The organism is Cellulosilyticum sp. WCF-2, from assembly GCF_003990395.1.
Taxonomy (GTDB): domain Bacteria; phylum Bacillota; class Clostridia; order Lachnospirales; family Cellulosilyticaceae; genus Cellulosilyticum; species Cellulosilyticum lentocellum.
In genome coordinates this window covers 2,289,626-2,750,998 of record NZ_CP034675.1, presented here as the reverse complement: position 1 = coordinate 2,750,998, position 461,373 = coordinate 2,289,626, and the positions used below count along the sequence as shown (strand labels likewise).

Here is a 461,373-nt window from a genome sequence, read left to right as displayed (position 1 = left end):
TTGTTTACCTTCTTTATAACGCTTTTGTGGTTTCTCTGCTAGCTGAATCAATTCTTTGAAGAAGCTCCCTTTTTCTCTAGTGCTATATATACTACATACTTTTTTATAAGTAGCCATATCTCCTGTTTCAGCAATAACTTCCTCTGCTGTTTCAATATCGCCTTCTTTTACTAGATATGCCCCAAATTGATACAGGTAATACGGTATAACTTGACTCAAAGTTTCTTGCTTTTTAACTTTTACTTTTGTATCAAGTAACTGTAAAGGTTCATCGTAGGTAACTAAAAGATTGATTCCCTTTTCACTTAAGCCTTGGATACTTCCTGCAGTTGTATAGTAATGACGTGTCTCACATAAAAAAGAAGTTTTATTTTGAACATTTATTTTGTCTTTAGAAATAGCCTCTACTCTTGCAATTAATAAAGCCATGGCGCCTTCATAATCTGCTATTTGCTCCACATGCAGCAATTCGCTACTACTACTATCTTGAATCAGTGATTTTAAGAACTGGCTATCATAATACGTACCTAATGCAATTAGATTTACAGAAATTTCATCTTCGTAACAACGCCTACATAATTGCATGCAGGTCTCTACTTCTCCTGCTTCCCCTATAGGCGAAGAAGAAAAACCATCCGTAAATAAAGTGATATGCTGTGCATCACAATGCTCTTTTAACCTCTTAGTCAATTCTAGGGCTACTTCTAATGATTGAGAAAGTGGCCCTTGACAAGTCAACTGAGTTGCTTCTTCGATTAGTTGATCTATTTCTGCCATTTTATAAGATGCATGATCACATCTTATACTACTTAAAACACGCACTAGTCCTTCATGTTTTTTATAAGCCAGTAGTGAAACATAATGCTTTCCTCTTTTGCACAGCACATCTAAAGTCTTTATTAAACATTTTTTTAGTTGCTCTTTTTCCTCTTCTTGATTGCCTTGAAAATCTATTATAAGAATATGATGATGAATAGCTGCTGACAATGGCCTTTTACTGGCAACTTCATAAAAAAAACACTCTTTTTGGGTTTCATTGGTAAAAGGAAGTACTGCTTTTCCTTTGTAGGTTATTTGAAATGGAAATGATTTCATAGCCCTACCTCCCCTCCTTTATCCCAGTCTTCTACTTCATAAAGTAAAGAGGTGTTAGCCATTAATTTTCTATTATATGATGTTGATTGAATAAACACTTTATATCTGTCTAAATGTACAGCTTTTAAAGTTTCATTATGTCCCTTTTCTTTAATCTGACTACTTAATCCTAAAATATCTCTCACTTGTGAGCCATTAAAAATTTTTCCTGTTTCTCTTTCTACTAATAGGATTTCTTTTTGCCTGCCTACTTTTTCACTTTTTGTTAATTCATAAAATCCTCTTCCCACTCTAAAACTAGCACCTTGTTCTAAAATAAACGCTTTAATACTCATTTCTTCATCTACAAAAAGCTCTTGAAAACGTCCTTCTGGAACAGGAATAAGAGCATCATTGCTTTGATATTCAGTTAATGTTTCGTTTTGCAGTTTAGCAATACAATTTTTCAGATTATAGTTCAGCTTACCTTTTTCTTTAAGTTGTTCTTCAAAAAGCTTCAACTGTGCTTCTCCTTCTTGCTGATAACAAATCGCCATAAGAAGTGATGTCACATTAGCAAACTGATCTAAAGTCAAATAAAAGCCCCCCGTTTGATATGCTATTTCCTCATAAAAGGCTCTTGAATGCTTACGAATTCCTGGCATTGCATGAACACCATAAACATGAATACCTGCTTCTAGAAGAAGTCCCAATTCATTTCTCCAATTAATCTTTTGCTTATTTTGTTTTTCATTTGGACCATGCGGTACATCATCGCCAATAATAATAAGTGCTTTTCCGCGGCCGGACTCCCAACTTAATGATGTACGTGCCTCACGTAGTACAAGCTCATAGCATTCTGGTGCATCTCCTCCGTAAGTAGGTGCTACTTGAGTTACAAAGTTTTTTATCTTCTCTTCATCCTTAGAAAAATCTAGCATTTGAACCGTATAAGGATTACCTTCGTCACAATAATCCCCATGGGCAATGATAGCTATTCTTAGGTCTGGAATATCTTTAAAAAGTTGCCCCACCATCTCTCCTATGTAACGTCTTACCTGCGTTAAGCAAGGATACATAGAACCTGTTGTATCAAAGCTTACACATACATCAATACTATCACTCATATTAAGCCTCCTCTAAAAACTTACGCTTAATATGTTTATATTCACTTTCTAGACTTTATAGAACAAGTTATCCATTTGTCAGACAAGCTCCTTAATAATAACCAAAAAGGGAGTGTCGCGAAACTATAAAATAGTTTCGTGGCACTCTTTTTTATGTATATAACTGGAATTTTATATCTATGTACATGAATATTTCTTATTTTAGCGCATCTTAATAAACCTACAATTATTACTTCTAAAATTTAGGCTGTTTTTAATGGATATAGATGCTTTTCACATCGTTCATTTTGAATTTTCGAGTGAAGTTTTCTGATGTTATAGGCAAAACATAAGAGCATAAACTCAGTTTTGACGTTATTTTTACCACGTCTTAAAAATCTAGTGAAATTATGATCCCACTTGAGTACACCAAAGGCCCCTTCAACTTGAATAGAACGATTCATTCTTAGTGCAATACCCACATCTGATTTTATATTTTCATATGAAATAGCTCGTTTTTCCACAAACTTTTTAGATACTTGTAACCGTCTATTTCCTTTTGCTTTTGTGCATTTTTCTTTACATCTACAACCAGTGCAGTCTTTACACTCATAAGTTGTTATTTCTGATACATAGCCATTCGTCGAAGTTTTGTGAATAACACCTTGTGCTTTTAACTGTTTGTTTGCAGCACAAATATAATAATCTCCATCTTCAATGTATCTCATGTTTTCTCGTTTACTTATATCATTCTTAAAGCTTTTCTTTTTCCACTTTTCATACATCAAAGGTTTGATATAAGGCTCTTGATGATTTGCTTCAAGATAAAGATAGTTTTCTTCGCTTTCATAACCTGCATCTGCAATAATATTTTTGTAGCGAACATCTAAATGACTGTGGAGATTTTCTAGAAAAGTAATTAATGTTGCAACATCACTACGATCAGCATAAATATCCAGGCCGATAATATACTCACTTTCAACACCAATCTGAACGTTATAACCAGGTTTGAGTTGTGCATTTCTCATATGGTCATCTTTCATATGCATAAAAGTCGCATCTGTATCTGTTTTTGAATAGCTATTTCTGCCTTTAAACAGTGCGTTGCAGCTATCATACTTTTCTTGTCTCTCTAAAAATGATTGAGCTTGTTCGGTAAGTTTTTGTAAAAGGGTTTTTCTTTTGCCTATGCCGTGAACAAAGTTAATGCCTTCATCAGATTGTTTTGTTTTTAGAAATGATAATGCTTTAGATAAGGATGTCGCTACATTTTTAGGATCAAATGCTATATCTACCAAGTAATTAGCATTTATTTGATTAAAAAGGTCTACTATTTTAACATGCATTTTATCTTCGTTTTTGCGAATGACTTTTTTCCATACAAAAGTATATTTATTAGCATTAGCTTCAATCTTTGTGCCATCTATAAAAAGATGTTCAAAATTTATCTCATGAATATCGTGTAAAAGGAGAGTCATTTGATAAAAAAGATCTTCCAAACAATCACTTAAGTAATCTTTGATAAATCTAGCGATGTTAGAATGATCTAATGCAGGATAGCCTTGTAAAAGCCACTTAAAGTTAATATCTCTTTTACATGCTTTTTCAATTTCACGTGTGGAATAAATGCCTTCCATAAAGGCATAAACGATTACTTTAAAGAGAATTCTAGGTTCGACACCGGGTTTTCTCCCTTTGTGAGAGTAAGCCTGATATAGTTTTGTATAATTTAATTCCTCCAGTATGTGGCTAAGGAGTCGAACAGAATCATCTGGTGCAATCGCAGTTTCAAAATCTATAGGGAGGGGGAGTTGATAAGCTCCTCTAAGTTCAGTATACTGTTTGTGTTGTTTTACAATGTTACACATAAACTTAGTATAACAACAGAGGCAGGGGATTATCCCCTGCCTTATAATTTTATATAAAAGTAGGGACTGCCGTGCAACTAATCTAATTGATTAATTGCGCGACAGCCCCTTCTTCAATAGATTTATAAATGTAACACACGACTTTTAATTTCTTGTGTTTTTCCCTTATTCCAGAAATTATCTCCTAGATAACCACAGGTACGTCTAATGACATTCATACGATTTTGATCCTTATTATGGCAATTAGGACATTCCCATTCTAAATCATCATTAATGGTAATTTCACCTTCATAGCCACATATATGACAGTAATCGGATTTCGTATTAAACTCTGCATATTGAATATTGTCGTAAATAAAAGGAATCATCTGTCTTAAGGCTTCTAAATTATGACTCATATTGGGAATTTCAATATAAGAAATACATCCTCCACTAGAAATAGGTTGGAACTTGCTCTCAAATTTAAGCTTACTAAAAGCATCTATCTCTTCTCGCACATCTACATGATAGCTATTAGTATAATAGCCTTTATCGGTTATATCTTCTATTTCACCAAATTTAGCTCGGTCTATTTTAGCAAAACGATAACATAAGGATTCAGCAGGACTACCATACAAACCAAAACCAAGCCCTGTTTCAGCTTTCCATCTATCTGTAGCTGATCTTAACTTATGCATGACCTCTAGAGCAAAAGCTTCACCTTCTGGCTGTGTATGCGAAACACCTGTCATTAATTTGGTTACTTCATAAAGTCCTATATAGCCCAAAGATATGGTTGAATAGCCATTCATAAGTAGTGGATCGATTACCTCACCTTGCCCTAATCTTGCAATAGCGCCATGTTGCCAGTGCACAGGAGATTCATCTGACAATGTTCCTTTTAAAGCTTCATGACGACACATTAATGCTTCAAAGCATAAGTTTAAACGATTGTCTAATAACTCCCAAAAACGTTCTTTATCTTTTTCTGCTACTATTCCAATTTGAGGAAGATTTAAGCTGACAACCCCTTGATTAAAACGTCCTTCAAACTTATATTCTCCATTTTCATCTTTCCAAGGTGATAAAAATGAACGACAGCCCATACATGAAAATACATTACCTTCATAGATCTTTTTCATTTCTTTAGCAGATATGTAATCTGGATAAAGACGCTTAGCACTACATTTAACGGCTAATTCAGTTACTTCATCGTATGGTCCTCCAGCTAAGTGGTTATGCTCATGAAGAACATAAATAAGCTTTGGAAAAGCAGGTGTCGTAAAGACTCCCTTTTCATTTTTAATACCTTGTAAACGTTGTTTAAGAATTTCTTTGACAATCTCAGCTACTTCTTCTACATACTCATCATCTTCTTCTATATTTAAAAACAAGGTTACAAATGGGCTTTGACCATTTGTTGTCATTAACGTATTAATTTGATATTGAATGGTTTGCACCCCTGCTTCTAATTCTTTTTGAAGAAGAACTTTTGCAAGCTCCTCTCGTGTTTTTTCATCCTCTACACTATTAGCCACTAACTTGATGTACTTCTCTTTACTTTTTCTTAAATACTTACCTAAATGTCTAATATCTACAGATTGTCCGCCATACTGATTACTAGCTACTTGTGCAATAATTTGAGTCATAACCGTACAAGCTACTTGAAAACTTTTTGGCGACTCAATCATACGCTTATTTATGACTGTTCCATGATCTAACATATCCCCTATATTAATTAAACAACAGTTAAAAATAGATTGCATAAAATAATCCATATCATGAAAATGCAGAATTCCTTCGTCATGAGCTTGCACAATACGTGCTGGAAGTTTCTTTCTTCTTGAAATATCCTTAGATACTTCTCCTGCAATTAAGTCTCTTTGCGTTGAAGCCATCATGGCGTTTTTATTAGAATTTTCTCTCATAACCTCTTCGTTGCTTAACTCTATAAGACTTAAAATACTGTGATCTGTCGTATTAGTTTCTCGTTTAAAGGCTTGTATAGCACGGTATCCTTCATACGCTTTCGCTGTTAACTCATGTCCATTTTCAATTAGCTTTAAATAAACATAAGTTTCTATTTGAAAAATGGTAGGTTTACTATTAGACTTTTCAAAAATCCCTTTAATTTCGTTGGCAATCTTCTCCGCAATACCTTCATCTACAATCCCACTACCATATTTCATAGCTTTAATAATGGCTTCGTAGATCTTTCTTTCGTTAAATGCAACACTCATCCCATCTCTCTTTACTACTTCCATGCCTATGCCTCCCCATCTTCTCTATATATATTCATTTTACTTATACTTAAGCTTTATTTTCCAGAAGAACCCAAGCGACCTGTGCCTCTTTCAGATTCAAATTTTAATAATTCTTCATAGCTAATTTCTGTAATAGAAAGCTGAGGTACACGTACCATAATACATTGACTAAGCGCTTTCTCATAAGGATAAATAATAGCATCTTTAAAAGCTGCTTGGTCATTATAACCTTCTTTCATAATAACAAGTGACTTACTATTATGATTCGTAATAGGAATAAACCATTCACCACGATATCCTGAATCAACTACACCTGCTCTTTGCCCCATTCCTTTTGTTCCTGTTGAACCTCGTTCTTTTAAAATAGCTACGTAATCAGTGGAAAATGCAGATGCAAGCCCTGTAGGAACAAGCAATGTTTCATGAGGCTCAATCACTTTATAGTCTTCTTCAAAACATGCATAAATATCAAATGCCCCATCTTCTACTCTTTTTGAAGGAATAATAGCATTCTCCTTCACTTTTGCAAAATAAATTTGTTGTTCATTCATTTTTCTGCTCCTTTAACTTCATCTTATTTTCATTTTTATTTATTTTTTATACAAGGCTTTTAGATTTTTATGACTACTTTTAGGATAGTTCATATAATACTACTTTTTCTAAGGCAAGTGAGGCTTTTACATCTATAATACGTTGATTGCTACTTCCTCTAAATCTAAGTGTTAAATCTTTAAGAGACTCTACATAAGGGCCATCTACAAGTACATCGCACCATTTCAAAAGCTCTAAGCGCTTAGAATGCGTTATAATTGCCTCATAAGTATAACCAGAATAAATCCAAATCGAATGATTCGTTTCTCGCTTAATACGTTTAAGTAGGTTTAAGAAGTCCTCATCCTCTATTTGTTCCATAGGTTCTCCTCCAAGAAAAGTAACACCATGTACATTAGGATCGTTTAAATAGTTCATAAAAGTAGCTTCTGCTTTTTCATCCCATGCATGTCCATAATGAAAATCTTGATAGGCCTCATTAAAACATCCTTTACACTGATGACGACATCCAGATACAAAAAGTGTCGACCTGATACCAATGCCGTTGGCTACATCAAATTTTCTCATTTGTGCATAGTACATTTTTATTACGCCTTCTTTCTTAATCTATAAATGTAAGACACGATTTTTAATTTCTTGCGTCTTTCCTTTATTCCAATAATTTCCTCCTAAGTAACCACAAGTACGCCTTATAACATTCATCTTACTCTGGTCTTTATTATGACATTGTGGACACTCCCATTCTAATGCATCGTTCACAATCATTTCCCCTTCATATAGGCATTCGTGACAACAATCTGACTTGGTATTAAACTCTGCATATTGAATGTTATGGTAAATATAATGAATAATTTGTTTAATAGCTTCCAAATTATGTCCCATCGGTGGCATTTCAATATAAGAAATACATCCTCCAGTAGATATCGGTTGAAATTGACTTTCAAATTTAAGCTTGCTGAATGCATCTATTTCTTCTCTGACATCTACATGATAACTATTGGTGTAATAACCTTTATCTGTGACATCTTTAATAGCACCAAATTTTTGATAATCTATTTTTGCAAAACGATAACATAAAGATTCTGCCGGACTACCATATAAGCCAAAGCCAAGTCCTGTTTCTGCTTTCCATCTGTCTGTAGCTTCTCTTAGCTTGTGCATCACTTTTAAAGCAAAAGCTTCGCCCTCTGGCTGTGTATGTGAAACGCCTGTCATTAATAGCGTTGCTTCATAAAGCCCAATGTAGCCTAATGAAATAGTGGAATAGCCATCCATTAAGAGTGGGTCAATGACTTGGCCTTTTTGTAGTCTTGCAATAGCGCCATGTTGCCAGTGAATAGGTGATTCATCCGATAAAGTACCTTTCAGAGCTTCGTGACGGCACATTAACGCTTCAAAACAAAGATTTAAGCGATTATCAAGGAGCTTCCAAAAAATATTTTCATCGCCAGCTGCAACAATCCCTATTTGAGGTAAATTCAAACTGACAACTCCCTGATTGAAACGTCCTTCAAATTGATAGTGCCCCTCTTCATCTTTCCAAGGTGATAAGAAGGATCGACAACCCATACATGAGAATACATTGCCCTCATAAATCTTCTTCATTTCTTTGGCCGAAATATAGTCGGGATATAAACGTTTAGCACTACATGCTGCTGCTAAATTTGTCACATAATCATATTTGCCACCTTCTAGACAATTATGTTCATGAAGCACATAAATCAGTTTAGGGAAAGTGGGCGTTGTATAAATACCTTTTTCATTTTTAATGCCTTCTAAACGCTGCTTGAGGATTTCTTCTACAATCATTGCCACCTCTTTGGCATACTCATCATCTTCTTCTATATTTAAAAACAAGGTTACAAATGGGCTTTGTCCATTAGTAGTCATTAACGTATTAATTTGGTATTGAATCGTTTGCACACCTGATTCTAATTCCTTACGTAAAAGTTTATTAACTGCTATCTGACGCTCATGATTATCTGACACAACCTCTTGCAACATGCTCTCATATTTTTCATAGCTTCTTCTTAAATAGCGTCCTAAGTGCCTAATATCTACAGACTGTCCACCATATTGGCTACTTGCCACTTGAGCAATAATTTGAGTCATTACTGTACAAGCCACTTGAAAACTTTTAGGCGATTCAATCATACGCCCATTAATAACTGTCCCATGATCTAACATATCTTTTATATTAATCAAACAACAGTTAAAGATGGATTGCATAAAATAATCCATATCATGAAAGTGGAGTACCCCTTCATCATGAGCTTGTACAATACGTGCAGGAAGTTTTTTACGCCTAGCAATATCTTTTGATACTTCCCCTGCAATCAGATCTCTTTGTGTAGCTGCCATCATCGCATTTTTATTAGAGTTCTCATTCATAACCTCTTCATTTGTCATTTCAATGAGACCTAATATACTTTGATCAGTTGTATTAGTTTCTCGTTTAAAAGCTTGAATCGCACGATAGCCCTCATAGGCTTTTGCAGTAAGCTCGTGACCATTCTCTATAAGCTTTAAGTAAACATATGTTTCTATTTGAAATATAGTAGGAGACGCTGGCAATTTCGAAACAAGGCTCTTTATTTCCATTGAGATTTTCCTTGCTATGTCTTGATCTACAATACCACTTCCATAAGTCATGGCCTTTATAATAGCACTATAAATTTTACCTTCATCAAAAGCTACCGCTTCCCCATCTCTTTTTATTACTTTCATTTTCTAACCCTACCTTATGCTGTAATTTTCTAGTAAAAGCTTGTTACGACCTATCGCATAAGTCTATCTAACTTTAAAAAATATATCATCTTTAATAGTCTTTGTCTATTGTATACCCTGTCCTAAAATCGTGTACAAATTTTGGGTATTGACAAGATTAATGCCGAGTTTATGAGCCTTGATTCGATTTCTTTTTTCAAAATAAAGCTGAGAAATTTTTTATTATTTATTTCTCATTTTTCTCTTGACACTTCTAACTTTTTGACTTGTGTTAAAACTTCTAGCTTTTACAAAAATATAGTCAACTTTAGGAGAACTTCTATTAAACAAACTCTTATACCAAATGCCTCTAAAAGTTAACTAACAAACAAGGAGTAGCTATCATAGTCATCTCTGACTATTGTAGCTACTCCTTGTTTATAATTTACTTTCAACTTTTACACTAGATACTTCATAGCATTCAAAACGATAAGTTTGTCCTGTAGGATTAATGCGGTCTTTAGGAACTTCTTCACAAAACATACAATAAGGTCTTACAAATAAACCACACTCACCATATAACGCCTTATAAAGCACTAGTATTTCTCCTGTTTCTGAGTGCTTAACTAAATCTACAAATAAATATAAGTCACCTTTAAAATGTCTGAAGATTTTTCCTTTTTGATTTGTTATGTCTCTCATCTGTCATACCTTTCTCACCATATATCTCAGTTTATTTGATAGTATTAGTAAGTACCCCTATTTTTTCAATTTCACAGCTTACGATATCTCCTGGTTTTAAAAAACGTGGCGGTTCAAATCCCATACCCACACCCGCTGGAGTTCCCATGGCAATGATGGTTCCTGCTTTTAAAGTCATTCCTTGAGATAACTCTGCAATAACATGTGCAATATCAAAAATAAGTAATTCTGTGTTAGCATCTTGTCTTAACTCTCCATTAACTCTAGAACAAATCTTAAGTTTAGGTGGCATAGGTATTTCATCTGCTGTCACAATCCAAGGTCCCATGGGTAAAAAGCCATCTAAACTTTTTCCAAAATACCACTGCTTATGTCTTGTTTGCAGGCTTCTAGCACTTACATCATTAATGATAGTATAACCTAAAACATAGTCATAGGCCTGTTCTTTTTGCACATTCTTAGCATCCTTTTTAATAATGACTGCTAATTCCACTTCATAATCTAAGCTGTCTACGATGTCACTATGACTTAAAATATCATTGCCATCTGCTACTGCTTCATTTACTCTCTTAGAGAAATAAACGGCATGATTTCTTTCTCCTCCAAAGGCCTCCTTCTTATAGCGTGCTGACTCTTCTGCATGTGCCATATAGTTAATCCCTAAACAAATCAAATCTTGTTTAGGCTGCGGAATAGGAGGTCTTTTTTCAATTTCACTTAAACGGATTTTTCCTATTTTTTGATTTGTCTTTTCTTTTAGTAACACCCACTCTGTCTCTGTAGCATGGGTAATGAAATCATTCATCGTTTCATAGTTTAATCCTAAATCACTTAAAGCATGAATACTCATACCATCGTATGCCAAAACACCTATTTGTTCTTTTCCCTCATATTTAAAAGTTAAAAGTTTCATTTGCTTCTCCTCTATGTAAAACTTGTCATTATTTTTAATTATTTTATAAATTAACTGAATATAAATCAAGTTTTACTTTTAATGTTTCTGAATAAGTACGGCTAATGGTGGATGATTAGGTTTGTTATACAGTTCACATACAGCTACTGTATAGGCTTTTGCATCCAAACTCTTTAAATAGGTCATTAAAGCTTCTTTTTCCTCAAACCCTGTATCTCCACCATGATAAATACATAAACTCATTACACCATGGCGTTTGAGTAATACAAGTCCCTTCTCAATAGCTAGCTTACTCGTATCAGCTTTCGTACTCATACTATGATCTCCTCCTGGCAAATAACCAAAATTAAATACAATGCCATCTACAGTCTCTGGTTTCACATAGTGATCCATATGAGTATGACTTTCAAGGTATACTTCTGCTTTTAATCCTTTTTCTTTTAAAAGAAACTTTGTACTATTCACGGCTTCTTCTTGAATATCAAAAGCTAGTACTCTACCTGTATCACCTACTAACTCACATAAAAAAACTGTATCATGCCCTCTCCCTGCTGTTGCATCTATACATAAATCTCCTGCTTTAAGATATTGGCACATCCAACCATGAGCAATATTAATTGTATTAAGTTTCATCTATGCTTTCCTCTCCTACCTTTAAATTTCATCTCGTTATTTATTAGTATATCCTATTTTAAAATCTCATAGCTACTTTTCCTATTCTAATGGCCTTATTTAAAGCCTTAGTCCTATTATTTACCTTCATTATAACTAATTCTATAATGGGATAAAATAGAACTTTTAAATATAACCCACTTAGATCATGAACAAATAGAAGTTTTTGGACATTCCACTGAGACATCAGAAGTCTCTGTTAAACAAATAATAGGTGCAGTCTTTGATTGAATTTCTATATCATTTCTTTATGCCTCTTTCTTATAATCAGTTTATAAAAATGATTTTGAAGGAGGCCTTATTCATGGAACATTTTAAGGAACGCTTTACTAAATGGATGCAGGGTAGATATGGTGGTGACCAGCTTTCTTTAGCTTTACTCATACTTTGCCTCATATTAATGGTGTTTACACTGCCTTTTCACTCACCACTTTTAAGACTTTTACCTCTTATTCCTTTAGTTCTATGTTATTTTAGAATTTTTTCTAAAAACAAATACAAACGTCAACAAGAGCTCTTTAAATTTATACGTTTCTATACACCTATTCAAAAACGTATAAACTTAAGCTTTAAACACCTAAAAGAACGTAAAACTCATCGCTTTTTTAAATGTCCTAAGTGTAAACAGACTTTAAGAGTTCCTAAAGGTAAGGGAAATATCTGTATTACTTGCCCTAAATGTCATACAGACTTTCGTAAACATACTTAATATACTTCTTTCTCAGTATGCACATGCTCATGACTATATGCTATTTCTCCATTAATAAACGTATATAGGGTATGGGTTAGGGTCTGCATTGGGTTATCGTTAAAAATAGCAATATCTGCATCTTTACCAGGTTCTAAACTTCCTACCCGATCTGCAACACCACAAATTTCTGCTGCGCTAATCGTAATGGCTTTCAGACCAGCTTCCACCCCTAAACCATCTCTAGCTGCGAACCCAGCACATTTAGCTAAATACTGAATAGGTGTAACTGGATGGTCTGTAGTAATGGCTATTTTAATGCCGGCTTTGTATAAAATACCTGGAGTTTTAAAACTTACATTTTGGACTTCAATTTTATTTCGTGAAGCTAATGCCGGCCCTACAATGGCTGGAAAACCAAAACGTTTGAGTTCTTCTGGTATCAGGTATCCCTCACTACAATGGTCTAAGGTCATTCTCAAACCATATTCCTTTGCAATACGTACTGCCGTTAAAATATCATCTGTACGATGTACATGAGCCTTTAACGGTATTTTCTTGTCTAGCACTGGAAGCCAAGACTCCAGCTTAAAATCTTCTTCAAAGGTCTCTCCTTTTTGTAAGGCCTTTTCTTTCTTTTCTTTATACTGAACTGCTTTAAACAAGGCTTCTCTTAAAAGGCTTGCTATAGCCATACGGGTAGCTGGCATCTTTTTTTGCCCACTATAAACACGTTTTGTGTTTTCTCCAAAAGCTACTTTCATAGCTGCTGGTTCTAATAAAGTCATTTCATCAATGACTCTTCCTTTTGTTTTCATAAAGACAAATTGTCCACCTACTACATTAGCACTTCCAGGCCCAATCATAGCAGAAGTAATGCCCGCACGTACTGCTTCATCAAAAGCCGCATCTAAAGTATTAATCCCATCTATAGCTCTTAAATAAGGGGTAACAGGATCCGTTGTTTCGTTACAATCATCTCCTTCGACACCCTTTTTTTCTTCTGTAATCCCTAAATGGCAGTGTGCCTCTATAATACCAGGCATCACCCATGCACCTTGTACGTCTATAATCTGCATGTCTTCTGTTGGCTTAATATATTCTGCCACCTGGGCAATCTTTCTGCCCTTTATAAGAATACTACCCTTTTCATAAATCTTACCTGTCATAGTTAAAATCTTACCATTAATAATTAAAATCATATGCATCCCTCTTTTTCCCTTTTTCATCAACGGTTTTATTATTTCTCATTTAAAAGCATTTATACAAAATGTCTATCTCAAAGGAAATAGCATAATTTATACTTGACTTTTATGGTTGTTGGGCATGATAATTATATGTTGTACTTATGATTAAAAAAATGAGAAATAAGGATGGTTTTATATGTCATTAGAAAACGTCAATACGACCCCTGAAATACAAAGACGTCGAACCTTTGCTATCATCTCTCACCCAGATGCTGGTAAAACCACTCTAACAGAAAAGTTCCTTCTTTATGGAGGGGCTATACGTGAAGCCGGTTCTGTTAAATCTAGACGTTCTCAAAAACATGCGGTATCTGACTGGATGGAAATTGAAAAACAAAGAGGAATCTCTGTTACCTCCAGCGTCCTTCAATTTAATTATAATAATTTCTGTATTAATATTCTTGATACCCCTGGGCATCAAGACTTTAGTGAAGATACTTATCGTACTTTAGTAGCAGCAGATAGCGCTGTCATGGTTATTGATGCGGCAAAAGGTGTTGAAGAACAAACCAAAAAACTTTTTAAAGTTTGTAAAATGCGTGGTATTCCTATTTTTACTTTTATTAATAAAATGGATGCACATGGTAAAGATCCTTTTGAGCTCATGGAGGAACTTGAAAATGTCCTTGGTATTCGTTCTTATCCAATGGATTGGCCTATTGGTAGTGGTAAAGAATTTAAAGGTGTTTACAACCGCCGTAAAAGTCAGATTGAACTTTTTGATGAAGGCAAGCACGGTGAAGCTATTGTTGACTCCGTTACAGGTGATGTAGCTGATCCAAAGTTTAGGGAATTACTAGGTGAATACCTTCATGATAAACTACTTGAAGATATTGAGCTTTTAGATATGGCCGGAGATGATTATGATCTAGAAAAAATCTTAAATGGTGAATTAACCCCTGTATTCTTTGGTAGTGCGTTAACAAACTTTGGTGTAGAACCTTTCCTTGAGGCTTTCCTAGACATTACAACACCACCTCAACCTCGCCAAAGTAATTTAGGCCCTATTGCTACAACAGCACCTTATTTTTCAGGATTTATCTTTAAAATTCAAGCTAATATGAATCCTGCTCACCGTGACCGTATTGCTTTTCTTCGTATTTGTTCCGGTGTATTCGAAAAAGGAATGATGGTCAATCATGTACAAAAGGGTAAAAAAGTGAAATTAGCACAACCACAGCAATTTTTAGCTCAAGACCGTGCTACAGTTGATGTGGCTTATCCAGGCGATATTATTGGTATTCATGATCCTGGTATCTTTAATATTGGAGATACCTTATGCAGTGATAATATTAAACTTTACTTTGAAGGCATTCCTCAATTTGCTCCAGAACACTTTATGCGCATTTCTACTGTGAATGCCCTTAAGAGAAAGCAATTCTTAAAAGGAATACTACAACTAGCTGAAGAAGGTTCTATTCAGGTCTTTAGACCTCACTTAACTGGAACAGAAGAAGTTATTGTAGGAGTTGTAGGGGTTCTTCAATTTGAAGTATTGGAATATCGTCTTAAAAATGAATATGGTGTAGAGATTCGTATGACACGTTTACCTTATCGCTTTATCCGTTGGATTGAAGCAAACGACTTTAATTATGATACCTTTAAGGGCTCTATGGACTCTACTCTAGTAGAAACACCTGAAGGGGAACCAGTTTTACTTTGTGAATTCGAATGGTCTATTCGCCAAATTCAAGAACGTAATCCTCAAGTTATTTTAAGAGAAACACATTTAAAACCTGTGGAATAAGCAAAAAATGCTAGGTGCTAACTTTATTTTAGCTCCTAGCATTTTTTCATTTAACTTCCAATGGTATTGTTTTTTAAAAGTCATTAATGGGGACAAGCAATGGGTGTTATAGGTATATAGGGCTCTGCTTCTGTTTCTTTGATCAGCCTAATTAATACAAAAGGTGTACACTCATCATCCTGACCAGCCGGATTATCTTGTAGTAGACCTTTTATCCACTCTTCTTTTCCCTTTAAATCAGGAGAAACACCCAATATCTCAATGGCTATATCGTTAGCATCAGCTATTAATGTACTTAAGCTAAAGCGTTCGTAAATCATTTCACATACACCATTAGGATTTTTAGGGCTAAGTACTGCTAAATGGTGATACCTTTCAAAGGTAGAATGCTCATAAAAACCGTCGATTCCCGCTACTTCTTTTCCTAGGATTTGATAGAATATGCCTCGTCTTTTAAAAATCTTGCCAATAGCACTACAAATACTTGCCCATAAAACCAAAGGTAGCCCCTTTAATTGTATAGCAAGTTGCAATTTATAAGGTTCGCTCATCCCTACGCCATTCTTACTTTTTGCAGCAAAGCGTGATAAAAATTTAGCCCAAAAACCTAGTTTTATATTTTCCTTTCTAGCAGTTCTTTTTTGGCACATTGCAATTACTTTCTCGCTAATTGATAAAATATCACCTAACTGATAAAGAGGTAATACATATTTTTCAATTAACGTCAGATAGTCTTCACCTTCTTCAATAAAATGTGTTTGAATACCATAACGCTCATAGCACTGCTCTTCCACTTTAATAGTTCCTCTAATATAGTAAATATGACCTTCTAATTCGCGTCTATTAACAGCTTGATTCAAATTTCCTTTATACCAAATCCCCATATTGTTCCCACCTTATGTATACTATCTAACCAGTTTTTCTACTGGCACACTTTTATACATATTCTAGTGGATGATCATTTATGCTACCTTGTGAAAACCCTCACAAAATAGACCTATAACAAAAAGCCATTTGATAAGTTTTTATACTTACCAAATGGCTTTTTATCTATTAAGCTAAAACCGTTTTTAAATAAGTTGCAATAGCTTCATCTTGACAATTTGCAAAGAAATATTCTTGGAATCTTTCTCCACTTATTGTTTGTTTTAAGAACTCTTGATCAATATTATGAAGAATAGTTAGCATATCTACATGAGTTACTTTTTTTACATCATCTAAAATTCTTTTATTACGTTGTTCTGGTACAGCACGCTCTCTTGGATAACCAAGTCCACGCTCTCCTTCAAATAATTTTTCAAATATGTATTGAAGATTAAGTTCTGCTCCCCAACCAAATCCTTTTGCATAAGGCATGGCAATGGCATTACCATCATTGATTTGCCCAAACATATAGGCATCTGATGGATCTACGATAAGGCCACATAAAACATTTGGGAAAGAGTTAGCAGCAAGCATTGCACCTGAACCTGTTCCACAACCTGTTACAACAAAGTCTGCTGCTTTTGAGTTAATTAAAATAGCTGTTAATAGACCAGCTTGTACATATGTAAGTTGGTGTACATCTTCTGCTGAATACATACCATAGTTAAATACTTCATGTCCCATTGGTTCCACTACTTTTTTAAGTGTCTCACAGATTAAACTATTTTTCGTGGCTTGACTATTTTCATTAATTAATGCAATTTTCATAACGCTACCTCTTTTTCTATATAATCACTTCTTATTTATTATTATAATTTATTTTTTGGTAGTTATCAATAATTTTAAGACATTTAGGATTTTCAAGGTCTTTATCTATCTTTTTTTAAGAAGTTTAATTTTTTACTAATTTATGCTAGAATATTATTTAAGTATCTGAGCTATATTAACATCGTGTTTGAATGTAATCTATTTAGTTATTTATTATTTCAAAAGATAAAGGTGAATATATGCAAGCTATTTTAGATGATTTGAAAAAGAATCAAATTTTATCCTCTTATCAAATCCATCAACTTCAATCAACAATTAAAGCGAAATATCCTATGTACTCGACTGAGGAACGTGCTATTATTTTTGCTAAAAATGTGCATCAAGTCATTGACCATATTCTTTTTCCTTTTAGCGTAGAACAGCAAAAGAATATTAAAATGTCTTTACTTAATGAAGCTGTACAAAAAGAAGAGTTTGCTATTAATGCGTATGATGTCTGCAAAACTTGCATTGACTTAAAACTTACTGAAGGAGAAACACTAACTGTTTTTACGAATTGGCTTAATACACATCAACCTAAACAGCTTACACCTAAGGATGTGTCTTCCTTAAGCCATCTTATCAATCCTTCAGCTGCTATACCTCTAGCCTTAGAACAAGCTGCTTTACCACTCATACCTGATTTCCCTATGTCTACTAAACTTAACTTTATAACTAATGAGTGGCTTTATTATATCCTACTAGGGCTTTTTATAGGCATTATAAGCCTTATAAGCATTACGAGTTATACTCATACCAAAAGCAAAACTGTTTCTTTACCACTGGCTACTCTTGAAACATTTTCTCTAGAAACAACCGAGTTACCTATTTCCATTACCTTAATCGAAAAATCTAATCATTTACAAAAACACCTTCAGTATAAAGAGGTAAATAAAAGTGCGCTGCAAGATTGGTTAAAAGAACGTAATTCCCTATTATCTGAAGAACCTTATTTCAACCAGATTATTGCTACTGCTAAGGACTTTAATATTAATCCACTTTTACTCTTTGCTATTACAGGTCAAGAACAAGGCTTCGTTCCTAAGCATCATACTAATGCTTTAGAAATAGCTAGTAATCCTTTTAATGTCTATGGGAGTTGGAAAACTTACAATACCTCTATCGAAGACTCTTCCCGTATCGCAGCTCGCACCATCATTAATTTAAGTAAGGGCTGTCCTGAGGATGCTGATCCGATTATGTGGCTTAATCAAAATTATGCTGAAGACCCAAATTGGTATAAAGGCGTTACTGCTTTACTTAACCAATTAGAAAAGGTAGCCGTACTAGAACCTATTCATTAAAAATACAATCCACTATAAAAAGCTGATTCTACATCCTTAATTTCTCTGTAGAATCAGCTTTTTTGTTGTTCTATTAATCATCTGCTTTTACTCTAGCGATTGTCGTTTAATAAGATTTCTCCAACACCTTGTTACACATTTGCCACATCTTATACATTGATCCTGATTAATAACATAAGGCAATCCTTTACTAATACAGTGTTTTGGACAAACCACCTTACATGCACCACAAGCTATACATGCTTTATCAATCACATAGCTTATTTGTTGATTTTCTTTCTTCATTAATACACTATGCTCTCCTGATTAATCAAATTGAATTTCATATTTTTGTTTAGGTGTATGAATAATCAGGTAACCTAGATTAAACTCATCCTCCATCACATCAATCTTATATTCAAAGAAGATTTGGTCTTCTTTTTTACACATAAAAATATAACTTCCATCTTCTTTATCTTCTATTTCTTCACAAATATCTTCATAGACTTCTTCTCCACTTATTGGTCCCATGTAACCAGACGCTTTAATACACGATTCAATGTGATTGTATAATGCTTTCATCTTCATTCTCCTTCTACTTGATGCATCATTTACTTCCTAAGAGTAATATAAATTGATATGCTTGACAAGTAGTAGTTAAAATATACCCTTAAAAACCATACCTGCTCCTAATAAACAAAACACTATACCTATTGGTAATGCTATCAACGTTAAACATAAAATAATACCTAATATAAGAATGATACTCCCTAAACTAATAGTGAGAAGTTTTCCTGTTAATTTAAATACGAATCCTAATATTCCCCCAATCAAAATAAATGGTAGTGCTATCAACCAAAATAAAATGCTCATCATCTTCACCCTTCTTTTTTATCTAGATAAATTCATCATAGCATAGTTTATTTTTAGATATGATAAGTACAAGATTATAATAAAATTAAAATTCACTAAGAAAAAGCAAAAATGAGCTATTGCAAAACAAAGTATTTGCAATAGCTCATTTGACTGTCTATTTTTACTTAAAATAATATAAGCTCTCTTTCATTTCTACTCTTTACTTTTAGATAAGCCTTCTCCAATCCAATCTATTAAAGCACTCGAAAACCATAATAGCAACGTAAATGCAACTGAAAATCCTATAAAAGCCATAATACCTAACATTTTATCCCCCTCAATTCCCTTTATGATCTCAAATGAATACATCTTCTACCTAAATCATACCTCTAAACATCATAAAGAAACTGTTAAGAATACCAAAATATTTTTTCTTATTTTAACAAAGGAATAATAGTAACATATATACCTGTTAAAATAGCAGTTGTAATAACACCACAAATATTAGCACCCATAGCATACTGGATAATGAAACTATACTTATTTACTTTACTTACTTCTTTCTGAGCTATTTTGGCGGTTGAAGGTACACATGAAACACCTGCTATTCCTATAGTAGGGTTAAAGTTCTTCTTACTGATCCAATACACAATATAGCCTCCAATAATTCCTCCAATAGCAGAAAGTAACAAGGCAACCATTCCCAAAATAAGTAAAATAAGTACTTTAGGATTAAGAAGTGTACTTGCTTCACACAATACGCCTAGAAGTAAACCTAGAAAAAATGTTCCGCCATATAAAAAGCCATTTTCAATTAATTTCACATATTTATCGAGCCCTACTTCTCTAATAACAACTCCTAAGAAAAAGCTTAAGAATAAAGGTGCTGCTACTGGAAAGAGCAAGCATAAAACAGTATTTGTTACAATAGCAAATGTAAGTTTTTGCTTCTTGGTAATGGTTTTCTTCGGCACCTTAGGTGGCTGAATAGCAATTCCCCTTAATTCTTTAGGAATAAGTAGTCGTACTAAGTACGGATAACCTCCATATGTAAGGCTTAAGTAAAGATAAGCCACTATAGTAATGGGTACAAATAAATCTTTAGCCAAAGTTAGGGAAGTATATAAGACCATGGGACCATCTGCTCCACCTACCATAGCAATAGCAGCTGCTTCTCCATTGGTAAGCCCAAAACATTTAGCAATAGGAAAAGTAGCTACTGTACCTAACTCTGCACACATGGCAATAAACATGCTTGTAAAAGGATTAGCAAGTAAGAAGCCTACATCTGTGATAACGCCTATTCCCATAAAAACTAAACATGCAATTAGCCCATTACTAAACATAAAAGTATAAATAGGTTGTAAGAAATCAATTTGCAAGATTTGCATCAAACCATCTGTATCTGACATAATCGGATCCATAAAAATAGTTCCTGTTTGCCCTGGTGATAAAAAAAGAACTCCTGCATTTACTGCAGACATGCCCAATCCCATTGGTACCATAACCAGTGGTTCTAATGTTCCTTTGGCGCCTAAATAAAAAATAAGCAATCCCACACCAATAAGCACTATCCTCATGATTGCCACTGCAGGGTCTTGTTCCAATAAGGTAGCAATCCCCTGAAACAAATCTAAAATATTCATATTTTGTCAACCTTTCTTTAGTTTGTTTAGTGTTTCTCCTCTTCTACGCTTACCAATTGTGTAATTTTTAACAATCCATTAATCAAAATGGCAATACCTAATGAAATAACAAATCCTAATGCATAAATCCCCATAGGCACAACAACACTTTCAAACATATACAACATCCTCCTTTAAGAATTACCTCTTTCATTATTCACTGAGTTCTTTCTTAATGTTCATCGTATAAATAGCTAGTACGATAATCCCTACCACAACACCACTCGCAATTTGCACTAATGATAGATTCATTTCTCTCACTCCTCTACTTATTACTGTGTATATATTTCGTATAGATTTATTATATTACCTTTAATTTATTTTTCTAATATATATAATTTAACTTAAATATAAATAATTTATATATTAACAATCTGTTAAAGTTTTTAAAGAAAGGATTAGCTATGGACTTACACTACCTTAAACTCTTTAATACAGTAGCTTCTTTAGGAAGCATGACTAAAGCAAGTGAACAAATGCATATTAGCCAACCCGCTTTATCCATTCAAATAAAAAAATTAGAGGATGGCTTAGGACTTAAGCTATTTAACAAAATAGGGACTCGTCTTATTTTAAATGAAAATGGAGAAATTCTTTTTAATTATACAAAACAAATCTTTCAGCTTGTTCAAGAAGCCTCTAATCAACTTACTGATCGTAAACTCACAATTAGTGGTCAAATCACTATTGGGGGAAGTAATACTGCAGGTAGCTATCTTCTCCCTCGTATTATCGGTTCTTTTAAGCAGCTTTATCCTCAAGTCAATATTGAACTTCACATTGGTAATACTTATGAAATCGCCAATCTTATTTACAATGATGTATTAGACTTTGCTATTAATGGTGGTGATGTTGCTTATACCACCCAAACACAAGTTATTCCTTTAAAAGAAGACCCTTTAGTCCTTGTAGCATCTCCTAATAGCGCTTATGTTCGCCCTCACGAATTATTGCCAGAGGATTTAGAGGCTATCACTTTTATTGTGCATCATAATAACTCCCAACTTTATCTTGCTTATAAAAAAGCAATTACCCAGCTTCAATTAGAGGAAAATATTGCTATGACTCTAGGTAGTATTGATGCCATTAAACAAGCGGTTGCTGCTGATTTAGGCCTTGCTTTTATTCCTTATTCAGCTGTTGCCATGGAACTTGAACGTGGGCTACTCACGCAATTAAAAGTTAAGGATATGCAATGGGTTTATCCTTATAATTTAATTTATAATAAAAGTAAATTTATTTCTCCTGCAACTCTAAAACTGATGGAAATGGTTAGAGAACAATTAGGACCATAATATAGCCCTCTATTTTCTTCATGTTTTACAACTTCTCCAGTAGTTTTCTATAAGTATTATCTACTCCTATAGCACCAAAAGGTGCTGTTATAAGTATAGCTAACACGGCTACTGTTAAAACCAACTCTCCACATGGTAGCCCCATTGTTAAAGGAATACCTCCTATAGCAGCTTGTACAGTTGCTTTTGGGGTATAAGCTAACATGCAAAATAACTTTTCCTTTGCCGTAAGCGTTGTTCCTAATAAGCTTATAAAAACACCCAACATACGAATAATTAAAGCTCCGAGTACCACCATAACGGCTACGACTCCTGCCTTCATAACGTAGTTTAAGTCTACTGTAGCACCTACTAGTACAAATAAAATAACCTCTGCTGCTACCCAGAGTTTATTATATTTGATAGCTAAACGTTTGGCTAAAACACCATATTGGCGATTCAATATAATACCCAAAGTCATAATTGCTAACAAACCTGACATCGGCACAATATCTACTAAACGATGTTCCATCTCTATTAGCAAAAATGAAATACTCAAGATAATCAGTATTTTCATTGAATCTCTTAAATGCCACTTTTTGAAAAAAATTACTAAAAGGATACCCACACCTATACCTATTGCTATTCCTACAACAATAGCAATAGGTATCTGCACAAAGCTTCCTATTGAAACTTCTCCTCCCGAAGCTAGAGCTGTAAATGCTGTAAATAGCACAATGACAAATACATCATCTACTGAAGCACCTGCTAAAATTAGCTGCGGTACACTCTTTTTTACGCCATAACCTTCTTCCATCAAGTGTAGCATTCGAGGTACAATAACAGCTGGTGAGACTGCGGCAATAACAGTTCCCATAATAGCTGCTTCTAATATACTAATTCCCAGTAATCGAGGTGTCAGAAGAATAACACCCATTATTTCAAAACAAGCCGGTATAAAGCACATTAAAACAGCAGGTCTTCCTACTTTTTTCAAATCTTCTAGCTCTAAAGACAGTCCTGCCCTTGTTAAAATAATAACCAATGCTAATTGTCTTAAATCCGGGGAAATTCTTAAAATAGATGCATCTAATGCACCTATTGCATAAGGGCCTAAAATCATCCCTGTTATAATCATCCCCAATAGATTGGGTAATTTTAGCTTGTTGAAAATAGAACCTAGTAATAAGCCCATTAAAAAAATAAGTGCTAAACTTGTAAGCATTTACTTCTCCTCCAATTCTACATGCAAAAAAAGCTGATTCTCCTGTGATTATATGTTTCACAGAAGTCATCAGCTTTATAAGCGGTTTAAGTATCAAACTTAGGGAGTACTTCATTCCCCTTATTTATTTGTATTTATTATACTATGCTATTGTCCCTATTTCAACCAATAAATTATATTTCTTATACTCTATTTATCCATTAGTCACATTTATGTGACTATATCACAATCAAATGCGTACTTTACATTTTTTCATTATACAATTATCATAAAATTATAAATATAAACAACTAATTAATAGTCAGTTTTATCAATTACTATTGGTTAGCAAAAAAGAGGGGGTATTTATTATGCTTAAATCAAAAGTCGGTTATTCTACAAACTCAAACGCCTACACTTCAAGCAAAGAAGCTTTACTTATGGCTTCTGAAGGACTCACTAATCCTAAACTCGTGTTTATGTACAGCAGCGTTGTTTATGACCAGCAAGAACTTCTAAAAGCAACTTCTGACTTACTACCCGATGTTCCTATTATTGGCTGTACTTCTTTTACTGGTGTCCTTACACCAGACGGTTACATAAGTGGGGATGATGGCTTTATAGGAATGATGGCTTTAGCAGATGATGCTCTCAGTGTCGGTATTGCAGGTTTACCTAAGACAGGTGATGCCCGTCTGATTGGCCGTGAAGTTGCAAAAAAAGCACTTAAGCATGCGAACCGCTCTGATGCCCCTAAATACTTTTATATGGTTGCTTCTCCTGGGGAAGAAGAAAGCTATCTAAAAGGAATCCAAGATATTATTGGTCGTGTACCTTTCTTTGGTGGTAGTGCCGCTGATAATAGCATTTCTGGAGAATGGTCACTTTTTACTCATGAAGGTGCTTTTGCTGATGGTGTGGCAGTCGCTTTCTTTTATACAGATAAAGCTTTCGCCAATGAATTTACAGGTGCTTATAAAGAAAGCAATCATGTAGGAGTTATTACTAAAGTCGATGGCAAACGTGGTTTAATTGAAATAGACGGTAAGCCTGCTGTCAAAGTTTATGCAGATTGGACAGGTACTGAGGCTGATAGTTTATTAGGCGCCAACTTACTCGCAGCAACTATCACTGCACCACTAGGTGTTAAAGACCGTTTAGGTGATTTAGTAGCTATTAGACATCCTATGAGTGGTAATCCAGATTATTCCATGTCCATTGGCAATAACGTAGCTGAAAATACAGCTGTTATCATGATGGAAGCCACAGTAGATGATCTCATTGATTCACCCTATACAACCTTAGAAAAACTGAAATCAAAACTTGATAAAGAAATTGGCGCTTATCATATTGTACATTGTGGTGGCCGTCGTGCTGGTATAGGCGACCGTATTGATGAAGTGGCAGAAAATCTCAAAAAAGCTGCTGGTGATGTTCCTTTTCTTGGCGTCTTTACATTCGGTGAATATGGCTTTGAAGATGATGGTAATAACACCTGTGGTGGTTTAATGCTATCCTTTAGTGCCTTTGAGAAATAATAGATATCCACTTTATTCATAAGGAGAGTGATTATAGATGAAAATGATCATAGATGGTAAACAAGTAGATGCTTCTAATAGAGCAACCTTAAATGTTATTAATCCTGCAAATGGGAAGCTGGTTAGCACCATCCCTGCAGCTACAGAAAATGATGTAGAACTAGCTGTAGCGTGTGCTGCAAAAGGTCAAAAGATTTGGGCCTCTTATCCGCTTTATAAGAGAGGCACTATTCTTTCCAAATTTATTAATCTGACTCAAGAGCCTGAAATGAAATATAGTCTTGCTTCTCTTCTTTCACAAGAAACAGGCAAACCTATTACAGAAGCTATTGCTGAAATTGGGAATATTCCTTCCCTATTTGGTGGCTTCATTGAAAAAGCGAAACACCTTTATGACACAACGATTCCAGCAGGTATAGAACCTGGAACAGAGCATACACTTCAAATTATTACTAGAGAACCTGTAGGAACCGTTGCTTGTATCATTCCATTTAACTTCCCTGTAGATTTATTTGGACAAAAGATTGCGCCTGCGCTTATTGCAGGTAATGCTGCCATTGTTAAGCCTTCTACTCACAACCCACTTACACTTATGAAACTTTGTGAACTTCTTGTAGCAGCAGGGGTACCAGATGGTGCCATTCAAGTATTAACAGGTGACCCAGCCGATGTGCCTAGATGGCTTGTTAAAAATCCAGGTATTCATCTCATTAGCTTAACAGGTAGCACAAAGGTAGGTATTGAAACTGCTGGGACCGCTGCTAAAAACCTTACACCAGTTGCATTAGAACTAGGTGGCAATGACGCTTTTATCCTCTTAGAAGATGGCAATGTAGACTTAGCCGTAGAAGAAACTATTTTTGGTAGAACCTATAATACCGGTCAGGTATGCTGCGCTAGTAAACGTTTTTTAATTCACGAAAGTCGCAAGCAAGAGTTTACAGACAAACTCATAGCACGTCTTAAAACCCTCAAGGTTGGTGATCCTGCTGACCCTGAAACAAATGTAGGCTGTTTAATTAGTGAGGAAGCTGCTAAAAATGTAGAAACTCAAGTTAATCTTACTATTTATGAAGGTGCCAGCCTTCTTTATGGTGGTGAACGTTCAGGCGCCTTTTATCCTCCTACTGTACTAACAAATGTAACAGCCAATATGGAGGTTGCAAAGGACTTAGAAATCTTCGGACCTGTTATTCCTATTATAGGCTTTAATACACCTGAAGAAGCTATTGCTATTGCCAACCAATCTAGTTTTGGTTTATCTAGTAATGTATTTACTCAAGATATGCAACTTGCTTTAAAAGTAGCTAGCCAACTTCAGGCAGGTGGCGTAGTTATTAATGGATGTAGCTTCTTTAGATCTTGCGAAATGCCTTTTGGAGGCTATAAAATGAGCGGTATCGGTAATGAAGGAATCGCTTGTACTTTAGAAGAAATGACACAAATCAAGACTATTGTTTTAAAAAATATCCTTTAAAAATCTATTCATTTATCAAAACTAAGAAGAGGAATTGGACTTTATTCGTCCAATTCCTCTTCTTGTTCCTGATCAATTAATAATCTTTCTATGTAATAATCCATATTAGTTTTACCCCATTCATAAAGTGCATCAATAATAGGAACTAGAGTATATCCCCTCGTAGTTAAATTATATTCTACCCGTGGTGGTATTTCAGGGTAAACTGTTCGTTCCACAATACCGTCCTGTTCTAATTCTCGCAATTGCTTAGCTAAAATCTGATTGCTAATATTCCCCAAGAACAAGCGCTTTAATGCCCCATAACGATAAGCTCCTTCATGGCCTAAATGATAAATAATAACAACCTTCCACTTACCACTAATAATAGACAAAGTAAGTTCCTTTTCACAATTAAATTCCCCTTTTCTGAATTTACTCTTTAAATCTTCCCTTAGATTTAACGTCATCTCGCATCATCCTTCCCTCAAATCTTATCCTCTTCCTCCTACTCCAATTCTCTTTATAAAGTATTTTACCTTATTATACCATAATCTTATAATAATCCAAATTTTTTAACATATATTATTGAATTTTTCAGTAAATTATTTATTATTGATTTATTTTCTTATGAGTATGTTTTTGTAGTTTTTACCTCACTCTATATAATAAAGACATATCAGATAAAAGGATGATTTTTATGCGTACTGATGAAACAAAAAAAGAACCTTCTTTAAAACGTGAATTAGGACTGGGAGCTGCTACTGCTATTGTAGTAGGAAATATGATAGGGTCTGGTATTTTCACTTCACCTCAAACACTAGCGCTTGTAGGTAATCCAACGACAACCATTTTGGCGTGGATTATTACAGGTATTGGCTCTATTCTTCTTGCGCTATCTTTTGCTAACCTAGGAGCACTTTATCCTAGTACCGGTGGTCCTATTGTTTATACTAACCAAGCCTTTGGCCCTTTTATGGCTTTTTTAGTCGCTTGGACTTTCTGGATTGGTTCTTGGATCGGAAATGCAGCTATTATTACGGCCATTATTCGTTACCTAACCGTATTTTTCCCCTCTATTAGTGATAACAATTTACTTTCTTTTATTATTTCATCAGCTATTTTATGGATCTTTACTGTTATCAATTGCTTAGGTGTTAAACAAGCTGGCTATATTAGTATTATTAGTACTATCTTAAAGCTTGGAGTCATTTTGGTATTTGTTCTTATTGCTTTATGGGGCTTTAATACTAAGTATTTATCAACCTATTCTTCTCCCGATGTGCAAGGCTTGGGGTCTTTACCTGCCGCTATTGCTGTTACTTTATGGTCTTTTATAGGATTAGAAAGTGCTTCTATTTCAGGTGGTGAGATTAAAAACCCTGAGGTTAATATAAAAAGAAGCACCTTTTTGGGTACTTTATTTGTAGCTATTATTTATCTTTTTATTTCTGTTATTGCCATGGGTGCCTTGCCACAGCAAGAACTTGCCATCTCTAGCGCACCACTAGCAAGTATTATTAATCGTATTACTGGAGCAACTTGGGGTGGTGCTTTCATCGCACTAGGTATTATTATCTCGGCTACTGGTGCTCTTTCTGGTTGGGTATTAACCACTGCCAGACTCTCTTTTGCAGCAGGAGAAGACCAGCTTTTCCCTCATTTCTTTGCTAAGGTACACTCTAAATATGAAACGCCATATGTCTCACTTATTATTACAGGCATCTGTACTAACTTAATATTAATCCTTAACTATGTATCTAGCTTAACAGCCGCTTTTGATTTTATGGTTAATTTAGCTACTTTATCTTTTATACCAGCTTATGCGTTAACAGCTTGTGCAGAAATATTACTCACCATCAAAAAAGACCATCATATGAAATTAAGTCGTTTTTTAAGCCACAGCTATTTATCACTAATTGCCTTCCTTTATGCCATTTATATTATTTATGGTTCAGGTGCTGAGGCTGCTATGTGGATATTCCTTTTAATGTTTATAGGTATTCCTTTTTATGTTTATCAAAAATCAATTACATTTTAATACACCCTATAATAGGGTATATGCTTCCTTTAATAATGTATCAGTTAAAGTATTATTCATTTCATACAAAACAAGTGATATGATAACATAATCGAATAGTTCCTTTGAAAAATGAGTATGTGTGGCATCCTCTAAATAGGTATGCATTGATGATAATTTTTGCTTTTGCCTTTTCTTTTTAGCTAAACTTAACATCCCCTCATTTTGATCAATGCAATGGACTTCTGATGCCTTTTTGTATTTAGCTATCATCATACTATTTCAAATTACACCTCTCCTTATTGTTATGATTTATTTTATTAGTGTTACACTAACCAGAGGTATCTTCCTGTTCTTTGGCAATAAACTTCATAAGCTTCTTTAAAAACTAACTTCAGAAATTTTTCTTCTTCTATAATTTGAAGATGCATCATCACCATTACCCATATAGTAACTACTAGTAACACCGGATTATAAAATGCTATCAAAACACCTATGTAGGTTAAATCAAAACCTAGTAAAGCTGGATTTCTACTCCATTTATAAATACCAGTCGTTACAAGTTCTGTTTGATCTGTAGCAGGAATTCCAGCACGCCAACTATCACGCATATGCCACATTGCCATACAGAAAAACACTACACCTAAACCTATTAAAATAAGACCTAAATTCTTGAAAAATAGTTGTTCCTGTGATTGATTATATAAAATACTAATCACTTCTATAGGTACAATAATCATACTGGCTATACGTAATCCTTTTTCTACTCTTATGGTCCTTTGATTCTTATTTCCTATTCCTAATTGATTGGTTTTAATTCCTTTCTTCTTCTGCAATAAAGTTTTTTTATAATATGCACCATAAAAAACAACTAATAATAGTAATGCTAGTAACTGCGTATTATTCATTTTTTTCCTCCTTTATATGAATAAATGTTCATATGTTTTATTATAAGATTGTAACTTCGCTATTGTCAACAAAATTACCATAAATTTTAATCTTCACAGACTAAATCCAACTTTTTTTCTCTTTAAATAATACTACAACAATAAAACTTTAAATAGATGTTAACTATTAGTTTTCGACAGAAAGTCTCCGTTAGTAAATACATTCCTTAAATTACTTATATTTTTTATATATATTTAAAATTTTATCTTTTTGTATTATAATAAAACAAAAACAAAGAGGTGATTATATGCTTAAACCTGAAATTTCAACTTTAATTAATGATCAAATTAATAAGGAATTATTTTCTACTTACTTATATCTACATATCGCTAACTATTATACCTATGAAAATTTATTAGGCTTTGCTAATTGGTTTAATGTCCAAGTCCAAGAAGAATTAGCACATGTTAGATTTTTTATTCAATATCTACAAGATAATGGTGAACCTGTTTCTTTAAAGGCAGTAGAAGCAGATAATACTGTATTTCAAAATTTTATAGACCCCTTGCACCTCGCTTTAAAACATGAACAATCAGTTACTGCATCTATTGAAAACATTTATGCTGTTGCTTTAGAGAAAAAAGATTTTAGAACTACCCAATTTTTAGATTGGTTTATTAAAGAACAAGCTGAAGAAGAAAAAAACACAGAAGATTTAGTAAAAAGATTTCAACTATTTGCTACAGATGGCAAGGGATTATACTTACTAGATACAGAGTTGGCTGCAAGAACTTTTATCCAACCCTCTTTGACTAACTAACAATGCAGAATTTACTGTTTGCTTTTTGCTTAACACTCTTTGCTGGCTTATGTACCGGTATAGGTAGTGCCTTAGCCTTTTTTACTAAAAGAACTAACACTAAATTTCTTTCTATCAGTCTTGGCTTTTCAGCTGGTGTAATGATTTATGTTTCTACTATTGAGATCTTTTTTAAAGCAAAAACCTCTCTTACTAATGAACTTGGTATTAAACTAGGTTCTTGGGTAACGGTGGCTTCCTTTTTTGGTGGTATGTTAGTCATTGCTCTCATCGATAAACTTATCCCAAGTGGTGAAAATCCACATGATATGTATAAAGTAGAGGATATTAAATCAAACTCCTCCAATACTAATACACAACTTTTGCGCATGGGCTTTTTTACAGCTTTAGCTATTGGCATACATAATTTCCCTGAGGGACTTGCAACGTTTATTTCCGCTCTTCAAGAACCTTCTATTGCTATTCCTATAACAGTTGCTATAGCTCTACATAATATTCCTGAAGGAATTGCCGTTTCTGTTCCTGTTTATTATGCTACCGGAGACCGCAAAAAAGCTTTTCTATTCTCTTTCTTATCTGGTCTTTCAGAACCATTAGGAGCTATTATTGGATATCTAGTACTAATGCCTTTTATGAATGACTTAGTTTTTGGCATCATTTTTGCAAGTGTTGCTGGTATTATGGTATTTATATCTCTAGATGAGTTACTACCATCAGCTCAAAAATATGGCCAACATCACTTATCCATCTATGGTTTGGTAAGTGGCATGATGGTAATGGCCATTAGTTTGTTATTATTTATTTAATAACTTATAAATCTATATAAATAAACAGGCTCGAAAATCTAAATAAATAGATCTTCTAGCCTGTTTATTTATACACCCTGTAAATCAAATTCTGGAATAAAGCTCTCTTTTGCTGTTTCACCTTCTTGAATAAAAGCCTGCTCAATTCCCAAATCTAATGCATAATCTATCAAATGATTATATTCTCTTTCTGTGAGCCTGCGGCTAATCTCTGGATAAGCCTGCAAGTCACAAATAGGGGTAAATTGATTCATGATACTCATATAAATAGTATCCCCATAAGTTTGATATAAATAACGTAGTATGGCCTTAGTATCCTTAGCAGCACCCGGAAGACATAAATGCCTCACCATTACACCTTTTTTCATAAGTCCTGTTCCTTCATCAAAAGTAGGCATACCTACCTGGCTTACCATCTCAGCAATAGCCTTACTTGCATATTCAAAATAATCTTTGGCATAAGAATAACGAGTGCTTAATATTTCATCTTTGTATTTTAAATCTGGTAAATAGATGTCCACATAACCTCTTAGCAATTGGAGACTTTCTACTTTTTCATATCCACTGGTATTATAAACAATGGGAAGTTCTAGCCCTTTATCTTTGGCTAATTGTAAGGCTTCTACAATTTGTGGAATAAAGTGTGTTCCAGTTACTAAATTAATATTATGGGCCCCTTGCGCCTTAAGTTCAAAGAAGATTTCTACTAAACGAGTTATAGAAATGACCTTACCTACTTTACTGGTTGCAATCGAACGATTTTGACAATAAACGCAGCCTAAAGTACATCCAGAAAAAAATAGAGTTCCGGAACCATTTTCACCCGTTAAACAAGGTTCTTCCCATAAATGTAAAGCAGCTCTAGCTATCATCACTTCACTAGTTTGTCTACAATAGCCTTTTTCTCCTTTTGTTCTATTCACTCGGCACCCTCTAGGACATAGCTGACATGCTTCTAACATTCCCTGCATTTTTACCTCCTTTTACCATAAAATTCACTCTCTAATCAATTCTTAATCAGATTCTACTTCTTACCCTATGCTCTTTTATGATTGAAAGAAAAACTGAGTAGGATCTTCTATATTAAAGATTTGAGTCAGTAACATCATTTCTGGGTAGGTCCAATCTGTCGTTCCTTTGAACTTCCTTGTCAGAGTCCGTTTACTGACACCTAATCTTACAGCTAGTTCATCAAAAGTCACATAATACTGAGTCATTAATTCATTCATTTTTTCTTCCACCATCTATTCCTCTAACTTTCTTTAATATATTACATAGAATGCATACTTATCTCTCCAGTTCACTCTTCCTATAGTATAAAGGTTAAAAATGAATTTTACAATTTAAGGCTCAAAAAAGAGCTTTCATTTAAGAAAGCTCTCTATAATGATTATTTGCATTTTTAGAGAACCACCAATAAACGACAGCACGTCTTGGGTCCCTTACTTGAAGTTGTTTATACCATAGTATACCCGTTATTCCCCATGATGCTATGGTTAGCCATAAATTTGCCAATCGGAAAAGCATTGTCACTATGTTAAATACCAACATAACTCCCACTACTCTAGAAGCGAAGGGATCAATAATGAGTACAAACGAGAAAAATATAGCCATTGTCACTAATAAAATTCCCAAGCTACTTGCAGGTGTTAATCCCAACATACTTCCTGCTGCTGTTGAAAGAGCTTTACCACCCTTTCCTTTTAAAAATGGTGTAAATGCATGACCCAAAACAGGAGCCAATACCATAAATGTAATCCAAGGTGTTTCGATTCCTTTTATTTTAACAAAAAGATATACTGGAATAAATCCTTTTAGCATATCTAATAAAATACATACAAGCCCTATTCCCTTATGAGCGCTATAAGCATTATAACCACCTGGATTCGCATCTGTTGTATTTTTTCTAATATCTTTTTTTAAAATCCATTTAGGTATGTAATAAGAATACATTACTGCTCCTGATAAAACCCCTATGATAACCATCAATAATTCAACTATCATTTCCCACCTCTATTTTCAACACTATTCTTCACAAAACATCATTTTATCTTATTCATATGATGCTTTTATGAATCTTATTTTTCTCTAAACCTCATTTTTTATAAAATATTATCTTCTTCTCTCTATCCTTTCTTTATTTAATTGAACTTCTTTTCTCCTATTGTAACATCTTCAGTCGAAAAATGTAAAAGTAAATTAGATTGCTGTTATGGTTTAACAAAAAAAGCCTCCGGTCTTCCCAGAAGCTCCTAATTATATGATTTGATAAAACAAGCCATGTTGGTTACAATAATGATATAACTTGCCATGCCCCATTTTAGGTAGTCGTAAATGAATACCCCATTCAGGATATTGCTTCACCAGATACATTTTTTCTCCTGTAACAAATGCAATAAAAGAGATATAATGTGCTTTTGTCATTTCATGAGATGTTTCGATATACCACTCATCTTCAATTGTCTCAAGTTGCAAAACATGTGTTTCATTAGCTTTTTCAGGGACTAATGCTTCTAATTTTCTACCACAACAAGAAAGTTCTGCATTTCCTGTGCTTGTCATGATGTTTCCACACTCAGAGCAAACATAAAACTGTGTCATTCTCATATTACCTCCTAATAATTCATTGGGATTTAAATCTCCCGATAAAATTTTTTCAATGTTAACTTTTAAAAGAATTGAGAGCTCCGGCAGTAAAGAAATATCTGGGCAACCTAACCCTCTTTCCCACTTACTCACTGTCTTATCACTAATGTTCATCGCATCTGCTAATTGTTTTTGTGTTAACCCACACTCAATGCGCAGTGAACGAATTAATTCACCTACCTTTTCACAATCCATATTATCACCTCTTCTTATTAATACTTTAACTATTCATCCAATTTTCTGGATGATTCATTTCTACCTGTAATGCATTAAAAAATGCACTTACCTGATAGCCATCTGCTATAGCATGATGAACCGTCATTGATACTGGCATTAAAAGTTTATTATCTTTTTCATAAAACTTGCCGGCTTCTAATATCGGAAAAAAGTTATTAATCTCTCCAAAACCAAATGGAATCGGTGAATAACTTTTAAAAGATATCCACGGAATGACACCTACCATAAAACTATTGGCTGGTGGCATCTCTGGTTTAGCTAGAATACCATGATTTTTTCCATATTGTTTTTGATCTTCAATATAGTTATTATAAAAAGTATTAAAATCTTCATCATATACCGTCCACATATTAGACATTGTTTGATCATCCTCATGAAAACAGGCATATGAAGGATTGAGTACTTCATAATAACCTAATTGCTCATTTTGATAAGCTATCTTAAAATAAGGTTCTTTATTAATGAGCTTAGTTGTTAAAAATAAATATGCTGGAAAAAATTTTTTGTTTTGTTTTTTTAATGCGTAATACGCAGCTGTTACATCAATTTCAGCATTAAGATTAAACCCTGTTGGAAGCATCTTTGTAAAATAATAAAAATACTGACTTCTAGGCCATGTTTTTATATCTATGCTATGAAAGTTTGAATTCATCTGCCTCACCTCATTTGACTAATTGGATTATAGGCTCATTATAATTCATACCTTCTTTATAAGCTATCTACGAACCGTAGAGTTTGAAAATACTCCTGCTCCTTCAACGATTTCCTGCTCTTTAAATAATTCTGTAACTGCTTCTTCATAATCTCTTAGTCTTTGTGACTTTTTAATTTTCTTAGCATACCTATCAGCATTAGAAAACATATGAATCATGTAAAACCAATTTTCTTTCATTTTAAATAGTACATTCCGTTCCCCAGAAAGAACTTCTTGGTAATCTTCATAAATTTTATCATGAAAAGCCTTTAATAACTGTTTATCAAGGGTGATATTATCCTTAATATCACTGATAAGACCAGGATTAGCAATAAGACCTCTCCCAAGCATGATGGTATCCACACTTGGAAATTGCTTAGCAAATAATTCATAACGTTGAGCTGTAAAAATATCACCATTATAGCCAACTGGATTGTTACTCAACTGAACTCCAGTACTAAAACTCTCCCAATTAGGTGTATTTCTATAATAATCCTTTTGCACTCTTGGATGGATAATTAGTTCTTCTAAAGGATATTTATTAAAGATATGAATAAGCTCTTCAAATTCTTCTGGTCTTTCTTTTCCTATTCTTGTCTTGATTGAAATTTTAGTAATAGCCTTGGAGAAAATCTCTTCTAAGAATTGATCCAATGCCTCTTTTTCAGCCAAAAAACCTGAGCCTTTATTTTTCGAAACAACGGTTCCTGAGGGACATCCTAGATTAAGATTAACTTCTTCATACCCAAATGCCTTTAACTGCGTAACAGTTGTCATAAAATCTTCAGCATTGTTGCTCAAAATCTGAGGTATGACTACTAAACCCTGATTATGCTCCGGCAAAATATCATGTAATTCCCTTGTGGTAAACTTCCCATGCTGTGTAGTCGCAATAAAAGGTGTAAAATATTTATCTACATGATTAAAAAAGGTGGCATGAGCATTCCTATAAATATAACCAGTCAGACCTTCCATAGGTGCACAATAAAATTTCATTTATCTTATAACTCCTTTATTCTAGCTATTTACTTCCTGTTTCCATTCTTAAGCTATTATACAATAGAATATGAGTAGTATCTACTCATATAGCTTTATAGCTATGTGTAGTTGATTATTTTCTTACTATTCAGTCCAAAGGTGCAGCATTTGACAATTTAATTCACCATTAGTCTGAATAATTATAGCTATTATTTTATTGTTTCTCTGATTTATTTACTATTATTTTTTATACCATCCTTGATTTTATAGGCATTTATAATTTAAACACATTTCAAAATCTTTTAATGAAATAAATACCATCTATTTTTTCCTTGCACCTCATTATTAATTATGTTAACTTATAAGTAATCAATCCACTTCATTGTTGACAGAAAATATTGCTAGGAGATTTACATATGAAAAAATTGTCTTTAACCTCTAAAACACTACTTGCACTATTTTTAGGTGCTGTTTTTGGAATTATGCTTTCACATGTACCAGAAAACTGGTTTACTCAGACCATTTTATTGAATGGCTTATTAAAGCTATTGGGCACAGGCTTTTTAAACGCAATTAAACTTATTGTTGTACCTTTAGTTTTTATCTCTATCGTTTATGCAACAGCTTCTTTAGATGACCTTAAGAAAATTGGTCGTATTGGCGGTAAAACATTTTTCTTCTATACCTTAACCACTGCTCTCGCTATTATTTTAGCTTTATTAGTCGGTGGTCTTTTAAAACCGGGTGTTGGTGTTGATCTTGCTCTTCTTCAAGCTAACGAGTTAACAACTACTCCAGTAGCTACTGATGTTCATTTTGTTGATACCCTTTTAAATATGATTCCAACTAACATTTTTACTGCTTTTGTAGAAGGTAACATATTAGGTATTATCTTCTTTGCCATCTTATTAGGTCTTAGCATGACTATGGTAGGTGAAAAAGCAAAACCTCTTATTGTGCTTTTTGAATCAGCTAATGAGGTGCTTTTAAAATTAGTGCAGATTATTATGTGCTTTGCTCCTTACGGTGTATTCGCACTACTTTCAACAACCTTTGCGAACTTTGGTTTTTCAGCACTGATGCCACTTATTAAATATGTTGTCACAGTTGTTATAGGCCTAGGCTTGCAACTTTTAGTTGTTTATATGGGTATGCTTCTTTTCATTGGAAAACTGCGTCCTAGCTTATTTCTTAAAAAGTTCGCACCTATTTTTAACATTTGTTTATCAACTGCTTCCTCCAGTGCTGCATTACCTCTGGCTTTAGAACACTCTGAAACATCCTTTGGGGTTTCTAAACGCGTGAGTTCTTTTACCCTTCCTCTAGGTTCAACCATTAATATGGATGGTACTGCCATTATGCAAGGGATTTCCGTTATGTTCATTGCTCAAATTTATGGCATTTCCTTAGGTTTCAATGATTATATCATGGTCATCTTATCTGCTGTACTAGCTTCTATCGGAACTGCTGGAGTACCTGGTGTAGGTATGGTTATGCTGACTATGGTACTTGCTTCTGTTAATTTACCATTAGAAGGAATTGCTCTCATTATGGGTGTTGATCGTATTATTGATATGCTTCGTACAGCTATTAATGTAGCTGGTGATAATGTTTGTACTATTCTTATTGCTAAAAGCGAAAATGAATTAGACGAAAAGGTTTATAACAAACAAATATAGATACAGAAGTGGTAGTTCCTATTTTTTTCATAGAAACTACCACTTTTTTTACTTTTTATTTATTGAAATCTATGTGCACTACGTATAATATAAGAACTAACGAACTATAATCATTAAGGAGTGATAACTATGTCCCATTTAATAGATCAAATTTATAATGAAGCTAGACAAGCTACAGAAGAATTATGTGAAAAGGCAAATCTTCGAGCTGGTCATATTGTAATTATTGGCTGTTCTTCGAGCGAAGTAATAGGTCAGCAGATTGGTACTCATTCAAGCCTTGAAACTGCTGAAGCTGTGTTCAATGGCATTTACAGCACACTTTCTTCAAAAAATATTTATCTTGCTGCACAGTGTTGTGAACATCTTAATAGAGCCATTATCATAGAGCGTGAAGCCGTTCCCTTTGCCGACATTGTTAATGTCATACCTCAACCTAAAGCTGGTGGGTCTTTTGCAACAACTGCTTATCATACCTTTAAAAACCCAGTTGCTCTTGAGGAAATTCATGCAGATGCTGGTCTAGATATCGGTGGCACCCTTATTGGCATGCATCTAAAAAAGGTAGCTGTACCTCTTCGCTTAAGTATTAGTCACATTGGCAATGCTAATTTATTAGCTGCTAGAACAAGGCCTAAATTTATAGGTGGTATTCGTGCTGGTTATGATGAACATCTATTATAAATTTTCGTTTTTCTATTTTTATCTAAGTCGTTTTTATACCTTGACACATTAAATCCCTATGTTATTACAGCTATTTTCTAGATCCATGCTGTAATAAACATAGGGATTATTTTTTAGTACTTCACACAACAAATTATAAAAGCATATGTAGCTGCTCCTTTTTACAGTGTAGTTTAACGTGGTTCGAATGACCTACAAATTCACCATCTGTATGTAGTAAAAGTGGTTCCTTAGTTTTGATTTCCAAAGATGTACACTCAAACAGCTCCACTTTGTTAAAATGACTATGTCTTCCCAAAAATAAACTTGGTAGCAAAAATAGTACATTTAATTTATTAATATCATAAATAATACAAACAGACAACTTTTGATCACTAGGGTTAGCTTTAGGAGCCATCATTAATCCTCCACCCTCATAAGGTTGAATCATACTTGCTAAAATATATACATTTTTAAACTGCTTTATCTGATGCTCGTCCAAAATAAGTGTAACATCACTAGGGCGATAAGTGATGAGTTGTTTAAGCCCTATGATGGCATAAGTTAACTTTCCTAACTTAATGCTATTAAGCCATTTTTTTATTTTAGAATCTAGTGCCTCATAGCAAATGGAGGCATCAAATCCAATCCCACAACTCACACTAAATTTGCGACTAGTTGTCTTATTTTGTAAATTGACAATGCCATGGTCAAAACAAGGATAGGTTTTTGCATTTAAAATAAGTTCTAGGGCCTTTATAGGATCAGCTGGAATATTTAAACTTCTAGCTAAATCATTACTTGAACCTGAAGGAATATAGCCCAAAAACACATTTTTATAATTTGAAATACCATTAATAACTTCATTAACCGTACCATCTCCACCTATAACGATAAGATAAATAGCTTGAAATTTTCCTTTACAAAGTTTTCGAGCTATTTTTGTAGCGTGAAACGCATACTTAGTAAGATGGTATGTATATGCAATCTTTTGTTCATCCAATTTCTTCTTTACAACTTCCCATACTTTATAGCCATTGCCAGTCTTTGACTTTGGATTAATAATAAAATGATACATTTCATCACCACCTTAATCTATGATTACGATTATTATACGCGATGTCAATTATGTGTTCAATTATTATTTCAAAACATAAAAAATTACTTTTATCGCTTAATCCCGACACTACCAATTAATTGTTTTTAAACATTGCTAAAAACGTGGTCGTCTTTTTAATATAGATACTAAGTAAGTTGGTTTATTATCTTGTATGCCTAATGTACGGCATTATAGATTTTCCCCGCTTGTATACAAACCCCGATTGGTATTACTTCGCATAGCTCTTCGTATGCCTTACTGCTTTCTATATTAGGTCTATATCCCATAGCTAAAAGCACTGTATCACATGCCATATTGACTTCTCGCCCTTCTGATTTTATTTGTCTCAGTCCAAAAAACTATCATTTATGATGTCTAACGAGTAAATATTAAAGGTGAAAAACGCTGATGAATACTTAAAATTAAGTACTCATCAGCAGTTTTTCTATTAATACTACTGATGAAATAATAATCCGTCCACTAGATGCTCTGTTATTAAATAAGCCTTGCTACAGCAGCAGCTTCTGCAACAGAGTTAAGTGCTCTACGTGCTCTTACAGCATCACCAATAATATGATAAGGTATACCTTTTTTATGGCAAGCTGTAGTTATATTCTCAAAGTTTCTAGATTTAGCACCTATTGCTACTACAACCAAATCATAAGGTATTTCTTCTAATTGTCCTTCTTTATCAATCACTACTACTTCGTTTTTAATTTCCACACATTTTGAATGTGTTAGGGTCTTTATTCCTGCTGTTTCAATATTTTCTATAACACTAATTTTACGTATCTCTCCTAGATCTTTGGCTACTTCATTTTGCATTTCTACTACAGTAATTTGTTTTGCTTTTTCTTCGGCATATTCAGCAACCTCTAAGCCAACAAGCCCACCACCTATAATAACAATATTACCTTGTACATTTATCTTTCCTTCAAGAACCTCATGAGAATTCACTACATGAGGCAAGTCATTACCTGCAATATTTAAGGACATAGGTTCGGCTCCAATAGCTATAATAACTTCATCTGGTAATAGCTCATCAATAAGTGCTTCTGTTATTGGTGTTTCTAAGCGTATATCAATGCCTTCCTTTAATGCTTGCTCTCCCATCCATAAAGCTGCTTCTTTCATTTCTTCTTTCCTTGGCGCTGCGCCAGCAAGTACAAACTGGCCACCAAGTGTAGCTGCTGCTTCACATACTATAGGATGATGTCCTCTTCGCTGTAAGGTCATAGCTGCTTCTAAACCTGCTACTCCTCCTCCAGCTATTAGAACTTTCTTAGGTTCTGTTGTTTTTACTAAGGCATACTCTACTTCTCTACCTAAAGCTGGATTTCGCATACAAGTTATGTAAGGGTTTTCGATTGATACAAAACCATCATAGCATCCTTGATTACAGCCTACGCAGCGTACAATTTGATCCTCTTTGCCTTCTTTTGCTTTATTACAAAAATCAGGATCGGCTAATTGCCCACGTCCAATTACCACCATATCTGCTTGATTATTTTCAATAATCATATCTGCTTGTTCAGGCGTATTAATACGCCCAACAGCTATAGTTAGCATACCTGTTTCTTTTTTTATTCTTGCTGCATTCTCAACATTAAAACCTCTAGGAAGGTCTATAGATGGCACTTCATACTTAAGAGCTTTACTTGAGAAATTACCTCTAGATACATCTAATACATCTACACCGGCTTCTTTCGCCATTTTACAAAAAGCAATGACTTCTTCAATGGTTAGGCCATTTTCTAAGTAGTCATCATGTGCATCAATTCTCATAAATAACGGCATATCCTCTGGTATATTACTTCGAATAGCTTTAATACATTCTATTAAAAATCTTGCTCTGTTTTCTAAGGAGCCACCGTATTCATCATTTCTTCTGTTGAAATAAGGACTTAAGAAGGAATGGGGCGTATAATTATGCCCTGCATGAAATTCTACTGTGTCATAACCAGCTTCTACAGCACGTTTAGCTGCCGTGCCAAAAGCATGAGTAGCTTCTTTTATCGTTTCAATACTAGCACCGGGGATGACTAAACCTCCCCCTATAGGCATATCACTAGGAATAACAATTTTTGCTTCTGGATCATAGCGTGCGACCAATCCACCTAACCAAAGTTGAACACCGGTTTTTCCCCCTGCTTTATGAATGGCATCTGCAAATTTCTTCAGTTCAGGAATATACTTATCTTCTGCAATAGATAGGAAATTTTTTACTGAAGCAGGCGCATAAACTGCACACACTTCTGTAAAGTTTAACCCACAGCCACCTAATGCTCTAGCAACATGGTAATCAATATTTTGTTGTGTCATAAACTTATCTTCTGTTACCATTTTAGTTCCCATAGCTGGAAATACTACTCTGTTTTTTAATTCTAATCCTCTAATCTTAATAGGATTAAATAGATGATCAAATGACATAATATTCCTCCTCTATTCTATTAGTTATTTTTTTAACAATAGTAAGCAAAACAAATTAAATTCACTTATATCCGAATTATAAATCATTAAAAATTTTAAATCAATACGTTTAAAACATTTTGTTTTAATTTTGACAAAAAAAGAAGACTGTTATTATTAACAATCTTTCAAGGAAGTATTTTTTAATACTTTAATAATATGCTTTATATAATTTATTCGTTGCTCCTTAGTTGAAAGGATATTAATATCTATACTACTAAGCTCACTATTTTCTATTGGATAAATAATAGAAGACATAAAGATTAATCTGCTATATAGAATACATTCTTTATCCTCATTAATAATACGTGCTAATATACGTTCCATCTTGTGATGTATGATTTGTGTAACCTCAAATATACTTTTTGATAGTTCATCTTGATCCTTTAAGCTTACTGCTTCTTTTAAAATAACTGCTAAGCCTGGATATCTTAAAGTATATTCCATAATTTCATTTGCAAATAAAATGAGTCTTTCTTCTTCAGTATATGCTTCATCATCTAAAATCGAATGCACCCCCGTTGTGTTCGTAATATAAAATTCCTTTACTTGCTGAAGCATCTCATTTTTAGATCGAAAATAATAATTTATAGCACTTACATTTACTTCAGCTTCTTTTGCAATAGCCCTTATAGGAACATTGGTGGTTCCGCTTTTTCCCATTAAATATAATGCTCTATCTAAAATTTTTTCCTCGACACTTTTTAATTCTCTCATTATTTATTAAAAACCCCTTTTCATAGATTCATCAACTTAGAAACTTAAATCCTTATACTTTTTCATTTTTATCTTAAATTTATTTCTTGTCTTTGGATTTCTATCTTACTCTTATTATAGGTCAGTTTATCTTCTCTGTACACCTCATTACTTAATACCGTATCTAATTTTTATTCATTGTTTTGTGTAAAAAATATATAATTATATCAATTTAAGTATGTTTTTTTATTCTTGTATACAAAATATACTATGGCTATCTTATACTTCTTGAAGAGGATTATAAAATCAATTATACTATTAATATAGTATCATGTATAAACTTAACAAAAATCTTTTCCTAACACACATATCAGTACACTAGGAAGACCTCTTAAGCAATTGGCCTATTAACTAGGTCTATATGCCTTTCATATTTTATCCTATAAGCTTTTAAGATTTCTTATACCAAAAATAATAAAAAGATTGTCTCTAATCTTACATTTGTTTTTAATTCTATCATTCCTTTTGGTTTATTACTGTTAAAGATGTATTAAAACGATTATCTCCTTTCTTCAATTCTAATTAATTTAAGAAGTTTTAAACTCTATATTTATCTAAAACATTTTTAGTATTAAGATTTTGGGTTTTAAAAACATATCCTCAACTTATTTTTCAAAAACAAAAATACACTTTTTCGCTAAAGAAATACCCTAGATAAAATAATTCATGTTAATACATCAGCTTTGGAAGGATAAATCTACTACTATTATTACATTACTATTAAAAGTCATTAAGAGGTAAAGACGCTACTATAAATACTGGGTTATATAAAGCTAATACCCATTACAGCGTAGCTAAAAAATGATAATCTTTTTAGGAATAGGTAAAAGTTTATGTCTAAGTTTATTATAATGATTACAATATACTTGATATGTCAAATATAAACAGAGAGGTGATGCATTTGAAAAAAGAAATACTAACTAAATTTAAAGAATCACTAGCTGCAGTTTTGCCTGTTGCAGCTATAGTACTAGCGCTATGTTTTACGGTGGTGGATATCCCCATTAACTCAATCATTTTGTTTCTCATTGGTACTGTAATTTTGATTGCAGGTATGATGTTTTTTACACTTGGTGCAGATATTTCAATGATGGCTATAGGTGAATCCATAGGCTCCCATCTGACTAAATCAAGAAACGTTTGGTTTATTGCTCTTATATGTTTTATTCTAGGTGTCATTGTGACCATAGCTGAACCGGATCTTAGGGTTCTAGCAGACACTGCTCCTATTGTCGATACCACGGTGCTTATTGTTGCCATTTCAGTAGGTGTTGGTGTATTCCTTGTGGTATCATTTTTCCGTGTTTACCTTCAAGTAAAACTGGCATACATTCTTATAATTATGTACATACTTTTGTTTGGTCTTGCACTTTCGCCACTTATTCCTAATAACTTTATTGCTATCGCCTTCGACTCAGGTGGTGTTACAACAGGTCCAATAACTGTTCCTTTCATCATGGCCCTTGGTGTGGGGTTAGCTTCTGTTCGAGGCGACAAGACCTCAGAAGAAGATAGCTTTGGCCTTGTTGCACTATGTTCAATAGGACCTATTCTTACGGTTCTCATCCTTGGTATTTTCAACGATACTTCAAGTGTTACATCATCACACTTCGTTGTTACTGAATATGGAAATATCAAAGAAATACTCTCTGCCTATGGCAATGCTTTTGTAACCTATTTTGAGGAAGTTGCTATTGCAATACTTCCCATCATTATTTTCTTTATTATTTTCCAGTTTGCTACACTAAGGCTTGATAAAAGAAGCTTAATTAAAATTGCAATTGGTATGGTCTATACTTATATAGGACTTGTGCTCTTTCTTACTGGTGTTAATGTAGGATTTATGACTATCGGCTATTTTATTGGTCATCAAATTGCAACAAGTAGCTTTTACTGGATTCTCATTCCTCTAGGAGGAATAATAGGTTACTTTATTGTTGCTGCTGAACCTGCTGTACATGTTTTAAAAACACAAGTAGAAGATATAACCGAAGGCCGTATTAAAGGTAAAGCTATGGGATATAGCCTGGCTATCGGTGTAGCCAGCTCAGTAGCCCTTTCTATGCTTCGTGTCATAACAGGAATATCTATTTGGTATATCCTTATTCCTGGCTATATTTTCTCACTCATTATGACCTTTTTTGTTCCTCCTATTTTTACAGCAATTGCTTTTGATTCAGGCGGTGTAGCTTCAGGACCTATGACTGCAACTTTCTTACTTCCACTGGCCATAGGTGCCTCTGAAGCAATAGGTGGAAATATTCTCACTGATGCTTTTGGTATTGTTGCTTTTGTTGCTATGACTCCCCTTGTAACAATACAAATGCTAGGTCTTATAAGTAAAATTAAAGCTTCAAAAGAAATTACACTTTCTGTAGATCTAGGAAACATTATTTTATCAGATGAAATTATTGAATATGATGTGGAGGAGGATTATTGATGAATAAGCAAATGAGAGCTGTTTTTACGATTGTAGATTATAGTCGAGGAAAACAGATTGCAGATATATACATTAATGAACAGATTCCTATAAGAATCGTTACTCATGGTCATGGTATGGCAGATTCCGTTATTCTTGATTATCTTGGCTTAGGAGAGAATAAAAAAAGTATTATGATTAGTCTTCTGTCACCAGAAAGAACAAAACGCATTTTCTCTATACTTGAAGAAAAAATGTACTTAAAAAAACCAGGAAAAGGAATTGCTTTTTCTGTTCCTGTTTCAAGTATGACTAGTTTTCTTTCAAGTATTGTGGAAGCAGATAGTACAAAAAACACTGAATTAATAAAGGAGGATGAACTCAATATGGCAGATGGGTATCAACACGAACTAATTATTAGCATTATCACAAAAGGACATTTTCCCGAGGTTAAGGCGGCTGCTAGTGCTGCTGGTGCTAAAGGTGGAACACTTATACATGCTCTTGGTCTAGGTGGTGAGGAAGCTCAAAAGTTTCTCGGAATCTCTATTCAGCCTGAGAAGGATGTCATTCTTATTGTGGTTCGAAAGGATGAAAAAAATAAGGTGATGAAGGCGATAGCTGAAGCTGCCGGGATTAATACTGAAGGTCGGGGTATTTCTTTCTCTCTTCCTGTTGACTGTGCTCTCGGTTTAAGCGAAACTGCCATTCCTCAGTTTAACACAGAAGAAACCGTAGAATAGCTTATACTTTTATCATAATAAACGAATACAAAAAAATAGCCAGTGGTTGAAAATGCTTCATCCACTGGCTATTTTTTTGTTTAATATTTATTGTGGCTCATTCATAATACCTAATTTATCAAATAGCATAAATAAAAGACTTAAAATTATAGCCACCATAGTAGCAAGCCCCATACCACTTAAACTTACAGGGCCAATAGCAACGGTTATGCCACTAAGTCCTATAATAAAAATGATTGAAGTAAGAATAAGATTTCTAGATTTAGAAAAATCCACTTGATCTTCAATAAATGTTCTAAGACCTGAAGTTGCTATGGTACCAAATAAAAGTAAACTAATCCCGCCAACAACAGGTGTTGGAATATTTATAATAAGTGCAGAAAGTGTTCCAGAAAATCCTAATAAAATAGAAAGAATACCTGCACCACAAATAACATAAACACTATATACTTTTGTAAGGGCCATAACCCCAATATTTTCACCATAAGTAGTCGTTGGAACAGAACCAAATAATCCAGAAAAAGCAGTTGATAAACCATCTCCTAAAAGTGAACGATGAAGTCCTGGATCTTGAGCTAAGTCTCGTCCCACAATACTACTTGTTACTTTTAAATGACCAATGTGTTCTGCAATAACAACGAAGGTTGCTGGTAAAATGCTCATAATAACAGTTGTATCAAATTTTGCTAATTTAATTGCTGGTACAACAAAAAGATTTGCTTTTTGTACTGCTTCAAAGTTAACCTCACCCATAAAATAAGCCGTTATGTAGCCAACAACAACCCCAATAAGTATAGGTATAATCTTTAAAAATCCTCGTAATAATACATTACATAAAATAACCGTTACAAGTGTTACCATGGAAATAATAACCCATGTCATATTAGTCACCTCAGGATTATTAGAGCCTCCTACAGCAAAACCTGCCATATCAGCGGCAGTAGGTGCCAGTTCTAGACCAATAATTGTTACGATAGCACCCATAGCAGCAGGTGGAAAAAGTTTGTTAATCCATTTGGTTCCTGTAAAGTAAATAATAGTAGCAACAAGAGCAAAAGCAAGACCAGAAACAAAGAACCCACTTTGAATCGTTTGAAAATCATAGCCTTGACTCATAAGTAAAAAACTTGGTGCTAAATAGGCAAAACTAGAACCTAGATAAGCTGGAATTTTTCCTTTTGTAATAAAGGCATAAAACAAAGTACCTATTCCATTAAAAAACAAAACTGTAGTAGGATCAATTTTGAACAAAATAGGAACAAGAACAGAGGCCCCAAACATAGCAAATAAATGTTGAAGGCTTAAGGGAATGGCCTTTAAAAGTGGTACTTTTTCCTGAACATCCACCTTAATAACGGTATTACTTGAAACTTCTAAATCTGACATAGTATCTCCTCCTTTTTTAGCCTCTCTGGACTAAATTAAAACCTAATAGACTATATCATTAATACGGACAATACACAATATATTTTTACATATTTTTTAAACTTTTTTAAAAATAATATGTTTTTATTGTGACCTATTGTCTTTTATCTCAGCAACATCCTTATAGAATGAAATAACAAAACAATTCCTGTTATTATAAATAAGGTAGGTATAATGACTGAAGCCCATTTGGTTACTTTCTTTTTTATCAACTTGTAAAGCTTATCAAACAATACCTGCTTTTTCCTATAAATAAAATATAACATCATCAGCGGGGATGAATAAATGAAATTATAAAGTAACAAAATTGAAATGACTTGTAAAAATGTCAATTTGTAATTCAGTAATACGGCAAGAAAAGCAAAGTAAGGCAAAGCTGTTGCCAACTCTGTAATTGTCGCCAAAACACCTAATACTATTAGTGCAATAGGAGAAACAGATTTGATTTTTTCAGCTATTATTTGCTGATCTTTCATCTCTTGATTGTCTTCGTTTTGAAGTTGTCCCTTGTATATAGCACACTTAATCCTCTGGTCCAAGACGACATAGCATGCTAATATAAGCATCATAATGCCTGCAATCAATTCTAAAATAAGTAGGTTTTGCTGATGTGTCAGCAAAACTGTGGTAAATAATGTGGAAACAATAGCCACTAATCCATAATATACCATTAGCCCACCAGTAAAGTTGGTGACACCTGTAGCTAAGATAAAAAACCATATATGCTTTGGCTTTTTAACCAGGCTTTGCAATACAAATTGCTGAGTAATGGCTACTGGATTTAAACTATCCGCAGCGCTGGTAATGATAGTTGTAAGAATTAAAACTAAGCTCATGCTCTACTTCCTCCTCAAAATAAATTTTTATAAAAAAAGCACCAAGATAATCATATCTAAAGCCTAACGATATGATCATCTTGGTGCTTTTTATATGTTTTACCCGGCGATAAAACATATTCACCCTTATTTAAATATGGTATATATTAGCACGCTTTTTATACATTGTCAATTGATTAGCAAAATGAAACACTCATCCATTTATTATTAAAAATAAATGGCTCAATCTCAAAAGCCTCTTGCTATTTTAAGATATGAATCGTTCCTTTATCATTGAGATTCTTTAATAATGATAAAGTGATAGGAAGTCCAAACAAACCAAGTACACCAAATAATTGAGCCCCCACAAACAATGACATTAAGGTTACTAGTGGATGCAAACCTACTTGACTTCCCACAATCTTAGGTTCTAGTATATTACGAATAATAGTAATGATAATGTATACAATAAGGAGACCTAATGCCAACGAATAATTTCCTTGAAGCGCTGCTATAATGGTCCAGGGAATCATAATACCACCAGTCCCAAGTACTGGTAAAATATCAAAAATAGATATAACAAACGCAATTAATACTGCATTTTCAATTCTAATAATACTCAGACCAACAGATAACTCTGCAAAGGTAATACACATAATTAAAGCATAAGATAAGATACACTTAAATAATGTATTGACTACATAGTCTTTTATTTCAATCATCAATTTTTGATGCTTATCCTTTAACTGATGTAAGAGAAATGCTGTTATTTTCTTATAATCGATTACTAAGAAAAAGGTGGAGATAATGGTAAATAAAATCCTAATAAAAAAACCTGGCAATGAAGATGCATAGTTAGAAATAGCACCTATCATCTTCATAGAGAAACTAGAAATGAGTTCACCTAGTGACTGTACTACATTACTTGAAAATTCGTTCATAGCTGGCAATAAGGAAACATCCATTTTTGAGATATAATGTTCTAGTGAATCAAATAATTGCATCAAAAATGGTTGGATCTCTGTTGCATATAAATTAGGTAAGTAGGAAAAAAGCTCTTTTACAAAAACAAACAACCGAATGCCGAGAAGCGCAAATAAAATACCTATTATACTATAAAATACCAATACTATAGCAATTGCTATCAATGTACGATTCACATGACACTTTTTAGCTAAAAAAGTAATCGGCTTATTTAGCAAGAACGCAATAACAAATGCGCTAACGAACGGGGCAATAAAAGGCAATCCATACTTTAATACGATAAAAACCATTCCAATAATAATAAAATAATAACCAAAATTAATTATAAAACTTTTTCTCTTTTCTGTATCCACAAGCATTCTCCCTCATCTATATAGTTTAAGTATTTTTCCTTAGTTGGATAGTTACTTCATCCCTCTAACCATTTTAAATCTTTAGACAATTATACTATACACTTATACTTTTACAAATATTTAAATGCTATTTTTCTTAAATTTTATACCTATTTTTCTTATTTAGACAAAAAAGAGTAGCAAGCAAATGCTTACTACTCCTATCTATTTTATATTGCATCTACCTAAGCAAGCTAAACTATCCATTTATCTATTTAAATTTTTGAGGAAATTGCTTGATAATGCCATCAGTAAGCATATCAGCAAAATGCATCATATGTGTTTTTCCCTCATCAAAAGCCTTAATATCACCTTTCCAATCTTTACTTAGCCTAGCTACAACTTGATCTGTAACAAACTGTAAATGTTTATGAAGAGAATCTTTTAGTGCTTGGTTAGAATAATTAGGGTTAGCTGCACTTAAAAAGTCTGCTATTTGATCTGCATTATCATACCACAGTTTATTGTATTTCTTTAAATCAGCATTATTTCCACTTTTAGCTGCATCAGTAACTTGTCCTGCAAGCGCTATATGTTCTCTTAGTAAACTTGCAAGTTTATTTCCTGCTTCCTCTCCATAAAAAGATTTAATAGCATTACCAATATCATCTTGATTTTTAAACAGCCTTTCTGCCACAGCTTCCTTATCCTCTAGAGAAGCAAGATCACTAACAATAAAACTTCTTGTCCATAACACATGATCAACCCAAAGGTCTCTTTCTAGCATCCTTAACTCACAAGCAGCTTTATTGCAAGATAAAGCTTTCTCTGAAGCCTCAGCTTTAAGAGGTGTAAAAAATAACGCGATTACACACAGCGACACTAATAACGTATTAAAAAACTTCTTCATCATAGTCTAACTCCTTTAAATAAAAATTTGATTTTAGTTTATTCAAAACGTATTAGTTCTATTCAGTATTTGAAAATAGGCATTGATTTAAAAGTACTTGATAAGCCTATTCTTTATATTTTTCGCAAATAAAAAGCACTCCATTGAATAAACACATCTCTTTCATGATGCTCTATTTAATAGGGTGCTTCTCTTGTTTTATTTTTTATTTCTTCTACCTAATACAGCAAGAATAATACCTAATAATGCAATAGAGCTTCCAAGTGTTAACCACACATTAGCTGTAAACCCTGCTATTAAATAACCTACAAAACAACATGCTGCTACCACTAAAGTATACGGAATTTGTGATGAAACGTGATCAATATGTTTACAGCCAGCTCCCGTCGAAGAAAGAATTGTTGTATCTGAAATAGGGGAACAATGATCTCCAAATACAGCTCCAGCTAGTGTAGCGGCAAGCGCTGCTGTTACAAGCTCTGGTGCAACGGAACCACAAACCATAGTAACAATAGGAATCAGTATACCGAAAGTTCCCCATGATGTTCCCATAGCAAAAGCTAAAGCCCCTGCCACAAGGAAAACAATGGCAGGAATAAGAGCCGCTGGCATATGAGATTGTCTTACCAACTCACCTACAAACTCACCTGTGCCTAATAAGTCTCTACATACCCCACTAATAGTCCACGCCAATGTTAAAATAATAAAGGCTCCTACCATGGATTTAACCCCTATTGTAATCCCTTCCATAAACTCTTTAAAATCTAAAACTTGACGTGGTACAAAAAGAACAAAAGCAACAACAAGGGCACCAAAACCGGCAATAGCAAGTGCAATACCTGCATCTGTATTTCCAAAGCCCTCTGCCAGCGTCATACCACCTTCAAAGTAACCACCAATATAAAGCATTGATAAGATAGCAAATATAATAAGTACTGCAATAGGGATAATAAGGTCAAATACGCTTCCTTTTGAAGAGATTTTCATACGAGCAAACTCATCTCCACCTTCTTGATCCATTCCGACACTTAAGTTACCTTTATTATTTCTAGCTTCTTCTTCAAACTTTGCCATAGGACCAAATTCAATATTAGTAACACAAAGTACAACCACCATGATTAAAGTTAAAATTGCATAAAGGTTATAAGGAATAGTTGCCATAAAAGTTTCCATTCCATTAAGTGCTTGCCCATTCACTTCTAACCCATTCATTTGAGAAATAACTGAAGCTGCCCAAGAAGAAATAGGTGCAATAATACAAATGGGTGCTGCTGTTGCATCAATAATATAAGCTAGCTTTGCTCTAGAAATATGATGTTTATCTATTACTGGTCTCATTACTGTACCAATTGTCAAACAGTTAAAATAATCATCTATAAAAATTAAGGTACCTAAAAGAGAAGTTCCTAACTGTGCCCCTTTTTTAGTTTTAATTTTATTTCCTGCCCATTCTCCGTAAGCCCTAGAACCACCAGCCATAGTAATAACAGCTACTAATGCCCCTAAAAATCCTAAAAATAAAATAATCGATGCATTATCACCTAATTTTTCTCCCATAAGGGTAAGGGTTACATCTGTTGCTTTAACAATACCGCCATCTGTACTAAAGGCATAAATAAGTGTTCCTGAAAAAATACCTACAATTAATGAGGAAATAACCTCTTTTGTTATTAACGCTAATACAATAGCGATAACAGGTGGTAAAATCGATAACCAGCCTACATCAATTGCGTCCATGTGTGAGTCTCCATTCTGTCTTTATAGTCTAATAAAAAAAGTCTTGAGCATATCACTCAAGACTTTTGTCATCTTTCATTTAGAATAAAACTACTTATTCTATATTAACCGTCCGTCATGATAGCTCCCCACGAATAACTCCGTGACAGTGTTATGTATATTCTACATAACCCCAACAAGATAGTCTTAAAGCATCAACTATCCATTTCGGCGGCTTCTCCTTTTAAAATGCTTCATCGTGCTTAGCTCAGCAAATCTACTCTTAAAAACCGCAACCTCTATCTACTCTTTATTTAATTATTAGCTTAGACAAATATAAACGATAGATTAAAAAAAGTAAAGCATCATACAATAAGTTTATATTTTAAAAATATATCAAAGAATTTTTTTATTTACTTTAGGGATTATTTTTTATATATGCTTATCCCTAAAAATGTGTTTCTTTGAAATTTGAGAGGCTCTTCTAAGGACCCATTTTAGATCAAGTGGTATCAGATGGCTATGACACAGTTGGGAGTAACTAAAAAACTAGGCTTATTTAGAAATAGGCCTAGTTCTTATGCTTCTTATCCTACTGTTCCACCCTTGGTAGAACGCTTACCTGTAAATTCTTCTACTACTAATTTTAATCCTAGGATGATTCTTGCATGCTTTGCTTCAAATTCGAAAACTTTATCAGGTGCATATTTTTTCATAACATGTTGAAGCGCTTCTATTCTCTCTTGTTCCTCTGTCAAAATATACATTTTGCCTTGCCCTATAATACTTTCAAATTTCATAGTATATTTACAAGCAATATCACTGTGAACAAGTTCGCAAGAACAGTCCATTTGAAAACAAACATTGTTATTTTGCTTAATCATTTCTAATTTTTTACCCTCTAGCCCACTATGGAAATAAAGTACAAGTTGATCATTTTCATATGTATAACCAAAATTCATAGGCACAATATACGGGATATTATCATAGCAAAAGCCCACTCTACAATACTCACATTTGCTTATAATATTTAAAAGCTCTTCTTTATTGGTAACCTCTCTATCTTTCTTTCTCATTGTAGCCTCCTTATATTGAATTTTTATAAATTTTATTCCACTTTCATATGTTTACTTTTATTAGGATTATTGGGAAACCATCCTTTTTTAACGCGTTCTTCCTGTTCTATGACCTCATGTATACTCCACAGTGAAGAAAAGCCTATTACCCCTACTATTGCTGAAATTGTACTATTCTCAATAAATAAAGATATACCAATACATAATATTCCCACAATCAAAAAAAGTGGCCATATCTTTTTTCCAACGTAATATTCTGATGCGATCACTATGGGATGAAAAACACCTATAATTAAAAAAGCCATTACTCCTATTATTATACCTTGAAAATTCATATTAAATCCTCCTTCATTAAAATGATTATTTTGATTCCTTTTGACAACCATTTTGCTCATGTACTCATTTTACACTTTGATTCAAGAATTTTCAATCAAACTTCTACTATATCCCTTTTCTATGTTGATCAATAATTATTTATTTTCTAGAAGTAAAAAATCAAGCACAACTTCCCCTTTATAAAAAATAAATTATGCTTGATTTATTTTTTTGCCATTTTGCTTATAAAACACTCTTATGTTATTTGTATCTTTTCTTTTTTACGGATGTTTCTCTATCTGCTGCTTGATTTCAGGAGGTAATGCATCCACTAAATAATTACGCTCCACTACTTGTTTTTCCTTATACGCTTGCATCATTTTTTCATTAGCGCTTTCGATTTCTTCCTTCAGCTCTCTAGCAGACAATAAGGCACATCCTTGCCCTCTAATGATAATTTGCTCTAATCCATCTGAGGTTGCTACTGTTACATGATACTTTGTCTTGTGATCATGTACAAACTTTTCAATATAATGGTCTGCAGTTTGTGCTTCCTTGGTATATACCATGTAGATATTATGATACTCAAGCATTTCCACTCGATGTCCTTGAACACGATAAGCATCAAACACAACGATAATCTGACATTTTCGGATGCCTTGATAATTACATAAGCTCTCCAATAATTTTATTCTGGCACCATCCATATTTTCATTGGCTAGCTCCTTTAATTCAGGCCATGCAAAGATAATATTATAACCATCTACAAGTAGATATTCTTCTTTTTTATCTTGGTTTTGTTTCATTGTATAACCAACAGGCTCATAATAGCTTTCACGGGCTGTTTTACGCTTTTTCCAAGCAGATTTTTCTCCTTGATTCGCATAAAAAGTTCTATTCATAATTTGATCAATTTCTTCTAAACCAATCCATTTCTCTTCTGTCAGTAAATCCTGATGCTTCGCTATTTCTTTTGATAGCGTTTCTTTTTCCTGTTGCAGATAACTTTCAAGATGCATGTAGTCTTTTACTTCGTCCCAAGTTACTAAAAATCCGCTGCCTTGAGTACAAAATACAGAACCTGTTGGATTCTCTATATCTCTTTCAGAATCATAACCTATATTTTCTATAACTTCTTCTGCATTATGACATGGCTCATATCCTTTTAGTGTACAAAATAGTCTACCATGGCCTTTAGTGTATGCAACTACTTCCTTCTGATAGTTTCTCATGGTAACAACCGGTGCGCTCCCTACTAAGGTCACCCACTCACCATCTGTTTGTGAAATTTCGCATGTGCCATACATCTTCTCAATATCAGTCATAGCTCGTCCTACCATTTTCTCAGGTACTTCTAACTGAAAAGTATAATACGGCTCTAATAAAACAGATTCTGCTTGCTTTAAACCTTGACGTACTGCACGAAAGGTAGCTTCTCTAAAGTCACCACCCTCTGTATGCTTTTTATGTGCTCGTCCTGAGACTAACGTTATTTTCATATCTGTGATAGCTGAGCCGGTGAGTACACCTTTATGAACTTTTTCCTCTAAATGAGATAAGACAAGTCTCTGCCAATTCTTTTCTAGCACATCTTCGCTGCATCCCAATGCAAATCCAAGACCACTTCCTCGCTGTCCAGGCTCCAGTAATAAGTGAACTTCCGCATAATGTCTTAATGGTTCAAAATGCCCTACACCTTCTACTGTATTTGCAATGGTTTCTTTATAAACGATTCTTCCCGAATCAAATGTTACATGGACACCAAAACGGCTTTCTATAAGCGTTTGTAAAATTTCGATTTGGACTTCTCCCATAATCTGTGCTTGAATTTCCTGTAACTGTTCATCCCAAACAATATGCAGCTGTGGATCCTCTTCTTCAAACTGACGCAATTTAGGCAGCATAAGTCTTGGATCATAGCCTTCTGGAAGCATAATCTGATAAGCTAATACAGGGGCTAACACAGGGGCAGATGAAGCACTTTCTATCCCTAAACCTTCTCCTGGACTAGTTTGAGTAAGTCCTGTTACTGCACATATAGAACCTGCCTCTACCTCATTCACTGCCTCGAACTTTTGTCCTGAATATAAACGAATCTGATTCACTTTTTCTTCCCAAGTATGATTTATTAAAGTGTCTCTCACCTTAAGTCTTCCGCCTGTAAGCTTCATATAAGTCAGGCGATTACCTTGCTCATCCCTAGCTATTTTAAATATCTTTGCTCCAAAAGCTTCTGGATAAGAAGGCATACTAGCATATTTGACAATACTTTGCATAAAGTTTTCTACACCTTCTAATTTTAAAGCTGAACCAAAAAAGCATGGAAATATCTTGCGTTCTTTTATACCCTTCATAATTTTTAAGGTATCAATATGCTCTGTTTCCAAATAAGCTTCCATCAGTGCTTCATCACACATGGCCAACTGGTCGTAAAAAGCTGCTGTACGCTCTTGTCCAAATTCAATACACCTATCATCTAGACACTTTTTTAATTCTTCTATTAATTTCTCCTTATCCGTCCCCTGTTGATCCATTTTATTAACGAATAGAAAAACCGGTATTTGATACGTAGCAAGAAGTCTCCATAATGTTCTGGTATGCCCTTGCACACCATCTGCACCATTAATCACTAAAATGGCATAATCTAATACTTGAAGTGTTCGCTCCATTTCAGCCGAAAAATCTACATGTCCTGGGGTATCTAACAAAGTAATCTGAGCTCCAGCTACTTGAAACATTGCTTGTTTAGAAAAAATGGTAATTCCCCTTGCCCTTTCTAAGTCATAAGTATCTAAATAAGCATCTTGATTATCCACTCTTCCCAGTTTACGAATTTTCCCGCTTAAATAAAGCATACTTTCCGATAAGGTTGTTTTACCCGCATCTACATGTGCTAATATTCCAATGACTAATTTTTTCATACGCTTTTTCAAATCCTTCACTTGTGTTGTCTATTTCTAATGATTATAGTAGCCTAACCCACTATCTCTCTCTTATCTTACTACTATCATACCAGTAAGTTGTTAATCTGACAAAACAAAAATAGCCAGCTAGCATTAATGTAATAGACAACGCAGTGTTCTAATAAATCAATTATTTAAGCAATATCATATTTCGGAGTAAAAGTTCAGACCTTACATCCATTATAAAAAAGACCCTCGAGCGTTGAAATTTATTATTAAACTTCAAACTGTCTCGAAAGTCCTTTTTTTATGGCTCTATACCAGAAATTAAGCTATCGTTATAATAAAGTGTAATTTTATCCCAGGTCTTATAATCAAAACCATTATTATTGAAAGAATAGTCATTTGCTTGATTGTAATTAGTCCAATCTGACTTTGCAAATCTACATTGTAAATCGGTGGTTGTATTTGGCATAATACTTCCAGCCGCTTCTAAAAAGCTAATTTCTAAGTAGCAATCTGCTACTTCTGTTGGATTGTCCATTTTTACAAATGTTCCTTTAACATTGGAATTTCCAACTTGAGACCAGTCACACCAGAAGAAATTTTCTTGATTGCCATCTGTTGTAAAGTAATAACGTAACCTTACATCGGATAAATCAATTGCTTCAGCCCCTGTGTTTGTAACTTTGAATCTTGGCATTAAGGAGTTGGTTTTTTCACTCAAATTGCTATTGCTGAATGTAACTTGTAGACTTGTTGTAGGAGGAACAGTTGAGGTATCTTGAACTTTTATAGAGAGCTTTTGGCTAGAACCACCACTGAATACAAAAGTAAGTAATGATGTACCCGTTTTTAAAGTTGCCAGATAATTTTTACTTAAAGTAATGGTTGTCTCATTAATTGTATAATCCACACCTTTAACTAACGTGTAGCTACCATTTGTTATTTTTTCAAATGTATTTCCATTAAGCATTAATTCAATCATCATATCTTTAGGTACTGCTATATCGAATTCTCCTAAAGTAGGTGTAATAGCAGAGTCAGGCACTGTATTGGTAACTGTAACAGTTAATGTAGCATTTGCACCTGCACTAAAAACAAATGTTAATGTTGTTTGACCTATAGATAATGTCTTAAGATAATCCTTAGAAATGATTGCGGTACTATCATTAACTGTATAATCAGTACCTTCTACTAATGCTACTTCACCATTTAAAATAGATGCTAACGTATTACCATTTAATATCATGGTTGCATTTATATCAGCTTGTGCTGCTTTTTCAAATGCAGCAGTTGTAGCCACTAGTACTGAGCTATCAGATGAATCGGTAACAACAACCATTAAACTTAAATCTGTTCCTTTTTCAAAGTTAAATTTAAGATTTGTCGTACCAAGTGCTAGTGTCGCTAAATATGATTTAGAAATGATAACCGTTTTACCATTTACACTATAATCTATACCTTGTACTAAAGATTGAGTGCCATTAAAAATACCAAACAACGTATTATTGCTATTGTTCAATGTAATGGTAATATCTTTATCTGCACCATTTTTCTTATTGAATTCTACTCTACTTGGACTTAAAGAAGAAATAGGTGATGTATCTCCAATCGCAATATTCATAACAGGATTTACGCCACTATCATAAACTAATGTTAATTGGATTGTACCTTTTTCAAGGTTTGCAAGATACTCTTTTGTAATGGTTAATATCTCTCCAGAAATCACATAATCAGAACCTCTATTTAAAATAGCACTGCCATTTTTAACTGAAACCAATATGTTGGCTTTTGAATCTAATGTAAACACTAAATCCTCTTGATTTGTTACATTCTTATCAAACACTGCAACTGTTGGAGAAACAGAAGCAGCTTCTTTGGATTCTGGCCCGTAAATACCAACTTCATAAATAGAGTACCCCCAGGTATAGCCATACTTTTGCGTACAGTAAATTCTTATATAACGTCCAGAAGCTGAAATGGAGATATCTTCACTACCACCTTTTCCATTATATGTTCTATAAACATCGGTCCAAGTATTTGCATCGTTAGAAACTTGAATTTGGTATTGTGTTGCATAAGCATTTTCCCATTTGATAAGTACTTCATTAATCTCTTTTGTTTCTCCTAAATCGATGCATACCCAATCTGTTTGAGAATTTGCATCAGATGCCCAGCGTGTACTTAGGTCACCATCTGTAATACAATCCCCTTCAAAAGCACTACTTTCTTTTGTAGAATAGGTTACAGTTTTTCCTTGAGCTAGATTACCACTAGGTAGTGGTTCATTAGGCATTCCTGCTGGGAGGCTCGTTAGCATAGAAGCTGGTTTTTCAGCAAGATTTGCAAGGGCATACTGATTCTCAAAAACCATTTCTTTTGCCCAGTCTTGCATTGTATCAAATGTACCATCAGTGGTCATATCAAGGAATGTCTGTGGATTATTACCAGGCCCCCATGACCAAATTAAATAACCGATTTCAAGCTTAGCGCAATATTCCATAATTGTTTTATAAGGAATTTGCCCCTGCGTCGTTTGTTCCCATTGATTAGCAAACTCACCTATAACAAGTGGAAGTCCCATATTTGCAGATTCTGTAAGTTCATCAATTACTTTTTGATCAGAATGACCATACATATAAGGCCACCATAAATGTGCTGAAAACATTAAGTTTGAATCTGGGTCGGCGGCTAAAATGTCTGGGCCACATGCTTGAAGTTTATTAATATCTTGTCCCCAAGTCGAAGCATCTATAATCAACGGAACATGAATACCTGCTGCTCTCATTCTAGTAACAGCTTCAATATATCCATTTGTAAATGTTGTATCAGAAACATTTGCATCACCAACTTCGTTACCAATATTAATTAGAAGGTATTCTTCATGCTTCTTAATGACATTTACAGTATCAGGATCAACCCACCAATCTACTAAGCTTGTTAGCTTACTAAAGTCACCAGTAGCATCATGAAGTTCTACCATAGGAATCATATGCTCTGCACGACAGTTCCTAATGGCAGTATCTAATTCTTCTGCTGTACCGTCTTTCGTTGTCCATACGATTCTCACACAATTAGCACCCGTTTTAGCAATTTCAGAAAAGGATGGTTGTCCATCTTTATCCATCCATACAACCATCTTATTAATGCCATAAAGAATCGTTTTTTCACCCTGGCTATCATAAAGAAACCTGCCCTCTACTCTAAAACCTGGGTGATTCACATCAGTAGCAGCAAAAATAATACTACTGCTTGTAATCATTACAAACATAACTAGTGCTAGGACTAAACCTCGTAAACCATTTTTCTTCATACTATTGCCCCCTTTGAAATTCTTGGTATTTATTTTTATTATGGTTTTTATTTACCAATCATTACAACAAAAGCTCCTAACATGTTACATTTAAGAGCATCTCCTGTGTAATATTTAATTGAACCTATGCTAAAAGTAGCAACATATGTTGTCATTTTTTTTAATATTATTTATATGTACTAGAACAAAGTACATTCTATTTATTACAAAAAGGACTTCAGTGGTTGAGCTTTTATAAAACTCAGCCTATCCGATAGTCCTCTCTTTTGACCTTACTATTCAAGTGTATAAGAAAAGTCAACTGGTGGTTTCCCAACACCTTGGAATCCAAAACTTACAGTACTACCAGCACTAATTGCCATATTCCATGACATAGGTGTTATGATTAAGTAATCTCCTGACTCAATGATTTGTGCACACCATATGTTACTTATATCAAAATCAGCTTTATTTACTGTTAGTTTCCAGTTATTTGCATTTGTATTGGATGTGTTTGTAATATTAACTGTCATTGTATAACCAGTATTCCAGGCACTAACAACCGTATCCAATTTTAAGACATTATCTGTTGGTGTTGGTGTTGGTTCTGGTGTTGGTTCTGGTTCTGGTGTTGGCGTTGGTTCTGGTGTTGGCGTTGGTTCTCCTGTTAATATTGTACTTAAAGTCTCATACCATCTATCACACATTTTCTGACCACCGGAAGCATTTGGATGAACACCATCATATGTATCTATATCTGTGCTAAATCCAGTATATTGATCGCATAATATGATTGGCGATTCACTTGTTGATAAGTTATTAGCCCAACCTACCATTGATGTATTAAGATCTAAAATAATAGACTTATAATCTAATGTGTCATTTGGATGCATTGGTATAATTTGTGCTACTACAATAATCATATTGGGATTGTTCTTTCTCATCTGTGTAACAAGTTTAGTATAGGCATCCAGTATTTTAGTTGTTCCTGTATTACCCCAGCAATCATTTGTTCCAAAGTGCATCATAACAATATCAGGATTTGCCGCATTAAGCCATGTACTGAGTTGATCTGTAGCTGCTAAATTAGTAACACACATACCACTATGGCCTTCATGGTTACCATACTGCGTTCCAACTGATTTAACATCATACCCATTACTTGTCAGCTTATTGAAAAGTAATGTTCTCCAAAAGTCACAGTCTGTAATCGAATCACCTAGTGGCATTATTTTGGTTGTAGTTGTCGTTGATGTAGCATAAGCAGATGGGGCTGAGGACTCAAAAATCATAAACAAAAATAGAAATACAACACTTAACCTAGCAATCAAACGCCTTTTAGATTTTTGCTTCTTACTCATAAAATTTCCTCCTTATGTTCTCCTTTTTATTTAAACATACTTAGCAAATGATGCTAAATATGTTGATTCATTATAATTCTGTATATCCATAAAAACAACAAAAGCTCCTAACATGTTATAATTAGGAGCCTATCATTAATATATTCAATTAAACCCGATATAAAAATATTTATTCAAATAAATAACTCGTCATAGAAAGAGAACCCATTACGCAAGCTTTGTTAAAAACAGTCATCTTATCCTGATCGTTTGATGCTCCTAATACATACAGCAGTGGTGCATAATGCTCCATAGTAGTAAAAGCTAGAGCAGCAGAACTTCCTGCTTTTTGATAATCTATAACGTTTTCATCCTTTCTCGCCAAGATATTATCCCAAATATAATGATCAAATTCTTCGGCCCAAGAGTAACCCTCATTCTCCATGTTCCAATTGATTCTCGCCAGATTATGAACAACATTTCCACTTCCGAATATTAATACACCTTGTTCACGAAGTTGATAAAGTTCTTGTCCCATACGATAATGTTGCTTCGTCGATGCATTTCTATCCACGCTAAGCTGAAATACAGGAATATCTGCTTCTGGATAAATTCTGTGAAGGACAGACCATGTTCCATGATCATATCCCCAAGAATTATCTGTAACAACCTCCCGACTAATCAAAGCTTTTGCTTCCTTGGCAAAATGCGGCGCACCTTTGGCATTATAAACTATTCTATAAAGTGCCTCCGGAAAACCATACATGTCGTAAATTGTTTTTGCAGTCTCAGATGTCATAACTCTAGTACCGTCTGTAAACCAATGTGCAGACACAGACAGTATTGCTTCTGGTTTTGGCATTTTATTTTTAAGAGCTTTCCATTCCTCAATAAACTGATTTTCTTCTATTGCATTCATTGGAGAACCATGTCCAATAAATAATGTCGGCATTCTATTCATACTATTTCCATGTATAATCAAGCATAAAAATGCATTATACATTTTCCTTTCTCTGAATACTTTGACTTCTAAGTCGATTTTATACTACAACAAATTAGCCCAAAAGTCCCCTTTTAAAACTACAAACCTTATCCTAAAGCAACATCAAGTATCATCATTAAGGCAAATCCAAATGCAACACCAATGGTACCTATATTACTATGTTCTCCAGCTTGTGCTTCCGGAATGAGCTCTTCTACTACAACATAAATCATTGCACCTGCTGCAAATGAAAGTATATATGGAAGAATTGGTGTAACCAGTGACGTAAGAAGAATCGTCACCACTGCCCCGACAGGCTCTACGATGCCAGAAAGAAAACCATATTTGAAAGCCTTCTTTTTTGATAAGCCGCTACTAACTAATGGCATGGATATAATGGCACCCTCCGGAAAGTTTTGAATAGCAATACCAATTGCCAGTGCAAATGCACCTGCAACAGAAATAATATCAGATCCACTAAGCATACCTGCTAACACTACACCGACTGCCATTCCTTCTGGAATATTATGTAAAGTCACAGCCAACACCAACATAAAAGATTTTCCAAGTTTGCTAGGTCTACCTTCTGGCGAATCAGAGTCAAGATGAAGATGAGGAATAATGGTATCTAATAAAAGTAAGAAACCAATACCAATCAGAAAACCAACTGCAGCTGGAATCCATGCAATGTTCCCATTTGCCTCTGCCATATCAATTGCAGGTATTAATAGTGACCAGACTGATGCTGCAATCATAACGCCTGATGCAAAGCCCAGAAGAGCTTTTTGTATTTGCAGCTTCATTTCACCTTTCATAAAAAATACCATAGCCGCGCCCATGGTAGTACCAAGTAGTGGAATAAAAATGCCAACTAAAACTTTTGTTATATCGTTCAAAGTTTTCACCTCCTATTTGTGAGCAAATAAAATTTAAAGTGTTTCCATACTTCTTTTAAATTCATCGATTTTCTCCAATAAAGGATATTTTTCCGACGATTTCACTTCTAACCTGATTTTATACCATAGTATAAAACATTTCAATGAACTCTTCGTTTCTTTGACATTATTTTCTCAAATAATCTTTATACATTTTTAATGTTAATTGGTATGTTCTGCTCATCCAAATCATTTTTTATAGGCAATCGCATCAATCTGTACATGAAGCCCATCTGGTCCTCCTATATGAGCGAACTCCGTTTGTATTGTTTTTCTGGCAGGGTATGTACCTTTAAAACGTTCCTTAAACACCTTCTCCATAACCGGAATATTCCATGCGTCTTTTAAAAGAACATCTACCTTAACAACACTTTGTAATGTCAAATTCAGTTTTGCCAAACGATTCTCCATATCATCCAATGCTCCATTAATCTGATTTTCAATAGAGGCCCCTACATTACCCACACAAAAACTTAGAAAAACGAAGTCTCCAGCTTCTACTATCCCTGAATAGGCATATTCTTCATTTACATTGTATCTATTAATACTACTCATCATCTTCCTCCTATTTGTCCGTAATACTATCTCAAATACTATCCTAAAATTATATTATTAGAGAATGCTAAGATTGTCTCCTACCAAAAATGCTCGTTCTCAGGCACGTGAAATTCATAAATGAAGTCTCCATTATGAGATAACCTTTACACTAAAGCACACTCATTAAGGAAAGGGATAACAGCTTTAGCAAAAGCTTCGGGTTGTTCAAACATCGTATAATGTCCAGCGTTTTCAATTAGAACAATCTTCTTTGTAGGTGCTATTATCTTCTCAAAGTAATCAGAAAATGCTTGTTTGGGCGTAATATAATCATCACTTCCAAAAATATAGTATACAGGCATCTTATATTCAATTCCGTAGGTTTCTATTTGAAAACTATTAAGTACATCCAACATTAATGATTCGCTGAGTTTTGTTCCCTTTAGCATTGCTATAAAATCACGATTTCTAAATTGAATGGGACTCTTTCTTACTATTTTGACTAACGGTACCTTCACAGACATAGATAAACCGTATTTGTCTTTTAGTTTTGAAAGCTTGTTATAAATTTTATAGGATTTAGAATCCCATTGTTTGGGTGGATAGTTAGTTATGGCTTGCAGTTTTTTTAAGTCCTTTGAGCTATTTTGACTCATCGCTTTGCTTTTCAGCGCTAAAAAGGATAACTTTTCTGTTAATCGCATATCTCCCACTTGCCCCACACCTATATACACCGATACATTTTCTGGATGCTGTAAGGCATATATTGAGCCGAGTACTGTTCCCCATGAATGTCCTAGAATGATTACCTTTTTTGTGAGGTAACGAGTTTGTAAGTGTTTAATAGTATCATGTAAATCTTCAAGTAAAAAATTAAGTGTTGGATGCGCTTTAAGATTATTCTGTAATGTTCTTCCCGTCCCACGCTGATCGTAAAAAACAAGAGTGCATGTGTCTTTAAACATTTCTTTTAGTTTATATCCAAATGCAGCTTCACTCATCCCTGGGCCTCCATGTAAAAATAAAATAACAGGTTTTCCCTTAGCAGGATAATGTAAAAAATATTGTTTAATTCCATTAATTTCAACAAACTCTTGAAAATAATCTTTCATCCACCCAGCTCCATTCTTGATAGTTTATTTGTAGAGGTGCTATTCATTGATTTAAAATCACCTTTATACTTTTACTCTAATAATTATATTGCATAGTAAAATTATACTGTTAATTATTTTAATATTCAATATTTTAAAATACACCCTTAGTTATTCCTGTTCCCTTCTCTTTAGAAATGTCATCTGTCATTGAATCTCTCAAGCATATTGTATTAAACAGTATCATCCCTAGAAATGTAAAAAGGATTTTCAGGCAATGAAATTTATTATAAAATTTCATTGCCTGAAAATCCTTCATTTTCCATAGACACAAGTGATTTTTCTCTCAATAATGTCATCTATAGCTTTAAATAATATTTCTCTTTCACAAGGTTTATCAAAAGGAACATTTACACAGCCCTTCCCTCTACCAGGTTTGCTTAGTTTTTCTTTCATTTGAGTTATATATTCAAAATCCATTGAGTGTAGTGAAAAATGGTTCTTAGCAACTCCGAAAGAGATGTAGTTTCGTTCTTTACCACTACCTAGTTTATAAGTCGGCATTTGAAAGGACATAACTTCTTCTAAATCAGGATAATTTTTGCGCATGTAATCGATAAAAATTTCTTCCCACTCTTTAGGGCTACCTTCTAGTTGCCTCAAGTATACATCTACCTCATTTAGACTTTCTTTCATAAAACCCTCCAATATTTTTACAATAAACCCTTTATTCTAGCATCACTTTATATTAAATACTATGACTTCTTTTTATTAATGTCTTTATTTATAATCCTAAATAATTTTAACACTAGTGGAATATAGGTACATACAAACACTGAGACAATAATAAATGCTGCTGGCTTATGTGCCTTTTTAGGAAGTGCCATTCCCCACATCATCCCTATAGCGCATAAGCAAAGTTTAATAAGCGCTAAGTCTCTCCAATCAGATTGTTTTACAAACTCATTACCATAATTTAATAGCTTTTTCATACCTATCACTCCTCCTATAAATTTTACGTTCGTTAACTATATAATATCATCTCTCACATTGATTGAATAGATATCACTAAAAAGCATCAAATATATACTTGGATTGTCTGAGTATGTTTATTACCATTCATTACTTGTATCCTAAAGTTTTACTCTAATATTGCTCATGATAAATCCGCTTGCAGGTAATGCTGGAATCTTAGTAAGACTATAGCTTAAATCTTGAGCTGGAATTTTAAATTCAATCTGATTTATCAGAAAATCTAAACCGACTTTCATCAGCTCTATAGTAACACCTTCTCCTGGACATCTATGTCCTTTTGAGGGATCTCCTCCACCTTGAGGTATAAAATCAAATAAGCTATTCTTTTTCTCTTTAAAACGTTCTGGTCTAAATTCATACGGATTTACCCAAATACGTGGATCATGGTTTGTGCCATAAATATCAATGAGAACTAACCTCCCCTGTTTAAACTTACACCCATGCCATATAAAATTTTTCCTTACTATGGCACCTAGAAAAGGGGCAAATGGATAGTAACGTCTCACTTCCTGTATAAACATTTCACGGGTATTCTCATTACCTAATCGTAATTTTTCCATATACTCCTCGTTTTCGTATAATGCTAAAGCTGTGAAAGTAATATATCTTGAAATAGCAACAATTGGACGTAGTATATTAATAAGTTCTATTGCAGCCATTTGAGTATTCAGTGGTTTACCATCCAACTCTTCATAAAAGGATAGCTTATATAGCACTGAACTTTTTTCAACATTTAATTTACCAGATCTAGTATCTGCTATCATACCTCTTATCCACTTTTCGGTTCTAGTCCTTGCTCTTTTTCCTTTCCAGTACATTGGTCCTATTGACGCTAAAGTATTGACCATTGTGCTAAAATCCTTTGCTCGATTTTTTACTTCAGACGCTTGTAATGGTACACCAGCCCACTCACATACTGATTGGCATAAAATATTGTTTACCTTATTAAAGAGTACAATCTGCTGGGTAATTTCCCAGGTGTTAATAGCAGCTTGCCACCTTTTCTTGGTTATTTCTGTCAACTGTTTTTGATATTCTTGATCTAGAAGTGACATAAAAAACATTTTTCTATGGATATGCCTCTCATCATCCATTGTTTGAATGGCATTAACTCCAAACAGTGTTTTTTGTACTCTCTTGGGTAATGCACCTTTGCGCTTAAAAAGGTCTGTATTATAAAACAGCTTTGATGCTTCTTTACCACTCATGCATATGACCTTTTTCCCAAGTAGGCGTGTTTCAAATAAATGACACTGATAACGATTAACTCTATTTTGGATGAATAGATAACCTTCTTGTAAAAGTGCTAGTGTATTATCTATACATTTATCATGTGGAACTTGTTTATTCATTGACATATACTTTTGATTCCTTTCTATTCCTATCAAGAACTATGCTAATGAGTTTTATATTTCCACTCTCTGTATAAATTATTCATCACATCTCTAATCCTTCACCCGTAGTCTTACTATTCCTTTTTGAATCAACCACTCATATATACCTAATAAAATGCAGCCAATCCCATAACACACAATATCTTTCCAGTCAAATGTGGCTCCCATAAGTATGCGTAAAAATGCATTATTTTCTATACCAAGTCTCTCAACCCATTTCAAGTATTGCAAGCACTCAATAAATGCTGCAAAAACAAATATCCAAAAAGGCATTAGTCTATACTTGTCTGGAATAATTACTCTTACTATGCAGTACAGCACAACAACAACCAATAGATCTCCAACATATGGTCTGATAAATGTATCGTGTACACAGATTGCGATTAAAATTTCAATACACAATAGTATTGTGAATGTAATTAAGTATTTGATTCTTTGTTTTTTCATAGCTATCCCCTATCATGAATGAACTTCTAGAAAACCCTTTATCTTATCCATGGCTGACTGATACTTCTTAACTCTAGCATAGTCTGCTTTGTTAGCCTGTGATAATCTTGTTAAATCCATATTATCTCTTAAATCAGCAAGCTTTACTTGGCAAGCTATAGGACTTAGAAGGATACGATTAATAAACTCTTCATAGGTTTCACCAGATCGTTTAGTAAGAGCATCTATAGCAGTTATAATAGTTTCCGAAAAGCCCTCTTTTCTTAAATCATCAAGTGTCACATAAGTATCTTCAATAACATCATGAAGGACACCACATATTTGCTCTTCTTGTGTTTTACAAGAAAACATTACTCTAAGAGGGTGCAATATGTATGGTGCCCCAGCTTTATCTACTTGCCCTTGATGAGCAGTCCCTGCTATGAGTATTGCTTTTTCTAAATTCATTTTTATACCCCTCCTCCCTTAAATAGATTCTTTAAAAAGTTAAATATATTGAATCGACTCTTTTACATCAGTTTCTCTTAAGCACCTAAAATGAGATTTTAATATATAGCATATATGACGATTACTTTCGCTTCTAATCCGATTCTATATCATAATTCAAGAATTTTCAATTAACTGTTGGTCCTTTTCACTATTTGTGTAGCTTTTCTAAAAATAGGTACAGTTTCCTCTTACCCCAAGATTCTCCTTCTATATTCAGTTAAACCCAAGTACTATGTCGTATTAAAAATGTACTTCTTATTATATTTCAATGATAATACTTGCAAAATCGTTGCTTTTTACCTTTCTCCTATACGTTAAACTTTCTTTTAAATATTTGATAATATTTTTCAAATAATAATTATTATTAAAATTGTTGTTATTTGTATTTGTAAATGTTATAATAAGACTAGTTAGAGATAACTAAATAATAAACAAACATATTGATAGAAAGTACGCTTAGCAAACTCTCTATTATCATGAATCAAAATAAAATATATAACTAAAATCGTTAGGAGGATTTAATTATGAATAAAACTTATCCATTTCAATTAGAAGCATTACCATATGAATATGACGCATTGGAACCTTATGTGGATGCACTTACTGTTCAAATTCATCATGGTCGCCATGTTCAAACTTATGTAGATAATTTAAACAAAGTACTAGAAGGTAGTAAAGACCATCAATCTTGGTCCTTAGAAGAGCTTGTCACTAAAGTAAATAAGTTACCAGATTCCATTAAAAATGCAGTTCGTAACAATGGTGGCGGTGTCTATAACCATAATTTATACTTTGCAGGTATGACAGCTGAAAAAAGTGAGCCAACAGGCAAGCTTAAAGATGCAATTGTTAAGAAGTTTGGCTCTTTGGATGAATTTAAAGCTAACTTTAAAGCAGCAGGACTTGGACGTTTTGGTTCTGGTTGGGCTTGGTTAGCCGTAGATGCTAATAAAGAGCTTACAGTTGTATCTACACCCAATCAAGATACAGTTCTAGCAGATGGGCTAAGCCCTGTATTAGCAATGGATGTATGGGAACATGCTTATTACTTAAAGTATCAAAATAAGAGAGCTGATTATATTGACAATTGGTTCCTTGTGGTTGACTGGAATAAAGCAAATGATCTTTACACGAAAGCCATTGGTTAAAAAGAATCGAAAGTATTCTTTCACTTATTGAACTACAATAATTATAATATTTTATCTCCAATCAGATTTCTGGTTGGAGATTTTTTATAAAAAGTATTTTCGTGTTGGCCCTTAAAAAGACTGTATTCTCGTTTTTACATTTATTATGTCCAAGTTAATATTTGCATACACTTTATTAACATCATCATTAAATCATTCATTTTGCTAAGAAAATAGACTTAAAAGCAAATCAAAATCTGCTTCTAAGCCTTTATCTTTTTTACGCTACCTATAATACCACTCTCAAACATCACTTTTATACCATAATGATGCTCAGGTGAATTGGTGAGTATCTTTTTTACTATGCCTTCTGTCAGCTTTATAGTACGCTGATTTATATAGTTAGCTCATAATATGCAGTTACTCAAAGAAGGTAAGAATACTTCCGTCAATAGTAGTAACGGAACAAGTTTTACCACCCCATGGTTGAACAATTACCTCTGAAATTTCATTTCATCCACGACTGCTAAATAGTTTGTACACCTCCCCTAAAGATATGTTCCCACAAGCACCACCTGCCCTAAAACACACAAAGGCTTAAAGCGTATAATCGCTCTAAGCCTTGATATATCTAGGTTTTATTTGTTAAGCTTCACTACAGTCTCAACGTGCCTTTGGACAAAGTGAGGAAACTATTTGGTATAAATAGGAGAGTGCACCCCCGGGGTTCGTTGAGATACCCCCTAATAAATAGGAAGAAACTCATTCAAATTATTAGGAATAGTTTGATTAACACTTATATTATCAGCTCATCTTTGACTTAGAAATTGTTTATTGTACTCACTAAATGATTATGGGACACCCCTTTTAAAAAAACAAGAATTTGAAAAGTATCAATTTACCATTTTTGCAAAAAGGGTCTCTACGTCTTGAAATTCATCATAAACCCTTAGGTTGAACCCAAAACCTTCATTAAAACTTGATTGGTGTACCAGGTTGATAAACTATACTATACTTTACCTAAATAATTTTATGAGTTTCTATCCACACTAATAACTCATTGTATTTCATACTTCCACTTGCTAATTCAATCCCTACTTGAATTAACTCTTTTTGTTCATACTTTATAGCTATATCATTAAGTTTTAATAATAGAAGCATGATTAAAACACCCATCCTTTTATTTCCATCACTAAAACTATGATTAGCAACAATTCCCCACGTTATGCGTGCGATTTTTTGTTCAGTAGTAACATATGCTTCTTTTCCATAAATTGTTTGAAATGGACTATTAATAGCCGAATCTAACAAATTTATATTACTAATTCCCTCAACTCCCCCAGTTTCTTGAATTAGTAAACTGTGCAATTTTATTAATTGTTGTATATCAAATTTTATCATTTTGCTAACTCCTCAAAGGCATCTCTATTTTCCTGTAATATAACTTTCGCTATATTGAAAATATTCTCTTCTCCTCTGTTTTTAATATATTGTTCTACCTCACTCATCCAGCAGCTAGTAAATTTCCAATTCTCTCGTTCCTTAGTTATAGATATATAAAACTGCATAGTTTCCTCAGTCTCTATAGTAAAAACAAATATCACACTTTTCCCGAAATGATCAATACACTGTCGGTTCATACTATAAAATTTTTCTATCAACACATTTATCTCATTATTATCAATCTCTATTTTTTTTTCATTTAATATACTAAAAAGCGTTTTTAAAGGCTCCTCTGTATCAATACTTACTATATCTTGTACATTGTTTTTTGTAATAAATACGATAGAGTACTGATTTTTATCTCGTTCACCATCATATTTTAAAAACAATTTAATATTACTTTCCGCTAAGTATTTCTGCAATTTCTGAAACATCTTTTACACCTCCTGTTGCTATTGAATTAATCAAATCCCATTTTTGATTATCAGACAATGAAGTCGTAACTCCTAAATCATCTAATAACATATTCATTGTATCTAAAGCCGTTCTTTTATTTCCATTCTCAAAAGCATGACTTGCAACACCCTTTGTAACCGCTGCTATTTGTTCATATGGCTCATCATAGTAGGAGGCAGAATTTAATATGCTTTCTATTGAGTTATACGCTTCATTTCCATTTGAATATTTCTTATTAATATTCCTAATATCACCTGCAATTTCATCCATATTATCAATTAAATTCCTACTAGACTTAACCACTCCATTTACACCATCATCTATCTTATTAACTGCATTTTTAACAGCAGCCTTTTCTGATGCTGCTACCTCATCTGAGTATTTTACAGCAGCTTCACTTACTAATGCAAGTTTTTCTGAGCCTTTTTTTCCAGTCTTTATTAATTGAAACACTTCATCCCCGTTCTTTACTACTCCTAATACTGGAACTATCCCTATTCCATCTAACACAGTTTGCCCCACATGTCCCCAAGACCATTCCCATTGATCTATATCTGCTAAAAGGTCTCTAACATCTGCTGGTGCATCTAATCCAAATAACCCCAGTGCCATTTGTCCACCTGTTCCTAACAATGTTACATCATCTGTATAGTTTCCTTTGATTAATTGATTTAGACTTTTTTCCAAATAGCTTCTTTCTGTATTTGATAAGGTTATTTCAACATATGTCATATTAGGATCTTTAGGCCCTATACTTTCTCCTTTATTATCATATCCTTTTATTGCTTCCTGTACTTCTTTGGGCAAATGAGAAATATCTGAACTAGTATCTTTTTGTGTATTTGTGTCTTCTTTTACATTATTAGCTGAAAGTTTTAGTTCGATACCTTTAGATTTAAGTTCTTTATCTATAACCGCTAGTGTAGTTTGTCCTACCATCCCCTCATTACTACCTGTATTATCTATATGATGGTCTTTTTTAAATTGATTTACTGCTGCGAGAGTCTTTTCTCCAAAGTATCCATAAGTTCTATGTGTATCTAAGTACCCTAACTCTTCTAATGCAATTTGAAGTTCCTCTATGCGTTTTCTTTCTTCTATCTTAACTATATTAATTCCTTCTCCTGGAGTATTAAACCCCATACCTATATGTAATAGACTTCTTGTATCCTTTACTTCATTATAACTTCCTTTTTGTTTGTTTGCTATCTCTCTTTCTATGCTTTCTAAAGTACTTATTCCTACTTTTCCATTATTTATCCCTTCATTACCCAGGTTATGATCCTTCTTATACTTATTTACTGCTTCTAACGTAAGGTTTCCAAAATATCCATAGTATCCGTTGGTATTTAAATACCCCAATTCTTCTAATGCTAATTGAAGATTACGTATATCTCCACTTACATCAGTTACTTTCTCATTAGCTGCGATATTCCTACCCATTCCCAGACTTAACAGTTCTCTAGAATCCGATATGATTATATTTTCTTGTTTTTTATTTTCCTCTTTATCAGTAGGGGTACTATTCGGTATACTGACATCTGATACTGGTTTAAAAACACCATTTCCATTTACTTGCCTCGTACCACCGATTTCTTTAGGAATATATTTGTAGTCATCACTGGATACAATTTTCCCATTCTTGATAATCTTACCATCTATATTCTGATAGAAATTATCTCCCTCTATGTAAACATATGATTTTAATTCACTACTATTAATATGGGGCGTACTGCTACTTATAGGTGTACTACTGCTTATAGGTGTACGGCTACTTATAGGTGTACTACTGCTTATAGGTGTGCTACTGCTTATAGGTGTACTACTGCTTATAGGTGTACTACTGCTTATAGGTGTACTGCTACTTATAGGTGTACTGCTACTTATGGGCATACTATTACTTTGAATATATCCACCACCGGATGTACTTTTTATTGTAGTACTGGAAGTATACTGAATCCATGGTGAGTTACTACTACTAATTTGAGTTATAGGATTGTATTTTTCATCTCGTACATCAATACCTTGTATAACAAGAGACTGTATTGTATTATTATCATAATAATAACGTGTACCACGATCACTTTGTCCACGTACAATTATTACATATTGTCCCTCTGTTGAAGTCTCTCTTGTACCTCCTATTTCTTTAGGAATGTATTTATAGTTTTCTTGAAGGACTGCTTCTCCATTTTTATACAATTTCCCTAATATGTTATCATATGTATTATTTCCTTCAGTATATGTATGTATATCTCTATTTATATCGAAGTTAGAACTTTCAACAAACTGCCCATTCCCATCATTAAGTCTATTTCCACCGATTTCCTTTGGTATATATCCCATATTTTCTTGTTCTACTAGATTACCATTTTTATATATTTTCCCATTAACGTTTTCATAAACATTAGTTCCTTCGATATAGATTTTCTTATCTCTGTTTATAACAAATTCTGAAGCATTTACAAATTCACCATTTCCATTTGATTGTCTATTCCCCCCAATTTCTTTTGGTATATACCCCATATTTCCTTGCTCTACTAAACTACCATTTTTATATATTTTCCCATTAACATTTTCGTAAATATTATTTCCTTCGGTATATACTTTCTTTATATCTTGTGAATCATTTGTTGATAAGGAATACCCGTTTCCAGATGTATTTCTAGTACCTCCAATTTCTGAGGGTATATATTTTAAATCATCTTTTGTTACAATTTTACCATTCTTATAAACTTCACCATTTTTATTTTCATATACATTATTACCTTCAATATATATGTCAGGCGTACTATTTTTTAAGTCATTGGTACTAGTGCTACTTGGAGGAATATTAGTGCTACTTGAAGTAGTACTTGTACTAGGTGTATAGCTACTTGTGTAACTATCTGTATTTGCTATGTAGTTTCCGTTCCCTTCATTATTTCTAGTACCACCAATTTCTTTAGGAATATATTTATAATCTTCATTCTTAACTGCTGTACCATTTTTATATATTACCCCATTCTTATTTTCATATATATTGTTCCCTTCTACGTATGAACAAGCACTCATGTTTTTCATCCCCTTATATTTAAAAATCAACGTACTTTAAACGATGGCTCATGTGATAATCTAAAGTAATCTTGCAGTTTATAATAGCCGTTAATAAATACCCTTATTATCCATACGCCCTCAGGATACTCCCGCTGTTTTTGACTCAAGTCTAAACAAAACCATTTAGTTTGAAATTCCTCTTTTCTGTGCGTTTCCCCATAAAAAGTATGCTCGCTTATATGATACAGACTCATACTAGGTTCATACCATAGTACTGTTATTTGATGTAAACCTACTTGCATTTGTAACTTAATCCCTAGGCATACTTTTCTATCAGTCTTTAAATTGATAACTTTTTGTGTAAAATTCTCGCTAATATCATGCCATAATCTATTTGTAATTATATATTTCTGAATATGCATAGTATCTTTTAACACAGGATTACTTATTTGATTATCTCTAATTCTTACAATTGACCACATTTCATTCTGTTCATCCAATGCATATTTTTCACTTGTCGGATCATTTAACTTAATATATTGGTTTACAACATACTTATAAAAATATATCCCATCAGGTAAATGCAAGTTGATGCACCAGGTATCTCCCACTTTAAGTAATATATCCTTATTATGTTGGCAACCATTCAATGACCCTATTATGTAAATTTCTTGAATCTTAATATCCTTTATATCTTTACAAACAAAAAGTGCCATCTTAATCTCCTATCGTCTATCTTAAAAGCAAAGATATTCAACATTATTAACTATGATTCTAATAATTCTCTCCACGTTTCTACATACTTCTCAATCATTTTTTCTACTGTAAAATTTTGCAATTGTACTTCTAAGTATGTAACTTTCTTGTTAATATATTCATCACTATCTTTTTGAAATAACTTTATAATATCAATTAATTCATCCTGTTCATATGCATCATATTGATATTTATAGTCCTGAATAATTTCACTGATACCTCCATTTCTACTAGATATAATAGGTATTCCCCATTTCATACCTTCCACAACCACATAGCCAAACGGTTCATACAATGATGGAATAATAAGTGCATCTAATGAATTTAAGAAACTATCTTTTCTTGCCCCCATGCACCATCCCATAAATCTTACTTTATCATTCATATTTGCTGCTTCAATATATTGAAGTAGTGTACTAAAATAATAAGGGTCATTATTAGCACATGCAATTCTTAGTTCACCATCTATATCCTTAAATGCCTTTATACATTCTAAAATTCCTTTTCTATAATCCATTCTGCCAATATATCCAAATATCTTCTTTTTATGAGCGGTTCGTTTATTTTTTATTTCTTCAAAAGCTAAAGTAATTCCATTATGTATTACTTTTGTTTTGCGATCATATTGTGGATAAATATTAAGTAATCTATTTCTTTCTGCATAAGAAACACAAATTAACTGATGTGCATTTTCACACATATATTCAAAATTCTGTTTTATGTTTAGATTTCCACCAAACGGATCATCTTTAGGTGGTGGTTCGGGTAATGGTACTGAATGAATCACATACACGACTTTTTTACTAGAAATTATTTTTTCTGTAACGCAAAATGCTAATTCATAGAAATGAATAACAACTATATCACACTCTAAATCCTCTATTTTATAACCTTCATCATATGTCATGGATAAAATGTCATAGAATCCAGGGAAACTCCCTATATCAATATCGGTATAAGCATTATTATGTATATGGATAAAACCCGTTTCACCATCTCTATGTTTATATAATTCGTTAATATATGTTCCCATGCCTCCTATCACATAATTACCTATCTCATTAGTAATATGTACTACTTTATATTTTGTTTTAAAATATAAATTAATCAATTAGGTCTTCCCTCTTTCCTAAAACAACATTATATTTAAATATTTGATACCTTTGGTACTTATCGTTACATTCTAGATATATTGCTGGAATACATTCCAAATCTGGATGTTCAAACTGTCTATTTAAATCTAATATAAAATAACCTTCTATATTTACATTTACGTTATACACCTTATCAAGTATAAGTTTTTTATTATTAACAATCACTTCTTGAGGGAGTAGTCTATTTTTCATATTATTTCTCCATTAATCCTTCTTAGATTTTAATAAATATATTGTACAAAATAGTAATTATGTCCCAGGGTATATTATAGGTTATAAAAAATATTTAGATTGCAATCTATGCCTTTATGTAAGTTACAGGCTATTAAAAGATTAGTGTAGACACAAATCAAGTTGTTAAACAGCGTATTTATAGAGTAATAGATATAAGCTGAAATTTAGAAACGTTTCCAAAAAAAGTTTGATAATTTTTAATATTAATAATATTATACTTTGACAAACTTTGTTTTGCAATTATTATAGTTCTTGTTAATTCGTCAATATATTACATTTTGAGGTACTTTATTTTATTAAAGCACAGGAAAATCTACTTTTGGTTCATTAATACTTTATATTGGTACTCTAAGTTAGTATCATCTAATAGTGAAATGTGCAGTTTTCCTTTGCCATCTATCACTTTGATCTGTTCCAGCATTCTAAGACCTAGGTTCTCATTGAATTGTTCCTGTTTTACTCCATGATCTAATATCTCAATAAACTCATTTAACCTATATTGTTTTAATGCATCACTATCCTCTAACGCAGTTCTCCATTTTTCTAAGAAATACTTCTTATTTGCAACTAGTTCATTAAATGCCTCAACAAAGGCTTTCTTCAATATCTCCTCGTTAATGTGTCTACTCTCACAACCTTTTACTCCTTTAACCTTATATCTATTTCTGCACATCTAAACTTTCCTTTTACCCTTACCCTCGGGCTGCATCCACGTTCTCCTATTATAGACAGAGCCACAAATACCACAAATAACTTTGCCACCAAAGGGTATTCTTGTGTCTAGATTCTTGATGCCATGCTCCATACAAAAGTTTTGCGCCTTTCTATCTCTAATTGAACAGCTTCCCAAGTTTCAGGTTCTATGATAGCTGGGTGGCTTTCTTCTACATAATACTTTGGGACTTTACCAGTATTCTTTACACGTTCCTTTGTTAAGAAATCTACTGTGTAAGTCTTCTGCAAGAGTGCATCCCCTTTGTATTTCTCATTTTGTAAGATGCTTTTGATGGTGCTCTCGTACCACTTACTTGTGCCATTCCAGTTTTTAACCTTCTCTTTTTCTAGTTCTCTTGTAATATGGGCTGTACCTTTGCCATCTAAGAAATCCTTATAAATCCTTTTTACAATTACTGCTTGTTTACTATTGATAATAAGATTACCTTCGTTATCTTTGTCATAACCTAAGAACTTTTTCTCATTAATAGTAACTTTACCTTGTTCAAACCTTCTTCTTACACCCCAGGTAGATGCCTTGCTAATCGATAAGCTCTCTTCCTGCGCTATACTAGACATCAAATTTATCAGAAGCTCACCATTTGAGTCTAATGTATTGATGTTCTCTTTTTCAAAAAATATTCCAATACCTAAATCTTTTAACAGTCTTATATTATTTAAGCAGTCCACGGTATTTCTGGCGAAACGGCTTATAGATTTTATGACCACCATGTCTATCTTATGCTCTTTGCAGTCTGCAATCATTTTATTAAATTATTTCCGCTTCTTTGTATTGGTTCCTGATATACCTTCATCGGCATAGATTCCCACTATTTTCCACTCATCATTGTTGTTTATTAAATTTTTAAAATATATTCTTTGTGCCTCAAAACTATTTAATTGTTGGTCCTGGTCTGTAGAAACTCTACAGTATGCAGCTACTCTCTTTTTTATAGGATGGATTATCCCATTGCTTTCTGTTACTTCATTTTTTGGTACTACTGGTATAAGTGTAATGCTTCTGGCCATTTTTTATCCACTCCCTCACAATAGTTTCTTCTTTTATATTAAGTCCCTCTAAAACACTTTCATCTATAACTGTTCCAGAGCAGGTAGCCTTTCCATTTTTAATATAAATACTACATTGCCACACGACTTTTTTACATGGCTTTCCACTGTTCCAAACTCTGCGTTGTAGTTTACTGCCACACTTACTGCAAATGAGTAGTCCTGATAAAGGATATTTTTTACTATTTCCCTTTTTATTTCTACGCCTCATTTTTAATTCTTCTTGGGCCTGCTCCCACATCTCTGTAGATACAATAGGAGAATGATTTTCTCCTACATAAAAGCTTTCTTTTTTATTGATGTTTCTTCTACTCTGCTTGCATAAATGATCTGGTCTATAATATTTCTGTAGCAAAGCATCACCCTTGTATTTCTCGTTTTTCAATATTTCAAGAATAGTAGTATCATGCCATCTGGCCCCTGTTACTGTTGGAATCCCTTCTGCATTTAATTCTTTTGCAATGATAAAGCTTCCTTTACCAGTTAGATAATCTTCGTAAATACGCCTTACTATCTGAGCTTCTTTTTGATTAATAACCAAGTCCCCATATTCATCTTTGTCATAGCCTAAGAAGCGCTTTGTATTAATAATGAGCTCGCCTTTTTCAAACTTCTTTCTAATACGCCATCTGATGTTTTCGCTCACACTTCTACTTTCTTCTTCTGCAAATGCAGAAAGGACAGTAAGAATAAGCTCACCGTCCTACGTTAGTGTTTTGTTATTTTGGTCTTCAAATTATAACAATTAAACCTTTACGCAAAACTACCTACTTGTACTAAACTGCTAGCGCAGTGGCTTTTCAAGGCTTTAGTCCTCGAATCACTTTAGCCATTGGTATAGCAGTTTTTTGTTCTTCTAAGTTTATACTCCTTCTAAAAAGTTAATCATCTAATAGGGCTTAGCCCTAAATAACCTTTTAAGGAGTTGTTATCTTATGAACTATGAACAAACTAAAGAACTACTGGTTTCAGCTATGCAAGACCAAAATTATGCAGCTGATACACAGAAGAAATTTAAAGCTTCTTTGGCTTATATTTCTTCTTTTCTTAACAAAACGACTGATATGGAGAAAATTACACCCGAGGAAATCCAAGGTTTTTTAAATCACTTAGCCTTCGACAAAGATCTTTCTCCTTCTACAGTTAATAACTATCAAGCTGCTCTAAAGTTTATCTTTGAAACTGTTTTTGAAAAAGAATGGTCTGATAAGTTTTCTTATTACACAAGACCTAAATCTAAAATTATTCCTCCTATTCCTTCTATTCCAGATTCTGCAATATCATTACAAGAAGGTATTCTTTCTTTTATTTATCGTATGGAACTCCGTGGCAATGCTGCTGGTACTCAAGCGGGGTATATACGTGCCATTCGTAAATTTGTTGCTTACACCAAAAGCGAATCTAACCTTTGCTGTTTAACTCTTGATGATGTACAAGATTTTCTTCACCATCAACATTACATTGCTAAAATTAATCCTGAAACGGTAAATCTCTATCGCACCGCCATTAAACTCTTTTTTATTACCGTTCTTAATAAAGAATGGCATGAGTTAATGATTCCTAGTTATAAATGTGAAAAAAGAATTCCTGCTGTCCTCTCTCCCCCAGAAGTTATTAATCTTTTAAATGCTATACAGAGTCCAGTTTACAAAATGATTTGTATTCTTATGTATTCTGCCGGCCTCAGACTTAGTGAAGCTATAAAACTTAAGATATCTGATATAGATAGCAAAAATATGCAGATTCTAGTTATCGATACTAAAACTCATAAAGATAGATATGCCCTTCTGTCTCATCAGTGCCTACTCGAGCTGCGCAAATTCTATAAAACTTATCACCCTAGTAATTATCTTTTTCCCAGTCAACGCTATAATCTATATGTTTCAAAAGAAAGTGTACAACAAGCTGTTCGTGTTGCTGCATTAAAGGCAAAGATTACTAAACCGATTTCTACCCATACACTTAGGCACTGTTTTGCCACTCATCTTCTTGAAAATGATACTAACCTATTTTATATTAAAGAGCTCTTGGGCCATTCGTCTTTACGTTCCACAACAACTTACTTGCATACCATGAGTTTTAATAATATAAATGTCAAAAGCCCCCTAGATCTAGTAGGAGGGCTAAAATAATGGAACTGCAAGATATCTTTATTAAATATGAAGAAGCTTATATGGCCAAATATAAGCCTTCATCTGATCAGCTTAAAGCAATTTATGCTATAAAAAATTGTAGAACAGGTACCTATGGCGCTAACGTTAAGGCATGTGATTCATGTGGTCGTATAGAAATCTCTTATAATTCCTGTCGTAATAGACACTGTCCTAAATGTCAAACAATGGCTAAAGAAAAATGGTTATTAGAAAGACAAGATGAGTTCCTACCTATAGGTTATTTTCATGTCGTATTTACTATTCCTTCTGAACTTTATCCCCTCTTTTATAAGCATAAAAAGGAAATGTATACGCTACTTTTTAAGGCGGCTTCTGAAACAGTAAAAGAACTTGCTACTGATAAAAAATATTTAGGTGCACAAATTGGATGCACTGCCATCCTCCATACTTGGGGACAAAATTTATTGTTTCATCCTCATATTCATATGATTATTCCAAGTGGTGGTCTTACAACAACTGGCAAGTGGCAATCTTCTAAGAAAAAGTTTTTTATACCTGTAAAAGTGCTCTCTAGAAAGTTTAGAGGAAAGTTATTATCATTTATAAAAGATAAGTTGGATGAGTCTTTAAGAGATTTACTTTATAAAAAAGAATGGATTGTCTACTGCAAGCCACCATTTAAAAGCTCTAAACATGTCCTGAATTATCTTGGTCGCTACACCCATAGAGTTGCACTTTCTAATAATCGGATTGTAAATGTAACAAATGACCATGTTACCTTTAAATACCGAGACTATAAAGATGGTAATAAACAGAAACTTCTCACCTTATCTGCAGTAGATTTTATGAGAAGATTTTTACTTCATATACTTCCCACAGGTTTTACTAAAATACGGCACTATGGATTTCTTGGTAATCGCAATAAAAATACCAAACTTAGACTTTGTCAGAAGCTTACTCATGGTAAGCTCAAACCCCTTCAACGTAAGAAATATACTGCACTAGAAATTATGTTCAAAGTAACTGGAAAAGACTTTACTAAATGCCCTTGTTGCCAAGAAGGTCATTTTAAACTTATAGCTACTACACATAGAATGGGTTCTCCACCTATCACCCTACTAACAAAATAATAAATTTCTATTTGCCCCTTAAGTGGGGAGGGGGAAGCTATATTCATTATTATCTTATTTACCATAGATTATTCAAAAAATCTTACTTCATATCCCTATATAAGACGATTAATCAGAAGAATTAGACAAAAAATGAGCTCTAGCTATAAATAAATCCCCATAGAGGCAAGCACTGAAAAGGGAAATCATTCTCTCACTTCCGCACTTTAGCACAACAAAATTTATGCGAGTTGGCACCTAGAATTCTACATTTTAGGTGTTTTATTTTAGCCTAACTCGCATAAATCTCTATTCATTACGCGTAATTGTGCCCCCCTACTCATTTGGGAACATATATCCGCTCTAAATCTACCCAAAAACACATCAAGGCTTAGAACACAAAAACGTTCTAAGCCTTGATATTACTAAGGTTTATTGTACCGCTAAAAAAACTCTTTCCCACTTCACCCCCCACAAACCTTAATCCTTCGTTGCCCGCTAAAAAAAGTCATGCCTGATTTCTTCATTTTTGACCTATTTTTTTCTCTCAAATTTAACAAAATCGGGAACAACTTTATTTTCATTAAAACAAAGTCATGGCTGATTTTAAAGGAAAGTGATTAGGGAAAAGGGGTAAGAAAAAAGGATTAAGGGATGTTTTTCCCTCAATCCTTCTATCTTTATTTTTCTTTAAAACCCTTGTCCCTCAATCTCTTAACCCTATTTTAATTCCTGCTTTGATCCCTGGTTTTTTACCCTTGAACCTTACTTCTTATTCCTGCTCTTTCTTCCTGCATTTGCTCTGGTGGAAGAAATTAGTGGGAAAGAGTTTGTTTTATAAGGAAAGAGTTTGTTTTAGGGGGACACTATCCTTGACATCTTAACCACACTCTCGACATGCGTCGTTTGCGGAAACATATCAACTGGTTGTACCTTCTCTACTTGATACCCTTCTACTACAAGATACGCTAAATCTCTTGCTAAAGTAGCTGGATCACAAGAAACATATACTATTTTATTAGGTGACATCTTGATTAAAGTCTCTAATAATTTGCTATCGCAGCCTTTGCGTGGTGGATCTACGACTATAGTATCTGCCACAATGCCTTGTTCATACATTTGTGGGATAACTTCCTCTGCTTTTCCCACATAGAATTCTGCATTGGTAATATGATTGAGAGCTGCATTTTCTTTTGCATTTTCAATAGCTTCTGGTATAATTTCTACGCCATATACTTTCTTTGCTTTTTGTGCAAGAAATAAAGAGATAGAGCCTATCCCACAGTAGGCATCCCAAACGATCTCATCGCCTGTTAGCTCTGCATATTCTAAAGCTTTGGTATATAGTACCTCTGTTTGCTGAGGGTTGACTTGGAAGAAGGATAAAGGTGAGATTTTAAACTGTAAATCTCCAATGTAATCAATAATGGCATTCTCTCCATCTAAAACTGTACAGCTATTGCCTAATATAGTGTTACTTTTTTCTAAATGCTGGTTAAGTATAATACTTGTTACAGGCGCTACTGCTTTAATAGCTTTTACAAACTCATCTGCATGAGGTAGTTTGGGTCCGTTAATCACTAAGCACACCATCATCTCCTCTGTATGATAACCTGTTTTAATCATTAAATGGCGTACCAGTCCTGTATGCTTTTCTTCATCATAAATGCTAATCTTGTACTTTTCTAAAAAAGCTATTACAGCTTTCATAATGGCTTCTTTTTTAGGATCTTGAATGTAACAAGTTTCTAGTGGTATTAGCTGATGACTACGAGGAGCAAAAAAGCCCGTTTGTACTTTGCCATTAATCTGACGAATAGGATATTGGGCTTTATTACGATAATGATAAGGGGTGTCCATTCCTAGGGTTGGTAATACCTCTATGTCTTTTAGACCACCAATACGATTTAAGCAATCTTTTACTTTTTTGGTTTTCCAATCTAATTGTGCCTCATAGCTCAGATGTTGAAGCTGACAGCCTCCACAGGTATCTGCCACTTCACAAATAGGTTCTACCCTAAAAGGTGAAGGTGTAATAAGCTTTACTAATTTGCCATAGCCAAAGCTTTTTTTCACTTTTACAATACGTATTTCTACTACATCTCCAGTAATCGCTCTAGGAATGAAAACGGTAAAGTCATTGATTTTACCAATCCCTTCTCCTTCTGAGCCCATATCTGTAATAGTTAGCTCGTAGTGCTGATTCTTTTCAATTGGTTTATCCATAGTTACTCCTAATTTAAACGTTTATTTTTCTTATTTTCCTCAAAAAGTAAGGTTTTAATAGCTTTTGCTAATACTTCATCATCCACAGCTTGCATACGATCGGTCATGTTTTTTTGCAAAAAGCGCTCTAATAAAGGTGAATAGCCTTGCTCTTCTTTTTTCACCAATGGTTTTGCTGTATTTTCTTTACTTACTTTTCCTTCTGTTTTCTTCATTTCGCTCTCCCCTGCCATTCACATACGGTATCTTTACAAATACAATGTTTACATTTCATAAAGTCTGGTGTTGCTATTGGCTTATACTCCCCTTCTAACATTTCTCTCATTTGCTTCATTGTACGCTTAAGATCTGCTCTTAGCCTAGCCGTGTTACGAATCGTAAAGGTTTTATTGGCATAAACCAGTTTTCCATAAGGTGGCTTTTTTCCATAAACTTCTTCAATGATTAAAAAATAAGCTACCAGTTGATACACATCTCCTAGGTGTGGTTGATCTTCTGTTAGCTTACCACTTTTAATCTCTAACGGAATATAACGTCTTAGCAGCCAGGTTTCAAAGATAAAATCCGGCTTTCCTTGTAAAGCTAGACGTTCTGCTACTAAAAGCTTTGTTCCTTTTTCATCTTTATAAATGGCTGACGCTCTTTTGACACCTATTTCTCTCCGGTCTTTAACACTTATTGTGGGTCTAAAACCTAACCATAAAAGGAGTGTAAAACTAAGGAGTAAGCTTATTTCTATTATTTGGACCATCTCATAAAACTCCCAACTAAAATAGCAATCACTAGGATTAGCCCTAAAATCATTAATAGACGTTTGATGCGGTAGCTTCTATAATAGGCCTTATGAAATTTAATTCCCTTTGTAAAATGCGCTTCTGTTTTACTTTGTTTACTACCTAGTGCTTTATACTGCTCCTTTAAAGCAGTTTGCCCATAATAACGGCCATAATACCACTGATAGGGACAATAAATAAAGCGATTTATTTCATTGGCAGATAACTTTTTATGGGCACTTCCCTTTTCTTTCTTCATAAGGTTACTCGTCTAATATTTCTTCCTAATAATTTATGATAACCTACATAAGGCTCTTCACTACTTGTTTCTAAAAGCTCATCTATCATTTTAAGACGTGAATCTGAGAAGTCTGCTAAATGAACAATCATAGCTTCTATACATTTAGGCCTTTTAGGTGATGCATATTCATATTCACCATGATGAGCGATGACTACATGCTTAAGTAACATTTCAATTTCTGCTGGAAAGCCTTCAATTTGGCTAGCTGCATCATGAATTATTTCAGCTCCAATCACTAAATGGCCAATGAGCTGGCCTTCATCTGAATAATCATTCCTTGGAAAAGTGGTTAATTCTCTAAGCTTGCCAATATCATGCAGTAAACAACCTGCTATTACCAAATCCTTTTGGGCATTTTCATATAAATCTGCCATAGCAAGACCTAGTTTAGTGACTGTGATGGTATGCTCTAATAAACCATTTAAATACCCATGGTGAACACTCTTACCAGCACTATGAACGATAAAATCATCATACGTTTTTTCATCTAAAAAGATGGTCTCTAAAAGCTGCTTAATAGAAGGTTCTTGAACCTTTTCAATGAGCTCTAATAGCTCTGCTTCTAATACATTCACATCTTTTTTGGTATGTGGAATAAAATTCTTTAAGTCATAACCGCCTTCAGCTTTTTGTATTTTAGTCACATTAAGCTGCAAGTTTTCTTGATATAGTAAGGTCTCTCCTTCTACTTCTACAATATCATCTACTTCAAAAGGTAAAATACAACTATGAAAGGACCAAATCTTGGCATCTATAGCACCCGTACGGTCCTGTAATCTAATAGTACAATAGTCTTTTCCATTTTTATTTTTTAAAATTTGTTTAAACTTACATAAGTAATAGCCTTTGATATTGTCTTGAGGCTTCATATCACTAATTTGTGTCATATACTCTCTCCCTTTTCTTTCCTAAAGTAATACTAACAAATCTACCATGAGTTTTCAACGCTTTCTATAGATTTCACTGTTAAATTCTGTTAACAAACAAAAGAAAAGGTATTTATTCTTAGCATCTTGCCCTTGCCAAGATAAATACCTTGTTTTTAAAATAGATTTGCTTTCTTCGGTTGCAAACTAAAATAGAAAATAACCGGCTTATTTTCTTCTGATTCAACGCCGACCACTTCTCCATGTTGTTTGATAATTTCTTTCACAATAACTAACCCTAATCCTACACCGCGCTTATCCATTCCTCTAGAACGATCTCCTTTATAAAAGCGATTCCAAATTTCTGATTGTTGCTCTTTTGGAATAGGTGGTCCTGAATTACAAATAGCTACCCATATTTTATCATCTTTTAATGCTGTTCTTACTTCTATCGTGCCATCTTGCTCTACAAATTTCATAGCATTATCCAAAAGATTTTGGACCACACGGCTGATCCCATCTAAATCTGCTACAACATAAGGTGGATCTGCTTCAAACATCTTAACTAAACTTACACCTTTTTCTAAAGCCCGTTTTTCTAAACTAGCAAAATTACGTTCAATAACACTATTAATATTGAAAGCTGTTTTATGAAGCGCATCTTTAGATTCTTCCATCTTATTTAACTCTAGAATAGTATTAGTCATACCAATCATACGATGCGTTTCACTAAGTACAATCTTTAAATAGCGTTCTTGCTTTTCTGGGGAAATAGTTCCATCTAGCATAGCTGTTACAAAACCTTGGATTGAAGTTAAGGGAGAACGTAAATCATGAGAAACATTGGCAATAAAACTCCGCCTATTCTCCTCAATCTTATCTAATTCTTCAGCCATATGGTTTAACGACAAACCTAGTTCCGCTATTTCATCTTGCCCCTTCACTATAATACGCTCATCAAAATGACCACTTGCTATGGTCTTAGCAACTGTATTCATTTCTTTTAGGGGCTTGGTCATTTGTTTAGAGATAAAATAAATCCATATGAACATGACCGTCCCTACAATCCCCACTACCTTTAAAATTAAATTTCTTACTTCATCAATAGTCTGAAGCACATAAGGCATAGGTGTATGAATAAACAAAGCGTATTGTACCTTTTCACCTACTCCCATGGGATAACCAATGGTTAAAACAGGTGTAGAAAAATAATCTTTAAAACCATTTTCAAGTCCCACTGCACGTCCCTCAAAAACCTCTTGCAAGTTAGCTTCTTTGGGTAACTTTTGTGCCATATTTTGTACACTATCTTTACCAATTACAAGCCCCTCACCCTTTTGATCTACAATCCAGGTAGTCGCTTGCAAATAACTGGACATGACTTGTACACGATATAAAATTTTCTCTAGTGCATCTTCTTTAGAAGTACTATAAGCACCCTCTTTATAAAATTCCGTGGCAATGGTTTGTGCTTGCTTTCTCATAATATCCTGAGTATATTTCACAAAATAGGACTGAAACGAATGGGTAAAGGTGATAAAAAGCATGACTAACATCAGCACTAAAATACTGATATACACAGAAACTAAACGGCTAAATAAACTTGGAAATCTCAGTTTATCCATTATCTCTCGAATTTGTAGCCTACGCCCCAGACGGTTTTTATGCTCCATGTGTGATCACCCTCAAATTTATCTCTTAGCCTCTTAATATGCACATCTACAGTTCTTGTATCTCCTACAAAGTCATATCCCCAAATCTTATCTAAAAGCTGCTCTCTAGTAAAAACTTGTTTAGGATGACTTGCTAGAAAATAAAGTACCTCTAGTTCTTTTGGTGGTAATTCTACTAAAGCCCCTTCATAAGTCACCGAATAATTATCCTTATCAATAATTAAATTATCAAGCACAATACGATTTTTAGGTGCAACTTCCTCTATCGGTTGCGTATTACGTCTAAGGACAGCTTTCACTCTTGCTATAAGTTCTTTAGGATCAAATGGTTTTACCATATAGTCATCAGCCCCTAACTCAAGGCCCAATACCTTATCAAATACCTCTCCTTTAGCAGTGAGCATAATAATCGGCGTGCGATGCTGTTTACGAATTTCTTTACAAACATCATAGCCATCTAGTTCTGGTAACATGACATCTAGCAGTACTAAGTCTGGATGAAAAGATTCAAACACTTCTAAAGCTAAGCGACCTGTAGCCACTTCCTTTGTTTCATATCCTTCTTTATTTAAGTATAAAGCAATTAATTCGGAAATATTGGTGTCATCATCTACTATAAGTATCTTTAACATATCTTCCCTCTTTTCTATAGATTACTGTTTTATTTAATCGTTACTACTGTAACCCCCATTTCTCCTTCTCCATAAAGTCCTGGTCTTTGGTCTTGTACATGAGGGTGTCTTTTTAACTTTTGGGTGATGCCGCTTCTAAGGGCACCTGTTCCTTTACCATGAATAATGGTAACTTGTTTAAGCCCTGATAAGTAGGCGTCATCTAAATATTTATCTACTACCGGCCAAGCTTCATCTACCATCATTCCTCTTACATCTACTTGCGTGGAAATGGTACTTGTTTTATTCATATGATAGCTCACTTGACCTTTTGTTTTTTTCTTTTCCTGCTTTTTAGCTACCTGTATTTCTTCTTCTAATCTTGTAAGCCCACTTAATGGGATGCGCATCGGCATAATACCTACACGTACTTCTACATTACCACTACGGTCTGCTGCTGCCGTTACAACACCTTTTTGCATTAACGAGGTTACCATTACTTCTTCGCCTACTTCTACAGCTTTTAAAGCGACTTTTTCTTGTCTACCTACTACTTTTCCTACACGTTTATGTTGTGCAGAAACAGTATCTGACATGCGCTTTTTTGCATTGTAAAGGCTTTGTTCATCAATGGTTGCTTGCGCTTTTCTAGCTACTGCTCTTACTTCCTTAAGCACCTTGTCCGTTTCAGCTTCAGCCGTTTTAAGTATTTCTTTAGCTTTTAACTCCGCACGTTCTAGTACTTTTTTCTTAGCTTTCTCTAATTTCTTACGTTCGTTTTGAATTTCTTCCTTTAGATGTTCTGCTTCATCACGAAAAGCTTTGGCACGTTCACGTTCCATTTCAGCTAAACGCTTGCTTTGCTCTAAGTCAACTAAGATATCTTCCATTTTGACGTTTTCTTTTTGTAAGTAAACTTTAGCTTCGTCGATGAGATACTCTGGTAATCCTAATTTCATAGAAATAGCAAAGGCATTACTTTTACCTGGTACTCCAATTAAAAGGCGATAAGTTGGTCTTAAGGACTCCACGTCAAATTCACAGCTTGCATTTTCTACGCCATCAGTTGAAAGTGCATATAATTTAAGTTCACTATAGTGAGTCGTTGCAACAGTACGAATTTGTTGTTTTCTAAGATGTTCTAGGATAGCCATGGCTAGGGCAGCTCCTTCTACTGGGTCTGTTCCTGAACCTACTTCATCTAATAATACTAGGGAGTTTAAGCTCATGTCTTTTAAAATGCTTACAATATTAGTCATATGAGCTGAGAAAGTACTTAAACTTTGTTCTATACTCTGCTCATCACCAAGGTCAGCATAAATTCCTTCAAAAATAGCCATTTCACTACCTTCAGCCGCTGGAATCTGTAAGCCTATCGCAGCCATAAGTGAAAAAAGTCCTATTGTCTTTAAGGTAACTGTCTTACCACCTGTATTAGGTCCTGTAATAAGTAAGGTGGTAAAATCCTTTCCTACATAAATGTCAATCGGTACAACACTTTCTTTTGCTAAAAGAGGATGTCTCGCTTTTTTCAGAAAAATGTAACCTTGATTGTTTAAGCGTGGCTCACGACAATCATAACGAAGGGAAAATTCACTACGTGCAAATATACTATCTAAAAGGGTTAAAAGCTCATAGTTTCTTCCAATCTCCTCAGTAATAGGAGCGACTTGATTGGTTAATTCAATGAGCAATTTTTCAATCTCTTCTTGTTCTTTAACCTCTAAACTTTTTAAGGCATTCCCTAACTCTACAACAGCCATAGGTTCAATAAAAACAGTAGCACCTGTAGAGGATTGATCATGTACAATGCCTTTAAATTGACTTTTATACTCAATCTTAATAGGAATACAATAACGATCTTGTCTCAGTGTCACAACAGGATCTTGTATCATATCTTGATAATGGCTAGAATGAATCATATTTTGAAGGACTTCTTTAATTTTAACACCTAAGGATTTCATTTGTTTTCTAATATGTGCCAGTTCAGGTGTTGCATCATCTGCAAACTGATCTGCGGCTATAATACAACGTGAGATTTCTCTTTCTAAGGTTGTAAAAGGTGTTAAGCCTTCAAAATAGCCGCCTATTGAAGGATATACTTCACCTGTAGCAATCGCATCTTGATAGTAGTTCTTGCCTTGTCTTGTTAATCTTAATACATCTCTAATGGCTAACAACTCACCTGCACTCAAAATAGCACCTATATCAATATGTTTTAAAATAGGCTTAACAGCTTTAAGAGTACCAAGAGGCATTTTACCTTGTTTGATACTTATATGAATAGCTTCTGCAGTTTCTTTTTGAAGCGTTTTAACTTCCTCAAGCTCTGTAAGAGGCATTGCATGAGCAACGGCTTCTTTTCCACCTTCTGTTACTGCATAAGCTTTAACTAATTCTTTAACTTTATGAAACTCTAACTTATAAAGTGTTTTTTCATTCATTGTGTTACCTCGTATACAATATTTTACGCTATTTTTATTATGGCACATCTTCTGCTATTTGGAAACACCCTTGCCCGTAATTTCACCAAAACGTAATACAAAAAGAGTCCTCAAAAGGACTCTTCTCATTTTAAAAATAATGTAAGATACGACTTCCCATTACATAATTACGAGTATAGTAATTACTACTTAATCGGCTGAGCATAACACCTCTCGTACTATCTGCATGAAGAAATTGACCATTACCTGCATAAATACCCACATGAGAAATACGGCCGTTATTAACACCCGATGTGTCAAAAAATACTAAGTCTCCTGGCTGAAGCTGTGATTTTGTAACTGGAATACCATCTTTGGCTTGCATATAGGAAACTCTACTAATGTCAATATCAAAACCTGCATAAACCCTTTGGGTTAATCCTGAACAGTCTACTCCGCTTCTTAGATCGTTTCCTCCCCAAACATAAGGGGTTCCAATAAAGAGCTTGCCATAGTCTACAATTTCTTCTCCTAATACTTTACTATATGGAATAAAGCTATCATCAGGTACTTCCACAAAGTCTTTAGATACCCAGCCTTCTTCACCTTTTACACTTACTCTATACCATTTATCATTTTGTCCAAGGATATGGAGTTCTTGCTCATTAGCTAACATAAGCACCTTGCCGTATTTACTTGGATAGTTCCTTACATTGATCTCATTTCCTACTAACTGAGCTGTTACCCCCGTGTAACTTGGAAATATGTTATTTTTAGCTGTAGTAGTAGCATAAACGGGAATTAAAGTTCCCCATAAAATACCAATTAGACATACAGCTTTAATTGTTTTTTTCATTGTTTCCTCCTAAAATGCACACGCTAGGCGTGATTTAAAAATCAACCCTATTTCATTATGAACGGATTTTCTATTTTTTATACATCTTAGTCAGAAAATTGTTTTTATTTACCAGTGATAATGATGTAACTCACCTTGCTTAGTAAGATGCTCAAACTGATGTTGTCTAAGCGCTTCATATATGACAATGGCTACGGAATTAGATAAGTTTAAAGAACGTGCTTCAGAAATCATAGGGATACGAATGCATGTTGCTTTGTTATCTAATAAAATTTCTTCTGGAATACCTGCTGTTTCTTTTCCAAACATAATATAGCATTCTTCTTCATAGCTTACATCTGTATACGTTTGTCTTGATTTTGTTGTTGCCATATAAACTTTAGGGTAATTATTTTTTTCTAGAAATTCCTCATAATTTTTATAAGTTTGAACATTAACAAGATGCCAGTAATCAAGACCTGCTCGTTTAATCTGCTTTTCATCTAAAGAAAAGCCTAAAGGTTCTATTAAATGCAAGGTAGCACCTGTAGCTGCACAGGTTCTTGCAATATTTCCTGTATTTTGCGGTATTTCTGGTTCGTGTAAAACAATATGCATCATTATGTTTCCTTCTTTCTTTATTCATCCATTATTTCTTATTCTAACACGACCTTTCATTTCGTTCAACGATGCCATCTGGCTTATTCATCTATGCGATCATTTAATACTTACCTACTATTCTTTTTACCTGACAATGACGTCTTTTAGGATAAGCTAGGTGATGAAGAAAGTTTAATACCTTTTCTTCATAAGCTTTCTTCTCATGGATATAAGCCCTAATGTGTCCTTGCACAGTAGGTACCCAATAGTCTACTTTTCCTTTTTCTTTAATAGCTTCATAGATAGTAAGGGTATCTTTATAAGGAATGACCTCATCCCCTTCTGCATGAATAAGTAAAAGAGGCCGCTTTCCTAATTGCTTAGCAGCTTCTAAAGGACTTACTTCTTTTATATTCATACGAAGCCAATGCTTAGTTAACCCCACTGTTAAGTAACTAAATGGAAAACTTGGAAGCTTTGTAAAACGGCTCATGTTCTCATATAAATAATGTTTTAAATCCGCATAGGGACTATCTGCTATAATTCCCCTCACTTCTTTTGCCATAGCACCAGCCATAATAGAAACAGCTGCTCCCATTGACCATCCCATTAATACAATATGATGACAATGCTTTTCTTTTTTCACATAACGGATAGCTGCTAATAAATCATAACGTTCTAAATAACCGCCAGTTGACATCCTACCCTCTGAAAAGCCACAGTGTCTAAAGTCATACATAAGTACATGATACCCATCAGCACTCATCTGCTTTACCAAATCAAATAATGCAATTCCTTCTAGTGTTCTTACATTATGATAGCCATGAGATAAAATAACTGTATAACGGCTATCTCTAATCACGCCTTCTTCTTGAGCTGGTATCCACCAACCAGATAACATTAACCTTTTGCCTCCCTTGTTCCTTACTGGTCCATCAAAGCTCACATCTTCATAAAGAAGGCCATAATCTGAAGGCCACTTATTAATGGTTTCAGATGGTGTATACATCATTCGATAACCAATATATAAACAAGTTCCTAATATAGCGCCACCTACTGCGCAAGGCGCTAAAAAAATCCAGTCTTTACTTTTCATTTCTAAGCCACCTCTATTACTTTTTATTAGTTTGTTCATCTACTTGGTTTTCTATAACTATTCTCTGGATACTCATCAAAAAAAGACTTACTTAAGTCCATTGAATAGAATAGGATTGCTTAAGTAAGTCACTACTTTATTTGTTTAGTTTCGCAAAAGCCTCTGCAAAAGCAAAGTTACCTTCTTCCTTTTTAGTTTGCTCCTTAAGGTATTTTTGTACAGACTTCTTGTCTACCTTTTTGCTCTCACTACGGTATTTCTTATTAAAGACACTTAACTTTTCACGGAAAGTACAAGTGGTACAAACATAAATTTGCCCTTCACCTTCTCCTCTTAATTCTAACTTTTTATGGCAGTTAGGGCATCTTGTTTGGGTGAAACGGCTAATATTTTCTCTATAACCACAATTTCTATCTTGACAAACATACAGTTTTCCATGCTTTCCTTTTACTTCTAACATGAGCTTGTTACATTCAGGACAGCGTTTACCTGTTAGATTGTCATGAATATATTTTTCTCCGCTTCCCTTAACAGATTGCACCAGTTCTTCACTATAAACTCTGATTTTTTTCATAAAGGCTTTTGGATCTTGTTTACCTTTACTAATTTGTTCTAATGCCATTTCCCACTCAGCTGTAAGTAGTGGTGATTTTAAATCAACTGGTACTAACTCAATGAGCTGCTTACCTTTAGAAGTAGGAACGATTTCCTTCCCACTTTTCTCGATATAAAACATGTTGTAAAGCTTTTCTATGATATCGGCTCTTGTTGCAACTGTACCAATGCCACCGGTCTCCCCTAATGTCTTAGCTGCCTTTTGATCCACTTCTACATATTGATGAGGTTTTTCCATAGCAGAAAGTAGTGTAGCTTCTGTAAAACGACTAGGTGCTTTTGTCATTTGCTTCGTTTTAAAGAACTGTTCTAAAACAACTGTTTCTCCCTTTTTAACTTCTGGTAAGCTTTGTACCACTTCATCCTCATCTTCATCGGCCTCTATTTCATAAAGCATTTTCCAGCCTGGTTCAATCACTTTTTTGCCCTTTGCTACAAAGCATTCCCCTTCACTGCTTACCTCTAATACGCCTTCATTATAAGCCATAGGTGGTAGTAAAACACTTAGAAAACGCTTGACAACTAAATCATAAATTTTACGTTCATCGCTATTAAGCTTTGATAAATCTGGACTTTCCTCTGTTGGAATGATGGCATGGTGATCTGAAACTTTGCTATTATCTACAAAATGTCTACTTGACTTAATACCATTTTTCAGAACTTCTCTTGCTCCTATTTTATAAGGTCCTATAGCAATAGCATTAATTCTTTCTTTAAGTGTTGGTACGATATCCTCTGACAAGAATCTAGAATCTGTTCTTGGATAAGTAAGCACTTTATAATTTTCATATAAGCGCTGCATCACTGATAGGGTTTCTTTTGGGCTAAAGCCAAAGCGTTTATTGGCATCTCTTTGAAGCTCTGTTAAGTCATATAAAGCTGGTGCATATTGTTTCTTTGATGTTTCCTTATATTCAGTTACTTGTGCCTTGCTCCCTTCTAACTTGCCAATTAAAGTATCTATTTGCTTTTCATCAAAGAAACGGTCACCTTTTTTACCTTTATAAGCAAGTTGAATGCCTTTACACTTGGCTGATAACGTGAAGTAAGGCTTCGGCTGAAAGTTTTTGATAGCTTCTTCTCTAGCTACAATCATTGCTAAAGTGGCTGATTGCACACGGCCTGCTGAAAGCTGCGCATTAAACTTACAAGTCAGTGCTCTAGTAACATTAAGTCCTACTAACCAATCTCCTTCTGCCCTACAGACAGCCGCTTTATATAAGTTTTCATAATCTTTACCTGGCTTAAGATTTTTAAAACCTTCCGAAATTGCTTTATCTGTAACAGATGAAATCCATAAACGTTTAATAGGCTTTTTAACCCCTACTTTATCAATGGTCCACCTTGCTACTAATTCCCCTTCACGTCCTGCATCTGTAGCAATAATGATTTCATCTATGTCTTTTCGTAGCATTAAGCTCTTAACGATTTGAAATTGTTTACCTGTTCCTTTTAATACAGTTAATTTCATGCGTTCTGGTAGCATTGGAAGTGTTTCCATACTCCATGTTTTATATTGATTACCATAAGCTTCTGGGTCAGAAAGACCTACTAAATGTCCCATAGCCCAAGTAACTACATACTTAGGTCCTTCAAAAAAACCATTTTGCTTTTGTGTGCATTTTAAAACACGTGCTATATCTTTTCCCACACTGGGTTTTTCTGCAAATACTAATATTTTTCCCACTTTATTCTCCTTGTCTGCTTACTTTGTCATCTGCTAGCTCGTTTAATAACCTCTTTTATTATAGCATTCTTTTCAAGATATAAACAGCATCAAAAGAACCTCCTATTGTTTATGATAGGAGGTTCTCGTAGAAATAATTTATTTCTTCTTTTTAATAACAATATAGCCTAATAAACCTACGATGACAATAGCACCGATAATACCTATTACTAATGGTACATTAGAGCGTGTTACTGTCTGAGTTGGTGCAGGACTTTCTGTAGGCACTGGTGTTGCTTTTAATGGTGGTTCAGTTGTAGGTGCCTCTGTTTCACTAGATGCTGGTGTTACCTCCGCTACTTGATTAGCCAATGCCTCTATTGCTGTTTGGGCTTCAGCTTCTGTTTTATAAAGCTGCGCCTCACCTGCAGCAACACCTAAATCATTACTTCCTGCTAGAGCTGAAATAACGACCCAATATTCCTGTTGCTGGTCTATAGGAATATCTTTAATATCACTAGATTGTGCTTCTGCTTGGCCATCTCCATTGATATCCACACTAAATACTAAATTTAAATGATGCTCCGCATTAATGGTAGCTGTATACCAATGCTCCGTTTCCTCAGCTGTCATAGTTGTTCCTGGAAATGCACCAAGTATCTCTCCATCATCACCCCAGTTATATATATTCATACTCTCCCATCCACTATTATATGCATGAATGACTACAGAAGTGGCAGCTTTAGTCTCTGCACTTAACCCCCAAATACTTGTTACAATTCCTAATGCCATTAAAAATGACCCTACTCTTTTTAACATCTGATTCATTTTATTCACTCCTTATAGATTAAATTTTTAATTAGCTATTTATTATTTTGATATAATAAGTGTGTCCTGCAGGAATAACCAAGCTGTCTTTTTGATTGATAGGGGTATTATATAATACCTCTTCACATCTACCTCCTTCCTTCTTTCCTCTGTATGCTATTTCATAAGTGAGGGGCACCTGTGTTTGATTGATCACTATATCTATCATTGCTTCCTGATCATATCGTCTCATAACAAAAAGCTTCCCTTGGTAAAACAAGCTCATTTCTCCTGTTTGAAGTACTTTTTCTTGCTTTCTAATCGCTATTAATCGCTTATAATAATGATATACATCTTGATCCCAATGTGCTTCACACCAATCAAATCCTTTTCTGCATCCCGGATCATATTCACCTATCATCCCAATTTCTGTACCATAATAAGTACACGGAATCCCTATATAGCCGAATAAAAAAGCTACTGCATTTTTAAGTGAAGCCTTATCTTCCTGACATAAAGTTAAAAACCTTTCTGTATCATGACTATCTAAAAGATTAAGCATCCCTTCATTAACTTGCTTAGGATAACGCATATATAAACTCGTCAGTTGTTCTTTAAAAGCCTTAGCATCTATAGCCTTTCTAGCAAAATAATCTCCCATTAATTTAGTAAGTGGATAATTCATGACACTATCAAATTGATCACCCATGAGCCACGGATAAGCATTGTGCCAATTCTCTCCAATAATCACCACCTCTTGATTAATGCCTTTTACTAGTTCTCTAAATGCTCTCCAAAAGCCATGTTCGATTTCATCTGATACATCTAAACGCCAGCCATCAATACCATAGGTTTTGGTCCAATAACGAACAACGGAAAAAAGATACTTTCTTACTTCTGGATGAGCTGTATTTAGTTTTGGCATATAAGGCACCTGAGAAAAAGTTAAATAGTTAGGCGGTTCTATAATCACTTTCTCCCCTTTAATAAAAAACCAATCATAATACTTAGATGCTCGCCCTTTTTGAACCACATCTTGAAATGGAGCAAATGCCATACCACAATGATTAAGCACCGCATCTAAAATAATTTTCATCCCTTTTTGATGTGCTTTTAAGACTAGTTCCTCAAAAATTTTTTCATCTCCGAAATAAGTATCAATTCGCATGTAATCTACAGTATCATATTTATGATTAGAAGGAGATTCAAAAATAGGGGTTAAATAAATGGCATTAATACCTAGTTTTTCTAAGTAATCTAACTTTTCTATAATCCCCTTTAAGTCTCCTCCAAAAAAACTCTTAGGCGTAGGATCATCTTCCCAGGGGGTTAAAGGTGTTGGAGAATTTGCTACATCCCCATTAAAAAAACGCTCTACAAAAATCTGATAAAAAATAGCATCTTGAAGCCAAGAAGGCTGCTTATGTACATCTTCTGCATTAATAAAGGGATATTGAAAATAATAACAATATGCCATATCATCATTAAATGTTTCCTCTAATCCCACTTCCGTTAAAAATAAATAGTCCTCTCCTTTTTTTAGTCCAAAGTAATAACCTAGTCTAGTATCCTCTAATTGAAGCCTGTACTCATAATAGTCATAATACTCATCTTGATAAACTTTCTGCATCCGCCCACTCTTTTTATTTTGCCAATTAAACTTATTGCCATAAAATAAAGTGACTTCCTCTAAATCATCTTTGGCGGTCCTTAAACGAATATGTAGTTCATCTAACTTATAAGCATAAGCATAATTACTTTTTGGGATATGGCATAGTGCTTCTTTATTCATATTAGTCTCCTTTATACTGTTATTCAGCTTGAGAAGCAAGTATAGCCTCCCAAGTTTCTATCGTCTTTTTCTGTGCTTCATCAGGCGTAAGTTCTCCATCATATAAAGAAATCAGCGACTTCTCTGTAGCTGTCCAAAAAGCTTTAATATCCTTTACATTAGGCATAGGAAAGGAATTTTCAAATTGCTGTGTAAAAGGTTTCACCAAAGGGTCTTCTCCTAGGCCTCTTACATTGGATACATCCTTTAAGGTTGTAATTTTATTAGCTTTTTCATAAAGTAATGAAGCCCCTTCATCTGACACAAGAAATTCAGCTAGTAATTGGGCTGCTATAGGATACTCTGTCCAAGCTGATACATGAGCTGTTTTCACCCCTGCAAAAGGTGTTAAACTTCTTCCTTCATAAGTAGGTAGCGTCGTTACGCCAAAATGAACCCCACTATCTCTAAAGGTTTTGATATCCCATGGTCCTGTAATCTCATAAGCTACCTTCCCTTCCATGAATAAATTTCTCACAAACTCTGCATTCCTTAAATCTGTAGCACTAACAGGCATAATTTCACGAAGGCTATAAATAAGTTCAAGTCCCTTTTTAAAAGCCTCTGTTTCAAAGCCAGGATGTGCATTATCATCACCATTCTCTCCAAACGCATGATAACCAAAAGCACTTAATAAAGGATAGGCTTTATAGGTATCAGGGGTAGAATAAAGGAAATAAAACTTATTGTTTACCACATCATTATAAATCTTAGACTCTTCTAATATTTCCTCTAGTGTGATAGCTGGTGTTTCACCTACAAGATCTTTGTTATAAAATAAGCAACTGGTTTCAATGGATACTGGTACCCCATATAGTTTGTTATCTACCGTTACCGTTTTAATACCAACATCATTCATCTTTGCTTTAATACGTTCAGCTATTTGTGGATTAATCTCTAAAAACAAACCTGCTGCCATGCCTGTTGGCATATTATCATGTGAACTCATAAATACATCTGCTCCTGTCTGAGTCGGTCCAGTTAAAATCATTTTGTCAATTTCACCCATACCTACTTTTTCTACTGTGACTGGCACACTATATTGAGCTTCAAAAGCAGTAGCAATGGCTTTGCCATACTCCTCATCTACGGTCCAAAATACAAGCTTTGCCCCTTGTTCTGGTACCAATTCCCCCTTTTCATTGACTTCATTACTTTTCACCTCAGTTTCATCCTCTATAGGCAAAGCCTTATGGCAACCCATAGCTCCTAAACTTATTAATAAACTTAATGTAATAATGGCATGTTTTTTAAATTTCATTTATTAATCCCCCTTTGATTTCACTATTCTTTACTTGCTCCTGATGCAATACCTTGTACTAGAAACTTCTGAAATACTAAGAATAAAAGCGTACATGGAACAGCAATAACCACTGAACCTGCTGCAAAAGTTGTAAAATAAGAGTTTTCATTGCCTGTAATCATACTATAAAGGCCAACAGCTACCGTTCTTGTTTTGTCTCCTGTTAACAAAAGATTGGGTAAAATATAATCCATCCATGGGAACATAAATTGTGAAACCATACAGTACACAATGATTGGCTTTGACATAGGTACAATGATTTTAAAAAATGTGGTAAGTTTTGTACTACCATCAATATAAGCAGCTTCATCTAGTGACATAGAAATACCATCTAAGTAACCTTTAACAAGCCAAACATTATATGGAATGGCACCTATCGAATACAGAAGTACTAAAGCTAGTGGTTTTCCTACCAACCCCAAGTTAACAAACAGCGAATAAATAGCTGTCATAGATAAAAAGCTAGGAAACATGGATAAGATAAGTAAAGTGATAAGACCTTGCTTTTTCCCTTTAAATTGAAATCGTGATAATACCCAAGCAGTTATTAAGATGAGAAAAACTGAAATGATTGCATTTAAAGTAGCAATTTGAAATGTATTACTAAACCAAGTGGTAAAATTCGTTTCTTGAAAAAGTCGCCTATAGTTTTCGAAAGTCAATTGCTTTGGAATGAAGGTAGAAGTTGCTAAACTTGTTCCTTTATTAAAAGAAGATAAGACAATCCACGAAACGGGTACAATCACAATGATCGACATGATAATTAATTCTAGATTCACCAAAATGGTCTTAATTCTTGTCTTCATGCTATTCCACCTCCTTAAAAGCTTGTGTTCTTTTAAAGTTATAAAAAGATACCGTTCCTATGACTACAAAAATGATAATACACATAACAGCGGCCATATTATACATTTGATCACTTAAGGTAAGCTTATAGATCCAAGAAATAAGAATATCTGTATGACCTGCTAAATGATAATTCGGATTAGCTGGATTTCCTTCCGTCAAGAAATAAATAATACCAAAGCAGTTAAAATTATTAGCCAGATTCATAATAATGAGTGGTGCCGTTGCCCTAAAAATAAGTGGTAATGTGATATACTTAAAAGACTGAAAAGATGTAGCTCCATCAATGTGGGCTGCTTCATAAAAAGCCTGATCCACATTCCCTAATACCCCCTGAATCATTACCATAAACATCGGAAAACCAAGCCATAAATTAACAACGATAATCGTAACCTTAGCAATAATCGGATCTGATAAAAAGGGAATTCTCTCATTCACCAAGCCTATATCAATAAGTAATTGACCTAAAGGGCCAAACTGACCATTGAGTAAGTTTCTAAATACCAATAGTGTAATCATTTGTGGAATAGCCCAAGGTAAAATAAGAATGCCTCTAAAAAAAGCTTTGCATTTAGCATAGGAGCTACTTAATAAAATGGCTTGAAATAAGCCTAGAAAGTAAGTTGTAAAGGTTGCACTTACAGCCCAAATAATCGTCCAGCCTAAAACTGAAAAAAAAGTTGTGGACCACACTGGTACTTGAAATAACTTGGTAAAGTTAGAAAGTCCTACCCAATCAATTAAATGAGCTGGGGGTAAATGATTTTTATTATAGTTTGTAAATGCCGTTAAAACTGAAAAGATAATAGGCATCACAACAATAAACATAATAGCCACTACAATAGGTGCTAAAATCACATACGGAAAGAACTTAGTACAAGTCAGTTTCAAATACTCTTTTGAAGATATATAAATTCCCTTTTCGTCAATCATCTTGCCAGTTTGATAGCTGTCTCGTAAATTCCATATATAAATGGCTATAAATAATCCTAAAAGCAATAGGACAATAATGCCATTAATTAAAAGTATTGTTGAATGGTCTCCTGTTCTAGCGCCTACCTTCTCTCCCAAGGTAATAAATCCCCAAATACCTTTTGTAAAATAACCACCATGAATTCTTATACTAAACTGCTTAATTTGACCACTTAAATATTCTAACCAATAGCCGCTTTGTAGCTCTATTCCCACGAATAGCATTTGTACAATGAAGAACAATAGCCCCTTTATGTATTGCTCGCCTATGAAAAATTGTCCACTTCCCCATATGAAAGCAGATAATCCTACTGCCTTTGTACTTTTCTTCATTTCACATCCTCCCATCACCTAATACTCAATAACTTAATCGTTTAAGTTGATTTTAATTTATCACGATATTTTTCTATAGTCAATATAATTTTCACAATTTTATTTTTATTTAAACCATTTTTTTGTTGCATTTTACTAATATTTTTACTTAATCATTTTTTGTTAAGTCGTTTTCTTACCTTTCCTCGCTTCTATTTACATACTTTTTACACTATCATTTCTTTTTATTAAGTTAAATAAGTAGCTGAATAAAATAAAAATACGTAAAAAAAGAAGTTGCATTTCTGCAACCTCTTTTTAGTCCTATTAATCTGGTAACATTAAAATTCTCGTTTCTGCTGCTTCATCATATTTCAAAGTTAAAAGCTGCTTTAGAATGTGAACACCCATTTCAGCTTTTCTTTTATTACTTACTTCTATATATCTTGTATATGGTAATAAAGTTTCTCTGGCCGCTCCTGAAGCAATCACTACTATTTGGCTAGAATCTATATAACGCTCTACTTGTACCCCTAGATTTTCACCTATTACAATACCTTTTTTCCCTATATGCCGTTCTAAAAAAGCTTTCATATCAGCATGTCTTTTATGAATGAAAATATCTTCTTGCTTAAAATCACTCATTAAAGTATTTCTTACTTTGCCATTAATCACATCTTCCATTATTAAATAAGGATAGGGTTCACCTAGCATTCGTTTAGCTTGGTTTAACAGAAAAGTATAGTCCGGTAATACTTTATAAAACAGCTGTAATTCAACATCACAATCCATAAAAATAATAGGAACATAATATTGACTTGTAATTTTTTTAAAATGTTTTTCATCTACATCAATAATAAATGCAGCTTCTAAAGAACGCTTAGAGATAATATCTATATTTTCAAGATCATGTGTCATAGAAATCACTGTATCATATCCTATTTGATGCAGCTCACCTTGAAGGTGAGCTGCTAAATCATAATAATATTGCTTTTTAGTGATGGGGTCATCAGGTTTTAAATGAATCATAATCCCTACTAAATTACTTTTCCTATTTACTAAGGATCTAGCAGATAAATTAGGGACATAACCCATTCTTTTAGCAGTTTCTAATACCTTAAGTCTCATATCATGACTAATTTTTTCTTTTTCTGAATGGTTTATGACATAAGAAACCGTAGCTAAAGAAATATTTAATTCTTTAGCTATGTCTTTCATTGTGACTTTCCCCTTAGCCATTAGACATCCCCCCATGACTTATATGATTTCTTCTTATCTTATCTCGTTTCACTACTTATTTGCTTAAATGTGCAATACGTTCTACCACAGCTTCAAGCATTGTTTCGTATTTTTCCTTTTTAGCTTTTTCTTCTTCTAAAAGTTTGGCTGGTGCTTTTGCTACGAAGCCTTCATTTGCTAATTTTTTATTAACACGTTCTACTTCACCTTCAAGTTTTGCTTTTTCTTTAGCAAGACGATCCAGTTCTTTTTCGATATCTACTAAATCAGCAAATGGAATATAAACCGTTGCATTTGGAATCACTACAGATACAGCATCACTATCAATACCTGCATTATCTTTTTGAATCACAACTTCTGAAGCATAACCTAGTACTGCAAAGAATACCTTACCATTTTCAAAGGTGCTAATTACTTTTTCATCTTCTGATACAACAAATACTTTTGCTTTTCTTGATGGTGGTACATTCATTTCACTACGTAAGTTACGAATGTTACGTACAGCTTCTTTGATTAAGTTAATTTCTTCTTCTTCAGCTTTAAAGTTCCACTCTTCTATAAAAGCAGGCCATGTTGAAATCATGATAGAGTCTTCTTGATCTTGTAGACCAAGGAAAATTTCTTCTGTAATAAATGGCATATAGGGATGAAGCATTTTTAAAATCTGGGTCATGACTGTCTTAAGAGTCCAAAGTGCTGCAGGTCTTGTAACGTCTTCTTTGTTATAAAGACGTGGTTTTACCATTTCAATATACCAGTCGCAGAACTCTTCCCATGCAAAGTCATATAATTTTTGAACAGCTACACCAAGGTCATATTTATCCATATTATCGGTTACTTCCTTAGCTAAAGTATTCACTTTTGAAAGAATCCATTTATCAGCAGGAATTAAGTCTTTTAAGTCTACTGTTAAATTAATATCCTCTCCTTCATAGTTCATCATAATGAAACGTGCTGCATTCCATAATTTATTACCAAAGTTACGGTTAGCTTCTACTCTTTCATAGTAGAAACGCATATCATTACCAGGTGCATTACCTGTTACAAGCGTGAGTCTTAAAGCATCTGCACCGTATTTTTCAATCACTTCAAGTGGGTCTACCCCATTACCAAGTGATTTACTCATCTTACGCCCATCAGCTGCACGTACAAGCCCGTGGAATAAAACATCTTTAAATGGAATTTCTCCCATTTGTTCAATACCTGAGAATACCATACGGATAACCCAGAAGAAAATAATATCATAACCTGTTACAAGGACACTTGTAGGATAGAAATGTTTAAGCTCTTCTGTATTTTCTGGCCAACCTAAAGTTGAGAATGGCCATAGCGCTGAGCTAAACCATGTATCAAGGGTATCTTCATCTTGAACAAAGTTTGAACCACTACATTTAGAGCATGTATGAGGTTTTTCTCTAGCAATAATAATTTCACCACAATCTTGACAGTAGTAAGCAGGGATTCTGTGTCCCCACCATAATTGACGAGAAATACACCAATCTCTGATATTTTCAAGCCAGTTGTAATAGGTTTTTTCCATACGTTTTGGTACAAGATTGAGTTCACCGCTTTTAACAGCTTCAATAGCAGGTTTAGCCATTTCTTCCATTTTTACAAACCATTGTGCCTTGATCATTGGTTCAATAACACATTTACAACGGTCATGTGTTCCTACATTATGCGTATGAGGTTCTACTTTTACAAGGAAACCTGCTGCTTCTAAATCAGCTACTAAAGCTTTTCTTGCTTCATAACGATCCATACCTGCATATTTACCACAAAGGTCATTCATACTGCCGTCATCATTCATGACACAGATTTCTGGTAAGTCATGACGTTTACCTACTTCGAAGTCATTAGGGTCATGTGCTGGTGTAATTTTAACAACACCTGTTCCAAATTCTTTATCAACATAAGAATCTGCTACGACTGGAATCTCACGATCCACAAGTGGAATACGAACCATTTTACCTACTAAGTGAGCATAACGTTCATCTTCTGGGTTAACAGCAATGGCAGTATCTCCAAGCATAGTTTCAGGTCTTGTTGTTGCTAATTGTACAAATTCCTCACTACCTACTACAGGATAACGAAGATGCCAGAAATGACCTTCTTTTTCCTCATGTTCTACTTCTGCATCTGAAATAGAAGTCCCACAAACTGGACACCAGTTAATAATGCGTGAGCCTCTGTAAATATAACCTTTTTCATAAAGTCTAATGAAAACCTCTTGTACAGCTTCTGAGCAGCCTTCATCCATGGTAAAGCGTTCTCTATCCCAATCACAAGAAGAACCTAATTTTTTAAGCTGTTCTACAATACGGCCGCCATATTGCTCTTTCCACTCCCATACTTTTTCTAAGAAACCTTCACGGCCTAAATCTTCTTTTGTAAGCCCTTCAGCTGCAATTTTTTCTACCACTTTAACTTCTGTTGCAATACTCGCATGGTCTGTTCCTGGTACCCAAAGGGCATTAAAACCTTGCATACGTTTGTAACGTGTTAAAATATCTTGAAGGGTATTATCAAGAGCATGACCCATGTGAAGTTGCCCTGTGATATTGGGTGGTGGCATCACAATTGTAAAAGGTTTTTTATCTTTTTCTACTTCAGCATGAAAATAACCTTTTTCCATCCATTGATGATAAAGGCGCTCTTCAACGCTACTTGGATCATATACTTTTTCTAACTGCTTCATATTGTTCCTCCTTGTGAATGATCTACTTTGTAATTATTTAGATATATAAGTTTGTAAACATTATTCATGATGCGCCTAGCAAAAGAAAAACAAAGCCGACGCCAACAACAACTAATCCTGCCATCCTTACTGCAATGACGGCACCCGATGTTAATAAATGCATTTCTGCTTCATCCTTAGGATCCATCTTTGTTTTGCCACGTACAATACGTCTAGCAAAAAAACAAATCATGAGTCCAATGCACAAAAGCACAAAACCTATCATCTGCATCGTCTCACCCCTTTATTTTAGGCATTTTTTAAGGTAATAACGTCAAAAAGAGCTTCTTCATCCCAATAAGGACGAAGAAGCTCGCGGTACCACCTTAATTCTTTGCAATGTAAATAAATAAATAAATAAATTACTTTGCAAAACACTTGTTAGCTTTAACGGGCATACCCGCCATTTCCTACTATTTTCAGAAATGGTGCTCCAAAGCTACCTTCTAGTGTTCTTTTCGTAAGAAGACTTTCAGCTTATAATCTTCTCTCTCTATACGCAGTAGCACTATACTCCTCTTTTTCATTGCATCAAATGTTTAATTACTTAACATTTTATGCACCTTTCTCGGTTTTGTCAAGCATCATACTTTCATTATAAGCTTCAATAGCTACTGCTACCTTCTCTTTTAAATGTTCTTCTTGACCCAACGCATAGATCTCTTTCCATAGCTCTTCTTCATAAGCTCTTAACCCATGAATTTGTTCAATCGCTTTCTCTCGTTCTTCTTTTACCTGTTTCATCTCATTAAGCTTTTTAGGCGTTAAAACCCAGTCTGATAGATTATTAATATAATCTATCTTAATTCCCTTGCCACTTAAAATAGCTAACATATCTTCTTCAATCTCATTAAGCGTTTCATTCATCTGCAAATAAATACGTTCATTATTTTTGTTTTTTAAGTAACGGTTATAATAAAGCTCTAGCTTAGCAACGCTGTCTACACCTAACTTATGATATTGAAATTCTAGATACTGTACTTGATTAAACAATCTAATTTTAGCTTTGTTAAGATATTTAACAGCTTTTTGTTGTAAGACTACGTTCCTACTGAGTTCTTTGTCAATGTTTTCTTTCAAAATAACAACACCTATAAATAAAGCTACTACTACAAATCCTATAGTTGTTAGAACTATCCATATCTGTTCTCTTAATGTCTGCAAGACCGCAAAGGAAACAAATAAGCAAATGACAATAGCTGCTATCATGATGCCACTAAACCCTTTCAGAAAACGATATCCTAGTAAAAGAGATTCTCTTTCTTCATAAAGCTCTTCTTTTTCTTCTTCTAAGTAAAAAATATGATTTTCTGTTTCTCTACGTCGTTTTTCTGCTATTTGCATTTCCTTAATGAGGTCAGGTATCTCTTCTTCATACTGACCTACTCTTGCTAAAGCTGAATTATTACTAATGAGTCTGCCTCTTAGATTCATCTTTTTTTCTTCTATGGTCTTAGCACGCCCTGCTAAAATATCTAACTTATGTATATCTTCTTTGTCTAACACTTCATATTGACTAGCTAAAGTTTCTTTACCCTCTAGCTCCTCAAGATAGTGCTGAGTACGACTCATTTTCATCTGAAGTTCATAAAGTTCCTCAAATAAACCCTCCATTGAATGTTCATCTAATTCCGTCCCTTTGCGAAACTTATTTTTTGCAAATAAGGTTGTCCATATTTTCTTTATTTTACTCACGCCTCGTTCCCCTTTGCCCTATCAAATCTTTTTTCTATATTATCACACTTCACTCATAAAAAAAAGAACCCCAAAGGGTTCTTCTTAAAGCTCACTACCAAGTACATCACCAAGTGTTACTTTTTCATCACCTGATGTCATATATTCGCTGATTTCTTCATCCATTTTAGCTGCTTCTAACTCTTTAAGAGAAAGACCAATTTTTTTAGCTTCTTTATCGATTGTAACGATTTTAGCTTGTACTTCTTGACCCATTTCTAAAGCTTCTTCTGGTTTGTTAATACGTTTTTCACTAATTTGAGAAATGTGAATTAAACCTTCTAAACCATCTGCAATAGCAGCAAAAGCACCAAAGCTTGCAAAACGTGTCACTTTGGCTGGCACAACATCACCTACTTCAAAGTTGCTTACTGCAAGTAACCATGGATCTGTTGTCATATCTTTTAAGCTTAATGCAATTTTACCTGTACTTTGATCTACAGAAGAAATAATCACATCTACTTTATCGCCTTCTTTTACCACATCTGAAGGGTGTTTAATACGTACCCATGAAAGATCTGTATTATGCACAAGACCTTCAACACCACCAAGATCTACAAAAGCACCATATGGCATTAATTTTGTTACTGTTCCTGATACTTTTTCACCTTCTACAAGAGCAGCAAGTTTTTGTGCTTTTTCTGCTTGTGCTTTTTCTGTTGCAATACGTTTACCTGATAAAACAAGTTTTTTAGATTTAGGAACAAACTCAATAATTTCAACTTCTATATCTTTACCAACGAAAGCCGCAAGGTCGGCTACATAAGTATTCGTTAATTGGGAACCTGGAATAAATCCACGAAGTCCCTTAATAGGTGCTACAACCCCACCTTTAACAACTTCTTTTACATGTACTGTAAAAGTTGCTTTCTTTTCAAATAATTCTTGAATTTCCTCTATAGCTGTTTCAGCCTCTGCTCTTCTTTTAGATACAAGAACATTGCCTTCACCATCATCTACTTTCATAACATAAACATCAAAAGTATCGTCTTCTTTGATGCTTGTACGATCTATTTCATCATAAGCTACTTCTTGCCAAGGAATAAGGCCATCTGCATGATACCCAATATTCACAATAACACCTTGTTCACCAACAAGTGCTACTTTAGCTGGTAAGATTTGACCTCTATATATACGTGTCATTGATTTATCTACTTCTGCCATTAAGTCCGCCATGGTTAGATTTTCTTCCATTTTCTAATCCTCCTTCGTTTTTTACCTATACCTTTTCTATTATACACATTTCTTCATTAAAAATATAGTGTATTTATAAGTTTATTTGATAATTTATTAAGCTTGAAACCAAATCAAACCCTCTAGAGTTAAATGTAAAATGAAATCTTTCCTTATTATATTACGCTTATAATAAATTATTCTGACTAAATTATATATTTAGAAATAAGATATTCAAATTATAAATCTGTAAAACAATAGCTATAATAAAACAACATCATTACAGATATCAAGATAACTACTTACTAGAGTTATTTATCAGAAATTAAGACTAATCAGACAGAAGGATTGATATGAATAACAGAGAACATTTTAGTTTAAAATTAGGAATTATTGCAGCAGTTACAGGCTCAGCAATCGGTTTAGGTAACATATGGAAATTTTCATATATGGTTGGGAAGCATGGTGGGGGTGCCTTTATTGTTGTATACCTATTAGCTATTATATTAATGGGATTTCCATTATTTTAATAGGTTATCCCATGACTTTACCTAGGCTTAAGGAGTCATTTGCATTTTTATTCAAACCAGACTTTAGTAAAATAGCACCTTCTATTATCATTAGTGCTATAGGGCAAGCTTTCTTCTCTTTAAGCTTAGGTATGGGAGTGCTTATTACATATATTAAATTCGGTGGCAGAACACTTTTTATTGCTTTAGATTATCTTACTAACAATATCAACATTCCTCTAGTAGCTGTACTTGCAGCTATTGTGGCAACTTGGATTTGTAAAACAAAATCCCTTAATAAAGAATTAGAATGTGGGAAATAACCTTTTCTCATACAAAAAGAGTAGACTTGTCATTAGTCTACTCTTTTTGTATGAGAAAACAACACTTTTTTTACAACTCTTATACACTAAAGGTTGTACATAAAATACTAAGATTCCTTTGCAATACGTTCTGCTAACTCGTTTAAATATTCCCAACGTTCCATTTGATACATTAATTTTTCTTCTTTAGCTTGTTTCTCATTAGTAAGTTCTTGCAGGCGTCCATAATGAGAAGCATTCATACTCATTTCTTCTTCTATTTGCTGAATTTCTTTTTCTAAAGTCTCGATTACTTCATCAATCTTTTCATACTCTAATTTTTCTTTATAAGTAAATTTAAGTTTAGTTGTTGACGCTGAACTTTTTTTGTTAGTTACGGGCTTTACTTTTTTAATTTCTTCTTTTATGGCTTCTTGTTGCAATTGGCGTTCTTTATAATCTGAATAATTACCTGGTATATAAACAATATTGCCATCTCCTTCGTAAGCAAAGATTTTCTCTGCAACACGATCTAAGAAATAACGATCATGAGAAATAGCAATAACAGGCCCATTAAAATCATCTATATACTCCTCCAAAATCTGAAGGGTATGAATATCCAAGTCATTAGTAGGCTCATCTAAAAAAAGAACATTAATATCTTCCATTAAAACACCTAACAAATAAAGTCTTCTTCTTTCTCCACCTGAAAGTTTCTCAATAGGCGTATATTGAAGGATAGGAGGGAATAAAAATCGTTCTAACATTTTACTTGCTGAAATCAAACTGCCATCTGCTGTTTTAACATATTCGCCGCGTTCTTTAATGTAATCAATGACACGAAGCGTGGTATCCATCTCCTTATTTTCCTGTGTATAATAGCCAATCTTAACGGTTTCACCAATTTCAATCTTTCCGCTATCTGGTAAGACGCGCTCTGTAATGAGGTTAAGTAAAGTAGATTTTCCCATTCCATTATTTCCAATAATCCCAATGCGGTCATCTCTTACGACAGTATAAGTAAAATTCTTGATCACTTGTTGATCTCCAAAACGCTTGCTTATATTGTCAAGACTAATAATTTTCTTTCCTAATCTGCTTGTGCCTAAGCTCATTTCTAGATTCTGTTTGTAGTTTCCCTCTAAACTTCCTTCTAAGTCATAAAAACGTTCTTTTCTCGCTTTTTGTTTCGTACGCCTTGCTTCTACCCCTTTTCTCATCCACTCTAATTCTTTCTTATATAAGGAGAAGTTTTTCTCGCGCATACGCTCTTCAATACTTTCACGCTCTGCTTTTTGTTCTAGATAAGCTTCATAGTTTCCTTCATATTTATATAGCTTTCCTTGGTCTAATTCCACAATACGGTTAGTAATACGCTCCAAGAAATAACGGTCATGCGTAACCATTACAACTCCACAACGTTTATTTTTAAGAAGTTCTTCTAAATAATCAATCGTATCATTATCTAAATGGTTAGTTGGCTCATCTAAAATAAGTAAATTGCAAGTTCTAATTAAGGCTCCTGCTAAAGCAATTTTTTTGCGTTGCCCCCCTGATAACTCACTCACCTTTTGATTGAAATTCTGAATTCCTAATTTAGTTAATACTGCCTTTGCTTCACTTTCTAATTGCCAAGCACCTTCTGCATCCATCTTTTCGCTTAGCTTTAGTAACTTAAGCTGCAAGACTTCATCTTCTGGTTCCTTCTCTAACTGAGCCATTGCCTTTTCATAATCTCGTAGTACCATCATAAAAGAAGAATTTCCTTTAAAAACTTGTTCTATAACAGTTGATTCTTCATCAAATTCTGGATTTTGAGGAAGATATTCAATCACTAATTCATTAGAGGTAATTACTTCTCCACCATCAGGCGTTTCTAAACCTGCCATAATCTTTAATAAACTACTTTTTCCTGTCCCATTGATTCCAATCATGCCTATTTTTTCTGTATCATCAATACCTAATGAGAGATCATTAAAAATGACCTTCTCCCCATAAGTTTTCTTAATATTATTTAAGGATAATAAAATCATAAACCTTCCTCTTCCTTATTACTTATTCTTGTCTCCATTGATTTGAAGTAGCTGATCAATACAAGACCTTCTTCTAGCTTTCATAACTAACCCAATATAAACGGCAAATGCACCTGAACCCAAGGTCCCACAAATAATGTCTTCCATTGTGTCTTGCAAACTTCCTAGTTGTGCATTAGTTCCTAAAAAAACATCTCCTGAAAATTCAATAATTTCCCAAATACCTGCAGCTGCTATGCCTACTGCTACTACAAAAGTTACAATGACGCCTATCTTATTTTGCTTAAACAAAGTTTGACTCCTATCTAGGCTCACTAATATAATAAGTGCCACATAACCAATAAAAATACCAGAGGTAGCGTGCAAAAGCACATCCCAACAAGGAATATAGCCATAAAAGCCCAAATAAGAACCTAGCCATTGGGCAGCAAAAATAAATAAGGTGTAAAACAACCTTGCACCTATAGGGATATTAACCTTTGTCCACTTTGTATAAAGCTCAGGTACGAAAGTTAACAATAAACTTCCTAATAATAACACAAGCCGGTCAAATTTCAAAATACAAATAAGATAAACACTATTAATCAGAAAAATTAAACGGCATAAATAGATAATGCCTTTGCTCCATTTCATATATGACTCCTTTATGCTATATATTCTTAGTTTATTGTATGCTAAAAAAGTACCCATTAAACTTCTTCTTGCAAAGTTAAGTTTATATGTCATTTTATTATATCATACTCTTTTGTATAAAACATGAAAAATAGGTATATACTATAATTGCATTGATAAGATGCAACTGGCACCTATATAAATGCCCTGTCATACTTCCACCATTTTTAAGAAGTTTTATCACCTATCAATCTATATCATACTATTCCCCGATAGTTAGAAGATTGAGCATATCTTACCCCATCAAAAGCGACCTTTATTTAAGCGTCGCTTTTTTGTTGAATAAAAATAGCTTTACCTATTAGTTTACTTTTTTGTACAAATTGGTAAATTATTGTTCTACTTTGACTCCCCAATTAATTGCATGGACTCTTTATATTTCTTCTTTTATAATAAGGACTAATCACTTGCGAATTAAGAAAGAAGGGAAAACATGCAGTTTCAAAAACTTAAATATATAGTACCTCTTTGTTTACTCACTTTATCAGTAGGTTGTCAGTCAACTTCTTCTACACCCACTATTCACGAGACACCTATAGTTTCTACAACTCAAGCGACATCTACACCATCTCCAACACCTACTCCTACGCCAACACCTACTCCTGCTCCCCCTCTGACATTAAAGGCCACTGCCATTTTAGAAGCTCCTAGCTTCCAAGAAGGAACACCTGTTTTCACACATGGTGCACTGGAGGTTAATGGCATTCATATTATAGATAAGAACAGTGAAGTTTTCCAATTGCGCGGTGTTAGTACCCATGGTATTCAATGGTATAGCCAGTATACAACTGAAGAAACCTTTAAGACACTTCGTGATGATTGGCAAATTAATGCCATTCGTTTAGCACTTTATGCTGATACCGAATCTCGATATCCAGAAAATCAAGAAGCTTATACTACTATCTTAGAAAACGCTATTACAGCTGCCACTAACTTAGGTCTTTATGTCATAGTTGATTGGCATATATTAGCAGATGGTGATCCTCTTTTACATCAAGAAGATGCCAGTACCTTCTTTGATTATTTTGCGACCAAATATCAAAATTATCCTAATCTAATTTTCGAACTCTGTAATGAACCAAATGGTGGCAAAGTCAGTTGGGATGAGTCTATCAAACCTTATGCAGATACACTCTTAAAGGTCATTCGTAAAAATTCTCCTAACACTTTAGTGATTGTAGGTACACCTAAATGGTGCCAAAGTCCTCTATCAGTAGTCAGAAATCGTATTGATGATCCTCAGGTTGTTTATGCCTTTCATTTCTATGCAAACTCCCATAAGGATCCTCTAAGAGAAACTTTAGAAAATGCTATTGTTAAATATGAACTACCTCTATTTGTTAGCGAATTTGGTACTTGTGATGCTTCAGGTACAGGTGACATCAATATAGAACAATCCAATACCTGGTTAGACTTATTAGATCAATATCAAATCAGCTGGATGAATTGGAGCTTATGTGATAAAGATGAGTCTTCTGCACTTTTAGTACCTAATGCTTCATCTGCTAATTGGTCTGATGAAGCATTAACAGAAAATGGACATTTCATTAAGGCAAGACTACAATCCTATACCAAATAGTTAGTCTCTGTCCTTTATATACTCACTCCTATACATGATAAAAAGGTGTTAGCCTATGGCTAACACCTTTTTATTATCCTAGATTAAGCTAAGATTTTATCTCGTACTTAATCTATGTTTCCTATCCCTTTATGCTTTACTTATTACTTTTTTTGAAAGCCAAGAACTCATCATAAGTTCCAAGACGATCAATTGTACCTGTTTCTGTAATTTCAATCACGCGGTTCGCAATTGTTTGAATGAATTGATGGTCATGTGAAGTGAAAAGCACATTGCCTTTGAATTCAATTAAACCATCATTTACCGCTGTAATAGACTCAAGGTCTAAGTGGTTAGTAGGTTGATCAAGCATAATAACATTAGCCCCAGATAGCATCATACGAGAAAGCATACAACGTACTTTTTCTCCCCCTGATAATACTTTTGCAGCTTTAAGTGAATCTTCTCCTGCAAAAAGCATACGACCAAGGAAACCACGAAGATAACTTTCTGTTTGATCTTCTGAATATTGACGTAACCAATCAATAAGGTTAAGGTCACAGCCTTCAAAGAACTCTGTATTATCTTTAGGGAAGTAAGATTGTGAAGTTGTTACACCCCATTTAAATGTTCCTGCATCCGGCTCAATTTCTCCAGCTAAAATCTTAAATAAAGTTGTTTGTGCAATTTCGTTTTCTCCGATAAATACGATTTTATCATCTTTATTAACGCGGAAACTTACATTATCAAGTACTTTTACGCCATCTACTGTTTTTGTAAGACCTTCTACTGTTAAGATTTCATTCCCAACTTCACGATCTGGTGTAAATCTAACGAATGGATATTTTCTTGAAGAAGCAGGCATTTCATCGAAAGTTAACTTATCAAGTAATTTACGACGAGAAGTTGCTTGTTTCGCTTTTGATTTATTGGCTGAGAAACGTGTAATGAAGTTTTGAAGTTCTTTAATTTGATCTTCTTTCTTCTTATTTTGTGCTTTCATTAATTGTTGCATCATTTGACTTGATTCATACCAGAAGTCATAGTTACCTACGTACATTCTAATCTTACCAAAGTCAATATCTACTGTATGTGTACAAACTGTATTTAAGAAGTGACGGTCATGGGATACAACAATAACAGTTCCAGGGAAATCTAATAAGAAGTCTTCAAGCCACTCTACTGAATCAATATCTAAGTGGTTAGTAGGCTCATCTAGAAGCAAGATTCCTGGCTGACCAAATAAAGCTTGCGCAAGAAGAACTTTTACTTTCTCTCCACCTTGAAGATCTTTCATTAAAGCATAGTGTAAATCTGTTCCGATGCCTAACCCTTGAAGTAATTGAGCAGCTTCTGAATCTGCTTCCCAACCATTGAGTTCAGCAAATTCACCTTCTAGTTCTGCTGCTCTTTCACCATCAGCATCTGAGAAATCTTCTTTCGCATATAATGCATCTTTTTCTTGCATGATTTCATAAAGTCTTGCATTACCACGGATAACTGTTTCTAATACTTGACATTCGTCATATTGATAATGATCTTGTTTAAGAACAGACATACGAATGTTCTTAGGAATAGAAACTTCACCTGTCGTACTGTCTAATTCACCTGATAAGATTTTTAAGAAAGTTGATTTTCCAGCACCATTTGCCCCAATAACGCCATAGCAATTTTCAGGTGTAAATTTAAGGTTAACATCTTTAAACAGTGTTTTTCCTGCAAATTGCAGGCTCATGTTGTTTACTGTAATCATTTAATCTATCATCCTTTATATGTGTATTTCACACCTAATTGATAAACTAGGTATGAGCTTTTAATTTTAAACTTATTTTTTACTAACATTTTGTATTATAACATACAAGCTAGTGAGTTGCCATATAAAAATATGGAATATAACTCAGCATGATTTTACCATTGTCCACATATGATAGTATAAATAGAAAATAAAGGAGTTTAATCATGACATTTATCACACAATTTGTTGATTGGCTAATGACTTTCGTTGGCGAATTAGGTTATATCGGTATTTTTATTGTAGTTGGTCTAGAATATGCTTGTTTCCCTATTCCCAGTGAAGTGGTGCTTCCTTTTGTAGGTATGAGCATTCCACAGACTAATCTCAGCTTCTTTCCTGCTTTTCTTATAAGTATACTCGCTGGCTTAGTTGGTTCTTATATTTGCTATTTCATTGGTTATTATGGCGGACAACCTCTTTTAAATAAATTCTCTAGCTCTTCTAAAGGCATCCATAAAGCAATGAATACTTTTAATAGCTGGTTTGGTCGTTATGGCCGTCTAGCTGTTTTCTTTTCTAGAGTTATTCCTCTTACAAGAACATATATTTCTCTTTTTGCTGGTGTTAATGCTATGCCACTTTTAGAATTCTCTCTTTATTCTATTACAGGTATTGCCATCTGGAACCTTATTTTAATGAGTTTAGGCTTTTATCTAGGCAATAATTGGGAAGCTATTGAAGGCATTTTAAATACCTATAGTAATATTGTTTTAGCTCTATTAGCCATAGTCATCATCCTCTTTGCCTTAAAAAAATGGTCTGATGCTAAGAAAATTAGCTGATTTTATTTATAAGCCATGTGTAAAATTGCCTTTATAAGTAAATAATATTATAATAATTTAGAACTTATATATTATTATTCTTATTTTATATTCATTTACAAAGGAGGTCAGATATGACAAATAGTTCACTCGGTCTTATTGTAGAAGGAGGAGGGATGCGTGGTGCCTATGCCGCTGGTATTTTGGAAGCCTTTCTAGATCATGACCTATACTTCCCTTATGCTATTGGTGTCTCTGCTGGGGCCAACACCTTATGCAGTTATTTATCTAGGCAAAAAGGAAGAAACGAGCGTCTTTATACCAAATGGATTACTGATAAACGTTTTATCGGTTGGAAAAATTTCTTTAGGGAAGGTGGTTACTTTGGCATGAATTTTTTATTTGACGACTTGCCTAAGCACCTTGATCCTTTTGATTTTGAAACCTTTAAGCAAACGGATACTATTTTTAAGGTAGGGGTTACCCATTGTGAATCTGGTAACCCTCATTATTTTGAACCTACTAAAGCCAATAACCTTGACGACACAGACCGTATGCTACGTGCTTCTAGTAGCCTTCCCTTTATTTCAAAAGTGGTGGAAATAGAAGGTGAACATTATCTAGACGGTGGGCTTTGCAACTCGATTCCTATTGATAAATCCATAGCAGATGGTAATCAAAAAAATGTCATTGTTTTAACACGTAATGCAGGTTATCGTAAGCACTATTCTAAAAATATGCATCGCTTAGCAAAGGCCTATGGAAAAAAGTATCCCGAAGTCGTTCGTTGTATTGCCACTCGCTATCAACATTATAATCAAACTTTAGAAAGCATTAATCAATTGGAAAAAGAAGGTTCTGTTTTTATTTTAAGACCCGAACTTCCTTTAGAAGTTGATCGCTTTGAAAAGGATGTAGATAAATTAAAAGTTCTTTTTGAACAAGGCTATGAGCAAGCTATTACTGCAATACCTCATTTAAAAAATTGGCTTTAAAATTTTAAAGCAAGAAAAAGATGAACTAATGTCCACTTTTTCTTGCTTTTTTTAGCGATTAATAGCACCCTATTCTAACATCTATATGATATAATATGAAGTATTCAGATATGCTTTTACAACTAGGAGGCTTTATGAAAAAACGATCCATTATCTTTATATTCATTCTTTTTATGATAGGCTTAACTTATATTGTAGGTCTCTCCTCCCCTACCTTGATTGAAACCTATTATTCGCTAGGCTTCAACAAATGGTTTTTACAGTTTTTAAGTCATTGTACTGGCTTTATACCTCTTTCTCTTTTTGAAATTGGCATTTATAGTTTACTGCTTTGTCTAGCTTATCGTTTATTGGTCTGGTTATACATAGCATTTAAAAGAACTACGCCTTTTAAGAGGCATCTTACAAAAGGTCTCTTACATATCTTTTATTTTGGATTAACACTCATTTTCCTTTTCTATTGGGAATGGGGCTTTAATTATAATCGTGTGCCCTTACGCGATACACTTAGTTTAACCCGAACGACTTTTACAACCGAAGAACTTGGACGTTTATATGAGACCCTCATAGAAAAGGCCAATACACTTAGACCTTTTGTTAACGAAGATGAAAATGGTTATATGACGATTCCTGGTGGCTATAAAAGTGTTTTTGCCAGAGCAGATTTAGGTTATCTAGAACTTGCTAAGCTTTACCCCATTTTTTATGGAAGCTATGGTAAACCCAAACCTATTTTAGCCTCTACTTATATGAACTACACTGGCATTACAGGGATTTATTCACCGTTTACAGGTGAAGCCAATGTTAATGTTGCTATCTTACCACAAGCACTACCTTATACAACACTTCATGAAATGGCCCATCAAAGAGGCTTTGCTAGCGAGGATGAATGTAATTTTATCGCTTTTCTAGCTTGCTCAGTTCATCCTGATGTGGATTTTGAATACTCTGGGTATCTTCTTGCATTAGCTTATACTAATAACGCCTTATCTAGCGCTAATCCAGAACTTTTAAAACAGCTAAATACAAAGCTTTCAGATAAAGTTAAAGCAGATATTCACTATAACAATACCTTTTGGAAGCACTATAGCGGCCCTATTGAAAAGGCTTCAAGTAAAGTCAATGACACTTATTTAAAAGCTAATGGCATCAGTGATGGTGAACGTAGCTACGGCCGCATGGTTGACTTATTACTAAGCTACTATCATGATACCCTAGACGTTACGCCTTAATGACATCTTCAAAACTACCTTTAATGTAATCACATAAAGCTTGGGGTGCAAGCGTAACTTGTACCCCTATTTTTCCGCCGCTTACGGTTATTTCTTCTCTATTTTCAGCTGATTGATGAATAAAAGTTTTAAACAGCTTCTTCATACCAATAGGAGAACAACCTCCTCGAATATAACCTGTCGTTTTTTGCAAATCCTTAACATGAAGCATTTCTATACTTTTTTCTCCTGCTATTTTACTTGCCTTTTTTAAATCTAATTCTTCATCTACTGGAACCACAAATACATAGTTATTCTTTGAATGTCCTACTGCTACTAAAGTTTTATAAACCTGCTCTGCTGGTTTATGTATTTTAGCTGCTACTGCTTGTCCATCAATTTTCCCATCTGCCACCTCATAGGTTGTTACCTCATAAGGAATTTTTGCTTGTTCTAAAAGACGCATAACATTTGTTTTTGGATTTCCCATCTTATTACCTCTTTCCTATTTCAATAAAAAGCTATCATAGATGACTTTTAGCCTTCTTATGATAGCTTTTCTTGTAATTCTTTCGTTTGGCTAAAACTGTTATTTCTATTTTCCAGGTGCTGTAGCTGTTTCTAATGTTTCTAAGTAAGCTAAAGCTGCTTCCTTAGACTGGCCACACATCTCTTTGCTCGGCATTAATGCGCCACAGACTTTAGGCCTTCTAGGATCCTCAAAAATTTTACAACGGTTGTTTTCATCTAGTTGAATGCACCTTTCATTGGCCTTTTTCCCCTGAGGCATACCTGGAATAGGTGAACTAATCGAAGGCGCAATACAACATGCACCACAAAAATCTCTACATTTCATTATCTTACCTGATGACCTTCTTTTTATTAGCTATTATAACAAAGTTTTCATCATGTGCAAATAGCAAGTCTACTTCTTTATTTAACAGCTTCCTCAGCAAAGGTTGTATTGACTAACTCCTGATAAGCTGGGCGCTGATTGAGCTCTCCAGCAAGCTCCATAACGTCCATTAATCTATTTAAGCTTTCTTCTTTAAGAATAGGATCTGTGCACCAGGTATCATTATCTTTATAACGCTGCACTACTTTTACTAATTGTTCTTTTTTCATTTCTTTAAACTGTGGTGCAATTAAATCTGCTATTTCTTCTGCTGTATGTGTTTCCACATATTGCTGGCCTTTGTAAATAGCATTAGTAAATTTTTGAATCATATCAGGATTTTTAGCCATATAACTACTTAAAGCTGAATAAGCTGTATAAGGTATTTCTCCTGATAATTGTCCCATAGAAGCTAGAATATAACCTTGACCTTGTTCTTCTAGCTGAGTAGCTGTTGGCTCAAATAAAGTTACGAAATCACCTTCGCCACCAACAAAAGCCCCACCCATGGCTGCAAATTGAATGTCCGTCCTCACCTGAGTATTTCCTTCAGCTAAGTTTTCTCCTAAGGTTAAGCCTTGATTTTTTAGTACATATTCTAACGTCATTTCTGGCATTCCGCCTTTTCTACCGCCAATAATCTGTTTGCCTTTAAGCATGTCAAAATTAAAACTGTCAATCTCAGTACGTCCTACCAGAAAGGTACCATCACGTTTTGTCACTTGCGCAAAATTAATAGCATAGTCTTTACTCCCTTGATTATAAACATAAATAGAAGCTTCTGGTCCCATGAAACCCACCTGTGCTTCATTTGAAAGAAGCGCTGCCATAGTCTTATCGGCTCCTTGTGTTAAAATGAGCTGAACATCTATACCTTCATCTTTAAAATAACCTGCCTCTATAGCCACATACTGTGGCGCATAAAAAATAGAATGCGTTACTTCTGCAATAGTCACCTTCTTTAGGCCTTGCTCGTTGCACCCCGTCATGCCAAAGGTTAGTAATATAAATGATAAGGTTACAATTAAAATAGATTTAATCTTTCTCATACCAATCACCTCATAAAATGGTAATTTTTTACTTTAAGCTACTATAACATACGCATTAGCTTTTTATTTGGTGACTCTTTTCTTAATAATAAGCTTTTCGACAAAACCTACAATACTGTACATCACAAAGGCACATACTGCTAATACAACAACGCCCATCATAACTAAGTCTAGCCTAAATACCTGACCTCCATAAACAATCAAATAACCTAAGCCATAACGAGATACTAAAAATTCTCCGACAATCACCCCCACCCAAGATAAGCCAATATTAATTTTAATAATATTAACGATATTGGCTAGGTTAGCTGGCAAAATAAGCTTCGTTAAAATTTGTACTTTTGTAGCTCCAAAACTGGTTAACATTTTTATCTTTTCTTCATCCATATGAATGAAATAATTATAGGCTGACAAAATAGTCGTCACTATAGAAATCGTTACTGCTGTTAATACAATACCACCAATACCTGCTCCAGCCCATACAATTAAGATGGGGGCTAAAGCTGTTTTAGGTAAAGCATTGAGTACTACAAGTACAGGGTCTAATATTTTAGCAACAGTTTCTGACCACCACAGACCAATGGCTATGATAATGCCTAAAGCAGTGCCTATTGAAAAACCTAAAATCGTTTCCCAAACTGAAATAGCTACATGTTTAAAAAGACTTCCATCTCCTATATAAACTAAAAAAAGTTGATAGACTTCACTAGGGCTACTAAATAAAAAAGTATTTAACCATCCTAATCTAGCAGCTACTTCCCACAACCCAATAAAACCAACTAGCAATATGAGCTGCCATCTTAAGATACGTCTTTTCTTTCGTCTCTTTTCATTTAAATAATGTAAATACCCATCGCTTTTATCATTCATTGGTTTCCAGCTCCTTCCACAGTATATCAAAATAATCTTTAAATTCAGGTGCTTTTCTACTTGAAAGAGGGGTTCTATCTCCTGCAACTGTTAAATGAATTTCATAGGTATGCTTTACATACGCAGGTCTTTTAGAAAGCACACTGATTTCATCTGCCATTGAAATGGCCTCTGAGATGTCATGAGTAACAAGTATGGCTTCCTTATGCTCTTTTTTGATAATGCCATAAATATCATCACTTACTAATAATCTTGTTTGATAGTCTAATGCTGAAAATGGCTCATCTAATAGTAAAATATCTGGATTAGTCGCCAAGGTACGAATAAGAGCTGCCCTTTGCCTCATACCACCTGATAATTCCTTTGGAAAACGATTTTTAAATTCGCCTAGTCCATAATTTTCTAATAAGACCTCTACCCTATGCCGATTTTCCTCACTTAATTTCTTTTGAATCTCTAGACCAATGGTTACATTATCCATAATGGTACGCCATTCTAATAAATGGTCATGCTGAAACATGTACCCTATCTTCCCATTAATCATAACTTTTCCACTGCTCGGCTTTATTAAATCAGTTAGTATATTGAGTACTGTTGACTTCCCGCTCCCTGATGGGCCAAGAAGTGCCAATATCTTCCCAGGTTTTAAATTTAAGCTAAGATCTTTCAGCACTATAATTTCACCTTCGTCTGTATAAAAGCTTTTATCTATATGCTGTAATTCTATACGATTATTCATTTTCTTCAGCTCCATTTCCCTTTTATCGCCATATTTAGTGCTCAATGTCATCTTATTACCATAATATTATTTGCTTGCTATGATAGTGCTTGTTTTAAGGAAATACGTTATACTATAATAAAATCATTACATTAGAAGGGAGCCTTGTATGCGTTATTTAATTTTATCTGATTTACATGGTAGCGAAACTTATTTAAGACCTATGCTTTCTTTATTTGAAGAACAAGGTTTTGATTTTCTCATTTTACTAGGAGATATTCTTTATCACGGTCCTCGTAATCCTCTTCCAGAAGGTCACAATCCTCAAGGTGTTGTAAATCTATTAAATACTTATAGCGATCGTATTATTGCTTGTCGTGGTAACTGTGATGCCGAGGTTGACCAAATGCTTTTAAATTTCCCTTGCTTAAGTGATTATAGCCTTATTGTAGATGAAGGCATTAAGCTCTTTGCAACTCATGGACACCGTTATACAGCTGAGAACTTTCCTAAATCTCCTGGCAAACAAGTTTTCCTCTATGGCCATACACACTTATGGGAACTTCGTGAAGAGGGAGACCTTGTCATTTGTAATCCTGGTTCTATTTCTCTTCCAAAAGAAAATAGACCTTCTACTTATGCCACTTATGAAAATGGTACCCTAAGTGTTTATGACTTTAGTCACTGTTTACTCGGTCGTTTATCTGTTAAATAAGCCATGCGCTCACCATTTACTTTTATACTTATTCATGATACTATCATAAAAGCAGAAGAAGCTACTTATGAGTGCTTTTACACGCTCATAAGTAGCTTCTTTATTTGATAAAAAGGAGATTTAAAATGGAAAATAAAGTACTTGCTGTTGTAGACGGCAGAGCAATCAAACAATCTGATCTTTATGACTTACTTCGTAGCATTGGACAAAATGCTATGCAGTTCCAAAGTGAAGAAGGTCAAAAACAATTAGTAGATGAACTTGTTATGCAAGAATTGCTATACTCAGATGCGATTAAACATGGCTTAGATAAGGAAGAAGAATTCACTGCTGCTCTTGAGCAAATGACTAAATCTTTACTTAAACAATATGCTATGGGTAAACTTCTTGAAAGCGTAACAGCTTCTGATGAAGAAGTAAAAGAATACTATGAAACACATCAAGGCCAATTCAAATCTGATGAAGCAGCTAAAGCTAACCACATTTTAGTAGCAACTTTAGAAGAAGCTGAAAAAGTAGCTGAAGAAATCAAAGCTGGGCTTCCTTTTGCAGAAGCTGCAAAAAAATATTCAACTTGTCCTTCTGCTTCACAAGGCGGTGCTTTAGGAGAATTTACTCGCGGTCGTATGGTACCTGAGTTTGAAACTGCTGCTTTCGCTATGTCACCAGGAGAAATCTCTGCTCCTGTTCAAACACAATTTGGTTATCACATCATCGAATTAGAGGCACTAACACCTGCTGGCCTTTCACCACTTGAAGCAGTGAAAGAACAAGTAAAAGAGCAATGTCTTTTAGCAAAACGTCAAGCACTTTATCTTGCAAAACGTCAAGAATTAGAAAGCCTTTATACTGTAGAAATGCAATAAACCTACTTACTAAAAAAAGCTGTTACAGCCCATCTTTTTGAGGCTTGTAACAGCTTTTTGACTATTTATATTCTCCTAAAATTTGAGTTTTGAGCATATGTGTATCTTTTGCCAAATAAGTAGCTCCAGCTTCTTTTAATTCTTTTTCATCCCTAAAGCCCCAAAGTACGCCAATAGCATCTACACCTGCATTTTCAGCTGTTTTTATATCTACATTAGAATCACCTACATAAATACACTCCGAAGGCGCTACCTTATAAGACTCTAATAATTGTATGACTCCTATAGGATTAGGTTTAGTAGGAATACCCTCTCTTTGTCCAATCACTTCTTGTACTAAATCTCCGAAAAAATGTTTTACAAGTTCCTTGGCATAAGCCTGTGCTTTATTAGTCAATACGCAGCAAGGAATCCCCTCTGCCTTAAGAGCTGTTAAAAGTTCTATAATTCCCTCATAGGGCCTAGTTTGATCTAAACTATGTTCTTTATAATAAGCATCAAAAACAGCCTTTACTTCTTTGACACATTCCTCTCCTCTATCTTCTATAGGAAGCGCACGTTCCACTAACTTATAAATCCCATTCCCTACAAATTGCTTATAATCCTTTTCTTCATGTAAAGGATAGTTAAAATGGGCTAGCGCCACATTGCATGCGCTCATCAAATCACCTATAGAATTAAGTAAGGTGCCATCTAAATCAAATATTGCTAAACGATACATATCCTTTTCTCCTTTTTATACTTCTTCTAGCTGAACTTGTACGCTATGATCAAGTTCTAAAGTATCTGGTGTAACCAGGCAATCATAAGCTAAGAGCCTCACACCTAACTTATCAGCTCTTTTTAGTGCCTCAGCGAAGGCCTTTTGTCTTTCTACATAAGGTTTAAAGTATAACACATCTTTCATTTGAATGACAAACACAACATAACACTCATATCCCTCTTGCTTTGCCTTGATTAGTTCTTCTACATGTCTTAGTCCTCTTTCTGTAGGCGCATCAGGAAACATCACATAACCATCTTGCTCCAAAGTAACGCCCTTGACTTCTACAAACCCTTTTTTCTCATAGGTTTCTACGTAGAAATCAAAACGAGATGCATCATAGGTTACTTCTCTTTTAATAAAGGTCAAACCTTCTTCCATACCAGGTAGCTTTAGCTTGCCACTGGCTAAAGCTTCTTCTACCACCTCATTAGGTGCCTGTGAGTCCATATTAATGAGACGATTGCCTTTTTCTACTGCAATTAATGAGTATTTTGTTTTACGTTTAGGATCCTTACTTTCTTGAAGATAGACGGTCACCCCTTTGATTAATAACTCAGCACATCGCCCTGTATTTTTTACATGTACTTTACATATTTCTTGGTTTACTTTGCATAAGGCAATAAAACGATTAGGACGTTCTATAAAAATGGCCTTGACTATGCCTTCATATTTCATTTCTTTCATTCCTTTACTTTCATTTCGTCATTTTATTTATAATAACACATTACATAAATAAACGGCTACCACACTCGCTAGAGCTACCAAAGTTAAACTTTTTTCAAAATATCCTAAAATAAGAGCCACTAACATCCCCACTGCCGCATGTAGGCTATACTCTGTACTATATAAGATATGCGGAAAAGTCATAGCTCCTAATACTGCATAAGGCACATAATGTAAGAAGGAACGAATATATAATGACTTAATAGGTTTTTGAAATAGCGTTACAGGTAACACACGAATGAAATAAGTAACGCCTGCCATAATTAAGATACTGATGATGATGTACATGAGTCTTCCTCCTCTTGAATGGGATACCAATAGGCGGCAAGTCCCGCTGCAACTAGTGTCACTATAATGACTGCAAAGCCTGGAGAAATACTGTTTAAACCTGGGATGTATTTTAAAATGCAACTACAGGCAACAGCTATTAAAATCGTTATTAAAATCGACTTGGTTCCCTTAGCTGCTGGAATAATTAAAGCAATAAACATCCCATACAAAGCTATACCTAGAGCATCTTGAAGTGCACTTGGTAAAAAACCGCTCATTACTGCACCCATCAACGTTCCTAAGCTCCATCCAACAAATGGCAAAGTAATCAATCCCCATAAAAAACTTGAGCAGATTGGCTCTTTTTCTAAAGCTGCCACTGCAAAAATTTCATCCGTCACCCCAAAACTCACTAGTAGCTTTTCAAATCTCTTGAAGTCTTTAGCAAATTTTTGCGATAAAGATAAGGACATCAAAAAATACCTGGCATTAATCATAAGCATTGTTAATGTCATCTCTATGTAAGAACCTCCAGCTGCTATTAAGCTCACACCAGCAAATTGACCTGCTGAAGTGAGATTGGTCATAGAAATAATAACAGCTGCTAAAGGCGATAAACCGCTCCCTACAGCTAACATCCCAAAGGCAATGGATACAGAAAAATAACCAAGGCCGATAGGCACTCCTAGTTCTAATCCCCTTTTAAATTGTTTTTTATTCATCTATTTCACCCCATTTATGAACTAAGTAAAAAGCACAATGAAGGCTAATTGCCTTATTGTGCTTATCTATCACCTGTTATTAGACACCTTATTTTTCGTAAACAGATCTTTTTAATATGCCTACATAAGGTAAATTACGATAACGCTCTGCATAATCAATACCATAACCTACAATAAATCCATCTGGTACTTCAAAACCTAAATAATCAATATTCACACTTTCCTTACGACGTGCAGGTTTATCTAATAAAGTACAAATCTTAACACTTGCAGGGTTTCTTGTTAATAAAATTTCTTTTAAATATTTTAAAGTTAAACCACTATCTACGATATCTTCGACAATGAGTAAATTTTCGCCTTCTACACTACCATCTAGGTCTTTAATAATTCTTACAACACCTGTTGATTCAGTAGCATTACCATAGCTAGAAACTGCCATAAAATCCATTTTTAATGGTAGGTTAATCTTTCTTACTAAATCACTAGTGAAAATATTAGAACCTTTTAATATGCTAATAACCGTTAGTGGTTTACCTGCATAATCATTTGTAATTTGCTCACCTAACTCTGTTAGTCGTGCATTTAATGCTTCTTCTGAATATAAAATTTCTTCAATATCTGCTCTCATGAGATGACTCCTTTAACGTAAAATCGAACTATATTTTTATTATAACACATAACGTTCAGATTTCAAATTTATAAATACAATTACCTTCATTTTAGGCCATTATTCTTTATAAAACAAGTAAAAAAGCTAAAAGCTTTGATTCACTTTTAGCTTTTGTTATCCTATTATGACTTATTCATTAATGCCAGCATATTTTTGAATAATAGCCTCTGCTACTTGAATGCCATCTACTGCTGCTGAAGTAATACCACCTGCATAGCCTGCTCCTTCTCCCGCTGGATAAAGGCCTTTTACATTACTTTCATAAGCCTCATTTCTTGGTAAACGGACTGGTGATGAACTTCTTGTCTCAAAGCCGGTAAATAATGCTTCTGGATGGTCAAAACCTTTTATTTTTTGTCCAAAGACCTTCATAGCTTCATCTATAGCACTTGTTATAAAGTCAGGTAAAGCAGCTCTCATATTCGTCAGTTTCACACCTGGTGTATACGTCGGTTTCACTATCCCAATTTGTGTACTTGCTTGGTTATTAAGAAAATCTCCAAGAAGCTGCACAGGTGCCTTGTAATCTCCTCCTCCTAGATGAAAAGCCAATTCTTCTAACTCACGCTGTAAGTGCATTCCTGCCAGAGGATCATCACTACCATAATCTTTAGGACCTACATTTACCAAAATAGCACTATTAGCATTCTTACCATCACGGCTATGTTCACTCATGCCATTGGTTACCACTCGGCCTTCTTCTGAAGCTGAAGCAATAACATAACCACCTGGGCACATACAAAAGCTGTAAGCGGTACGTCCATTTTCACAATGATGAACGAGTTTGTATTCAGCTGCTCCCAGTTTTTCATGATTCTTATTTTCTTTTCCAAATTGTGCTTCATTAATCCATTCTTGCAAATGCTCTATGCGCATACCCATAGAGAATGGCTTCTGCTCCATGTGAATTTGACGATTATTGAGCATTGTAAAAGTATCTCTTGCACTATGTCCAATAGCCAAAATACAAATCTGTGTTTCTAGACGTTCTTTATCATTAATAATCACAGCCTTAACTTCACCGTGCTCATATTCAATATCCGTTACTTGACTTTCAAAACGGTATTCACCACCCAGTTCTATAATTGTCTCACGTATATTTTTAACTACATCTCTTAAAATATCGGTTCCAACATGAGGTTTATTCTTATAAAGAATATTATCTGGTGCACCGGCTTTCACCATTTCCTCTAATACTTTATGACAACGCTTATTTTTAATTTGTGTCGTTAATTTACCATCTGAAAAAGTACCTGCGCCACCTTCTCCAAATTGTACATTAGAAGTAGGATCGAAGCTACCTGTCTGCCAAAAGTGCTCTACATCCTCTACACGCGCATCTACAGCTTTACCACGTTCTAACACAATAGGTTTAAACCCTTCTTGCGCTAAAATAAGTGCTGCAAATAATCCACAAGGACCACTTCCTACTATAACAGGTCTATGCTTTAACCATTGATTCCCTTTGATAGGGCAAACATAAGCCATAGACTCCCACTTAAGCTCTGGCATCTTGGCTAATAGCTGCTTATCCTTAGTAGTAGCTACATCTACAGTATACACTAGCTTAATATCCCTTTTTTTCCTAGCATCAATTGCTTCTTTAAAAATACGATACTCTAAAATATCAGATGTTTTTATTTTTAATTTTTTAGCAATCTTCTCTGGAAGTAGCGATAGCTCTTCATTCAAATTTAATTTGATATCTTGTACTCTAATCATGCCTTTACTCCATTTCTACTTACACTTTCTCCTGCAATGAAACCTGTTGACCAAGCCCATTGCAGATTATATCCACCACAATCCCCATCTACATCTAATACTTCTCCAGTAATATATAAATCTTTAGCTTTTAAAGAGCCCATGGTACTTAAATCCACTTCATCTATTTTAACGCCTCCTGCAGTGACTTGAGCATATTTATAACCCCGCGTTCCTTCTACAGGAAAAGTAAAACCCTTTAGAGTAGTAGCAATACGCGCTATCTCATCATATTCTAAGTTCTCACACGGTCTTCCTATTTGTACAATAGTAGCTGCTTTTAGCACAGGTACGATGATGCGTTTATGCAGTAAACCAATAAAAAGCTCTTCTATTGAACGTTCAGGATGCCTTGCAATACGCTCATATAATAAGCTTATCATTTCATCATAACTGATGTCTTTAAAAAGGTCTATGACCACTTTGGCTGATTGCTTCTCTAACTTTGCTCTTGAAGCAATACGACTTAACTGGAAAATAGGAGGCCCTGATAATCCATCCTCTGTAAAAAGAACTTCTCCATAATCTTCTCTCATAACCTTGCCTTCTACTTCTATTTTAACATCTGCTTTTACCTTAGTCCCCATCATCATCTTACAATACGGCGATGATGACAGCATATGAACTAATATAGGAAAGGTAGGTGTAATCTGATGCCCTAGACGTTTTAACAAGTTATATCCTGTGCCGTCACAGCCTAAACTTGCATTTGCCATTCCTCCTGTTGCTACAATAACTTTTTTACTAGCATAAGTTTGTCCTTGTTCACCTACAATCTGCCATCCATCTTTTTTATAAAATAAATCTGTTACCTTTACATCTGTTAAAATCTCTACTTGTAAGCGCTCAGCTTCCATGCGAAGGACATCCAAAACACTTGTTGCTTGCTCAGAGCAAGGATAAACTTTTTGTCCTTCTACTAAAAATGCGATGCCTAATTCTTCAAAAAAAGTCTTTGTTTCTTCATATCCAAAGCGTTCAATAGGTCCCATAATAGGATACACTTCACTACTAGTATGATAGCAGTTTGCTTTTAGCTGGGTATTGGTTATGTTGCATCTCCCATTTCCCGTCACAAGTATTTTTTTACCTACACGACTTAACCTTTCTAATAAGCAAACCTTAGCGCCTCTTCTGGCTGCTACAATAGCAGCCACTAATCCTGACGCCCCCCCTCCAATAATAACGACTTCTTTCACTCTATATCCTCCTTCATACAGCGAATAAGACTGCCCGTAGGCAGCCTTATTCACCAACATAATCTTGTAATATTCTTTGGAGTACACTTGCATCTTTTAAAAGTGCCTCTTTTTGCATGGTTGTAATAGTAATACTTTCTTTTAAAAGTAAGCTATAAAGATAGCTAGAAAAGTCTGTTGCCTTACGTGCAATATGACCCACTACTACTCCTGTTACCACTTCTTTAATACAAATCTCATCGCCTTCTACACCTAACGCATAACTTCTAGCTTCACTTGTTTGCTTGAATGCTAATGAATCCAAATCGGCTGTTTTTAAAAGCTTAACCTCATCCTCGTTAAAAGTTTCAATACTACAATCTTTAAAACGCTCTTTTAACTCCTGTTCGGTAAGTCCTAATAGGCTCGTTGCATTTAACGTCACACTTTCCATCTTTTCTTGATCATTTGTTTGTAAACAAAGAAGTATTTTGGTGCTAGGCAAAATTCTTGTGATTTGCAATTGATTACTTGATAACGTCTTAGAAACATTTTGTTGTTCTAATACTACTTGTCCTGCCATAGGAGCTACTACTTTATTTCTTCCCATTACAATGAAATAAGCAGCTATAAAAAGGATAAAAAACGCTATGGCAGCTACTAATAACGTTATCCAATATTGTTTTTTCTCTAACATAATGGCACTTCCTTTATCTTTGATAAGTATGAACTTATTGAGATTATGTGTAAATTTTTAATTTTTATACATTTAGGAAGTGTTTTTAATATAAATTTTTAATTTTTATGCTCTTTCAAGAAATGCAACTACTTTTTTACCACCCGGGAAAGATAATAGGTCAGACCTTGAAATCGTATGAGTTGCAAGGCCTACAAGGAAGTAAATAATAGCAGCTATAGGTATTACCACTAAAATGCTTAACTTAACTGAAACACCTATGAAGATTAGAAGTGCATAAATAGCATAACTGATGATTCCCATTACCCCTGCACAAATCATAGGTTTAAGTAAAAGTTTTTTCCAATTAAATTTAATATGAAGATGCTTACATAAGTAACGTATATTTAAAATCGCATAAATGACATAACATAAAGTTGTACTATGAATAAAGCCATAAATATTAAGCGCCGGAATAGAGAGTGCGACTAAATTCATAGCCACCTTAATAGCACAAGCTATAACGGCATTAATGGTAGGAATGCTTTGCTTACTCATTCCTTGTAATACACCCGCACTTAATTGTGCTAGTGCCATTCCTAAAATCCCAATAGCCCCTGCTGAAAGTACCTCTGCACCCTTGGCATCGCCTACTACTAATGTGAGAATAGGGTCAGCAAATATGAGAAAGGCTACAGCAGAAGGTGCTGCAATCAGCAAACCTACCTTAAAAATCAGCTTTGTTTTCTTACGAATATCTTTATATAAACCTGCTGCCATAGCTGCTGCTATAGCTGGTACTGTGGCTAATCCTAATTGTAAAATCAAACTCACAGGAATATTCATAAAGGTCATATATTGAAATGAAAGATAACTACTTAAATGATTTACAACTGTATCTGTTTTCAAATTGGCTGCATCCATTACAGGTACTAAGTTTAATAAACCCTGTTCTCTTAGTATATCTATATTTCTTGGCAATACCTTAGAAATCATAGATTGGTCAATAGATGTCATAATAGAGAAAACCGAAGCACTAATAATAACAGGAATCATCATATTTAAAATCTGTTTTAAGATTGTCCCTGTGCTTTGATATTCATATTCAGTACTATGTGCTAGTTCCTTCTTAATTCTAGGTCTTTTGAGAAAATATAAGGTGAGCAGTACAATAAGCCCTGCTATAGCTCCCATTCCCGTTCCTAAAGCACTTCCAGTGGCACCCCATACAAGAGACTGTGTTGTATTTAAAAAACTATAAGCTAAAACAACACTAAAAATAACATTAATGATCTGCTCAATCACTTGTGAACTAGCAGTAGGCACCATATCTCCCATACCTTGAAAATACCCTCTAAGTACCCCCAGACTAGTTGCAATAATAACAGTAGGTGCCAATGCCTTAATAGGTAGTGCTACATCTTGAGTTGGATAAAATGTATTTGAAATAAAGTCTGCACTACACCATAAAACAATTGCCATCACACAGGCTACCCCTAGGGCATAAATCATAGCTAGATGATATACCCTCTGTGCTTCTTTATAAGCGCCTGCTGCACGTCTTTCTGCAATAAGCTTTGACAAAGCTCCCGGAATAGCCATAGCCGTTAAAGTTAAGATAACGACATATATCCCATAAGCCACACCATAAATTGAATTACCTTCATCTGTTAAAATATTTCTAATAGGGATACGATAAACCATACCTATAATACGGCTTACTAATACGCCTATACTTAAAATCATTGCCCCCTTCATGAGGCTTTGTTTGTTTGTTGTACTTTCCATAGTCTTCCTCTGTGTTTTATTTTAAATCATGTCCTTTTTTCGCCTGATTAAACCTATTTTAGCATATTTTTTTACTGAATACATCTTTTCATAGAAAAAAGCCATAGGAAATCCTATAGCTTTTTTTCTCCATTAGGCAAGGGTGGTAATAACGTATGCTTAGGTGTCATTTTTAAAAGAAGTGAAAAACGCTCAGCAATCTCTGGGTATTGCCTATTAAAAATCACAAATTTTTCTATTTGCTCTAAGCTTTCGTAGGATAAATACTGACTCATAGATTCCTTTTCCGTACTAAAATTCTTTTCAATATGCAAGAAACCTAAGAATTCATCGATAAGCGCATCTCTAGCCATTAAATACTCCGCTGTACTCTTCCCTTGCTCTGTTAATTTTAAGGGTTGGTAAGGTGAGTATATGATATGTTTTTGATAGTGCATGCGCTGAAGGGCTTGTATTGTTTTTTGTAAAGGTTGGTTGATTTGCTTAGCAAGATCACTAATCTTTAGTTCCTTATCACTTTCAAGCATTTGATACATGCAAACTAAGCACTTTTCTAAGCTAGATGAAAGCATGGTATCCCTCCATATAAACATCACTACAATAAATATATGCAAGAGTTCACACTCACATGCACTATTTCCTATTATGGTAGAAGTTTCAATTATGAATTGACAGAGTGAGTTAGTGCATATTAGAATTGATAAGAGGTTATCTTAAATAAAGGAGGTGAATTTATGCCTAAAATCGTACTATTAAGTGATACTTCTTGTGATTTACCTGAATCTATACTCAGTAAGTACAACATCGAAACTATTCCTTTTTATGTTTCTTTTGATACAGAAACTTATTTTAAGGAAATAGAAGAATTATCATTAAAAACGTTTTATCAAAGACTAAGAGATGAGAAAATCTTCCCTAAAACTTCTTTGCCATCAATCAATGATTATTATGAACGTTTTAAGCCCCATATTGAGGCTGGAAATAGTGTCATCTGTGTGTGTTTATCAGGCCATTTTAGTGGTTCTTATAACGCCGCAGTTAATGCTCGTGAACTTATTTTAGAAAATTATCCTAATGCGCAAATTGAAATTATTAATTCTCTTAATGCAACTGGTGGCCAAGGTGTTCTTGTTCAAGAAATTGGACGTATGATTGCAGATGGACTTGCTTTTAAGCAAATTGTCCAAGTAGCAACTAAGCTTAGGGAAAGTGCAAGAATCTTTTTCTTTGTTGAGACGCTAGACTATCTTGAAAACGGAGGTCGTATCGGAAAAGCTGCTGCTCTTCTAGGTACGATGCTTAATGTTAAGCCGCTTATTTATTTACAAGATGGCTTACTTTTCCCAGCTGGTAAGGTACGTGGTACTAAAAAAGCTATTGCGAAAGTCCTTGAAATGACTAAAGACTATATTGAAGGACACCCTTCAGATTATCACTATCTTTTTGCTCATGCTGATAATGAGGAGTATGCACAAGTACTACGGGATGAATTAGCAAAATCATTAGACCTATCGTTAAATGAAGACTTTGCTTTTATTGGAACAACTATTGGCGTTAATACAGGTCCTGATGTAGCCGGTATTTGTTTAATAAAAAAATACGAAACGTTACTCGATGCCTAATAAAAAGCAACTTCCATGTTTATGGAAGTTGCTTTTTATTAGGCTCTGTTCTATGCATTACTAATGCCTTTAATATCTTTGATAGGCTTACTCAATATGTAATATACTGCAAAAAATCCAAAAGCCTCACTTAAGGTAAATGGTGGGATAGTCCAAATTCTGTCTACATAGTAACTTAAACCATCAATAGTAAGTGCCAGTTGTGCCAAAATAATAATAGCTAATTGAACCCTCATTTGTACATTCTTATATCTCCAGATACCTATTAAACAAAGTATTAAAATAACGCCTACAAAGCAGCCTTGAACAATACTTAAGTACATTGGAAATTGCCCTGTTAAGATTAGCTCATAACCTATCTTCTCACTCTTTACAATACGTGTAGGTTGTTTGAGTATCATATATAAATAAAATAAAGCACACGGTAAAAAGCCTAGTAAAACATAAGGATACTTTATTCTTTCTCGGTACAAAGGTGTTGCATACCATACAGCTGAAAGTGTCGTTCCTGTAAGTCCTATACTTGTTGCAAAGTAGAAATATCTTAATGCTACTAGTTGATTATAGCTGGGTGTATCCCCATAAACAACTAAAGTTATATACCTTGTTGCTGAATAGATAAATAAAAAGATACACACTAAACGTAGTAACATAAAAGGATTATTTCCTATTACTTTTAAATTTAAAAACAAACTATATAGAGCAATTAAACATAGGATGATCAAAATGGCATAACTACTACTCATCCCCCCACCTCCTCCTTATAATTTATGGAGGTTTTCTCATTTTTAGAACAAGCACTCTCATAAAATAAAAGATGGTGCTCATTTCTTAACACCATCTTTTGCTTTATGCTTTTGCAAGCGTATTTAAATAGCTTACTGCTTGAAGTACCGCAGTACTTCCTTCTCCTACTGCTTTTGCAACTTGAAATGGTTTTCCTGTACAATCTCCTGCTGCATAAACACCTGGTAAATTTGTCTCCATCATACGATTGACACGTATGGATTTATTATCTAGCTCTAAACCGCTTAATAATTTAGTGGTAGGAATATTATCTTTAATAATAAAGACACCGCTGACATCTAAGCTTCCTTCTGCTAGATCAAGTCCCTTTACTACTTGCTCTCCAAAAATACGTTTAGGTCTAGCTTTAAGCACCTCTATACGTCCATCTAAATGACTAATTTCTTTATAAAGTGGAATATAGTAAACTTGCTCACATACTTCTGCTAGATAATTAGCATCCTCTTCTGCATGAATAGAATCACCAATTACAACAACTGCCTTTCCTCTATAAAGTGGGCCATCACAGGTTGCACAATAACTTACACCTCTACCCAGAAATTCATTTTCACCTTCTAAAACAGCTGTCTTCGTTAAACCATTGGCTAAAATAACTGTTTTAGCTTCAATGAATTCATTTTCTACATTTAAAGTATAATAATTACCCATTTGAAAAATCTCAATGACCTTTTTATTTTCAATTTCTACACCTAAGTCTTTTGCATGACTCGTAAATGTTTCCATCATTTCTTTACCAGATACGCCTAGCATCCCTATATAATTATCAACTCGTTCAGCTTTATATATATAGCTAGTAGATGGTGGATTACCAAATACTTTTACTTTTTTATTACGAATAACCCCTGTGATAGCTGCAGAAAGTCCTGCTGGGCCAGCACCAATAATGGCTATATCTAACATGCCTTTACCTCCATTCTTATCTCTGCACACTTGATAGTGCTACTTTAATTATATTATGAATCTCATTACTTTGTCATCCTTTATTCAAATATTCCTTTACAAAGCTGACAAGCTGTTGGTGTGCTGGCTACTCCTCCCAGTGCTGTTTCTCTTAATTCACTGGGCATACTATGACCTACACGATACATAGCTTCTACCGTCTCATCAAAAGGAATCAAATGTGAAATACCACATAATGTCATTTCTGCACTTATTAAAGCATTGGCGACGCCCATAGCATTACGCTTTTGACAAGGTGCTTCTACAAGCCCTGCAATAGGATCACAAACAAGTCCTATAATATTGGTTAAAGCTGTGGAAGCTGCATCTAAACATTGTTTAGGTGTACCACCTCTTAACTCACATACAGCAGAAGCTGCCATAGCTGATGCTGCACCTACTTCAGCTTGGCAACCACCTTCTGCCCCTGATACAGTTGCATTGCGTGTAATTAAATAACCTACTGCCCCTGCATTAAATAATGCTTTTACCACTTGTTCTTCACTTAAATGAAAAGCTTCTTGAATGGCAATTAAAGCACCTGGAATAACACCTGAAGAACCTGCTGTAGGTGCTGCCACAATAAGCCCCATAGAGCTATTGACCTCTAATACACCTACTGCATAGCTAATGGCTTTACGCATTAAATCACCACATACAGAAGACTCCTCTTTGAAAAAGAGCTTTTTACTTTCTCCACCTATTAAGCCACCCATAGAAACAAGTTCTTCTGTCAAGGCACGCTTTACGGCTTTTTTCATGATATCATAAGCATGTGCCATTTGCCCTAATACTTTAGTTTCGTTGTGGTGAAATAGTTCCATTTCTCTTTCTAGCATAGCTTCTGACAAAGTATAATTTTTTTCTTCACATAATGCAAGTAATTCTTTACTATTTATAAAATTCATAAGCTGCTCCTCTATAAGTTAATCTTTTTAGCATATTGTACAGCTGAATTTTCCATAATCGCTGCTAAAACTTCATCACAAATCAGTTGATCTGTTTCAATAATGGTAGAGGCTACTTCTCCTTTTGCTTGACGATAAGACCTCATATAAGCAATATTAATTTGCCATTCACTTAAACACTGTGTAATATGCGCTACAACACCTGCCCTATCTTCATGATTAATAAATAAAGTTTCATATTCTCCATCAAAGAAAACTTCCATACCATTAACCTTATCAATACTAATGGCACCACCACCTATAGAAGATCCTACTATACTAAAAGGGCGCCCCTTTTCATCTTCTACTATAATTTCTACTGTGTTGGGGTGTTTAATATGTTCATCATTACTAGTTTCGAAAATATAATGAAGCCCTGCTTCCTTGGCATAAGAAAAGGCTTCTTTTATACGTTCATCTTCTTGTCCCATTCCTAATAGTCCAGCCACTAAGGCTCTATCTGTCCCATGTCCTCTATAGGTTTTAGCAAAAGAACCATATAAAACGAAGGTTACCTTAGAAATGATTTCAGGTGCTAGCTTATAAGCTACTCTTGCTATTTTAAGAGCGCCGGCCGTATGTGAACTAGATGGACCAATCATATTAGGCCCGATAATGTCAAATACACTTAATTCTTTCATCTGTCATCCTCTTTATTGTAAAATTTTAACTTCTCTATTATACCTAAACAGCTTTTTAAGGTCAAAAAAAAGATGTCTTCTATAGAATCAGTTTCTACATGAAAACATCTTTTTATGAGTTTGTTTTTCATTATGTATTATTTGTTATTTTTACCGAATTTCGCTTCTTTTAGTGCTTTTGGCATTTCTGGTTCAAAGAAAATGAAAACTGATTTAGAACCACTTGCACCTTCTACTGCTTTTTCTGCTGCTTTTGCAATTCCTTTTAACATTGTCTTTCTAATTTCCATTTGAAATACCTCCTTTGAATTTGTGTAATAAGAAGTGAAATCATAACGATGACCTGGCTCCAAACTATTACTAACCATATATCAACTTTCCCTAGATTAAATAAAATACCTACTAGGCTCACGAAACCGTACAATATAAAGAAAAATCTTGCTCTTTTTTTTCTAAGCACCATTTCCTCTTGTGTTTTAGGGTTTTTATCACTATTTAGAGAACCAGTGACCAGATTATACATCATTGCTATTACACCTATTACTGCCAACAACATCGTATCTTGCAAGATTTTATTTGAGACCAAATACATCACTGCGCAATATGACATACATGATAACAAATAACATTGCCAATACCGATTAGCATGATAACCCCCTGTATAATGACGCATACTAGCTAGTATCAGAAGAAATACTATAGTTAAACCTATTTTCCCCAAAAGAAACCCTAAAACTACTATTGTACTTGTTGTGATGATTGTCATTAAGATTAAATAAATGCCATAATCATATATAGGTTGGTCTTCTTTTTTGATAATTTGAGCAAAAACCAACCGATTCGATATATGATGACATACAGTCTGTAGCATTCTCCTCACCTCTGCTTTTATTATAACACTATTTTTCAAAAAATGTATAAATTGGCGCGAATAGTATATTTTTTGGCGCGAATAGTTAAAGTAAAACATTTTTAATCATTATTGATAATAAAAACTGATTATTTTCATACTTCCATTCCAAATTTCCACCATATTTTTCTACAATTGTGCGCATACTCAGCATTCCAATACCATGTCTTGATTTATCTTTTTTTGTTGTTATTAATTGTTTATTATCCATTGCTTCTTTTTTTACACTATTACTTACATCAATTAATAAATACTCTTTATGCATTTTTAAAGATAAGCTTGCTTTTCTTTTTTCTTTATCTTCTATTTGACGACAGGCTTCTATGGCATTATCTAAGCTATTACATAAAAGGGCACACAAATCCATTTGATTAATATTTAACTCCTCATCTAATCCACCACTTACTATCAGGTCTATATTCTGAGCTTTTGCTAGCATGAATTTTTGATTAATAACAACATCTGCCATTTCATTTCCTGTTTTAATTCCCATATAGGTAGTTTGGCAACTAGCATTCATATTTTTAATATAGGCTCTAGCCTTCTCTATATTACCCATTTGCAAAAGCATATCAATGCAGCTCATATGATTATTAAAATCATGCCATATTTTACGTACTTCCTTATTCATTTCGTCCTTTTCTAGGGTAGCTTTTATAAGGACTTCATTTTGATATTGAACGACCTCATATTCTTTTTCTTTATTAATCCAATCACTTAACTTTTGTACTGTATAATAAATAATAATATTATCTAAAAAAATCCCTACTGCAGTTAGTGTAATAAATAAGTTAATGGAACCAGATATACTTCCTAATACCTTAAAAAAAACTACTGATAAAAAGTAAATACTAATTAAAGATATAAAAAAACCACATCCCATTAGTCCTCTTACTTGAGGCGTTAATTGATAAAGTTTATTTTTCTCTAGCTCTATAAATATTTTTACTATTCCAATTAATAGTAGCTTACTTATAAGCCCTAATTGAATATAAAAGTAAGTTGTTTGATAATCCATTAACTGATTAACTATTGGATTATTTCCCCCAAATACAGTAATTACAAGTAAATCTAATAAATAAAGAATAACTAAATAAAATATTGTAAATATAGCTTCTTCTAAAATATCTTTTTTAAAGGCATAGTGTGCAATACAAAGCAAAATTACTATATGAATGATTAGCACTAAAGGCCATGACACCCCTAATGGTTTTGTAATATATACTCCTATACCACCGATTATATACATCATCCATCGTTTATTGACAGGATGATTTTGTGTTTTTCCGAATCTTGCAGACATAAAACCGTAGTACATAACCACCTCAATAAATCCCATCATATAATCTATTAAACTAAAAATAATCTTTTCCATTCTTACTCCCCCTGCCTAATATGGTTTTTATATGCAGAAAAAACCTGTTGCATTCTATATCTACTCATAACTAGTAATTCATTATTATCTAAAATAACCTTCTGTTCCTCTATAGTCTTTATATAACCTAGATTAACCATGCAACCCCTATGAATTTTCGTAAAACCCTTATTTTCAAATTGCTCCTCAACATCCTTCATACGCCGTATCGTTGTTTTATAACACGCTTGAATTGTATGTACTTCAACATGACGGTTGACACACAGAAAATACATGATATCCTTAACTAATAATTTAATCCATCCTTCCTCTGTTTTGATTATATAGCATTCTGTCTGCGCTCTCATCTTTTTTAAAGCACTCTGAATGCACTCTTCGATTTCCTCTTTAAAATGACTTTTACGTACATATCTGAATGCACCAACTTTAAAGCTTTCAAAAACCCGTGTCGTTATCCCTGTTAAAAATACAATTAATAGCTCCTGATTAATCTCTCTTATTAATCTTGCAACTTCTATTCCATCTTTTCCAGGCATATCTATATCTAAAATGACTATATCAAAAAAATAAGGCACTTCATTGAATACCTTTATAAAAGCTTCACTACACGAAAATTGATGAACTTTAATATCTACATTCAATACTGATAGATAATACTCAATATATAGCGTGGCAGATTCTAAGAAATCCTTATTATCATCACATATTATTAAGTTAATCATCTAATCACCCCATTTAATTCTATACAATTTTTGTATTATTTTCAACATTTTTAATTCATATTTTATTCATATTTGACACATTACAACATCGACTATGTTTACATGTGGCTATATAACTATGTTATAATAAAATAAACTGTAACTATTTTTAGGAGTTTAAAATATGACCATCACTTCACTTTATTATGAACGTACCGCTGAAACACTTATAAAGAATTTACAAAAGCGCCATATAGAAGGCCATTATGTATCGTCTAAGGAAGAAGCCATTCAAAAAGCATTTTCTCTTTTAAAAAATAGTGAACTTATTTCTTGGGGTGGCTCTATGACATTGGCTGAAATAGGTCTTATTCCTGCTCTAGAAGCAGCAGGATGTTATACCCTATTAGACCGTTCCAAGGTACCTAATGAGCAAGTAGAAGAACTCTATCATCGTGCTTTTTTTGCTGATACCTATTTTATGAGTACAAATGCCATCACTCTTGAGGGTGAACTTATCAATATTGATGGTACTGGTAATCGTGTTGCCTCACTTATTTATGGACCTAAACAAGTCATTATTATTGCCGGCATGAATAAAGTAGCTAGAAATCAAACAGAAGCTCTTTCTCGTATACATAATGCAGCTTGTCCTCAGAACGCTATTCGCCTTAGTAAAAACACACCTTGTGCTTTAACTGGTGTTTGTCAAGATTGTTTAAGTCCAGATTGTATTTGTATGCAAACGGTTATTACACGTAATAGTAAACCAGCCGGTCGTATTAAAGTCATTCTAGTAGGTGAAAATCTAGGTTATTAAGTAACCCTTAAATAGCCATTTTTTCTAGAGGTAAATGTTGACAAACGTCATCCTACATGCTATTATAATAAAGCGCTTAACAAAGAGCGCTCTGCTCTCATGGCTCAGGCGGTAGAGCGTCACCTTGGTAAGGTGGAGGCCACGGGTTCAAGTCCCGTTGAGAGCTTTACTATTCAAAGGATACAAGTTATTACTTGTATCCTTTTTTGTCAGTCAATAAATATTTATGTTTATCGACGTATAATATCAGTATTTTTTAATAAGAGGTACCATTGACTCTATTTGTTATAAATTCTTACTTTATAAATTTTTCAGACTTATAATTTATTTTTATAAGAAAATACATTTAATATTAAAATGATTCATATTATTATGTATATATATAAGTTATTAAGGAGTATAGCGTAATGATATTAAAAATTTTTAAGAAATACGAATTTCCTCTTATGTACATTGTATTTATAACTACTATATATATTACTTACAGGTTATTAAACGTAGCCATTTAACCAGTTATATACTTAAATGAATGCCCAGTTACTAGCTTTATAAAAAAGGGTATAAACATTAAAAATAAATGTTTATACCCTTTTTTGTGACTCTTTTTAGTTATTGAAGACTTTTATTGAATTCAAAAATGTTTTCTATTTCATTATCTGTCTCGTCATAACATTTCACATCCGCTCCTGCAATGTATCCAATGGAATCACGGTCCAAAACTGTAGCTCTTATTTTAAGTAAGTCCTCCTCACTCATGGGTAAATCAACTACCTTTGTTTCTTGATCTCTAGTACAGACCATCTTAACTTTCATTTTACTCACCTTTCTTCCTTCTATATTAAACTTCCATAATAATTGGCAAAATAGCGGGCCTTCTTTTTGTTTTTTCATATAAAAGTTGCTCTACCACCTTTTTAATGCTCGTTTTTAAAATATGCCATTCTGTCATTTGATAAGCAAGACACATCTCTAATTCTTTATTAGCTACAGCTTTTACTTCTTCTATTAAATCCTCTGAATCCTTGGCATAAACAAAGCCTCTGGTAATAATATCAGGACCACTCATAATAGAGCAAGTTTCTAAATCAATGGCTGCTACTACTATGAGCATCCCCTCTTCTGCTAAATGCTTACGATCCCTGAGTACAATATTACCTACATCTCCTATACCAATACCATCTACTAAAATATTTCCTGCCCTTACTCTTCCGGTCACTCCAGCTGTTACCTTACTTACTTCTAAAACCTCCCCATCTTCTAAAATAAAGATATTATCCTGAGCCATTCCCATTTGCCTTGCTAAATTGCGATGATGAATCAGATGCCTATATTCACCATGAGCTGGCATAAAATACTGCGGATGCGTTAAAGTATGCATGAGCTTAAGCTCTTCTTGATATGCATGACCTGATACATGAACCTCTTCTAAATCCTTATATATGACTTGAGCTCCTTTTTTATAAAGCTCATTAATCACTTTTGAAACTAATTTATCATTTCCTGGAATAGGTGAAGCAGAGATAATAAATAAATCATTGGGTTCTATTTGAATGAATCGATGTTTTCCAAAGGCAATACGTGCCAGCGCTGCCATAGGTTCCCCTTGGCTTCCTGTCGTAATAATAGTCATTTGATCATTAGGGTAGTTCTTCATTTGTTCAACTTCTATTAAAGTAGTCTCTGGCACACTCAAATACCCTAAACTTCTGGCTACTTTCGTTATGTTTTCCATACTTCTGCCACTAAAAGCTACTTTACGTCCATAAAGCACCGCTGCATTAATAATCTGTTGAATACGATGAATATTGGATGCAAAGGTCGCAACAATAATACGTCCTTTCACATTGTCAAATAAACGCTCTAAGGTCTTACCAATAGTTACTTCTGATGGAGAGTGTCCTTTACGTTCTACATTAGTGCTATCTGCTAAAAGGAGTAATATGCCTTCTTTTCCCAATTCACCAATCCGCTGTAAATCCATTCCCTTCTGATCAACAGGTGTATAATCCACTTTAAAGTCCCCTGTATGAAAAATAATTCCTTCAGGTGTATGCACTGCAATACAACACGCACCGGCAATACTATGTGTACTTCTCACAAACTCTACCTTTATTTGTTCTAAAGCAATCACGTCACCAGCTTCCACGCAGTGACATTCACTTTTTGTTAGGAGACCGTGTTCTTGGAGTTTGTTTTCTATAATGCCTAAAGTAAGAGGAGTTCCATACAAGGGAATGTTCATTTGTTTTAATATATAGGGAACTGCACCTATATGATCTTCATGTCCATGAGTGAAAAAGATACCTTTTACTTTATTCTTATTTTGTAATAAGTACGTAATATCAGGAATAACCAAATCTACCCCATACATTTGTTCGTCTGGAAAACCCATGCCACAGTCAATCACTATGATTTCTTCTTCATACTCTATAACGGTTATATTTTTGCCAATACTTCCAAGCCCTCCAAGAGGAATGACTTTCACAGCATTTTTCATCTTTCATCCTCGCTTTATTACTTTTATACTTAGTATAACTTTTTCCTAAAAAAGTATGTAGTGTTATTTTTAAATGAGACAAATGATAAAGTTACTTGCCATTAAGCTTTGATAAAATTTCCATATTGAAATACTTACATTAAGCTCATACTAAATTTGAATTTTTATTCTTAATCATTTATTACTTTTAGGAGGTATTGTCATGTCTTTCCCTAACCATTTTAAAGCGCAACAACAAACAAGGCATCCTGGTTTTGAATACGAAATGCAACCACTCCCCATTTTTGATGATGAAACGACTCTTCCAAATGGTAGTTTACTCCAAGAACAAGTAGCTATTATTACAGGTGGTGATAGTGGTATTGGACGTGCTGTAGCAGTGGCTTATGCCAAGCAAGGAGCTGATGTTGCCATTGTTTACTATAATGAAGATAAAGATGCAGAGGATACACAAAAAGCTGTTGAAGCTTATGGCCAAAGCTGTCTTCTTATTAAAGGTGATCTCACAGAAGAAACTTTCGCTACAGAAGTAGTCACAAAAGTCATGGATACCTATAAGCATATCGATATCCTAGTCAATAATGCTGCTGTCCAATATGAAAACTCAAGTTTACAAGCCATTACTACCGAACAGTTTGATAAAACTTTTAAAACTAATGTATATGGCACTTTTTATATGACTAAGGCCGTCTTACCGCATCTCAAATCAGGTGCATGCATTATTAATACAACTTCTGTCGTCGCTTTTCATGGTCATGAAAAACTCATCGATTACTCCATGACCAAAGGTGCCATTACAGCTTTCACGCGCTCCCTTTCTATGGCTCTTACAAAATCAAAGTCTGGTATACGTGTTAATGCTGTTGCACCAGGTCCTATTTGGACACCTTTTATTCCTTCTAGTTTTGATGTAAGCAGCATTCCTGCTTTTGGTACTACCACGCCACTAGGTCGTGCTGGTCAACCCATAGAATGTGCAGGTGCTTATGTTTTCTTAGCTTCTAAAGCTGCTAGTTATATAACAGGACAAACCATTCATATTAATGGTGGAGAAATTATTAATGGCTAATCCTACTTTTTTATGAAGAAAATTGATAACCTATCTTTAATGTTATAAATAGCGTTTAAAAATATTTTTATTTTCTATTAGGGATTCCACTTGTAGCTAACATATATATAAGTGTAAAAACAAATCAAACAACTTCCTCAGCATAATCACCGCAACATTAACTTGAGGAACTGACCGGGCCTCGTAAGTTTCAATCTGTTGCTACAGATACCTCTGTCTCCAAGGAAAATGTCACTAGTACGCTGACAGGGAGACGCCATTTATAAGTTGCCAAAAACGTTTTTACATCTTGTATGATTCAAATAAAGTTTTAACCAGAGTCTTAAGGCCTTGGCACCTAGCTTAGGGCAGCCCGGCCAAGACTTTAAGGAGCTCCTCACTCATTGGTTTAACTTTTATGATGTTGCTACCTATGCCTTATGAAACTTCATACTGTGCTGAGGAGCCATTGCTGTGTCTTTTTTAAGAAATGGGTAGCATGTTATAGAAGTTAAATAAGAGTCTGGCACAAAAAAGGTAATCCTCACTGTGATACTTCACTGAAAGGATTACCTTTTTTGTTGAATTTTTATTTGCTAAACTTAATAAGCTTTTCTATAATAAATATTTAATATGACTTTAATTTCTTTTTCTATTTGCAATAAGATAAATACCAATAGCAATAAGACCAATAGACCATACTAAAGAACCATTAAACCATCTAAAAAAATTGGTACTCATTTCATCTAAAGCAGAAATTAATAAAATACCTACTGGAATTAATAAGAAATTATTACGAGAACCAAACCAATAGAGCTGAAATAACCCTAATGCTACACCTAGTTCCCCTGCTGGAAAGTGTGTAAAGAATAGACCTCCAAATAAGGCCTCTAAAAAGCTAAACAATCCTACTACTGTAAAAATACCTCCTGGAACAAGAATGCCTGGTGACCTCCTTGTGGTAAAATACTGCCACTCAAAATATAACCCCAGTGCTAAAATACCTAAATCCCAGAAAGAAATATAACCAAATAAATTAATATTAAAAACTTGTTTTAAGATACCACCTATCCCGATGATAATTAAAATAGCCGCTAAAATAATATTTGTTTCTTTTTTTCCCATTACTATTCTCCCCATTTCCTTTATGTTAAGTGTTTGTAAGATTAATATAACTCCTCTTTATGAGAAATTGATATGTCCAAGATTAATATTTCATGAGAAAATGCTTATTCCTCTTATAGATTTTATTTCTCTCTATATACTTATATCTGATTAAATTCGCCGTATGAAGGCAATCAATCATTTTTAAATAAGACAAAAAGCAGAAATCCTTATAGGGTTTCTGCTTTTTTGCTATTAACTATTCCTTATTTGTATATTTTATACTATTTCACGCAATACTCAGCTAAGTAAGCTTCCATTCTTGCTTTCATTGCATCATCAATATATACTTTTCCATCAATCTCTACGTTGTGGATTGTATCAATAATTTCTCTAACAGTTACGATTGGATATGTTTTAATACCAAATTCTGTTTCGATTTCTTGAATGGCTGTTTTATCTCCTTGACCTCTTTCCATTCTATCTACAGAGATAATAAGTCCTTCAATTTGTACATCTGCAGCGCCTCTAAGGATTGGGAAGACTTCTCTTACTGCTGTTCCTGCTGTGATAACGTCTTCAACGATGAGTATTTTGTCACCATCTTGAAGCTTGTATCCCACCATAGAGCCACCTTCACCGTGGTCTTTTTCTTCTTTTCTATTGAAGCAGTAGTTAAGATCTTTATCAAATTCATTTGATAGTGCAATAGCTGTAGCTACTGATAATGGAATCCCTTTGTAAGCTGGTCCAAAAAGAGCATCTACATCTCCTTTACCATTTTCCATAATGCTTTTAGCATAGAATTCACCAAGTCTAGCTGCTTGTGCACCTGTTTTGTAGTTTCCTGTATTGACGAAGTAAGGTGTTTTACGACCGCTTTTTGTGGTGAAATCTCCAAAAGTTAATACCCCTGATCTTACCATAAACTCGATAAACTCTTTTTTGTAGCTCATTTTCTTCATCCCTTCGATTATTGTTTTTTCTTTATATTAAGTTTCATAGTATGACTATAGCACTTAAACCTATAGAATAGCTTTAAAACTATTTTACACTACTACTTATTCTCTTTAAAGCTATTCTCTGTTTAAAAAGAAAGGAGAGTGGCCTCTCCTTATTCAATGTATTCTCATCATATATTTGCCTGGCTCATCAATTACTTTTTATTGTAAGCTCCTAATTACTTTTATTTTCCGCAAAAAAACTTGTGGGTGAGAGAAATGGTCTGTCCGTAGATGTGACTTGGTAGTATTTTCTAGAAGCACTTAGTGAACTTTTTTGATGGTCCTTAGCGAGACTGTTTGAGCGCTAGCGAGTTTCGAGCGTTCATCAAAAAAACGAACTTAGTGCTTCAGAAAATACGAAGCGGAACATCGGAGGATAGACCATTTATCTCATCCCCCACCACACTTTTTTTGTTCTTTTAACCTTGAAAAGCATCTCTAATTTCTTGTAAGTTTTTAAATCCATAACGTTCCATATAGTCAATAAGCTCTCTCTTAATATCAACAGGTGCTGTTGGATTCGCAAAAGCTGCTGTTCCTACTGAAATAGCATCTGCTCCTGCCATAAGGAATTCTACTACGTCTTCTCCTGTCATAATACCACCAAGCCCAATGATTGGAATATTAACTGCTCTTCTTACTTGGTAAACCATTCTTACTGCTACTGGTTTAACAGCTGGACCTGAGAAGCCACCCATTTTATTAGCAATCACTGGACGTTTACGATGAACATCTATTTTCATCCCTAATAAAGTATTAATAAGAGAAACTGCATTTGCTCCTTCTGCTTCTACAGACTGCGCAATAGAGGCAATATCCGTTACATTGGGTGTTAATTTAATAATAATAGGTTTAGTAGTGAGACGTTTCACTTCTCTTGTTACTTTAGATGCCATATCACAAGAAGTTCCAAAACCAATCCCACCTTCTTTCACATTAGGACAAGAAATATTAACCTCTAACATATCTACATCTGTTTCATTTAAGCGTTCTACAACGCTACAGTACTCAGTGATACTATGTCCTGCTACGTTTGCAATAATCTTTGTATCAAACTTTCTTGCAAAAGGTAATTCATGTTCAATGTAATAGTCTACTCCTGGATTTTGAAGACCTACGGCATTAATCATCCCACCATAAGTTTCTGCAATTCTAGGCACTGGATTCCCATCCCAAGGTATACTTGCAATCCCTTTGGTAATCATGGCTCCTAGTTCACTTAAATCATAAAACTCACTACTCTCATGAGGTGAGAAGGTTCCTGAAGCTGTTGTGATAGGATTTTTAAGAGTGATGCCTGCAAGGTTAACACTTAGGTCAATGCCTTTAGCTGCTGCTATTTGATCAATATCTGTTAGCTTACTCATCCCACTTCACCTCGCTTCCTAAGAAAACAGGACCATCTTTACATACTTTTTTATGTTCAAAGCCCTTTTCTGTATTCGCTTTTGTTTTGCAAACACACCCTACGCATGCACCATAACCACAGCCCATACGTTCTTCAAGCGAAACTTGAACAGGCACATCAACTTCAGCACAATAAGCTGCTAATGCCTTAAGCATAACTTTAGGTCCACAGCTATAGAAATAATCGCCTTTAATGCCTTCAGCCTTAATAAGTTCAATCACATTTCCTTTAAAGCCTACTTTTCCACTATCTGTAGCAACATATACTTTTACGCCTAAGTTTTCTAATTCCTTTACTAAGAAAGGGTCATCTCTAAAACCTAACACAGCGATTTTTTCACCTGGAATATGCTTAGCAAGTTCCACTAATGGTGGTACACCAATACCGCCACCCACTAAAACAGAAACCAGTGCTTCTTGTACGTCATAGCCATTTCCAAGTGCACTACTGATACGAATGGTATCTCCTGTTACAAGCTTAGAAAACTCTTTTGTCCCTTCTCCTACCACACCATATACTAGTGTAATAGTCGTTTCACCTACTTCACAAATACTGATTGGTCTAGGCAATAATGTACTTTTAGATTCTGGATACACATTAACGAATTGTCCATATTTTGCATTTTCAGCTACTTCTGGTGCTTCTATAATCATTTTAAAAATCATAGAGGCAATTTCGCCTTGCCCTATTATTTTTCCATTTACAACTTGTTTACTCATGACGACTTACTCCCATATCATAGATATCTGTTTGCTCTGTAGTCATTTGCTTAGATACTATATCAGCTAGTGCTCTTACAGTGTCTAATGAGGTTAAGATTTGAATAGAAGATTCGATTGCTAAACGTCTGATTTTGAAACCATCACGTTTAGAGTCATTCCCTTTAGTAGGTGTGTTAACTACAAGGTCAATTTTACCACTTCTAAGAAGTTTAAAGATTTCATCTGTTTCTTCTACAAATTTATTCCCTTTCACTGGTGATAGTTTTTCTACCACTCTCGCTTCAATGCCGTTTTCTTGTAATTTCTTAGCTGTACCTTCCGTTGCAACGAATTTGTATCCCATGCTCGCAAAGCGTTTTGCAATCGTTACAAACTCATCTTGATCGTATTTTTGAATCGTTGCAAAGATGGTACCACCTTGCATTGGAAGAGATTTACCTGCTGCAATAAAGCCTTTATAAAGTGCTTCCTCTACTGTTGTACCCACACCAAGAACTTCTCCTGTTGATTTCATTTCTGGTCCAAGACTTACTTCTACTCTTGGTAATTTCTCTGTAGAGAACACTGGTACTTTTACAGCATAGAAGTCTTTTGGTTCTGGGTAAAGCCCTGTCCCATAACCAAGATCTGTAATTTGCTTACCAAGCATTGCTTCTACAGCAAGGTCGATAATTGGTACACCTGTTACCTTAGAAATGTAAGGTACTGTACGGCTAGAACGTGGGTTAACCTCGATAATATATAAGTCATTTTTGTATTCGATATATTGAATATTAATCATACCAAGTACTTTAAGCTCTTTCGCAAGCATTTGTGTACAAGTAATGATTTTTTCTTTAATATGGTCTGGAATATTCACACTTGGATAAAGTGTTGTACTATCTCCTGAGTGAATACCTGCTCTTTCTAAGTGTTCCATGATTCCTGGAATAAGGATGTTTTCACCATCTGAAAGGGCATCTACTTCGATTTCACGTCCCATTAGGTAACGGTCAATGAGTACTGGGTTTTCTGGGTCTCTATCAAATGCATTGATGAGGTATCTTTCTAATTGGTGTGCTTCATAAGTGATTTCCATTCCTTGACCACCCAGTACATAAGAAGGACGTACAAGTACTGGATACTCTAACTCTTCTGCTACTTTAAGACCTTCTTCAACTGACCAAATCGCTTTTCCTTTTGGACGTTTGATGTGAAGTTTTTCTAAGATTTCATCAAATTTTTCTCTATCTTCTGCTTCATCCATGTGCTTTGGGTGTGTACCAAGTACAGGAATATTCATTTTTTCACAGAATTTAGCTAGTTTAATAGCTGTTTGACCACCAAACTGAAGGATAACACCCATTGGTTTTTCTTTTAAGTAAATGTGGTAAAAATCTTCATCTGTTAATGGTTCAAAGTAAAGCTTATCTGATGTATTAAAGTCTGTACTTACTGTTTCCGGGTTGTTGTTAACGATGATTGTTTCAATGCCTTTTTTCTTAAGGGCCATAATGGCATGAACAGAGCAGTAATCAAACTCAATTCCTTGACCGATACGTATTGGACCTGAACCGATAACCATGACTTTTTGTTTATCAGATACTTCAACTTCATCTACTTCATCATAAGTTGAGTAGTAATAGGGTGATTCTGCTTCAAACTCTCCACCACAAGTATCAACCATTTTGTAAACAGGTACAATATTCCATTTAAAACGAATATCGCGAATATCATCTTCACTGACGCCGATTAAGTCAGCAATAGCTTTATCTGAGAAGCCTCTTTTCTTAAGCTTACGTAGGTATTTGGGTGTTAACTCATCAAAGCTCATTTCAGAAAGGAGCTCTTCTTGTTCTACAATCCAGCGGAATTTCTCTACAAAGAAAATATCCATGCCTGTAATTTTACATACTTGTTCTTTTCTATAGTGACGACGAAGCATTTCTGCTAGGGCGAAGATTCTTTCATCATCTGCTGTAATCACTTTTTCTTTGAGCTCGTCTAAGCTGCACTCTTCAAGCTTTTTATGTTTAAAGCTGAATTTACCAATCTCAAGTGAACGAAGACCCTTTAAGAAGGCACTTTCAAAATTGTTACCGATAGACATAATTTCACCGGTTGCCATCATCTTAGTACCAAGTGTACGTTTAGCTGTATAGAATTTATCAAATGGCCATTTTGGTATTTTACATACCACATAGTCAAGTGTTGGTTCGAAACAAGCATAAGTTTTTCCTGTTACAGTGTTTGGAATTTCATCAAGGCCGTAACCAAGTGCAATTTTAGCTGATACTCTAGCAATTGGATAACCTGTTGCTTTAGAAGCTAAAGCTGAAGAACGGCTTACACGAGGGTTAATCTCGATAACCGCATACTCAAAACTATCTGGATGCAGGGCAAGCTGTACGTTACAACCTCCTCTAATATCACAAGCTGAAATAATATCAAGTGATGCTCGACGAAGCATTTGATATTCTCTATCTGAAAGTGTTTGAGAAGGTGCTACTACGATACTATCTCCTGTATGGATACCTACTGGGTCAATGTTTTCCATATTACATACAGTAATGGCTGTACCATAGTTATCACGCATGACTTCGTATTCAATTTCTTTCCAGCCTTTGATACATTTTTCAATAAGTACTTGGTGTACACGAGATAAATGAAGACCGCTTGCACAGATCTCACGGAGCTCTTCTTCTGTTTCTGCAATACCACCACCTGTACCACCTAAGGTATAAGCTGGTCTAACAACTACTGGATAACCAATTTTCCTTGAAAAGGCTACGGCTGCTTCTACCGTTTCTACAATTTCACTTTCAATACATGGTTGATTGATACGCTTCATAAGTGCTCTAAAGAGTTCACGGTCTTCCCCTTCTTTAATAGCTGAAATTTGTGTACCAATCACACGTACATTATATTTTTCTAAAATTCCTTTATCATTTAATTCCACTGCTAAGTTAAGAGCCGTCTGACCACCTACACCTGCTAAAATGCTATCTGGTCTTTCTTTAGCAATAACTTTTTCAAGGAATTCTATTGTTAATGGCTCGATGTAAATTTTATCTGCTATTTCTTCATCTGTCATAATAGTAGCTGGGTTACTATTGACAAGGACTACTTCAATACCTTCTTCACGAATCGCTTGGCAAGCTTGTGTTCCTGAATAGTCGAATTCAGCTGCTTGACCTATAACAATAGGACCTGATCCTATAACTAATACTTTTTTGATGCTCATATCTCTAGGCATTTAATTTTCCTCCTTGCATAACAGTGATAAATTCGTCGAAAATGTGTGCTGTATCTGTTGGCCCTGGGCATGCCTCTGGGTGGAACTGAACACTGTAAATATTTAAATCTTTAAAGTACATCCCTTCTACAGTTTGGTCATTCATATTCGTATGCGTCACTACTGCACCTTCTGGAAGTTTTTCTACATAGTAGTTATGGTTTTGAGACGTAATATACACACGGTGTGTAATAAAGTCTTTAACTGGATGGTTACAACCATGGTGACCAAATTTAAGTTTTGCTGTGTTACCACCAAGAGCTAAGCAAAGTAATTGGTGTCCAAGACAAATAGCTGTAATAGGTTTTTTACCGATTAAAGCTTTCACTGTCGCTACTGTATCTGGTACATCTTTAGGATCAGCGGGACCATTTGATAAGAAGATGCCATCTGGATTAACTGCTAAGATTTCTTCAGGTTTAGCTGAAGCAGGGAAAACTGAAAGCTTGCAGCCTCTTGCTTCAAAGGAGCGAAGAATATTACTTTTAATACCACAATCAATGACAGCAATATGTGTTTTATTTCCTTCGATCACATAGCTTTCTTTAGTTGTTACTTCTGAAACAGCCATTTGGTTATTAAAAGCATCTATTTTAAGTTTGATTTGACTTGGTGTCAATTCTCTTACAGCAATGATAGCGCGCATGGTACCATGATCTCTTAATACTCTTGTTAAAGCTCTTGTATCAATACCTTCAAGTCCAATAATCTTTTGTGATTTTAAGTAACCATCTAAAGTAAGTTCACATCTAAAGTTATTTGGATAATCACTTTTTTCTCTCACAATTAGAGCACGTACATGAGATTTACTACTTTCCATATCTTCAAGGTTAATACCATAATTTCCGATAAGTGGATAAGTCATCACTACCATTTGTCCATAGTATGAAGGGTCTGTTAAGATTTCTTGATAACCTGTCATCCCTGTATTAAATACGACTTCTCCAATTGTTTCTTTAAGGTATCCGAAGGCCTTACCTTCAAAGATCATCCCATTTTCTAAAATTAATTGAGCTTTCATTAACGCATCACTCCTTGTAAGTCATCTCTCATAGCTAATACTGCTTTCTTAGCAGCTATGGCAAATTCTTTTTCTGTTACTTCTTTATCTTTTTGATAAGCTGCAATAATACCTCTTGAAGAGTTAACAATGATTCCTGAACCATTTTTATCAAAATAATCCTTTAAGTCCTCTGCTTTGCCACCTTGAGCACCATAACCTGGTACTAGGAAGAAAGTGTGTGGCATTCTTTTTCTAAGCTCTATACCTTGCTCTTTGTATGTAGCTCCTACTACAGCACCGATACGGCTATAGCCTCTAGTTCCCATAGTAAGTTCTCCCCATTTACTTACTAAGTCAGCTGAGTAATCATATACTGGTAAACCATTTACCATAAGGTCTTGAATTTCTACACCACTTGGATTACTTGTTTTTACTAAGATGAATAATCCTCTATCTTGCTCATTGCACGCTGCAATGAAAGGTTCAATTCCGTCAAATCCCATATAAGGGTTAAGCGTAACGGCATCTTCTTGCCATAAGTCAAAGTGTTCACCTTCAATTTTAACACCTGCGATATGCCCTGCATAAGCAGCTGCTGTTGATGCGATATCACCTCTTTTAATATCTCCAATAACCACTAGACCTTTTTCTTTTGCATAAGCTACTGTTTCCATATAAGCTCTTAGCCCTTCTAAGCCGTATTGTTCATACATGGCGATTTGTGGTTTGACCGATGGAATGAGAGTTGCTACCTCATCTAAAATACTTTTATTAAAACGAATAAACATCTCTGCTACAGCCTTTGGGGTTTTTCCGTAAGTTTCTAACATTTCTTCTTTTATAAAGGAAGGAATCATAGCATATGTTGGATCTAATCCCACCACTGTAGGGTTTTGAGTAGCTTCTATTTGACTTATTAAACGATCAATCATCTTTTTTACGCTCCTTTGACTTCTGAGTTTTAGAATCTATCTTTTTGAATTTTTATACATTATTATTAATAATTATTCTACCATTTTTTCAGTAAATTGCAATCTTAATTTATTTTTGATAAATAACTTTTCCATTTGCTAAGGTACAACTTACTTCTCCTTGTACAGTCATACCTATAAATGGTGAGTTTTTACTCTTTCCTGCAAAAGTAGCTTCATTAATAGTGTAAGTTGCTTCTGGGTCAAGAATAGTGATATCAGCCGTTTTTCCTACTGATAAATCACCTTTATCAATGCCTACAATCTCAGCTGGCTTTGTACTCATTTTTTCAATTAAAGCCATTGGTGAGATGAGGCCTGTTTTTACTAAGTGTGTGTAACTTAAACCAAAGCTTGTTTCTAATCCTACAATACCAAAAGGTGCTTTTTCAAACTCTACATTCTTTTCGTCATAGTGATGTGGTGCATGATCAGTTGCAATAATATCAATAGTTCCATCTATAATGGCACGTTTCATCGCTTCTACATCTTTCGTCGTACGTAATGGAGGACTCATTTTTTTGTTCGTGTCATAATCCCCTAAAATACTATCGTCTAAAGTAAAGTAGTGTGGTGCTGTTTCAGCTGTTACTTTAATGCCTTGTGCTTTTGCAAAACGGATAATTTCTAAGCTACCTTCTGTGCTAATATGGCATAAGTGAAGTGGTGTGCCTGTGTATTTAGCAAGTAAGATATCTCTTGCTACAATAATCTCTTCTGCTTCTCTTGGAATACCTTTAATACCAAAAAGCTGTGCATTTTCACCTGCATTCATGGCTCCACCTGTTAAGGTACGATCTTCTGTATGAGAGAAGATTGGTAAGTTAAATGGTTTTGCATACGCCATTGCTTTTTTCATAAGACCTGAATCCATAACTGTTTTACCGTCTTCGCTAAGCGCACAAATACCATGTTCTTTCATTTTTCCGATATCTGCTAGTGTTTCACCTTGTTGTCCTTTCGTAATGGCTCCAATTGGAAGCACATTGACCCCATTTGCTTTAGTAGCCATTGCATAAATATATTCTACAACGCACTCATTATCAATAACCGGATTTGTGTTAGGCATGCAACATACAGTTGTAAAACCACCTTTGGCTGCTGCCTTTGCACCACTTTCAATATCTTCTTTATGCTCATAACCTGGTGCTCTGAAGTGTACATGCAAGTCGATTAATCCTGGTACTACCCACTTACCTGTAGCATCAATGATTTCATTAGCTTCTTCACTGTAGTCCTTTCCTATATAAACAACTTTTCCCTCTTTAATCCAAAGGTCATTAACCTCTTCCATTTGTGTTTTAGGATTAATAATTAATCCGTTTTTGATACAAGTAATCATGCGTTTTCTCTCCCTTCTTGAAGTAATGCTAAAATAGCCATTCTCACTGCTACACCGTTGGTAACTTGCTCATCTATGACTGATACCTTGCTATCCATTAACTCTGGCATGAGTTCAACACCTCTATTAACAGGTGCTGGATGCATTAAGAGTGCATCTGGTTTTGCATATTCAAAAATCTCTTTATTTAAACCGTATATTTGGCTATATTCTCTAAGGTTAGGAAATAATCCTCCTTTTTGACGTTCTAGCTGAATACGTAATGCCATGACAATATCCGCATCTTTAACCGCCGCTTTCACATCCGTCATGACGGTGCATCCTAGTTTTTCCATACTTTGAGCTGTTAAGGTTCCTGGTCCTGCTAAGGTTACTTGTGCACCTAATTGAGTGAGTCCAAATACATTGGATCTAGCCACTCTACTGTGGGCAATATCACCAACGATTGTTACCTTTAGATTTTTAAAACCACCTTTTTTTTCATAAATGGTGTAGAAGTCTAATAATGCTTGAGTAGGATGCTCATTGGCGCCATCTCCTGCATTAATCACAGATGCTTTAACATTTTTAGCAAGTAAATGTGCTGCCCCACTCATGCCATGTCTCATAATCATATAGTTAATACCCATACTATCTAAAGTGATACCTGTGTCTACTAAGCTTTCTCCTTTTTGTACACTACTGCTAGCTACACCAAGGTCTGCTACATGTGCACCTAAATAAGTCCCTGCCATTGTAAAGGCCATACGTGTTCTTGTACTGTTTTCATAAAAAAGTGTTACAGCACTTTTCCCTTTCAATACATCTAGTTTAGCCGCTTTACCAGTTACTATTCCTTTCATGCTTTCAGCTGTTTGTAATATGGTCATGATTTCATTGACACTTAAATCTCTAATTCCTAGTAAGTCTTTTCTTCTTAGCATCTGACACCATCCCTTAATGTAAATTAAATTTTTAGCAAAATAAAAGGCAATAAAAGGATTATTTATCCTTCTATTGCCTTTATACGCCCTGCGACACAAGCTTTAGGAACAACTAAATAAACTACTCTATTGAGTGGTCTAGAAACGCTTGTATTCGCTAATTTTATATAGAATTGTTGCATTACTTTTATTCGTACTATAATTGTATTTAATCTTCTCATTTTGTTCTCCTTCTTGGTCTCTCTGGGCCAAACTTAAAGGCAATTTCCTTATTTGATTATCGCTATTTTATCACTGTATTCGGCTTCTGTCAAGCAGCTATTTATCTATTCTTCCACTTGTCCTAGCATTTGATAAATCTTATAAAAATCAACCTTAGATACTGTCGTATAAGAGGTTGCATTCAAATCTCCTACTACAATGGTTTCACTTTCTTGAACCAAAGAGCTTGGTATACCGTTAGTATATTTAATATGATGACTTAAGGGATTTTGATCCTTATCTACCATCTTAATCATTTCAATTTCATCCGCATAACCTAAAGCCAAAGCGGCACTTGGAAAAGGCGTTCCTTTCCAAGACATTCTTAAACCATACATACTAATATTAGTAGTAGAAATAGCACTAATTTGATAAAGCTCTTTGATTTGTTCTTCACTGAGCATGTGAAATTCATCAACGACAATATAATCATAGTTATTAGCAATAATCTCATTTATTTTTAAAGATTCATCAGATTTAAGTAAGATGTCTGCTTTCACCTGATCTTTAATTAAACGGCTACAAATATAGCCTCCATCTCTTGTATCTAATGCTGGCTTTAGAACTAAAGTTTTTAAATTTCTCACCTTTAAATTCTGTACCTCCGCAATGGCTCTTGCCGATTTTGAAGAACCCATTACCCCCACTGTCACTTTAAAAAAACCCATTTCCTCAAGTCTCCTTTTGCCTATTCATCTTTCTGCTAAAAAGTATTATACACTACTTTAACGAGAAAAAAAATGTATCTATTAATTGTTGCAATCTTATAGTACTCTTGATAGCTCTTTTAATGAAATGCTTTTCAATGTCTCTTGATCTAGTGTAATAAGGTATTTTAAAAGCCTTCTTCTTTCTTCTTCGTCTTTTATCTCTTTTTTAATAGTAGCTCTCCATTCACCTAAGCACGCTACATAGTCACTATAAGATTCATCATAAAGACTTTCTAGTTCCTTTTTTATCTTAGCAGCTAGAGCAGGACTTTTCCCCTGCGTAGAAACACTTATAATCAAATCGCCTCTACGAATACCTGCTGGTACTAGAAAGCTAGAAAGTGCCTGATCAGTTACAACATCACATAATTTGCCCTGCTTCTTACAAGCTTTTCCTATAGTAGCATTACATGCCCTATCATTAGTTGCTGCTATAACAAGTTGAAAGGCTAAAAGATAATCTTCTGAATAGCTTGCTTTTAATAAATTCATCTGTCCTTCTAAACACTTTATTTCTTCGCAAAACTCAGGACTAAGTACAGTAACTGTAGCCCCATAAGCTAAGAGCATCTTAGCTTTTTGATAAGCAATATGCCCCCCTCCTATAATTAAACATTTGAAAAAAGCTAAATTTATCATCATCGGATAATACATTCTTAACACCTCTCATTAAGGGATTCTATAACTGGAAACCCCTCATTCATACTGACTATAGTTATAGTAGCTGTGTCAATTTTAAAATGCCAATGTAAAGAAGGCTTTTTCACAAGTAACTCTGATAAAATACATCTAATCGTACCACCGTGAGCCGCTACTAAAAAAGTACCGCTTTGATGATTCATCAAAAACTCATTTAACCAGTCGGCTACTCTCTGATGTGCCATTACTAAACTCTCTCCTTTTGGATATCTATACGCTATCCCCTCCTTAATCATATACGTTACTTCCTCTGGATAATTCTTTTTTAACCAATTAAAATCCTTGCCTTCACAGATGCCAAAGTTGATTTCATGTAAGGCCTGTGCAACTTGTACTGGTATATCCTTATCCATAAGTTCTTTTATCGTTTCTTGTACCCTTTCTGCAGGGCTTGTATAAATTTGCTGTATCTGCCACTTATCTAGTTTTTTGCAAAGCCTCCTAGCTTCTTCTTTTCCTTGTAAACTTAGCGGACTTTCACTTCTGCCAATATAAAGGCCAGCTTCGTTAGCTACAGTGGCGGCGTGCCTTACCAGTATTAATGTAAGCATTGTCTCCTCCTATTTCAAATTATTATTTCTCCGATTATGCTCTTCTTAGCTTTATTGTACCTATTCACTGTCCTTTCTTTTTAATCTATTATACAAAAGAAAAAGAAGCTTTTTCAAATAAGCTTCTTTTCATCTGAATTAATTGATTATCATTTATCATTTATCATTTATCTGAGTTACTACCAAAAGTAACTCATGACACTTTCTATTAATTAATAAATAGCAAAAGCACAAGTAAATGCATGTAATTATTAGACACATAACGGATAGTATACTCCCCTATTTGCTCTACATTGGGATAAAAAGAAAATTTATAAGCATCTGCATGCTTTTTAAATTCAATAATAAGCTCGTATTCTTCTGGCTTCTCAAAAGTATATTCTTCTAAAGCTTCTAAACCTTTTTTAACACCTTTACGAATACGTTCTATGGCTAAATCAGGATGAATACTAACAACAGCTCCTCCAAATCCTTCTTGTACAGCAATGGTTTTAATCTGTGGATTAAAACTACGTACAGAGCGCATTAAATCCCCATCTCCTGAGACCGCTACTATAGGTACGCCTAACATATACGCTGCATAAGCATGAATCAAAAACTCATCTGCGTCCTCTCCATTGATAGTCACATTTTTAATAACATCTGGTAATAGGGTATGAGCAAGAGGACTTCCATTAGAACTAGCGCCACTGTGATAACCAATAAAAATAACGGCATCAAAGCTTTCATCTAAGCCTTCTACCATACAATAAGGATGATTACTCCAACCCGAAATCACCTTTACGCCTCTAGGTAACATACTATGGATCAGATTTTTCCCATCTTCATGAGCATCTTTAACCATAATATACTCTGCTCCCGCTTCAATGGCCCCTTCGCAGGCAGCTACTACTTCTCTTGTCATTTGCTCTCTATATAAATCGTAATAGTGGCCTCCTTTATGAGTTTCTTCCCATTTTGAGACCCCTGTAATGCCTTCTAAATCTGCACTGATATATACACGCATTTTCATGCCTCCCTATTCCTACGCTTTATATACCTCAGTATATCAAAAACAACTGAAAATATCAAAAAATATATTTTTATAATTATTATTTTTCTATAAAATCGAGTATACTAACATTAAATCATATAATCTAAAAGGAGCTGATTTCATGTCAACATCACAACCTAAGCGTCAAGACGTTAAAATAGAAGATACTTGGAAATTAGAGGACCTATTTGAAACCGATCTTTTATTTGAAAATACCTTATCTGAAACAAAAAAACTACTTGATAAATTTAACCCCTACGAAGGTAAGCTTACCAGTAACCCTCATACATTACTTACTTTCTTAAAATTACAAGATACTTTTGGTGAAGCACTTGGTAAACTTTATGTTTATGCACACATGCGCCTTCATCAAGATGGTAGCAATGCTTACTATCAGGATTTAGCAAGTCAAAGTGAAGATCTATCTGTTGCTGCTTCCGAAGCTCTAGCTTTCTCCGGTCCTGAACTTACTCAGCTGACAGCTGCTCAGCTAGATACCTTTTTCAAAGAGCTTCCTGAGCTTCGTCATTATGAACGCTATTTAAATGAAATACTTAGACAAAAAGCACATATTTTAACACCTGAAATGGAAGCTGTCTTAGCTCGCGTGGGTGAATTAGGTACTATGCCTCAAAACACCTTTTCTATGCTGAATAATGTAGATATGAAGTTTCCTACTGTTGAAAACGCCAAGGGCGAAACCGTTCGCTTGACCCACGGTAATTACATTCCTTTGATGGAGAGTCAAAATCGCTCAGTTAGAGAAGCTGCTTTCACTGCGCTTTATAATACTTATACGAGTTACAAAAACACCATTAGTACGCTTTTTGCGGCCAATATTAAGCAATATGGTTTCTTTTCTAGTATGCGTCACTTTGAAACACCTCTTCATAGTGCTCTTTCAGAAAATAATATACCAGTCACTGTTTATCATGAACTCATTCATACAGTTAATAATAACTTATCCATTATGCATGATTATGTTACTTTACGCAAAGAGGAATTAGGACTTGATACCCTGCATATGTACGACCTTTTTGTACCCATGATTAAAGATTTCGAAAAGGAAATAAGCTATGAAGAATCTTGTGACATCCTTCTTAAAGCACTGGCACCATTAGGCGAAGATTATCTTACCATTGTTAAAGAGGCCTTGGATAACCGCTGGATTGACAAATATGAAAATGAAGGTAAACGCAGCGGTGCTTATTCCTGGGGAAGCTATGGTGCACCTCACCCTTATATATTGCTTAACTACTCTCCTAACATTAATAGCTTATTCACTCTTGCTCATGAAATGGGTCATGCTTTGCATAGTTACTATTCTCATCACCATCAACCTCATATTTATGGTGATTATTGCATCTTTGTAGCTGAAGTGGCATCAACAGTCAATGAGGCTTTACTAATGAACTATCTTTTAGAAACAACACAAGAAGAAACTTATAAGCGTTACCTCATTAATTATTTCATGGAACAATTCCGTAGCACACTTTATCGTCAAACTATGTTTGCCGAATTTGAATTAATGATGCATACAGCAAGTCAAGAAGGTAAAACACTAACTGCCGACTATTTATGCGACACTTATTATGAACTGGTGAAAAAATATCATGGTCCATCTATAGAAGTAGATGCTGCTATTGCTATGGAATGGGCACGTATTCCTCATTTCTATACCCCTTTCTATGTTTATCAATATGCTACTGGATACTCTGCTGCTATTACTTTATCTGAGCGTATTTTAAAAGAAGGTACAGAAGCTGTTAAGGACTATAAAGCTTTCTTAAGCGGTGGCTCCTCTAAGGACCCTATCGACTTATTAAAAATAGCTGGTGTAGATATGAGCACTTCAGCTACAATTGCTAAGGCTTTAGAAGTGTTTAATTCTCTAATAATTCAGTTTAAACAGACAAAAAAATAATGTATTGCCAAGTCCAAATTGTGATGATATGATAATTGGAAATAACTTTGAGGGGGGCTTTATCATGACAAAAAGATATAAACGATCAGACGTTACACAAGAACTGGTTTTAGTAGCAAGTGGAGCAAAAAAAGCCGACCTTGTGATTAAAAATGCAAACCTTATTAACGTTAATACAGCTGAAATTATACCACATATGGATGTAGCCATTACAAAAGGGCGTATTGCTCTTGTAGGCGATGCGGCTCACACCATTGGACCTAAAACAAAATGCATAGATGCGACAGGACTTTATCTAGCACCTGGTTTTATAGATGGACATATTCATATAGAAAGCAGCATGCTTACAGTTAAAGAGTATGCAAGAGCTGTTATGCCTCATGGTACAACTGCTATTATGATGGATCCACATGAAATTGCCAATGTGCTTGGTACAGAGGGTATTGGTCTTATGATTCAAGAAGGTAAGGAAGTACCACTTAACGTCTATACCACTATGCCTAGTTGTGTTCCAGCTACTGCAGATTTAGAAACGACTGGCGCTAGCTTATCACTTAGAGATATTGCCCATGGTCTTTCTCAAGATACCATCATTGGCCTAGGTGAAATGATGAACTATCCAGCTGTTTTAAGTGGTGATTCTAATGTACATGGTATTTTAAAAGCCACTTTAGACCGTCACAAAACGATTACAGGACACTATTGTGTTCCTGATGAAGGAGGCCCTGGCCTTAATGCTTATATTGCAGCTGGTGCTAACTGCTGTCATGAAACAACAAGACATGAGGATGCTCTCGCTAAAATGCGTCTTGGTATGTATGTTCAAATTCGTGAAGGCTCAGCTTGGTGTGATGTGAAGGAAACGATTAAAGCCATTACAGAGCATCAAGTAGATTCTCGTTTTGCTTGTTTAGTCAGTGATGATACACATCCTGATACTTTATTATCTGTAGGACATATGGATTATATTATTAGGCGTGCCATTGAAGAAGGTGTTCGTCCTGTAGTTGCTATTCAAATGGCTACTATTAATGCTGCTGAATGCTTTGGTTTAGCGCATGACCTGGGTAGCGTTTCTCCTGGAAAATGGGCAGACCTTGTCTTACTTAGTGATTTAACTAAGGTTACAGTAGCGAAAACCATTATTAATGGCCAGGTTGTGGCTGAAAATGGACAGCTTAAGATGACTTTACCATCGGCTTCCTATCCAGAGTTTGCAAAGAAAACCATGCATATTTATGAGCCATTAACAGTCGAAGACTTTAAAATAGCTGTCCCTAATGACTATGCAGAATCAACTATTCCTGTTCATGTTATTGGCATTATTGAAGCTCAAGCTGGTACCCTTCATAAAAAAGGTATGCTAACTATAAAAGAAGGATTTGTATCTAGTGATATATCACAAGATTTACTAAAGGTTGCTGTTATTGACCGTCATTCAGGTACGCAAAGCATGAGCATGAGTTTTGTAACTGGCTTTGGTATTCAAGAAGGTGCTGTTGCTTCTACTGTTGCTCATGATGCTCATAATTTATGCATTATTGGTACCAATGATGAAGATATGGCACTAGCTGCTAATACTTTAGTCGATGCAGGCGGTGGCCAAGTCGTTGTTCAAAATGGAAAAGTATTAGCACTCAATCCTCTTCCTATAGCAGGACTTATGTCAGAAGACCCTGCCACAGTCGTAGCAAAACGTGTAGCTGAAATTGATGAAGCATGGAAAACCATTGGTTGCCCTCTTCATTCACCTTTTATGACTATGGCACTTCTTTCTTTAGCCGTTATTCCTGAACTTCGTCTAACCAACAAAGGACTTGTAGATACTGTAAACTTTGTAGCTTTACCTATTTTTGACCTTTAGTGAAATAGAATACTTAGTTACTATAAAATATGGCTGTGGTTATAAACCACAGCCATATTTTATAGTAACTATCATACTCATTAAAAATAAACTAATCAATAGTAGCTTCATTACAAAATACTTCATATGTTTTCGCTTGGTCCAAATGCAAAAAGCGGTTACAACTAAAGTGGGTAATAATACATAGCTATTTAACCATAAAATAACTTGTTTGTGTTCCCACCAATGAAGTGCTTCTTCTTTAAAAATATTCATTCCAAAAAAGCCTGTCACAAAGCTAGGAAGCACCAATGCTGCTCCTGCAATGGTTAATAACTGAACCTTCATATTAGAAGCTGCCTGTTCTACTAATGTTGCATATTCATGTACTTCATCTACCTCAAAGTTCAGTTGTTTTAACTCCTCTTCAATTTTAAAAGATTTGGTTAATTCTTCATAAATCCGAGCACCCTCACCTTCTTCAGTCACTTCTTTAAAATATAATTGATTAATAAATTGAATATAAATCTCATAAATACTTGATATAGCTTCTGAAAGTGCATACTTGGGTAAGGTTGAAATCCTAGCAATCTCTGTAGATAAGCTGAGAAGTGTCGCTCTTTGCATCAGTACTAAGGTTACTAACTGATTATATAATTTACCCTCTAACCATTCTTTCGTGACACACAATAACATAAAGCGATTAATCCCATAAATACTATAATCATTTTTAATATATGAACTGGTAGCACTATAACTCATTTTTTTATTTAAGGTCATAAATCTCTCTAAGCGTTCCTGTGCTACTTCACCTTTCTCAATGGCGTCTACAAGGAGTGGACTTTGATAAATACAGCAACAAAACATTTGATTGCCTAGGATAGGCTCAATAACAATTCGATTATAAGATTTTTCTTTTTCTTTACATACAAAGGGGGCACCTAATATAAACATGATTAAAGGACTAATCGTTAAACTCTCTTTATAGTAATCTGCAGTAAAAAGCTCCTCTATATAAGTTTCCTTATTAAGTCTCATACTAACAGACTCTGGAAACCATTCATTTCTCGCTTTCTCTAAAGGAAGTATAGGGGGATAAATCATTTTACTAAAGCTATTAATGGCTTCTATTTCTTCTAACTGTAGGTAATGGTGATTAAGTAATTCAAAAGAAAGTAATCCTATTCCTGTTTTATAGAGTTTAAGGCGTATTTGTTTAATATCTAATAGAAATAACTGCTCTTTTATATGAAGCTTAAAAAATTGTGTTTCATCTAAATGCTTAAAAACATAGTTTCTAACAATAATCGGTTCTTTTTCAAAAGTATATAGCGCAGAACGGATGGGCTTATAAAAATAAACAAACTCATTATAATCTTGATCATCTTCAATGGTAGAGTAATGTACTTGCCACTGCTTTAAATGGTCAAAGCTTTTACCTTTTAGCTCAACATGTGGATAAAATAAGCGTTCAGGTAATTGACTACTACTTTTCCAACTGAAAGGAAATATAAAAATATGTTCACTTATAGGGCTTTTATAACGCATGGCTTTGTCCACCCCCTATTATAAATAAGAAGGATGTTTTATCTGAAAAACATCCTTCTTATTTTTTCGAAGCTTATTTATTATTGTTGTTATCTGTGCTGTCGTTATAGCTATTAGTACCAGCGTTATTTTGATAATTATTTCTGTTAGCATTTTTAAAATTATTATTGTTATTATCTGTGCTATCTTTGCAGTTATTATTATTACTACTGTTTTGATAGTTGTTATCGTTGCTATTTCTGCAATTGTTACTGCTGTTTTGGTAGTTGTTGTCGTTGCTGTTTTTTAAATTATTGTTGTTGGAATCTTGGTACTTGTTATTTTGTGTCATGTCGTTAGTCTCCTTTGTTGTTCAATATCAGTATGGCAAAATATTTTCCACGCTCCTATTATGAACAATGAGACCTTTTTTTATGCGTTAATTTATCACTTTATGGCATTTTTTTGTTAAAATCCAAAGACCTTTGAAACTTCATCACGTTTAGCGACGATAACCTCTATATCCTTTCCTACAATAATATTTCTTTCTTCTAAAGCCGTTTGTGCTGTTAAAAGGGCTAAATCCGGTACGTTGTTATCTTTGCTTAGATGTCCTAAAACAGCCCATTCAAGCCCAGGATGGTATAACTCTACTAGTGCTTTAGCTGCGGCTTCATTGTTTAAATGGCCTACATCACTTAAAATACGTTTCTTTAAGTAATAAGGATATCCCCCTGCTTCTAGCATACGTATATCATGATTAAACTCTAATAAGATGCCATGTGAACCGCTTAATCTTGCTGCAATTTTATCATCAATCGTACCAATATCCGTTGCTAAAGTAATTTTTTTATCCTTATACTCAAAAATGTAACCAACAGGATCTACTGCATCATGATAAATAGGGTAGGGTAAAATTTTAAGCTCACCCACCTGTAGATATACTTCTTTTTCTAAGATTTTTTGATGTTCTTCTTTTACGACGCCAATCATTTTTTCGCCTAAAAGCCTCTCCCAAGCTAAGCTTGTAGCATAAATAGGAATATTATATTTTCTACTTAATATGCCTACTCCCTTAATATGGTCTGAATGCTCATGGGTAATTAAAATCCCATTAATGCTTTCTGGTGCCACCTCTAATTGATCAAGCGCTGCTACTACTTTCTTCCCACTAATACCTGCATCTATTAAAAAGCGCTGTTCTCCAGCTTCTAAATAAGTACAATTACCACTGCTGCCACTTGCTAGGGCACATAATTTAAATTCCATTTCTTTTCCTCCGCTTTGCAATGATGTCCATTACTGCTATTACTATAGCACATTTCTTCTCTTTTTAGCATACCTTGTCATAAAAAAATCGTTCTACCTTATCACCAAGGTAGAACGATTTAGATTTGGCTATTAGTATTCTCCTGTTTTTTCTAAGAACATCACAAGCATTCTAGCCATTTCTGCTCTTGTTGCAGTTTTTTGTGGTAAATACTGATTATCACCATTTCCTGTAACAAGACCTAATGCTTTAGCAGCTTTAACACTTGCCTGAGCCCAAGTAGCTACTTGACTCATATCATTAAAGCTTTGTGTATCATATTCTGGTATTTTTTCTAAATCCATATTCATAGAATAAGTATATGCTTTTACAAGAAGTGTTGCTAACTCTTCTCTTGTAATGGGTTTATTAGGCTTAAAGCTATTATCTGCATAACCGCTAATAAGTCCTAACTCCTTAAGCGCTATAACAGAACCACTATACCAGCTATCACCTTGAATATCTTTGAATTGACCTTCATTTTGAATGTCCTCAGTATTGATATTTAACATTCGACATAAGTAAGCTGCAAATTCAGCTCTTGTTAATGTGCCTTTTGGATCAAACCTATTCTCTGTTTTACCCATGGCAATATGCCTTGCTGCTAAAACTTCAATACTATCTTTAGCCCATGGTACTAAGTCTAAATCATCAAAGGTTTTTTCGTACATCATTACCGCATATTGACCAGACTCTATCATTTTAAAGGTTATACCTTCATCTGTTAATTGACCACCCTTAAAAATCAACTTGCCTGAATCAGTAATTTGATAAACGCCTACTTTTCTCTTATCTGTAATAGCTGCTTTTTGCTCAGCAGTTAGTGGTATGGTTACTTCTATACCATTCTCTAGTTTCTCTATATTTTTACCCTTCTCATCAATGATTTGCAACTGATGAAGATTGCTTATAGCGGTATAAAGCGTTTGATCTTTTACTTGTTCAAGGTTTGGTTTCTCTTCAAGTACTTTTTGGGTTACTTGAACTTTTGGCAAAGTAGTGGTTCCTCCGCTACTTGTTCCATTGCTACTGCCTCCACTACTTCCTCCATTATTATCAGTTGTAGCTTTCTTACCTGACAGAATAACTGTGCCACCTTCAGCTACATTTGGTAAGGTTACCAATACTGTTTGATCTTTTGTCACTATATAAGTCTTACCACTATATTCATCGGTTACTATACTACCTACTTTATAAGGTACTTTTAAAGTAATTTCTTTATTTGTTTTAGCATTATTAACAGCTACAACAAGAGTATTCTCTCCATAACTTCTTTCAAAAGCTATGTACTGATCACTATTGCCACCTGCTACTTGCTTTCTAGTACCTTTAGCAAATATTTCTGAGTACTTAGCTCTTATACCAAATACGTTTTGATAATGTTTCAAAATAAAATTACTTTCGTTAGCCTTACTCCAATCCATGTCATAGCGATTATCATAGTATGGCCAATTATTCTTACCACTCTGACCAAGTTCTTCACCATAATAAATAACAGGTTGACCTTTTGAAGTTGCTTGAAGTGTTGCTGCTACTAAAAGCTTATCTGTATTTTGCATACCAAGTGAATACAAGAAACCATCTTCATCATGGCTACCTAAGAAGTTACCATAGGTGGCTGTACTTGTTGCTTTTTCATTTAAAACTTGTAATTTAGCTTCTGCTTCTTCTAATCTACCATTTACAAAATCCTTAGCAATTTCTTTAAAATCAAAGTTGAGAACTGAATCTGCTAAACCACTATTAAGATAAGTATCTACTTCATTGCCACTTAGCCATGCTTCTACAATATATCTAAAGTTTGGTTTTACTTCTGATAAGGCATTTTTAAAGGCTTGAAGTGTCGCTTTATCTACATGCTTAGCAGTATCAATACGGAAGTAATCAATGGTATTACCTTGATTAGTCTTACCAAGTTCTTCTACCCATTTCACTTGCCATTCAATAATCTTACTCCTTACTTCTGATTTTTCTGTTATAAAGTCAGGAAGACCAGCAAGCTCACCATAAACTTCATCTGTACTACCATCTGTTCGAAGCATGCCGCTAAACACATCTTGCTCAGCAGTAGTTGGGAAACCGGCTAATCCACTTGGGCCACCATTTGCTTCTGGTGTATCACCACTCTTCATGCCATAGCCAGTGTGATTAATAACAACATCTACCATGATCTTCATGTTTCGTGCATGTGCTTCATCAATGAGTGTATGGAAATCTTCTATTGTTCCTAATTCTGGATTAAGTGCTTCAAAATTCTTTGCCCAATAACCATGATAACCATAATAGCTCACATCACTGCCTACTTGACCTGGTTGTTTACTATACTCATCACTATAAGCTAAAACATTAAAATCGATATTATCAACAATAGGTGTAATCCAAATTGTATTAATTCCTAAATTTTTCAGATAATCTAATTTTGATGTTACGCCTTTAAAGTCTCCTCCGTGATAAGCTCCTTTATCCGCTACATTAACCTTATTACTGTCATTACTTGTATCTCCATTATTAAAACGGTCTGTTAGCATAAAGTAAATGACTGCTTCATCCCAATCAAAATGGTCTTTTCCTACTGACGTTTGTGGATTAATCGTTACATCCGCTGTACCTTTATAAATATTGCCATAAACATCATATACTTGAATTGGTAATTGTTTAAGCCCTGCTGTAGTAGTTTCTGTAGCTGTTAAAGTAATCGCTTTCAAGTCTTTATCTACTACTACACCAGCTTTTCCACCAAGGCCTGTTAAATCTACTGTTATTTTATCAATTTCTAGTTGCTTGTTTGCATCTTCACCTACTGTTTCGGCTTTAATGTGGAGTACTGCACTTTCTCTAAAGTTAAAGGCACCTGGTTTTACTTCACCTGTTACCTTGACATCTAGTTTTTGATATTCAATAACAGATAAACCATTTTCTACCTTAACATTGTTAGGATCAAGTTTTTTCACTCTATTACCAAACCCATCTGTCACATAATAGCAATAGTAGTATTTACCTGATTCTAAACCTTTATAGGTATACTTAAATAACTCATTTTTAGCATCATATGCCATGTCATAAAGCTTACCATTAATTTCAACCTCTACTTTTTGAATAGTATCCATTTGATCTGTTTTGAATAATTTATTATCCCTATAATAGAATAGGATACTATCTTCTTGTGGTAAAATCTGAGGTGCTGTTGCTGGTGCTAAAACCTCTATCTCTTGTACCATTGACGTTACTCTTGCTTTAACAATAGTCTGATCTTTTTGAACTGGAATAAATCTATCACTTGTAATATCTTGTTTAGCTGTATTCCAATCTGTTCCCTTTCTTACAAGAAAACCTACACGGTCAGCATCTGGACCTAATTCCATCACTGCAATTGCTTTATCCTCTGTGATTTCAGTAAAATCAATCTGGTCATTCTTAGCACCAGTTCCCCATACCCATAAATTCCAGTCTGTATAATCCTTATCAGGTCTTATGTATTCAAGGATGAGATAGCGTTTTTCATAAGCTTTAACAACAAGATTAAGCGTTTCACTTGCAGTTCCTGCTGTTGCTGTAAGCGTTACTTCTCCTGCTACTATACCTGTTACTTCTCCAGAAGTGTTGATACTAGCTACAGAAGGATCACTAGATTGCCATGCTACTTTAGCGCCTAGCATCTCTTGATTAAATTGATCGTATACTTTAGCACTAAGCTGAAGCTTATAGCCTTCATAAACATAATCTTGAGGTGATGCTAATTCCATTTTAGTAGGCGTTAAGGCATTAACAACTTCTACTGGTAAGATTGCTGTAGCATCTCCACAGCTTACTGTAATAGCAGTCTTTCCTACTTTCTTAGCTGTTACTTTACCTATACTATCTACACTTGCAATCGTATCATCTTGAACTGTCCAAATTATCTTTTGACCTGACATAACTGCGCCCATCTGGTCTTTCACAACTGCTTTAATCATTTTGCTTTGATTAGTAGCTATACCTAAAGTACTTGGTGTAAGTGTTATTGTTTTAGGTATTGGCTCATAATTGGTACCTTCATCATAAAGTACCATCATAGATAATGGTGCTACCTGTACACTACTAGCCGCTAACAATTGATTAAGAACTGCTGTTCCTGCTTTTTTATCATTGACAACGATTTTCCAATCGGCTGTACTTGGTAATTTCACTTCTTTAACAGTATTATTGCCGTTATAAATGACAACAATATTTTTCCATGCATCACCATTGGCGTTATTTTTTAATGTATAAGCTACTACGTTGTTGCTTTTCACATAAGCATCTATATTCGCATTAACTTCTTTACCTGTTGTCATCCTAAAAGCCGGATGTGCTTTTCTAAGAGCAATAAGCCCCTCATAATACTCAGTTACTTCCTTATAGCTGTTTCTGTTTGCCCAGCTAATCATATTAATGCTATCTGGACTCTTATAGCTATTGTGGTCGCCATATTTTGTTCTAAGGAATTCTTCACCGGCATGAATAAAGGATATACCTTGAGAAGTAAGTGCTATGCCATTTGCTAGTATGCTTCGTTTAACGGCTTCATTTTCTAAAACGTTACCGGTTATGCTTGCATAAGGTGTTTTGGCATCTAAGCCCATAGTAGCAAGTACTTTATCCCAAAGATTAAGATTATCGTGAGCTGTTACATAAGAAACAACTTCTGTTGGATGAGTAGCAAAAGTATTAATAGCACCTTTTACACCTTCTACAATACTAGCTTCTTGGCCTGTTGCACCTGTTGCAAAACCTTTGCCAGCTCCATCACTATCTCCCTTGATGGCTCCTCTAATCTCATCATTGAACACACCGAAATCTTGGCCTTTTTGACTACCTTTAACAGTTTGTTGTTGTAATGGCGTACTTCCACCAGTCCAAGGTTCACCATAAATAATAAAATCTGGCTTGATTTCATTCTTGATTTCGCTTGTAATTTGCTTCATGGTTTCTGTATCAATAAGCCCCATTAAGTCAAATCTAAAGCCATCTAAATTATACTCTGATGCCCAATACTTAGCAGAGTCTTTAATAAACTTTCTTACCATCGGTCTTTCTGAAGCTACTTCATTACCACAGCCTGAACCATTAGTAAACTTACCTGTATCATCTGTTCGATAATAATAACCAGGAACTACTTTATTAAAAGGACTTGTCACATCTGTGTCAAAGGTATGATTATATACCACATCCATAATAACACCAATACCTGCCTCATGAAGCGCATTAATCATTTGTTTTAATTCATTAACTCTTTTTACAGGATCTGTAGGATCTGTAGCATAAGAGCCTTCTGGTACATTATAGTTTTGTGGGTCATATCCCCAGTTAAACTGAGCTTCTGAGCTAGCTTCATCTACTGAGCCAAAATCATAGATTGGCATTAATTGCACATGAGTGATTCCTAACTCCTTAAGATGGTCAATACCTACTGGCTCACCATTTAGTGTTAATCCTCTCTCCGTAAAGGCTAGATATTTGCCTTTATTGACAAATGGTGCATTTGGATCAATAGACATATCTCTTACATGAATTTCATAAACTATAGCATCTGCAGAACTTGCAACTGCCGGACCTGAGTTACTGTAAAAACCAGCTGGGTTTGTTGCATTTAAATTAATTATAGCTGCTTTTTTACCATTGACTGAAGCAGATTTTGCATAAGGGTCCATTGCATCTTTATTAACACTGCCATCTGCAAAGTAAACCGTATAGGTATAGAACTTACCTGCTAAATTACCTGCTAAATTCACAGTCCAAACGCCTGCACTCTGACGTGTCATAGCATGAGTAACACCTGTTTCAGTAACTGCATTGTCATAAAGTACCACTTCTACTTTAGTAGCTGTAGGTGCCCATAGTTTAAAGGTGCTGCTTGATGATGAATAAGTCATCCCTAAATCATCACCTGAATAATAATAAGCATCATCATCTAGAATTTTTCTCATAAGTACATTGCTAGCTTTAAAGCTTGGTGCACTTACTGTATATTGTTTAGCCACGTCAATAGCTGTGCCATCTGTTATAACTAATTTTACTGAAGTATCACTTATTTTAGTTGCAGTTGTTGCAATAACCTGATTGGCTGCCACGTCCTTAAGTTCAATACCGGTTAGTGCTGTGATAGGGTTATTAAAGCTAACGAGTATCGTATCTTGGCTGTCTGCTAAGGCACTTTGCACTTTAGCTGTTAAATCTGGTTTTGAATAATAAACCTTTTCATCCCCCTGTACACACCATACTTCTACTTCTGTTTGCCCTGTTGGTACAGTGACAATACGGTCTCCACCATCTTCACCTTTCCAGTCGCCTTTTTTGAACTTGAAATTAAGTGCATTGCTAGGTACCTTATATAGAGCTTGTTTAAATTCTCCTACTAACTCAGTAGCAAAACTAACATCTACTCCACCTTTGCCCGTTTCCCAAGTCCATATACTCCAATCTGTATAATCTGCGGTTGGTCTATAATAATTAATCTTATAATTATAAAGCTGACTTACTACTTCTACTTTAATCACTAATTCCTGATCCCCTGAACTAGCCATTAAATCAACACTATTACCAGTAAATGTTTTATCGACTGTAAGGATACCATTTTCAAGTGTAACCCCTGTTGGTGCTGGTTCTTTTAAAGCATAGCTAGGTGTTACGATTGTGCTCTTACCTTGACTATCCCATAACGTAGCACTAGTAGGTAAAGAAGTTGGCACTCCTTTTTGCACACTTATTGCTTCTACTACTAGACCAGGTACGATAAGAATAGAATTATCTTCAGTTCCGGGATTTAAAGGATCTTTAAAAGAACCATTCCAATCCTTATTAGATAATTTAAACTTATATTGATACTTGCCAGGCGCTACAGGGTTTTTAGTGGTATAAGAGAACATGCCTTTCTCATTTTTAGCAATCTCTTTACCATCCCAGTCTTCTCCTTCTACTGTACCAGCTATATAAAGCTTTTCACCTGTATAACTTGGGATATTAAAAGTTACAGTTCCATCAGGATTAATGACTGGACTTTTAATGAGTTCTGTTACCGCATTAACTTCTATGGTAGTTATTAAGCCATTATATTCTGCTTGTAACCGAATTCTACCTGCTGGATAATCAGCTGCTACGTTTAATAAGTTACTACTTAAACTTAATTTGCTATCAGGATTAACTAAAGAATATACTGGTTCTACTTCCTCTACCTGCTGACTTTCTTTATAATACTTAACTTTTGGTAAAGAAATAGATTCGCCTATTTTTACCTCTAAAGGTTCTTTTTGTATAAGACCTTCTATGTAAACTAAACTATTTCCACCACTTGTTTTATTATTATTTTCAGGATCAGGAATCCAATCTTTACCATTTACTACAAACTTATACTCATTAATAATGTCAGTTACTTCTACTGTTGTTTCCCATAAACCCTCACTATTTAATGTCATTTGATTAGCAGTTTGGTTCCAGTTATTAAAACTACCTGCTACGTATACGCTACTAGCTTCAGCATTCATATACTTAAAGATAATATCTTTTCCTGATACAGTAGGACTTGTAAAGTCAATCGGTACAATACTTGAAGCCTGTACTGTATAAGGATTAGCATAAGTTCCTTGTGGATTCATATTAATACCTGATTCATTCCATGCATCTGCCAACATATTAGCAGAGTCTTCTGGAATAACATTAAATGCACCATGCTCAGTACTTGTATTTCCACTCAGGACAACAATAGGATAAATCTTGCTATCTGTCGTTACACCTAAAGCAGTTAATGGAATAGAACCTTCAATCCCTACTGCTCTATTACCTTTCACTACAATATCTTTTGGATTACTTGTTGTATCTAATACAACTTCTATAGCGCTACCTGTTGTACTTTTTGTTAAACTAGAATAACCTGCCACATCACCTGCAATACGAATATTCACATGATACTGTGGCGCTGCTGCCATAGTAGTATAATTATATTGATTTCCCCATGGATTAGCAGAATCACCTACCTCCTGATCTTCTACATAAAGTCCTAGGTCAACATACATACCAGTAGAACCCCAATTAGGGATATTTGTATCAATCCAAAAATAGAGATTTTTAGAATCATTAGATAGATACAAGTCTCCAAGTGTTGTACTTGCCCATCCATCTGATGAACCTTTTCCTAAAGAAGTGGTATTCCAATCTGCTTTATCACCATCTACAGCTGTGAATGTAGCTGCTTTAAGGGTATTCCAGTTCATGCTAAATCCCGTAAACATGGAAAATACCATACAAATCACAAGTAACCATGCAAGTCTTATTTTATTGCCTTTAAATTTCATAGTTTAATTATTCCCCCTTTCATTCCTCTTACTACCTCATACTCTTTTACCCCTCTTCTCCTTTCACCATTAATTTATACTAGCTACAAGATAGATTTAATGCTCTTCTTATAAGTAGTAAACATAATAGAATTTCATTTTTGATACCCTTACCGGTAACGTTACCGTTATAGTATCAAAAATATGCAATTAATCTCACCAGACATCACTTTCCATTAAGCAATATTTATAAAATTAACTGCATTTTTCTTATTGTTATTATATATTACTCCTTAAAATAATTCAATATATTTTATATATTACTTTATTTTATATAATATTTTAAACTTTTACCCTTATTTTTCTTCTCTCAAAGTAAAAGAGCCTTGTTTACTTAAAAAGCTAACAAGACTCGTAACATCTAAATATTCTCTATACTTACTTTTTTGCTCGTAGTACAAATAACCTTTCTAGGGATATTAGATAAAGTAGTATATAAAATCGTCTTGCCCCCCCATAAAGTTTGAATATACTTGAGTGTTTCCGTGGCATAAGCTAGATTTAACTCTTTGTCGTCACTTATATGCTCTAACACCAAAGTGTGCTCTTGATGTAACATTTCTTTGACTTGCACGACAGGCATACCACCCATACCTACATTATTAGCAAGTGTATTTCTAATTTGTTTCCAGCCTATGTCATTAGCCACTTCAGATACAACATAATAACGCTCTTCTTCCTGAAATTCACATAGATGACTCTTCGTTGCTAAGTCATACGTTAAATACTTTCTTATAAATGAAGCATCTCTTTCTAGCATTCTGATTTCTGCTAGTTTTTTAAAATCACCATCATACTGGTGATACAAATCCTGCCAGATTTTAAATCCTAAATAGTAGGGATTGAGCTGACCTGGCACTTGACAAATGACACTATTATGCACCTTATAAAATTCTAAGCTCATCCCCTGATTTAAGCTAAGACGATTTAAGATTGTATAATGCCAAAAGGTAGCCCAGCCCTCATTCATAATCTTTGTTTCAATCTGAGGAAGAAAATACCTACTTTCTTCCATTACAATATTAATGACATCTCTTTGCCACTCTTCTAAATCACCAAAGGCACCTAAATATTCAAGGAGATTGTCATAAGGATAAATAACTTCTTCTCTAGGTTCAAAAGGTTTACTTCTAAAGCTGTGGCACTGATAACGAATGGAATGAGCTGCATCTAATATCTGCTCTACTGCTTCATAGCCAATATTAGGGTCCTTTATATAATGCCTGATACGATCAGCATGGGTTTTAAACTTCTCTACGGTAAGTCTTGCATTGGTGTGTGTAGTAAATAGACGATTATTCTTAAAAAAATCATTATGCCCATAAACATGAGCAATTGTTAAAACCTGCAAAACCAAACTATTATCTTTCATCAGGTAAGCAATACAGGGGTTCGAATTAATAACCATTTCATAGGGTAAACCCGTTAAATTATATCTATATGCTGTTTTTAAGCGATCATAGCTTTTACCATAGCTCCAATGTGAGTAATGAGAAGGCATACCTACATATGCTTCATAACAAAGCATATCTTCAAAACTAATGATTTCAAATTCTTGAGGATAATAATCAAGTCCAATTTCATCAGCAATACTTTCTATTTGTTCATTATACCTTTCTAAATCCTTCATTGTATAATCCATGCTACTCACCTCCCTTAGCCAATTTTGCTTTGGATTCAATAGCAAGCATTTCCACAAAAGCTGTCCATACTTCTTCTTTCCTGGTAATCTTGACAGCTGTAAAATTTGCTTTTTTCACATCCTCTAAATACCTCGACATAATGGTACTGGTATACGTACTTGTTTTAATTTCGCCATAACCAAATAAATTGCATACATCACATAACTCGTTAGCTAACTGTACTGCTTTATCATTATCTTCACCCCAATTATCCCCATCACTACAATGAAAAGTATAAATATTCCATTTAGAAGGATGATATCTTTCTTCAATCAGTTCCAAAGCTTTTTCATAACCACTACTAATATAAGTTCCGCCACTTTCTCCTCTATGAAAAAAATCATTTTCGCTTACTTCTTTAGCAACTGTGGTATGGGCGACAAAAGCAATTTCCACATGTATATATTTAATACTAAGAAATTGATATAGTAAAAAATAAAAGCTACGTGCAAGGTATTTTTTTGTTTGCCCCATTGAGCCTGACGTATCCATAATACAAATAACTACCGCGTTTGAATCTCTCTTGAGCTTTGGTTTCTTATAAAAATATTTTAAGTCATCCTGATGAAATGGCATTCTATCCTGAGCATCAAAACTTTGCCCTATTTCGCTATAAGTCTTTTGCTGCCTTTTTTCTCTTTTTATTTTTTCAATAACTGTATGTTTCTTAGATAATCGGCATCTAGCACCTTTATCTCTTACGCCATTTCTCTTTGATCCATACTGAGTTTCAATTTCATTGAATTGTTTATGCTCTAAATAAGGGAGGCTGATATCCTCAAACAGGTAATGAATAGCTTCTTCTACTGTAATCTCTGTTTCATAAATTTCTTCTCCTTCATCATTACCCGCCCCTTCATCTCCTGTCTTGCCTTCTCCATATTCCTTTTTAGGGATTTTTTTGCCTTTTTCTTCTTCGCCTGTCCCCGAAATAACACCTTTTTGATTACGTCCATGTTTAAAATAATATTCTTTAAGACCTTTAATGGGAATTTTGATCTTCTTATTTTTAGCTTTACCTATAATACTTTCATCTGAAATAATACTTCCTATATTATCTTTAATACTCTTCTCAACCAACTCTCTATGTCGTCTGCGATCCTCCACGCTACGATCTCTGCTATGGGGTTGAAACTCTTTAAAAATGGTTGTCATAAGCTTCGCCTAATCTTTCCACAAATTATTAGCAGCATATTTAAGAATCACATTACAACAATGATTACAATAGCCATTAGCTTTCATTTCTTCTACCATAGCATCATATTTGACATTTTGTTCTTTATCTCTTACCTTACTTTGTGTAATAATACGAGATAATTCTCTTACAGAGGTGGTGAGTTTCTTTTCAATAGCTTCTTTAAGTGGTTCATAGGAGGTATAGTCCACTTTTCCGCCATTACGTACAATAGAGAACATATAGGAAGTCACATCTTGTCTAAATCCTTTAGCACCTGCTTGAGTAATGCCTAATTGTTCTTCAATAGAACGCATAAATTCTTCATCAGGATTCAGCTCTTCTCCTGTATTTTGATCCTTTAGCTTTGTTTTATTGGCATAAGCTTCGGCATGATCTAAGTAATTATTAAATAAATCTTCAGCTTGTTCCTTGTAACCATGTATAAAGGCTTTTGTCACTTCTTTCTCAAGTATTTTATGATATTCTTTCTTGATCGTATCTTGTAAAAAGCCCAAATACTTTTTCTTTAATTCATCAGAAATAGTCAGTTCTTTAACCTCTCTTAACAAAACTTCCATTAATCCAATTGGATTAATACAGTGGCATTCAGATTCTGCTAAAGCTGTATCGATTGCTTTAAAGATAAAACGTGTAGAAATGCCAGACATACCCTCTCGTTCTGCTTCATCCTTTAATTCTAAGATATCAATACGTTTTGTTGTTCCCTTTTCAATAACTTCCTCACCATTATAAATCTTTAATTTGGTTAATGGATCTACCTTAGCAGATGGTGCTAGTCTAGAAAGGATAGCAAACATTCCTGCTAACTCTAATGTATGTGGTGCGATATGAGAATTAAAATTTGAACGTTTAAGCATCTTATCATAAATCTTAATTTCTTCACTTAGCTCTAAACAATACGGTACTTCAATTTTAACGATACGGTCTAATATAGCTTCATTGGTATGATCTGATTTAAATTTATTCCATTCTGCTTCATTGGAATGAGCTAGAATAACCCCATCAAAATAAATCATGGCGTTCTTACCCGGAGATGGTATACTTTTCTCCTGAGTTGCTGTAATCATCGTATGTAAATATTCTACATCATTTTTAAATACTTCTATAAATTCTACAATACCACGATTACCTGCATTAAACGCACCATTTAGGGATAATACTCTTGGATCATCTTCAGGATATAAATCCATTTTTGATATATCAATAGAACCTACTAGTACTGATGTATCTTGGTTATTAGGATCTACTGGTGGTACTACCCCTATTCCTTTTCTTGAGCGAATAGAAAAGTCTATAGCTTCTACAGGGAATTTTTCATATTCACCATTAAATTCATTCATGAGACGATACTTACAAACAGGGCATAAATCTCCTTCAATTTTAACATTCAGTAATTTTTCGACTTGCCCCCTCAGATGTTTAGGCAAAAGATGTAAAGGTTCCTCTCGCATGGGACATCCCTGTAAGCTATAAATAGGAGGGCTTTCTTCTAACAAACGTTTAATCGCATCAATCAAGGATGATTTACCAGCCCCTACAGGCCCAACTAAATAAAGGACTTGCCTTGATTCTTCCCCTTTCATAGCTGCTGAACATAAGTAACGTACAATCTTCATAATCGTTTGATCAATACCAAAAAAATCATCTTTAAAAAAGGCATAGCGTTTAATAATTTCTTTTCCATAAATACGCATTAACCTAGCATCTTCTTCTGTTTTAATATGCTCTACACCTGGCTTTGTCAATAGATGATATAACCTTTCATGAGCTAGCTGGTAGGATGTCGTATCCTCCCTTAATAGATTTAAATAATCTAAAAAAGTTCCTTTAAACTTATCTGCTTTCCTTTCTTTACGGTCTTCTAATATGAGCATAGAAAAATCCACCATATATTTTCACTCCTTTAAATGGCTAAGGGTCTCTTTAAAATATATGGTGGACGGAAACAATACATGCCTAAATTTTTATGACTTATAATAACAAGCGGTGTATTTACTTAATTCATCTAAAGCATAATAAACCTCTCCTTGTAAATCTTGTTTTTTTGCTACCTTTTTTAAATTCACTTTAGGAAAACAAGTACCCATGTACTCTTCTGAGATATAAAGTTTATCCTCAAAATAAGTTCCTATAATACTATATTTCATATAGCAAGGTACTTTATCCTTTTGCGGTATTTGTAATGTATTTTCACAAGCCAGTGGTAAAGTAAGAGCTTTCATTGTATTAATAAGTGCTGGTTGTGTTGTCAAACGGTAATCTTCTTTATTGTTATTACTGATGGCGTTCATATCCACATTCATATATAAAACACCTCTTAACCTAGGGTAATTTTCCAGTACCTCTTTATAAAATAACGTTAATTGGTCTTGCGTCTCATGAATGGTATAAACATGATCCACTCTAGAAAAATGTGAAATAGCTAAAGAAGATATCAGCATAGGCTTAGTATGTTGAAAATTTTTATACCAGAAATCTAATTGCTTCGTTCCTTCATAACTATAACGTTCACCCTGCTTATAGCGTGGTATATAAATATTGATACCCGCCCAATCGATATATTTATCTCCTGGATAATAAAGTGGCATATCAGAAACCCTGGATTCATCAGTGCTCCATACTACAATAGCATTTTTAACATACTTATGCACAATCTCATAAGCTCTTTGATAAATCTTTTTATATTCACTAGGTGCGTAATTTCTAGTAGTAAGTGGGTAAAGCTCAATAAATACTGGCATACCATATGCTGATTTTAAGTCATAAACTAAATGATATAACGGCGTTAAATCATAATTGTTATCCAATACAATCTTAATGTAAGGCACTTTTTTTTGTGCCATACATCTTAAAAGCTCTTGTGCAGGGAGGTTTTCCTCCAAATTATATTCAAATACTTTAAAAGTTTGAACCTGTCCTAACATTCTCTCATAAGCTAGTAGGTCACCTGTTATATTCTCATCTTTTTGAACATATGCACCTGTGTAAACACCTGATACAGGCTCATATTCACCTAATTTAATTTCTTCTTCTACATAAAGTTCTAAAGGTACTTGCCTTTGCGCATATGCTTCAAGGCCTACTGTCTGTTCATCATAAAGAACGCTTTTGCTACAAGCACTTAATGAAAGTAGCATACCTGCAAGGCCTATAAACAATACTCTTTTAGGAATTGTGTGCTTCATAGCTCTCACCTCCTATAGATTATTGTCAATAATTTCTCTATTTATACATTATTTATAACGTGCGTCTATATAACTTTGTAGTATCTTTAAATAATGCACATATAAACCGCCTTCTAAAGGAATTAAATATTTTTTCTCAAATTTATCATAAGGAATGGACTTTCTTCCTCCTTCTTCTGCTTCTTTATAAAGACGTTCTAAGTCATCAATAGGTAGAAAATAATATTCCTCATACTTTTTAAAGTTGACAACTAAAAAAGCTTCACCACCCTGCTTTTTAAAATCACTCATAAAGCGCACTTGATGGTCATGAATATTACTCATGGGCAAAAAATTTTTCGTTGTTTCTTTGGCATCAAAACAAATAGCGACGCCTTGTACAACACCAATATAGTCTACTGTACTTTTTTGTTCGAAATACGCCAGGGTAATCGTTCTCTTTTCTTGATCGATACGTATTGGCTTAATAGGTGTTGGCACTTTCTGAATAATACCTAGATTCTTTTCTCTATACAATTCATTGGTTAAGTTAATTTGTTCTTCTAATTCATTTCCTCTTAAACCTCTTGTATTCCAATAACCCAAATTTTCTCCCCCTTTTATTGATTTTTTGTAAAATATTGGTTATTATTATATTAATTAACAATCATCTATTTATTTCTTACTAAGGAGGCGGTTCTATGCTACGCTACATACGTTTTTTATGGAAATGTAGCCAAACACGATTTCAATTTTTTTCCTATCCTTCCTTGCAAAAAGCAAAATTCTTAGCTGAAAATAATTTGTCCTTCTTAGCAGGGATTTATTATTTAGACTCTAAAGAATATACGGAAGCTGCATCTTGCTTTGAAAAAGCTGGTGCTTATAAACACCTTATTATTGCTTATCAAAAACAAGGTCTGTATGGGAAAGCCATTACTTTAGCAGACCAAAAAAAATATTATGAACGTGGTGCTGCTATTTGTTTGCACATTCATGATTATCAAAAAGCAGCTTATTTTTATAGTTATTTTAATCCTTTAGAAGCTGCTAAGCTTTACAAACAAGAGTACTGCTTTTATGAAGCTGGTTATGCCTACCTCTATGCTTATAATGGTTTGAAAGCCATTGATTGTTTTAGGTGTTGCAAAAATCCATTGCAAAAGGAGCAGGGTTTAAAAGAAGTGGCAGAATTTGCGCTAGTCCTTTATTTTACTAAACAATATGAAGAAGCATTCGAACTCTTTATCAAACTGAATGATTATTATTCTGCTCTTGAATGTGCTAAAAAATTAAAAGAAGATGAATTAATTAAATCTACTTGCTTACTCATTGGTATGGAAGAAGCAGAAAAAAAGCACTACTCTTTTGCAGCTAAATGCGTAGAACCTTTTGATACGGAATTAGCTATGTATTATTATAGCTTAGACCATGCCTACGAAGAAACTGTACGTCTATTGCTCACTCATGGCGATTATGAGAAGGCGTTACACATTTGTTTGCTAGAAAATGACTTGAACCGCGCATATGAAATTGCTTCTACTTATAATCCTACCTTACTCAGTTCATAAAATGCAAGTTCTTTCCAAACTACTTTAAAAGAAAGGGAGCAACCTATGGCACATGCCTAGATTACTCCCTTCATTACTTGTTATTATAAAAGAGCTTCTCCTGCACAAATCTGTGAATAAATAGCAGGTGCAGGTACAGTAAATACACGATCTTGTAAATATAGAAATGGTGCCTTACAAAGTTCGAATTTCACTTTATATGCACATAAAATCTGATACTTTAAGCCGTACTGAGAAGCAAAATATTGATTTTCTATAGGGTCACCATATTTAGGATCTCCAATGATGGGATGTCCAATTTTACTTAGGTGGGCTCTAATTTGATGCGTTTTCCCTGTCACCAACTGTACTTCAACTAAAGTATATCTACCATTGGTCTTTAAAGGAAGAATGCGAGTTTCTACAGGCTTAGCACCTTCTACATATTCTGTTGTAATCTTTACTTCATTTTTGCCTTCCTGCTTTATATGATAACCTTTTAAAATCATTGGAGCTGTTACCCTACCTAGTACAATACTCATATAATACTTAGAAATTTGCTTCGTTTGAAGCATCTCTCCTAGTACTTGAACCGCTGGAATATGTTTACCTACTAATACAATACCTGCTGTATTACGATCTAGGCGATTACATGGTGCCGGTGTAAAACCTTTAGAGGTTTTGGGGTCATAACTCCCATTATCTTTTAAATAAGATAAGACTTCATCAGCCAAACTATGCCCTGTTGCTGTATCTTTTTGAGTAAGTAATCCCATAGGTTTATTAACAATCAGTATATGCTCATCTTCATAAACAGTTTGAAAGCTAATAGGCACTTTTTTTACTTCTTTTTCACTAGAAAAGGTCTTAAATTGTTCTTCTGTGAAAAAGATTTTTATTTCATCACTTTCTTGTAAGATTTCATTGCCTTGAGGTTTCTTCCCATTGTATTTAATTTTTTTCGTTCTCATTCCTTTATAAATGAAGCTTTTAGGACATTCATTTAAATATTTCATCAAAAATTTATCTAAACGTTGATTTGCTTCTAAAGGCGTAATTGTAATCTGTCTCATTTTTCCACCACTTACATTAATAAATCATTAATAACTTTCGTATATTCTCCTAATTTCTCATTGGTATAACATGCATCTTTTTCAATTTTTATTGCTAGATTCTTTATTTGTACTTCATTATCTACATGCACAAAATGAATAGATTTTATCGGTATACCTTTACTTGCTAATTTATTTTCGAGACACAAACGGTATTTTTTTATCATCTCACTACTTTCACTAATGAAATACATACTTCTAGAAGTTACTACAATATGCTCAAAAAAAGCAGTTCCTCTTGCGTCTGGTATAATCGCACTATGAAATAAATCGTAACTCCCTTTCATTCCTTCTAAAATCTTAGCTGATACTTCTTTTCCATCCTTAAACTTTCTAAATCCTATATAACGAGATAAATTAAGTGCAATACCTAAAACTAAAACACCTGCTATAACTGTGAAATAATTTTCTCTCTTTCCTGCTAAAAATAAGCCGCTTCCAAAGAGTACTGCCACAACCGCAGTCCATATTAGTGTATGCTTCAGATATTTTTTCTTCTGTTCTTCTATATAATGACACCCTTGTACTATCATTTCATCACCTTATTCCGCATAAATCATTTTTACTGTCATACCACCATCAATTACAAAATTACTTCCAGTAATAAAACCTGCACCCTCACTCGTTAAAAATAATGCAGCTTCTGCTACATCCTCTGGCACACCCACACGTCCTACTAAATGTTGCATATGATCTTCTTCTGTAAGTGCTGTAAACTTGCGATCTTTTTTCTTTTTCCATTCTGATACATTAATCCAGCCTGGACTAATGGCATTCACACGCACACGATGTGCTAAACTATTAGCTAATGCATGAGTTAATGCAAGGAGTGCTCCCTTGGAAGCTGTATAAGGTTCTGTATGAGGTTCACTCATTAATGCTCTTGTCGAAACAATATTTAAAATACTACTTCCCTCTGGCATGTGCATAGCACAATATTTACTACAAATATATGCTCCTGTTACATTCACTCGTAAAGTCTCTTCAAAGGTAGCTACACTTCTAGTAAATAACGTATCATTTTCACCTTGGATCTGTACTGCTGCATTATTAATCAAAATATCTATTTTCCCATAACGCTCTACAACTTGATTAACCATTTGTTCTACAGAAGCTTCTTCTTTTATATCAGTCTTAATAAACAAACATTCTCCACCTATTGCTTTAATTAAGCTTTTGGTTTCTTCTCCTGCTTCTTCATCAGATTCTGCAATAATAACAATAGCTCTTTTCTTGGCATATGCTAAAGCCATACACTGTCCTATGCCTTGTCCACTTCCTGTAATGATGACCACCTTACCAAAATATGCCATGGTCTTCCTCCTTCGGACTCATTCATAATTTTACATATGAATTTATTATATCAAATAAAAGAACTGTCGTATACTCTTTCTATTAGAAATTGTCCAGCAAAAATGCCCTAGATTTATTTCTAGGGCATTTTGATTCTTAAACAATTGTTTGATCTTTAAATTCAGTTTGCGCATTTTCTACATTTTGTGCATTTCCAAATACGCAATAATATTCTTTTTCTAAGCATTCTTTTACAAGAGGTGCAAATTGCTTAAGTGTTTCATTAGTTGTTGCAAAGAGTTCATCTCTGCTTTGTTGAAGCTGATGCTCTTTGATTCCCATCAAGTAGTAAGTCTGAGCTGTTTTTCCCTCGGTAGCAGGTGTAAATGGAAAATCCATTTGACTAATAGTTCCGATTAAATACTGTAATAACTCCCTGTCTGAAAGTTGAAGTACTTCTAAATAGCTTGGTATTTCTTTGTAGAGCTCTAGAGTTTGATCAATATTAGGATCACGATAAGATACAAAGAACATATTACCACTACGCCTAAAATCACAGAAGCAACCGTAGGCACCATTTTGTACACGAACTTTACTCCATAAATAGTCCATTGATAAAACAGTTTTTAACATCAACATGCCACCATGATAATTATAGCCTTGCTCTTTAAAATTATAACCCATTGCCACATAGTTAACATTACTTGGATAAATCATAGCTTCTTTTTCTTCTGTTATATCAAATTTCATCACAAGAGGCTCTATCTTTTCTTCTGGTAAGTCATCCATCTGATTTTGAATAATAGGAATGATTTGAGAAGCTTCTTCCTCATCAACTGTTAAGCCTACCGTGATACGTTTTTTATTAGCCAAATAACCATAAGCTTCTTTTAATGCACTTATGGTTTGATCTTTTACACTAGACCAGTTTTTCTCAATATCACAAACAAAATGATAAAAAGTAATACCCTTTGTTTTTTCTTCAAAAAGCTCTGTGCTAGAGAGATGTGCTAGTAATCTACTATAAGCAATGCGATGTCCTTCACTACTTATAGCCGATTCCATAAGTGCTTTCATCTCACGTATGATTTCTAATAAACGATCAGCATTATCAAATAAGGTATTTTGTAATATTTCACCCATCATACGTACTTGCTCAGAAACTTCATTAATAAGAGCTTTCGACTGAATCAGAAAAGTAGGTAGATAACCGTCTCTTTGATTGGCATCATTTAATGCTTGAATATGATAAGACATACTACCAATGTGCTCATCAATGTGACTAGATAGTGCTTCATAGGTGTAGTGTTTCGTATCTAACTTACCTAGCATACCTACAATCATCCCCAAATAAGGCATGTGTTTATCTTCTATACCTATTAAACTGATATGCCAATTCACATAAGCAATTTTATTGGTGAATACTGTAGTTACCACATAATCTGTTTCCTGTTCTTTTCTAACGACATACTTTGGATATTTTGCTTTGCGTCTTAGGTCTTCTCTTTGTAAGAGTGGAATACACTCTGCTGCACCTTCTGCATCTGGCGTCATTTGAAAAGCATTAAAGTGCTTAGTTGCGTCTATTAAAGCTTGTAGTTCTTTCTCACTAAGACTAGCTTTATATGCTGCTAACTTTTCTGTAACTGCATCTTCTATTTCCTTCTCTAGTCCAACTTTAGGATATAGCTCCACCTTTGCACAATGCTTATTGTTTAAAATATGTTGTTTGATGAGTTCTTCATAATACCCATTTTTCAAATTAGTTTTTAAGGCTGCTAGTTCTTCTTCATATTTTAAATACACAAAAGGAGAAGCATCATAAATCCAACTTTTCATAGCTGCTAAACTATAAAATAAACCTTTTGAATAACCGCTAGAATCACCTTCTCTTAATTCAAACTCTTTAACTTGTAAGGCACCTTTTAATAAATGCTCAGGTAATCCATTTTTAGCTAAATCTTCTAATACTTCATGAATGACCTCATAAAAACGTTGCTTTTTATCCTCTACTACATTTTTACCTACAATTGTAAACACTGGTTGTTTTAAATGAGTTTGAAAAGCTCCATAGACATCTTCTCCAATGCCCTCTGCAATAAGTGCTTTTTTAAGTGGTGAAGCAGGTGTGTCTAAAAGCACATATTCTAAAATAGACATGGCTAACATCAACTGACGATTACCTACATCTCCTACTACAAAGTTATAAGATAAAAATAGACCATTATCTTTATCCGGTGTTGCAGAGTAATACGCTGTCTTAGTTACTACCTCTTTAAAAGCTAGCTCCTCAGCTATATGACTATCAATCTCCATATAACTGAATTTTGATAAATATTCTTTATCAATATATTCTAATGTTTTCTCAGGGTCCATGTCTCCATACAAACAAATATAGCTATTAGATGGATGATAATATGACTTATGAAAATCTATGAAAGCTTCATAGCTTAAGTCTGGAATATGTGCAGGTGCACCACCTGACTCATGTGCATAAGTGGTATGCGGAAATAGGGTTTCTTTAATCAATCTAAATCCAATTTCCTCTGGAGATGAAAAAGCACCCTTCATCTCATTGTAAACAACACCTTTATACTCAATAGGTGCCTTTACATCCTCTAGGTGATAACGCCACCCCTCTTGCATGAGAATTTCTTTTTGCTTATAAATATTTGGGAAAAATACTGCATCTAAATAAACATCCATAAGATTTTGAAAGTCTTTATCATTTTGGCTTGAAATTGGATAAAGTGTTTTATCTGGATAAGTCATTGCATTTAAATACGTATTAAGCGATCCTTTAGCTAGCTCTACGAAAGGATCTTTGAGTGGATATTTTCTAGAACCACATAATACAGAGTGCTCAATAATATGTGGTACTCCTGTACTATCCTTGGGTGGTGTACGAAAACCTATACAAAAACTTTTATGTGGATCTTTATTGGCAATAAGTAATACCTTTGCTTTTGTTGCTTCATGTATATAAATATCTGCCTCGCTATCAATTTCCTTAATATATTCTGATTGTTGTAATAAATATCCTTTAATTGGATAAGCCACAGCTTCCCCTCCTAATACTTGTAATTGGTTGATATTGTCAATACTTTTATTATAGGCATTTGTTTTCCATTTGTCTATGTATAAAACGTAGCTTCTTATCAATCCTTATTTTATTATTATGTGATGAAATCAAAAAAAAATAACACCATAGGTGCTATTTTTCTCATTTTATTTTAAGCGCATTATTCTGCTTCTTTATCTAATTGAATACCCATTTCTTTAAGTTCTTGTCTGTTATCATATACTTGACGAAGCATATCTGTAATATAAGCTTCAAAATTTTGTACCTCGTCATGAACAGCTTCTAATGTATTTTTGAGATGTTGTTCCATATCACGACAAGTATCTTGTGCATATTCAATAGACCCTCTATGAATTTGTTTTGCATCCTCTTTTGCAGTTTCTACAATAGAAGTTGCACGCTCTCTTGCGAACTGAGTAATTTCATTTCTTTCAATCATCGCTTGTGCTTGTTCTCTAGCTTCTTCTACAATAAGGTGTGCTTCTTTTTGTGCTTCTGAAAGAATTTTATTCCTTTCTTCTACAATCCACACCGATTGTTGTACTTCTGTAGGCAGTTTTAATCTAATCTCTCTTACTAGCTCAATCATAGCATCCTTATCAATGGAAATCTTTCCAGATAAAAAGCTGGTTTTGCCTTCATCAATTAAGTCTTCTAGTTGGTCTAATAAAAGTGCGATTTCACCACATCTTGCATTTTCCACTTTATCTACCCCTCATCTTATTTATTTTTAACTTATCGGCTACAGCTGGTGGTACAAAAGCTTCATATTCGCCACCAAAACAAACAATTTCTCTTACAGCAGTGGAACTCATATAAGCATGCTCTGGTGCTGTCATTAAAAAGACTGTTTCTAGACCCTTTAATAAGCTACTATTTATTTGTGCCATATTCATCTCTTGCTCAAAATCTGAGCCATTGCGAAGTCCCCTAATAATCACTCTAGCTTGTTTTTGATGAGCAAAATCTACTAATAAACCTGAAAAGCTATCAATTTTTACATTTTCTAAATGTTTAGTCGCTTCCTTCATAACAGCTATTCGCTCTTCAACAGATAATAGTCCTGTCCCTTTTTTAGGATTAAGGAGTACTGCCACAATGAGTTCATCTACTATTTTAGCTGCTCTTGTAATAATATCTAGATGTCCATTAGTCATTGGATCAAAACTTCCTGGATAAATCCCTCTATTCACTGCCCATATCCCTTCTTATAAAACTAAGTGTAGTTGTTTTATACTGCTTTTCTTTCCATAATACCAAATTTTGAGGTAACTTTACAATAGTCTTTGTACTTCTTTCGAGAATAATGTAGCCGTCTTCCTTTAAAAATTTCTTTTTAGCTAATATTTCTAGAACAGTTTGTATATTTTCCAAGGCATACGGTGGATCCATAAAGATAATATCAAATTGTTCTCCTTCTAATCTTTTTAATGCTTCAAATACATCAGACGCCACTACTTTAGCTTCGGCCTTTAAACGCGTCTTTTCTAAATTCTGTTCGATACAGGCTAAAGCTTTAGTATCTTTTTCTACAAGAACAGCTCGTTTACCACCACGGCTTAAGGCCTCTATGGCCATGGCACCGCTGCCACTAAATAAATCTAAGAACTCACACTCTGGTATATCAAAAGCAATCATATTAAATAAAGTTTCTTTAATTCTATCTGTTGTAGGTCTTGTATTCATCCCCTCTGGTGCTTCAAGATGTGTGCCTCTACAACGCCCACTTATTACTCTCACAATGTATCCTCCTTTTTAAGGCAATTAATAGTAAAAAATAAAGAATGGAGAATTGTTAATTAAAACATTTCTCAGGATTAGTACTTATTATTTTTATGTCAAAATTTCTCACTAGTCTTTCTAATGGCTCATTCTTAATTGCTTTTTAGTTTTTCACTATTCATTATTACTTCTTTATTGCCTTTTAATTCTTCATTGCTCTTCAATTATAAAGCATTATGCAATGATTGTTCGTTTAACCTTGCTTGAATCTCCTGCAGCAATTGATTATTCTGGGTTTCGCCTAAATTTGGATCTATTGCTAATAGATTTTTCACACACCCTTGTACCTCACCTAGCACTTTAGCATCCGTATAAAGATTGGCAATTTTCATTTCTGGAAGGCCATGTTGCTTCGTCCCAAAAAATTCTCCTGGTCCTCTAAGTTTAAGGTCCGTTTCTGCAATAACAAAGCCATCTGTACTCTCTTCCATAATTTTGAGCCTTTTTTTCGTCACTTTATTTTTTGAATCACTTACTAAAACACAATAAGATTGATGTTTGCCACGACCTACCCGTCCACGTAATTGGTGCAGTTGAGCAAGTCCAAACCTTTCTGCATTTTCAATTAAGATAATCGTTGCATTTGGCACATTAACCCCTACTTCAATAACGGTAGTAGACACAAGAATTTTAGTCTCTGCTCTTGCAAACTGTGCCATAATCTCATTTTTTTCTTTTGGCTTCATCTTACCATGTAAATAAGCTATAGGAATATGAGGAAACACCTGTGTTTTTAAATACTCTGTATATTCTATTACATTTTTAAGCTCACTAGTCTTTTCGCTTTCTTCTACCATAGGACAAATAATATAACATTGTCTACCTGCTTCGATTTGCTTTTCTATAAAGCGATAAATCCGTGGATGATAAGCTGAATCTACAGCATTCGTACGAATAGGTTGCCTTCCTGGTGGCAACTCATCAATAATGGAGATATCCATATCCCCATATAAAATAAGTGCTAAAGTCCTAGGAATAGGTGTAGCTGTCATAACCATTACATCTGGCAAATGACCTTTCTCTGTTAATTTTAAACGCTGCCTTACTCCAAAACGATGTTGTTCATCGGTAATCACTAATCCTAGGTTTGGTATTTCCACATTATCTTCAATCAAGGCATGGGTTCCCACTACAATCTGGATTTCATTGGTTTTAATAGCCGCTAACAATTCTCTTTTTTGTTTAGCTGTGGTAGAGCCTGTTAAAAGACCAACTTGTATACCAAATGGCTCCATAATTCCTTTGATGAATTCATAGTGCTGCACAACTAATACCTCAGTCGGAGCCATAAGTGCACCTTGGAAGCCATCTTTAACAACTAAAAATAAACTGATGGCTGCAATAACCGTTTTCCCTGAGCCTACATCTCCTTGTACTAAACGATTCATTGCATAAGGACTTTTCATATCGCCTACAATCTCACGTATCACCCTTTTCTGTGCACCAGTCAGCTCAAATGGTAAAGAAGCCATAAAAGCTTTTAATTCTGATGTTACATCATGAGCAATTCCCATGAGCTTAGTGGCAAAGTCCGCTTTTAATTGATATAAGGAAAGCTGCAGCATAAAAAGCTCCTCAAATACAAGGCGTTTTCTTGCTTCAAAAAAATGCTCTGAATCCTTTGGAAAGTGAATCCCCCTTAAGGCTTCCTCTTTACTTACAAGATGATATTGCTTAATAATGCGTTCTGGAAGAGGATCTTTGACTTCTGGTAGCACCTCATTTAAACAGTGTTCTATTAAACCCCTAATCACTTTTTGTGATAACTTCTGCGTTGTAGGATAAATAGGGGTAATTTTAGCTACTGTCCCTAATTTTGAGGGATCAGCTACCTTTTGATATTCAGGAGAATCCATTTCTAATTGACCATACTTATGTTTGATTTTCCCATAAAGTAAATATTTTTCACCCATAACAAAGTTGTTACGCATATAAGCTTGTCCAAAAAAAGTAACCATAATGCTACTTGTCTCATCTTTCACTCGAAAACTGACTAAAATCTTATTCCCTTTCTTAGCAATTTGTGGCTTACTACATACCGTTACCAGCACATTTTGCGGTTCATCTAATTCACATGCAGCAAGAGGCGTAATTTGTCTACGGTCCTCATATTCTCTAGGATAGTGTTCTATCATATCCTTCAAGGTATAAATCCCTAATTTTCTAAGTTTATCTCCTACTTTGTCTCCTACCCCTTTAAGTTCATTAATGGAATCACTTAAAAGCACCCTTCCTCCTCCTTTCCACATAAAAAAGGCAAATCCACACACATTGTATGGAATTGCCTATGAGTTTATGCTTATTCTGCAGAAATCATAAAGTAATATACAGGTTGGTTCCCATGGTAAAGTTCAACGTCTGCATCTTCAAAAATAGCTTCTGCATCTTTTTGATAATCTTTAGCCACTTCTTCTGTGATTTCTTCGCCGTAATACACAGTAATAACTTCAGCATCTTCTTTCATTTTTTTAAGCAATTCATTGAAAGTTACTTTTAAATCTTTGTGATGTACTACAATACGTCCTTCTAACATCCCTAGGTATTCACCATCTATAATATTTTCACCTTCTAAAGTTGTATCTCTTACAGCAATGGTAATCTGAGCTGTCTGTACACCTGATACAGCTTCCTTCATATCTTCCATTAGCTCTTCAACATCTCCATCATGGCCATCCTTGGCAATCATAGCTGCAATACCTTGAGGCATAGTTGTTGTTGGTAGTACAAAAACTTTTGTTTCTTCATCTATAGCTGCTGCTTGCTCTGCAGCTAAAATAATATTTTTATTATTAGGTAGCACAACTACTTTTTCAGCATGACATGCTTTAACCGCTTTTAAAATATCTTCTGTACTAGGATTCATGGTTTGACCACCCTCAATCACTTGGTCAACCCCTAAGCTTTTCATAATGTCTGCAATACCACTACCTGCAGCAATAGAAACAAAACCTAGGTCTTTCTTAGGTTCGCTACTTGCTTCTTCACCTTCATTAAAAATAGAAGAATGTTGCTCTCTCATATTCTCAATTTTTAAGTTATGAAGTGCACCAAATTCAAGTGCTTTTTGAAGAGCTAGTCCCGGATTATCTGTGTGTACATGTACCTTTACATATTCCTCATCCGATACGACTACAATACTATCACCAATACTTTCAAGGTACGCTTTAAAACTTTCTTCTTCATATTTAGAACCTTGGTTTTTAGTTGCAATAAATTCTGTACAATAACCAAAGGTAATATCTTCTGTATTAAAATTCTTAAGTGCCGCAAATGCTGCTTCGTTTGGCGCTACTGTCGGTTTTTTAATTTCAATTTGAAGGTTTTCAATAATAACACGGGCTGCACCTTCTAATATGCATAGTAATCCTTGTCCACCTGCATCTACAACACCAGCTTCTTTTAAAACTGGAAGCATATCTGGTGTTTTATTAAGTGTTTCATAACCATGTTGAAGCACACTTTCAATAAACACATTCATATCTGCTGTTTCAAGGCTCATCTCAAGAGCTTTAATTGCAATCTCTCTTGCTACAGTTAAGATTGTTCCTTCTTTAGGTTTCATAACTGCTTTATAAGCTGTATCTACTCCTTTTTGGAAAGCATTAGCAAGTACTACAGTATCAATTTCTTCTCCATTCTCTGTAGCTTCCGTAATACTTTTTGAAAAGCCTCTAATAAGCTGAGATAAAATAACACCTGAGTTTCCTCTAGCTCCTCTTAAAGAACCTGTTGCTGCTGCCTTAGCAATAGAGCTATAATCTACTTTAGTAGCAGCTTCTACTTCCTTTGCAGCCGCTAAGATTGTTAATGACATATTAGTTCCTGTATCACCATCTGGCACTGGAAAGACATTCATTTCATTAACCATCTGCTTCTTTTCATCTAGTAGCTGAGCTCCTGCAATAAACATTGCTTGAAGCTGAGCTGCATCTATTTTTCTAACTTCCACTTTATATGCCTCCTCAAACCCATCAAGGTTCTTATACAAACTATTATTCTTTATCTACTCTTACACCCTCAATGAAGATACGAATACTTTCGACTTCAATACCAAGTGCATCTTTTACTTTGTATTTTACTGTACTCATTAGGTTATCTGCTACAGCAGAAATCTTAGTACCGTATTCGACTATAACATGAAAGTCAATATTGGCTTTATTTTCATTTAAACGCACGGCTATCCCTTTGGTTAAGCTTTCACCCTTTAATAGATGTACAATGCCGTCTTTTACGTTTCTAGCGGCCATGCCAACAACGCCATAACACTCCATAGCTGTTACACCACTAATCTGTGCAATAACTTCTTCGTTGATTATTATATGACCATATTCATTTGAAAAATTACTTGGCATAAATAGACCTCCTCATCTAGTCCATACTCATTTCAATTTAATTAAATTTTTTATCATTATATCACATCATTGTCAAATAAAAAAGCCTTTATACATCCAAATCATCGGAAAGTGAATTTTTCCAAAAAATTAAACGTCCTACTACTTGCAATATGTCCTATTATCTGTTACAATAACCCTTGTTATGTCACGGATTTAAGACAAGGAGGTGTTCAAATTGGCAAAATGCGAAATTTGTTCAAAAGACGTACATTTTGGTATTAAAGTGAGCCACTCTCATAGAAGATCTAACAAAATGTGGAAGTCTAATGTTAGAAAAGTTAGAGTTAACCAAAACGGAGCTGTTAAAACTATGAATGTTTGTACACGTTGCTTACGTTCAAACTTAGTAGCACGTGCGTAGTTACAAGCTTGCTATAAATAAAGCGATTACCTTTCGGTAATCGCTTTTATTTTTATCATATTTCTAAAATCTATTCTCTATGACTTAAATTTTAATCATTTGCTTTAATGACTATCAAAACACCTTTTTTCATTGTTACTTCTGCTACCTGACCTAGTAAATAGTTGCTAATTCCAAGACTTGTCCCTATAGGTATAGTAGCATTGTGAAGCGCATAGGCCAGTCCTGTTGTTGTCACCCCTTCTACATCACCCGCAAAAGGAATAAGACTTACCAAATCTCCTTTTTCCCCTTTAATGATGCACTGATGCATCGCTAAAGATACACTATTATTGGGATTTAACAAACGTCCACTTATTCCTCTTTTTAATAGAGGGTATAAAAGATGAATATTAGCTAGGCTATGATCTAATCTACTTCCTAACCCACCATATATATCCACTTCTTTTGCACCCATTTCAATAGCTTGCTGAACTGCAATTTCTGTATCTGTTTCATCTTTTTCAGGTTTAAAACGCAACACACGAATGCCCTGACTCTCAAAATAAGTTAAGTCCTCTTCACTTCCACTGTCAAAATCTCCGACTATTAAATCTGGTGTGATTCCTAATGCTCTAGCATGACATATACCACGATCTGCACAAATAACTCGGTCATAGTGACTTTCCTCTTGACAAAAACTATAGTCTCCATATTCTCCATTTGTTAAAATAAGTACTTTCATAGGGCTTAGCAGCTTTCAAAAAGTTTTACAAAAGCCTTTGCATTTGCCGTAGCTGCTTTACCATCAAATACAGATGAACCAGCCACCAGTACATTAGCACCTGCTTTAATAATTGCCTCTGCATTATCCATTGTTACACCACCATCTACCTCAATAAGTAAATCCAATCGATTATGTTTTTGTGCTAGAGCTTTAACTTGCATCAATTTCTCTAGTGAATAAGGAATAAATTTTTGACCACCAAAGCCTGGGTTAACGGACATAATCAGCACTAAATCAATATCCTCTATAATGGGTTCTAATAAACTTACAGGTGTTCCTGGATTAAGTGAAATCCCAGCTTTCATTCCTAAATCATGAATACGTTGAACAACTCTATGAATATGATGAGTTGCTTCAAGATGAACTGTTAATATATCTGCACCTGCCACCTTAAAATCTTCTAAATAACGTTCTGGTGCCTCAATCATTAAATGGACATCCATTACTCCCTTAATATGAGGGCGAATACTTTTAGCTACAGGTGCACCTAATGAAATATTAGGAACGAAAGCACCATCCATAACATCCACATGGATATAAGTAGCGCCTCCCTCTTGTACACTCTCTATCTCCTTCTGCAAATTAGCAAAATCCGCTGCAAGTATTGAAGGACTCAAATGAATCACATTACCATCTCCTTATCTCTTTTAATTGTTTGTAGTACGCTGCATATGCTTCATAGCGCTCCTCATATATTTCTCCCTTTTCTAAAGCTTTAATGACCTCACATCCCGGTTCATGTAAATGGGTACATCCTCTAAACTTACATGAGCCTAAGAAAGCATCAAACTCTGGAAAATAGTATTGAAGCTGATCCGCTTCCATACCCTCTAATTGTAATGAAGTAAATCCTGGTGTATCTAGTACAAAGCCACCTTCACTTAATGGGATAAGCTCTACATGTCTTGTGGTATGTTTACCTCTTTTTATCTTATCACTTACCTCTCCTGTTTCTAATTTCAAATTCTCTTCTATAGTATTAATAAGTGTAGATTTTCCAACACCTGATGGTCCTGCGAAAACAGTTGTTTTATTCTGTAGCTTAGGCATCAGAAGTTCTGTGTTAATTTTCATTTTCGCTGATAAACAAATCACTTCATAGCCTATTTTAGTGTAGCGTTCTACAAGCTCAGCATATTCATTTTCATTACCTTCGTCTATTTTATTCAGTAATATATAAGGGACGATGTCTTCTTTTTCAATGTGTAGCAAAAAGCGATCCAAAAGATCTATGTGAAGCTGAGGATAACTCACTGAAAATACTACCATGGCCTGATCTACATTAGCCACGGCTGGTCTAATTAAACTGTTTTTTCGCTCTAGAATTTCTTCTATAGTTCCCTCTAAATAACGATCATTTGAATTTTCTTCCTTTTTCAAGCTAATAAGCACATTATCCCCTATGACGGGGATAATGTTTTTATTTCTGAATTTACCTCTTGCTTTACATTCATAGATAGTCTTATTAGCTTCTACATAGTAAAAGCCTGCTATACCTTTAATAATCGTACCTTCTAGTCTCATTTACTGCACCTCATTAAAATCAATAGGGTCTTCATATTTAGGCTCACCATCAATCGTTACAGATAGGATACCTTTACCTGAACCTTTTAAAGAAAGCTGTATAGGAAATTGATCCTTTGTCACAACACCATCGAAAACCGGATCTGAACCACTAGCTAAAGTAAGCACTGCTACCACATGATAACTTTCCTTATCCTCCTCTATTTGTACAGGAAGTGACAATGCATATGTTTTTGTTACCTCTGTTGGTGCTGTAGGCTGACTGGGATCAGTAGTTGGGCTTGGTTCTGGGCTTGGTGTTGGTTCTGGAGATGGTTCAGGCATAGCTGGACCTGTACTTACGATAACATTGATACTACTGCCTTCTTCAATTTCTGTACCTACAGCTAAAGCTTGATCAATGATTAGACCCTCTGCTACAGTCTCACTACTTTGTGTTTTTTCATTACCTAATTTAAGATTTGACTGTGATAAAATACTTCTTGCTTCCTCCGGTGTTCTTCCTTTAACATCTGGAACAGTTGTCATTTGAATCTTCTTGTCTGGACCTGAACTAACGTACAAAACAATAGGATCTCCTGATGCAACCATACTCCCACCCACTGGTGTTTGACTAATAACTTTGCCAATTTCAACGATTTCATCTGCTTGTGGTCTAATGTCTACCGCACTAATATCTAAGCCTAACTCTTTTATTTTAGCTAGTACATCTCTTTGGTCTTCTCCCGTAAAATCAAGTAATTCTACAGTTTCGCCTTCTGGCAATACTTCACTATCATCTGGAGCTAACTCTACTTCTACTATAGACTTCTTCTTAGCTTTTTCACCTGATGATGGCTTTTGATTAATAACCACTCCTACTTCATCACTACCTACTGCAATTTTAATTTGTAGATTACGCTCTTTAAGAAGCTGTGTTGCTTCTTCAAGAGTCTTTCCTTCTAAATCTGGTACAGAAACCATATTCATATTTTTGCCTAAAGAAGGAATCCAAAAAATACATGCTAAGGAAATAGCCACTACCAGGGCTAATGTGGCGAAAACACCACCTGCTCCCACTAGTATTTTATATAACTTTGAAACCTCTTCATCCTCTTCTTCATCTTGCAAAAAACTGGTTTCTTCTTCGTAAATACTAGACTCTTTTTCAGAAGGCTCTTGGTCTGCCTCTACCTCTTTGCTTTGCTCTCTTAACAGCTGGGTATCCGCTGGTGACAATAAAATAGTTTTTTCTGTAATTTCTACGCCTTTAATTTCATAGTTAGGATTTTGTAAGATCCCTTTCATGTCATAAAGCATCTCATCTGCATTTTGATAACGATCCATTTGACCTTTGCTTGTTGCTTTTAAAATAAGTTGCTCCAAATTTTTAGGAATAGCCTTATTGAATTCTGATGGTCTAGGAATTTCTTCGTTAATGTGCTTGAGCGCTATAGAAATATGTGAATCTGCTTCAAAAGGCAGCTTCTTAGTAGCTAATTCAAAAAGGACAATACCACAAGAATAAAGATCACTACTCTCATTAACATACTTACCTTTAGCTTGTTCAGGTGAAAAATAATGAACAGAACCAATGGCATTACCGGTGGCAACAATAGTAGATGAATCTACAGCTTTAGCTATTCCAAAATCTGTTACCTTTAATACACCTTCATTGGTTAATAAAATATTCTGTGGTTTAATATCACGATGAATAATTTTCTTGCTATGGGCATGCTTTAACGCTGATACCATTTGCACGCCTAACTCTAATACGGTTTTAGCTGGAAATGGTCCTTTTTCCGCAATGACTTCTTTTAATGTTTTCCCTTCAACATATTCCATAACAATATAATGTAAATCCTTATCACTACCTACATCATAAATACCTACAATATTAGGATGTGAAAGGCTAGCTGCTGAAAGTGCTTCTTTTCTAAATTTCGCTACAAACTCTTCATCTTGTACGAACTCTTCTCTTAACTCTTTAATAGCGACATAGCGTTGTAATCTATTGTCCTTTGCTTTATAAACAATAGACATTCCACCTGCACCAATTTTTTCAATGATTTCATAACGTTCTCCCAATAGGGTCCCTGGCGTTAACATGTTTTTTCACCTCTTATTTTTTCACAATAATTACTGCTATATTATCCATTCCGCCTTTTGCGTTTGCTTTTTCTATGAGTGAATCAACGATTTCTTCCGCTTCCCCGCTACTGCGACGTACACACTCATGAATTTCCTCGTTTGATAACATAGATGTTAATCCATCTGAACAAAGTAACATATACTGAACTTTACTTAGATCAAACATCACTGTATCAATTTTGACTTTTGCATATGTACCAACTGCGCGAGTAATGATGTGTCGTTGTGGATGTGCCCTTGTCTCATTTTCAGAAATATAACCTTGCTCTAACATTTCTTGTACTAAAGAATGATCTGTTGTGGCTTGAAAAATACTACCTTCATTCATTAAATAAAGTCTTGTGTCACCTACATGAGCTAAATAGACAATATCTTCTATGACAGTTGCTACCGTCATTGTTGTTCCCATGCCATTATAGGCTTCATCTTGCTTTGACTTTTCATAAATAACATGATTAGCATTTCTTATTCCTAGTTTCAGTAAAATAGTTACATCTTCTCGGGTCTTTATATCAATATGCTTATGTGCTTCTAAATACTCACAAAAAGATGAAATAGCTAATCCACTTGCAATACTTCCTGCTTTGTGTCCACCCATTCCATCTGCCACAATATATAAATTAGGCAGAATACCAATAGGTGAATTAGAAACGAAGATGGCATCTTCGTTTCGCACTCTTTTTCTACCAATGTCTACCTTGCCAATAGCTTGCATGCTATTCACCTCGCTTTTTAAGATACCTACGTCGTAGTTGTCCACAAGCTGCATCTATATCAGCGCCTAATGTTCTACGTAATGTTGTAGGCACACCGTACTGCTCTAAAACACCTTTAAACCTTTCAATACTTGAAGCTTTACTACTTTTATAACTTCTTTCATCTATTTGATTAACAGGAATGAGATTAACGTGACAAAGCATCCCTTTTAAAAGGCCACCTAAACGTCTGGCATCTTCTTCCTTATCATTTTCGCCTTCAATTAATGCGTATTCAAATGTAACTCTTCGGTTGGTTTTTTCAATGAAATAGTGACAAGCTGCCAATACCTCTTCTAAGCTGTATTTTCTAGCAATAGGCATGATTGCTTGGCGCCTCTCATCTGTTGTGGCATGAAGAGAAAGTGCCAAATTAATTTGAAGTTTCTCTTCTGCTAAGGCTTTTATTTCTGGTACAAGACCACAGGTGGATACAGTGATATGACGTTGCCCAATATTTTGTCCTGATGGATGATTAATAAGCTCCACAAATCTTAAGGTTACCCCTAATTCTTCTAAGGGTTCTCCACTTCCCATAATAACAATATTGGATACGCGTTCATTTGTATCTTTGGAAATGGCATAAATTTGCCCTACCATCTCTGCTGGTAAAAGATTTCTAACACGTCCTTCTACAGTAGATGCACAAAACTTGCATCCCATACGACATCCTACCTGAGAAGAAATACATACGGAATTACCATGTTTATAACGCATTAAAACACTTTCTATTATATGTGAATCTGATAACTCAAACAAGTATTTTATTGTCCCATCTATTTCTGAACAAAGCTTTTCTACGATTCTAAGGGGCTGGATAGGATAATTTTCCTTGAGTTTATCTCTAAGCTTTAATGGTAAATTATTCATTTCATCATAATCCCAAACCATCTTTTTGTGGAACCACTCAAAAAGCTGCTTTGCCCTAAATTTACTTTCTCCATAAGCCAGTATTATTTCTTCTAACTCTGCTATGGTATGATTTAAAATTTCATTCATACTTAAACTCCTTTTTTAAAACTAGCAATGAAAAAGCCATCTGTACCAGCCATATGAGGTAAAATTTGAATCATACCTTTTTCTTTAATGGCTTTCTTTAGTGGGTTAGGTATAGTATCTACTATATTTTCTAATTCTAAACCTAACGCTTTGATATAGCTTACCATTCCTTCATTTTCTTCATGAGAAATAGTACACGTACTATAAACCAATCGCCCTCCTGGCTTTAGATAGCTTATAGCTGCCAAAGCTAACTTTTTCTGTAAGGCTACAATCTCAAGCAGCCCTTCTTTTGATTTATGTGTTCTTATATCTGGTTTACGCTTCATAATACCTAACCCAGAGCATGGTGCATCTAATAAGACTTTATCGAAAGCTTCCACGTAACATTCATTCTTTAGTGTACCGTCTTGCAAGGTTGGCTCAATAATGGTTATCCCCATACGCTTGGCATTCTTCTTGATTAATTCTAACTTATGTGGATGGATATCACAACTTACAATACGCCCTTCATTCGCCATAAGCTCTGCCATATGAATGGATTTACCTCCTGGGGCGCTACACATATCCAAGATACAATCACCCTTTTGGGGTGCCATAACATGTGCTACAAGCATAGCACTTTCATCTTGTACTGTCCATTCGCCTTTTTTAAAAGAGGGACTATTTTGAAGGTTATCTACGCCTTTAAGATAAAAGGCTTCCTCTAAAAAAGCGCCTTCTTTTAACTGAATGCCCTCTACTTTAAGGGTCTCTTCAAATTCTAGCTTATTTGTTTTTAGCGTATTATAACGTACACATACCTCAGCTCTCTCATTAAGTGCTTCACAAATAGATTTTACCTCTTCCTCTTTATAAACCTTAAGCCAATCTTCTATCATCCATTCTGGAATGGCATAATGAATACTCATTGCTAATACTAAATTTTTTGTTTCATCTGGATAAGTAATTTGTTCTCTTTGGCGGTCTATATTTCTAAGAATACCATTCACAAATCCTGATAGGTTTTGAAACTTTCTTTTTTTAACAATCTTTACTGCTTCATTAATAATGGCTGAAGTAGGTACTTTATCGAGATATAACATTTGATACAAACTCATACGCATTACATTTCTAATGAGGGGTTTCATTCGATGCACAGGTGTTTTTGAAAACTGATTAAGAATATAATCTAGCTTAATCTGGTACTTTAGTGTTCCATAAACGACTTCTGTGACAAAGCCTTTATCCTTTGCATCTATATCTTGAAGGGCACGTTTCAACACTAGCTGTGCATAACTAGCTTCTTTTTCTATTTCTATTAATAAGTCTACGATTTGCTCGCGTACCGTTTTATTCATACCTAAAACCTCTCTTTTACTTATGCTTATTATTTCATACTATAATGTACCACTAATTCTAACATTTAACCATCCTTTTAGCAAAAAGTGGTCATCAACCCAAAAAGAGAGTGCCTCCTCCTTCGAGTTAAAGCACTCCCCATTTTTAATCATTATTGCGGTTACTAATCATAATTAAACGAATCAAAGATAAAATAGATGCCATGGCTGCTGCCACATAGGTTAATGCTGCTGCATCTAATACTTTTTTTGCACCCACTAATTCCTCTGGTGCCAGAATGCCACTTGATTCTAACGTAGCTAATGCCCTCTTAGAAGCATTAAATTCTACCGGTAATGTAACAATGGCAAATACTGTCGTAATAGCAAACAACCAAATACCTATATCTACTAAGAATGGCATACTTCCAAAGAATAAACCAATAAATACCAGTGGCATAGATATACGACTCGCAAAATTAGCAACTGGATAAATAGTATGTCTAAAGCGTAAAAAAGCATAATCGTTAGCATCTTGAATAGCATGACCTGCTTCATGGGCAGCTACCCCTAATGCAGCTATGGAATCCATGCTATAAACACTTTCAGAAAGTGCCAATGTCTTGTTAACAGGATCATAAAAATCTGTCATTGATCCACGTACAGGTTGAATAGAAATATTAATATTGTTCATTGCTAAAATACGTCTTGCTGCTTCTTCTCCTGTATATCCTGAAAGGGTCCGCTTTCTAGAATAAACATTAAAAGTATTTTGTACCTTTAAACTAGCATAAAGGGGTATAATCATCATAGCTAAAGTAATCCATAAAATTTGAGAATTACCTCCATAACTGTAGAGCATACGCTTCACTCCTTCAACTTATATACCTAGTATCACCCCTATATCAAGCGTATTACCCTTAATATATTCGGAAACTGGCATACGTTTTTTATTAGGCATTTGAATTTCCTGAATGCATAGGCTTCCATCTAAAGTTTTAACAAAAATCCCCTCTTTACTTACTTCTAAAATGGTCCCTGGCGCACCTTCTCCTTGTTTCAGCGTTTTCACTGCTTTCCAGATTTTCATTACCTCACCTTTATAGTAAGTATAACCACCTGGCCAAGGATTAAGTCCTCTAACTAAGGCATCGATGCTACTTGTAGAAGCTTGCCATTTAATCTCACCTAAACTTTTTTGAATAAGTGCCGCATAAGTAGCTTCACTTTCTTCTTGCCTTTGTCTTTCTTTACCACCGGCAATAATCATAGGCATAGCTTCTTTAAGAGCCTCTGCTCCTACTATTTTCATTTTATCATGAAGTGAAGCATAAGTATCTGCTTCATCAATCACTATCTCTTTCTTAAGCAGCATATCCCCTGTATCCATGCCTTTATCCATGTACATAATCGTAACACCTGTGATTGGCTCTTCGTTAATAATAGACCATTGAATAGGTGCAGCTCCTCTATACTTAGGAAGTAATGAGCCATGAATATTAATGCAACCATATTTAGGGATATTTAATATACTTTCAGGTAAAATCTGTCCAAATGCTACTACTACAATAACATCCGGATTTAAAGATTGTATGTGGTTGTAAAATGCTTCATCCCCTCTTATCTTCTCTGGTTGCAAAACTGATAGCCCATGTGCAAGAGCTACTTCTTTTACAGGCGGCATGCTTTCCTTCTTTCCTCTACCCTTTGGCTTATCAGGTTGTGTCACTACAGCACTCACCGTATATTTTTCATCAATTAACATTTCTAAAGTTGGTACTGCAAAATCTGGTGTACCCATAAATACAACGTTCATAACCTTTTCCTCTTTTCCTACCTGTTACTCTACTTCGAATAAATCGCCTTCTACTAAGTCAACGAATAATTTGCCCTCTAAATGATCAAATTCATGAAGCATTGCTCTTGCCATAAATTCTTTTCCTTCTATCTCAAACACATTCCCATTTCGATCTTGCGCACGCATTTTTACATAGTTAGGGCGTCTTACTGTTCCGTATCTTTTAGGTACACTTAAGCATCCTTCTTCCCCTAATTGTTCGCCTTCAACTGCAAGAATTTCAGGGTTAACAAACTCTACTGGACCTTCTCCAATATCTACAATAAAGGCTCGTTTAAGTAGGCCTACTTGAGGTGCTGCAATGCCTACACCTTCAGCAAGATACATTGTTTCTTTCATATCATCTAATAAGGTCCATAAACTTTCATCAAAACTTTTTACAGGTTTTGATATCTTTCTTAAAACTTCTTCTTTTTCTGTTCTAATTGTTCTAATTGCCATAATTGCCTCCTTAATTTATAACATGGCCAGTGGGTCTACATCCCATTGTATTTTCGTGCCACTTACTTTTTCTTTATTATAAAACTTTTCTAAGCAAAATTTACCGTAAATTAATAATTTTTCTCTTTCTTCTCCTACAATAAGTAATCGCCACCGATATTCATCACCTATTTTGCTAATAACGGCGCTAGTAGGTCCAATCACCCTAAAGTGACTTTGTCCTTTTTGACTGTAATAACGATAATATTGACTTAGGAGTTGAACAGTACGAATGACTTCCTCTTCATCTAGACCTGAGACTAATAGTGAGAAAATATGGGTGTAGGGTGGATATCCTAACATCTCTCTATTAGCTAATTCCTGCTCATAAAAAGCTTCTTGGGCATTGTTTCTAATCACTTCCATCACTAAATGATTTGGATTATAGGTTTGAATAACAACACGTCCTTTTTCTTTTCCTCTCCCTGCTCTTCCCATAGCTTGAGTAAGGAGTTGATAAGTACGCTCATTGCTTCTAAAATCTTGCATAAAAAGAGATAAATCAGCTGATAAAACTCCTACTAGCGTAACCGCAGGAAAATCATGCCCTTTAGCAATCATTTGTGTGCCAATAAGTAATCTTACTTCCTTTTTTCTAAAAGCAGATAAGATTTTTTGATGTCCTTCTTTACCTGTGGTAGTGTCCATATCCATCCTAGCCACACCATAATTTCCAAAGCACTCCTTTAAGTAAGCTTCTACCTTCTCTGTACCACTTCCCATAAAACGAATATATTTACTGCCACATTCAGGACAAACCTCCGGTACATCACTGGTTTTACCACAATAGTGACATTGCAATATCTGCTGGGAAGCATGATAGGTCATAGATACATCACAATGATCACATTTAATCACATGTCCACAACTTCTACAATTAATAAAAGTAGAATAGCCTCTTCTATTAAGTAATAACATAACTTGACCATCAGCTTCAAGTGCATCCTTAATGGCTTCAAATAAAGTATGACTTAACACCGAATTATTTCCTTTTTGTATCTCTAGGCGCATATCTACAACATCCACCTCAGGTAACACGGCTTCACCTATTCGCTTATTCAAAGTAAGCAAACTATATTCACCACTTCGTGCTGCAGCATAACTTTCGATACTAGGTGTAGCAGTAGCCAGTAAAACTTGCCCCTTATTTTGCATCATGCGTTTCTTTGCAATATCGATGGCATGATATTTAGGCGTTGTTTCAGATTTATAGCTACTCTCATGTGCCTCATCCACTACAATAAGTTTAAGATTATCAAGAGGCATAAATACAGCACTTCTAGGTCCTATTATAATAGATACCTCATTATTTTTAGCTCTCATGTAAAGTCTTTGACGTTCTTTGGCACTCATTCTACTATGGCTTAATGCAACTCGGTTACCAAAGCGTTCTTTAAATCGAAATAAGGTTTGGTCTGTTAATGCAATCTCCGGTACCAACACTAAAGCAGTTCCTCCACGCATAAGAACTTCTCTAATAGCATGTAAGAAAACTTCCGTCTTCCCACTTCCTGTAACACCTTCTAGTAAAATGGTACGATATACATTTGCTTCATTTAAAGCCTTTAAATATTGCACTGCTTGCTCTTGTTGATCATTTAAAGTTTTAAAACGCATTTCACAAATAGGATCTGGACGATAAACAACTTTTTCTTCCTCTATATAAATACATCCATTTTTTTCTAGTGTTTTTAAAGAAGAAGCGCTTACCTCAGGTAAAGCCAATAACTCCTTTTGATTAATGTCAGTATGCTCTCTTAAGTAATCAATTAACCATTTTTGCTTTGCAAAAGTTTGCTTATGAGCATTGGCATTACAATAAGCTTTAAGTTTAATACGATCCTCTACAAGTCTTACCTTCTTTTCACTCATTTCCTCTACTGCAATAGGCTCTTCTTTTAAACCTGGTGGCAAAACAACATCTATTGCGGCTGCATAGCTCGTTGCATAATAATCTACAATAAAGCTTATGAGTTCTAACTGCTTATTATCTAAAATCGGTTTTTCGTCAATTAGAACCACTACTTTTTTTAGACGATACCCTGTTTCTTGAACCTCATTCATAAGCTTAACCACATAACCTAGTTGTAAGTGATTATATCTACCAAAAGGTACTTTTACACGTTGCCCTACTTGGATGCGTGAACTTATTTCAGGTGCTACCTCATAAGTAAAAGGACGGTCGATCTCATTCACTGTTGCAAACTGAATAATAATTTGTGCATAGCAAGGCATCTTCTTTCACTTCTTCCTCTATCAATAGTTGTTCTTTCATCTATACTTAAGAAGTCTGCCAACAATTGTTGACAGACTTCTTAAGTCTTTTTCCTTAGTTACTTTCTTCTACTTCTTCTGTCTCTTCTACTGGTGGATGAAATTCTCTCATACGCATTTTGCCTTCATAAATTTCATCAACTGCAATAGAAATAGGTTTCTTAGATTTTAACATTTCATTAAGTCTAGCAGCTTCTTTAATCTTTTCTGGGTCAATAATTCTTTCACCTGTTTTGTCTGCTTCTTTAGTAGCTGCTGCTTGCTCATTAATCACATCAATAATATTTCTAGCTCTTTTTGAAGCAGCAATAACAATAGAATAACGACTTGTAAGCTTTGAAGTACCTTCTTTATTAAGCTTATGCATGATTTGGGTATAAGATGGTTGTAACATTTTAAATCCTCCTAGTTATGAATAATTTCTTCTATTTCTGCTGCGTAATGACAGCTTCTTAACTTTTCTGCACCTACAATACGATTAATGTCTTCTATAGCCTCAACCAAACGGTCATTTACTACAATATAATCATACGTTGTATAAAGCGCAAGTTCTTCTTTAGCACGTTTTAATCTTTGATCAATTATATTTCTTTCCTCTGTTCCTCTTCCAACTAAACGACTTTCAAGTTCTGCTAATGAAGGTGGAATAACAAAGATAAAAATAGCATCAGGGTAAATTTCCTTAATTTGCTGTGCTCCCTGTACTTCTATTTCTAGTATAACATCTTTTCCTTTTTTTACACTTTCCTCAATAAAAGCTTTAGGTGTACCATAATAGTTATCACAAAAACAAGCATATTCTAAAAGCTCATCTTGTGCAATCATTTTTTCAAACGCTTCTTTTGTCTTAAAGAAATAGTGTACACCTTCTTCTTCCCCTTGTCTAGGCTGACGTGTTGTAGCGGAAATAGAAAGTAAAAATTGCTCATTTTTAATCAGTTCCTTTACAATTGTCCCTTTTCCTGACCCTGATGGTCCTGATAAAACGATTTTTAATCCTTCTTTCATTGCCGTACTCCTTTTTCTTTATTCTTTAGGACTTCCCAATCTACTTGCCATGGTCTCTGGTTGAAGAGCCGACAAGATGACCTGATGATTATCTGTAATAATCACTCCTCTTGTTTTGCGCCCTTGGGTCGCATCTATAAGCTGTGACTCATCTCTTGCTTTTGTAATTAATCTTTTAATAGGTGCTGACTCAGCTGTAACAATCGCTACAATACGCTCAACTGCTACAATGTTTCCATAACCGATATTAATAAATTGACTCATCTTGTCACCTACTCTAAATTCTGAACTTGTTCTCTCATTTTCTCGATTTCAGTTTTAAGCGCTACTACTACCTTTGTAATCTCATAATCATTAGCTTTTGAGCCAATAGTATTAGCTTCCCTATTCATTTCCTGCATAAGGAAATCAAGCTTACGTCCTACAATGCCGCCTTCTTTTAAAATACTTTCTAATTGACCGAAGTGACTACCCAATCGTGTTACTTCTTCGTCAATAGCACATTTATCCGCAAAAACAGCTACTTCCATTGCCAAACGACTTTCATCTATGTTCATGCCATCACCTAAAAGCTGTTCTAACCTGCTTTGTAAACGTTGACGATAACACTCAACTACCAAAGGGCTACGCTGATTGATTTCAGCTAAAAGTACTTTTAAACCTTCATTTTTACATAAAATATCTTGCTGAAGTACAGTCCCTTCCTTACCTCTCATTTCAAGAAATGTTTGAAGCGCGCCTTTAAGTGCTTTCTCTATCGTTTCACTTACTGCTTCTAAATTACCTGCTTGTTTTTGAATGGTTATAAGATCATTTACTCCCAGTAAATCAGAAAGTTTTAAGTCATCTTCTAGATGAAAAGTTGCACCTAATTGACGTATTCCCCCGAGGTAAGCTTGTCCCAAAGCTTCATTTACTGTTACTTCAAGATCCTCCTTAGCTGAAGAATGACACATAATACTAACTTCTATCTTACCTCTAGCTACTTCATTTTTAATGACATTACGTACATTTTCCTCTAGATGCATGAGCATACGAGGCATACGAATATTAAGGTCTAAATAACGATGGTTCACAGCGGAAATTTCAACACTTACTTTTCTTGCGTTTTCTTCTACTTCACATCTGCCATAGCCTGTCATACTATAAATCATGCATTTTCCTACTTTCTTTTTCAGCATTGTTTCTTAGACATTTGCTTTTTATTATAACACACCTTCCTTTTATTTTCAAAAAAATTATGATATACTTTCTCCTATAATTAAAGGAGGCAACAAATATGGCATTAGATGGTCTCGTTTTAGCTAATATTGTACATGAATTAAAAGATGTACTTATTGGTGGACGCATTGATAAAATATATCAAATTGAAAAAGAAGATATCCTTTTTACTATTAGAAATAATGGAAATGTTTATAAATTACTTTTAACAGCAAATAGCAACTATCCTCGCGTACATCTTTCTACCCTTGCAAAAAATCCTTCCCAAGATCCCCCTATGTTTTGTATGCTCCTACGTAAACATCTAGGTGGTGGGAGATTACTCGATATTGTTCAACCTGATTTAGAACGTATTGTAGAATTTCATATTGAGGCTACTAATGAGCTTGGAGATAAGGAAACTAAAAAACTTATTATTGAAATTATGGGGAGACACAGTAATATCATCTTGACCAAGGAAGATCATCTCATTTTGGATAGTATTAAACATATATCAAATGACAAAAGTAGTGTTAGAGAAATCCTTCCTAATCGTGTTTATCAAAGACCTCCAAGTCAAGATAAACTTAACCCACTTCATATTTCAGAAGCAAACTTTATAGAAAAACTTAAAACCAGTGATTTGCCCTTATTTAAAAGTCTTTATATGAACTTTAATGGGCTTAGTCCTATGATTTGCCATGAAATCTGTCATACAGCTGGCGTAGATGATGAAGCTTCTACACATACAACTTCACATGAGCATTACACAAAGCTTTTTACAAGCTTCGTCAATATTTTGGAACCCATTGACTCAGGACATTTTAGACCTACCCTATATCAAAACACTTCAGAAATACCTGAAGATTTCTATTGTTTACCTGTGTCCCTTTATAAGGAGCTAGAAGCTAAAGCTTATCCTAGCATGAGTGAACTATTAGAATACTACTTCTTTGAAAAAAGTACACGATTTAATGTAGCTCAAAAAACAGCCGATATCAAAAAGCTTATTCATACTTTTATAGACCGTAGCATTCGAAAAAAAGCTATTCAAGAAAAAGCTTTAGAAGAATGTACGCATAAAGAGCTTTATAAAATTTATGGTGAACTCCTAACAGCTTATGCGCATCAAATTCCAACAGAAGCCGATAGCTTTACTACTTTAAATTATTATACTGAACCTTACGAAGAGATTACTATTCCTCTTGAAATAAATAAAACAGCTATTCAAAATGCTCAAGCTTATTTTAAACTCTATAATAAAGCTAAACGTACAGAAATAGCTGCTACAGAGCAACTTATTAGTATCGAAGAGGATCTTCAGTATTTAGCTTCTGTTCTGCTTTCTCTAGATTTACTAGAGACCAAAGAAGATATTGCAGAACTTAGAACAGAGCTAGTACAGATGGGCTATTTAAAAAAGAAAAAAAATACTAAGAAAGAAAATCGTTCAAAGAAAAGCTTACCTTACCTACATTTTAAATCTTCTAAAGGTCATGATATTTACGTAGGAAAAAACAACTATCAAAATGATGAGCTCACAATGAAATTTGCGAAAACAAATGATCTATGGCTTCATATTAAGGATGGCCCAGGCTCCCATGTTATCGTAAAGTACTTAGAAAGTAGCCCGATAGATGATGAAGTCATCTTAGAAGCTGCTACTTTAGCTGCTTACTATAGCAGCGGTAAAATGTCTAGTCATGTCCCTATTGACTATACATTCCGTAAAAATGTAAAAAAGGTACCTAATGCAAAGCCTGGAATGGTCATTTATACACAATTTAAAACGCTATACGTTACTCCTACAGAGGCTTTTATCAAAAAACTTTTACCTTAAAATAGTTAGCTTTATAAAAGGACTTCTTGACTCACTATCTAGAGTTAAAAAGTCCTTTTCTTCATTTTATCGACATTTCAAAGGTTTAAGATTTATTAATTATCTAATTTTATATCATTAACCATTATTTTGTATATTTTGCTGAATTATTGATTAATTGCAGTTTATATGGTAAATTAATCATATTAGTTTAATATATTGAAATATGTAGATAAAGGAAAGGTGATGCGAATGCAAGAAAACAAAGAACTTAGAGAGCAATTAAAAACTTTAACTGAAATGTGTGAAATGAGTAGTATAATTGATCCTGAATTATTTAGTAAATACTCCGTCAAAAGAGGTCTTCGCGATTTAGATGGACGTGGTGTACTTGTAGGACTTACTGAAATTGGTGAAGTACATTCCTATATCGTAGATGATAATGAGATGATTCCTGTTCCAGGTCAATTACGCTATCGCGGTATTAATGTAGAACAAATTACTAAGGGATATCTAAAAGATAAACGATTTGGTTTTGAAGAAACCACCTATCTTTTACTTTTTGGTCATCTTCCTAACGAAGAAGAACTTAAAAGTTTCGAAAGTCTCTTAGGTAGTTATCGTGATCTACCTGATAACTTCTTTAATGATATGATTCTAAAGGCCCCTACTAAGGATATTATGAATTCTTTAGCACGTAGTGTTCTAGCTCTATATAGCTACGATGATGAAGCTGACAATACCTCAACTTATAATGTTCTTAGACAATGCTTGTCTTTAATTTCACGTTTTCCAACGCTTGCTGTCTATGGCTACCAAGCATATGCCCATTCTCATCTTGGTCAAAGCCTTTACGTTCATTCACCTAAACCAGAACTAAGCACTGCAGAAAATATTCTTCATATGCTTAGACCAGATTGTAAATACACCCATCTTGAAGCTACTCTTTTAGACCTAGCCCTCATTTTACATGCTGAACATGGTGGTGGTAACAACTCATCCTTTACCACTCACTTAGTAACTTCTTCTGGAACAGACACCTATTCTGTTATGGCTGCTGCCCTTGGCTCTCTTAAAGGACCAAAACATGGTGGCGCTAATATCAAGGTTGTACATATGTTCGAGGACATGAAGACGCAAATTAAAGACTGGACAGATGACGCTGCTATTGAAGATTATCTTGGTAAATTACTTAATAAACAGGCCTTTGATAAAGCAGGTCTTATTTACGGCATTGGTCATGCTGTGTATTCTATTTCGGATCCACGTGCTATTATTCTAAAAGAATATGCAGAAAAACTAGCACATGAAAAAGGATTAGATGATGAATACCACTTCTATACTAAAATTGAAGCCTTAGCCCCTCAAGTCATTGCGCGTGAACGCAAAATGTATAAGGGCGTCAGCGCTAACGTAGATTTCTATTCCGGATTCGTTTATAATATGTTAGGCTTGCCTCTTGAACTTTACACTCCTATCTTTGCCATTGCACGTATTTCTGGCTGGAGTGCTCACCGTATCGAAGAACTTGTTAATAGAGGTAAAATTATCCGTCCTGCTTATAAAAGTGTTGCAAAGCATACGGAATATATTCCTCTCCATGAACGTTCCGATATAGAAGAAGCTGCTAAATAGTCATCTCTATCTAAAAGGGAATACTACTAACTCGTATTTAACCAGTTGGCAGTATTCCCTTTTGTTATACAATGACCTAAATATTCTACTGCTATAACATTAATAGCTCATGTTTTGAATCTAATCTTTCTCAGCTTATACCTTCTTTCTATTGACCTACTCATTATTATCCCTAAAAGTATAAAAAAGTCATGCACCTAGATAATAAGCACATGACCTTTTTATAATACCTTCGATTAATAACTAAGTTGTATCATCTCAAAGGAATGAGGTTCTGCTGACATATCAGCTAATGTTGCAGTAAAGCCAAGGCTAATCGTTTCCCCTGGTGCAATACTTGCATTATATCCTTTATTTTTCACGCAATAACTTATTCCTTGACCTTTACTAACTTCACCATTCCAAAGCTGAGTAATCTCTCCATCAAATTCAAATACCACTTGCCAATCTTCTATATTTGTACTTGATTGATTGGTTATTTTAATTTCTCCTGTCATTTGATTATCCCAACTATTCGTTTTATTAAATACTATTTCATAATGAGCTATCTCACTTATCTTTTGTGTACTTAATACATGGTATTTACTTGGCTCACTTACACTTTCTTTTCCTGCTGCTACAAAACCTATTTTTACACTTTCTCCTGCTATTAAATCCTGATTCCATCCTGAGTTTTTGATAACATAACGGTTTCCTTCATGACTTTCAATAGTAGCATTCCATATAGTCGTTATTTCACCAGGATACTCAAAACTTATAATCCAATTATGAAGGGTTTCACTGCTTATATTGGTTAAAATCAATTCGCCATTTGATCCATCTTGCCATTTCCCATTAAAAGTTATTTCTCCTTTAATAGGACTTTGAATAATCATTACTTTTGTCACCTTTAATGCAGCACCTGTATCACCTACATACATCATATTAAGGCATGGTAAATCCTCATTATATTCGTTATAATTAGGCATCTGTGCACTATACGCTGCAATCATATCTTCATAGTCAAAATAAGCAACGCCATCTTTCACTTCATTAGGTGCAATCTTCACCCAGTTAGGTCCACCTGACCAACTTTGTAATATTAATTCTGGAGCATTCTGGCTTTCATAAGTCACGGCGATTTGACTATTATCTATTAAATCGCTCAACATAAAATCTGTATCAGGTTTAAAATTCAAAGCTTGTCCCCACGCCCCACTAGATGTTGCCTTTCCTTTAAAAATCACTAATGGATTAAATTCTTCATCAGTTGCTGGGTTATTATATCCTTCAAATACAGCATTTACAATCTCTGGAAATACCCATTCGAGTGTTCTTCTATTAAAAATTCCCATAGCATCATTACTATAAGCTCTCCATGCACCGTTATCCCACCAAATACATGGCACGCCATATTTAGCAGCGATACTTACATAGTCTTTAGCATGTGCCACACGAGCTTCTAGATTATCTTTATTAGTTGAGGCAAATTCACCCATTACAACAGGTATCCCCTTTTGAATAAATGTCTTATCCACTAAGCTAAATATATTTTCAAGAGCACGTTTATCTTGTGTACTCCATGTCGTTTGACTTGTTTCTGATGTATCCATAGCAAAACTATAGGGTGAATACGCATGTACTGAAACTGCTAAATGATCATCTCCCTCTGGTATTTTTATTGCTGCAATACATTTAGAATCTGAGGAAGCTGCATATCCTGGAAGCATCACTAATCTTTCTTTATTGTTACCACCACTTTTTCTAATCGTTTCTATACAAGCAGCATTATAAGCATTAACGACCTCATATGCTTCTTCATATCCTGTCCAATTATCTCCATCCCGTGGCTCGTTCATGGTCTCAAATATTAAATAATCTCCATAATCCTTGAAACGTTCTGCAATCTGCTCCCATAGTCTCTTATATCCTTCAGTGCCCTTTTCTTGATTTTCTACATTAGCAACATTCCAGCCATAACTATGATGAATATTAATAATGGCATACATATCATTTGCAAGTGCATAATTAACAACAGTTTCTACACGATCCATGAATTCAGGATCAATAGTATAGTTTTCCCCTAAACTATCATCCCAACTAATAGGAATTCTAAGGGTTTTAAAGCCTGCTTTTGCTACTGCATCAATCATTTTCTTAGTAGTTTTTGGATTTCCCCAAGCTGTTTCTCCACCTAGAGATTCTAATGTATTTCCTAAATTCCATCCCATACCCATTTCTTCTACTAACTCAGTTGCTGTTAAATTTCTCATTTCCGTAGGATGTGTATAGTCAGGATCAAATTCTGGTCCATCATCTTCTTTAACTACCTTTGCATAATCCGTTAAGGTTAGTTTTACACTCATATCTGTAATAGCATTTAAATGACTTAAAAAATCAGTATCTAAATATTCTTTCAGCACAATAAAAGTAGCATTCCCCTGAATTCCCCAAGCTACTTCTTCAGCTAAATACTTCTCACTGTAGCTAGCTGGTTCAGGATGAATAATGACATCATTATACCCCTCAGCTTTAATAATCATTTCATCAATCGTTACGCCAACTATACTGCTCTCTCCACCTTTAATGCCTGCGTCTCCAAATTGGAAACCAAATACAGCTCCTTCATTAGACAAAGTAAATATACTTGAACCATCTGCAGCTATTGGAGAAAAGTGCAATTCTTGTTCTTCATTAAACTTCAAATTCGTACTAGCCGGTGCCATCCACTCCCAATTACCACCTTGATTCTGGGCATAAAACTGACAAAACACAGTCGTTTCTTCACCTTGCTCATAACTTGGTACTGTTACTTCTCCTTCTTTTTTAAGAACAATTTTTTTTACAACAAGTGGTGAACCTGTGTCCCCAATATGTATAACATTTAAATAGGGAAAAGCTTCATTATACTGTGCATAATCTTCTGTTCCTGCAGCATAAGCAGCTAAATAATCTTTATAACTAAAATAAGCCACCCCATTTGAAACTTTTGTTGGTGCTACCTTTGCCCAACTTGCTCCACCAGACCAACTTGCAAGTATAAGCTCTGGTTCTCTTTCACCTTCATAGGTTACAGCAATTTGTGTACCTAGTACTAACTGACTTACTTTAAAGTCTGTGCCTGCATTAAGAGAAACAGCTTGTCCCCAACTACCATCAGAACTAGCTTCGCCTTCGAAAAATATGACTTCATCAGTTGGTTCTTCTATCTCCTCTGTTTGTTTCGCTGTATAACTATAGCTATTTAAGGTGACTGTTGTTTGAATAGAGGTAATAGCCTGAAGATGTGCTAAAAAATCTTCTCCTAAATAGTCTTTTAAAGCTATTGTTGTTGCATTATCTGTAATACCCCATTCTACTTCTTTCGCTAAATAACTTTCATTAAATGTTTTTGGTTCTAAATCGATCACTAAATCCTCATATCCTGTTGCTTTGATTGTAATTGTATCAATTGAAATATCTACCTTACTACTATCTCCTACCTTTAAAGCACCATCTCCAAATTGTACTCCAAAAGCTGCAGTATCTGTTGCTGAAGAAAAAATACTTTCACCTTGTTCATCAATTGTACTTAAATCCAAAGTGATTGCTTCTCCTAGTACAAGATTTTCACTAGCAGTAGACATCCATTCCCAACTACCCTCTTGATTTTGAGCATAAAACTGGAAAAATACAGAGCTCCTTTCTCCTAGGTTAAGCGCATTGAGAGTCATTGCATTACCTGACACTATACTGCACATCATTACTAAAGAAGTCAACATAGCTGTCAATTTAGTGTATAAACTTTTCTTGTGCTTTTTCATAAAATTCCTCCTATCTATTTTGAATACTATTGTAAATTCATAGCCCCTAGTATTCAATAACAGATGATTTTATTGAGGGTTTTTATGACATATCCTGCTTTTTATAGCTTTATTTGAAAATATAACTTAAATCTTAATTCTAAATCAAGAACAAACCATATCATTTTTACTCGAAACTCCTTGAACATAAAAAATCTCCTCTGATTTTGGATTTTATCCCATTCAATAAATCAGAAGAGCTAATACATCGATATATGAGGTGACTTAATTTAACATCGTTCTATATTGTCCATTACTCCACTCATGTTCATCCATTCAATATAAAAAAACACTATTTTTATAAGTGAGTCCTCAACTTTAATTACCTTACTACTAAGACAACTTGTATTTCCTTTTACTATTTCCGTAGCCTCTTTAGTAATACCTTGAAGCATATTACTTGCCACAGTATTTGCCTGCTTCTCTTCTTCCTTGGCATAAATCTCTTGAAAAACACCAACTAAACCTATTAACCCATCATTCTGTACCGCTCCTAAATAATGATATTCTTCATCATAAATCTTAACCTTATTAACCATACCCTCAGCATTCTCTGAATAGGTACTCTCTAGAATATTGGAGTCTGCTTTTAGGGTATAGTCTAGTACCTCTTTTCCTACTTCTTCTACGCAAAGCTACCTTGCTTCATGGTAATATGGTATTTCTTTTTATTCTGTTTTCCAGCTCCATCATAAGCTAACTTTATTATTTCATACATCCCTATATTACTACATAACATCTTTTGTTAAATTCCTATTTTAAATGTTGTTGCCACTCACCCATCTCTCCTAATTTTTCTCCTATTGAAAAATAATTGTAAGGTGCATAAATAGCAGGTTTTAATTTCGTTAAATCGATTTTTTTCATATCCATATTTTCATATTCTTTATCAATCTGAATATTTTCTATTTCAGCCAAAAATAGATGAGCACCGTCAAGTTCAATTACTTTGTTTACTTTACATTCATATGTCCAATGGCATTCGTTAATCACAGGAACCTCTACGTATTCTCCCCATTTATAGCCATAAGACAAATCATTTTTTTCTTTTTCTTCGCCGGTTGTAGTACCAAAATAATCAGCAATCCAAAGATTATCCTCAGTAATCATATTGGCTGAAAATTTCTTCTCACGAAGTATATTTGTCTTAGTTAGTTTACTTCCACCTATGGTCATCATTAAGTGTGGTGTTTTATCAAAAGAAAATCCTAACCAAGTAATAATGCAAAAATTAGGTGTACCATTCTCGTTTTTTGTTCCTATTATGTACATTGGTTGTGGGCTAAATACCCAATCAGGTTTAATATTCATCTTTTCCATAATAAACTCCATTTAATCAAATTCAAATTTATAAGTCTATAAATATCTAATTTTCTCTTAAAAATCTCCTTAACATTTAACTGAACAAATCATGCTTTAATCCTATATTACCAATCTGCAAGTTACACACTCTACAAAGCACAGTTAAATTATCAATTCATCCTATTAACTTCAAAATTAATAAATAAATTGAAATTTACTAATGTAAAACTCGTTCCCACTCATTTGTTTCACTATTTTTCTGTAGCATCATTTGAAATTTTCCTCCAGATCGATTAAAGTAAATTGCATCACATTCCGGAAAAAGATTCATTGTAATCCTATTTCCACCAGAAGGAGTGTTTCTCCCTCTATTTGATGAATAGAAAGTCAAATACAAACAGCTTCTATCTTGCTTTGTCGAATATCTTCCAATGTATCCCATTGAACTAGCAACTCCGACTTCCATGTCTATTTGGGTTCCATCATCTGCCACTGTATACTCTCCCAAAAATACATCTGTCCTTTGGATAAAACTACTAATGACCAAATAAATTACCACCAATGCAGTAATCACTGTAAGAGATATAGTAACTTTCCTCTTCATTCAAAACCCTCCAACTTCTGATTTATCAATCCACCACACTACTATCACCAATCTGCAGTTACACACCCTACAAAATACATTAATATTATCAATTTAAATTACTCTTTTTAATTCTTACATAATATTTGTTTTCATCTTCGTGATGAATATAGCCACCATTATTTAACATTACATGTAATGATGCTGGATTATCTTTATTTACTCTTAAATAAATTTCATCTTCCGGAATAATTTTTTTCGCTACCTGTAAGGCCAAACGAAGCCCCTCTGTGCAGTATCCCTTTCCCCTATACTTATCGCTAATATAATATCCTATATGACCAGCTCCTCTTCTCAATGTCTCACATAAATAATGGCGTATGCGAAATTGACCAATAATTTCACCTTTATTCCAAAGGAATAGATAAGTCTCTGTAACGTATCCTATTGGTAGATTGTCTCCTCTTGAGTAAGCAATCATTGTTTTCAATGCCTTTTCTTTAAATTCTTCCTGCAAAATGCCACTCCATTCATTGGTAAATCCATTCTCATCTACAGGTATGTCTCGAACAAACAAGTACTCATTTTCTATATCTTCAAAGTTTGCCTCTTTCAAATACAACATTCTCAATCACTCCTATAAATTCTAGCAAATTTTCACTAGTAATGCCCTTCCACTTACACCAACATCTCTCACAATAAGGATGTTCTTTTACTATTCTATTTCTTAATTTCTGCCAAACGTATGATGAGTAAAATTTACGTTTCTCAGGTGAAATATTTGTGTTAAATTTAATGCCATTTCTACAAGTACACGTTTTGTTATATTCAATTGTCTTACCACATTTACTGTATATTTTTTTCATATGTATCCTTATTCTAAATATTATAACAATTATATTTAATATTTCCAATATTTTTATATTGACCCATAAAAATTACTCCCAACATTTCTGTTAAGGACTCATCTTGGGAGTGTTAATGACTTACATCTATATCTTGTAAATTCATTTCATTTGAAAAATAAACCATTCTATCTTTCTACCTTTTGTATTTTGTGCTGGAAGGAAGCTAACTCTCTTCACTAAATCAATGTCCTCCGTTTTAATAAAAAGACATTCTGAAATTCTCATTCCTGTATCCATTAATAGATTAGTTATTACATAATCTCTATATTCTACATACTTGGATAAATCAAATAACCTTAAGCTCTGCTCATAGGACTTAATGGTTTTTACTGATAGCCCCTTTGTTTTACAATATACTAAATAGTCTTCAATCTGAAAGAAAAACTCATTAAACATGCAAAAATCCTCCTAATTTATGGCAATCGTTCTAACCAATAAATTAAAAGGATTTATAGCTTTTATCTTAAGAAATTTATAGGGGTAAAACCCCAAAAATCAGCAAATAGTGCAATAAACATATGAAAATGTAACTATTTGCGAATCAATACAAACCCTTGCTCCCCAAAGTTTTAACCCACCTGCATCTCTAATCTTAGCCTATCAGCGATAAGTGCAATAAATTCGCTATTAGTGGGTTTGCCTTTGCCGTTGTTTACTGTATAACCAAAGAGTTTATCAATGGTATCCATTTTACCACGGCTCCATGCTACTTCGATTGCATGACGAATCGCACGTTCTACACGACTTGGTGTCGTATTGTATTGTTTTGCAATATTAGGATATAGTTGCTTGGTAATAGAATTAAGAATTTCCATATCATTAATAACCATAATGATAGCATCTCTTAAATATTGATAGCCTTTAATATGTGCTGGTACACCAATTTCATGAATAACGCTGGTTACCTCTGTTTCTAGACTATGTGCTGTTGGCATGCCTTTTGATTTTGGAAGAAGCTGTCTTGAAGATGTTAATGTTGAAGTACTGTTTTTGCTAGCATTGCTACTAGATAATGCCATATTCTTAAGTTGACGAATACGATTAACTAAAGTCTCCATATCAAAAGGTTTAACAATATAATACTCTGCACCTAGAGCAAGTGCCCTCTCTGTAATTTTATCTTGTCCTACTGCTGAAAGCATGACAAATAATGGTCTTTTCTCAAGCTGCATAGAATCAACACGTTCCAATACACCAATTCCATCCAAATATGGCATAATAACATCTAAGATAACAATATCTGGTACCACCTCTTGAATCAACTTACAAGCTTCTTCTCCGTTGCCTGCTACATTTACAACTTCCATATCTTCTTGTCTATTGATAAATTCCATTAAGATATCAGAAAAATCTTTGTTGTCATCTGCTATCAATATTTTCATTTTTTGATCGAACAAAAGAAATCCCCCCAAACAATTATTTTTTAATCTTGCGACTAAATGTATTATATTAAATATTTCCAAAAATTGCAATACCATTTTTTGTAATTTTTATTTTTATTTTACATATATTTCTATCTTTTTTCATTATTAAGCATATTCTCAATAAAAATTCCATAGCCTCTTGTAGGGTCTTGAATAAATACATGAGTCACTGCACCGATTAACTTTCCATCTTGTAAAATAGGACTTCCACTCATTCCTTGAACAATACCACTTGTTAGCTTTAAGAGCTCTTCATCTACAATCTTAATAACCATGCTTTTAGATGGCTCATTGCTGTATTTAGAAACCTTCTGAACTTCTACTTCATATTCTTTGACACCTGTGCCAGTTAAGTCAACTAAGATACTTGCTCTTCCTTCATGTACTTCATCTTGAAAAGCAATAGGTATAGCCTCACACACTTGCTTATTAAGCAGATTTTGTTTAACCTTACCATAAATCCCTAATGCACTATTTTGATCAATCTGGCCAATGATACTTTCTTTTTCATAGTCAATTACACCACTAATCTCTCCTGGTGTTCCCTTTTGTCCTTTTTTAATATGAGTAATCGATGCTTCCATCACTTCTCCATTTTTAACAGGAATTAAACGGTGCGTATCTGCATCTGTTATGCCATGTCCTAAAGCGCCAAAAGCACCAGTTTTAGGATGGATATACGTAATGGTTCCTATTCCTTGAGTACTATCTTTAATCCAAAGTCCAATTTTATATGTTTCTTCTGATTCTGAATAAATTGGCTCTATCTCAACCTCTTTCTCCGCTCCTTTTCTCATTAATTTCAGTTGTACTGGTCCTTCTTTATTCTCTTCTATATAATTTCTTAAATCCTCCTTTGTTTCTAACGCCTTTCCATTACAAGCTACAATTAAATCTCCTGTCTCAATAACACCTTTACAAGGTGAAACTTGCTCACCCTTAGCTTCAAATTCTCCTACACCTAATACTAAAATACCTGCTGTATTGACCTTAATGCCTACCACTTGACCACAAGGAATAAGCTCCTCATAGGGAATTGCTTCTACAGCTACAGTCTTAAGTGGAATGATTCCCAAAAAAGAGAGGGTAACATCTGCTCGTCCCTCATTCATCATAGTGACATATAACGGCTTATTTAAATCTACTGCTCCTCTTTCAACTAATCCATTTTTCGTATCTTTTATGATTAAACTGCCACCTTGCATAATATTGGCTTTTAAAGGAACATCGAAATTGAAAAGATGTTCTTCTCCTGCTATCATTCGAATTTCAGAGGGTAAATAAAAATAGGAGACAATTAAAGGTGTGCTTAACAAAAGGATTATCCCAGCTAAGACACCTATCCATAATATCGTTTTTCTCTTTTTATGTTTCATTTTTCCACTTCCTATGTTTTTTCGCTCTTACTCATAAAATATCCTTTTTTCAGGTCATTTATACAGTTAAACTATTTTTCATAGAAATTTGTTTTGAAAATGTAAAGCAAAAGTAGGATGTACAAAAATCCTAAAAGATTTTTATACATCCTACTTATTAGCTCCATCTAATCTATCTATTCATTTAATACTATCTATTTTGAAAGTTAAGCATTTTAAGCCAAATGCTCTTTATAAAGCGTGGCACGTGTTTTAATCTCTACTGCACTCTTAAGTGTACTTTCTGTTACAATGCCACCCATTAATCTACATAATTCCTCATGTATAGCAGTTTCCTTAAGTTCTTCTAAATGAGTAGTTGTACTAGCTTCTGATACCTGTTTTTCAATAAGAAAATGAATATCTCCCATAGCTGCAATCTGTGGTAAATGCGTAATACAAAGCACCTGTCTTGCTTTAGCAATAACAGCTAACTTTTCTGCTACTTTCTGAGCTGCAACTCCACTAATACCTGTATCAATTTCATCAAAAATAACGGTATTAATTGTATCTCCTAATACAAGTACTGTTTTAATCGCCAACATTACCCTAGAAATCTCTCCTCCTGATGCAATCTTAGATAAAGGATGTAAATCCTCACCTAGGTTCGTTCGGATTAAAAATTCAACATCATTTTGACCATAACTATTAAAGGTATCAAGATCATTAATAGCGACTTCAAATTTAGCATACGGCATTTGAAGGTCATGAAGATGATTATCTATGGCGACTTCTATCTTACTTGCTATAGTACGCCTTTCCTTAGAAAGCTCTGCTCCTAGACGCTTTAATTCTTTTTCTAAAGAAGCTAATTCTTTTTCTAGGTTCTCTTTATTATGTTCACCAGCTTCTAATTCAGCTAATTCCTTTTCACATTCTGCTTTGTAAGCTAAAATCTCTTCAACAGAACTACCATATTTTTGTTTTAAACGATAAATTAAATCTAATCTATTTTGAGTTTCTAATAAAAGCTCTGGAGAATACTCTACTTGATCTGCAAAGCGTCTCATCTGATAAGTGGCATCTTGAAGTTCTGCCTGAATAGATAGAAATTGATCATATAGGGTTTTAATTTCTGTTGTAATATCACTAATATCTTGAAGTGCGTGAATAGCTTGTCCTAACAGTAAAGTAGCACTCGTTTCAGTCTCTCCATCTAAAAAATCATAAGATTTTTGACATTGCATCATAATTTTTTCGGCATGAGATAAAATGTCATATTGCTCTTTTAGATTTTCCTCTTCATCTTTTTTTAGCTTAGCACTTCCTATTTCATTAATTTGAAAAGACAGCATATCTTTTAATTGTAGTTTTTTACGATCATTATCTCCTATTTTTTGAATATCTGCTTTTACACTTTGCCAACGTTCGTAACATCTTCTATAAGCTTCCTTTTTTTGTGAAAAATCTTTCTCACCAAAGCTGTCTAAAAGACGAATATGACTAGCAATATCTAAAAGAGATTGGGGTTCATGCTGACCATGGACATCTATAAGTAAACTAGAAAGTTCCTTAACCATTTGTCTTGTTGCTACACTACCATTCACTTTATAAATCGTACGTCCAGACTGATAAATCACACGTTCTAATATAATTTCATTCGCTTCAACAGAAATTTCATGTTGTTTTAAGTATTCTATACCCATGCCTATTTGGTCTTCAAAACAAAGAGTAACACTTGCCATGTCTTCCCCTTTTCTGATGATCTGCTTTGAGCTACGATTGCCAATTGCAAATTGAATTGAATCGATAAGCATAGACTTTCCAGCGCCTGTTTCTCCTGTAAAGATATTTAGTTTAGGATCAAGATTAAGCTCTACTTCTTCTATAAGCGCTATGTTAGTGGCTTTTATATAAGTTAACATATTCGATTCCTCCTTGACTTAAGAATTCAGAATCTCTTTAAATTGATCAATAACAGCTTTGATATGATCTTCATGTTTTACTACACAAAAAATCGTATCATCTCCTGCTAATGTTCCTATAATTTCTTCCATATTAAAGGCATCTACAGCTGCTGCAACAGCATTGCCCATACCTACCAAGGTACGAATAACAATGGTATTACCTGCATAGTCAATACTCACAAAAGCATCTTTAAAAACACGAATCACTTTTTCTGATACTTGTTGCTCTACATTAGAAAGCGCTACATATTTTTGTCCACCTGCTTTTGTCGCCACTTTTGTTAATTTTAGTTCTCTAATATCTCTTGAAACAGTAGCTTGTGTAATATTAAAACCTTCATTTTTCAAAGCTTCTGCTAAATCCTCTTGTGTCTCAATTTCCGACTTCTGAATTAAGCTTAAAATTTTTGACTGTCTTTGTTCTTTCATTCCCATACCTATCTTCTCCTCTCTACGATTTTCTCTCGTAATATATCAAAAAATTTACGTTCAGACAATTTGATGAGCTTAGTGACTTGTGTTGCTCTTTCAATGTGCACCACATGTTGCGGTGTTAAGTACATTTTCAGCCTACCATCGATGCTAAGTGCCATATCCTTCGCTTCCTCTAATGTTGCAATCTGAATTGTATCATGATCCGAAAGAATAATAGATTTAGCATATAGGGTATGTGGACAGATAGGGGTTACCACATAAGTATTAGCATGAGGTACTAGAATTGGTCCCCCAGCAGAAAGATTATAAGCAGTAGAGCCTGTAGGTGATGATACAATCATACCGTCAGCAGGATAAATATCACACAATTCGTTATTAATACGAATTTCAAACTCCACTAAACGCGCAAAACTTCCTCTTGTTACATTAATATCGTTTAAAGCATGAAAAACATATTTTTCATCCTCTGGGCTTATAATAGTTGCTTTAAGCATCATACGCTCTTCTATTTCGTAAACCCCTTCTAAGAGCTTTTGCAATGACACTTCTATTTCTTGCGGTTCTATGTCTGCTAAAAATCCAAGACGTCCTAGGTTTACCCCTACAATAGGTATGTCTTTTATACTGGCAGCTTCTGCTACGCTTAAAATAGTACCATCTCCACCAATAACAATTAAGCTATCACAAATTTCATAAAGCTCCTTTTCACTTACAGCAATTGTATGTGCTTGTATATGCTCTGCTATATCCGGTGTTGTATATGCTGATAAATTATTTTTATTAAACCATGTTGCAATACGCTCCGTTACTTTTAAATCAGTATCCTTTAACCTATTAGGAATAATGCCTATATGCTTCATCCTATCCCCCCATTTATAAGCATTCATGCGATGCTTGTACTGTCTTCTTAATAATCCCTTCCTGATCTATTAATAAATCTTCACCTTGCTTTTTTAGGTGAATGAGATATTCGATATTACCTTCCGGTCCCTTAATAGGTGAAAAATCAAGACCTCTTATACCAAACCCAAGACTTTTACTATAGTTCCATACATGATGAATGACTTCTTCATGTACTTTAGCTTTTCGAACAACACCATGCTTTTCTACCTGTTCTCTGCCTGCTTCAAACTGAGGTTTTATGAGTGCCACAATTTCTGCTTCATCTTGCAATAAAGCTGTAATAGGTTCCAAAACTTTCGTTAATGAAATAAAGGAAACATCAATTGAACAAAAATCCACTTTTTCCTCTAAGCGCTCTCTAGTGAGATAACGAATATTCGTTTTCTCCATGCAAATGACTCTAGGGTCTTGTCTAAGCTTCCATGCAAACTGACCATAACCCACATCTACAGAATACACCTTTACAGCACCATTTTGTAACATACAATCTGTAAAGCCTCCTGTAGAAGCACCTACATCCATACATACTTTGCCTTCTAGAAGAAGATTAAAGCTTGTCATGGCCTTTTCTAACTTAAATCCACCTCGGCTCACGTATTTCATCTTTTCTCTCACTTCTATAGTACTGCTACGTTTAACTTTAAGACCAGGTTTATCTTCTCTTTGACCATTAACAAAAACGACACCTGCCATGATATAAGCTTTAGCACGTTCTCTTGACTCAGCTAGTTGTCTTTCTGCAATAAGTACATCTAATCTTTCCTTACTGTCTAAAAGCTTTTGGTCAATGACTACCTCTACAGTCTCAGCACTTAATGCTTCTTCTAGTGCTTTTTGTTCTCTTTCTTTTCCTTCCATCTATCTGCTCTCTTTCCCTTGTCATCATTTTAAATCATTTAAAATACGCTCACTAATTCCTTTGGCATCTAACTTTTCTCTTTCAAACAAAGCACTAACCTTACCATGAGGTACTAAACCACTTTCATGTGCAAAGCAGTGTCCCTTCATAGCTTTACTTGATAAAGCAAGTGTTGCAAATACTTTTTCACCAAAACCACCTTGTATTATACCATCTTCAAGTGTAAAGAGATAGTCATAGTCTTCAGCTAAAGCAACTATTTCTTCTTTTGGAAGTGGCTGAATGCAAGGTGCTTCTATAACTGCCAGCTCTACTCCTTGCATACTTAGTAGCTCTTTTACTTGTAAAGCGACTTCTACCATACGCCCTACAGCTAAGATAGCCATATTATTGCCTGCTTTTAAAGTTTTAAAACCAGTTGACGTATAATCATTAAAATACACTTGTTCTATGCAATTGCCACCTCTTGGATAACGAATAGCAACTGGCCCTTTAACATTTAAAGCGTATTTCATAGCTGCTGCCATTTCTCCTGGTGCCTTAGGCGCCAAAATAGTCATATTGGGCATACTGCTTAAAAATGCCATATCATAAAGACCATGATGCGTAGGTCCATCTTCACCTACTAATCCAGCTCTATCTACAGCAAAAATAACCGGTAAATTTTGAAGACAAACATCATGAAGAATTTGGTCATAAGCGCGCTGTAAAAATGAGGAGTACACAGCTACTACTGGCTTGTAACCTTCTGTTGCTAACCCTGCCGCAAAGGTGACAGCATGTTGCTCCGCAATACCCACGTCAAAGAAACGCTTTGGGTAAACCTTTGCAAAAGGTAATAAGCCTGTTCCCTCTGGCATAGCAGCTGTGATACCCACTAGCTTTTCTTCTTGATGTGCTAAATCCACCATAGCCTCACCAAAAGCTTCTGAAAATGTATAGTCTCCTGTTTTGCTAGCACCTTCACCGGTAGCAATACAAAACGGACCTACCCCATGATAGTGGCTAGGTTTACGTTCAGCAGCCAAATAACCTTTTCCTTTTTTTGTTTTCACATGAATCAGTAATGGCCCTTTCATTGCTTTTGCATTTTCAAATAAATCTATAAGTTCAGGTAACTTTTGCCCATCAACTGGACCAATATAAGTAAAACCTAATTGCTCAAATAGTGTATTTTGCATGACAAAGCTTTTCACACTTTCTTTAGTACGCTTAATAGTACTTACCATATGCTCACCTACTAAAGGTACCTTATGAAGAACATCTTCTACATCTTCTTTTGCCTTTAAATAGTCTTGACTTGAACGTAATTTATTAAGATACTTGCCAATTCCTCCCACATTTTTAGAAATGGACATTTCATTATCATTTAAAATGACAATTAAATTTGTATTTCCTCTACCTGCATTATTAAGTGCTTCAAAAGCCATCCCCCCTGTTAAAGCACCATCTCCAATAACAGCAACAACTTTATAATCCTCACCTTTTAAATCTCTGGCTTTGGCCATACCTAACGCTGCTGAAATAGAAGTTGAACTATGTCCTGTTTCAAATACGTCATGTGGACTTTCAACACGTTTTGGAAAGCCACTCATGCCATCTAATTGACGTAAAGTCCTAAAACCTTTTCTTCTTCCTGTTAAAAGCTTATGTACATAAGCTTGATGTCCTACATCCCAAATCAACTTATCTTTAGGAGATTCAAATACATAGTGAAGTGCAATAGTAAGTTCTACCACTCCTAAATTAGAGGCTAAATGTCCTCCTGTTTGAGAAAGTGATTGAATTAAAAAGCTTCGTATATCTTGAGCTAATTCTCCTAATTCATCTGTATTTAATTTTTTTACATCTTCTGGACTATGAATAGTCTTTAATGTGTCTAACATTCATTTTGCCTCTTTCTTTACGAAATCCTATCTGATTTTTTTTCATTAAATATACCCATTAAGCTTGTTTATTTAATAAAAAAGACAATCCAAGCAGATTGCCATTTACTTCTTTGTTCTTTTAAATAACTGTTTTGTATAGTACATTACAACGCCAGTATAATACACAATATATCTAGCTCTTGCAATAGCAAATCCTTTACCTAATGCTTTTCCCCCAACAGTAAGTGCTGCTACAAAGCCACTCATGGCAATAGATAACAAAATGGATTTAATGCCAAAACCTTTTTCAATTGCTAGTACAATAGCTGTTGCTGTACTGCCGGAAATAATACCAGCTATATCACCAATGACATCATTGAATAGATTGGCTACCATAGGTGCATTACGAATTAAAGTAATACTTTCTTTGGCTCCTTTTACTTTAGAAGCTGCCATAGAATGAAAGGTCGTTTCATCTACTGCTACTACAGCATTACCAATTCCATCAAAAAAAATGCCAATAATAATAATCCCTATGAGCATCAAAAATGCTATTAAAAGAGGTACGTCTGCTAATAAAACCTCAAATATATAACTAAACAACATCGCAATAGTAAATGTCATACCAATGATAAGTGCTAAAGTCTTTTTGCTTTGCTGACGTACTTTTACCATTTTAAATTTAATCTTCTTAGGCATTAAAACTGCTCCTTCATGGTCGACTCATCACCCACTTCTCAAAAATTGAGATGATAGTGTTTGTAAATTTTGTGGCATATAGTCTAGCAGGTTTTCCCAAGTCTCTACTCTTTTGTCGCCAAATGAGCGATTTCCCTTTAAAAAGACTTCTAAGCCTAGGGCTTAGCGCCAGATCGCCTTAAAAACCACACTGTAATCCAAACACTACCTTTTACAAACGGTCTAGGAGTTTTCCTCAAACAATCTATAATGTTCCTATCCTCTTTTGCGAATCAGGTTTCTATCCACAATCTAGGAAAGTTCTTCGGCCAAAGAACCCCCTAGTAAATGGATGTCCCCCTTCCTTCACTCAAGGAAGGCTACTCTGCCCACAGCTAACACCGCATGGCAGGTTTCATCCTAAGTCATACATTATCCCCATAGGGATAAGCACAAGCATAGGTCTCCACGGTAAGCGGGTCAACGCCCATATGCCCTTATGGATCGCCCACAAACCTTAACCCCCAGTATCAGCCCACAACGGGGCGTTACAAGCCAACACCAGGAACTTCATCGATATGCCCTTAAACGGATTTTTAGGCCCGTCTTCAAAACACAACAGATTGACTAGAATACCGCATCTCATTTTTTGAAAAGCGCGTCATCAGTCGCTTTCACTCATTATAACAACGTATACTTTATTTTTCAATCTTATTTCCATTTCATTTCCAAAGCATATTTTACATAAACGATAAAATGGCTATAACAAAACCTAATACGCCACCTGCTACTACTTGAAGCGGCGTATGTCCTAATATTTCTTTTAAACGTTCTTCTGGATTTAAATCTGGATTTTCAAGTACTTCGATAATTTGATTAATAACAGCTGCTTGTTTGCCGGCTTCTAAACGTACGTTTGCTGCATCATACATAACCACAAAGCTAACCACAGCTGCAATAGCGAAGTACGTGCTATCATATCCCCATACTTGTCCTGCACTTATGGCCAAACTCATCACAAAAGCACTATGAGAACTAGGCATTCCGCCTGAAGCCCAAAGCTTACTCCAGTCTAAACGATGTTCTTGTAATAAAGTAATAATAACCTTAAATAGCTGTGCAATAAACCAACTTACAATAGCCACCCACAAAATTTTGTTCTGCAAAAGCTGTTCAATAGGATTCATGTATCCACCCTCAATTTCTTCTCATTATAAGTTGCTGTGCTAAATCCTTTAGTAATTGGGTATCTCCATCTATTTGATCTAGAAGTCCAATTGCTTTTGTGGTTAACTCTTCTGCAATCTCATAACACTTTTCTATGGTATAAAAATTCAAGTACGTATTTTTGTGATTTTTTTCATCACTATTAATAGGTTTACCAAGTTCCTCTATTGTAGAAGTTTGATCTAAGATATCATCTACAATTTGAAAAACTTTACCTATGTATTTACCATACGCCTCTAACAAACTCACTTCTCTAGGTGAACCTCCTCCTAAAATAGCCCCCATTTTTGTGGCAGCCGAAATCAGTGCACCTGTCTTATTTAAATGAATAAGATCTAAAGTGTCTTGATCAATAGCTTTATTCTCACTTTCCATATCTAGGATTTGTCCACCTATCATTCCTGCTGAACCACTAGCCATACTCAGCACATGAATAGCACGTACCTTTTCCATACTATCACTTTTTAGTGCATCTTCTAGCATCAAGCAAAATGCGTCATTTAAAAGCGCATCCCCAGCTAAAATAGCTGTAGCTTCTCCAAATACTTTATGGTTCGTAAGCTTGCCCCTGCGATAGTCATCATCATCCATTGCAGGTAAATCATCATGAATGAGTGAATACGTATGAATCATTTCTATCCCACAAAGATAAGCATCTATTTCTGCTTTGCCACCGACAGCTTCATATGCTAATTGCATTAAGACTGGTCTAATGCGTTTTCCTCCTGCTAATAAACTATAGTTCATAGCTTTATATAGGTTTTCAAAAGGACCAGCTATGGTCGGAAAAACATGTTCAAGCTTTTCACTTACTTGTTTTGCATAATCAGAAAAAGTCTTTGCCATTAGTCTTCCCCCTCTTCAAGCTTTTTATAATGTGCTTCTTCATACACATATATTTCTTGCTCCGCTTTTTTGAGGACATCCATACAATAAGCAGCTAAATCCATACCTTTTTTATATTCTGCAATACTTTCTTCCAAAGTAATCTCGCCATTTTCTAAACGCTTAACACTTTCTTCTAACTCAGAGATTGCTTTTTCAAAGTTTTTTTCTGCTTTTCTTGCCATTTGAGTTCTCCTTTTCACACACTTTTGCCATAAATGTGCCATCTGTCACTGTAATACTTAATTCATCACCCTCACTAATGTCTGCTACCGATTTAACCAGCTGATTATCCTTCATAGCTAAACTATAACCTCTTTTTAGGGTATTAAGAGGTGATAATTGATCAAGTTTATGAATGGCTAATTCATAACGCCTTTCACTTTTTGTCAGATGATCCTTATAGGCGCCACGTAATTGATTACAATAATCTTCTACTTCTTGCATCCTTACTTTATAAAAGGTGTCTTTTTTTGCGTAAACTGGACGGCTTAATAAGTAGGTTAATTGATTTCTTGCTGCTTTTGTTCGTTCCTCCATTCGCTTTTTTAATGAACGCTCGTAGCTGCCAAGCAATTCTAGAAGTTCACTTTTAGAAGGAACCACCATTTCTGCCGCAGCAGAAGGTGTGGCAGCTCTTTTGTCACTTACAAAATCTGAAATAGTAAAATCTATCTCATGACCTACAGCCGAAACAATAGGGATTTTTGACTCAAAAATAGCTCTTGCCACAGCTTCTTCATTAAATGCCCATAAGTCTTCTATGGAACCACCACCACGGCCAAGTATAATAACATCTACTCTTTTTTCCTCATTTGCTAACCTAATAGCTGCCACAATTTCAGGAACAGCTAATTCACCTTGTACATGGGTAGGATAAATGGTTAATGGAATGCTGGGATTTCTTCTTTTTGCAACTTGCATAATATCTTTTACCGCTGCACCTGTTAAAGAAGTAATGACACCTACATGCTTAGGAAACGTAGGGATAGACTTTTTATAGGTGTCATCAAAAAGGCCTTCTTGCATCAGCTGTGCTTTTAGGCGCTCAAAACGCTCATACAGTAGTCCCTTTCCTTGCTTTTCCACATCCTGCACATAAGCTTGATAAGCTCCCGTTTTTTCATAGATGGTAATGCGTACCCTGGCATAGATTTTCATACCTTCTTCTAGTCTAAAGGTTAAACGTCTTACATCCCGCTCAAACATAACAGCATTAATGCTTGCTTTAGGATCCTTAATTGTAAAATACACATGGCCAGACTGATGGTATTTGCAATTAGAGATTTCACCTTGTATCCAAATATCATTTAACATGTAGTCTTCCTCAATAAGCCTACTTACATATTGATTCACTTCCCACACCGATACAATTTTTCTCTTCATTATTTACGCCTCATTTGCCTGAGTTACACTTCCTAGAACACCATTAATAAATTTAGGTGACTTATCCGTACTATAAATCTTTGCAATCTCTACTGCTTCATTAACAGCTACCTTAACAGGTACATCTGTATATTGCAGCTCAAAAATAGCTAAACGCAAAATACTACGGTCAACTTTAGCAATTCGAGCCATTGACCAATTTTTAGCTGCTCCCGCAATAAGCGCATCTATTTCTTTAACGTGTTCATAAACACCAAAATAGGTGTCCTCAATAAACTTTACAATGGCTTTATTAGCACTTTTTTCTTTGCTGTCCATCGCATTTAACTGGTCGTATAAAATACGCTCTCTCTCCTCTTCTGGATGAAAAGTTCCCTCATATAGCATTTGCATAATGAGCTCTCTTGCATTACGTCTAGTCATTTTGTCCTCCTTATGAATAAAGCTAACCTCCGAGTGGAAGTCAGCTAACGTTACATGTTTTATGCTTCTTGTCCTTTGTCAAATTGTACGCCTACAACATGAACATTAACAGAAGCTACATTTAATCCAGTCATTGTTTCTACTGAATTTTTAACTTTTTGTTGTACTTCTAAACATAGTTTTTGAATTTTTGCGCCATATTTTACAATCACCGCAATATCAATGAAAACTTCTTCTTCGCCTACTTCTATTTTAACACCTTTGGGTTTTTTCTTACTACTAATAGCTTGTTGTACAAACTCTGCTTTAGTAGGAGCCGTAGCTTCAACACCATCTACCTCTAAAGTTGCGATTTCTGCGATTACTGCAATAACATCATCAGCAATTTGAACTTGATCCATATCATGAGTGGTTTCTAACCCAATAATTTTTTGCTCGTCCATATTTAAATACCTCCTATAGGTTATCATCTATCTTATGGTCTTATTATATACAAAAATGCCATAGCTTGCAATTTTATTTTATTTCTTCAGTAACAAATAGGAAAATATAGGAAAAGGCACTTGTTTCTTATTAACAAGTGCCTTTTTATAGTATGCTATTTTTCAAATTTGTCAACTAGATAAAGTAATGATGCATTATTTTTTAGCAATCCCATTCAGTGGTGTAATATTGATTTTACCTACACTATAACCTGTTTTGCGGTTAACAATTTCTTCAATTTGTGCAATATCTGTATCAGAAAGTTCTGCTTTATTAACCACTACATCCACAGTATCATCATCAATTCTTACATATACTTCTTGGAATCCTTTAGCACGAAGAAGTGCTTCTGCACTACTTTCCTTTTCAATTCTCTCTTGAATTTGTAAGAGATTAGCCGCTGCTTTTGATTTACTATCTTGGTCAAGATTTTCATTAGCTACATATTGACTCAACTGTTCAATTTGGGCAGCACGGCTTTGTTCTCTTAAAAGTTTTTCTTCCGCAAAATAATTGACATCTAAATTCTTGCTAGCTGCTACATTGGCTGTATCTGTTAATTCTTCTGCTTTTTTAGTGATAGTAGCTGTGAAGCTGTCACTTGTATTGGCATCAGCTGTTGTCAGTTGTGCTTCTTCACTTGGAACAGCAATTTCTTCTGTATGAGCTACTGGTTGTTTATTCTCAACTGTTTGATCATTAGTTGCTACTACTTGACTATTAGTACTTGCGGTTTCATCATAACCAGAGAATAAATCTGTTTCCTCTGCTGTGTTATCTCCTGTAATACTACTATCAGCTACATAATTGCCATCTTTCACATTAGGTGCCTGCTGCGTATTAAGATAAGCTGCAATTGCAATCATAAAAACTAGGACAGTAATAATAACTTGATTTCTTTTTAAATTAAACATATGAATCCTCCTATTTTCTTTTTTCAACTGAGATTTTATGTACTGGAACATCTAAGAGTGAGGCAACAGCATTTGTAACACTTTCTTTTACCCCACTATCACCTGCTCCTTGCGCTAATATAAGTACGCCTTTTATAACAGGTGCATTTTGTTTAACGATATAAGGCGTATTGTTATTTTGAAGCACAACTTGACGAGAGGTGTTATTAGTGTCACTTACCCTTGTGCCTCCTGCCTGATCTTTTTCCTCCGTGCGCTGCACATTAGTAGTTGTATCCTCGGCTAAGACTTTTTCTTCATTAGAAACAATGGTAACCATCACATTAACTTCACCAACCCCCTCCATCTTTGATAATATGCTTGCAAGCTTTTTTTCTAATGCATCTTCATAGCTTTGACTTTCCTTAATTGTTGTTTGCCTGACTACTGTTTGCGTTTGACTTCCCTTGGAGCTTCCCATAGGCCAAAAGGTAATCCCTAGTACCAGTAAAACGAGCCCTATGATGAGCCACATATACTTGCTGTTTTTACCTTCTTTTGCCCACTTTGCAAATTTCTCTGACATGCTTTCCCTCCTTTAATTCTTTTGTACTGTAATATGTATATTACAGACTTGTACATTATAGAAGTCGCTGAGACAAGTTTTTATTTTATTTTTTAAATTTTCTTCATCACCATCTAAGGTATCGCTTTTGTTTCCAATATGAATCGTTCCAATATGTATCTTTCCACTTCTATTTTTCCCCACTGTTAAAGTAATCTCCTCTAATTCATTACCTTCATAACTTAAGCTAATAGCCTGAACTTTCACATCAAACTCTTTTTCTACTGTACTTCTAATGCCTTCCTCGTAATAACGCTTAAGCACTTGTTGCTGACTTTCAAGTTGATTGTTATATTCTAATAAAGCAGTTTCTCCTCCACTTAGTCGTGCCTCGTAATATTTAACATAGTCATCATAACTGTTATGTCCTCCTTTTACTAAACCTATAATCGGCTGCAACATGGTATAAATTAAAATACAGCCTAGTATCAATTTAATATATTTACGATACGCTGAGTCTGGAAAAATCATTTCTATAATAATGACAAAAAGCATCATCCAAATAAGCATTTGTAAATAGCCTCTCATTGTTTTCCTCCTACGTTACATTTAACCCTACGCTCATACAGATTGCTAAACTACATACACACAAAAGAGCTACAATTCCTACAGCACTCATAATAAACTCACAGCCTTTGCCTAATTTATGTGCAATACTGGCCATCTTCTTATCTCCAATAGGTTCAATAAGTGCACCTGCTATCTGATAAACAACAACATATGAGAAGATCTTAATAAGTGGAACACTTACTAAGAGAAGCAGCCATATAATAACACCTGCAGAAAATGTATTTTTGATAAGTCCTGAGCAACTCATTAAAAAATCTGCTGCGCCCCCTACGGCATTTCCTACTACTGGAATAAAAGCTGTAGAAAACTTCAATGCAGCTTTTTTCACCGTAACATCTGCATACGGCAGCGTCATACGATAAATACTTAAAATACTTACACTTAAAACGAGTAGTCCTCTTAAAGTCCACTTGATACCTTTATAAAAAAGTTTAATAAACTGATCTACTTTAAATTCTTCACTCATGCTGCTCACTATTTCTAAGACTATTACCCAAATAATACAAGGTAGTACAATAACACGAATCACATAAGTCGTTAAACTTAAAGCAGTAATAATAACGGGTGCCATAGCTGCTGCTGAAACCGCATAACCTGTAGTCGTCATAAAAGCAAGTAATGTCGGAATGCATATATACATCAGCTTTAACACTTGATCTATTGTCTGCTGTGCTAGCTGAATCATCACTACAAAGCTTTGAACAACACTGAGTAAAATAGCCATATAGCATACAAAAAAGCCTATTTTCATAGTATCCTTAGATTGAAAAGAACTACTCAAGGTCTGAAGAAGATTACACAAAAGCACAATGAGAATAAACCTTGCACCTAGTTGAAGAAATAAAGCAATCTCTCCCAAAAACAGATTACCCATTTGTTTTAAAATATAGTTTATGGATAAGTCTGCCTTACCACTTACCAAGTTCGTTACTTCTTGTTTTAAACTAAATTGTTTTAATTGAGGTGCCTCTGCTTTCAGCTCACTTTCTAATTGTTCGATAGCATTCCAGTCAAATAAGTTAATACCATAATGAAGTACTTCCTCTTCATTGATTTCTTCTGCCTTTAAAGTAATGCCGAAGATGATAAAGGCGATCAGTACAATACATACTTTAAGCAAGATTTTCTTTGGTCTCATTTTCCTCCCCCTCGCTTTTAAATCAAATCTGTAATCAATTCTATTAGAGCTAGAATAACGGGAGAAGCAATGACAAAAATCATTACTTTTCCTGCTAATTGAACTTTACTGCCGATAGCTTTTTCTCCTGCATCCTCACAAAGCTGTGCTCCAAATTCAGCTAAATAGGCAATGCCAACTACTTTAAGTACAATATTAAGATAGGTATTATCCATATTCATTTTATTCGCTAAATCTCGTACCACCATAAATACACTGTCTAGCTGACTCACAATAAATATCATCAGTATGGTTACCGCAGCTATGCGAATTAAATTACCATACATTTTACTGTAGCCATCATAATAACTTACTAATCCAATGAGTAACGTAGCTGTTAGTCCAAAAGCAACTAATTTAAGGATGTCCATCATCACTCCTCCTTAGCGCGCAAAGGTTTGTACCACTTGAAAAAATTGCTGAATGTATTGCATCACAATAAATAGACCCATAATGACACCTACTACAGATATAGGAAATTTCCACTCTTTTGCATCTGCTTTATCAAGTAGAATATTAATCACTGTGATACAAATGCCTAGTCCTGCTAATTTAAAAATAATAGTAAAATCTATCATTTGCTTCCTCCTATAATAAAAAGATACTTAAACCAAGTCCTACTAAAACGCCTAAAGATCTATTGAGCTTGCTTGTTTTTTGATACTTTTCTTTAGCTTCTTTTGTACTTTGTCGTAATTGTTCTAAAACCATCTCAATATTTCGCTTCTCCATATTTTTGTCTAAATACCCACAAGCTCCCCCAAAACTATACAGTAATTTATAATCCTCAGCTTGTAAGTGAAATGCTTGCTTTTGGGCATTAATAGCGTTTTCCCACATTTCTTCTACTCTTACACTCTCTTTATCTTCTAAACTTTTTGCAAAGCTTATCATGACCGCGTCTATGCTTTTGTTGTTTGTTCTCTTCCCTACTATTAAGCACGCCTCTTTTAAAGGAGTAAGCCTGTAGTCAATTTCAGCTTTTAAAAGTTCAAACAAATAGATAAATTTTCCAAGCTCTTCTATACGCTTTTTTTGATCCTCATCTAACCAAATGCCGCCTAATATACATCCTATTAATACAAGACCAATAGCTAATAGTTTCATTACACTCCTCCTATCCCAGTAGACTAATACCCCTTATGCCATCTCTAATAGTCTCTATGGTACAAGGCCCTTGTTTATGTGATAAAACAATGAGACGTTCAAATAGCCCCTTCTCTAAGAGTTCTTTCAGAACAGGTCTCCTTAAGCAGTCCTCTATATTTTTACCATGCACAGTGCATAACAGGCTCACACCTGCATTTAAAATCTCTTCTAATGCTGTACAATCATCAGCTTTACCAATTTCATCTACAGCTATTACCTGTGGTGCCATTGACCTAAGAAGCATTCGCATGCCTTCCACCTTTGGACAACCATCTAAGACATCTGTTCTACTTCCCATCCTATTTTGAGGTACGCCTTGATAACAAGCTGCAATTTCTGATCTCTCATCTACAACCCCTACCGTATAAGGTCCATAGCCACAAAAACCTTCACTTAAATAACGAATCATATCTCTAAGAAGTGTTGTTTTTCCACAACCTGGTGGGGAAATAATGAGTGTATGATACACCTTGTCCCTACTTAAAATATAAGGCATTACTTTTTGGCTACACCCTATCACTTCATGGGCAATACGAATATTCATACCACTTATGTATTTGAGGGTTTTTATATGACTCTGCTCCAGTACAGCTTTACCTACCAGTCCAACACGATGTCCTCCCTCTAAAGTAATAAACCCTTGCCTTACTTCATCCTCCAAAGCATAAAGAGAAAAATCACTCATGCAATGTAAAACATCTGTTATATCCTGAGGTAATAAGGCTAAACTCTCTCTAACATGACATAGTCCCTCCTCATTAATTCCCCATTCTTCCCCATTCATTTTAAGTAGAATAGGACCCCCTGCTCTTAATCTAATTTCTTGTAAAGACTCATAGCTGGTTTTACTTAGTTTTTGCATGGGTAATTTAATGCTTCTTGGTAAAACTTTTAATAAGTTTTCCTCGTTCATATGATTCCTCCTTTGTATATGGATTAATTTAATATATTCAAAAGAAGGACGAGTTAGAACCTAAAAATGGCACAAAAAAATGCTCCTCTTAGGACTTTGCCTAGAGAAGCATTTTGCAAGGTTAGAGATTATGCTCTACCTGTATATTCACCTGTACGTGTATCAATTCTAATAACTTCACCTTGTTCGATGAATAATGGTACCATTACTTTTGCACCTGTTTCAAGAATAGCAGGTTTTGTAGCACCTTGTGCTGTATCACCTTTAATACCTGGTTCTGATTCAACGATTTGAAGCTCTACTGAAAGTGGAGGCTCAATAGCAAATACTGATCCTTGGTGAGAAGCTACTTTTACCATTTCGTTTTCTTTAACAAATTTTAAGCTATCACCAACTGTTGAAGCGTTAACAGCGATTTGATCATATGTGTTAACATCCATGAAGTGGAATAACTCACCATCTGAATAAAGATATTGCATATCCTTACGTTCAATATGCGCTTTAGGTACCTTTTCACTTGGACGGAAAGTTCTTTCTACTACCCCACCAGTTTTGATATTTTTTATTTTACAACGAACGAAAGCCGCACCTTTACCTGGTTTTACATGTTGGAATTCAATAATTTGATAAATGTTACCTTCGAATTCGATTGTAACACCATTTCTAAAATCACCTGCTGAAATCATTACATTTCCTCCTAATTATCTTTTCTCATATAGTGTAAACTAGATTTTTAAAATTTTCAACGATTTTTTTGTTTTACTTAATGATAATAAGGTCTTTTGGCGAATGGGTGAAGTTTTCTATGCCACTTTCTGTCACCACAATCATATCCTCAATACGTACCCCTCCAAAACCAGGAAGATAAATCCCTGGCTCCACAGTCATCACCATTCCTGGCTTAATCTCTGTTTGATCAAGCACTGAAAATCTTGGATTCTCGTGAATCTCAATACCAACAGAGTGTCCTAGCCCATGTCCAAAGTAATCGCCATAACCAGCCTCTTTAATAATATTTCTAGCAATAGCATCCACTTCGCAGCCTTTCATTCCTACACGAATCCCTTCAAGTGCTGCTTTTTGCGCACGTAGTACTATTTCATAAATCTTAAGATGTTTTTCGCTCGCTTCTCCTATGACAATAGTACGTGTCATATCTGAACAATACCCTTCATAGATACATCCAAAATCCATGACTACAAAGTCACCAACTTGAAGCTTTTCTTCTCCAGGATGAGCGTGTGGCAGGGATGATTTAGCACCCGCTGCTACAATAGAAGCAAAAGATAAACCAGAAGCACCATGTCTTCTCATGCTTTGTTCTAGTTGAAGTGTCACTTCATTTTCTGTAAGTCCCTCTTTCCAACGCGCTTCGATAAAAGGGATAACTTCTTTAAAAGCCATGTCTCCAATAGCTTCAGCTTTTCTAAGCTTCTCTAGTTCTTCTTCATCTTTAATTTGCCTTAAGTTCTCTACACTTTTAGTAGTAGGAATCCATTCAAAAGCAGTGTGCTGACTAAGCTCTAAGTAGCTACTATATGTCACATGTTGGGCTTCAAAGCCTATGCGCTTAACACCCTCTTCTTTTGCAATGGCTACTGTTGTGGCTAAAAGACTTTTTTGTCCTTGATCAATGCAGGTGAAATCAGGTGCTTCTTTAGCTACTTGTTCTAGATATCTAAAGTCTGTTACGAGCACCATTTTGCTAAAAGAAATGTAAAGCATCGCATTTGAACCCGTAAATCCACTTAAATACTTACGATTTGCTTCACTTCCTATAAGAACGGCATCTAATTTTTCTTTCTTCATGTACTCACGTAATTGTTCTATTCTCTTATTCATGCTGTCATCTTCCTTTTCTTTTTATGTACTTATTTTTAGATTTTAATGAAAAAATCATGCATCCTTTTTGCTACCAAATTCACACAAACCTTCTTTGTCTTTAAGTATTTCTAAAATAGTGCTTACCACTTCTTCAATACTTTTGCCTTCGCAGCTTATAGTATATTTAGCAGCTGCTTCGTATAAAGCCTGCCTCTTCATATAACGTTCCTTAACTTCTTCATAGCTAGAAACTAAGGGCCTGCTTTTATCATCTGCAATACGCTCATATAAAGTATCATATTCATGGTATAAATAAAAGGTATTTTGCGTTTTAAGAACAGTTCTATTTTCTGAATTCACAATAATGCCACCACCGGTGGAAATAATACCTACTTCTTCATCAAGTGCCTTCTTTAAATAAGTTTCTTCTAAATTTCTAAAATAAGCCTCACCTTTACTAGCAAACATAGAGGCTATCATTTCCCCACAAGCCTCCTCAATATAGGCATCTAAGTCAATCCATGAGTAGTGAAGTGCTTTTGCCAAGGCTCCTCCTACTGTTGTTTTACCGCTTCCCATAAATCCGATTAAACAAATTGCTTTTGTCATCTCCCACCTCTTGTCATCTAATATATGCTATTTTCCTCTCATTTAATGCGTTAACCATGCTAACTGTTCTGTTTGGCCTAGAAATAAATGATATTGATTGACACTCACTTTGAGCTTTACTTGGTTTTGAGTCACATCAAAAATCATTTGAGCCCCTGACGTACCTACCTCTAAATTTCCTCCTGAAACATAACTGGCATCGATATAATTGTGCAAAACTAATTCACTCATAATAGTTTGTGGGGTATTTCCTGGCCATTTAGCAAATTCCGCATGATAACGGTCGATTTGTCTTTGAATTGCTTTGACTGAACTGATATCTGTGGTTATTCTAGCTTTTTCAGTTGTCTTAGTAAACTGCGGAACTAAGATAGCACCAATAATCCCCATGATCGCTACTACAATAATGAGTTCTACCATTGTAAAACCTGATTGAGCTTTGAACTTGTTCATTATTCACCCCACTATATATCCTCATAAACTTTTATATTTAACGGCTACTTTTCCTGTGGCGATATAAACTGTTATGTCTGCTCGTTGCTTAATATCTTTGTTAATTAAAGTAATAGTTCCTGTCTTAGATGAAGCCATAGAGCCTCTAAAAATTAAATGTTTTCCTGTAATATTATCAGGAATCTTTATTCCCTTGCTTAAACGAATGGTATAAATAGGTTTGTTTACCCCTTGCCTTACTAATACACGATTAGAAAAACAGTAAAGATTGTATTGTTGTCCTGTCTTTACAGCGGCTTGCCTTACATAAATAAGGGCATTCTCTACTTCCCCCACAGCTAACTTAAACTGTATATTTTGAAACCATTTTACACCACCCATGATACTTCCTATGGTAATGCCTATGACGGCTATTATCACTACTAACTCCACTAAAACATAGCCTTTTTGTTTCATAAACTGCCCTCCCTCTTAAAAATAAAGATTTTTAAAAGGATTGACAAAGGCTTCTTTAGTTATTCACTTTTTGCAAATGCTTTTGATAACTTTTAATGATTTTTTTCTCTAGTCCACGCTTTACCTTGGTCTTCCATTCATCTTTCTCACTTACTGGTTGCACTAAAATCGTTTTAATACCAGCTTTATTACCACCATATACATCAGTAAAAACTTGATCTCCTACAATAATGGCTTCTTTCTTTTGACAGTTCATTAATGTAAGGGCCTTTTTAAAGTTTTTAGTTAGGGGCTTTTGAGATTTATGAAGAGCAAATACCTTAAGCTTTTCATTAAATTTTACCACTCGATCTTCAGTATTATTAGATACTAAAGTAATTTTAAATCCTTCTTTTCTTATCTGATCAAATAAAGCTATAATTTCTTCATTAGGTTCGGCTTCATCATATGGAACTAGGGTATTATCTATATCAAAGATAATACCCTTAACTCCTTCACTTTTAAGTTGTTTTAAATTTAAATCATATATTGATGGCACATAAACCGTTGGATATAATTTCTTTATCATCTATTGCCTCTCTACTGCTATATTATTGTCAAGTTCACTTATGCTAGTTGGTTGTATTGCTAGTTGTTTCATTATTGTCCTCTAAAGCTTTTTTAGCAGCTGCACTTTCATTAGCGATCAGGATTGGACTCTTCTCCTGTTCTTTTGCTGCCTTTACCAGATCATGAATATTCATTTCAGCATCTTGAGCTGCTTTTATTAATTCATCCTTATCAACTTGTAATTCTTCAGCTACTTTTGCAATGTCTGCATCTGACATTCCTAAGATATATTCAACATCATTACTTTTTTGGATTTGCATAAATTGTAATGTTTCAATTTTATCATTTTCCATACCAACATAATACTTATAATTATAATATACTACTTCATTATTTTTTAGTAAAGTCTCAGTAGGAATAGTTATAACAAATCGTGGTTGATTTTTGGTGCTAAATACACTCGGTGTAATGGTAATGGCACCCATATTGGGTTTTAAAGAACTTATTTCATCTTTATAAGGACTAATTTCCCTATGGAACGCAACTTTATAGCTCTCTTTATCAACTGTAAACACTTGCTCTAATCCTAAGTAATCCCAAAACTTAATATATGCATCCGCATTGGTATTGTATGCAACCTTATAATAATCATAGGTACTTTCAGGTTGTTGCATCAATATGGTAGCTAATTGAGTTAATATCTCTCCTTGCTTTTTGGTAGGTTCACTTTCAAATGCTACTCTAGTGATATGCTGTGTATCTATTAGCTTATTTTTATCATCAGTTGACATTCCCCAGCTCGTTGCATTAGTAACACTAGCCACTTTAAAAATCTCACTGTCATTTACTGTTATCCAAAAATCTTGCTCCAATTTTATAGCATCTGGCTTTTCACTAAAGATATAACGCTGATTTTCTAACCCTTTTATGTCAATACCATCTAATGTAGTATTTGTAGCAACCACACCTTCGCCTTTTTTAATCAAATACCCTTCTTTTTCTCCCCAACTATAGTCCTTCACAAAAGTATCTACTGGGTAACAATTATTAACTGTGGTAACAGCAACTTCATATACTGTTTGTTCGCCTAAAGGTCTTGTTGACTTGATTTGAATATTTTCTACTTCGGCTTTGCCACTTACAATATAATCATTTATAAGTACCCACTTTGGCAAATCTACTTCTGACTTGATATACTGTGTATTCAGTTTATTTTTCACACCATCTGTTAGGTATTTTCCTAGCTTTTGCTTTAACAAAGGTTGATAAAACTTTTGTAAGTTATCCCAATATCCTTCATCTGTAGTTGCTCTACTTTGATTTAAAATAAGCAGCTCTTCTTCAGTAAAAGAAAAATAATCCTTAAAAAAGCCCTCAAAATCCGTTTCTGTAAACTTATGAACCTCTTCCTGTTTATCTATATCTGTAGTTTCATTTGCAACAATATCTTCAGGTATTTCTACAGTTTTCTCTGCCTTATTACCGCATCCTACACTCAACATTAGTAATACGGCAAGGCTTATGCTCATCCATCTTTTCATTGTTTACTCCCCTTTCCTATCTACTATTGTGCCTTTTTAAGTGATTGTATTGCTACTTGTATTCCCTCCGTATCTATCTCTAAAATAGATTCATTCGTATAAGCTAACATAGGCTTTGTAAAGCCTGTTTGTGTGCCCATTATATCAGGAAGTACTGTTTCACTATAGTCCACCAACTTAAGTGCTGTTAAAATCTGACGATACAGTTCATGATTTTTCACTGTAAGTGAGAAGAGCACATTAGGATTATGAGTGATTGTTACTTGTCCTGATTGGATTATTAATCCTGCATGTTTACCCGTAAAAATAGTACTTCTATCATACTTAGCCACCTCTAAAGGATCTGTTATAGCCGCTGGTTTGGGTTCTGTTTTGGGCGCTGACTCAGGTCCACCAATAATTATTGCCCCATCAATGGTTATTCCACCTTTTATTTCCACAGCCCCTTTGCTAATTATGATTCCCGTGAACTTATTCTTTGCTGCGTTGGTTGTATCTATAATCAGTTTTCCTTCTCCCTTATTTACAATAATAGTTTCATATGGTTCAGGCGTACCTGATTCTTCAACATCAACATAAAATTTTGATACATCTATAGTACGTTCCTCCGGTGTTAATGTTGATGTTAATGTTAATACTGATATAGGGGTTTGATATGACCAAGCATTACTTGTGGCTGTAATCTTTGATAAATCTACAGTGTCTGCGAATGTACTTTTATTAAGATTATTACCAGAAAAACTCTTATATAATATCGCTCTTTGTAAAGTCATATAACCTCGTAAGCCTTGGTAATTTCCAAGTGGTACAGCTTGTAAATTTTTAAAATAGCCATTTTCACCACCAGCTAAGTAATCAGCTGGTCTTTTAATTATTTTTTGTACCTCATCAGTATAAGTTGTATCAACAGATGACATAAAATCCTTGAAATGTATTGGTGCAGGATTTGTTATATCATAATCACTAGGAACTAGCCCTATATACATGAATCTTCTGGCTTGATTTTCGTCACTAAAGCCATTTTTACTGATTTGACCAGTTTTATTAGTAACAGTCACTCCACCATTATCATCTTTTCCAGATACTCTTCCAATAGCATAGGTCTTACTAAAATTTGTTTGAATCTTATCATTAGCAATTAATTGATGAAGTGGGGATGTAGACAAAAGATACGTGCTATTTTTAGGTATTTGCACGGTATGACCAGTAGCACTATCCTCTGTTCCTTTTGTAGTATCATCACTAGGATTGAGCCATACAGTTTGTGCTTCATCTCCTGTTACATACCCTTCCCAGGATGCAACACCATTAAAGGGTTCACCTATACTCTCCCAAAGCTTCATAGGAATTTTATCGGCTGCTAGTGTAATATAGGGTTGACCTACTACATACATTTCATCTGCATCAATGATACAATTTTTTCCTTGTGCAAAAATACCACTGCTTTGATTAGGGTCAATATTGGTTGCAGGATCTGTACCTGCATTAACGCCAAAAATGCTTTGATCAACTGTAATCTTACAGCCATCTACCCATCTATCAATCATCACATCATTATCCACCATGACATTGCGCTTAACTTTAATATTAGCTTCTTTTACTTGATTAGCTCCATTAAATGGTGATTGATTGCTACTGGTTTCATAGTAATCATCTATAATGCCAACGGTGTACGCAATTATATCTTTGCCCACCTCTATGTAGGTCTTATTCGTACTAGCACCATAAGAGCCTCCCCAGCCATTCGTAGCTAACACATTATTAGTACAATATAGATTATTAGTGATGTATATCTCGCCTCCATTTACAGCTAATACACCGCCATTTTGATCTACTTCCGGGTATGCTGTCACCCCTTTACTATTAGTAAAGCCTGCAATACTTTGTTTACCACTTACTCGAACATCTCCACTAGAAACTGTTAAATTGCCATCTCCTGTTACAAACACATCTGAAAAACATAAAATAGAGCTATTTAATATTTCTGGCACATATTGTTTTCCATCATCTGCTGTTTTCCATTCGTATTTTTCATGAATTTGATTTTTAAGGGTAGTAGGCAGCTTTACTTCTATTATTGCCTCTACTTTTTGAGTATCATAAGTTGCACCATTACTGGTTGTAGCTGTAGCTATGATTCTTAGCTTATTATTGGTTAGCAAATTATTGGCTGCATCCTGATCCGATGTTTCTATTGTTACTGTTGTATCATATCCACTGGCTATTCTATCCCCTTGCATTTTATACTCAATAGGTGGTTTCGCACTTGGTCCTTGAGTCAAAAAGCTAGATTTAATATACTCATAAATTCTTTTCTGAATTTGTGACTTAAGGACATCACTCTTGACTTGCAGTTTATTATCGCTATAAACGATATCGGGTGCTGGATTTGTAGTCGAACCTTTTAGTTTCTTAATGACGCCATCATATGTAGTCCCATCTAATGTATAACCTTGGGTCACATCTTTAACAATCTGTGACATCTGACTTTCTATAGCCTTATTCATGGTATCCACATGCTTTTCTAATGCTGATTTAGCTAAATAGTATGTATTACTTGTATTACGATTTAATACAGCTAAATCATACTGCATACCTGATATATTCACTACAGTAGCAACAATTACCGCCAAAACAAGTAAAATGATTGTAGTGATAAGCATGGCATTTCCTTTTTGATTTTTCTTCACTTTGTTAACCTTTTGTTCCATGTTATCACCTCCTTTAATGATCAAATGCATCATAGCTATAGACATCTATCATTCTTTTAACAATCTTACCAGGATTACCCATTGCAGGACTTTTTTCTCTAGCAATAATGGCAATCAAATAATTATCATAGTTGGTTTTATTATCAATATTTACGATGGTACTTTTCACACTAGTTCCAATATCTTCTACTACAATATTATACTTTGCCTTTGCATAAGCTATTTCTTGTGCAGTTAGTGTACTTGGGAAATTATTTTTCACTCTAATCGTTTGATTATATCCTGTTTTATTAATAAACTTTAAGGTGTAATCTGTTTCTGTTGCTACAGTACCTGCCGCTACATTGGCTTTTAATGTACCAATGTCTCCTATTAAATCAGTTAGATTGACTTCGATAATACTTCTAGATTTAGTAATTGGGTATATCGTAGAATCGATTGTGCCATTTGGAGAACAAGTAATTACATATCCCCTATTTGAACCATCTACATCTATGATTTTCACTTCTACTTTTACTTGATTTGTACTATTATTCCAAGTATCTAAAGTGCCATCATCTTTTATACTCACTTTATTAACATCCAAAATTTCTTGTTCGGTAGTCCCTCTATTAGGTACATAAATTAACTCGCTATCATTGAAAATCTTAAGCATCTCAGCAGTCGTTGCAAAGGTAATAGGATAAGCTGTGCCACTATAATCGCTAGCTTCTAACTTATATGCATTATCTGTATGAAGTTTTACTGCTTTTTTAAGTTGGTCTGCCGTTAATTGTAACTGATTACTTACTAAAGTTACATCTTCTAGCTTCCACAAAGCCACTTCATAAGCATATCGATTTGTATTATAAGCAGTTTGAAGATCAATGGCCGTTGGCAAAAAACCACTTAAAACATGAGATTGATCTCTATCTCCTGCTAAGCGATTGTTATACGGTATAAGATAGCCTTTATAGCCCTCTGTTTCAAGATTAAAATTAGTAGCTACTTTTCGCTTACCTTCAACTTCTTGCTTATTATAAATATCTGCTGTTATTTTTGCCTTAATATCTTCCATCAAACATTCTGTTGTTAGTGTTACTTCAGTAAGTGATTCTGCTGACACCCTTGTTTTAATAGAGGCTAAAAGTGAAAAGCTAATAGGGCCTACAATAAGAGCAACAATTGCTAGACACACTAATATTTCAATAAAGGTAAAGCCCTGTTCATTTGCTCTATCTTTCTTTAACATATTTTCACATCCCTACTTATTTAACCCTTATATTTCCTTTTGTTTGTCCTTTACTTACTTGTTGATCAAATTCATTGAAAATATGTATATTCCCTAGTAAAGAACCTGTGAGTTCTACATCCATAATTTGCTTAGTGTAGTTATACACATAAATATGGACATTAGGCATAATCTCCAGTACATTTCTCATGGTAGAATTTATTTTTAAACAAGCATTATTAATTGGCGTATCTACAAATGTCTGTTTGACATTACCATCCTTATCTTCTGCTGTAATTTCATAGCCATCTTCTCTTATTACTAAGCTAATACTCGTATCTGTTTGCGAAATAAGTCCTACATATCCACTTCCATTTATACCCCCAGGTCCATCTATGCCATAAGTATCTCCTGAAGATAAAATATCTCCTATATATATATTAAAATACTGGCTATAAGTAGTGATAGGACTCTCTTGATTTGGCTGTTCCTCATTCTGGCTTACCGAGGGACTCACCTCTTCCTCTTGTTTTACAAAACGCCTAAAAGAACTTCCTTCAACCCTTCTGCTATCCAAGTTAGGTTGATAAATTTCATCTGTTTGTTGTTCACTAGGTCTTGTATATATTGTAATTTTCAACTTAGAAGTAACTAATTGATCAAAATCTTCTCCATAATGTGCTTTATAATAAGCTGTTATTTCACTGTTTTCTGATTGAAGTTCATTATTCATTTCAAAACTATTACTATTAATAATCTGATAAGACTTATTGAGACTATCTACAAAATCTATGACATCCTTATAGCGACCTACAAAAGTTAACTCATATATACGTTTTAAAACATCTGCATCTGCATTTGCAGAAGCAGTTGCTTCTTCTGTAACTGCTTCAAACCCAATATTAGCAAAATCTTTACGCTTCATATAACGAATTAATTCCGCACCTTCTTTAGAGGCTGCTTCAAAATCGGGAATAGTATTAAGCATAGCTACTTTTTGTGCTGTCACTAATGCTAATTCTTTTTCTGTCTCTGGTAGCATTTTAACACGTTCTTCTAATTGCTGAATGCGCTTCTCCATCAGTTTTATTTCGCCTTTATTAGCTGATATTACTTGTTGCTCATCCTTATATATGGTTAGCATATAACCTATTTGTAAAACGATCAGGGCTACAATAACCACAATAAAAGCAATATTACTCTTTGATTTCATTAGTTAGCCCCCCTTTCAGGTTGCTCAGTTGATGGTGTTGTCGTCTCATCTGCAGGTTGCTCAGTTGATGGTGTTGCCGTCTCATCTGCAGGTTGCTCAGTTGTCCCCTCTGGGTTTTCGGTTTCAACAGGTTTAACTTCTACTACTGGAGTTATGTTAATTTCGTACTCAAAACCTTTTAGCTCTTCATCATAAGTTGCTTTATAAGTTGTAGTACCTGACCCAAACACACTTTCTATAATCGTAACATAATTTACTACTTGCTCTGCATCCATAGTGTTACCTTTTAATGTAATTACATCTTTTCCTGCCGCATTAACTGTTTTATCTGCTGGTTCAACGGTGATTTGATTAACAGTTGTATTGATCGGTATTCTTGCAATGATGCTATCTAGTAGGCGAGCACTAATTAAATTCTCCTCTTTAATATTTCCATATTTATCTATCCATTCCTTTATGGCAACCTTAGCATCTTCTAGTTGTTGAATCTTTTTATTAACGTCATTAAACCTACTATCTGTCAGTTCCGCAGAAACTTCATCTAATCTTTCAATTACCTTTTGTGCTTCAATCTTTGGAGATATGATTGCAATCCCCACAAAAGCAAGTATCTCTAAAGCCATAACACCTGCAACAATCAACTGAATAAACTTAATCTGTTCTGCTTGTATGTATTCTTTAGGTAGCAGGTTGATTCCTTTTACTTGTGTCCTCATATCTTCCCTCCTTATAAGCCATTAATGGCTCCCAGTATATTCACAAAAAACCTTGCATAATCCTCAAATTGAATATTAGGATTTTCGATTACTGTATCAAACTTACTCAACTTTTCCGTTGGAATATTTAATGCATCTCTAATATATCCCCTTATTCCCTTAATACTGGCTCCCCCACCTATTAAATAAATCTTCTTAATCATGCCACTACCATAACTTGAATAGTAGAATTGTAAAATTCTTTCTACTTCTGAAACAATATTATATTCTATTTGTGGTCTAATAATGCTAGCTAAATATTCTTCCTGCATCTCTGTGCCAGTCATTTCATTAACATGAGCTTCTTGAATAATTTCATTGATACTTTCTACACCAAAGTCAATCATTCTTGTTAAAATAGCACTGCTATCAGCAATGACTGTAGCCGTTGTAGATTTTCCACCTATATCTAGTACCAAAATATTTTTTGTTGCTTCATAAATCATACGTGTTTGTGAGTTAAAAACATTTTCTAGAGCTTCAGAAGGAATGGTGATTAAAATGGGTGTAAGCTTTAAACTTTTGATTAGACTAGCCATGGGTAAAATAACTGTATTAGGTGCAGCGACTAATAAAAGTTTGTTTTTAATCTCGCCTTCTTCTTCAGCATCTCCTGTAATTTTAAAGTCAATTTGATATTGACCTCTTTCAACCGGCAAATAATCCTCCGTTTTTACTTCTAAAAGTTGTCTAATAACTTTCTCTGGTTGCTTATCCATTATTGCATTTCTAATGATAATATTACTACTTTGTACTATAGCCACTACTTGTTTTGCTTTATACTTTTTTGCTTTTATTTCTTGGTCTATTACCTTGCGCAAAGGTTCAATATTACTAATAACACCATTATTAATGCAATCTGACGGTGTTTCAATAAGAGAAAACTTTTGCACCATCAAGGTTGCTCCCTTTTTTACGGCTTCGATTATTTTAATATTATTACTTCCTATTTCTAGTCCCATAATACTTCTTGCCATGTGCTCACCTCTTTTAAATTCATTATTTAAACTCTATGGAGTAATATGTTCTTTATAAGCTATTGATTCTGTAAATGCTAACTTCACCCTCTGCCGTTCATTAGCACTAGTTGGTACTTTGCTTTTACTAATAATACAGCTAAATTTAACTAGATTAGAGTCTTTATACCTCGTTACTTTTATATTTTCAATCAATACCGAAATCGTATTTGTACCATAGGTTAATCGATATAACCCTTGCTCCTGTGTAGGCGACACGATGGGCTCTAAGTTAATGGTCTTGAAATCATCTACCATTCCCCCAGCACCTCCATTAGCTGCAGCATCATACACTTGATTTTTTAACTTAATTTCTTTTAATGGGGCATCTATTATGTCTATGTTGTAAGGACCTGTAGGATCAGATTCAATTACTTGTGTTGTATCCGTAGTTGTAATTTTAATACCTTCTGATAGTCGTATGTAATCCCTTAAAAAACTTTCTACGGCATTAGCTTCGTTGTCTAGAACCACTTTTTTATCAAATTGTATAAACTCTATATAAACATTGGTAAAAAAGCCCCATAGGCTTTCTAGAAGAATGGCAAATAAAACAAATGCAACTGTTACTTCTAATAAAGTAAATCCGTTTTCTCTTTTTTTCATATCCCTCCTCCTTTATACCTTCTTAGTAATTGTATAACGACCTGTCAGACCTTCAAATTTTGCTTCCGTATAAACAACGCCATCATATGAAATAGTGATGATAAAATACTCTTTTTCATTTCCTAATGCATCTTTCATAGATCGTCCTTTGAATACTATTTTATTGGATGCCACTACTGTTGAACCATCTCCACCTACAACAGAAAATAAGATTTTAGAAGCCATATTATCTGGTTTACTACGCCATTTCCCTGAAGATGTTTGAATGCCGGGCATCATAGTATACTTATTCCCGCTTACTTCTAAAGTATATTCTCCCCCTGTAGCAATAGCTTGTTTTCTAAGGGTTACCAGATCAATACAAATGCTGTCCACGGCTTTTATTGCATGCTGTTTATATACCGCTTTCATATTAGGAATAAGGGCTACTCCCATCAAACAAATGAGTACCATAACAACTGACATTTCTACCAAAGTGAAACCTTTCTTATCTTTTTTCACCTCTTTTCCCCCTCTCATTACAGGTTAAACAAACTTAAGTAAATTTGTAATAATTGCTTTCCCCATAAAATCACTATAAAGGCTCCTAAATTCAAAAAAGGTCCTAAAGGATACGGTTCGCTCTTCTTTTTGATAAGCAATAAACCTATACCAAAAATACTCGCCAGTAAACAGGCAAGAATGATCATTAAGAAAAGCTGGTTTATACCTATAAAAAGACCTATGAACCCCATTAATCTTACATCGCCATAACCTAAACCCTCTTTTTTTAATAACCATTGGCACCCATAATAAAGTAGCATAAATAGTCCGTAACCAATAATACCTCCCATTAACGCTTCTAGTAATATATACCAGTTGTGTATACTCCAAGCTTGTAAGAATACTTCTATGAGGCCCACTCCTATCCCCCATCTAATAATCGAAGTAGGTAAAATCATATGATCCCAATCAATCATCGTAAGTACTACTGCAAAAGCAAAAAAGGTGCAATAACGTAGCGTGTCTAAACTATAGCCGTATTTGTAACCAATGATCCCAAAACCTATACCTGTAATTACTTCAATGCACATATAGCGGGGTGAAATCGGTGCTTTGCACGCTTTACACTTTCTTCCCAATATTAAATAGCTTACTACTGGAACAAGCTCTAAAGCACTTAATTCATGCTTACAGCGTGGACAATGAGAACGTGGAAAACAAATACTTTGTTGATTAGGAATACGATAAATACAGACATTTAAAAAACTACCAATTAAAATACCACCTAAACTTAATCCTATCATATATATCATATTAAACCTCTTTTAAAATAAGCAGATATTCCACAGAATATCTGCTTATTTTTAAATAATTATCATACTTTTTATTAAGGTGCTACGAAATCAGTTACTGTTTGGGAATCAATTTGTGTTAGTGCTTTACTAAATGTTGTTGTTTTTCCTGCACCTAGGTCTAACCAAATACGTTCAGCTGCAACATCAACAGAAATTAAACCACCAGCAGCACTTGTTTGTAATGTTGGTTCTGCTTGTAAGTATCCATCAGATACAAGGATACTTACTAAAGTTGAAGCATTTGTACCTGGCCATAATTCCTTCTCTGTTTTGTAAGCAGTTGCTGTTCTTTGAAGCGTCTTAATAGTAGAGATATCAGTTGTTAATCTTGCTTTAGCTGACATTGTTCCAAATGCTGGTACAAGTAATGCACCAATAATACCCATAATCGCCACTACGATAATGAGCTCAACCATGGTGAAGCCTTTTTCATTTCTTTCTTTCTTATTCATTTCTTTCACTCCCTTTAATTTGTTATATATTGTAAATCCTTATTAAGGAATTTACTACATAGCTGCTGTAGCTGCTGAGAAGGTTGGTAACATAATAGCTGCCATAATCCCTCCAACGATTACACCTACGATTAAAATCATTGCTGGTTCAATTAAAGTCGTCATATTATCTACTGCAAGGTCTACTTCTTCCTTAAAATAAACGCTAATTTTAACCAACATCTCATCTAAAGCACCACTCTCCTCACCAATACTCACCATACTGAGAAGAATAGGTGGAAAGATGGTACTTCCTCTAATAGCATCTAATAAGCTATTACCTTGTTTCAAAATTTCAATAGCTTGATTCATTTCTTCCTCTGCTACTGCATTACCCATAACTCTTTTAGTAATTTCCATAGCTTGAAGCATAGGTATACCGGATTCAACTAACATAGACATAGTACTAGAAAAAGTAGAGGATAAACTTTTCTTATTCAATTCCCCAAAAATAGGAAGTCTTAAACTTAAACGATCTAGACCTCTTCTTATAGAATCTACCTTTTTCATGTTCATAATAGCAAGTGTTACAACCACTATAATCATCAATAATATTTGCCAATAATTAACGCAGAAGTTACTAATTGCAATAACAATTTTAGTAGGAAGTGGTATAGGTGCACCTGTATCCCGTAATAAACCTAAAAAAGCCGGTACTACTTTAATCATTAAAATAATAACCACCACAACAACCATACATAGTACCACCACTGGATATGTCAATGCTTTTTTGATTTTCTTTTGGATTCCCAACTGATTATCGAAATGCTCTACTGAACGTCTCATTACCTCATCTAAATTACCTGAAGCTTCGCCACTTTCAATTAAGCTCACTAAAATACTAGGAAAAATCTTTTCATCTTCTGCTGCTTGAGAAAAAGTCTTTCCGCCACTAACTGCCTCATGAATATTTTCTAAATGTGCTTTTAAGGTCTTATTAGTACATTGCTGTCCACAAATTTCTATCCCTTTAGCAATGCTAATTCCTGCTTGAATCATGGCGGCTAATTGTTTACAGAAAAAGTTAATATCACTTAATTTAATCTTTTGCTTAAACAAAGACAAATCACTATTTAAGGCATTTTTTCGCTTAATAGATTGCGGGTATAAATTCTTATCCATTAAGACCTTCCTAACTTTTTCTTCATTTTCTCCTTCAATCTCACCCTTAACTTTATTTTGGGTTAATAAATCACGTGCCACATATAAATATGTATCCATTTCCCCACCCCTTGTCTATTATAGTTATGAAATACGCATTCATTCATTAAAATGATGCTACGCAGTTTAGGTAGCAAGCCTATTCATACTCATTCCATTATTTTAGGTTGTGTTATCACTCTTTTCTATCTTCCTAGAATTCGCTTAAGTTCATCTCTATTTTGCGCATATTGATAGGCTGTTTCTAAAGAGATTGCTCCTTTTTTATAAAGATTTGCTAGAGAAGCATCCATGGTAATCATACCAGCTAAGGTTCCTGTTTGAATCTGGGAATAAATTTGATGAGTCTTTTCCTCTCTAACCAAATTAGCTATGGCGGCGTTACTAATCATGATTTCTAATGCTACACATCTTCCCTTAATATCACTTCTTGGCAATAACTGCTGCGAGATAACCCCTTTTAAGATATTAGCGATCTGAACCCTAATTTGCTGCTGCTGATGGGGTGGAAATACATCTATAATTCTATCAATCGTTTGAGGTGCTCCTATGGTATGTAATGTACTTAATACTAAATGACCTGTCTCTGCTGCAGTAATGGCTGTAGCAATGGTTTCTTGATCTCGCATTTCTCCTACCAAAATAACATCTGGGTCTTCACGCAAAGCAGCTCGTAAGCCATTGGCATAGCTATTGCTGTCAAAACCTATCTCCCTTTGATTAACCATACTATTTTTATGTTTATGTAAATACTCTATCGGATCTTCTAATGTTAAGATATGCTCTTGCCTTTTTTTATTCATATAATCTATCATAGTAGCCAATGTAGTTGATTTGCCACTACCTGTAGGACCTGTGACTAATACTAAGCCTCTCTTATTATCTGCTAAGCTTTCCAGTATCTTTCTAGGCAGTCCTAATTCCTCCATAGTAGGTATTTCAACGCCTACCAATCGTAATGCTGTTGCCCAACTTCCTCTTTGTTTATAAACATTTACACGAAAACGCCCTATATCTTGTAAAGCATAGGAAAAGTCCGCTTCACCTTTTTCTCTAAATCTTTCTGTAATAATAGGCTTTCCTTCTAAAAGCTGACTAATGAGTTCTCTTGTATCGGCTTCTTTTAATGGTGGTAAATCCAAGTGGATTAATTGGCCATGTAATCTTAATGTAGGTGGAATTCCTACTGTTAGATGTAAATCTGATGCTTTTTCCTGTACGACAATTTCCAACAAATCATTAATGTCCATAGTTCATCCTCACCTTACTGTTCATATGCTATTCTTAACATTTCTTCCATGGTTGTCTTTCCCTGAAGTACATTATAAAGGGCATTATCCCAAAGTGTACGCATCCCTCTTTTAGTGGCCTCTGCTTTTATTTCCTCAGTACTTGTATGCCCTGCTGAAATCATATCTTCTAGATGAGTATCGATGGTTAACACCTCATGTACTGCCAAACGTCCCTTATATCCTGTCTGATTACACGCGTTACACCCCCGTGACTGATAGACTTCAGTTCCTTCAGGTATATTGTAAATCTTTGATTCACTAGCTGATACTATATGCTTTGTTTTACAGTTAGGACAAAGCCTCCTTACTAAGCGTTGTGAAATAACTCCCTTAATAGCAGCTCCTACCATATAGGCTTCTGTTCCCATATCAATTAGACGAGGAATAGAACTTGCCGCATCATTGGTATGTAATGTGCTTAACACAAGATGTCCAGTAATAGCTGCACGAATAGCTATAGTACTTGTTTCACTATCACGCATCTCACCAATCATAATAATATCTGGGTCTTGACGTAAGATAGAACGTAGGGCACTTGCAAAAGTAAGACCTATTTTGCTATTTGTTGCTACTTGATTAATACCTTCTATCATATTTTCAACTGGATCTTCTACTGTAATAATATTAACCTTATCTTCATTTAAGACCTTTAAAGCAGCTGCTAAAGTAGTTGACTTACCGCTACCTGTGGGGCCTGTTAAAAGAATAATACCATGAGGGTTTTTTAATAAATTAAGTACCTTTTCATAATCTGTAGGATAAAAACCGATTTCATCTAACCCTAAGTCTTTACCTGTACGATAAATAAAACGAATAACTGTTTTTTCACCATATACAGTAGGCAAAATACTCACACGTAAATCTACCTGCTGTCCATTTACTGTCTTAGACATACGACCGTCTTGAGGTAGTCTTCTTTCTGCAATATCTAAACCTGATAAAATTTTGATACGTGTGGTAATTCCATTAAGCATCTCTTTCTTCGTTCTTGTTAATTCATGAAGTTGACCGTCTACCCGAAAACGGATACGCACATAATACTCAAATGGTTCAATGTGTATATCCGATGCCCCTTTTAAAATACAACGTTGTAGAATATTGTTAACTAATTGAACCATAGGTGCGGTATCATCATCTTCCTCTTCATCAACAGCCACCCTTCTCTGAATTTCATCTTGCATCTGTCTTTCTACTTGATTTACGATGCTCTTGGTCTGTGCTGATGTATAGGTTTGATTAATAACATTAGTAATAGCTTTTTCACTGGCTAAAATAGGGATAATTTCCATCTTTGTACTGAGTTTAAGGTCATCTAATGCAAACATATTTAAAGGATCTTTCATAGCTACTTTTAATTTATTGTCATCCATTCCAACTGCAATAACCGTATATCTCCTAGCTATACTTTCTGGTACCTTAGAAGCAATATTGTAATCAATATTATATTGTTCTAGGTTCATATGAGGTATGCCTAATTGAAATTCTAATGCCCCTAATATATTATCCTCTGTAATAATACCTGCTTCTACAAGGACTTCCCCTATTCGTTTACCAGTACGTTTTTGCTCTTTTATCGCCCATTCCAATTGCTCTTGGGTAATCATACCTGTTTCAAATAGTAGATCTCCTATTCTCTTTCTCTGTACCTTTTTCATCTATTTCTCCCCGTTTTACACTGTAAGTAAAATATATCTCCTATCTTTAATTACCATAATATTATGCATATTTTCAATATTGTATAGTATTTTATTCAATTTGTTATATATAGATTATAATCTCATTTAATCATTTTTGCAATATTGTTTATATATTATAAAATTAATATAAACAATATTTCACTTTTTTCTATCTTGTTTATGTTTTATTGTTATAAATACCAAACATAGAACTGATATGATTGAAATAAACATACCAAATTTAAATCCAACAGGTTTATAAATCAGTTCAATTTCATGCTTGCCTTCTTTTAGATCTGCTCCTAAAAAGCCTCCTATTACTTCTTTTGTTGGTGTTGATTGACCATCCACAAATAAGTGCCATCCTCTATCATACGGAATTGATGTATACAATAAAGGCTTATCTTTAGGTATTGTAATACTTCCTTTTATCCTTTCATCTGTATATTCCTCAACGTTTAATTTACCTTGTCTTAGTTTAAGAATATCTTTCTTTAGTAAAGCATCATCAACATTACAAACTAGCAGCTGAACTATGTCTGAATACTTTTCTTTAAGTTCTATTTGAATATTTAGTTTTTCTCCTTTTTCATAGTCACCTAAATAAGTAATAGAAGTAGTCCCCGTTCTAGTTATATTTAACGACTTTCCATTAACCACAATATCTGTCCAAAAATACGCGTCACTTTGAACATAAAGATAGTATGGACCTACCTGTTCGGTAACAACACTGTAATTAATTGTTCCTTTTTGATATGTATCTTTTTGATAAAAGTGCTGAATTGTATAATTATCTTTTTGCTCATCCACCTTGTCTACATTATTAAATTTTTCTAACACTACTTTGAGTGGTTTTAAATACTCTTTATTTTCTTCCCCTAACATTTTACTTAATAGCTTATTCTGCTGTTCAAATGGTTGTATTGGTGTTTTGAATGTTCCTAATACATCAAACTCTTCAATATCTTTAGCTACTGCAAACCCAGCTCCAATAACATAAGGATTTTTAAAGACCTTAAAGTAATTCTCTTCTCTATCGGACATTAAATCATAACCAAAATACTTTTCTTGTAAAGCCAAAACATATTTAATATTAAATATTGCTTCGGTTATTGGGGTGGTTCCTTTATAACTTATCCAGTTATTTCCTGTAGATATACCTAAGTTAGCAATTGTATTTTTGCTTTTCTCATTATACATTGTATCAAAATGACTTATACCAGGATAACCCATTCCAAATCCATCATTTAAACTACGTTGCTCTACACGTTCTATATGATAAAAGTCTTGGTCTTCTTTTAGTACTTCATGGGTTTCTTTATTGATCCTATTATAGGTTTCATAATAATCTGCTGCAAAAGGATAACCTGAACTACTGTCAAACCTGGTTAAAATCATTCTAGAGTTATCTGCTAACTCTAATCCAACTAATAATGCCAGTAGTAATAAACCATATTTTTTATATGTAACTTTATTTTTTACTAGCATAAGTAATAAATAGTATAGGAATAAAAATAATAATGTTAATAAAATATTCTCGTCTTGGATATAACTATATTCTTTAAAATTGAGACCTATTATTATGCCACCTAGTATTCCAAAAACACAATGAATTTGTTTTGTTGAGATAGTATTTAGTACCCGAAATCCTTTATATGCTAGAAAAATCATCAAAAACGATACTGTATACGTAAACCTCCCTTCAAAATAAGTTGGCCATTCAAATCCATGCCATGCCATATATAAAGGATTTAAAGTCACAGATAAAAACATAAATACAAGCCAAATAAAACTTATTAATTTTTCTCGATAACTAATGCTATAACTCAAAAAAAAGAAAATCATTAAAACAATCACTATTGTGCCACAATAAATGAGTGGTGTGCCATCGCTTACCACAGTGTCATATACACCTACAAAAGTCTTACTCCATAATGCTTTAAAATCATAGCGCAAATAGACACCTAACTGACTAACATCAAAAATACCACCTCTATTAGATACCAGATAAAGAATAGGAAAAAGTAATATACTCGCACAACCAAAGGCGAAGAGGGGACTTATGAAAAATGCTAACATCTTTTGCAAAAAATCCTTTTTCTCAATAGAGGTGTTTAAAGTAATATATCTGTATATAAAATACATAAAAGAAAAGATTCCTGTCATATAGGCAATATAGTAATTCATAAAAAATATTACGGTTAAACATATGGTAAAAAATAAATAATCCTTCTTATTCTTTATAATTTTATCTACACCATATAACACTAGTGGTAACATAACTACTTGGTCTAGCCAAATAATATGAAAATGATATGTAATTGTATAGGCCATTAGTGCATAGCACCAAGCAAAAATGCTTATACTTAAATCGTTTCTTTGAAAAGTTTTCTTTAAATAAAATGCACATGTGATACCACAACAAGCTATCTTTAAAATAATCATCCACGTAAGCGCATCTAAAATCAGTTCCTTTGGGAAAATGAAGACCAAAAAGCTAAATAAATTCACAAGAATACCTGTACTCAACATACCTAACGGTGTACTTCCCTGTATCTGCGACCATGTATTAAATAAACTTTCATTCTCTGTAAGTATTCGTTTTAAAGCTGTAAGACTATCCATATAGACTTCACTTAAATCAGAGACCAAGAAGCTATAGGCACCAAATGGTGTTATTTGCATTGTTACACATATAAAAATCATAACTATAAATGGTATAAGAAACCCCAAAAAGATAAATTGATTATCTTTTATCAAAACTGTAACTTTTTTCATTAGACTAATCCTTTCTAAATAAACAGTTTAATTTTCATTCTCTATACTTTTATTAACAATAGCTATTATTGATACACCAACTGGCATTTTTACACGATGTCTACACAAAAAAGTCTCTGTAGAAAATATCTTTTCAAGAAGAAAATTCACAAAGGGACTCGGCATAGATGCATCACTTTCACAATCATTTATTTTATTTTTTATTTTCCTAGCTACATAAATGGGTAAGAATAACCAAAAATTATAGTAGCTTATGTATGCGATACTGTATCCGGTTTTTTTTAACACACGTTCCAACTGCTTAATTGTGTATCTTCGTTTATGCATATGTTCTACATCATGATATGACCATAATTGTTTAAAAGCTGGAACCGTGACTAAAAGCTTCCCATTTGTCTTTAAAACTCTCCTTATATTTTTTAATCCCAACTCATCATCTTCTAGATGTTCGATTACATCTAATGCAATAGCTAAATCAACACTTTCATCAGGAAGTTCAACTTTTTTAAGTAAATCACTTTGCACTAGATCCCCATCAAAATTCTTTTTACTGTATGCTAAGGCTCTTGCACTATAATCTATACCTTTTACATTGCCATATATTTTTAAGTATTTTAGAAGACAACCACATCCACATCCACAATCTAATATTTCATTCTCAGTACCACTTAATTCTTGATTAATAAGTTCAAGAATAATCTTCCTTTTTGATTTAAACCACCAATGTTTTTCTTCTAGTTGATACATCTCATCATATAAATTATCCTGCATAGTCATCTTCCTCTCTCATATATTGACTTACATGATTATTACTACTCTCTTTTATTAGATAGATTGGTCTTTTTTTAGTTTCCATATAAGTTTTAGCTAAATATTGACCTAGAATACCTATACAAAATAGTTGTATACCACTTACAAAAAAGATCACACATATCATAGATGGCCATCCACTAACAGGGTCTCCCCATACTAAAGTTTTAATAATAATAACAATTATTAAAATAACAGAAAACACAAATAAAACCATTCCTACTAAGGATGCAATAGCTAATGGAACCGTTGAAAATGCCGTAACTCCCTCGATGGCATATAAAAACAATTTCCAAAAAGACCATTTTGTCTCTCCTATCGCTCTGTTTACATTTGTATATTCTATCCATTTTGTATTAAATCCTACCCAACTAAAAATCCCTTTAGAAAAACGGTTATATTCACTTAATTGTAGTATACTGTCTACTACTTTTCTCTTCATCAATCTAAAATCTCTTGCACCATCAACAATATCAATATCTGATATTTTATTGATGATTTTATAAAATAATTTTGCGAAAACTGATTTAATCTTCGATTCACCACACCTATTAATTCTCCGGGCTGCAACACAATCACATTTCGGTTCTTGTATATATTCGTACATACTCAACAATAATGACGGCGGATCCTGTAAATCTGCATCCATTATTGCTATATAATTTCCTGTTGCTTGCTTCAATCCTGCAAGCATCGCTGCTTCTTTTCCGAAGTTTCTGCTAAAACTAATATAATTTATACTTTTATCATCTTGAGCTATTTGTTTAATTACCTCAAGTGTATTATCACTTGAACCATCATCTATAAACCAAATTTCATAAGAAATATTATTCATTTTTTTTCTTACTTTTAATAACTCTTCATAAAATACTTGCAAAGATAATTCTTCATTATAACTAGGTACTATAATTGAGATTTTTTCCATTTTAATATACCTCATATTTTTACTTTCTGTGTGATAAATAAAGATTCTATATGTATATTAACATATTTACGTGCTGTTTTCAAAATATACAAAATTTATTTATCAAACCTGAAACATATGTTGAATTTTATAAGTACATATTCAAATTAAGGAATGCATCATAAACACAAAAAGCATCACATTTTCTTTTATCACTATGATAAAGAGCAACTATTTGGACTGTAAATTCGGCTGATGATCCAGTTGTGGCTTCTGCCATTCTTGATAGATTGCTCCATCACTCACACGTCATCAACATAACAGGGCAATCTTATAGGATAAAAGATAAATTTGTAGATATAGATAAAAACAAGATGCAATTGTAATGCTTTAAAAGGGGCATTTTAAAATGCCCAAAAACCACATTTTCCAGTTGCCATTTCATAGTACACTCTAATATATGTTTTCTAGCAGAACGAACTGTCAAAAAAATATCTTTCTATCTTTTATTAGGGAATTACTTGTCTCATTACATATACTATAATGTAAAGATAAATCAAATAACTTCTCGTAGCAGAATCACCACAGCTTCAATCTGAGGAACTGACCGGGTCAGCCAAGTCTCAATCTATTGTTATAGGTACCTCTGGACTTAAGGAAGATGTTCACTGATGCGCTGTAAAGGGAAGCGCTCTTTTATAAGTTATTTTATAATCCTTTATATCTAGCATTACTTTAAACAAAGTTTAAACCAGAGTCTGAAAGCTTTAGCTTCCTCATCATAAGTGTGCACCGGCTAAGAGTTTAAGAGCTCCTCACTCATGGCTTGAACTTTCATAGCTCTCTTAAGTAGGCACTGCTTCTTTAGCTAGTTGTGCTGAGGAGCCATTTCTATGCCTTGAAGTAAGCTCTACTTAAGGAGCCAGGAAAGTTTTACCAGAGTCCGGACAGCAAAAAAGCGGTAATCATGTCTATACGTGATTACCGCTTTTTTATTGTCCTAAAAAGGAATTATTTATTCATAGCTTCTTCGATTGCTACGGCTACAGCAACTGTAGCACCTACCATTGGGTTGTTACCCATACCGATAAGTCCCATCATTTCTACGTGAGCAGGAACTGATGAAGAACCAGCGAATTGTGCATCTGAGTGCATTCTTCCCATAGTATCAGTCATACCATAAGAAGCTGGACCAGCAGCCATGTTATCTGGGTGAAGTGTACGACCTGTACCACCACCAGAAGCTACTGAGAAGTATTTTTTACCTTGTTCAACGCATTCTTTTTTGTATGTTCCAGCTACTGGATGTTGGAAACGAGTTGGATTAGTTGAGTTACCTGTAATAGATACGTCAACACCTTCCATATGCATGATTGCAACACCTTCACGAACATCATCACAACCAAAGCAACGAACTTTTGAACGTTCACCGTTTGAGTATGCGATTTCTTTTACTACATTTACTTTACCTGTCATATAATCAAATTGAGTTTGAACATATGTAAACCCATTGATACGAGAGATAATTTGAGCAGCATCTTTACCAAGACCATTTAAGATAACTCTTAAATCTTCTTTACGAACTTTGTTTGCAGAACGTGCAATACCGATAGCACCTTCAGCGGCTGCAAAGCTTTCGTGACCTGCTAAGAATGCGAAACATTTTGTTTCTTCTCTAAGAAGCATAGCTCCTAAGTTACCGTGACCAAGACCTACTTTACGGTCATCAGCTACAGAACCTGGAATACAGAATGCTTGAAGACCTTCTCCGATAGCTTCTGCTGCTTCTGCTGCTTTGTGACAACCTTTTTTGATAGCAATTGCAGCACCTACAACGTAAGCCCAACAAGCGTTTTCAAAAGCGATTGGTTGAATTCCTTTTGTGATTTCATATGGATCAAAGCCTTTTTCTTTACAGATAGTTCTAGCTTCTTCAATATCTTTGATTCCGTATTTATTTAAAACAACGTTAATTTGGTTAATTCTTCTATCATATGATTCAAATAATGGCATTGTTTGGCACCTCCCTATTCATGTCTTGGGTCAACTGTACGTACAGCATCATCAAATCTGCCGTATTGACCTGTAGCTTTTTCAATTGCTTCATTTGCATCCATACCTTTTTTGATCATGTCCATCATTTTACCGAAGTGAATGAAACGGTAACCGATGATTTGATCGTCAGCATCAAGAGCGATGTTTGTTACATAGCCTTCTGCCATTTCAAGGTATCTTGGTCCTTTAGCAACTGTTGAGTACATTGTACCAACTTGGCTACGAAGTCCTTTACCAAGGTCTTCAAGACCTGCACCGATAGGAAGTCCACCTTCAGAGAATGCAGTTTGAGTTCTTCCGTATACGATTTGTAAGAATAACTCACGCATTGCTGTGTTAATTGCGTCACAAACTAAGTCTGTGTTAAGCGCTTCAAGAATTGTTTTACCTGCTAAGATTTCTGCTGCCATAGCTGCAGAGTGAGTCATACCTGAACATCCAATAGTTTCTACTAATGCTTCTTGAATCACACCATCTTTAACGTTAAGTGTTAATTTACAAGCACCTTGTTGTGGTGCACACCAGCCTACACCGTGTGTAAGACCACTAATGTCTTTAATTTCTTTTGCTTGTACCCATTTACCCTCTTGTGGGATTGGTGCTGGCCCATGGTTAGGTCCTTTAGCGATTGGGCACATTTGTTCTACTTCATGTGAATACATCATTTTCATGACTCCTTTCCACTCATCTCTATTTAAAGATTTCTCTTTAAATCAAAAATTTAACAATACACACTTATTGTATAGGTGGTTAAGGAATCTGTCAATATTTATCCTTTTTTTTAATAGTCTAATATGAGTAGGTAGTAAATTCTTTTTCTGTAGTATAACTTTTTTGAGTCATAATAGAAACTCTACCTTGCTTAAAAAGTTCTTTGTAAATAGCTCCCTTTGCCTTAACAGCTTCTGGTGTTGCTTTAAGAATTTCTTCTTGAAGTCTCATCAGGTCAGCTGGACCTTGCCCCCATAAAACTAGTCCTTCCAGAGCATTTGCCTCTTCTAAAGGTGTACCTAATAAACGAAATTGACTGTGCAGTCTGCTTAAAGCTTCTGCTTTGCTACTCTCAAGAGCAATGCTATCTACATTGGTACTTAAAAATTCATGTACTTTTTCTAAAATAGGCAAAGAACGTTCTATATTGGGATCTCTATAGGTATAAAAAGAGATGGTGTATGGATAACTAAGTTGGCAACCTGCGCCATAAGCACCTAGACCTACACGAATGCGAGGATTAAGATAGTTTTTCGTTAAATAAGTGGTTGCTAGGTAATCTAGCCCGTCTAAAGGTATACCCTTATCCATTCCAATGTAACTATGATCAATAGCTGCATGACTTGTTACAACACAATTTTTAGAAGTGACTGCAAATTCATAGGTAGCTGTTTTATGTTCAAAACAAGGTAATGTCTCTAAGAAATCTTCCCAGCTTTTCGCATATAAATTCGATTCTTTAGCAGGAACAGTTGTTGCTACAATAAGGTCTCCTGTATGATATAGCTTTTTATCAATACGCTCTACATTCAGACGCCAGGCTGTATGATGCATTTTTAAAAGCTCCTCACAAAAAGTATAGGTAGGATAACTCTGTTCATATAAGTAGCGCTTCAATCCTTCTTCTGCTCCTAGGCTGAGGTGTGATAGTGTCCCAATTACATTATTTTCACTTGCCTCTTTCATATCCATAACCCATTCAATGAGTTTTTGTCTGTACCATTCATCTGGCTTGTTTTGTAAGTGTAATCTAGCTTCCCTTAGTAACGTGCTATGATCTGTTTCTTCTGCTTTTGTTAAAACAGCAAGTTTGAAGCAGGGCCAATATCCCTTTTCACTGGGATAAGCCGTACAACCTGTTGTAATAATACCACTAAAAGGGGTAATCTCCTTGGCACTTTCTTCTAATAAGTGAGCATAGAGAAACAAATAAGGCAGTTCCTTTTGAGGTATATGAGCTGTATTAAAATAAAGTTGTGACCTTGCCCATGTGCTTTCTACCTCTGTAACCATTTCTGTATAATTCTTTTTTTGTTTGCTTTTAATTTCTAAATGTGGCTTTAAAATAAGCTCTCTTAAATCTACTGCTTTTAATTTTGTTTTTTTCTTCTGCCAAGCTTCCATTTTAGGAACAATATCTAGCCACTCTTCATCTGAAACAGGACTTAATTTCTCTGGTTCCTTTACTTCATAAGAACCTGGTAATAACAGAAGTGTATACCTAGTAGCTTGTTCAAATAAAATTTGACGGCTATCTGCATCTAAGCTTTTAGCATTTTGAATATAATCTTTCTTTTCATAATACTGATTAATCGTTTTATAATGAGCCCATGCTTCTAGCATGCTTTGTGCAATATCAATGCCTCTATTGACACTTGTATCTTCTTTAAGCACGAGCCAATTTGCTTGTGCTAGCACATCTTGTTCTGTAAAGTTATTCGTTCCTAAATCCTTTGGCATACTGGCAATCAGCTGATCTAGCTGTCTTGCACAATCTTCTAGTTGATTCGTAGGCAAATCTGAAATAACCAAGGAATAAACTGGACAAGGTAAATCCTCATCTTTAATCCACCTTGCTTTACCTAGTCCAATGCGATTCAAATTTTGCCAAAATCCTGTTTGAGGACTCATTAAATAAGCAGTCATCCATAAATCTAATGCTTGTATCTTTTCTGAACTAAGCGTTTTTTCTAATACAAAACTTTTTACTAAGACCCCTTTATCGCCGCTTGGTAAAACAGTATAGGTGGCTGTTTTTTCCGGATTTAAGTTTTGGACATTTAAATCAATGCCCTCTTTAGGCTTTGTCAAATCTGTTAAATAGGAGGCTATCATTTGTAAACTTTCTTCAAGTGGAATAGCACCATATAAGACAATTCTCATATTAGCTGGATAATAGTATTTTTTGTATACCTTTAAGCAATTTTCATAGGTTAAAGTAGGAATCTCATTAGGACTACCACCACTATCATATGCATAGTGGCTATCTTTAAAAATCATATTTCTAAGACTTCTAAAAACAGTACGCTCCTTGCTACTATAAGCACCCTTCATTTCATTATAGACAACTCCCCCTACTCTGTTTTCCATAGGAGATGAATAAAATGCCTCTTCATAAAAACCATAAGGTTCTTTTAATAAATTAGGTTTAAAAACAGCATCTAGATAAATATGCATAAGTTCTTTATAGCAGGAAAGATAAGGTGTAGAAAAAGGAAATAGGGTCATATCTCCGCTAGTTAATGCATTCATATAGGTGTTAGGATAAGCTTCACTGGCATCAAAAAATAAGCTTGCCGAAGGGTAGTCTTTAGAACCTGTAAATAAGGTATGCTCAATAATATGATTCACACCTGTGGAGTCTGTTGTTGGTGTTTTAACACCTAAAACAAAACTCTTGTTCACATCCTCATTTTCTATCCAAATAACCTCTAAACCTGTTGCTACATGCCGATAGGTATGTATTGTATCGGTATTGTATTTTTCTTTACTTATTTCCTTAAAACCCTGTGATTTAGGACTATTAGGTTTACCAAATATAGGACAAATCATACATAAGACAATGCATATCATAAGAAAACTTTTTCTTTTTAACATAACTCGCCTCCTTTTTCCTTATGATGTGCAATAAACATCTTTTTATCCTTTCATTTTGTTCTAATAAGCCTTAAAAACTCATATATTATCCATAGCTTATTATCAGTAAATTAATAAGGAGGGAACTTAAATGATACCACATCCTATTTATCCCCCTAGTGTTTCTAGACAAAATCTAGGATCGCTCATTGTACAACTTTCTTCAGATACGCTTTTAGGACCTCTTGTTCCTGTTAGTAATGTTAATGTTACTATTAAAGAAATCTCCCCTAGTGGTGAAGAAACTGTCATTGCAGAGCTTGTTACTAATGAAGTTGGTCAGACGACTCCCCTAGAATTATCTGCCCCTCCAGTTGACTATAGTTTAGATCCCCTTAATACGCAAAAACCTTATGCTACTTATCGTATTGAAACTGCTTCTCCTAATTACGTAGATGCCATTGTTATGGGCTCACAGATTTTCGCCGATATCCAGTCTATTCAGCCTATTACTTTGCAAGCTACTGAAAGACAGCTTAAACGTTATGCTTCTTATACGAGAGAATTGTTAGAGACTGTTAGCATAGGTCCAGCCACCCTATACGGTAACTACCCACCTAAAATTCCAGAAGCTTCTATCAAACCTATTATTCCTGGCTCTGGTTTTATCGTCTTAGACGAAGTCATTGTACCTGAGTTTGTTATTGTTCACGCTGGAAGCCCCAATGATAATAATGCGCCTAACTATACGGTACCTTATATCGACTATATTGCCAATGTAGCCAGCTCTGAAATCTATCCTACCTGGCCTATTGAAACCATTAAGGCCAACATTATTGCCATTAATTCCTTTACTTTAAACCGTATTTATACAGAATGGTATCGTAATCAAGGTAAGCCCTATACCATTACTAATTCTACGGCTTATGACCATGCTTTCTTCTATGGACGTAACCTATTCGATTCCATTGTACCTGTTGTTAATGAAGTTTTTGATACCTATATTAAACTGCCTGATGTTACTCAACCTCTACTTTCTCAGTATTGTGATGGTGTTAAGTCCCAATGTCCAAACTGGATGACACAGTGGGGGAGTAAGGATTTAGGCGATGCAGGTTATACAGCTGAACAAATTCTTAGAAATTTTTACGGTAGTAATATCACCCTCAATACTGCTCCTATGGTAGAAGGTAATCCTGAATCTTATCCAGGTAGTCCTTTAAGGTTAGGTGATAGTGGGCCTGCTGTACGTACCATTCAAATGCAGCTGAATCGTATTTCACAGAACTTCCCTCTCATTCCCAAAGTAGCTGTAGATGGTAATTTCAATGAAGCAACTCAGGAAGCAGTGAAGACTTTTCAAAAAATCTTTCATCTTCCCCAGGATGGCATTGTAGGAAAAAGTACTTGGTATGAAATCTCTCGTATTTATGTAGCTGTTACTAAACTTGCTGAACTTGGATAAAATAAATAGACCTAATCGAAGATTGTTTACTTCGATTAGGTCTATTTATTTTATTAGCTTTATATCACTATTCTGTTCTAATAGCTGAAAGCGCTGAAAGTTTCATTGCTTTTCTAGCCGGAAAGTATCCAGATACGAGACCAACTAAAGTAGAAAAAACAATGCCTGCAGCAATTAACCATGGTGGTACTAAGGATACAGTAGTGCCTCCCCACATCCCTAGCATTCGTGCTATTGGCTCACCTATAGCATTTAATATAAGGGAAATTCCTACAGAGATACTTGCACCTAAAATGCCTCCTATTAAGCCAATAAATAAGGCTTCCATTAGGAAAAGATATTTAATATCTACAAGCTTGGCTCCAATAACTTTCATAACGCCTATTTCCTTAGTACGTTCATAAATACTCATCATCATAGTATTAGCAATACCTATCGCTGCTACAACAAAGGATACAATACCTATACCACCCAAAGCCATACGCTTAGCTGCTGCTTCTTGCTTATACTGTTCTAGCCATTCCATATTGTTATATGCATCATAACCCATGCTCTTAATCTGTTCTAATGTACTTACTACATTGTCTTGGTGGTCTACTTTAATCATCACTTCATTGTAAGTACGTTTCTTATCTCTTTTAGCCTCTTCATCTGTATACCATCCCATTGCCTTTTTATAAGCAATTTGTTCTTTTTTCAATTCTTCATATAGAGCTCTTGGAATAATAACTTTACGTGCTAAATCCATGCTTGTTTCAGGAAATAGGCCTACTACGTTCACCTCTGTTCCTTTAGGTGCTTTAATCTTATTGCCATTAACGTCTTCTAGTTGCGGCTTGCCTGTTTCCCAATCATACTGAATGACTTCTAGTGTAACTTTATCTTTTTCAAGGTCAAATGGCATAAATTCAAGTTCCTTAGAATAGTCTATCTGCTTCCCTCTTTTTGTAAAATACTGAAGCACGTTTTTTCCCATTAAAATACTTCTTGTTTCTTCTGGTAATAAACTGCGCCCCTCTTCTACTTTGTATCCCAATGCCTCTATATCAGCAGCATCCATCACATAAATTTCCCAATAAGGATCTGGTGTACGATATTTGCCACTACTTAAGTAAACATTAATATCATTAAGCATCGGAATAGCTCTTACAACATGATCTACCTTTTCAAATTCTTTGAGTACCTTATCATCAATTTCTTGGGTAGAGTTACCACCCCCGTAACTCCATACTTGAATCAAAGTAAGATCTCCCATCTGGGCAAACTGCTCCTCCATATTTTTCTCCATAGCTAAACCTAAGGATAACATCAATATAATAGAGCATGCCCCAATCACTACACCTAATATAGTAAGAGCTGTACGCAACTTACGTCGCCATAAATTACGTACGCTCATGCTTATCAAATCAATCTTCTTCATCTAGCATCATCTCTTCTTTTTTTGCTTTTTTCTTTTTAAGCATAACAAGGGTGATTGCTACTGCTACAACGACACCTACACCTACACCTGCTAAAATCCACTTTTTACTTACAGGCCCTTGAGCTGGTGTTTCTCCTTCCACAGGAGGCATTTCTCCATCTACAGGAGGCATTTCTTCCATCATCATCTCTTCTACAAGGAATTCAAAAGGTTTTCTAATTTCTTGAGTCTTACCGGCTGCATCTTCATATTCTACAATAACTTCACCTTTTAAGGTTCCAGCTTGATTTGCTGTAATCATTGGCTCATAGGTCTGTGAATCTCCTTGCTTAAAGTTACCAATAAACGTTCTATTATTTTCTACTGTAAAGCCTTCTCCTTCTACATAAACCATCATATTGGTTACATCAGTACGTCCTCTATTATAGAAGGTTGTAGATAGTGTTGTTTCTATCCCTACCTGTGCATATTCTACGAAAATGTCACCTGCCTCAATTTTTGTAACTTGTTCTACTGGGATTCCTATATTTTCAGTTGCTGTAATTTCATTGCCATCCTCATCTTCATAAGCCATTTCTAAGGTAATTTCGTAAGTCTTAGCTTTTGCTGTAGGAATGGTATACATGGTTACATCCTTAGTTACTGTTTCTCCTGGACTAAGCTGATCGATGTAAAAGGTATTACTACCACCTACAGGCGTAAATACATTTCCTGTTTGATTTTCACCTTGTTCAATGACTTTAATATTAGCTTTCAAATTGTTAACAGTATGCTTACTGTTTGTATTTAAAAAGCCTAGATGAAGTTCAAAGTTTTCTCCGGCTTGGACAATAGTTGGGTTAACTATATATTCTCCAATGATTACTTTAGGTTTACCTTTTAACTTCTCATCCTCATCGCCTTCTGCATCCTTCTTAGGATTGCTGATGTTAACACTTCCATATTGACTAATAGTGGTAGGTGCTTTAGCATCACCATATTCAACATTAATCTCAATCGGATGACTACTTGTAATAGCTGCATGAGTTGCTGCAAAAGTTACACTGTATTGTTTAGTTTCTCCCTTACCTAATTTAGTTACAAAGAAGAGATTCTGAGATTTAGGTACAATTCCTTCATCTCCTTTAACAGAAATTTTAAGATTATCTGCTCCGCTTTTGGAAGAAACATTGAATTTAACGGTAAAATTTTGGTCTACACCATATGTATCTGTAGGTGAAATCACATTACTAATAATAACTTCTGAAGCAATGCTTGAAGCCGATGTACTTAAATAAACGTATTGTGTATCTTCTTCTTTTTCACCTGATGAATTTAAATAATCCACTTTAATCTGAATAGGTACACTATCCCCTTTAAAGCTGCTATTTACACGTAATTTCATTGTAATATCTTGACTTGCCTTGCCTTGAATAATATCTAACCTTTTAACATTACTTGCCTCTACTATGGAGACATTTTCAGAATTAACCACTTCAAAACGGATATTCTTTGCATCACGTTGTCCTACATTACTTAACTTAAATGTTACATCACTTGCTACACCCGGTGTATAAATTTTACTGCCCGATGTACTTACTTCGAGTGCTGATGGTACTACACTACTGTCCACTTGAAGATTAACAGGATAACTATTACCATTAATCGTTATTGTCGCAGGATAAACACCTGCTTTAGCATCTTCACTTGCTTTAATAGAAAAAGTGCCTGTTTTAGTTTCCTTAGACTTGATATTTTTAACAACAGCAGTTGCTGTTTTTATTTCTACTCCTGTTATTTTACTATCTAAGGCAAGTGTCATTTCTGCTTGATTTATTGTAAAACTTCCTTTGTTAGTTATTTTTACTTGCACACTTTGTGTTTGCCCTGTTCTTACAAGCAAGTTTTCCTGCTTGTCTATTGCAAAGCTATCTGTGAACTCCTCATTACCTTTAGCTTGTAAGCCCCCCTTTAAGCTACCCGATGCACTATATTTAGTATGTTCTTCTCCATAACCATTTCCTATTCCTACACTAACTGATAAATCCTTCCCTTTACCACTATACTTTATACCATATATTTTAATATCATTATAACCTACAACAGGTTTTTCACTACTTTCTACTGAATACTGGATACTTGAATCTTCTGCCACACTACTACCAGAGGCTGTTGCATAACAAAAAACATTATCCCCCAATGCTGCTTCTTGTGACACAAGTACTTTAACTGTTACACTAAAAGTATCCCCAGGTTGCAAGTTAGTTTGGTCTTGGGTTATGTCATTAATAGATATGTATTCTGAATTATTTTGTGTTTGTTCTTTTTGTTCTGCATAAATAGGGCTATGTACACTCGATAAACTATAAGTTAGTCCTAATGCTAAACTTATGAGTAACCCTTTCCACTTATTCTTCTTTTTCATAAATCATTTCCCTTCCCTTATCTGTATTTTTTTCTATTTTAAGCACATCGCCGTCTTGCACTGTAATAATTTTATGTGCGTAATCAGCAATTTCAGGGTCATGTGACACGATAATGAGTGTTTGCTTATATTTTTCTGCAATTGCTGTAATCATATCCATTACTTCTATGGTCGTATGCGTGTCCAAATTTCCTGTAGGTTCATCTGCAAATAAAATTTGAGGACGATTCACAAAAGCTCTTGCAATACTCACACGTTGCTGTTGTCCACCACTCATCTCTTTTGGCTTATGATGAAGCCTTGACCCTAGGCCCACTGCTTCTAGCATTTCCTTGGCTCTTTTCTCTCTTTCTTTTTTATCCATGCCTTGAAATACAAGAGGTAATGCTACATTTTCTAATGCCGTTAGTGTGGGAATTAAATTGTAAGACTGAAAAACGAAACCAATATTTTTTTGACGAAAAATAGCTAACTGAGTTTCATTTAATTTTTCAACTCTTATCTTTTTTATTTTTATGGTTCCTTTTGTAGGTTTTTCAAGCCCAGCTAACATATTGAGTAAAGTTGATTTACCTGAACCTGATGTACCAAATAAACAACAAATTTCACCCTTTTCTATTTCTAGGTCAATATGATTGAGCGCCACAATTTTTTCTTTTCCCATGCGGTAAACTTTCCTCAAGTTTTTAACTTCTATAATAGGTTCCACCTTATCCCCCCTTCGTAAACAATTGTTCAAATATAACAAACAGTATAGCATACTTAACCATAATTAACCATAAAATAGAGATTACAGTATTATGACTTTTTAGTCATAATACTTAACCTTTTCTTAATATTTTCCTTTTCTTATCAATAAAAGCAAAAAAGAGTGGGCATCTCCTTTTTTAAAGTTATTGCCTACTCTTCCATCTGTCCTAACATCAACCATTTTATTAAAAAATCAATTGCCTTCTTAGCAAATCTAAACTTTGTTCAATGCATAGTCTACCATATCCCCATAATGGACTAGGATAGTTGATAGAATCATCTCTAGTAGCACCTCTTACTAGGTAAGTTCTTACATTTTCACCATATAAAAAAGGATTATTTCCCTGTATAATTCCCCACTCCATTAAAAGCGCTATTCCCCCTGTTACATGAGGTGTAGCCATACTAGTACCACTTTGAACCCTATAACCTGACGTTGTATGGCTTGCTGCACTAATTTCTACCCCAGGTGCCACCAAATCAGGCTTGATGACACTATTATCTCTTCCAAAACCTCTTCCTGAAAAAGGAGCAATTTGACCTGTAACATGGTTATAAGCACCAACTGATATTACCAACCTCGCTGTCGAAGGAGTGGTCAGTGTCGTTTCCACTGTAGGCGTTAAAAAGAAATTATTAGCAGCACCTTCTTCTGTAGTAGGCCCCCATGCATCAAAACGTCCATCTACTATCCTCTGACCATGTACGACAACTTGCCACACACCACTTGTAATCTTGCCTGATGTGGGTACTAAAAATACTGCAAATTCAATATCTCCGCTTAAAGGAGATGGACCTGCAAAAGCAGCATAGACCTTAGTTCCGCCCAACCCATATTGTACCGGTCCCTGAGCATACACAATAAGTGGCGTTCTCCTTCCAGCAGGGTCAATGATTTCAAAGGCTAATTCATCAATAGGATTTTGCCAGATAGATAATGGATAATAAGTCGTATTTTCTCCTATCTGAAATTCAAACATAGTCGTGCCTTCCTGCTCTACTTTGCCACTAGTATGATTCCTAGCATTTGCTTCATTTCCTGTCCCTACTACAATATTATTCTTCCATAAAGTTGCTGCACTATCTAAATATTGTTCTAAAAGTGCATTGCTGTCATGAGGTCCATTATTAGTTCCAATACTTATGTTAATGGCAACAGGTTTACCTAAACTTATAGCTTTCTCAATCACATAACGTACACCTAACATAATCTCTATATTTCTTACAAAACCTTCGAAATCTGGTTGCCCTAGTTTTACAATAATAAATTCTGATTCTGGTGCTGCCCCTACAATTCTGCCTCCTGAACCCCTTCCATTCCCACCTGCTATTCCTGCTACATGAGTGCCATGACCGACTCTATCACCTGTTGGCACTATCTCCTGCTGTTGCATTTTTGTAGGTTGTTTTAAAGCTTCGTTAATTTGCTCCCTTGTATATTCTGTTCCTGTTAAATAACCAGTGGGTGGTGCCCCAGAAATAGATTGATCCCAAATAAAATTGATACGTGTGCTACCATCTTCATTTCTAAAGTCTGGATGAGCATAATTAATACCAGAGTCAATAATACCGAGTAAAGTGCCACTACCTTTTAGCCTATAAGGTGCTTCATTTTGAACAGGTGTAATACAACTGGCCAACATACTTTCATTAATATTATAAAAAAGCCTTTTAGGCACTTCCATATATTCTACTTCTGTAAAATTAAGAAGCTCTTGTATGCGCTCAGGTGGAACGGTTAAAACAGCAAATTGATTACTTATAATTTGTGCTACCCCTCCTACTTTTCGGGCAACTGCTTCAATGTCTCCATTGTATTTGACAAGTATCTCCCAAGTCCCTTTTTGTTCAAATCCCAGTAGCCCTAAATCAATTTCTATCTGTTCTCGTTCATTTTGAGGTACAATACTTAATATTTCTAGTGTTGCATCTGTTTTATTTTGCATGGCCCCTCCTAATTGGTTTGGTTGGCTACTTCTCTCATATTATTAAGGGCTGCCTCTAGGCAAAGTATACCAAATCCCCAACTATTATTAGGATAAGGACCATTAATAATTGGTCTTTTGGCATTACGAATCAAATACACCTCTAAGGCATCCCCATATAATCCTGGATTTCCTAATTGAATAATTCCATAAGACTGCATCAATATATATGCACCTGCTACAAATGCTGCTGCAATACTTGTACCTGATGCTACGGTATAAATTTCTCCATTTCTTACAGAAGGTACAGTTACATTCACTCCTGGTGCTACTAAATTAGGTCTAATCCTACCATCAGCAGTATATCCCCTACCTGAAAAAGCTGCTAATTGTATGGTATTACCATTATATGCTCCAACGCCAGTTAACCCTTCGGAATCAGCTGGGCAAGTTAAAGTCGTTTCTATAGAAGCTTCTAAAAATCTCGTATTATTAGCGTATTCTCTTACGATACTTCCCCATATATTATAATTACCTTGTAGAATACGTTTTCCCCTTAAACTGATACGCCATAAACCACTATTGACAAATTGACCATTTTGACCTTGTAAAACAATAAGAATTTGTTGCTGGGTGATATCTATAACAGGTTCAGAAAAATTAATAAGTACAGCTGTTTCATCAAATAAATATGCTCTATTTGGCGTTAGCAAACTTAGTACCTCTGTTTTTTCTCCCGTTGGTGACTCTAAGGTGAGTTCTACTTCATCACTTATAGGCTTCCATATGCAACAAGCATACTCTTTCATATCTCCATCAATAATAAATTGAATCTCTTTCGTTTCACCCTCTCCTATGTTTCCTTGACCATGACTTCCTCTATTCCCTTCGTTGCCCATTCCTACTACAATATTACATACCCAACTTCTATAAACAGTTCCTATATAAGCAGCTAAAATATCTTCTCCATTATGACTAGCCAAATTATATCCTGAACCTAATAAAATAACTAAGGGTTTACGTAGCTCTTTGGCTTTTTCCATTGCAAAACGAATTCCCTGCATGATTTCAAGATCTCTGGGACCATATTCTCTATTAGGTTTTCCTACTTTTACAATAAGTAAATCACATTCTGGAGCCATGCCTCTATTTCTTCTTCCTACGCTTCCTCGCCCATTTCCTCCTGCTATTCCTGCTAAAGCTGTTCCATGTCCTAGTAGATCCATAGAAGGAACTTTAACTAGCATTTCCTCTTTGGTAGGTTCTTTTAATGCTTCATCAATCTGCTCTTTGGTATAAAGTGTTCCATCAGCAAAACCTAGTGGTGGCCCTCCTTCTATACCTTGATCCCATAAATATAAAATCCTTGTTGTATCATCATCATTTCTAAAGTCAGGGTGTGTATAATCAATACCTGAATCAATCACAGCTAATAATAATCCTCTTCCTGAGATTTGAAAATTCCCTGTTGGAAGACTGGTTTCCTCTGCACAAACCTGAGCTAAATCAAGATCTATATACTCCATAAACTGAGGCAAACTAATGAAGATTACATTAGGTTCATCTGATAGTTCACTAATATAGCGTCTTCCTATAATAACCTGTGCATAACCTTGACCTAAATCATAAACTTTCATATCGAATTTACTACTTATTTCTTCTAAAGTATTGACATAACGAACAATAATCTCCCATATTTGTAAAGTTCGGTCTTTTATAAATAAGCTTTTAACATTAGGTGTCAAAAGGTTTTCATAACGCAAAGCTAATTGCACTTGTGCACTTAATTTGTTAATAACCATTTGCTAACCTCCCTTATTCTAAAGGTGCGATTAAAGTGGCTTCTAGCTTCTTTAAATCTAAAATACCACTTCCTTGACTAAAATGAGGATAAGTCTGATTAGGCAAGTGCGTAAGCTGCTGTTCTATCCACCTTTGCATCATCTTAGTATTCGGATAAGCTTTTCCCTTCTCCTGCTGCCATTTACTATATAAGGTTGCCACTACTCCTGTCACTAAACTAGCTGCTATAGCCGTTCCTTCTAAACATAATATCTCATTTTGTTCCTTTAACCTGATACTTGCCCTACCTTCTGCTACACAGCTTAATCCTGTTTGATTAGTATGCTTTGCTCTACCTGAACCCCCTCGTACAACTAAAGCCTTTGTATCAAAGCTTCCTACTCCCATAGTTCCCCATTTAGCTGGTGCAGGATTTGCCGTATTCAAAGCCGTCCATGAGCTTAATGTAGCTTCTGGATTTACTGGTTGTTCACATAGGCTTACACTTAATCTTAGCTCCTTATTATCTTCAGTGCTCAAATACAATTGCCAAGTGCTTTGTGCGTGCTGCTCTATACGAAATCTAATAACTATTTGCCCACTATGATAATCCCATTTTAACCCACTGCTTTCTACTTTTCCTGCAGTTGTTTGATAAATCCCCTGCTCTTCTATACAAATCCTTTGTGTTTCGTTCCCCAATAATTGTAAACTTGCTTGAAATACCTCTGCTTTTTCCGAACAAATCATCCCGACTATATTTTGCTTTTCTTTCTTCGTTTGTATTCTGACCTCTTTGGAAGAACCTTCTTCTATTAGTCCTCTGTGCTTTTTATCAGCTTCTTCTCCTACAGGCATAATGATGGTAAGCCCTGGCTGATGACTGAGTTCATTAAAGATTCTATCGTATTTATTAACACCTTCTATTCCCTCTAATAGATAGTGATAAGGTAAATAAAGAACTAGGGGTTTTTGATTAAGCTTAGCTAATTCCATTAGTTTGTATGCTCCAATCAATACATCTGGAACTAATGCAACCAGTGGATGAGGTTCTCCTCCATATAGTTGTTGTACGTTTCTGGTTGCAGGCTTTATTTTTGCTACAAGAAATTCCGCCTTAGAAGCAGGTGCTTCATAATAACCTTGTTTTCCTCCAGCTCGACCTAGTAAAAAAGTTGCTTCACTTCTACTATCTGATAATATTTTCTCTGCTTCTAAAGCTGTATTAATTGTAGCTGCTGTATAATAAATCCCTTTATCAGCTTGTTCTTGCTCCCATATACAGCTTATTCTTGTTTTTCCTTGAGATGTTCTTAAAAGTGGTTCTTCCCAATCAACACCTTCTACCGATACAATCCCAATATAAACCCCTTCACCTCTGTACTTAAAAGCGTTAGTCACGACATTATTCTCATTTATATATAGATCATTACTCTTATGTATGGGGATTTGAGCTACTAGAGGTAAAGTCCATTGTGGCATCACATAGTCCTTTAAATCATTTCTTTGTTGTTCTATGTTTGCCTTAGTATCATAAATAGCATAAAAGTCTTGACCTAATAAAATGGTATTTAAACCGACTTGTTCACTTAATTTATTCTTAAAGTTATTTTGCAAAGGTAAATAGAGTTTTTCCGACATTGGAATTTGTTCATAAAAAAGGTCTTGATATAAACTTTCTTGTGTCACTAAAGTTCTTTTCTTTGTAAGTTTTTTTATAGCCTTAGTCATGAGCTTGCTATATGACTTATCATATATAAAATGATTCTCATAAGGTTCAAAATTCTTCTCACTTGGTAAATAGCAAGCTCCAATGTCTTCATCTCTCATTATTTGTAGAACTATATGTTTTTCCCCGACAAGTAATTCATTAATGCATTTGTAGGTTAAACTGCGACAAGTAAAATAACTTTCCTTAGGCTTACTATCTAAATAAATGATAGCAATCTTTTTCAAGGCTTTTGCCTGCTCTATTAAAAGCCGAATTGTTTTAATCAATTCACTGGCCAAAAAACTCTGCTCACTATAGCAACTGATCCATATAGGTCCTTCTTTTAGTAGTGCTTCTTTATTTTGCCATCTTTCTCTTTTTATTTCATAATAGCTGCTAACTTTTGAACTTATCTGCCTTACTCCTATTGTTGCAAAGATTATGGGTGCCTCATTTAATAAGCCTAAAGCTTCTATTTGTTCTTCTCCTAATTGCATTTCAAAATCAGGTTCCAAATATCCTTCTCGTTTCTTAGATAGTTCTTCTTTAATATCTAAAAGTACATATCCGGCTCCTAAATCTTCTAAAATCCATGGTTCTAAAGACTGTTTTTCTTTGGTACACGGTGCCATAATCACTCTCATATTCCTCCCCCCTATGCTCTAGAAATACTTGCTTGTAAGTCTAGCCTGCCATAGCCTTCTATCGTGTTAGGGTAGATTACATTAGGTTGCCTTCTAGCACCGCGAATCAGAATACTCCTAGCTATTCGTGTATTCATATTAGGAAAATTACCTTTAAGAACCCCCCACTCCATTAACAATGCCGCTGCAGAACTTGTTATGGCTGCCGCTGTACTAGTCCCTACATAAGTGGTAAATCCACCTCCTGGCATAGGCCCTTGAACATTAACACCAGGCGCAATTAAATCTGGCTTCATAATGCCATCTGTAGTAGGCCCTCTGCCAGAAGAGACATAAACACTATCATCTAAATAGTCATAGCTCCCTACCGTAATCCCAAATTGCTCTGTCCCTGGTATTTCTATGGTGGTTTCTGGATCAGGTCTTAAAAATCTTGTATCACTTTGAATAAATCCTCTACGTGGTAACCAAATGTGAAAAATACCATTAATAACAATGTCTCCATAAACTGTTAATGTCCATAACCCTGGTGTTGGCTTTTCTAACCTAATATCAATTTTTTGACCTCCGGTTAATGGATCTGGATAAAAATAAGTGACAGTTACTGTTGTTTCTTCTAAATTAAGTTTAAATGATTGAGGTATTCGGGGAACAATAGGTATTTTTTCAATAACTTGCCCTAGTGGACTTTTAATGGAAACGGTTATTTTATTAGGAATATCTACCCACACAAACATAGGAAATCCCGTTTCTTTAACACCTACATTAACTTCTAGACTCTCTGAACCGCCACTACCCACTGTTCCTTTATAGTGATGTCCACTACTCCCTTCATTGCCTGCTGCAATAACTACTATAATATTAGCTGCTAGAGAGAGGCTACTAATATAGTCTTCTATTATTTCTGTACCATTGTGTGCGCCATAATTGCTTCCTAATCCTATGCAAATGACTATAGGTTTTCGTTCCTGCAGTGATAACCGAACTAAATAACTGATACCTGCTATAATATCATTATTCTGGTAAGCCGGTTCCCCTGTATTAATTAAAAATATATCTCTTATATATTCACTTGCAGGACGCAATTTAACCATAGCTATGGCTGCATCTGGTGCTCCTCCTGTATAATCAAGTGTTCCTGTTTGATCATTGCCTGCTGCTATTCCCGCTAAAAAAGTACCATGTCCATTTTCATCTTGACTAGGAACTATGGCTAAAGGATCAGGACTTTTAAGAGCTTCATTAATATCTTGTTGTGTATACACGCTACCATAGCTATAACCTGAAGGAGGATTTCCTGAAATGGTTTGATCCCATATACTTACAATACGTGTTGTATTATCTGCATTCTTAAAAAGTGTATTCGTATAATCTATGCCTGTATCAACAAATCCAATAATGATCCCATTACCACGTAATTCACCATAAGGATAATTATGAAACTGTGAAATATTAGATGCACTAAGAGCAGGTACCGCACTAAGGCCATAGGGAATAGGTGATGTAATAAAATTAACTGTATTCCTCAAGATATTAAACTCTCGCTCTGCTTGCTCTCCAGCTGGAACAGTGATTGCATAAATATTAGGCGCAATAGATTCGAACTGTAGTGAAGGAAATCCTCTACTTATAGTTTGTATATCAGTAAAGCTACTTAAAATAAAATTACTAAGAATAAATTGTTGGTCAATAGTTGCCATCATTCACCCCACTATATAAAATGCTCAAAATCTAATTTTTAGACCTTGAGCATTCTTGTGTTCACTATTATATTTATGTGGCAATCTCTTTAATTATTAATCTTCAGCTTATTTATTTTATTATTTATCTCATTAATTTACCATGACCCACTATAATCTTATCAATTAACTTACTGCACTCTGATTTGCTAAGTTCTTCATACCCTTGTGGCAAGGCTAAACTATGTCCCTTACAAAGACTTTCTAAATAGTTTTTTTGCTTTTTGGTCATTGGTTCTATTTTAGGAACCTCCCATTTCATCCTTTCAGGTATAAAAAGCTTTGCTTCCTGCTTTTCAAACTCATTTCTAAGCTTTTCAAACAACTCATAAGTAGCAAAAGCATCGTGATAGGCACGATGAGCATTTTCTAAGGAAATGGCATAGTGGTCACATAAATCACCTAGTTTACGGCTGGGTAAATGTGCCAACATTTTTCTAGAAATCACTAATGTATCTACACCCATTTTTTCAAATGTAAAACCTAAGGCCGTAGCCTTAGCTTTAAGCATGCGATAATCAAATAAAATAATATTATGACCAATCAAAGGAACATCCTCACAAAAGTCTATAAATCGTGGCATTACTTCTTCAATAGGAGGTGCATCTGCTACCATCTCATTTGTAATACCTGTAATAGAAATAATATAGTCAGAAATCATTTGGGTTGGTCTCACCAATTCGTTAAATATTTTTTTTACTTGACCTTCCTCTATATAAACAGCCCCAATCTCTATAATTTCACTTTGCACAGGATGGGCGCCTGTTGTTTCTATATCTACAACAACATACTTATTCATCTTAATCTCCTTTTAGTACTCTCACTCTCACGTATTCTTATCTTCTATTGTACATCACCCTCTATAAATTGCAAACCAGTTAACTATGTTTCTATTTGAAAAATTTTTTTACAAGCTACTCTATCTTATAACGCTCTAGTATTCCCCTATGAATTCAAGCCAACTTTTCCATTTTTAAACATTGACAAAAAAATCTAAAAACACATTCTTGCCAAACAGATGTGCAAGATATAGTATATATTTAGAAAACCGATTATATATATAGTATAGTATATAAATTGGCAAAAGTTTTAAGGGGGATAGCAAAATGCAATATTATGTTATTAAAAGAGATGGAAGAAAAGTAACCTTCAATACCACCAAAATTGAAAATGCTATTTTACGCTCAGCAAAAAATGTAGAAGTTGATATACCTATTAGTGATATTACTTCTAAAGTCACGGGCCGTATTCAAGACTTGTATAGCTATGAAATTACAGTCGAACAAATTCAAGATGTGATTGAAGATACTTTAATGGATTTACAATTAGAAGCTCTAAAAAATTCCTATGCTAATTATCGTAAAGAGCGTACACGCATACGTGACTTAAAATCCGAGCTTATGGATACGGTCCATAATATTGGTATTGAAACAGATAGAGATAATGCTAATGTAGGTAATAACTTTTCTTCCAAGCTCCTTCGTATTGCCAGTGAAACAAATAAATGGCATAACTTATCAAAAATGCCTAAACACCTTGCTAAACTACATGAACAAGGAGATTTGTATTATCACGATCTCGATAGCTATAATTTAACCACTAACTGTTTACACATTGATACTGGTAAAGTATTTGAGAATGGTTTTAATACAGGTTATGGTACTATTCGCAAACCTAAACGTATTGAATCTGCTGCAGAGCTTAGCTGTATTTTATTACAGTCTTCTCAAAATGATATGTTCGGTGGTCAATCACACGTTAACTTCGATAATGATATGGCACCTTATGTGGGACTTACAAGAGAAGAAATCCAGCAAGAATTTGCCCCATTAAAGTCTTCTTTATCCGAAGAAGATTTTACTACCTTTGTAGAGAATAAACTTGTAAGTAGAGTACGCCAATCTATGCAAGGCATTGTTTATAACTTAAATACCATGCATTCTCGTGCAGGTTCACAAGTTCCTTTTAGTAGTCTTAATATTGGTTTGCCACAAAGCAATGATGCTGCTTTAGTATGCCAAATTTTCTTAGAAGAATACGAAAAAGGTCTTGGTAAAAACGAACAACCTATCTTCCCTAATATTATTTTCCGTGTCAAAAAAGGTGTTAACCGAGGTGAGGATGCGCCTTATGAATATCTCTTTAAACTGGCTTGTCGTGTAGCTAGTACACGTATGAATCCTACCTTCATGAACATTGATGCTGACTTTAACTTAAAATATTATGCAAAAGGTATTTTACCAGCTACTATGGGTTGCCGTACTTATGTATGCTCTAATATTAACGGTCCTGAGGGGCCTAACAGACGTGGTAATAATGCACCTACTACAATTAATCTACCTCGTGTTGCTCTTGAAGCAAAAGGTAATCTAGAAGCTTTTTGGGTATTATTAGATGGTCGCTTACAGTTAGCTAAAGAATCCTTACTTCATCGTTACGAAGTACTTAAACGCCTTAAGGTGAAGGATTTACCATTTGTCGTTGGCGAAGGACTTATGCTGGGTTCTGAAGGCCTTGGACCTAATGATAGTATCGATCCTGTCTTAAAAAACGGCACCTGGTCTATTGGCTTTATTGGACTTGCTGAAACCTTAGTTGCTTTAACAGGTAAACATCACGGTGAAAGCGAAACAGCTCGTGAATTAGGTTATCAAATCGTTCAATGTATCCGTAATTTCACAGATAAAGCAACCCAAGATACCCATATGAACTGGAGCTGCTATGCTACTCCTGCTGAAGGACTTAGCGGTAAATTTGTTATTCAAGATCGTGACCGTTTTGGTAGCATTGCTGGTGTGACAGATAAAGATTATTACACGAATAGCTTCCATGTTCCAGTTGGCTATCAAATTTCTATTATAGATAAAATTCAAATCGAAGCGCCTTTCCATAGTATGTGTAATGCGGGTCATATCAGTTATATAGAAGTAGATGGTTATCCTTCTGAAGAAACGATTGAAAAAATCATTACGTATGCTTATGATAGCTCCAATATTAGTTACATAGGGATTAATTTTCATCTCAGATACTGTAAAGACTGTGGTGCATCTGTTACAGACTGTGGGAAAACATGTCCTGAATGCGGTAGTAGCCATATCCAAGGTATTAGCCGTGTAACAGGCTACCTCAGCTTAGATGAGCGTTTTGGTAGTGGTAAATCAGCCGAGAGACAAGACAGACTCTCACATGATGAAGCTCATAAAAATACTTATACTAACGTATGAGTACCTTACAGGTAGCTGGTTTTTTAGATCATTCTACTGTTAACGGAGAAGGCTTTCGTAGTGTTCTCTTTCTGTCTGGTTGCCCTCATGCTTGCCCTGGCTGCCATAATCCAGAAATGCAGGCTTTTCATTATGGAGACTCAGTAGAAGCTTCTGACATTCTTCAACGTATCTTAAAAAACAAGCCACTTATAGATGGTATCACCTTCTCCGGCGGTGAACCTTTCGAACAAACAGAGGCCTTGATAGATTTAGCTGCTTCTATTAAATCAACTGGCCTTACGCTTTGGTGCTATACCGGTTATACCTATGAACAGCTCATTACAAATCCTAGTAGAAGAAAGCTTTTAAATTTTATTGATGTACTCATTGATGGTCCTTTTATCTTAGCTGAGAAGGATGAACATCTTCTCTACAGAGGTTCTCGTAATCAACGTATACTTTATCTCAGTCAAGGGAAGATTATAGAAAGCTAAAAAATATAAGCAAAGGAGCTACTACATAGCTAACTCATCTGTTAGCCTCGTAGTAGCTCCTTTACTATTTACTCGATTGTTTTAATGATTTCTTTTAAACTATTGGCACTCGCTAGAAGTTTATCATGCTCTTCCTTTGTAAGCGGAATATCTAAAATACTTTGAATCCCCTCTTGCCCTATAATGCAAGGCACACTAATAGCTACGTCTTTTATACCATATTCACCTTCTAATGTAGTTGAAACAGGAAGGACACTCAGCTCATTTAAGACAATTGCTTTTACCATGCGTGCTACTGCTTCTGCAATCCCATAGTTTGTATAACCTTTTGCCATTAAAATATTCATTCCCGCATCAATAACCTCTTTAAGAACTTGTTCTTGATTAACGGCTGGTTTATTAAACTTTTTGCTGCAATCACTTAATGGAATACCGCCTAAGTTACATAAACTCCAAGTAGCCATAGCTGTAGCACCATGCTCACCAAGAATATAGCCATGAACATTCTTGGTATCTACTAAGAAATGTTCTCCAATAATACGTCTCATTCTTGCTGTATCTAATAAGGTTCCTGAACCAATGATTTTATTTCTAGGATAGTTAAATTCGTTTTGTGCAATATAAGTGACAACATCTACAGGATTAGAAACAAAGATAATAATGGCTTCCTGCGTATATCTAATAATTTCCTTCATTACACTGCGCGTCACTTCTGCATTGGTTTTAGTTAAAATACGTCTATCTAGCTTTTCACCAGGTTTAACACTAGGTCCTGCTGACATCACTATAATTTGTGCATCCTTACAATCTTCATAGTTACCTTGGCGAATTAACACATTAGGTACATATGTAAAGGATGTGGTGTGAAAGGCATCTAATGCCTCTCCTGCTGCCTTTTTTTCATTTTGATCAATCATAACGATCTCAGCTACTAAGCCTGAGTTTAAGATGGACATCATGGTAGCAGAGCCTACCATGCCAGCTCCTATAATACATACTTTATTTTTAATCATTTTTGCCTCCTCTTGCTACCGTTTTATCTTTTCCATTGAAAAACGATAATTCCACCAACCATTATGAGGACTCCTACCAATTTTGTCCACATAAAATTCACTTTTTCTGTACCAAACCACCCTAGTAATTCAATCAAATAAGCAGCAGTCATTTGGGCAATCAAAATAAGCATGACAGCATAACTAGGCCCTAGCTTAGCCATAGACACTACTACTGTATACGTAATTCCTGCGCCTAAAACACCGCCTAATAAATACCACTTATTAATGGTTTTAAACCCTTCTACATTGGCATCACGCACAAAAAGTAATACTCCGAGGCAACATATGAAAGCAATAAAATGAACAATACTACTTGTAAACCAAACACCTGACTTTTCTGTTACTCTTGTATTAAAAACACCTTGTACACTCATAAGAATCCCTGATATAAGTGCTGTAATGATACTAATAAACATAATGCTCTCCTTTTTCTATTATTACGTTTATTGTGCATCATCTTCGTTTTTTTATTCCTTTTCTAAAGATTGCTTGCCTCTACTGCTTATTTCTCCTAAGTACTCAAATAAACGAAAAATAAGCGATTAAAATTCTCTACACAGATTTTAATCGCTTATTCTAAATTTACTTATTATCTTAATCCTATGTATATGAACACAGTATTAAACCATATACTCCGATTGTACATGCTCTATTGTTTAATCAATAGCGTTATAGCAAATGAACATGTACTGCTTCGCAAGCATCAATCATCTCTTGTGGCCAAATGGATGCTTGAACTTCCCCAATATGTGCTTTTTGTAAGAAATACATGCAAATTCTAGATTGACCAATCCCACCACCAATTGTATAAGGTAATTGTCTTTCTAAAACACCTTTATGGAAAGCTAATTCACGGCGTTCTGGGCACCCTGCTATTTCTAATTGTTTTTCTAGTGCTTCTTCATCTACACGGATTCCCATAGAAGAAAGCTCAAATGCGCTACCTAAAAGTGGATTCCAGAATAAAATATCTCCATTAAGAGACCAATCATCATAATCTGGCGCTCTACCATCATGTCTTTCTCCATTACTTAAAGCCCCACCAATTTGCATTACAAATACAGCTTTCTTTTCTTCACAAATTTTATTTTCTCTTTCTTTAGCAGTAAGTTCTGGATAGCTGTCTAATAACTCCTGTGAAGTTACAAAATAAATTTCATCTGGCAACCATTTTTCAAGTACAGGATACTCTTCTGTAATATAGTTTTGTGTTCTAATAAACGCCCTGTAAATCTGCTTTACTGTTTTCTCAAGAAACTCTGTATTACGCATATCCTTAGTAATAACTTTTTCCCAATCCCATTGATCGACATAAATGGAATGTAAGTTATCTAATTCTTCATCACGACGAATGGCGTTCATATCTGTATAAAGTCCTTCATTAATACCAAATTCATATCTACCAAGCGCCATTCTTTTCCACTTAGCTAAAGAATGAATCACCTCTACAATAGCATGATTATCATCTGCAATATCAAAAGCAACTGCTCTTTCTGTCCCATTTAAGTTATCATTTAAACCCGTTTCTGGTTTAACAAAAAGTGGAGCAGACACACGAGTTAAATACAACTCATAAGCTAAAGCATTTTCAAAATAATCCTTTAACTTTTTAATTGCCACTTCTGTTTCTCTTAAGTCTAATTTGGCTTTGTAACCTTCTGGAATTCTTAATTGCATCACATATTCCTCCTTTTAAAATATAAAAAACCTCCTTCCCTTAAACGTAAGGGACGAAGGTTGATTCGCGTTTGCCACCCTAATTGACTTTAGTAAACTAAAATCCTCTCACTAACGTACAGATTACTCGATACGTTTTAGATATAACGGTCTATCCCGTCTAAGTCTACTAAGCCAATAGCCGTTCGATTAGCAACTCCAAGCTGTTCTTCCATCCTTACCTTGTTACCGATTTTCAGCTCCCTCGGCTCTCTTTAAACCTTAGTAAAGATTTACTCGTCTTTTCATCGTCTTTATTTTTTAGATTTATATAAGTATTTTAATTACAGTCAAATATTTTGTCAAGTCAATTTTAGCATTCTTGTTTTAAAAGACTAGATATTTTCTATTTGAAAATCAATAGGTGTCTTACCCATAGCTATTAAATACTCATTTACCTTTTGAAAATGATTACATCCAAAAAAGCCATTGTATGCAGATAAAGGACTAGGATGAGCAGCTGTTAATATCTTATGCCAAGGTGCAGTAATAAGCTCTTCTTTTTTCTTAGCTGGTGCTCCCCATAAAATAAAAATAACAGGATCTTTTCTTTCATTTAGCAAACTAATAATACGATCCGTAAATACTTCCCAACCTTTTCCCTTATGAGATTGAGGCTTACCAGCTCTTACCGTAAGAACCGTGTTAAGTAATAATACGCCTTGCTCAGCCCATTTCATAAGATAACCATTATTCGGTATATAACACCCCAAAGTAGCTTGAAGTTCTTTATAAATATTAACTAGTGAAGGGGGTACTTTTACACCTGGCTTTACAGAAAAAGCCATTCCGTGTGCTTGTCCTTCTCCATGATACGGATCTTGTCCTAAAATAACGACTTTTAAGTCATCATAACTTGTTGTCTTTAAAGCATTAAAGATATCATACATATTCGGATAAATCGTTTGAGTCTTATATTCATCTTTTAAAAACTCATGTAAAGCTTTATAATAAGGTTTCTCAAATTCATCCTTTAATTGTTCGTCCCAGCTGTTATTAAATGTTACCATTTCATCGCTCCTCTTTTATATCATCCTCTCAAATATACCATACTTATTTCTCTGCCGGCTACAACTTAGGATGTTATTTTCATCAACTTTTTATTCCTATTCCTTTATGCTCTTGCAGTACTTGCTCGCTTACTTTTAATTTAAGCAAACAAATAACTGCCAGTTTTCACCTTTTAAGGCTTACTGGCAGTTATTTGTTAATTACATAAAATTTGATTTATTCTGCTCTCATTTTTTATCTTTGATTGATTGTACAAGTTACCCTCAACTGATACTTGAGCAAAGATTACTAAGCAAATAAAGGTGTAGATAAATATCTTTCTCCAGTATCTGGTAAAAGTGCTATGATATTTTTACCTTTATTTTCCGGTCTTTTAGCTAATTGAGTGGCTGCATATAAAGCAGCTCCTGATGAAATTCCTACTAATACACCTTCTGTCTTAGCAAGCTTTCTAGCTGTTTCAAAAGCGTCTTCATTACTTACCTGAATAATTTCGTCAATCACCTCAGAATCAAACACTGCTGGTACAAAACCAGCACCAATACCTTGAATCTTATGTGGGCCTGGTTTACCACCTGAAAGTACTGGAGAATCTGCTGGTTCCACAGCTACGATTTTCACTTGTGGTTTCTTTTCTTTAAGTACCTCTCCCACACCAGATACTGTACCACCTGTTCCTACACCTGCTACAAAAAGGTCTACGCTACCATCTGTATCATTCCATATTTCAAGTGCAGTTGTTGAACGATGTGCTAAAGGATTAGCTGGATTATTAAATTGCTGTGGTATAAAGCTTGGTACTTTTTCTTTAGCAAGCTCTTCAGCCTTTTGAATAGCGCCTTTCATACCTTTTGCTCCTTCTGTAAGCACAAGCTCTGCTCCTAATGCCTTTAATATATTACGACGCTCTACACTCATTGTATCAGGCATAGTTAAAATCAACTTATAACCTTTTGCTGCACATATATAAGCTAAAGCAATACCTGTATTCCCACTAGTTGGCTCAATAATAGTTGTTTCATTTGTTATAAGCCCTTGCTTTTCAGCATCCTGAATCATGTAATAACCAATACGATCTTTTACACTGCTACCTGGATTAAAAGACTCTAGTTTAACAATAAGCGTTGCTTCTACTCCCTCACTCTTTGCATACTGCCCTATTTCTAATAAAGGGGTATTTCCAATTAATTCTGTAATATTTTTTGATATCTTAGCCATTTTAATTCCTCCCATTTTTATATATAATACATTAATACTTCTTTTTGATTAAGCTTCTCATAATCCTTCATTAAATCTTCCAAGGTAATATGATCAATCACCTGACAAATACTTTCTGTAATTTTACTCCAAACTTGTTCTTGTAAACACTGTTTCATGCTATTATAAATCAAAGAAGCATCATCTCTAGCTTCCTCTTCTTCTACGATAAGAATTTCTCCTTCTATAGCCCTAATGACTTCTCCTACAGTGATGTCACAGCTACGCTTTGCTAAAATGTAGCCACCTTGTGACCCCTTGATACTTTTTACAATTCCTGCTTTTTTTAAAGATGAAAAAACTTGCTCCATATAATTGGCGGATAACTCTTGTCTCTGGGCTATACTAATAAGTGGTACTTGATCCCCCGATGAATGAACTGCCAAATCTACTAAAGCACGTAAACCATATCTTGCTTTTGTTGATATTTTCATAGCCCCTCCTTTATTCCTACTATTTCTCTATGTTTTGTAGTATATGCTTTATATTTAGAATTGTCAACCCTTTTCGATTAATTTTATACTAAATTCCAAGAATCTTATTTATAGAATTAAAATATTAAATAAAAATAGAGATAGAAAGAAAGTTATCCGCTTAATTTCTATCTCTATTTTAAATTTTAACCATTTTTTATTTCACTTTAAAACCTTCTCCAACAACCTCATGTAAATTTTGTACTGTCATAAAAGCTAAAGGGTCAATTTTAATTAATTTCCTTTTTAAATCAATAAATTCTTTACGGTCGATAACAGTTGTAATGACTTGCTTAGGATTTTTACTATATGCTCCTTCTGCTGTATAGATAGTTGCACCCCGCTCTAGTGTTTCTAAAATATACGTATTAATCGGTTGCACTTTATCTGAAGATGAGGGAATAATCATGACATAGCGCTGAACATTAAACCCAGAAATTAAATAATCTATTAAGTTAGTCGTAATTAAAACCCCTAATGCCGCATAAAGTCCTTTTTCAAGCCCAAATATGCCCATAGCTAAAAGAACAACAATCATGTCAGCTATCATTAAGGAGGTTCCAATATTAAGGTGTGTATATTGGGTAATCATTTTTGCTATAATATCTGTTCCACCAGAAGATGCTTCTAAATTAAACACTAATGCTTGACCTATAGCAATAAATAACGCTCCAAAAATAAGTAAGATTAGTAAATCGTCACTAATAGGCTGCCAATTAGGCCAAATGAATTCTAACCCTGTCATTAATACTGATACAGACAAACTACACATTAAGCTTCTTAATCCAAAGCTTTTTCCTAACATGATAAACCCAATCATAAACATCAAGCAATCTAAAATAAAAATAAGAATACCAATGGGTACAATCGGGAAGAGCGCCTTTAGAACAATTGCTAGACCACTTACGCCTCCAGCTGCTAAATTTGATGGTGCCCAGAAAAAATAAAGTCCTATGGCTATAAGTAATGCTCCTATAATAATTCCTATATATTCTTTTACTAGTTGTTTCATTACCTCAGCTCCTCAGCTTTTGAATGGATAAGAGCTTCTTTTTCAGCTCTACTCATTTGTTTAATCATATATTCTCTTTTCAAAGCTTCCGCTTTAGTCGCAAAGCTTTCTTCATAAACCAAAGTAACAGGTGTACGTCCTCTCGTATATTTTGCACCCTTTTTATCATTATGTATACGCACTCTTTTTTCTATATCATTAGTGTATCCCGTATAATAGGTACCATCTTTACATTTCAAAATATATATATAATACATAGCATTTCCCTTTTTTATATTTATTATACTATAATAGCAAAAAGGAACTCATAATCAATGGAGTTCCTTTTTTCATCCTTACTTCTTTTCTTTTTTCATATGACTAAGTGTACTAAATAGCTTTGTTACTTTATCTTTATTAACCGCAAATTCTGTAACACCATCTACACGTAAAATATAGTAATTAATATCATAAGGAATAAGCTCAATTTTCTCCTCTTGATTATTTTGTAAAGTACATGTAATTGTAATTTCAGCTTTTCTTTCTTCTTTTTGTTCAATTTCAGGATTTTGAAGTACTGCCTCAATCCATATGCTTGAGCTAATAGTTGAAATAAGCTCTGCAGTTTGCTCCTTATTTAAAGCTATTTCATCTAATTGACTTACTATTTCAGTAGCAACCTGTCCTGCTTCTCCATACTCTAGTGTCAAGTTATAAGTACCTTGTGGATTCTCTAATACAATCTGTTTAATCCCAGATAACGGCAGTTCTAAAACTTCTCTTGAAATCATGTCGAATGGTTTATAGCTAGTCAGTTGCTCTAACGCCTCTTTCTTCATCGTATAAACAACTGACTGGTCATTCATTCTTACATAAACCAGATCACCTTCTGTTTTACCAAAACTTAATTCCCAGCCTTGATTCAGACCTAAAATAAGTTGTGGCTTAGTTAGACCGTAATCTTCCTTCTCTGTAATGGCTCCTGCAAAACTATCTATCTTCATCACTTTAATCGTTTCGAGTAACTGCTCCATTACTTCTGTTTGAATAAAGTGACTTCCTTTATAGTAGTCCATTAAAGACCATTTATCAACACCTAAATCCTGTAGCTTCTTAAGGCTTAAAGTATATTCTTCATTATGTGTCAGTTTGATTTGCTCTATGTTTTCTAATTCAGGTATTTTTAAATTGCCTACTACAAAAGTATTCGGATTTCTTAAAAGCTGTTGTCCATCATGATAAGCCACTGCATATACGCCTTCCATGCGATCAGTTGTCATATAAAAGAGTTGTTTGTCTTCTGTTATCTTTCCTACTTTAAATGTTTGACTACGATTCATTTCATCATAAAGTGTAATGATAAGAGACTTATCATCTATACCATATTGGGCCTCATCTTCTACTTTATAAATAGCTTCTTTACTTTCTATTTTTCTTATCGCCACTAACCACTCATGTACTGCTTGCCAATCATACGTCAAGTCCATATGTTCTGGATTCTCCCAGTTTTGATGTTCTTTTTCTAAAATAGTCGTTTCATCCCTTTTTATTTCAATACGCACTACATTACCCTCTAGAGTACATAATTTCTGTGCTACTTCTTCTTTCCCTATGGCTTGTCCCATTGTCATTTTACTTTGAGTACTGTAATATATCATTCCTGCTCCACCTAAAATGATACCTAATAATAGGACTATGCCCATCTTCTTTTTCATTCTTGTTCCTCCTGTTTTTAGAACCTCATGATGATTTTCCATTTGATTAGTCTTATTTATATTTTTATATTAATAACTTCTCATTCTTTTTATTCTGCTATATAATAAATATAAAGAAGTCGTTAAGAAAGTTATTAAAAGGGGGAATGTTTATGTATATTTATTCTAAAACACTACCTACCTATAACATCTACTCTAATTTTTTAACCCATAGTTACTTTAATGTCTTAGAAAAATGGAGTTTCTATGAGCAGCGAGGTTGCAAAATCCATTCAACCTCTTATAATGAACTCATTAAGTCCATTCAATCTTTTATCTTTATTCTAGAAAGTTCTAGACATTCATCTTCTTATTTACAAGCTTATATATTTGACTATCTACCAACTATACCTTATACAAATAGGTCAGTTCTTTTTAATGATTTAGCACACTCCTATCCTGAAGCTTTGTCCGTCTTTCATTTACCCAAAACAAAACTCAACTTAAAACTTTTAAAGAAATGTTACTTACATACATTTAATAAGCTTTCTAAAAATGCTAGAACTGACTTAATCCAGGATTGTAATATCATCCTTATTAACCTTTATTATTTTATTCTATATATTCCTTTTAAAAAGCAAAAAAATAGCCCTGCTTTTTTTCTAGCTCCAACAGCAGAAGATTTTATCACACTTGTTTATGATTTTAAAGAACACTGCAGCTAAGAAGCTAAATCTTACTAGTAATCAGATTTATTTTCGTCATATTAGTTTATCATTATTGAAGAGATTTTGCAAATAGCACCATAGCACACTATAACGATATACAATTTTTCTGTTTTTAAGTTATTATTTGCTCTATTTTCTTACTTTTCTTATCTATTTGGTCGATATAAAATTAAAAGTAACAGACAAGGGGGCTTACGTTATGCAAAAAATTATTGTGCCTATTTCAAAATGTATTCCAGGTATGATTACTTCAGGACCTATTATTGATTTAAAAACTGGTACTACTATTGTAGGTCAAAATCAAGAACTCACACCGGAGCATATTAAAAATATCCAAAACTTTGTTCATACAGATATATGGGTTTATTTAGATTCTTTCAATAAAGTATGGAATCTTCCTGTAGAAACAATTGAAAACTATAAAAAGTATAGTTCTGCCTTAATGGCTGTTGTTAATCAAATGGATCAAAAAGATACAAGCTTATTGGATATTAGTGACTTTGAAGCGTTATGTCAAGATTTACCCACCGACTTTACTGCTAATTATAGTCTCTTAGGTTGTACTAACCTTATTGAACAATTAGACTGTAATACCTATAATCATAGCTTAAATGTAGCTTTTATCTCTATGCTTATTTGCCGTTGGTGTAACTTAGATAATCATCTTATAGCCTCTGCCATTAAAGCCGGTTTATTACACGATATCGGTCTGCTTAACCTTTCATTTGATCCTTTTGATCCTTCTTTTACCAGAAATGCTGATGAGCAAGCTGAATATGAAAAGCATCCTATTTATAGTTATAACCTTGTAAGTAAACTCAAGGATTTAGATCCTATTATCCCAAAAGCCATTTTAGCTCATCATGAACATTGTGATGGCAGCGGTTTCCCAGTTCATATTTCCTCACCTTATATTAATTTATTAGGTAAGATATTGGGGCTTGCTGATACCTATGACTTACTCCGTCACAAACATCATATATTTGATACACTTAAAATCCTATTATTAGATCTACTTCCTCAATTTGATCCTAAACTTCTTTTAACTTTCTGTACTAATATAGCTACCTATTATGTTGGTACCTTTGTTATCTTGAATACAGGAGAAATTGGAGAAGTTGTTTTTGTTAATCCACAATGCCTTTACCGTCCTATTATTAAAATTAATGATCGTTTTATTAATTTATATGAACATAATGAAATTGATATTATCGCTATAAAATAAATAAGACGACCTACTCTTTACAGTAAAATATAGCTGTATTATTAAGAAGAAGAGCCTATTAATTTGCTAGTTAGCAAATTAATAGGCTCTTCTTCTCATTTAGCTTGAAAAAGTAACTTATGTCATATAGAATGATAACTAATTATACTATGATATATATTTTAAGCCAAAGGATGTGACTCTCTTTGAAACATAAGCCACATGTAACTATTATTTGTGTTAGTTTTTTATTTTTATTTGGATTTATAAGTTTAAGTATCTTGCAAAATCAATCAACTAAGCATGAACAAGCAGTACCTTTAACTTATAACTGGTACTATAGTTTAAATGGAAAGTCTCCTGTTTCTCTTTCCATCCCTACTCACGTTGATTGTTATTATCATAAAGGCGATACAGTAGATCTCTATACTACTTTACCTACTACTTCCATAAAGCAACCTTACCTTCGTACTAAAATCTTTTTACAGCATGTAAAAATTTTTCTAGATGATGAACTTCTTTATACGTATGACGGTAATATTAATACAAGCGGTAATCTAGAAGTAGGTAGTGGACTTCTCGTATTTCCTCTGCCAAAGGATTATGCTTATAAAACCTTACATATTCAATATATTCATAGTTTTGACCGTATCACTAATTATATCTTTCCAATTACTTTAACTGAAAAAAATCTAACGGAGACGCTCCTCTTTGACTCTGCTGAAACTATTTATTTAAATAGTTGGTTTTTACTTACAGGTATAGTCTGTTTATTGGTTAGTCTTTACTTGAAATTCCAAAAACAACCTTATTTAAGCTTTTTATTTTTAGGTATATTTGCCATTATTTATTCTATTTGGTTACTATGTAACACTAAGTGCTTGCAATTATTTACACAGAATCTAGCTTTTATTCATCATTTAGAATATCTTTGCTTTTATGCTATTGCTATTCCTCTTTGGTTATTCTTCTATCAAATTGTATCTAAGCATTCTTTAAAACTCTATTGCTTTATAAGTGTCTTACCTGCTATTGTTTTTTACATTATCGCTATTATTTTGCAGTATATGGATAAAGCTAACTTTTTTGAATTGTTACCAGCTTATCATCTTCTTCTTGGTGGTAACTTGTTATTAATGATTATATTCATCGCCTTATTGATTTATAAGAAGCACCCCTTAAGTCAGGGATTACTCGTAGGTATTCTTTGCTTAATCTTATCTGGTATATTAGAGATTGTTAAATTTTATGCTACCAATATTAAAGTTACTTCCTTTATCAATTATGGCATTATCCTATTCTTTTTCAATCTTATTTATGCTTTATATCGTCCCAAAAATTTGACAAAAAGCAAAACTACTCATTTTTAAAAGCACTATAAGTAGGTTCTTTATAAGCCACCTACTTATAGTGCTTTTCATATTAATCAAACTTCTATTATATCTAAGTATTTGTTAAGCAGTTCTTTAGATTCACACCTTTTACCTGAGTAATAAAAGGTTACTTCAGGTTCTTTCCTAATATGCATTATTTTTTCACTATCTATTAACTCTTTTAAATGACGTATAGTACCTTCATTCCCATCATATACAGTAATATGTGGTGGTAAACATTCTTTTAATATTTTCTTGAAATAAACGAAATGAGTACATCCTAGTACAATTGCCACAATCTCTTCTAACGGATAGTCCTTTAATTTTTCTTTAAAATAAGCTTTGATTTGTGCTTCGTCAAACATAAAGGCTTCTGCAAAAGTAACTAGTTCCGGTAAAGCCAATGTGCAGACACGTTCTTCTTCTCCTAAACGATTTACCAAATTCTTAAACTTCTCTTCTTTTAAAGTAAGAGAAGTAGCTGTTACTAACACCTTCCCATCTGAGTGATGATTGAATGCTAACTTCACAGCTGGCTCCATCCCAATAATAGGAACAGGATATCGACTTCGTAAAGTTTTTACTGCAATACTTGTCGCTGTATTACATGCAATAACAATGGCATCTACCTGTTGACTTATTAAAAAGGCTACGACATCATTTACATAGCCTAAAACTTCTTCTTTAGTTTTTGTACCATAAGGTACATGATTATTATCTGAGTAATAAATATAATCTACTTGTGGTAGGAGCTTTAGGGCTGTCTTTAGAACTGTAATGCCACCTACTCCTGAGTCAAATATTCCAACCTTCATCCTTATCACACTTCCATCTCTTGTAGTATCTTTTCTATTTTAATCGATTTGTTAATTGTTGTTAATACTTTCCTCTCCATGAATCTATAAAAAATATAAGATTGATTCTAAAATTTGTCAAGGAATTAGAGCATCTACTATAATTTTTAACTATTAAAAATATAAAATAATATTAAAATAATAAAATTAAATAGTATCAGATTCGTTTTACTTATTCACAATAATATAATATAATATTCTTACAACTTATTTGTAAGGAGGATGTTACATGTCAACTATTTACCTATATGCTCTAGGCTTTGGTCTAATATGCTTATTCATTAGTTTCATCTTAGATGGACTAAGTGATTTGTTTCAAGGGCTTAGTTATTTTGACTTAAGTTTTGATGCACTTCCTGGCATTTTACCTATCACCCCCTTAGAAATTTGTGCCTTTTTAGTAGGCTTCGGCGGCATGGGGTATACGCTCTTTGACAAAACTTCTTTTCATCTAATTGGTGCCATTTTAACTGGCTGTTTGCTTTGTTATTTAACCAAAACACTTATCGCTCATCTTAAAAAAGTAGATAGTGATGCTTTAACTGATGCTGATTTAATTGGCATGGAAGGTAAGGTTATTGTTACTATTTTTGAAGGAGGCACTGGAAGTGTGGCTTTAAATACGAAACACGGTAAAATCTCCTATTCCGCACAAAGTGCAACGCCTATTCAAGAAGGTACTATTGTTAAAGTATTAGACATTAAGAATCATATTCTAATTGTTTCTGATTCACCTACGTATTTTTTATCTAATGAACTCATGAAATAAGCTTTTATTAAATATTAATTTTTCACTAATTTTCTTTACACTTGTATATCTTAAAGTATACTTTAGATATATACATATTATGAAAGGGTGAGGCTATGCCAGAAGTTTTTTCATCATTACCAGTAGGTATTATTGGTATTATTATCGCTATTATTTTAATCGTTGCTATTATCTTGAGTATGTGGAAAAAAATCCCACAAGATAAAGCAGCCGTCGTTACCGGTCTTAAGAAACGTGTCATCACCGGTGGTGGTGGTATTGTTATTCCTCTTTTTGAGCGAATGGATACCATTTCTTTAGAAAGTATGAAATTAGATGTTAAGACCAACGGTGCTATGACTAGTCAAGGGGTACCAATTAACACAGATGGTGTTGCTGTTATCAAAGTTCGCAATGATAGAAATTCTATTTTAGCAGCTATTGAGCAGTTTAATGCTGCCAAGGAAGCTCAAACCGTTCAAACCATTAGTGATGTTTCCAGAGAAGTGCTAGAAGGTAAATTACGTGAAATTATTTCTAAACTTACAGTAGAAGAAATTTATAATGATCGTGAAAGCTTTGGTTCTAAGGTTCATGAAGTAGCTGGTACTGACCTTGCTGAAATGGGACTTGAAATCAAAACTTTAACCATCAAAGATATCTCTGATAACAACGGTTACTTAAAGGCTATGGGGGAAGCGCGTATTGCAGAGGTTAAGAAAAATGCACAAATTGCTGTAGCAGAAGCTAATAAAGAAACACAAATCAAAACTTCTGAGGCACAACGTCTTGGAGAAACAGCTTCTATCGAGGCACAAACTGCTATTGCTGAAGCTAACAAAATAAAGAATATTAAACAACTTAACTTTGAAAAGGAACAATTTACAGCTAAAGCCGAATCAGATGCAGCTTATAATATTCAACAAAATATTACTCAAAAAACCATTACTGATACGCAGATGGATGCTGAAGTTTTAAAACAACAACGTTTAAGAGATGTAGAAGCAGAAAAAATTCAAATTTCTATTGTAGCTGAACAAAAAAATATAGAACTAGCTGAGAAAAAAGCTGCACGTAAGGAAAAAGAATTACTTGAAACTATCGTCAAACCTGCAGAAGCTCATAAAGCTAAAGAACAATTAGATGCTGAAGCTTTAAAATACAAAGAAATTGCAGATGCTCAGGCTCGCGCTGAAGCAGTTCGTTTAAGCGCTTTAGCTGAAGCTGAAAAGACCAAAATCCAAGGTCTGGCTGAAGCAGAAGTTATTAGACAAAAAGGTCTGGCTGAAGCTGAAGCTATTAAAATGCAAGGTCTTGCCGAAGCTGAAGCTATGGAAAAGAAAGCTGAAGCTTATGCTAAATATACTGATGCTGGTAAAATGGAAATGCTGGTTCAAGTGCTTCCTGATATTGCTAAGAGTGTGGCTGAACCAATGTCACGTATTGAAAAAATTATTGTTATGGATGGTGGCGGTGACAGTCAAGGTGCCACTAATGTAGCCAGAACAGTGGCTAGTACTATGGCTACTGTTATGGAATCTGTAAAAGAAATGACTGGTTTTGACTTAACAGATGCCATGAAGGCACACACTTATGATGCTGTTGTTAATAAAAATGTTAATTTAGATATGAAACATGTAGGCGGTCCTTTCCTTGAATCCCCTACGCCAACTACCTCTAAGGTAGAATAAAATAATCTTTATAACATCATTAAAGGGTATCGTGAATCAATTACTTGATTCACGATACCCTTTAATACTAATTAAATTAAGTCTTCATTAATAACAATATGGGTTGACTCTTTCCACTCTTTTATTTTTGCCTCTACTGCTTCATTTTGTTTTTGTATTAAAAGTTGTTCCTTAATTTCATCTTTCACCTCATCATAAGACTTTATTTGGTCTTCTTTATTGACATCGGTTACTTTAATCAAATGCCAACCATGTTGAGTTTTAACTGGTTCGGATACTTCTCCTTCTTCAAGCTGTTTTGCACCCTCTAAGAAATCTGCATCATAATTAGTGCTGTTATAAGGAATATATTCTAGCAAGCCTCCTTGACTTTTAGTATCGTCTGTACCATATTCTTCTGCTAAATCTTCAAAGCTTGTTCCTTTGTCATACTTAGCTTTGATTTCTTTTGCTTCTTCTTCTGTAGCTACTAAAATATGAGACATAGTCGCTCCTGCTTCTGTTTTGAAACTATCAATATTACCATCATAGTAAGTTTTTATTTCTTCATCACTTACAGTAATATCTTTTGTACAAGCCGTAACGACTTGGTTAACAATCAAATCTTCTTTGAGCATCTGTTTAAGTTCTTCTAAAGACATACCACTTGTTGTGAGTGCTTCCTCAAAAGCTGCTTCTGTATCATAATCTGATTTAAGTAGTTCTAACTCTTCATCTACATCATCTGCTGTAACATTAACATCATATTCTTGGGCTTTACTAATAATAAGCTGTATTTCAACTAAATAATCTACCATTAAACGTTTTTGTTCATTATAATAAGTCATAGCCTCTTCATTTGACTCATAATCTTCACCATATTGCCATTGCATCAAGCTATCAAGATAAACTAGTTGTTGATCTAGGGCTTTTTTAGTAACCTTCCCATCACCAACTGTAGCAATGACAACATCTTCTGTTTTATTATTGGTTTGAGAATTGTCTGCTGCTTTACTGCAACCTACTACTCCAAAACCTAAAAGCCCTACCATTAATAATACCATTCCCTTTTTTAGTAACTTCATTGACGTCCTCCTATGTCTGATATGCTTTAATAATAGCTTATCCTTTTTTTGTGACAGTGAGGTGAACATCAGCTGAATATTAAGCAAGCTTGATTTCGAACCAGAATGTACTACCCTCTCCTATATTACTTGTAACACCATAATGAGCTTCATGGGCATCTAATATAGTTTTTACAATAGACAAACCTAGGCCTGTTCCCACCGTTGCTCTTTTATGTGTTTTGTCTACCTTATAATATCTTTCCCAAATATATGGCAAATATTCCTCACTAATACCTTCTCCAGTATCAATAACCTCTATTCTTACTTGGTCATTGGTTACATGCTGTTTAACTATGACATGCTTATCTGACCCTGTATAGTTAATAGCATTATTAATCAGATTATAGATTACTTGTGATAACTTCAGTTCATCTCCATTCACCCATATTTCTTCATCATAGATAAAGTCAATGGTATAACCCTCTTGAGCCGTTAAAGTATTATAACGTAATAATAGTTCATTGATTTGTTTCGTCAAATTAAAAGTAACTTTTTCTAACTGACTGGTTCCTGCTTGAAGTTTAGATAAATCTAACATATCATTGACAAGTTGTGTTAAACGTTTAGCTTCATCTACAATGACTTGTACATTCTCAGGTGTATTTTCTGTAGGTAAATCACGCATCAATTCTGCATAACCCGTTATCAAAGTAAGAGGCGTTCTTAAATCATGAGAAACATTGGCAATCAATTCTCTTCTTAGTTTTTCTGTCTTCGTAAGTTCTACTGAAGCATAACTTAAAGTGCCTGAAAGCTCTGCAATCTCCTTATATCCTTTTTCCTCAAATACAATGGCCTCATCTCCTACCGCTAGTTGCTTTGCCTTTGCATTAATTTGAATAATAGGCCTTGCAACTTTTTTAGCAATCAAAATGGCTAATAAGAACGCAAGAATAAGCATAATTAAACTTACATACACCAGCTGTTTTCTAATAGTACTTACCGTAGCATCTACAGGTGCAATCAAACTATTAATTAAAACAATATATTGATTACCTGTTTGACTATTTAATAGGCGTGTATAAATAACTGAATCGTCCTTATTTCTAAGCCCTGCTGGCACTTGCTCTAATATGTTATTTTTCTTTTCTAGGCTTTTAGCAAATTCACGATAATTGAAATAATAAAGGAGTTGTCCCCCTCTCTTTTCAGCATTAAGTCCTGCTAGATAATATTCAAAATTCGTCATATGGTAAATGCTACTATTGGTTAGTTCATCTCTTTTATACAATACCTCTCCATCAGCATTCGTTAGAACAATACAGAGTTGCTTTCTTATAGCCAAATTATCTAATAATTCCACCAGATAATCCTTATCTATATTCGCTTCAATTTTTTGTCCTACTTCTTTTACTTCATTAATTTTAATTTTCTTATAAAATTCCTCTAGAAAAACAACTTGAAAAAGCCATAACACTACTAGTAACCCTGCTACAAAAGCTACTAAATAACCAAACAGTTGCCATCTAATACTCCATCTATTTTTCCTCAAAGCGATACCCCACTCCTCTTAATGTAACAATAAGACGTGCGTATTCTCCTAAACTTTTACGAAGTAATTTAATATGTGTGTCTAATGTACGATCATCTCCGTAATAATCATAGCCCCATACATTACTAATCAAATTTTCTCTAGATAATGCAATTCCCCTATTTCTTACCATATAGAAGAAAAGCTCATATTCTTTAGGTGTCATCTCTATATTTTTTTCATCAATACTAACAAGACGTGCATCAAAATCTACCTTTAATCCTTGAAAACAAACAACATCCTTATTTGCCGCTTCCTCTTTTACCTTACCTCTTTTTATAATGGCATTAACACGCATCATGAGTTCTTTAGGTGAAAAAGGTTTTACTACATAATCATCTACTCCAATTTCAAACCCATGAATACGGTCATATTCCTCTCCTCTAGCAGAAAGCATTAAAACCGGTGTATCAGTAAATTTTCTAATTTCTCTACATGCTGAAAAGCCATCTAACTCCGGCATCATTACATCCATAATAATTAAATCAAATTGATTCATTTTACACTTTTCTATTGCTTCCATGCCATCTTCTGCTTCTGTCACCTCATGACCTTCAAAAGTAGCATATTTTTTAATGAGTTCTCTAATCATTTTTTCATCATCTACAACTAATAGCTTATACATAACGGCCTCCTTTTTACTTATTTTAGCATAAGGTAGATACAATAAAAAGGCGACTATTGTCACCTTTTTATTGTATCCTTAGGACTATTTTAATGATTTAATTTTCACTTGCTGTTTGTTGTACAGGTTTTAATTCAGACAATTTCAGCTGTACATTAACAAACTTACCATTTCTAGAAATGGTCACTTTAACAATATCACCTACTTTATTACCAGATAAGATATTAGAAATATCACTTGTACTTGAAACCTGTGTATCTTCAATACCTACAATGAAATCCCCTACCTTAAGTCCTGCTGCTGCTGCATTACCACCTTCTGTAAGTTCTGCAACATATACACCTGTTTGATTTAAGTTATATTGCATTGCTGTTTGCCATGAATCTACATCTACTACTTTAACACCTAAAGCTGGACGACCTGATACATAACCATTCTGAACGAGTGAGTCTGCTATTTCTTTTACCTTATTAACAGGAATAGCAAAACCTAATCCTTCTACATCAGAACCTGAAGATTTAGCCACTACTAGTCCTACTAATTGACCTTGACTATTAAATAAACCACCACCAGAGTTACCAGGATTAATAGCTGCGTTGGTTTGTAATAATCTCATACTACGTCCACTAATAGTAATTTCTCTATCTAAGGCACTAATAATACCATTTGTTACCGTACCACCTAATTCTCCTAAAGGATTACCAATAGCTATTGCTGGCTCCCCTACAATAAGTTGATCTGAATCTCCTAACTCAGCAGCTTGAAGTTTTTCATTTTGTGTATCAATTTTAATAACTGCTACATCTGTTTGTGTGTCCGTTCCAATAAGCTTAGCAGTATATTCATTACCATTTGTTAAACGCACAGTAATTTTCTTAGCACCATCAATCACATGATTATTAGTAATAATATATCCATCTTCTGTTAAAACAACGCCACTTCCAGCTCCTTGTGTAACGAACTGGCCAAAGAATTGGTCTGTTGCTACTACTTCTGTTGAAATCTCTACTACTGAATCAGCAGCTTTCTTAGCCACATCAGAAACACTTACCCCAGCACTTGTAACAGAAGTTGGTACAATAGTCGTCTGAGTACCTGCATTTGATTGTTCTTTACTAGCTGCATTAGATGCTTCATATTTTTCCATCCATTGGTATGAAGTATATAAACTACCACCTCCAAAAGAAGCTAGTGCTACTATTGTAGTTAGTAAAATGCCTTTGCCTACTTTATGTTTCTTTTTAGGTTTTTCCTCTTTAGAACTAGGCATTACTGGAATAGCTTCACTTAATGGTACCTCTTCTTTTACTTTCTCACTGCTTTCTTTAGTTTCTTCTATTATTTGTTCATTAACTTGTTCTTCATAATCATTGTTCCATTCACTCATTTTTAAAACCTCCTTAGGTCTTGCTTATGTTTTATTTAAGTACATGATAAAGGTCTTAAGTGATAGGTTTTTGAAGATTCACTGAAAAAATATTGAATTTACCGTCTGTTTTTTAATACCCCTTGATAATCAATGAGCTTAGTTAATTCTATAAAAACTAAATCATATAATAAGTTTTCACCTTCTTGTGTTAATCCATACCCTTCTTCTAAAATATACTTTTCTTTATTCACCTTTTTGCTAATTTCCTCGCATAGATCAATCACAATACCACCTTTTGCTAAAGTAACACTCTTAAGTTCATAAATATATTGCTTTAAACGGTTATTAGTACGTCCTTTTTTACCTGGTTTTTCATGAATAAGTGGTGGTGTAATGATAACTGGAATTGGTACACAATTATTTAAACCTGTCCTATTATTATGAGTTACAATTTCCTCTAATAAATCCCTTAAATAAATCTCTAAACGCTCTTTACCTACAAAATCAGTACGCTCAATATCTATATCTTGAGAAGAAAGTCTAATAAAAATAATATTAGGATGATAGTTCAAGACTTTTTCCTTTAAATGTTGTTTTAAATCACCCAATGTGCATTTCTTTAAGCTTATGTCGTAGATACGCCAAGAAATAGCTGGATAATAGGTTGCTAGATACTGTTCCAATCGATCTATGTAAGTTTTAATGCTGGGGGATGTAACTTCTCCATATCCTACAATAGTAGTATTAATCATTTAGCTTCCTCCATTTATTCTGTAATATTTAAATTATAATACAATACTTTATCAAAATAAAGACTAACCATTTCTTCTGATTTCATGATAAAAATAACTGCCATACACTTTAAGTGCATAGCAGTATCATTTTACAGTATATTAGTATGTTCTTACTTTTATATTGAAGTATTACTCTTCTAATAAGATTCTACTTATGTTGTCTATAATAAGTTCTTGATCTGTTATAACATCATAAAACCCTTTTGCTGGATAAAGCCTTTGAATATCTACTGTTCTCATATCACCTATTTGTAACCTCGTTATGTAATGATTCGTAAAATTTTTTACCTCAATATCCATCTGAAATTCTTTATCTGGTGGTAATGAATCTGCTTTAACTGATGTAGTTGGTATAATTACAAATTTAGTTTTAAAATATTTAAAAATATAACACCAATGTCCACCATATAATTCTTTTGGAAATCCTCTCGTTAAATTAAAATAAGCAATTTGATGTACCTTGGGCAATTGCTTTGGTCTATAAAAGGTTGTAGAAGGATCCCCTGTTTGATTTGGTGTTAGTTCGTCATAAAAATACTTGATTTGTCCTACATGATAATTAAGATCTTCTAAAAACCCCCTCTTTTGCTCGTAATTCTTTATGCTATTAAATTCTTCCATAATTCTTAGCATAAACTCCTCATTACTCACAGCCATCCCCCTTCTCGCTTTATATTGCCAATCTTCTATATTTTATCATGATAACTATAAAAATACAAATTTCTTTTAGTTTACTATGTACTGTTATCATATATTCCTTATTTATATCGGTTTAACTATCATTTTACTTAAATCAATTAAACTAAAAAAATAACTGTTTAAATTTCAAAAATTTAAACAGTTATTTTTTCTTAGATTAAAAAGATCTTTTAATGCACTACTGAAGTAAGCACTAATTTTAATACAAATAAGATAGCTAAGATATACATCATCACACTAATTTCTTTTCTTCTACCTGTAAACATCTTGATAAGTACATAAGAAATACCACCAAAAATAATTCCTTCTGCAATGCTTGCTGTAAATGGCATCATTGCCATTGTTAAGAATGCTGGAAGTGCTTCTGTGATGTCTGAGAAATCTACTTTTAAAATACCATCTAACATAAGGACACCTACTACAATTAAAGCTGGTGCTGTAGCAAAGCTTGGAATCGCTAAGAAAATAGGTGATAAGAAGAGCGCTAATGCAAAGCATACACCTGTAGAAATTGCCGTAAGTCCTGTACGTCCACCCTCCATAACGCCTGCTGTACTTTCAACAAATGTAGTGACTGTTGATGTTCCTAAAAGTGCTCCAACTGATGTTCCAATAGCATCTGCAAAGAATGCTTGTTTAATACGAGGTAATTCTCCTTTTTCATTTAAATAGCCAGCTTTAGTAGCTACACCCATAAGCGTACCTAAAGTATCAAATAAATCTACGAATAAAAATGAGAATACAACGATAATAAAATTAAAAATACTTTCTGCACTACCAAAGATTTCTGTCATTCTAGGAAATTTAAAAGCTACTTCACCAAAACCTGCAAATAATGAACCTTGTGATGAGAAGCTCGGAATAAGCGAATATTGCCCAAGAGCTGGGTCTACCACATACCATCCTATTAATTGTGCTAAAATTCCTAGTACCCATGTACCTAAAATACCAATGAGCATAGCCCCTTTTATATTACGCTTCATTAAAACTACTGTTAATACTACACCTAACATACATAATACTGTTTGTGGTGTAATCATACTTCCTAAAGCTACAAATGTAGAGTCATCTGCTACTACTACGCCTGCATTTTTAAGTCCAATAAAAGCAATAAATAAACCAATCCCTGCACTTACAGAGTATTTCATACATTTTGGAATGGCATTGAAAAGTGCCTCTCTCACATTACATAATGTAAGCAAAATAAAAATCAAACCTTCTACAAATACTGCTGCTAATGCAAACTGCCATGAGTAACCCATTTTAATAACAACGGTGTAAGCAAAAAAGGCATTTAGTCCCATACCTGGTGCTAACCCAAAAGGATAATTAGCACATAACCCCATTAGTACAGTAGCTAATACAGATGCTAACACAGTGGCCACAAACACACCTTGTTTATTCATCCCTGCTGCACTTAGAATATCGGGATTAACGGCTAAAATATATGCCATAGTCATGAATGTAGTAATTCCTGCTACAATCTCTTTTTTAACTGTCGTATGATTTTGTTTTAATTTAAAGAATTCCATGTTGCCTCCTGAAATATCGTTTATGTCAACCGGTTTGTCCTCGCTTATCATACCTAAATTTATAAGTAAGGTCAATAGTTTTTTCGAACATTTTTATGTCAAGTATCTTTTTCGTTCGATTTCAACTGTTTTTATAGGCTAATTCTACTTTTCTCCTAATACAAACGTATAATTTATCGATTTTTAGTTGATGCTTTAAAAGATTTTACGCTTTCCTTATGTTGTAGCACATGCATACCTACTTGTTTTGTGCTATACTAGGCTAAATACTAATGACAAAAAGAGGTTACTATGACAAATTATAAATTAACAATAGCCTATGACGGCTCTAAATATAATGGTTTTCAAAAACAAAGTAAGCATCCTGAAAAAACAATTCAAGGACGACTTGAAAATGTTCTTACCCAATGCTTTGAGGAAGATATTCAAATTATCGCCTCTGGTAGAACTGATGCTGGTGTTCATTCAAAAGGCCAAGTTTGTAACTTTCATGCCGAACATTATTTGGAACCTACAACTGTTTTAAATTATTTAAGCAATTACTTGCCACAAGACATTGCTATATTAGAATTAAGCATTGCTTCTCCTCGTTTTCATGCACGCTATAATGTCCTTCGTAAGTGTTATACGTATACTATAGACAATGGTTTATTTGCTAATCCATTTACTTTAAAGTATGCCTATCATCTAGCATCTCCATTAGACATTAGTCGTATGCAAGCTGCAGCTAACTATTTACTAGGTACTCATGATTTCAAAGCCTTTACCTCTTTAAAATCAAAAACTAAATCTACTACGCGTCATTTATTTAATATAGATATTACACAGGAAGAATCAATGATTAAATTGACCTATGAAAGTAATGGCTTTTTACAACATATGGTTCGCATTTTAACTGGTACTTTAATAGAAGTTGGTCTTGGTGAACGTTCTCCAGAAGAAATGCTTGTTTTATTAAACAATCAAATTCGAAGTGAGGCTGGCTTTACCGCACCTGCACATGGTTTATGTATGCAACGTGTAGATTATTAAAATTTATTTTAGTGAAAGGAGTTTACAATGCAAATCTTCGATATTACTAATCGCAAGGAATTCATGGCAAAATTACTTAAATCTGATTTATTTGATACCTTCGAAGCAAGAGAGGTTGTAGCACATATGGCTTTTAAAATGATACTTTCTGGTGAGCGTAATAAAGATTATTTTAATGATATAGATGAAGATACAACACCTGCTCTTTCTGATTTTCTTGCTTGGGGCGACATACGTAAACATGTATATGAGCTGATGTCAGGAAACAAGTTGCCTACCTATTTTAAAATAATACTTTCTACTAATAGTGAAAAAACAGCTAGCTTATCCCCTGATGCCTCTACCTTTTATTTGAATATTACTTTTAAAGATAATCAAATTAGTTGTAGTACAGGTATGGCCTATAAAACCTTTACCCTAGATAAAAGTAGTGAGCAACTTTGGGATGAAAAAATCAAAAACTTTTTATTTAAATATCAATTTATTTAGATTTTCACTTAACTCGTTTAATAAAGGGGATTTTAATAATGAATTATGGAAAACTACAACTTAGTTTTATTTTATTACTCATTATGACTATATTACAGTTTTTAGTAGCAGTCCTTGTACTTCACCATATGCTCATTACTATTTTATCAATCATTGCTGCTATACTTTGTATCATTGGACTTATTTTTATCCAACACAAAATGCACTAAACGTAGCTCTTGACATCCAATTAGATTTATTTCATATTATATTTGCATTATATTTTCTTTAAATGTTTGCAATATAATGTTAAAAATAAAATTTATATTTTTAAGGAGGAATACCTATGTCTAAGCAAGGTAATTTATCTATTCATAGTGAAAATATCTTCCCTATTATCAAAAAATGGCTTTATTCAGACCACGATATTTTCACTCGTGAACTTATTTCGAATGGCTGTGATGCTATTCTCAAATTTAAAAAGCTATGTGATATTGGTGAAGCAACTGATACCGTAAGTGAACCTTTTAAAGTAACAGTTACTTTAAATAAAACCAATAAAACGCTTACTTTCTCTGATAACGGGATTGGTATGACTGAAGAAGAAATCGAGAAATATATTACACAAATCGCTTTCTCTGGTGCTGAAGATTTTCTAGCTCAGTACAAAGACAAAATGGATCAGGACCAAATCATTGGTCACTTTGGCCTTGGTTTCTATTCTGCCTTTATGGTAGCAGAGCAAGTGGTCATTGATACCTTATCTTACAAAGAGACAAAAGCCATTAAATGGACTTGTGATGGTGGTACAACTTATGAGCTTTCTGAAGGTACGAGAACAACACGCGGTACAAGTATTACCCTCTTTATTACAGAAGAAAGTAATACCTTCTTAAATTTTTATGATTTAAGAGAAGCTATCGAAAAATACTGTTCTTTTATGCCTGTACCTATTTATGTGATTGATGAAGAAAAAGAAGCTGAAGATGCTGCTGCCAAGGCTAAAAAAATAGAGGAAGCCAAAGCTAAAGGTGAAGAGCTTTCTGATGAGGAACTTGCACCAGTAGTACCAACTCCTATTAATGATTCTCAGCCTCTGTATGTAAAAAATCCTAATGACTGCACTGATGAAGAATATAAAACTTTTTATCGTGATACCTTCCATGATTTTAATGAACCACTTTTCTGGATTCATTTGAATATGGACTACCCATTTAGATTAAAAGGTATTCTTTATTTCCCTAAACTCTCACACGAGTTAGAAACTGTTGAAGGGCGTATTAAACTTTATAACAATCAAGTCTTTGTAGCTGAAAACATTAAGGAAGTTATTCCAGAATTTTTACTTTTATTAAAAGGTCTAATCGATTGTCCTGATTTGCCACTAAATGTATCACGTAGTTTACTTCAAAATGACGGTTTTGTGAAAAAAATTGCTGATTACATTACTAAAAAAGTAGCTGATAAATTGATTGCTCTTTCTAAAAAAGAAAATGATAGTTATAAAAAATTCTGGGATGATATTGCACCATTTATCAAATATGGCTGTTTAAAAGAAAGTAAATTCTTTGATAAAATGAAAGACTATCTTTTATTTAAAACAACAGATGAAGATTATGTCACATTAAGCGAGTACTTAGAACGTGTTAAAGACACTGGTGCTAATACAGTCTTTTATGTTTCTGACAAAGCTGCTCAGTCTCAATATATTAAACTCTTCAAGGAAAATGGACTCTGTGCTGTTTACTTAGAACATTCTATCGATGCACCTTTTATCTCTCATTTAGAATATCAAAACAAAGATGTCAAATTCATGCGCATCGACTCAGACCTCTCTGCTGCTTTAAAAGGTGCTGAAGCTGATAAATCTTATGAAGAAAAATTAAGTGGTTTATTTAAAACTATTCTCCACAAAGATAAGCTTAAAGTTACTGTAGAAAATCTTAAATCTCAAGATGTTGCTTCTATGCTTCTCATTTCAGAAGAAAGTCGCCGTATGCAAGAAATGATGAAAATGTATAATATGCAAGGTATGAATATGCCACTTCCAGAGGATGAAGTTACTTTAGTCCTTAACCAAAATCACCCACTCATTGATACTTTAGCTCATAAAGATTTAGATGAATCTACTACTGAATTACTCTGTGCACAGCTTTATGATTTAGCGCAATTAGCTAACCATAGCTTGAGTACTGAAGATATGCATAACTTCCTAGAACGTAGTAATAAACTTCTAGGTATGATTCTTTAAAATTTATCATAAAAAAGAAGAAGTGCTACACAACTCATTAACCAGTTTGTAGCACTTCTTCTTTTTTATAGCTTATTAATTAGTTCTATTTAAGTTTCCCATGTTTTATAAAAAATCATTATTTCTTTTTTGAACAGTACAAACAGAATCTGCTGTTTGTGCTGTTATAAGTAAATCACCAACGCTCGTTAACAAACCTCCCACTAATTGTTTTCCATCATCTGTTAAAGCTTCATTCAATAATAGAGTCAACAAAGCACCCCATATAATTATTTTTCGAGAGCGACTAGGGCTGCATCCGCTGCCACAGTTATTACAGCAAGACATCTCTTCACCTCTTTCATGTAGATACTATAGCATATGATTTAATTCCATTTTTTGTTAATTAAGTTTTGTCTTATTTTTATTAAAGCTTGTGCTTATTTACAAAAGCTATCATATTCATCCTTTGATTTGAATAGGATAAAATGAATAATAGATTAAATCAGTTACATAGGATGTATTTAATATAACCTTATTTTATTTGACAAGGAGTGGTTTTATGAGTAATCGTTTAAAAGTAGGTGACAAAGCGCCGTCCTTTAGTGCTTCCAGTACCCAAGGTCTTGTAAACCTAAAAGATTACGAAGGAAAATGGGTCATTCTTTTATGCAATCCATCAGAGTTTAATAACTGGAGAAAAAACGAAATTATTAGCTTAGTTAAATATGCTAAAGCTTTTAAAGAAAAAAACACCGAACTTATTACATTAAGTATGGATAAAAAAGCCTCCCATTTACAATGGTTTTACGCAGGAGCTAGACTAGGCTCTTACGCCATGCCTTTTCCTATTGTAGATGACCGTTTGGGTGAGATTGGAAAACTTTATGGTGTTGAAACAAGTGAGAATGCCTCTACAGAAACCCACCTCTTTATCATTGCTCCAGATCAAACTCTTGCTAAATCCTTTACTGTTCCTAACTTCGGAATTCCTCAAGTTGGTCAATTAATTAATCATTTAACAACACTTCAAGATGGCTATCGTCCTCAAATTCAGGGCATTGGCAATCAGCCTCCTGGTACTAATCCCCTTTGTGACAATGTACCTATAGTAGGCGAATATGTGCTTGGAAATCCCAATAATGTGGATGCAATCTTACTGGACTTTGTTATTTATGCTTTTGCCCTTATTAATGCAGATGGTACCCTACAGGTTTACTCAGAAAGATATCTCAGAGAGTTGGTCAATTTAAAACTAGAAAATCCTAACCTTCTTGTTATCCTAGGCATTGGTGGTTGGGGTGCTGATGGCTTTTCTGATGCAGCTCTAACACCATCTTCCCGTTATGCCTTCGCAAGAGAAGTTCAACGTTGGGTAAATGAATATACTTTAGATGGGGTAGATATTGATTGGGAATATCCTGGTAGTAGTGCTGCGGGAATTAAATCTAGAAGAGAAGATAAAGAAAACTTCACACTCTTACTAACAGCTTTAAGAGATGTACTCGGCGATGAAGCTTGGATTAGCGTAGCAGGTACTGGTGAAGCAAGTTATATCAACAATGTTCAAATTGCTGAGATTGCTCCTATCATTAATTACTTCAATTTAATGGCATATGATTTTACTGCTGGTGAAACAGGGGCAACTGCAGGTAGGCATCAAGCTAATCTTTATCCTTCTGATCTTTCTTTAAATAATATGACTAGTGTAGATAATCAAGTCCAAAACCTCATGAATGCAGGTATGCCATCTGAAAAAATCCTTATGGGCTTACCTTTCTATGGACGTTATGGTGCTATTAATACACGAACCTTTGATGAGCTTCGCAAAAACTATATTAATAAAAACGGCTACACCGTACGTTGGGACAATATTGCTAAAGCCCCCTATATTGTAGATCCAGATGATGATTTTGCTTACTCTTATGATAATTTACTTTCTATCTACTTCAAAGGACTTTATGTTATCGAAAATTGTCTAGGTGGTTTATTTGCTTGGCAATCTGGAATGGATAAAGCAAATATTCTAGCGCAAGGTATGTCACAGGCCATCCGAAGCCCTGAAGTATTAGAAGATCTTTTAGCAAAGGCTTATTATCAAGCTTTAGAAGCTCAGGGACAACAAACTTAATCATTTTACTCCCTAGCTTAAAATACACTACCCTCACCATTAGGATTCCCTATGATCCTTCTTGTAGCAACCAAGTAGGATTGGATTGAAGGAAAAAAATAAGCTGGTATAAAAGGAGTCCATTCTAAAATTAGAATGGACTCCTTTTATATCTATTTATCTGTTGAATACATGTCAAATGTAACGGTATCTTCTACATAAGATAGTACATAAGTTAAAGTACTGTCTTGCCATTGTCTTCTTCTCGTACCTCTTACATTAGTAATTTTCTCAATACTTGATTCACCAAATTCTGCTGTCAACTCCTTAGCAATAGCTTCTACAAAAGCTTCTACATCATCAGTTTGCTTACAAGTCATATTAATAAAGTTTACTTCTCCCTTATTATCATTGTAAACAATCTCTACTTTGACAGCTTGATCTAAAATAGTTTGTTTATAGTAGTCTGCTAAAAGAATATTTGTATCCTCTAAATTCTCAGTAGACTCTGCTTTTCCAAGTAAATTAATAACATCGGCTTGCTTCTTACCTATCAGTTTCCCTAAAGCAATTAGGTCTTTAATAGCTGATTGGTTTTTCTCAACTACTTCAGCTACTGCTTTTGCTTCAGCTTCTTTTTCTGCTACTTCAGCTGCAGCTTTTACTTCAGCTTCTTCTGCTTCTTTAGCTTCTTGTTCACCTAAAGACTTGGTTTCGACCGCCTGAGTGGTTGGTTCTACTGCTTCACTATTTGCTGGTGCATTTTGATTAAAACATCCCGTAAGGGCTAGCATACTGATTAGTCCTACGACTATAAATTTCTTAGTATTCATCATCTTGTTTTAATACAACCTCCTTTATTTTTTGTATAACCCCATCTTCATCATTACTTTTTGCCGAAAATCTTGCTATTTTCTTTAAGGATGGATGTGCATTGGCCATAGCGTAGCTATGATGAGCTTTTTGAAGCATTTCAAAGTCATTTAAGTAGTCACCAAATACCATGGTTTCCTCATAGGTGATGCCTAACTGCTGCTGAATATCTTCAATAGCTTTTCCTTTATTAACACCATTAGCCATCATATCTAACCAAATGTCTCCTGCTACACTCATTTGAGCCTTACTACGTAAATCCTCATAAGCTAAATAGCTATTATGTTCTGCGCCTTTAAAGTCGCATATTGTCACCTTTAAAATATCTCCCTCAACACTTAGCAAATCATCAATTAATTGACATTTTACATAGTATTTGTTTACTTCTCTTACAAAGTCTTCATCTGCGTTTTCTATATAGGCACCTTTGCTCGTTGCTAATACAATATAGACGTCTTCTATGGTACGTCCTTTTTCAATCAGCTGATGAGCTACTCTCCTATCTAGTGGGTGAACAGCTATTTCTTTGCCACGATAAGCAATGTAGGTACCATTTTCGGCAATGAACAACATATCATCTGATACTGCCTTAAAGTTTTCCACTAAAGTAAAATACTGTCTGCCACTAGCCGCAGCAAAAATAATATTTTTTTCTTTTAACTGCTTAAATACATTGTAGAAATTAGGCGATAGTTCTCCCCTACTATTTAGTAAAGTGCCATCCATATCTGTTGCGATTAGCTTAATCATGTTGTCCTCCTGGCTCTTATAGATGTATCCACTCATTTACATTATACAAGTAGATATACTTATGGGCAACTGTTAACTTTGTAATATCAGATAACGCTAAACTATATAGTTCAAGTTGTTTAATATATTTTTCCTTTATCCTTTGAATGCTGAGTTCCTTTTGTTCTTTATCCACATAGTCTGTTTTATAATCAATTAAAGTAATGCCTTCTTCATCAATGTAAAAACTATCAATAACGCCTTGAATTAAAATTTCTTCTCCTTCAGGATAAGCTTCGTTTACCAACTTCGCATTAGCCAAATAAATAAAGGCTTTTTCCTTTTCTACATATTGTGCTCTTCTCATTTTCTTAACTATCTCAGAATTAGCCATTTCTGCAAGGCGTTTACTACTAACCACCTCTAGTACTTCAGCCGAGAGTTGATGAGAATTCACTAGATGCATAAGTTCTTCCTCTATAGCTGCCACTTCTGTGAATTTAAGAAAATCTAGATGCTCAAACACACTATGAATCAGTGTCCCCCTCTTAGCTCCCTTTAGTTCCTCTTGTCCTTTGATAAAGCTTGGTACTGGCACCTCTTCTTCTACTGGATATAAATTCACTTCATACACTTCATCGTCTATAAGTTGACCCATTGCCTCTCTTTTAATTTCTGAAACAGATACTTTTGTAGGTAATAATACCGCTTCTTCATGAGTGTATTCACTATTTAAGCGATTGAAGATGATTTCTTTATAAGGTCCATAGATCTTTTCTGTATCCCATTCTTCTAACAAATCTCTTTTTTCTTCAATACCTTGCTCTCTACTAGTCTGTAAATTACCTAATTCTTCTTTACTCCATACACGTAGTTGCCATTTACCACGTCCTTCAAATAAATAAGGTGGTGCTTCATGAGTCAGTAGCCTTAAATCTTCTAAATCGCTGTGGGCATATAAGCTTAAACCAATCCAATTTAAATATGAGCCCCCACGTTTAACGCCTAATGGTAAAATAGCTGCTTCTTCTCTACTTGCATATAAGCTCCATTTATAAGCAGCATCTTGGACATCACTAAGTGTTCCTGTAACAAATAATTTTTCTTTAGCACGCGTTAGAGCCACATAAAGCACACGCATTTCTTCAGAAATATTCTCAGAAAGAATTTGATTTTTAATAGCCATTTTAGGAATCGTAGGATATTTGACATACTTACTAGTATCTAAATAATCTGGCGCTAAGCCTAACTCATTATGAAGTAACACAGGTTTCATCATATCATTGTTATTAAAGCGCTTTCCGGTATCACATAAAAAAACGACACTAAACTCTAGACCCTTACTTTTATGAATACTCATAATTTGAACTAAATTCTCATTTTCACCAACTAATTTTGCCTCAGCCAAGCCATCTGGTGTTTGTGCTAGTTGATCTAAATATTGTATAAACCCAAATAACTTACCATTTTGACTATTTTCATAGGCCTCTGCATATTTTTTAAATAGCTCTAGATTCGCCTTTTTCTTAGCTCCTGTTGGCAACATAGCCACATAACGATAATACCCGGTTTCCACATAAAGCCTTGCTAGTAGTTCTTCTAGATTTAGTTCACTACTCATATTGCGGTAGTTATTTAGCATGCTCATAAAACGATTTAACAAAGGATTATCTTGGCAGGTTTCTAAATACTTTAAGAGTGCTTCATAAAAACAACCGGTTTCTGCTGCTTTTCGAATGTAAACGAGTTCATCTAAGCTCACACCTACAATAGGTGATCGTAGTACCGTAATCAAAGGGATGTCCTGTAAAGGATTATCAATAATCTTTAACAAACTCATCATTGTTTGAATTTCCAGTGCATCAAAGAAGTTCCCACCAATATCTGCATAAGCACCTATCCCCTTTTGCATTAAGGCATTTTCAAAGATGCCTGCCTTTTCTTTAGTTGCTCTTAATAAAATGACGATATCTTTTGCTTCTACCTTACGATAGGCCCCTAATGCCTTATCAAAAATATGGGTTGGATTACCTTCTCCTTTAAGGAGCTGATCTACTAAATTAGCCACTAGCATCGCTTCACATTCCACATTCTTTAAATCCTCAAGCCCTGTTTCTTCTGCATTTTCTGGTTCTTTGGTTTCTAAAATGTGTACTTCAATAGCTTCTGATAAAGCTCCGTCGGGCAAAGATTCTGGATTTCCTTCTTCATAATGATTGCCTACCTTTAGCTCAGCATATTCATCATACTCAAGTTCTCCTACCCTGACACTCATCACTTGCTGAAATAAGTCATTAACACCTTGAAGAATATTATCTCTACTTCTGAAATTCTGAGATAAATCAATACATACGTTATTACCTTTAGTAGATGAAGTCACCTGATGCTTTTCCCAGCTTCCGTACTTTTCCGCAAAAATCAGAGGATTGGCTAATCTAAAGCGATAAATACTTTGTTTCATATCGCCTACCATAAAACGTGTTGGTCCTTCTTCTTTATTAGCCTCAGCTACTGCTTTCAATAAAGTTTCCTGTACTGTATTACTATCTTGATACTCATCAATATAAATCTCTTTGTAAAAACTACTCAGTTCTTTAGCTACATCCGTATAGCTGACCTCTACTAATTCCCCTGCTTCATTAAAAATAGGTTCTACTAAAAGTTGAAGACAAAAATGCTCTAAGTCATTATAGTCTACAACTCCTGCATTTTGCTTTTCTAATTGGTAGCGTTCTTCAAAGGCTTCAATAAGCTTTACTAAAGTAGCCATGAGATCTCCTAACCGAGGTAACTGTGCCATTAAAAGCGGATCTTCAATAAATGCTAAATCATCTTGTAAGCCCTTAATGACTTCTTTACCTAAGTCACGATAGGCTTTTACACGCTCCTTTAAAGCTACATCACATTCTTGCTTTTTTCTTGAAAGGGCAATAATATGAGTATTTTTAATGCATCTAATCAGTTCTTCTAGTGACATCTCCTGGTGAATATCTTTAATCTCAGCTAAATCACTATGAATAGCTTCTAGGTAAAGCTCTGGTCCATTAGGCTTTTCACATAACGCTATGGCTTTATCATAAATAATGCGTACATCTTGTAATTGACTTAATAAATGGGTACGAATACTTTCTGACCAAGGCATTTCATTTAAACTAGTATACACTGTTTTTAAACGCGACACTTGGTTATGAAGCCATACCTTTGGAAAAGGTGTACTTTTAGAGAATGTAGAAATATCCAAAATCAAGTTTTTTAAGCCGTCTAAGCCTTGTACATCCCCATAAACTTCTGCTAATGCCATAAAGTCAGATGCACCGTCTTCAAGACATTCCTCTAAAAGTTCATCTAACAGTTCACTTTGCATCACATCTAGCTCTGCTTGTGTACCTACTTTGATATTAGGGTCAATATCCAAACGATTAAAATACGCTTTAATCGTTTTTAAACAAAATGAATGAATCGTTGAAATTGAAGCCTGTGGCACCAAGGCCATTTGACGTTCAATATAATCTATCTTCTTTAGATTTTCTTCATTTAGATTTTCTTGAAGACCATTCATATAATCCGAAAGCTTTTGCAAGATACGTTCCTTCATTTCTCCTGCTGCAGCACTAGTGAAGGTTACAATTAAAAAGCGATCAATTTCTATAGGTACTTCTTGCTCACTTCCAATGATACGCTTCATGACACGCTCTGTTAAAACTGCTGTTTTTCCTGAACCTGCTGCTGCTGAAACTAAAATATTGGCTTCTCTTTGATCAATAGCTGCCTGCTGTGCTGGTGTCCATGCCATTTATAAGCCCTCCTTCTCTAGTTTTTCCCATATTTCCTCTTTACTTAGTTGTTCTAAGGTATCATAACAGTTATCTACTTGTTCTTCACTGAACTGACAAATGGTATGATAAATACAATATTCACAAGGATTTTTGCCTTTTAAGCGGTAAGGTTTAGCACTTACTTTACCTTCTAATAATTCTTGTCCTAATCCTCTAATCGTATCAATAATATGATTTTCCAGCAGTTTAAACTGTTCTGGGGTGGCTACTGAAGAGCCTTTTTTAATACTACCATCCTTATTTAAACTAACGGGAATCGTACTGCCTGTCCCTGATTTATCAAGAGCAGCAATGATTTCCGGCTCATCTACTGCTAACCCAGAAAGTTTAAATTGCTTTAAGCTGCTTTCTTGGAGCTGCACTTCATCCATTCCTACTTTGTAGCTTACATAAGGATTATTAATGTGGAAGTAGAAAACTCCACCTGCTTCATAACTATGATGTTTCTTTAAATACGCATCTAGATAAAGGAGCAATTGAAGCTGTAAGCCATAATACACTTCTAATAAGTTAAAGTTCTTTTGCCCTGATTTGTAATCTAAGATTTTAATATATTGCTGATTATCATCTTTATAATACACATCTACACGGTCTATTTGCCCAGTCACTAATATCGTTCTTACTTCATCAATAGCAATTTCAATTGGAGGAAAGCCTTTACCTTCTCCAAAATTAATCTCATATCCCATAGGTTCGAATTCACCATTTTTTAAATGAGCTGTTAAAGCATGAATTGCCCTAGAAGTCATTTTTTCTACCTTAGCTGCCGTAAACTGAAAACGTCCCGTTTCTCTCTGGGCTTCATTTACTTGCTCTACCGCATAAGCTGTAGCCTTTTTCACACCTTGCTGCATTTCTTCCCTGGTGGCTTTAGTCCAAGTAGTATTCATTAAGCTGAGTTCTTTAGGATATTGCTCTAAAGCTGCATGAAATAGTGTTCCTACCTTGGCTCTATCAAAACGGAATAAACGGCGTTCTTCTGCTTTAATCCCATAACGCATAAAATAGCAACAAGCACATTGCCTAAAAGTTTCTAGCTTAGAAATACTAGTATCTAACTTATTGCCATAAAGCAAATGTGTTGTTTCTTCTTGTAAATAATGCTGTTGATTTGTATAAAATAAATAATCTGTTAATCCCTTTAGGCGGTCTTTCCACTCGTCTTTAGTAGCATACCAACTCACTAAGTCTTTCCAGGCTTCTTCTTCTAATCTACCCTCTACGTATTCCCTCAGTAAATTCCCTACATAACCAAAAGTAGGCAGAGGACGATAGATTTGACTTAGAAAATCTCCTTGTAAAGGTTTTGGTGTTTCACCAAATAACTTTTTCAGTTTGTAATAAACGAGAGAAGTTCTTAGAGGCTTACCATTTTCATCAGCCATGGCTGCACTTACAAAAAGCTTTTCCGTAGCTCTTGTTAGCATCGAATAAATACTAAACTGTCCGCCATAAAGAGGCTGGTCAATAATTAGCTCATTTAATCGTCCTTTTGGTCCTTTATCTTCCTTACACATCTGACTAAGAGAAGCTTTATCCATATCCGAAAAAATAGGCGTCGTTTCATCTACTTTAGGAATAACCCCTTCATTGGTTCCTAGTATAAAGCACGCTTTTAAACGAGGAAGTCTCGTCCTATCTACAGACCCAATTAACACTTGGTCTTGTGCTGGTGGAATAACTCCCATTTTCACATAAGAAAAGCTCGTTTCTAAAATACGGCGATAGGTCATTAGATTAAGCTCTTCTTCACCTAAAATATCCACTAAGCGCTCGAAAACTTCCATGATTTTTCCCCATATTTGGGTATTTTCAATCTCTAATAAACGATTGCCTTCTGCTTTATGTTTAGCAATGATTTCATTTAACTTGCTATAAGCACCAATATCTTCTAAAAAGCCATACAAAGCTTTTGTAAGGTCTACAACCTTATTTTTACCCGATGATTTAGTCATTTGAATAGTGGTTTCAAGTTTTTGAATAGGTCCTAAAATAGCTTCTCTTGTAATATTAATACGTTCCTGTTTCTCTTCATCTTTTTGCTCAAATCCCCAAGGCTGTGTCCATTTTTTCTTACCCTTAATCCCATAAGCTAATAAATAATTTTCTAATAGATCTATCTCTTCAATTGAAATAGGGAGCATTTGTGTTCTTAAAAGTCCCATGATACTTTTATAGCTATAATTAGAGGTTAATACTTCTAAAACACCTTCTAAAGCTGCTACTAAACTATTAGTATGAATATTTCTTTTCATATCTAAGAAATAAGGAATTTCATATTCTTTAAAAGCACCCTCTAATAGCGTCTTATAATCTGCTAAGTCACCTACAATAACTGCCATATCATGATAACGATAGCCCTCTTCCATCACTAAAGTCACAATCTGCTTAGCTACTTGTTCTACTTCTTCTGCTCTAGAACCATAAGTCTGCAGATAAATAGCTTCATTTCCTTTTTCATAAGGGTTAGCATAAGGTTTTAAGTACTGCCCCTCCAAATAAGCCAGAGCTTCATTTTTTTCTCCTGCGCCTTTAACATAGTTCACTTCATAAGCTAAATGCTGTTCTTCACAAATACCCATAAGTTTTTGTAGCATTTGAATACTTTCATAAAAAGGATAACTATTTCTTACCTTGTCTGTTCTCGTGTAAGGTTTATCCATAGGTAAAGTTATAGTTAATCCCTTTACCTTCTTCATTAACTCTTTAATGATAAGCAATTGATTATACGTAAAGCCATAAAAGCCATCAATCCAAAGCCATGTTTTCTCAAGTTTCTTGCTTTTCATTATACTACTTGCTAGTAGCGTCATATTTTTTTCAATGGTCACAAACTGATTTCCCAAATAATCTTCGAAGGCTTCATAAAGCATATGAATGTCTGTCAGCTTGCTTTTAAATAATAAGGTTGCCTCCTTATTTTCTATAAGTTCGCCTAATTGCTCCTTACTCACACCTGCCTGTTCTAAAACTGTAATAAAACGGTTAATAGCTTCAATAAAACCTGTATTATTCATATTTTTTTTGTAGAAAATAATCTCTTTTTTATGTGCTTCAATCACACGTTTTAAAATAATCATACGTTCTAAATCTTCAATAACAGCCACTTCAGCTTTTCCTACTTCTTTAAACACCTCTCTAGCTAATGTATTAAAACTAATAACCTCCGCTCTTAAGAGACCTGGATAAAGCCTTTTGGCCAAGTCTTTTTGTGTCTGTAAGTTAAATTGTTCTGGTACTAATAAAAGTAGTGGATCAAAACTTTCTTCTTTTAAAGCTGTTTCTATAGCTTCATAACAATAAGTCGTCTTTCCTGCACCCGAGCGACCTACAATAAATTGTACTTTCTTCATTTGTTCACCCCTTTTTTCTATTATTAGTTTATCTCTATGTGAATGTTTTATGATATCTATTCTATCCCTGCTTATTTTATCATAGTTTTGCTAAACAGCGATACCAATTTACTGACATAAGCGCTTTCTAAGTTCTTCGATTTCATCTATACGTACATAAGGGTAAACACTTTCCATGCCATCTAATAAATTAAGTGCATCATCTAGATATTTGATGCTTCCCTTAGAACATCCAATGACTTCTAGCTCTAATAAAGCAATTTCAATTAGAAATTTCGTTTTCTCCACAATATAATCCTCATATGTGCCATAAACATATTTATCAAATCGAAAAGCTTCTTTTTCATTTGAAATTGCTTTAAATAATAAATAGGCCTGTTCTTTATTCCCCTCTTCTTTTAAATGTCTAGCCAAATTTAGCCTTGCATACCAATTAGCTGATATTTCTGCCACCATAAGTTCACCTCCTTGACTTTGTCTGCTTAATATAAGTGTCTTATCATTTATATTTTTATGACTACTATAGTTTCCTCACTAAAATACAGCTACTTTCTACAAGTAGCTGCTTCATACTCATAGTATGTTAAACTCAGCAAATGTTTCCTTTTTATATTTAATAGCAAATAAATATCATGGTATTTCTTATTAAATATAAAAAAAAAGTTAATGCCTAACGACATTAACTTTTTTGTTTATAAAACACCCTTTTCAATTCTTTGTTTTAAATCTATTATTTTTTCCTCTATTATTCTTGCTGTTAAAACAAAGGCTTCATCCTCTTTACCCGAAGGATCTTCTAAACCCCAATCTTCTAAATGTTTACAAGGTAAGTTAGGACAGCTCACGTTACATCCCATTGTAATGACTATATCTACTTCCGGAATATCACTTAATAATTTACTCTTTTGAGTTTCATTCATATCGATATGATATAAATCCTTTATAATTCTTACTGCATCTTGATTAATTTGTGGTCTAAGTTCTGTGCCAGCTGAATAACTTTCAAATACTTCTGCTGCCAAGTGTTTTCCTAAAGCTTCTGCCATTTGAGAGCGGCAAGAATTATGCACACAGATAAAAGCTACTTTAGGTTTATTCATTATTATTTCCTCCCTTATAGCAAGTTATTAAATCTCTTGCTCTTTTAATTTTCCCTGATAATGTTTATAACAAAAATATAAAATACTCCCCTTAAGTAAAGTGGAAATAGAAATACTCCACCAAATACCTTCAAGGCCTAAAGGTATAACCAATAACCATGCCATTGGCAACCTAAGAGCAGTAAAAAGGATACTTATTGTAGCTGGGATTTGTGGTTTTTGAATGCCCGTAAACCAACCATTGGAGACCATTTCTATAGCATTAAAAAGCTGGGAATAAGCAATAATTTGCAGATAAACAGATGTCATTTGAATAGTAGTAGCATCTTTTACAAAGATGCTTGCCATAGGTATTGCAAATATCATAAATAGTGTAGTTGTTAATACTGCATAACTTATACTTAAACCAATAGCTACTTGATACCCTTTTTTAATCCGCTTATAATAATGAGCTCCATAATTTTGACCAGTAAAACTAGCTACTGCACCATTCAACCCTCCTGTTACCATATAGGTGACTGATTCGATTTGAAGCCCTATCTTTTGAGCAGCTATAGCTTCCGGACCAAATTTTGCAATCAGTTTAGCTAGCAGAATATTAATAAGGGTAAACAAAATCCTTTGAAAAGCCACAGCCCAACCTAGATTTACAATAGCTTTTATACGTTCACTGTGAAAGGCCTTTTTCCAGTGAAACTCAAACCACTTACCACCTATCTTCATATAAAGAAAAAACATAATCATTTGTGCTATTAAAGTGGCTAATGCAGCTCCTAATACCCCCCATTTAAAACTATAAATAAAAATAGGATCTAATATCATATTGAGCACAATACCTACTATACTAATTTGAAGAGCACTTTTTGTCTGCCCGAGGCTACTAAAAATTCTAGAAAAAGTAGCATTAAAAAAAGCAAAAAATAACATAGGCGCGCTTCCCAACAAGTAACCATAAGCTTGTTTTTCAATGACCTGATCTCCTATGCCTAAAAAGCCTATTAAATAAGGCCCTACAAATACTAGAAATAAAGCATACATGCCTCCTATCAATAAATTTAAAAGCATGCTTGTTTGTATATATTCTTTTGCTTCTATTTCTTTGTTTTCTCCAATACTGTAAGCAACCTTAATCCCAGTTCCTATAACAATACAAGCATTAATAGCATAACCTAAACCAACAAAAAAACTAGAGGAACCTACACTAGCTACTGCATCCTTGCCTAAACTTCCTACCCAAAACATATCTACTATATTATAAGCAAATTGCAATAACGAACTTCCCATAATAGGAATGGCTAATGCTAATAAAACGCGAACAACACTTCCCTTTGTTAAATCAACTTTCTTCACAGTGTCACCCATTTCATATAGATAATTATCTATATGTATTTTAATTGATTTTAATAATACCGTCAATAGATAAGAAGGGTACTTCTCTACTATATTCATCTATCAGTATCACAAATAAATTACTTAAAATAAAAAAGCTACCTTTATTAGTAGCTTTTAGATCATCTCTTTAAAATAATCACTTAATGCTCCCAGTGTTTTAGTATTAAGTGAATAATGCATCCATTTACCCTCACGTCTTGCTATAACCAAATCACATTCACATAATAATCTCATATGATGAGATAAAGTAGGTTGTGTAATTTGAAACCTTTCAAGTAAGTGACATGCACACATTTCTCCATCCTTTAACATCTCTAAAATCATCACACGATTACTATCAGAAAGTGCTTTAAAAAGCTGTGCTTTTTCTCTACATTCTTGATTCATACGAAACACCTTCCTCTTCTTGTTTCAGTATAAAATCTCCTTTAAAAGTTGTCAACTTGACTTCGTCTTTCCATTAGAATGGTGTTATGCCAATCACCTTTTTGATCTCTTGCAATTTTCTCTCTATAACCAACTTGCCTAAAACCACACTTTTGATGCAAAGCCAAACTAGCCTTATTTTCTTCAATAATACTAGATTGTAAGGTCCATATACCTTCTTGCTCTGAAAGTTGAATTAATTCATTTAAAAGCTTAGTGGCTACACCTTTTCTTTGAGCATTTTGCACTATGTAAATACTTAGTTCTGCTACACCTTTATAAACACATCTACTTGAAGTGGGTGACAAAGCTACCCAGCCAACAACTTCTTCATCAACCACTGCCACTAATCTTCCTGTAGTAAGATGCGCAGCATTCCAAACTTCATAACTCGGAACTTCTGTTTGAAAAGTAGCAATTCCTGAGCTTATCCCCTGTTCATAAATACACCTTACATTAGGCCAATCTTTTTCTGTCATACATCTCATCATTACTGTCATCTCTAATCTCCTTCACGAACTGATTATCGTACTTTTTCTATTATAAAATGGTCAATTTCTATCATTAATTTCTCTACACGCCTTGTTAACTCATCCGCCCCCTGAGAAACATTATTAATAAGTTGATTTTGATTTTTAGTAGCAAGAACGACTGCTTGTGTATTTGTGCTACTAGCTTGAGATATGTCATTAATATTTTGGATAGCATAAAGTACATGAGAAGTTCCTTCTGTCACTTGTTCATTAACTGATTTAACTGCTTCAAATTCTGTAGATACTTCTTTAATATCATTTAAAATAGCTTCAAAGCTTGTACCTGCTTCACTGGCAAAAGTTAATCCCTTTTTTACAGCTACAGTATTTTCGTCCATAGCTGCTGTTGCCTCATTAATTTCCTCATTAATTTCTGTTATAATTTGACTAATTCTAGCAGTAGCATCTGCTGATTGAGTAGCTAAATTTCTAATTTCATCAGCCACCACTGAGAAACCTTTTCCTGCTTCTCCTGCCCTAGCTGCTTCTATGGCTGCATTTAACGCTAATAAATTAGTTTGAGAAGCTATACTTGTAATGAGTGTAATAATATCCTGAATCCTAGATGACTTATCACTTAATAGCTGAATTTGACTTGAAGTACTTTGAACTTTTTGATCAATTGTCGCCATTTGTTCAATGACTGTTTGAAGAATTTGATTACCTTCTTTAGCATGCCTTAACGTACGATTTGATGAAGCTGTTATACTTTGAATACTATCTGCCACTTCTGCTACATCTGTATGCATATGTTCTGTCATTTGTGCTGTTTCAGATGTAAGCTGAGTTTGTTCCTCGCTTCCAGCCACCATAGCTTCCATGGAACTAGCAATAGCCACTGTAGCCGTTTGTGTGGCTATTGCTGCTTCATTAAGCTTTGATGATAAATCCAGTAATCTTCTAGCTTGATGTCCCGTAGCAGCCACTAATTGATTTAAATGGGCTCTCATCATTTCTAGAGCCTGAGCTATTGTTCCTATTTCATCATTATGTTTTAAAAGAATAGGATCTAGTGATTTACTAAAATCACCTGTTTCCATGCATCTACATGAATCAATCAATTGTTTAAAATGTTTAAACAATACGGTGCAGTATAAAAATAAACAAAGACATACAAATATCCCTGTAACCGTATACCCTATACCTTGTCCAATTTTTATGGTCTTCATAATCTCAGCTAATTGTGTTTCTGTACTTAACGTATCATTTTGCAAAATTTGAGTGATTCTAGGCTTTAATTCCTGAGTTGTTCTAATAGCAGATATAGAAAAACTTATAATCACTAAAATAAATGTAATCACCATTACTTTACTTCTAAATGAGATATGCTTCATTATTTATGCCCCCTAATATCAACCACTTTTTTGTATTTTAAAATAATTCTATCAAATCACTGCTTAAATGTCCATGTTTGTATGGATTTAGTAAAAGATTTTACTCTTTAATTAAATCCTTCTTTAATCTTTGACCTACAATAAATTAAAATAACAAAGGAAGTTATAAACGTATACCTATACATTTATAACTTCCTTTGTTATTTTATCTATTATTATAATACGCGTTTTGCACCAATATATGGTTTTCCACCGCTTGGGAATACATTACTGATACAAATACCCGTTCTTTCATCATTAGCATGAATCACCTGCCCACCACCAATATAAATGGCAACATGCGATACATGTCCGTTATAACCGTAGAATACTAGGTCACCTTTTTGTAGTGAATCACTGCTTACATAATAACCATTATTAGCATATTGCGCACTTGAGCTTCTGTTTAAGCTAATGCCAAAGTTTCTCATAATTTGAGAAGTGAAGCCTGAACAATCTACCCCATTAGTTAAGCTATTTCCACCATAGACGTATGGATTACCTAAGAACTGCTTTGCATAAGCTACAACTGCATCACCTGTACCTGAGCCTGAGCTTGTGTAATTTTGATTACTTGAGTTACTTGAAGACCCACTATTACTTGAAGCACCATTGTTACTTGAAGTACTTCCATTGTTAGAACTACTGTTATCGGTTTCTACCATAATAGCTTGTGCTTCTTCTTGGGTTACTGTCATACGTTCAATTTCTGTTAAACGTTTATTAGGCAAATAGCTTAAGAAGTCTACTTCTGTGCTATTTTTAACGTAGTCCTTACTTACGTAACCTTCAAATCCTTCTTGACTTACTTTATACCAATCTCCTACACTATAGCTTACAGAAATTTCATCTCCATTTGAAAAGCTACCAATTACTTTTCCATTCTCTGTAGAAGGATAATCTCTTACATTTAAACCGCCATTGACATTGACTACTGCTAGTACTCTATGTACATTGATATACTCAGCTTTAACATAAGCTCTTGAATCGTCCTCTAAAATCAATTTTAACCAATCGCCCTCTTCGCATACAATCTCAACTGGTTCACCAAGTCCGACTTGTTTTACAATGCTAGCTTCTAATTTAGCACCATCTCTTACATTAAGTGTTTGTGTTGCTACTGTTCCGTAAGCTTGGCCATAAGCTAAACTAGGCACCATTATTGCTGCAACGCTAACTAGTGTACTCAATACTACCTTTTTTAATCTCATGCTTTAATCCTCCTCGATTGACTATGTTCGACTATATTAACGATAACCTTATCGCATTTTACAATTTATTAAGTAATTGTTACAAAAGTATTATAAAAAACTTTTAAGTTTTTGTCAAGTTATCGTCCTTATTAATCTTATAAAATCTGGTATTTTGTAAAATACTTAACATTATAAAGGGACTATCCTCATGATAGTCCCTTTATTAATCATTTTTATTTGTCATCATTTTTAAAGCTTCATTTTGACATTTAATAAAATAAGCTAATTCATAACGTGAGCTAGGTGCTGTTTCATAAACACAATACATAGGATCCATTAATTCTAATATAGATGCAGCTAATGGATGATCAAAAGGTACATGTCCATCTAAAGCATTAATATGCTTTTTTAAAATCATTAATTGTTGCTTTTTATCTTTTGCTTTTTGATATTGCTCTAATAAGTAATGATGATTTCGTCCCATATAAAATTTGGGAAGCGCCTTATTTAAATGAACCGCCTTAATCCACCTTTTTGTTTCGCCTAGTTGAGTAATCACCTTTTTTATATATTCATAAGCTTGCTTCTCATTTCCAATAGTAGCATTAGTTAATGTTAAGTGTGAAACATCTACTAAATACCCTTTATTTTTATACTGAACCCCCTCAATAAACCACTGTGTGAGTTCTGGATTTAAGTAGGTAAGCCCAGGCCACCATAAGTTTTCAAATAAAAGCATAGGCCCATCTTCCTCAGCTTCAAAAACAGCGTTAACAAGTTCTAAGGTAGCTTCCATTACTTCTTGGTCCGTATAATCGAACTGCCAGGTAAAGGAATCTTCAGGCAATACATGGCTTACATGAAAAACCATGTATTTAGCTCCTAGTGCTTTAGCACGCCGATACTGTTTTTTATAACTTTCAATGAGTACTGCTGGTTCTAAGCCTCCATAATAACTTTTAATAGCTTCTTCATCTTCAAATAATTGTTGTAACTTTACTTGATCTTGTCTCCAAAAATCTAGCCACATCGGATAAAAACTCAAGTGAACACCTTCTACAATACCCGCTGGTATTTGCTCTAACGGATAGTCTAAGGTCAATCCAACCTCTATACCATCCATACGATTTTTTTCAATAAACCCCTTTATCTGTTCCCAGTCTTTATCAAACAAGTCTAATTGTTTAGAAGTGGTTGATAAATGAAATAATCTTTTCATATGTGCCCACTTTCATTTATTTTAATCGGCAAATCCCTGGCTTAGTAGCCGTTTTAATCATTGTTCTGAGTATTGATAATTGATCATCTGTCAGGTTATGTTTTGGTATAATTTGTGCACTCACTTTATTCACATAAAATCTAAAGTCATACTTTGTTTCCACAATATTCACAAACAAATCCCAAGACATTTCTTCAGATGCTTCTCCAATATCTAGCAGTATATGTTTCTCTGAAAAAACATACTTCACACCATAAGCAAAAGCTGGCATCTGCATTTGAGAAGCTGTAACCTGCCATACTCGCCAAGGAATGAGTACAAAAATCAAAATAGGTACTAACAGCAGGGTGATATTTTTAGAAATAAAAATATCTAGTCTTTCAGTTGTTGTACACATTTTATAAAAGAAGAAAATAAGGACTGCTAAGCCTATCCCCAGTACAATATCATTGACTATATTTTTTATAGCCACAGATGTGTTATAACGTAAAACATCTTTAAATTTAAACTTCACATCCAGTGATAAACTGTTTTCTTGTTGTTTTTCCACTTATTTTGCCTCCAGTCTTTTGTAATAGTGCTATTATATCATTATTTGTCTTTTAATACCATAAAAAAGAGCCAACACCAAGTTGTTAGCTCTTTCAAATACTTATTTTAAAGTTGTGCCTAGGAAAGCTGCTCCAATGATCCCCGCATCATTTCCTAAAGTTGCTGCTGTTATTTTGGTTTTAAGGCTTAAACCACCATACATTTCTTCTTGAACATATTTTGTAACAGGATTTGTAAGGTATTCTTTTTGTGCACTCATACCTCCACCTAAAACAATCATACTTGGTTCTAAAACATTAATAATATTGGTTATACCACATGCAATATATTTGAAATAGGTTTCAAGTACTCGCTCTGCGGTTTCATCTCCTGCTTGTGCTGCATCAAATACAACTTTAGCATTAATATTTTCTATTAAACCTTCTTTTGCTAAACTTATTAATTTGCTATCTGGGTAAAGGTGTGCAGCTGCTTTTGCTTGACGAATGAGAGCTGTTGCAGAAGCATATTGCTCAAAGCAACCTTTTCTACCACAACCACAAGGTTCTCCATCACCAAAACGAATGACTTGATGTCCGATTTCTCCCGCTCCAAAGAAGCTACCTCTATTGATTTTCCCTTCTGAAACAAGTCCACCACCTACACCTGTTCCAAGTGTCACAACTACTACATTATCTTCTCCTTGAGCTGCACCACAAATAACTTCACCTAATGCTGCTGCATTAGCATCATTTTCTACATATACGTCTGTTTGAATATATTTTTGAATTTCTTTTCTAACATCAACATGATTAAAGTTAAGATTGCTTGAAGATAAAATAACACCTTCTTCTGGTGACGCAATTCCTGGACTACCAATTCCAATTGAATGGATATCCTTTTCTGTAATTCCTTGTCTTTTTAAAACTTCAAGACATAACATTGCCATATCTTTTAAAACTTCCTCTGCACTTCTTTCTCTACCTGTAGGACCACTTATACTGTGTAAAATATGATAGTTTTCATCTACTAAACCAACTTTAATGGTTGTCCCACCTAAATCCACTCCTAAATAATACATGATGTATCCTCCCTTAACTCTTTAGCTATTAAAACTGACCTTTCTGCAAATTATTCATGACACGGTCATTAAGTGCCTCAGCCGCATTATAACCCATTTTCTTTTGTCTAAAGTTAATAGCTGCTGTTTCACAAATAATGGCCACGTTTCTACCTGGACGAATAGGTATTGCATTGGTTACTACTTTAATACCCATAATATCAGTATATTCATTAGTTAGTCCTAAACGGTCATACTGTTTATTTTGATCCCATGCTTCAAGACGTACAATCAAATCGATATTTTTCATTTCTTTAACAGAACCTACACCAAAGATTTGTTTGATATCTACAATTCCGATTCCCCTTACTTCGATAAAGTGTCTGATAACTTCTGGTGCTGAACCTAATAAAGTATTGGCGGATACCTTTTTGATTTCTACTGCATCATCTGCTACTAAACGATGACCACGTCTAATCAGTTCTAGTGCTGTTTCACTCTTTCCAATACCACTTTCACCTGTGATTAAAACACCTTCACCATAGATATCTACTAATACACCATGCATCGATAAACGTGGTGCTAATTCTACATGAAGCCATCTATTTGCTTCAGCTAGAAAAGTGGTTGTTGGTAAATCTGTTTTAAAAATAGGAATACCGTTTTCTTCTGCGCATTGTAATAAGTATGGAAATGGTTCAATTTCTTCACGACAAATAACAATACAAGGAATATCTTTATAATCTAATAAGCGTTTAATTCTCTTATTACGCTCTTCTTCTTCGATTTTTTCAAGATAGGTATATTCAACCTTTCCTATGATTTGTAGACGTGTAGAATCAAAGTAGTCAAAAAAACCTGCTAATTGTAAAGCGGGCCTATTGACGTCACATTGCGTGATTCTACGTTCTTTGTAATCTACTTGTGGTGTAAGATTTTCTAATTTGAGTTGTTCTCTGAGTTGTGCTACTGTTACAAAATACATGCTTTTTCCTCCTTGGCACACATTAACCCTTCTAGTATAACATTTTCTCCCTTTTTTTCCTATCAGCTTTATTGCCTAATTCCTATGGAAATAATTATATATATTGCTTGCAACATCTGCAGGGATACCAGGAACTTGTTCAATGTCACTAAGACTAGCCTGTCTTAAGTGCTCTATGCTTTTAAAATGTTTCAAGATAATTTTTTTTCGTTCTTTTCCTACACCCTTAATCTCATCCAATAAGGATTGTACTTGAGCTTTACTACGAAGCTTTTTGTGATATTCTATAGAGAAGCGATGAACTTCATCTTGTAAACGTGTAATTAATTTAAAACCTTCACTACCACTAGGTAGTACAATTTCTTCACCTTGGAAAAGAAGTCCTCTCGTTCTATGGCGATCATCTTTAACCATACCACAAACTGGTATAGCTAACCCATACTTCTCAAGCATTTTTTCAGCTACGCTTACTTGGCCCTTTCCACCATCCATCATCAATAGATCTGGCATCTTACTGAAACTGTTTTCCTCTTGCTCTTCTTTAAGGCGATTGAATCGCCTGTCTAATACTTCTTCTAAACTACCATAATCATTAGGACCCTGTATACTTTTAATTTTAAACTTTCGATAATCACTTTTCTTAGGTTTGCCACCTTCAAAAACTACCATGCCACCTACAGATTGTACTCCTTGTGTATTAGAAATATCGTAAGCCTCCATACGATACGGCAGTTTTTCTAATCCAATAGCTTCTTGAAGCTGAGCTAAAGCCCCTTCAGTACGCTCTTGTTCCTTTTTCATCTGATCTCCAAATTGCCCTAATGTTAATTCAGCATTCTTGCTTGCCAGCTCCATTAAACCATGTTTAGTACCTTTAACAGGTGTAATCAGTTGTACTTTACTTCCTTTCTTCTCTGCTAAATAGCTTTCTAACACTTCCTTTTCATTCGGTATCCTTTCGATAACAATCTCTTTTGGAATAAAGGTTGCATTAGCATAAAACTGCACGATAAAATCACGAAAAACTTCTTCTATGACCTCATCTTCTGTATCTTTTAAATAAAAATGTTCTCTTCCCACCATTTTACCTTTCCTTACAAAGTAAACCTGCACTAAGGTATCTTGTGGACTTTTTGCAAAAGCAATAACATCTTGGTCTAACATACTACTCATTGTAGCATTTTGCTTTTGTTCTAATTTCATAACTGCTTGTATTTGATCTCTTAGCTGGGCTGCCTTTTCAAATTGCAAACTTTCTGAAGCAACTAACATATCTGCTTGAAGCTTTTTAATAACTTCTTTATACTTACCATTTAAGAAACTGATGACTTCCTCAATCATTTCACCATAAGCTTGTTCATCAATAAGTCCAGTACAAGGTGCATTACATTTACCAATATGATAATTGAGGCAAGCTCGTTCTTTCCCTATGTCTTTTGGCAAGTTACGTGTGCAAGTACGTAACGGCCAGGTATTTTTAATAATGTCAACAACCTCCCACATAGCTGTAGCGTCTGTGTAAGGGCCAAAATACTTAGCACCATCCTTTTTCATTTGCCTTACAACGCGCATGCGAGGAAAAGCATCTTGCGTATTTATTTTAATATAGGGATACTGTTTATCATCCTTTAATCGAATATTGTACTTAGGATCATACTTTTTGATTAAATTACATTCTAATACAAGTGCTTCTACTTCTGAACGTGTAATAATATATTCAAAGCTCACAATATGCTGCACCATCTTCTTAACTTTAATAGAATGGTTCTTTGAACTTTGAAAATATTGTCTCACACGATTTTTTAGATTAATGGCTTTTCCTACATAAATAATTTGTCCTAAATCGTTTTTCATCAAATAAACGCCTGGTTTTTCAGGCAGTCGTTTCAGCTCATCTTCTATAACAAACATATCTGCCTCCTTCTTGCTAGTCTTTACTTGTCTTAAGATTATTATAGCATATTCTGTTTTATTACCATATTATTTCAGTTTAGTTAAAATAGTATTTTTATACTCGTATTCATTGATATTTTGAGGTATATTGTTTATACTTAGTTTGACGTTAATTAATAAATTCTTTATTTACAGGAGGACTATTATGAAAATAAGTAATAATTACAAAAAATTATGTTTAGTACTTGGTTTAAGCACCGTTTTCAGTGCAGGCATTGTAGATGCAGCTAACTATACAAAAACCTTAAAAGCTACCTACAGAAATATTCAAGTAAGCTATAATGGCGTAGTTAAATCTATTTCTGAAGAGCCATTTGCTATTGATGGTACTACTTATGTACCACTTCGTGCAGTTAGCCAAATATTAGGTGCCGATGTAAATTGGGATGGAACTAATAATCTGGTTAAAATCACTAATACAGCTACAACAGATAACTCTTCACAAGTTACTTCATTACAACAACAACTAGCTACTGCCAATTACAATCTTGCTTTAGCACAACGTGAAGTTGAAACTTTAAAAACAGAACTTGCTAATTATAAACAAGATACCTCTACTGGGTCTGATATTTCCACTTCTGCTCTTAATAAAACGCTTGCTAGCATTCAAGAAACTTTTGGTACAGAAAATCGTATTGATTGGACATTCGACTTAACACAAAATTCTAGTGGAAAATTAGAATTAGAAATCTCATATGATTCAAGAAATGATGAGTCAAGATTTAATCGTTTAAGCTCTAGTGAATTAAGACTCTTCACACAAGATATTTGTGTTGCTATTCGTAAAAATCATTCGGATATCGAAATTGTAGGTTCTATTACAGACAGTCGCTCTGATTGGGATAAAGCAACTTTTACATACTCTAAAACCAATAAAATTAGTTTCAGCTTAATGTCAGATAATTACTATGATACAGCTAGAGACCTTTCTCGTTACTATACTAGCTTTAGTAATATAGCTTATACAACCTCAACTGAAAATGGTAAATTTACTTTACCTATTGACAGTATTGAATTAGCTACTGGTTCTAGATCTTTATTATTTACTGTAAAAGTAAAACTTTCAACTGTAGATCTTCAAACAAAATGGAAAGGCATCCAAACTAATGATACAGTTATCGAAGATGATCTTTACGATATGCAAATTGATATTGAAAAAGAGTATGACGGTGTAGACGTAGAAGGCCAAGTTGTTGATACAACTACTGGTAATATCATTGCAACTATTGATACAAATGGCCGTTTCTCTTATAGATAATCTGCCTTTTAGTAATTAAGCACACTGATATTTACAGGTTTAACTATTTTTTCTTAGCCAAAAAGGTATTAAAGCAAATTTGCTTTAATACCTTTTTTATGTTTGTCTATAGATTTTCCTATTTATTTTAGTATTTTCTTTAAAAATTGGCCGGTATACGACCCTTCCTTTTTAGCTACTTGTTCAGGTGTTCCCTGGGCTATAATCTGACCGCCTCTAGTGCCTCCTTCGGGCCCTAAATCAATGATATAATCTGCTGTTTTAATGACCTCTAGGTTATGTTCAATAACAACCACACTATTACCACCTTCTACAAGTCTGTCTAAAATACCTACTAATTTATGAACATCAGCAAAATGTAAACCTGTTGTTGGTTCATCCAAAATGTAAATTGTTTTTCCTGTACTACGCTTACTAAGTTCTGTAGCTAATTTAACACGTTGCGCCTCTCCTCCTGATAAAGTCGTAGAAGGTTGTCCCAAACGAATATAACCAAGTCCCACATCTACAATGGTTTGGAGCTTACGTGAAATTGTAGGAATATTTTCAAAGAACTTAAGTGCTTCTTCCACTGTCATATTTAAAACTTCTGCAATAGATTTATCTTTGTATTTAACCTCTAGGGTTTCACGATTGTAACGTTTGCCTTTACAAGCTTCACAGGGCACATATACATCAGGTAAAAAGTGCATTTCAATCTTAATCATCCCATCACCTTGACAGGCTTCACAACGTCCACCTTTGACATTAAAACTAAAACGTCCTTTTTGATAACCTTTCATCTTAGCTTCATTAGTTTGAGCAAATAAATCTCTGATTTGATCAAATACACCTGTATAAGTAGCTGGATTAGAACGTGGCGTACGCCCGATAGGTGACTGGTCAATACTAATGACTTTATCTAAGTATTCTATACCTTTTAGGTCCTTATGCTGACCTGGCTTTAAACGTGCACCGTTTAAATCTCTAGCTAAACGTTTTAATAAAATCTCATTAATAAGTGAACTTTTTCCTGAACCAGATACCCCCGTAATACAAGTTAAGGTGCCTAATGGCAGTTTTAAGGTTACATTTTTTAAATTATTAGCCGCTGCACCTGTTAAAGTTAAACTATGACCATTTCCCTTTCTTCTTACTTCGGGAATCTCAATACATTTACGCCCACTTAAATACGCACCTGTCTCAGATTTTTCACAAGCTAAAATCGTACCAATAGGCCCAGAAGCAATAATCTCTCCACCATGCTCCCCCGCACCAGGACCAATATCAACAATCCAATCTGCTGCATACATAGTATCTTCATCGTGTTCTACGACAATTAAAGTATTTCCTAAGTCTCTCAGCTTAATTAATGTTTGAATGAGCTTATCATTATCTCTTTGATGAAGACCAATACTTGGTTCGTCCAAAATATAAAGCACGCCTACTAAACCAGATCCAATCTGGGTAGCTAAACGAATACGTTGTGCTTCTCCTCCTGAAAGAGTCCCTGAAGCACGCGCTAGATTTAAATAATCAAGTCCCACATCTACTAAAAACCCTAAACGCGCTTTAATTTCTTTAAAAATTAGTTCCCCTATTTTATTTTGGCGCTCTGTTAACTGAAGAGTATCAAAAAATATTTTTAACTCCCCTACAGCTAGATGCGTTAAATCGTCAATATTCTTATCTGCTATCGTTACAGCTAAAGACTCTGGTTTTAGCCTTGCTCCCTTACATACACTACAAGGAATACTTGTCATTAAGCTCTCATACTCCTGTTTAGCTGATTCTGAACTGGTTTCATTATATCGCTTTTTAGTGTTGGCAAGTACACCTTCAAAGGCGTATTCATACTCTTTTGTGCCATATTCCCCTGAAAAAACAAACTTAATTTTTTCCTTGCCTGTCCCATATAAAATCACATGTTGTACCTTTTCTGGTAATTCTTCAAATGGGGTATCTAGGTCAAAGTTATACTTTTTAATCAAAGCAGACATAAGGGCATATGCATAACTACTTGGATTACCTATTGATCCCCAACCGACTACAGCAATAGCGCCTTGCCTTAGGCTTAAACTCGGATTAGGAACAACCAATTCTGGATCCACCTCTAAATGTTCACCTAAACCAGTACAGGCAGGACATGCTCCTTGAGGATTGTTAAAAGAAAAGGATCTTGGTTCTAGTTCTTCAATGCTGATATTACAATCTGGACAAGCAAAACTTTCACTAAATCGCATTTCTTTTCCATCTACAATATCTACTAACATGAGCCCACCTGAAAGCTTCATAACTGTCTCTATAGAATCCGTTAAACGTTTTTCAATACCTTGCTTAATCACTAATCGATCCACAATGACATCAATGGTATGTTTTTTATTTTTGTCTAAATTAATTTCTTCCTCTGATAAGTCATACATCTCTCCATCAATACGTGCACGTATAAAACCTTGTTTACGAGCATTTTCGAGTACCTTCTCATGAAGTCCTTTACGTGCTCTCACAACTGGAGCAAGAAGTTGCACCTTTGTTCTTTCTTCAAGTCCCATAAGGACATCTACCATTTGGTCTATGGTTTGTTTTTTAATTTCTTTGCCACATTTAGGACAATGTGGAATTCCTACTCTTGCATAAAGCAAACGTAGGTAATCATAGATTTCTGTTACTGTCCCTACCGTAGAACGCGGATTTTTACTTGTTGTTTTTTGATCAATTGAAATGGCTGGTGAAAGGCCTGATATACTTTCTACATCTGGCTTTTCCATCTGACCTAAAAACTGTCTTGCATAAGCAGATAAAGATTCTACATAGCGTCTTTGACCTTCTGCATAAATTGTATCAAATGCCAACGAGGATTTACCCGAACCACTTAATCCTGTAAATACAATAAACTGATCACGTTCTAATTCTAAATCTACATTTTTTAAATTGTGCTCTTTGGCACCTTTAATGACAATTTTATTTTTCATAAATTCCCCTTCTCTTATCCTTAGTTTCTTATGGCTTATTATATCATGCAATATTTATTTTTTCAAACATCTGTTCGATTGTTTTTTCTTTTAATTAGTTTTAATAGAAAAACCCCTTTCTATACTCCTATTTTATTCCGATATATAGGTATGTTAATTGATGGTAATTTTTATTTTAGTCTTGTTTTTTTAGTCAAATTCCCTTAGACTAATTTTGTAATAATTATGTAACATTTTGTAACAATTAGTCATCATTACAAATGGAAAGAGGTTTTACTATGAAACACAAAAAACTTACTATTTTATGTCTCTCATTTTTACTTTTATGTTCTTCGCTATTTGCAGCTTCATCTATTCCTATTTATATAGAAGGTAAAGTAATTAACAGTTCTAGTACCCCAGCTTATATTTCTAGTACCCAAAGAACAATGATTCCAGTGCGTGCAGTGGGCGAAGTTCTAGGCCTTCAAGTAGATTGGCAGTCACCAGAGGTTATCTTAACTGGAAAACATCAATCCACACAAAAAATGCTTACTGTTCGTATCAATTCTAAAACACAAAGTTTATGGGTAAATGGCAAATTGCTAACTCAGTGTATTGAAATTAAAGATGGTCGTAGCTACATAACTTTAAGAGTTTTAGCAGAAGCTTTTGGTTATAGCGTAGACTGGAAAAACAAAAGTGTTTATATTACCAAACCTCTTACACCTCCAGTTACAAATAAACCTGAAGTAAATGAACCTACTACAAATACGCAAACAAGCTTTGAAGATCAGGTTTTAGCCCTTGTTAATAAAGAACGTATTGCTGTTGGTCTTACTTCCCTTACAATGGATGAAAGCCTTAGAAATGTAGCACGCATTAAATCAACGGATATGCGTACTAATGGTTACTTTAGTCATACAAGTCCAACTTACGGCTCCCCTTTTGATATGATGAAACAATTTGGTATCAGCTATACAGCTGCTGGTGAAAATATTGCTCAGGGCTATGCTACACCAGAAGCAGTTGTCGAAGGTTGGATGAACAGCTCAGGTCACCGTGCTAATATTTTAAGTAGCAATTTCACACACATTGGTATTGGTTACGATAATAATGGCCATTATTGGACACAAATGTTTATCAAGAAATAATATACTACTGGATTAATAAAGAAAAAAGCATTTGTATAAATACTTTTTTATCTCAAAAATAAATTAAAGAGGTAGAATCTTCGTTCTACCTCTTTAATTTATTTTTGATTAGCTATAAAGTTACGAATTTGTTCTAATAACATAGAAAGTGCTACTGAGTTAAAGCCACCTTCTGGAATAATGACATCGGCACGCTTTTTAGTTGGGTCTACAAAACGCTCATGCATTGGTTTAACCGTTCCAATATATTGATTAATAACTGAATCTAAGTCTCTTCCTCTTTCTTTTACATCACGTAAAAGTCTTCTAATAATACGTAAATCTGCATCAGTATCTACAAATACTTTGATATCCATTAAGTCACAAAGTTCTTGACTCTCAAAAATAAGAATACCTTCAACAATAATAACTTTTCTAGGTTGTACTTCCATAACTTCTTCTAAACGTGTATGTTCTACAAATGAATAAACTGGGTGTGAAATAGGCTCACCCTGTTTGAGTCTACGTACATGTTCAATTAAAAGATCTGTATCAAACGCATTAGGATGATCGTAATTCAATTTTGTACGCTCCTCATATGTTAAGTGCGCATTAGATTTATAGTAATAATCATGAGATAAAACGACAACATCATCATTAAACGCTTCTTTTATTTTTTGGGTTAAAGTTGTTTTTCCAGAACCCGTTCCACCTGCAATACCTATGATTAAAATTTCTTTCATAGTATCCTCCATCTAGTCACATTCTGTTTGCTTGGCTCATAGCCACTATATTTCATCATAACATAGTGATCTATACTTGGCTAGGATTTCATCTAAAAAACTAGATGGAATATATTATAAACATATAAAATACATATGAAATTGTTTTAATAAACTTATAGTATGCTATAAAGGAGTTTGAAAATGATTAAAATTGTTACAGACAGTACGTCTTACATTCCTGAACAAGAACGTTTAAAATATGATATTTCTATTGTTTCCTTAGGTGTACACTTAAATGACCAAGTATTAAGGGAAGTAGATATCAAAAATGAAACCTTTTATGAAGAAATGGCTAAATCTCCTGAAATTCCTACTTCTTCTCAACCTACTCCTGGTGAAATGTATGACACCTTCGAAAATTTAATTAAACAAGGGAATAGTATTGTAGCTATTTTTCTTTCTTCGGAAATGAGTGGTACCTACGCTAGTGCACATTCTACTAAAGATATGATTATAGAAAAATACCCTCATGCAGAAATAGAAATTTTAGACTCTCGCACAAACTGTATGCAACTTGGTTTTACTGCACTTGAAGCTGCTAAAGCTGCTTCAGAAGGTAAAAACATAAGCGAAGTAGTTGCTGCTGCTCAAGCAGTTATTAATCATAGCCGCTTTCTATTCACCCCCGACACCCTTACTTATCTAAAAAAAGGAGGTCGCATTGGGGGGGCTGCTGCTTTATTGGGAACGTTATTGCAAATCAAACCTATCTTAACCGTTAAAGATGGACAAACCTCTGTTTTTACTAAAGTTCGTACTAAGAAAAAAGCTATTGATGCTATTATTCAAGGTTTTATGAGTGATTTAGCTGAATGCGATTTAGGTGATGTCATTGTTCATCATATCAATTGTGAAGAAGAAGGATTAGCATTAGCTAAAGTACTAGAAAACCAATTAGGCCGTAAAATCCAAATTCAATCTATTGGCCCTGTTATTGGCCTTCATGTTGGTCCTGGTAGCATCGGTCTTGCTTATTTTACTAAATAAACTAATATAGTGGAATTCCTTATATCTTCATTAGGTGAGGAATTCCTGCATTTATTGCTTCTAACGTCTAGTATATCGTTAAGCCTTTTTTGACATAAAAGTGAAAACTATATTAATACCAAGTTTTATTCAAAAGTTTTCAAGTCACTTAATTGCATTGTATTACTTTACTTATCTGATATCATTAGTTAATTTGCATCAATACTATTTTTGATACAGTCTTTTAAATACCTCTAGAGCCATTTTCTCTTTAGGTTCAAATGTCTCTGTACTTACATATTTTTTCAAGCTATAGTAAAGCCATTTTGCTGATATGCTATCTTGTAAGTAATCCAGTTCAGCGGTGCAAACTAAAAGTTTCCCTTCACCTATCTTGACTTCAAAAATCAATCCTAGCATATGATTTCTCTCAAAATTATCTATTGTTTGTACTATAGGTGCCGAAATTATACCATCTAATATAGTAGAATTAGATCTACTCACTATATCAAACCATTGAGGTGTCGTATAAAATTCACTCGGGAAATACTTCAATGCTGGATGTTTATAATCAATTAATAAACCCATGGTACCAATAGGTACTGGTTTACCCACACTCTCAGAAATAGACCTAAACATGGGATAATTCCAGAAATTCGTACAATAGGTCCCCTCTATTGAATGAGTATTGTTCTTTATTTCAGGTAAGTACAGTACTCGTTTTCCTACTTGCAATGCTTCACACGCCTTCTCTAAACTTGTAGTAACAATCTCATCTTCATTATTAATCTCTTCCATTAAGCTAGGATAAACCCACAATGTATAGCTATTTTGTATATCCGTGTTATCAATCTCTATTGTTAACGTTATTGCTCTCGGTTCTAGAGTGTTTGGGAATTGAATGGCCAACTCATATAACACCGTATGCCCTATTGCAATCTCTCCTATTGTAACTATTTCTGTATAAATTTCCTCTTCTTGACTAAGTAATTTGATTTTCAGTCTTGCATCATGAACTATTTCAAGTCTAAAATACGCTATTTCTATAGTACTTTTAAAAACTTCATTTAATTCACAAACATAACTGGGAAACTTAGCCATGAGAACTGCATCTGAACAAAAACTTTTCCACTTTTCTGGCGTTATAAGCCCTTTGCTTTCCATAAAAGCATCTAGCATACCTACTAATGCGGTGCCTTGACCTGTAAAATCTTGTAAATCTAATATTTGAAAGCCTGCTAATTCATGACTACGAAAAGCTGTCTCTATTTCATTTTTGTAGCATGCTGCTGCCAATTTCCCCGATGCCTTAAAATAAGCGTCTGCCCTATGTAACATACCTGACTTACTAAGCCTTTTCTCAAATACTTGCAAATTCCGAGGTTCTAATACCCCTTTATACTTCTGAATTTCTTTAAAATTGGGAAACACTTCATATTGTCCAATTTCATGAGCGATCACTGGTACATTGGGAATAAGCTCTTCTGATTCTATCAAATCAACCGTTTTTATACCTGTACCATATTGGATTTCTATAGAGCCTTCTTTATTTTTTGAATGAAATACCCCCATTGTAGGACGTATCTTATCATCATAACAATGTGTTGTGTTCGGCGGCTGCACTTGAATATGTCCTTGTGGTGCGTCGCACATAGCATATGAACCTCTAAACAATCTATCTTCTGAAAATCTAACACCACAGAAAAAATCATCATTTTCTAGAATACAAGGCGAAAATTGAAAGTTATTACATCCTTGTGTATAAAGATGTCTATTATCATAGTTTTTATAAGCTCCAAGAATATCGTTGAGTACCTCTTTATTACCCCATAGTTCATTTCCTAATGACATCATTACAAAAGAGGGATGGTCTCCAAATTCATCTAAAATTCTATATCCCTCATTAACTAAATACTGATGCATCTCTTCATCATGCTGCTCATCTAATGGTGAAGTTATTGTTCCCCAGAATGGTAACTCCGGTTCCATATAAATACCTAGTTGGTCTGCTGCAGTAAAAGCAGCCTTTGGTGGACAGCATGTATGAAAACGATAATGATTAATCCCATACAACTTAGCAGTTTGCATTACTTGTAACCAACTCTCCACATCCGTAGGAGCATAGCCAGTCAGTGGGAAAATAAGACCATCATGCTTTCCTCTGAGAAAAGTATCATTTCCGTTTATAGTAAATCTATTTTTCTCAGCTTTAAACTCTCGTAATCCAAAGCGATATTCACTTCTATCTATACACTCACCTTGTTTTTCTATTTCTATAACTAAAGAATATACTTTAGGGGTATATTCACTCCATAAAATCGCTTTTTCTCCTAGATAGTATAACCAGTCAAGCCGTCCATCTTTTATCTTCATTTTTTGTTTTTCAAAAGTCTCTTTTTCATCTATTACATACGCACAAAGCACCATCTCATTATTGTCCTTGAGGGTGTCTTTTATCTTAAGATCACCTTTTATCCTTACGGATTTAGTATGAATGTCTGTATATAGTTTTATATTTGACAAGTATACATCATCATAAATGATTAGACTTATCTCACCTGTTATACCATTCCAATTCGTTTGCGTATCGGGAGAGGTCATATGCCCTCCCTTTGTAGGATAAGCTGTATTATCAGTCATTATAGTTATCTTATGATGAGTTCTAATAATGTATTTGCTCAACTCATAAATATGTTTTGAACAAAGACTATTACAGTTTCCTACATATTGATCATCTATCCATACATGTGAAATTCTTGTGCGTTCTAATGTTAATTTTATCGTCCTATTGAGATACTGCTTAGGTATTATTATTTCCTTTGCATACCATGCATATCCCTCAAATAAGTAAGGGTCAGTTAGATAACCTACATTTTCTTCCAGATTATACTCTCCCTTTTTGGCTTCTGAAGTTGTTGTAGGTAGTGCCATTTCATCTTTTAAATTTCTCGAAAAATAGCACTCATCAATTCCCTTCATCTGCTGATCTAATTCGAATTGCCACTTCCCTTTTAAATCAATTTTTTCTAACATAAGTCCTCCTCATTTCATTTCTAGAGTTACTTAAAATAATTACGGGTAATTATTATTTCTTCTTCTAAGTGAATATTTCTAGAAGAACCTCCTACTTGTATCATAAATGCACCATCTTCTACCTTAAAACACTTATCTTCAACACTATAAAAACTAAACGCTTCTTCATTTAAAACAAAGTGTATTTTATGTACTTCTTCCGGCTTAAGATTTATCTTTTCAAAAGCTTTTAATTCATGTAAAGGACGTTCTACACTTGCTTCTACATCAACTATATAAAGCTGAACCACTTCTGCACCTTCTAAATTTCCTATGTTTTTTATACTAGCTTCTACAATAACTGATAACTCATTTTCTTTCTCTAATAATTGTACTTTTAAATCATCATATAAGAATTCCGTATAAGATAATCCATATCCAAATGGGAATAGAATGTCTGTACAATACGTATCGTAATAACGATAACCTACCATGATTTCTTCTTTATATGCCACAACATCCTTTTTCCCAAATTCTCCAATAAAATGTGCTGGGCACTGTATTTCTTTTTTTATGAATGTTTCTGGAAGCTTACCAGAGGGATTGACTTCTCCCCATAATATTTCCGCTAATGCAGTACCACCTTCCATTCCTGCATAATAACTCCACACAATAGAATCAGCTTGTTCTATCCATGGCATTTCTACTGGGGCTCCTGCATAAATCACTACTATTGTATGAGGATTAGCTTCTAAAACTGCCTGAATTAATGCATCTTGCTCATAAGGTAATCTCATATGCTCTCTGTCAAGTCCCTCTACATCATAATCATGATTAAGTCCACCAATTAAAATAACCACTTCTACTTCTTTAGCAAGTGCTACCGCTTTTTCTCTCAGTTGATTTTGAATCTGCTTCCTTCTTTCTTCAATTCTATCTTCCGAATTACCTCCTATATTCTCTCTTGTAATATCTGCTATTTCCAAAGACTTGTCATAGATACTAGTTGCTTGCCAGTTTTGATCACTCTCTTCACATTTTTTAGGAATATAGTATCCCTCAGCAAAAACAACTTCTGTATTTCCACCTAATATCTTTTTGATTCCCATAAGTGGAGATATCTCATAGAGTGCTTTAACCTCTGCACTTCCCCCTCCATTAGAATGAATTTGAACTGCATTTTGTCCAATGACAGCTATTTTCTTTAATCCTTTTTTCTTAAGTGGTAGTTCATTGTTATCATTTTTTAACAAAATAACAGATTCTCTTACTACTTCCAATACAGCTTCTTGATGTGTTTTTGTATTGTAAGTTCCAGCCTTTCTTTCTTCCACTTGATCTCCAATCATATGAAGGCGTAGCATCATTCTAAGGATATTTCTAACTTTATTATCGATGCATAATTCATCAATTTCTCCAGATTTCACTTTTTCCAGTAATGGCTTAGACAAACAATAGTCATCAAAATCATTAGTTATATTCATTTCCACATCTAAAGAACATTCTGCTGCTGCTTGGGTGTTATGAACTGCTCCCCAGTCAGATACAATCGTTCCATCATACCCCCATTGTTCACGCAAAACTTCATCTAGCAGTTTTCCATTTTCACAACAATGTTTACCATTAAGTAGATTATATGCACCCATTAGTGAATAGGTATTTGCTCTTTTAACAGCATCTTTAAATGCGGGATAATAAATTTCTTGCAATGTCCTTTCATCAACTAATGTATCTACCCATAATCTTTGCGTTTCTTGAGAATTAGCAGCAAAGTGTTTTACGCAAGCTGCCACATCATATTTTTGAATACCTCTAATCATAGGTACTGTAAGTTCTTTAACCAGATAAGGATCCTCACTCATATACTCAAAATTTCTCCCACATAAGGGGCTCCTTTTTATATTAATACCAGGTGCCAATATAATATCTTTTCCTCTGCCTCTGGCTTCTTCACCTAACACCTCTCCTGCTTTACCTGCTAGTTCTCGGTTCCAAGTAGCCGCAATAGCACTATTACTTGGTAAATAAGTGACATAATCATCTGTATTTCCAATAGCTCTCCACTCTGTATCTGCAAATTCCATACGAACGCCCATAGGACCATCTGACATTTTAAGTGGTGGAATACCAAGTCTTTCTACACCCTTTGTTCTAAATAAACTTGCACCATGAATCATTCCAATCTTTTCTTCTAATGTTAGTTTCTCTAACAATTTGTTTATTAACCTTGTATCTTTCTCACTCATAAGATATGAATTCCTTCCCAATTCTCATATGTATTGTTTGTAAAATAAGCTCATATACCTATCGCTCTCATATGTATTTAAAATTATGTTACTACATAGTTTGCTTATTTAATACATGAATTTTTCTATAAACAACACTTTACTTTTCTTACTATTTCCCCTGCCATTTCTACTTATATTAACTTATTTCTATAAAAAAAAATAATACTTCTTTGATGATTTTGCATATGAATATCATCAAAGAAGTATTAAAATCTTTATCATTAAATCCCGCTATTATACCTAAAATGGTGGTTATGCCATGAATCCCTATCACTTACACAACCACCACTTCTTCTTATTATTAAATTCATTCAACCACTATTTTAAATAAGCTTGCTTAAGCTTAATTAAGACATCTCTTAACTCGGCGGCTTTTTCAAATTGTAATTCAGTCGCCGCTTTCTTCATATCTTTCTCAACTTTTTTCATAGTCTTTTCTAATTCTTCTTTACTCATAGACTCTGGATCTTTTTCGGCTAGCAAGCCTTTTTCCTTGTCTGCTGTCTTAGTGGCAATGATAAGGTCTCTAATTTTTTTCTTAATCGTTTTAGGCACAATGCCATGAGCCTCATTATATTCTTCTTGGATTTGTCTTCTTCTAGCTGTTTCTGAAATAGCATTTTTCATAGATTTGGTCACTTGATCCGCATACATAATAACCCTACCATTAGCATTACGTGCTGCACGTCCTATAGTCTGAATCAGTGAAGTTTCTGAACGTAAAAAGCCTTCTTTATCTGCATCTAAAATAGCGATTAAAGATACCTCTGGAATATCTAAGCCTTCTCTTAAAAGGTTAATTCCCACTAATACATCAAATACATCCATACGTAAATCTCTAATAATTTCAATCCGCTCTAGCGTATCAATATCTGAGTGAAGGTACTTAATTTTAACACCTAATTCACCCATGTAAGTTGTTAAGTCTTCTGCCATACGCTTGGTAAGTGTAGTAATCATGACTTTCTCACCTTTAGCCACAATTTGATTGATTTCTCCTAATAAATCATCAATCTGTCCTTTAACAGGTCTTAACTCAATCACTGGATCTAAAAGTCCTGTTGGTCGAATAAGCTGCTCGGCAATGGCAAGTGAATGTTCTAATTCGTATTGAGCAGGTGTGGCTGAAACAAATAATAACTGATTAATCTTACTTTCAAATTCATCGAATTTAAGAGGCCTATTATCAAGAGCCGATGGTAGTCTAAAACCATAGTCTACCAATACGGTTTTTCTAGCTCTGTCTCCATTATACATAGCCCTTACCTGTGGAATAGTCATATGAGATTCATCAATAATCATTAAAAAGTCTTTAGGGAAATAGTCTAGTAAGGTAAAGGGGGTTTCTCCTTCTTCCCTACCGGATAAATGCCTTGAATAGTTTTCTACCCCTGAACAATAGCCCATTTCTCTTAACATTTCCATATCAAACTGAGTACGTTGTGAAAGGCGCTGTGCTTCTAAAAGCTTATCTTCTTCTTTAAATTCTTTCAGTCTTTCTTCTAATTCTTTTTCAATACGCTGCAAAGCTACTTCCATTTTTTCACTTGAAATAGCATAAAAAGAAGCCGGGAAAATGACCACATGTTCCCTATAGCCAAAAACACTACCTGTCAGAGGGTCTATCTCTGCTATACGATCAATTTCATCTCCAAAAAACTCAATTCTAATGGCTTTCTCAGACATTCCAGCAGGAATAATCTCTACTGTATCTCCTCGCACACGAAAACTTGCTCTAACGAAATCCATATCATTACGTGTATATTGAATCTGTATCAGCTTTCTTAATACATCATCTCTATCCATTTCCATTCCCGTACGAATGGATAAAACTTGCTCAGAATAATCGATAGGGTCTCCTAAACCATAAATACAAGATACACTGGCTATGACAATAACATCCTCTCGTTCGCATAAAGCAGCTGTTGCCGAGTGACGTAATTTATCTATTTCCTCATTAACGCTTGAGTCTTTCTCGATATACGTATCACTAGAAGGAACATACGCTTCTGGCTGATAATAATCGTAATAAGACACAAAGTATTCTACTGCATTATTGGGAAAGAACTCCTTGAACTCACTGTAGAGCTGTGCTGCTAATGTTTTGTTATGTGCTAAAATTAACGTTGGCTTTTGTACCTTTTCTATGATATTAGCCATAGTAAATGTTTTACCTGACCCTGTTACTCCTAATAAAGTTTGATACTTATGCCCTTCATTAATACTTGTTACAAGCTCATTAATGGCCTGGGGCTGATCTCCTGTGGGTTTAAATTCAGAAACAATCTCAAATTTGCTCATTTTTCCCCTCTTTTCTTGTGGTTTAGGCTTATTGTATCACTAGTTTTTCTTTCATTCAATGAGTCGAACAAAAGTTTGGTGTTTTTTATTATATACTTTGCTATTAATAATAAAAGAGCTATCCAGGATAGCTCTTTTATACTTCTTTCATTATTTCGGATAAAAGCTCGAACAACAAGTGTCATCGCAGTTGCATGCATTGTAGCCGCTTACATCAATAGAATCAGCTGCACAATTGCAATTATTATTGTGAGTACAGTTAGTTGCTTCACAGCCCACATTCATTTGAACAGTTGGCTCCTGACTTACTGCATTTCTAGCACCACCTTGATCTTCATAAAAATTAGAACAACAAGTATTTTCAGAATGCTGAGCCGCATTACCTGCTACCTTAATTTCACCTCTACAGCAACATTGCTCTGAGTTATGGGCACAATTTTGTGCGCTACATCTTAATTGTGGCATATTAAGCCTCCTTATTTACTGATTTTCTTACTTAGTTTATCCTCGTCTAGAAAATCTATTCTAATAAAGTAAAAGTAAGCCTAACATCATTCCTAAAATAGTAGCAATGGTTGTCATACGACCATTCCATATTTTCTTAGATTCAGGCAAAAGTTCTTCACATATAATATAAAGAATAATACCTGCTGCAATGCCTAATCCAGTACTTACTAAATTTTCACTCATACTACTTAAAACAAAACCACCTACGGCACCAATCCCCATACATATACCTAATCCCATTGCAATAAATAACATTTTAGATAACTGTATTCCACCTTGTTTAAATGGAATAGATAGTGCAATTCCTTCTGGCACACTATGTAATGCTAAAATCAGTGTAAAATGAAAGATGGATTCGTTATCCACATTGCTAATGGTTCCTAAAGCAAAACCTTCTGGCAAGTTATGCAAAGCAATACCAACTGCTAGAATAAGTCCCATTTTGCTTAAAGGACTGTTTTTTTTACCTAGCCGTTTTTGAATTTCTGGTACAAAATCATCTAGTAGAGTCCCTAATAAGACACCCATTATAATCCCTACAAATACTAAATCAATCCTACCTTTTTCTAAAGCTTCTGGTAAAATATCAAAACAAATCATAGCTAACATTAAACCTGATGTTCCACCAAAAAGCATACCTATTAAACGTTCGTTTTTAATGTGAAATAAATAGAGTAATAGAATCCCAAAGCTAAGACCACCACCCTCTGCTAATAGCCCTAAAGTGCCAACTCTCACTAATTCCATAGCTTATCCCCCTTATATGCAAAAGGGGATTATCTTCCTTATACCCTACTAGATAATCCCTCTAAAATCATTTTATGGAACAAGCTCTTATTTAGAACTACTATTTTTTATTCTTCTATTCTTTGTACACCTATACCAATTAATCCTGGTCCTGTATGTACAACAAGTGCAGGTGTAATTTGCCCTTCTACCATGATTTGAATATTAGGTAGTACTGCTTTAAGCTCTGAAACAATCTTATCAGCTTCTTCCTTTGCACCACCATGCATGACCGTTAAATTATAACGTTTATACTTCTTAGCAAATGCCTCTGCTAGCTCTGTTGCTTTCTTTAAAGACTTATTTCTTCCTCTTACTTTTGTAACAGTATAATAAATGCCATCTTCATTACAAGATATAATAGGTTTAAGATCAAATGCTGTTCCTAGTAGAGAGGCTACAAGACCTATTCTGCCTCCCTTTTGTAAATATTCCAAAGTTGAAACGCAGAAAAATAACTTCGTATGTTCTACATTCTCCATTAAACGCCTACAAACCTCTTCATAGCTCAAACCTTGGTCTAAAAGCTGTCCCGCTAATATAGCACTAAAACCAGCACCTATCCCAATATTTTTAGTATCAATCACTGTGATAGTAAGTCCCTCAAATTCTCTAGCAACACTCGATACCATACTCCATGTATTACTTAAGCCACTAGAAATCGTGACAGCAATCACATGAGTATAACCATCATCTTTAATTTGTTTAAAAGTATTCATTACTGTCTCTGGGCTAGGTAAAGAGGTTGTAGGTATTTCATCATTAAAGCGTTCATATACTTCTTCCGGAGTAATATTCACTCCATCATAATATTCCCCTTCTTTGTAAATAATCATAAGTGGCATAACATATATATGATAACGTTCTTGATATTCTTTTGGTACATCTGTACATGAGTCAACTAAAAGTGCGATTTTATTCATAGCTCCTCCTCTAATTCTAAAAATAATTTTATCTAGTTTTTAATACTATATTAAATTATATTACTTATAATGTCAAACCATTTTTAATACAATTGACATTGTTTTAGTTTTATGATAAATTCATCCTATTAGGGAGGCTGGATTAATAATGGATTTTGAAACTTCTGATCTAGTTCAGGATATGATTCTTTTTCATTGTCCTCGTTCTAGCGAATTACCACATCTTGATCTTTATATGGATCAAGTTATCAGTTTTATTAACGAAACCTTAAACTGTTGCTATCTAGATGCAGATGATAAAATTTTGACACCTGCCATGATTAACAATTATGTGAAACAGGGTATTGTTTCTCCATCTAAGAACAAAAAATATACAACACATCATTTAATGTATTTAATTGTAGTTTGTGTGTTTAAAAAAATGCTTAGTATTCCTGAGATTTGCGCTTTAATCCGCATTCAAATTCAAACTTATCCAATAGAGGTAGCATATGATTATTTTTGTGTTGAATTAGAAAATGCTTTAAGGAATACCTTTTTGCAAAAAGAAGCGCTCATGCCCGTTGTTGCTACTAAAGAAACTGACCAAACACGTCTTTTACGTAGTACAGTTTTAGCTTTTGCTAATAAACTTTATATCCAAAAATTCATTCAATATCATGAACAATATATAATTACAGAAAAAAATGAGTGCTAACCTTGTTTGAGGTAAGCACTCATTTCTATTTTATTCGGTGATATCTACTGGCATAGCCACACTTTTTACATAATGATTCCACGGCCGTTCTCTCCGAAAACCCTTTATAAAGAGCTGTTGCTCTGGGGCTATTAATAATATCTTCTAAAGATGTTTCAAAAATATTCCCCAAGTTAATATGACCTTCACTATCTAAACAGCAAGGTACTACTGTTCCATCTACTAAAATACCTATTTGGTCTCTAAGTCCATAACAAAAAACCTCATCTCCCAAATGCTCTTTGTCTTGATCTGGCCACTCAAATTTCTTCGCCATATTTAAATAAACTTGTTTTCTTAATTTAATACCGTTTTTTTGTTTTAAAGCTTCTTTAATATCTATTTCAGCTTCTAGACCATTTTGAAGCTTATCTAAAATATGTTGGTTGAGCTCATTTTTACCTTTTAATAATTCATCATCCATGTTCCATAAACGGATACTACAAATAACCCTAGTAGATGCTATCATCCTTAATATAAACTGAATAACTGTATCTAAATACTCATCTATATTTCTTACTTGTTTATTTCCCTCAAAGCTATGAAGTGAAATGTTAATTTGTCTTAAAGCAGGTGATGCTAAAAGAATATTTTCAACCTTCTTTAATAAAGTACCATTAGTGGTCAAATTGACTTTAAGCCCTGCTTGCCTACTTAGCTCTAAATAAGTCCTTAATTCTGGATGAGTAGTTGGCTCTCCCATTAAATGCAAATAAATATAGTCTGTATAGGGTTTAATAGTCTTTAAAATATGTTGAAACTCTTCTACTTCATTATATTTTAAAGTTCTCTTTGTTTTAGGACAAAAATCACAGCTTAGGTTACAACTATTTGTAATTTCTATATAAACCTTTTTAAAGCGCTTCATATTCGCCTCCTTTGTTTTAATCTCCCCGTAATATCTTATTGTAGTCTTTTTATACTGAACTGAAAAGACCTTAAAATGATTTACTTGAATAAATTTCCAAATATAATATAACCTCTTCTCCTTAGCCTCCTTATTAACAATAGATCATTTTTTCTACTCAATAAAAAAAGTCTCTATAAATAAGAGACTTTTTTTATGTCAATGATCCTTTTTAATAGCTTTATGCTTTTCTAGATTGTTTAAGTATACCACTTACTACATCTGAATCATGACCTTTTCTATACGCTTTTCTTTTATTTCTTGAATTCTAAAAGTTAAGCCGTCATAAACAATGGGTTCCTTAGGAATTTCTTCCGGAATATAACCCAATGCATCTACAAGTAGACCACTTAAGGTTTCATAATTTTCGCAAGCCATTTCTAAATTTAATTTATCATTTAAATCTTTAATAGCTATCATACCAGATACTAAGTAGGTATTTTCTCCTTTTTGCTGAATAACTGGTTCTTCTTCATCATACTCGTCTTCAATATCACCCATTACTTCTTCAATTAGGTCTTCAATAGAAACAATACCTGAAAAACCGCCGTATTCATCAATTAAAACTGCTAGATGTCTTTTACTTCTCTGCATTTCTTTAAATAACTTATTAATATGCTTTGTTTCTGGAACAAAATAAGGCTCTCTTAAAATGCTCCTTATATCTATATGTTCAAAACCACTCTTTTTAGCTTCTATTATTAAATCTTTCATATACAAGATACCAACAATATGATCAATATCACCTTCATATACAGGAATACGCGAATAACGCTCTTGCAATAATTCGTCTAAATAGCTCTCAAGTGGCATTTCACTATTAATTAAGTAAACTTCTGTTCTTGGTGTCATGACTTCATTCGCTAGCTTAGCTTCTAATTTAAAAATACTATTTATCATTTTATTCTCTGTTTCATTAATAACACCTGTAGCATGTCCTTGTTCTACTAAAGAACTAATTTCTGCTCTAGACAGAGTTTCTCCACCCTCTGATTGCTCCATGCCAACTAATTTAACAAGTAAATGAGTGGAACCTGAAAGTAACTTAATAAAAGGCCTTGCTACTTTAGACATGAATACTATAGGCCTTACAGTAAATCTGGCAACTGCCTCTGCATTTTGTAATGCAATTTTTTTAGGAAACAATTCCCCTAGCACTAAGGTGATATATGACAAAATAATAGTCACACCTATTAATGCTATTTCTTCTCCATATGAGATACCAAGTCCTGTTAAATAGCCTCCTAAACTTTCTGATATACCTGTAGCAGCTGATGCACTACTAAAGAAACCTGCTAAAGTAATTCCCACTTGAATAGTCGATAATACTTTTGTCGGCTCTTCAATTAAATCTAATAATAACTTTGCTTTTTTATCCCCTTTTTCTGCTTGTAAACTAATACGGCTCTTATTTAAGGATACCATGGCCATTTCTGCGGCGGCAAAAAAAGCATTTAATAAAATAAGAATACCAATTAATATAAACTGTGAAGTCATATAAAGGGACTCCGGGTCACTATCCATAACTACCTCCTAAAATTTTAATACATATATATTACAGCATATCCCTACGATAGTGAAGCATTTTTTAATGAAATTTAGACTTTTTAACAAAATCTTTATACTCATTTTTGAAAATGAATAACATATAAAAAGTGTATTAAGCTAATATATAGCTTAATACACTTTCACATAAATGGTTGAGGAACACACCTATGCTAGCTATTTTAAGGTTCCATACCTTCAATCAAAGTTCCCTTATAGTATATAGCAACACCATTATTATAAGAGAAATCATTACTTTGATCATAATTTGACCAGTCAGATTTAGTTACACGAGCTTGTAAAAGGAATTTACCATTGGTTACAAATGGGATACGGCTTGTTGGTTTAATAGAAATATAAAATTCGCCATTACCTAAATCCACAACCTTTTTATCTAAATCAGAGTTTAAAGTAACATACCATGGAGATACATTCATTTGAAGCGCACTATGATCACACCAAATCGTTTGTGACAGTGTTGTTTGCTCTGTGAAGTAATAACGAATCTCAAATTGTGATAAATCCATTTCTTCACCTGTATTGGTTACTTCTAAATTCATATTGACGCTGTTTCCTATGGCCGCAGTTTTGTTCTGTGTGACTTTAACCGTTTGTGTTACTTCCTTAACGGGTAATTTTACTTTAACAGCTACTTTTTCTGAAACTGCAACTTCACCCTTAGCATTAGTAGCTTTGGCTACAACATAATAGTTTTTTAATTCTTCCGATGAACTTACTGTATCCGTAGGAACCCAATTTACATCATTACCTGTTCCTACAAGCTTATCATCAACATAAAATGCTATAGTTGCCGTTTCTTCATTTTTAACTTCTGCACTTAATGGAATACTTGTACCTGATACACTACAATCAAATACTTCTCCACTTTGTGGACTCACTACATTTACAGTCATCTTTTCTACTACAGGTAATTTAACTTGAATGATTACAGGTTCAGATGTCTTAGTCTTACCTGCCGAATCTGTCGCTTTCGCTACTATCGTATAATCAACTAAACCATCTGCATTAGTCGTTGTACCTGATGGTAAGAAACTTACTTCATTACCTTTCCCCATACTTGTACCATCTACAAAAAATTCAACCGTATAAGTATTAGCATTTTCAACAGTAGCAGCTAATGGTATAGGTGAATAACTTGTACTACAATCAAAGACATCACCTGCGCTAGGTGTAGTAACTGATACTTTCATTTCTTTGACATCTGAATTCACAAATAAAGAAGCTGGTAATTCATCTCTTGTTAAAACATAACTATGATCATAGTATTTCTTTAACATATCTAAACTTGTATATTGTTCTGTATAATCATAAGATCCTACCCAAGGCACAACAAATTCTCCTCCCCAAGTACAATTCCATAACCAAGGTATACCATCCGCTACTAAAGTATCAGGATCCATCAGCACACCGTTTTCAGACATTGTAATAATTTTATTCATTTCTGTATAATCATAAGCTTTTAAAAACCCATTGCTTTGTGAATCATAGTCTTTCTTATTGGCATAAATATCTTCGCCAATAATATCCACATATTCATCACCTGGGTACCAATCTTTATCTTGTGCATTCCAAACCCATATTAAATTATTAATGCCATGGTAGTTTGTTAATCTGTCATACATTAATGTCCATAATTCTTTGTAATTATCAGCACCTGCTGCTCCCCACCAGAACCAACCACCTGATGCTTCGTGTAAAGGTCTCCAAAGTATAGGTACATTAGCTTCTTGAAGTTTTTTAAGTTCTACCGCAATTGCATCAATATCTCTTATGAGAGTTATGTACTCTTCTGAATTATGATTAGACATTGCTTTACCTAAATCATAAGTTGTATTCTTAGTATAGAAACCGCCCCACTTCTTATCTTCATCTGTAGAAGCTCCTATAGGAGATTGCCAGTGCCAACAAAAAGTAACTAATCCTCCTTGCTTCCACCACTCAATGGCTTTTTCTGTATCCTGTCCTTTATTACATCCTAAAGCAACTCGTGATGGAGAATAATCGCTAAAATCTAACCCAATAATAGCAGGATATTTTTTAGTTTGATTATAAATCGCATCAATTTCTGTATATTTGGTGGTATAAGCAAATTGACCGGATAAAATATTTTCACCATAAATACTTGTCAGATATGTCATTAATTTTTTAGTAGCTTCTGTGGCATTAGGATTAATGAGTTCATCTGATACATCTGTATTAATATTAATGGCTCCAGCTTCTTCTAACTCAATGTAATCGAAAAGTGTCCATCCCCAAAATCTCGAAATACGTATTTTATTTTCACCTGCATTTAACTTAATGGCGCCCACATTCATAAGCTCAAATGCATTATTAGATGTAAAAAGTCCACTAAAGGATTGTCCACCATTAACAGTAATTGTTTCTTGTTTCTCACCATAAGGTGCACAGTAGTTAACATACAAGTTATAACGACCTGCTTTAGGGACAGTAACAGTAAACTCTATATAGGCATCAGATGTATCCATACCTGCTACATATCCATCTCCAGAATAACCTTTGTAGCTATTATCCCCTAATCCTACATTATGAAGCGTTGCTTCTTCTGCTTCATATTTAATCTTATCGTCTGTAGCTGCATAAAGAGGTACTATTCCATTAATCCCCATCATTATAGCTAATGCCATTGAAAACTTTTTCATTTTCATAACTTTTCTCCTCTCTTTCTTCCTCATACGCTATTTTTCTTGTTTTAATTTAGATAAAGACCCTATCTCATACTTCTTTTCTCATTATAACTGAACTCTTTTGCTCCATCTTGCAAAATGTCCCATATGTCATTTATACTTGTATAATATGTAAAAGTAGACTTATACCAACAAAAAAGAACATTACTATTAACAGTAATGTTCTTTTTTGTTAGTTATTCATTTGTAACTGCTTTTAATTTATCTGTTTGGTCTACTGTTGTTAAAGTAGAAATAATTTCTTCTAAGTCACCATCTAGAACTTGCTCTAATTTATGAAGTGTCAAACCTACACGATGGTCTGTTACACGCCCTTGCGGGAAGTTATAAGTTCTAATACGTTCACTACGGTCTCCTGTGCCCACTAAGCTTTTCTTCTCTGCCGCCATTTCAGCATGTGCTTTAGCTTGCTCTAAGTCGAAAAGTCTTGTACGAAGAATTTTAAGTGCTTTTTCTTTATTCTTAAGCTGAGATTTTTCATCTTGACAGTAAACCATAAGTCCTGTTGGTACGTGAAGTGCACGTACAGCAGAGTCTGTAGTATTAACGCATTGTCCACCATTTCCTGAAGCTCTACATACATCAATACGTACATCATTCATATCCAATTGTACATCTAGTTCTTCTGCTTCTGGCATAACAGCTACAGTTACTGTTGAAGTATGAATACGTCCACCTGACTCAGTTGCAGGGATACGTTGGACACGATGTACACCACTTTCGTATTTTAGTTTAGAATAAGCACCTTGCCCTTTGACCATGAAAATAACTTCTTTAAAACCACCAATTCCATTTTCATTTAAAGACATAAGTTCTGTCTTCCAACGATGGCTTTCTGCATAATAGCAATACATACGATACAGCTCTGCTGCAAATAGCGCTGCTTCATCACCACCAGCACCACCACGGATTTCCATAATGACATTTTTGTCATCATTAGGATCCTTTGGTAAAAGTAAAAGCTTAATTTCATTTTCAAGAGGCTCTACACGTTTTTTGTTTTCTGCAAGCTCCTCTTTAACAAGTTCTCTAAAATCATCATCTAAGTTATCATCTAGCATCATGAGTGCTTCATCAATTGCTTCTAAAGTTGCTTTATATTCTTCATATTTCTCAACGATTTCTTTTAAATCACTATGCTCTTTCATAAGCTTTTGCCATCTCTCTTGATCTGCAATAACTTCTGGTTGACTAATCTGGTCTCCGATGATGTGATATTTATCTACTAATTCTTGTAATTGATCAAACATAGTACACCTCTTTTTTATTGATTGATTACTTTTTATATCCTTAAATTATTTATCTATTAATTCATAAACCATCTTGCTGTAATGACGCGGTCATTACCAGACAAATCTGGTAAGAGTTTAACATCGCTATAACCTTCTTCTTTGAGTATAGTTGTTACCGCTTTACCTTGATTATATCCTATTTCATAAGCAATAACGCCACCCTTTTTTAAATAGCTTTTAGCTGCTTTTGATATGCGTTTATAAAAACTTAAACCATCACCCTCATCTGTTAAAGCCTCACGTGGTTCATGACCTATGACTTCTATCATTAATGTCTCTACCTCTTCCTTTGAGATATAGGGTGGATTAGAGACAATTAAATCTACCTTTTCTTCTTCGGCATAATTCTCTAAGACGTCACTCTTTAAAGTATATATACGCTTTTCTAAATCATGCTTTTGAATATTATGTCTGGCTACCTTTAATGCTTCTTCTGAAATATCAATAGCACACATGGTTAGTTCTTTAATATAATAAGCTAGTGTTATGCTAATACACCCGCTTCCTGTACCTATATCTATTCCTCTCTTAAAAGAAAAAGTCTTATTTTGCTCTAATAATTCTTCTATCAAAGTCTCAGTATCTTGTCTAGGAATAAGTACATGCTCATTGACCTGAAATTCTAATCCCATAAATTCTTGAGTACCAGTAAGTTGTTGAAGTGGAATGCCACTACTACGCTTTTCAATAAGTGATTTATAAATCTGCTGCATTCCCTCATCTAACCTCTTTTGCCTTTCTAGTAACAGCTGTGTTTCATTAAAAGCCAAAACATATTTCATTAAAAGCTTTGCATCTATAGCACTATCTGGCCTACCTTTTTCATCTAGAATTTCCTCGCCCCACTTCATCCATTCAAAAATAGATTGTGGGTTACATAGGCTCATGTTTAAAAACTCCTTCTACAGCTGCAATAGCTACTTCAATTTGTTTATCATCTGGTTCAGCTGTTGTAAACTCTCTTTGAAGCCACATACCTGGCTTACTTAGTAAATTAGCCAATTTATTTTCAGGCTTTAATCTAGCCCATCTAATAAATTCATAAGAAATACCTGCAATAACAGGCAACATGCCAATACGAATAACGGTTCTTATCCATACACTTTCTGTTGTAAAAACACTATACACGAGAATACTCACAATCATTACTACAAAAAGAAAGCTGGTTCCACAGCTTTTATGTAGTCTTGTACAACCTTTTACATTTTCCACATTAAGTTCTTTATCTTGTTCTAAGCAGTTAATGCATTTATGCTCTGCTCCATGATATTCAAAGGTACGTCTAATATCTCTCATTTTGCTAACAAGTTTCATATACCCTAAAAATAATGTAATACGAATGGCACCTTCAATTAAGTTTTGTACCACTAAGCTAATATCAATAAAACGCTTAAGTAATGCACTTAAAAGCATAGGTAATACCATAAATAATCCGATAGATAGTGCAAAAGAAAGCACCATCACAAGTGCCATGATGATCTTCTCACCTTTTTCACCTAATTTATTGGATAACCATATTTCAAACTTACTAGGAGTCTCCTCAACTTCTTCATCACCATAAAGTTCTGCTGAATAGTTCAGGGTTTTTACTCCTAAAATAAGGGATTCTATAAAAACTGCTACCCCTCTTAAAAGAGGCCATTTAAAAATCTTTACACGCTCCATAATGCTTGTTGATTTTTTAGAATCTACAACAATGTCACCGTCGGCTTTTCTTACAGCTACTGCATAATAGCTTTTTCCTTTCATCATAACGCCTTCTAATACAGCTTGACCACCAATATTTACTTTCGCCATCACCTTACCTCCTTATCCTAAAATATCTTTCTATTTATATTGCATTCTCTATTATACATGAATACCTGTGATTTTTAAATAAACAGAGTTCTTATTTCCGATAGTCATTTTCGATTTAAAATTCAGAAATCTTTATTCCTAGACGTAGTAACCTTTACTCTTATCTGAAAAAATAGTGTATGATGGATACTAGTTACTGGATAAAGAAAAAAAGGGTTGAGACCATCCTCTCAACCCTTGATCGTGATATTTACATACCGAATTTTTTGTTGAATTTATCAATTCTACCTTTAGCTGCTGCTGCTCTTTGTTTACCTGTATAGAATGGATGACATTTTGAACATACTTCAACGTTGATAGATTCTTTTGTTGAACGTGTTTCAATAACAGTCCCACAACCGTTGCAAGTAACAGTTACTGCTTCATATTTTGGTTGGATTTCTTTATTCACTAAAATTCACCTCTTTCATGACACTGTTCTATGTTAATTTTAACTCTAGCAATTTTGTGACAACATGGGTATTATATCATGTCCCATATCTGTTTGCAAGTAGCTTACCTATAATTCACCGGAAATTTACGTACTTTTTTTCATGCGTTCTACAAATTCTTTGTTACTTGTATAACGTAGCATAGAATTAATAAGATTCTCCATTACCTCTGATGTATGATTACGACTTAAATCTTTACGAATATTATAAACCACATTCATTTCATCAGATGTTAAAAGTAAATCATCACGGCGTGTTCCTGATTTGTAGATATCAATAGCAGGAAAAATACGTCTTTCTGATAAAGAACGATCTAGTACAAGTTCCATATTACCTGTTCCTTTAAACTCTTCGAAAATGACATCATCCATTTTACTTCCTGTTTCTACTAAAGCTGTACCTAAAATCGTTAAGCTACCACCATTTTCAATCTTTCTAGCTGCTCCAAAGAATTTTTTTGGCATATGAAGCGCTGCAGGATCAAGTCCACCTGAAAGTGTTCTTCCACTTGGTGGAATGGTTAAATTATAAGCTCTTGCCATACGTGTAATACTATCTAATAAAATGACTAAATCTTTTCCTTGCTCCACCATTCTTTTAGCACGTTCTAATACCATTTCCATAACTTGTTTATGATGTTCTGGTGGTTCATCAAAGGTAGACGCAATTACTTCTACATCTTTTCCTTGAATAGAACGCCTAATATCCGTTACCTCTTCCGGCCTTTCATCTATTAGGAGTACAATCAAGGATACATCTGGATGATTGTAGGTAATCGCATTAGCGATTTGCTTAAGCAAAATGGTTTTACCTGCTTTAGGTGGTGCTACTATAAGCCCTCTTTGCCCTTTTCCTATAGGTGCCATTAAATCAATAATACGTGTAGATAGAATATCTGACTCTACTTCTAATTGAAGTCTCTCTTTAGGAAATACAGGTGTAAGTGTTTCAAAGTTAGGGCGATACTTAGCCTTTTCAGGCCTGTCCCCATTCACTTTATGCACATACAATAAAGCCCCTGCTTTCTCGCCTTCTTTAGGCTTTCTCATATCTCCTTCTATCCAATCACCCGTTTTTAAATTAAAACGCCTGATTTGAGAAATTGAAACATAAATATCATTTTCACCGCGCATAAAGTTTTGAGATCTTAAGAAGCCATAGCCATCTGCCATAATCTCCAAAATACCTGCTCCTGTCATACGATCACTTTTTGATAAGTGGGTAACCTCATTGTTATCTTGAGTCAGCATGGGTTCTTCTGTTTCTTCTGTCGGTATTATCTGCTCTTCTATAATCTCTTCGACGATCACTTCTTCTGGCTCAACAAAAGAGGAGTTATTATTATTTAAGCTAGCCACTAACTCACTTTTGCGCATTTTATTTATATTTTTCATGCCTAGCTCCTTAGCCTTTGTTCGAAGCTGAACTAAGGTCATTTCTTCCCAATCACTCATTCGTTAATAACTCCTTTGATTTAACTATTTATCACTTTTCTTCTTAGTGTATCATATCCCTAGGTTTTTTTTCAAGCACACCCTGAAAAAAGTGATTAACAAAAAGCTTGCTCAAGCTATAAGCAAGCTTTTAGATACTTGTTTTCTATTTGCTGCGCTGTAATAGGACGATCCCAGAAGAACCCTTGACCCATCTCACAACCTAAAGTACTCATTACATAAAGTTGTTCTTCACTTTCAATCCCCTCTGCTATGGTATGTAAATTAAAGGTCTTGGCAATCGCAATAATAGCTTCTACAATTGCTCTATCCTCGGCATTTTCTACTATTTCTCTAATAAAAGAAATATCAATTTTTAAATGGTCAAACATAAACTTTTTTAAATATCCAATTGAAGCATATCCTGTGCCAAAATCATCAATAGAAATAGCGAACCCATAGTTCTTAAGTTCTTCAATAATCAATTGAGCAATCCCAATATCCTCCATAACCATCGTCTCTGTAATTTCTAGTACAATATATCGTGGTGGAATACCATAGCTTTCTAAAACCTTTTTAATATTTTTAGCTAAATGAGGATTTTTAAATTGTAGCGCTGATAAATTAACAGATACGGGAACAACATTATAGCCGCGTTCAAGCCATTCCTTTAACTGATGACATACTTTATCTAATACTTTCATCCCTACTTTTTCAATCAAGTTCATCTTCTCTAAAGCACCGATAAAGCTAGCTGGAGAAACGATCTCTCCATTTCTTTTTTTTCTTCTAAGCAGTGCCTCCATACCTACTAAGTTTTCACTAGCTAATTCTACAAAAGGCTGATAATAAACTATAAACTCATCATTTTGTACTGCTAATTGAAGTTCCTTTTCAAAGAAAAAGCTATTTTTCACTTCTTCTTGTATTCCTTTTGTATAAAAGGTATATGTTGTATAACCTAATTCCTTTTTAGCTTTAGCTAAAGCAATTTGTGCTTGTTCAATAACTTGATAACCTAATAGTGAACTATCTGTATAAAGAGATACTCCTGCTCTAAATTCAACGTACATGGAGCTGTTATGAATCTTGATAGGCTCTTCCATAGCTACTTGTAATAGTTGAAGAAATTCCGCCACTTGCTGCTCGCTGCTAATCTCTTGTTGGATAATAGCAAAGCTATTACCACTATATCTAAAGATTTCTTGATGATTATTAAGATGCTCTTTAATACGTTTTCCTACCTCTTTTATAATACGATCACCAATATTCATCCCATATACATTATTAATTTCGCCTACCCCTTTAATGTCAATAATAATAACTGCAAATTGTGTATGATTGCTTTTTGACTTTTTGACTTGTTTCAACGTACTTTCAATAAAAACTTTTTGATTAGGATAATGTGTTAAAGGGTCAAAATAATTTGCCTTATATACCTCTTCCTTTAACTGCTCTGTGTTAGTAATGTCTTTGGATAAACAAACATAATATTCTAGCCCCTTTTCATCCCAGATAGTCGTTAAAGTATTCGCAAGATAGATACGTTTATTTCCTTTCACGAATCGATTGGTGACAAACTCGAAGCGTTCCCCATTATATATAAAGTTTTGTATATGCTGTAAAGTTACATCATCGGATAAATCTATACCTACAAACATACACATATCATCACCTAATACTTTATCCTTATCACTATTGCATGCCAAATAGACCGTTTGATTGGCATAAATAATCTTACCATATTTATCTCCAATAATAACCCAATCTTCAATTTCTCCAATAACTTTCTCTAATATTTCTGCTAAAACAGCTTTATTAACTTCTTGTGTCTGCCCCATACTTCACCTCGCTATACAATCACAACATTAATATTATAATATTTTAAATAATTATAGCATGTTTTATATTAACAGAATAGTTTTTATTATGCTTTAACTAAAAATTTAACGATTAATAAAGGAGGTGTTGTAGTTATATTTACAACCCTCCTTTATTAATCATCAAATCTTTATTTATCATTAAATTTTTTTAATTTATTTTTTACTAAAATAATAATTTCTTGCTTCTCTTTATTAGTCATCAGTTCCATTCCCTCCCACACATGGCTAATGGGATAAATATGAAATTCTCCTTTGTGAATAGCTTCTATAATTTCTTCTCTTAATAGTAAATCCTTAATGTTTTGCTTTGGAATAATGACTCCCTCATTTCCCTTTAGACCTCTTTGTTGACACACTTTAAAAAATCCCTCTATTTTTTCATTAACGCCACCAATAGGCTGTATCTCTCCAAATTGATTAATAGAACCTGTAGTTGCTAAACTTTGCTTAATAGGAAGTTCTGCTAAACTTGATAATACACCATATAACTCCGCACTTGATGCACTATCACCGTCTATCTGTCCATAACTCTGCTCAAAGCAAATATTACAACTTAAAGATAGGGGAATATCTTGAGCAAATTCATACCCCAAAAAACCTGTTATAATATGAATACCTTTGGTATGAATAGCACCACTTAATTCAGCTTGCTTTTCTATATCTACAATACCTTGCTTTCCTCTATAAGTGGTTACTGTAATCTTGATTGGCCTCCCAAAGCTATATTTTAGTACATGATAAACTGCCAAACCATTGACTTGACCTATTCGTTCTCCTTCTGTAGTAATTAAATACGACTCATCTTTAAATTGTTCATCTATTTTTTCTTGTATTTTTAGAGAATAATTATTGTGACTTTTTAGTGCCATTTGTATACACTTATCATCAATAGATTCTTGCGCATATAGGGTTGCCTCTCTTAAGATATCCACTAAACTATCAATGTCACTTGGTAACTTAGTTATAGTTTCCTGCTGTCTATTTCCATATTCTACAAGTTTGAGTATTCCTTCAATCGTTACTTTTGGTAAGTGTTCTTTTCTACACACATAGCTAATGGCGCCTGCTAATTTTTTAATAGTTTCTATATCACTAGATAATTCTGATTCAAAATAAGCATGCACTTTAAACAACTTTTTAAAATCATCATCCGCCTCATATAGCATATGATAAAGTTCTTCGCTTCCTAATAAAACAACCTTAACATTAGCCCAGGTAGCCTCAGGTCTTATAGGATTGGATAATGCAATATTTAACTCTTCATTTCCTTCCACACGTATCTTCTCTGTTTTTAATGCTCTTTTTAAGCTAATCCACATGTTAGGATTCTCAACTAACCTTTGCATATGCAAAACTAAATAACCTCCGTTAGCATAGTGAAGTAGACCTGCTCTTATTTGCGAAAAATCACTATGAACTGTGTTAAGCTCTGTATCAAATAGCAAGCGTCCTGTTAGGTTAAGGTGTGGCCACTCATCATCTACAATTACAGGAGCACCATTTATATTCTCTTGAGAGACAATTAGGTTAAACACATACTTCTTTGTTAATTTATCTATCCCATTCCCCCCCAGCCAAGGAAACATTTCTTTAAGACTATCTTTCTCTTCATCCTCTGTACCACTTATTAATTCCAGATGTCCTAGTAAGTCTTCGGCAATTCCATTAAAATAACTTATAAGCTTTGGAGTATCCCCATACCTCTCTTGTAAATATTTAATTAATCTTCCTATCTCTTGTAATACAATTTCTTGATTAATATCTTTAAAAAGCTGCAGATATTTTTCTTCTTCTTCTTCAATATTCTTATTGATAGATTCAGCCGCTTCATAAAGCTTTTCTAGCTTAGCTTGAATTTGTTCTTTTTCTTCTATCGATAAATTACTATACTCACTTTTTGAAATAGGCTTTCCTTCTTCATCTTTAGGCGTAAAATAGATCCCTTCATTAGTAGTCTTTACCAACATATAATGGCTATCAGCTAGTTCATTCAATGCCATCATTTGCTCACTTTTATACTTTTCAAATGCATCTACTAAAATTTCTCTTTTTTTCTCAGTTTCAGGAGTTTTAAGCTTTTTAGGTAGTTCTTCGATAATAAAAGCTATCATTTCTTGTATATCATCTTTTAATTGCCATGCTACCTCAGCTTTGAGTTCAATTAAACAAGGCTCCTCTGGATTAGAAAAATTATGAACATACCCCATAGCAAGAGGGATACTTTTTTGCTTAGCTACTTTTTGAAGTTCCTCTTTAATTGCTCGTTCTTTTTCCTCACTATCTGCACCACAAATATAAAGATTAAATCCCTTAGCTTCAATCTGAAGTGCTTTTTGAATCATCTGCAGGGCATTTTCCTGACCAATAACTGTCTCACAAGGTTTAACTTCATCTGTTGTAAGAAAAGAAAAATCAGAAGGTTGGTATAAACGTTTTAGTTCATGCCACTTTAGCTCTTTACTGCTGTTCATATAATCCCCCCCTGCTATTACTATATTCATCGGGGCCTATATTATTTCGCACTTATTACATTATTTTATTTTTTTTCTGTAAATTTGACAATTAAGCAAAAATAGAGGGGATATCCCCTCTATTTTCTAAGCTGCTTATTTATTTGCTCTAACTAGTTATCCCAGTAACTTGCTGGTATAAATCCTAAAAGTACTGGTGCGGAAGAACCATTTGGTAACATATACTCAATTGTTTTAGTTTCTCCTGCCTTAATTGTTCCTAACGAAACTGCTTTTGCTGTATTACTATAGATATTACCTACCGTTGGTATATTATAGACACCCATATTCTGCCACTCAATAGCGCCTCTAAACATATCTGCTCTCGGATTAAGGATAATACCTGTATCTTCTTTAGCCGTAATAGTAATATAATAAGACACCCCAAAATTCCCCTTGTTTTGAGCAGGTTCATTAGATAGAGCATCATAACCTTTTACCCATTCTTCTTCTCCTGTCCCAATGAGTAGCTTTTCTGGTATACTTCCGTCTAATACTATCGAATAGTTAATCCCAGTTGTGTCAAAGGTTCCTCTAGGATGTACTTCCTTTAAAAAAAGTTCCATTCCATCCATACTACTAAGAGTACTCCCTGCTGATACTGAAGCAATAGTAAAAGTAACATCTCCTGTTGTGTTAACATCCATTAGCCCAGATATACAACTTCCTTTAATCCATTTTGTACCTGAATCATAAATATATTGCTTTTCGCCTGGAGCTAATGTTATTGTTTCTGTACCACTTCCTGTCAAATAATCATTTAACATCTTTTGACCTAAATATAAAATATCATTTACAGGTCCTCTAATCGTTTTATTACTTAAATTAACTGTAACAGGTACAGCTGTTTTGTTTTCAGCTACTATAACAAGGCGTTTATTACCACCCATAGTACTCATTTCACTAAAATTATTAATATGATGTAATAATATTCTACCTGCCCCTTTTATGCTATCTCTATAAAGAATACCTTCTCTAGATACGACCTCAGGGGAGTCACTCATTAACATGGTACCGGGTACGGTTGTTTTATTTAGTACCTCTATATCTTTATAATCACGATAATTAAATCCTTGGTAATTATCAATAATGTCTCCTACATGTCCCTCTGTAAAACGAAAAGCTAATTCCTTCTTAACTACTTCATCTGTAATATGTACACTTGTTTCTACTAATTCACTTCTATTACCATAAGCATCATCTAATTGGAGACTAATAATGTAAGTTCCTTCTGTAAATAAAGCATCTGGCTTACCTAAAATAGCTTTTGATACAGGTTCACCTTCTTTACGATAAGTCCATTTTTGATTTGTAATAGCTTCCCAATCCTCATTGTTATAAAAGAACTGATAACTAATATCTTCACCTTGTGCATACTCTTTTTTTTCTGTACCTAAATAGGTAATAACTGGGGCTTCATTAGGTAAAATAGTAATTTCTTGATAAGTCCAATCACTCCAAAGCCCATATTGATCTTGCACTTGAAGGCCTATAGTATAAACACCAGCTCTAGGTGTCTTAAACATATTACTTAATTCTTTATTGGTTAGTGTTTTTTCTCCTACTACACTCCATAATTTATCTACTAATTTATGCCCATCGGGATCATAACTAGTACTTGTAGCACTTACAACTTGGCCTGCTACATAGCTAGGCTTTGAAAAGGTAAAGCCTGCTATAGGTTTTGTATTAGGCCCTTTGTCTGGTCCAGTTAATGTAATCATCTTAGTGGCTTTATCATAGGTAATACTTATATTAAAATGATCGCTCATAAATCTAAGTGGCAATAAAGTTGAACCATTTTTTACGATAGGTGGTGCATCTAGATTAACAGCTACCCCATCTACCAGAGCAGTAGTTTGACCAATCGTCACCACAATTTCTTTGCCTTCTTTGGTTACTGTAATGGTTCCCTTTTCCGGCTCCCATTTAAGCTCTGCTTGTAGTACTTGATCTACAATAAATCTAAGCGGCAAATAAGTCCTTCCTTCTATAGCAATAGGTGCGGTGTTTAAAGTATATGGATTGTCATTTACAGTAGCAGTATTCTTATCTAAAGTAAGTACAATCTGATCACCTTTAATGTAACTTGGTTGTTCTGGTTCTTCACTTGGTAAGCTAGGTTCTTCAGTAGGCTGTGGACTAGCTTCTTGTTCTGGTGTTATTTCCTGTTCTGTTAATACTTCTAACTGATTTTCTTCATTAGTATTTTCAGTTGCAGTAATCGTTTGTGGAACTGTTATAGTCGTTTCTGCTCCCCATACTACATTGTTACTTAACAATAAGCTTACTGCAACTATTAAACAATTTAACTTTCTTTTCATAGCAAACTCCTTTATTTTCTAGTTTTTATCTTGTAACCTTCTTGTTTTCTTTCGCATATTATTTTGGACTTTATTCATTATAGCATAAATCATTAACTTTTTAATTTTTATGCTTGTCTGTTGTGAAACTGTAATCTATCTGTAATACAATAAAGACAAATAAAAAGGGAAGTATCATTCCTTGATATTTAATGTAAGAAATGATATTTCCCTTTAAAATTTATATTGCATAATAATGGCATCTTCAATAGGTTGCTGATAATAATTTTTTCTTATAGCGATTTGATGAAATCCAAACTTTTCATATAATCCTTTAGCAGCCACATTACTGACCCTTGCTTCTAGGTGTACTATTGTCAGCCTTTTTTGCTTAGCTATTTGCAATAATGCTTCTAAAATAGCTTCCCCTATACCTTGCCTTCGATAATCACCATCTACTGCAATATTAGTTATTTCGCCTTCATCCATAACACACCATAGACCACCATAACCTATAATCTGCCCATCTATTTCTGCTATCTGATATTCAGCTAAAGGATTACTTAATTCTTTTGTCAGCGCTTCGAATGACCAAGGTATACTAAAACACGCCTTTGATAAATCGTAAATAGCTTTAACATCCTCTATAGTCATCTTTCTAACATTTACGTTTTTCACGTTCTTCTTTCTCTCTTTCAGCTTGAGATTTACGTAAGTACATAGGAACAAATTCTGAAGCATCTACTACTTCACCCTTTTTAAAATACGTCCCAGCTACTTCTGCTAGAGTACTTGCATGTTGTAGATTTAAAAATGCAGGTGCAAAAAGTGCTCTTTCACCTAGAACTTCTTTGATTTTCTGAGCATAAGTATCAACACCATCACCCAAGAAAATGATTTTGTCCATTTTTTGCTTTAGTTCTTCTAAATGTTCATCCATATCACAAGCCTTATACTCAGTAAGTTTTATAAGTTCCTCTGCTTCCCACTTATACAAGGCTGTATAAACTTGATTTCGTCTAGCATCCATAATAGGACAGATAAGATGCTGGGTATGTGTCATATTATGTGCTATAACATCTAGGGTTGGTATTCCTATAATAGGTAAATCTAAAGCCAACGCTAGTGCTTTTGCAGTTGTCACGCCTATTCTCAATCCGGTAAATGATCCTGGGCCACTTGTTACAGCAACAGCATCTAAAGTCTCTAAATCTATCTCAAGTAATGTTCTCATATGCTCTAGCATAGGCATGATCGTTTGTGAATGAGTCAATTTATCACAAATATAGTACTCCCCTACTAAACGATCTTCTTTAATATAAGCAACACTTCCTGCAATGCCTGATGCATCTATTGCTAACAAATTCATACGCCACCTACCTTATTGTTATTTTTCTATAATCAAAACCTTTTTCTAAGTCTTTCTCTATATCAATCCAAATAGCTTCTTTAGGAATGACATCAGATACATTATTAGCCCATTCCACTAAACATACTCCTTGTCCATAGAAGTAATCCTCATATCCTATCATTTCAAGTTCATCTGGATCTTCTATACGGTACATATCAAAATGATAGAGTGGTTTTTCTCCATCATAAACTTGTACAATAGTAAAAGTAGGGCTTGTAATGGGTTCTGTAATACCTAATCCTTCTGCGAAGCCTTTTGAAAAAACAGTTTTACCTACACCCAAATCTCCTATTAAACAATAAATTGCTCCCTTTTTACTTGCTACTGCTAATTCATAACCAATATCAAAGGTTTGTTTTTCACTATTACTTTCATAAACTGTCATGATTTTTTTCCTCTCTCAACGTGTCACACTTCATCATTTTAATACGGCTTACTTAAACTTTCAACACCTAGCAAGAAATATTAACTAATAAATGATAAGAGAAATATAAAAAGAAGCCACATCAGAAGATTAAATCTCTTCATGTAGCTTCTTTTTGTGTCTGTATTCTTTAACTCAATGACTATCCGCGTATATGGTAACCGAAATGCTTAATAACAGGTTGTAAGCCTTTTACAATAATAATACTTACAACAGATACAACACTACCTTTTAGTAAGTTAAAAGGAATGAAAGAATAAAGAATAAGAGTTCCTTTATCTACTATACCTGAATAAATAGCATTTCCCATACCAATAATAGCATCCATTGGCATAAATAACTTTGCATACATAGGAATTGTAATAAAATAATTCACTATAGCACCTGCTAGAGTCAAGCCAATGATTCCTATACAAATACCTATAGTAATGGTCTTGAAATCCCTTTTTTTCATAACCATCAATGAAAGAGGTAAAATGTAGCCTAAAGACACAACCATATTAGCTAATTCTCCTGCATAAGCCGTATTAGTTTGGAAAAGGACTACTTTCAAAATATTTTTTAAGATAACAATAACGAAACCTGCTAATGGATGAATCGTTAATACCCCAATAATGGCTGGCACTTCACTAAAATCTAGTTCTAAAAAACTAGGGAAAATCATAGGGAGCTTAAGTGCACCAAATTGCATTAACAGCACTGCTATAACTGATAATAGTGCCATCCTCATCATATTTTGTGTGGTAAATAGTTTCTTTTCATTTTGCATATTGATATGCCTCCTAATACTATGTAGTTTTAGCAATAAAAAAGCAACCCATTCTTCTTTTGGGTTGCTATAATTCTTACCATTAAAATACACTTTAATAGGTAGATCTTATAACTCTTCTACCATCCAGACTTTACTGTCGGTCTTGGAATTTCACCAAGTCAGTGCACCATAAGATGCAGTCGCGGACTATCACCGCCGGTAGGGAATTTCACCCTGCCCCGAAGAATTGTGTTACCTTTTATTTACTTGCATAAATATTAACATACTTTTTTTGTTTTTACAAGTTAGGATTTCATGCTTAATGCAATTTTATTTTTAATAGTGTCTACAGATAAAATAGATACCTCGACAATATCTCCTACTTTAACTACTTCTAAAGGATGTTTGATAAATTTATTACTCATTTGAGAAATATGCACTAAACCATCTTGATGCACACCAATATCAATAAATGCACCAAAATCTACAATATTACGTACTGTTCCTTTTAACTTCATACCTTCCTTTAAATCCTTGATTTCTAAGATTTCACTATGAAGAATAGGTTTTGGCATATCTTCGCGAGGATCACGTCCAGGCTTTTCTAATTCTTTAATAATATCTTGTAGCGTAGGTACACCTGTACCTAATTGCTCTGCTAAAATTTCAATATTACCAACTTTCTCATGTAGATTTTTAAAATTTCTGGCTTTTAATTCATCTTTTCCATATCCAACTACTTTAAGTAATTCCTCTGCCACTGCATAAGATTCTGGATGAACTCCTGTAGCATCTAAAAAGTTTTTTCCATTAGTAATACGAAGGAAACCTGCACATTGTTCAAACACTTTAGGACCTAGCCCTTTTACTTTCTTAATCTCACTACGGCTTTTAAAAGCTCCTACTTCTTCTCTATAAGCAATAATATTCTGTGAAACAGTTTTCTTAATGCCTGCTACATATTGCAATAAGGAAGCTGAAGCTGTATTAATATCCACACCTACTTCATTTACTGCACTTTCTACTACGCCACCTAAGGACTCCTCTAGACGTTTTTGATTCATATCATGTTGGTATTGACCCACACCTATTGCTTTAGGATCAATCTTAACGAGTTCAGCCAATGGGTCTTGAAGTCTTCTAGCAATAGATACTGCACTTCTTACGCCTACATCATCATTAGGAAACTCCTCAGTTGCTAAAGCTGATGCAGAATAAACAGATGCACCTGCTTCATTAACAATAACATAATGAATCGTTTCATTTATTTCTTTTAACATATCAGCTACGAACTTTTCTGTTTCTCTAGAAGCAGTACCATTACCAATAGATAAAAGATCAACCTTATATTTTTTAATTAAATCCTTTAATACCACCTTAGCTTCTTCTGTTTTATTTTGAGGTGCTGTAGGAAATACAACTGTCTTATCTAGTTTCTTTCCCGTCTCATCTACAACAGCTATTTTACATCCTGTTCTAAAAGCTGGGTCTATCCCCATTACTTGATGTCCCTTAATAGGGGCTTGCATTAAAAGTTGATAAAGATTTTTCTTAAATACCTCTAATGCACCATCTTCTGCTTTTGCTGTTAGCTCATTTCTAATATCACGTTCAATTGCTGGTGCAATGAGTCTCTTATAACTATCTTGAAGCATTTCTTCTAATAATAGATGCGTTGTACTTTCCTTTATAATGACTTGATGTTCTAAATAAGTCATGATTTCTTCTACTGGTGCTTCTATTTTAACGGTCAGTACCTTTTCTTTTTCTCCTCGATTAATAGCTAAGATACGATGTCCTGGCATATTACTTAACTTTTCATTATAGTCATAGTACATATCATAAACAGTTTGTTCTTTTTCATCTTTAGCTTTAGTCACTATAAGACCTTTGCTAAAAGTTGCTTTTCTAATATATCCTCTTAAGTCTGCACGATCAGATATTTCTTCAGCTAAGATGTCTTTTGCACCTTCTAAGGCCGCCTTCACATCACCTACGCCTTTTTCTTCATCTATATAATCTTTTGCTATAGTCTCAATATCTGATACTTGTTGCATTTTTATCAATTCTGCTAAAGGTTCTAATCCTCTTTCTTTAGCAATTGTGGCTCTTGTACGTTTCTTCGGACGATAAGGTAAATATAAATCTTCTACCTCTGTAGCTGTAGTAGCCATTTCGATAGCTTGTCTTAATTCTACTGTCAGCTTTCCTTGCTCCTCTATACTTTTAAGTACTTGCTCTTTACGTGCTAACAGGTTTTGCAAGTAGGTATAGCGTTCTCCAAATTGACGAAGTATCTCATCATTAAGTCCCCCTGTTAACTCCTTTCTATATCGTGCAATAAAAGGAATTGTGTTTCCTTCATCAATGAGCTTAATCGTATTTTCTACTTGTGTTCTCTTAATTTGCAATTCATCTTGCAAAATCTGTACAATGTTCATTTTAACTATTCTCCTTACTTTTCCTTGTTGTTACCTTATCCTACCATAAAACAATTTTAAAATATAGTCTACTCTATAACATAATGAGACTTAATAGTGCCTATTAAGTCATCTATATTGTTTTCTTCTAATATCACTTCTTCTACTTCTTTGAGCCTACTTTTTCTTATATATAAGGTAAGTTCCATTGCTTCATCTTCTCTTCTAACTTTAATATGACTCTCATGTAATTTAAGTATATAGTAAAATAATTCTACTGCCATGATACTATCAGCATTATACGTTTCAACTTCATCCTGATGTATGATGTACTCTTCAATAGATCCCACTTGTGAATGAGATAACTTAATTTGTATCTCATCCTCTAATAAATCCTTCATTTCTATATAAATTTCACCCTTATCTTTTCTCGTCTTAAATGTAGCATAAATCAAATACATCATTATTTGCTGAAAAAGCTGTTTATCCACCTGATTATAAATTTCTTCTTGCTCGGGATTAAAAATAAGATTTGCATCTGCATATTCTTTAGAATAGGCCTCTACTACATTTTCCACAAGTGCTACAAGGTTATACTTGTTATAAATAACTTCGATATAACCGCCTCGCAATTTATGAATATCTATCATATTTCTTATGATTCTCATTGTCTCATTGCAGTACCTTCTCATTTCTTTTAAATCTTCCATAACTTCTTTTTGATTTCCGAAATCCAATCTTAATAAGTCAGTAGCGCTATTAATCACATTAATAGGTGTTTTTAGCTCATGGGATAAGTTTACAATCATATCACGATAATACGCATTGTCATTAAGGCTGTACTCAGCTTTACTTAAGTTAGTTACCTTTTCTCTCCATGGCTCTTTCCAGCAAGCTAAATAAGCACATTTTAAAATATAATAATACTCCATAGTACCAAGTAATATAAAGGGTGGTAATAATAAGGTATCTTGGCTTATATATTGATAGGACATCATGAAATGGTTGATTACTTTGCAAATTAAAAAAAGGAAAAAGGCCTGATAACTCTTAGATTTATATCTATCTTTATATAAAACAACTATGATTAAGCAGAAAATACCAATAAGTATCATAAGTCCTTCTAAAATCACCTTGCCTCCTATGTAGCTTGTAGATTGCCCTACAATTGGGAATATAAAGCCGGAGAAAGTAACAACACAAAAGCCTAAACTTATTAATATGACACACCCTATTGCACCTATACGCTTAAATAACCATATATAGCAAACACAAATACACCATAAATCCAGTAGGTTTAATTGTATTCTTGCATTTATAGCATTAAAAGGAACATTAATTTCTAATAATAGGGTTACAAATATAAAAATAATGACCATATTCTTATAAATAGCTGTAACAGAAATAATTTTTAATATATTAATCTTGTTCTTTTGTTGATTAGTAATCAAATACGCTCCCATACTAAGAGTCGTTCCTATAATGCCAAATACGAATTGAAAAAAATATATACTACTCGTACTGAAACATACTTTTATCACTACATAAAGTAGAGCAACTGCCAACCATTCAATCATCATTTCCTTATGGGTTTCATTCATTTTTTAACTCCCCTATTGTTACATACCTAAATCGGAAAATTCTACTTCTATTTTCTTTTGTAGGACTTTTTCATCTGCTTTAAGTGCTTTATAGGCTTCTATCTTATTACTATCACAAATTGGTAAGCTAATACTTACTAAAGTTCCTTTATTTTCTGTACTAAGAATCTTAATCTCACCTCTATGTATCTCAATAATTGATTTGACTATAGCTAATCCTAATCCACTTCCCTCTTGTATTCTAGCAAGCCCCGAATCCCCTCGCTCAAAGCGATTAAAAATAGTTTGAAGTTTTTCTTTTGGAATACCAATCCCTGTATCTTTAACACATAAAAAAGCTCTTTGTCTTTTTTCAGTTACATAAACTTGAATACTTCCTTTTTGTTTATTATACTTAATGGCATTCGATATAAGATTAAGCACAACACGTTCTATAGCTTCACAGTCTATATCACAATAAATGGGATGTTTATTCATTTTATATTCTAACGTAATCCCTAGTCGTTCCATATAAGGCTCTATGGATGCAATGATTATTTCTACTAGCTCTGAAAGATTAGTTATTTGAAGACAAATACTAACCTTTCCTTTTTCAATATTATTTAAGTCTAATATGTTTTTACTAAGTTTTGTTAATCTATTACAGTTGTTTGAGATTTTTTCTACATATCTAATATTAGGATAGCAAGTTCCTGATTCTAATTTTATCTTTAGCTGCTGAGCTTTTGCATTAATCTTCTTTACTTCTTTCTCAATAATATTAGCAGATTTAATAAGTAATTGATTTTCAAAATCCTCTTCATCTAATTGTTCTTTCTTGATATCTATACCTTGATCCATTTCTTTCCATACTATAGTCAGTGTGATATGCTCAATAAAATTCAGAATACAAATATAACATATAACAGAAGCTATTTGTCCTACCACAAAACTTATTAAAGATCCGTTTATACTAAATACAATTAATAAGCCATGAGATATCACTTGTAAGGTCATAAATACACACCAATAATACTTAAATATTTGAACATGAGATTTAACCTTATTAATACAAACTATGTTCCCTAATATAAGTATTAATAAACTAAAAACATGTGCAACAATACTAAGACTTTCATATCTATATTGACGCACTAAAAAATCTATTGGTGTATACTCAGAAAATAAATAAATACACATTATGCTAATCAATAACACTTCATATTTTATCCATTTGATCATTTGAACTTTTGATGTAATGAACAATACACAAATAAGAACCCATAGAATCTCAGATAAACTAATAATCCATCTCATTTTTAAATATTTTATATTGTGTTGCCAGTTAACGCCATTATTATATAAATCTAAAGAAATAATCATTGCGAAAATAAGTAAAAAATAACTAATCGCCAAATAGCTTGGTCTAAAGTTTTCTGCTGTATCTAAATTATTCAATGCTACAATTAACATACTTGTAGCAAAGATAATTTTCAAAAAATCGCAAGTATATTTAGTAAGTAATACACTTTGTTCATATGAAATTTGTAATTTTGTAATGCCTATTAAGTAAACAAACCCTACAGCAATAATACTTATAATTTCTAGATTTTTTTTCAAATCTATTCCCCTCTTTATCCTCAAACTATACATCTTATTTATTTCTATAACTGTAATTTTATTATATATTAACATTATTCTTTATTTTTTACAATTTTTATATATTTTTTCTTATACACCTTAATCTATCTATAGGCTCTACCACCACAAAAATATAAAAGGTAATCGCTCTATTCTCTGTATATATTGAGCAATTACCTTTTATACTAATATTTCAATTCTTCATTAATCCAGACTTTAGCACCTTCATTATCTGCTTGTAACATCTGTACCTGCCAATTTTGTTCTAAAGTTCCTAAGTAACTCACCATTTCTCTTCTAAAATCCACTACGTTTTTTACTACTGCAATTAAAGTAGGTCCTGCCCCACTTAAAAATGTTCCTTTTGCTCCATAACATTTAGCTTGTTGTAGTATTTCTTCCATATGTGGAATAAGTGACATACGGTAAGGTTCATGTAAACGGTCTTCCATGGCTAAATCAAGATTATCCATATCACCTGTTAACATTGAAGCTGTTAATAAAGCAGCCCTTGATGCATTAAATACAGCATCTTTTAAACTCACTGTGGTAGGTAATACACCTCTAGCTAATTCTGTAGAAAGTGTAAACTCAGGGATCATAACAGCAAAATGTAAGTTTTCTGCCACTCTAGCCTTAACATATTTCATATCCTTTTCATTCATTGCACCAATAGTCATTCCACCTAATAAAGCAGGAGTTGTATTATCTGGATGTCCCTCTATCTGAGCTGCCATTTGTACTAGTTCTTCTTTTGAAAAGAAGCTATGGCTAACTGCATTAGCAATATGTAGTCCTGCTACAATACATGCAGCGCTACTCCCTAAACCTCTTGTATGAGGAATACTATCTTGTTGAATAATGCGTAGTCCAGGTACTGGTTTCTGAATACTTTTGTAAAAATGACAAATTGTTTTATAAATCAAATTATCTTCATTCGTTGGAATGGCAGGGTTACCATCTTGAATAATAATTTCTAAACCCTCTTTTATTTCCTCTGCATAAACAATGTTATACATAGTTAATGCCATCCCAATACTATCAAATCCCGGTCCCATATTAGCTGTGGTAGCCGGTACTTTTACCTTAATCATCCTCTCACCCATTTCTCTTGTTGATTATCTTTTTTGTATATCAATGGTTCATCCTCTATTAAATGTAAATGTGACAAAAGGAGGGTACTACGCTTTAGTAGCACCTTCCTTTTCTCTTTTACCTTATAATCAAATAATCATTTTTATTTATTTATTTATTTATTAGTCAGCTAAGTTAAAGATGTCATGAATAGCGTTCATTGCTTTGTGCATATCTTTTTTATCAATTAATACTGATATTTTAATTTCAGAAGTAGAAATCATATGGATATTAATATTAGAATTAAACATAGCTTCAAACATTTTAGCTGCAACACCTGAGTTAGATGCCATACCTGCTCCTACAACAGATACTTTAGCTACATTTTCATTATAATCCACACGTTCAATACCCCAACGTTCTTTGTTATCATCAATAACTTTTTGTGCATCAGCCAAGGTTGTCTCTGCTATTGTAAAAGAAATATCCTTTGATTTATCACGACCGATAGATTGTAGAATAATATCTACATTGATTCCTTTTTTAGCTAATGTAGCAAATATATCAAAAGCTTTTCCTGGTGTGTCTTTAATACCAATTAAAGATACACGTGCAATTTCATCATCACCAGCAACACCACTAATTAACATTCTCTCCACTTTACATACCTCCTTGACTACTGTTCCTTCTGCCTTAGTTAAACTTGATCTTACTACTAATTCTACATTATATTTTTTAGCAAGCTCTACAGAGCGATTGTGCAGTACTTTTGCTCCTAATGAAGCTAACTCTAGCATTTCATTATATGTAATTTCATTTAATTTTCTTGCATTTTTAACAACTCTTGGATCAGCTGTATAAACACCATCTACATCTGTATAAATCTCACATTTATCAGCATGAAGTGCTGCTGCTATAGCTACGGCTGTTGTATCTGAACCACCTCTACCAAGTGTTGTAATGTCATCAAAGCGATTAACACCTTGGAAGCCTGTTACAACAACAATATTCTTGAGATCTAATTCCCTTTGAATACGGTCTGGTTTAATTTTCTTAAATCTTGCATTACTATAAATAGATGTGGTTGTCATCCCTACTTGATGTGCATTTAATGACACACATGGATAACCAAGTTCACCAAGAGCCATACACATAAGCGCTACAGATTGCTGCTCACCAGTTGCAAGGAGCATATCCATCTCTCTCTTACTTGGATTTTTACTAATTTCTTTTGCTTTAGCAATTAAATCATCTGTTGTATCTCCTTGAGCGGAAAGTACAACAACGACTTGATTGCCTGCTTTGTAGGTTTCTGCAATTCTTCTAGCTACATTAAAAACTCTTTCAGGGTTAGCCACAGAGCTACCACCAAATTTTTGTACGATTAACACAATGCTTCCTCCTCTAATAATCCTTCTATAATAAGCCTAATCATCCTAAGAATTGATCCATTAAAGTATAACCTTCTTCAATATCAGCACCTGTCGTTGCCGCAAATTCTTCGGTATACTGATTAGCTTTATTAACTATGCCATTACCACTTTCATAAATCATATAGGGAACAGGATCTCCTGTATGTGTTCTTAAACGAAGTGGTGTAGGATGATCTGGCAAAACTAAGATCTTATAAGCTTCACCTGAAGCATCTAAAGCTGCTTTAATAGGCTTTATGATTTTTTCATCAATAAGTTCAATAGCTTTAACCTTATTATCCATTTCATTACGATGGCCACATTCGTCTGGTCCCTCTAAATGTACATAAACATAATCTTTATTATCTTCTATAAGCCATTTAATAGCTGCATCTGCTTTACCTTTATAGTTGGTATGAACATTACCTGTAGCACCTTCTACATCAATAGATGTCATGCCAGCACCAATACCAATCCCCTTAATAAGATCGACAGCTGAAATAACAGCTCCCTCTACATGATATTTTTCTTCAAAAAGTGGTAATCTAGGCTTAATTCCTTCTCCCCAAATCCAAATACTATTTGCTGGACGAAGACCTTTAGCTTTACGTGCTATATTCACTGGATGATCTTTTAAGATATCATAACTTTTTTTCATCAAGTCCCAAATTTCTTCGGCATGATCACCTTGTGGCTTATAGTCTCTAATACATTTTTCTAGAATATCATGTGGCGGTGTAAGCTGAACCTCTCTACTCCCCTTATCCCAAACTAAAAGATGTCTATAACTTACACCAGGATAGAACTTACAAGCTTCATTTCCTAATGCTTCTTCTACTGCTGCTATAAGTTCACTTGCTTCTTCTGTTGTAATTTCATCGGCACTATGGTCTAAAATGATTTTATTTTCATATTCTTCTTCTTCACTTAAGGTCACCACATTGGTTCTAAAAGTAACATCTGACTCTTTTAAGCTTACACCCATGCTTAAAGCCTCTAATGGACTACGTCCAAAATAATACTTTTGTGGATTATAACCTAGTACACTTAAGTTGGCTGTGTCACTACCTTTAGCACAACCTTCTGGAATAGTATGTACCATTCCAATTGTACTTCTTACTGCTATTTCATCAATCGTTGGTGTTTTGGCATATGCAAGTGGTGTAAGTCCATTTAAAGCTTCAATAGGCTCATCTGCCATACCATCCATTAAGATTACTGCGTATTTCAACTCTTTCATCCCCTTATTTTTCAGTGCGTACTTTACTCATAATCGTTAAATCACTTAGTTTACCTAGGCGTTTTGCAAATTCTCCCTCAGTCATTACTTCTGTTATAAAAGCATATTCTCCTGAGAGTGCTTCTACCGGCTGAATCTCTTTAAATGCTTCTTTTACTTTATTTTCAGCTAATCCATCTTCATCTTGTACTCTTATAAAATAGCTTACTTTCACTTCATCTTTATCTTTAAGGTCAATCTTTTCTCTACTCCAAAAAGTAATAATATTGGTACCTGAATGTTTTGCTGCATCTACAATATCAGCTACTACCGCACTAGCTGTTGGTAATTTACCTGCTCCCTTACCATAGAACATCACATCACCAATAACATTACCTTTAACAAAAATAGCATTGAACACATCATTCACCATAGCAAGTGGATGTTCCTTTGAAATCATCATAGGCGATACCCTTGCAAATACACTACCATCTTGTTTTTGACAAGTTGCCAAAAGCTTAATCACACAGTTCATTTTTTCTGCATAAATCATATCTTCACTACTAATTTGTGTAATGCCTTCTGTTGGAATATCTTCAAAGCTTACATGTTCACCAAAGGCAAGAGATGCTAAAATAGCAATCTTACGACAAGCATCGTATCCTTCTACATCTGCTGCTGGATTTTTTTCTGCATAACCAAGTTCTTGGGCTTCCTTTAATACCGATTCAAAGCTTCTACCTTCATTCTTCATTTTTGTTAAAATAAAGTTTGTTGTTCCATTTAAAATCCCTGTAATTTCATATATCTCATCTGCTGTTAAACTTTGGTTAAGGGGTCTAATAATAGGAATACCACCACCTACACTCGCTTCAAATAAAAAATTCACCTTATTCTTTCTAGCAATTTCTAAAAGCTCGGCCCCATGAAGCGCTACTAACTCTTTATTGGAAGTCACATAACTTTTTCCTTTTAAAAGACTGGATTTCGCAAAGGTATACGCTGGTTCTACTCCTCCCATAGCCTCTGCTACAATCTCAATCTCATCATCTTCTAAGATTGTACTAAAATCATGAACAATCAATTCATTAATGGCTTCTCCTGGAAATTCTCTTAAATCTAATACATATTTGATATCGATAGCTTTTCCTGCTCTTTTTTCGATACTCTCTTTATTAGAATTAATAACTTCTACAACGCCACTCCCTACGGTTCCATAACCTAATAAAGCTATCTTCATTGCTTTCCCTCCCATTTATTTTCTAGTTTACTCTAGAGCTACTCTCTTGCTAATATTTGTATCTCTTTAACGCCATTTAGGTTTCCTAACCCACGAAGTAAATCATCAATTGTCATATTCATTCCGGCTGTTTGGATACATAGATTAATGATGGCAATACCATTCATTGGTAACATTTGATTAATCGTAAGGACATTTCCTCCTGCACCAGCAATATAGTTGAGGACATCTGAGAGCCTTCCTGCTTCATCTTGTAAATGAATAAGTACAGTAATTGCCTCACTTTTTCCTTTGTCATAAAATGGAAAAATGGCATCCTTATATTTATAGAAAGAGCTTCTGCTAATACCTATTTGCTCAGTAGCTTCTTGCACAGTTAACATTTTATCATTCTCTAATAAGTTTTTAACTTCTACTACCTTCAGAAAAACCTCTGGCAATACACTACGGTTAATCACATAAAAAGGATGCTTTTCTTTCATACTATTCTCCTTGTTTGCTTCTCGTGAACATTTGTTTATTTGCTACACACTATATCATACACTTTTAGTATTTACAATATAAAACTTAACTTTTATAAAATATTATATATATTTGCATAATAATTAAGATGATTTCATAAAAATTTATATCTTTTTTTATAGAAAAAAACAGACAAGCCTCTTGACTTGTCTGTTTATGTCTATTTTAGTAAGTTTCGTTTAATCCTTGAGCATAGTAATTTTGGATACAATTATAAACTGCCGTTGCATATTTTTGTTCAAAACCAGCTGATAGCATCATTTGCCTATCTGATTCATTTGTTAAAAATCCTATTTCAATTAAGATAGCTGGATAATTCGTATATCTTGTTACAACAAAGGTATTATCTTTAACACCACGATTTCTTGTACCAAAAGTATTAATCAGGGCTTTTTGTACCATTTCTGCAAATATCTTATTTCGTGTATCTGCTTTAGCAGTATAATAAGTTTCTGTTCCACTAGCACTTGCATTATTATTTACAGAATTAACATGTATACTTATAAACAAATCTGGCTGAATTTCATTAGCTACTACTGCACGCTCCATAGGTGTTAAGAAGGTATCCCCCTCTCGAATCATATATACCTTAATACTTGAATCATTGGCAATTTCTTTTTGAAGCTGCAAAGCTAAACGTAATGTAATATCCTTTTCTTGAAGTGAGCCATAGGTTGTCCCTGGATCATCTTTGCCATGTCCCGCATCTACTACTACAATTTTACCGTACTTCTCTTTTGGCTTTACACATTGTAAGTAAATTTTATTATCATATTCATAGACATTTAAAGCTTTAATAGTGGCTGTTGTTAAAGTAATTTCAGTACTACTTGATTGTTTAACCTCTATTTTTTTTACTGCACTATTCGTATCTTCCCATATCCCAGCCTCATAAAAATCTATGTAGGCTGTTGGTAAAGTGATTTTAATTTGTCTTTGTATGTAATTATCTTGCACCGTGATACTCTCCACTGTTAAACCTGGGGCTTTTTCTAAGATAAGTGCATTTAAACTTGAATCATAAGTCATATTCTTAAAACTTAAATTTGGCTCTGGTGTTTCTTCTGGTAACTCTTCTGATGTTCCTTCTTCTGGCATCTCACTCTCTTCAGGTGGTACAACTACAGGTGGCGCCACGACTATGGGCTCTTCTATCATAATGGTTTTTGTTGCATCTATCCACTGTACCTTAAAACCTAAGGCTTCACTAATAAAGCGTAGTGGGATCATTACCTTGTCATTAATAAGTTTCGCTGGCATATTAGCCACTTTAATTTCACCATCTACCCAAACTTCTGTACTATCAATGGTTAAAACAATAAGTTGTTCACCTTTTGTAATATAAACACTTTTTTCTGCAGACTTCCAAAGTACTTCTGCTCCCATCTTCGCAAATACTTCTCTGGCTGGCACTAAAGTATTTCCTTCTATTTGTATAGGAGGCATCACTGTTGTAATCGTTAATTCGCCATTAATATAGAGAGAAATAGGAACTAATTCATATAAATGTGTTTCTCCATCATAAATAAGTTGCATTTTTTCTGCATATACTACTTGATATGACAAGCATATCATAATTGCTATTAAGAACGCTGTCATCCATTTACGTTTCATTATTTCTTCTACCCCCATAGTTGTATTTTTCATTATTTATATTATAACAGAAATTTACACTTTCACCATAAAAGATAGCTATTATTTTATTTTTCATGTTAAATTTTAATTTTTTAGGATAAGACAAGCTTAGTTTGCAAAAGCTTTATATAGTGAATACATTAAAAAATTATGGTGGTGTAAAATATGAAAAAGAAATCTTTTGCTATCGCACTTTGTACAGTTATGTGTATGGGCATACTTGCTGGTTGCGGAAATTCAAATCAAACAACTGAGTCTACATCAAAATTCCAAATGTTAGATACTGACCTTAAAGTAGGTATGGTTACTGATGCCGGTACTATTGATGACCGTTCTTTCAACCAAGGTACTTGGGAAGGCATCAAATACACAGTTAAAAATTCAAAATATCTTAGACCGGCTGGTGTAACAGATGCTGATTATGAAGCTAGTATTGCAAACCTTTATGATGGTGGCTTCAAATTTATCGTTACACCAGGCTTCAAAATCGAAAGAGCTATTGCAATTTCTCAAGAAAAATATCCAGATGCAAAATTTGTTATCTTAGATGGGTCCCCTAGAGATGCTGAAGGTAATATTGTAGTAGGAGATAATACTGTATCAATCCTTTTTGCTGAACACGAAGCAGGTTTCTTAGCAGGTGTTGCTGCTGCAGTACAAATGAAAGAATCTGAATTCGGCTTTATTGGGGGTATGCAAGCTCCAGCGGTTGAAAAATTCAACTGGGGTTTCCAACAAGGTGTTAAATACGCTAATGAAAATTTAGGAACAAACATTTCTATTAAAGAAGACAATGTGATTTATCAAGGTTCTTTCGATGATAAAGCAGGTGGACAACAAATCGCTGCTCAAATGTATGATCGAGGTGTAAAAGTAATCTTTACTGCTGCAGGTGGTACTGGTGTAGGTGTTATCACTGAAGCTAAAAGTAGGGCAACAAAAGGTGATACATCTGTATTCGTTATTGGTGTAGATAGTGACCAATACAAAGATGGTGTTTATGACACTGCAAACAATGGATCTATTATTCTTACTTCAGCTATGAAATATATTGACCAAGCGACTCATGACATCATCAAATCAGAGGTTGAAGGTCAATTTCCAGGTGGTGAAACACTTACTTTCTCTGTTCAAAATGATGGTGTAGGTATTCCAGCTGAAAATCCTAATTTAAGTGAAGATACTATGAAAACAGTAAACGATGTATACACTAAAATTAAAACAGGCGAAATCACTGTCATGGTCTCAAATGATGGTTCTCTTATTAAATAGTTTTTAGCTCTTATACAGAACAGATTTATTTTTATGTTAACTTTTATTTTCAGAATAGGACAAGCTTCGTTTGCAAACTTTTTGTATATCATACTGCTAAGTATTACCAATAATTATGTTCTTTATTATGAATTTTTTTAATAAAACAATATAAATATCAAGCATTGTAATTACTATCCAAATTGACTATTATATATAGGATGTACTCATTTATGTAAACATTGTTGGGGCACATACATGAGCACATTAAAAAATTATTGGTGGTGTAAAACATGAAAAAGAAATTTTTTGCTATCGCACTTTGTACAGTTATGTCTATGGGCATACTTGCTGGTTGCGGAAATTCAAATCAAACAACTGAGTCTACATCAAAATTCCAAATGTTAGATACTGACCTTAAAGTAGGTATGGTTACTGATGCCGGTACTATTGATGACCGTTCTTTCAACCAAGGTACTTGGGAAGGAATCAAAGACACCGTTAAAAACTCAAAATATCTTAAACCGGCTGGCGTAACAGATGCTGATTATGAAACTGGTATTGCTAACCTTTATGATGGTGACTTTAAATTCATCGTTACACCAGGTTACAAATTTGAAAGAGCTGTGGCTACTTCTCAAGAAAAATATCCAGATGCAAAATTTGTTATCTTAGATGGTTCTCCTAGAGATGCCAACGGAAATACTGTAGTAGCTGATAATACTGTTGCTATCTACTTTGCTGAACATGAATCAGGTTTCTTAGCAGGTGTTGCTGCTGCAGTACAAATGAAAGAATCTGAATTCGGCTTCATTGGGGGCATGCAGCTTCCAGCGGTTGAAAAATTCAACTGGGGTTTCCAACAAGGTGTTAAATACGCTAACGAAAATTTAGGAACAAACATTTCTATTAAAGAAGAAAACGTGATTTACCAAGGTTCTTTTGATGACAAAGCAGGTGGCCAACAAATTGCTGCTCAAATGTATGATCGAGGTGTAAAAGTAATCTTTACTGCTGCAGGCGGTACTGGTGTAGGTGCTATCACTGAAGCTAAAAGTAGAGCAGCAAAAGGTGATACATCTGTATTCGTTATTGGTGTAGATAGTGACCAATACAAAGATGGTGTTTATGACACTGCAAACAATGCATCTGTTATTCTTACTTCAGCTATGAAATATATCGATCAAGCAACTTATGACATGATTAAAGCAGAGGTTGAAGGTCAATTTCCAGGTGGTGAAACACTTACTTTCTCTGTTCAAAATGATGGTGTAGGTATTCCAGCTGAAAATCCTAATTTAAGTGAAGATACCATTAAAACGGTAAATGATGTATACGCTAAAATTAAAGCAGGTGAAGTTACTGTCATAGACACAAATGACGGCTCTCTTATTAAATAATTTTAGGTACTGACAACTTACAATCAATTGGGATTCCATGTAACTTACAGCTATGACGTAAGGAAAAAGACGGAGCTTCCGTCTTTTTTTTATAAACCCTTATAAATCAGTGGTATTGTTACATAATATAATAAAGGAGGCGAAAATATGGATTATGTAGTAGAAATGTTAGGCATTAGAAAAGAATTTCCAGGTATTGTAGCGAATGATGATATTACACTTCAGCTGAAACGTGGCGAAGTACATGCCCTCCTTGGTGAAAATGGTGCTGGAAAATCCACTTTGATGGGTATGCTTTTCGGAATGTATCAGCCTGATAAAGGCTCAATCAAAATGAATGGTAAAGAGGTTAAGATTTCTAACCCCAACATTGCCAATGATCTTGGTATAGGAATGGTTCATCAGCATTTTAAATTAGTTCATAATTTTACAACAACAGAAAATATCATTTTAGGGATTGAACCTAAAAAAGGACTATCTATTGATATTAAATCTGCTGCTACACGTGTGGCAGAGCTTTCTGAGCGCTATGGCTTAAATGTAGACCCTTACGCTAAAATTGAAGATATTTCTGTTGGTATGCAACAACGTGTTGAAATCTTGAAGATGCTTTATCGTAATGCAGATGTACTTATCTTTGATGAACCTACTGCAGTACTTACACCACAAGAAATCTCAGACTTAATAAAGATTATGGAAAATCTTATTAAGCAAGGTAAATCTATTATCTTAATTACTCACAAACTTAAAGAAATCAAAGCCATTGCAGATCGCTGTACGGTTATTCGCCGCGGTAAATATATCGGAACAGTAGATGTTAAAGCTACTTCTGAAGCAGAAATGGCTAAAATGATGGTAGGACGCCCTGTTACTTTTAAAGTAGAAAAAATACCTAGTAAACCTGCTGAAACCATTTTAAAAATTAATCATCTTTCTGTACTTAATAACAAAAAGGTTTTAGGTTTAAAAGACTTTTCTCTTGAAGTAAAAGCTGGTGAAATTGTAGGAATTGCTGGTGTAGAAGGAAACGGACAAACGGAATTAGTAGAGGCCATTACAGGACTTCGTAAAATTGAACAGGGGCAAATCTCTATAGGAAGTACAGATATTACACGTTTTTCAATTCGTAAACGTACTTTATCTGGTATAGGCCATATTCCTGAAGACCGTCATAAACATGGTCTTGTTCTAGATTATACCATCGAAGATAATATGGTCTTACAAGTTTATTTTGAAAAAGAATTCTCCAAAGGTGGTTTTTTAAATCGATCAGCTATTCATAACTATGCCGAAAAAATCATTAAAGCTTTCGATGTACGCTCTGGTGAAGGTGGTGCTTCTATAGCACGCTCTCTCTCTGGTGGTAATCAACAAAAAGCTGTTATTGGACGTGAAATGGAGCGTAATCCAAAGCTTCTTATTGCTGTTCAACCTACCAGGGGACTTGATGTAGGCTCTATTGAATATATTCATAAAAGATTAATTGAACATCGAGATAAAGGCTTTGCTGTACTTCTCGTTTCATTAGAATTAGATGAAGTTATGAATGTATCAGATCGTATTGCCATCGTAAATAACGGTAACTTAGTTGGTATAGTTGATGCTGCTTCAACTAACGAAAACGAAATAGGCCTTATGATGGCTGGTGTAGAAGGAGGACATAAACATGAATAAGAAAGGGCTTATCTCAATCATTGCTATGGTCTTAGGCCTTTTAGCAGGTGCTCTCTTAATGTTTGCGACTGGCCATAATGCCTTTGAAGGTTTCTTATATCTTATTCAAGGGGGAACAAAAAGTATCGAGCGTATTGGTAATACTATTGCCACTGCTACTCCGCTTGTTTTGACAGGGCTATCTGTTGCCTTTGCTTTTAGAACAGGTTTATTTAACATTGGTACTCCGGGACAAATGCTATTTGGTGGCTTTTGTGCTACCATAGTTGGACAAGCAGGTTTAAATCTCCCAAGACCGATTTACCTCTTAGTCATTATTTTAGTTGCTCTTATTGGTGGTGCTTTATGGGCTTTTATTCCAGGTCTTTTAAAAGCTATTTTTAATGTACATGAAGTTGTTTCATGTATTATGATGAACTGGATTGCTTATTGGATTATTTATTATGGCGTTCAGCTTTGGTTCCCTAATGGTTCTAAAACTACTGAATCACTACCTTTAGCAAATGCTTTAACCCTTCGTTCAACCTGGCTTTCAGATTTATTTGGAGGTTCTTATATTAACTTAGGCATCATTGTTGCTATTGTTGCTACACTTATTATTGCTTTAATTCTTAATAAAACAACCTTTGGTTATGAATTAAAAGCTGTAGGCTTTAATAAACACGCTGCTGAATATGCAGGTATTTCTGTAAACAAAAGCATTATTTACTCTTTAATGATTGCAGGTGGCCTTGCTGGTCTTGCGGGATTAACACAATATGCAGGTGTAGCTACTAATATGCAAATTGGTATTATGCCTTCTCAAGGTTTTGATGGTATTGCTGTTTCACTCCTTGGTGCCAATACCCCTATTGGTGCATTTTTCTCCGCATTATTCTTTGGTTTACTTTATGCAGGCCGTGGCTTCATGAGTGTTATGACAGATGTGCCGCCAGAAATTGCCGATACGATTATCGCTACTATTATTTACTTTGCTGCTACAAGTGTTTTAGTAGAGCGTTTCTTAAACAAAGTAAAACCTAAAAAAGGTTCAAAAAATACCTCGAATATTCAAACTGAAACAAAGGATAAATTGAATAATTCTTTGATTCCAGATAGTGTGAAAGAATCAGATAACGGACATGATAGTATTGGTCTCTTGCCACCTAATGATTCTAATGCTAATCAGAAAGGAGATGAATAATCATGTGGCAAATAATAGAACAAATTTTTCCTTATGCCATTGCCTTTACCATTCCCCTTTTAATTGTTGCTTTAGGTGGGCTTTTTTGTGAACGTAGTGGGATTGTTAATATCGGTCTAGAAGGACTTATGATTATTGGCTCTTTTGCTGGTGGCATAACTATTTCTTTATTACAAAATCGTTTTGGTACAGCCACTTGGACTATTTATGTTGGACTTTTAGTAGCTATTATAGCCGGTGCTATTTTTTCTTTACTACATGCTTTTGCAAGTATTAATTTACAAGCAGATCAAACCATTAGTGGTACAGCTATTAATATGATTGCTGCTGGTCTTACTATTTTCTTAGCTAGAAATATAACTGGTAGTGGAAACATTGTCTTAACTGTTGGTTTAGCAAAACAAAATGTAAAAGTACTTTCTAGTATTCCAATTCTGGGGCCTCTTTTCTTTACCAATAGCTATTCTACAACTTGGTTAGTACTCCTAATCTTAGCCGTTTTCACTTATCTTCTTTATAAAACCTCTTTTGGATTACGTTTACGTGCTTGTGGTGAGCATCCTCATGCTGCTGATGCAGCTGGTATTAATGTAAGCCGTATGCGTTATTTAGGTGTTATTATTTCTGGTGCTTTTGCAGGTCTTGGTGGTGGTATTTACCTTGTTACTTTTGCAGGAGAATTCAATGGTAGTGTATCTGGTTTAGGCTTCTTAGCTATTGCAGCTTTAATCTTCGGACAATGGAAGCCTTTAGGTGTCCTTGCTGCTACCCTTTTCTTTGGTTTTGCAAGTACTGTTTCCAATGTATCACAGGTTATTCCTGGGCTAGCTACTATTCCACCTGTTCTTCTTAAGATTTTCCCATATGTCATCACACTTATTGCTTTAATTATTTTCTCTAAAACAACTAGAGCACCAAAAGCAGCGGGAGAACCTTTTGATCCTGGTAAACGCTAAATAAAAAACCAGCATCATTATGCTGGTTTTTTATTATTTAAATAATCTACATACCTTTAGCTTTTTTAGTACATGCCTTCATTGCTTCAAATATAGTGCTACGCAGTCCTTTTTCTTCTAATACGCGTACAGCTTCAATTGTAGTTCCTCCTGGAGAACAGACCATATCTTTTAATTCTCCTGGGTGTTTTCCAGTCTCTAATACCATTTTTGCACTTCCTAAAACAGCTTGTGCCGCAAATTCATAGGCTTGCTTTCTAGGCATACCATCTGCAACGGCAGCATCCGCCATAGCCTCTATAAACATAAATACATAAGCTGGAGAGCTACCACTTACTGAAACCACTACATCCATTAAATGTTCATCTACTACTTCTACTTTACCAAAGCCTTCTAGTATTTTACAAATATAACGTAATTCATCCTCTGTCACTTCTTTGTTCTTGCATACTGCTGTAATACCTTCTCCTACCAGAGCAGGTGTATTAGGCATTGTACGTACGAGCTTAAGTGTTTTTCCAAATAAATGCTCTAAACGCTCTATAGTTTGTCCTGGTGCAATAGTAACTATAATTTGATGTGATTGCACTCCATCCTTAATCTCTTCAATAACACTTCCATAATACTGTGGTTTTACTGCTAAAACAATTACGTCTGCTTGTTTTGCTACAATTTTATTATCTGTTGTAGTGCTAATTCCTAAACTATCTTCTATAGCTTTTAAGCAAGCTTCACTTGCATCTGACGCAATGATTTCTTCTTTATTAAAAATACCATTTGCCAAAATACCGCCTAGCATAGCTTTAGCCATATTACCTGCTCCAATAAACCCTATTTTCATTTCATTTTCTCCTATCTTTTATTCTCTATTTTAGTCTTTCACTTTTATATTGTCTACCTGTAAAATATTTATTTCTTATATCTCAAGTTCAGCACGATCTGTAACACAAATACTTAGCTCATCCTGTAAATTAATTTTGTATCCAGATTGCTTATTGGTTTCCTCTATCACTCTAACAAGTGGCCTCTTAATATCTTTAGCATAATTTTTCTCAACAATAGCCATTTGTCCTGTATTTAACTTGACTATAGATCCTACTGGATAATAAGCAAAAGTACCTTCAATAATACTTCTAATCTTAGAGTTAATCGGCTCTGTTTGAGCTACAGCAAATACCTCATTAATAGGTAATCCCTGTCTATAGCAACGATCTGATATAAGTGCATGATACAAATCACATGCGCCAACTATTTTAGCTCCAATATGTAAGTCTGTACCTTTTCCTAAAGGATAACCAGAACCATCTTCTCTTTCATGATGACATAGGACTGCTAATTTAGTTACAGCATTAAACTCTGCTCTGTCTTTGATCATTTTATAACCAATCTCTGTATGTGTTTTGATTAAATTATATTCCTCTGATGTTAATTTATCTGGCTTATTTAAAATATCCTTTGGTAAAATCATCTTACCAATATCATGAATTAAAGCCCCCATAACAATCTGCTCTTTCAAATAGAGGTTAAGCCCAAGCTTATTGCATACCAATGTAGTCAAAATAGCTACTGCTATGCAATGTTCATACGTATACTGATCATTCACCTTTAAATCTTGCAGCTCACAAATAAGTTCTTTTTGCTGGATTTCTTCAATTAATAAACTAGATACTTCCTTTAAACAACCAATGTCCACTTGTAAATTCTCTTGTAGTTTTTCAAACTCTTGCTGAATATCTTTTCCTATTTTTCTTCGAATTTGAGGGGAGATAATTTCTATAGGTTCTATTCCTTTAGATAATTCATCTTCTATATAAACTTCAAAAATATTTCGTTCTAACAACTTTTGCTTAAAAACTTCTCTGAAATGTGTATCTTCTCTTAATAATAGGCCACCATCATAGCTAATAATGTCCCTTGCTATAATATCACCATTTTTTAATCTTTTTGTTGGTACCAATCTCATAGGTCCACCTCAGTCCTGCCTAGTTTACTCATTTATTTATCTTTAAATTATACCATAATTTACTAATTAGTCCAACAAAACAACGTCATTTGAAAGCTTTTTATTGCCTTTCAAATGACGTTTATTCTATCACAATTTAGTATTTACTTTTTCTTTTAGTTGAGCTCGTTTTATACGAAGTTGCTTTTTCTTTACCCTTTTCTTTCTTTCCTTGGCCTACATTATTTTTAGATTTTGAATTGCTATTATACTTATTTTTAGTATTATTTTTTGAACCCTTAAAGTTTCCTTTTGCTTGTGAGCTTTCTTTAGGCCTAATCAAACATTTTGGGCCATACCCTATCAAGTCTTCTCTACCTGCTTCTACTAAAGCTTCATAAACAATCTCATACTTTTTAGGGTTACGATATTGTAAAAGTGCACGTTGCATTGCTTTTTCTCTTTTTGTTTTAGGCACATAAACAGGTTTTAGCGTTCTAGGGTCAATTCCTGTATAAAACATAGCTGTTGATAATGTTCCTGGTGTTGGATAAAAATCTTGAACTTGCTCTGGTTGATAATGAATATCTCTTAAATATTCAGCCAGTTCTATGGCATCTTGCAAACGGCTACCTGGATGGCTAGACATCAGATAAGGAATAATATACTGCTTTTTGCCTAACCTTTTATTAATGGCATAAAACTTATCACAAAAATCATCAAATATTTTACCTGAAGGTTTACCCATATAAGCTAATACTTCTTTTGAAATATGCTCTGGTGCCACCTTAAGTTGCCCACTTACATGATGTTCCACTAACTCTTCGAAAAACTTATCATTGTTTTTATCAGCCATGACATAATCATAACGAATACCTGAACGAATAAAAGCCTTTTTGACACCTGGAATGTTTCTCACCTTGCGTAATAGTTGTAAATATTCTTCATGGTCCTTATGCATAGCTTTACATGGACCGGGTGTTAAACATTGCTCATTTTTGCAGGCACCGTGTTCTAATTGCTTTGAACAAGCTGGCCCTCTAAAGTTAGCTGTAGGTCCTCCCACATCATGAATATAGCCTTTAAAATCTGGCATATGTGTAATAGCTTCTGCTTCTTCTACAATGGATTCCTGACTTCTACTAGTTACAACTCTTCCTTGATGAAGCGTAATGGCACAAAATGAACAGTTACCAAAACAGCCTCTTGAGCTTACTAAGCTAAACTTAACTTCTTCAATGGCTGGAACACCACCCTCTTTTTCATAAATAGGATGATAGTTCTTCATATAAGGTAAAGCATAAACTTCATCTAACTCTTCTCTTACAAGTGGCTTTTCTGGTTTGTTTTGGACCACATATTTCCCATTATGCTCTTGTACTAAGGTTACTCCCCTAGCATGATCTTGCTCGTCTTCTTGCATTTTATAGGCCATAGCATATTTAATCTTGTCTTCGCAAACCTCTTTATAAGAAGGAAGTAATTTGTAATCATAAACTTCTTCTAGGCTATCTACCATATAGCAGGTTCCATCTAAATAGCGAATATATTTTGCTGCTAACCCATCATTAAGAGCTTCCGCCACTTTAACAATTTGCTTCTCACTCATGCCATAAACAAGAAGATCGGCACCACTATCTACTAAAATTGATTTACGTACCTTATCACTCCAATAATCATAATGTGCAAAACGTCTTAAGCTAGCTTCAATACCACCTATAACAATATCCACATCTTTATAAGCTTCCCTAATTTTATTACAATACACAATAGTAGAACGGTCTGGTCGTAATCCCATCTTACCCCCTGGTGAATACATATCCTTTTCACGAAGGCGTTTGCTTACTGTGTAGTGATTGACCATTGGGTCCATATTGCCCCCATTTACTAAAAAAGCTAATCTAGGTTTCCCTAGTTTCATAAAGTCAGCTGTATCCTTCCAATTAGGTTGCGCAATAATGCCTACTTTATATCCAGCATGTTCTAATACTCTAGAAATAATTGCCGTTCCAAAGCTATGATGATCTATATAAGCATCAGCTGTTACAAGTACAAAATCGCATTGCTCCCAGCCTCTTTTTTCCATATCTTCTTTGCTAATAGGTAAGAAGTCTTTTTCTGTCATTAATTCACCTACTTTTGATTAATTTTTATCAGTTTACCCTTGATTATAACACTATAATCAGCTAACCGCCAGCTAGGGTTGACATTTTCCACCTATTTCTTCTTTATTTAGTGAATAACGTATTTTTTTGAGGCCTTTGTGCATACTACTTTTATGTTATTAAAAAACTGATTCTTTTTTAATTGGAATAGGAGTATGATAAACAATGACAACTTTTCGTATCCTCTTTTTTTATTTTATTGTTTATAGCTTTTTAGGTTGGATTATTGAGGGCTTATTTAACCTCAGTAAAAATGGTAAATTTACAAAACCTAATTTCTTAAAGCTTCCTTTAAAACCTATGTATGGCTTTGCCTCTACTTTACTTGTCATGTTAGCCCCTCTTATCCCTATGTGGTTATTTGTTCCTTTATGTTTTATTATTCCTTCATTTATTGAATATCTATCTGCATATCTTCTAGATAAGTTTCTTGATTTGCGGTATTGGAATTATGAGCACAAATCTTATCAGTTTCACGGATATGTTTGCTTAGAATTCTCTTGTTACTGGCTTCTTCTCTCTCTTCTTCTTATTTTCTTTGTTCAGCCATATATCTTAACTTTATATATGCTTGTTGCTAAAGCCTGGGGCTTTGTAGCTGTATTTATATTTCTTATAGTCCTATGGGACTTTGTAACCACACTATTAAAAAACACGCATCGTTGTAAGAATATGCTCTCTTAGCAAACTAAGTATTTTCTATGATTGATGGGGTGCACGGAAGTTGCACCTCTAATGCATCTTCATTGATTTCATATTCCAAAGAACTAAAGGTCAATAAATCTTTCAAATTAACCCTCGTTATTCCTGCTTCTAATTCATAATAAATTTTGATTTTTGTTCCATCTTCTAAGTAGCCTACTCCTATTCCCTCTTTCTCTTTTAGTTGAATTACATTTTGTACATTAGGTATTTGCCACTCACAAGCATTTTCTACATAATGATATTGGGTTATAATTCCTAGTTCATCTAGATAACATAATGGTACTAAAATTTCGCCTTGCTTCATAAGTACTGTTTTTGCACCTTCTAATGGCACTTCTTGTTCATTAACAATCAGCTTTAACGGGATTGCTTCTGGTAATATAGCTATAGCTTGTTTTCCTAAGCTATTATATCTATTATTCACTACTGTTCTTAAAAATTTCTTTTCCTTTCCTGAGTATGGATCATTCATATAAATCCATTTATCATCATAGCCTACGATTACTAATGCATGTTCATTATTAGGCCACCAAAAAGTTTCTCCTGTTTCTAAAAGCCAACTTTGCGTATAACTAACATTAGCCATATTAATAGTAGCCCATATCATAACAGGCCGACCTTCTTTTACTACTTCTAAAAGCTGTTCCAAACTTTTTCCTCTTAAATCTTGACTTCTTCCAGGTAAATAGTTTTCTATAACCTTTAGAATCGGTTCAGCATATACACCATAACTATGACGAGAATACGGATTACCTATAAAGCCTTCATTAGGATGTCCTCCTCGTTTTTTACCTTGATTATAATGAGGCAATGATATCTTAGGTAAGACATCTGCGACCTCCTGCTTACTTACAACTAATCCACTATGATTAAAAATCATAGTTAATGCTGTGGCTTCACAGCCTGTAGGTAATTGAGGATACTGGCAAATAATCGGTACCCCTTTTAACCTCATTTGATTCATTTCCATTTTTTCTTTTCCATAAGTAACAATAGCTATACTACATAAAATGCCAATTAGGAATGTTTTAAATAAAGTCTCTGAAAACTTTTTTAACATGTCTTTCTCCTCTTGTTTTTCCATATTTTAACATTTATACTATAGCACATTTTTTCCATTTTTTGTAATTTTTTTAACAAAAAAAGAAGCTAGTAAGCATTTCTATGCTCATTAGCTTCCTTTTTATACTAATCTTTAATAAATTCTTGTAAAATCATATAAGCCTTTATATCCATTTTTTCATTACCTTGAAGAAGTTCTTTTGCTTTTTCTTTTGAAACAAGTATAGGTGTGATATCCTCATCAGCTTCTAAATAATCTTTAGAAATTTGTCCACTACAAGTGCCATAAACCAATGCTACAGATTCTTCACTCATTCCTGGTGATAAATAGGTACATGCTCTACTTTTCTCTTTATCTACCTGAGCAAGTGTAAGACCTGTTTCTTCTTTAAGTTCTCTTACTGCAGCTTCCATTGGTTTCTCATTTGCATCAATAAGACCAGCTGGTAACTCATAAATATAATCATTAAGCGGTACTCTAAACTGACGTATTAACACCAATTCCTTAGTTTCCTCATGATGTACTACTAGAATAACAGCATCAACGTGTTCTTCCTCTTGTTTGAAGTACTGTCCACTTAATGTATCATAATCTTTACGCGATGCAATAATCCAATGTTTTTCTTCACCTAACTTATTCTCATATTGGCAATCATATAAATTTAAAAAAGAAGTCTTTACCAATTGGGTCAGTTTTTGTAGTTTTACAGTTTTCATAAGCTGCTCCTTGTATCTTATTGCATACGGTCCTCAAATTTTTCAATTTTAGCTGCTTTTGTCCACTCTTCTAGTTTTGCATTATAGTAAGCATTTTTTTGTTCATTTTCTAAAGTTGTTGTAATTTGTGCTTTAACATCTTCTAATGGTTTTACCTCTTTATCTTTAATACCTTCTACTTTGATAAAGTGATAACCAAAACTACTTTTTACTGCCTTAGAAATTTCTCCTTCTTTAACCTCTTTTGCTCCTGCTAAAAAGGCTGTATCATAATTAGGTTGCTCATATTGTACAAAACCTAAATCCTCCACAACATACATATTTGTGTCAATACCATCTGCTGTATATTTAGTTTTTAACTCATCAAAAGTTGTACCATCCGTAATTTCCTTTTCAATCGTCTTAACAGCTTCATCACATTTCTTTTTATAATCATCTGTATCTGTATCTGCTACCTTTACAAGTATGTGCTCCATATTAGCACCTGCGCCTGTAGTAAAAGAGTCTATATTTTCATCATAATATTTTTTGACATCTTCATCAGTAACTTTAATTTCGCCTTCTTGCATTTTCTCTTGTACTTTTGATAATGCTTCATCTTCTTTGATTTGAGCTTTATATGTTTCTGTTGTAAAGCCATTAGCTTTAATAACTTCTTGTACTTGTTCTTCACCATAAGTACTTACTAGGTCACTGTAAATTTTCTCTACTTCTTCATCTGTACAAGTAATATTTAATTCTTTTGCTTTTTGTTTAAGAAGTTCTCTGTTAATAAGCCCTGTTAATAAACCTGGTTTTTGTTGTTTTAAGAAAGTTAACATCTCTTCACTTTCTCCATAATAAGATTGATACTCAGCTACCATACTATTATATACTTTATCTAAATCGCCTTGAAGAATTTCTACACCATTAACAGTAGCAAGTACTGTTTTAGCTGCCTCACTATCTGTACCTGCTGTTTCATTTGTTCCTGCTGTAGCCTTAGTATCTTCTGTTTTCTTTTCTCCACAAGCCACCATACTCACACTAAGCATCGCTACTAAACCACACATCATTAGTTTTTTTACTATTTTCATCTTTATTGGCCTCACTAACTTTTTATTATTTTCTTTTTACTATTCTAACATAAGTATTATTGCTTTTCCATGTTTTCAAAAGCAACTACTATATTATAATACAGTGTTGTAAATATGTCATGTGTATAAAACCTGTTAAAAAAAGTTATTCTATAGGTAACAACAACCTATGACTAATCTATTTAAAGGAGCTTATACAATGAATGCTTCAATTTTAATTGCAAGCCTAATTTTTATTATCGTTATTCTTTGCATCATGTCGGAAAAAGTTAATCGTACTTTAGCTGCTATGGGGGGTGCTATGGCAATGGTACTAACAGGTATTTTACCAGCTGATGCTGTCTCTAGTACAATTGACTTTAATACTATAGGCGTCTTAATAGGTATGATGCTAGTTGTCTCTACTATAAAAAATTCTGGACTTTTCGAGTACTTAGCCATCTATACTGCTAAACTTGTTAAAGGTGATGCTTGGAAAATACTTATTGGCTTTGCTATTATTACTGCTATTTTATCAGCTATTTTAGATAATGTGACTACCGTTTTACTTATCGGCCCGATGACCTTAGTTATTACTCAAATATTAAAAATTAATCCGATCCCCTTTCTTGTCACAGAAATTATTGCTTCTAATATAGGTGGTACCTCTACGCTTATTGGTGATCCTCCCAATATTATGATTGGTAGCGCTGCAGGATTAGGCTTTCTAGATTTTGTAGTCAATCTAGGCCCTATTATTATTGTTATTCTCGTAATCACCTTAGCTTTACTTTATTTCATTTATCGTAAACAATTAGTCGTCAAAAAAGAACAAAAAGAAGAAATCATGGCATTAGATGAAAAAAAAGCCATTACAAACCATCCTTTACTTATAAAAAGTATTATTGTTATTTTTCTTATTCTTCTTGGTTTTATTTTTCATGAAAACATTGGCATATCTTCCAGTATTGTAGCACTAACAGGTGCTACTCTTATCTTACTCATCAGTGGGCAAGATATCGAGGAAATCTTCTCCAGCATTGAATGGCCTACTATTGCTTTCTTTGCCGGACTTTTTGTCCTTGTAGGTGGCCTTGAAGCTGTAGGAATTATAGAAAATATAGCCAATTACTTATTACGTATTACTGCTGGCCATCCTACTTTAACCGTTATTTCACTTCTTTGGCTTTCTGCCATTGTCTCTGGCTTTTTAGACAATATTCCTTTTGTAGCAACACTCATTCCACTAGTCCTTACCATGGGTAAAGGCGGGGTTAATACTTGGCCCCTTTGGTGGGCTATTTCTCTAGGCGCATGCCTAGGTGGCAATGGTACTTTAATAGGTGCTTCTGCCAACTTGGTTCTAGCCAACATTGGTGCCCGCAATGGTCATAAAATTTCCTTTAAATATTACTTGAAAATTGGATTTCCTTTAATGATTATTTCTATTGTTGTTTCTACCCTCTATCTTCTAATCTTTTATGTATAATCTTACTTTAACTTACTATTATAGAAAGAAGGCAACCTAATGGATCTTAGTGTCAATGCAACAACGGGCGATATGCTTTTAGTTCCTTTAAAACAACTGGGTGCTACGGATATCATAGATATTAATAGCCGCCTCTATTATATCAAATTTAAACTTAAAAAGAATATTACGGTCTCTTATGTATATAATATTAACGCAAAAAGTAAGTATTTTCTACAGCGTATTTCCCCCTATCCTCTCCCAAAGGGACTTTTTACAAACCATGATGAAATTATAGACTTTATTAAGCGTGATATTCGTAAATTCAAAACTGCATGTAATAGTTCTAATTTTGAGCTCTTTTTAGGGATTACTAATACGCTAGGTTATGTCTCTAGTGATATAGAATCTTTGTTTTTAAATTATAATATTCCAAAAGAACAACTTGATCAATTTTATCATCAACTTCATCAATTAAGCGACTTAGTTCATCAAATGAAAGCTAAAAGTACTCATATCATATTAAAGGATTAACGAAAAAAAGCTATTGCATGGGGTTATGGAACTGTCTCCATACGCCTTACGCAACAGCCTTTTTAGTGAATCTCTATTATATATGTTTAAGATGCTTTAAGGAAAAATCCAAAATTGGAGAAGAATGAGTCAATGCGCCACAAGAGACATAGTCTACACCTGCAGCTGCAATAGCTTTTAAACGCTCTTTATTGACATTACCAGAACATTCTGTCTGAGCTCTATCTCCTATAAGTACCACTGCTTGCTTCATAGTTTCTATATCCATATTATCTAGCATAATAATATCTGCTCCTGCTTCTAGAGCTTCTTTCACCATGTCTAAATTTTCCACTTCCACTTCTATTTTACGTACAAAAGGTGCATATGCTTTGCAAGCTTTAACTGCAGCTGTAATACTACCTGCTGCCCCTATATGATTATCTTTAATAAGTACACCATCTGTTAGATTAAAGCGATGGTTAGTTCCTCCCCCTACTTTAACTGCATACTTTTCAAATACCCTCATACCTGGCGTCGTTTTTCTCGTATCAAGTAACGTCGTCTTTGTACCTTTTAATTCCTCAACCAATTCATGAGTAAAGCTAGCTATACCACTCATACGTTGTAAATAATTTAAAGCTGTACGTTCTCCGGAAAGTAGTACTCTAATATCACCTCTTATACTAGCAATAATCTCTCCTTTTTTAACTTCATTCCCATCTTTATAACTTGTTTGCATCTCAATATTTCCTATTAATTCAAAGGTACGTCTAAAAACACTAAGGCCTGCTAATATGCCATCCTCCTTACAAATAAGTTGTACTTCTCCCTGTTGCTTTTCTTTCATAATTGCCATAGTCGTTACATCTTCGCTGGTGATATCTTCTTTGATTGCATTTAATATATGCTCATCCACATTTATATTGTTTATGAAACCATCTAACATAAAAATTTTCATCCTTTCTTTTGATTGCTTCTAATAAAAGAGTCTCGTAATTTGCTTTTATCTCTTCTATAGATTCCTCAATGATAGGAATACCTATAGGCCCTTTGGACAAAAACATATCACTTGCTTTTATATCGAGTGCAACCTTTTTAGCAAATACTAATCCTTCCAAAAGTGAATTACTTGCTAGACGATTAGCTCCATGTACCCCTGTACGGCTTGTTTCTCCAACTGCATATAAATGTTTAAGTGATGTTCTTCCCCTAAGGTCAACTGCAATACCACCCATAAAATAGTGTTGAGCTGGTGTAACAGGAATATCCTCTTTGGTCAAATCATACCCTTCTTCTTTACAAGCCTCATATATATTAGGAAAGCGCTTTTTAATATATTCTCCATCTAAGTGCTTCACACTTAAGTACACATGATCTGTTTGAAATTTAAGCATTTCTTCGCTTACTCTAGCTGATACAATATCTCTTGGCAATAACTCATCTACAAAACGTTCTCCTTTAGGATTGAGCAAATACGCACCTTCTCCTCGTACAGCCTCAGAGATTAAAAAGCGTTTCCCTTGTTTTTGACTATAGAGGGTTGTAGGATGAATCTGGATGTAGTGAATATCTGCTACTTGTACCTGATGTTTTAATGCAATAGCTACTCCATCACCTGTTAGATGTGAAAAATTGGTGCTTGCTTTAAAAATACCCCCTATACCACCTGTAGCAAGTACAATATCCTTGGCATAAACGGCATGATAACTTCCTTTATAATAGACCATTACCCCATATGCTGTTTTATTATTTTTAATCAAATCTACTAGTGTACATTGTTCTAATAGCTCGATATTAGCTCTTTGTTTAACGGCAGCTAAAAGTTTACTTGTAATTTCTTTTCCTGTTACATCTTTGTGATGTAAAATGCGATTCGTGCTGTGTGCTGCTTCTTTTGTGTAAACTAGTTCACCTTTTTCCTTGTCAAAATCTACACCTAGAGCAATTAACTCATTAATGATTTCTCTAGATTCTCGAATTATGGTTTCTACAGCTGTTCTATCATTTTCATATTTTCCTGCTTTTAAGGTATCTTCTACATAACTTTCAAAATCCCCTGCATCTTTTAAAACACAAATGCCCCCTTGTGCTAAAAAAGAGTTACTTTCTTCTAATTGACCTTTGGTAATCATTAAGATGTTTACAGTCTCAGGTAAATGAAGTGCACAAAATAATCCTGAAACACCTGTCCCTACAATGACTACATCATATGCTTGTTTCATTTTATTTTGCCAATTGATGCATCTTACTAAGAGCACCTTCTGCCTTTCTTCTCATTTCTTCGTCTAATTCAACAGGATGCTTTAATGTATCTAGGGCATGGTAGACATCCTCTAAACTAATGCGTTTCATATTAGGACAAAATTGTCTGTGACCTACGGCATAAAATTGCTTGTGAGGATTTTTCTTTTTAAGTTCATATAGAATACCCATTTCAGTCCCAATAATAAATTTCTCAGCAGGGTCATGAGTAGCGTAATCAATAATACCTGAAGTGCTTCCTACATAATCTGCTAATTCTGTAATGACTTTAGGGCACTCAGGATGAACTAGAACCTTGGCCTCTGGTTGCGCAGCCATAGCAGTCTTTAAACTTTCTACTGTAATACTTGTATGTACATGACAAAAACCATCATTAAAAATGAAATTTTTTTCTGGTAATTGCTCAGCAATATAACGACCTAAATGTTCATCTGGTATAAAGAAAATATTTTTTTCGGGTAGCTGACCCACAATCTCTAAAGCATTAGAGGAAGTGACGATCACATCGGCTTCTGCTTTAATCTCTGTGGTTGAGTTAATATAGCATACAACCGCTAAATCTTTATAAGCCGCTCGCATTTCTCTAATCTTTTCTATTTCTATCATATGAGCCATTGGGCAATCAGCATGCTCCTCTGCCATAACTACCTGTTTATAAGGATTAAGAATCTTAGCACTTTCCCCCATAAATCTAACACCGCAAAAGATAATCAGTTGTTCTGGTCTATCCATGCATACTTTGCTTAAATAATAAGAATCTCCTACGTAATCTGCTATTTCTTGCACGGAATCATCTACATAATAATGTGCTACAATAAGTGCATTTTTTTGTTTTTTTAAAGACCTAATTTGCTCTATTGTATTAACTACATTCATTTTCTCGCCTCACTTATCAAGTTATACTTTATTTAATATAACATCATCCTCTTAAATAATCAATACATGTGTAAAGACACCTACTAAGTCATTTTGTTGAATTCAAATTTCTTCCTATTTAATGTTATTAATCTCATAGCATGGTACTAAATAAAAAAGAGCTGTTGTATTAACAAATAAAATTGCTAATACAACAGCTCTCTATCATTAATTTAAGCTTACCACTGAACCTTGGTACTTCTCTGCAATAAAGTCTTTTACTTCCTTGCTTCCTAAAGCTTCAATAAGTGCTTTAATATCTTCTCTATTTTCGTCGCCTTCACGTACAGCTAAAATATTAGCATAAGTTTGGGCCATTAAAGAATCTGCTGCCTCTTTTGCTAGAGCATCCTCTTCTACATTAAGTCCACCTTGAATAGCATAATTACCATTAATAACTGCAAAATCCACATCTTGAAGTGTACGTACAAGCTGAGCTGCTTCAATTTCTACTATTTCAATGTTACGAGGATTTGAAGTAATATCTGTTTTAGTTGCTGCTAAACCTGCTGACTCATCTACAGTAATGATACCTAAATCTTGAAGAAGCATTAAAGCTCTTGCCTCATTAGTTGTATCATTGGGTACCGCAATTTTAGCTCCATCTTTGATATCATCTATACTAGATGATTTTCCTGGATAAATGCCAAATGGCTCATAGTGGACAGCTGCTACTGATACAAGATGTGTACCATTCTTACTATTAAAATCATCTAAATAAGGTTTATGTTGAAAATAATTAGCATCTAATTCTTTATTTTCAAGTGTTAGGTTAGGCTGCACATAATCTGAAAACTCCTTAATTTCAAGATCATAGCCTTTTTCTTTCAAAATAGGTTTTGCTACTGCTAGAATCTCTGCGTGTGGTGATGTAGATGCTCCTACAACAATTTTATTACTTGCTTCACTTTTGCCACAACCTGCAAGAAGTGAAAGTGATAATACAGCTACCAAACTTAAAGTTAATAATTTTTTCATTTTATTTCCCCCTGGTTTTCATTAAGATTTATTTTCTTTTATCTTGCTTTGTTGCTATTTTCATACCTATACCTTGAATACATTGAACGATAATGACTAATAAGATTACCGTTACTAACATCACTTCTGTTTGATAACGATAAAAGCCATAACGAATGGCAATATCTCCAAGACCACCACCACTTGTAAAGCCAGCCATTGCTGAATAGCCTAAAATAGTTGTAGCTGTAATAGAAGCACCTATCCATAAAGAAGGTTTCGTTTCAGGTAACATCACTTTCCAGATAATTTGAAAAGGTGTAGCTCCCATAGAAAGAGCTGCTTCGATAATGCCGTGATCTAATTCTTTAATAGAAGACTCTACCATTCGCCCGATAAAAGGGGCTGCTGCTACAACTAAAGGTACAACAGTTGCTGTTGACCCTATAGTGGTTCCCACCACCCATCTTGTAAAAGGTTGAATAAAAATAAGTAGAATCAAGAAAGGTACTGAGCGTGTTATATTGACTATCACATTTAAAATGCTGTTAAGCCATTTACTAGGCAATAAATTTCCTTTTTCTGTAACAACTAAGGCTATACCCAAAGGTAAACCTATCATATAAGCTAATAAAGTAGAAAATAAGGTCATGTATAAGGTCTCGAATATCCCTATTGTAATGGTTTTAATCATTTCAACATCCCACATTTTACATAACCTCCTCTACAATTAGTTCTCTTTGTCTTAAGTAATCTAAGACACGCATTGCTTGACTTGTATCCTCTGGCAATTGAAGTACCATTTGTCCCATTGCTTTATCTCCTACCTGTTTCATATCTGCATAGATAATATTGACATGAGCCTTACACTCTAAAATCATACTTGCTATAGCTGGATCATAAGCTGAACTGCCATCAAAAATAATGCGTGCACATTTCGTGCCTATGTACTGACTAGGTGGCATGCCATTTGGATAAACGAGTTGCTGCCCTACTTGACTTTGAGGATGAGTGAACACTTCTTCTACTGTTCCAACCTCTACAATTTGACTATCTGCAATAATGGCAACATGAGAACAAATCTCCTCTACAACCTTCATTTCGTGGGTAATAATAACAATGGTAATACCAAACTTCTGATTAATTTCTTTTAGCAATGCTAAAATAGATTGAGTTGTACTTGGGTCTAAGGCCGATGTGGCTTCATCACATAAAAGCACCTTAGGATTAGTAGCTAATGCCCTAGCAATGGCTACTCTTTGCTTCTGCCCTCCTGAAAGCTGTGAAGGATATGATTTCGCTTTATCACTTAACCCAACTACCGCTAATAACTCTTTAGCTTTTTCTCTTGCTTCTTTTTTCTTCATACCTGCAATTTCTAATGGAAAACAAACATTATCTTCTGCTGTACGTTGCATCAACAAATTAAATTGTTGAAAAATCATACTCATAGACTGTCTGGCTTTCCTAAATTCTACCGCACTTAATGTACCTAAATCTTTTCCATCAAAGTATACTTTACCTTTGGTTGGCTCTTCTAGATAATTAATACATCTTACGAGGGTACTTTTTCCAGCGCCACTCATACCAATGATGCCATAAATGTCTCCTTTATAAATATCTAAGTTAACATCTTTTAATGCCGTGAATGTTCCTTGATCTACTGAATAGGTTTTACTTAAATTCTGTAAAGATATAATTGGCTGATTGAATACTTTCTCCATTTTTTCCTCCTTCTAGAAACAAAGTAAACCTCTCTTATTTTTAATGATCACTAAAAATAAGAGAGGTTTACTTTGCTTTGATTCATCCGCCCTTATCTTCCAGAACCTTAGGTTCTGCAGGAATTAGCACCTTTCACTTAAGTGTGGTTGCTGAGGTATCATAGGGCCTGTTCCCTCCACCTCTCTAGATAAGCTTTTCTATTGATACTTAGTATAATCATGTTAATTTGAAAAGTCAAGAAATAATTTCTATTTTTTTCTAATCATCTTTAATTTGCTTTCTACTAATGCTAATACTTCTAACGCATCTTCCCTGCGGCTTACTACATCATAGCGATCCATATCAATGACTACAACTTCACTGGCATGATAATGACTCATCACCCATTCATCATATCCTTCCCATAGTTGTCTATAATAAGCTTCAAGCTGTGCATCTAATTCATAGCTTCTACCACGTTTCATAATACGCGATAGCACTGTTTCAAATGATCCCTTTAAATAAATCATTAAATCAGGTGCTTTCTTAGGAAGTTCCTTTAACTCTTGCATCATATTATCTAACAAACGATCATACATTTGAAATTCTAAATCCGAGATTCTTCCTAGGTCATTATTAACTTTAGCAAAATACCAATCTTCATAAATACTACGATCAAGTACGTTATTATCATGATACAATGCACTTTTAATACTTCTAAAACGTGTATCTAAAAAATGTAATTGTAATAAAAAGGGATATCTTTTCTTTTCTATTTCTTCTTCACTTGAAGTATAAAAAAGAGGTAAAATTGGATTATTATCTACACTTTCATAAAATACTTCCGTTCCAAAATGCTCTCCTAAAAGCTCTGCAACACTGGTTTTTCCCAGACCTATCATCCCACCAACAACTAGCAACATTCTTCACCTATCCTTCTCACTTATCTCAAAACAACTTCTTCTATCATAAGTGTTTACATAATCATTGTCAATTGATTGATAGGCATGTTTCATTTGGACTTATTTTCATAACATTATAGACTTACTTTTAAAATCATAACCTTCTGCTATTGCTAAATCACCTATCACCTATTTACAATTCTTTATTATCTATTATCATGTGATTACATCAAAAAACTGTGTTTAAAAGCTCTCACTTTTAAACACAGTTTTCTATCTTACTTCCAATCTTTCAAAATGTTGATATTACTTGCTTCATAAACTGTATCACGCCTAAAGTTACCAGTTTCTTCATCATAAACACAATCAAATGTCATCATACCTGCTCCAGCTTTATACTGAACTAATACATGTACTCTTTCATAATCGTTATAATCTATATAAACTAAATATTCTAAGCCGCCTAATTGAATATAACTTTTTTCAAATAACGGATAAATATCATCACCTTTTTTGACAACTAAGGTCCAAACTTGGCCATCATCTAAAAAATAACTGCCATCATCCGTTATTTCTCCTTGACAGTAGACCTCAATGGTTTCATTGCTACCATCTAAATCAAAATCTACATCAAAACTACTAAAACGATTTAAACCTTCTAAATATGTAGCATCTTGAATAGGTGTAATCATTTCGCCTGAATGGGGCATCCCCATATCATCTGTTTCAAGCTTTAGATATTCAATACCTTCATGACCATTTTTCCCATCTTCAGCTATAACATAGTCAATACTTTTATTTTTGTAGGTCACTGTAATCATAATCTGCGGAATACCTTCTGGTCTTACAGCATACAGAAGTAGACCATAACCTTCTGGTGTTCCTTCTTTTGCATATAAGGTATCTTTTGCAATAAAGCGTTCACCTGTATACTCTACTTTGCTAATTGTAATTTTTGAACCGTTATATTTGGGTATAATCATTAGATTATCTTTTGTATCCATCTGTTTATAGGTTTCTACCTGAGGTAAGCTATTGATGGCTTCCTGATCTGGCGCATTAATAACTAGCCCTAGTTCAGTAATATTGTTATTATATTTTTCAAAAGCGCTATTATAGCTACTTTCTGTTGTTTCTGCTGTGGCGGTAGGTGACGGGCTTTCAATTTCCTGTGTTGGCTTTGGCCCATTCTCCCCATTACAACCTACTAAAAATGTACTTACAATTAAACTCATAATGAGAAAAACTGCCCATTTTCTTTGCTGTCTCATTGTCCATCTCCCTTCCTGTTATTGCGACTTTATATACTTCCTCTTATTGAATCTTACCACTAATCCTAGGTTTATTCAACACTATTCTAGTCAATATGCCTATCCCCTATGAAAATCAGCACTTTTTCTAATCATAAATAACTTTTTATCTCTTAGAAAAAACTCATTACACACCCCATAATACCACCAAGTAAAGCGCCTAACCATACTAGCCTATTAAGTTCTTTATTCATAATCTCAAGAATTAAATTTTCCATTTCTAAAGTATCAAATGCCATAATGCGTTCTTCTATCATCTGAGCTAAATCTAACTTTTCAAGAGCAGTACTAAGCCCATTCCTTACCAAACCTTCATAAGATTTAATGACTACTTTTTTGATGATGTCTCTATAGGGATCTAGCTTGGTTACCCAATCTCCCACCGAGGTTTCTTTCAGGTTATTACTTTCCTCCTCTACAGCTTGTCTTATAATTCCTTCTGCTTCATCTACAATCATTTGAGAAATAGCCGGTTCAATCTTATCACCTAGACTATCTAACATTTGGTCTTTTACTAGAAAACTCATAGGTCCTAATAAGTGGCTTAATGCACCACCTTTTAACGTTCCTATTAATTTATCTACAATAATCTTGCCTAGTTCCATATTAACAACCTTTGTGTAAATAAGAGAAGTGGCATTTTCTTCGGCTTCGCATAATAAAAAAATAGCCCTTTCTTTACCCAAAAATTCGTTTCCTATTTCTCCTAATTTTTTGTCATTAGCTTGGTACGTGTCAATATAGTAGTCTACCTTTTCTTCTAATCTCTCATATATTTCTGGTTTTAATAGTGCTTTTCTAAATACTTCTTCATTTAAAAGCTCTCTACTCACTACTCTTCCTATACTTTTGGCAAGACGTTTTTTTTCTTTTGGAATAACTCCTGGCGTAAAAGGTAGTGTATAACCTCCTATAGTAATTGGATTTAATGGTCTAAATAACATCTTAATGGCAATACCATTTGTAATATAACCAATAATAGCACCTACTAAAGGGCCTAACAAAAAGTTCCAGTTCATCTCTTTCTCATCCTTTCCCTATGTATCTTTCATAAGCCTGTTGATTCTAACTTATTTTCTTACTTATTTCTAGTATTTCCCTTTTATTTACGACTCATACTTTATTTATCAATTAGTTTGTTTATACCATAGATTTATTAAAATTTCATGAAAATAAAGTGTAAAATAAAAGAGAAAGTATTCCCTCTATAAAGAATACTTTCTCTTTTATTTACTAATCTAATTTAACACACTAGGATGCTACAAAAATCTAAAGCTCTCTACAATACTTTCATAAATAGCCTGGGCCCATTTGTTTGTAAAGGCCGTACTATTAAGCAAAGCTGCTTCTGCTGAGTTACTAATAAATCCTGTTTCAATCAGTATTGCTGGCATATTGCTTGTACGTAAAACATATAAGTCTGAACGTGCTTTAATCCCCCTATTAATCATGCCACATTTATTAACTAAAGCGTTTTGTACAATTTGAGCCACTTGTTTTCCTCTTGTATCTGTAGTACTAGGGAAGTACAGTGTTTCCGATCCTCTAATCGAAGCTGAAGCTGAATTATTATGAATACTTACAAATAAATCCGCCTCGATATCATTCGCTAAAGTTGTTCTAAATTGGAGCGTCGGATAAACATCTGTTTCTCTTGTCATATAAACTTTAATTTGTGAATCGGCCTCTAATAACTTATAAAGTGCCATGGCTTGCTTATAGTTAATCCCTTTTTCTGTTATACCATTACCTACTGCTCCACTATCAGAACCACCATGACCTGCATCTAACACAACAATTTGATTATACTTTTCCTTTGGTCTAACCATTTGTAATGAAATTTTCCCATCTGATTCATAGAAATTATACGCATATACCTTTTGGGTTACTACTGTGATTTTAGTTGTTCCATTAGTAGCAACTTGTATTTTATTAATTCTTGTATCATTAATAACCATGTTATTATTTTTGAGGACACTGCTATAATCTTTGCCAAGATCAAATACTAACGTCTTATTACGATAATCATCTGTAACTTTAATAGCATTCTTATTTAAGCCAGGTATGTTAAAAAGTTGAATGGTAGGCTTATCGCCTGATACATATACTAAACTGTCTGTAACCTCTTCTACTGGAGGCACTTCTGTATAAGCAGATAAAGTAAGCGTTGCTCCTTGATAATCGCTAGTTAACTGGTAATCCACTTTTCCCTTAAGCCAAATACTACCTTTAACTTGATTGTCTTCACCGTTAATAGTTACCTTGTCAATATAGCGGCCATTTAATTGTGTCCAATTAATAGCTGTCTCTATTGTTGTATGCGGAACTGTAAAGTTTAATAGATTTTCTTTTTCATTATAATCTAGAATAATTTGATCTTTACTTAAGCCTTTATAATATAAAGTATCTGCCCCATTCTTTTGCATATATTTAATTTGTTCAATCTTTTGATTACTAAGCTGAATCATAATGCTACTTCTATCTTCACTGAACCCTGCCTTTACTAAAGCGCCTGATTTTAAATCCAGTACAACACGCGTTGTATCAGTTGTAAATTGACTAGTTCTAATATTTTTAATATAAGTATTATTAATAGGAGAAATAGTGTTACTTAATTGACTTTTACTATTTCCTATATCAATAATCACTTTGCCTGCTTGTAACTCTATTTTTGCATTTGAAATAGGTGAAGCTGCGCTAATAAAAGTCGTATGTTGACCATTATTTTCATTCACTGATACTTCCATTACCTTCGTTTGACTGTATGATGCAGAAGGAAGCTTAATTTGGTGCTTGTTAGACGTCCCTATGTATTCTTCATTAGATATACTTGGCTTTTCCTCTTCTACTGGCGGTTCTTCTTCCACTGGTGGTTTTTCTTCTTCCGTTGGCGGTGATGTTGGTTCTGTAATAGATACCTGACGGTTGCTGCCATTCCAATCTACAATAAATCCTAGTTGCTCACTAATAAAACGAACTGGAATCATTACTTTATCATTAATAATCTTAGCTGGTACATCTAAGCTCACCGTTTTACCATTTAACCAGACTTCCTTCTGATTAACTGTTAAAAGCATGGTCGTATCCTTATATGCCACTGTTACTTGTTTTGCTTTTGCATCCCAGCTTACCTTAGCCCCCATTGGTGTAAATACTTCTCTAGCTGGTACTAACACCCTTCCTTCTAGTTGAATCGGATCCATTGTTGTTGCTATTTTATTGCCATTCACATAAAGTGATATAGCTGGTAAATTATATTCATGTGCCTTACCATCATATACAATAGTAGCAGCTGTCGTTGGCACTGCATTCGTGCAGAATAAAGTCGCTGCAAGTAGCATTATACCTAATTTTTTACTCATGATGTCACTCCTCCTTAATGAAAATACTTTTAGGTCACTGTAATTCTCTTCCATTATAACAAAAGCAGAGAAATATTACAAAGTTTTTTCATCAAAAAGTTAAGTTTTTCAACGTTTTTTAATGCATTTGTTTTCTATCTGTAACATTTGTTTAACATTTTTAATATTTAATTAATCCCAACAAATATACTAATCTATTAATTTTAAATTATTAATATCTAAATGATAAATAACATCCTTCCTCTCTACAATAATATTAATTTTTTTTCTGAGTACTTCATCCTGATTAATTTTACTAATTAGCTCTCTTGTGGGATTAATGGCATAAGGATGTCCTACCATACTTAACATCGTTAAATCTCCTGCCGTATCTCCATATGCGTAGCTTTTACTTAAGTCTATATCATACTTTTCCACCATTTCTAAAATAGCTTTTCTTTTGCTAACTGCATCCCACATCGGTACAATTGAGCCATTATAATAACCTTTTTCATCTAATTCATAAATGGTTCCTCTGTAATCATCCATCTCATATTTCTTAGACATTTCCTTAACTAGTTCACTAGGAGAACCTGAAATGGCAATAACCTTATTTTTTTCTTTTTGGTGCCATTTAATTTGCTGTCTTGAAAAAGTATACACACGCTCTCCTTTTTGCTGAATAACACGTCTTGCTACATAAGCCATTTGTTCAGCATTTAAGCCTTTTACTGCTTCTTTATAGATATCTACCATCTTTAAAAGATACGTATCATAGTCACCTACTCGCTTATCCCAATTCATATAAGCTGGCCTTACCTCACTATACCATTGACTGCCATCAATGTATTCATAGTTAATCATCTTCTTAAATACTTCTGTTATAAGACCTTCTCGATAAATCGTCCCATCAATATCGAAAAATGCTGCTGCAATCATATTTTCACTCCTTTATATTAACTATTATTTGCATATCTTCTTTTTATATATTATCATATTTACAAAACATTTATTATTTTTAACATTCAACTTCAATTATTAAAGATGCATTTGAAAAACAATGAAGAAAGAAAAAGTGATTATTGTTAACTCAAATACCGCTTAACTTTTATTCTTCATTATTTATTTCATATACTAAAACTATATCAGAAAGGAAGGAACCTATGGCTTCTTTGTCTTCTACATCATTTTATGAACTTATTTATTATTTTTTTATATATAGTACTTTAGGTTGGCTTATGGAAACAACACTTAATTCTGTTAAACATAAAATATTTATTAATCGTGGCTTTTTAACTGGTTTTTACTGTCCTATTTACGGGGTGGGTATGTGTAGTATCTATTTATTTTGTACTCCTTTTGCTAATAATCCTTTTTTAGTTTTTATAGTTGGTTTAGTAGTTGCTACCTCGATCGAATATTTAACCGGTATGATTATGGAGAAACTCTTTCATGCTTCATGGTGGGATTATAGCCATTTTAAATGTAATCTAAACGGTAAAATATGTCTTCGTATTTCAATTGCTTGGGGCATACTTGCTCTTGTATTTACCTGTTATATTCAGCCTTTTTTTGTAATATTAGTTGGAAAAATCCCTAAAATACCTGGAACAATTGTACTTTGTATTTTAATCATCCTTTTTACAGTAGATTGTATTTTTAGTACGTATTCAGCCTTTAAGCTTAGCACTAGAATGCCTTCTTTGGCTTTATTACGTAATGAACTCTCTACTATATTAGAACAAAGCAAACTCTACACCACAGCTGAAGAATTAAAGAAATGGACTGAAACCTACAAATCTAATGTATCGGTTTCTTACATTATGGAAAAACTTCGACTACAACTAACGGAAGCTAGTGATTCATCTTCTGAAAAATTACGTCAAGCTATTTCAGCTTTACACAAAAAGTATACAGATCAAATTAATAAATACAGTTTAGGTGAAAAACGTTTACTTAAAGCATTCCCTAGGCTCTCCTTATCTAAACTCAAAAAAATCAATACTAAAAAAGAATCTACTCGTTCTAGAAAGGAAGATTTGTAATGAGACTTAATGATGATGAAACCTCCTACTTTAAAACGACCTTAGAAGAATTTATTACATCACCGTATATTCATCAAATGAAAGGTTATACCCAGCATGGTCATACCTCCTGCCTAGATCACAGCTTATTAGTGGCCTACTATAGTTATTACCTTGCTCGTCGCCTCCATTTAAGTACAGACTATAAAAGTATTATTCGTGGCGCTTTACTTCATGACTTTTTCCTTTATGACTGGCATGAAAAAGGTGACCGTAAAGGTCTCCATGGTTTTACACATCCTAAAGCTGCTCTTGCTAATGCAGAAAAGTATTTTTTGCTTAACGACAAAGAAAAAGATATTATATTAAAACATATGTGGCCTTTAACGATTAAGCCACCTCGCTACAAAGAAGCTTATATTGTAAGTCTAGCTGATAAATGCTGCTCTACTATGGAAACTCTTAAAAAAGCTCCTTCTTCACGCTCTTTAAACTTGCAATTCTACTAAAGTTATTCTTGCTTAGTTTCATTTATACAAAAAGAGTTACGATTTATCTATCGTAACTCTTTTTTATTATCAAATTTCATTCTTTCAATTGTTTTAATTGATTTAATTGATTTAATTTATTGATTTAAAATTTTTGTATTAAACTAATACACACTAGTCGGATTAATAGGTGTTCCATTTTTTCTCACCTCAAAATGAAGATGGTTACCTGTAGAATCTCCTGTAGAACCTACCCCTGCAATGTTTTGTCCTTGTGAAACATAAGCTCCCACATTCACATATAAGCTACTACAGTGTGCATAATAAGTTTGATAGCCATTACCATGATCTATAATAATAAGTTTACCATAGCCACCATTATTATAGCCTGAATAAATAACTTGTCCTGCTGCTGACGCATAAATAGGTGTACCTGCTGATGCTGCATAATCTATTCCTTTGTGGAAGCTTCCCCATCTTGAACCATAACCAGATGAAACTCTTCCTGCACCTTTTAATGGATGAATAAATTTCCCTGAAGAAGTACTTGGTTTACTGCTGCTTCCACTGTTACTTGAATTATTAGAACTACTTGAACTATTACTTGAACTACTTGAACTATTACTTGAACTACTTCCACTATTGGTAGTTGGTTTAGTAACTACTGGTCTTTCTTTTGTTCCATAAGCAATGACTTTCGTTTTAGGTTCTTTTAATACTTTCTCAGAAATAGTTTGACGACTCACTTCCACACCATTCACCTTTGTTACTTCTACTGTAAGTTCTTTTAGTCCATCATTTCCTTCTTGATATATTTTAGTCTCATCTTTATATAAGTCAGAGAACTCAACATATTCTATTTCACCTGGGATAAGTTCTTTAAAAGTAGCTTCTTCTACTGTAGAAATAGATAAAATAGGTTTAGGTACTTCTAATTGAATAACATCTCCTATTTGCATTCTCGTTTCATCTACAATTTGTGAATTAAGTTCTAAAATTCTCTCCATGGTTGTCCCATGCTTAACTGCAATATCCCATATATTATCGCCTTCTTTTAATTCATAAGTAATGGTCTCATAACGCTTATCTAATAATACTTCTTTTGCTTTTTCTGCTGATAAAATCTCACTTTGATCAACATAAACATTGCGTACTGTTACTTCTTCATTAAAATCCAAACCATGCATTGTACGTTGAATCTTTTGACCTTCTTGCTTTTCAGTTTCTTCCGTTTCCTCTGCATTTTCTTCGACTTGAATGTTTCCTACAGATACTTTATTAGTTACCTCTTCTTGTGGCAATGCATCTGCTACTTCTACCTTTTCTATTTCTTGATTATTTGTAGTTGTTGTTACTTCAGTCGATTCTGTATTAGGCGACTGTGTAACTTGTGCTTCTGCTCTATTTTCTTCCTCAGCTCTTTCACCTTGACTAACTTCTGTTTCTCCTGATGTTTCAGTTTCTACAGTTGCAACTTCTAATGTTAACTGTCCTTTAGCTGGTAAATAAGCTTTAGCGATTTCTGTTAAGATTGTTTCTGCTGCACTTTGGCTATCTATAACCGCATAGCTGTTTCCGTCTACAAGTATTTCATATGCCTCTACACCATAGCTAATATTTTCACTTAAAGCTTTGACTAATTCATCATAAGTATTCATTTCTGATGCCTTACTATGTATGGGCTCTAATTCAAGGGTTTCATTAACTGCTATGTCTACCCCTATATCTTTCTTAAGCGATGTTACAAGTTCTTCATAAGCTGCTGTAGCTTGTTCTTTTTCTTTTACGACAGCCACTACCTCACCATTTACAGAAAGTGCATAAGCATTTTTTCTAGTATTATACCAAAGTAAGCTTCCACCCACCAAAGTAATGACTACACCACCTATAATCATTTTATTTACTTTTTTATTATTTTTAATCTGTTCCACAAAGGACGGCATATTGCTCACCTTCTCTTACTTTTAATTTGAGTTCTAGCTATATCAAGCTATCTCTGCCATTTTACCTTATAAATGTTACGTAAATATTAACTAACTATTAACTAACATTATGTATTACTGGTAATTTATTCAAATACAAAAAAGCATTGCCATTATTGACAATGCTTTTTCTTATCACTCAACCTTAACTACTATCTATTTTTCCCCATTTAATCTCGTAAGCACTTCTTCCTTAAAAAATGTTCTAGCCGTAGCTCCTGACACACTATAAATATCCCCCTGATCGATCTGTACTGATACAGCCTCAGTGCAGTGACCTAAACAAAATACTGCTTTTAATTCCACTTGTTCAAAAACTTGATATTCCTCTATAAGTTGTTGAAAAGCGCTGATCACATTATAGGACCCTTTAATATGGCAAGCACTTCCTATACAAATTTTTAGTTCCATGACTTACTCCTTTCCTATGTAATCCACATGTAATAACTGATGTACCTTTCCCTTCAAAACGCCCGAATAAAGAGACATAATAAGAGGATTTTCCTCAGAACGCTTAATACTACTTAAACGATCGGCTTCATAAAGTCCTTTCCCACGTATAGCTTTTTCTTCATTTCTGGCAAATGGCTGACCAGCTCCTCCCACACAACCCGCTGGGCAAGCCATTACTTCTACAAAGTCATAATGCTTTTCTCCTGATTTCATAGCTATAATCAAATCTTCTGCATTTTTAAGTCCACTTACAATGGCCACCTTTAAATAGTTCTCTCCAAAAGGTATCTCTGCTTCCTTTACACCTGCCATGCCTCTTACACCGTTAAAAGCAATACTACGTAAGCTAGTTGTTGATTTGTCATCAGCTAGACGACGAATAACTGCTTCTGTTACCCCACCTGTTACACCGAAAATAACACCTGCACCACTACTTACACCAAAAGGCATATCTACAGCTTCCGGCTCTAACTCATTAAAGACAATACCGGATTCTTTTACCATTTGAATAAGTTCTCTAGTTGTAAGTACATAATCCACATCTGGAATGCCATCACGCTTCAGTTCATCTCTTGCAGCTTCTTCCTTTTTAGCTGTACAAGGCATCACTGCTACAACAATAACCTTACGCCTAGAATGACTATAATGTTCCTTCAAAACAGCTCCAAACATCTCCATAGGTGAACGGCAAGAAGAAACTTGACTGATGAGCTCTGGATGATTGTTCTCTACATACTTTACCCATGCTGGACAACAGGAAGTAAAAAGTGGCAATGTATCTTTTTTTTCTATACGTTCTAAGAGTTCATTGGCTTCTTCTAATACAGTCAAATCTGCTCCTGTCGTTGTATCAAAAATTTCATCAAAGCCCATACGTCTTAAAGCAGCAATAATTTTTCCCATAACATTATGCCCATTTTCTTCACCTAAAGATTGGTCAATGCCCACTCTTACAGCTGGTGCTATTTGAACAATCACCTTAGTTTCTGGATCACTTATTACATTCCAAATAGCCTGTGTATCATTTTTCACAACGATAGCTCCAGTTGGACATACTGCCGCGCATTGGCCACAGCTCACACATTTAGATTCACTAATAGGCTTATGAAAGGCTGTACTAATACGCATATTGGTACCTCTATGAGCAAAATCGATGGCACCAATATTTTGCATCTCATCACACATTCTAACACAATCGCCACATAAAATACACTTACTTTCATCACGTACAATGGCTCTAGAAGAAGTATCTAATGGCACTTCTTTTTTACTATTTTTAAAACGAACTTGATTAATGCCAAATCGCATAGCAAGTTCTTGAAGTTTACAGCCTCCATTCTTTTCACAAGTCGTACAGTCTCTACAATGATTGGCTAAAATAAGCTCTAATATCATTTTACGATATTTTCTAAGTCTAGGTGTATTTGTGTAAATCTCCATTCCTGCTTTAGGTGGTGTAGAGCAGGATGCTTCTATTCCCCCCCACTGATTCTCTATCATACATAAACGGCAGGCACCGTATACGGAAAGCTCTGAATAATAACAGAAGGTAGGCAGCTCGATTCCTGCTTTTCTAATTAATTCTAATATATTTTTCTCTCCATTAATTTCTACAGGCATGCCATCTATTAACATAAACTGTCCACTCATCTTTAATCCTCCTTCACTGCTTTAAATGCACAAGCCCCGATGCAGGCACCACATTTAATACATTTCTTTTCATCAATTTTAAATGGTTCCTTAATTTGTCCTGAAATCGCCCCTACAGGACAGCTTCTTGCGCATTTTGAACAGCCCTTACAAAGTACTTCATCAATATAAATCTGACGAAGCTTTTGACATGTTTTAGATGGACATTTTTTATCTACAATATGCGCTAGATATTCACCTTTAAACTTCTTAATCGTACTTACCACCGGAAAAGCAGCTGTTTTTCCTAGCCCACAAAGTGCTGTAGAAGAAATCGTATCTGCTAATTCTAAAAGCTGGTCTAAGTCATCCTCTTCTCCTCCACCTACTACGATACGCTCTAGAATCTCTAGCATACGTTTAGTTCCCTCTCTACAGGGTACACATTTGCCGCAAGATTCATTTTGAGTAAAGTTCATAAAGAAACGTGCCACTTCTACCATACAAGTATTTTCATCCATAACTACTAGACCACCTGAGCCAATCATAGCACCAGCCTTCTTTAAAGAATCGAAATCTAGTGGTAAATCTAAATCATCACTGGTTAAGCAACCTCCTGATGGCCCTCCAATTTGAACAGCTTTAAAATTAGCACCATCTCTCATACCACCACCAATATCAAAAATGACTTCTCTTAAGGTGGTTCCCATAGGCACTTCTATAAGTCCTGTATTTTCAATATTACCTGTTAAAGCAAAAGCCTTAGTTCCAGGACTCTTCTCTGGTCCTATTCCTTTATACCAGTCAGCCCCATTCAAAATAATCAGTGGCACATTAGCAAAGGTTTCTACGTTATTAAGTACAGTAGGTTTCTCAAATAAACCTTGTTCAACTGTTCGTGGTGGCTTCACACGAGGCATCCCACGTTTTCCTTCAATTGAAGCGGTTAACGCGCTACCTTCACCACAAACAAAAGCCCCCGCTCCTCTATTAATCTTAATATCAAAGCTAAAGTCTGTTCCTAAAATATGCTCACCTAATAAACCATACTCCCTGGCCTCATCAATTGCTTTTCTTAAACGACTAATAGCCAATGGATATTCTGCCCTCACATAAATATATCCTTCTCTTGCCTTACAAGCTTTAGCTGCAATCATCATACCTTCTAACATACGATGAGGGTCACCTTCCATAATACTTCTATCCATAAAAGCACCTGGATCTCCTTCATCTCCATTACATACAACATATTTCGTAGGTTCTACTTGACGTCTTACCTGTGTCCATTTTCTACCAGCAGGAAAACCACCACCACCTCTACCTCGTAAATTGGATTCTGTAATTTCATGAATGATGCCTTCATCATCCCTATCAAATAAAGCCTTTTCTAAGGCTTCATAGCCCCCTACAGCTAAATATTCTTTTATAGATGTAGCATCAATATGCCCACAATGCTCTAAAACAAGCCTTGTCTGTTTTTTATAAAAAGGAATTTCTGCTTGGGTTTTATAGCCCTTACCATCCTTTTTATAAATAAGACGTTCAATACACTGACCTTTTTTAATCGTTTCTTCTATAATCTCTTTACAATCCTCTACCTTTACTTTTATGTATAAGTAACCCCATGGCTCTATTCGAAGTAGAGGTCCCATTTCACAAAAGCCATGACAACCACTTTTTTTCATACCAATTGAAGAGTCATGTGGTTCTTCTTCTAAATTCACACTACAATTAAGTCCTTCTTCTTTCATTAACCTTAGCATTTCTTCATAAATCTCTAAGGAGCCACTTGCAATGCAACCTGTTCCTGAACAAACTAAGATTTTTATTTTTTCTAACTCAAGTGCTTCCTTGCAAGCTATCCTCATTTGCACTAAATCTGCTCTATCTTTTAGCATCTTAGTCTTCCTCCCTTAGTTCAGATAATAAAGCTTTTGCTTTTTCCGGTGTCATACTACCATAAACCTTATCATTAATGGTCATAACGGGAGCAAGTCCACAAGCACCTAAACAAGAAACCGTTTCTACTGTAAATAATAAATCATCTGTCGTTACCTTTTCTTCTGATAAACTTAAGGTTTCTCTTAAGGCATTTAAAATAGGAATTGATTTTCTAACATGGCAGGCTGTACCATCGCATATCTTAATAACATACTTTCCTTTAGGTTCTAATGAAAAATTTTCATAAAAAGTAGCTACACCATAAATTTTGGCAGTACTCATCCCTAATTTTTCTGATAAATAAGGAAAAACCTCTTCTGGTATGTAGCGATAAATCTCTTGAATATCTTGTAAAATACTAATAATACTACTTGGCTCTAACCCATTTCTTTCAAGTATCTGATCTAGTTCATGCCACTTAATAACTTCTCCCATAATTGCCTCCTTATTTTAACTGGTGCTCTAACTTGAAATTTATGTTAATTTATTAACAATAATCATTATTCAGATTACTACTTTGTTAATATCTTGTCAATATGACTTGCAAATTATTTAGAATTATCACAATAAAAAACACTATCTTTCAGCATATTTAACATACTGTAAGATAGTGTTTTTTCATTGTATAGACTTATTGCCTGTTTTTCACTTGATTATCCCATAAAATCATGTTGCCATTCTTCATTAAACTGATAATAATTAGCTGGACGATGTCCTCTTTTTTGTATGATTTCTGTTTTCTTTACCATTGGAGCAATTTTTCTTCTAAAGTTAGCTTTCAAAAGTTTTTTATCCAAAATAACTTCATATACCTTTTGAAGTTCACTTAAAGTAAAGTATTCAGGTAAAAGTGTAAATGCTAAAGGTGTATATTCAATTTTATTTTTAAGACGTTCTAAACCTTTGTCGATTAATTTATAGTGGTCAAATGCCAAACCATCTTCATAACCATCTAGCTTCTCATATCTAGTGGTTTTTACAGGATAAGGCGTCTTTGACTCGTATACTTCTTTAATTTGATAGCCTATCTTTATGGCGCCATCATCTGATTCTAAAGTAAGCCCATAGGTTTCTACAAAGGCATAGCCCTGTTTTCCACTAAAAGTAGGTTTTTTCTTAACACTAAACCAGCTTACTTCATCTGTTGTACGATGTGCACTTGGTTTCAATTTTGATTCGTCTACCAATGCCATATAGGAAGTAGAAATAACTCTGGTTCTAGGGTCCCTTTCTACTTCTTCTTGATCTTCCCCTAAGGTATAAAGCTGTTCTAGATAAATATCCGTTACATTCGTTTCATCTTTAATTTTACGATAAGCAGCTTCCCTTAAGCCTTCTTTCATGCCTACAAATCCACCAGGAAGCGCCCAATTTCCTAGAAAAGGATGCTCACCTCTTTTTACTAGAAGTACTCTTAGTTCTTTTTCTGGCAGTTTCCTAATATCAGTATTTTCCTTATCTCCTACTGTAAGCAACAACATATCTACAGTTACAGAAGGCTTCTCATATTTAGCTAAATCATAGCTTTGTAAAAATTCTTGCTCCGTTAATCCATTTTTATCTCTTAGGAGTTCCATTCACTCACCACTTTTCTACTTAGTATCATTTTATACTATCAATTTATTTTATCACTTATTATATCATATTGAGAAGATTTTTTACTAAAAATCAATGGATTTATTACTTTTTAACTTTACTTTTATAACAAATAGGCTTCTTTTATTTCTATTTCATAACATTTCCACTTGACTATATTGTAAAACTAGCTAGTTCACGCTAAACTATAGCTTGGAGGTGCGCATCAACTATGAAATTACGACAACGTCTTGTCACACAATGTGCTGTTTTGTTATTATCTACAACTTTATTAGGTCAGATTACTTTAGGAGCAACCTTTAATCCCATAGAAAATCAAACTTTAACAAGTGAAAACCTTAAAACCGATACAACGATTTTAGATTATACGAATTTAAATGTGGAAGGACTTCTTTTACCTAAAGAGCTTTTTATTTTAGAAGGCACCAATACAACTGTAGAGAACTATACTATTTTTAATAAAAACGCCTTTTTATCTCAATTTTCCAACTATAATTTAAACGTTGTATCATCTTATGGGATAGCTTCAGAAGACTCTTGGTCTTTTAAAACAGGTTCATTAAATGAATATCCTTTAAATAAACGTTTTGATTTAAACTTTTATCTAAGTAATGATACAACTCTTGCAGAACAAAATGTTTCTGTTGAATTGGTAGATACCTCGAACACAACCCCTGTAAGACTGCTTGCTATTGGTGACAGTTTAACTAGAGCTGGTATTTATTTAAATCAAGTTGAAAAGAAACTTCCTAATGTCAAAGTATTGGGAACAAGAGTTTATGAAACAGACGGTATCTCTGCCAGAGAAGGCCGTGGCGGTTGGACCTTAAATCGTTATTTTACTGCCATTAATTCCTCTGAGCTAGATAGTCCATTTATGTTTCCTACAACTATTGATGGGGCTCGCTATAAAGGTAACACCCGTGATTGGAAAAATATTTGCTACACCGACTCTACTAATCCTATTTATGCTGGTTTCCAAACAATCGCTAGAGATTGGAAAAGTAAAGGTCCTTACCTTTATGATATGAATGGTTATTATAAGTATCCTTTAAAAGGTGACGTCATGGTAGATCCTAGCCGTCCTAAAGGAAGCGAATGGATTGAATGGACAGGCACTAGTTGGGAATCTATGGCCATTCAGCCTACAACCTTTGAATTTAGCTTTTCAAAATATATGGAACGCTTTGCAGCTGCTTATACCGAAGGTGCTCCTACTCATGTGAGTATTCTTCTAGGTGCCAATGATTTTGGTTATAATAACGCTCTAGAGGATATGGAGGGGTATATACGTAAGCTTAATCAAATGATCGCTTCTATTAAGGCCTATGATCCTCATATTAAGATTATTCTTTGTACCCCTACGCCAGCACCAAATACAGAAATTGTTACAGATAGTCATCAAGCTTTCTATAACAAATACGATCGCAATATGAAAATTGCCACCTATTATCTACTAAAAACCTATGATAATGAACAAAGCAAACAACAAGGTATTTATATTGCCCCTATGCATCTTACCTTAGATACAACTAACGGCTTTGATTATAAAGAAACTACTGAAACCATCGATGGTGCTACAATACCTGTGATTAAAGCTTCTAATGGTATTCATCCTAATAATAGCTATGGGCAATTACAAATGGGTGACACACTAGCTGCTGTTATCCAAAAATATCGTTAACTAAGATGATAAGCCATTCATAATAAAAATGGGTACTGAATACTTCAGCACCCATTTTTATTTTAAGCATTTAAATAATTACTCACAATTTCGCAATCATCTAGATGCCACTTCTGATTACCTATCAATTGATAAGTTTCATGTCCCTTACCAGCAATAACTACTGCATCTCCTTCTTCAGCTTCTGCTAATGCCGCCACAATAGCCAATTTACGATTCTTAATCATTTCATATCTTCCCTTAACTTCCAAGATACCTTTTTCTATGTCCGCCATAATCTGTTCTGGTTTTTCATTTCTTGGATTATCAGAGGTGATAATGGTTAAGTCACTATAGGCTCCAGCCATAGTCCCCATTTCAGCTCTTTTACTGGTATCTCTATCTCCCCCACATCCAAAGACCACAGTAAGCTTCCCTGAAATTAAATCTTTTGTCGTTTGTAAAAGTTGTTTTAAACTATCAGGCGAATGTGCATAATCTACTACTACTAAAACACCCTTGGTATTAGGAATGATTTGAAAACGCCCAGGTACTTCATTAATCCAATGAAGTGCCTCTAGAATGTTAGTTAATTCATATCCCAAACTCACAAGAGTAGCAATTGTTGCTAGTGCATTATACACACTAAAACGTCCTGGTACTGGAAAGTTAACCGAATATTGCTTTCCTAAATAGATTAGCTTAAAGTCTACACCGGTTAATCCTTGATGAATCTGCTCAGCCTTAAAATCTGCTTTTTTATCAATGCCATAGGTAATTACCTTACAGTGACCTTCTTGTTTAATTTTTTCCGCCATCAGATCATCTTGATTAACAATACCTATTCGGCAATTTTTAAAAAGCTTTAACTTAGCGGCCCCGTATGCTTCCATCGTACCATGTTCTTCTAAATGATCCTGAGTTAAATTCGTAAAAACCCCTACTTGATAGGCCATCCCATAAACTCTATTTTGAGCTAAAGCTGAAGAGGTTACTTCCATCACACCATAGGTTGCTCCCTTATCTAACATCTCTTTTAAGCTAGCCTGTAGTTCAATGGCATCCGGTGTTGTGGGATTAATTTTTTTAGTCTTTAGCTTTTCTCCCTCTAGCGTATTACGGATTGTTCCAATAACACCTGTTTTCTCACCTAAAGTACTTAAAGCCTGTGCAATAAAATGGGTAATCGAAGTTTTTCCATTAGTTCCTGTTACACCTATCATTTTTAAAGCTTCACCGGGTTTTTCATAATAATTTTGGGCGATAATAGACATCGCTTTACGGCTATCATCTACTTGAATAATGGTTACTTTTTCAGGTACTTGATCAATCTCATGTTCAATCATTAAAATAGTTGCCCCTTGTTTAATTGCTTCTTGTGCGAAACAATGACGATCTACATTTCTATTCTTAACACAAATAAATAAAGCGCCTTCTACCATGGTTCTTGTATCCCATGCTATGTGCTTTACCTCGTGCTCTATCTTTCCTTGTAGTACTTTATAATCCACACCCGCTAATAAATCCACTAATTTTTTCCCTATCATTATAGGTCACCTCCCTAGTATTTACTTAATTGTATGCTACTCTTTTCATATTATCTCTGCAAAAAATGCTTCTTACTATGTAAAAAGTGCTATAATAAAGCAAACTTATACAAGGAGGTTATTATGAATAATACAGAAGACGGCTTAAATAAACGCAAAGGTTATTTGCATCAGGATTATTTATTTTTTCATTTAAGGGATCAGGAAAGTCAAACTTTCTCTATGCATTATCATGATTTTCATAAACTCATCCTCTTTATAGAAGGTTCTGTCACGTATTGTATAGAAGGAAAATATTATCATTTGCGCCCTGGTGATTTACTATTAGTTCCTAACAATGCTCTACATAAACCACTTATTCACCATGAACAACCCTATGAACGTATTGTTTTATGGCTTAATCCTCATTTACATATAGTCTCAGAAGATTGTATGCAGTGTTTTTATACATCCTGCGACCAATCACATTTATTACGTCTTACTACTAAAAATCAAAAACACTTTCGCCACTTATTAGAACAGCTAGAAACTTCTCAAAAAGATAACCTCTTCGCCCATGAGTTATTAGAAACTGTTCACTTAACCCAGCTGCTTATCTGGCTTAATCGTTACATCTTAGAAGCAAATCATTCAGTAACTTCACCTGATATTGTCTATCATCCGCGTATTACTCAACTTATTGACTACATTAATATCAATTTAGAAAAACCTCTTCCTATTAGTGAATTAGCTACTACCTTTTATCTGAGCAAACACTATTTAATGCATTTTTTTAAAACAGAAACCGGATATAGCTTACATCAGTATATACAAAAAAAGCGTCTTATTAAGGCTTCTCATCTCCTTCAAGATGGTATATCTCCTTCTGAAGTTTATATAAGTTGTGGCTTTACAGACTATAGTCAATTTGCTAGGGCTTTTAAGAAGGAGTTTCATACCACTCCCAAAGCCTATTTACTACAATATAAAAACTAGAAGAGATGCTGCAAATGAGCAACACCTCTTCTAGTTTTTCTTCTTTATAATGAAAGGAGATTTTACTCTTTTCCATTCCAGCAGTAAGTACAAAGCTTGCAAGGTTTGATACCTACAGATTCAATCATATCATCTAATCTATGAAATCTAAGAGAAGTAAACTTCAATTGTCTACAAATGGTATCTATCATCTCTTTATAATTTTGACTATCTGGATTAGCATAATCCTCTAGCATTTCTTCAGCTTTATCTCCTTCTCTTTCTAATATGATTCTTCTTGTAATTAAATCTAACTCTGAATTAGAACGAGAGAAATTTAAATACTTACAGCCAAATAATAAAGGCGGACAAGCTGGACGAATATGTACTTCTTTTGCGCCACTTTCATATAGTAGCTCTGTTGTTTCTCTCAGCTGAGTACCACGTACAATAGAGTCATCAATTAATAATAAGCTTTTATCCTTAATTAATGCATCTACTGGAATAAGTTTCATACGTGCAATGAGATTACGTTGATTTTGACTAGTTGGCATAAATGACCTTGCCCATGTTGGGGTATATTTAATAAATGGCCTTGCAAAAGGAATACCTGAAGCATTGGCATATCCAATGGCATGGGCAGTTCCTGAGTCTGGCACACCTGCTACTATATCTGGTGTTACATGATCCCTTTTAGCTAACATTTTACCACAATCGTAACGCATTTTCTCAACATTTATCCCCTCATATGTAGAAGTAGGATAGCCATAATAAATCCATAAGAAGGTACAAATTTTCATTTCTTCTTTCGCCGGGCTGACGGTCTCCATCCCTTCTGGTGTGACATAGACAATCTCAGCAGGCCCTAATTCGTATTGGGTTTTATAGCCTAAATTAATATAAGCAAAGCTCTCAAAGGCAACACAATAGCCTTCCTCTTTTTTTCCTATTGATAAAGGTGTCCTGCCATAGAGGTCTCTGGCTGCGTATAAACCTTCCTTAGTCATCACAATCAAAGTCATAGATCCTTTGATACATTCTTGAACATATTGAATCCCTTCCACAATGGTATCTTTATGATTCATTAAAGCAGCTACAAGTTCTGTTGGATTAATATTGCCCCCACTCATTTCTAAAAAGTGTGTATTACCATTTTGAAAGGTCTTTTCCACAAGCTCTTCCGTATTATTAATCTTTCCAACCGTTGTAATCGCAAAACTCCCTAAATGCGATTGTACTAATAAAGGCTGAGGCTCAGTATCTGAAATACATCCAATGCCAATATTTCCTGATAGTTCTTCTACATCTTTTTCGAACTTTGTACGAAAGGGTGAATTTTGAATGTTATGGATTGAACGGTTAAAGCCTTTTTCCCCATAAACAGCCATCCCTCCTCTTCTAGTACCTAAGTGTGAATGATAATCTGTTCCAAAAAATAAATCTAAGACACAATCTTTTTTTAATGCTACTCCAAAAATTCCACCCATTTGATATCTCCCTGTTAAACATTATTTTATAATTGTATATATTTTATTATACACATTTTCGAACAATAAAACAAGTTTACATATCATCGTTCGGATTTTGTAAGTGATTTTATTTTAATTTTAACTATCGCCCTATCTATTCTATGCCTTTACTCAGGAAGATGAGGGGCTATCCTAAAGATAAGGTGTAGTAGTAGTAGCTTATGAATAAGCTATACTAGTTTGAGCACAAAAAAAAGCTTATTTTTGTATAAGCTTTCTTTTTATACTTTTATATTTACTCTACTAACGTTTAGCTCTAATAATATTTTTGCTACTCATATAAGTTGCTATAAAGTAGCCACCATACACCACTAAAATAACAGCTGCTGCAAGAAATAAATTATTAGTTAGCTCATATCCTCCAAAAATACTAATCACATCACTTCCTACTTTTAAACCTACAATCGAATGAATAACCGCTAAAACAAGAGGCATTATAAAATAAATACTTATTTGCATAAATAAAGCTTTATTAACCATGCCTTCTTCTGCCCCTAATTTTCTAAGCAGTTCATAACGTTCACTATTGTCTGCCGCTTCTGAAAGCTGTTGAAGCGCTAAAATAGCTGCACAAGCTAAAAGAAATACCATACCAATATAAATCGTTAAGTAAGTTACCATGGCTGATAGCCCTGCACTATTCTCATAAATACCTATTCGTGTCATCAGCAAAGAATACGGTCTCCCTTCACTGGTTGGATATAGCTTATAAATGGCTGTATTAAATAGTTTTTCTTGTTCCTGTGTATTTCCTGGGTAATTAACATTCAGTATCCTAATATAAATGTCTCCCCCTTCTACAAATTGATCCGGTACAATTAGTGTTCCTACATTCATAGCCATATTTTGATTTTCATAAGTAGTAGTAAGTACTTCCTTGGTAGCTGCTTTTAATAGCTTGCCATTCATTGTTAATTGCCCTTTATTTATTAAAAACTGTTTGAGATAAGGCTTGGTTTGACCGTAGTTACAGTTCATCACAAATTCATCTTCTTTTAGCTCAATAGGACTTAGACCTTGCATCTCTAAGGCTTTGTTATAGTCTGTAGCACTCATCACATAAAAAGGCTGTTCCTTAGTATACTCCCAAGCTTCCATTGCAGCTAGTTCCTCTATATCCCCTAAAAGGTCTTCCCATGTTACTTCTGTACGATAAAGGATAAGCTCTGAAGACTCCTTAACTAGCTCCTTAAAAGGAAAACCTGTTTTTTCCAGGCTCGCTTGAATACCCTCCTTTAAACCTAGCTCTCCTTTATAAGCACTATAAGCCTCAAAGGTAGCATCAAAGGGCGTTAAAGTTTCTAACTCCCCATTAAATGCTCTTGCTACTGAAAAGCCACTAGCTAAGCCTGCTATGGTTAAAAAGAGCATGATACAGATGACTGACATTGATACAAAAGCAGTGTTAATTTTATGATTAAGCTGTCTCAAGACAAATAAATTTAGTCCCTTAAAATAAACAGACTTACTTGTTTCCACTAAACGAATTAAGAAGCCTCCTAATGATACAAAGAAAAGAAGGGTTCCAACAATCCCCAATACAATAGAACAAATAAACTGCTTGTTGATACGCATTAAGCCATTTTCTAAAATAAGATAATACGCTACGCCTAAACTCATAACTGCTAAAATAAATAAAATTACTGAAACGCCTATACGCTTTACTCGTAGGCGTTCATTTTTTTTGCCGGAATAAATTAGTTCGATCAACTTACACTTAGAAATAGTCATGGTATTAAAAATCATAATAATAATGTATATGATACTAAAATAGCAAATCGTCTTTAAAAAAGCCCCTTTAGAAAAAATGAATACAAAAGCTTTTAAATTAGCTTCAAAAAGCTTAGCCGTTACGACAGATAAAGCCTGTGAGGCAAAAATACCTACTAATAATCCTGTACCCAAAGAAAACAAACCAATAATAAAGGTCTCTAAAATCAGCATTCTAGAAACAGTCCCTCTATTCATTCCTAGTGTGAGATATAAACCTAGTTCCTTTTTTCTTCTTTTAATTAAAAATTTATTGGCATATACCATTAAAAATCCTAGGACTACTGAAATAAAAATAGATACATAACCTATACTTACTGATAAAAGCTCTAAGATTTCTTTTTGAGAACTGGAGATATTCAGCATAACTTCTTGGCTGTCAATGGCATTAAAAATATAAAAAATACAAACACTTAAACTTAAGGTCAAAAAATAAACTAAATAATCTTTTATGCTTTTTTTTACATTACTAATCGCTAACTTAAAAAACATTGCTTAAGTCACCCCCTAGTAACGTCACAATCTCAATGATTTGATTAAAGAAGTCTTTTCTACTACGGTTACCGCGATGAATTTCATTAAAAATCTTTCCATCTTTAATAAATAAAATACGACTGCAATAGCTAGCTGTAAAAGCATCATGAGTAACCATTAAAATAGTCGCTTGTAATTCTTTATTCAGTTTTTCAAAGCTCTCAAGAAGCATCCTAGCTGCTTTTGAATCTAAAGCCCCTGTCGGCTCGTCTGCTAAAATAAGGCTAGGTTTGGTCACAATCGCTCTTGCTGCTGCTATTCTTTGCTTTTGCCCCCCTGACATTTCATAAGGATATTTATTTAAAACCTCTTCTATTTCTAACCTCTTAGCAACTTCTTTAATCCTATCATCAATAGCTTTTGCTGGCGTCTTAATAATGGTTAACGCTAGCGCAATGTTTTCATAAGCAGTCAAGGTATCTAACAGATTAAAGTCTTGAAAAATAAAACCTAGCTCCTCTCTTCTAAAGCTAGCTAGCTTCTTACTATTTAAAGCAGTAATATCTTTCCCTTTAATTAAAATATGACCTGAAGTGACCTGATCTAAAGTAGCAATACAATTGAGAAGTGTTGTTTTACCGCTTCCTGAAGCTCCCATAATCCCTATAAATTCACCCGATTCTACTTCAAAACTAATATCATTTACAGCTTGTGTAATATTTCCTCTTGTGCCATAGTATTTCTCTATATGACTTACCTTTAATATATTCTCCATTGTTTTCACCTCTTTTTTTGATACCTTTATTTTAAGTCTCTAAGTAGTCAGGCTCCATGGCTTTTACTTACAATAACCTTACAGTAATGTCACAAAACCAATAGATGCATTTTACTCTTAGGGAAAAAAATGCTAACGGTAGTTCCTATTTGCTCTGTACTCTGAATACCTATTTCTAGTCCTAGCTTGCTACAAAGCTTTTTTGCAAGGTAAAGTCCTAGACCTGTAGACTTGCTATAGCGTCTACCATTTTCTCCTGTAAAACCTTTGTCAAATACTCTTGATAAATCTGTTTCTTTAATGCCAATACCATTGTCTTGTATCTGCAAAACAATGCTATTTTCTAAGATGGTTGCTTTAAAAGAAAGCTGAGGATGATTACTTCGGTACTTAATAGCATTACCAATGACTTGTCCTAATATAAAGTCCATCCACTTGCTATCTGTATAAACACTATAATCTAATCCTCCTAATTCAATGGCTATTTTATGTTCTATGAGTACTCTCGAATATTTTTTAATACTTGCTTTAACCAGACTTTCTAGATTTACCTTCTTTATAATATAATCTTTTTCCACATCGCTACTTCTTGAATAAAATAGCGCCTGCTCAACAAAACCTTCTATTTTGTCCATTTCTTCGCCTAAGCTTTTTGAAATAGATGAAGGATGATTAGACAACATTAGTCTACTAGCTGCAATAGGTGTTTTCACTTCATGAACCCAAGTCTCAATATACTCTCTATACTCCTTGGCTGAGTATTTATAAAGAGCAATTTGATCATTCATACTTTTAGTAGTTCCTCGAAACAAATCATACAAAAAAACACCCTCTTCAAAGGTAGGTCTTTCCATTACCTCTGATAACAGATATTTCTTCTCCAACCCCTCATATTGTTTCGCTAATTTTTTATAAAAATGATATTTTCTTAGATAACTATGTAAAAACACCAACCATTCAGCACCTATTAATATACTCATAATAAAGCCAATAGCATAACCACCTATATCAAGTACACTTAATAAGGCTGCTATAAATATAAAAACAAAAGCCTTAATCATTAAATCTAAACTTCTATCCTTTAAATAATCTTTTAAGCTCATAAACGATACCCCTGACCACGTTTTGTCATGATATAATCATTAGCCCCTACATCCTCTAATTTACGCCTTAATCGATTAATATTAACGGTCAAAGTATTGTCATCTACAAATTCATCTGATTGCCAAAGTTCATTCATGATTTCATCTCTAGATACAATGGTTGTTTGATGCTTCATCAGCAAATGTAAAATGCGAAGTTCATTTTTTGTCAGTTCTACTTCTTGATTTTCAAAACTAGCTTTACTTTGAGATAAATCTAAAGTTAACCCTTTGTAAGTAATGGCTTTAAGTTCTTGGTGTCTCTGAGTTCTTCTTAAAACTGAAGCTATACGTGCTAATAAAATTTGGATATTATAAGGCTTGGTCACAAAATCATCCGCACCTAGATTCATGCTCATTAATTCATCCATTTCACTATCCCTACTAGTGACAACAATAATGGGGATACTCGAAGCTGCTCTAATCCCTTTACAAATATGATAACCATCTACATAAGGTAAATTAATATCTAATAAAATAAGATCTGCTTCACTACTTAAGGCCTGTTCTATTACATGTTCAAAAGATTCAATCAGAATACATTCATAGTCATAGCAAGTTAATAGGTTACTTAACTCTGTCCTAATTTTGACATCATCCTCAATAATTAAAATCTTAGCCATTTCTCCGCTCCTTTATATCAAACGTTCATATTATTTTTAGGATTTCCTCTTTGCTTTATTATAACTAAATACTTGTTTGAAAGTAACCATCCGAGCCTATTAAATTCATATCCTATTAGTCATTTTGAAAAACTACATGTCACTGTTAGTGAGCTTAGTAGTAAAAGGATGGCATAAAAATACCAGTAGCAGCTTCTTTAGTGAAGTCATTACTACTGGTCATATTTCTTATTCTTCCATACGATAAATACTCATTTTAGCTTTAAAAAGTTCTGTATTACTAGGTGGCGTATAGGTAATACAATTAGCGCCTGCTTCAACTGTTTCTCTTACTGTTTCCTCTGTCGGTCCACCCGTTGCAATAATCGGCAATTCTGGATATTGAGCTCTAATAACTTTTACAATCTCAGCCGTTTGTTTCCCACCACTTACATTGATAATATCAGCACCTGCTGCAATTTTACCTGCTATATCTGCATCACGACTTACAACCGTTACGATAACTGGAATATCAATGTGTTGTTTTACATGAGTAATCGTTTCATGAGGTGCTGGGGCATTTAAAACAACACCTATAGCACCTTGAAATTCAGCATGTAAGGCAATATTAGCGGAACGAATACCATGAGTTAATCCACCACCTACGCCACATACTACTGGAATATCTGATACTGCTAAAATGGCTTGAGTAATCGTAGACTGTGGGGTAAAAGGGTATACTGCCATAACCGCATCTGCATTATTATTTTTAATAATAGCAACATCTGTTGTAAAAATAAAAGACTTAATACGCTTTCCAAAGATACGAATACCACTACATAACCGTGTGGCTTCTGGTACTTTCACATAGTTTTTTCTAAGGTTACTAGTTACTTCTGGTATGTAGTTCTGTTTCATGTCGGTCTCCTTATCAAGTCATTATAGTGTCATTTACTATCATTATAGGCCTATCTATGACTTTCTTATACTGTAAAAGATTAATTTCTGTATAAATTAAAAATCCTCAATTCTAACACCATCGTTAGAGATTGAGAATACCCAAATATTACTGATTTTGTTTATTCATAGCTGCCTCTGTCATTTGTGAAGGCGAACTTGGTTTAAACTTAATAGTTTCTAGTCCTTGTAATTCACCACTTAGCTTGTATGTCATTTCACAATCTAAGCATACTGCCTTGTAAAATGCTGTTTTAGTAGTGATTCTTACAAGTGGTTTCCCACAAGTTGGGCAAAAATCAAGTCTCATATGCTTCATCCCCTTTTGCTTATATTATAGTTATTATACATTTTTCATCTATAGATTACAATAGACAGCCTGCATATTCTTATATAAATCAAGGTGTTTTTATCAAGTAAATATTTTTCATTTAACTTACGCATACTACTAAATAAATATGACTTATGAAAGAGAGGTTTTGTAATGAAGCGTATCATTCAAACTTTATTTTTACTTCTTCTTAGCTTATGCTTTATTTTTCCTTTTTCACTTTCAGCTAGCAGCATAACTCCTCCTCAAGAAACAGATGAAAAAGTTGTTTATCTTACTTTTGATGATGGGCCAACACCTAAAGTAACAGAACAGATTTTAGATGTTTTAAAAGCAAATGATGTAAAAGCTACATTCTTTATAGTAGGCAAAGAAATCAAAGGTCGTGAAGCAATCTTAAAACGCATTTATGAAGAAGGCCACGGTATTGGCCTTCATACTTATAGTCACAACTTCAAGATTATTTATAAAAATCCTGAATCCTTTATTATGGAAATGGAAAAGGTTAAATCTACCATTAACGAAACCTTAGGAACTCATTTAGATATTAAAGCCATTCGTTTTCCTGGCGGTAGTGCTGGTAGACTTAATACTAAATTCTATAACGCTCTTTGCGCCAAAGGATACTGTATTTATGACTGGAACGTTGATTTACAAGATGGTATTAAAGGTACCTTACCCCCTTCTACTTTTGTGAAAAATGCAAAAAAATGTCAAGATGGTCGTATGCGCCGCATTATTTTAGCTCATTGTAATGGCAATAATAAAAATACTGCTTTAGCTTTAAATGATATTATCACTTACTACAAACAAGAAGGCTATATCTTTAAAGCCATTGATCATACCACTACACCTTATTTTTATCGCTTTAAAAAATAAGAATTATATTAACCTATTTATAAAGCAGGCGTACTTTAGTGTTTTTCTCTTCCTACTAGGGGAACTCAGTTCCCTTAGTATCAGAATAAGGGTACTCGTTTATTTTCTAATGTCCTTTCATCATTGACATAAATATTGCCATTTATATCTTGTATGTTTATACTAAAATTATCACAATGAAAAGGATTTTTTTATATGAATAGAATAATTAAACTTAATTTGTTTACATATTTTTCTTTATGTACTATTGTTTTAATCTTTATTTTAAAATTTATTCTCTATTTTAATACTACTACCTATCAAAACTCTATTGTGGTAGGTGTTGTTAATTTTCATAGTGAGTGGGGTGATAAGGCAGCTAATATCGAACAAATGAAAACTTATATTGAAGAAGCGTCTACCCACGGTGTTAATATTCTTGTTTTTCCTGAACTTGCTTTAACCGGTTATTCAGACGAAGAAAAACGCGATGGCGCTTACTTAAACGGACTTAGAAAAAATGAAAAAATGCATGTTCAATTAGCTGAAACCGTTCCTAGTTTAGACCCTCTAGCTTCTTCTAATCAAATTGCTGGCTTATGTGAAAAATACAATATGTATGTGGTCTATGGACTGCCGGAAAGAGACCCTAGTAATGATATTGTTTATAATGCTGCTGCCATTATCTCTCCTTCTGGTGTAGAAGGTACTTATAGAAAAATCAACCCCATTGAACCAGAAACTTCTTGGTGCGTAGCTGGTAGTGATCCTTTTGTACTCGACACAAAATGGGGACCTATAGGTATTAGTATTTGCTATGACACCTATGCTTATCCAGAACTTAGTCGTTATTATGGCGCTAAAGGCTGCAAACTTATTTTAAATCCTACAGCAAGTTCAAAGGCTTATGGTGGTGCTAGTAATGATATGACTAAATGGTTTTGGTATTATACCAATCGTTTAGAAGGTGTCGTTAATACTAACGGTCTTTATATTGCGAGTGCTAATTTAATTGGTGAAGAAACTGCTCCTATTGATCGCACGATTGCTGATAATACCTTTCCTGGAGGTAGTGTCATCGTTGGGCCTTCTGGTAGTTCAAAAGACTTACCTTCTACTTATTACGGTGTTCGTGCTTCTTCCCCTTATATTCCTGCTAAACCACTTAATGATGAGGAAGGTCTTTATTTAGCTACCCTTGATTTAAGTTTAGCCACTTTGGAAGGCTTTTCTACTGAAATGTATAAACCTGCTCTTTATCAGACTTGGTACACCTTTTTAGCTTCTGCTGATAAAGAAGAGCCTTCTACTGCTGAGGTTCGTGTGGGTGTTATGGACTTTACTCCCGTATGGGGTAATAAAACTGCTAATTTAAATCAGATTAAAGAAGCTATTATAAAAGCTGGGGAAGATGGCCTAAAGCTTCTCCTCTTTCCAGAGCTTGCACTGTCTGGTTATAGCTTAGATGAAAATGGTACTTCTACTATGCAAGAAACTTTAGCTGAATCCATTCCTGGGCCCTCCACTCAGGAAATAGCAGCTCTTTGTAAAAAGTACAACCTTTATGTAATTTTAGGCATGCCTGAAAAAGCAGAGGATGATAAATTGTATAATGCTTTAACTATTATTGGTCCCCAAGGCATTATTGGCTCGTATCGAAAAATTCATCCTGATCCAAGTTCTTCTTGGTATGAAACAGGCGAAACACCTTTTATCATTGAAACTGAATTTGGCAAAATAGGTCTTTGTATAGATGATGAACTTTCTACAGAACTCATTCGGTATTATGCAGGTATGGGATGTCAAATCGTCTTAAATGCTACTCATGATTCACCTACCCTTCACACTGATCAGAGTTCACCTTACTTCAAAATGGCTTACAAAAACCAACTGGAGTATGTGGCTGATACTAACAGTATTTTTATTTTGGTTGCTAATCTAAGCGGAACAGAATATGGTAAAACGGGTGATATTTTAGCTACTTATCCAGGTACAAGTACCATCATTGGTCCTAAATACGGAGCTGTTACTCATGCTAAGCATAAAGCTAAAAATGATTATTATGTCGATTATTATGGCGAGCCACTTGCCGAAATGCCCTCCTTATTATCCGAAACAATTAAACTTACCAAAGCTCGTTTAGGAAGTTTATACGCCACTCTACCTAGTAAAATTGCTCTTTATGCTACTTGGTACCAAAAGCTTAAGTTCGATACTTAAGCTTTTTTTAGCGACATAAAAAGGCCCGATTTTCTCTTCTTGTTCTAACTATAAAAATAAAAAGCTATTGACTTAGTAAATTATATTTGTTATACAATATATATAACAAATATAATTTTTATGTTTTAATAAAGGGGGCGCTCCTATGCTACGTATTGTGAATTATAGTAAATCATATAAAAATGGACATAAGGCCGTGGACCAACTTTCTCTAGATGTACAATCCGGCGAAATCTATGGTTTTATCGGTCATAATGGTGCAGGTAAAACGACCACCATTAAAGCCATCGTAGGCATTTTAGACTTAACGGAAGGAGATATTTTTGTCAATGGTCATTCTATCAAATCAGAGCCTCTGCTTTGTAAACAAACCCTTGCTTATATTCCTGATAATCCTGATCTGTATGATGCTTTTACAGGTATTGACTATTTAAGTTTTATTGCTGACCTATTTGGTATGTCAACCAAGGAAAGAGAAAATCAAATCAAAAAATACAGTGAGGCTTTTGAACTTACACCTTACCTAGGAGACCTGATTGCCAGTTACTCTCATGGTATGAAACAAAAGTTAGCTTTAATCTCTGCTTTTATTCACTCCCCTAAACTCTTAGTGCTGGATGAACCTTTTGTAGGACTTGACCCTAAGGCCAGTCATACCTTAAAGCAGCTGATGCGAGAGTTTTGCGATAAGGGCTCTGCTATTTTCTTTTCCACTCATGTTTTAGAGGTAGCAGAAAAGCTCTGTGACCAAATTGCCATTATTAAAGCAGGTAAACTTATGGCAAAAGGTAAAGTAGCTGATGTTATTGGTAATCAAAGTTTAGAAAATGTATTTATGGAGTTGATTGATAATGAATCCTTATCCAATATTAATTAAAGCTTATTTAAAACAATTATTAGGGCTTAATCAATTACGTTATACCAAGTCCAAAACCGAAAAAGCTAAAATGATTGCTATGGGTATACTAATGCTTTATGCTGCTGTGGTTTTTGTAGGGCTCTCAACCTGGTATGCTTTTATGTTAGCTAATGGCCTAGAAAGCGTAGGTGGATTAAACCTTTTACCACTTCTTGGTTTAACTCTTATTAGTTTAATCATCATTATTTTTTCTACCTATAGTATCCAAGGTAGTGTATTTACTGCTAAGGACTATTCCTTACTTTTTTCTTTACCGATTAAACCTTTAGCTATTTTACTGAGCAAATTATTTTTTACTTACCTCATGAACTGTTTATTAACAGTTGCTTTCTTTACACCTATTATGATTATTTACTACTTGAAAACAACTTGTTCACCTTGGATATTTGTTATGATGATTTTCGCCATCGTTTTAGTACCGTTACTTCCTACTTTAATAGCAACTATCCTTGCTTATGGCACCTCTTTTATTGCTTCTCGCTCTAAAAAGCATGGGTCTATGGTCGTATTATTTTTAATGGTTGCTTTAACACTTGGTGCTTTTGCTTTGCAATTAAATGCCAATAAACTATTACCACTTTTATTGACCCATCGTGAGATGATTTTTGAAAGTATCAAACGTTTTTATCCACCTGCTTATTACTTAACAACGGCACTGGTTGAGTTAAATAGTGTTGCCCTTATAAGCTTTGGCCTTTATTCTATTATCCCTACTGCCATTATTCTTGTTTTACTGGCTAAAGGCCTAAAAAAAATTGTAGCCAATTTAAGTGAAACACATCAAATGGCTAACTTTAAACTAGGGCATTTGGAAACAAAATCCGTTATTAAAGCGCTGTATCATAAAGAAGTCAAACGCTATTTAGCCTCACCTATTTATGTCATGAATACCTCTATTGGTATGCTTTTAGTTGTCATCATGGCTATAGGTTCTTTCTTCTTCTCGCCTGATCAGCTTGAAGCTTTATTACAAATGCCAGAACTTCAAAATTATTTAGTAGGTGGTTTAGTCACCATCTTAGCCGGTAGTGCAGCAATAAGCTTTACAAGCTCTGTTTCTATTTCAATGGAAGGTAAAAACCTATGGATTGTTAAATCCTTACCTGTAACACCCACAACTTTATTTACTGCAAAAATTTTGCTGAACCTAACCGTTTGTTTACCTGCTATTTTATTAGCTAGCTTGTTATTTGCCTTTAACTTTAAACTGGGCCTAGTCGATTTATTTTATCTTTTGAGTATCCCTAGTTTATATGCCTTTTTAACTGCTACCTCCGGCTTACTCATTAATCTCTTTTTTCCTAAACTGAATTGGAGTAATGAAACTGCTGTGGTTAAGCAAAGTGCAAGTAGTATGATTTCTGTTTTCCTAGGTATGGGACTCATAGGAGCACCAGTTGGCCTTTTCTTTTTACTAAAGCCACAAAACCTTACCCTCTTTTTCATAGGTGTTATTGTGGTTTTGCTCCTTTTAAATAGCCTCTGTCTTTATCTACTTAAAACTATAGGTATCAAACGTTTTAATACGATTTATTAAGCATAATGGTTTCTATAGAAAGGAGAGCGTAGCTTCTTAAATATAAGATTGCTACGCTCTCCTTTGTTCTATAAAAACTATTTTTCTATATTTTAATAGGCAATGATTTCTATGCCTGTTTCTGTAATATGGATAGTATGCTCCCACTGTGCTGAAAGTGAATCATCTTCTGTATAAACAGTCCATCCATCTTCGTCATCAATATAGACGCGGTAATCACCTGCATTAATCATTGGCTCTACCGTTAAAGTCATCCCCGGTACAAGCAGCATTCCTTCTCCTTCTTCTCCTACATGAGGAACAAAAGGTTCTTCATGGAATAGCTTTCCTATACCATGTCCACCTAAATCTATTACGACAGAGCATCCATTTGCTTCGGCACAAGCTTGTACTGCAGCCCCAATGTCTCCAAGGTGTCCCCAAGGTTTAATAGCCGCTATACCTACTTCTAGGCATTTTTTAGCTACCTCTACAAGCCTCCTGGCTTCTTCACTGACTTCACCAATCATATACATTCTAGAAGCATCAGCAAAATAACCATCTACAATAGTGGTTACATCCACATTCACAATATCGCCTTCTTGTAAAATGGTTTCTTCTGAAGGAATACCATGGCAAACCACATTATTAATAGATACACAAACACTCTTTGGATAGCCTTCGTAATTAAGAGGTGCTGGAATACCACCATGACTTACTGTATACTCATGAACTAATTGATTAATTGCTTCTGTAGACATACCCGCTTTAATCTTTGTGCCTACTAAATCTAGTACAGCATTATTAATCTCGGCAGCTTTTTTCATACCTTCAATATCAGCTTGTCCTTTGATAATTTCTCTAGGCGGCACTTCCTCACCTTGTAATTCTAAATGTTTAAGCTTTTCATCAAAGCTTAAATGACACTTTTTATATTTTTTCCCACTACCACACCAGCATGGGTCATTACGGTCAATTGACATCTTTTTACTCCTCCCTACTAGATAAGTTTTCTCTTACCATCAGTCCTTATTATATACCTGTTTTGAAAAATTTACACGTTTTCTTGGAAATCCTACTAGAATCTCTTTTAGGAGTGGTTTATACTAAAAGCAATTGTTCTACATATAAGTCACGCAAAATGCCATAATACTTATGACGGCTTTGACATTTCATACAGCCCTATTGAATTGTATCATTACACATTTTAGAAAAAATCAGAAAACAACATGGTATAAAGTTACTTTTTTGAAGATGGCTGATTGATACATTTTACTATTATTTGTAGAATATGATTAAAACTTATAGGAGATTAAAATATGATTAAACATTTTTCACATAATGATTTAGATGGGTATAGTTGTGTACTTTTAGCACAATTAGCTTATGGACCTAACGAAGTGAGTTTTGACAACTGCTCTTATGAAGATATTAATGAGAAAATCTCTCTTTATATCACTAATAAGGACTATTTAAATTATGAACATTGCTATATTACAGATATCTCTATTACCAAAGATTTAGCAGAAACGATTCAAAGCTTGATTGACACTACTGATAGTGACCTATCTGCTTCACATTTTCAGCTTATTGACCACCACCTTTCTGCTACAGCCCTAGAAGTTTTCCCTTGGTGTCAAGTACGTATTCAAGATGAAGCAGGTATTAAATGTAGTGGTACTTCTTTATTTTTTGACTATCTTAAAACACATGCATCAAGTAAGCTACTTCTAAATCCTCTTACAGCTGCTTATGTTGAAAAAGTAAGACGTCTAGACACTTGGGATTGGCAACCTTTAGGAGACCTTGAAGCGAAACAGCTCAATGACTTATTTTCTATTTTAGGTAATGAACGCTTTATGACTTATTGGTGGGAACGCCTGCAAACAGATGAGGGCCCTTTTACTTTTGATGAAACGCAACAGCTTCTTTTAGAAATTCGTCAAAATGAAATTGATAAATATATTGAGGCACGTAACGAAGAAATTATTGAAAAAACAATTTTAGGTTATAAAGCGGGAATTGTTTTTGCTAATCGTTTTCAAAGTGAACTTGGTAATAAGCTAGGGGAACTCCATCCAGAATTAGACTTTATTGCTATGATTAATGTGGGCGGCGGTGTTTCCTGCCGTACTGTCAAAGATAATGTGAACCTTGCTACAGATATTACAGAAGTTTTCGGTGGTGGCGGTCATGCAAAAGCTGCTGGTATGCCAGTTCCTCCTTCTATTAGAGAACTGGTTATTAATACTTTATTTCACTTGACAGAGGAAAATAAAGCCAAGTAAAACAAGTGAATGGAGGGAGATTTATGACAAAAACGCTTATTAAATGTTTTATAAAAAATTACGAAGATATTACTAATCCTAAGGTGCGAGAGGCTTATGGACATTTAGGAAGTATGGTTGGTATTATTGCTAATCTTATCTTATGCTTAAGTAAAATGGGAATTGGCCTACTCTTTAAAAGTATGGCTATCTTTGCCGATGGTATCAACAACTTATCAGATGCCGGTTCATCAGTAGTAACTCTCATTGGCTTCAAGCTTTCTGCAAAACCAGCAGATGAAGACCATCCTTTTGGTCATGCACGTATTGAATATATTTCAGGTATGATTGTTTCATTTATTATTTTACTTTTAGGTTTAGAACTTATTCGTTCATCTATCAGTAAAATTTTAAATCCTGAACCCATTTTATTTAGCCCTATCTTAATCATGGTATTAGTCTTTTCTATTATGGTCAAACTTTGGTTAAGTCGCTTTAACCGCATACTGGGTACTAAGATTCAATCTACCACAATGATTGCTACAGCCACAGATAGCCGTAATGATGTTTTAGCTACAAGTGCTGTACTTCTCGCCACCATCATTGCCTATTTTACAGGTATTAACCTGGATGGTCTAATGGGCGGAGTAGTAGGCGCTTTTATCTTTTATTCAGGTATTTCACTCATTAAAGAAACTACAAGTCCTTTACTAGGGCAAGCACCTGACCCTGAGTTTGTAAATGCTATTCAGACCAGGCTCCTCAGCTATAAAGAAATTACTGGCTTTCATGATTTAGTCATCCATAGCTATGGGCCTAACCGCTGGTTTGCTTCTGTCCATGCAGAAGTACCTGCAGATGCTAATTTACTTCACTGTCACGATATAATAGATAATATTGAACGTGACCTTCAAAGAGAAATGGGGATTGATTTGGTCATTCATATGGATCCTATTGTCACTAACGACCCTGTGATTAATGACTTAAAAGCACAAGTTAAAGAATTCGCTAAAACTATAGACCCCAGACTTTCCATTCATGATTTCCGTATGGTCATGGGACCTACTCATAGTAATATTATTTTTGATATTGCTATTCCTATAGGTTTTAAGCAATCACCTTCTGAGTTAGCTAAAGCTTTAGATACAGCTATTAAAACAATTAATCCAGACTACTATACAGTCATTACAGTAGATACCAATTACATCTCAACCTCTATTGCTTCACACATAACCAATCAATCTTCTTAGCTAGGTAAGTGTATTCCTCTTTGGACGTACACTCACTTAGCCTAATAATATATCCTTTAAAAGAGCTATAAGGTGCACACCTCCTTTGACAAGGTAGTGCTTCTATAGCTCTTTTACTATTTTAACTTTCATCTACTGCTAAGATTGTTGCTATAAACATGCCTGAAAATAGCATGCCAGAAAGAGCAATCATTATGGTGAGTACCTTAGCCAAAGTTGTTTGAGGGTAAACATCCCCAAACCCAACTGTAGTAAACGTAATCACCAGATAATAAAATAAGTCCACCGCACTTTGCTGATTAAAGGTTTCAGCTTGTATAAAATGATGAACTCTAGAGTATCCTGTAAACTGAACCAGAACTAATAAGGTATAAAGATTACTTAAAATAATAACCAGCCATGCAATAATACTCTTTACCTTTAATGCTTTTCCTCTTTTTGTATCTGGCTTATAAGGTACTTCACCTGTTATAAAATGAAGCATTTCTAAATACACCATGACAACACTTGTAATAAGTGCCATAAAAGCTACCTGTCTTGTAATAACCGTATTAATTGTTGAAAAAAACATCAAAATCACAGTAGGTGTTAAAATAGAAAATGCAATATCAAGTGTCATACTCATTAAGTATTCTTCCAGCCACAGTGTAAAACTGATAAGTAGTTTTAGTAATAAACTATACATTACAAATGCTAGTAAAAACACAATGCTTTTTTGAATTTCACCTTCTTGTTTTAAGACCTTGCCAATGCTTAATAAAATCACAACGCCCTTTTGCAGCAAATCTATCATTTGATCTTGCCAACTACCTTCTACCCAAAAGAATTCCTTTACTATATTCTTCAAAGATAATTGCTTACTTTTTGCCCCTACTATTAATTGCCCCATTAGTAATATTAACAATATAAGAACGAGGTACATAGTCTTCCTCCTAGCTTATCCACCTTGCTTCATTATATTCCGCCTTCGTCCTAGTCATGCACATCTATCTGTATCTTTCATAGCTCCTTCGAAACGAATAGATTGATAGTAATCCTAAAAGATGTTATACTACTAAAGCAAATTCACAAAACAGATTTACATACAAAAATGAGTAAAAAATTGTAGTTTATAAAATAATATATCGAAGAGCTTATTTTGATAGGCTCTTTTTTAGTAGCAAAGACAAGAAAGGACATTCTATGATAAACGTTGATAACTTATCCTACTCTTTTCCCCAAAAAGATCTCTTTAATCATATTTCATTTACATTAAAAGAAGGTCAGCACTGTGCTTTTATAGGTGTAAGTGGTAGTGGAAAAAGCACCTTGATTGATTTAATCATGAACCCAGAAAAATATATGTTCGAGGGTGATTTAGAGATAACACCTAACTGCCGCATTGGTTATGTGAGTCAGTTCATTGAACCTACACAAACAAAAGATATGACTGTATTTGAGTATATAGGCGCCCCATGTATTGGGTTGCAAAATGAATTAACAGCCATTTGCACTGAAATGGAAACCTCTTCTGATATTGAGCCCTTACTTGAAAAGTATCAAGAAACGTTAGATGCTTTTGAAGCACTTGGTGGAGATGATTTTGAAAGTAACATTAATAAAAAATTAAATTTAGCCGATCTTATGAAACATAAAGACCTAATGGTTTCTCAGCTAAGTGGCGGTGAATTCAAGCTTGTTCAGGTTATTAAGGAAATGCTCAGTAACCCACATTTAATGATTATGGATGAACCAGATGTATTTTTAGATTTCGAAAATCTTAATGCCCTTAAAAACCTCATTAATGCCCACAAAGGCACGCTTCTTGTCATCACCCATAATCGCTATCTACTCAATTATTGCTTTAATAAGATTATTCACTTAGAAAATAAGGAGCTACAAGAATTTGACGGTAACTATATGGATTATAACTTCTCACTCCTTGAGAAAAAGATTGAACTACAAGAACTGGCTCAAGCTGATACAGATGCCATTGAGCGAAATGCTGAAGTTATTGAAAGACTTAGAACTGCCGCAACAAATCTGGCTGACCCTTCTAAAGGGAAATCTTTAAAAGCTAGAGTAAAACTCCAAGAACGTTTAGAAGCACGCAGAATTAAAGCACCCTTTGTTTACATCAAAGAGCCTGCTATTCATTTGTTTACCAATCATGAAATAGAACCAGAAACCACTATTTTAAAAGTAACGGATTACAGCGCTGCCTTTGAAGAAACACTTTTAGAAAATGTCAGCTTTGAAATTAAATCCACTGATAAAGTAGCCATCATTGGCGCTAATGGCACTGGAAAAACGACTTTACTACGAGAAATTTTTAAAAATGATCATCCAAGCATTGCATTTAACCAAGGCACTGAAGTGGCTTATTTATCTCAACGCCAAGGTGAAATGCTCGATGAGTCTCATACAATTTTTGAAGAATTTCTCGAACTTGGTTTTAAAAATGATGATGAAGTACTCTCCCATATTGTGGGCTATAGCTTTGAAGAAGAAATGCTTCATCAAAAGATTGAGGCTTTATCTGGTGGAGAAAAGAATCTCCTTCAATTAGCCAAAATTGCAACAAGCCATGCAAACCTACTGCTATTAGACGAGCCTACAAGTCATTTAGACACCTACTCACAATTAGCTCTTGAAAAAGCTCTTGGAAATTATAATGGTGCTATTCTTATGATTTCACATGACTTCTATTCTATCGTTAACTGTATGGATTACGCCTTAATCATTGATGATAAGACCATCAGAAAAATAAGTATGCGTAAATTTAGAAAAATGATTTATGCAAGCCATTTTGATAAAGACTATCTAGAACTTGAACAAAAGAAAAAGGCGCTTGAAACAAAAGTAGCTCTGGCTTTAAAAGATAACGATTTTATACGTGCTAAAATACTATGTGACGACTTAGAAGCACTGATTAAGCTATTTTAAATTATGATAAAAGGCCTCATTGAATCCCTACGATTTAATGAGGCCTTGAAATTTATAATTAAATTTCCGAAAATCCTTCATATACCTCTGTATACTTAGGATTCCCTAACTCCCAATAATTTTTAAACTACTTTACTTGTTCTCCATTTACAAATAGTTTATAACCATTTGTTTCAATCTGACTTAAGTCACCCGTGAATTCAGTAATATAAGAATCTCCTGTGAGCACCCATTTACTACTGTCATCTATTGTAACTGTGGTTGTTCCTGACATATTTTCAGTATTTATTGATCCTGTAAATTGTGTTCCTTGTTGTAACGTTAGATCTAATATAGAGATATCATCTACACGGATTTTACCATTCATCGCTTGATTGGTTGCAATAAAGGTACAATCACCACCATTACTTCCTTGTGTTCCCCAACCTCTTGAACTTGTATTTCCAGATACATTAAGAAGTGTATCTGTTGCTAGAGTAAGTGCAACATTTGTTAATTCCACTGTACAAGTTGTATTGGTAATATAAATCATATCACCTTGGTTAGCTGTGATACTACCATTTTTTGCAGTAAAAGTAGCGTGTCCAATGGCGGCATCACCTGACATACTTTGATAAATCATGATATTGTGTACGCTATCATTTTCATCAAGATTACTACTACCCATATTACCTGTTACATTACAGTTTTCAAGAGCTATAGAGTTCTTACCTTCTATTACAAGTGCTTCAGAATTATTAGCTACAAGTGTAGCATCAGCTACAGAAATATCAGCTGTAGAATAGATCGATGGACTACCAGTACCATTTGTTATATAGCTTCCACCTAATACTTTTACAGTACCGCCTCCTCTATCACTACGAATAGCCGCAGCTGAGTTACCTTTTGTCTCAATTTCTAAGTTAGTAGCATTCATAGTGCCACCACCTGTAGTTTGAATACCACCTGAATTATTACCTGTTGTATGAATGACACTATCTGATACATTAACAACTGTTCCTTCCCCATAACTAAAAATACCATTTCCATTTGTTACCGTTGTATTGACTGCACTATTTTTAATAGTCACCTCTGCTCCGTTTGTTACAAGTAAGCCAGCATTTTGTCCATAAAAATCACCATTTTCAGTGTTAGAAGAGTTTCCTTGTGTTTTTTCTACTGTAATACCATCTAAGGTTACTTTTGCATTGTCAACACGGAGTGCATTTTCATCATCTCCAGTAGAAATATATCTTCCATCTGTTATATTTTTATCCGTATCAATTGTATTAGCCGATGTACCTTGAGTTACGGTATTACTTCCACCAAAGCCTCCCCCTGCATTAAGATTTTTGACAATAATGCTTTTAGCTGTATGATCATCATTAAGTGCTACTTCTAAAATATCGTTGACACCAATTTGATCAAGAGTACCTTCTTGTGTTCCCTGTAACATTTCTATTGTAATTTCTGTGGTATCATCAATAGTAAAAGTAATTGTTTCCTGGGAAGCACTAAATGATTGCATACCACCTTCATCAGATGGTGGCGTATTATTTGTCATTGCCTCACCATCAGGTAATGCAGATGGTGTACTCTCTGCCTTAGTCTCTCCATCAGGTAATGCAGGTGGTCCATCTCCTGTCACCGTCTCTCCATTGGGTAGTGCAGGTGGCCCATCCTGTGTTAACTCGCCAGTTACTGCCGTTATTGTATGATCTGTAATATTTTGAACTTTAACGACATATACTTTTTCTTCTTTGTTTTCTTGCAAATTAGTGGCTTCTTGAGTACTTTGTGCTTCATAAGTTGTATCTGTAGTACAACCGCCCAAAAGACTTGTTGTTACCACTAAAGCTAAAATAGGTGCTACTTTTTTAAAATTCATTTTAACATGCTCCCTTCCATAACCTTAATCAACTTTACAAGAATAGTTTAATATACAAAGCTTAATTTAACCTTAATTTTTATACGATGATTTATCAATTTAAGTGCAACAGCTCTTCCATAAATGATGCATATGTATTTCCCTAATCTAGGCATTTACGTGCCTAGCATTGATTAATAGTTTTATATTCTCTTTCAAGAAAAAAACCTTCAAATCCATCGGATTCAAAGGTTTTCTTCTTCATTATAAACGTGATTTAAAATCCTCATAGCCAAAGCTTTTAATCATTTTAAATCCTTCTTTTTCACTATAAAGTACAATACTTGGAAGGTTAATTCCATTAAAGGTATTATTCTTAACCATGGTATAGTGTGCCATATCACAAAATACTAGTCGGTCACCCTCTTTTAGTGGTGCGTCAAATGAATAATCACCTATCACATCACCAGCTAGGCAAGTCGCACTGCCTAGACGATAGGTATAAGCTTTTTCTGTTGCTAGGCCACTGCCAATAATCTGTGGTCTATAAGGCATTTCTAGTACATCAGGCATATGGCAAGCTGCTGAGGTATCTAAAATTGCAATATCTATATCGTTATGAAGTGTTTCTAAAACCGTACTTACTAAGTAACCTGTGTTCAAAGCCACTGCTTCTCCTGGTTCTAGATAAACCTCTATATCATAGGCTTCTTTAATATGCTTAATGCACTTAATGAGCTTTTCTAAATCATAGTCCGCTCTTGTAATATGATGGCCACCGCCAAAGTTAATCCATTTCATTTGATGAAGATAAGCGCCAAACTTCTCTTCTACCACTTTTAAAATACGTTCCAGGGTATCTGAATTTTGTTCACACATAGCATGGAAGTGTAAACCTTCAATCCCTTCTAGATCTTCACCTGCAAAATGCTCTAAAGTAATCCCCATACGTGACTTAGGTGCACAAGGATTATAAAGCTCTGTTTCTACCTCTGCATATTCAGGGTTAATACGAAGACCGCAGCTAATAGGTTTTCCTGCTGCTTTTATCTTTTCTTTGTACTTATTCCACTGATTAAAGGAGTTAAATACGATATGATTACAATAGTGCATAATCTTATGGAATTCTTCTTCCTTATAAGCTGCTGCATAGATATGAACTTCTTTTCCCATTTCTTCATAGCCAAGTCTAGCTTCATGAAGAGAACTTGAAGTCACGCCGCTTAAATATTTGGCTACTAGAGGAAAGGTTTCATACATAGAAAAGGCTTTGGTAGCCAAGAGGATACGGCAGCCCGTTTCCTCTTCTACCTTTTTTAAAATCTCTAGATTCTTTATTAGAAGGCGTTCATCTACCACATAGCAAGGGGTAGGTACTTTTGTAAAATCTAAATCCATAGTCCTCTCCTTACTCTACTAATTCAGGAGCAAAAGATTCTTTCCATGGTAAGCCCCACTTATTAAGCGCTTCCATAAATGGATCTGGATCAAACTCCTCTACATTGTAAACACCCGGTTTCTTCCATTTACCTTGAAGAAGCATCATAGCTCCAATCATAGCTGGTACACCTGTTGTATAAGAAATGGCTTGCGAACCTACTTCTTTATAGCATTCTTCATGGTCACATACATTGTACACATAGTATTGAACGGGTTTTCCATCTTTAACACCTTGGTAGATACAACCAATATTTGTTTTTCCTTTTGTTCTAGGTCCTAAAGACGCTGGATCTGGTAAAATAGCTTTTAAGAATTGAAGTGGTACAATTTGCTGACCTTCATACTCAATTGGTTCAATAGAAGTCATTCCTACGTTTTCAAGGACTTTAAGGTGTGTTAAATAGTTTTGTGAGAAAGTCATAAAGAAACGAATACGCTTAATCCCTGTAATATTAAGTGCAAGCGATTCTAACTCTTCATGGTGTAACAAATACATATCCTTATCCCCAATTTCAGGGAAGTTGTACACTCTCTTAATCTCCATTGGCTCTGTTTCTACCCATTCACCATTTTCAATATAGCTTCCTTTAGCTGTTACTTCACGGATATTGATCTCAGGATTAAAGTTTGTTGCAAAAGGATAGCCGTGATCTCCTGCATTGGCATCTAAAATATCAATATAATGAATTTCATCAAAGTAATGTTTAAGCGCATAAGCTGAGAAGACACCTGTTACACCTGGGTCAAATCCGCAACCTAAAATAGCTGTAATCCCGGCTTTTTCAAATCTTTCTCTATAAGCCCATTGCCAGCTATATTCAAACTTAGCAGTATCTAAAGGCTCATAGTTAGCGGTATCTAAATAATGTGTTTTAGTGGCTAAACAAGCATCCATAATGGTTAAATCTTGATAAGGTAATGCCACATTGATAACAAGATCAGGCTTATAATCATTAATAAGTGCAATAAGCTCATCAACATTATCAGCATCCACCTTAGCCGTTGTAATCTTTGTTTTACCCCCATCTAATTTTTCCTTAAGGGCATCGCACTTAGATTTTGTACGACTCGCAATACAAATTTCTTCAAATACTTCCCAGTTTTGTACACACTTATGTACTACGACACTAGCAACACCGCCAGCTCCAATAATTAATGCTCTTCCCATCTCTTAATCATCTCCTCGTTATGTATTTTTTCTTTATTCATTATTTCAATAACTTTTTAACGTAATTTGGCATAGCAAAACTTCCTCTATGCACCTCAGTATTATAATACTGCGTCTCTATTCCTAACTCATTCCAAGCCTTAGCATCTAAATCTTTTATTGGATCATACTTCTTAGAAGCAAAGCCAAAGAGCCAGTGCCCTGATGGATAAGTAGGAATATGAGCACTATAAAGCTTGGTAATGGGGAAAAAACTTATAATCTTCTCATGTGCCTTTCTCAGTGAATTAGCATGCATTTGATAGTAAGGACTTTCATGTTGATTCACTAAAATCCCGTCTTCCTTTAAAGCTTTATAACAATTACCGTAAAACTCTTTTGTAAATAACCCTTCTCCTGGGCCAAAAGGATCTGTAGAATCTACAATAATCAGATCATACTCCCCTTCTATATGGCGGATATATCTAAGGCCATCTTCATAAAAAATATGAACTCTTGGGTCATCTAAACCACAAGCAGTTTGCATCAGGTGAAGCTTGCAAGCTTCTACTACCATTTCATCTATCTCTACTAAATCAATATGCTCGATACCTTTGTAGCGAATAAGTTCTCTTACAGTACCACCATCACCACCACCAATAACTAACACTTTTTTAATCTTTGGATTTGTAGCCATAGGCACATGGACAATCATATCGTGATAAATAAATTCATCCTTTTCAGTGAGCATCATACACCCATCCAGAGTTAAGAAAGTACCAAATTCATATGAATTCATCACATCTATACGTTGGTACTTACTTTGCTTCGCATAGAGGTGACGATCTACCTTAATCGAAAAACGAACATAAGGGCTATGTTCTTCTGTATACCATAACTCCATTAAACTCGCTCCTTTCGCCTCTTACTCTTTCACCACATTGATATGCTCAATATGAATGTCTTCTGTTCCTGTTAGGAAGCAGCCTTTCATTTTGGCATAGTGAATATAATCTAAAATCTCTTTTGTAATTCTTTCACCTGGCGCTAGTATAGGAATGCCAGGAGGATAGCACATAACAAACTCACTACAAATATAACCTGTACTATCTTCTATTGGTATAGACCTCTTATCTGCATAAAAAGCTTCTTGAGGTGTCATTGCCACCTGCGGATTAATATATTCGTGATCTAGCATACCTGATGGACTTTTAAGATAACGTCTTTTAGTTTCTGCTAAAGCTGAAATAAGACGTTCTATCGCTAAATCTGTATCACCTACAGAGATAATAGCTAACACATTGCCAATATCTCCAAATTCTATTTGTATATCATAATCATCTCTAAGAACATCATAAACCTCAATGCCTGCAAGGCCCATGTCTCTTGTATGTATGGATAACTTAGTTACGTCAAAATCAAATACTGTGTCTCCATTAATAAGCTCTTTACCAAAAGCATAGTAACCACCCATTTTATTAATCTCTTCTCTTGCATAATTTGCAAGTTCTATCACCCTATCAAAAATCTCTTTTCCATTTAAAGCAAGATTTTTTCTGGAAATGTCAAGAGAAGACATGAGTAAATAAGAACCACTTGTGGTCTGTGTTAAATTAATAATCTGACGTGTATAACCTTCACCCACATTGTTATTGATGAGTAAAAAAGAACTTTGCGTCAAAGACCCACCTGTTTTATGCATACTCACAGCTGCCATATCTGCTCCTACACTCATGGCTGAAGCAGGTAATTCATCATGAAAATAAAAATGAGTCCCATGTGCTTCATCAACTAGCACTAGCATACCATTTTCGTGAGCTAGCTCTGTAATACGTTTAAGAGGTGAACAAATGCCGTAATAAGTCGGATTGTTAATCAGCACTGCTTTGGCATCTGGATGTTCTAAAATAGCAGCTTTAACATCTTCATAGGACATGCCTAAAGGAATTCCTAATTCCTTGTTAACCCCTGGATTCACATAAACAGGAATAGCACCGCATACAACTAAAGCATTAATGGCACTACGATGAACATTCCTAGGCATAATGATTTTATCCCCTCGCTTGCATGCCGTCATCACCATAGCTTGTACGGATGAAGTGGTTCCTCCTACCATGAAAAAAGCATGTTTCGCGCCAAAAGCCTCTGCTGCTAACTGCTCAGCTTCTTTAATCACTGATACTGGATGACATAGATTATCTAAAGGCTTCATAGAATTCACATCAATTTGCATACAGGATTCACCTAAAAACTCTGTAAGCTCCTTATTTCCTCGTCCTTGTTTATGGCCAGGTACATCAAAAGGTACAATGCGCATATCCTTATATTTTTGTAAGGCCTCATAAATAGGCATACGTTCTTGAGAACTTTTATACATCATTCATTTTCCTTTACAAATATATTTTTTCTGCCATTTATAGTGTATGTAATATTAAGTTATTTGTTTAGTAATAATAGATAACTCCATCTAACACACACGTCCTACGGCTTGTTATACCATAGGCTAACACCTATTTATGGATTTCGTTACACATTGTACAATAGACAAAAAAAAATAGCAATACCTTATCTTATTTTCTCTAACTATTTTGTTTATACATACTAAACTTTTGTTCGGTATTTTTTATTTATCTGAAAAGTTATCTTTTTTATTTTTTTAATTACTTTTCTTCTAACACTTCATAATATTGACTTTTTAGTTGCTACTAATCTGTAAAGGGCTTTATGTATTTTTTAGAATAATTTTTTTTGTTTTTTTCGTTATACTGTGCTATTTAAGCAAAATATTAGTTATTTTTCTCTCCTATTAAACATCATAGAAGATAATTTCTTTAATTTTATAAAATTAATGTTCATCATTCAGAAGCAATGCTGCATCATATAAAAGCAGTACAAGAATCTCCTCTAGATAGAGATACTTGTACTGCTTCTGCTTAATATATCTTTGACTTATCTACTTTATTTTAATTATCCTTTTTTAGACGATAGATCATAGGTGTATATCTTAAGCCATCAGTGACTTGTTCAATATCACTGTCGATAAACCCTAAATGATGATAGACTTTCACAGCAAAAGGAGAGGAATTAACTGTCATATTACCAGAACTATTATCCAAACAAACTTTTTCAAATAACTGTTTTCCAATTCCTTTTCTATGATACTTGCCATCTACAAAAAACAAAGCAATGTGATTTCCATTGCTACGAGTCGCAAGAATACCAATGAGTTTAGTATGTTCAAATGCTCCATATATTCTAAGCCTTTTTATATATTCAGTGTCGTGCAATGAATCATAAAACGATTTTATTCCTTGCTCAGAATAATCAGGGCCTTCATATTCCTGAAAAACTGTCCAAGCTAATTGTAATGCCATTTCATATTCATTTGATAAAAGTTCTCGTATTTCCATATTTCTGCTCCTTAAATAATCTCTCTTAATATCTTTTGTAGTTCTCTCACTATTATCAGCATGATTCATTTAGCATTTTATAAAATTAATAAATTTGTTTATAACCTTCTCTAAACAAATTAGCATTTTAGGTATTACTATTATTATAGATTATGTTCATAATCCCCTATTCTTTAAATCTTTTACCATATTAAAATAAAACTCCCTAACATCAAAGCCATGTATATTTTCACGATTTAAATCTATCATATCTCCGTGAGAAATACCTCGGTAGCCGTTGGCCTTGACAAACGTAAACTGTTCTCCCCATTTCATTGATTCAACTGCAACAAGTCCATCACTTTCACCATCAAAATGACGAACAAGTGGATAAGACACATTAAGAGGAAACTTCCCACTAGTAGCTCTTTTCATCTTAGAACCTACACTTTGATAGAAAACATGAGGCATATCAGGGGCTGTTTCGTTGAATTTGCTACATTCTGAAGCTGTCAAATCTTTTACCGCAGTCATGAAATCAGGATTTTTATCTCCGAGTTTTAGTAATGTCCTATTATATTTTCGGGCAATAGACTGACAAAAGCTTTCAGGCAGCTTATTAAGTAAATAATCTGCAAAAATACAACCTCTGTGTGGTGTATTGATCGTCGTTAATGATGCTACAAATGCCGCTACATCTAAACAGCTTATTGCATACCTTATCCAAACCACCTTTTGAGTGAGCAATGATATTAACTTTTTCACATCCCGTTTCTTTAACAATCTCTTTTATCCGCTCAGCAATTTCTTTTCCACATTCTTTAACCGAAGCAGCCGAATCCTGAACGCCATAATATACTGTTGCTCCATTTTTTATGAGCTCACTCGGTATACGCCCCCAGTAGTTGAGGTATCTACTGTCTCTAAAAAACACGCCATGTACTAATAACAAAGGATACTTTGTCTTACATTCCATTTTTTCTGCTCGGCCTATATTAATATAATATTTTTGATTCTCAAATTGTATTTCTTTCATGACTATAGAAATAATTTTGTATAAGGCAACTAAGTTCACAATAGGGATCATACCACAGGCTATTCCAATAATCCTCCATTTGATTCCAAGCTGAACTGAGGTCAGATAAACACGAATGATGCCATTCCAAAATAGCACAGCTTCACCTATCACTACAATAAGGCAATTAATCCAGAATGCAGTTACATTTTGGGAATGCAAATTAAACCAGAGCCATACAGTATATATAGTTGATAAAATAGTAGAAAACACAAAAAGTATAAGTAGCTCTACACCATTTGTTAGCATTCTATTGCGCTTACTTGTTCCTTTCCTAAAGGATGGCGCTATATTGATTAAAATAAAAGCAATACATGCTGGAATAATGATATAATAACTATCCATTAAAGTAGCAAGACTAAAAATGTTAACTATAAAAAATATTAAAATACAAAGTCCTATTCGTTCAAAAATATTTCTTTTCATTTTTCACCCCTATTTTCACCTTCATTCTCTTATCACTAGGAGATTCAGCTTACCCTATAGTATATTTCAAACTTATGCCAGCTTCCATTCGTCATTCAAAATACCATACAAACAAGTATCTGCCCAAATCGGATTTCCTTTCTCATCATGTTTAAAATAAAGATGTTTTATAAACATGCCTTCTTTTCTCATACCGAGCCTCTCTAATAGCATTAGTGATTTTATATTTAATGCATCACATCTAGCAGTTATTCTTCGTACTCCTAAGCTATTAAAAGCTACATCTAGTAATGCTGATACAGCTTCTGTAGCGTAGCCCGCCCCTTGATATTGCGTATTAAAAAAGAATCCTACCTCCTTTGAATCAAATTCTCCATTTTCATAAATTAGTTCACCTATAACTTTATTAGTTTGCTTTAAACTCACTGCCATAAAATCATCAGTATTTATTCGTTTATGAACTTCCTCTTTAGCCATTTCATCTGTATGTACCATATAAGGTGAGTATCTAATAACTTCTTGATCAGATAAGTATTCCTGTAAATCTTTCCAATCATCCGCTTGAAAGTTCCTAATGATTAATCTCTCAGTTTCTATTGTTTTCATTTTTTCTCCTTATGCAATAACTATTTTTTATAAAACCATACTGATCCTTCCTTTATCGCAAGGATTCGCTCTTTTACAATTCATATAATTAATTTGGTTTTCGTCTATCATTTCATATTCATTGTGTCATCGTCCTTTTTCACCAAATCCTATTTTAGGTTCTTTATAATCATGTACCATAAGATATTCTTGGTTATATCCAAGCTGGTTTGATATGAATATTCATAATGTAGATGTTCCTGAGCCTGATGCCCCATAAATATGAATTACATTTTTACACATATTTTCCCTCGTTCTTCAATATTCTTCTCGTTGTATTCTCATTGATCAACATAAAGTCATTATATACTCGAGAGGGGTAATTTACTATATAATCAGAATAATTTAATATTTTTAACATAAAATAATCCAAGCATCTCTAAAATCACTAGAAATACTTGGATTATTTTATGTTACTTATCATATTACTGATCAACTATCAGATTTCATAATGACGTATTCTTTTCTCACTTTTTATTAGGCTTTCTTTTATTAGCAAGAGTTTTTCCATTTCTTCTAATAGTTCTTGGTTCTTCATCTCAAACATCATTTATTTTCCGGCATGATTGGTGGTTGTTGTCTCAGAGGCTTTATGCTTGTTTCCAGCGCTTTAAGGTAGGGAAGAACTCCTTCATCATAGCTCTTGCTTCTTCTGCAGTGGCACATACTTTTTCCTCTACTAAGATCGGTACACAGTTTTCTATTTCTTCTTCCATAGTCACATCACTGATAAAATCCCCTTGGTCATAGCAATACTTACAGTAATCTGTGCTTTTACTTCCATCTTGCTCAGTGCCATATAACTCATCTGTTTCCCCCATAGGCATACCACAAGATTGACAATATTTATCTTCCATCTAAAAAACCTCCTTATAATAAGTTATTTGATAGACTTATTATAAGGAGATGAATATGACAACAGCATGTCACATTAATAAAGTTTTTATTTCAAACCCGCTTATAACCTTTGCCAATCCGCCAGTTAAATAAGCCCTTTATTTTTTTCTTCTAAAATTTTAATAGCATCATAGAACACTTCATTAATAGGTGTTGGTACACCTACTTCCTTACCCATGGCAATCATTTCACCTGCAAACATTTCTACCTCAGTTACTCTTTTATTTTCAATATCTTGTAGCATAGAGGTTTTATTACCGTATGGAACATGACTAAGTAACTCTCTTTGCGCCAGTAATTCTTCTTCCGTAAAAATAATACCTTTTTTAGCTGCCACAGCAAACACTTCTCGCATAGCTGCTTCTCTTAAATGATTAGCTGTTTCACTTACCTGCCAAGCCCCAAAGGGAATACCTAATATGGCAGAGCTTTGGTTTTCAGCTACATTACAAGCATATTTATGCCAAAGTGCCTTTCTCATATCTAGAGGAATTTTATACTGAATTCCTGCTGTTTCAAAAAGCGTTTTAATAGCCAAAATACGTTCTGATAACACGTCGTTACGTTCTTCTCCAAACTCAATATACCCATTACGTTCATTAAACGAAATGCCCTCATCTGTTCTAATACTACTTAAACGCATTAAAGCATAAATAACCTTGTCACCATAGACCTCTTGAAGCTTTTCTTCACTATTTACCCCATTTAAAAGGGACATAATCACTGTATGCTTACCTACTTGATTTTTAATAGCTTTTGTAGCTGCATCTAACCCTTGATATTTAGTGGCAATCATAACTAAGTCCGCAGGCTCACTTTTTTCCTCAGGTGTAACAATTTGAAATTGATAGGACTTACTATTGATTAAAAGACCTTTTTCTAATCTTGCTTTTCTTTCTCCCTCAGCAATAACAACTAATTTTTCATTTGATAATACAGAAGAAAGCTTAGAAGCCATAAAAGCACCGATTGCACCTATACCAATAATGGCTACTTTTTCAATCTTCATTATTCACTCAGCTCCTCTATTTCACTTAACCATAAACTGCTACAAGCATCACTTGGCATACGCCAGTCTCCTCTTGGTGATAAACAAATACTTCCGATTTTTGGTCCATCAGGCAAGCAGCTACGTTTAAATTGTTGACTGAAGAAACGACGATAAAAGACTTTTAGCCATTTTAAAATGGTTTCATGACTATAAAGCTCATCTGTTTCCTCTTCTTTAACTGCAAAAGCTGTTTTCGCTAAGAAATAAATTTTACTTGGACTAAAACCAAAACGTAATAAATAATACAAGAAGAAGTCATGGAGCTCATAGGGCCCAACTGTATCTTCTGTTTTTTGAAGCATCTCCCCATTTTTACCAACAGGTAAAAGTTCAGGACTAACAGGAGTATCTAACACATCTAGTAAAGTATCCTTTACCTTTTCACTTTGACGTTTAGAAATAGTATAAACCAGGCTTCTTACTAAAGTTTTTGGTACACTTGTATTAACGGCGTACATGCTCATATGGTCCCCATTATAAGTACACCAGCCTAGTGCTAACTCACTTAGGTCTCCTGTACCGACTACCATACCTCCACCTTGATTAGCAATATTCATTAAAATCTTAGTACGCTCTCTAGCTTGGGTATTTTCATAAGTAATGTCATGAACATTTTCATCATGCCCAATATCACTAAAGTGCTGTTTGCAAGCTGCTGCTATAGGAATCTCTCTCATGGTAATGCCTAACTCTCTCATGAGTTGAAGGGCATTTTCATAAGTACGATCAGTAGTTCCAAAGCCTGGCATAGTTACACCTACAACCCCCTTGCGATCCCAACCTAAATCATCAAAAGCTTGAACAGCTACCAGTAGTGCTAAGGTAGAGTCTAAACCACCTGAAATACCAATAATAGCACGCTTGCTGCCTGTATGACTAAGACGCTTTTTAAGTCCTGCTACTTGAAGTGAAAAAATATCTTCACAGCGTTTATCTCTCGTTTCTGCAACATGAGGCACGAAAGGTTTTCTTGCAATCCTTTCTTTGAAAGTTCCTCTATAGATTAAAGTCTCACCTTCTATGCGCCTTACTTCTGGCATAAAGAACTTTCTGCTATCTCCATAGCTCTTTCCTTTGATACGATCTTTTTGAAGGCGTTCTAAGTCTACATCCTCTACTAATACATAATCAGTATCAATAAGCTTTTTATTTTCCTTTTTAATAGCCCCATTTTCAGCAATTAAACTATGACCACTAAAGACAAGGTCTGTTGTAGATTCTTCTGCTCCTGCTGAAACATAAAGGTAAGCACATAAGGTTCTAGCAGATTGCTGACTTACAAGCTGACGGCGGTAATCTCTCTTTGCAATAATTTCATTACTTGCTGATAAGTTCACGATTACATTGGCACCAGCTAGTGCTAAAAGAGAACTTGGTGGAATAGGTGTCCAGACATCTTCACAGATTTCTACTCCTACTTTTAACTCACCACACTCAAAAAGCAAATCCGTGCCTACAGGTACCTTTTCACCTAATAAGGTCATTTCACCTATACCTAAATCCGTTCCTAGGGCAAACCATCTTTTTTCATAAAACTCATTATAGTTAGGAATATAGCTTTTTGGTACAACCCCTAGCACTTTTCCTTTTAAAAGAACAGCCGCGCAGTTATAAAGTTCGTCTTCAATCATCAATGGAAGACCTAAAACAATTAACATTTCCATCTTCTTAGTTGCCTTGGCAATTTCACCTAAAGCCTTTTTAGCGCTTTCTAAAAGGGTTGTTTGGAAAAATAAATCAGCACAGGTATAACCCGTTATACAAAGCTCAGGAAATCCTATGACCTGCACCCCTTCCTGATCAGCTAGTTGAATTTGCTTTAAAATCTGTTCTTTATTATAGTAACAATCAGCTACTCTTACACTAGGTACTGCAGCTGCTAGCTTTACAAAGCCATACATATAGTCGTCATCTCCTTTTTAAAAGTCTCCTCTATGAAGTCTATCACGAATCTCCCTCAATGTGTATTGTTTCGTCATTTTTCCGTCCTTAAACACGGTCTTTAATTGATTTTCTGCAGTGATTTCTTCTTTAAAGCTAGTACCATAGCCATCGATATATGTTAACTCACCATCTTTTTCATATACATAGCATAATCCTTTTTGAGATTTTTTAAAGTTACCTGTATCTGTCTTAGGATTTTTAAAAATCTCAATACGATTCTCTTCTTGCTCCGCATAAGTAGCTTTAATGGCAATACCAAAGGTATCTCTAGTATAAGGGTTGAAGCTACCATCTTCATTTTGAAGACATTGCATAGAAAAGCTACCTACACCTAATACTACATTGTTACAAGCAAATCCTTTTTCTAGTAATCTTTCATAAATGGCAATAGCACGTTGTGGTGTAATGCTGTCTCCATAGATTGCTTTAATATGTGAATCCAATACTTTATAACCTTTACTATTAACGCTGCCACCAAAACTTTCCCATAAACACTGAACCGTTCCTTTTTCTTCTGGTGTTTCACCACCGTTTCTGCTAGTACCGCAAATAATATCCACAGGATCGCCACTATCTCCTCTAACAAGTAGTGTCCCTTCGTGAGCCATAATCTCTTTTTCACAAGCTGGTAGAAGCTCCGTCACTAGGCGCCAGTAATCATAGCTATCACTTACCATAGAAAAATTATGCTTTGGATAAATTTCCGTTAAAAGGCGTTTAATCATCACTGTTTCATCGCCATCTACAGCATAGTTAGAACACATCACACTATGCTCTGTGCTAATAGCTCCAAAAGCCACCTCTTCCTTGGTGCAATCACAGTTATATAAATGCTCTAAATAACTAATAGCTGGGACTGTGGCAGTATTTACAAAAGATAAGCAAAAGGCCGCACTACTTTTAATAGCACTCTCTGTGCTTTCTTGACCTCTCATAGAAAAATCTCCTAAAGCACGTCTCCTTGGTACATTGTCTTCTACACTTAAATCATAATAGTGATTAACAATTTGACGGTATTTATATCCTACATTAGCACTTATCATCGTATGCCATAAATTACATGAAATATTGGTTTCAATAGTATTCACAAGCCATACAAAATCCGGATGGGTATTACTTACTTCTAACATAGGTACTTTAATAGGTACTCTCGTTCCTTCTGGCACCGCTTTGATTTCTAATGGCAAGTATCCTAAATCATGAAGTGCTGCAATTTTCTCTAAGCCATAAGCCCCTTTTCCTAAGGTAGCCGTTAGCAGCCTCTCATACTCAGCCAGTACCTCCTCTTTAGGTCTCTTAAAGAAATTATCATTAAAAGCTTCCATCAGATAAGTCTTAATAAAACCTTGAAGGCCAAACATAATGAGATGTTCTTCCCCTTCTAATCTGCTCATACGAGGTGTAAAATAAGAAGCCATTTTAGTTAACCCTTTAGGATACTGCTCAGCATGTGTTGTTTTATAATAATCTAATAATAATAATGGATTTATATTGATTCCAAAATTCATTTTAATCTCCCCTTATTTCTTCCTATTTTTCAATATCTATTTTCATTGCCTTCTATTATTACAAAAGCAATTTTATACAAATATAATCTACTCCACTCATTTCTCAGTAGTGATTGTTAGATCAAGTGATTCTTATCTGTAACCAACTGGTAGCACTGTGATTTTCTCATGTGTATGGGTTAATAAGCTGGATGTCGTATAAATATGGCGAATCAAATCACCTTCCATGAGTTTACCCTCCAAAATACTATTTTCACAATGTGTAATGTATAAATCGATTTGATCTGCACCTAAGGCTTTTAGCTTTAAAGCCGAAAAATAAAAGGTGCCTCCAAAGCTACTAATATCATCAATAATGAGTACATTAAATGGTTCCTTAGGTAGATACCCTGAAACTTCTAAACCTTTAATCTCTCCTGTTTCCCAATCTCTTTGCTTAATCCCAAAAGCATTTGGAAATTGAAATTGTTCACTATAACGTTTCTGACTACCACTATCAGGATAAAAAATAATATCCTTGCTAGCTACTATGCCACTTTGTTTAACTGCTTCTTCTACATAAGGCTTCACTGACATCTGCTCTACCCTATGTAGTAGCGCACTGGTCACATCTGAATGAGGGTCTAGTACATGAACCTTACTAAAATTTAGGGCATTAATCATTTCACAAAAATACTTCAAAGTAAACACATCTTCCGGTCTCTTAGTGCGATCTTGTCTAGCATTTGGCACATAAGGCATCCATAACTCAATATCATGAATCCCCTTATCCTGTAAATGCCTTGTTAAAAAAGTCACTACTAAAAGTTCTTCATTGTTTTCGTATTGCCAATCAATGTGTATCTTTTCATTCTTCTTTGTGAAGTGTTTAATAAGTAAAGTACCATCTGGAAAATAGCCTGGCTCTATTTGCTTACCATTTATTCGAATCATACCTATGCCTCCTTTATCTACTATCCTTATCCTATACACTCATTTGTCATATGCCTCTTCCCTTTTGCTAAAGTAAATGAGTGTAAAACCTTAGATAGCCATTTCTAATTTTCGTTAATAACATTTACCTGACACATCTTCAAGGTTGTTAAAGCACTTGTATGGGTTTCAGGTGTTACACCTGCACAGCAGCTAGCATCTACTGTTAGTGGGATTTCTGGACAATAAGCTTTAAGTACTATGGCATTAGAAACAACACAAATATCTGTACACAAACCAACAAGCTCTATCTCTACTGCTTCTTTATCATTAAGTACTTTAATCTGCTCCCCTAAAGCTATGCTACCAAAAGTCAGTTTATCAATCACTGGTGTATGAGCTTCTATCAGCTTCTCAATTGGTTCTGCTAATTCCCAACCCCAGGTAGATTTAATACAATGTTCTACCGGTAATTTATTCCCCTCTTGAGTCGTCAAATAATCTTCGAAGTGAGTGTCCCTTGTGAAGAAAACCATTTCTCCCCTAGCTTTATAGTCTTCTATCTTTTTGACAACGCGTGGCACTATAACCTCAGCTTCTTTGGTTCCTAGGCTTCCTGTAATAAAATCATTTTGCATATCGACTACTATAAGCACTTTTTTCATACTATCATCCTCCTTTTAATCATCATGCTTTAAACTTTATTTTAGTGTTAAATACAACCACTTTCAACTTAGTAACTTTTTGTTACTAACTATTTATATGCCTATTATATTCAGTCAAAACTAATTTGTCAATTAATTTAATAAATTTCCTCGTTAAGAATCAAGTCTTTAACTAAGCAAGATAGCAGACACACTAGTTAGCTCCTATGATCTATGAAATGTAAAATGAAATCTTTTCTAAATAGCAAAAAGGAATGTCGCTCATCTCACAACATCCCTTTTGTTTTTATGAATCTCTTAGTATATCTCTACTTTATAAACAAATAGAATCTCTCATAAATGCCACATCCTCAGTCTCAAGTGTAATATTACCTGCTAAAGCATTTTCTTCTATTTGTTCTAATTTTCTAGCACCACACAATACGTTCATATTATTGCTTTGTGCTGCCACCCAGGCAATAGCTAAATTTCCAAGCGTACAACCATATTTATCACAAAGTGGTACCCAAGAATCCACACCATCTACAATCTTACTTAAATTCTCTTGCTTGTACCACTTCTTACCGTCTCTTGAGCTACCTAACTCTGGTACATAATCCTTACGAATCTTTCCTGTTAACAAACCTTGTTCCAGTGGTGAATAAGCTTGAAAAGTAACACCATACTTTTCGGCAGCTGGTAAAATTTCTTTTTCAATACGTCTATCAATTAAGCTATACTTTTCTTGAATAATATCTAGCTCACCGTATCTTATATACTCTTCAATATGCCAAGCAGACATATTAGACCCACCAATAGCTCTAATTTTACCTGCTTTTTTAAGTGCCATTAAGGCTTCCATTGTTTCCTCTATAGGCACAATGAAAGGCTCTACACTTTGCCAGTGAGTAAATAAGATATCTATATAATCAGTACCTAAGCGCTTTAAGCTTTGATCTACAGAGTCAATAATAGCTTGTTTTGTTAAGTTTTTATAGACATCAAAACCATCTCTGGAGAAATAATAGCTTCCTACAGTTCGGTCGAACATTAAACCACATTTTGTTGATAAAACCACTTGGTTACGTACAGGCTTAATCGCCTTTCCTACTACTTCTTCACTATGACCAAATCCATATACTGGTGCTGTATCTACAAGGTTAATTCCTTTATCTACTGCCGTGCGAATGGTTTTTATAGATTCATTATCATCATTAGTTCCCCACCAAGAACCACCACCTATAGCCCAGGTTCCTAAAGCTATTTTAGATACTTCTAAATCAGAATGTCCTATCTTCATCGTTTGCATTTTGTCTCTCCTTTTAGTATCTATTATTTTACTATCATCTTATATAATATCAAATAAATAATCAATAGTTTATAAATAACAAAAAAGATTAACAAAAAGGAAGAATACAGGCTTGTATGCCTCATATTCTTCCTTTTCTACTATTTACTAGCGTCTCTAACTAATATAAGTCTTCACACACCAACCAATGGTGCCATCTGCTAATTTCACCTTATACCAATCTCCTAATACAGATAATATCGTAACCTTTGTTCCTTTAGCTAACTTAGCTACGATAGGTCTATCTG

General features: G+C 34.3%; 406 protein-coding genes, 1 tRNA gene, 1 pseudogene, 4 riboswitches and 2 other annotated features (2 of these 414 only partly in view). Of the genes and pseudogenes, 71 read left to right on the top strand and 337 right to left on the bottom strand.

What is annotated here, in order from left to right:
* The 10 genes from EKH84_RS12230 to EKH84_RS12185 form a co-directional block, all read right to left on the bottom strand.
* Window positions 1-1,095, bottom strand: the 5' portion of a protein-coding gene (locus tag EKH84_RS12230; RefSeq protein WP_127066519.1) for a VWA domain-containing protein. The gene continues 1,080 nt to the left of window position 1, outside the view; the window shows 1,095 of its 2,175 coding nt (coding positions 1-1,095); its start codon is at window positions 1,093-1,095; its stop codon lies off the left edge, out of view.
* A complete protein-coding gene (locus tag EKH84_RS12225; protein ID WP_127066518.1) occupies window positions 1,092-2,201 on the bottom strand; it encodes a vWA domain-containing protein in 1,110 nt (369 codons plus the stop codon). The genes EKH84_RS12230 and EKH84_RS12225 overlap by 4 nt, the downstream gene beginning before the upstream one ends.
* Before the next feature lie 242 nt (window positions 2,202-2,443).
* A complete protein-coding gene (locus tag EKH84_RS12220; protein WP_127064629.1) occupies window positions 2,444-4,048 on the bottom strand; it encodes an IS1182 family transposase in 1,605 nt (534 codons plus the stop codon).
* 122 nt (window positions 4,049-4,170) lie between these two features.
* Window positions 4,171-6,291 carry an anaerobic ribonucleoside-triphosphate reductase gene (nrdD, locus tag EKH84_RS12215; protein ID WP_127066517.1) on the bottom strand — a complete coding sequence of 707 codons (2,121 nt, stop codon included), beginning with the start codon at window positions 6,289-6,291 and terminating at the stop codon, window positions 4,171-4,173.
* Between the two features lie 53 nt (window positions 6,292-6,344).
* Window positions 6,345-6,842 carry a dCTP deaminase domain-containing protein gene (locus EKH84_RS12210; RefSeq protein WP_127066516.1) on the bottom strand — a complete coding sequence of 166 codons (498 nt, stop codon included), beginning with the start codon at window positions 6,840-6,842 and terminating at the stop codon, window positions 6,345-6,347.
* Between the two features lie 79 nt (window positions 6,843-6,921).
* Window positions 6,922-7,425 carry an anaerobic ribonucleoside-triphosphate reductase activating protein gene (gene nrdG / locus EKH84_RS12205; RefSeq protein ID WP_127066515.1) on the bottom strand — a complete coding sequence of 168 codons (504 nt, stop codon included), beginning with the start codon at window positions 7,423-7,425 and terminating at the stop codon, window positions 6,922-6,924.
* A gap of 24 nt (window positions 7,426-7,449) precedes the next feature.
* Window positions 7,450-9,570, bottom strand: coding sequence for an anaerobic ribonucleoside-triphosphate reductase (gene nrdD, locus EKH84_RS12200; RefSeq protein WP_127066514.1), 2,121 nt, complete (start codon window positions 9,568-9,570; stop codon window positions 7,450-7,452).
* A gap of 417 nt (window positions 9,571-9,987) precedes the next feature.
* Window positions 9,988-10,251, bottom strand: a complete 264-nt coding sequence (locus EKH84_RS12195) for a DUF1653 domain-containing protein (RefSeq protein ID WP_013657024.1) — start codon at window positions 10,249-10,251, stop codon at window positions 9,988-9,990.
* Between the two features lie 31 nt (window positions 10,252-10,282).
* Window positions 10,283-11,164 (bottom strand): fumarylacetoacetate hydrolase family protein, encoded by an 882-nt coding sequence (locus EKH84_RS12190; RefSeq protein WP_127066513.1) that lies wholly within the window; start codon window positions 11,162-11,164, stop codon window positions 10,283-10,285.
* A gap of 78 nt (window positions 11,165-11,242) precedes the next feature.
* On the bottom strand, window positions 11,243-11,797 hold the full coding sequence (locus EKH84_RS12185) for a class I SAM-dependent methyltransferase (RefSeq protein WP_127066512.1): 555 nt from the start codon (window positions 11,795-11,797) through the stop codon (window positions 11,243-11,245).
* A gap of 343 nt (window positions 11,798-12,140) precedes the next feature.
* Here EKH84_RS12185 and EKH84_RS12180 point away from each other — a divergent pair, with 343 nt between their 5' ends.
* Window positions 12,141-12,545: a hypothetical protein gene (locus tag EKH84_RS12180; protein WP_127066511.1), complete on the top strand. Its 405-nt coding sequence runs from the start codon at window positions 12,141-12,143 to the stop codon at window positions 12,543-12,545.
* On the opposite strand, the gene EKH84_RS12175 is transcribed toward EKH84_RS12180, so the two are convergent.
* Window positions 12,542-13,726 (bottom strand): amidohydrolase, encoded by a 1,185-nt coding sequence (locus EKH84_RS12175; RefSeq protein ID WP_127066510.1) that lies wholly within the window; start codon window positions 13,724-13,726, stop codon window positions 12,542-12,544. The two genes, EKH84_RS12180 and EKH84_RS12175, sit on opposite strands and share 4 nt — an antisense overlap.
* A 181-nt stretch (window positions 13,727-13,907) precedes the next feature.
* Between EKH84_RS12175 and EKH84_RS12170 the strand changes: the two genes are divergently transcribed.
* Window positions 13,908-15,518, top strand: coding sequence for a peptide chain release factor 3 (locus EKH84_RS12170; RefSeq protein WP_013657019.1), 1,611 nt, complete (start codon window positions 13,908-13,910; stop codon window positions 15,516-15,518).
* Between the two features lie 83 nt (window positions 15,519-15,601).
* Here the strand turns inward: EKH84_RS12170 and EKH84_RS12165 are convergent, their stop codons facing one another.
* Window positions 15,602-16,402, bottom strand: coding sequence for a F420-0--gamma-glutamyl ligase (locus tag EKH84_RS12165; RefSeq protein ID WP_127066509.1), 801 nt, complete (start codon window positions 16,400-16,402; stop codon window positions 15,602-15,604).
* 169 nt (window positions 16,403-16,571) lie between these two features.
* Window positions 16,572-17,210, bottom strand: coding sequence for an RpiB/LacA/LacB family sugar-phosphate isomerase (locus EKH84_RS12160; RefSeq protein WP_127066508.1), 639 nt, complete (start codon window positions 17,208-17,210; stop codon window positions 16,572-16,574).
* Between the two features lie 239 nt (window positions 17,211-17,449).
* On the opposite strand from EKH84_RS12160, the gene EKH84_RS12155 reads away from it, so the two are divergent.
* Window positions 17,450-18,553, top strand: coding sequence for a glucosaminidase domain-containing protein (locus tag EKH84_RS12155; protein ID WP_127066507.1), 1,104 nt, complete (start codon window positions 17,450-17,452; stop codon window positions 18,551-18,553).
* 87 nt (window positions 18,554-18,640) lie between these two features.
* Here EKH84_RS12155 and EKH84_RS12150 read toward each other — a convergent pair whose 3' ends face one another.
* The 5 genes from EKH84_RS12150 to EKH84_RS22640 form a co-directional block, all read right to left on the bottom strand.
* Entirely contained in the window at window positions 18,641-18,838 is a 198-nt protein-coding gene (locus EKH84_RS12150) for a DUF362 domain-containing protein (RefSeq protein WP_243118589.1), read from the bottom strand.
* A 21-nt stretch (window positions 18,839-18,859) separates the two neighbouring features.
* Window positions 18,860-19,114, bottom strand: coding sequence for a hypothetical protein (locus EKH84_RS12145; RefSeq protein WP_013657015.1), 255 nt, complete (start codon window positions 19,112-19,114; stop codon window positions 18,860-18,862).
* Window positions 19,115-19,189: 75 nt separating this feature from the next.
* Complete coding sequence (locus tag EKH84_RS12140; RefSeq protein ID WP_127066506.1) at window positions 19,190-19,405, bottom strand: hypothetical protein; 216 nt, start codon at window positions 19,403-19,405, stop codon at window positions 19,190-19,192.
* Window positions 19,406-19,821: 416 nt separating this feature from the next.
* Complete coding sequence (locus EKH84_RS12135; protein ID WP_127066505.1) at window positions 19,822-21,033, bottom strand: sodium ion-translocating decarboxylase subunit beta; 1,212 nt, start codon at window positions 21,031-21,033, stop codon at window positions 19,822-19,824.
* A 26-nt stretch (window positions 21,034-21,059) separates the two neighbouring features.
* A complete protein-coding gene (locus tag EKH84_RS22640) occupies window positions 21,060-21,191 on the bottom strand; it encodes a hypothetical protein (RefSeq protein ID WP_013657011.1) in 132 nt (43 codons plus the stop codon).
* A gap of 285 nt (window positions 21,192-21,476) precedes the next feature.
* Between EKH84_RS22640 and EKH84_RS12130 the strand changes: the two genes are divergently transcribed.
* Entirely contained in the window at window positions 21,477-22,367 is an 891-nt protein-coding gene (locus tag EKH84_RS12130) for a LysR family transcriptional regulator (protein WP_127066504.1), read from the top strand.
* A 25-nt stretch (window positions 22,368-22,392) separates the two neighbouring features.
* Here the strand turns inward: EKH84_RS12130 and EKH84_RS12125 are convergent, their stop codons facing one another.
* On the bottom strand, window positions 22,393-23,571 hold the full coding sequence (locus EKH84_RS12125; RefSeq protein ID WP_127066503.1) for a cation:proton antiporter: 1,179 nt from the start codon (window positions 23,569-23,571) through the stop codon (window positions 22,393-22,395).
* 53 nt (window positions 23,572-23,624) lie between these two features.
* Window positions 23,625-23,699, bottom strand: a riboswitch (Fluoride riboswitch).
* A gap of 222 nt (window positions 23,700-23,921) precedes the next feature.
* Here EKH84_RS12125 and EKH84_RS12120 point away from each other — a divergent pair.
* Complete coding sequence (locus EKH84_RS12120; protein ID WP_013657007.1) at window positions 23,922-25,088, top strand: FIST signal transduction protein; 1,167 nt, start codon at window positions 23,922-23,924, stop codon at window positions 25,086-25,088.
* Window positions 25,089-25,125: 37 nt separating this feature from the next.
* Window positions 25,126-26,565, top strand: a complete 1,440-nt coding sequence (locus EKH84_RS12115; protein WP_127066502.1) for an aldehyde dehydrogenase family protein — start codon at window positions 25,126-25,128, stop codon at window positions 26,563-26,565.
* Window positions 26,566-26,606: 41 nt separating this feature from the next.
* On the opposite strand, the gene EKH84_RS12110 is transcribed toward EKH84_RS12115, so the two are convergent.
* A complete protein-coding gene (locus EKH84_RS12110) occupies window positions 26,607-27,014 on the bottom strand; it encodes a winged helix-turn-helix transcriptional regulator (protein WP_127066501.1) in 408 nt (135 codons plus the stop codon).
* A 230-nt stretch (window positions 27,015-27,244) separates the two neighbouring features.
* On the opposite strand from EKH84_RS12110, the gene EKH84_RS12105 reads away from it, so the two are divergent.
* On the top strand, window positions 27,245-28,585 hold the full coding sequence (locus tag EKH84_RS12105; RefSeq protein WP_013657004.1) for an amino acid permease: 1,341 nt from the start codon (window positions 27,245-27,247) through the stop codon (window positions 28,583-28,585).
* A 6-nt stretch (window positions 28,586-28,591) separates the two neighbouring features.
* Here the strand turns inward: EKH84_RS12105 and EKH84_RS12100 are convergent, their stop codons facing one another.
* Together EKH84_RS12100 and EKH84_RS12095 are read right to left on the bottom strand one after the other, a co-directional pair.
* Window positions 28,592-28,840 (bottom strand): class I SAM-dependent methyltransferase, encoded by a 249-nt coding sequence (locus tag EKH84_RS12100; protein WP_127066500.1) that lies wholly within the window; start codon window positions 28,838-28,840, stop codon window positions 28,592-28,594.
* A gap of 50 nt (window positions 28,841-28,890) precedes the next feature.
* Window positions 28,891-29,472, bottom strand: coding sequence for a methyltransferase family protein (locus EKH84_RS12095; protein WP_127066499.1), 582 nt, complete (start codon window positions 29,470-29,472; stop codon window positions 28,891-28,893).
* Between the two features lie 287 nt (window positions 29,473-29,759).
* On the opposite strand from EKH84_RS12095, the gene EKH84_RS12090 reads away from it, so the two are divergent.
* Window positions 29,760-30,272 (top strand): ferritin, encoded by a 513-nt coding sequence (locus EKH84_RS12090; RefSeq protein ID WP_013657002.1) that lies wholly within the window; start codon window positions 29,760-29,762, stop codon window positions 30,270-30,272.
* Window positions 30,273-30,274: 2 nt separating this feature from the next.
* Window positions 30,275-31,078: a zinc transporter ZupT gene (gene zupT, locus EKH84_RS12085; RefSeq protein WP_013657001.1), complete on the top strand. Its 804-nt coding sequence runs from the start codon at window positions 30,275-30,277 to the stop codon at window positions 31,076-31,078.
* Window positions 31,079-31,146: 68 nt separating this feature from the next.
* On the opposite strand, the gene EKH84_RS12080 is transcribed toward zupT, so the two are convergent.
* The 6 genes from EKH84_RS12080 to EKH84_RS12055 form a co-directional block, all read right to left on the bottom strand.
* Window positions 31,147-32,049 (bottom strand): radical SAM protein, encoded by a 903-nt coding sequence (locus EKH84_RS12080; protein ID WP_127066498.1) that lies wholly within the window; start codon window positions 32,047-32,049, stop codon window positions 31,147-31,149.
* A gap of 75 nt (window positions 32,050-32,124) precedes the next feature.
* A complete protein-coding gene (locus EKH84_RS12075) occupies window positions 32,125-32,322 on the bottom strand; it encodes a helix-turn-helix domain-containing protein (RefSeq protein WP_127066497.1) in 198 nt (65 codons plus the stop codon).
* 124 nt (window positions 32,323-32,446) lie between these two features.
* Window positions 32,447-33,082, bottom strand: coding sequence for a glycerol-3-phosphate acyltransferase (locus EKH84_RS12070; protein WP_127066496.1), 636 nt, complete (start codon window positions 33,080-33,082; stop codon window positions 32,447-32,449).
* Window positions 33,083-33,334: 252 nt separating this feature from the next.
* Entirely contained in the window at window positions 33,335-33,919 is a 585-nt protein-coding gene (locus EKH84_RS12065) for a helix-turn-helix domain-containing protein (RefSeq protein WP_013656997.1), read from the bottom strand.
* 25 nt (window positions 33,920-33,944) lie between these two features.
* On the bottom strand, window positions 33,945-34,613 hold the full coding sequence (locus EKH84_RS12060; protein WP_127066495.1) for a chloramphenicol acetyltransferase: 669 nt from the start codon (window positions 34,611-34,613) through the stop codon (window positions 33,945-33,947).
* Window positions 34,614-34,676: 63 nt separating this feature from the next.
* Window positions 34,677-35,651, bottom strand: a complete 975-nt coding sequence (locus EKH84_RS12055; protein ID WP_127066494.1) for a tRNA dihydrouridine synthase — start codon at window positions 35,649-35,651, stop codon at window positions 34,677-34,679.
* 398 nt (window positions 35,652-36,049) lie between these two features.
* Here EKH84_RS12055 and EKH84_RS12050 point away from each other — a divergent pair, with 398 nt between their 5' ends.
* Entirely contained in the window at window positions 36,050-37,312 is a 1,263-nt protein-coding gene (locus tag EKH84_RS12050) for a dicarboxylate/amino acid:cation symporter (RefSeq protein ID WP_013656994.1), read from the top strand.
* A gap of 129 nt (window positions 37,313-37,441) precedes the next feature.
* The gene (locus EKH84_RS12045) at window positions 37,442-37,996 is read left to right on the top strand and encodes a TIGR01440 family protein (RefSeq protein WP_013656993.1); all 555 of its coding nucleotides are present in this window, start codon (window positions 37,442-37,444) and stop codon (window positions 37,994-37,996) included.
* A 133-nt stretch (window positions 37,997-38,129) separates the two neighbouring features.
* On the opposite strand, the gene EKH84_RS12040 is transcribed toward EKH84_RS12045, so the two are convergent.
* The 4 genes from EKH84_RS12040 to EKH84_RS12030 form a co-directional block, all read right to left on the bottom strand.
* The gene (locus EKH84_RS12040) at window positions 38,130-39,053 is read right to left on the bottom strand and encodes a diacylglycerol/lipid kinase family protein (RefSeq protein ID WP_127066493.1); all 924 of its coding nucleotides are present in this window, start codon (window positions 39,051-39,053) and stop codon (window positions 38,130-38,132) included.
* Window positions 39,054-39,250: 197 nt separating this feature from the next.
* Entirely contained in the window at window positions 39,251-39,388 is a 138-nt protein-coding gene (locus EKH84_RS22060) for a hypothetical protein (RefSeq protein WP_190283316.1), read from the bottom strand.
* Between the two features lie 181 nt (window positions 39,389-39,569).
* Entirely contained in the window at window positions 39,570-41,504 is a 1,935-nt protein-coding gene (gene baiCD / locus EKH84_RS12035; RefSeq protein WP_127066492.1) for a bile acid Fe-S flavoenzyme BaiCD, read from the bottom strand.
* A 156-nt stretch (window positions 41,505-41,660) separates the two neighbouring features.
* Complete coding sequence (locus tag EKH84_RS12030; protein WP_127066491.1) at window positions 41,661-42,260, bottom strand: TetR/AcrR family transcriptional regulator; 600 nt, start codon at window positions 42,258-42,260, stop codon at window positions 41,661-41,663.
* A gap of 934 nt (window positions 42,261-43,194) precedes the next feature.
* Here EKH84_RS12030 and EKH84_RS12025 point away from each other — a divergent pair.
* Both EKH84_RS12025 and EKH84_RS12020 read left to right on the top strand, forming a co-directional pair.
* Window positions 43,195-44,739: a DUF1538 domain-containing protein gene (locus EKH84_RS12025; RefSeq protein WP_127066490.1), complete on the top strand. Its 1,545-nt coding sequence runs from the start codon at window positions 43,195-43,197 to the stop codon at window positions 44,737-44,739.
* Window positions 44,739-45,461 (top strand): P-II family nitrogen regulator, encoded by a 723-nt coding sequence (locus EKH84_RS12020; protein WP_127066489.1) that lies wholly within the window; start codon window positions 44,739-44,741, stop codon window positions 45,459-45,461. Before EKH84_RS12025 ends, EKH84_RS12020 begins: the two co-directional genes overlap by 1 nt.
* An 87-nt stretch (window positions 45,462-45,548) precedes the next feature.
* On the opposite strand, the gene uraA is transcribed toward EKH84_RS12020, so the two are convergent.
* From uraA to EKH84_RS11925, 19 genes are all read right to left on the bottom strand, one after another.
* Window positions 45,549-46,847: a uracil permease gene (gene uraA, locus EKH84_RS12015; protein WP_013656987.1), complete on the bottom strand. Its 1,299-nt coding sequence runs from the start codon at window positions 46,845-46,847 to the stop codon at window positions 45,549-45,551.
* Between the two features lie 143 nt (window positions 46,848-46,990).
* Window positions 46,991-47,722: a GAP family protein gene (locus EKH84_RS12010; protein ID WP_127066488.1), complete on the bottom strand. Its 732-nt coding sequence runs from the start codon at window positions 47,720-47,722 to the stop codon at window positions 46,991-46,993.
* Window positions 47,723-47,964: 242 nt separating this feature from the next.
* Complete coding sequence (gene ytvI / locus EKH84_RS12005) at window positions 47,965-49,038, bottom strand: sporulation integral membrane protein YtvI (protein WP_127066487.1); 1,074 nt, start codon at window positions 49,036-49,038, stop codon at window positions 47,965-47,967.
* A gap of 250 nt (window positions 49,039-49,288) precedes the next feature.
* Window positions 49,289-49,930, bottom strand: a complete 642-nt coding sequence (locus tag EKH84_RS12000) for a hypothetical protein (protein WP_330547539.1) — start codon at window positions 49,928-49,930, stop codon at window positions 49,289-49,291.
* 195 nt (window positions 49,931-50,125) lie between these two features.
* Window positions 50,126-51,664, bottom strand: a complete 1,539-nt coding sequence (locus EKH84_RS11995) for a Na+/H+ antiporter NhaC family protein (RefSeq protein ID WP_127066486.1) — start codon at window positions 51,662-51,664, stop codon at window positions 50,126-50,128.
* A gap of 113 nt (window positions 51,665-51,777) precedes the next feature.
* A riboswitch (Lysine riboswitch) is annotated at window positions 51,778-51,953 on the bottom strand.
* Window positions 51,954-52,230: 277 nt separating this feature from the next.
* The gene (locus EKH84_RS11990) at window positions 52,231-52,719 is read right to left on the bottom strand and encodes a pyridoxamine 5'-phosphate oxidase family protein (protein WP_127066485.1); all 489 of its coding nucleotides are present in this window, start codon (window positions 52,717-52,719) and stop codon (window positions 52,231-52,233) included.
* 32 nt (window positions 52,720-52,751) lie between these two features.
* Window positions 52,752-53,054, bottom strand: a complete 303-nt coding sequence (locus EKH84_RS11985) for a DUF4491 family protein (RefSeq protein ID WP_127066484.1) — start codon at window positions 53,052-53,054, stop codon at window positions 52,752-52,754.
* Window positions 53,055-53,315: 261 nt separating this feature from the next.
* Window positions 53,316-55,955: a translation factor GTPase family protein gene (locus EKH84_RS11980; protein ID WP_127066483.1), complete on the bottom strand. Its 2,640-nt coding sequence runs from the start codon at window positions 55,953-55,955 to the stop codon at window positions 53,316-53,318.
* A gap of 289 nt (window positions 55,956-56,244) precedes the next feature.
* Window positions 56,245-59,253, bottom strand: coding sequence for a X2-like carbohydrate binding domain-containing protein (locus tag EKH84_RS11975; protein WP_127066482.1), 3,009 nt, complete (start codon window positions 59,251-59,253; stop codon window positions 56,245-56,247).
* A gap of 275 nt (window positions 59,254-59,528) precedes the next feature.
* Window positions 59,529-60,593, bottom strand: a complete 1,065-nt coding sequence (locus EKH84_RS11970) for a GDSL-type esterase/lipase family protein (protein WP_127066481.1) — start codon at window positions 60,591-60,593, stop codon at window positions 59,529-59,531.
* A gap of 169 nt (window positions 60,594-60,762) precedes the next feature.
* Window positions 60,763-61,575, bottom strand: a complete 813-nt coding sequence (ygiD, locus tag EKH84_RS11965; protein WP_127066480.1) for a 4,5-DOPA dioxygenase extradiol — start codon at window positions 61,573-61,575, stop codon at window positions 60,763-60,765.
* Between the two features lie 86 nt (window positions 61,576-61,661).
* Window positions 61,662-62,393 (bottom strand): ZIP family metal transporter, encoded by a 732-nt coding sequence (locus tag EKH84_RS11960; RefSeq protein ID WP_410497300.1) that lies wholly within the window; start codon window positions 62,391-62,393, stop codon window positions 61,662-61,664.
* A 285-nt stretch (window positions 62,394-62,678) separates the two neighbouring features.
* The gene (locus EKH84_RS11955; RefSeq protein ID WP_013656975.1) at window positions 62,679-63,044 is read right to left on the bottom strand and encodes a RidA family protein; all 366 of its coding nucleotides are present in this window, start codon (window positions 63,042-63,044) and stop codon (window positions 62,679-62,681) included.
* Between the two features lie 146 nt (window positions 63,045-63,190).
* Entirely contained in the window at window positions 63,191-64,138 is a 948-nt protein-coding gene (locus EKH84_RS11950; protein WP_127066478.1) for an alpha/beta fold hydrolase, read from the bottom strand.
* 294 nt (window positions 64,139-64,432) lie between these two features.
* Window positions 64,433-64,813, bottom strand: a complete 381-nt coding sequence (locus tag EKH84_RS11945; protein ID WP_127066477.1) for an iron chaperone — start codon at window positions 64,811-64,813, stop codon at window positions 64,433-64,435.
* A 59-nt stretch (window positions 64,814-64,872) separates the two neighbouring features.
* Window positions 64,873-65,109, bottom strand: a complete 237-nt coding sequence (locus EKH84_RS11940) for a hypothetical protein (RefSeq protein WP_127066476.1) — start codon at window positions 65,107-65,109, stop codon at window positions 64,873-64,875.
* 141 nt (window positions 65,110-65,250) lie between these two features.
* Complete coding sequence (locus tag EKH84_RS11935) at window positions 65,251-66,510, bottom strand: cytochrome P450 (RefSeq protein ID WP_127066475.1); 1,260 nt, start codon at window positions 66,508-66,510, stop codon at window positions 65,251-65,253.
* Between the two features lie 87 nt (window positions 66,511-66,597).
* Window positions 66,598-66,993: a ribosomal maturation YjgA family protein gene (locus EKH84_RS11930; protein ID WP_127066474.1), complete on the bottom strand. Its 396-nt coding sequence runs from the start codon at window positions 66,991-66,993 to the stop codon at window positions 66,598-66,600.
* Window positions 66,994-67,005: 12 nt separating this feature from the next.
* On the bottom strand, window positions 67,006-67,440 hold the full coding sequence (locus tag EKH84_RS11925) for a GTP pyrophosphokinase (RefSeq protein WP_127066473.1): 435 nt from the start codon (window positions 67,438-67,440) through the stop codon (window positions 67,006-67,008).
* Window positions 67,441-68,006: 566 nt separating this feature from the next.
* Here EKH84_RS11925 and EKH84_RS11920 point away from each other — a divergent pair.
* Window positions 68,007-68,630, top strand: a complete 624-nt coding sequence (locus tag EKH84_RS11920) for a superoxide dismutase (protein ID WP_127066472.1) — start codon at window positions 68,007-68,009, stop codon at window positions 68,628-68,630.
* A gap of 242 nt (window positions 68,631-68,872) precedes the next feature.
* On the opposite strand, the gene EKH84_RS22825 is transcribed toward EKH84_RS11920, so the two are convergent.
* The 11 genes and pseudogenes from EKH84_RS22825 to EKH84_RS11875 form a co-directional block, all read right to left on the bottom strand.
* On the bottom strand, window positions 68,873-68,992 hold the full coding sequence (locus tag EKH84_RS22825; RefSeq protein WP_334295404.1) for a DUF2196 domain-containing protein: 120 nt from the start codon (window positions 68,990-68,992) through the stop codon (window positions 68,873-68,875).
* Between the two features lie 637 nt (window positions 68,993-69,629).
* Entirely contained in the window at window positions 69,630-70,010 is a 381-nt protein-coding gene (locus EKH84_RS11910) for a type II toxin-antitoxin system death-on-curing family toxin (RefSeq protein WP_127066471.1), read from the bottom strand.
* Window positions 70,007-70,486: a hypothetical protein gene (locus EKH84_RS11905; protein WP_127066470.1), complete on the bottom strand. Its 480-nt coding sequence runs from the start codon at window positions 70,484-70,486 to the stop codon at window positions 70,007-70,009. The genes EKH84_RS11910 and EKH84_RS11905 overlap by 4 nt, the downstream gene beginning before the upstream one ends.
* Window positions 70,449-73,562, bottom strand: coding sequence for a type II toxin-antitoxin system death-on-curing family toxin (locus EKH84_RS11900; protein ID WP_190283315.1), 3,114 nt, complete (start codon window positions 73,560-73,562; stop codon window positions 70,449-70,451). The genes EKH84_RS11905 and EKH84_RS11900 overlap by 38 nt, the downstream gene beginning before the upstream one ends.
* Window positions 73,563-73,588: 26 nt before the next feature.
* Window positions 73,589-74,260 carry a hypothetical protein gene (locus EKH84_RS11895; protein WP_127066468.1) on the bottom strand — a complete coding sequence of 224 codons (672 nt, stop codon included), beginning with the start codon at window positions 74,258-74,260 and terminating at the stop codon, window positions 73,589-73,591.
* Window positions 74,261-74,310: 50 nt separating this feature from the next.
* A complete protein-coding gene (locus tag EKH84_RS11890; protein ID WP_127066467.1) occupies window positions 74,311-75,411 on the bottom strand; it encodes a glycosyltransferase family 4 protein in 1,101 nt (366 codons plus the stop codon).
* Window positions 75,404-75,646: a hypothetical protein gene (locus EKH84_RS11885; RefSeq protein ID WP_127066466.1), complete on the bottom strand. Its 243-nt coding sequence runs from the start codon at window positions 75,644-75,646 to the stop codon at window positions 75,404-75,406. The genes EKH84_RS11890 and EKH84_RS11885 overlap by 8 nt, the downstream gene beginning before the upstream one ends.
* A gap of 355 nt (window positions 75,647-76,001) precedes the next feature.
* Window positions 76,002-76,361, bottom strand: a complete 360-nt coding sequence (locus EKH84_RS22740; RefSeq protein ID WP_330547537.1) for a hypothetical protein — start codon at window positions 76,359-76,361, stop codon at window positions 76,002-76,004.
* A gap of 107 nt (window positions 76,362-76,468) precedes the next feature.
* Window positions 76,469-76,981, bottom strand: a complete 513-nt coding sequence (locus tag EKH84_RS22735) for a recombinase family protein (RefSeq protein ID WP_334295403.1) — start codon at window positions 76,979-76,981, stop codon at window positions 76,469-76,471.
* Window positions 76,958-77,431 (bottom strand): annotated as a pseudogene (locus tag EKH84_RS22730) (recombinase family protein); the annotation flags it as partial. The pseudogene EKH84_RS22730 and the gene EKH84_RS22735, both read right to left, overlap by 24 nt.
* Window positions 77,388-78,116 carry a recombinase family protein gene (locus tag EKH84_RS11875; protein WP_243118588.1) on the bottom strand — a complete coding sequence of 243 codons (729 nt, stop codon included), beginning with the start codon at window positions 78,114-78,116 and terminating at the stop codon, window positions 77,388-77,390. The pseudogene EKH84_RS22730 and the gene EKH84_RS11875, both read right to left, overlap by 44 nt.
* Window positions 78,117-78,405: 289 nt before the next feature.
* Here EKH84_RS11875 and EKH84_RS11870 point away from each other — a divergent pair, with 289 nt between their 5' ends.
* Window positions 78,406-79,602: a tyrosine-type recombinase/integrase gene (locus tag EKH84_RS11870; protein ID WP_127066464.1), complete on the top strand. Its 1,197-nt coding sequence runs from the start codon at window positions 78,406-78,408 to the stop codon at window positions 79,600-79,602.
* Window positions 79,602-80,714 (top strand): IS91 family transposase, encoded by a 1,113-nt coding sequence (locus EKH84_RS11865; protein ID WP_243118587.1) that lies wholly within the window; start codon window positions 79,602-79,604, stop codon window positions 80,712-80,714. Before EKH84_RS11870 ends, EKH84_RS11865 begins: the two co-directional genes overlap by 1 nt.
* Before the next feature lie 834 nt (window positions 80,715-81,548).
* Here EKH84_RS11865 and rlmD read toward each other — a convergent pair.
* From rlmD to rpsA, 22 genes are all read right to left on the bottom strand, one after another.
* Complete coding sequence (gene rlmD, locus EKH84_RS11860) at window positions 81,549-82,919, bottom strand: 23S rRNA (uracil(1939)-C(5))-methyltransferase RlmD (RefSeq protein WP_127066463.1); 1,371 nt, start codon at window positions 82,917-82,919, stop codon at window positions 81,549-81,551.
* An 8-nt stretch (window positions 82,920-82,927) separates the two neighbouring features.
* Window positions 82,928-83,134: a hypothetical protein gene (locus EKH84_RS11855; protein ID WP_127066462.1), complete on the bottom strand. Its 207-nt coding sequence runs from the start codon at window positions 83,132-83,134 to the stop codon at window positions 82,928-82,930.
* Entirely contained in the window at window positions 83,131-83,670 is a 540-nt protein-coding gene (gene cas4, locus EKH84_RS11850; protein WP_127066461.1) for a CRISPR-associated protein Cas4, read from the bottom strand. Before cas4 ends, EKH84_RS11855 begins: the two co-directional genes overlap by 4 nt.
* Entirely contained in the window at window positions 83,658-83,951 is a 294-nt protein-coding gene (locus EKH84_RS11845; protein ID WP_127066460.1) for a hypothetical protein, read from the bottom strand. The genes cas4 and EKH84_RS11845 overlap by 13 nt, the downstream gene beginning before the upstream one ends.
* A complete protein-coding gene (locus EKH84_RS11840; RefSeq protein ID WP_013656956.1) occupies window positions 83,948-84,880 on the bottom strand; it encodes a 3'-5' exoribonuclease YhaM family protein in 933 nt (310 codons plus the stop codon). Before EKH84_RS11840 ends, EKH84_RS11845 begins: the two co-directional genes overlap by 4 nt.
* A gap of 155 nt (window positions 84,881-85,035) precedes the next feature.
* Complete coding sequence (locus EKH84_RS11835) at window positions 85,036-86,532, bottom strand: sensor histidine kinase (protein ID WP_083801255.1); 1,497 nt, start codon at window positions 86,530-86,532, stop codon at window positions 85,036-85,038.
* Entirely contained in the window at window positions 86,484-87,164 is a 681-nt protein-coding gene (locus tag EKH84_RS11830) for a response regulator transcription factor (protein ID WP_127066459.1), read from the bottom strand. Before EKH84_RS11830 ends, EKH84_RS11835 begins: the two co-directional genes overlap by 49 nt.
* Before the next feature lie 29 nt (window positions 87,165-87,193).
* Window positions 87,194-89,587: an endonuclease MutS2 gene (locus EKH84_RS11825; protein WP_127066458.1), complete on the bottom strand. Its 2,394-nt coding sequence runs from the start codon at window positions 89,585-89,587 to the stop codon at window positions 87,194-87,196.
* Between the two features lie 130 nt (window positions 89,588-89,717).
* On the bottom strand, window positions 89,718-90,422 hold the full coding sequence (locus EKH84_RS11820) for a C40 family peptidase (RefSeq protein ID WP_127066457.1): 705 nt from the start codon (window positions 90,420-90,422) through the stop codon (window positions 89,718-89,720).
* Between the two features lie 108 nt (window positions 90,423-90,530).
* Window positions 90,531-91,022: a tRNA (uridine(34)/cytosine(34)/5-carboxymethylaminomethyluridine(34)-2'-O)-methyltransferase TrmL gene (trmL, locus tag EKH84_RS11815; RefSeq protein ID WP_127066456.1), complete on the bottom strand. Its 492-nt coding sequence runs from the start codon at window positions 91,020-91,022 to the stop codon at window positions 90,531-90,533.
* Window positions 91,023-91,122: 100 nt separating this feature from the next.
* Window positions 91,123-92,097, bottom strand: a complete 975-nt coding sequence (locus EKH84_RS11810) for an alpha/beta hydrolase (RefSeq protein ID WP_190283314.1) — start codon at window positions 92,095-92,097, stop codon at window positions 91,123-91,125.
* A gap of 136 nt (window positions 92,098-92,233) precedes the next feature.
* Window positions 92,234-94,399: a DNA topoisomerase III gene (locus EKH84_RS11805; RefSeq protein WP_127066454.1), complete on the bottom strand. Its 2,166-nt coding sequence runs from the start codon at window positions 94,397-94,399 to the stop codon at window positions 92,234-92,236.
* 138 nt (window positions 94,400-94,537) lie between these two features.
* The gene (locus EKH84_RS11800; RefSeq protein WP_127066453.1) at window positions 94,538-95,206 is read right to left on the bottom strand and encodes a starch-binding protein; all 669 of its coding nucleotides are present in this window, start codon (window positions 95,204-95,206) and stop codon (window positions 94,538-94,540) included.
* A gap of 31 nt (window positions 95,207-95,237) precedes the next feature.
* Entirely contained in the window at window positions 95,238-96,977 is a 1,740-nt protein-coding gene (locus EKH84_RS11795) for a glycoside hydrolase family 13 protein (RefSeq protein WP_127066452.1), read from the bottom strand.
* Between the two features lie 19 nt (window positions 96,978-96,996).
* Entirely contained in the window at window positions 96,997-98,277 is a 1,281-nt protein-coding gene (locus tag EKH84_RS11790; RefSeq protein ID WP_127066451.1) for a sugar ABC transporter substrate-binding protein, read from the bottom strand.
* 23 nt (window positions 98,278-98,300) lie between these two features.
* Window positions 98,301-99,125: a sugar ABC transporter permease gene (locus EKH84_RS11785; protein ID WP_013656945.1), complete on the bottom strand. Its 825-nt coding sequence runs from the start codon at window positions 99,123-99,125 to the stop codon at window positions 98,301-98,303.
* 1 nt (window position 99,126) lies between these two features.
* Window positions 99,127-100,470: a carbohydrate ABC transporter permease gene (locus EKH84_RS11780; protein WP_127066450.1), complete on the bottom strand. Its 1,344-nt coding sequence runs from the start codon at window positions 100,468-100,470 to the stop codon at window positions 99,127-99,129.
* Between the two features lie 306 nt (window positions 100,471-100,776).
* Window positions 100,777-101,688 carry a LacI family DNA-binding transcriptional regulator gene (locus EKH84_RS11775; RefSeq protein ID WP_013656943.1) on the bottom strand — a complete coding sequence of 304 codons (912 nt, stop codon included), beginning with the start codon at window positions 101,686-101,688 and terminating at the stop codon, window positions 100,777-100,779.
* A 55-nt stretch (window positions 101,689-101,743) separates the two neighbouring features.
* Window positions 101,744-104,386 carry a valine--tRNA ligase gene (locus EKH84_RS11770; RefSeq protein ID WP_127066449.1) on the bottom strand — a complete coding sequence of 881 codons (2,643 nt, stop codon included), beginning with the start codon at window positions 104,384-104,386 and terminating at the stop codon, window positions 101,744-101,746.
* A gap of 64 nt (window positions 104,387-104,450) precedes the next feature.
* Window positions 104,451-104,657, bottom strand: coding sequence for a hypothetical protein (locus EKH84_RS11765; RefSeq protein ID WP_013656941.1), 207 nt, complete (start codon window positions 104,655-104,657; stop codon window positions 104,451-104,453).
* A 64-nt stretch (window positions 104,658-104,721) separates the two neighbouring features.
* Window positions 104,722-104,961, bottom strand: a binding site (T-box leader).
* Between the two features lie 19 nt (window positions 104,962-104,980).
* Complete coding sequence (locus tag EKH84_RS11760) at window positions 104,981-106,120, bottom strand: hypothetical protein (protein ID WP_127066448.1); 1,140 nt, start codon at window positions 106,118-106,120, stop codon at window positions 104,981-104,983.
* Window positions 106,121-106,204: 84 nt separating this feature from the next.
* Window positions 106,205-107,353, bottom strand: coding sequence for a 30S ribosomal protein S1 (rpsA, locus tag EKH84_RS11755; RefSeq protein WP_127066447.1), 1,149 nt, complete (start codon window positions 107,351-107,353; stop codon window positions 106,205-106,207).
* A 332-nt stretch (window positions 107,354-107,685) separates the two neighbouring features.
* Between rpsA and EKH84_RS11750 the strand changes: the two genes are divergently transcribed.
* Together EKH84_RS11750 and EKH84_RS11745 are read left to right on the top strand one after the other, a co-directional pair.
* Entirely contained in the window at window positions 107,686-107,862 is a 177-nt protein-coding gene (locus EKH84_RS11750; RefSeq protein ID WP_127066446.1) for a hypothetical protein, read from the top strand.
* 11 nt (window positions 107,863-107,873) lie between these two features.
* The gene (locus tag EKH84_RS11745) at window positions 107,874-108,164 is read left to right on the top strand and encodes a hypothetical protein (RefSeq protein ID WP_190283313.1); all 291 of its coding nucleotides are present in this window, start codon (window positions 107,874-107,876) and stop codon (window positions 108,162-108,164) included.
* A gap of 107 nt (window positions 108,165-108,271) precedes the next feature.
* On the opposite strand, the gene EKH84_RS11740 is transcribed toward EKH84_RS11745, so the two are convergent.
* Window positions 108,272-110,176, bottom strand: a complete 1,905-nt coding sequence (locus EKH84_RS11740; protein ID WP_127066444.1) for an ABC-F family ATP-binding cassette domain-containing protein — start codon at window positions 110,174-110,176, stop codon at window positions 108,272-108,274.
* A gap of 18 nt (window positions 110,177-110,194) precedes the next feature.
* Window positions 110,195-110,809: a hypothetical protein gene (locus EKH84_RS11735; RefSeq protein ID WP_127066443.1), complete on the bottom strand. Its 615-nt coding sequence runs from the start codon at window positions 110,807-110,809 to the stop codon at window positions 110,195-110,197.
* 472 nt (window positions 110,810-111,281) lie between these two features.
* Between EKH84_RS11735 and EKH84_RS11730 the strand changes: the two genes are divergently transcribed.
* Complete coding sequence (locus tag EKH84_RS11730; protein WP_127066442.1) at window positions 111,282-112,427, top strand: glycoside hydrolase family 5 protein; 1,146 nt, start codon at window positions 111,282-111,284, stop codon at window positions 112,425-112,427.
* Window positions 112,428-112,563: 136 nt separating this feature from the next.
* On the opposite strand, the gene EKH84_RS11725 is transcribed toward EKH84_RS11730, so the two are convergent.
* On the bottom strand, window positions 112,564-114,159 hold the full coding sequence (locus tag EKH84_RS11725; protein ID WP_127066441.1) for an ABC-F family ATP-binding cassette domain-containing protein: 1,596 nt from the start codon (window positions 114,157-114,159) through the stop codon (window positions 112,564-112,566).
* A gap of 206 nt (window positions 114,160-114,365) precedes the next feature.
* Between EKH84_RS11725 and EKH84_RS11720 the strand changes: the two genes are divergently transcribed.
* From EKH84_RS11720 to EKH84_RS11710, 3 genes are all read left to right on the top strand, one after another.
* Window positions 114,366-114,983, top strand: a complete 618-nt coding sequence (locus tag EKH84_RS11720) for a DedA family protein (RefSeq protein ID WP_127066440.1) — start codon at window positions 114,366-114,368, stop codon at window positions 114,981-114,983.
* A gap of 113 nt (window positions 114,984-115,096) precedes the next feature.
* Entirely contained in the window at window positions 115,097-115,957 is an 861-nt protein-coding gene (locus EKH84_RS11715; RefSeq protein ID WP_013656933.1) for a patatin-like phospholipase family protein, read from the top strand.
* A 134-nt stretch (window positions 115,958-116,091) separates the two neighbouring features.
* Window positions 116,092-117,189: a DUF3810 domain-containing protein gene (locus EKH84_RS11710; protein ID WP_190283312.1), complete on the top strand. Its 1,098-nt coding sequence runs from the start codon at window positions 116,092-116,094 to the stop codon at window positions 117,187-117,189.
* Here the strand turns inward: EKH84_RS11710 and ybaK are convergent.
* The 5 genes from ybaK to EKH84_RS11685 form a co-directional block, all read right to left on the bottom strand.
* Window positions 117,179-117,658 (bottom strand): Cys-tRNA(Pro) deacylase, encoded by a 480-nt coding sequence (gene ybaK, locus EKH84_RS11705; RefSeq protein ID WP_127066438.1) that lies wholly within the window; start codon window positions 117,656-117,658, stop codon window positions 117,179-117,181. The genes EKH84_RS11710 and ybaK overlap by 11 nt on opposite strands.
* Window positions 117,659-117,763: 105 nt before the next feature.
* Window positions 117,764-118,024, bottom strand: coding sequence for a YkgJ family cysteine cluster protein (locus tag EKH84_RS11700; protein WP_013656930.1), 261 nt, complete (start codon window positions 118,022-118,024; stop codon window positions 117,764-117,766).
* Between the two features lie 77 nt (window positions 118,025-118,101).
* On the bottom strand, window positions 118,102-119,112 hold the full coding sequence (locus EKH84_RS11695; protein ID WP_013656929.1) for an ABC transporter substrate-binding protein: 1,011 nt from the start codon (window positions 119,110-119,112) through the stop codon (window positions 118,102-118,104).
* A gap of 63 nt (window positions 119,113-119,175) precedes the next feature.
* Window positions 119,176-119,982 (bottom strand): ABC transporter permease, encoded by an 807-nt coding sequence (locus EKH84_RS11690; RefSeq protein ID WP_127066437.1) that lies wholly within the window; start codon window positions 119,980-119,982, stop codon window positions 119,176-119,178.
* Entirely contained in the window at window positions 119,975-120,721 is a 747-nt protein-coding gene (locus EKH84_RS11685; RefSeq protein ID WP_013656927.1) for an ABC transporter ATP-binding protein, read from the bottom strand. The genes EKH84_RS11690 and EKH84_RS11685 overlap by 8 nt, the downstream gene beginning before the upstream one ends.
* Window positions 120,722-120,869: 148 nt before the next feature.
* Here EKH84_RS11685 and yfcE point away from each other — a divergent pair, with 148 nt between their 5' ends.
* Both yfcE and EKH84_RS11675 read left to right on the top strand, forming a co-directional pair.
* Window positions 120,870-121,415 carry a phosphodiesterase gene (yfcE, locus tag EKH84_RS11680; RefSeq protein ID WP_127066436.1) on the top strand — a complete coding sequence of 182 codons (546 nt, stop codon included), beginning with the start codon at window positions 120,870-120,872 and terminating at the stop codon, window positions 121,413-121,415.
* A gap of 125 nt (window positions 121,416-121,540) precedes the next feature.
* Complete coding sequence (locus tag EKH84_RS11675) at window positions 121,541-122,281, top strand: peptidylprolyl isomerase (protein WP_127066435.1); 741 nt, start codon at window positions 121,541-121,543, stop codon at window positions 122,279-122,281.
* Between the two features lie 61 nt (window positions 122,282-122,342).
* On the opposite strand, the gene EKH84_RS11670 is transcribed toward EKH84_RS11675, so the two are convergent.
* The 10 genes from EKH84_RS11670 to EKH84_RS11625 all read right to left on the bottom strand — a co-directional run bounded on the left by EKH84_RS11670 (window position 122,343) and on the right by EKH84_RS11625 (window position 131,407).
* Window positions 122,343-123,002 carry an HAD family hydrolase gene (locus tag EKH84_RS11670; protein WP_127066434.1) on the bottom strand — a complete coding sequence of 220 codons (660 nt, stop codon included), beginning with the start codon at window positions 123,000-123,002 and terminating at the stop codon, window positions 122,343-122,345.
* Window positions 123,003-123,017: 15 nt separating this feature from the next.
* Window positions 123,018-123,722, bottom strand: coding sequence for a DNA/RNA nuclease SfsA (gene sfsA, locus EKH84_RS11665; protein ID WP_127066433.1), 705 nt, complete (start codon window positions 123,720-123,722; stop codon window positions 123,018-123,020).
* A 36-nt stretch (window positions 123,723-123,758) separates the two neighbouring features.
* Complete coding sequence (locus tag EKH84_RS11660) at window positions 123,759-124,058, bottom strand: AzlD domain-containing protein (RefSeq protein WP_127066432.1); 300 nt, start codon at window positions 124,056-124,058, stop codon at window positions 123,759-123,761.
* The gene (locus EKH84_RS11655; RefSeq protein WP_013656921.1) at window positions 124,034-124,762 is read right to left on the bottom strand and encodes an AzlC family ABC transporter permease; all 729 of its coding nucleotides are present in this window, start codon (window positions 124,760-124,762) and stop codon (window positions 124,034-124,036) included. Before EKH84_RS11655 ends, EKH84_RS11660 begins: the two co-directional genes overlap by 25 nt.
* A gap of 88 nt (window positions 124,763-124,850) precedes the next feature.
* Window positions 124,851-125,390 (bottom strand): hypoxanthine phosphoribosyltransferase, encoded by a 540-nt coding sequence (gene hpt / locus EKH84_RS11650; RefSeq protein WP_127066431.1) that lies wholly within the window; start codon window positions 125,388-125,390, stop codon window positions 124,851-124,853.
* A 171-nt stretch (window positions 125,391-125,561) separates the two neighbouring features.
* The gene (locus EKH84_RS11645) at window positions 125,562-127,154 is read right to left on the bottom strand and encodes an NAD(P)/FAD-dependent oxidoreductase (protein ID WP_127066430.1); all 1,593 of its coding nucleotides are present in this window, start codon (window positions 127,152-127,154) and stop codon (window positions 125,562-125,564) included.
* The gene (locus EKH84_RS11640) at window positions 127,151-128,392 is read right to left on the bottom strand and encodes an NAD(P)/FAD-dependent oxidoreductase (protein ID WP_190283311.1); all 1,242 of its coding nucleotides are present in this window, start codon (window positions 128,390-128,392) and stop codon (window positions 127,151-127,153) included. The genes EKH84_RS11645 and EKH84_RS11640 overlap by 4 nt, the downstream gene beginning before the upstream one ends.
* A 46-nt stretch (window positions 128,393-128,438) precedes the next feature.
* Complete coding sequence (locus EKH84_RS11635) at window positions 128,439-129,068, bottom strand: hypothetical protein (protein ID WP_013656917.1); 630 nt, start codon at window positions 129,066-129,068, stop codon at window positions 128,439-128,441.
* 105 nt (window positions 129,069-129,173) lie between these two features.
* A complete protein-coding gene (locus EKH84_RS11630) occupies window positions 129,174-130,835 on the bottom strand; it encodes a putative polysaccharide biosynthesis protein (protein ID WP_127066428.1) in 1,662 nt (553 codons plus the stop codon).
* 113 nt (window positions 130,836-130,948) lie between these two features.
* Window positions 130,949-131,407, bottom strand: coding sequence for a metal-dependent transcriptional regulator (locus EKH84_RS11625; RefSeq protein ID WP_013656915.1), 459 nt, complete (start codon window positions 131,405-131,407; stop codon window positions 130,949-130,951).
* Window positions 131,408-131,569: 162 nt separating this feature from the next.
* Between EKH84_RS11625 and EKH84_RS11620 the strand changes: the two genes are divergently transcribed.
* Window positions 131,570-132,457 carry a DegV family protein gene (locus EKH84_RS11620; protein WP_127066426.1) on the top strand — a complete coding sequence of 296 codons (888 nt, stop codon included), beginning with the start codon at window positions 131,570-131,572 and terminating at the stop codon, window positions 132,455-132,457.
* Window positions 132,458-132,507: 50 nt separating this feature from the next.
* On the opposite strand, the gene EKH84_RS11615 is transcribed toward EKH84_RS11620, so the two are convergent.
* From EKH84_RS11615 to EKH84_RS11580, 8 genes are all read right to left on the bottom strand, one after another.
* Complete coding sequence (locus EKH84_RS11615; protein WP_013656913.1) at window positions 132,508-133,203, bottom strand: hypothetical protein; 696 nt, start codon at window positions 133,201-133,203, stop codon at window positions 132,508-132,510.
* 103 nt (window positions 133,204-133,306) lie between these two features.
* Complete coding sequence (locus EKH84_RS11610) at window positions 133,307-134,164, bottom strand: NAD(P)/FAD-dependent oxidoreductase (RefSeq protein ID WP_013656912.1); 858 nt, start codon at window positions 134,162-134,164, stop codon at window positions 133,307-133,309.
* A gap of 80 nt (window positions 134,165-134,244) precedes the next feature.
* The gene (gene sdaAA, locus EKH84_RS11605; RefSeq protein ID WP_127066425.1) at window positions 134,245-135,111 is read right to left on the bottom strand and encodes an L-serine ammonia-lyase, iron-sulfur-dependent, subunit alpha; all 867 of its coding nucleotides are present in this window, start codon (window positions 135,109-135,111) and stop codon (window positions 134,245-134,247) included.
* A gap of 11 nt (window positions 135,112-135,122) precedes the next feature.
* Window positions 135,123-135,791 carry an L-serine ammonia-lyase, iron-sulfur-dependent subunit beta gene (sdaAB, locus tag EKH84_RS11600; RefSeq protein WP_127066424.1) on the bottom strand — a complete coding sequence of 223 codons (669 nt, stop codon included), beginning with the start codon at window positions 135,789-135,791 and terminating at the stop codon, window positions 135,123-135,125.
* 137 nt (window positions 135,792-135,928) lie between these two features.
* Window positions 135,929-136,081 (bottom strand): cyclic lactone autoinducer peptide, encoded by a 153-nt coding sequence (locus tag EKH84_RS11595; RefSeq protein ID WP_190283310.1) that lies wholly within the window; start codon window positions 136,079-136,081, stop codon window positions 135,929-135,931.
* On the bottom strand, window positions 136,057-136,662 hold the full coding sequence (locus EKH84_RS11590; protein ID WP_190283309.1) for an accessory gene regulator B family protein: 606 nt from the start codon (window positions 136,660-136,662) through the stop codon (window positions 136,057-136,059). Before EKH84_RS11590 ends, EKH84_RS11595 begins: the two co-directional genes overlap by 25 nt.
* 85 nt (window positions 136,663-136,747) lie before the next feature.
* Window positions 136,748-138,076 carry a sensor histidine kinase gene (locus EKH84_RS11585; protein WP_127066421.1) on the bottom strand — a complete coding sequence of 443 codons (1,329 nt, stop codon included), beginning with the start codon at window positions 138,074-138,076 and terminating at the stop codon, window positions 136,748-136,750.
* A gap of 2 nt (window positions 138,077-138,078) precedes the next feature.
* On the bottom strand, window positions 138,079-138,798 hold the full coding sequence (locus EKH84_RS11580) for a LytR/AlgR family response regulator transcription factor (RefSeq protein WP_127066420.1): 720 nt from the start codon (window positions 138,796-138,798) through the stop codon (window positions 138,079-138,081).
* A 163-nt stretch (window positions 138,799-138,961) separates the two neighbouring features.
* On the opposite strand from EKH84_RS11580, the gene EKH84_RS11575 reads away from it, so the two are divergent.
* Both EKH84_RS11575 and EKH84_RS11570 read left to right on the top strand, forming a co-directional pair.
* Entirely contained in the window at window positions 138,962-139,597 is a 636-nt protein-coding gene (locus tag EKH84_RS11575) for a lactate utilization protein (protein ID WP_127066419.1), read from the top strand.
* A 93-nt stretch (window positions 139,598-139,690) separates the two neighbouring features.
* Window positions 139,691-139,763, top strand: a tRNA-Thr gene (locus EKH84_RS11570).
* Between the two features lie 443 nt (window positions 139,764-140,206).
* Here the strand turns inward: EKH84_RS11570 and EKH84_RS11565 are convergent.
* Together EKH84_RS11565 and EKH84_RS11560 are read right to left on the bottom strand one after the other, a co-directional pair.
* On the bottom strand, window positions 140,207-140,410 hold the full coding sequence (locus tag EKH84_RS11565; protein ID WP_041713604.1) for a hypothetical protein: 204 nt from the start codon (window positions 140,408-140,410) through the stop codon (window positions 140,207-140,209).
* Window positions 140,411-140,435: 25 nt separating this feature from the next.
* Window positions 140,436-142,094, bottom strand: a complete 1,659-nt coding sequence (locus tag EKH84_RS11560) for a ribonuclease J (protein ID WP_127066418.1) — start codon at window positions 142,092-142,094, stop codon at window positions 140,436-140,438.
* Window positions 142,095-142,296: 202 nt separating this feature from the next.
* Between EKH84_RS11560 and EKH84_RS11555 the strand changes: the two genes are divergently transcribed.
* Window positions 142,297-143,163: an SDR family oxidoreductase gene (locus EKH84_RS11555; protein ID WP_127066417.1), complete on the top strand. Its 867-nt coding sequence runs from the start codon at window positions 142,297-142,299 to the stop codon at window positions 143,161-143,163.
* 618 nt (window positions 143,164-143,781) lie between these two features.
* Here the strand turns inward: EKH84_RS11555 and EKH84_RS11550 are convergent.
* The 14 genes from EKH84_RS11550 to EKH84_RS11490 form a co-directional block, all read right to left on the bottom strand.
* Window positions 143,782-144,267 carry a hypothetical protein gene (locus tag EKH84_RS11550; protein ID WP_127066416.1) on the bottom strand — a complete coding sequence of 162 codons (486 nt, stop codon included), beginning with the start codon at window positions 144,265-144,267 and terminating at the stop codon, window positions 143,782-143,784.
* Between the two features lie 263 nt (window positions 144,268-144,530).
* The gene (pyrE, locus tag EKH84_RS11545; protein WP_127066415.1) at window positions 144,531-145,202 is read right to left on the bottom strand and encodes an orotate phosphoribosyltransferase; all 672 of its coding nucleotides are present in this window, start codon (window positions 145,200-145,202) and stop codon (window positions 144,531-144,533) included.
* Window positions 145,203-145,669: 467 nt separating this feature from the next.
* The gene (locus EKH84_RS11540) at window positions 145,670-146,617 is read right to left on the bottom strand and encodes a dihydroorotate dehydrogenase (protein ID WP_190283308.1); all 948 of its coding nucleotides are present in this window, start codon (window positions 146,615-146,617) and stop codon (window positions 145,670-145,672) included.
* Window positions 146,610-147,377 carry a dihydroorotate dehydrogenase electron transfer subunit gene (locus tag EKH84_RS11535; protein WP_127066414.1) on the bottom strand — a complete coding sequence of 256 codons (768 nt, stop codon included), beginning with the start codon at window positions 147,375-147,377 and terminating at the stop codon, window positions 146,610-146,612. Before EKH84_RS11535 ends, EKH84_RS11540 begins: the two co-directional genes overlap by 8 nt.
* On the bottom strand, window positions 147,370-150,615 hold the full coding sequence (gene carB / locus EKH84_RS11530) for a carbamoyl-phosphate synthase large subunit (RefSeq protein ID WP_127066413.1): 3,246 nt from the start codon (window positions 150,613-150,615) through the stop codon (window positions 147,370-147,372). Before carB ends, EKH84_RS11535 begins: the two co-directional genes overlap by 8 nt.
* Window positions 150,608-151,675 carry a carbamoyl phosphate synthase small subunit gene (locus tag EKH84_RS11525; RefSeq protein ID WP_127066412.1) on the bottom strand — a complete coding sequence of 356 codons (1,068 nt, stop codon included), beginning with the start codon at window positions 151,673-151,675 and terminating at the stop codon, window positions 150,608-150,610. Before EKH84_RS11525 ends, carB begins: the two co-directional genes overlap by 8 nt.
* Window positions 151,675-152,589, bottom strand: a complete 915-nt coding sequence (gene pyrF, locus EKH84_RS11520; protein WP_127066411.1) for an orotidine-5'-phosphate decarboxylase — start codon at window positions 152,587-152,589, stop codon at window positions 151,675-151,677. The genes EKH84_RS11525 and pyrF overlap by 1 nt, the downstream gene beginning before the upstream one ends.
* 109 nt (window positions 152,590-152,698) lie before the next feature.
* A complete protein-coding gene (locus tag EKH84_RS11515) occupies window positions 152,699-153,970 on the bottom strand; it encodes a dihydroorotase (RefSeq protein ID WP_127066410.1) in 1,272 nt (423 codons plus the stop codon).
* Window positions 153,967-154,893: an aspartate carbamoyltransferase catalytic subunit gene (locus EKH84_RS11510; protein ID WP_127066409.1), complete on the bottom strand. Its 927-nt coding sequence runs from the start codon at window positions 154,891-154,893 to the stop codon at window positions 153,967-153,969. The genes EKH84_RS11515 and EKH84_RS11510 overlap by 4 nt, the downstream gene beginning before the upstream one ends.
* Before the next feature lie 62 nt (window positions 154,894-154,955).
* On the bottom strand, window positions 154,956-155,114 hold the full coding sequence (locus EKH84_RS22055) for a hypothetical protein (protein ID WP_190283307.1): 159 nt from the start codon (window positions 155,112-155,114) through the stop codon (window positions 154,956-154,958).
* Window positions 155,115-155,219: 105 nt separating this feature from the next.
* On the bottom strand, window positions 155,220-155,822 hold the full coding sequence (locus EKH84_RS11505) for a hypothetical protein (protein WP_127066408.1): 603 nt from the start codon (window positions 155,820-155,822) through the stop codon (window positions 155,220-155,222).
* 96 nt (window positions 155,823-155,918) lie between these two features.
* The gene (locus tag EKH84_RS11500; protein ID WP_127066407.1) at window positions 155,919-156,518 is read right to left on the bottom strand and encodes a precorrin-2 dehydrogenase/sirohydrochlorin ferrochelatase family protein; all 600 of its coding nucleotides are present in this window, start codon (window positions 156,516-156,518) and stop codon (window positions 155,919-155,921) included.
* Window positions 156,519-156,520: 2 nt separating this feature from the next.
* The gene (locus EKH84_RS11495; protein ID WP_013656827.1) at window positions 156,521-157,114 is read right to left on the bottom strand and encodes a histidine phosphatase family protein; all 594 of its coding nucleotides are present in this window, start codon (window positions 157,112-157,114) and stop codon (window positions 156,521-156,523) included.
* 208 nt (window positions 157,115-157,322) lie between these two features.
* On the bottom strand, window positions 157,323-158,120 hold the full coding sequence (locus EKH84_RS11490) for a M55 family metallopeptidase (protein WP_013656826.1): 798 nt from the start codon (window positions 158,118-158,120) through the stop codon (window positions 157,323-157,325).
* Between the two features lie 148 nt (window positions 158,121-158,268).
* Between EKH84_RS11490 and pepF the strand changes: the two genes are divergently transcribed.
* Both pepF and ade read left to right on the top strand, forming a co-directional pair.
* On the top strand, window positions 158,269-160,071 hold the full coding sequence (gene pepF, locus EKH84_RS11485; protein WP_127066405.1) for an oligoendopeptidase F: 1,803 nt from the start codon (window positions 158,269-158,271) through the stop codon (window positions 160,069-160,071).
* 64 nt (window positions 160,072-160,135) lie between these two features.
* Window positions 160,136-161,935 (top strand): adenine deaminase, encoded by a 1,800-nt coding sequence (gene ade, locus EKH84_RS11480; RefSeq protein ID WP_127066404.1) that lies wholly within the window; start codon window positions 160,136-160,138, stop codon window positions 161,933-161,935.
* A 39-nt stretch (window positions 161,936-161,974) separates the two neighbouring features.
* On the opposite strand, the gene EKH84_RS11475 is transcribed toward ade, so the two are convergent.
* The 9 genes from EKH84_RS11475 to EKH84_RS11435 form a co-directional block, all read right to left on the bottom strand.
* Entirely contained in the window at window positions 161,975-163,462 is a 1,488-nt protein-coding gene (locus tag EKH84_RS11475; RefSeq protein WP_127066403.1) for a CorA family divalent cation transporter, read from the bottom strand.
* Window positions 163,463-163,535: 73 nt separating this feature from the next.
* Window positions 163,536-163,793, bottom strand: coding sequence for a hypothetical protein (locus tag EKH84_RS11470; protein ID WP_127066402.1), 258 nt, complete (start codon window positions 163,791-163,793; stop codon window positions 163,536-163,538).
* A gap of 116 nt (window positions 163,794-163,909) precedes the next feature.
* Entirely contained in the window at window positions 163,910-164,710 is an 801-nt protein-coding gene (locus tag EKH84_RS11465; RefSeq protein ID WP_127066401.1) for an MBL fold metallo-hydrolase, read from the bottom strand.
* A 132-nt stretch (window positions 164,711-164,842) separates the two neighbouring features.
* Window positions 164,843-173,056, bottom strand: a complete 8,214-nt coding sequence (gene pulA / locus EKH84_RS11460) for a type I pullulanase (RefSeq protein WP_127066400.1) — start codon at window positions 173,054-173,056, stop codon at window positions 164,843-164,845.
* A 400-nt stretch (window positions 173,057-173,456) separates the two neighbouring features.
* Window positions 173,457-174,737: a SpoVR family protein gene (locus EKH84_RS11455; protein WP_127066399.1), complete on the bottom strand. Its 1,281-nt coding sequence runs from the start codon at window positions 174,735-174,737 to the stop codon at window positions 173,457-173,459.
* Window position 174,738: 1 nt separating this feature from the next.
* Window positions 174,739-175,932, bottom strand: a complete 1,194-nt coding sequence (yhbH, locus tag EKH84_RS11450) for a sporulation protein YhbH (protein ID WP_127066398.1) — start codon at window positions 175,930-175,932, stop codon at window positions 174,739-174,741.
* A 9-nt stretch (window positions 175,933-175,941) separates the two neighbouring features.
* Window positions 175,942-177,864, bottom strand: coding sequence for a PrkA family serine protein kinase (locus EKH84_RS11445; RefSeq protein WP_127066397.1), 1,923 nt, complete (start codon window positions 177,862-177,864; stop codon window positions 175,942-175,944).
* Window positions 177,865-177,939: 75 nt separating this feature from the next.
* The gene (locus EKH84_RS11440) at window positions 177,940-179,160 is read right to left on the bottom strand and encodes a glycosyl hydrolase (protein ID WP_127066396.1); all 1,221 of its coding nucleotides are present in this window, start codon (window positions 179,158-179,160) and stop codon (window positions 177,940-177,942) included.
* A 48-nt stretch (window positions 179,161-179,208) separates the two neighbouring features.
* Window positions 179,209-179,745 carry a Holliday junction resolvase RecU gene (locus EKH84_RS11435; RefSeq protein WP_127066395.1) on the bottom strand — a complete coding sequence of 179 codons (537 nt, stop codon included), beginning with the start codon at window positions 179,743-179,745 and terminating at the stop codon, window positions 179,209-179,211.
* Between the two features lie 95 nt (window positions 179,746-179,840).
* Between EKH84_RS11435 and EKH84_RS11430 the strand changes: the two genes are divergently transcribed.
* Window positions 179,841-180,710 (top strand): hypothetical protein, encoded by an 870-nt coding sequence (locus EKH84_RS11430; RefSeq protein ID WP_127066394.1) that lies wholly within the window; start codon window positions 179,841-179,843, stop codon window positions 180,708-180,710.
* Between the two features lie 83 nt (window positions 180,711-180,793).
* Here the strand turns inward: EKH84_RS11430 and EKH84_RS11425 are convergent, their stop codons facing one another.
* From EKH84_RS11425 to EKH84_RS11380, 10 genes are all read right to left on the bottom strand, one after another.
* On the bottom strand, window positions 180,794-181,762 hold the full coding sequence (locus EKH84_RS11425) for an RluA family pseudouridine synthase (protein WP_127066393.1): 969 nt from the start codon (window positions 181,760-181,762) through the stop codon (window positions 180,794-180,796).
* Window positions 181,763-181,773: 11 nt separating this feature from the next.
* Window positions 181,774-182,334 carry a hypothetical protein gene (locus EKH84_RS11420; protein ID WP_127066392.1) on the bottom strand — a complete coding sequence of 187 codons (561 nt, stop codon included), beginning with the start codon at window positions 182,332-182,334 and terminating at the stop codon, window positions 181,774-181,776.
* Between the two features lie 9 nt (window positions 182,335-182,343).
* A complete protein-coding gene (locus EKH84_RS11415; RefSeq protein WP_127066391.1) occupies window positions 182,344-183,114 on the bottom strand; it encodes an SDR family oxidoreductase in 771 nt (256 codons plus the stop codon).
* Window positions 183,115-183,250: 136 nt separating this feature from the next.
* Window positions 183,251-186,154, bottom strand: coding sequence for an insulinase family protein (locus tag EKH84_RS11410; protein ID WP_127066390.1), 2,904 nt, complete (start codon window positions 186,152-186,154; stop codon window positions 183,251-183,253).
* A 182-nt stretch (window positions 186,155-186,336) separates the two neighbouring features.
* On the bottom strand, window positions 186,337-186,879 hold the full coding sequence (locus EKH84_RS11405; protein WP_127066389.1) for an ATPase: 543 nt from the start codon (window positions 186,877-186,879) through the stop codon (window positions 186,337-186,339).
* Between the two features lies 1 nt (window position 186,880).
* Window positions 186,881-187,369 (bottom strand): pantetheine-phosphate adenylyltransferase, encoded by a 489-nt coding sequence (coaD, locus tag EKH84_RS11400; protein ID WP_013656808.1) that lies wholly within the window; start codon window positions 187,367-187,369, stop codon window positions 186,881-186,883.
* Window positions 187,362-187,916, bottom strand: coding sequence for a 16S rRNA (guanine(966)-N(2))-methyltransferase RsmD (gene rsmD, locus EKH84_RS11395; protein WP_013656807.1), 555 nt, complete (start codon window positions 187,914-187,916; stop codon window positions 187,362-187,364). The genes coaD and rsmD overlap by 8 nt, the downstream gene beginning before the upstream one ends.
* A gap of 206 nt (window positions 187,917-188,122) precedes the next feature.
* The gene (gene recG, locus EKH84_RS11390) at window positions 188,123-190,186 is read right to left on the bottom strand and encodes an ATP-dependent DNA helicase RecG (RefSeq protein WP_127066388.1); all 2,064 of its coding nucleotides are present in this window, start codon (window positions 190,184-190,186) and stop codon (window positions 188,123-188,125) included.
* A 71-nt stretch (window positions 190,187-190,257) separates the two neighbouring features.
* Window positions 190,258-191,907, bottom strand: coding sequence for a DAK2 domain-containing protein (locus EKH84_RS11385; protein WP_127066387.1), 1,650 nt, complete (start codon window positions 191,905-191,907; stop codon window positions 190,258-190,260).
* A 43-nt stretch (window positions 191,908-191,950) separates the two neighbouring features.
* A complete protein-coding gene (locus EKH84_RS11380; protein WP_013656804.1) occupies window positions 191,951-192,310 on the bottom strand; it encodes an Asp23/Gls24 family envelope stress response protein in 360 nt (119 codons plus the stop codon).
* A 217-nt stretch (window positions 192,311-192,527) separates the two neighbouring features.
* On the opposite strand from EKH84_RS11380, the gene rpmB reads away from it, so the two are divergent.
* A complete protein-coding gene (gene rpmB / locus EKH84_RS11375) occupies window positions 192,528-192,713 on the top strand; it encodes a 50S ribosomal protein L28 (RefSeq protein ID WP_013656803.1) in 186 nt (61 codons plus the stop codon).
* Window positions 192,714-192,804: 91 nt separating this feature from the next.
* Here the strand turns inward: rpmB and EKH84_RS11370 are convergent, their stop codons facing one another.
* The 15 genes from EKH84_RS11370 to EKH84_RS11300 all read right to left on the bottom strand — a co-directional run bounded on the left by EKH84_RS11370 (window position 192,805) and on the right by EKH84_RS11300 (window position 206,980).
* Entirely contained in the window at window positions 192,805-193,437 is a 633-nt protein-coding gene (locus EKH84_RS11370; protein WP_013656802.1) for a thiamine diphosphokinase, read from the bottom strand.
* A gap of 5 nt (window positions 193,438-193,442) precedes the next feature.
* Window positions 193,443-194,105 (bottom strand): ribulose-phosphate 3-epimerase, encoded by a 663-nt coding sequence (gene rpe, locus EKH84_RS11365; RefSeq protein WP_013656801.1) that lies wholly within the window; start codon window positions 194,103-194,105, stop codon window positions 193,443-193,445.
* A gap of 1 nt (window position 194,106) precedes the next feature.
* Complete coding sequence (gene rsgA, locus EKH84_RS11360; protein WP_013656800.1) at window positions 194,107-195,003, bottom strand: ribosome small subunit-dependent GTPase A; 897 nt, start codon at window positions 195,001-195,003, stop codon at window positions 194,107-194,109.
* Window positions 195,004-197,091, bottom strand: a complete 2,088-nt coding sequence (gene pknB, locus EKH84_RS11355; protein WP_127066386.1) for a Stk1 family PASTA domain-containing Ser/Thr kinase — start codon at window positions 197,089-197,091, stop codon at window positions 195,004-195,006.
* A gap of 13 nt (window positions 197,092-197,104) precedes the next feature.
* The gene (locus EKH84_RS11350; RefSeq protein ID WP_190283306.1) at window positions 197,105-197,848 is read right to left on the bottom strand and encodes a Stp1/IreP family PP2C-type Ser/Thr phosphatase; all 744 of its coding nucleotides are present in this window, start codon (window positions 197,846-197,848) and stop codon (window positions 197,105-197,107) included.
* Between the two features lies 1 nt (window position 197,849).
* Window positions 197,850-198,887, bottom strand: a complete 1,038-nt coding sequence (gene rlmN / locus EKH84_RS11345; protein ID WP_127066384.1) for a 23S rRNA (adenine(2503)-C(2))-methyltransferase RlmN — start codon at window positions 198,885-198,887, stop codon at window positions 197,850-197,852.
* A gap of 2 nt (window positions 198,888-198,889) precedes the next feature.
* Window positions 198,890-200,227 carry a 16S rRNA (cytosine(967)-C(5))-methyltransferase RsmB gene (gene rsmB / locus EKH84_RS11340; protein ID WP_127066383.1) on the bottom strand — a complete coding sequence of 446 codons (1,338 nt, stop codon included), beginning with the start codon at window positions 200,225-200,227 and terminating at the stop codon, window positions 198,890-198,892.
* A 145-nt stretch (window positions 200,228-200,372) separates the two neighbouring features.
* Window positions 200,373-201,068, bottom strand: a complete 696-nt coding sequence (locus tag EKH84_RS11335; protein ID WP_127066382.1) for a zinc metallopeptidase — start codon at window positions 201,066-201,068, stop codon at window positions 200,373-200,375.
* 18 nt (window positions 201,069-201,086) lie between these two features.
* Entirely contained in the window at window positions 201,087-202,022 is a 936-nt protein-coding gene (gene fmt / locus EKH84_RS11330) for a methionyl-tRNA formyltransferase (protein WP_127066381.1), read from the bottom strand.
* A 24-nt stretch (window positions 202,023-202,046) separates the two neighbouring features.
* Window positions 202,047-202,505, bottom strand: coding sequence for a peptide deformylase (gene def / locus EKH84_RS11325; protein ID WP_127066380.1), 459 nt, complete (start codon window positions 202,503-202,505; stop codon window positions 202,047-202,049).
* A gap of 15 nt (window positions 202,506-202,520) precedes the next feature.
* On the bottom strand, window positions 202,521-204,779 hold the full coding sequence (gene priA / locus EKH84_RS11320; protein WP_127066379.1) for a replication restart helicase PriA: 2,259 nt from the start codon (window positions 204,777-204,779) through the stop codon (window positions 202,521-202,523).
* 94 nt (window positions 204,780-204,873) lie between these two features.
* Entirely contained in the window at window positions 204,874-205,212 is a 339-nt protein-coding gene (gene rpoZ / locus EKH84_RS11315; RefSeq protein WP_127066378.1) for a DNA-directed RNA polymerase subunit omega, read from the bottom strand.
* Window positions 205,213-205,223: 11 nt separating this feature from the next.
* A complete protein-coding gene (gene gmk, locus EKH84_RS11310) occupies window positions 205,224-205,826 on the bottom strand; it encodes a guanylate kinase (RefSeq protein ID WP_127066377.1) in 603 nt (200 codons plus the stop codon).
* Window positions 205,827-205,844: 18 nt separating this feature from the next.
* Window positions 205,845-206,090: a DUF370 domain-containing protein gene (locus tag EKH84_RS11305; protein WP_127066376.1), complete on the bottom strand. Its 246-nt coding sequence runs from the start codon at window positions 206,088-206,090 to the stop codon at window positions 205,845-205,847.
* Between the two features lie 8 nt (window positions 206,091-206,098).
* Entirely contained in the window at window positions 206,099-206,980 is an 882-nt protein-coding gene (locus EKH84_RS11300; RefSeq protein ID WP_013656788.1) for a YicC/YloC family endoribonuclease, read from the bottom strand.
* 125 nt (window positions 206,981-207,105) lie between these two features.
* Here EKH84_RS11300 and EKH84_RS11295 point away from each other — a divergent pair, with 125 nt between their 5' ends.
* Together EKH84_RS11295 and EKH84_RS11290 are read left to right on the top strand one after the other, a co-directional pair.
* Window positions 207,106-208,866, top strand: coding sequence for an Rqc2 family fibronectin-binding protein (locus EKH84_RS11295; protein WP_127066375.1), 1,761 nt, complete (start codon window positions 207,106-207,108; stop codon window positions 208,864-208,866).
* A gap of 225 nt (window positions 208,867-209,091) precedes the next feature.
* Window positions 209,092-210,480 carry a citrate/2-methylcitrate synthase gene (locus EKH84_RS11290; RefSeq protein WP_127066374.1) on the top strand — a complete coding sequence of 463 codons (1,389 nt, stop codon included), beginning with the start codon at window positions 209,092-209,094 and terminating at the stop codon, window positions 210,478-210,480.
* Window positions 210,481-210,716: 236 nt separating this feature from the next.
* Here EKH84_RS11290 and EKH84_RS11285 read toward each other — a convergent pair whose 3' ends face one another.
* From EKH84_RS11285 to EKH84_RS11040, 50 genes are all read right to left on the bottom strand, one after another.
* Entirely contained in the window at window positions 210,717-214,262 is a 3,546-nt protein-coding gene (locus EKH84_RS11285) for a cellulase family glycosylhydrolase (protein WP_127066373.1), read from the bottom strand.
* 269 nt (window positions 214,263-214,531) lie between these two features.
* The gene (locus tag EKH84_RS11280; protein WP_127066372.1) at window positions 214,532-214,840 is read right to left on the bottom strand and encodes a hypothetical protein; all 309 of its coding nucleotides are present in this window, start codon (window positions 214,838-214,840) and stop codon (window positions 214,532-214,534) included.
* Window positions 214,841-215,054: 214 nt separating this feature from the next.
* On the bottom strand, window positions 215,055-215,621 hold the full coding sequence (locus tag EKH84_RS11275; RefSeq protein WP_127066371.1) for a flavin reductase family protein: 567 nt from the start codon (window positions 215,619-215,621) through the stop codon (window positions 215,055-215,057).
* Window positions 215,622-215,820: 199 nt separating this feature from the next.
* Window positions 215,821-216,207, bottom strand: a complete 387-nt coding sequence (locus EKH84_RS11270) for a hypothetical protein (RefSeq protein ID WP_127066370.1) — start codon at window positions 216,205-216,207, stop codon at window positions 215,821-215,823.
* 88 nt (window positions 216,208-216,295) lie between these two features.
* Window positions 216,296-216,811 (bottom strand): GNAT family N-acetyltransferase, encoded by a 516-nt coding sequence (locus EKH84_RS11265; protein WP_127066369.1) that lies wholly within the window; start codon window positions 216,809-216,811, stop codon window positions 216,296-216,298.
* A 382-nt stretch (window positions 216,812-217,193) separates the two neighbouring features.
* Complete coding sequence (locus tag EKH84_RS11260; RefSeq protein WP_127066368.1) at window positions 217,194-217,490, bottom strand: site-specific integrase; 297 nt, start codon at window positions 217,488-217,490, stop codon at window positions 217,194-217,196.
* Window positions 217,491-217,663: 173 nt separating this feature from the next.
* Window positions 217,664-218,491 carry a sporulation transcription factor Spo0A gene (gene spo0A / locus EKH84_RS11255; protein WP_013656777.1) on the bottom strand — a complete coding sequence of 276 codons (828 nt, stop codon included), beginning with the start codon at window positions 218,489-218,491 and terminating at the stop codon, window positions 217,664-217,666.
* A gap of 116 nt (window positions 218,492-218,607) precedes the next feature.
* Window positions 218,608-219,894, bottom strand: a complete 1,287-nt coding sequence (spoIVB, locus tag EKH84_RS11250; RefSeq protein WP_127066367.1) for a SpoIVB peptidase — start codon at window positions 219,892-219,894, stop codon at window positions 218,608-218,610.
* A gap of 215 nt (window positions 219,895-220,109) precedes the next feature.
* On the bottom strand, window positions 220,110-221,798 hold the full coding sequence (gene recN, locus EKH84_RS11245) for a DNA repair protein RecN (RefSeq protein WP_013656775.1): 1,689 nt from the start codon (window positions 221,796-221,798) through the stop codon (window positions 220,110-220,112).
* A gap of 18 nt (window positions 221,799-221,816) precedes the next feature.
* Window positions 221,817-222,269 (bottom strand): arginine repressor, encoded by a 453-nt coding sequence (gene argR, locus EKH84_RS11240; RefSeq protein WP_041713592.1) that lies wholly within the window; start codon window positions 222,267-222,269, stop codon window positions 221,817-221,819.
* A gap of 8 nt (window positions 222,270-222,277) precedes the next feature.
* Window positions 222,278-223,135 carry an NAD(+)/NADH kinase gene (locus tag EKH84_RS11235; RefSeq protein WP_190283305.1) on the bottom strand — a complete coding sequence of 286 codons (858 nt, stop codon included), beginning with the start codon at window positions 223,133-223,135 and terminating at the stop codon, window positions 222,278-222,280.
* A gap of 13 nt (window positions 223,136-223,148) precedes the next feature.
* Window positions 223,149-224,036, bottom strand: a complete 888-nt coding sequence (locus EKH84_RS11230; RefSeq protein ID WP_243118586.1) for a TlyA family RNA methyltransferase — start codon at window positions 224,034-224,036, stop codon at window positions 223,149-223,151.
* 24 nt (window positions 224,037-224,060) lie between these two features.
* Window positions 224,061-225,923, bottom strand: a complete 1,863-nt coding sequence (gene dxs / locus EKH84_RS11225; protein ID WP_127066365.1) for a 1-deoxy-D-xylulose-5-phosphate synthase — start codon at window positions 225,921-225,923, stop codon at window positions 224,061-224,063.
* 105 nt (window positions 225,924-226,028) lie between these two features.
* Window positions 226,029-226,604: a hypothetical protein gene (locus EKH84_RS11220; RefSeq protein WP_013656770.1), complete on the bottom strand. Its 576-nt coding sequence runs from the start codon at window positions 226,602-226,604 to the stop codon at window positions 226,029-226,031.
* A gap of 719 nt (window positions 226,605-227,323) precedes the next feature.
* Window positions 227,324-227,770 carry a divergent PAP2 family protein gene (locus tag EKH84_RS11215; protein WP_013656769.1) on the bottom strand — a complete coding sequence of 149 codons (447 nt, stop codon included), beginning with the start codon at window positions 227,768-227,770 and terminating at the stop codon, window positions 227,324-227,326.
* Window positions 227,771-227,780: 10 nt separating this feature from the next.
* Window positions 227,781-228,656, bottom strand: coding sequence for a polyprenyl synthetase family protein (locus EKH84_RS11210; protein ID WP_013656768.1), 876 nt, complete (start codon window positions 228,654-228,656; stop codon window positions 227,781-227,783).
* Window positions 228,656-228,880 (bottom strand): exodeoxyribonuclease VII small subunit, encoded by a 225-nt coding sequence (gene xseB / locus EKH84_RS11205; protein WP_013656767.1) that lies wholly within the window; start codon window positions 228,878-228,880, stop codon window positions 228,656-228,658. Before xseB ends, EKH84_RS11210 begins: the two co-directional genes overlap by 1 nt.
* On the bottom strand, window positions 228,852-230,081 hold the full coding sequence (gene xseA / locus EKH84_RS11200) for an exodeoxyribonuclease VII large subunit (protein ID WP_013656766.1): 1,230 nt from the start codon (window positions 230,079-230,081) through the stop codon (window positions 228,852-228,854). The genes xseB and xseA overlap by 29 nt, the downstream gene beginning before the upstream one ends.
* 3 nt (window positions 230,082-230,084) lie before the next feature.
* Window positions 230,085-230,504, bottom strand: a complete 420-nt coding sequence (gene nusB, locus EKH84_RS11195; protein WP_127066364.1) for a transcription antitermination factor NusB — start codon at window positions 230,502-230,504, stop codon at window positions 230,085-230,087.
* Window positions 230,505-230,563: 59 nt separating this feature from the next.
* A complete protein-coding gene (locus EKH84_RS11190; RefSeq protein ID WP_013656764.1) occupies window positions 230,564-230,947 on the bottom strand; it encodes an Asp23/Gls24 family envelope stress response protein in 384 nt (127 codons plus the stop codon).
* Window positions 230,948-231,142: 195 nt separating this feature from the next.
* On the bottom strand, window positions 231,143-231,901 hold the full coding sequence (locus EKH84_RS11185; RefSeq protein WP_190283304.1) for a SpoIIIAH-like family protein: 759 nt from the start codon (window positions 231,899-231,901) through the stop codon (window positions 231,143-231,145).
* A 10-nt stretch (window positions 231,902-231,911) separates the two neighbouring features.
* Entirely contained in the window at window positions 231,912-232,466 is a 555-nt protein-coding gene (locus EKH84_RS11180; protein ID WP_127066362.1) for a hypothetical protein, read from the bottom strand.
* Between the two features lie 12 nt (window positions 232,467-232,478).
* On the bottom strand, window positions 232,479-233,033 hold the full coding sequence (locus EKH84_RS11175) for a stage III sporulation protein AF (RefSeq protein WP_127066361.1): 555 nt from the start codon (window positions 233,031-233,033) through the stop codon (window positions 232,479-232,481).
* Between the two features lie 10 nt (window positions 233,034-233,043).
* Window positions 233,044-234,213, bottom strand: coding sequence for a stage III sporulation protein AE (locus EKH84_RS11170; protein ID WP_013656760.1), 1,170 nt, complete (start codon window positions 234,211-234,213; stop codon window positions 233,044-233,046).
* A 17-nt stretch (window positions 234,214-234,230) separates the two neighbouring features.
* Window positions 234,231-234,623: a stage III sporulation protein AD gene (gene spoIIIAD / locus EKH84_RS11165; protein WP_013656759.1), complete on the bottom strand. Its 393-nt coding sequence runs from the start codon at window positions 234,621-234,623 to the stop codon at window positions 234,231-234,233.
* Between the two features lie 12 nt (window positions 234,624-234,635).
* Entirely contained in the window at window positions 234,636-234,830 is a 195-nt protein-coding gene (locus tag EKH84_RS11160) for a stage III sporulation AC/AD family protein (protein ID WP_013656758.1), read from the bottom strand.
* A 10-nt stretch (window positions 234,831-234,840) separates the two neighbouring features.
* Window positions 234,841-235,359, bottom strand: a complete 519-nt coding sequence (locus EKH84_RS11155; RefSeq protein WP_127066359.1) for a stage III sporulation protein AB — start codon at window positions 235,357-235,359, stop codon at window positions 234,841-234,843.
* A gap of 10 nt (window positions 235,360-235,369) precedes the next feature.
* Window positions 235,370-236,314, bottom strand: a complete 945-nt coding sequence (gene spoIIIAA / locus EKH84_RS11150) for a stage III sporulation protein AA (RefSeq protein ID WP_127066358.1) — start codon at window positions 236,312-236,314, stop codon at window positions 235,370-235,372.
* A 128-nt stretch (window positions 236,315-236,442) separates the two neighbouring features.
* Window positions 236,443-237,000 (bottom strand): elongation factor P, encoded by a 558-nt coding sequence (gene efp, locus EKH84_RS11145; RefSeq protein ID WP_013656755.1) that lies wholly within the window; start codon window positions 236,998-237,000, stop codon window positions 236,443-236,445.
* Window positions 237,001-237,073: 73 nt separating this feature from the next.
* The gene (locus EKH84_RS11140) at window positions 237,074-238,156 is read right to left on the bottom strand and encodes a M24 family metallopeptidase (protein ID WP_127066357.1); all 1,083 of its coding nucleotides are present in this window, start codon (window positions 238,154-238,156) and stop codon (window positions 237,074-237,076) included.
* A gap of 54 nt (window positions 238,157-238,210) precedes the next feature.
* Window positions 238,211-238,747 (bottom strand): shikimate kinase, encoded by a 537-nt coding sequence (locus tag EKH84_RS11135; protein WP_127066356.1) that lies wholly within the window; start codon window positions 238,745-238,747, stop codon window positions 238,211-238,213.
* Window positions 238,748-238,789: 42 nt separating this feature from the next.
* Window positions 238,790-239,200: a type IV pilin protein gene (locus EKH84_RS11130; RefSeq protein ID WP_127066355.1), complete on the bottom strand. Its 411-nt coding sequence runs from the start codon at window positions 239,198-239,200 to the stop codon at window positions 238,790-238,792.
* A gap of 21 nt (window positions 239,201-239,221) precedes the next feature.
* Window positions 239,222-239,656 (bottom strand): pilus assembly FimT family protein, encoded by a 435-nt coding sequence (locus tag EKH84_RS11125; RefSeq protein ID WP_127066354.1) that lies wholly within the window; start codon window positions 239,654-239,656, stop codon window positions 239,222-239,224.
* A 55-nt stretch (window positions 239,657-239,711) separates the two neighbouring features.
* Window positions 239,712-240,224 (bottom strand): YqeG family HAD IIIA-type phosphatase, encoded by a 513-nt coding sequence (locus EKH84_RS11120; protein WP_127066353.1) that lies wholly within the window; start codon window positions 240,222-240,224, stop codon window positions 239,712-239,714.
* Window positions 240,225-240,267: 43 nt separating this feature from the next.
* A complete protein-coding gene (locus EKH84_RS11115; protein WP_127066352.1) occupies window positions 240,268-241,746 on the bottom strand; it encodes a hypothetical protein in 1,479 nt (492 codons plus the stop codon).
* A 23-nt stretch (window positions 241,747-241,769) separates the two neighbouring features.
* Window positions 241,770-244,457, bottom strand: a complete 2,688-nt coding sequence (locus EKH84_RS11110; RefSeq protein WP_127066351.1) for a hypothetical protein — start codon at window positions 244,455-244,457, stop codon at window positions 241,770-241,772.
* Between the two features lie 13 nt (window positions 244,458-244,470).
* Window positions 244,471-245,688: a type IV pilus modification PilV family protein gene (locus EKH84_RS11105; RefSeq protein WP_127066350.1), complete on the bottom strand. Its 1,218-nt coding sequence runs from the start codon at window positions 245,686-245,688 to the stop codon at window positions 244,471-244,473.
* Between the two features lie 16 nt (window positions 245,689-245,704).
* Window positions 245,705-246,880: a hypothetical protein gene (locus tag EKH84_RS11100; RefSeq protein ID WP_127066349.1), complete on the bottom strand. Its 1,176-nt coding sequence runs from the start codon at window positions 246,878-246,880 to the stop codon at window positions 245,705-245,707.
* On the bottom strand, window positions 246,880-247,596 hold the full coding sequence (locus EKH84_RS11095) for a hypothetical protein (protein WP_127066348.1): 717 nt from the start codon (window positions 247,594-247,596) through the stop codon (window positions 246,880-246,882). Before EKH84_RS11095 ends, EKH84_RS11100 begins: the two co-directional genes overlap by 1 nt.
* A gap of 11 nt (window positions 247,597-247,607) precedes the next feature.
* Complete coding sequence (gene pilM / locus EKH84_RS11090) at window positions 247,608-248,612, bottom strand: type IV pilus assembly protein PilM (RefSeq protein WP_127066347.1); 1,005 nt, start codon at window positions 248,610-248,612, stop codon at window positions 247,608-247,610.
* A gap of 33 nt (window positions 248,613-248,645) precedes the next feature.
* Window positions 248,646-249,257, bottom strand: coding sequence for a PulJ/GspJ family protein (locus EKH84_RS11085; RefSeq protein WP_127066346.1), 612 nt, complete (start codon window positions 249,255-249,257; stop codon window positions 248,646-248,648).
* A 12-nt stretch (window positions 249,258-249,269) separates the two neighbouring features.
* Window positions 249,270-249,758: a prepilin-type N-terminal cleavage/methylation domain-containing protein gene (locus EKH84_RS11080; RefSeq protein WP_190283303.1), complete on the bottom strand. Its 489-nt coding sequence runs from the start codon at window positions 249,756-249,758 to the stop codon at window positions 249,270-249,272.
* A gap of 17 nt (window positions 249,759-249,775) precedes the next feature.
* Window positions 249,776-250,552: a prepilin peptidase gene (locus EKH84_RS11075; RefSeq protein WP_127066344.1), complete on the bottom strand. Its 777-nt coding sequence runs from the start codon at window positions 250,550-250,552 to the stop codon at window positions 249,776-249,778.
* A 74-nt stretch (window positions 250,553-250,626) separates the two neighbouring features.
* Entirely contained in the window at window positions 250,627-251,046 is a 420-nt protein-coding gene (locus EKH84_RS11070; protein WP_127066343.1) for a type II secretion system protein, read from the bottom strand.
* Between the two features lie 54 nt (window positions 251,047-251,100).
* Complete coding sequence (locus EKH84_RS11065; protein ID WP_127066342.1) at window positions 251,101-252,306, bottom strand: type II secretion system F family protein; 1,206 nt, start codon at window positions 252,304-252,306, stop codon at window positions 251,101-251,103.
* A gap of 125 nt (window positions 252,307-252,431) precedes the next feature.
* On the bottom strand, window positions 252,432-253,496 hold the full coding sequence (locus EKH84_RS11060; RefSeq protein ID WP_127066341.1) for a type IV pilus twitching motility protein PilT: 1,065 nt from the start codon (window positions 253,494-253,496) through the stop codon (window positions 252,432-252,434).
* Window positions 253,497-253,510: 14 nt separating this feature from the next.
* Window positions 253,511-255,193: a GspE/PulE family protein gene (locus tag EKH84_RS11055; RefSeq protein ID WP_127066340.1), complete on the bottom strand. Its 1,683-nt coding sequence runs from the start codon at window positions 255,191-255,193 to the stop codon at window positions 253,511-253,513.
* A gap of 180 nt (window positions 255,194-255,373) precedes the next feature.
* Window positions 255,374-257,992, bottom strand: coding sequence for a YfhO family protein (locus tag EKH84_RS11050; protein WP_127066339.1), 2,619 nt, complete (start codon window positions 257,990-257,992; stop codon window positions 255,374-255,376).
* 27 nt (window positions 257,993-258,019) lie between these two features.
* The gene (locus tag EKH84_RS11045; RefSeq protein WP_190283302.1) at window positions 258,020-258,763 is read right to left on the bottom strand and encodes a class I SAM-dependent methyltransferase; all 744 of its coding nucleotides are present in this window, start codon (window positions 258,761-258,763) and stop codon (window positions 258,020-258,022) included.
* A complete protein-coding gene (locus EKH84_RS11040; protein WP_127066337.1) occupies window positions 258,753-259,727 on the bottom strand; it encodes a glycosyltransferase family 2 protein in 975 nt (324 codons plus the stop codon). Before EKH84_RS11040 ends, EKH84_RS11045 begins: the two co-directional genes overlap by 11 nt.
* Window positions 259,728-259,939: 212 nt before the next feature.
* On the opposite strand from EKH84_RS11040, the gene EKH84_RS22340 reads away from it, so the two are divergent.
* Window positions 259,940-260,092 (top strand): ATP-binding protein, encoded by a 153-nt coding sequence (locus tag EKH84_RS22340; protein WP_410497302.1) that lies wholly within the window; start codon window positions 259,940-259,942, stop codon window positions 260,090-260,092.
* A 625-nt stretch (window positions 260,093-260,717) separates the two neighbouring features.
* On the opposite strand, the gene EKH84_RS11030 is transcribed toward EKH84_RS22340, so the two are convergent.
* The 3 genes from EKH84_RS11030 to EKH84_RS11020 form a co-directional block, all read right to left on the bottom strand.
* Entirely contained in the window at window positions 260,718-261,719 is a 1,002-nt protein-coding gene (locus tag EKH84_RS11030) for a GGGtGRT protein (RefSeq protein WP_013656725.1), read from the bottom strand.
* Window positions 261,720-261,733: 14 nt separating this feature from the next.
* Complete coding sequence (locus tag EKH84_RS11025; protein WP_013656724.1) at window positions 261,734-262,426, bottom strand: iron-sulfur cluster assembly scaffold protein; 693 nt, start codon at window positions 262,424-262,426, stop codon at window positions 261,734-261,736.
* A 124-nt stretch (window positions 262,427-262,550) separates the two neighbouring features.
* Window positions 262,551-265,349, bottom strand: coding sequence for an insulinase family protein (locus EKH84_RS11020; RefSeq protein ID WP_127066336.1), 2,799 nt, complete (start codon window positions 265,347-265,349; stop codon window positions 262,551-262,553).
* A gap of 130 nt (window positions 265,350-265,479) precedes the next feature.
* Between EKH84_RS11020 and EKH84_RS11015 the strand changes: the two genes are divergently transcribed.
* Window positions 265,480-266,793, top strand: coding sequence for a peptidoglycan-binding protein (locus EKH84_RS11015; RefSeq protein ID WP_127066335.1), 1,314 nt, complete (start codon window positions 265,480-265,482; stop codon window positions 266,791-266,793).
* Between the two features lie 67 nt (window positions 266,794-266,860).
* Here the strand turns inward: EKH84_RS11015 and EKH84_RS11010 are convergent, their stop codons facing one another.
* From EKH84_RS11010 to EKH84_RS10975, 8 genes are all read right to left on the bottom strand, one after another.
* On the bottom strand, window positions 266,861-268,213 hold the full coding sequence (locus EKH84_RS11010) for an ABC transporter permease (RefSeq protein ID WP_127066334.1): 1,353 nt from the start codon (window positions 268,211-268,213) through the stop codon (window positions 266,861-266,863).
* Window positions 268,200-270,617 carry a COG1361 S-layer family protein gene (locus tag EKH84_RS11005; protein WP_127066333.1) on the bottom strand — a complete coding sequence of 806 codons (2,418 nt, stop codon included), beginning with the start codon at window positions 270,615-270,617 and terminating at the stop codon, window positions 268,200-268,202. The genes EKH84_RS11010 and EKH84_RS11005 overlap by 14 nt, the downstream gene beginning before the upstream one ends.
* Window positions 270,601-271,377, bottom strand: coding sequence for an ABC transporter ATP-binding protein (locus EKH84_RS11000; RefSeq protein ID WP_190283301.1), 777 nt, complete (start codon window positions 271,375-271,377; stop codon window positions 270,601-270,603). The genes EKH84_RS11005 and EKH84_RS11000 overlap by 17 nt, the downstream gene beginning before the upstream one ends.
* Before the next feature lie 175 nt (window positions 271,378-271,552).
* On the bottom strand, window positions 271,553-273,313 hold the full coding sequence (locus EKH84_RS10995; protein ID WP_127066332.1) for a S8 family peptidase: 1,761 nt from the start codon (window positions 273,311-273,313) through the stop codon (window positions 271,553-271,555).
* Between the two features lie 8 nt (window positions 273,314-273,321).
* A complete protein-coding gene (locus EKH84_RS10990) occupies window positions 273,322-275,094 on the bottom strand; it encodes a S8 family peptidase (protein WP_127066331.1) in 1,773 nt (590 codons plus the stop codon).
* Between the two features lie 13 nt (window positions 275,095-275,107).
* The gene (locus EKH84_RS10985) at window positions 275,108-277,429 is read right to left on the bottom strand and encodes a hypothetical protein (protein ID WP_127066330.1); all 2,322 of its coding nucleotides are present in this window, start codon (window positions 277,427-277,429) and stop codon (window positions 275,108-275,110) included.
* Between the two features lie 11 nt (window positions 277,430-277,440).
* Window positions 277,441-279,129 (bottom strand): S8 family peptidase, encoded by a 1,689-nt coding sequence (locus tag EKH84_RS10980; protein ID WP_127066329.1) that lies wholly within the window; start codon window positions 279,127-279,129, stop codon window positions 277,441-277,443.
* A gap of 124 nt (window positions 279,130-279,253) precedes the next feature.
* Window positions 279,254-279,967: a 3'-5' exonuclease gene (locus tag EKH84_RS10975; RefSeq protein WP_127066328.1), complete on the bottom strand. Its 714-nt coding sequence runs from the start codon at window positions 279,965-279,967 to the stop codon at window positions 279,254-279,256.
* A gap of 307 nt (window positions 279,968-280,274) precedes the next feature.
* Here EKH84_RS10975 and nrdD (EKH84_RS10970) point away from each other — a divergent pair, with 307 nt between their 5' ends.
* Entirely contained in the window at window positions 280,275-282,392 is a 2,118-nt protein-coding gene (gene nrdD, locus EKH84_RS10970) for an anaerobic ribonucleoside-triphosphate reductase (RefSeq protein WP_127066327.1), read from the top strand.
* Window positions 282,389-282,868, top strand: a complete 480-nt coding sequence (gene nrdG, locus EKH84_RS10965; RefSeq protein ID WP_127066326.1) for an anaerobic ribonucleoside-triphosphate reductase activating protein — start codon at window positions 282,389-282,391, stop codon at window positions 282,866-282,868. Before nrdD (EKH84_RS10970) ends, nrdG (EKH84_RS10965) begins: the two co-directional genes overlap by 4 nt.
* 68 nt (window positions 282,869-282,936) lie before the next feature.
* On the opposite strand, the gene EKH84_RS10960 is transcribed toward nrdG (EKH84_RS10965), so the two are convergent.
* The 9 genes from EKH84_RS10960 to EKH84_RS10920 all read right to left on the bottom strand — a co-directional run bounded on the left by EKH84_RS10960 (window position 282,937) and on the right by EKH84_RS10920 (window position 291,086).
* Entirely contained in the window at window positions 282,937-283,881 is a 945-nt protein-coding gene (locus EKH84_RS10960) for an L-lactate dehydrogenase (protein WP_127066325.1), read from the bottom strand.
* Window positions 283,882-283,904: 23 nt separating this feature from the next.
* The gene (locus EKH84_RS10955; RefSeq protein WP_127066324.1) at window positions 283,905-284,339 is read right to left on the bottom strand and encodes a DMT family transporter; all 435 of its coding nucleotides are present in this window, start codon (window positions 284,337-284,339) and stop codon (window positions 283,905-283,907) included.
* Between the two features lie 253 nt (window positions 284,340-284,592).
* Entirely contained in the window at window positions 284,593-285,603 is a 1,011-nt protein-coding gene (gene asnA / locus EKH84_RS10950) for an aspartate--ammonia ligase (protein WP_334295397.1), read from the bottom strand.
* 43 nt (window positions 285,604-285,646) lie between these two features.
* Window positions 285,647-285,897: a binding site (T-box leader), on the bottom strand.
* A gap of 77 nt (window positions 285,898-285,974) precedes the next feature.
* Window positions 285,975-286,649, bottom strand: coding sequence for a uracil-DNA glycosylase (locus EKH84_RS10945; RefSeq protein WP_127066322.1), 675 nt, complete (start codon window positions 286,647-286,649; stop codon window positions 285,975-285,977).
* A 289-nt stretch (window positions 286,650-286,938) separates the two neighbouring features.
* Window positions 286,939-287,868 carry a cysteine synthase A gene (gene cysK, locus EKH84_RS10940; protein ID WP_013656707.1) on the bottom strand — a complete coding sequence of 310 codons (930 nt, stop codon included), beginning with the start codon at window positions 287,866-287,868 and terminating at the stop codon, window positions 286,939-286,941.
* A 17-nt stretch (window positions 287,869-287,885) separates the two neighbouring features.
* Complete coding sequence (locus EKH84_RS10935) at window positions 287,886-288,341, bottom strand: RrF2 family transcriptional regulator (RefSeq protein ID WP_013656706.1); 456 nt, start codon at window positions 288,339-288,341, stop codon at window positions 287,886-287,888.
* A 196-nt stretch (window positions 288,342-288,537) separates the two neighbouring features.
* Window positions 288,538-289,392, bottom strand: a complete 855-nt coding sequence (locus EKH84_RS10930; protein ID WP_127066321.1) for a YitT family protein — start codon at window positions 289,390-289,392, stop codon at window positions 288,538-288,540.
* Window positions 289,392-289,649, bottom strand: coding sequence for a GIY-YIG nuclease family protein (locus EKH84_RS10925; RefSeq protein WP_127066320.1), 258 nt, complete (start codon window positions 289,647-289,649; stop codon window positions 289,392-289,394). The genes EKH84_RS10930 and EKH84_RS10925 overlap by 1 nt, the downstream gene beginning before the upstream one ends.
* 78 nt (window positions 289,650-289,727) lie before the next feature.
* The gene (locus EKH84_RS10920; RefSeq protein WP_190283300.1) at window positions 289,728-291,086 is read right to left on the bottom strand and encodes a DUF4340 domain-containing protein; all 1,359 of its coding nucleotides are present in this window, start codon (window positions 291,084-291,086) and stop codon (window positions 289,728-289,730) included.
* Window positions 291,087-291,238: 152 nt separating this feature from the next.
* Here EKH84_RS10920 and EKH84_RS10915 point away from each other — a divergent pair, with 152 nt between their 5' ends.
* From EKH84_RS10915 to EKH84_RS10905, 3 genes are all read left to right on the top strand, one after another.
* Entirely contained in the window at window positions 291,239-291,790 is a 552-nt protein-coding gene (locus tag EKH84_RS10915; protein ID WP_127066318.1) for a hypothetical protein, read from the top strand.
* A 202-nt stretch (window positions 291,791-291,992) separates the two neighbouring features.
* Complete coding sequence (locus EKH84_RS10910) at window positions 291,993-293,018, top strand: HD-GYP domain-containing protein (RefSeq protein ID WP_127066317.1); 1,026 nt, start codon at window positions 291,993-291,995, stop codon at window positions 293,016-293,018.
* A gap of 185 nt (window positions 293,019-293,203) precedes the next feature.
* Window positions 293,204-294,367 (top strand): hypothetical protein, encoded by a 1,164-nt coding sequence (locus tag EKH84_RS10905; RefSeq protein ID WP_127066316.1) that lies wholly within the window; start codon window positions 293,204-293,206, stop codon window positions 294,365-294,367.
* 56 nt (window positions 294,368-294,423) lie between these two features.
* Here EKH84_RS10905 and murI read toward each other — a convergent pair whose 3' ends face one another.
* Entirely contained in the window at window positions 294,424-295,185 is a 762-nt protein-coding gene (gene murI / locus EKH84_RS10900; protein WP_127068046.1) for a glutamate racemase, read from the bottom strand.
* A gap of 268 nt (window positions 295,186-295,453) precedes the next feature.
* Between murI and EKH84_RS10895 the strand changes: the two genes are divergently transcribed.
* Both EKH84_RS10895 and EKH84_RS10890 read left to right on the top strand, forming a co-directional pair.
* On the top strand, window positions 295,454-295,993 hold the full coding sequence (locus EKH84_RS10895; protein WP_127066315.1) for an NfeD family protein: 540 nt from the start codon (window positions 295,454-295,456) through the stop codon (window positions 295,991-295,993).
* A 95-nt stretch (window positions 295,994-296,088) separates the two neighbouring features.
* Window positions 296,089-297,663, top strand: a complete 1,575-nt coding sequence (locus tag EKH84_RS10890) for an SPFH domain-containing protein (protein ID WP_127066314.1) — start codon at window positions 296,089-296,091, stop codon at window positions 297,661-297,663.
* Between the two features lie 71 nt (window positions 297,664-297,734).
* Here EKH84_RS10890 and EKH84_RS10885 read toward each other — a convergent pair whose 3' ends face one another.
* The 7 genes from EKH84_RS10885 to EKH84_RS10855 all read right to left on the bottom strand — a co-directional run bounded on the left by EKH84_RS10885 (window position 297,735) and on the right by EKH84_RS10855 (window position 305,319).
* Window positions 297,735-298,727, bottom strand: a complete 993-nt coding sequence (locus tag EKH84_RS10885) for a peptidyl-prolyl cis-trans isomerase (protein WP_190283299.1) — start codon at window positions 298,725-298,727, stop codon at window positions 297,735-297,737.
* 79 nt (window positions 298,728-298,806) lie between these two features.
* Entirely contained in the window at window positions 298,807-300,261 is a 1,455-nt protein-coding gene (locus tag EKH84_RS10880) for a sensor histidine kinase (protein ID WP_013656695.1), read from the bottom strand.
* Window positions 300,248-300,925, bottom strand: a complete 678-nt coding sequence (locus EKH84_RS10875) for a response regulator transcription factor (RefSeq protein WP_127066312.1) — start codon at window positions 300,923-300,925, stop codon at window positions 300,248-300,250. The genes EKH84_RS10880 and EKH84_RS10875 overlap by 14 nt, the downstream gene beginning before the upstream one ends.
* A 97-nt stretch (window positions 300,926-301,022) precedes the next feature.
* Entirely contained in the window at window positions 301,023-302,312 is a 1,290-nt protein-coding gene (locus EKH84_RS10870; RefSeq protein WP_013656693.1) for a S1C family serine protease, read from the bottom strand.
* A 98-nt stretch (window positions 302,313-302,410) separates the two neighbouring features.
* A complete protein-coding gene (locus EKH84_RS10865) occupies window positions 302,411-303,046 on the bottom strand; it encodes a hypothetical protein (RefSeq protein WP_127066311.1) in 636 nt (211 codons plus the stop codon).
* Between the two features lie 171 nt (window positions 303,047-303,217).
* On the bottom strand, window positions 303,218-303,745 hold the full coding sequence (locus EKH84_RS10860) for a hypothetical protein (protein ID WP_050794675.1): 528 nt from the start codon (window positions 303,743-303,745) through the stop codon (window positions 303,218-303,220).
* A gap of 212 nt (window positions 303,746-303,957) precedes the next feature.
* Window positions 303,958-305,319, bottom strand: coding sequence for an NCS2 family permease (locus tag EKH84_RS10855; protein WP_127066310.1), 1,362 nt, complete (start codon window positions 305,317-305,319; stop codon window positions 303,958-303,960).
* Window positions 305,320-305,610: 291 nt separating this feature from the next.
* Here EKH84_RS10855 and truA point away from each other — a divergent pair, with 291 nt between their 5' ends.
* From truA to htpG, 4 genes are all read left to right on the top strand, one after another.
* Complete coding sequence (gene truA / locus EKH84_RS10850; RefSeq protein ID WP_127066309.1) at window positions 305,611-306,351, top strand: tRNA pseudouridine(38-40) synthase TruA; 741 nt, start codon at window positions 305,611-305,613, stop codon at window positions 306,349-306,351.
* A gap of 27 nt (window positions 306,352-306,378) precedes the next feature.
* The gene (locus tag EKH84_RS10845; protein ID WP_013656688.1) at window positions 306,379-306,840 is read left to right on the top strand and encodes a DUF5721 family protein; all 462 of its coding nucleotides are present in this window, start codon (window positions 306,379-306,381) and stop codon (window positions 306,838-306,840) included.
* A 38-nt stretch (window positions 306,841-306,878) separates the two neighbouring features.
* Window positions 306,879-307,049 carry a hypothetical protein gene (locus EKH84_RS22050; protein WP_013656687.1) on the top strand — a complete coding sequence of 57 codons (171 nt, stop codon included), beginning with the start codon at window positions 306,879-306,881 and terminating at the stop codon, window positions 307,047-307,049.
* Between the two features lie 116 nt (window positions 307,050-307,165).
* The gene (gene htpG / locus EKH84_RS10840; protein WP_127066308.1) at window positions 307,166-309,070 is read left to right on the top strand and encodes a molecular chaperone HtpG; all 1,905 of its coding nucleotides are present in this window, start codon (window positions 307,166-307,168) and stop codon (window positions 309,068-309,070) included.
* A gap of 105 nt (window positions 309,071-309,175) precedes the next feature.
* Here the strand turns inward: htpG and EKH84_RS22045 are convergent, their stop codons facing one another.
* Window positions 309,176-309,322, bottom strand: coding sequence for a hypothetical protein (locus EKH84_RS22045; protein WP_190283298.1), 147 nt, complete (start codon window positions 309,320-309,322; stop codon window positions 309,176-309,178).
* Window positions 309,323-309,611: 289 nt separating this feature from the next.
* Here EKH84_RS22045 and EKH84_RS10835 point away from each other — a divergent pair, with 289 nt between their 5' ends.
* Window positions 309,612-311,180 (top strand): glycosyl hydrolase family 18 protein, encoded by a 1,569-nt coding sequence (locus EKH84_RS10835; protein ID WP_127066307.1) that lies wholly within the window; start codon window positions 309,612-309,614, stop codon window positions 311,178-311,180.
* 152 nt (window positions 311,181-311,332) lie between these two features.
* Here EKH84_RS10835 and EKH84_RS10830 read toward each other — a convergent pair whose 3' ends face one another.
* The 16 genes from EKH84_RS10830 to uvrC form a co-directional block, all read right to left on the bottom strand.
* Complete coding sequence (locus tag EKH84_RS10830) at window positions 311,333-311,953, bottom strand: hypothetical protein (RefSeq protein WP_127066306.1); 621 nt, start codon at window positions 311,951-311,953, stop codon at window positions 311,333-311,335.
* Window positions 311,954-311,981: 28 nt separating this feature from the next.
* The gene (locus EKH84_RS10825; protein ID WP_127066305.1) at window positions 311,982-312,782 is read right to left on the bottom strand and encodes an HAD family hydrolase; all 801 of its coding nucleotides are present in this window, start codon (window positions 312,780-312,782) and stop codon (window positions 311,982-311,984) included.
* A 16-nt stretch (window positions 312,783-312,798) separates the two neighbouring features.
* A complete protein-coding gene (gene addA / locus EKH84_RS10820; RefSeq protein WP_127066304.1) occupies window positions 312,799-316,554 on the bottom strand; it encodes a helicase-exonuclease AddAB subunit AddA in 3,756 nt (1,251 codons plus the stop codon).
* Window positions 316,555-319,950 carry a PD-(D/E)XK nuclease family protein gene (locus EKH84_RS10815; RefSeq protein ID WP_127066303.1) on the bottom strand — a complete coding sequence of 1,132 codons (3,396 nt, stop codon included), beginning with the start codon at window positions 319,948-319,950 and terminating at the stop codon, window positions 316,555-316,557.
* A 108-nt stretch (window positions 319,951-320,058) separates the two neighbouring features.
* The gene (locus tag EKH84_RS10810) at window positions 320,059-320,406 is read right to left on the bottom strand and encodes a hypothetical protein (protein ID WP_127066302.1); all 348 of its coding nucleotides are present in this window, start codon (window positions 320,404-320,406) and stop codon (window positions 320,059-320,061) included.
* A gap of 236 nt (window positions 320,407-320,642) precedes the next feature.
* Complete coding sequence (locus tag EKH84_RS10805; protein ID WP_127066301.1) at window positions 320,643-321,050, bottom strand: arsenate reductase ArsC; 408 nt, start codon at window positions 321,048-321,050, stop codon at window positions 320,643-320,645.
* A 27-nt stretch (window positions 321,051-321,077) separates the two neighbouring features.
* Window positions 321,078-322,400 carry an MATE family efflux transporter gene (locus tag EKH84_RS10800; RefSeq protein ID WP_127066300.1) on the bottom strand — a complete coding sequence of 441 codons (1,323 nt, stop codon included), beginning with the start codon at window positions 322,398-322,400 and terminating at the stop codon, window positions 321,078-321,080.
* Between the two features lie 156 nt (window positions 322,401-322,556).
* Window positions 322,557-322,829 (bottom strand): ArsR/SmtB family transcription factor, encoded by a 273-nt coding sequence (locus EKH84_RS10795; RefSeq protein ID WP_127066299.1) that lies wholly within the window; start codon window positions 322,827-322,829, stop codon window positions 322,557-322,559.
* Window positions 322,830-322,870: 41 nt separating this feature from the next.
* Window positions 322,871-323,368 (bottom strand): GNAT family N-acetyltransferase, encoded by a 498-nt coding sequence (locus tag EKH84_RS10790; protein ID WP_013656675.1) that lies wholly within the window; start codon window positions 323,366-323,368, stop codon window positions 322,871-322,873.
* Window positions 323,369-323,391: 23 nt separating this feature from the next.
* Window positions 323,392-324,735 carry a methyl-accepting chemotaxis protein gene (locus EKH84_RS10785; RefSeq protein ID WP_127066298.1) on the bottom strand — a complete coding sequence of 448 codons (1,344 nt, stop codon included), beginning with the start codon at window positions 324,733-324,735 and terminating at the stop codon, window positions 323,392-323,394.
* Between the two features lie 215 nt (window positions 324,736-324,950).
* Complete coding sequence (locus EKH84_RS10780; RefSeq protein ID WP_127066297.1) at window positions 324,951-325,985, bottom strand: C40 family peptidase; 1,035 nt, start codon at window positions 325,983-325,985, stop codon at window positions 324,951-324,953.
* Between the two features lie 205 nt (window positions 325,986-326,190).
* Window positions 326,191-327,186, bottom strand: coding sequence for a TIM barrel protein (locus EKH84_RS10775; RefSeq protein WP_127066296.1), 996 nt, complete (start codon window positions 327,184-327,186; stop codon window positions 326,191-326,193).
* A gap of 16 nt (window positions 327,187-327,202) precedes the next feature.
* Window positions 327,203-327,736 carry a YcxB family protein gene (locus EKH84_RS10770; protein WP_127066295.1) on the bottom strand — a complete coding sequence of 178 codons (534 nt, stop codon included), beginning with the start codon at window positions 327,734-327,736 and terminating at the stop codon, window positions 327,203-327,205.
* Between the two features lie 102 nt (window positions 327,737-327,838).
* Window positions 327,839-328,798 (bottom strand): ROK family protein, encoded by a 960-nt coding sequence (locus EKH84_RS10765; protein ID WP_013656670.1) that lies wholly within the window; start codon window positions 328,796-328,798, stop codon window positions 327,839-327,841.
* Window positions 328,799-328,826: 28 nt separating this feature from the next.
* Entirely contained in the window at window positions 328,827-329,762 is a 936-nt protein-coding gene (gene hprK / locus EKH84_RS10760) for an HPr(Ser) kinase/phosphatase (RefSeq protein WP_013656669.1), read from the bottom strand.
* Window positions 329,763-329,837: 75 nt separating this feature from the next.
* Window positions 329,838-331,673, bottom strand: coding sequence for an excinuclease ABC subunit UvrC (gene uvrC / locus EKH84_RS10755; RefSeq protein ID WP_127066294.1), 1,836 nt, complete (start codon window positions 331,671-331,673; stop codon window positions 329,838-329,840).
* A gap of 187 nt (window positions 331,674-331,860) precedes the next feature.
* Between uvrC and EKH84_RS10750 the strand changes: the two genes are divergently transcribed.
* On the top strand, window positions 331,861-332,973 hold the full coding sequence (locus tag EKH84_RS10750; RefSeq protein ID WP_127066293.1) for a copper amine oxidase N-terminal domain-containing protein: 1,113 nt from the start codon (window positions 331,861-331,863) through the stop codon (window positions 332,971-332,973).
* Window positions 332,974-333,095: 122 nt separating this feature from the next.
* On the opposite strand, the gene uvrA is transcribed toward EKH84_RS10750, so the two are convergent.
* Complete coding sequence (gene uvrA, locus EKH84_RS10745) at window positions 333,096-335,924, bottom strand: excinuclease ABC subunit UvrA (protein WP_127066292.1); 2,829 nt, start codon at window positions 335,922-335,924, stop codon at window positions 333,096-333,098.
* Between the two features lie 278 nt (window positions 335,925-336,202).
* Between uvrA and EKH84_RS22040 the strand changes: the two genes are divergently transcribed.
* Window positions 336,203-337,057: a CAP domain-containing protein gene (locus EKH84_RS22040; protein ID WP_190283297.1), complete on the top strand. Its 855-nt coding sequence runs from the start codon at window positions 336,203-336,205 to the stop codon at window positions 337,055-337,057.
* 98 nt (window positions 337,058-337,155) lie between these two features.
* Here EKH84_RS22040 and udk read toward each other — a convergent pair whose 3' ends face one another.
* The gene (gene udk / locus EKH84_RS10735; protein ID WP_127066291.1) at window positions 337,156-337,779 is read right to left on the bottom strand and encodes a uridine kinase; all 624 of its coding nucleotides are present in this window, start codon (window positions 337,777-337,779) and stop codon (window positions 337,156-337,158) included.
* Between the two features lie 183 nt (window positions 337,780-337,962).
* On the opposite strand from udk, the gene EKH84_RS10730 reads away from it, so the two are divergent.
* Window positions 337,963-338,808: a DegV family protein gene (locus EKH84_RS10730; protein ID WP_127066290.1), complete on the top strand. Its 846-nt coding sequence runs from the start codon at window positions 337,963-337,965 to the stop codon at window positions 338,806-338,808.
* Between the two features lie 204 nt (window positions 338,809-339,012).
* On the opposite strand, the gene EKH84_RS10725 is transcribed toward EKH84_RS10730, so the two are convergent.
* The 6 genes from EKH84_RS10725 to EKH84_RS10700 all read right to left on the bottom strand — a co-directional run bounded on the left by EKH84_RS10725 (window position 339,013) and on the right by EKH84_RS10700 (window position 348,604).
* The gene (locus EKH84_RS10725) at window positions 339,013-341,820 is read right to left on the bottom strand and encodes a sugar-binding domain-containing protein (RefSeq protein ID WP_127066289.1); all 2,808 of its coding nucleotides are present in this window, start codon (window positions 341,818-341,820) and stop codon (window positions 339,013-339,015) included.
* A 26-nt stretch (window positions 341,821-341,846) separates the two neighbouring features.
* Entirely contained in the window at window positions 341,847-344,045 is a 2,199-nt protein-coding gene (locus EKH84_RS10720) for a beta-glucosidase (protein ID WP_127066288.1), read from the bottom strand.
* A gap of 360 nt (window positions 344,046-344,405) precedes the next feature.
* Window positions 344,406-346,388: an excinuclease ABC subunit UvrB gene (gene uvrB, locus EKH84_RS10715; protein ID WP_127066287.1), complete on the bottom strand. Its 1,983-nt coding sequence runs from the start codon at window positions 346,386-346,388 to the stop codon at window positions 344,406-344,408.
* Between the two features lie 150 nt (window positions 346,389-346,538).
* The gene (locus EKH84_RS10710; RefSeq protein ID WP_127066286.1) at window positions 346,539-346,853 is read right to left on the bottom strand and encodes a DUF1540 domain-containing protein; all 315 of its coding nucleotides are present in this window, start codon (window positions 346,851-346,853) and stop codon (window positions 346,539-346,541) included.
* A gap of 60 nt (window positions 346,854-346,913) precedes the next feature.
* Window positions 346,914-347,642: a ZIP family metal transporter gene (locus tag EKH84_RS10705; RefSeq protein ID WP_013656658.1), complete on the bottom strand. Its 729-nt coding sequence runs from the start codon at window positions 347,640-347,642 to the stop codon at window positions 346,914-346,916.
* Between the two features lie 107 nt (window positions 347,643-347,749).
* Window positions 347,750-348,604 (bottom strand): DegV family protein, encoded by an 855-nt coding sequence (locus tag EKH84_RS10700; RefSeq protein ID WP_127066285.1) that lies wholly within the window; start codon window positions 348,602-348,604, stop codon window positions 347,750-347,752.
* 148 nt (window positions 348,605-348,752) lie between these two features.
* On the opposite strand from EKH84_RS10700, the gene EKH84_RS10695 reads away from it, so the two are divergent.
* A complete protein-coding gene (locus EKH84_RS10695) occupies window positions 348,753-349,301 on the top strand; it encodes a DUF1836 domain-containing protein (RefSeq protein ID WP_127066284.1) in 549 nt (182 codons plus the stop codon).
* 25 nt (window positions 349,302-349,326) lie between these two features.
* On the opposite strand, the gene EKH84_RS10690 is transcribed toward EKH84_RS10695, so the two are convergent.
* From EKH84_RS10690 to EKH84_RS10575, 24 genes are all read right to left on the bottom strand, one after another.
* A complete protein-coding gene (locus tag EKH84_RS10690) occupies window positions 349,327-350,208 on the bottom strand; it encodes a radical SAM/SPASM domain-containing protein (RefSeq protein ID WP_127066283.1) in 882 nt (293 codons plus the stop codon).
* Window positions 350,209-350,463: 255 nt separating this feature from the next.
* The gene (locus EKH84_RS10685; protein WP_127066282.1) at window positions 350,464-351,771 is read right to left on the bottom strand and encodes a hemolysin family protein; all 1,308 of its coding nucleotides are present in this window, start codon (window positions 351,769-351,771) and stop codon (window positions 350,464-350,466) included.
* Window positions 351,772-351,974: 203 nt separating this feature from the next.
* Window positions 351,975-354,479 (bottom strand): glycosyl hydrolase, encoded by a 2,505-nt coding sequence (locus EKH84_RS10680; protein WP_190283296.1) that lies wholly within the window; start codon window positions 354,477-354,479, stop codon window positions 351,975-351,977.
* Between the two features lie 215 nt (window positions 354,480-354,694).
* On the bottom strand, window positions 354,695-355,768 hold the full coding sequence (gene prfA / locus EKH84_RS10675) for a peptide chain release factor 1 (RefSeq protein ID WP_013656652.1): 1,074 nt from the start codon (window positions 355,766-355,768) through the stop codon (window positions 354,695-354,697).
* Between the two features lie 56 nt (window positions 355,769-355,824).
* Window positions 355,825-356,697, bottom strand: coding sequence for a peptide chain release factor N(5)-glutamine methyltransferase (gene prmC / locus EKH84_RS10670; protein WP_127066280.1), 873 nt, complete (start codon window positions 356,695-356,697; stop codon window positions 355,825-355,827).
* Window positions 356,684-357,607: a DUF1385 domain-containing protein gene (locus EKH84_RS10665; RefSeq protein WP_127066279.1), complete on the bottom strand. Its 924-nt coding sequence runs from the start codon at window positions 357,605-357,607 to the stop codon at window positions 356,684-356,686. The genes prmC and EKH84_RS10665 overlap by 14 nt, the downstream gene beginning before the upstream one ends.
* A gap of 250 nt (window positions 357,608-357,857) precedes the next feature.
* The gene (gene rpmE / locus EKH84_RS10660; RefSeq protein ID WP_013656649.1) at window positions 357,858-358,058 is read right to left on the bottom strand and encodes a 50S ribosomal protein L31; all 201 of its coding nucleotides are present in this window, start codon (window positions 358,056-358,058) and stop codon (window positions 357,858-357,860) included.
* Window positions 358,059-358,184: 126 nt separating this feature from the next.
* Entirely contained in the window at window positions 358,185-359,552 is a 1,368-nt protein-coding gene (rho, locus tag EKH84_RS10655) for a transcription termination factor Rho (protein ID WP_127066278.1), read from the bottom strand.
* Window positions 359,553-359,668: 116 nt separating this feature from the next.
* Entirely contained in the window at window positions 359,669-361,372 is a 1,704-nt protein-coding gene (locus EKH84_RS10650; protein ID WP_127066277.1) for a GGDEF domain-containing phosphodiesterase, read from the bottom strand.
* 170 nt (window positions 361,373-361,542) lie between these two features.
* Window positions 361,543-363,885, bottom strand: coding sequence for an ATP-binding protein (locus tag EKH84_RS10645; RefSeq protein WP_190283575.1), 2,343 nt, complete (start codon window positions 363,883-363,885; stop codon window positions 361,543-361,545).
* 152 nt (window positions 363,886-364,037) lie between these two features.
* Window positions 364,038-366,248: a copper amine oxidase N-terminal domain-containing protein gene (locus EKH84_RS10640; RefSeq protein ID WP_127066275.1), complete on the bottom strand. Its 2,211-nt coding sequence runs from the start codon at window positions 366,246-366,248 to the stop codon at window positions 364,038-364,040.
* A gap of 213 nt (window positions 366,249-366,461) precedes the next feature.
* On the bottom strand, window positions 366,462-366,905 hold the full coding sequence (rimI, locus tag EKH84_RS10635) for a ribosomal protein S18-alanine N-acetyltransferase (RefSeq protein WP_207669765.1): 444 nt from the start codon (window positions 366,903-366,905) through the stop codon (window positions 366,462-366,464).
* Window positions 366,886-367,596, bottom strand: a complete 711-nt coding sequence (tsaB, locus tag EKH84_RS10630) for a tRNA (adenosine(37)-N6)-threonylcarbamoyltransferase complex dimerization subunit type 1 TsaB (protein WP_127066274.1) — start codon at window positions 367,594-367,596, stop codon at window positions 366,886-366,888. The genes rimI and tsaB overlap by 20 nt, the downstream gene beginning before the upstream one ends.
* 7 nt (window positions 367,597-367,603) lie before the next feature.
* Window positions 367,604-368,023: a tRNA (adenosine(37)-N6)-threonylcarbamoyltransferase complex ATPase subunit type 1 TsaE gene (tsaE, locus tag EKH84_RS10625; RefSeq protein WP_127066273.1), complete on the bottom strand. Its 420-nt coding sequence runs from the start codon at window positions 368,021-368,023 to the stop codon at window positions 367,604-367,606.
* A 181-nt stretch (window positions 368,024-368,204) separates the two neighbouring features.
* Window positions 368,205-368,831, bottom strand: a complete 627-nt coding sequence (locus tag EKH84_RS10620; protein ID WP_127066272.1) for an ECF transporter S component — start codon at window positions 368,829-368,831, stop codon at window positions 368,205-368,207.
* 110 nt (window positions 368,832-368,941) lie between these two features.
* Window positions 368,942-369,064: riboswitch (FMN riboswitch) on the bottom strand.
* 54 nt (window positions 369,065-369,118) lie between these two features.
* On the bottom strand, window positions 369,119-371,254 hold the full coding sequence (locus EKH84_RS10615; RefSeq protein WP_127066271.1) for a Tex family protein: 2,136 nt from the start codon (window positions 371,252-371,254) through the stop codon (window positions 369,119-369,121).
* Window positions 371,255-371,322: 68 nt separating this feature from the next.
* A complete protein-coding gene (locus tag EKH84_RS10610; protein WP_127066270.1) occupies window positions 371,323-372,834 on the bottom strand; it encodes a sensor histidine kinase in 1,512 nt (503 codons plus the stop codon).
* 18 nt (window positions 372,835-372,852) lie between these two features.
* Window positions 372,853-374,433, bottom strand: coding sequence for a HAMP domain-containing sensor histidine kinase (locus tag EKH84_RS10605; RefSeq protein ID WP_190283574.1), 1,581 nt, complete (start codon window positions 374,431-374,433; stop codon window positions 372,853-372,855).
* A gap of 206 nt (window positions 374,434-374,639) precedes the next feature.
* On the bottom strand, window positions 374,640-375,548 hold the full coding sequence (gene thrB, locus EKH84_RS10600; protein WP_127066268.1) for a homoserine kinase: 909 nt from the start codon (window positions 375,546-375,548) through the stop codon (window positions 374,640-374,642).
* Window positions 375,549-375,710: 162 nt separating this feature from the next.
* The gene (locus EKH84_RS10595) at window positions 375,711-376,919 is read right to left on the bottom strand and encodes an aspartate kinase (protein WP_127066267.1); all 1,209 of its coding nucleotides are present in this window, start codon (window positions 376,917-376,919) and stop codon (window positions 375,711-375,713) included.
* A gap of 40 nt (window positions 376,920-376,959) precedes the next feature.
* Window positions 376,960-378,171 carry a cofactor-independent phosphoglycerate mutase gene (locus EKH84_RS10590; RefSeq protein WP_127066266.1) on the bottom strand — a complete coding sequence of 404 codons (1,212 nt, stop codon included), beginning with the start codon at window positions 378,169-378,171 and terminating at the stop codon, window positions 376,960-376,962.
* Between the two features lie 13 nt (window positions 378,172-378,184).
* The gene (locus tag EKH84_RS10585; RefSeq protein ID WP_127066265.1) at window positions 378,185-379,399 is read right to left on the bottom strand and encodes a homoserine dehydrogenase; all 1,215 of its coding nucleotides are present in this window, start codon (window positions 379,397-379,399) and stop codon (window positions 378,185-378,187) included.
* A 38-nt stretch (window positions 379,400-379,437) separates the two neighbouring features.
* Complete coding sequence (locus EKH84_RS10580) at window positions 379,438-379,881, bottom strand: ACT domain-containing protein (RefSeq protein ID WP_013656632.1); 444 nt, start codon at window positions 379,879-379,881, stop codon at window positions 379,438-379,440.
* 205 nt (window positions 379,882-380,086) lie between these two features.
* On the bottom strand, window positions 380,087-381,535 hold the full coding sequence (locus tag EKH84_RS10575) for an N-acetylmuramoyl-L-alanine amidase (protein ID WP_190283573.1): 1,449 nt from the start codon (window positions 381,533-381,535) through the stop codon (window positions 380,087-380,089).
* A gap of 186 nt (window positions 381,536-381,721) precedes the next feature.
* Here EKH84_RS10575 and EKH84_RS10570 point away from each other — a divergent pair, with 186 nt between their 5' ends.
* From EKH84_RS10570 to EKH84_RS10550, 5 genes are all read left to right on the top strand, one after another.
* A complete protein-coding gene (locus tag EKH84_RS10570; protein WP_127066263.1) occupies window positions 381,722-382,828 on the top strand; it encodes a BMP family lipoprotein in 1,107 nt (368 codons plus the stop codon).
* A gap of 272 nt (window positions 382,829-383,100) precedes the next feature.
* Window positions 383,101-384,207, top strand: a complete 1,107-nt coding sequence (locus EKH84_RS10565) for a BMP family lipoprotein (RefSeq protein ID WP_127066262.1) — start codon at window positions 383,101-383,103, stop codon at window positions 384,205-384,207.
* Window positions 384,208-384,354: 147 nt separating this feature from the next.
* Window positions 384,355-385,881 (top strand): ABC transporter ATP-binding protein, encoded by a 1,527-nt coding sequence (locus EKH84_RS10560; protein ID WP_127066261.1) that lies wholly within the window; start codon window positions 384,355-384,357, stop codon window positions 385,879-385,881.
* Window positions 385,874-387,064, top strand: coding sequence for an ABC transporter permease (locus EKH84_RS10555; RefSeq protein WP_127066260.1), 1,191 nt, complete (start codon window positions 385,874-385,876; stop codon window positions 387,062-387,064). The genes EKH84_RS10560 and EKH84_RS10555 overlap by 8 nt, the downstream gene beginning before the upstream one ends.
* Before the next feature lie 2 nt (window positions 387,065-387,066).
* Window positions 387,067-388,020, top strand: a complete 954-nt coding sequence (locus tag EKH84_RS10550) for an ABC transporter permease (protein ID WP_013656626.1) — start codon at window positions 387,067-387,069, stop codon at window positions 388,018-388,020.
* Between the two features lie 46 nt (window positions 388,021-388,066).
* Here the strand turns inward: EKH84_RS10550 and proC are convergent, their stop codons facing one another.
* The 3 genes from proC to EKH84_RS10535 all read right to left on the bottom strand — a co-directional run bounded on the left by proC (window position 388,067) and on the right by EKH84_RS10535 (window position 392,087).
* Window positions 388,067-388,861, bottom strand: coding sequence for a pyrroline-5-carboxylate reductase (gene proC / locus EKH84_RS10545; RefSeq protein ID WP_013656625.1), 795 nt, complete (start codon window positions 388,859-388,861; stop codon window positions 388,067-388,069).
* 75 nt (window positions 388,862-388,936) lie between these two features.
* Entirely contained in the window at window positions 388,937-389,983 is a 1,047-nt protein-coding gene (locus EKH84_RS10540) for an HD-GYP domain-containing protein (protein ID WP_127066259.1), read from the bottom strand.
* A gap of 136 nt (window positions 389,984-390,119) precedes the next feature.
* Window positions 390,120-392,087, bottom strand: a complete 1,968-nt coding sequence (locus tag EKH84_RS10535; RefSeq protein WP_127066258.1) for a YgiQ family radical SAM protein — start codon at window positions 392,085-392,087, stop codon at window positions 390,120-390,122.
* Window positions 392,088-392,292: 205 nt separating this feature from the next.
* Between EKH84_RS10535 and EKH84_RS22950 the strand changes: the two genes are divergently transcribed.
* On the top strand, window positions 392,293-392,811 hold the full coding sequence (locus tag EKH84_RS22950) for a putative ABC transporter permease (protein ID WP_127066257.1): 519 nt from the start codon (window positions 392,293-392,295) through the stop codon (window positions 392,809-392,811).
* A gap of 4 nt (window positions 392,812-392,815) precedes the next feature.
* On the opposite strand, the gene EKH84_RS10525 is transcribed toward EKH84_RS22950, so the two are convergent.
* The 3 genes from EKH84_RS10525 to EKH84_RS10515 form a co-directional block, all read right to left on the bottom strand.
* Window positions 392,816-393,892, bottom strand: coding sequence for a C39 family peptidase (locus tag EKH84_RS10525; RefSeq protein ID WP_190283572.1), 1,077 nt, complete (start codon window positions 393,890-393,892; stop codon window positions 392,816-392,818).
* Between the two features lie 128 nt (window positions 393,893-394,020).
* Window positions 394,021-394,611, bottom strand: coding sequence for an NUDIX hydrolase (locus tag EKH84_RS10520; RefSeq protein ID WP_127066255.1), 591 nt, complete (start codon window positions 394,609-394,611; stop codon window positions 394,021-394,023).
* 17 nt (window positions 394,612-394,628) lie between these two features.
* Window positions 394,629-395,687 (bottom strand): peptidyl-prolyl cis-trans isomerase, encoded by a 1,059-nt coding sequence (locus EKH84_RS10515; protein WP_127066254.1) that lies wholly within the window; start codon window positions 395,685-395,687, stop codon window positions 394,629-394,631.
* A 199-nt stretch (window positions 395,688-395,886) separates the two neighbouring features.
* On the opposite strand from EKH84_RS10515, the gene EKH84_RS10510 reads away from it, so the two are divergent.
* Window positions 395,887-397,155, top strand: a complete 1,269-nt coding sequence (locus tag EKH84_RS10510; RefSeq protein WP_127066253.1) for an ArsB/NhaD family transporter — start codon at window positions 395,887-395,889, stop codon at window positions 397,153-397,155.
* A 39-nt stretch (window positions 397,156-397,194) separates the two neighbouring features.
* Complete coding sequence (locus EKH84_RS10505) at window positions 397,195-397,668, top strand: hypothetical protein (RefSeq protein WP_013656617.1); 474 nt, start codon at window positions 397,195-397,197, stop codon at window positions 397,666-397,668.
* Window positions 397,669-397,744: 76 nt separating this feature from the next.
* Here the strand turns inward: EKH84_RS10505 and nadC are convergent, their stop codons facing one another.
* From nadC to EKH84_RS10450, 11 genes are all read right to left on the bottom strand, one after another.
* Window positions 397,745-398,596 (bottom strand): carboxylating nicotinate-nucleotide diphosphorylase, encoded by an 852-nt coding sequence (nadC, locus tag EKH84_RS10500; RefSeq protein WP_127066252.1) that lies wholly within the window; start codon window positions 398,594-398,596, stop codon window positions 397,745-397,747.
* A complete protein-coding gene (locus tag EKH84_RS10495; RefSeq protein WP_127068040.1) occupies window positions 398,559-399,872 on the bottom strand; it encodes an L-aspartate oxidase in 1,314 nt (437 codons plus the stop codon). The genes nadC and EKH84_RS10495 overlap by 38 nt, the downstream gene beginning before the upstream one ends.
* A 1-nt stretch (window position 399,873) precedes the next feature.
* Complete coding sequence (gene nadA / locus EKH84_RS10490) at window positions 399,874-400,788, bottom strand: quinolinate synthase NadA (RefSeq protein ID WP_127066251.1); 915 nt, start codon at window positions 400,786-400,788, stop codon at window positions 399,874-399,876.
* Between the two features lie 207 nt (window positions 400,789-400,995).
* On the bottom strand, window positions 400,996-401,805 hold the full coding sequence (locus EKH84_RS10485) for a MetQ/NlpA family ABC transporter substrate-binding protein (protein ID WP_127066250.1): 810 nt from the start codon (window positions 401,803-401,805) through the stop codon (window positions 400,996-400,998).
* A gap of 28 nt (window positions 401,806-401,833) precedes the next feature.
* On the bottom strand, window positions 401,834-402,493 hold the full coding sequence (locus EKH84_RS10480; protein ID WP_127066249.1) for a methionine ABC transporter permease: 660 nt from the start codon (window positions 402,491-402,493) through the stop codon (window positions 401,834-401,836).
* A gap of 1 nt (window position 402,494) precedes the next feature.
* A complete protein-coding gene (locus tag EKH84_RS10475) occupies window positions 402,495-403,508 on the bottom strand; it encodes a methionine ABC transporter ATP-binding protein (RefSeq protein ID WP_013656611.1) in 1,014 nt (337 codons plus the stop codon).
* 89 nt (window positions 403,509-403,597) lie between these two features.
* Window positions 403,598-403,703, bottom strand: a riboswitch (SAM riboswitch).
* A 54-nt stretch (window positions 403,704-403,757) separates the two neighbouring features.
* Window positions 403,758-404,411 (bottom strand): deoxynucleoside kinase, encoded by a 654-nt coding sequence (locus EKH84_RS10470; RefSeq protein WP_013656610.1) that lies wholly within the window; start codon window positions 404,409-404,411, stop codon window positions 403,758-403,760.
* Window positions 404,412-404,668: 257 nt separating this feature from the next.
* A complete protein-coding gene (locus EKH84_RS10465; protein ID WP_013656609.1) occupies window positions 404,669-405,661 on the bottom strand; it encodes a hypothetical protein in 993 nt (330 codons plus the stop codon).
* A 152-nt stretch (window positions 405,662-405,813) separates the two neighbouring features.
* The gene (locus tag EKH84_RS10460) at window positions 405,814-406,719 is read right to left on the bottom strand and encodes a DUF445 domain-containing protein (RefSeq protein ID WP_127066248.1); all 906 of its coding nucleotides are present in this window, start codon (window positions 406,717-406,719) and stop codon (window positions 405,814-405,816) included.
* A 240-nt stretch (window positions 406,720-406,959) separates the two neighbouring features.
* Window positions 406,960-409,062 (bottom strand): N-acetylmuramoyl-L-alanine amidase family protein, encoded by a 2,103-nt coding sequence (locus tag EKH84_RS10455; protein ID WP_190283571.1) that lies wholly within the window; start codon window positions 409,060-409,062, stop codon window positions 406,960-406,962.
* 189 nt (window positions 409,063-409,251) lie between these two features.
* Entirely contained in the window at window positions 409,252-409,980 is a 729-nt protein-coding gene (locus EKH84_RS10450) for an HAD-IB family hydrolase (protein ID WP_127066246.1), read from the bottom strand.
* 224 nt (window positions 409,981-410,204) lie between these two features.
* Here EKH84_RS10450 and EKH84_RS10445 point away from each other — a divergent pair, with 224 nt between their 5' ends.
* Complete coding sequence (locus EKH84_RS10445; protein ID WP_127066245.1) at window positions 410,205-411,086, top strand: putative ABC transporter permease; 882 nt, start codon at window positions 410,205-410,207, stop codon at window positions 411,084-411,086.
* The gene (locus EKH84_RS10440) at window positions 411,086-411,574 is read left to right on the top strand and encodes an HD domain-containing protein (protein WP_127066244.1); all 489 of its coding nucleotides are present in this window, start codon (window positions 411,086-411,088) and stop codon (window positions 411,572-411,574) included. Before EKH84_RS10445 ends, EKH84_RS10440 begins: the two co-directional genes overlap by 1 nt.
* Before the next feature lie 143 nt (window positions 411,575-411,717).
* On the opposite strand, the gene EKH84_RS10435 is transcribed toward EKH84_RS10440, so the two are convergent.
* From EKH84_RS10435 to EKH84_RS10410, 6 genes are all read right to left on the bottom strand, one after another.
* Window positions 411,718-413,496, bottom strand: a complete 1,779-nt coding sequence (locus tag EKH84_RS10435) for a peptidoglycan DD-metalloendopeptidase family protein (protein WP_127066243.1) — start codon at window positions 413,494-413,496, stop codon at window positions 411,718-411,720.
* Window positions 413,497-413,691: 195 nt separating this feature from the next.
* Window positions 413,692-413,946 carry a (2Fe-2S) ferredoxin domain-containing protein gene (locus tag EKH84_RS10430; protein ID WP_013656602.1) on the bottom strand — a complete coding sequence of 85 codons (255 nt, stop codon included), beginning with the start codon at window positions 413,944-413,946 and terminating at the stop codon, window positions 413,692-413,694.
* 3 nt (window positions 413,947-413,949) lie between these two features.
* Window positions 413,950-415,638, bottom strand: a complete 1,689-nt coding sequence (locus tag EKH84_RS10425; RefSeq protein ID WP_127066242.1) for a [FeFe] hydrogenase, group A — start codon at window positions 415,636-415,638, stop codon at window positions 413,950-413,952.
* A 2-nt stretch (window positions 415,639-415,640) separates the two neighbouring features.
* The gene (locus EKH84_RS10420) at window positions 415,641-417,515 is read right to left on the bottom strand and encodes an NADH-ubiquinone oxidoreductase-F iron-sulfur binding region domain-containing protein (RefSeq protein ID WP_127066241.1); all 1,875 of its coding nucleotides are present in this window, start codon (window positions 417,513-417,515) and stop codon (window positions 415,641-415,643) included.
* Window position 417,516: 1 nt separating this feature from the next.
* Window positions 417,517-417,993: an NADH-quinone oxidoreductase subunit NuoE family protein gene (locus EKH84_RS10415; RefSeq protein ID WP_127066240.1), complete on the bottom strand. Its 477-nt coding sequence runs from the start codon at window positions 417,991-417,993 to the stop codon at window positions 417,517-417,519.
* A gap of 218 nt (window positions 417,994-418,211) precedes the next feature.
* Window positions 418,212-419,135 carry an NUDIX domain-containing protein gene (locus tag EKH84_RS10410; RefSeq protein WP_127066239.1) on the bottom strand — a complete coding sequence of 308 codons (924 nt, stop codon included), beginning with the start codon at window positions 419,133-419,135 and terminating at the stop codon, window positions 418,212-418,214.
* A 230-nt stretch (window positions 419,136-419,365) separates the two neighbouring features.
* Between EKH84_RS10410 and EKH84_RS10405 the strand changes: the two genes are divergently transcribed.
* Entirely contained in the window at window positions 419,366-420,838 is a 1,473-nt protein-coding gene (locus EKH84_RS10405) for an SGNH/GDSL hydrolase family protein (RefSeq protein ID WP_127066238.1), read from the top strand.
* A gap of 62 nt (window positions 420,839-420,900) precedes the next feature.
* On the opposite strand, the gene EKH84_RS10400 is transcribed toward EKH84_RS10405, so the two are convergent.
* Window positions 420,901-422,364, bottom strand: coding sequence for a UDP-N-acetylmuramoyl-L-alanyl-D-glutamate--2,6-diaminopimelate ligase (locus EKH84_RS10400; protein WP_127066237.1), 1,464 nt, complete (start codon window positions 422,362-422,364; stop codon window positions 420,901-420,903).
* 123 nt (window positions 422,365-422,487) lie between these two features.
* Between EKH84_RS10400 and EKH84_RS10395 the strand changes: the two genes are divergently transcribed.
* Entirely contained in the window at window positions 422,488-423,339 is an 852-nt protein-coding gene (locus EKH84_RS10395; protein WP_190283570.1) for a helix-turn-helix domain-containing protein, read from the top strand.
* A 62-nt stretch (window positions 423,340-423,401) separates the two neighbouring features.
* On the opposite strand, the gene EKH84_RS10390 is transcribed toward EKH84_RS10395, so the two are convergent.
* The 7 genes from EKH84_RS10390 to EKH84_RS10360 form a co-directional block, all read right to left on the bottom strand.
* The gene (locus EKH84_RS10390; protein WP_127066235.1) at window positions 423,402-424,805 is read right to left on the bottom strand and encodes an amidophosphoribosyltransferase; all 1,404 of its coding nucleotides are present in this window, start codon (window positions 424,803-424,805) and stop codon (window positions 423,402-423,404) included.
* Window positions 424,806-425,090: 285 nt separating this feature from the next.
* Window positions 425,091-427,109, bottom strand: coding sequence for an FtsX-like permease family protein (locus EKH84_RS10385; RefSeq protein WP_127066234.1), 2,019 nt, complete (start codon window positions 427,107-427,109; stop codon window positions 425,091-425,093).
* Entirely contained in the window at window positions 427,099-427,866 is a 768-nt protein-coding gene (locus EKH84_RS10380; RefSeq protein WP_127066233.1) for an ABC transporter ATP-binding protein, read from the bottom strand. The genes EKH84_RS10385 and EKH84_RS10380 overlap by 11 nt, the downstream gene beginning before the upstream one ends.
* A gap of 89 nt (window positions 427,867-427,955) precedes the next feature.
* Window positions 427,956-428,969, bottom strand: a complete 1,014-nt coding sequence (locus EKH84_RS10375) for a sensor histidine kinase (protein WP_127066232.1) — start codon at window positions 428,967-428,969, stop codon at window positions 427,956-427,958.
* The gene (locus EKH84_RS10370; protein ID WP_127066231.1) at window positions 428,966-429,631 is read right to left on the bottom strand and encodes a response regulator transcription factor; all 666 of its coding nucleotides are present in this window, start codon (window positions 429,629-429,631) and stop codon (window positions 428,966-428,968) included. Before EKH84_RS10370 ends, EKH84_RS10375 begins: the two co-directional genes overlap by 4 nt.
* A gap of 228 nt (window positions 429,632-429,859) precedes the next feature.
* Window positions 429,860-430,528 carry a hydrolase gene (locus EKH84_RS10365; protein ID WP_013656589.1) on the bottom strand — a complete coding sequence of 223 codons (669 nt, stop codon included), beginning with the start codon at window positions 430,526-430,528 and terminating at the stop codon, window positions 429,860-429,862.
* A 148-nt stretch (window positions 430,529-430,676) separates the two neighbouring features.
* A complete protein-coding gene (locus EKH84_RS10360) occupies window positions 430,677-430,877 on the bottom strand; it encodes a hypothetical protein (RefSeq protein WP_013656588.1) in 201 nt (66 codons plus the stop codon).
* A gap of 174 nt (window positions 430,878-431,051) precedes the next feature.
* On the opposite strand from EKH84_RS10360, the gene EKH84_RS10355 reads away from it, so the two are divergent.
* The 4 genes from EKH84_RS10355 to EKH84_RS10340 all read left to right on the top strand — a co-directional run bounded on the left by EKH84_RS10355 (window position 431,052) and on the right by EKH84_RS10340 (window position 436,432).
* Window positions 431,052-431,777, top strand: a complete 726-nt coding sequence (locus EKH84_RS10355) for a polysaccharide deacetylase family protein (RefSeq protein WP_013656587.1) — start codon at window positions 431,052-431,054, stop codon at window positions 431,775-431,777.
* A 195-nt stretch (window positions 431,778-431,972) separates the two neighbouring features.
* Window positions 431,973-433,976 (top strand): carbon-nitrogen hydrolase family protein, encoded by a 2,004-nt coding sequence (locus EKH84_RS10350; protein WP_127066230.1) that lies wholly within the window; start codon window positions 431,973-431,975, stop codon window positions 433,974-433,976.
* A gap of 145 nt (window positions 433,977-434,121) precedes the next feature.
* Window positions 434,122-434,853: an ABC transporter ATP-binding protein gene (locus tag EKH84_RS10345; protein ID WP_127066229.1), complete on the top strand. Its 732-nt coding sequence runs from the start codon at window positions 434,122-434,124 to the stop codon at window positions 434,851-434,853.
* A complete protein-coding gene (locus tag EKH84_RS10340) occupies window positions 434,828-436,432 on the top strand; it encodes a hypothetical protein (RefSeq protein ID WP_127066228.1) in 1,605 nt (534 codons plus the stop codon). The genes EKH84_RS10345 and EKH84_RS10340 overlap by 26 nt, the downstream gene beginning before the upstream one ends.
* Before the next feature lie 92 nt (window positions 436,433-436,524).
* On the opposite strand, the gene EKH84_RS10335 is transcribed toward EKH84_RS10340, so the two are convergent.
* The gene (locus tag EKH84_RS10335; RefSeq protein WP_127066227.1) at window positions 436,525-437,394 is read right to left on the bottom strand and encodes a methionyl aminopeptidase; all 870 of its coding nucleotides are present in this window, start codon (window positions 437,392-437,394) and stop codon (window positions 436,525-436,527) included.
* A gap of 336 nt (window positions 437,395-437,730) precedes the next feature.
* Here EKH84_RS10335 and EKH84_RS10330 point away from each other — a divergent pair, with 336 nt between their 5' ends.
* On the top strand, window positions 437,731-438,699 hold the full coding sequence (locus EKH84_RS10330; protein WP_127066226.1) for a DHH family phosphoesterase: 969 nt from the start codon (window positions 437,731-437,733) through the stop codon (window positions 438,697-438,699).
* A gap of 23 nt (window positions 438,700-438,722) precedes the next feature.
* Window positions 438,723-439,928 (top strand): cation diffusion facilitator family transporter, encoded by a 1,206-nt coding sequence (locus EKH84_RS10325; RefSeq protein WP_127066225.1) that lies wholly within the window; start codon window positions 438,723-438,725, stop codon window positions 439,926-439,928.
* Between the two features lie 121 nt (window positions 439,929-440,049).
* On the opposite strand, the gene EKH84_RS10320 is transcribed toward EKH84_RS10325, so the two are convergent.
* Window positions 440,050-440,850 (bottom strand): potassium channel family protein, encoded by an 801-nt coding sequence (locus tag EKH84_RS10320; protein WP_127066224.1) that lies wholly within the window; start codon window positions 440,848-440,850, stop codon window positions 440,050-440,052.
* A gap of 260 nt (window positions 440,851-441,110) precedes the next feature.
* Here EKH84_RS10320 and EKH84_RS10315 point away from each other — a divergent pair, with 260 nt between their 5' ends.
* Entirely contained in the window at window positions 441,111-442,853 is a 1,743-nt protein-coding gene (locus EKH84_RS10315; protein ID WP_127066223.1) for an ABC-F family ATP-binding cassette domain-containing protein, read from the top strand.
* A gap of 127 nt (window positions 442,854-442,980) precedes the next feature.
* On the opposite strand, the gene EKH84_RS10310 is transcribed toward EKH84_RS10315, so the two are convergent.
* The 17 genes from EKH84_RS10310 to EKH84_RS10235 form a co-directional block, all read right to left on the bottom strand.
* Window positions 442,981-444,720, bottom strand: a complete 1,740-nt coding sequence (locus EKH84_RS10310) for a hypothetical protein (RefSeq protein ID WP_127066222.1) — start codon at window positions 444,718-444,720, stop codon at window positions 442,981-442,983.
* A gap of 243 nt (window positions 444,721-444,963) precedes the next feature.
* Window positions 444,964-446,097: a carboxynorspermidine decarboxylase gene (nspC, locus tag EKH84_RS10305; RefSeq protein WP_127066221.1), complete on the bottom strand. Its 1,134-nt coding sequence runs from the start codon at window positions 446,095-446,097 to the stop codon at window positions 444,964-444,966.
* 10 nt (window positions 446,098-446,107) lie between these two features.
* A complete protein-coding gene (locus tag EKH84_RS10300; protein ID WP_127066220.1) occupies window positions 446,108-447,307 on the bottom strand; it encodes a saccharopine dehydrogenase family protein in 1,200 nt (399 codons plus the stop codon).
* Between the two features lie 40 nt (window positions 447,308-447,347).
* A complete protein-coding gene (gene speE, locus EKH84_RS10295) occupies window positions 447,348-448,190 on the bottom strand; it encodes a polyamine aminopropyltransferase (RefSeq protein WP_127066219.1) in 843 nt (280 codons plus the stop codon).
* 21 nt (window positions 448,191-448,211) lie between these two features.
* On the bottom strand, window positions 448,212-449,663 hold the full coding sequence (locus EKH84_RS10290; RefSeq protein WP_127066218.1) for an aminotransferase class I/II-fold pyridoxal phosphate-dependent enzyme: 1,452 nt from the start codon (window positions 449,661-449,663) through the stop codon (window positions 448,212-448,214).
* 586 nt (window positions 449,664-450,249) lie between these two features.
* The gene (locus EKH84_RS10285) at window positions 450,250-450,696 is read right to left on the bottom strand and encodes a GNAT family N-acetyltransferase (RefSeq protein WP_127066217.1); all 447 of its coding nucleotides are present in this window, start codon (window positions 450,694-450,696) and stop codon (window positions 450,250-450,252) included.
* A 156-nt stretch (window positions 450,697-450,852) separates the two neighbouring features.
* The gene (locus EKH84_RS22490) at window positions 450,853-451,191 is read right to left on the bottom strand and encodes a hypothetical protein (protein ID WP_243118661.1); all 339 of its coding nucleotides are present in this window, start codon (window positions 451,189-451,191) and stop codon (window positions 450,853-450,855) included.
* A 103-nt stretch (window positions 451,192-451,294) separates the two neighbouring features.
* A complete protein-coding gene (locus EKH84_RS10280; protein ID WP_243118660.1) occupies window positions 451,295-452,176 on the bottom strand; it encodes an esterase/lipase family protein in 882 nt (293 codons plus the stop codon).
* A 72-nt stretch (window positions 452,177-452,248) separates the two neighbouring features.
* Window positions 452,249-452,782 carry a GNAT family N-acetyltransferase gene (locus EKH84_RS10275; protein WP_127066216.1) on the bottom strand — a complete coding sequence of 178 codons (534 nt, stop codon included), beginning with the start codon at window positions 452,780-452,782 and terminating at the stop codon, window positions 452,249-452,251.
* Window positions 452,783-453,411: 629 nt separating this feature from the next.
* On the bottom strand, window positions 453,412-453,678 hold the full coding sequence (locus tag EKH84_RS10270; protein ID WP_127066215.1) for a zinc ribbon domain-containing protein: 267 nt from the start codon (window positions 453,676-453,678) through the stop codon (window positions 453,412-453,414).
* 125 nt (window positions 453,679-453,803) lie between these two features.
* Window positions 453,804-454,727 (bottom strand): ketopantoate reductase family protein, encoded by a 924-nt coding sequence (locus tag EKH84_RS10265; RefSeq protein ID WP_127066214.1) that lies wholly within the window; start codon window positions 454,725-454,727, stop codon window positions 453,804-453,806.
* Complete coding sequence (locus EKH84_RS10260) at window positions 454,727-456,670, bottom strand: NAD(+) synthase (RefSeq protein WP_127066213.1); 1,944 nt, start codon at window positions 456,668-456,670, stop codon at window positions 454,727-454,729. The genes EKH84_RS10265 and EKH84_RS10260 overlap by 1 nt, the downstream gene beginning before the upstream one ends.
* Window positions 456,671-456,688: 18 nt before the next feature.
* Window positions 456,689-458,221 carry a nicotinate phosphoribosyltransferase gene (locus tag EKH84_RS10255; protein WP_127066212.1) on the bottom strand — a complete coding sequence of 511 codons (1,533 nt, stop codon included), beginning with the start codon at window positions 458,219-458,221 and terminating at the stop codon, window positions 456,689-456,691.
* 132 nt (window positions 458,222-458,353) lie between these two features.
* Complete coding sequence (locus EKH84_RS10250) at window positions 458,354-459,154, bottom strand: ribose-phosphate pyrophosphokinase (RefSeq protein ID WP_127066211.1); 801 nt, start codon at window positions 459,152-459,154, stop codon at window positions 458,354-458,356.
* A gap of 104 nt (window positions 459,155-459,258) precedes the next feature.
* Complete coding sequence (locus EKH84_RS10245; RefSeq protein WP_127066210.1) at window positions 459,259-459,798, bottom strand: cysteine hydrolase family protein; 540 nt, start codon at window positions 459,796-459,798, stop codon at window positions 459,259-459,261.
* 313 nt (window positions 459,799-460,111) lie between these two features.
* Window positions 460,112-461,086: an aldo/keto reductase gene (locus EKH84_RS10240; protein WP_127066209.1), complete on the bottom strand. Its 975-nt coding sequence runs from the start codon at window positions 461,084-461,086 to the stop codon at window positions 460,112-460,114.
* A gap of 156 nt (window positions 461,087-461,242) precedes the next feature.
* Window positions 461,243-461,373 carry the 3' portion of a family 10 glycosylhydrolase gene (locus EKH84_RS10235; RefSeq protein ID WP_127066208.1) on the bottom strand. 1,570 nt of this gene lie beyond the right edge of the window, so 131 of the gene's 1,701 nt are visible here — the last part of the coding sequence; its start codon lies beyond the right edge, outside the window; it ends in the stop codon at window positions 461,243-461,245.

Excerpts from the sequence above, each read along its gene's own strand:
- EKH84_RS12225 (WP_127066518.1), bottom strand. The coding sequence starts at position 2,201 with ATGAGTGATAGTATTGATGTATGTGTAAGCTTTGATACAACAGGTTCT.
- EKH84_RS12220 (WP_127064629.1), bottom strand. The coding sequence starts at position 4,048 with ATGTGTAACATTGTAAAACAACACAAACAGTATACTGAACTTAGAGGA.
- nrdD (WP_127066517.1), bottom strand. The coding sequence starts at position 6,291 with ATGGAAGTAGTAAAGAGAGATGGGATGAGTGTTGCATTTAACGAAAGA.
- EKH84_RS12210 (WP_127066516.1), bottom strand. The coding sequence starts at position 6,842 with ATGAATGAACAACAAATTTATTTTGCAAAAGTGAAGGAGAATGCTATT.
- nrdG (WP_127066515.1), bottom strand. The coding sequence starts at position 7,425 with ATGTACTATGCACAAATGAGAAAATTTGATGTAGCCAACGGCATTGGT.
- nrdD (WP_127066514.1), bottom strand. The coding sequence starts at position 9,570 with ATGAAAGTAATAAAAAGAGATGGGGAAGCGGTAGCTTTTGATGAAGGT.
- EKH84_RS12195 (WP_013657024.1), bottom strand. The coding sequence starts at position 10,251 with ATGAGAGACATAACAAATCAAAAAGGAAAAATCTTCAGACATTTTAAA.
- EKH84_RS12190 (WP_127066513.1), bottom strand. The coding sequence starts at position 11,164 with ATGAAACTTTTAACTTTTAAATATGAGGGAAAAGAACAAATAGGTGTT.
- EKH84_RS12185 (WP_127066512.1), bottom strand. The coding sequence starts at position 11,797 with ATGAAACTTAATACAATTAATATTGCTCATGGTTGGATGTGCCAATAT.
- EKH84_RS12180 (WP_127066511.1), top strand. The coding sequence starts at position 12,141 with ATGGAACATTTTAAGGAACGCTTTACTAAATGGATGCAGGGTAGATAT.
- EKH84_RS12175 (WP_127066510.1), bottom strand. The coding sequence starts at position 13,726 with ATGATTTTAATTATTAATGGTAAGATTTTAACTATGACAGGTAAGATT.
- EKH84_RS12170 (WP_013657019.1), top strand. The coding sequence starts at position 13,908 with ATGTCATTAGAAAACGTCAATACGACCCCTGAAATACAAAGACGTCGA.
- EKH84_RS12165 (WP_127066509.1), bottom strand. The coding sequence starts at position 16,402 with ATGGGGATTTGGTATAAAGGAAATTTGAATCAAGCTGTTAATAGACGC.
- EKH84_RS12160 (WP_127066508.1), bottom strand. The coding sequence starts at position 17,210 with ATGAAAATTGCATTAATTAATGAAAATAGTCAAGCCACGAAAAATAGT.
- EKH84_RS12155 (WP_127066507.1), top strand. The coding sequence starts at position 17,450 with ATGCAAGCTATTTTAGATGATTTGAAAAAGAATCAAATTTTATCCTCT.
- EKH84_RS12150 (WP_243118589.1), bottom strand. The coding sequence starts at position 18,838 with ATGAAGAAAGAAAATCAACAAATAAGCTATGTGATTGATAAAGCATGT.
- EKH84_RS12145 (WP_013657015.1), bottom strand. The coding sequence starts at position 19,114 with ATGAAAGCATTATACAATCACATTGAATCGTGTATTAAAGCGTCTGGT.
- EKH84_RS12140 (WP_127066506.1), bottom strand. The coding sequence starts at position 19,405 with ATGAGCATTTTATTTTGGTTGATAGCACTACCATTTATTTTGATTGGG.
- EKH84_RS12135 (WP_127066505.1), bottom strand. The coding sequence starts at position 21,033 with ATGAATATTTTAGATTTGTTTCAGGGGATTGCTACCTTATTGGAACAA.
- EKH84_RS22640 (WP_013657011.1), bottom strand. The coding sequence starts at position 21,191 with ATGTTTGAAAGTGTTGTTGTGCCTATGGGGATTTATGCATTAGGATTT.
- EKH84_RS12130 (WP_127066504.1), top strand. The coding sequence starts at position 21,477 with ATGGACTTACACTACCTTAAACTCTTTAATACAGTAGCTTCTTTAGGA.
- EKH84_RS12125 (WP_127066503.1), bottom strand. The coding sequence starts at position 23,571 with ATGCTTACAAGTTTAGCACTTATTTTTTTAATGGGCTTATTACTAGGT.
- EKH84_RS12120 (WP_013657007.1), top strand. The coding sequence starts at position 23,922 with ATGCTTAAATCAAAAGTCGGTTATTCTACAAACTCAAACGCCTACACT.
- EKH84_RS12115 (WP_127066502.1), top strand. The coding sequence starts at position 25,126 with ATGAAAATGATCATAGATGGTAAACAAGTAGATGCTTCTAATAGAGCA.
- EKH84_RS12110 (WP_127066501.1), bottom strand. The coding sequence starts at position 27,014 with ATGACGTTAAATCTAAGGGAAGATTTAAAGAGTAAATTCAGAAAAGGG.
- EKH84_RS12105 (WP_013657004.1), top strand. The coding sequence starts at position 27,245 with ATGCGTACTGATGAAACAAAAAAAGAACCTTCTTTAAAACGTGAATTA.
- EKH84_RS12100 (WP_127066500.1), bottom strand. The coding sequence starts at position 28,840 with ATGATGATAGCTAAATACAAAAAGGCATCAGAAGTCCATTGCATTGAT.
- EKH84_RS12095 (WP_127066499.1), bottom strand. The coding sequence starts at position 29,472 with ATGAATAATACGCAGTTACTAGCATTACTATTATTAGTTGTTTTTTAT.
- EKH84_RS12090 (WP_013657002.1), top strand. The coding sequence starts at position 29,760 with ATGCTTAAACCTGAAATTTCAACTTTAATTAATGATCAAATTAATAAG.
- zupT (WP_013657001.1), top strand. The coding sequence starts at position 30,275 with ATGCAGAATTTACTGTTTGCTTTTTGCTTAACACTCTTTGCTGGCTTA.
- EKH84_RS12080 (WP_127066498.1), bottom strand. The coding sequence starts at position 32,049 with ATGCAGGGAATGTTAGAAGCATGTCAGCTATGTCCTAGAGGGTGCCGA.
- EKH84_RS12075 (WP_127066497.1), bottom strand. The coding sequence starts at position 32,322 with ATGGTGGAAGAAAAAATGAATGAATTAATGACTCAGTATTATGTGACT.
- EKH84_RS12070 (WP_127066496.1), bottom strand. The coding sequence starts at position 33,082 with ATGATAGTTGAATTATTGATGGTTATCATAGGGGTTTTATCAGGAGCA.
- EKH84_RS12065 (WP_013656997.1), bottom strand. The coding sequence starts at position 33,919 with ATGGATTGTGAAAAGGTAGGTGAATTAATTCGTTCACTGCGCATTGAG.
- EKH84_RS12060 (WP_127066495.1), bottom strand. The coding sequence starts at position 34,613 with ATGAATTCAAACTTTCATAGCATAGATATAAAAACATGGCCTAGAAGT.
- EKH84_RS12055 (WP_127066494.1), bottom strand. The coding sequence starts at position 35,651 with ATGAAATTTTATTGTGCACCTATGGAAGGTCTGACTGGTTATATTTAT.
- EKH84_RS12050 (WP_013656994.1), top strand. The coding sequence starts at position 36,050 with ATGAAAAAATTGTCTTTAACCTCTAAAACACTACTTGCACTATTTTTA.
- EKH84_RS12045 (WP_013656993.1), top strand. The coding sequence starts at position 37,442 with ATGTCCCATTTAATAGATCAAATTTATAATGAAGCTAGACAAGCTACA.
- EKH84_RS12040 (WP_127066493.1), bottom strand. The coding sequence starts at position 39,053 with ATGTATCATTTTATTATTAATCCAAAGTCAAAGACTGGCAATGGCTAT.
- EKH84_RS22060 (WP_190283316.1), bottom strand. The coding sequence starts at position 39,388 with ATGGCATGTGATACAGTGCTTTTAGCTATGGGATATAGACCTAATATA.
- baiCD (WP_127066492.1), bottom strand. The coding sequence starts at position 41,504 with ATGTCATTTGATCATCTATTTAATCCTATTAAGATTAGAGGATTAGAA.
- EKH84_RS12030 (WP_127066491.1), bottom strand. The coding sequence starts at position 42,260 with ATGAGAGAATTAAAAAGTGTCGAGGAAAAAATTTTAGATAGAGCATTA.
- EKH84_RS12025 (WP_127066490.1), top strand. The coding sequence starts at position 43,195 with ATGCATTTGAAAAAAGAAATACTAACTAAATTTAAAGAATCACTAGCT.
- EKH84_RS12020 (WP_127066489.1), top strand. The coding sequence starts at position 44,739 with ATGAATAAGCAAATGAGAGCTGTTTTTACGATTGTAGATTATAGTCGA.
- uraA (WP_013656987.1), bottom strand. The coding sequence starts at position 46,847 with ATGTCAGATTTAGAAGTTTCAAGTAATACCGTTATTAAGGTGGATGTT.
- EKH84_RS12010 (WP_127066488.1), bottom strand. The coding sequence starts at position 47,722 with ATGAGCTTAGTTTTAATTCTTACAACTATCATTACCAGCGCTGCGGAT.
- EKH84_RS12000 (WP_330547539.1), bottom strand. The coding sequence starts at position 49,930 with ATGATGAAGAAGTTTTTTAATACGTTATTAGTGTCGCTGTGTGTAATC.
- EKH84_RS11995 (WP_127066486.1), bottom strand. The coding sequence starts at position 51,664 with ATGGACGCAATTGATGTAGGCTGGTTATCGATTTTACCACCTGTTATC.
- EKH84_RS11990 (WP_127066485.1), bottom strand. The coding sequence starts at position 52,719 with ATGAGAAAGAAAGATAGAGAGGTTACCAATAAAGAAGAGCTTTTAAAT.
- EKH84_RS11985 (WP_127066484.1), bottom strand. The coding sequence starts at position 53,054 with ATGAATTTTCAAGGTATAATAATAGGAGTAATGGCTTTTTTAATTATA.
- EKH84_RS11980 (WP_127066483.1), bottom strand. The coding sequence starts at position 55,955 with ATGAAAAAATTAGTCATTGGAATATTAGCACATGTAGATGCGGGTAAA.
- EKH84_RS11975 (WP_127066482.1), bottom strand. The coding sequence starts at position 59,253 with ATGAAGAAAAATGGTTTACGAGGTTTAGTCCTAGCACTAGTTATGTTT.
- EKH84_RS11970 (WP_127066481.1), bottom strand. The coding sequence starts at position 60,593 with ATGAGTAAGAAGCAAAAATCTAAAAGGCGTTTGATTGCTAGGTTAAGT.
- ygiD (WP_127066480.1), bottom strand. The coding sequence starts at position 61,575 with ATGTATAATGCATTTTTATGCTTGATTATACATGGAAATAGTATGAAT.
- EKH84_RS11960 (WP_410497300.1), bottom strand. The coding sequence starts at position 62,393 with ATGGGCGCGGCTATGGTATTTTTTATGAAAGGTGAAATGAAGCTGCAA.
- EKH84_RS11955 (WP_013656975.1), bottom strand. The coding sequence starts at position 63,044 with ATGAGTAGTATTAATAGATACAATGTAAATGAAGAATATGCCTATTCA.
- EKH84_RS11950 (WP_127066478.1), bottom strand. The coding sequence starts at position 64,138 with ATGAAAGATTATTTTCAAGAGTTTGTTGAAATTAATGGAATTAAACAA.
- EKH84_RS11945 (WP_127066477.1), bottom strand. The coding sequence starts at position 64,813 with ATGAAAGAAAGTCTAAATGAGGTAGATGTATACTTGAGGCAACTAGAA.
- EKH84_RS11940 (WP_127066476.1), bottom strand. The coding sequence starts at position 65,109 with ATGAAAAAGCTATTAAATTATGGTAATGAGTTTGTAAAACAATCTGAT.
- EKH84_RS11935 (WP_127066475.1), bottom strand. The coding sequence starts at position 66,510 with ATGTCAATGAATAAACAAGTTCCACATGATAAATGTATAGATAATACA.
- EKH84_RS11930 (WP_127066474.1), bottom strand. The coding sequence starts at position 66,993 with ATGAAAAAACAAAGAATCAAATACTTAATTACATTCACAATACTATTG.
- EKH84_RS11925 (WP_127066473.1), bottom strand. The coding sequence starts at position 67,440 with ATGAATTTAGAAAAAGCAATACTCATAGCAGGGACTGCTCATCAAGGG.
- EKH84_RS11920 (WP_127066472.1), top strand. The coding sequence starts at position 68,007 with ATGAATAAAACTTATCCATTTCAATTAGAAGCATTACCATATGAATAT.
- EKH84_RS11910 (WP_127066471.1), bottom strand. The coding sequence starts at position 70,010 with ATGATAAAATTTGATATACAACAATTAATAAAATTGCACAGTTTACTA.
- EKH84_RS11905 (WP_127066470.1), bottom strand. The coding sequence starts at position 70,486 with ATGTTTCAGAAATTGCAGAAATACTTAGCGGAAAGTAATATTAAATTG.
- EKH84_RS11900 (WP_190283315.1), bottom strand. The coding sequence starts at position 73,562 with ATGAGTGCTTGTTCATACGTAGAAGGGAACAATATATATGAAAATAAG.
- EKH84_RS11895 (WP_127066468.1), bottom strand. The coding sequence starts at position 74,260 with ATGGCACTTTTTGTTTGTAAAGATATAAAGGATATTAAGATTCAAGAA.
- EKH84_RS11885 (WP_127066466.1), bottom strand. The coding sequence starts at position 75,646 with ATGAAAAATAGACTACTCCCTCAAGAAGTGATTGTTAATAATAAAAAA.
- EKH84_RS22740 (WP_330547537.1), bottom strand. The coding sequence starts at position 76,361 with ATGTGCAGAAATAGATATAAGGTTAAAGGAGTAAAAGGTTGTGAGAGT.
- EKH84_RS22735 (WP_334295403.1), bottom strand. The coding sequence starts at position 76,981 with ATGTCTAGTATAGCGCAGGAAGAGAGCTTATCGATTAGCAAGGCATCT.
- EKH84_RS11870 (WP_127066464.1), top strand. The coding sequence starts at position 78,406 with ATGAACTATGAACAAACTAAAGAACTACTGGTTTCAGCTATGCAAGAC.
- EKH84_RS11865 (WP_243118587.1), top strand. The coding sequence starts at position 79,602 with ATGGAACTGCAAGATATCTTTATTAAATATGAAGAAGCTTATATGGCC.
- rlmD (WP_127066463.1), bottom strand. The coding sequence starts at position 82,919 with ATGGATAAACCAATTGAAAAGAATCAGCACTACGAGCTAACTATTACA.
- EKH84_RS11855 (WP_127066462.1), bottom strand. The coding sequence starts at position 83,134 with ATGAAGAAAACAGAAGGAAAAGTAAGTAAAGAAAATACAGCAAAACCA.
- cas4 (WP_127066461.1), bottom strand. The coding sequence starts at position 83,670 with ATGGTCCAAATAATAGAAATAAGCTTACTCCTTAGTTTTACACTCCTT.
- EKH84_RS11845 (WP_127066460.1), bottom strand. The coding sequence starts at position 83,951 with ATGAAGAAAGAAAAGGGAAGTGCCCATAAAAAGTTATCTGCCAATGAA.
- EKH84_RS11840 (WP_013656956.1), bottom strand. The coding sequence starts at position 84,880 with ATGACACAAATTAGTGATATGAAGCCTCAAGACAATATCAAAGGCTAT.
- EKH84_RS11835 (WP_083801255.1), bottom strand. The coding sequence starts at position 86,532 with ATGGAGCATAAAAACCGTCTGGGGCGTAGGCTACAAATTCGAGAGATA.
- EKH84_RS11830 (WP_127066459.1), bottom strand. The coding sequence starts at position 87,164 with ATGTTAAAGATACTTATAGTAGATGATGACACCAATATTTCCGAATTA.
- EKH84_RS11825 (WP_127066458.1), bottom strand. The coding sequence starts at position 89,587 with ATGAATGAAAAAACACTTTATAAGTTAGAGTTTCATAAAGTTAAAGAA.
- EKH84_RS11820 (WP_127066457.1), bottom strand. The coding sequence starts at position 90,422 with ATGAAAAAAACAATTAAAGCTGTATGTCTAATTGGTATTTTATGGGGA.
- trmL (WP_127066456.1), bottom strand. The coding sequence starts at position 91,022 with ATGATGCATATTGTTTTACACGAACCAGAAATACCGCAAAATACAGGA.
- EKH84_RS11810 (WP_190283314.1), bottom strand. The coding sequence starts at position 92,097 with ATGAAAAGTAAAGACTGGATTTTTTTAGCGCCTTGCGCAGTAGGTGGC.
- EKH84_RS11800 (WP_127066453.1), bottom strand. The coding sequence starts at position 95,206 with ATGAATCAGATGTTAAAAAGAGTAGGGTCATTTTTAATGGCATTAGGA.
- EKH84_RS11795 (WP_127066452.1), bottom strand. The coding sequence starts at position 96,977 with ATGAATAAAGAAGCACTATGCCATATCCCAAAAAGTAATTATGCTTAT.
- EKH84_RS11790 (WP_127066451.1), bottom strand. The coding sequence starts at position 98,277 with ATGAAATTTAAAAAACATGCCATTATTACATTAAGTTTATTAATAAGT.
- EKH84_RS11785 (WP_013656945.1), bottom strand. The coding sequence starts at position 99,125 with ATGAAGACAAGAATTAAGACCATTTTGGTGAATCTAGAATTAATTATC.
- EKH84_RS11780 (WP_127066450.1), bottom strand. The coding sequence starts at position 100,470 with ATGAAGAAAAGTACAAAGGCAGTAGGATTATCTGCTTTCATATGGGGA.
- EKH84_RS11775 (WP_013656943.1), bottom strand. The coding sequence starts at position 101,688 with ATGGCTAAGGGGAAAGTCACAATGAAAGACATAGCTAAAGAATTAAAT.
- EKH84_RS11770 (WP_127066449.1), bottom strand. The coding sequence starts at position 104,386 with ATGAAGCAGTTAGAAAAAGTATATGATCCAAGTAGCGTTGAAGAGCGC.
- EKH84_RS11765 (WP_013656941.1), bottom strand. The coding sequence starts at position 104,657 with ATGCAGATGATAGGTTTTGTGCTTTTGTGCATTGGACTCATGATTTGT.
- rpsA (WP_127066447.1), bottom strand. The coding sequence starts at position 107,353 with ATGGAAGAAAATCTAACCATGGCGGACTTAATGGCAGAAGTAGATAAA.
- EKH84_RS11750 (WP_127066446.1), top strand. The coding sequence starts at position 107,686 with ATGAATAACAGAGAACATTTTAGTTTAAAATTAGGAATTATTGCAGCA.
- EKH84_RS11745 (WP_190283313.1), top strand. The coding sequence starts at position 107,874 with ATGACTTTACCTAGGCTTAAGGAGTCATTTGCATTTTTATTCAAACCA.
- EKH84_RS11740 (WP_127066444.1), bottom strand. The coding sequence starts at position 110,176 with ATGATTTTATTATCCTTAAATAATATTAAGAAAACTTATGGGGAGAAG.
- EKH84_RS11735 (WP_127066443.1), bottom strand. The coding sequence starts at position 110,809 with ATGAAATGGAGCAAAGGCATTATCTATTTATGCCGTTTAATTTTTCTG.
- EKH84_RS11730 (WP_127066442.1), top strand. The coding sequence starts at position 111,282 with ATGCAGTTTCAAAAACTTAAATATATAGTACCTCTTTGTTTACTCACT.
- EKH84_RS11725 (WP_127066441.1), bottom strand. The coding sequence starts at position 114,159 with ATGATTACAGTAAACAACATGAGCCTGCAATTTGCAGGAAAAACACTG.
- EKH84_RS11720 (WP_127066440.1), top strand. The coding sequence starts at position 114,366 with ATGACATTTATCACACAATTTGTTGATTGGCTAATGACTTTCGTTGGC.
- EKH84_RS11715 (WP_013656933.1), top strand. The coding sequence starts at position 115,097 with ATGACAAATAGTTCACTCGGTCTTATTGTAGAAGGAGGAGGGATGCGT.
- EKH84_RS11710 (WP_190283312.1), top strand. The coding sequence starts at position 116,092 with ATGAAAAAACGATCCATTATCTTTATATTCATTCTTTTTATGATAGGC.
- ybaK (WP_127066438.1), bottom strand. The coding sequence starts at position 117,658 with ATGGGAAATCCAAAAACAAATGTTATGCGTCTTTTAGAACAAGCAAAA.
- EKH84_RS11700 (WP_013656930.1), bottom strand. The coding sequence starts at position 118,024 with ATGAAATGTAGAGATTTTTGTGGTGCATGTTGTATTGCGCCTTCGATT.
- EKH84_RS11695 (WP_013656929.1), bottom strand. The coding sequence starts at position 119,112 with ATGAGAAAGATTAAATCTATTTTAATTGTAACCTTATCATTTATATTA.
- EKH84_RS11690 (WP_127066437.1), bottom strand. The coding sequence starts at position 119,982 with ATGAATGATAAAAGCGATGGGTATTTACATTATTTAAATGAAAAGAGA.
- EKH84_RS11685 (WP_013656927.1), bottom strand. The coding sequence starts at position 120,721 with ATGAATAATCGTATAGAATTACAGCATATAGATAAAAGCTTTTATACA.
- yfcE (WP_127066436.1), top strand. The coding sequence starts at position 120,870 with ATGCGTTATTTAATTTTATCTGATTTACATGGTAGCGAAACTTATTTA.
- EKH84_RS11675 (WP_127066435.1), top strand. The coding sequence starts at position 121,541 with ATGGAAAATAAAGTACTTGCTGTTGTAGACGGCAGAGCAATCAAACAA.
- EKH84_RS11670 (WP_127066434.1), bottom strand. The coding sequence starts at position 123,002 with ATGTATCGTTTAGCAATATTTGATTTAGATGGCACCTTACTTAATTCT.
- sfsA (WP_127066433.1), bottom strand. The coding sequence starts at position 123,722 with ATGAAATATGAAGGCATAGTCAAGGCCATTTTTATAGAACGTCCTAAT.
- EKH84_RS11660 (WP_127066432.1), bottom strand. The coding sequence starts at position 124,058 with ATGTACATCATCATCAGTATCTTAATTATGGCAGGCGTTACTTATTTC.
- EKH84_RS11655 (WP_013656921.1), bottom strand. The coding sequence starts at position 124,762 with ATGAATAAAAAACAATTTAAAAGGGGATTAGAACTAGGAGTGCCTATC.
- hpt (WP_127066431.1), bottom strand. The coding sequence starts at position 125,390 with ATGAGAGCAGATATTGAAGAAATTTTATATTCAGAAGAAGCATTAAAT.
- EKH84_RS11645 (WP_127066430.1), bottom strand. The coding sequence starts at position 127,154 with ATGATTAGAGTACAAGATATCAAATTAAATTTGAATGAAGAGCTATCG.
- EKH84_RS11635 (WP_013656917.1), bottom strand. The coding sequence starts at position 129,068 with ATGTTAGAGAAAAAACAATATTGGATAACGTTATTAGTAGCTGCCATA.
- EKH84_RS11630 (WP_127066428.1), bottom strand. The coding sequence starts at position 130,835 with ATGGAAAGTACAACAAACAAACAAAGCCTCATGAAGGGGGCAATGATT.
- EKH84_RS11625 (WP_013656915.1), bottom strand. The coding sequence starts at position 131,407 with ATGCTTTCATCTAGCTTAGAAAAGTGCTTAGTTTGCATGTATCAAATG.
- EKH84_RS11620 (WP_127066426.1), top strand. The coding sequence starts at position 131,570 with ATGCCTAAAATCGTACTATTAAGTGATACTTCTTGTGATTTACCTGAA.
- EKH84_RS11615 (WP_013656913.1), bottom strand. The coding sequence starts at position 133,203 with ATGAGTAGTAGTTATGCCATTTTGATCATCCTATGTTTAATTGCTCTA.
- EKH84_RS11610 (WP_013656912.1), bottom strand. The coding sequence starts at position 134,164 with ATGTTAGATATAGCCATTATTGGTGCTGGCCCAGCAGGACTTTCTGCA.
- sdaAA (WP_127066425.1), bottom strand. The coding sequence starts at position 135,111 with ATGAATTTTATAAATAGTAAAGAATTACTTGCATTATGTGAAGAAAAA.
- sdaAB (WP_127066424.1), bottom strand. The coding sequence starts at position 135,791 with ATGAAAGAATTAAGTGTATTTGACATTATCGGGCCTAATATGATTGGT.
- EKH84_RS11595 (WP_190283310.1), bottom strand. The coding sequence starts at position 136,081 with ATGGAAATTAGAAAGACAATGTTAAAAGGAATTGCAAAAGCAGCAGAA.
- EKH84_RS11590 (WP_190283309.1), bottom strand. The coding sequence starts at position 136,662 with ATGCTACAGACTGTATGTCATCATATATCGAATCGGTTGGTTTTTGCT.
- EKH84_RS11585 (WP_127066421.1), bottom strand. The coding sequence starts at position 138,076 with ATGGAAAAGATTATTTTTAGTTTAATAGATTATATGATGGGATTTATT.
- EKH84_RS11580 (WP_127066420.1), bottom strand. The coding sequence starts at position 138,798 with ATGATTAACTTAATAATATGTGATGATAATAAGGATTTCTTAGAATCT.
- EKH84_RS11575 (WP_127066419.1), top strand. The coding sequence starts at position 138,962 with ATGACCATCACTTCACTTTATTATGAACGTACCGCTGAAACACTTATA.
- EKH84_RS11565 (WP_041713604.1), bottom strand. The coding sequence starts at position 140,410 with ATGAAAGTTAAGATGGTCTGTACTAGAGATCAAGAAACAAAGGTAGTT.
- EKH84_RS11560 (WP_127066418.1), bottom strand. The coding sequence starts at position 142,094 with ATGAAAAATGCTGTGAAAGTCATTCCTCTTGGAGGGCTTGGAAGTATT.
- EKH84_RS11555 (WP_127066417.1), top strand. The coding sequence starts at position 142,297 with ATGTCTTTCCCTAACCATTTTAAAGCGCAACAACAAACAAGGCATCCT.
- EKH84_RS11550 (WP_127066416.1), bottom strand. The coding sequence starts at position 144,267 with ATGGGAAAAAAAGAAACAAATATTATTTTAGCGGCTATTTTAATTATC.
- pyrE (WP_127066415.1), bottom strand. The coding sequence starts at position 145,202 with ATGAGCTACAAAAAAGAGTTTATCGAGTTTATGGTAAGATCAGGGGTA.
- EKH84_RS11540 (WP_190283308.1), bottom strand. The coding sequence starts at position 146,617 with ATGAGTAAGCTAACAGATATTGATCAAATAGCAGCAGCTAAAGGCATT.
- EKH84_RS11535 (WP_127066414.1), bottom strand. The coding sequence starts at position 147,377 with ATGAGTAAACAAGTTGTAAATGGAAAAATAATAGGGCAAGGCGAAATT.
- carB (WP_127066413.1), bottom strand. The coding sequence starts at position 150,615 with ATGCCTAGAGATATGAGCATCAAAAAAGTATTAGTTATAGGATCAGGT.
- EKH84_RS11525 (WP_127066412.1), bottom strand. The coding sequence starts at position 151,675 with ATGAAAGCTCAATTAATTTTAGAAAATGGGATGATCTTTGAAGGTAAG.
- pyrF (WP_127066411.1), bottom strand. The coding sequence starts at position 152,589 with ATGATTGATCGTTTAATAAGTCAAATAGAAGCTACTCAAAACCCTACA.
- EKH84_RS11515 (WP_127066410.1), bottom strand. The coding sequence starts at position 153,970 with ATGATTACTTGTATCAAAAACGGATTAATTATTAATCCTAAAACACAA.
- EKH84_RS11510 (WP_127066409.1), bottom strand. The coding sequence starts at position 154,893 with ATGCTAAGAAGAAAAGACTTACTAGGAATTAGAGATTTAAGTGTCAAT.
- EKH84_RS22055 (WP_190283307.1), bottom strand. The coding sequence starts at position 155,114 with ATGAGAAGATTAAATACAATTATAGTACGAATAAAAGTAATGCAACAA.
- EKH84_RS11505 (WP_127066408.1), bottom strand. The coding sequence starts at position 155,822 with ATGGGTTTTTTTAAAGTGACAGTGGGGGTAATGGGTTCTTCAAAATCG.
- EKH84_RS11500 (WP_127066407.1), bottom strand. The coding sequence starts at position 156,518 with ATGTATTATCCGATGATGATAAATTTAGCTTTTTTCAAATGTTTAATT.
- EKH84_RS11495 (WP_013656827.1), bottom strand. The coding sequence starts at position 157,114 with ATGCTTACATTAATACTGGTAAGGCACGCCGCCACTGTAGCTAACGAA.
- EKH84_RS11490 (WP_013656826.1), bottom strand. The coding sequence starts at position 158,120 with ATGCGTGTATATATCAGTGCAGATTTAGAAGGCATTACAGGGGTCTCA.
- pepF (WP_127066405.1), top strand. The coding sequence starts at position 158,269 with ATGTCAACATCACAACCTAAGCGTCAAGACGTTAAAATAGAAGATACT.
- ade (WP_127066404.1), top strand. The coding sequence starts at position 160,136 with ATGACAAAAAGATATAAACGATCAGACGTTACACAAGAACTGGTTTTA.
- EKH84_RS11475 (WP_127066403.1), bottom strand. The coding sequence starts at position 163,462 with ATGCGTTATAAAAGCCCTATAAGTGAACATATTTTTATATTTCCTTTC.
- EKH84_RS11470 (WP_127066402.1), bottom strand. The coding sequence starts at position 163,793 with ATGACACAAAATAACAAGTACCAAGATTCCAACAACAATAATTTAAAA.
- EKH84_RS11465 (WP_127066401.1), bottom strand. The coding sequence starts at position 164,710 with ATGGAATTTAAATTATGTGCCCTAGCAAGTGGCAGCAGTGGTAATTGT.
- pulA (WP_127066400.1), bottom strand. The coding sequence starts at position 173,056 with ATGAAATTTAAAGGCAATAAAATAAGACTTGCATGGTTACTTGTGATT.
- EKH84_RS11455 (WP_127066399.1), bottom strand. The coding sequence starts at position 174,737 with ATGGATTATACAATGAAGGATTTAGAAAGGTATAATGAACAAATAGAA.
- yhbH (WP_127066398.1), bottom strand. The coding sequence starts at position 175,932 with ATGACAACCATTTTTAAAGAGTTTCAACCCCATAGCAGAGATCGTAGC.
- EKH84_RS11445 (WP_127066397.1), bottom strand. The coding sequence starts at position 177,864 with ATGGTGGATTTTTCTATGCTCATATTAGAAGACCGTAAAGAAAGGAAA.
- EKH84_RS11440 (WP_127066396.1), bottom strand. The coding sequence starts at position 179,160 with ATGAAGCACACAATTCCTAAAAGAGTATTGTTTATAGGCCTTGCAGGT.
- EKH84_RS11430 (WP_127066394.1), top strand. The coding sequence starts at position 179,841 with ATGCTACGCTACATACGTTTTTTATGGAAATGTAGCCAAACACGATTT.
- EKH84_RS11425 (WP_127066393.1), bottom strand. The coding sequence starts at position 181,762 with ATGAGACAGATTACAATTACGCCTTTAGAAGCAAATCAACGTTTAGAT.
- EKH84_RS11420 (WP_127066392.1), bottom strand. The coding sequence starts at position 182,334 with ATGATAGTACAAGGGTGTCATTATATAGAAGAACAGAAGAAAAAATAT.
- EKH84_RS11415 (WP_127066391.1), bottom strand. The coding sequence starts at position 183,114 with ATGGCATATTTTGGTAAGGTGGTCATCATTACAGGAAGTGGACAAGGC.
- EKH84_RS11380 (WP_013656804.1), bottom strand. The coding sequence starts at position 192,310 with ATGCCAAGTAATTTTTCAAATGAATATGGTCATATAATAATCAACGAA.
- EKH84_RS11370 (WP_013656802.1), bottom strand. The coding sequence starts at position 193,437 with ATGAAAGTACTTATTTTAACAAATGGAGAATATGGAGACTATAGTTTT.
- rsgA (WP_013656800.1), bottom strand. The coding sequence starts at position 195,003 with ATGAGACTAGAAGGTACGATTATTAAAGGTATAGCAGGCTTTTACTAT.
- pknB (WP_127066386.1), bottom strand. The coding sequence starts at position 197,091 with ATGTTAACGCCAGGGACCCTATTGGGAGAACGTTATGAAATCATTGAA.
- EKH84_RS11350 (WP_190283306.1), bottom strand. The coding sequence starts at position 197,848 with ATGCAAGCTATTGGCAAGGTAGACATTGGTAGAAAAAGAGTGCGAAAC.
- rlmN (WP_127066384.1), bottom strand. The coding sequence starts at position 198,887 with ATGAATGAAATTTTAAATCATACCATAGCAGAGTTAGAAGAAATAATA.
- rsmB (WP_127066383.1), bottom strand. The coding sequence starts at position 200,227 with ATGAATAAAACGGTACGCGAGCAAATCGTAGACTTATTAATAGAAATA.
- EKH84_RS11335 (WP_127066382.1), bottom strand. The coding sequence starts at position 201,068 with ATGCTCTACAGTTATGGAGGTAATTCTCAAATTTTATGGATTACTTTA.
- fmt (WP_127066381.1), bottom strand. The coding sequence starts at position 202,022 with ATGAACGTTGTATTTATGGGTACACCAGATTTTGCAGTACCAACTTTA.
- def (WP_127066380.1), bottom strand. The coding sequence starts at position 202,505 with ATGGCAATTAGAACAATTAGAACAGAAAAAGAAGAAGTTTTAAGAAAG.
- priA (WP_127066379.1), bottom strand. The coding sequence starts at position 204,779 with ATGCCTTGCTATGCACAAATTATTATTCAGTTTGCAACAGTGAATGAG.
- rpoZ (WP_127066378.1), bottom strand. The coding sequence starts at position 205,212 with ATGTTACAACCATCTTATACCCAAATCATGCATAAGCTTAATAAAGAA.
- gmk (WP_127066377.1), bottom strand. The coding sequence starts at position 205,826 with ATGAAAGAAGGATTAAAAATCGTTTTATCAGGACCATCAGGGTCAGGA.
- EKH84_RS11305 (WP_127066376.1), bottom strand. The coding sequence starts at position 206,090 with ATGAGTCAATTTATTAATATCGGTTATGGAAACATTGTAGCAGTTGAG.
- EKH84_RS11300 (WP_013656788.1), bottom strand. The coding sequence starts at position 206,980 with ATGATTTATAGTATGACAGGCTATGGCAGATGTGAAGTAGAAGAAAAC.
- EKH84_RS11295 (WP_127066375.1), top strand. The coding sequence starts at position 207,106 with ATGGCATTAGATGGTCTCGTTTTAGCTAATATTGTACATGAATTAAAA.
- EKH84_RS11290 (WP_127066374.1), top strand. The coding sequence starts at position 209,092 with ATGCGAATGCAAGAAAACAAAGAACTTAGAGAGCAATTAAAAACTTTA.
- EKH84_RS11285 (WP_127066373.1), bottom strand. The coding sequence starts at position 214,262 with ATGAAAAAGCACAAGAAAAGTTTATACACTAAATTGACAGCTATGTTG.
- EKH84_RS11280 (WP_127066372.1), bottom strand. The coding sequence starts at position 214,840 with ATGGTTAATAAGGTTAAGATTTATGATGAAGAATATCATTATTTAGGA.
- EKH84_RS11275 (WP_127066371.1), bottom strand. The coding sequence starts at position 215,621 with ATGGAAAAGATGAATATTAAACCTGATTGGGTATTTAGCCCACAACCA.
- EKH84_RS11270 (WP_127066370.1), bottom strand. The coding sequence starts at position 216,207 with ATGAAGAGGAAAGTTACTATATCTCTTACAGTGATTACTGCATTGGTG.
- EKH84_RS11265 (WP_127066369.1), bottom strand. The coding sequence starts at position 216,811 with ATGTTGTATTTGAAAGAGGCAAACTTTGAAGATATAGAAAATGAGTAC.
- EKH84_RS11260 (WP_127066368.1), bottom strand. The coding sequence starts at position 217,490 with ATGTTTAATGAGTTTTTCTTTCAGATTGAAGACTATTTAGTATATTGT.
- spoIVB (WP_127066367.1), bottom strand. The coding sequence starts at position 219,894 with ATGAAACATAAAAAGAGAAAAACGATATTATGGATAGGTGTCTTAGCT.
- recN (WP_013656775.1), bottom strand. The coding sequence starts at position 221,798 with ATGTTAACTTATATAAAAGCCACTAACATAGCGCTTATAGAAGAAGTA.
- argR (WP_041713592.1), bottom strand. The coding sequence starts at position 222,269 with ATGAAAGAACAAAGACAGTCAAAAATTTTAAGCTTAATTCAGAAGTCG.
- EKH84_RS11235 (WP_190283305.1), bottom strand. The coding sequence starts at position 223,135 with ATGAAGCATATAGGCATTATTCCTAATAGGTTAAAGGATACTGATTTA.
- EKH84_RS11230 (WP_243118586.1), bottom strand. The coding sequence starts at position 224,036 with ATGGAAGGAAAAGAAAGAGAACAAAAAGCACTAGAAGAAGCATTAAGT.
- dxs (WP_127066365.1), bottom strand. The coding sequence starts at position 225,923 with ATGTTAGACACATTAAAGACTATTCATAGTCCAGAAGATGTAAAAAAA.
- EKH84_RS11220 (WP_013656770.1), bottom strand. The coding sequence starts at position 226,604 with ATGCCTAAGAAGATTAAATTTAAAATGGTAAAAGTACGTCAGCAAAGC.
- EKH84_RS11215 (WP_013656769.1), bottom strand. The coding sequence starts at position 227,770 with ATGAATCCTATTGAACAGCTTTTGCAGAACAAAATTTTGTGGGTGGCT.
- EKH84_RS11210 (WP_013656768.1), bottom strand. The coding sequence starts at position 228,656 with ATGGCAAAGACTTTTTCTGATTATGCAAAACAAGTAAGTGAAAAGCTT.
- xseB (WP_013656767.1), bottom strand. The coding sequence starts at position 228,880 with ATGGCAAGAAAAGCAGAAAAAAACTTTGAAAAAGCAATCTCTGAGTTA.
- xseA (WP_013656766.1), bottom strand. The coding sequence starts at position 230,081 with ATGAAGAGAAAAATTGTATCGGTGTGGGAAGTGAATCAATATGTAAGT.
- nusB (WP_127066364.1), bottom strand. The coding sequence starts at position 230,504 with ATGACTAGACGTAATGCAAGAGAGCTCATTATGCAAATGCTATATGAG.
- EKH84_RS11190 (WP_013656764.1), bottom strand. The coding sequence starts at position 230,947 with ATGGACGAGCAAAAAATTATTGGGTTAGAAACCACTCATGATATGGAT.
- EKH84_RS11185 (WP_190283304.1), bottom strand. The coding sequence starts at position 231,901 with ATGTTTAATTTAAAAAGAAATCAAGTTATTATTACTGTCCTAGTTTTT.
- EKH84_RS11180 (WP_127066362.1), bottom strand. The coding sequence starts at position 232,466 with ATGTCAGAGAAATTTGCAAAGTGGGCAAAAGAAGGTAAAAACAGCAAG.
- EKH84_RS11175 (WP_127066361.1), bottom strand. The coding sequence starts at position 233,033 with ATGAGAGGCTATTTACAAATGCTTATTTGGATGATGCTTTTTGTCATT.
- EKH84_RS11170 (WP_013656760.1), bottom strand. The coding sequence starts at position 234,213 with ATGAGACCAAAGAAAATCTTGCTTAAAGTATGTATTGTACTGATCGCC.
- spoIIIAD (WP_013656759.1), bottom strand. The coding sequence starts at position 234,623 with ATGGACATCCTTAAATTAGTTGCTTTTGGACTAACAGCTACGTTACTC.
- EKH84_RS11160 (WP_013656758.1), bottom strand. The coding sequence starts at position 234,830 with ATGATAGATTTTACTATTATTTTTAAATTAGCAGGACTAGGCATTTGT.
- EKH84_RS11155 (WP_127066359.1), bottom strand. The coding sequence starts at position 235,359 with ATGAAACTATTAGCTATTGGTCTTGTATTAATAGGATGTATATTAGGC.
- spoIIIAA (WP_127066358.1), bottom strand. The coding sequence starts at position 236,314 with ATGAACGAGGAAAACTTATTAAAAGTTTTACCAAGAAGCATTAAATTA.
- efp (WP_013656755.1), bottom strand. The coding sequence starts at position 237,000 with ATGATTTCAGCAGGTGATTTTAGAAATGGTGTTACAATCGAATTCGAA.
- EKH84_RS11140 (WP_127066357.1), bottom strand. The coding sequence starts at position 238,156 with ATGAATAAGAGAATAGAACAATTACGTGAGTACATGAAGAAAGAAAAA.
- EKH84_RS11135 (WP_127066356.1), bottom strand. The coding sequence starts at position 238,747 with ATGACAAAAGCAATTTGTTTAATCGGATTTATGGGAAGCGGTAAAACA.
- EKH84_RS11130 (WP_127066355.1), bottom strand. The coding sequence starts at position 239,200 with ATGAACAAGTTCAAAGCTCAATCAGGTTTTACAATGGTAGAACTCATT.
- EKH84_RS11125 (WP_127066354.1), bottom strand. The coding sequence starts at position 239,656 with ATGAAACAAAAAGGCTATGTTTTAGTGGAGTTAGTAGTGATAATAGCC.
- EKH84_RS11120 (WP_127066353.1), bottom strand. The coding sequence starts at position 240,224 with ATGATAAAGAAATTATATCCAACGGTTTATGTGCCATCAATATATGAT.
- EKH84_RS11115 (WP_127066352.1), bottom strand. The coding sequence starts at position 241,746 with ATGAAAAGATGGATGAGCATAAGCCTTGCCGTATTACTAATGTTGAGT.
- EKH84_RS11110 (WP_127066351.1), bottom strand. The coding sequence starts at position 244,457 with ATGGAACAAAAGGTTAACAAAGTGAAGAAAAATCAAAAAGGAAATGCC.
- EKH84_RS11105 (WP_127066350.1), bottom strand. The coding sequence starts at position 245,688 with ATGTTAAAGAAAGATAGAGCAAATGAACAGGGCTTTACCTTTATTGAA.
- EKH84_RS11100 (WP_127066349.1), bottom strand. The coding sequence starts at position 246,880 with ATGAAATCAAAGAGTAATATTGCTTTTATTGTGGTTATTGTAGCCCTG.
- EKH84_RS11095 (WP_127066348.1), bottom strand. The coding sequence starts at position 247,596 with ATGAGGACACAAGTAAAAGGAATCAACCTGCTACCTAAAGAATACATA.
- pilM (WP_127066347.1), bottom strand. The coding sequence starts at position 248,612 with ATGGCAAGAAGTATTATGGGACTAGAAATAGGAAGTAATAATATTAAA.
- EKH84_RS11085 (WP_127066346.1), bottom strand. The coding sequence starts at position 249,257 with ATGAAAAAAAGAGAAAACGGATTTACTTTATTAGAAGTAACAGTTGCA.
- EKH84_RS11075 (WP_127066344.1), bottom strand. The coding sequence starts at position 250,552 with ATGATATATATGATAGGATTAAGTTTAGGTGGTATTTTAATTGGTAGT.
- EKH84_RS11070 (WP_127066343.1), bottom strand. The coding sequence starts at position 251,046 with ATGAATAAGAAAGAAAGAAATGAAAAAGGCTTCACCATGGTTGAGCTC.
- EKH84_RS11065 (WP_127066342.1), bottom strand. The coding sequence starts at position 252,306 with ATGGATACATATTTATATGTGGCACGTGATTTATTAACCCAAAATAAA.
- EKH84_RS11060 (WP_127066341.1), bottom strand. The coding sequence starts at position 253,496 with ATGGACATTAATGATTTGTTGGAAATTGTCGTACAGGAAAAAGCATCA.
- EKH84_RS11055 (WP_127066340.1), bottom strand. The coding sequence starts at position 255,193 with ATGAAAAAGGTACAGAGAAAGAGAATAGGAGATCTACTATTTGAAACA.
- EKH84_RS11050 (WP_127066339.1), bottom strand. The coding sequence starts at position 257,992 with ATGAAAAAAGTTACAGTTTTGATAAAAGATAATCAATTTATCTTTTTG.
- EKH84_RS11045 (WP_190283302.1), bottom strand. The coding sequence starts at position 258,763 with ATGCAGGATAATTTATATGATGAGATGTATCAACTAGAAGAAAAACAT.
- EKH84_RS11040 (WP_127066337.1), bottom strand. The coding sequence starts at position 259,727 with ATGGAAAAAATCTCAATTATAGTACCTAGTTATAATGAAGAATTATCT.
- EKH84_RS11030 (WP_013656725.1), bottom strand. The coding sequence starts at position 261,719 with ATGCCATTATTTGAATCATATGATAGAAGAATTAACCAAATTAACGTT.
- EKH84_RS11025 (WP_013656724.1), bottom strand. The coding sequence starts at position 262,426 with ATGATGTATTCACATGAAGTAGAACAAATGTGCCCAATCGCTAAAGGA.
- EKH84_RS11020 (WP_127066336.1), bottom strand. The coding sequence starts at position 265,349 with ATGTTAAAAAGAAAAAGTTTTCTTATGATATGCATTGTCTTATGTATG.
- EKH84_RS11015 (WP_127066335.1), top strand. The coding sequence starts at position 265,480 with ATGATACCACATCCTATTTATCCCCCTAGTGTTTCTAGACAAAATCTA.
- EKH84_RS11010 (WP_127066334.1), bottom strand. The coding sequence starts at position 268,213 with ATGAAGAAGATTGATTTGATAAGCATGAGCGTACGTAATTTATGGCGA.
- EKH84_RS11005 (WP_127066333.1), bottom strand. The coding sequence starts at position 270,617 with ATGAAAAAGAAGAATAAGTGGAAAGGGTTACTCATAAGTTTAGCATTA.
- EKH84_RS11000 (WP_190283301.1), bottom strand. The coding sequence starts at position 271,377 with ATGCTATACTGTTTGTTATATTTGAACAATTGTTTACGAAGGGGGGAT.
- EKH84_RS10995 (WP_127066332.1), bottom strand. The coding sequence starts at position 273,313 with ATGCAAAATAAAACAGATGCAACACTAGAAATATTAAGTATTGTACCT.
- EKH84_RS10990 (WP_127066331.1), bottom strand. The coding sequence starts at position 275,094 with ATGGTTATTAACAAATTAAGTGCACAAGTGCAATTAGCTTTGCGTTAT.
- EKH84_RS10985 (WP_127066330.1), bottom strand. The coding sequence starts at position 277,429 with ATGAGAGTGATTATGGCACCGTGTACCAAAGAAAAACAGTCTTTAGAA.
- EKH84_RS10980 (WP_127066329.1), bottom strand. The coding sequence starts at position 279,129 with ATGGCAACTATTGACCAACAATTTATTCTTAGTAATTTTATTTTAAGT.
- EKH84_RS10975 (WP_127066328.1), bottom strand. The coding sequence starts at position 279,967 with ATGAATAAGTATGTTGTTGTAGATATAGAAACAACAGGCGCCCATCCT.
- nrdD (WP_127066327.1), top strand. The coding sequence starts at position 280,275 with ATGCAATATTATGTTATTAAAAGAGATGGAAGAAAAGTAACCTTCAAT.
- nrdG (WP_127066326.1), top strand. The coding sequence starts at position 282,389 with ATGAGTACCTTACAGGTAGCTGGTTTTTTAGATCATTCTACTGTTAAC.
- EKH84_RS10960 (WP_127066325.1), bottom strand. The coding sequence starts at position 283,881 with ATGATTAAAAATAAAGTATGTATTATAGGAGCTGGCATGGTAGGCTCT.
- EKH84_RS10955 (WP_127066324.1), bottom strand. The coding sequence starts at position 284,339 with ATGTTTATTAGTATCATTACAGCACTTATATCAGGGATTCTTATGAGT.
- EKH84_RS10945 (WP_127066322.1), bottom strand. The coding sequence starts at position 286,649 with ATGGTAACATTTAATAACAGCTGGGACGAACAATTAAAGGATGAATTT.
- cysK (WP_013656707.1), bottom strand. The coding sequence starts at position 287,868 with ATGGCTAAGATATCAAAAAATATTACAGAATTAATTGGAAATACCCCT.
- EKH84_RS10935 (WP_013656706.1), bottom strand. The coding sequence starts at position 288,341 with ATGAAAATATCAACAAAAGCAAGATATGGTTTACGTGCTTTAGTAGAT.
- EKH84_RS10930 (WP_127066321.1), bottom strand. The coding sequence starts at position 289,392 with ATGAAACAACTAGTAAAAGAATATATAGGAATTATTATAGGAGCATTA.
- EKH84_RS10925 (WP_127066320.1), bottom strand. The coding sequence starts at position 289,649 with ATGTATTATATATATATTTTGAAATGTAAAGATGGTACCTATTATACG.
- EKH84_RS10920 (WP_190283300.1), bottom strand. The coding sequence starts at position 291,086 with ATGAAAAAGAAGATGGGCATAGTCCTATTATTAGGTATCATTTTAGGT.
- EKH84_RS10915 (WP_127066318.1), top strand. The coding sequence starts at position 291,239 with ATGTATATTTATTCTAAAACACTACCTACCTATAACATCTACTCTAAT.
- EKH84_RS10910 (WP_127066317.1), top strand. The coding sequence starts at position 291,993 with ATGCAAAAAATTATTGTGCCTATTTCAAAATGTATTCCAGGTATGATT.
- murI (WP_127068046.1), bottom strand. The coding sequence starts at position 295,185 with ATGAAGGTTGGAATATTTGACTCAGGAGTAGGTGGCATTACAGTTCTA.
- EKH84_RS10895 (WP_127066315.1), top strand. The coding sequence starts at position 295,454 with ATGTCAACTATTTACCTATATGCTCTAGGCTTTGGTCTAATATGCTTA.
- EKH84_RS10890 (WP_127066314.1), top strand. The coding sequence starts at position 296,089 with ATGCCAGAAGTTTTTTCATCATTACCAGTAGGTATTATTGGTATTATT.
- EKH84_RS10885 (WP_190283299.1), bottom strand. The coding sequence starts at position 298,727 with ATGAAGTTACTAAAAAAGGGAATGGTATTATTAATGGTAGGGCTTTTA.
- EKH84_RS10875 (WP_127066312.1), bottom strand. The coding sequence starts at position 300,925 with ATGTATAAGCTATTAGTTGTAGATGATGAAAAAATGATTAGAGAACTC.
- EKH84_RS10870 (WP_013656693.1), bottom strand. The coding sequence starts at position 302,312 with ATGAGTGAATGGAACAATGATTATGAAGAACAAGTTAATGAACAAATA.
- EKH84_RS10865 (WP_127066311.1), bottom strand. The coding sequence starts at position 303,046 with ATGATTAATACTACTATTGTAGGATATGGAGAAGTTACATCCCCCAGC.
- EKH84_RS10860 (WP_050794675.1), bottom strand. The coding sequence starts at position 303,745 with ATGGCTGTGAGTAATGAGGAGTTTATGCTAAGAATTATGGAAGAATTT.
- EKH84_RS10855 (WP_127066310.1), bottom strand. The coding sequence starts at position 305,319 with ATGGAATTCTTTAAATTAAAACAAAATCATACGACAGTTAAAAAAGAG.
- truA (WP_127066309.1), top strand. The coding sequence starts at position 305,611 with ATGACAAATTATAAATTAACAATAGCCTATGACGGCTCTAAATATAAT.
- EKH84_RS10845 (WP_013656688.1), top strand. The coding sequence starts at position 306,379 with ATGCAAATCTTCGATATTACTAATCGCAAGGAATTCATGGCAAAATTA.
- EKH84_RS22050 (WP_013656687.1), top strand. The coding sequence starts at position 306,879 with ATGAATTATGGAAAACTACAACTTAGTTTTATTTTATTACTCATTATG.
- htpG (WP_127066308.1), top strand. The coding sequence starts at position 307,166 with ATGTCTAAGCAAGGTAATTTATCTATTCATAGTGAAAATATCTTCCCT.
- EKH84_RS10835 (WP_127066307.1), top strand. The coding sequence starts at position 309,612 with ATGAGTAATCGTTTAAAAGTAGGTGACAAAGCGCCGTCCTTTAGTGCT.
- EKH84_RS10830 (WP_127066306.1), bottom strand. The coding sequence starts at position 311,953 with ATGCTAGCCCTTACGGGATGTTTTAATCAAAATGCACCAGCAAATAGT.
- EKH84_RS10825 (WP_127066305.1), bottom strand. The coding sequence starts at position 312,782 with ATGATTAAGCTAATCGCAACAGATATGGATGGCACTTTACTAAATAGT.
- addA (WP_127066304.1), bottom strand. The coding sequence starts at position 316,554 with ATGGCATGGACACCAGCACAGCAGGCAGCTATTGATCAAAGAGAAGCC.
- EKH84_RS10815 (WP_127066303.1), bottom strand. The coding sequence starts at position 319,950 with ATGAAGAAAGTACAATTTATTGTAGGTCGCTCGGGTGCAGGAAAGACG.
- EKH84_RS10810 (WP_127066302.1), bottom strand. The coding sequence starts at position 320,406 with ATGGTGGCAGAAATATCAGCTAATTGGTATGCAAGGCTAAATTTGGCT.
- EKH84_RS10805 (WP_127066301.1), bottom strand. The coding sequence starts at position 321,050 with ATGAATAAACCTAAAGTAGCTTTTATCTGTGTGCATAATTCTTGCCGC.
- EKH84_RS10795 (WP_127066299.1), bottom strand. The coding sequence starts at position 322,829 with ATGAATCAAGAATGTAGAGAAAAAGCACAGCTTTTTAAAGCACTTTCT.
- EKH84_RS10790 (WP_013656675.1), bottom strand. The coding sequence starts at position 323,368 with ATGACAGTAATGATGAGATGTATGACAGAAAAAGATTGGCCTAATGTA.
- EKH84_RS10785 (WP_127066298.1), bottom strand. The coding sequence starts at position 324,735 with ATGAAGCATATCTCATTTAGAAGTAAAGTAATGGTGATTACATTTATT.
- EKH84_RS10780 (WP_127066297.1), bottom strand. The coding sequence starts at position 325,985 with ATGAGATTAAAAAAGGTAGTATTGAGTACACTAGTTAGCGTTGCAGCA.
- EKH84_RS10775 (WP_127066296.1), bottom strand. The coding sequence starts at position 327,186 with ATGAAAAGATTATTTCATTTATCAACCACTTCTAAACAATTAGACTTG.
- EKH84_RS10765 (WP_013656670.1), bottom strand. The coding sequence starts at position 328,798 with ATGTATTATTTAGGAGTGGATTTAGGTGGGACAACCATTAAAGTTGGT.
- hprK (WP_013656669.1), bottom strand. The coding sequence starts at position 329,762 with ATGTATTTTGTAACAGTAGCACAACTCAGAGAACAACTCAAATTAGAA.
- uvrC (WP_127066294.1), bottom strand. The coding sequence starts at position 331,673 with ATGTTTGTTATAGAAGATGAGCTGAAACGACTGCCTGAAAAACCAGGC.
- EKH84_RS10750 (WP_127066293.1), top strand. The coding sequence starts at position 331,861 with ATGAAAATAAGTAATAATTACAAAAAATTATGTTTAGTACTTGGTTTA.
- uvrA (WP_127066292.1), bottom strand. The coding sequence starts at position 335,924 with ATGAAAAATAAAATTGTCATTAAAGGTGCCAAAGAGCACAATTTAAAA.
- EKH84_RS22040 (WP_190283297.1), top strand. The coding sequence starts at position 336,203 with ATGAAACACAAAAAACTTACTATTTTATGTCTCTCATTTTTACTTTTA.
- udk (WP_127066291.1), bottom strand. The coding sequence starts at position 337,779 with ATGAAAGAAATTTTAATCATAGGTATTGCAGGTGGAACGGGTTCTGGA.
- EKH84_RS10730 (WP_127066290.1), top strand. The coding sequence starts at position 337,963 with ATGATTAAAATTGTTACAGACAGTACGTCTTACATTCCTGAACAAGAA.
- EKH84_RS10725 (WP_127066289.1), bottom strand. The coding sequence starts at position 341,820 with ATGTTAGAAAAAATTGATTTAAAAGGGAAGTGGCAATTCGAATTAGAT.
- EKH84_RS10720 (WP_127066288.1), bottom strand. The coding sequence starts at position 344,045 with ATGAGTGAGAAAGATACAAGGTTAATAAACAAATTGTTAGAGAAACTA.
- uvrB (WP_127066287.1), bottom strand. The coding sequence starts at position 346,388 with ATGAGCAAATTTGAGATTGTTTCTGAATTTAAACCCACAGGAGATCAG.
- EKH84_RS10710 (WP_127066286.1), bottom strand. The coding sequence starts at position 346,853 with ATGCCACAATTAAGATGTAGCGCACAAAATTGTGCCCATAACTCAGAG.
- EKH84_RS10705 (WP_013656658.1), bottom strand. The coding sequence starts at position 347,642 with ATGGAATTAGTGAGAGTTGGCACTTTAGGGCTATTAGCAGAGGGTGGT.
- EKH84_RS10700 (WP_127066285.1), bottom strand. The coding sequence starts at position 348,604 with ATGAATAAAATCGCACTTTTAGTTGACTCATGTACAGATGTACCAAAA.
- EKH84_RS10695 (WP_127066284.1), top strand. The coding sequence starts at position 348,753 with ATGGATTTTGAAACTTCTGATCTAGTTCAGGATATGATTCTTTTTCAT.
- EKH84_RS10690 (WP_127066283.1), bottom strand. The coding sequence starts at position 350,208 with ATGAAGCGCTTTAAAAAGGTTTATATAGAAATTACAAATAGTTGTAAC.
- EKH84_RS10685 (WP_127066282.1), bottom strand. The coding sequence starts at position 351,771 with ATGGATAGTGACCCGGAGTCCCTTTATATGACTTCACAGTTTATATTA.
- EKH84_RS10680 (WP_190283296.1), bottom strand. The coding sequence starts at position 354,479 with ATGAAAATGAAAAAGTTTTCAATGGCATTAGCTATAATGATGGGGATT.
- prfA (WP_013656652.1), bottom strand. The coding sequence starts at position 355,768 with ATGTTTGATCAATTACAAGAATTAGTAGATAAATATCACATCATCGGA.
- prmC (WP_127066280.1), bottom strand. The coding sequence starts at position 356,697 with ATGAGCCTATGTAACCCACAATCTATTTTTGAATGGATGAAGTGGGGC.
- EKH84_RS10665 (WP_127066279.1), bottom strand. The coding sequence starts at position 357,607 with ATGGCGAAAGTAAATATTGGTGGTCAAGCTGTATTAGAAGGCGTTATG.
- rho (WP_127066278.1), bottom strand. The coding sequence starts at position 359,552 with ATGAGTGATTGGGAAGAAATGACCTTAGTTCAGCTTCGAACAAAGGCT.
- EKH84_RS10650 (WP_127066277.1), bottom strand. The coding sequence starts at position 361,372 with ATGGGGCAGACACAAGAAGTTAATAAAGCTGTTTTAGCAGAAATATTA.
- EKH84_RS10645 (WP_190283575.1), bottom strand. The coding sequence starts at position 363,885 with ATGAACAGCAGTAAAGAGCTAAAGTGGCATGAACTAAAACGTTTATAC.
- EKH84_RS10640 (WP_127066275.1), bottom strand. The coding sequence starts at position 366,248 with ATGAAAAGAAAGTTAAATTGTTTAATAGTTGCAGTAAGCTTATTGTTA.
- tsaB (WP_127066274.1), bottom strand. The coding sequence starts at position 367,596 with ATGAATTTGTTAGCAATAGATGCATCAGGCATTGCAGGAAGTGTTGCT.
- tsaE (WP_127066273.1), bottom strand. The coding sequence starts at position 368,023 with ATGACAGTTTATGAAAGTAATAGTGAAAAACAAACCTTTGATATTGGT.
- EKH84_RS10620 (WP_127066272.1), bottom strand. The coding sequence starts at position 368,831 with ATGCAAAATGAAAAGAAACTATTTACCACACAAAATATGATGAGGATG.
- EKH84_RS10615 (WP_127066271.1), bottom strand. The coding sequence starts at position 371,254 with ATGAACATTGTACAGATTTTGCAAGATGAATTGCAAATTAAGAGAACA.
- EKH84_RS10610 (WP_127066270.1), bottom strand. The coding sequence starts at position 372,834 with ATGAATGAAACCCATAAGGAAATGATGATTGAATGGTTGGCAGTTGCT.
- thrB (WP_127066268.1), bottom strand. The coding sequence starts at position 375,548 with ATGATTAAGGTAAAAGTACCGGCTACCACAGCTAATATGGGACCGGGA.
- EKH84_RS10585 (WP_127066265.1), bottom strand. The coding sequence starts at position 379,399 with ATGAAGATAGCTTTATTAGGTTATGGAACCGTAGGGAGTGGCGTTGTA.
- EKH84_RS10580 (WP_013656632.1), bottom strand. The coding sequence starts at position 379,881 with ATGAAAGAAAAGCATCCTTTTTATGTGATTAACCGTAGTGTATTGCCA.
- EKH84_RS10575 (WP_190283573.1), bottom strand. The coding sequence starts at position 381,535 with ATGAAACGTAAATGGATGACAGCGTTCTTAATAGCAATTATGATATGC.
- EKH84_RS10570 (WP_127066263.1), top strand. The coding sequence starts at position 381,722 with ATGAAAAAGAAATCTTTTGCTATCGCACTTTGTACAGTTATGTGTATG.
- EKH84_RS10565 (WP_127066262.1), top strand. The coding sequence starts at position 383,101 with ATGAAAAAGAAATTTTTTGCTATCGCACTTTGTACAGTTATGTCTATG.
- EKH84_RS10560 (WP_127066261.1), top strand. The coding sequence starts at position 384,355 with ATGGATTATGTAGTAGAAATGTTAGGCATTAGAAAAGAATTTCCAGGT.
- EKH84_RS10555 (WP_127066260.1), top strand. The coding sequence starts at position 385,874 with ATGAATAAGAAAGGGCTTATCTCAATCATTGCTATGGTCTTAGGCCTT.
- EKH84_RS10550 (WP_013656626.1), top strand. The coding sequence starts at position 387,067 with ATGTGGCAAATAATAGAACAAATTTTTCCTTATGCCATTGCCTTTACC.
- proC (WP_013656625.1), bottom strand. The coding sequence starts at position 388,861 with ATGAAAATAGGGTTTATTGGAGCAGGTAATATGGCTAAAGCTATGCTA.
- EKH84_RS10540 (WP_127066259.1), bottom strand. The coding sequence starts at position 389,983 with ATGAGATTGGTACCAACAAAAAGATTAAAAAATGGTGATATTATAGCA.
- EKH84_RS10535 (WP_127066258.1), bottom strand. The coding sequence starts at position 392,087 with ATGACAGAAAAAGACTTCTTACCTATTAGCAAAGAAGATATGGAAAAA.
- EKH84_RS22950 (WP_127066257.1), top strand. The coding sequence starts at position 392,293 with ATGACAACTTTTCGTATCCTCTTTTTTTATTTTATTGTTTATAGCTTT.
- EKH84_RS10525 (WP_190283572.1), bottom strand. The coding sequence starts at position 393,892 with ATGTTAAAAAAGTTTTCAGAGACTTTATTTAAAACATTCCTAATTGGC.
- EKH84_RS10520 (WP_127066255.1), bottom strand. The coding sequence starts at position 394,611 with ATGAAAACTGTAAAACTACAAAAACTGACCCAATTGGTAAAGACTTCT.
- EKH84_RS10515 (WP_127066254.1), bottom strand. The coding sequence starts at position 395,687 with ATGAAAATAGTAAAAAAACTAATGATGTGTGGTTTAGTAGCGATGCTT.
- EKH84_RS10510 (WP_127066253.1), top strand. The coding sequence starts at position 395,887 with ATGAATGCTTCAATTTTAATTGCAAGCCTAATTTTTATTATCGTTATT.
- EKH84_RS10505 (WP_013656617.1), top strand. The coding sequence starts at position 397,195 with ATGGATCTTAGTGTCAATGCAACAACGGGCGATATGCTTTTAGTTCCT.
- nadC (WP_127066252.1), bottom strand. The coding sequence starts at position 398,596 with ATGTTAGATGGTTTCATAAACAATATAAATGTGGATGAGCATATATTA.
- EKH84_RS10495 (WP_127068040.1), bottom strand. The coding sequence starts at position 399,872 with ATGAAACAAGCATATGATGTAGTCATTGTAGGGACAGGTGTTTCAGGA.
- nadA (WP_127066251.1), bottom strand. The coding sequence starts at position 400,788 with ATGAATGTAGTTAATACAATAGAGCAAATTAGGTCTTTAAAAAAACAA.
- EKH84_RS10485 (WP_127066250.1), bottom strand. The coding sequence starts at position 401,805 with ATGAAAAAATTATTAACTTTAAGTTTGGTAGCTGTATTATCACTTTCA.
- EKH84_RS10480 (WP_127066249.1), bottom strand. The coding sequence starts at position 402,493 with ATGTGGGATGTTGAAATGATTAAAACCATTACAATAGGGATATTCGAG.
- EKH84_RS10475 (WP_013656611.1), bottom strand. The coding sequence starts at position 403,508 with ATGGAGAAAGTATTCAATCAGCCAATTATATCTTTACAGAATTTAAGT.
- EKH84_RS10470 (WP_013656610.1), bottom strand. The coding sequence starts at position 404,411 with ATGTTGCTAGTTGTTGGTGGGATGATAGGTCTGGGAAAAACCAGTGTT.
- EKH84_RS10465 (WP_013656609.1), bottom strand. The coding sequence starts at position 405,661 with ATGAGACAGCAAAGAAAATGGGCAGTTTTTCTCATTATGAGTTTAATT.
- EKH84_RS10460 (WP_127066248.1), bottom strand. The coding sequence starts at position 406,719 with ATGAACTGGAACTTTTTGTTAGGCCCTTTAGTAGGTGCTATTATTGGT.
- EKH84_RS10455 (WP_190283571.1), bottom strand. The coding sequence starts at position 409,062 with ATGAGTAAAAAATTAGGTATAATGCTACTTGCAGCGACTTTATTCTGC.
- EKH84_RS10450 (WP_127066246.1), bottom strand. The coding sequence starts at position 409,980 with ATGATTGCAGCAGCATTTTTCGATATTGATGGGACGATTTATCGAGAA.
- EKH84_RS10445 (WP_127066245.1), top strand. The coding sequence starts at position 410,205 with ATGGCTTCTTTGTCTTCTACATCATTTTATGAACTTATTTATTATTTT.
- EKH84_RS10440 (WP_127066244.1), top strand. The coding sequence starts at position 411,086 with ATGAGACTTAATGATGATGAAACCTCCTACTTTAAAACGACCTTAGAA.
- EKH84_RS10435 (WP_127066243.1), bottom strand. The coding sequence starts at position 413,496 with ATGCCGTCCTTTGTGGAACAGATTAAAAATAATAAAAAAGTAAATAAA.
- EKH84_RS10430 (WP_013656602.1), bottom strand. The coding sequence starts at position 413,946 with ATGGAACTAAAAATTTGTATAGGAAGTGCTTGCCATATTAAAGGGTCC.
- EKH84_RS10425 (WP_127066242.1), bottom strand. The coding sequence starts at position 415,638 with ATGAGTGGACAGTTTATGTTAATAGATGGCATGCCTGTAGAAATTAAT.
- EKH84_RS10420 (WP_127066241.1), bottom strand. The coding sequence starts at position 417,515 with ATGCTAAAAGATAGAGCAGATTTAGTGCAAATGAGGATAGCTTGCAAG.
- EKH84_RS10415 (WP_127066240.1), bottom strand. The coding sequence starts at position 417,993 with ATGGGAGAAGTTATTAAGTGGCATGAACTAGATCAGATACTTGAAAGA.
- EKH84_RS10410 (WP_127066239.1), bottom strand. The coding sequence starts at position 419,135 with ATGGAACTCCTAAGAGATAAAAATGGATTAACGGAGCAAGAATTTTTA.
- EKH84_RS10405 (WP_127066238.1), top strand. The coding sequence starts at position 419,366 with ATGAAATTACGACAACGTCTTGTCACACAATGTGCTGTTTTGTTATTA.
- EKH84_RS10400 (WP_127066237.1), bottom strand. The coding sequence starts at position 422,364 with ATGATAGGGAAAAAATTAGTGGATTTATTAGCGGGTGTGGATTATAAA.
- EKH84_RS10395 (WP_190283570.1), top strand. The coding sequence starts at position 422,488 with ATGAATAATACAGAAGACGGCTTAAATAAACGCAAAGGTTATTTGCAT.
- EKH84_RS10390 (WP_127066235.1), bottom strand. The coding sequence starts at position 424,805 with ATGGGTGGAATTTTTGGAGTAGCATTAAAAAAAGATTGTGTCTTAGAT.
- EKH84_RS10385 (WP_127066234.1), bottom strand. The coding sequence starts at position 427,109 with ATGTTTTTTAAGTTAGCGATTAGTAATGTAAAAAAAAGCATAAAAGAT.
- EKH84_RS10380 (WP_127066233.1), bottom strand. The coding sequence starts at position 427,866 with ATGGAGAATATATTAAAGGTAAGTCATATAGAGAAATACTATGGCACA.
- EKH84_RS10375 (WP_127066232.1), bottom strand. The coding sequence starts at position 428,969 with ATGAGCTTAAAAGATTATTTAAAGGATAGAAGTTTAGATTTAATGATT.
- EKH84_RS10370 (WP_127066231.1), bottom strand. The coding sequence starts at position 429,631 with ATGGCTAAGATTTTAATTATTGAGGATGATGTCAAAATTAGGACAGAG.
- EKH84_RS10365 (WP_013656589.1), bottom strand. The coding sequence starts at position 430,528 with ATGAAACAGAACTACATACCAGAAGTAACTAGTAACCTTAGAAAAAAC.
- EKH84_RS10360 (WP_013656588.1), bottom strand. The coding sequence starts at position 430,877 with ATGAGACTTGATTTTTGCCCAACTTGTGGGAAACCACTTGTAAGAATC.
- EKH84_RS10355 (WP_013656587.1), top strand. The coding sequence starts at position 431,052 with ATGAAGCGTATCATTCAAACTTTATTTTTACTTCTTCTTAGCTTATGC.
- EKH84_RS10350 (WP_127066230.1), top strand. The coding sequence starts at position 431,973 with ATGAATAGAATAATTAAACTTAATTTGTTTACATATTTTTCTTTATGT.
- EKH84_RS10345 (WP_127066229.1), top strand. The coding sequence starts at position 434,122 with ATGCTACGTATTGTGAATTATAGTAAATCATATAAAAATGGACATAAG.
- EKH84_RS10340 (WP_127066228.1), top strand. The coding sequence starts at position 434,828 with ATGAATCCTTATCCAATATTAATTAAAGCTTATTTAAAACAATTATTA.
- EKH84_RS10335 (WP_127066227.1), bottom strand. The coding sequence starts at position 437,394 with ATGTCAATTGACCGTAATGACCCATGCTGGTGTGGTAGTGGGAAAAAA.
- EKH84_RS10330 (WP_127066226.1), top strand. The coding sequence starts at position 437,731 with ATGATTAAACATTTTTCACATAATGATTTAGATGGGTATAGTTGTGTA.
- EKH84_RS10325 (WP_127066225.1), top strand. The coding sequence starts at position 438,723 with ATGACAAAAACGCTTATTAAATGTTTTATAAAAAATTACGAAGATATT.
- EKH84_RS10320 (WP_127066224.1), bottom strand. The coding sequence starts at position 440,850 with ATGTACCTCGTTCTTATATTGTTAATATTACTAATGGGGCAATTAATA.
- EKH84_RS10315 (WP_127066223.1), top strand. The coding sequence starts at position 441,111 with ATGATAAACGTTGATAACTTATCCTACTCTTTTCCCCAAAAAGATCTC.
- EKH84_RS10310 (WP_127066222.1), bottom strand. The coding sequence starts at position 444,720 with ATGAATTTTAAAAAAGTAGCACCTATTTTAGCTTTAGTGGTAACAACA.
- nspC (WP_127066221.1), bottom strand. The coding sequence starts at position 446,097 with ATGGATTTAGATTTTACAAAAGTACCTACCCCTTGCTATGTGGTAGAT.
- EKH84_RS10300 (WP_127066220.1), bottom strand. The coding sequence starts at position 447,307 with ATGGGAAGAGCATTAATTATTGGAGCTGGCGGTGTTGCTAGTGTCGTA.
- speE (WP_127066219.1), bottom strand. The coding sequence starts at position 448,190 with ATGGAGTTATGGTATACAGAAGAACATAGCCCTTATGTTCGTTTTTCG.
- EKH84_RS10290 (WP_127066218.1), bottom strand. The coding sequence starts at position 449,663 with ATGTATAAAAGTTCTCAAGAACGTATGCCTATTTATGAGGCCTTACAA.
- EKH84_RS10285 (WP_127066217.1), bottom strand. The coding sequence starts at position 450,696 with ATGGAAATACGAGAACTTTTATCAAATGAATATGAAATGGCATTACAA.
- EKH84_RS10280 (WP_243118660.1), bottom strand. The coding sequence starts at position 452,176 with ATGAAAAGAAATATTTTTGAACGAATAGGACTTTGTATTTTAATATTT.
- EKH84_RS10275 (WP_127066216.1), bottom strand. The coding sequence starts at position 452,782 with ATGAAAACAATAGAAACTGAGAGATTAATCATTAGGAACTTTCAAGCG.
- EKH84_RS10270 (WP_127066215.1), bottom strand. The coding sequence starts at position 453,678 with ATGGAAGATAAATATTGTCAATCTTGTGGTATGCCTATGGGGGAAACA.
- EKH84_RS10265 (WP_127066214.1), bottom strand. The coding sequence starts at position 454,727 with ATGAAGATTGAAAAAGTAGCCATTATTGGTATAGGTGCAATCGGTGCT.
- EKH84_RS10260 (WP_127066213.1), bottom strand. The coding sequence starts at position 456,670 with ATGTATGGCTTTGTAAAGCTAGCAGCTGCAGTACCTAGTGTAAGAGTA.
- EKH84_RS10255 (WP_127066212.1), bottom strand. The coding sequence starts at position 458,221 with ATGAATTTTGGAATCAATATAAATCCATTATTATTATTAGATTATTAT.
- EKH84_RS10250 (WP_127066211.1), bottom strand. The coding sequence starts at position 459,154 with ATGATTCGAATAAATGGTAAGCAAATAGAGCCAGGCTATTTTCCAGAT.
- EKH84_RS10245 (WP_127066210.1), bottom strand. The coding sequence starts at position 459,798 with ATGAAAAAAGTGCTTATAGTAGTCGATATGCAAAATGATTTTATTACA.
- EKH84_RS10240 (WP_127066209.1), bottom strand. The coding sequence starts at position 461,086 with ATGCAAACGATGAAGATAGGACATTCTGATTTAGAAGTATCTAAAATA.